The organism is Pseudomonas huaxiensis, assembly GCF_003231275.1.
Lineage (GTDB): Bacteria > Pseudomonadota > Gammaproteobacteria > Pseudomonadales > Pseudomonadaceae > Aquipseudomonas > Aquipseudomonas huaxiensis.
The window spans coordinates 227835-675684 of the sequence record NZ_QKVL01000001.1; the positions used below are offsets into that span (position 1 = coordinate 227835).

Here is a 447850-nt window from a genome sequence, read left to right on the forward strand (position 1 = left end):
CATGTTGTCCTTTGCATCCAGCTCGAGGTTGCCTTTGCCAGCGTCCAGGCGACTGCGTTGCTGCGCGCTGCCGCTGATCTTCACGTCTCCGGCCGAGCGAATGCTGATGCCTTGGCGAGCGTCCATCGACGGCGCCTCGATCCGCACGCCCGCACCCTCGGCGGTGCTGATGATCCTGATGCGCCCAGCCTGCATTGCGCCGAACAGGCTGGCGTCGATGCTGCCCGGCGTGCCGGCCAGGTGTTCGACGATCTCGCCGCTGGCGCGGTTGATGCGGTTGCGGCCGACGGTCAGGTCCAGGTCGCCCGCTGCGCGGAGCGGGCCATGGCTTTCAATGCGCGGGGCGATCAGTTCCAGGGCGCCTTCGGCGTTGCTCAGCCCTTGCTTGCCGACGTGCAGCGCGCCGCTGGCGGTGAGGTTGTCGAGATGGCTGAGGCGGTTGTTCTCGATCTCCGGGCGCCCCACCAGGAATCCGGCGCGGGTGGTGTTGATGAAGCTGCCGCCGTTGATGGTGATGCCGTTGGGGTTGGCGAGGATGTAGTCGGCAGGCCGGCCGAAGATTTCCTGGGCGCCTTCGATGCTGGAGGCGTTGCGGCTGATGACCTCGTTGACGATGGTCGAGGCGGCCTGCCCGTGGAACTGCGGGTTGGCGCCGAGGGCGCCGGCCAGTTGCGAGTGACCGCCTTGCACTGCGTTGTTCAGGACCACGCCGGACTGGCCGACGTTGTAGTCGAGGAACTGGTTGTGGGACAGACCGCTGGGGCCGGGCGCGACAATGTCGATTACCGGTACGCCGTTGTGCTCGCCGATGGAGGGTGTGCCGGCCGGGCCAGTGGCGGGTTGCAGGCCGTTGTTGGCAATGGCGGTTGCGGGAGCCAGCAGGCTGACGCTGATCGCCCAGCGCAGCAGGTCGGGAGTGAATCGTGGATGCGGGTGATGCATGGGTGGTTTCTCTCTTGGTTGGGAGATCAGAACGTCAGGTTCAGTTCGGCTAGCCAGTAGCCCGGTTCGAGGTCTTGGCGGCGAAGGCCGCTGGCATGCAGGGCGCGGTGGTAGTCGATGCGCAAGCGTCCTCCGGTAACGCTCAGTTGCAGGCCCGCGTGGGCACCGAGCAGACCTTGCGAAGGGCTGCCGTGGTCGTAGCGACTCCAGCCGGCGTCGAAGCCGACACTGGGGCGGATTTCCAGCGGCAAGGGCAGTGAAGGGGTCAGTGGCAGGCTGAAGGTGTTGCGCCAGACGGCGCCGCTGGCGCCGGAAACGGTGGCGCTGCGGAAACCGCGGACGGCGCTTTCGTCACTGAGCGGCATCTGTTCGGTGGCGAACAGGGGGACCGGGCTGTACTGCAGGTTCAGCTCACTGTCCCAACGCCAGAGAAAGGCCGGGTTTGTACCTTGTCCCCTGCGCCAGAGATTTGCTTGGTACCTGTCGAACAGAGGGTCGGGCGAATGTGGACTTGCCGCACGGTCGTCAGACCCGAACCAGCCCAATCCACGGCTGTAAGCCAATGTGGCGCTCCATAGCGCCTCGTCGTGCCAGGTCAGATTGAGGCTGGTTTCCAGTCTGGTAAGCGTGGGGCTTTGCAGGCGAAGCTGCTGCTTGTGAATGGATAAACGGCTGTCCATGCGACTGTAATTCAGGCGAATGCTGGCGTTGAGGGCTGCCGAGGCGTTGTGCCACAACGCGCGATCCAGGCCGAGTCCATAGAGATCGCTTTCACCCTTGCTGCTTCTAAGGCCGCCGGGCTGGCGACTGCCGAATTCTCCTCGTGCCACATACAGGTTCAAATCCCAGGGGCCGTAGGGCGTCTGGTAGGTAAGAGAATGGATCGTCTGGTCGGCGAAACCGGAAGGCAGGCTTTGGTTGTTGCGAAGGACCAACCGGTCGTTGTGTCCCAGAGGGCTATCGATACTCAAGGTGAGTGAAAGCCGCTCGGAGATTGATTGTTCGTCTCCCAGGTTTTCGTAACGGGTATCCAGCCGCCAGCGCGACGCGGGCTTACGCTGCGACCTGATCACCACTCGCGTCCCGCCCTGCAACTCTCCAGGCTCCAGGTCCGCACTGAGGTCGAACGCTTGCAGCCTGTTCATCTGGTTCAACCCCTGCTCCAGTGCCGCCAGGGTCAAGGGCAGCCCCACCAGGTCAGGAAAGGCACGGGACAGCGACAGCGGCAGGTCCGGATCATCGAACTCCACCGATTCGGCGAAGCCCTCGACGATCACGATGTCGAGGCTGGCCCCGGCTGCCGGGGCATTGGCCAGATACGGCCGGGCAGCCAGATAGCCCTGTTCCAGGTAGGCGCGGGTAATGGCCTTGAGCACCGCGTTGATGCGTGCTTCGTCCATGCACGGCTGCAGCAGCGGCTCGAGCACCCGGTTCAAAGCCTTGGCAGAAATCAGCGTATTGCCCGCCAGACGCACAGCGGAGATCGGCCAGCATCGGTCGCTGGCAGACGTGCTCGCGGTCGCCTCGGCGGGGGCGTTGATCGCTGTGGGCGCGGTGAGTTGGCGTAAGCGCAGTTGCCGCTCCCGTTCATCGGCCTCGTGGCGTTGCTCCCGCAGCAGGGGCAGGAGTGAGGTAGCGTCGTCGGCATCAGCGCATGGTGCGGGTAGCAAACACAGGGCGATAAGGATCATCGAGGCCAGCGCACGGCAACGCGGGCCTCCGGTTCGTGATGAACAGGGCATGGGGCGTCCTTATTCTTTTGTTCGAGGACGGATTGTTGTTTTCAGGCGAGGTGAATCTAAGGGAGGTGCTACCCGGTTGAATGCTGGGGATCAGCGCGAAGTGGAGTAGGGAAAAAGCGCGAGAGGCCTCGGAAATTTCCGAGGCTTGTCAGGAGGGAGGAAATTGTCCGGCGCGGAGGGGGCGTCGGAGCAGGTCGATCAGGGGCGGATTTCGATCATGGTGCCGTCTTGCACCAGGCCCCAGACTTCGCGCATGTCGACGTTGCGCATGGCGATGCAGCCTTCGGTCCAGTCGAGGGTGTGAAACAGCTCTTCGGGGTTGTCTTCGGTGTCTGGCGTGCCGTGGATCATGATCATCCCGCCGGGCGGGACGTTGTCGCGGCGAGCCTTGGCGGAATCGCTCACGTTCGGGTAGGACACGTGGATCGCCAGGTTGTAACGGTCGGAAATCTTGCGCCAGTCCAGCCAGTAGAAGCCTTCCGGGGTGCGTTTGTCGCCTTCGCGCTCTTTGGCCCCCTTGGGTTGCTTGCCCAGGGAAATGCGGTAGGTCTTCAGCGGTGCGCCGTCGCTGATCAGTTGCAGGCGACGTTCGGACTTGAGCACCAGCACCTTGTCGATCCGTCCGCTTGAGCGGGGCTCAGGGGCGCGGGCGGGAGAGACTGAAGTGGGTGCATCCTTCAGCACCGGTTTGGTGACGATGGTTTCGGTGAATGCCGCCTGGGACACCGAAGCCACACTCAGGCAGAAAAGGGCAAGCAACCAGCGCATGAAACGGTATCCCTGAAAATCGCGGTTTTACGAATCGGTCTTGGGTGGCGGGGCGAACGACGCTGACAAGCTCTCGGTATGAACCGGGTAGTGCTGCCGTTCGCGGTCCCGATAGTAGCATTCTAGTGTGACGCGGATCGTCCTGAAAGCCAGCTCGTCCCAAGGGATCTCGTTTTCTTCGAACAGGCGCACTTCCAGGCTTTCTTCGCCGATGTCGAAGTCCAGGTCGGCCAGTTCGGCGCGGAAGAACACGTGCACCTGATTGATGTGCGGCAGGTCGTACAGGTGATACAGGCTCATCTCGCCCAGGCGCGCGCAGGCTTCCTCGACGGTTTCTCGGCGGGCGGCCTGTTCCATGGTTTCGCCGTTTTCCATGAATCCGGCGGGCAGGGTCCAGTAGCCGCGTCGCGGCTCGATGGCGCGGCGGCACAGCAGCACCTTGCTGCCGTGGTTCGGCAGCACGCCGGCGACGATGTTGGGATTCTGGTAATGGATGGTCTGGCAGTGATCGCAGACGTAACGCAAGCGCGAGTCGCCTTCGGGTATGCGCTGGGTGACCGCTTTGCCGCACGCGCTGCAGTATTTCATGCTTATCTTCCTGAGAGTTGCCGCTATCTTCGCGCCGCGGTCGCGCGGCCCGCAAGTGCGATCGTCGCCGGGGCTTGGGCGGGGCGCGGCTTTGGTGCATGATGCAGAACGCTTCTGGAACGAGAGAGACCATGCTGGACGAGCTACTTCGCCGAGTGAGCAGTCACACACCAGGCACCCTGGAAACCGATCGACGTTTTCCCGAGGCTGCGGTGCTGCTGCCGATCACCCGTAGTGAAGAGCCCGAGTTGGTATTGACCTTGCGCGCCAAGGGCCTCTCGACCCACGGCGGTGAAGTAGCTTTCCCTGGCGGGCGCCGCGACCCGGAAGATCCCGACCTGATCTACACCGCCCTGCGTGAAGCCGAGGAAGAGATCGGCCTGCCGCCCGGTCTGGTGGAGGTTATCGGTCCATTGACTCCGCTGGTGTCGTTGCACGGATTGAAAGTCACGCCTTTCGTCGGGCTGATTCCCGATTATGTCGAGTACCGCCCCAATGATGCCGAGATCGCCGCTGTCTTCAGTGTGCCGCTGGAGTTCTTCCGCCAGGACCCGCGCGATCACACCCACCGCATCGATTATCAGGGCCGCAGTTGGTACGTCCCCAGCTATCGCTTCGGCGAGTACAAGATCTGGGGCCTGTCGGCGATCATGATCGTCGAGTTGGTCAACCTGCTCTACGATGCGCGCATCAGCCTGCACCATCCGCCTGAACGCTTCACCCCACTCTGAGCGGGACCACCCGCCGCGAACCCCACCGTGAGGAACCACGCATGAAATACCGTCTGGGCGACTTTCGGGTCGAAACCCATCCACAAAGCTGGGTGGCGCCCAATGCCACGCTGATCGGCAAGGTACGCCTGCAGGCGGGCGCCAATGTCTGGTTCAATGCTGTTCTGCGCGGCGACAACGAACTGATCGACATCGGCGAGAACAGCAACGTCCAGGACGGCACGGTGATGCACACCGACATGGGCTCGCCACTGACCATCGGCAAGGGCGTGACCATCGGCCACAATGCCATGCTCCATGGCTGCTCGGTGGACGACTACAGCCTGATCGGCATCAATGCGGTGATCCTCAACGGCGCGCGGATCGGCAAGCACTGCATCATCGGCGCCAACGCGCTGATCCCCGAAGGCAAGGAAATCCCTGACGGCTCGCTGGTCATGGGCTCGCCGGGCAAGGTGGTGCGCGAACTGACCGAGGCGCAGAAGAAGATGCTGGAGGCCAGTGCCGCCCATTACGTGCACAACGCCCAGCGTTACGCCCGCGACCTGGCGCCGCAGGAGGATTGATGAGCACCGCTGAAAGGCCTGTGGCCTCACCCTGCGTCAGCATTTGCGCACTGGACGAACAAGACATCTGCACCGGCTGCCAGCGCACCGCCGCTGAAATCACCCGCTGGGGCCGGATGGACAACACCGAGCGCCGGCAGGTGCTGCGCTTCTGCCACGAGCGCGCGGTGGCCGCCGGTCTGGTCTTCGCCCAACCCCGCACGGCGAACTGATTCCCGGGGCTTGGCCGCACGCGGGCTGTGAAGTACCCTGTGCGGCTTGCTACCGGTGCCCCCAATGTTCTTTCTCATCGCCTATATCAGCAGCGTGGTGCTCATCAACTACGCCTTCTCCAGTGCGCCGCACCTGGACGTCATCTGGTCCGCCTGGGGCGGATTGGTGTTCGTCCTGCGCGACATGGTGCAGACCCGCTTCGGTCACGGCGCGCTGGTCGCCATGCTGGCGGCGCTGGTGCTGTCCTACGTCACCTCCGACCCGACCATCGCCCTGGCCAGCGCCACTGCGTTCGCGGTGTCCGAGTTGATCGACTGGGTGGTGTTCAGCATCACCAAGCGCCCGCTGCATGACCGCCTGTGGATCAGTTCCGCGCTGAGCATTCCGCTCGACACCTTCATTTTCTTCGGCATGATCGGCGCCCTGACGCCGGCCGTGGTCGGCACCGCGCTGGCCTCGAAGTTCGCCGGCGTCACCGCAGTCTGGCTGGCCATGGCCTGGCGGGTGCGGAAAAACGCCATCGCCGGCTGAGCCGCGACGGCGTTCAAGCATGTAAAATGTGCCCCTTTCGCTGGCCCGCACCGTGCTGGGGCGGCCATGGATTCCTTCCCTTTGAGGACCTGAGATGACCCGTATCGGAACCCCATTGTCGCCCACCGCGACCCGTGTACTGCTCTGTGGCTGTGGCGAGCTGGGCAAGGAAGTGGTGATCGAGCTGCAACGCCTGGGCGTCGAAGTGATCGCCGTGGACCGTTACGCCAATGCCCCGGCCATGCAGGTGGCGCATCGCAGCCACGTGATCAACATGCTCGACGGTGCCGCCCTGCGTGCGGTCATCGAGGCCGAGAAGCCGCACTACATCGTCCCGGAAATCGAAGCCATTGCCACCGCGACCCTGGTCGAGCTGGAAGCCGAAGGCTTCACCGTGGTGCCTACCGCCCGCGCCGCGCAACTGACCATGAACCGCGAAGGCATCCGTCGCCTGGCGGCTGAAGAGCTGGACCTGCCAACCTCGCCGTACCACTTCGCCGACACCTTCGAGGACTACAGCAAGGCCGCCCTGGACCTGGGCTTCCCGTGCGTGGTCAAGCCGGTGATGAGTTCGTCGGGCAAGGGCCAGAGCCTGCTGAAAAGCGCCGACGACCTGCAGAAAGCCTGGGACTACGCTCAGGAAGGCGGCCGTGCCGGCAAGGGGCGGGTGATCATCGAAGGCTTCATCGATTTCGACTACGAAATCACCCTGCTGACCGTTCGTCATGTTGGCGGTACCACCTTCCTGGCACCTGTCGGCCACCGTCAGGAGAAGGGCGACTACCAGGAATCCTGGCAGCCACAGGCCATGAGCCCGGTGGCGCTGGCCGAGTCCGAGCGTGTGGCCAAGGCGGTCACCGAGGCGCTGGGCGGCCGTGGCCTGTTCGGCGTCGAACTGTTCGTCAAGGGCGATCAGGTGTGGTTCAGCGAAGTCTCGCCGCGCCCGCATGACACCGGCCTGGTGACCCTGATTTCCCAGGACCTGTCGCAGTTCGCTCTGCACGCCCGGGCGATTCTCGGCCTGCCGATCCCGTCGGTCCGTCAGTTCGGCCCGTCGGCTTCCGCAGTGATTCTGGTGGAAGGTCAGTCGCAGCAGACCGCGTTCGACAACCTCGGCGCCGCCCTGGCCGAGCCTGATACCGCGCTGCGCCTGTTCGGCAAGCCGGAAGTCAACGGTCAGCGCCGCATGGGCGTGTGCCTGGCGCGCGACGAGTCGATCGAGGCCGCCCGGGCCAAGGCGACCCGCGCCTCGCAAGCAGTCAAGGTCGAACTCTAAGGCTGTAGATGCGGGGCGGGCCGTCTGGCTCGCCCCGCTTTGTGCCTACAACTCCGTGTGTTGTGTTTCCTTCAGGCACAGCACGGCGATCAGGCTCAGCAGAGCCGCCACCGACACATACCCGCCCACCCAGCTCAATCCCCCCATCGCCACCAGCTTTTGTGCGAAGAACGGTGCTGCCGAGGCGCCGACGATTCCGCCCAGGTTGTAAGCCGCCGACGCGCCGGTGTAGCGCACGTGGGTAGGGAACAGCTCGGGCAGCAGCGCGCCCATCGGGGCGAACGTCACCCCCATCAGGAACAGCTCGATCGCCAGGAACAACGCCACGCCGGCGGTGGACCCGGACGTCAGCAACGGTTCCATGGCAAAGCCCGAGGCGATCGCCAGGAGTGCGCCGGTCACCAGCACCGGCTTGCGTCCGTAACGGTCGCTGAGCCAGGCCGACAGCGGGGTAGCCAGGGCCATGAACAGCACCGCGAAGCACAGCAGGCCGAGGAAGGTTTCGCGAGTGTAGCCCAGCGTGGACACGCCGTAACTCAGCGAAAACACCGTCGAGATGTAGAACAGTGCGTAGCACACCACCATCGCCCCGGCGCCGAGCAGCACCGGCAGCCAGTATTGGGCGAACAACTCGACCACCGGCAGCTTCACGCGCTGGTGGCTGGCCATGGCTTTGGCGAACACCGGGGTTTCTTCCAGTTTCAGGCGCACGTACAGGCCGACGATCACCAGTGCCGCGCTGAGCAGGAACGGAATGCGCCAGCCCCAGGCGCGGAAATCTTCGTCGCTCAGCAGCATCGCCAAGGCCAGAAACAGACCGTTGGCAGCGAGGAAGCCGATGGACGGACCGAGTTGCGGGAACATGCCAAACCAGGCGCGCTTGCCCTTGGGTGCGTTCTCGGTGGCCAGCAACGCTGCGCCGCCCCACTCGCCGCCGAGGCCGAGGCCCTGACCGAAACGCAGGACGCAGAGCAAGATCGGCGCCCAGTTGCCAATGCTGTCATGACCCGGCAGCACGCCAATCAGCGTGGTACACACGCCCATCAGCAGCAGCGAGGCGACGAGGGTGGACTTGCGTCCGATGCGGTCGCCGAAGTGGCCGAACAGCGCCGAACCCAGTGGCCGCGCCAGGAAGGCGATGCCGAAGGTAAGGAATGCCGACAGCATCTGCGCGGTGCCGGAGGTCTGCGGGAAGAACACCGGTCCGATCACCAGCGCGGCCGCAGTGGCGTAAACGTAGAAATCGTAGAACTCGATGGCCGTGCCGATGAAGCTGGCCGTGGCGACGCGGGCCGGCGAATTGCCGGACGGCGCGGTGTCGGCCTCATTGTTGTAGGTGCTGCTGGTGGTCATGCAAGGTCCCCTGACAGTCGAAGGCTTCCTGGGCGGCCGCGCACGGGCGACGGCACTGCGTCGGAGCGTTTTTTTGGTATGGGTCGCGCGGCCGAGCATAGCCCTGGGGGGATTGGGGGCGGGCGCGGGCACTGTTCGGGGTGTGAAGCGGTGCCGGTAAAGCGCGCGATGCGGGCGGTGCGGACTGGCCGGAAAGCGCCGGGAGCGGGTAGCGGGCGCGACGGCAGGGCTGGGTAAGCGTGGGTCGAGTATAGCCAGATTCGATACGAAATGTGTCTACGTCAGGCGTTGCGGGCGTAACGAATCAGGCAGCGGGTTGGCGTGCGACGGTCCAGACCAGGATCCGGCTGGCGCAGTTGTCTTCGGTTTCGAGGATTTCCAGGCGATAGCGGCCAATCTTCAGGCACACCGCGCTGGCCGGGATGCTTTCCAGCGCCTCGGTGACCAACCCGTTGAGGGTCTTCGGTCCGTCGCTGGGCAGGTGCCAGCCGAGGCTGCGGTTGAGTTCGCGGATCGCCACGTTGCCTTCGATCACGTAACGGCCATCCCCTTGCGGGTGGATGTGCGGGTTGTCGAGGTCGTCCTGTTCTTCGAATTCGCCGACGATCTCTTCGAGAATGTCTTCCAGGGTGACAATCCCTTCTACTTCGCCGTACTCGTCGACAACGATGCCCATGCGCCGCTGTTGTTTGTGGAAATTGAGCAACTGCAGTTGTAGCGGGGTGCTTTCCGGGACGAAGTAGGGCTCGTAGCAGGCGGCCAGCAGGGTTTCGTGGGTCAGCTCGGCCTTGGGCAGCAGGTGGGCGATATGCCGCGTGTTGAGGACCGACTGGACCTGGTTGATGTCGTTGTGGAACACGGGCAGTCGCGTGTGTTTGCAGCTGTTCAGTTGCGCGATGATCTGTTCGATCGAATCGTCGAGGTTGATCCCGTCGACTTCGCTGCGCGGCACCAGGATGTGGTTGACGGTGACCTTCTCCAGCGCCTTCAGGCTGGTCGGGAGGTTGCTGGAGGAGGGGTTTTCCTCCGACGCGTCGCTATCGTCCGGCTCGCTGTCGGCGTTCTGTTCATGCTGGTTGACCATGCTCGGCCGCACGGAAAAGGGACGCAGGATCAGGCGCGCGACGCAGTCCAGCAACCAGGCCAGCGGCTGCAGCAGGCGCAGCGGCAGGCGCAGGACGATGCCCAGGCCGATAAAGGCTTCGGGGTTGCGTCGGGCCAGTTGTCGCGGCAGGTATTCGGCGCAGACCAGCAACAGGATGGCCGCTCCAAGGCAGCCCAGCCAGAAACCGGTCTCGCCCTGGCAGCGCAGGCCGGTCAGGCCGGCGAGGGCGAGTACCAGCAGCTTGCCGAGGGTGGCGCCGAAGATCAGCGCCTGGGGCGGGAGGTCAGAGGTGTCGCGGGCGCCGCCATTGCCTTTGCGCCGGTTGCCCGCCAGTTGCACGCGGGCGGCGTCGACCGCGGTGAACAGTGCCGACCACAGCAAGGCCAGGGCCAGAAGCCCGAGCAGCGGAGCCAACGGCAAGGTGTCCATAGTTCGCCCGTCAGATATGCAGGATGAATTCGCGTACCAGCTTGCTGCCGAAATACGCCAGCATCAGCAAGCAGAACCCGGCGAGGGTCCAGCGGATCGCCTTGTGTCCGCGCCAGCCGAGGCGGGTGCGGCCCCACAGCAGCACGCTGAACACGATCCAGGCGACGCAAGCCAGCAAGGTTTTGTGGACCAGATGCTGGGCGAACAGGTTGTCGAGGAACAACCAGCCGGAGATCAGCGACAGCGACAGCAGGCCCCAGCCAGCCCAGAGGAAGCCGAACAACAGGCTTTCCATGGTTTGCAGCGGCGGGAAATTACGGATCAGCCCGGACGGATGCTTGTGCTTGAGCTGGTGGTCCTGCATCAGCAGCAACAGCGACTGGAACACCGCGATGGTGAACAGGCCGTAGGCGAGGATCGACAGCAGGATATGGGCGAGGATGCCGGGCTCTTCGTTGATCAGCGGTACCGTGCCCGACGGCGCGAATTGCGCGATCAGGGCTGTCAGCAGACCCAGCGGGAACAGCAATAGCAGCAGGTTCTCCACCGGACTGCGCAGGCAGGCCAGCAGGGTAATGGCAATGACTGCGGTGGCGATCAGGCTGGCGGCGCTGAAGAAATCCAGGCTCAGTCCCAACGGCGTAAGCAGTTGCCAGTACAGCGCGGTGCCCTGGGCGACGACCGCCAGGCCTCCCAGCAGGCCGAGCAGCCGTTTGTCGGCCTTGACGCCCCGGGCCAGGCCGGTGCCTTGGAGGATGATCGCGGCGGCGTAGAGGCAGGCGGCGATCAAGTTGGGTAGCAAGCTGGGTGACAAGGGGAGCATAAGTCCTGTTAGGCAAGCCCGAAAGCCGATGAGTTTGGCATAGAACCCGGCCCCCTAGGAAGACTGTGCGCCGACGGTATGGTGTGCGCTGGCGCGAGTCTTCGTTATAATCGCCGCCCTGCCCCTGCCCAAGGCCGGCCGAATGTGCCTGGGGCGGCTGATAAACCTCGGTTCTACAAGAGCCCGAAAGGATCCCCATGTTTGAAAACCTGACCGATCGTCTGTCACAGACGCTGCGCCATGTCACCGGCAAGGCCAAGCTGAACGAAGACAACATCAAAGACACCCTGCGCGAAGTGCGCATGGCGTTGCTCGAAGCCGACGTCGCCTTGCCGGTGGTGAAGGACTTCGTCAACAAGGTCAAGGAACGTGCGGTCGGGACCGAGGTTTCGCGCAGCCTGACGCCGGGCCAGGCGTTCGTGAAGATCGTCCAGGCCGAACTCGAAGAATTGATGGGCGCGGCCAACGAAGACCTGAGTCTGAATGCTGCACCACCTGCCGTGGTACTGATGGCCGGCCTGCAGGGCGCGGGCAAGACCACCACCGCCGGCAAGCTCGCGCGCTTCCTCAAAGAACGCAAGAAGAAGACCGTCATGGTTGTTTCGGCCGACGTCTATCGTCCGGCGGCGATCAAGCAGTTGGAAACCCTGGCCAACGATATCGGCGTGACCTTCTTCCCGTCGGACATCAGCCAGAAGCCGGTAGCCATCGCCGAAGCGGCGATCCGTGAAGCCAAGCTGAAATTCATCGACGTGGTTATCGTCGATACCGCCGGTCGTCTGCACATCGATGCAGAGATGATGGCCGAGATCAAGGACCTGCACGCTGCGGTCAAGCCGATCGAAACGCTGTTCGTGGTCGACGCCATGACCGGCCAGGACGCCGCCAACACCGCCAAGGCGTTCGGCGATGCCCTGCCGCTGACCGGTGTGGTGCTGACCAAGGTCGACGGCGATGCCCGTGGCGGTGCCGCGCTGTCGGTGCGCGCCATTACCGGCAAGCCGATCAAGTTCATCGGTATGGGCGAGAAGACTGAAGCGCTCGAGCCGTTCCACCCCGACCGTATCGCCTCGCGGATCCTCGGCATGGGCGACGTGCTCAGCCTGATCGAGCAGGCCGAGCAGACGCTCGACAAGGAAAAGGCCGACAAACTCGCCAAGAAGCTGAAAAAGGGCAAGGGCTTCGACCTCGAAGACTTCCGCGACCAGCTCCTGCAAATGAAGAACATGGGCGGCCTCGGTGGCCTGATGGACAAACTGCCGAGCATCGGTGGGGTCAACCTGGCGCAGATGGGCAACGCCCAGGGCGCAGCCGAGAAGCAGTTCAAGCAGATGGAAGCGATCATCAATTCCATGACCCCGGCCGAGCGTCGTGACCCTGACCTGATCAGCGGTTCGCGCAAACGCCGTATCGCCATGGGCTCCGGCACCCAGGTGCAGGACATTGGCCGCCTGATCAAGCAGCACAAGCAGATGCAGAAGATGATGAAGAAGTTTTCTGCCAAGGGCGGCATGGCCAAAATGATGCGTGGCCTGGGCGGCATGATGCCTGGCGGCGGCATGCCCAAGCTGTAAACCCGATTCAGGTCGTTGGCTTGTAGATGTGCCAGCGACTGAAATCCCGCCCCGGCGGGACCACTGCTGCCTTTATATAGAAGGCAGCGTAAACCGCAGATCAGCAGGCAGGCCTTTTACCTTGCGTAAAAAGGCATTTGCAAATACCCGTGTATTCCTTGAGAATATGCGGCCTTTCGGGCACCCGTGTGCCCGCTGTGCATTATGATTTGCAGCACCGACTACAGGAACGATGTTCAATGCTAACCATCCGTCTTGCCCGTGGCGGCTCCAAAAAGCGCCCGTTTTACACCCTGACCGTGACCGACTCGCGTAACCCAGTTACCGGTTCGCACATCGAGCAGGTTGGTTTCTTCAACCCTATCGCTCGTGGCCAGGAAGTTCGTCTGTCCGTTAAGCAAGACCGCGTTGCTCACTGGCTGAGCGTCGGCGCACAGCCGTCTGAGCGCGTTGCCAAGCTGTTGAAGGACGCTGCCAAGGCTGCTGCCTGAGCAATATGAACGCGACGCCAAAAAACGCTGATGATTTGATCGTTGTCGGCAAGATTTTTTCGGTTCACGGCGTTCGCGGCGAGGTGAAGGTCTATTCCTTTACCGATCCGATCGAAAACCTGCTGGAGTTCCCCAACTGGACGCTTCGGCGCGAAGGCGTGGTCAAGCAGGTAGAGCTGGTCTCGGGCCGATCCACTCAAAAGGATCTGGTCGCCAAGCTCAAAGGGCTCGACGATCGTGATGAAGCTCGTCTTCTGAGCGGTTATGAGATTTGTATCTCTCGCAGCCTTTTGCCCAACCTGACCGACGGCGATTACTACTGGTATCAGCTTGTGGGTCTGAGTGTCATCAACCAGGACGGACATCTGTTCGGCAAGGTTGATCACCTGTTGGAGACCGGCGCGAACGATGTAATGGTGGTCAAGCCCTGCGCTGGCAGCCTGGATGATCGTGAACGGCTATTGCCCTATACAGAGCAATGCGTGTTGGCAATCGACCTGGCGGCAGGCGAAATGAGGGTGGAATGGGACGCGGACTTCTAAGCAATGGCCAGCCTGCGCGTAGACGTCATCACGCTGTTTCCCGAGATGTTCTCGGCCATCAGTGAGTACGGCATTACCAGCCGAGCGGTCAAACAGGGGTTGTTGCAACTGACCTGCTGGAACCCGCGGGACTACACCACGGATCGTCACCATACGGTAGATGATCGGCCTTTTGGCGGTGGTCCGGGCATGGTGATGAAGATCAAGCCTCTGGAAGATGCACTGGTCGAGGCCAGGCAGGCAACCGGAGGAACGGCGAAGGTGATCTACCTGTCGCCACAAGGCCGCAAGCTGACTCAGTCGGCGGTCAAGGACCTGGCGAAGCATGAATCGTTGATTCTGATAGCCGGTCGTTATGAAGGCATTGACGAGCGCTTTATTGAGGCTCATGTCGATGAAGAGTGGTCGATTGGTGACTACGTATTGTCTGGCGGTGAGCTGCCGGCAATGGTCCTGGTTGATGCGGTTACACGGCTGCTGCCCGGAGCTTTAGGGCATGCGGACTCGGCGGAGGAAGATTCCTTCACCGACGGTCTGCTTGATTGCCCGCACTACACCCGTCCGGAGGTGTATGCGGATCAGCGTGTTCCCGACGTGTTGCTCAGTGGCAACCATGCACACATCCGGCGTTGGCGTTTACAGCAGTCCCTTGGGCGGACCTATGAACGACGCGTCGATCTTCTGGAAAGTCGCTCACTTTCTGGAGAAGAGAAGAAGCTGCTCGAGGAGTACCTCCGCGAGCGGGACGATAGTTAACGTATCGATGGTAGATCCGACGATTTACCTTAGGAGCACAAGATGACCAACAAAATCATTCAGCAGATCGAAGCTGAACAGATGAGCAAAGAAATCCCGGCCTTCGCCCCGGGCGACACCATCGTCGTTCAGGTGAAAGTGAAGGAAGGTGACCGCTCCCGTCTGCAGGCTTTCGAAGGCGTTGTAATCGCCAAGCGCAACCGCGGTCTGAACAGCGCTTTCACCGTTCGCAAAATCTCCAACGGTGTTGGCGTTGAGCGTACTTTCCAGACCTACAGCCCGCAAATCGACAGCCTGGCCGTGAAACGTCGTGGTGACGTGCGTAAAGCCAAGCTGTACTACCTGCGTGACCTGTCCGGTAAAGCAGCTCGCATCAAGGAAAAACTGGCTTAAGTCCAGTCCGACCTTTGCGAAAAGAAAGGGCAGCCTCCGGGCTGCCCTTTTTGTTTTTCAGCGCTGTGAGTTTCAAGCCGCAAGATGTTTGTCGGGTAAAGCGGTTGGGGCCCTTCGCGAGCAAGCTCGCTCCTACAGTGCGCCCCAGCCTTGTGGCTTGCAGCGTGCAACTGCATTCTTCGTTCAAGTGATCCCATGACCCCCAGAGACCAGGAAATCGAACGCCGCACCGAGCTGTCGGTCACCCGCGTGACCAAGGCGGTATTCCCCTCCACGACCAACCACCACAACACCCTGTTCGGCGGCACCGCGCTGGCCTGGATGGACGAAGTGTCGTTCATCGCCGCGACGCGCTTCTGCCGTCTGCCACTGGTAACCGTGTCCACTGACCGCATCGACTTCAAGCACCCGATCGCCGCAGGCTCCATCGTCGAGCTGGTCGGGCGGGTCGTTAAAGTCGGCAATACCAGCCTCAAGGTGGAAGTCGAAGTGTTTGTCGAAAGCATGAGCTGCGACAGCCGCGAGAAAGCCATTCATGGCCTGTTCAGTTTCGTCGCCATCGACGAGGACAAGCGTCCGGTTCCGGTATTGCCCGGGTTCTGATCGCAGCGCTCAACGGCTTTCATCCTGACGAATCAGCGCCAGCACCGTCCACCCCGGCCCGGGCTTGAGCGGGCTGTCCGGGCCGAATACATGCACCCAGCCATTGGCGTCCCGGGCGAACAGCAAGGTGGCCCGCTCACCATGCAATGCCCGATAGGCGTCCCAGTCGAAGGCTTCGGTCAGGTGCGTGCTGTACAATTCGGCGCCGTGGTGCAGTTGGTTGGCCAGTTGCACGTACGTCAGTGACGGATTTCCCAGCACATGCCCGCGGTGTTCGTCACTGGCCCGATGCTTGTCGCTGCGACTGACCTCCAGACCGCTGGCCAGCGAAAACAGCCGGGTATGGCCGAAGTCGTGACGAAAGCGCATGCAGGCCAGGGCATTCAACTCTCCTGCGGGAGAAAGCCCGAGCAGGTGGCCCAGACCGACCAGATCCAGGTGCGCATCCGCATGCTGCGAGGCCGGATTGCCAAAGTAGGTCGCCAGCCCTTCCATGCGTGCCGCGCGGATGTTTTCCCAACTGGAGTCGGTCAGCAGCACTCGGCAATCCATCTGTTGCAAGGCCTTGCCAATCGCCCGTGCGGGCGGGTTGGCGCCGACGATAAGAAAGCCGCTGGGCGCGGGCTCCGCGACTTTCAGCAGGCGGGCCAGCGGCCGCGCTGTTGCGCTCTGCAAGACCACCGTGCCGATGATCACGGCGAAGGTCAGCGGCACCAGCAGCAAGGCGCCCTCGTGGCCGGCTTCGTCGAGGCGAATGGCAAAGATCGCCGAGACCGCTGCCGCAACAATCCCCCGCGGTGCGATCCAGGCCAGCAGCGCTCGCTCGCGCCAGTTCAGCGGCGAGCGCCAGGTTGAGAGGGCGACGTTCAGTGGCCGTGCGATCAACTGGATCACCAGCAGCAGCCCCAGCACCGACGGGCCGAGGCCGAGGAGGGCGGTCAGGTCCAGGCGCGCGGCGAGCAGAATGAACAGCCCGGAGATCAGCAGCACGCTGAGGTTTTCCTTGAAGTGCAGGATCTGCCGGACGTCGACGCCTTTCATGTTCGCCAGCCACATGCCCATCAGGGTGACCGCCAGCAGCCCCGATTCGTGCATCACCTGGTTGGCGGCGATGAAGATCCCCAGCACCGCCGCCAGCGACGCCAGGTTATGCAGGTACTCCGGTAACCATTGCTCACGCATCACCTGGCCCAGCAACCAGCCGCCGGCGGCACCGAACGCGCTGCCGCAGCAAATCACCCCGGCGAAGGTTTTCAGGCTTTGGCTCAGGCCTTCATCCGCAGCACTGGCGATGATGAAGCTGTAGACCACCACGGCCAGCAGCGCGCCGATCGGGTCGATGACGATGCCTTCCCAGCGCAGGATGTTGGCGATCGTCGCCTTGGGTCGTACCACCCGCAGCATCGGCACGATCACCGTGGGGCCGGTGACCAGCGTCAGGGTGCCGAACAGTACCGCCAGCGGCCAGTCGAAACCCAGCAGCCAGTGCGTTGCGACGGCAATCACCACCCAGGTGACCAGCGCGCCGAGGGTCACCATGCGCTGCACCACGCTGCCGATGTCGCGCCATTGCGACAGATGCAGGGTCAGGCTGCCTTCGAACAGGATCAGTGCCACCGCCAGCGACACCAGCGGCATCAGCAGCGGGCCGAACATTTCCTGCGGGTCAAGCCAGCCCAGTACGGGGCCTGCGAGTATGCCGCTGAGCAGCAGAAACAGGATGGCCGGAAGCTTCAGGCGCCAGGCCAGCCACTGACAGCCCAGTGCTGCCGCACCAATGCCGCCAAACGCGAGCAGAATCTGTTGTTCGTTCATTCGGACTCCCTATCCCGGCATGGTTATGGAAGACTAGCGGCACTTCGGCGTTTTCATCGCCCCGTCTCCGAGTTTTCATGCCTGCTATCGACCACCCCCTGATTGACCAGTTTCTTGATGCCCTGTGGCTGGAAAAAGGCCTGTCGGACAACACCCGAGCGTCCTATCGCAGCGACCTGGCGCTGTTCAACGGTTGGTTGCAGGAAAAGGGCATCGAATTGCCCAATGCCGGCCGCGAACTGATCCTCGATCACCTCGGCTGGCGCCTGGATCACGGCTACAAGCCGCGTTCCACGGCGCGTTTTCTTTCCGGGCTGCGCGGTTTCTACCGCTACCTGCTGCGAGAAAAACTGATTGCCGTGGACCCGACGCTGCAGATCGACATGCCGCAGCTCGGCCGGCCATTGCCCAAGTCGCTCTCCGAGGCTGACGTGGAAGCCCTGTTGTTGGCGCCGGACCTGAGCGAAGACATCGGCCAGCGTGACCGCGCCATGCTCGAAGTGCTGTACGCCTGCGGTTTGCGGGTTACCGAACTGGTCAGCCTGACCCTCGACCAGATCAACCTGCGTCAGGGCGTATTGCGGGTCATGGGCAAGGGCAGCAAGGAACGGCTGGTGCCGATGGGCGAGGAGGCGGTGGTCTGGCTGGAGCGCTACCTGCGTGACGGTCGCAATGGCCTGCTCAACGGCCGTCCCAGCGACGTGGTGTTTCCCAGTCAGCGTGGTGAGCAGATGACCCGCCAGACATTCTGGCACCGTATCAAGCACCACGCCCAGGTCGCCGGGATCGGCAAGGCGCTGTCGCCTCACACCCTGCGCCACGCCTTCGCCACTCATCTGCTCAACCATGGCGCTGACTTGCGTGTGGTGCAGATGTTGCTGGGCCACAGCGACCTGTCGACGACCCAGATCTATACTCATGTGGCCAGAGCGAGGCTGCAGGAGTTGCATGCTCGGCACCATCCCAGGGGTTAGAGAACGAATCGGCCGTGGCCGGTACGTTTGTCTGCGCATTCGAGCGGTCAAGGTGCCCGTCGCAGGGCGATGAATATGGTAGTCTTCCGGGGTTTACGTCTTGGGCCGGCCAATCCCCCGTGTTTTCCATCCGGGCGTCCCCATCCCGGCCCCTTGTACGCTTTCAGGAGCTCCAAATGCGCATGATCAAGATTGTTGCCGCCGCCGCGCTGGCGCTGGCCAGTTCGTTCGTCCTGGCTGACGAGCAGGCGATCCGCAAAACCCTGCAGTCGCTGGAGTCGGAAGTTCCGGTCGACAGCATCGCCGCCAGTCCGCTCAATGGCCTGTACGAAGTCAAGCTCAAGGGTGGACGTGTGCTGTACGCCAGCGCCGACGGCCAGTTCCTGGTCCAGGGCTACCTGTTTCAGGTGCAGGACGGCAAGCCGGTCAACCTGACTGAAAAGACCGAACGCCAGGCCATCGCCAAGACGATCAATGCCATTCCAGCCGCGGAAATGGTGGTTTATCCTGCCAAAGGCCCGGCCAAGTCGCACATTACGGTGTTCACCGACACCACTTGCCCGTACTGCCACAAACTGCACGCCGAAGTGCCTGAGCTGAACAAGCTTGGTATCGAAGTGCGCTACGTCGCCTTCCCGCGCCAGGGCCTCGGCTCGCCGGGTGACGAGCAGTTGCAGGCGGTCTGGTGCTCGAAGGACCGCCAGGGCGCGCTGGACAAGATGATCGACGGCAAGGAAATCAAGTCCGCCAAGTGCGAGAACCCGGTCAGCAAGCAGTTCACCATGGGCCAGTCCATCGGTGTCAACGGCACGCCAGCGATCGTGCTGGAAGATGGCCAGGTGATCCCGGGCTACCAGCCGGCCCCGCAAGTGGCCAAGCTGGCCCTGGCCGTCGCCAAGTAATTCAATCAGTGAGCCGCCACCATGGGGAGGCGGCTTTTTTCACGATCGGTTCCACACCGGTCGTTCAATGGGGAGTTTCACAGTGAAACCGGTCAAAGTAGGCATCTGTGGGTTAGGGACCGTCGGTGGCGGAACCTTCAACGTACTTCAGCGAAACGCCGAGGAGATTGCCCGCCGCGCCGGGCGTGGAATTGAAGTGGCACAGATTGCCATGCGTTCGCCCAACCCGAACTGCCAGATTACCGGTACCCCCATTACCGCTGATGTGTTCGACGTCGCGAGCAACCCCGAGATCGATATCGTCATTGAACTGATCGGTGGCTATACCGTGGCCCGCGAGCTGGTGCTCAAGGCCATCGACAACGGCAAGCACGTGGTCACCGCCAACAAGGCGCTGATCGCCGTGCACGGCAACGAGATCTTCGCCCGCGCCCGCGAAAAAGGCGTGATCGTCGCATTCGAAGCCGCTGTGGCTGGCGGCATCCCGGTGATCAAGGCGATCCGTGAAGGCCTCTCGGCCAACCGCATCAACTGGGTTGCCGGCATCATCAATGGCACCGGCAACTTCATCCTCACCGAAATGCGCGAGAAGGGTCGCACCTTCCCGGACGTGCTGGCCGAAGCCCAGGCGCTGGGCTATGCCGAAGCGGACCCGACGTTCGATGTCGAAGGCATCGATGCCGCGCACAAGCTGACCATTCTCGCTTCCATCGCCTTCGGCATTCCGTTGCAGTTCGACAAGGCCTACACCGAAGGCATCACTCAGCTCACCACTGCTGACGTGAACTACGCCGAGGCCCTGGGCTACCGCATCAAGCACCTGGGCGTGGCGCGCAGCACCGCTGCCGGTATCGAACTGCGCGTGCACCCGACGCTGATCCCGGCTGACCGCCTGATCGCCAACGTCAATGGCGTGATGAACGCCGTGATGGTCAATGGCGACGCCGCGGGTTCGACCCTGTTCTACGGCGCCGGCGCTGGCATGGAGCCCACCGCTTCCTCGGTCGTCGCCGACCTGGTGGACGTGGTTCGCGCCATGACCGCCGACCCGGAAAACCGCGTTCCGCACCTGGCCTTCCAGCCGGATTCGCTGTCGGCCCATCCGATCCTGCCGATCGAGGCCTGCGAAAGCGCCTACTACCTGCGTATCCAGGCCAAGGACCATCCGGGCGTACTGGCCCAGGTGGCAAGCATCCTTTCCGAGCGCGGGATCAACATCGAGTCGATCATGCAGAAGGAAGTCGAGGAACAGGACGGTCTGGTACCGATGATCCTGCTGGTCCACAAGGTCCAGGAGAAGCGTATGAACGATGCCATCGCGGCGCTGGAAGCCCTCCAGGACGTTATCGGCAAGGTCGTGCGGATTCGTGTCGAACAGCTCAACTAACGACTAGCTGCAAGTTACAAGCTGCAAGAAGGTGCACCGCCGCTCTCTTGCAGCTTCAAGCTTGAAGCTTGCAGCTCAAAGAAAGGTTTGCCCTCATGCGCTATATCAGTACCCGTGGCCAGGCTCCTGCCCTGAATTTCGAAGACGTGCTGCTGGCCGGTCTTGCCAGCGATGGCGGTCTTTATGTGCCGGAAAACCTGCCGCGCTTCACCCAGGAAGAGATCGCTTCCTGGGCCGGCCTGCCGTACCACGAGCTGGCGTTCCGGGTGATGCGCCCGTTCGTCACCGGCAGCATCGCCGACGCCGATTTCAAGAAGATTCTCGAAGAAACCTACGGTGAGTTCGCTCACGCTGCGGTCGCACCGCTGCGTCAACTGAACAGCAACGAATGGGTGCTGGAGCTGTTCCACGGCCCGACCCTGGCGTTCAAGGACTTCGCCCTGCAACTGCTCGGTCGTCTGCTGGACCACGTGCTGGTCAAGCGCGGCGAGCGCGTCGTGATCATCGGCGCCACCAGTGGTGACACCGGTTCCGCGGCCATCGAAGGCTGCCGCCGTTGCGACAACGTCGATATCTTCATCCTGCATCCGCACCAGCGCGTGTCGGAAGTGCAGCGTCGCCAGATGACCACCATCTTCGGCGAGAACATCCACAACATCGCCATCGAAGGCAACTTCGATGACTGCCAGGAAATGGTCAAGGCCAGCTTCGCCGACCAGGACTTCCTCAAGGGCACTCGCCTGGTAGCGGTCAACTCGATCAACTGGGCGCGGATCATGGCCCAGATCGTCTACTACTTCCACGCGGCCCTGCAGTTGGGCGGCCCGGCGCGTTCCGTGGCGTTCTCGGTGCCGACCGGCAACTTCGGCGACATCTTCGCCGGCTACCTGGCGCGCAACATGGGCCTGCCGATCAGCCAACTGATCGTCGCCACCAACCGCAACGACATCCTGCACCGCTTCATGAGCGGCAACCAGTACGTCAAGGAAACCCTGCACGCGACCCTGTCGCCGTCGATGGACATCATGGTGTCGTCGAACTTCGAGCGCCTGCTGTTCGACCTGCACGGTCGCAACGGCGCGGCAATCGCCGAGCTGATGGCCAACTTCAAGCAGGGTGGCGGCTTCAGCGTCGAAGAAGACCGCTGGACCGAAGCCCGCAAGCTGTTCGATTCCCTGGCCGTCGATGACGCGCAGACCTGCGAAACCATCGCCGAAGTCTTCGCCCAGACGGGCGAGATCCTCGATCCGCACACCGCGATCGGCGTCAAGGCCGGCCGCGAGTGCCGTCGCAGCCTGGACACGCCGATGGTGGTGCTGGGCACCGCGCACCCGGTCAAATTCCCGGAAGCGGTGGAAAAGGCCGGTATTGGCAAGGAACTGTCACTGCCAGCCCACCTGACCGACCTGTTCTCCCGTGAAGAGCGTTGCACGGTCCTGGCCAACGACCTGAGCCAGGTTCAGGCTTTCGTCAGCAAGCACGGTAACCGCGGTAAACCGCTCTGATCGATTGCCCGGAAAAGAAAAAGCCCGTCAAGTGACGGGCTTTTTCTTTTCTAGCTGAAAGCTACAAGTCGCAAGCTACAAGAAAGAGCGGCCATCGCGCAGGTCGGTTTGTTCTTGCAGCTTGCCACTTGAAGCTTGCAACTGCGTTTCAGACCGGTTCGTCGGCGGGGGTTGGAAATGGAGCGCTAACTTTGGGATTTTTCCTATAGGGCCGCCGGTCTGTTTTCCTTAGAGTTGCGTCTTTGTGCCGCCGCACGAGCCTGCAACCTGCGGAGAAACCTTCATGCACTCGCTCAAGGTCCTGATCCTCGAAGACCATCCCTTTCAACTCATGGCGTTGCACCAGATGCTCAACGCCAACGGCGTGTTCGACGTCCTGGCCGCCGAGTCGGTGGAGTGCGCGAGGCAGATGCTGGCGCGCCGTGGGCCGGTGGATATCGCCATCTGCGACCTGTACATGGAAGGTGCCGACGGTTTGGCGTTGATCCGGCACCTGGCGGAAAACGTTCTGGCTGACGCGTTGATCGTCCTCAGTGATGCCGAACCCGCGCTGCTCGACAATATTGGCGAACTGTCCCGGCAGCTTGGCCTGCAACTGCTGGGCTGCGTGCGCAAGCCGGCCAGTTGCGCCACGCTGCACCGCCTGCTGTCGGAGTACTGCGAAGACGCCCACGTGCCACAACAACTGGGTGTACCGCCGCATATCCTCGAATTGACTCGCCTGTCTCCCGAGCAACTGGCCTTGTCCCGCGCGCAGTGGCAGGTCCGTTACCAGCCGATGATCTGCGCCGCAGGTGCATTGGTTGGCGTCGAAGCGAGCGTGCGCTGGCAGCACCCGACCCTTGGCCTGTTGGCGCCAGGCCAGTTCTTCACCGTGCCCAACGGGGTGGGACTGCTCGATGTGCTGACCTGGCATGTGCTCGAACACGCATTGGCCTTCAGTTCGGTGACCTGCCTTGGCGGTGGTCAGCCGCTGCCGGTGACGGTGGAACTGCCACCCTCGCTGTTGCCGGATACCCGCTTCGTCGCACGGTTGGCGCAACTGCTGGTGACGCTGGAGCTACCCGCCAGCGTGCTCACGCTGACGTTGAAGGAGGGCCATTGTGACCTGCTCGACGGTGAGCAATGGGCGGTGTTGCGTCAGCTAGGTTGTCGCCTTGCACTCGAATGCTCAGGCAGCGCCGCCGGCAATCTGCCGCAACTGTTCGCCCTGCCCTTGAGCGAATTGAAGCTGCCTGCCGATCTGCTGCGCGGCCTGGCCGCTGACGGCAAGAAGTCCGGCGCGGTGGCGACGGCGTTGATCCTGGCGCGGCGCCTGGCGTTGGACGTGGTGGTGCAGGGCGTGGAAACCTTCAACGATTGGCGGGCCCTGAACCATGTGGGCAAACCGCGGGTGCAAGGTGGTTTTGTCGCAAGGCCGATGGGCGAGGGTGAATTGCTGAAGTGGATGAATGCCCACGAGCCGGCGGCGCTGGCACGAAACGGTGCAGCTTGAGTTGGGCGATGGCTTTCTGATATTAATCGGTTGTGCAGATTTAATCTGTCATGTTCTGTGGGCATTCTCGCTGAACGTGTAGCGAAGTGACCTGGCCGAACTTTCCCGCCGCTCACAGGGTCAGTTAAAGACCCTTTGTCCTAACGAGGTGAATAGTGAACAAGATGGAATCTGTCAGCTTGTTGCTCAACGAAGCATTCGCACCTTATCTGGTCACGCTGGCGCCCCAGGGGACTACCGATTTTGCCTTGTCGCTGAGCGACGAGTCCGGCCTGGAAGTGTTGCAGCGCACGGTCAGGGCCAGTCAGTTGCAGGATCAGCGCCTGCTGGTTGACCTGGTGGACGGTTTGCAGCGTGATCTGCGCATTGCCGAAGGACGTTTGCAGCCCTGTGTGATCGCGGCCTGGCAACACGCCCGACAGGGTCGGAATTTATCGGCTACCTTGTAGGAACCTTTCCTTGGCAACGTAATCAGACCTTATACAGGCAGCCAGATGGCATTTTGCTCCGATGCTTTCTGACTGTCATACGCGAGGCCCAAGGGCCTTCGTTTAACCCCGAGCGGCCTCCCCACCGTCCGGGGTTTCTTTTTGCCTTTTTACGGCGCGTCATCGTCGAAAAAGTGTTCGGCGTCCTTCATGTAGCTTTCGCGCATCTGCGGGTCGAGCCACTGGCCATAAAGCGGCGGCAGGGTTTCCTTGCGCAATTCCAGCAGCAACTGGTTGATGTGGGTAACGGCTTCGTGACCCAGCGGCGTATCGGAACAGCCGACGTGGATGAACTGGTACTGCGTCACGCCCTGGATCGGGTAGAACACCAGGTCGTCCAGGGACTGGCCCAGTTCAAGGCTCAGGTAGCGCACTTCCGGCCAGTAGGCCAGCAGCCATTTCAACCGCCCCAGATGCTGCATCTGCAGAAGGCTCCTGACTGCATCGGTGCCGTAGTGGGGCGTCAGGTTTTCCGCAGGCGTGGTCTTCAGCACGCTGTCGATCGGTGTGCTGTAGCTGCGTTCGGCGACCATACCGAGCCGGGCCGGCGGGTTGGCCAGCAGGGCCTTGAGATCGACGGCATGATTGACCAGGAACGGATCCACCAGCGCCCGGTCCTGCTCGCGCACTACCAGGCCGTTGCTCAGGGTGCCCATGCTCGGCACCGAGAAATGGATGAACCGCGCGCGTTCGGGGGTCCAGAGCAGCGTCGGGTCGCAATTGAAGCCGCGCTCCTGGAGCATCTGCAAGGCACGGGCACGGTTGACCCGCTGGATGCTGTGGTCGTACTCGGGCATGCGCTCGATCAGCATCGCCAGCATCTGGTCCACCGCGCCCTGGCTTTTGCGCGAGCCCTCGAAAATCGTCAGCGGCGGCAAATCACGCAGCAGCCAGATCAGCCGTTCCTTTGCCCACGCCGCCTCCGGCGCGGCCAGCAGCACGCCGAGCAGAGCGCCCAGGCCGAGTCGCCGCAGCACCCCGGTCAGATGGCACCCTGTTCGCGCAGGTTGGCGATGGTCGCGGCGGTGTAGCCCAGTTCACCCAGCACCTGTTCGGTGTGTTCGCCCAGTTTCGGCCCGACCCACTCGGTGGAGCCCGGCGTGTCGGAGAGCTTGGGCACTATGCCGGGCATCTTGAACGGCTTGCCGTCGGGCAGCTTGGCCTGGAGGAACATTTCGCGGGCGAGGTATTGCGGGTCGCTGAACATGTCTTCGGCGGAATAGATGCGGCTGGCCGGCACTTCGGCGGTGGTGAGTGTTTGCATCAAAGTGTCCAGCGGCACGCTGTTGGCCCAGCGGTCGATGACGCCATACAGCTCGTCGCGGCGCAGGTCGCGGCCGTCGTTGCTGGCCAGGGTCGGGTCGTCGGCGAGGTCGGCGCGACCGATCGCCAGCATGAAGCGCTTGAAGATCGCGTCGCCGTTGGCGCCGATCTGCACGTGCTTGCCGTCGGCGCTGGTGTGGATGGAGGAGGGCGTGATGCCGGGCATGATGTTGCCGGTGCGCTCGCGGATGAAACCGAACACGTCGAACTCTGGAACCATGCTTTCCATCATGGCGAAGATCGCTTCATACAGCGCCACGTCCACCACTTGGCCTTCGCCGCCGTTCACCTCGCGGTGGCGCAGCGCCATGAGCGCGCCGATCACGCCCCACAGGGCGGCAATGGAGTCACCGATGGAAATCCCGGTGCGCACCGGCGGGCGGTCTTCGAAACCGGTGATGTAGCGCAGCCCGCCCATGGATTCGCCCACCGCGCCGAAGCCCGGCTGGTCTTTCATCGGCCCGGTCTGGCCGAAGCCGGACAGGCGCACCATCACCAGTTTCGGGTTCAGGGCCTTGAGCACGTCCCAGCCCAGGCCGAGCTTTTCCAGCACGCCGGGACGGAAGTTCTCGATGAGGATGTCGGCGTCGGCCAGCAGGCGTTTGAGAATCGCCAGGCCTTCGGGATGCTTGAGGTTGAGGGTCAGCGACTGCTTGTTGCGCGCCTGGACGAACCACCACAGCGAGGTGCCCTCGTAGAGCTTGCGCCACTTGCGCAGCGGGTCGCCGCCGTCTGGCGACTCGACCTTGACCACCTGGGCGCCGAATTCGGCACAGATCCGCGAGGCGAACGGTCCGGCAATCAGGGTTCCGAGTTCGACGACCTTGAGGCCGGCAAGAGGTTTGCTGGGCAGCGACATAAGACATCCGTGGCGGTGGGCAAGGCGCTCGTTTTTATCACAGGGCGAAAGGCTCAGATACTGTTGTAGCTCATGATTGTGGGTTCGCTTAGTTGATAGGCGTCGCATCGGTTAGACTGGGCGACTTTCCCGTTATCAGAAGCCCGCCCCATGGCCCAGCCGTCCACCACCTACAAATTCGAACTGAACCTCACTGATCTCGACCGCGGCGTGTACGAAAGCGTCAAGCAGACCATCGCTCGCCACCCTTCGGAAACCGAAGAGCGCATGGCTGTGCGGCTGCTGGCCTACGCGTTCTGGTACAACGAGCAGTTGTCGTTCGGGCGTGGTCTGTCGGACGTCGATGAGCCTGCGCTGTGGGAAAAGAGCCTGGATGATCGCGTTCTGCATTGGATCGAAGTCGGCCAGCCGGACGCCGATCGCCTGACCTGGTGCTCGCGCCGCACCGAGCGCACCAGCCTGCTGGCCTACGGTAGCCTGCGGGTGTGGACGGGCAAGGTGGTGGATGCGGTCAAGGGGCTGAAGAACCTCAACATCGCTGCGGTGCCGCAAGAAGTGCTGGAAACCCTGTCCACCGACATGCCGCGTGCCATCAAGTGGGACGTGATGATCAGCGAAGGGACGATCTTCGTCACCGACGACCGTGGTCAGCATGAAGTCCAGTTGGAGTGGTTGCTGGGTGATCGCGGCTAAGCCGCCGTCCGTTTTTTGTTTTTCATGGAAGCCTAAGCCGTCCCATGCGTATCGAGCCGCGTTCACTGCCGTCCACCCTGCCGTTTCTTGGCGACCTGCCCCCCCTGCTGACCCGCCTGTACGCCGCCCGTGGCGTGCAGAGCGCGGAAGAGCTGGACAAGAGCCTGGGCCGGCTGCTGCCGTACCAGATGCTCAAAGGCATCGATGCCGCGGTGGACCTGCTGCTGGACGCCCTGGGCAAGCGCCAGCGCATCCTCATCGTCGGCGACTTCGATGCCGACGGCGCCACCGCCAGCACGGTTGGTGTGCTTGGTCTGCGCCTGCTGGGTGCGGCCCATGTCGATTATCTGGTGCCCAACCGCTTCGAATATGGCTACGGCCTGACGCCGGAAATCGTCGCGGTGGCGCTGCAGCGCTCGCCGGACCTGCTGGTCACCGTGGATAACGGCATTTCCAGCGTCGAGGGTGTGGCGGCGGCGCGGGCGGCGGGGCTGAAAGTGCTGGTCACCGACCACCACCTGCCCGGCAGCGAATTGCCCCAGGCCGACGCGATCGTCAACCCGAACCAGCCGGGGTGCGAGTTCCCGAGCAAGTCGCTGGCCGGCGTCGGGGTGATCTTCTATGTGCTGCTGGCGTTGCGCGCACAACTGCGCAGCCTTGGCCACTTCCAGGACAAACCGCAGCCCAACCTCGGCGAACTGCTGGATCTGGTGGCCCTCGGCAGTGTGGCCGACGTGGTACCGCTGGACGCCAACAACCGCATTCTGGTGCACCAGGGCCTTGAGCGCATTCGTGCCGGTCGCGCCCGGCCCGGGCTCAAGGCGATCCTGGAAGTGGCGCGCCGCGATCACCAGCGCATCACCTCCACCGACCTTGGCTTCATCATCGGCCCGCGTCTCAACGCCGCCGGGCGTCTGGATGACATGAGCCTGGGCATCGAATGCCTGCTCAGCGAAGACCCGCAACTGGCGCGGGACATGGCGGCGCAACTGGACGAACTGAACCAGGACCGCAAGTCCATCGAGCAGGGCATGCAGCGCGAAGCCCTGGCCCAGCTCAAGGACCTGCCAGTGGAATCCATGCCGTTCGGCCTGTGCCTGTTCGAAGCCGACTGGCACCAGGGCGTGATCGGTATCCTGGCCTCGCGGATGAAAGAGCGTTATCACCGTCCGACCATCGCCTTTGCCGACGCTGGCGAAGGCATGCTCAAGGGCTCGGCGCGGTCGGTGCCGGGCTTCCATATTCGCGATGCGCTGGACGCCGTGGCGGCGCGCCATCCGCAGCTCATCAGCAAGTTCGGCGGCCACGCCATGGCGGCGGGCCTGTCGTTGCCGGCGGAGAATTTCCCGGCGTTCGCCGAGGCCTTCGATGAAGAAGTCCGGCGCCAGTTGCGCGAGGAAGACCTGACGGGCCGCTTGCTGTCCGACGGCACCCTGGCGGTCGAGGAATTCCATCTCGAACTGGCCCGTGCTCTGCGTCATGCCGGGCCGTGGGGCCAGCATTTCCCCGAGCCGTTGTTCCATGGCGTGTTCCAGTTGGTGGAGCAGCGGGTAGTGGGTGAGCGGCACCTGAAGGTGGTGCTCAAGAGCGAATGCGGTGCGGTCCGGCTGGACGGCATTGCCTTCAGCGTCGACCGCGAAGTCTGGCCGAACCCCACGGTGCGCTGGGTGGAACTGGCCTACAAGCTCGACGTCAACGAATTCCGCGGCCAGGAAAGTGTGCAATTGATGATCGCGCACATGGAGCCGCGCTGATCGGCCCGGTGACCCGAGGGTAGGAAACTGGTCTAGGCTCTGTAGGACCGGCACTGAGCCGCAGGGAAGAATGAGCGCTCGGTTCGGCCTACCATTCGGAGTCATGGAGAGGTGCCCTCATGAGCCTGTTGCTTGAGCCATACACCCTGCGTCAGTTGACCCTGCCCAACCGCATTGCCGTTTCTCCCATGTGCCAGTATTCCAGTGTCGATGGCCTGGCCAACGACTGGCACCTGGTCCATCTCGGCAGTCGGGCGGTCGGTGGCGCCGGCCTGGTGATTACCGAGGCCGTGGCGGTTACCGCTGACGGCCGCATCACCGCCCAGGACCTGGGCCTGTGGGACGATGCGCAGATCCCGGCGTTACAACGAATCACCCGTTTCATCACCGCCCAGGGCGTCGTGCCGGGTATCCAGTTGGCGCATGCCGGGCGCAAGGCCAGCACCCATCGGCCGTGGCTGGGCAAGCACGGCAGCATCAAACCGGAAGACGGCGGCTGGATCCCTGTCGGGCCGTCGAAAATCGCCTTCGACCCACAACACACGCAGCCTACCGAACTCAATGAATCGCAGATCCATGACGTGATCGACGCCTTCGTCGCCGCCGCGAAAAGAGCACTGGTGGCGGGGTTCAAGGTGGTTGAGGTTCACGCGGCCCACGGCTATCTGCTGCACCAGTTCCTGTCGCCACTGAGCAACCAGCGGCGTGACAGCTATGGCAGTTGTTTCGAAAACCGTATCCGCCTGACCCTGCAGGTTACCGAGGCGGTGCGTGAGGTCTGGCCGGATTCGTTGCCGCTGTTCGTGCGGGTATCGGCGACCGACTGGGTCGAGGATGGCTGGAACCCCGACGAAACCGTGGACCTGGCCAAGCGCCTGAAGGCGCTGGGTGCGGACCTGATCGACGTCTCGTCCGGCGGCACTTCGGTGAATGCCGAGATCCCGACCGGCCCCGGCTACCAGACCCGCTTCGCCGAACGGGTGCGCAAGGAGTCGGGCATTGCCACCGGCACCGTGGGCATGATTACCGAACCGGCTCAGGCCGAGCACATCCTGCGCACCGGCCAGGCCGACCTGATCTTCCTTGCTCGCGAGCTGCTGCGTGATCCGTACTGGCCGCTGCATGCGGACGATGATCTGGGCGGCAACAAAGCGGTCTGGCCGGCGCAGTATCAGCGGGCGACCAGTCGGGAGCAGCCGATTCATGAGTCGGATTTGAGGGATTGATTTTGGGGCGGTGTCGATGCCGGTTTGTCGGAGCGTTGAACGTCAGCGATGAGCATGGGTATCTACGCATTTCGGAATCGTAGAAAGGCTACGTGTCGCCTGTCAGAGGATCCGGTTATGGCACTCCATGTGCTAGCCGACGGTTTTTCAGTGCCCTTGAGATCGAGCGCCGCCCGCGCGGCGCATCGCGACGGTTCGGCGCCCCGACAAGCTCGCTCCTACATTGGTTGCAACGTGCCTATGCCTGTCAGGCCATGGTTGACCGCCTTGGTAGTTCGGCTCAATTTCGAGGCTGGCGCCTCAGCCACCCCGCATTCTTCAGCCATGCACCAAGGCTGGTTACGCCAATCACACAGGCCATGGCACGTTGCAACCGATGTAGGAGCGAGCTTGTCGGGGCGCCGAACCGTCGCGATGCGCCGCGCGGGCGGCGCTCGATCTTGAGAGCACTGAAAAACTGTCGGCTAGCACATGGTCGCCTTCACCCGGTCTCCCGCCTGGCGCCTCAGCCCTGAGAGCTCAACCCAACTCCCCAACCGCCCGCCACGCCTCATCAATCGCCGCATGAGCGTAAGCACTCCACGCCGCGTCCGAGTTGGCGATGGTGACGTTGCCCAGCGGCTTCTTCGCCTGTTCCATCCACTTTTCAGTCTGTCCGGCGTCGTCGTACAGGCTGTTGGTGAAGCACGCATAGCCGTGGGACCAGCGGTTGACGGTGATCGCCAGAATATCTTTCTGGTGATCAAAGCCTCCCGGGCCAAGCATCCGCTGTAGCTGATCGCGCAACTGTGCTTCGAGCTGGTCGAAACTTTGTGCGTAAAGTTTTGCCCGCCCGGTCCGCGCCTGGTCGCGGGCGTTCATGCCGGCGTTCGGTGTGGTCGGTACGTAGACCATGTGCAAGCCGATCGGCTTGTTCGGATCCCGTGGGTGTTCGTAGCCGCCCATGCTCACCGGATAGTCCAGCTTGATCCGGCTGTAAGGCTGGGTCGCGGCGTAGATTTCGTGCACGCCAAGCTTCTGGAACGCCTGCCAGTTGCGCACCACGACCTTGGTGTACACCAGCGGGAACTTGACGTTCTGGCTCAGCGCGTTGGCCTGTTCGGCCGGCAGGTCGCGCAGCAGGTACGGAATCATCATGTTGTAGCAGGCCAGCACGCAGTGTTTGCCGCGCACTTGCGTCAGTTGCCCGCCACGGCTGTAGCCGATGTTCACGCCGCCATCGACGTTGCGCACGCTCACCGCCGTGCTGTTCAGGCGCAGGCGCACCGGGTGCGCGGCCTGGTCGAGCTGGCTGTAGTCGAATTTCGCCAGGACGATGTCTTCCATGTCCTTGCCCGGCGCCACCTGTGGAATCAGGCTGCGCACCAGCAACCGCGCGACCGAGGCGTTGCCGTCGGGGAAGTGATAGATGTACGGCTCTTCCATCTCCGCCCGGGCTTCTTCGCTGATGGGGTCGAGCTGCATGGCGGCGAAGCCCGGAAAACCGACGTTGTAGGCGTCGGCGGCGGCCACGGCATCGATGCTCAGGGCCATGAAGTCGTTGGTGCGACCCTGGAAGTAAGCCACCGCGGCCTGCGACAGGCCCACGTCCTTGAGCAGGAAGTCGCGGTAGCTGGTGCGTTCCAGGTGCGCGGTCTTTTCTTCCTTGGTCTTGCCGGCCAGGTAGTCCCGCGGCGCTTCGTGCAGGTCGATCAGCGCCTTGCGGTCGGCCTCCGGCAGCGGGAAGTCGTTGATGAAGTCGCGGACCGAGCGGGCATTGAGGCGCTCGGGGGCGATGTCGTCGGCCACCATCGGCGTCGGGTCGCCGGTCACCAGCTTGTCGCTGCCGAAGGTCTCCTTGTCGAAGAACACCCCGCGCGACAGGTTCAGGTCTGGATAGAAGTTGCGGTCGAAGGCGGTTTCGAAGCGCTTGATGTCCACGCCCAGCGCCTTGAGCAGGCCGTTCACTTCCTTGCTGTAGAGGTGGTTCGGCGACTGGAAGGCTTCGCTGCCGCCATAGCCGATGATCATCTGCCCGCCGGCGTTGAATTCGTTGCGCTTGGCGTGGCCGCCGAAGTCATCGTGGTTTTCCAGTACCAGAATTCGCGCCTGCGGATGGCGCTGGCGATAGAACCAGGCCGCCGACAGGCCGCTGAGGCCACCGCCGACCACCACCAGATCGTACTGTTCGGCGATGGGCAGGGCGTCGGTGTCGAAGGTCTTTTTTTCCCAACCCATCTGGTGCGCCACTTCGAAGGCACCCGGGTGGCTGCCGCGCAGGCCGGTCAGCGTCGGCGGATAGTAGCGTCCGTCCGGTGCGGCCTGGAGGATCTGCAGCGGGGTCATCCCCGCCGCGATACCAATGGCGACGCCGTTGAGAAAGTCGCGTCGTGTGATTTGCATGCAAGGTTCCTGTCGATCAGTGCTTGAACATCACGTGTCTGATGCACGTGTAGTCTTCCAGGCCATACATGGACATGTCCTTGCCGTAGCCGGAGAGTTTCTGGCCGCCGTGGGGCATTTCGCTGACCAGCATAAAGTGCGTGTTGACCCAGGTGCAGCCGTATTGCAGACGCGCCGAGACGCGGTGGGCGCGGCCGGTGTCGTTGGTCCACAGCGACGAGGCCAGGCCGTAGTCGGAGTCGTTGGCCCACGCCAGCACCTGCGCTTCGTCGTCGAAGCGGGTGACCGAGACCACCGGACCGAACACCTCGCGGCGCACGATCTCGTCGTCCTGCTGGGCATCGGCCAGCACCGTCGGCTCGAAGAAGAAACCGTCGCCAGGCACCGCTTTGCCCCCCGTGACCAGGCGGATATGGGGCTGGGCGATGGCGCGTTCGACAAAGCCCGCCACGCGGTCGCGGTGTTGCGCGGTGATCAGCGGGCCAAGCTCGGTGTCCGGGTCGTCCTGCAGGCCGTACTTGATGGTGGACACCGCCTTGCCGAGCTTTTCCACGAACTGCTCGTAGATGCCGCTCTGCGCATAGATACGGCAGGCCGCAGTGCAGTCTTGCCCGGCGTTATAGAAGCCGAAGGTGCGGATGCCTTCGACGGCTGCGTCGATATCGGCGTCGTCGAAGATGATCACCGGGGCCTTGCCGCCCAGTTCCATGTGCATGCGCTTCACGCTGTCGGCGGTGCTGGAAATGATGTTGGCGCCGGTGGCGATGGAGCCGGTCAGCGAGACCATGCGCACTTTCGGGTGGCTGACCAGCGGCGCGCCAACGCTCGGGCCCTTGCCGAAGACGATATTGAGCACGCCCGCCGGGAAGATCTCGGCGGCGATCTGCGCCAGGCGCAGGGCGGTCAGCGGGGTCTGCTCGGACGGCTTGAGCACAACGGTGTTGCCGGCGGCCAGAGCCGGTGCGATCTTCCAGGCGACCATCATCAGCGGGTAGTTCCACGGCGCGATGGAGGCGATCACGCCCACCGGGTCGCGGCGGATCATCGAGGTGTGACCCGGCAGGTACTCGCCTGCCGCTGAGCCGCTGAGGCAGCGGCTGGCGCCGGCAAAGAAGCGGAACACATCGGCGATGGCCGGGATCTCGTCGTTCAGCGCGGCGCTGTAGGGCTTGCCGCAGTTGTCCGACTCCAGTTTCGCCAGTTCTTCGCCGTTGGCTTCGATGGCGTCGGCCAGCTTCAGCAGCAGCAGGGAACGGTCCTTGGGCACGGTCTGTGACCAGGCGTCGAAGGCGTGGTCGGCGGCGCGCACGGCGGCATCGACCTGGGCCGCAGTGGCCTCGTTGATGCTCACCAGGGTGGTGCCCAGCGACGGGTTCAGCACGTCGTGGCCTGGTCCTTCGCCGGCCACCAGTTGGCCGTTGATCAGCAGCTTGGTTTGCATGATTCAGTCCTCGTCAGGCAGTCAGGGTTATTTGCCACTGCCGGCGACGCTTTCGCCGCCGCGGGTCAGGTAGTAGGCGCCAAGGATCGGCAGCATGGTCACCATCATCACCAGCATGGCGACCACGTTGGTGACGGGGACGTCGCGCGGCCGGCTGAGCTGGTTGAGCAGCCAGATCGGCAGGGTGCGTTCGTGCCCGGCGGTGAAGGTGGTGACGATGATTTCGTCGAACGACAAGGCGAACGCCAGCATGCCGCCGGCCAGCAGCGCCGAGCCGAGGTTCGGCAGGATGATGTAGCGGAAGGTCTGCCAGCCGTCGGCACCGAGGTCCATCGAAGCCTCGATCAGGCTTTGCGAGGTGCGGCGCAGGCGGGCGATGACGTTGTTGTAGACGATCACCACGCAGAAGGTCGCGTGGCCGACGACGATGGTGAAGATCCCGGGCTCGATGCCCAGGCTCTTGAACGCTGACAGCAGGGCGATACCGGTGATGATGCCGGGCAGGGCGATCGGCAGGATCAGCATCAGCGAGATGCCTTCCTTGCCGAAGAAGCTGCGCCGGTACAGCGCCGCCGAGGCCAGGGTGCCGAGCACCAGGGCGATCAGCGTGGCCAGGCACGCCACCTGCAGCGACAGCTTGATCGACTCCAGCACGTCTGGCCGCGAGAAGGCCACGCTGAACCACTTCAGGGTAAAACCTTGTGGCGGGAAGCTGAACGCCGAGTCCTCGGTGTTGAAGGCGTAGAGGAAGATGATCAGGATAGGGAAGTGCAGGAACACCAGCCCGCCCCAGGCCGCGATGCGCAGGCCCAACGAAGCTTTTTCAGAGTGCATCGAAGGCCCCCAGGCGTTTGACGATGGACAGGTAGATGGCGATCAGCACGATCGGCACCAGGGTGAACGCTGCGGCCATCGGCATGTTGCCGATCGCGCCCTGCTGGGCGTAGACCATGCTGCCGATGAAGTAGCCGGGCGGGCCCACCAGTTGCGGGACGATGAAGTCGCCGAGGGTCAGCGAGAAGGTGAAGATCGAGCCGGCAGCGATGCCCGGCACCGACAGCGGCAGGATCACCTGCATCAGGGTTTGCCGCGGTGTCGCGCCGAGATCCGCCGAGGCTTGCAGCAGCGATGGCGGCAGACGCTCCAGTGACGCCTGGATCGGCAGGATCATGAACGGCAGCCAAATGTAGACGAACACCATGAAGCGCCCCAGGTGCGAGGTCGACAGGGTACTGCCGCCCACGCCCGGGATGCCGAGGATGAATTGCAGCACCGGCTCCAGACTGAGCGCCTGCACGAACCACTGGGCTACGCCGCCTTTGGCCAGCAACAGGGTCCAGGCGTAGGCCTTGACGATGTAGCTGGCCCACATTGGCATCATCACCGCGATGTAAAAGAACGCCTTGGTCTTGCCCGTGGTGTAGCGCGCCATGTAGTACGCGATCGGGAAGGCCAGCGCCGCGCTGCCGATGGACACCGCGACGGCCATGCCCAGGGTGCGCAGGATGATGTCGAAGTTCGCCGGGTTGAACAGCGCGGCGAAGTTGGCCAGGGTCAGATCGGGCGTCACCGCCATGGTGAAGTCGTCGAAGGTGTAGAACCCCTGCCACAGCAAGCTCAACAGTGAACCGAGGTAAATCGCGCCGAACCAGATCAGCGGCGGGATCAGCAGCAACGCCAGGTACAGATTGGGCTTGCGGTACAGCAGGGTGGAGAAGCGCCGCATCGGCGATCCCGCCGCAGTCAGCGCCGGTTTTTCCAGGGCCAGGCTCATCTCAGCGACCCTCGCTCAGCACGGTTTCGGCCAGTGGCGTCATGGCTTCCCGCGCCCAGTGCGCGGCCAGGCGCTGGCCCGGTTGCAACTGCGCGGCTTCGGCCTGCCACTGGTTGTTGGCCTGGCTGACGTTGAGCAACTGGCCGTTGTCCAGCTTCAGCTCGTAACGGGTGGCGCTGCCCTGGTACTGGATGTCGTGCAGCACGCCGCTGATCTGCACCTGATCACTGGCGGCGGCATCACCGAGGCGGATGTGCTCGGGGCGGATCGAGAACGGCTGGGCGGCGCCGCTCAACTGGCTGGCCAGCTCGCCACGGACCACGTTGGAGGTACCGACGAATTCGGCGACGAAGGTGGTCGCGGGCTTCATGTACAGGTTGCGCGGAGTGTCCACCTGCTCGATGCGGCCACGGTTGAACACGGCGACGCGGTCGGACATCGACAGTGCTTCGGTCTGGTCATGGGTGACGAAGATGAAGGTGATGCCGAGTTGGCGCTGGAGCTTCTTCAGCTCGGTCTGCATCTGTTCGCGCAGCTTGAGGTCGAGGGCGCCCAGCGGCTCGTCGAGCAGCAGCACGCGAGGGCGGTTGACCAGCGCGCGAGCCAGGGCCACGCGCTGGCGCTGGCCGCCGGACAATTGCACCGGCTTGCGTCCACCGTAGCCGCCGAGGGCGACCATGCCCAGCGCTTCTTCGGCCCGGGCGTGCCGCTCCTGTTTGCCGATGCCCTTGACCTTGAGGCCGTAGGCGACGTTGTCCAGCACGCTCATGTGCGGGAACAGCGCGTAGTCCTGGAACACCGTGTTGACGTCGCGCTGGTAGGGCGGCAGGCCGGCGGCTTCGGCGCCGTGAATGCGGATCGAGCCGTGGCTGGGTTGTTCGAAGCCGGCGATCAGGCGCAGGCAGGTGGTCTTGCCCGAGCCCGAAGGGCCGAGCATGGAAAAGAACTCGCCGTCCTGGATATCGATGGACACCCGGTCGACGGCTTTCACATCGCCGAACAAACGGGAAACCTGGGTGAACTGGACTGCAAGGGTCATGGTGCGGTGCTCCGGATAGGCATGGGGGTGTGCAGCGGCCCAGGCCTGGACGACTGAATATAGGGGTGGAGATTGCTTTGGGGCTGCCTTTCGGGCGCCATCGCTGGCAAGCCAGCTCCCACAGGTCCGGTGTTCACAATCCGTGTGGGAGCTGGCTTGCCAGCGATGAGGCCCGAAAGGCAGGCCCAGGATTAAGGATTACCGCCCGCCCATGATCGCAATGTAATCCTGGGTCCAGCGGCTATACGGCACGAACTTGCCGCCTTCAGCCTGTGGGGTTTTCCAGAAGGCGATCTTGTCGAACTGGTCGAAGCCGTTGGTCTTGCAGCCTTCGGCCCCCAGCAGTTCGCTGCCGGTGCAGGCCGCTGGCACCGCTGGCGACGAACCGAACCAGGCGGCAACGTCACCCTGGACCTTCGGTTGCAGCGACCAGTCCATCCACTTGTAGGCGCAGTTCGGGTGCTTGGCCTCGGCGTGCAGCATGGTGGTGTCGGCCCAGCCGGTGGCGCCTTCTTTCGGGATGGTCGAGGCCACAGGCTGGTTGTCGGCTTTCAGACCGTTGACCATGTAGCCCCACGAGCTGGATGCGGCGACACCTTCGTTCTTCACGTCGCTCATCTGTACGGTCGCGTCATGCCAGTAGCGGTGGATCAGTGGCTGTTGCTGGCGCAGCAGATCGAGCACTGCCTTGTACTGGGTTTCAGTCAGTTCATACGGGTTCTGGATGCCCAGTTCCGGCTTGGTCGACTTCAGGTACAGCGCCGCGTCGGCGATGTAGATCGGGCCGTCGTAGGCCTGCACGCGGCCTTTGTTCGGCTTGCCGTCCGGCAGGTTCTGCGGCTCGAACACCACGCCCCAACTGGTCGGCGCCTGCGGGAACACCTTGGTGTTGTACAGCAGCACGTTCGGACCCCACTGGTAAGGCGTGCCGTACACCTGCTTGTTGACCACGTACCACGCACCATCCTGCAGGCGCGGATCGATGTTCTTCCAGTTCGGGATCAGCGCGGTATTGATCGGCTGCACGCGTTTGCCGACGATCAGCCGCAGCGAGGCGTCGCCCGACGCGGTGACGAGGTCGTAGCCACCCTTGGCCATCAGGCTGACCATTTCGTCGGAGGTCGCGGCGGTTTTCACGCTGACCTTGCAGCCGGTTTCTTTCTCGAAACCGGTAACCCAGTCGTAGTTCTTGTCGCTTTCACCGCGCTCGATATAGCCGGGCCAGGCGACGATATCCAGTTGGCCTTCGCCGGCACCTACAGCTTTCAGCGGTTCGGCGGCCTGCAGGCTGGCGCTGGCCAGCAGGGCGGTGCTCAGGGCGCTGAGCAATGCGGTCTTGTGCACGAACATGGTGTTCCCTCTTTTTCAAATTATGGTCGGGGCAGTCAGTGAAAGCGGTACAACGGTCTTGTTAGCGTAGTGCGTATCGTTATTCAGCTCAGGTGTTCGCCGTGGCGGGCCATGATGTGTCTGACCACGCTGTAGTCCTGCAGCGAATCACTGGACAGGTCCTTGCCATAGCCGGAGCGTTTCAGGCCGCCGTGGGGCATTTCGCTGACCAGCATGAAATGGCTGTTGATCCAGGTGCAGCCGTACTGCAGGCGCGCGGCGACCTGCATCGCCTTGTCCAGGTCACGGGTCCAGACCGAGGAGGCCAGGCCGTATTCGGAGTCGTTGGCCCAGTCCACCGCCTGTGACAGCTCGTCGAAGCGGGTCACGGTGACCACCGGGCCGAACACTTCGCGCTGGACGATTTCGTCGCTCTGCTTGCAGCCGGCCAGCAGGGTCGGCTGGTAATAGTAGCCAGGGCCCGAATGCACGGCGGCGCCGGTGACCCGTTCGATATGCGGTTGACTCAGGGCGCGCTCGACGAAGCTGGCCACGCGGTCGCGCTGGCGGATGCTGATCAGCGGGCCGATCTCGTTGTCGGCGTCACGCTTGCCGGCGAAGCGCAGGCTGCTGACCGCCGCGCCGAGTTCGGCCACCAGTTGGTCGTGGATGCCGGCCTGGGCGTAGATGCGGCAGGCGGCGGTGCAGTCCTGGCCGGCGTTGTAATAGCCGTAGCTGCGCACGCCCTCGACCACGGCCTTGAGGTCGGCGTCGTTGCAGACGATCACCGGGGCCTTGCCGCCCAGTTCCAGGTGAGTGCGTTTGAGGGTCTTGGCTGCGGCCTGAAGGATTTTCTGCCCGGTGACGATATCGCCGGTGAGCGAGACCATGCGCACTTTGGCGTGGCTGACCAGATGGCTGCCAACACCTTCGCCGCCGCCGCAGACGATATTCAGCACGCCGGGCGGCAGCAGCTCGGCGAGGGTCGGCGCCAGCGCCAGGATCGACAGCGGGGTGTGTTCGGACGGCTTGAACACCAGCGTGTTGCCGGCGGCGAGGGCCGGGGCGATTTTCCACGCGGCCATCATGATCGGGTAGTTCCACGGCGCGATGGACGCCACCACGCCCAGCGGATCGCGGCGGACCATGCTGGTGTAGCCGGGCAGGTACTCACCGGCCAGTTGCCCGGTCTGGCAGCGCACGGCGCCGGCGAAAAAGCGGAATACGTCTATGGCGGCCGGCAGGTCGTCCTGGCGTGCGAGGTGCAGCGGCTTGCCACAGTTGAGGGCTTCGAGGCGGGCCAGGTGATCGGCCTGCCGCTGCATGGCGTCGGCGATAGCCAGGAGAATGTTCGAGCGCTGTTGCGGGGTGGTCCGCGACCAGGTGGCGAAGGCGCGGTGGGCGGCCTGGATCGCCGCCTCGACCTGTTCGGTACTGGCCTCGGCGATCTGCGTCAGCACTTCACCGTTGGCCGGGTTGAAGATCGGCTCGGCCAGACCTGCGCCGGCAACCAGTTCGCCATCGATCAACAAGGCTGTGGACAGCGGGGTCGAGTGCGCACCGGACATTCTTCGAGTTCTCTGTTGTTTTAATTATTCGCCCGCCAGGGGTGGGCGATATTTCTTACAGAGCCTAGAGCGGTGTGCGCAGGTCGACAAATTCTAAATATTGAAGGGGGCGTTCGATTAAATAGATGGCTTGCGCGCGCTGCCCGGTTCACGGGCCACGGTCAGGAACGGGTCAACCAGCGCCGGCCGCGCCGTGCCACGGCGCCAGGCCAGGCCGATATCGAGGGTCTGGTTGAGGTCGGCCAGCGGCCGCGCCTCGATGATGTCGCCTTCCAGCGACCACGGGCGGTAAGTCATGTCCGGCTGGATCGACACGCCAAGGCCCGCCGCCACCAGGCTGCGCACTGCCTCGGTGGACGCCGTGCGCAGGCTGATCCGCGCCTGCAAGCCAGCGCCGGCCCACATGCGCCGAGCGTTTTGTTCCATTTCATCGACATTGAGCTGAATCAGCGGCTCGTTCGCCACATCGGCGAGGCTGATGCTGTCGCGTTCCAGCAGCGGGTGTTGGGCCGGTAGCCAGAGACGGTGCGGCGAGTGGGTGAGGACTTCGGTCTGCAAGGCCAGGCGGTCTTCGAGGTTGGAGAGAATCAGCACGCCGACATCGATTTCCCCGGCCACCAACAGATGCTCGATATAGGGTCGCTCGTCCTCGGTCACGCGGATTTCGACATTGGGGTAGGCGCGCTGGAAGCGGGTCAGCAGGTCGGCGAGGTAGTAACCGGCGACCAGGCTGGTCACGCCGATGGTCAACTGCCCTGCTACCTGGTCGGTGCTCTGTTGCAGGCTGCGCTTGGCGTTATCCACCGTGGCGAGGATCAGGTGCGCCTGACGCAGAAACTGATGGCCCTGATGGGTCAGGGTCATGCCCTTGGCGTGACGGCTGAACAGACTGACGCCGATTTCCTCCTCCAGTTGCTGGATGGCCAGGGTCAGCGTGGACTGGGAAATGAACACCGCCTGGGCGGCGGCGGAAATCGACCCGGTTTCGGCGACGGCGATGAAATGACGGATCTGGCGCAGGGTCATCATGGCGGGGAGGCTTTTATGAGTTTTGTTGGTGCCTCGGAGTGTATATCTTTTTTTTAGATGGCTTGGGTGGGCGTCGGCTTGGCGGGACGCCGAACCGCCGCGATAACGCCGGACAGGCCGAGCGCGGTCTCAGGGCTCCAGCCCGATCCCCCGCAACACCACCGCCGTCACGGTCTGCACGGCCCGCTCGAACTGTTCGTCGCTCAGCGGCTGGTGATCGTTGAGCGCCCTGACCTGGTAGTCGAAGTCGGCGTAGTGCTGGGTCGAGGCCCAGATCATGTAGAGCAGCGCGAACGGTTCAACGTCACGGATACGTTTTTCCTCAACCCACTGGCGAATCTTGTTCTCCTTGAACTTGGCGCCGGCGAACAGGTGTTCGTCGAGGATGTCACGGAACAGCGGGGCGCCGTGCATGATCTCGTTGGCCCAGAGTTTCGAGCCATGGGGGCGGATGCGCGAGTGGGTCATCTTTTCGCGCACGTAGCTGGTCAGCACTACCCGCGGGTCGTCGAAGTGCACGAAGCAGGCACCTTCGCGCTCCCACACCTTGAGCAGGTTGACCAGCACTTCGCGGTACAAGTCGTCCTTGGTGGTGAAGTAGTAATGCAGGTTCGAGCGGGGCAGGTCGGCGCGCTTGGCGATGTCGGACATGGAGGTGCCCGCGTGGCCCTGTTCGGCGAAGACCTGTTCGGCAGCCAAGAGGATTTTCTCGACGTTTTTGCGCCGGATGTTGATCTTGTGGTTTGTCATTCCGTTCCTTGGCGTTGCCACTTGTGGCAGCAACGCTACTACAAACACCGGGTGATTTCGTTGACGTGGGACGCTTGCCAGGGTCGCTGGAGCCACAGTCTTGTCGGACAATTCTGTCAGCGATGGATCTCCGCGTACATTGGCCAGTGATCAGAGACGCCCTCGGGGTATTTACCGCCCTCGAAGCGCGCCGGCGAGCCCCATTTATTCACTTGATAGCGGCTCTGATGAGGCAGGCGAATGCTGGCGGGATCGACCTTCCAGCCGTTGAAACCGGTGGTGGTCATTTGCTGCGGGAACAGCAGCATGTCGAAGAACGACCACTCGCGGTTGCGGTGGTAGTAATAGCTGCCCTTGCAGTCGTTGCAGCCGATCAGGTGCGACACGCTCCAGGTGCTGGCGAGGCGGTCGGCGATGTAGCGGTGCTGGCGCTCTTCGCCGGCGTTGATATTGAAGTCGCCACCGACGATCGGCAGTACATCTGCGGGCAACTGGCGCTTGAGTTCGGCCAGGTAGTCCACCGCCTGGCGCCGAAGATAGCCAGGGCCGCCGCCGGAGGGCAGGTGCACGGCGAACACCGAGGCTTTCTGTCCGTCCGGCAGGAGCAGACGTACTTCGAGAATGCCGCGGGTCTTGCCGGTTTTGTCGGAGCTGTCGCCGTTCTCGTTGCGGTAGGGGACCTTGTGCAGGATCGGTCGATCCCACTGCGGCAGGCGACTCAGCACTGCGGTGTCGATACCACGCTCGTCCCAGCCCTCCAGCAATACGCGGGTCTGGTAGTCGGACTTGCCGAGGCGGGCATTGAGCATGTCCACCACGTTCAGGTTTTCCACTTCCTCCAGCAGCAGGATATCGGGGCCGCGCCCGTTGCCGATCTGGCCAATGACTTCCGCCAGGCGGGTGAGTTTTTCGTCCAGCCGGGCATCGGTCCAGTCGTTGTTCTCGCACTCGTCGCGCCAGGCCGCAACGGTGATCCTGGCGCAGGTCGCCAGGTACTCGGGATGTGCCTGCTTCACGCTGCGTGGCAGGTAGGCGAAGTCTTCCTTGCCCTCGTCGTGAACGGTGTCGAACAGGTTTTCGACGTTCCAGGTCATCAGTGACACACGCTGTTCGCCCGTACCGGAGGGGGGCGTAGCGGTGCAACCAGCGAGGCCGAGGGCAAGCAGTAACGGCAAGAGACGCAGGCTTGGAGAGTTCATGGCTACTCACGTTAAGCGAAGAAAAAAATGGCCGGCAAGACCACCCCGGCCAAAAGGGGATTCAGGAAGCGGGACGACCGGCGACCAACGCGGCGTTGAGCAGTCGGGCAAGGCGGGCGGAGGCTAGCTGCACCTGTTTCTCGGCAACCGGCACGAAGGTGCTCATGTACGTACCGTCGATGCCATCGCCCGCGCCGTCACGCGGTTTTTCGTTCATCAGCTTGTCGCCACGGCTGTAGTCCTTGCCGGAGCGGTTGTATTCGATGTTCTTGGCGGCGTAGTCGATATCGCCGCTGTCGTCATCGCCTTGGGGACGATGGGTGGGCAACTTGCGTTTCTTCTCGGCTTTTTGCGGGTAGATGCCGCCGTCGCGAACGATCTGGCAGGCCTGTTGTGACCACTGCGCGGGGTTGTCCGAGTCGGCAGCGGGAAGGTCTTTCTGCAGCTTGTCGGCGTAGGCCTTCACGTCCAGCTTGGCCGAGCCGAGCAGGAAGTCATCCCACACCTGGCGCAGGTTGTAGGTCTTGCCGCCGGCCTTGACCGGGAAGTCGTAGCCGCCCTTGTCGTCCCTGAAGCTGTTGTTCAGCGGCGAGCTGGCATCGCTGGTGTGGTGGATCAGGAACAGCAGGGCCATCAGGCGCGTCTGGTTGGGCGCCTTGGGATCGGCCAGGGCGGCGCGATTCCGTTCGATGGCGGCGACGCTGCAGATGCCGTCCGAGCAATCGCGCGGGAACTGGAAGGTGCAATCGTCGGCCTTGTAGATCACCAGTCGCTGGTTTTTGGTTTGCTGCCACAGTTCTTTGGTCTGCGGGTTCTGGTCCAGGTTGCCGGCCCAGTTGGCTACCACGGAGAAATCGGTCTGCTTGATCAGGCCCAGCAGGCGCCCGGCCTCGGCCTTCGCCTCGGGGGTGAGCTGACGCTGGGTCAGTTCGCCGACCAGGGCAGTGCCCTGTTGGCCCCAGGCCAGGACCTGGCCGGCCCACAGGCCGGCGACCAGCATCAGGCCGTTACGCAGGGATTGGCGTGCATTCATTTGCAGGTACTCCGTGGCGCGGCGCACTGGCCGCGGGGTGAGGGTGAGGTGAAGTGCGTAGAGAGGAACGAGCGGCCGTGGGTGCCGGGCGGCATGCCGAAAAAGGCGGCCAGGGTCTGGCCGATATCGGCGAAGGTTTCCCGCTCGCCAAGGCTGCCGGCGCTGACGCCGTTGCCCCAGGCGAGTACCGGGATGTGTTCGCGGGTGTGGTCGCTGCCCGGCGCGCTGGGGTCGCAGCCGTGGTCGGCGGCAAGGATCAGCAGGTCCTCCGGACCCATCTGTGCCAGCAGTTCAGGCAGGCGCTGGTCGAAGGCTTCGAGGGCTGCGGCATAGCCGGCACTATCGCGGCGGTGGCCGTAGAGCATGTCGAAGTCGACGAAGTTGCTGAACACCAGGGTGTTGTCCGGCGCATCGGCCAGCGCCTGCAACGTGGCATCGAACAGCGCGGCATTGCCGTCGCCCTTGTACTGCCGGCTGATGCCCTGGTGGGCGAAGATGTCGCCGATCTTGCCAACGGCGAATACTTGGCCGCCACTGGCGCACAGGCGGTCGAGCAGGGTCGGCGCCGGCGGTGGCACCGCATAGTCGCGGCGGTTGCCGGTGCGCCGGTAATGCGCGGCGCTGTCGCCGAGGAACGGCCGGGCGATGACCCGGCCGATGCCGTAGGGGTTGCACAGTTCGCGGGCCAATTCGCACAGGGCGTAGAGCCGCTCCAGGCCGAAGTGGGTTTCGTGGGCGGCGATCTGCAACACGCTGTCGGCCGAGGTGTAGAGAATCGGCTGGCCACTGCGAACGTGCACGTCGCCCAGCCGTTCGATGATCGCGGTGCCCGAGGCGTGGCAGTTGCCGAGGGTGCCCGGCAGGTCGCCACGGGTAACCAGCGCGTTCAGCAGTTCTGGCGGAAAGCTGTGTTCCGGCGCGGGGAAATAGCCCCAGTCGAACAGTACCGGTACGCCGGCGATTTCCCAGTGGCCGGACGGTGTGTCCTTGCCGCTGGACAATTCCCTGGCGTAACCCCACGCGCCCTCAACCGCGCCGTCGGCACGCAGGCCCGGCGGAAAGACGCCGCCACTGAGGGCCGTGGCGTGACCCAGGCCGAGTCGCGCGAGGTTCGGCAGGTGCAGCGGCCCCTGGCGTCTGCGGTTATCGGCCTCGCCGCGGGCACAGGCCTCGGCGATATGCAGCAGGGTGTTGGCGCCAGCATCGCCGAAGCGCTCGGCGTCGGCGCTGGCGCCGATGCCCAGGGAGTCGAGGACCAGCAGCAGGGCGCGTTTCATTGCGGCTCCAGGCACAGGCGGGAAATCAGCGCGGGCGCCTCGAAGGGCACGCCGGCAATGCGGTAGGCCGCCTGCACCGCTGCGGCGGCCTGCTCGGCCTGGGCCAGGTTGCGGGCGTGCACCAGCGCCAGAGGCTGGTTGGGGCCGACCGCTTCGCCGGGGAAACACAGGCGGGTGAGACCCACGGCGGGGTCTATCGGGTCTTGTGGGTTGCGCCGACCGCCGCCGAGGTTGACCACCGCCAGACCGATGGCGCGGGTGTCGATGCTTTGTACGATGCCCGCTTGCGGTGCCGGCACCGGGATCACTACCGGTGCCGCCGGCAGGTGCGCTTCGGGGCGCTCGGTCAGGTCGGTGGGGCCGCCAAGGGCCTCGACCATGCGCTGGAAACGCTGCAGTGCCGCGCCGCTGTGCCAGGCGGCAAGCAGTTGCTCGCGGGCCAGTTCGAGGCTGCTGGCTAGCCCGGCACAGAGCAGGGTCTGTTCCGCCAGGGCCAGGGTCACCTCCCACAGGCGCTCGCTACGGACTTCACCGCGCAGCAGGGCAATGGCCTCCTCGACTTCCAGGGCATTGCCCGCCGAGCGGGCCAGGGGCTGGCTCATGTCGGTGATCAACGCCCGGGTGCGGACCCCGGCACCGTTGGCCACGGTGACGATGCTTTCGGCCAGTGCCGTGGCATCGCCGGGCAGGGCCATGAATGCACCATTGCCCATCTTCACGTCGATCAGCAGCACATCAAGGCCCGCCGCCAGTTTCTTGCTCAGGATCGAGGCGATGATCAGGTCGATCGACTCCACCGTGCCGGTGACATCGCGGATGGCGTACAGGCGCTTGTCCGCCGGCGCCAGGTCGTTGGTCTGGCCGATGATGGCGCAGCCGACCCCGGCCACCACCTCGCGCAGCCTGGCCATATCCGGCTGGCTGTCGTAGCCGGGGATGCTGTCGAGCTTGTCGAGGGTGCCTCCGGTGTGACCGAGGCCGCGCCCGGAGATCATCGGCACGTAGCAGCCGCACGCCGCCAGTAGCGGCGCGAGCGGCAGGCTGACCAGATCGCCGATGCCGCCGGTGGAGTGCTTGTCCACCACAGGGCCAGGCAGGTTCCAGCTCAGCACCCGGCCGGAGTCGCGCATCGACGAGGCCAGGGCAATGCGTTCCTCGACGTTGAGGCCCTTGAGCAACACTGCCATGGCAAAGGCGGCGGCCTGGCCTTCGCTGATGCTGAAATCGGTGATGCCGCTGACGAAGCGACGGATATCCGCATCATCGAGCACCTTGCCGTCGCGTTTGCGGCGGATCACTTCCTGTGGGAGCCAGGCCATCAGTACGCTCCTCGCGCCGGGCTGTCCGTGTCCGTGCCGAGGTGGCGCAGCAGGTCGTCGAGCAGGCTGGAAGCGCCCAGGCGCAGATGCCGTGGCGAGATCCAGTGCGGGCCATTGATCTGTTCGGCCAGTTGCAGATAGACCCGCGCATCGGCCAGCGTCCTGATGCCGCCTGCCGGTTTCAGGCCCACGTGGGTGCCGCTCGTGGCGATGCATTCGAGCATGATCCGCGCCGCCTCGACGGTGGCATTGACCTTCACTTTGCCGGTGCTGGTCTTGATGAAGTCGGCGCCGGCGTCGATGGCATCCAGGCTGGCCTGGCGGATCAGCGCCGGCGACGCCAGCTCACCGGTCTCCAGGATGACCTTGAGCACTGCGCGGTCTGCGCACAGCGCCTTGCAGGCGCGGACCAGGGCGAAGCCGCTGTCGGCATCGCCGGCCAGCAGCGCGCGCCAGGGGTAGACCATATCGATTTCATCGGCACCATCGGCCAGGGCCTGGCGGGTCTGTTCGAGCACTTCGTCAACGGGGGCGCTGCCGACGGGGAAGTTGACCACGGTGGCCACTGCCACGGTCTGCGCGCCGAGTTCATCGAGGGTCTTGCGTGCCAGGGCAACGAAGCGCGGGTACACGCAGACCGCAGCTACATGGCCTGCCGGGGTCATGGCTTTGTGGCACAACTCGACGATGTGCGCGTCGCTGTCATCGTCGTTCAAGGAAGTGAGGTCCATCAGCGCAATCAGCGTGCGCGAGTGCTTTGCATCGAGTTCGGTCATGTCAGTTCACACGCATTCATTGGGTTCGGTTCAGATGGCCAGGAAGAGCCCGGCCAGTGCCGCGCTCATCAGGTTAGACAGGGTGCCGGCCACGACCGCCTTGAGGCCCAGGCGGGCGATGTCCGGGCGTCGCTCGGGGGCCATCACTCCCAGGCTGCCCAGTTGGATGCCGATGGAGGCGAGGTTGGCGAAGCCGCACAGGGCGAAGGTGATGATCACCTGGGTCTGCGTGGACAGGACCGCCACGCCCTTGGCGGCAGCTTGCGCCGGGTCGAGGTGGGCGGCGAAGTCGACGTAGGCCACGAACTCGTTGAGCACCAGTTTTTCGCCGATCAGGCCGCCTGCGGTGATGGCTTCGCTCCAGGGCACGCCCAGGACGAAGGCCAGGGGCGCCAGCAGGTAGCCGAGGATCAGTTGCATGTTCAGTTGCGGGACGCCAAACCAACTGCCGCACCAGTTGAGGATGCCGTTGAACAGGGCGATCAGGGCGATGAAGGCGAGCAGCATGGCGCCGACGTTCAGCGCGAGCTGCAGGCCGGACGAGGCGCCGAGGGCGGCGGCGTCGATAACGTTGGCCGGTTTGTCGCTGTGGTCCTGGTGCACGTCGTCCGGGCGCAACTGCGGGGTTTCGGTTTCCGGTTCCATCAGCTTGGCCATCAGCAATCCACCCGGGGCGGCCATGAAGCTTGCGGCAATCAGGTATTTCAGTTCGACGCCGAGGCTGGCATAGCCGATCAGCATCGAGCCGGCCACCGAGGCCATGCCGCCGGCCATGACCGCGAACAGTTCGGAACGGGTCAGGCGCCGGATGAAGGGGCGGATCACCATGGGCGCTTCGGTCTGGCCGACGAAGATGTTCGCCGTAGCGGCCATCGACTCGGTGCGGCTGGTGCCCAGCACGCGGTGCAGGCCGCCGCCGATCACCCGGATCACCAGGTCCATCACGCCCAGGTAATACAGCACGGCGATGAAGCTGCTGAAGAACACAATCAGCGGCAGCACGCGAATGGCGAAGACGAAGCCGCCAGTGCCGAACACGTCGAACATCGTGCTACTGCTCAAGCCGCCGAAGATGAAACTGATGCCCTGATCGGCGTAGCCCTGCAGCGAGCTCACCGATTCGGAGATACCGCCCAGGGTGCTCTGGCCCCAGGGCACGTACAGGGCGAATGCGCCCAGCCCGGCCTGCACGCCGAACGCCGCGCCGACGGTGCGCAAACGGATGGCCTTGCGGTTACTGGACAGCGCCACCGCCAACAGCAACAACACCACGATACCGATGAAGCCCATCGATCATTTCCCCGGAGGATTCAAGTAAGCGCCGCCGACGTCTGCGGTCGGTCTGGCGGGTCTGGTCAAAACTCGATGAACGCGCCGGGCAGCAATTGCCCGGCAGTCCAGTGACGGGTTGCCGCGCGGTCGTGGCCGACGCAGAGCACCGGGCAGTCCTGCGCCAGCAGTTCCAGCATCACCTGACGACACGCGCCGCAGGGCGAGATCACCGGCACCTTGGGCGCGTACACCAGCAGCGCCTTGAAACTGCCGGGTGCCAGGCCCTGGCTGATGGCGCTGAACAGCGCGCTGCGCTCGGCGCAGTTGGTCAGCCCATAGGACACGTTCTCTACGTTGCAGCCGCGGATCACCTTGCCGTCGGCGGTCAGCAGCGCGGCGCCCACGGGGAATTTCGAGTGCGGGCACCAGGCGCTGTCGGCGGCGGCGATAGCGTCCGGCAACAGGCGGTCATGCAGCGCTTGCCAGTCTTCACTGCGCATTGCTGGCCACCTGCGCTGCGGCTTTCTGGATGCGCTGCTGCGCCTCGGCGAGGCCGGCGGGCTCGCCCGCGCGATCACGTTCTTGCAGGTAGCTGATCATCGCGGCGAGGTCGTTGATCCCGGTGTCGAGGCGGTCACTGGCCTGTTTGAGCACGTTGAAGTTGTCGCCGCCCTCGGCGAGGAAGCTGTTCATGACGATGCGGTAGGGCTGCTCCGGTTGCACCGGTTGGCCGTCCACCAGCAGGCTGTCGACGAGCACGCGCTGGCCTTTCGGCTGGCTGTCGTCCCAGCGGTAGGTCAGCGAGGCCGAAGGTTGCAGCGGGTAGAAGCCCATGCTGCCGTCCTGCCATTGCTGCTCCAGCAGTTGCCGCAGTTGCGCGCCGGTCAGGGTGAGCAGAATCAGGCTGTTGTTGAACGGCTGCACGGTGGCGACCTGGCCGTAGTTCACCTGCTCTTGGCCGTCCTCCAGGCTGATGTCCATGCGCATGCCGCCCTGGTTCATCAACGCTACCTGGGCACCGAGGGCGCGGGTAGCGGCCAGGTGCGAGTCGGCGATCAGGTCGCCCATGGCCGATTCGCCGGCCTCGTTGGTGGCACGCAGCACTTCGCGGGCGCCCAGGCGGGCCACCGGTTTGCTCAGTTGCGCCTGGCTGCGGGTTTCGATTTCCGCCAGCAGCGGAGCGATTTCGGGGCTGGCGTGGTAGCGCTGGGCGTCCACCACCAGGTTGTTGGCTTTGACGTCGAGCAACTGGTGCTTGTCGGTATCCACGGTCAGGGTCAGGTGGGTCAGCAGGCGGCCGAACGAGGCGCCCTGGGTCACCAGCTTGTCGCCGACACGGCACAGGTAGCCTTCGTGGGTGTGGGCGGTGAGCACCACTTTGATCGCCGGGTCGAGCCGCTTGGCCACGTCCACCACGTCGCCGCTCAACTGGCTGCACTCCTGCTGGTCAAAGCGCTCCGGGGTGGCGCCGCCCTGGTGGATCACCGCGACCACGGCGTCGACCTTTTGCGCGGTCAGTTCCGGCAGCAGGGCGTTGATCGCCTCGGCTTCATCGATCGTGTACAGACCTTTCATGCTGTTGGCGCTGACGTAGGCATCGACGTTTCTGAGGGTGGCGCCGACGAAGGCGATCTTCGCCCCGTGTGCCTGTTCGATGCGGTAGCCCGGGAACAGTGGCTTGCCGGTCTGGCGGTCCATCAGGTTGGCGGAAAGGTAGGGGAAGCCCGCGCCCTTGAAGTCCTTGTCGAACTGGCAGGCCTGGGCGGTGCGATCGGACTGGCAGCCGCCGTCGATCTGCCGCAGCAGCTCGGCCTTGCCGTGGTCCAGCTCGTGGTTGCCGACCACGGAGAATTTCAGGCCCAGCAGGTTCAGCGCTTTCAGGCTGGGCTCGTCGGCCCACATCGAGGAGATCGGCGGGCTGCCGCCGACCATGTCGCCCACGCCCACCAGCAGCAGTTGCGGATCCTGCTTGCGCAACTCGCTCAACGCACCGCTGAGCGGACCGATACCGCCGGCTTTGAGCTTGACCTCGCCGTTCTGGAACGTGCTCGGTTGCAGGTTGCCGTGGAAATCGTTGAGGGCGGCGATAGTGACGTTGACCGGCGGCTTCGCCGGTTGGCAGCCGCTGGCCAGCAGCATGGCCGCCAGCAGTAGCGGCAGGGGACGTAAGGCAAGACGTGGATGCGGCATGACGATCCTCGGCCGGTCAGGCAGGTTGCAGGCTGGAGGCAGCCGGCGCGGTAACAGGCCGGGTGCTGAAGGCGGTGCCCATGCCGGCGCGCAGCAGGAGCATCTTCAGGTTGTCGTTGATCAGTTCGAGGCGGTCTTGAAGGTGGCTGTTGAACACCAGGCCAACCAGGGCGATGGCGATCCCCAAAGCGGTGGCGTACAGCGCGGTACCGATGCCGCGAGAGACTTCGCCCGGGTCGGAAACACCGGCTTCGGCCAGCGCCTTGAAGGTGTCGATGATGCCGAGAATGGTGCCGAGCAGGCCCAGCAACGGTGCGCCGGCGACCACCGCTTCGAGGATCCACAGGCCATGGTTGAGCTTGCCGCGCATGGCGATGTAGATCGCCTGGCCGAGGTCTTCCAGCTCATTGTGCGAATGCAGGCCGACGCGGCCGTCGAAGAGCTGGCGCAGCAACTGCAACGGCAGGCTGTCGCGCTGGCGCAGTTCGGCGGGCAGCTCGTCGAAGTGGCGCACCTTCTGGTGCAGGGCCGCTTCCAGGGCGCGGGCGCGGCGCAGGTTGTGGGCGAAGAAAATGCCGCGTTCCACCACCACGAAGGCGGCGAGGGCGGCGGCGCCGTACATAATGTAGAAGGTGATGTCGTGGAGCAGGTCCATGTTCATGGCGGGTTACCTCTGGCGGTTCAGGCACGGGGCAGGACCGGCTCGCAGGCCGGTCCTGGCTCTGGGTTAGAAGACAGGGTTAGAAGTTGGCTTCCACGGAGAGCGCGACCGTCTGCTCTTCGCCGATGGTGTAGTAAGGCGTCTGGGCGCCGGCGAAGGCCGAGCCGCTGCCGTTGTAACGCACCGAGTTGAAGGCGGTGGTCTGTACGCCGGAGAGGTACTCGCGGTTGAACACGTTGTTCAGCGAGAGGCGCACGGTGGCGTCCTTGACGAACTTCTTGTTCACCGGCAAGCGGTAGCCGACGTTCATGTCGACGGTGGTGTAGTGCGGGATGCTTTGGTCGTTGGTCAGGTCGCCGAACTGGTTGTCGACGAACTTGCCGATGACGTTGCCGTAGAAGCGGCCGTCGTCGTAGCCCAGGCTCAGGTTGAACATGTTCTTCGGCACGCCGGCGATCTGCTTGCCCTTGGTCGGCACGTACACGCCGTAGTAGAGGGTGTCGTTCTGCTGCTCGGCCTCGGTGTAGGTGTAGGAGGCGTAGTAGTTGAAGTTGTGCGGCAGCAGGCCGCTGAACTCCAGCTCGACACCCCTGTTCTCGACCTTGCCGACGTTGAGCATCAGGTAGTCGCCGGTAACCTCGTCGCGGCTCGACACCTGGCGATCCTTGAACTTGAGGTAGAACAGCGTGGCCGACAACGCCATGTCGTCGGTGGCGTAGCGCCAGCCCAGCTCCTGGTTCCAGCTCAGCTCGGGTTTGAGGCTGATCGAGTCCCCGGCGTTGTAGAGCACGTAGTTGGGCGGTGTGCGCATGTTGCGGGTGACGTTGTAGAACGCCTGATTGTCCTCGTCGATCTGGTAGCGCGCGCTGAAGCTCGGGAGGAACTCGTGGTAGGTCTTGTCGCGCTTTTCAGGCGTGTCGTAGAGGCTGGCCTTCAGGTCGCCGTCACGGGTGGAGTGCTCGTAGGCCAGGCCCATGGTCAGGGTCAGGTCGGGGGTAGCGGTCCAGGTGTCCTGGACGAACAGTTTGTGCACCGGGGTGATGGTGAAGTAGTTGCGGCCCTGTACAACCTTGCCGTTGGCGTCCCTGACCTGGTTGGAACTCTCGTAGTTGCCCCAGATGTCGGTCGGGCTGCCATCGGCTTCAAGGTAGATGAACGGCTGGGTCTGGCGCTGGCGGGCGCGTTCGTACCAGTAGCCAAAGTCGATGTTGTGTTCGTCGTTGAACGCCCAGCTCAGCTTGGTGTTGACGCCCGGGCGCCAGGTTTCGGTCCAGGACGGACGGTAGTAACGGCCGCTGACCGGGTCGCCGTCGGCGTTGTATTGGGCGGTGCTCTTGAGGTTGCTCAGGTCATAGTTGCCGGAGCTGTTGGTGGCCCGGGTGAGGGTGGCTGGCGAACCGAAGGCACGGTAGCTGCCGCCGTTGGCCCAATAGTAGTAAGGCGCGACGGTCAGTTGCAGGTCATCGCGCAACTGCCAGCGGCTGGTGACCGATGCCGTCACGGTTTCGAACGGGTTGAGGCTGGTCTTGTAGCTGGCAGTGGTGAGCTTGCCGGTGTTCGGGTTGTAGGTCGGCACGTTGGGGAAATCGTAGTCGTGGTCCGACTTGTACTGCGCCAGGCTCGGGGAAACGTAGTTGTAGTTTTCCTGCTTGTGGTACTTGATGATGCCCTGGATCGAGTTGCCTTCGCCGAACTTGAACAGGCTGTTGAGTTCGAACTTCTCGGCGTCGAGGTCGCCTTTGCCTTTCCATTTGTCGCTGTTGGTTTTCGACGCGGAAATGTAGTTGCTCAGGCCGTTGTATTCACCGGTGTTCAGGCGAACGAAGGTCTTGGACAGATTGTTGCTGCCAACGGTCTGCTTGAAGAACACCCCGGCGTCCTTGCTCGGGGCCATGGAGACCAGACCAATGTTGCCGCCGCTGGAACCGATATGCGGTGCATCCAGTTCGGAGGAACCCTGTGTCACGAAGACTTCCTGGAGGTTTTCCGGGTCCCCCAGCAGGTTCGGGTAGACCTCATAGCTGCCCGAGTCGTTGATGGGCACGCCGTCCATGGTCATGCCGATCTGGTCGGATTTCATGCCACGCATGGTGAAGTTGAAACCGCTCAAACCGGTGCTGTCGTCGCTGGAGACGTTGACGCCGGGCGTGTATTTCAGCTTGTCGATACCGTTGCCCGTCGGACTCATCTTGTCCAGGGCTTCCTTGGTGACCGTGGAGCGCGCCTTGGCCGCTTCCTCCTGCACCATCAACCCGTTGCCCACGGTTTGACCGGTAACGTTGACGCTACCGATATCGACGGAATCTTCCGCCAGTGTCGAGGCGGTCCAACCGCCGCAACCAACGGTCAACATCATGACGAACAGCCGATTGAGTTTCACCAAGCTTCCCTCCCTTGTTAGTGATTGATCGTGTGTGAAGACAGGTGCCAGATTTCGCGCGTGCAGAGACCCGCCCGGCGATCTGAGGGATCGTCGGCTGGGCTCTTTCCGGGGAACCTAGTTTTCTATGTTGTAAACAAGCGTCGCGATGAAACGGTACTTATCCCTGCCCTCGAACACTGCCTCGGGAAAGGGCCTTACTTGCTCGATACGGCGCAAGCTGGTTTGCGCTGCCTTGTTCAGCAGCATGCTCACGGCTTTCTTCTCGATGCCCGAATCGAGCACCTTTCCTCCCCGGTCGATCAGCAGCCAGATCACGACACTGCCCTCCGGGCGTTGCAGCGATGCCTCGCGGCCTCGCGGGTATTGCTTGTACTTCTCCAACTCCGCGTGCAACGCGGCGATGTAGCTGTTTTCCAGGGCCGCGATGTTGACCTTGGGCGGCGCCGGCGGTGGTGGCGGCGCAGGTGTCGCGGCCGCTGCCGGTTTGCTTGCCACTGCCGGGGCCACTGCCGCTGGCGGGGCGGGCTGGGGTGGTGCCGGTTTGGCTACCTGGGGTTTCGGCTTGGGCGGCTGCGGCTTGGGCTCAGGCGGTTTTGGCTTGGGCTTGGGCGGCGGCTCCGGCAGCTCGACCACGGGTTCCGGGTCTGGCTCGGGCAACGGCTCGGGCACAGGTTCCGGCTCTGGCGGCGGTGGCGGAGGAGCCGGTTCCGGCTGCAGGTCCGCCGGATCGATCAGTGCCACTTCCACCGTGGTTTCGTCGTACTTCGGGGTGATCTTCAACTCCGCCTTGAGGGCGCTCTGAACAGCAATTACCAGCAGGCAGATGGCCGGCAGGCACGCGATGATTTTTCGCGATTTGAACAGGGCCGACATGGCTTACAGCTTTCGCGTAGCGATGGAGACAGACGAAAAGCCGTTGCTCTTGAGCAGGTCCATCACGGCCACGAGCCGACCGACTTCAACGTCTCGGTCGCTGTTGAGGATGATCACCAGTTTCTCGCTGGTGTTTTCCAGGGTCTTCAATTGCGCGACCAGTGCGTCTTCGCGGAGGTCCTGGCCGTCGAGTTGCAAACGGTCATTCAGGCCGAGGGTGATCACCGCCTTGTTCTGCGGTTTCAACTGCTGGGCGTGGGCGGCTCCGGGCAACTGGGTCTTGATACCCAGGGCCGGAATCACGTTCAGGCTGATCAGCACGAAAAACACCAGCAGGAACATCATCACGTCGATCATCGGGATGATTTCGATATGCACGCGTTTCTTTTTCGGTTCTTCCCAACTGCGCATTGCCTTGGCTCTCCACGTTTGTTCGTCAGCCGGCTGATGGCGGCGCGGCTACTTCGACTGTGTTGTGAGAGCCCTCGGTGCGAAACCTTTCAAAGCTGTCACTGATGTCAGGAACACCCTAGAAGGAGGACGTTACAGTTTGATTAAGTGGGTTATGGCGCGTGGCAAAAAGATATCAATCCCGGAAAAACAGTGCGTTTGAAGGGTGTGTGGCGGGCGGCAAAGGCTTAAACAGGCTGATTGTTGAACATTCCGGAACCGGTAATCGGGCGCGGGTCTCAGTCGGTGACGAAACCTGGTGCTTCGAAACGAAATTGACATGACTGTCAGCTATTCAGGTAGGCCCCTTGTCGGGCACCACGGGTGTTGCACCTGCGAGTGACAAGGTCCCCATCTTCGAAACGAGAGGTTTGTGTGCTTACTTTCCAACGGATGCTGGCAGTATTGCTGGCGCTAACCCTGACAGGATGTTCCGACCCGTCCCGACCTGCCGGTGTGCACTGGATTACCCTGCAGCAACTCACCAGCAGCCTCGGCGACCAGGCGCCGATGGCGGTAGGGTTCGATATCGACGACACCGTGTTGTTCTCCAGCCCCTGTTTCTACGAGGGCCAGCAGAAATATTCGCCGGGCAGCAACGACTACCTGAAGAACATGGCGTTCTGGACGGAAACCAACGCGGGTTGTGACCGCTACTCGATTCCCAAGGATGTGGCCCGTGCCCTGATCGACCTGCATCAGCGTCGCGGCGACAGGTTGTTTTTCGTTACCGCCCGACCACAGACCGAGGGTGAACAGGTCACCGCCATCCTCAAGCAGGCTTTCGCCATCAGGGACATGCAACCGGTGGTGTTCACCTCGGGCCCGGAGAAGGCGCGCTTTCTCAAGGACCGTGGTGTGCACCTCTACTACGGTGACTCCGACAGCGACATCAGTGCCGCCCAGGCCGTCGGTGCCCGTGCGATCAGGGTGATGCGCGCCGCCAACTCGACCAATCAGCCGCTACCCGCCAACGGGGCGTTGGGGGAAGAAGTGCTGGTGGACTCGACTCACTAGAAACGCGCGAGCCGATAGGCTGCGACGTTCGGCAACGCATTGGCGGGCGTCGCCGAGCCCGCCAATGCTGCCACCATCTCCGCCGTCACCGCTGCCTGGGTCAAACCAAGGTGCTGGTGCCCAAAGGCGAGCAGCACACGGCCCTCACACACCCGATCGATCACCGGCAACGAATCCGGTAGCGAAGGCCGAAAGCCCATCCACGGCGTCGCCGCCTCGGCATTCAGTTCGCGCTTGAACAGGCCCTGGCTCAGCCGCTGCAACTGCCAGGCCCGGGCCATGTTGGCCGGGCGTTCCAGGCCGGCGAATTCGACCGTGCCGGCCAGGCGCAGGCCGCCGGTCATGGGCGTCATGATGAACTTGCGCTCCAGCGAGGTGACGGCGAATGGCAGGCGGTCGTGTTCGTGGGGCAGCATCAGGTGATAGCCGCGTTCGGTGTCCAGCGGCACCCGTGTGCCGGTCAGTGCTTCGGTCAGGTGAGCCGAATGAGCGCCGCAGGCGATCAGCACCCGAGGCACCACCAGTTCGCCCTGTTCGGTGCGCAACGCGACGCCGTCGGCCTTGAGTTGCCCGCCTTGTACATCACGCTGGGCGAACTGCACGCCCGCAGCCTTGGCGGCGCCGAACAATGCCTCCACCGCCTGGTGCGGATCGAGGAAGTGCCCGGTCGCCGGGAAGAACAGGCCGCCCAACAGATGCTCGCTCAGTTGTGGCGCGGCGGCGCGCACGGCGTCGGCCTGCCACAGCTCCACCTCGACATTCTGCTGGCGCATGCGCGCTTGCAGGGCGTCGATGGCCGGGCGTGATTCGGGGCGCTCGAAGACCAGCAGCGAACCGTCCTGCCTGAGCATTTCGCTGCGGCCAATGGAATCCAGCAGACGCCGCCATGCCGCCAGGCTGCCTTCGTTGAGGGCGCGAATGCCGGCCACGCTGCGGCGAAACGGCGCCGGGCGCAGGTTCAGCAGCAGGCGGGTGAACCACGGCAAGGCCCGCGGCAGGTACTTCCAGTCCAGGCGCAGCGGGCCCATGGGGTCCATGAGCATGGCCGGCAGGCGCTTGAGGATCGACAGATCGGCGATAGGGAACACCTGCTCGGTCGCCAGGTGCCCGGCGTTGCCGAACGAGGCGCCCATGCCCGGCGCCTGCCTGTCCACCAGCAGCACCCGCTGGCCCTGACGGGCCAGTTGCAGGGCGCAGGCGACGCCGACGATGCCGGCGCCGATCACGGCGATATCCACGTTGGGGGTGAAGGTCGTGGCCATCGATCAGGCCTCTCTCTGGCCGTCGAGCAGGCGCCGCAAGTGCAGCGGATTACCGTGTTGCAGCGCAGCGGGCAGCAGGTTGTCGGGGAAGTCCTGGTAGCACACCGGCCGCAGGAACCGCAGGATCGCCGCCGTTCCTACCGAGGTGCTCCGGGTATCCGAGGTGGCCGGGAACGGGCCGCCATGGACCATCGCATCGCAGACTTCCACCCCGGTCGGCCAGCCGTTGACCAGCAGGCGTCCGGCCTTGCGCTCAAGCGTCGGCAGCAGGGCGCGGGCATCGTCCAGGTCGGCTTCGTCCAGGTGCAGGGTCGCGGTCAATTGACCTTCCAGGTGTTCGGCCACCTGGCGGACTTGCTCGTCATCGGCACAGGTCACCACCAGCGAGGCGGAACCGAACACTTCGGCTTGCAGGCTCGGATCAGCGAGGAAATCCTGCGCCTGGGTGACGAACAGGTGCGTCTGGCACTGGTTCGGACCTTCAGCGACGAGGCCGGCGGCAGCGGTGTCGGCGTTGGCGTTGCCCGCCAGTGCCTCGATGCCGTTGCGGTAGGCGCTGAAGATGCCCGGGGTAAGCATGGTCTGTGCCGGGCTCTGCCAGATGTGCTGGGCGGCGGTGGCGATAAAGCGGTCCAGGTCAGCACCCTGGCGGGCGATCACCAGGCCGGGGTTGGTGCAGAACTGTCCGGCGCCCTGGTTCAGCGAGGCGACGAAGCCTTGCGCCAGTGCTTCGGCGCGGGCCTGCAGGGCGGAAGGGAAGAGGAACACCGGGTTGATCGAGCTCATTTCCGCGTACACCGGAATTGGCTCGGCGCGTGCCGCAGCCGCCTGGCACAGAGCGATGCCGCCGCTGCGCGAACCGGTGAAACCCACGGCCTTGATGCGCGGGTCGCAGACCAGCGCGATGCCCACTTCACGGCCGGAGCCGTACAGCAGCGAGAACACCCCTGGCGGCAGCTCGCAATGTTTCACCGCGCGGGCCAGCGCCTGGCCGACCAGTTCGCTGGTGCCGGGGTGGGCGCCGTGGGCCTTGACGATCACCGGGCAGCCGGCGGCCAGGGCCGAGGCGGTGTCGCCGCCGGCGACGGAGAAGGCCAGCGGGAAGTTGCTGGCGCCGAACACGGCCACCGGGCCCACTGCTACCTGACGCTGACGCAGGTCGGCGCGGGGCAGCGGCTGGCGTTGCGGCTGCGCGTTGTCAACACGCACGTCGAGCCATTCACCGGCGCGTACGGTGCGGGCGAAGGTGCGCAGTTGCCCGCAGGTGCGACCGCGTTCGCCCTGGATCCGGGCGCGGGGCAGGCCGCTTTCGGCCACGGCGCGGTCGATCAGTTCGTCACCCAGCGCTTCGATCTCGCTGGCGATGCGTTCCAGAAACTGCGCGCGGACTTCCAGCGACGTTTCCCGGTAGCGGTCGAACGCCGACCAGGCCAGGGCGCAGGCTTGTTCCACGTGCTCGGTGGTGCCGCCCGGATAAGCGGGTTCGAGCACCAGGTTGGTGGCCGGGTCGATCGCGCGGATGGCTTCGCGGCTGCCGGTTACGGCGTGCTGACCGATGAGCATGTTGCCTGTCAGGGTCATAACGGCTCCTGAAATCAATTCGAGGGTGGCCGGCTGTGCACAGCCGGCAAAAAACGCAAGCGGCGCACAAGGCGCCGCGAGCAATCAGGCGATGTTGTTGCTTGCCGACCAGGTGGCGAACCACTGGCGGAACAGCGTGTACTGGGTCTCGGCGTAGTTGCGCTGGGCGTCGCTGAGCACGTCGGTTTCGTTGAAGTGCAGGCTGTACTCGGTGTCGCCGTTGAGCACCATCAGGTGCTTGTAGTACAGCACCAGATCGCAGCCTTCATCGAAGGACGACAGCACTTGCAGGGCGTCCGACAGCTCCAGCGCCTGGCGGCGGGCAACGGCGTCACCCTTGGCGGCTTTCTTGCTCAGGTCGACCAGCAACAGCACTTCACGCGGCAGGGCGTTGCCGATACCGGTGATGGCACCGGTGGCGCCGCAGTTGACGAAACCGTGCACGACCTGGGTGTCGACGCCGGCCATCAGGATCACGTCCTTGTCCTGCGAGGTGATGTGCTCAGCGGCGTAGCGCATGTCGGCGGCACCACCGAATTCCTTGAAACCGATCAGGTTCGGGTACTGGCGGCGCAGCTTGAAGAACAGGTCGGCGCGGGTGGCGAAGCCGTAGTAAGGGCTGTTGTAGATCACCGCCGGCAGTTTTGGCGCGGCTTCCAGAATTGCCGCGAAGTGCGCTTCCTGGGCAGCCGGCGAGGCGCCGCGAGACAGCACGCGTGGAATCACCATCAGGCCGTGGGCGCCGACTTTGGCCGCGTGGGCGGCGTGGGACACGGCTTCACGGGAGTTGACCGCGCCGGTGCCGACGATGGTCGGAATGCCGGCGGCCACCAGGCGCGCCACACCTTCCTGGCGCTCGGCTTCGGTCAGCAGCGGCCAGTCACCCATGGAGCCGCAATAGACCACGGCGCTCATGCCGGCTTCGATCAGTGCGTGGCCTTTTTTCACCAGCGCGTCGAAGTCCGGTTTGCGGTCCGGGGTGCAAGGGGTCATCAGGGCGGGGATGGTGCCGGTGAAGATGTTGGTGGTCATGAGTCTTGGTCCTTTGTGTTCAGTTTGAGTCGGGGGCGGTCATTCGCGAGCAAGCTCGCTCCTACAGCAGGGGGCTCAGATGCCCCAGGCGAAGGGGTCGTTTTCGTCGATGAGCAGGGTGGCGTCGGCGGTCATGTAGGCGCGGCCGGTGATGAACGGGCGGATTCGTTCGCCGTCCCATTCGTAGCGACCTTCGAAGCGGCTGGCGGTGATGCTCGCCTGCACCCAGGGCTCGCCGGCAGCGAGCTTGCCGTCGGCGGCCAGGCACGCGAGCTTGGCGCTGGTGCCAGTCCCACAGGGCGAGCGGTCGTAGGCTTTGCCCGGGCACATGACGAAGTTGCGGCTGTCGGCCTCGGCGTCGTCGGCGAACAGTTCGATATGGTCGATCAGCGCGCCGTCCTCGCCGTGGATGCCCTGGTCTTCCAGGGCGCGAAGCATCTTCCAGGTGAAGTCGGTGAGCAGGTCGACATTGCTCAGGTGCAGTTCCTGGCCGTGCTCGGACACCAGGAAGAACCAGTTGCCGCCCCAGGCGATATCGCCGAAGACGCGGCCGTAACCCGGCACGTCCACCGGCACCTGCTTGCGGTAACGGTAGGACGGCACGTTGGCCACGGTGATCGCGCCGTCGTCATGCAAGGTGGCGCTGACCTGGCCGACCGGGGTGTCGATCTTGTGTTCGCCGGGGGCGATCTTGCCCAGGTGGTGCAAGGATGCGACCAGGCCGATGGTGCCGTGGCCGCACATGCCCAGATAGCCGGCGTTGTTGAAGAAGATCACGCCGCAGGTGGCGTCTTCCGATACCGGTGGCGTGTACAGCGCGCCCACCAGGACGTCGTTGCCACGGGGTTCGAGCAGGCAGGCGCGGCGCCACTGGTCGTGCTGCTGGCGCAGTGCATCGCGCTTTTGCGCCATGGTCTCGCCGGCCGGTTGCGGGAAACCGTCCAGCACCAGACGGGTTGGTTCGCCTTCGGTGTGGGAGTCAATCACGCGGATCTGTTTCATCAGTCAGTCCCTCAAGAATGCGTTGTTGTCAGGTCAGGCCAACAGGCCTTCGATTTCCTGCAGCAGGCTGCGCTCGACCCACACGCCCTCGGCCTGCGAGCGTTGTCGCGCAGCAAAGCGCCGTTGCGAGGGCAGACGCGCGCCCTGGCCGGTAATGGCGCTGAACAACTGTTCGGCGCGTTGCTGGCCCCGCTCGAAATCGTCACCGCCGAAGCGCTGCGGATCGAACGCCAGGAGCAGCTCGCCATGGCACGGCGTGGCCCCGGCACCGGCGTCGAAGGCCAGGGAATCGGCGCTGGTGAGGTCGCCGATCAGCGCCCCGGCCAGCAACTCGATCATCGCCGCCAACGCTGAGCCCTTGTGTCCGCCGAAGGTCTGCATGGCACCGTCCAGCGCGGCGCGGGCGTCAGTGGTCGGCTGGCCTTCGGCATCCAGGCCCCAGCCCAGAGGAATGGCTTTTTCCTGGCGGGCGTGCAGTTCGATGTCGCCGCGGGCGATGGCGCTGGTGGCGAAGTCGAAGACGAACGGTTCCTGTCCCGCCCGTGGCCAGGCGAAGGCCAGCGGGTTGGTGCCGAATACGCCCTGGCTGCCACCTTCCGGCGCTACCCAGGCATGGCTCGGCGTCATCGCCATGCCCACCAGTCCGTGGGCGGCGACGGCTTCCACCTCCGGCCACAACGCCGAGAAGTGGAAACAGTTGCGGATCACCAGCGCCGCCACGCCCTGTTTGCGCGCCGCCTCGACCAACTGCGGCAAGCCGTGCTGGAAGGCCAGCAGCGAGTAGCCGAAGTGCGCATCCACCTTGATGATGGCCGGCGCCGGCTGACTCACGGTCGGTTGCGCCGCCGGATCGACCTTGCCCGAGCGCAGCGAGCGTACGCACACCAGCACCCGATAAAGGCCGTGGGAGTGGCATTCGTCGCGCTGGCCCTGGGTGATCACCTCGGCGATCGCCCGGGCATGGTCGTCGGCCATGCCGTTGTGGGTCAGGGCGCGGTGAGCCAGGTCGAACACCTGGTCAAGGCTGAGGTTGATGCGCTCGCTCATGTCAGGTCTCCGTTGGTTCAGGACAGTTGGGCGCGGGCGCCGACCGGAGCGGTCGGGGCGCTGTGCTCGATGTCGCTTTCAGCGTCGTCGGTCTCCAGTTGCACCAGGTGCGCCGGCACGCCGGTGGCAGCGCCCCAGTAGTAGATGCCGAGGGCGCAGGCGGCCACGACCAAGGTGTCGAACGGATGGGCGATGACCCCCATGCCGCCGAAGCTGCCGAGCCAGGAGAGCAGGATGGTTACCGCGTAGAAGCCGATCAGCCAGGCCGACGAGCGCACTTGCTGGGCCAGGCTCAGGTGCTGGGTCGGTACGAAGCGGCCGCACATCAGGTAGATCACGAACATCAGGATTTGCAGGCTGAGCAGCCAGGACACGGTCTTCCAGCCGGACCAGTAGACGATCAGCGCGGCGATGATGAACGACAGCGGACCGAGCAGGCCCATGCGGCGAACGCGGAACGGACGCGGCATGTCAGGGGCATTGCGGCGCAGCGCGGCGACCGACACCGGGGCGACGGCGTAGCTCAGGATCAGCGCAGCGGACACCACGTTGATCAGCGCTTCCCAGGACGGGAACGGCAGGGTCCAGAACACCGACAGACCGAAGGTCAGCCACAGCGCCGGGCGCGGGATGCCGGATTCTTCGTCGATGCGGGTGAAGACCTTGAAGAAGGTGCCGGTCTTGGCCCAGCCGTACACCACGCGCGGGGTGGCGTTCATGTAGATGTTGCCGCAGCCGCTTGGCGAGATCACCGCGTCAGCGACCACCAGATAGGCCAGCCAGCCCACGCCCAGCGCCAGTGCGATGTCGCGGTATGGCAGGGCCAGTTCCTTGGCGATGCCGGACCAGCCGTTGGCCAGCATTTCGGTCGGAATGCCGCCGAGGAAGGCGATCTGCAGCAAGGCGTAGATCGCGGTGGACAGCAGCACCGAGAGGATCAGCGCGATCGGGATGGTGCGTTGCGGATTCTTCACTTCCGAGGCCACCGAGATGATCGGGGTCAGGCCCAGGTAGGCGAAGATGATGCCGCCGGCGGAGACCGCCATTTCCACGCCGGAAAGCCCGAATGGCATGAAGCCTTGGGAGGTGAAGTTTTCCGGTTTGAAGAAGGTGAACAGCACGCCGATGACCAGCAGCGGCACGATGAACTTGAACACGCTGATCAGGTTGTTGGATTTGGCGAAGGTCTTCACGCTGTAGTAGTTGAGGGCGAAGAACAGGCAGAGCAGGCCGAATTGCACCAGCCAGCCGAGGACCGTCGGGTCACTGGAACCGACCTTGGTCAGTTCCGGGAACCAGGCTGCGGCGTACTGGCGTGCGGCAACCACTTCGATGGCCACCAGGCTGGAAAACGCGATCAGCGTGATGAAACCCATCAGGTAGCCCAGCAGCGGGCCGTGGGAATAGACCGGGTAACGCACCACGCCACCGGCGCGGGGCAGGGCGGCGCCCAGTTCGCAGTAGACGATGCCCAGCAGCAGAACGGCGAAACCGCCCAGCAACCAGGAAAAGATCCCGGCGGGACCTGCGATGGCCGACACGTGGCTGGCGGCGAACAGCCAGCCGGAACCGAAGATGGCACCCAGTCCGATAAAGGTGAGGTCTATCAATGAAAGTTGTTTTTTGAACTTGCCTTTGCCTGACATGGCGTCGCCTTCTTGTGGGTTATTGGTAGGCAGAAGTGATGTCACTTTGAGTGCACTGTTTCGGGGATCACCCAATACAGTGGTTGCGGTTTTGTTTAACCGTGTTCTTATAAAAACCATTGCGTTGCGGCAGCGAAGACACACTTCTTCGTTAACCCGGTGCACGCTCGCCAGCGCATTCAAGGGCGCGGGCGGTTGGTGTTGCCTGTACTTCGTCGCAACGTCTTCGACGACTCAGGCAATGCCAATACAGTGGACTGATCGGCGCTTCGGCGCTTGATGGTTTTCTTCAAGAGTGATGACGAAATCGGCATAGTTAGGAAATTTCCCTATGACTCTTCGGAAAATTTCTGAAGCCTTACAGGCCACGTCTGCTCTGGCGTCTGTCGAGGCTCGACAGTCCGCCAAGGGTGCGGCAAAGTGTCCGCCTGGCGAGAGACCGCTTGTGGATTTCTACCAGCCGGTCAAAAACGAGAGCCCGTCCCATGACCCCCAGTGCGTTTGCCATCCTCTGTCAGGGCAACGATGAGTGCCGTCCCGAAACCATCGAAGAGCTGTTGTCCGGCATGGCGTTCTTATTGCCGCTGTTCGATGCCATTCCCAATGTGGCGATATTCATCAAGGATGTTCAGGCGCGTTATCTGTTGGCCAACCTGGCGTTGGTAAAGCGCTGTGGTTTCAAACAGTTGAGACCCTTGTTGGGCAAAACCAGTGCCGAAGTCTTTCCGGCGCAACTGGGCCCTGGATATACCGAGCAGGATCGCCGGGTGCTGGAAGAAGGCCGGGTATTGGAGGATCAACTGGAGTTGCACTTGTATGGCTCGCGCGAACCGGGCTGGTGCTTGACCCACAAGCGCCCGTTGTACAACCGGCGCGGTGAAATCATCGGACTGGCCGGGGTGTCCGTGGACCTGCAGTCGGCCAGTGATTCGCATCCTGCCTATCAGCGGCTGGCGGCGGTGGATGAGTACATCCGGGCGAACTTTCACCAGCCGGTGACCATGCGCGAGTTGACGCGCGTGGCGGGGATTTCAGTGGCGCAACTGGAGCGCTACTGCAAGCGGGTGTTCCACCTGACGCCGCGGCAGATGATCCACAAAGTGCGGCTGGAACATGCACACCAGCTTTTGCATACCGAGTTGCCAATTACCGAGGTGGCGTTGCGCTGCGGGTATACCGATCACAGTGCGTTTACCCGGCAGTTCAAGGTACTGACCGGGTTTACGCCGAGGCAGTATCGGCAGGCGACGGGGGGGATGGTGGGTTAGCGCTTTGGGCTTTCAGCGCTCTCAAGATCGAGCGCCGCCCGCGCGGCGCATCGCGAGCAAGCTCGCTCCTACAGTGGTTGCAACGTACCTATGCCTGTCAGGCCATAGTTGAACGCCTTGTTTGTACGTCGCAGTATCGAGTCGGCTTCAACAGCTTCCCCGCGACTCATCGCCAAGCGCCAAGGGCAGGCAACACCTCTCTGTCAGGCCATGGCACGTTGCAACCAATGTAGGAGCGAGCTTGCTCGCGATGCGCCGCGCGGGCGGCGCTCGGTCTTGAGAGCGCTAGAAAACTTCTTGCATGCGCCTGGTCGCCACTACTCGGTCTTTTGACAAGCGCCTTTCAGTCACCACATTACCGAACGATGTGTAGATACCCATGCTCCCTGTGGGCCGGCTTGCCGGCGATGCGCCGCCAGAGCCGCCACAAGCCTCTGCATTGTCATCAGCGGAAATACATTTTCACCCAGTGGCCCGGAAACCCGCGGTTAGGATTCGGCTCTTATCCGTCAGTGTTTTTCCCACATTGGCCATTCAGGTTTTCCGCCCGCTGCGCTGAAATTTCAGCGAGTGCTGTCAGACAACCTCGCCTCAGGAGGCTCGCAATGAACACCCGTGGTTTGCTCGATCAACTGCTCAAGTCCGGCCAGGACTTGCTGCAAAAACAGACCGGCACATCCTCCAGCGCGAACAAGAGCGGTAGCGGCGGTCTCGGCAGTCTGCTCTCCGGTGCCGGCGGAGGTGCGTTGGCGGCAGGGGCGATGGGGTTGTTGCTCGGCAACAAGAAGGCCCGCAAATACGGTGGCAAGGCGCTGACCTACGGCGGCCTGGCCGCACTCGGCGTACTGGCCTACAAGGCATACGGCAACTGGCAGGCGCAACAGGCCGCCGCGCCCAAGGGCGAACCGCAAACCCTCGACCGCCTGCCCGCCGCGCAGGTCGAGCAGCACAGTCAGGCAATCCTCAAGGCACTGGTGGCTGCGGCCAAGTCCGACGGACATGTCGATGAGCGCGAGCGCGAGCTGATCGAAGGCGAATTCGTCAAACTCTCTGGAAACGACCGCGATCTGCAGCACTGGCTGCACGCCGAACTGAACAAACCGCTGGACCCGGCCGACGTCGCACGCGCCGCCGGCACGCCGGAAATGGCCGCGGAGATGTACCTGGCCAGCGTCATGCTGGTGGACGAAGAACACTTCATGGAGCGTGCCTACCTGGACGAATTGGCCCGTCAGTTGCGCCTTGATCCAGCGCTGAAGGTCGAGCTTGAGAGGCAGGTTCGGGCGATCTGAGTCAATGAAATGGGCAAATGGCCACAAATGAGGTCGTTTTGCCCATTCACTCCTGTAGGATCAGTCCCATGCTGGCGTAAGGCGTGGGCTATAATCAGCCCATTTTTCCTGACGCGTAGAACGCTCGAGGGCTGATTGTGAAGAACTGGACATTGCGCCAACGGATCCTGGCAAGCTTCGCCGTGATCATCGCCATCATGTCGCTGATGGTCATTGCCGCGTATTCGCGGTTGATGGCCATCGAAAGCAGCGAAGAAACCGTCCGCTCCGACAGCATTCCCGGCGTCTACTACAGCTCGATGATCCGCAGCGCGTGGGTCGACAGCTATATGCTCACCCAGCAAGTGGTGGGGCTGTCCAATCACCGTGAGCTCAACGACGCTGACCTTGCGTTGTACAAGAGCTACGAAGAACGCTTGCGCCAGCAGATGGCCAACTACCAGCAAACCATGAACGACGCCGAAGATATCGCCAACTTCCAGGCGTTCAAGGCGCAGGTGGACACGTACCACCAGGCGCTGAGCACGGTGCTGGCGGCCTATGGCAAGAAGGATTATCCCGAAGCGCAACGCGTGCTCATCGAGAACCTGACCCCGGCCTGGGCTGACGGTCGCAAGAACCTCAATGGGCTGATCGACTGGAATCGCCGCTCTGCCGATCACGCCACCGACAACATCGTCGCCGCGGTATCTGCTGCCAAGATCAGCATGATCGTCTCGCTGCTGCTGGCGGTCGTTGCCGCTGCCGTCTGCGGCCTGTTGCTGATGCGTGTGATCACCGAGCCGATGCAGCGCATCGTCCGCGCCCTGGAAGTGCTGCGCGGCGGTGACCTCAGCGTGCGCATGAACCTGGACCGCAACGACGAGTTTGGCGCGGTGGAAACCGGTTTCAATGAGATGGTCAGCGAACTCACCGGCCTGGTGTCCCAGGCCCAGCGCTCTTCGGTGCAGGTCACCACGTCGGTGACGGAGATCGCCGCCACCTCCAAGCAGCAGCAGGCCACTGCCACCGAAACCGCCGCCACCACCACCGAAATTGGTGCGACTTCGCGGGAAATCGCCGCGACCTCGCGGGATCTGGTGCGGACCATGACCGAAGTGACCTCCGCCGCCGACCAGGCCTCGGTGCTCGCCGGTTCCGGCCAGCAGGGCCTGGCGCGCATGGAAGAAACCATGCACCAGGTAATGGGCGCCGCCGACCTGGTCAACAACAAGCTGGCGACCCTCAACGAGAAGGCCGGAAACATCAATCAGGTGGTGGTGACCATCGTCAAGGTCGCCGACCAGACCAACCTGCTCTCGCTCAACGCCGCCATCGAGGCGGAAAAGGCCGGTGAATACGGTCGCGGTTTCGCCGTGGTCGCCACCGAAGTGCGCCGTCTGGCCGACCAGACCGCCGTGGCTACCTACGACATCGAACAGATGGTCCGGGAAATCCAGTCGGCGGTCTCCGCCGGGGTGATGGGCATGGACAAGTTCTCAGAGGAAGTGCGCCGCGGCATGTTCGAAGTGCAGCAAGTGGGCGAGCAGTTGAGCCAGATCATCCATCAGGTCCAGGCGCTGGCACCGCGGGTGCTGATGGTCAACGAAGGCATGCAGGCCCAGGCCACTGGTGCCGAGCAGATCAACCACGCCCTGGCCCAGCTCAGCGATGCCAGCAGCCAGACCGTCGAGTCGCTGCGTCAGGCCAGTTTCGCCATCGACGAATTGAGTCAGGTGGCGGTCGGCCTGCGTGGTGGCGTTTCACGGTTCAAAGTCTGACGTGGCGATGAACGAGCTCAAGCCCCGCCGCAGCGAGGACGCGGCCTGCCAGGGACGGTTGTTCCTGGTGTTCCGCATTGGTGGGCAGCGGTTTGCCCTCGATACCCGCGAAATCGCCGAGGTGTTGCCGCGCCTGCCGCTCAAACCCATCGCGCGCACGCCCGAGTGGGTGGCCGGGGTGTTGGCCCATCGCGGCGAACTGGTGCCGGTGATCGACATCAGCGCCCTCAGCTTCGGCCAGCCGGCGCTGCACCGCACCAGTACGCGCCTGGTGCTGGTGCATTACCGCGCCGACCCGGCGCGTCCGGAGCTGCTGCTCGGGCTGATCCTCGAACAGGCCAGCAACACGCTGCGCTGCAACCCGGCGGAATTCCGTCCCTACGGTGTCGATAACCACGAGGCGCCGTACCTCGGCCCGGTGCGCGAAGACGCCCAGGGCCTGTTGCAGTGGATCGGCGTTCAGGACCTGCTCAGCGACGATGTCCGCGCCTTGCTCTTTCCGCCCGCCGGGACCGCGCTCGAGGTGCAGGCATGACCATCGAGCGGCGGTTCTTCCGTTTTTTGCAGGAGCGCATCGGCCTTGATGTCGCCTCGGTTGGCGAGCCGATGGTCGAGCGCGCCTTGCGCCAGCGTTGCGCGGCGCTGGAGGCTCACGACCTGGACGATTACTGGCTGCGTTTGCAGCAGTCGCCCCAGGAACAACAGGCGTTGATCGAAGCAGTGATCGTCCCGGAGACCTGGTTTTTCCGTTACCCGGAATCCTTCACCGCACTGGTCGGCCTTGCCCGAAAGCGCCTGGCCGAACTCGGCGGCGTGCGGCCGTTGCGAATTCTCAGCCTGCCTTGTTCCACCGGCGAGGAACCGTATTCGATTGCCATGGCGCTGCTCGACGGCGGCCTCACACCTCAGGCTTTTCGTGTCGATGCCATGGACATCAGCCCCAACTCCATCGCCCGCGCCGAGCGCGGGCTGTACGGGCGCAACTCGTTTCGCGGCAGCCACCAGGATTTTCGCGAGCGGCACTTCAGCGAAACCGATGAAGGCCATCGCCTCGACGACCGCGTGCGCAAGCAGGTGCATTTCGAGGCGGGCAATGTCCTCGATCCCGCGCTACTGGCTCGGGAAGGCACCTACGATTTTGTGTTCTGCCGCAACCTGCTGATCTATTTCGACATCCCCACCCAGCAGCGAGTGTTCGAGGTGCTGAAGAACCTCACCCATGCCGGTGGCGTGCTGTTTATCGGCCCGGCCGAAGGCAGCCTGCTGGCGCGGTTGGGCATGCGGCCGCTGGGGATCGCCCAGTCGTTTGCCTATGTCCGTCATATGCCCGAAGCCGAGGTGGCACCGAGCAAACCGGTCAGCCTTGCGCCTCCGGTCCGTGCGCCGTGGCCTGCGCCGCCTGCGCCCACGCCGCGCCGTCCGTTGGTGCCGACCGTCCCAGCCCCCGCTGCGCGTACCCCGAACTCCGCCCGCGACGAGCAGGCCGGCGAGTTGCTGGCGCAGATTGCCGTGCTGGCCAACGGCGGCAACAGCGAACAGGCCCGTGCGCAGTGCCAGCGCTACCTCAAGGCCTTCGGGCCCTCGGCCCAGGTGTTTTACTGGCTGGGACTGCTCAGCGACACCGCGGGCGATGCCGCCGAAGCCATCAACCAGTACCGCAAGGCGCTCTATCTGGAGCCGCAACACCCCGAGGCCCTGGTGCACCTGGCGGCGCTGCTGCAATCCCGAGGCGACACTGTAGGCGCCCGACGCCTGCAGGAACGTGCGGCGCGGCGCGAGCGGGGAGGTGAGCGATGATCGACGCAATCAGCGTGTTGAGCGGCGACGTCGAACATATCGACGATTGCTGGAACCGCATCGGCGTGCACGGCGACAAGAGCTGCCCGTTGCTGGCCGAACATGTGCACTGCCGCAACTGCGCGGTGTACGCCGCCGCCGCGACGCGCCTGCTGGACCGCTACGCCCTGGCCCAGGACGCCCACGTGCGCGAGGACAGCGAAGAGCAGGTTCACGCCGGGCCGTCGTTGCTGTTGTTCCGCCTTGGCGAAGAATGGCTGGCCCTGGCCACCCGCTGCCTGGCCGAGGTGTCGCCGATGCAACCGGTGCACTCGCTGCCGCACCAGCGTTCGCGGGTGCTGCAAGGTGTGGCCAACGTGCGGGGAGCGCTGGTGCCGTGCCTGTCTCTGCCCGATCTGTTGGGCCTGGAAGTCGCACCGGCGCCGACCAGTTCGGCGCGGGTCATGCCACGCATGTTGATCGTCTCCGCCAGCGGCGGCGCAGTGGTGCTGCCGGTGGATGAAGTGGACGGCATCCATGCGCTCGATCAGGGGCTGAACGCTGAGGCCGTCAATGAAAACCGCTTCACCCGCCAGGTCCTGCAATGGCGCGGTCGGAGCGTGCGGATTCTGGATGAGGACCATTTGTTGTCTGCCGTAGACCGGAGCCTTTCATGACCCCAGAGCAAATGCGCGATGCTTCGTTGCTCGAACTGTTCAGCCTGGAGGCCGAGGCCCAGACCCAGGTGCTCAGTGCGGGACTGCTGGCGCTGGAACGCAACCCGACCCAGGCCGACCAGCTCGAAGCCTGCATGCGGGCGGCGCACTCGCTCAAGGGCGCGGCGCGGATTGTCGGGATCGATGCGGGCGTCAGCGTTGCTCACGTGATGGAAGATTGTCTGGTGGAGGCGCAGGAAGGCCGTCTGCGTTTGCGCCCGGAACATATCGACGCGCTGTTGCAGGGCACTGACCTGTTGCTGCGCGTTGCCAACCCTGCAGATCCATCCGTTAACGCCGCAGTACAGGCGTTTCTGGTGCAGATGGCTGGCCTGCTGCAGCCCGGTGCCGCGCCGCCGGTGCCGGCGGTGGCAGCGCCCGCACCTGTTCAGCTTGAACCCGCGCCCGCGTCCGTGCTCGCCGAGCCTGAAGTCGAGGCCGACGTCGAAGCCGAGCCGGAGCCACGCCCGGTCCGCCGCGGCAAGCCCACCGAGGGCGGCGAGCGGGTCTTGCGGGTTACCGCCGAGCGCTTGAACAGCTTGCTTGATCTGTCGAGCAAGGCGCTGGTGGAAACCCAGCGCTTCAAACCGTTTCTTGCCACCCTGCAACGCCTCAAGCGTGTGCACGGGCAGAGCCTGCGCGCCCTCGACGGGCTCAAGGCGCAGATCGATGCGGGAGAGCAGGGCGCCGAGATTCTCGAAAGCCTCGCCCTGACCCAGCAACTGATGGGTGAAACCCAACAGATGCTGTTGCAGCAGGCCGCCGACTTTGACGAGTTGGGCTGGCAAGCCGGCCAGCGCGCGCAGTTGCTCTACGACACCGCGCTGGCGTGCCGCATGCGGCCGTTCGCCGATGTGCTCACCGGGCAAAGCCGGATGGTCCGTGACCTCGGCCGCTCGCTGGGCAAGCAGGTGCGCCTGGAGATCGAGGGTGAGAAAACCCAGGTCGACCGTGACGTGCTGGAAAAGCTCGAAGCGCCGTTGACCCATCTGTTGCGCAACGCCGTCGATCACGGCATTGAAATGCCCGAGCAACGCCTGCTCGCCGGCAAGCCGATGGAAGGCACCATCCGCCTGCGCGCCTCGCACCAGGCGGGCTTGCTGATTCTGGAGCTGAGCGATGACGGCGGCGGCGTCGACCTGCGCGGCCTGAGCCGCAGCATTGTCGAGCGCCAGCTCTCGCCGGCCGAAACCGTCGCGCAGATGAGCGAGGCGGAACTGCTCACCTTCCTGTTCCTGCCGGGCTTCAGCCTGCGCGACAAGGTCACTGAGGTGTCCGGCCGCGGCGTTGGTCTGGACGCGGTGCAACACATGGTCCGGCAGTTGCGTGGGCAGATCGAGATGACCCAGAGCAGCGGCCACGGCAGCCGCTTCCACCTAGAAGTGCCGCTGACCCTGTCGGTGGTGCGTAGCTTGGTGGTGGAAGTCAGCGGCGAGGCTTACGCCTTCCCGCTGGCCCATATCGAGCGCACCCTGGAACTGCCGGCCGAAGCCATCGTGCAACTTGAGGGGCGCCAACAGTTCTGGCACGAAGGCCGGCATATCGGCCTGGTCTCGGCCAGCCAGTTGCTCAATCGCCCGGCGACCCCGGGTGACGGGAAGAGCATCAAGGTGGTGGTGATCCGCGAGCGCGACACGCTGTATGGCGTGGCGGTGGAGCGGCTGATTGGCGAACGGGTGCTGGTGGTGATGCCCCTCGACGCCCGCCTTGGCAAAATTCAGGACATCTCGGCCGGGGCGCTGCTGGACAACGGTTCGGTGGTGCTGATCGTCGACGTTGAGGACTTGCTGCGCTCGGTGGAAAAACTCCTCAGCACCGGCCGCCTGGAACGCATCGAGCGCGGCGGTGGCGGGGTGCGCGAAGTCGCGCGCAAGCGCGTGCTGGTGGTGGACGACTCGCTGACCGTGCGCGAGCTGCAGCGCAAGCTGTTGAGCAACCGCGGCTACGAAGTGGCGGTGGCGGTGGACGGAATGGATGGCTGGAACGCGCTGCGCAGCGAGGATTTCGACCTGCTGATCACCGACATCGACATGCCGCGCATGGACGGCATCGAGCTGGTCACCCTGCTGCGTCGCGACAGCCGCTTGCAATCGTTGCCGGTGATGGTGGTGTCCTATAAGGACCGCGAAGAAGACCGACGACGCGGGCTCGATGCGGGCGCCGACTATTATTTGGCCAAGGCGAGTTTCCACGATGACGCCTTGCTGGATGCCGTGGTTGAACTGATCGGGGGTGCGCAGGGATGAAAATTGCCATCGTCAACGATATGCCGCTGGCTGTGGAGGCCCTGCGCCGCGCCCTGGCATACGAGCCTGCGCACGAGGTTATCTGGGTCGCCAACGATGGCGAAGAAGCGGTGCGCCGCTGCGCCGAGCAGACTCCGGACCTGTTGCTGATGGACCTGATCATGCCGCGGATGGACGGCGTCGAGGCGACCCGGCGAATCATGGCCGAAACGCCCTGCGCGATCGTGATCGTCACCGTTGATCGCCGGCAGAACGTGCACCGGGTGTTCGAGGCCATGGGCCACGGCGCGCTGGACGTGGTCGACACGCCGGCCCTGGGCGGCGGCGACCCAAAGGAAGCGGCGGCGCCGCTGTTGCGCAAGATCTTCAATATTTCCTGGCTGATCGGCCAGCAGCGCGCCAGCAGTGTGCGCCCGGTGTCGGCGCCACTGCGCGAGGCCGCGCAACGCCAGGGACTGGTGGCCATCGGTTCGTCCGCAGGCGGGCCGGCCGCGCTGGAAGTGTTGCTCAAGGGGCTGCCCAAGGCGTTTCCGGCGTCCATCGTGCTGGTCCAGCATGTCGATCAGGTGTTTGCCGCGGGTATGGCTGAATGGCTCAGCAGTGCGTCTGGCCAGGCCGTTCGCCTAGCCCGCGAAGGCGAGCCGCCGCAGCCGGGCCAGGTGCTGCTGGCCGGCACCAACCACCATATTCGCCTGCTCGCCGATTGCACCCTGGCCTATACCGCCGAGCCGGTTAACGAAATCTACCGCCCCTCGATCGACGTGTTCTTCGAGAGTGTGGCGCGGTTCTGGCGTGGCGCCGCGGTGGGTGTGCTGCTCACCGGCATGGGCCGCGATGGCGCGCAGGGTCTCAAGCTCATGCGCCAGCAGGGTTACCTGACCATCGCCCAGGACCAACAGAGCAGTGCGGTGTACGGCATGCCCAAGGCAGCCGTCGCCATCGACGCGGCCGTGGAGGTGCGTCCGCTGGAGCGGATAGCCCCACGTCTAATGGAACTTTTCCCGAAATGACGATATGTATTCAGCCACGCCGGCTCGCCGGCAGTGCCCAGGTGACGACGCATGAATGATCTACCGATCGACGGCTTTTCAGCCTCTGACGAGAACTCGGCGATGGTCCTGCTGGTCGATGACCAGGCGATGATCGGCGAAGCCGTGCGCCGTGGCCTTGCCCAGCAAGAGAACATCGACTTCCATTTCTGTGCCGACCCGCACGAGGCGGTGGCCCAGGCCATCCGCATCAAGCCGACGGTGATTCTCCAGGACCTGATCATGCCGGGCCTGGACGGCCTGACGCTGGTGCGTGAATACCGCAGCAACCCGGCGACACAGGACATCCCGATCATTGTCCTGTCGACCAAGGAAGATCCGCTGGTCAAGAGCGCGGCGTTTGCTGCCGGGGCCAACGACTATCTGGTCAAGCTGCCGGACAACATCGAGCTGGTGGCGCGCATCCGCTACCACTCGCGTTCCTACCTGACCTTGTTGCAGCGCGACGAAGCCTACCGCGCGCTGCGGGTCAGCCAGCAACAACTGCTCGACACCAACCTGGTGTTGCAGCGTTTGATGAACTCCGACGGCCTGACCGGGCTGTCCAACCGCCGCCATTTCGACGAATACCTTGAGCTGGAATGGCGTCGGGCAATGCGCGAGCAGTCGCAACTGTCGTTGCTGATGGTCGATGTCGACTACTTCAAGTCGTTCAACGACACCTTCGGCCATCTGGCTGGTGACGAGGCTCTGCGCCAGGTCGCCGAAGCCATCCGTTCCTGCTGCTCCCGGCCCAGCGATCTTCCGGCGCGCTACGGCGGCGAAGAGTTCGCCCTGGTACTGCCCAACACCTCGCCGGGTGGTGCGCGGCTGGTGGCGGAAAAACTGCGCCAGACTGTCGAAGCCGCGCGCATCGCCCACATCATGCCCAAACCGGACTCCTGGCTGACCGTCAGCATCGGCCTGGCGACCCAGACCCCGGCCGTCGGCAGCCACTGCCGGCAATTGATCTCGGCGGCGGACAACGCCCTCTACCAGGCCAAGAACAACGGCCGCAATCAGGTTGGGGTCGCCTGATGGCGACCCCAACCTGCAAGCTGCAAGTTATAAGCTGCAAGCTGCAAGTTAAGGCAAGCGCGATCCCCCGTTTGTAGCTTGCCGCTTGCCGCTTGCCGCTTGCCACTTGTAGCTTGCTGCTTGTCGGTGGCAGGGGCTCCTGCGCTATACTCTCCGGCTTTTCACAGAATCCGCACGAGAGCCGCCCGCCCATGGAAATCAATCCGATCCTGAATACCATCAAGGACCTCACCGAGCGTTCCGAGTCTATTCGGGGGTATCTTTGACTACGATCACAAGCATGACCGCCTGATCGAAGTCAACCGCGAGCTCGAAGACCCGAACGTCTGGAACAAGCCCGAGTACGCCCAGGAACTTGGCCGCGAGCGCGCCACCCTGGCGCAGATCGTCGAGACCCTGGACGGTTTGTCCGGTGGCCTGGCTGATTGCCGCGACCTGCTGGACATGGCCGTCGAAGAAGACGATGAAGGCGCGGTCAACGACGTCGTCAGCGAACTCGACCGCCTGCGCGAGTCGCTGGAAGCGTTGGAATTCCGTCGGATGTTCAGCGGCGAGATGGACATGAACAACGCCTACCTGGACATCCAGGCCGGTTCCGGCGGCACCGAGGCCCAGGACTGGGCCAACATCCTGCTGCGCATGTACCTGCGCTGGGCGTCCAAGCGTGGCTTCGACGCCACCATCATGGAACTGTCCGAGGGTGAAGTCGCCGGTATCAAAGGCGCTACCGTGCACATCAAGGGCGAATACGCCTTTGGCTGGCTGCGGACCGAGATCGGCGTGCATCGTCTGGTGCGCAAGAGCCCGTTCGACTCCGGCGCCCGTCGCCACACCTCGTTCTCGGCGGTGTTCGTCTCGCCCGAGATCGACGACAAGGTCGAAATCGAGATCAACCCGTCCGACCTGCGTATCGACACCTACCGCTCCTCCGGTGCCGGTGGTCAGCACGTAAACACCACCGACTCGGCCGTACGTATCACCCACGTACCGACCAACACCGTGGTGAGCTGCCAGAACGAACGCTCCCAGCACGCCAACAAGGACACCGCCATGAAAATGCTGCGGGCCCGGTTGTACGAGCAGGAAATCCAGCGCCGCAACGCTGCCTCCCAAGCACTGGAAGACACCAAGTCGGACATCGGCTGGGGTCACCAGATCCGCTCCTACGTTCTGGATGCTTCGCGGATCAAAGACCTGCGCACCAACATCGAGCGCAGCGACTGCGACAAGGTGCTCGACGGCGATATCGACGAATACCTGGAAGCGAGCCTCAAACAGGGGCTGTAACCGCGACACCCATGCGCGAGGCAATGCCCGTAGCCAGCGGGCTTGCCCGCGATCCCCGGTCTGCGACCGGGGACAACGAACCCTGATGGAAAAAGTGACGACATGAGCGATCTACAACTCGACCCGCAAGCCCAGCAACAGGAAGAAAACGCCCTGATCGCCCTGCGCAAGGAAAAGCTTGCCGCAGAACGCGCCAAGGGCCAGGCCTTCCCCAACGACTTCCGCCGTGACAGCTACTGCAACGACCTGCAGAAACAGTATGTCGACAAGACCAAGGAAGAGCTGGAAGCTGCAGCGATCCCGGTCAAGGTTGCCGGTCGCATCATGCTCAACCGTGGTTCGTTCATGGTGATCCAGGACATGACCGGGCGTATCCAGGTCTACGTCAACCGCAAGACCCTGCCGGAAGAAACCCTGGCCGCGGTCAAGACCTGGGACCTGGGCGACATCATCGCCGCCGAAGGCACCCTGGCTCGCTCCGGCAAGGGCGACCTGTACGTTGAAATGACCAACGTGCGCCTGCTGACCAAGTCGCTGCGCCCGCTGCCGGACAAGCACCACGGCCTGACCGACACCGAGCAGCGCTATCGCCAGCGCTACGTCGACCTGATCGTCAACGAGGAAACCCGCGAGACCTTCCGCGTGCGTTCCCTGGTCATCTCCCACATCCGCAGCTTCCTGGCCAAGCGCGACTTCCTCGAAGTCGAGACGCCGATGCTGCAGACCATTCCTGGCGGTGCCGCGGCCAAGCCGTTCGAAACCCACCACAACGCGCTGGACATGCCGATGTTCCTGCGTATCGCCCCGGAGCTGTACCTCAAGCGTCTGGTGGTCGGTGGTTTCGAGAAAGTGTTCGAGATCAACCGCAACTTCCGCAACGAAGGCGTTTCGACCCGGCACAACCCTGAATTCACCATGCTTGAGTTCTACCAGGCCTACGCCGACTACAACGACAACATGGACCTCACCGAGGAACTGTTCCGCGAGCTGGCGCAGCTTGTTCTGGGCAGCACCGACGTGCCGTACGGCGAGAAAGTCTTCCACTTCGGCGAGCCGTTCGTGCGCCTGAGCGTGTTCGACTCGATCCTCAAGTACAACCCGGAACTCACCGAGGCTGACCTGCTGGACGTCGACAAGGCCCGTGCCATCGCCAAGAAAGCCGGCGCCAAGGTGCTCGGCCACGAAGGCCTGGGCAAGCTGCAGGTGATGATTTTCGAAGAACTGGTGGAGAGCAAGCTGGAGCAGCCGCACTTCATCACCGAATACCCGTTCGAAGTCTCGCCGCTGGCCCGTCGCAACGACAAGAACCCGAACGTCACCGACCGCTTCGAGCTGTTCATTGGTGGGCGCGAGATCGCCAACGCCTATTCCGAGCTCAACGATGCCGAAGACCAGGCCGAGCGCTTCATGGCCCAGGTGGCCGAGAAGGACGCCGGTGACGACGAAGCCATGCACTACGACGCCGACTTCGTCCGCGCTCTGGAGTACGGCATGCCGCCAACCGCAGGTGAAGGTATCGGTATCGACCGTCTGGTCATGCTGCTGACCAACTCGCCGTCGATCCGCGATGTGATCCTGTTCCCGCATATGCGTCCGCAGGCCTGATGGCCTGATCGCCGGCAAGCCGGCTCCCACAGTGATAGTCCGCCCCTGTGGGAGCCGGCTTGCCGGCGATGAGGTCCGAGAGCGCAACATGAATCAGCCGCCCTTGGCGGCTTTTTCATGCCTGTAAATCCCAGATTTCGAGGTAACCCGCCAGTGACTCTCCCCATGACACAACAAGGCGCTGCTGGCGTCGCCACCGCAGTGGCAGAAAGCGTGCAGTACCAAGGCCGCAAGGCCAGCCGGCAAGGCAGCGAACAGCGCCGCCAGCAGATTCTCGACGCGGCCATGCGCATCGTCGTGCGTGACGGCGTGCGTGGCGTGCGCCATCGTGCGGTGGCGACGGAGGCGGGCGTGCCGCTGTCGGCCACCACTTACTACTTCAACGATATCCAGGACCTGCTCAGCGACACCTTCGCCCAGTACGTCGAGCGCAGCGCCGCCTACATGGCCAAGCTGTGGGAGAACACCGAAGTGATCCTGCGTCAGTTGCTCGCCCAGGGTGATGGCAGCCCGGCCTCGCGAGCGCGGCTGGCCGACGAGGTGGCGAAGATGACCGCCGAGTACGTCCAGCGCCAATTGCACAACCGCCGCGACTTCCTCATGGCCGAGCAGGCATTCCGCCAGGAAGCCCTGTTGTGCCCGCGCCTGGCCGAGCTGGTGAAGCTGCACGAGCAGATTCTGCTGCGTGGCGCCTGCCAGCTTTTGCAGGTCGTGGGCTCGCGTCAGCCGCAGCAAGACGCCATTGTGTTGACGGCAATAATCGAGCAGATGGAATATCAGGGCCTGCTCGATGCCGCAAAACCGCAGGCTGAAGGGCAGATGCTCGCTATTCTTGTCCGTTACCTGCATCTGGTGCTGGCAGCGGAATAAGCCGCGAGCCCCTCAAGGAGAACCTGATGAAAGCCTGGCGTGTGCTGCTGGCCCTGTCTTTCCTGTTGTTGAACGGCTGTCTGGTGACATTCAACGAGCCGATCCCGGCCAACGAGCCGGCACCCAAGGCCCTGTTGGGCAAGTGGACCAGCAAGGATGCCTGGGGCGAACCCCTGACCCTGCTGATCAGCCGCTCCGGTGGCAACGCCTACAAGGCTGTGGCCACGGCCAAGGACAAGCCGCGTCAGGAATACGCGTTCACCGTGTCGCGTCATGGCAACCGCTGGTACCTCTCGGCGGGCGTGCCCAAGGCCATGGGCGGGAATTTCCTGATCGGCGGCTTCGAAGTGATCGATAGCAAGGAACTGGTGGTCTACAACCTCGATGTCGAGCAGGTCAACCAGGCCCTGGAAAAGAAAGAACTCAGCGGCCGCAGCATCGAAGTGCCGGAAGACAACGGCGACGGCGTGTTGATCGACAGTCCGGTGGAGCGTGTCCTGGCGTACCTGGATGACCCGGCCAACTCCGACCTGTTCGTCGAAGTGGCCCGTTTCCAGCGCGCCGGCAAATAACTGAAACGAGGAGTGGGGCGTGGACGAGTACCAGCAGACGATACGGACCCTGTCTGATCGCATTGTTCAGGCGCAGACGCCGATTCGCGTGCTCGATGCGGTGAAGTGGGACGACAGCATCCGCCAGGGCTTTCTCAAGGCCAAGGGCAAGGAACCACCGGCGGTGGACCGCGCCTATTACCAGAACCGGCCCTTGTCGTTCGACTCCGGCGCGCTGAAGCTGGAATTCCAGAACATCGAGCGCGATATCACCCGCCGCTTGGGCCAGTTCAATCCGGTCGGGCAGATCATGCGGCGCATGTGCAAGGAGTACCGCATGGTGGTGCGCATGCTCGAAGCACGCGGCACCGAAGATTTCGGGCTGATCTCCCAGGAACTCTACGGCGCCGCCTCCGACGCCTTCCACGCCGGTGACCCGACGCTCGCCGACCTCGGCCTGATGCTCTCGGACTACCTGAACAACATCGACGGCCGTGGCGACCTCAAGGACGAACCGAAGAACCTCTGCGCCAAGGAGGCGGTGCAAATCCTGCAGCAGCGCCTGAACAAGGTGTTCGGCGAGGCCGAGGGCACCATCCGGGTATTCGAGTCGGACGGCATCGTCGCCGACGCGGCGGCGGGGGCGGACTACATCAAGATCCGCGCCGACGCCATGTTCAACAGCCGCGACGTCCGCGCGCTGGAGGTCCACGAGGGCCTGGTGCACGTCGGCACCACCCTCAACGGCCTGAACCAGCCGATTTGTACCTTCCTCGCCAAGGGCCCGCCCTCGTCGACGGTGACCCAGGAAGGCCTGGCGATCCTCATGGAGGTCATCGCCTTCGCGTCCTACCCGAGTCGCCTGCGCAAGCTGACCAACCGCACCCGTGCCATCCACATGGTCGAGGAGGGCGCCGACTTCCTGCAGGTCTTCGAATTCTTCCGCGCCCAGGGCTTCGAGATGGCGGAAAGCTACGGCAACGCCAGTCGGGTGTTCCGTGGTTCGGTGCCCAATGGTCTGCCGTTCACCAAAGACTTGTCCTACCTCAAGGGCTTCATCATGGTTTACAACTACATTCAGTTGGCCGTGCGCAAGGGCAAGCTCGAACAGATACCGCTGCTGTTCTGCGGCAAGACCACCCTGGAAGACATGCGGACCCTGCGCCAACTGGTGGACGAAGGCCTGGTGGAACCGCCCAAGTACCTGCCGGAGCAGTTCCGCGACCTCAACGCGCTGTCGGCCTGGATGTGTTTCTCCAACTTCCTCAACCACTTGAGCCTGGACCGGATTGAAGCCGACTACTCGAACATTCTCTGAGCGCTGGCGCGGGCTGTTCGCCCTGGGCCTGATGCTGCTGGGCCTGTCCGGGTGCAGCTCGCTGCTGTTCTATCCCGAGCCGGGTCAGCCCTTCACCCCTGAAAAGGCCAAACTGGCCTGGCGCGACGTCAGCCTGACCGCCGCAGACGGCACCCGCCTGCACGGCTGGTGGCTGCCGGCCAAGGAGGGCGTGGAGGTCAAGGGCACCGTGCTGCACCTGCACGGCAACGGCGGCAATCTGGCCTGGCACCTGGGCGGCAGCTACTGGTTGCCGGAGCAGGGTTATCAGGTGCTGATGATCGATTACCGCGGTTATGGGCTGTCCGAAGGAAAACCCGGTTTGCCCGAGGTCTACCAGGACATCGGCGCCGCCCTCGACTGGTTGAAAAAAGCCCCGAAAGTCCAGGGCAAGCCGCTGGTGCTGCTGGGACAAAGCCTCGGTGGTGCCATGGCGATCCACTACCTGGCGCAACATCCGGAACAAGCGCAGCGCTTCAAGGCGCTGGTGTTCGACGGTGTTCCGGCCAGTTACCGCGCGGTGGGGCGCTTTGCCCTGAGCACCTCGTGGATGACCTGGCCGCTGCAGGTGCCGCTTTCGTGGATGGTGCCTGATGGCGACAGCGCCATCCATTCCATCGGCCTGCTGAAAAACCCGCCGAAACTGTTCTTCCACAGCATCGATGACGCCCTGGTGCCCGTTGAAAACGGCATCCGCCTGTATCAGGCCGCGCCGCCGCCACGGGTGCTGCAACTGGTGCGTGGCGCCCATGTACAGACCTTCGCCGACCCGACCTGGCGCCAGGTGATGGTGCGTTTCCTCGACGATCCCGAACATTTCAACGGCCTGCGTCGCCTGGCCGAAGTCCCCAATTATCCTGACGAGAAGTCGCAATGAGTGAAGAACGCAACGCCGTCCCCCTGATCATTACCGGAGTCTGCAGCATCGTCGGTACCGTGTGCGCCCTGTGGTACTACGGCTACCTGCATTTCGCCAAGCCGGAGGATGCCCTGCTGTTGTCGGAATTCACCATGCTCAAGACGGTGCCGGGCGAGGACTACAAAATCGCCCTGACCCCCGCGCCGCAAATGGCGCAGTGCATCGATGGTGTGCTGGTGCTGTTCGACATGCAGCAGAAAGGTCTGACCGGCGTGCTGGTGGACAACAAGAAGCAGGCGGTGCGCTGCATGGGGCAGGAGACGCCGCAGCAGACGGAGTGATTGCAAAAAAGCCATTGCGGGCTGCAGGCTCCACAAACGTTGTGGGAGCCGGCTTGCCGGCGATGGCTTTTATACCGTCAATGGGTGATGCGAGCTGCCGCAGCCCCGTAGACCTGGTTTCTCTCTCGCTTGCCAACGGCGATCACCAACACGACCAGCCGGTCTTCGATGACCTGATAGACCAACCGATACCTAGTGCCAGTCAGTTAAACCAATTGGGGCCGCTTTGCAGCCCTTCGCGAGCAAGCTCGCTCCTACACAGTTGTGCACAGACAAAGCACTGACTCAAGGTTTTGCGGGGGCCCTGTAGGAGCGAGCTTGCTCGCGAAGGGTTGTAAAGCAGCCCCAACATCGGCGCTGAAACGCTAACTGACTGGTGTTAACCGATAGCCGATGTCTTGCAGCTTGATCTTGTGGCAATCCCGTCGGCGTCCGCGATGAGCTCATCGATATCTACCCTGACGGCAGGCTCCCCACGCCGTTGCCTGACGAGCTCCGCCAGTTGCGCATCATCAATCAGTTCCATCATCGCTTCGTAGCGATCTGGCGGCACCGCATAGAACGCGGGCTCATTTCTGTTGAGGATGACAACGGTTTCGCCGTTGGCTTCGCGGAGGGTGCCCATGGGGTCTTTTTTAAGGTCGGTGACCGATGCGGCTACATCGGCCAAGACCGCGAATGTCATTGCCATGGCAACATTTCCTGATGGGGTGCGCTGTCGGGAGGTGCCTCGTTTCAGGTAGGCCATGGCTGATATCGAAGATCAGCGGCTTTGCCGGAAGCGAAGTAACGCGATGGTAGTTCTTTTTGTGGTGCTTTTAAAGGTGCTTTAAGTAGTGTTTTTTAATGTGACAGAGCAAAAAAATCCCGCCAATCTGGCGGGATTTTTCATTTCAGCCTGACGCTTATTGCGCGCTGCTCACGCTACGTGGTGCCACTGGCTGGTTGTCGTTGGAGATGGTCACTTCCACGCGACGGTTTTGCGCACGGCCCGAGTTGCTGGTGTTATCGGCAACCGGGTATTCCTTGCCATAGCCCTGGGCAACGATACGGGCCGGGTCGACACCGGCACGGACCAGCGCCATGCGCACGGAGTTGGCGCGACGCTCGGACAGGCCCTGGTTGTAGTTGGCGCTGCCGGTGCTGTCGGTGTAGCCCTCGACGATCACCTTGCGGTCAGGGTTTTCCTGGAGGAACTGCGCCAGCTTGGTGATGTTGGGGTAGGCGCTGGGTTTCAGCTCGGCCTTGTTGTAGTCGAACAGCACGTCGCCGAAGGTCACCAAGGTGCCGCGTTCGGTCTGCTTGGCGTTGAGGCTTTCCTGCAACTTCTTGATCTGCGCGTCACGGGCATCCAGGCGGGCCTGGGCGCGCTGGGCGGCGGCGTTTTTCAGGTTGGCCTCGGCAGTGCGCAGGGCGATGGTCTGCTTGGCCACTTCGACGCGCTGGTTGGTCAGGTAGGCGAGCTGGTCGACCTTCTTGTTGTCTTCCTTGTCCATGTAGGCCTTGTCGGCCTTGTTCAGCCAGTCCTGGGCGTCCTTGGTTTCAAGGGCCGCGACCTTGCTCGACTGCGGATCGCTCTGCAGCGCGGAGAAGTTGGTGCGGGCCGATTCCAGATTCGGGTTCGGCTGGTGGGCGCAGGCGACCAGGCCGATGCTCAGGGCCAGGAGGGCGGGGATCATCACGTGGTTACGCATAGTGTTCATCCTTTAATCAATTCGAAGTGCACGGGGCAATGGCGCGCTTACTGCGGCTGGGTGGGCTCGGCGGCGCGCATACCTTCTTCGCGCAGTTCCTGAACGCCCTGGCGGGAGTCCTGCAAGGCTTTCTGGGCTTTCATGGCCTGGGCCTTGCGCTCAGCGACGCGGGCATCCCACTCCGCCTGTTCGGCCAGCAGCTTCGCTTCGTCATACTTCTTGTCGTGCATGGCGATTTCGGCTTGCTTGAACTTGTCCTGAGCGGCTTTCATCTCCACGGCGGCGTACTCGGTACCACCGGCGCTGACGGCGGAATTGACCGCCGACTGGGTCACGGCGTACTGCTCGGTGGGTGGCTTGCCAGCACAGCCGGCCAATACCAGGCTACTGCCCAGGGCCAGCGCGGCCAGCTTGATCCCGCGCAGTTGGAACGGGGTTTTCTCGATGCGGGTCTTCATGGTGGTCAACTCCATTGGATCACTCCTGATGAACGACGAGTTCCGTAACAGTCCATCGACTTGGCTCCTTCACCCAGAGCTGACGGAGCTCGCAGTGAAGGGTTTTTTGCCGTAGTGGCTATGGGCTGTGACTCGACCGTTTTTTCAAAAGTTCAGAAAAAGTACCGCTTGTTAGGCGATTTTTTCTGACTAATCGGTCAGTGGAGTTTTGCTGGAACTTTGCCGGTGTGGCGGGGTATTGCGAGGCTCTGGAAGCCTTGTGCGCCGCTTCGCCAGCAGGTGGCAACGGTCAGGGTGAAGCGGCGCAAAGGCTCGGGAAGCAAGGCGAAGAATCAGTGTTTCGACGTGTCCTTGCTGCTGCTCAGCGCCCGCAAATGCTGGCGCGACAGGGCAAGAAAGCGCGGCGTGGCGCCGACGTCTTCATACAGCGGATCGCCTTCCTCATCAGTGGCAATCACCTGCTGCCCCTGAATGTAGGGGAAGCTTGCTTCCAGCTCTTCAAGGGCGGCACCGAGCAGTTCGCCGAGCAGTTCTTCGGGACGGCGCTTGGGGTACATCTCGGCCAGGGCGGCCAGCCGCGCCGCGGCCTCGACGTCCAGATAAAGCGTGTGGCCAGTGGGGCTCAGGCGTCCTTTTGCGTTCTGTTCCCAGTACTGGGCGAGTTCGCGAATTTTCATGATGTCCTCTGTGTAAGCCAATGGGCCTGGTTAAAGCGTAGCCACTTGGCCGAAGGCTGCGCCTTGAAAGCACGACCGGTACTGGGGCACTCTGCTGGCAACGCGGTTTTTCCAGGTGTGGAGAAGGTTGATGACCGATATCGATGTGCGCTTGCGTGAAGATGTTCATCTGTTGGGCGAATTGTTGGGGGACACCGTGCGCGAGCAGCACGGTGAGGCTTTCCTGCAGAAGATCGAGGCGATCCGCCACAGTGCCAAGGCCGATCGCAGTGGCGGCGAGGAGCAATTGAGCTCGACCCTTGCGGACCTGGCAGACGATGAGCTGTTGCCGGTCGCCCGGGCCTTCAACCAGTTCCTCAACCTGGCCAACATCGCCGAGCAGTACCAACTGATTCGCCGGCGCGACGAGGACCAGCCCGAGCCCTTCGAGGCCACGGTCCTGCCCGAACTGCTGGCCCGGCTCAAGGCCGCGGGTCACAGCGACGATGCCTTGGCCCGTCAACTCGGCAAGCTCAATATCGAGCTGGTGTTGACCGCCCACCCCACCGAAGTGGCCCGCCGTACCCTGATTCAGAAATACGACGCCATCGCCGCGCAACTGGCGGCCCAGGACCACCGCGACCTGACCGCCGCCGAGCGTGAGCAGGTGCGCGAACGCCTGCAACGGCTGATCGCCGAGGCCTGGCACACCGAGGAAATTCGCCGCACCCGGCCGACCCCGGTGGACGAAGCCAAGTGGGGCTTCGCGGTGATCGAGCACTCCCTTTGGCAGGCCATCCCCAGCCATATGCGCAAGGCCGACAAGGCCCTGCACGACGCCACCGGACTGCGTTTGCCACTGGAAGCGGCGCCGATTCGCTTCGCTTCGTGGATGGGCGGCGACCGTGATGGCAACCCCAATGTCACCGCCAGCGTGACCCGTGAAGTACTGTTGCTGGCGCGCTGGATGGCGGCGGACCTGTTCCTGCGTGACGTCCATTCGCTGGCCGCCGAGCTGTCGATGCAACAGGCCAGCCCGGCGTTGCGGGCCAAGGTCGGCGACTGCGCCGAGCCCTACCGCGCGGTGCTCAAGCCACTGCGCGAGCGCCTGCGGGAGACCCGCGCCTGGGCCCAGTCGGCACTGACCGCGCCGCAGGTTCCGGGGCCTCTGGTGTTGCAGGACAACCGCGAGCTGTTCGAGCCGCTGCACCTGTGTTTCGAGTCGCTGCACGAATGTGGCATGGGCGTGATCGCCGATGGTCCGTTGCTGGATTGCCTGCGCCGTGCGGTTACCTTCGGCCTGTTCCTGGTGCGCCTCGATGTGCGCCAGGACTCCAGCCGCCACGCCGCCGCCCTCAGCGAGATCACCGATTACCTGGGCCTGGGTCGCTACGCCGACTGGAATGAAGAAGCGCGCATCGACTTCCTCCAGCGCGAACTGAGCAGTCGCCGGCCGCTGTTGCCAGCGCACTTCAAACCGCAGGCGGACACCGCCGAGGTGCTCGCCACCTGCCGCGAGATCGCCAACGCTCCGGCGGCTTCGCTGGGTTCCTATGTCATTTCCATGGCCGGCGCCGCCTCCGATGTGCTGGCGGTGCAGTTGTTGCTCAAGGAAGCCGGGCTGCTGCGGCCGATGCGCGTGGTGCCGCTGTTCGAAACCCTGGCTGACCTCGATAACGCCGGTCCGGTTATGGAACGTCTGCTTGGCCTGCCGGGCTACCGCGCCGGGCTGCACGGCCCGCAGGAAGTGATGATCGGCTACTCCGATTCGGCCAAGGATGCCGGCACCACGGCGGCGGCCTGGGCGCAGTATCGGGCCCAGGAAACCCTGGTGCGAATATGCCGCGAGCAGGAAGTGGAATTGCTGTTGTTCCACGGCCGTGGTGGCACCGTTGGCCGTGGCGGCGGCCCGGCGCACGCGGCGATCCTGTCGCAGCCACCGGGGTCAGTGGCCGGGCGCTTCCGTACCACCGAGCAGGGCGAGATGATCCGCTTCAAGTTCGGCCTGCCGGACATTGCCGAACAAAACCTCAACCTCTATCTGGCTGCGGTGCTCGAAGCCACCTTGCTGCCACCGCCGCCGCCGCAACCGGCGTGGCGTGAGGTGATGGACCAACTGGCCGCCGACGGGGTCAAGACCTACCGCGGTGTTGTGCGAGAAAACCCCGATTTCGTCGAATACTTCCGCCAGTCCACCCCGGAGCAGGAACTCGGCCGCTTGCCGCTAGGCAGCCGTCCGGCCAAGCGCCGTGCCGGGGGAATCGAAAGCTTGCGGGCGATCCCGTGGATCTTCGGCTGGACCCAGACCCGGTTGATGCTCCCAGCCTGGCTCGGCTGGGAAGCGGCGCTGAACAATGCCCTGGCGCGTGGCCAAGGACCGTTGTTGCAGCAGATGCGTGAGGAGTGGCCATTCTTCCGCACGCGTATCGATATGCTGGAGATGGTCCTGGCCAAGGCGGACGCCGATATCGCCCGCTCCTACGACGAACGTCTGGTGCAACCGCAACTGCGACCTTTAGGTGCACATTTGCGCGACCTATTGTCGCAGGCGTGCCAGGTAGTACTGGGGCTGACCGGCCAGCCGGTGCTACTGGCGCACAGCCCGGCGACCCTGGAGTTCATCCGTCTGCGCAATACCTACCTCGATCCGCTGCACCTGCTCCAGGCCGAACTGCTGGCGCGCTCACGGGAGCGCGAAGCCGCTCTGGACAGCCCGTTGGAGCAGGCCCTGCTGGTGACAGTGGCGGGCATCGCGGCCGGTTTGCGCAACACCGGTTGAGTGTCGGACGAGCTATTGAGGGGTGTCAGATTACGCCCTTCAATAGGTAGGAATAAGGTGTAAGAAGCGTCGGTTGCGACGGGCGCAACCCGTGTAGACCGAGGCTTCTTGTCGCAGGTTTTTCCGACTTTCGACCGCTTGTATGGTCCGGGTGCGCTGTGTATCTTGGACAGCCTTTTGACCGATTTGCGGTCATCGCCCGATTTCCTGCGATTCGCCAGTCACGCGAATCCATTGATTTGCTTATAAAAAATGAGGAGCACGAGATGCGCGTAATTCTGCTGGGAGCTCCCGGAGCCGGTAAAGGTACTCAGGCAAAGTTCATCACCGAGAAGTTCGGTATTCCGCAGATTTCCACCGGCGACATGCTGCGTGCCGCGGTCAAGGCCGGCACCCCGCTGGGTCTGGAAGCCAAGGCGATCATGGACGCTGGCAAGCTGGTATCCGACGAACTGATCATCAACCTGGTCAAGGACCGCATCGCCCAGCCTGACTGCGTGAACGGTTTCCTGTTCGATGGTTTCCCGCGCACCATTCCTCAGGCAGAAGCCCTGGTGACTGCTGGCGTCGAGCTGGATGCCGTGATCGAGATCGCCGTCGAAGACGAAGAGATCGTCCAGCGCATCGCCGGTCGCCGTGTTCACGAAGGTTCCGGTCGCGTCTATCACATCGTCTACAACCCGCCGAAGGTTGAAGGCAAGGACGACGAAACCGGCGAGCCGCTGGTTCAGCGTAAAGACGACACCGAAGAAACCGTACGTCACCGTCTGTCCGTGTACCACGACCAGACCAAGCCTCTGGTGGACTTCTACCAGAAGCTGGCTGCCAGCAATGGCAAGCCGAAGTACAGCCACATCGAAGGCGTTGGCTCGGTAGAAGCCATCACCGCCAAGGTACTGGCAGCCCTGAGCTGATCCCGTCCCGATGTTTCGCCAACGGCCCGCTTGCGGGCCGTTGTTCGTTTCCGGCTGAAAGCTATAAGCTGCAAGCTGCAAGAAAGAGCGGGTATCGCGCAGGTCGGTTTGTTCTTGCAGCTTGCCACTTGAAGCTTGCAACTGCGTCTATAATGCGGCTCTTTTTTCTCTCGCCTGGAACCCCCAATGACCACCTTGCTGGCCCTGGATACCGCCACTGAAGCCTGCTCTGTCGCCTTGCTGCACGACGGCAAGATCACGAGCCACTACGAGGTGATTCCGCGCCTGCATGCGCAAAAGCTGCTGCCGATGATCCAGACCTTGCTGGCCGAAGCCGGGGTCGCCTTGTCGGCGGTGGATGCCATCGCCTTTGGCCGTGGCCCGGGCGCCTTCACCGGCGTGCGCATCGCCATCGGCGTGGTGCAGGGCCTGGCGTTCGCCCTGGAGCGTCCGGTGTTGCCGGTGTCGAACCTGGCGGTGCTGGCCCAGCGTGCGCTGCGCGAGCATGGCGTGACCCGCGTTGCCTCGGCCATCGATGCCCGAATGGACGAAGTCTATTGGGGCTGCTACGAGGAACAGGCAGGGGAAATGCGTTTGCAAGGACTCGAAGCAGTACTGCCGCCCGAGCAGGTCGCGTTGCCCCAAGGAGCGGGCGGTCAGTGGTTTGGCGCCGGTACGGGCTGGGGTTACAGTGAGCGTCTGGCGGTCAAGGTCGAGGCTCAGGATGCGAGCATGCTGCCCCACGCGCTGGACCTGCTGACCCTGGCGCAATTCGCCTGGCAGCGCGGCGAAAGCGTGCCTGCTGACCAAGCGCAGCCGGTGTACCTGCGGGACAAGGTCGCGACGCCTAAAGGCGCTTGATCGCCTCTGGTCGGTTATCGCCAAACGCCGTAAACCTTTTTAGTGATATGTGGTCCAGTTATCAGTCGGGCATTTGCGCAGGAGCTCTGGTGCCGCTAAATTGCCATCATTGTCCCTGAGTATATCGTCATGCGTATCGACGGCTTTTCCTCACAGTCTTATCCGCTCAAGCGCCCTCAGCGCAAAGGGCCGGTGCGTGTGGAAGAGTCGGAGGAAGAAGATCTTCCCGGCGAATTCGAAGTCCAGGCGCAGCCCGCCAGCACCGGCAATGCCAACCGCACTGCCGGCCTGCCGGCCCGTCCGCAGGACATGATCTTCCCCCGCGCCCGCAACCGCCGCACCAAGCACGCCCTGACCAGCTACATGACCACCGCTGGCTTCGTTGATTGGGAGATGGAAGTACTGGGGCTGGATCTGTACATTTGAGCGGATGAGCCTGTCATCCCTGCCTTATTTTCTCGGTTGTCCGTCCTGGAGCGAAAACGCCTGGCGCGACTACCTGTATCCCGCCGATGCCAAGAGCACTGATTTCCTCGCGTTGTACTGCCAGGTCTTCAATGCCGTCGAAGGCAACACCACCTTCTATGCCCGTCCCGCGCCCGCTACCATCCAGCGCTGGGCCCAGGTCATGCCCGAACACTTCCGGTTCACTGCCAAGTTTCCCGGCGACATCAGCCACAGCGGCGATCTGCACGGGCAACTCGACGCCGCGCGGGCCTTTGTCGAACTGCTCAGGCCGCTGGGCGCGCGGGTAGCGCCGTACTGGCTGCAACTGCCGGCGACCTTCAGCCCCGCACGGCTCGGCGAGCTGGTGCACTTCATCGACGAGATCGACGTGCCGATTGCTGTGGAAGTGCGCAACAGCGCCTTCTTCGCCAAGGGTGAGGACGAACGCCTGCTCAATCGCCTGCTGCTGGACCGTGGGGTCGAGCGCATCTGCCTGGATCCTCGTGCGCTGTTCAGTTGCACCTCGCAGGAGCCCAGCGTGCTGCACGCGCAATCGAAGAAGCCGCGGGTGCCGCCGCGACCGACCGCCTTCAGCCAGCACCCACAGGTGCGTTTCATTGGCCATCCTGAGCTGGAGGCCAACGAAAGCTTCCTTCTGCAATGGCTGGACAAGGTCGCCGCCTGGATCGAAGAGGGGCGCAGCCCCTACGTGTTTCTGCATACCGCTGACAACCGCCTGGCCGCAGCGCTGGCGCAACGTTTCCATCGCGGCCTGATGGAGCGCCTGCCCGGTCTGCCGGCTTTGCCTGAACCCGACCGGGGGCCGCAGGTCGAACAACTTGGCCTGCTGTGATTTCCTGTCGTCTGCCTGGGAGTTCCGACCATGGATGTGCAAACCCTGCGTGCCGAAGCGTTCAAAGCCCTGCATGAGCGCCCCGGCGCTTTCGTGATTCCCAATCCCTGGGATGCGGGCTCGGCGAAAATGCTCGCCAGCCTGGGCTTCGAGGCCCTGGCCACCACCAGTGCGGGACTGGCGTTTTCCCTGGGCCGGCCGGACGCCGAAGGCGCGCTCAGCCGTGAACAGACCCTCGACAACGCCTTGTCCATCGTCGATGCCACCGCCTTGCCGGTCGCGGCGGACCTGGAAAACGGTTTCAGCGACGAGCCTTCCGGCTGCGCCGAGACCATCCTGCAAGCGGCGCGTATCGGTCTGGTCGGCGGTTCCATCGAGGATGCAACCGGTCGTGAAGACGAGCCGATCTACAGCTTCCACCGCGCGGTGGAGCGGGTCGAGGCCGCCGTGGCCGCCGCCCGCAGCCTGGATTTCCCGTTCATGCTCTGCGCCCGTGCGGAAAACCTCCTGCACGGCCGTCATGATCTGGACGACACCATCGCCCGCCTGCAAGCCTTCGCCGAAGCCGGCGCGGACGTGCTCTATGCGCCCGGGCTGCGTAGCGCCGAGGATATCCGCCGGGTGGTGCAGGCAGTGGCGCCAAAGCCGGTAAACCTGCTGATGGGGCTGAGCGGGATGACCCTGAGCTTCGATGACGTGCAGGCGCTGGGCGTGAAGCGCATCAGTGTCGGCTCGTCGCTGGCCCGCGCCGCTTACGGTGCGTTCTTCGATGCGGCGAAGCGCATTCGCGGTGACGGGCGTTTCGACTACGCCGAGCAGGCGCTGCCGTTCGATCAGTTGAACCAGATGTTCCGGCGCTGACCGCCGTGCGCTACGGCGGGCTGGTGCTGCTGGCGGTACTGGGTGCTGCGGCGTTGTACGGCTGGAAGCAGGGCTGGCGCCTGCCGGACGAATGGAACCCGTGGGCGCCGCTGGATATGCGCTCGCCGCCGAACCTGCTGACCTCGTGGAAGCTCGGACGGTTGCGCGATGATCCCCAGCGCTGCGCCGAGACACTGGCCACCTCCGGCCTGGGCTACACCGTGCAGGCCGACAGCCCTGCGAGTGCGACCTGTCCGCTGAGCAATGTGGTGCGGGTCCAGGACGCGCCGGTGCGGCTGAGCAGCAGCTTTCTCGCCACCTGCCCGGTGGCGGTGGCCTTCGCCCTGTTCGAGCGCCACGGCCTGCAACCGGCGGCGCAACGGGTCTTCGGCCAGCCAGTGGTGCAGGTGGATCACCTGGGTAGCTACGCCTGCCGCAATATGTACAACCGCGCCGAAGGCCGGCGCAGCCAGCACGCCAGCGCCAACGCTCTGGATATCGCCGGCTTTCGCCTGAAAGACGGCCAGCGCATCGAGCTGCAAAAGGACTGGAACGGGGAGGGGCCCAAGGCGCAATTTCTGCGTCAGGTCCACGCGGGTGCCTGCGAGAGCTTCAATACGGTGTTGGGGCCAGACTACAACGCGGCCCATCACAACCACTTTCACTTGGATATGGGTGGCTGGCAGATCTGCCGTTAGGCGGCGATGCGCACGTTGTTCAGCACCACCGGACGCGCCCATTGCAGGTCGAATTCCAGATCGTGCTGCTGCTTGGCCAGGGTGATTTCGTCGAACGGTTCCGGGGCCGGATCCAGCAGATTGCGTTCCAGCTCGGCGATCGGCAGGTGCAGCGGGTACGACGACGGCGCCGGGCCTGGCTCCGGGTGTGGATGCCCCTGATGCATGACGACCGGGCGCACCCAACTGCTGGTGGTGTCCAGTTGGCGCTGTTGTTCGATCAGTTCGGCGGCGCTGAACGGTGGCGCGGGCTTGTCCAGCAGGTCCAGCTCGAACTCGGCGATCGGCAGGAACAGCGGCTCTGGCGGGGTGATTTCGGTGTCTTGCACGTTGCACAGGCGCTGGCTGTGGATCTGCGCCAGGGTCTGGCTGCCGGTGATGGGTTCGCCAGTTTCGACATTCACTTCCTCGACCGGCAGCGGCGCCTGCACCACACCTTCTTCCTGCTGCGCGGCCAGGGCGCGGGCGAAGAAGTCCGACCACAGGTGGCTGACGCCGCCGAGGGTCTGGGTGTTGTGCCGGGCATAGTCACCAACGGGTGAAATGTAGCCGGAAGGAAGTTGAACAATCTCTGACATGGTCGTCGAAGAGCTCTGGCAAAATAGCGCGTACTTTTTTTATCGGCAGTCGTCGCCGATCTTTAACTTTTTTTCAGCAGGAAGGTGAGCGTGGAGCAGCGGTTGGAAGGCGGGATCCGGGTCGAGGCTCTGGCCGCGGACTATCAGGCGCGGGCCGAGCAGTGGGCGGCGCGGCTGGGCTTGCCGCTGCAGGATGACGACGCCGCGTTCGCCGTGCAGGTCGGGCCTGACGGGCTGCAGATCCAGCAACTCGGTCCGCAAGCGCCGGGGCCGGTGCGGGTGGACTTCGTTGAGGGCGCCGCGGCGCATCGACGGGTTTATGGTGGCGGCAGTGGGCAGATGATCGCCAAGGCGGTGGGTATCGCCCAAGGCGTGCGGCCGCAGGTGCTGGATGCCACGGCGGGGCTGGGCAAGGATGCTTTCGTACTCGCCAGCCTCGGCTGCCAGATGCAGTTGATCGAGCGTCAGCCGCTGGTGGCGGCGCTGCTGGAAGATGGCCTGGCCCGCGCTGCGGGGAATGCTGAAGTGGGCGCGATCGTCGCCCGGATGAACCTGCTGCACGGCAACGCCATCGAGCGCATGCGTGACTGGCAGGGTGAGGCGCCGCAGGTGATCTACCTCGACCCGATGTTCCCGCATCGCGACAAGAGCGCCTTGGTGAAAAAGGAAATGCGCGTATTCCGCCCGCTGGTGGGCGACGACCTCGACGCACCCGCGCTGCTCGAAGCAGCTCTGGCGCTGGCCACTCACCGGGTGGTGGTCAAGCGCCCGCGCAAGGCGCCGATCATCGACGGACCGAAGCCGAGCCATAGCCTTGAGGGGAAATCCAGCCGGTATGACATTTATCCGAAGAAGGCGCTGAAGCCTTAGCGTTTCTCAGGGGCCGGTCGCTGGTGCGAGACGAACGTTGTGGGGGGAGGGCACTGTGTGCGGCTTGTCGGGCCCCGAACCGCAGCGATTGGGGCCGATCAGCTAGCTTTTCCATCAGTGCTGGCCTCATCGCCGGCAAGACCGGCTCCCACAGTGACAGCGTGCACATAACACTGTGGGAGCCGGCTTGCCGGCGATGAGGCCCTCGATTTTCACACCCGATAAGCCCGCAAAAACAGTTCCACCACCTCTCGCACATGGGCCTCGGCGTCTTCGGCCTCCAACGGCCCGCCGCACCCCAGCAGCAACCTGAAGTTCGCCCCACCCTTGAGCAGGCAGAAGAAATGCTCGGCTGCCGTAGAGGGATTGGCCACCCGCAGTATTCCCCGCTCATCCGCCAGGCGCAGCAACGCCTCGGTCTCGCGCAGCACCCGTAACGGTCCCGCCTCGAAGAAAATCTGCCCGAGTTTCGGATCCTGCGGGCCCTGGGCAATGATCAGGCGATGCAGCTTCACCGAGTGATCGCTATTGATCAGCACCTGAAACCCGCGCCCGATCTTCAGCAGCACCTGCTCCAGCGGTACGCCTTCGGGCAGTTCGAAGATCAAACCGGGCAATTGCGCCTGGCAGGTGGCGACGATCGCCTCGGTGAACAGCGTTTCCTTGTCGTTGAAGTGGCTGTAGACCGTGAGTTTCGACACACCCGCCGCTGCCGCGACCGCATCCATGCTGGTGCTGGCATAGCCATTGGTGAGGAACAGCGTCTTGGCGGCCTCGAGAATGGCCTGGCGCTTGGCCAGGTCCTTGGGCCGGCCGGGGCCGGTGGACACTGCGGAATCGTTGGGCATTGGCTCGTATTTACAGGCTTGAAAGAGCGCAATGGTACACCCGGACACAACGGCTACAAGGATCGGCGTTCAGTCGGCAGGCCATTGCCTGCCGGGAGACGCGGGATTCCGACGGTCGGTGACGGCTGTGCTGCAATCCCGGACCAAGCCAACTGCGAAACAGACGATCCAGGTCTAAATGCCAGCTTCCCGCACGCAATACGCTGATTTAATATACCCGCCAGTATAAATATTCGAAGCACCCTTCGCGAAAGGTCATTTCCCATGTTGCGCCATGCCTTGCCCGTCGCTTTGCCCGCTCTTCTTATCGCGCTGTTGTCCGCTTGCGGGCAGGAAAGCACGCCGCCCACCGTCATCCGTCCCGCCATGGTGGTGCAGCCGCAGCCGGCATCGGCGGCGGTGGACAGCTACCCCGGCGAGGTGCGCGCGCGCTTCGAGCCGGAGCTGGCTTTCCGCATTGGCGGCAAGGTGAGCAAGCGGCTGGTGGAGGAGGGGCAACGGGTCAAGGCCGATCAGCCGCTGGCCGAGCTGGACCCGCAGGACGTGCGCTTGCAACTGGAAGCGACCCGCGCGCAGATGGCCGCCGCCGAGGCCAACCTGAATCTGGTGCAGGCCGAGCGCGACCGCTACAAGACGCTGCTGGACCGGCAGATGGTCAGCCATTCGCAATACGACAACGCGGAAAACCTCTATCGCTCGGGCCTGGCCCGGGTCAAGCAGATGCGCGCCGAGTTCGACGTGGCGGGCAACCAGGCCGGGTATTCGGTGCTGCGCGCGACTCAGGACGGCGTGGTCGCCAAGCGTCAGGTGGAAGTCGGCCAGGTGGTCGCCGCCGGTCAGACTGTGTTCACCGTGGCTGCCGACGGTGAGCGCGAGGTGCTGATCAGTCTGCCGGAGCAGAACTTCGGTCGCTTCGCGGTGGGCCAGCCGGTCGCCGTGGAGCTGTGGTCGCAACCCGGCCAGCGCTTCGAGGGTCGTATCCGCGAGCTGTCGCCTGCCGCCGACCCGCGCTCGCGCACCTTCGCCGCGCGCATTGCCTTCAACACCGGCAAGGTGCCGGCCGAGCTGGGCCAGAGCGCCCGGGTCTTTATCCAGCACGCCGAGCAGATCCCGCTGGCGGTGCCGCTGTCGGCGCTGAGCGCGGAGAACGGTCAGACCTACGTCTGGCGTGTCGATGCCAACAACACCCTGAAACGCACCCCGGTACGGGTCGGCGCCTATGGTCAGGACAGCGTGCCGGTGCTGGAAGGCCTGAGCGCGTCCGACTGGGTGGTCGCCGCTGGCGGTCATGTGCTGCACGAGGGGCAGGAAGTACGGCCGGTGGACCGGTCCAATCGCGTGGTGAATCTGGCGGCCAAGGAGTAAGTCCCGATGGGTTTCAACCTCTCCGCCTGGGCCTTGCGCAACCGGCAGATCGTGCTGTTCCTGATGCTCCTGCTGGCTATCGTCGGGGCGTTGTCCTACACCAAATTGGGTCAGAGTGAAGACCCGCCGTTCACCTTCAAGGCCATGGTCATCCGCACCTTGTGGCCGGGCGCCAGCGCCGAGGAAGTCTCGCGCCAGGTCACCGAGCGCATTGAAAAGAAGCTGATGGAGACTGGCGAGTACGAAAAGATCGTGTCGTTCTCGCGGCCCGGAGAGTCGCAGGTCACCTTCATGGCCCGCGACTCAATGCATTCGGCGCAGATTCCCGAGCTGTGGTACCAGATCCGCAAGAAGATCGCGGACATCCGCCACACCCTGCCGCCGGGTATCCAGGGGCCGTTCTTCAACGACGAGTTCGGCACCACCTTCGGCAACATCTACGCCCTGACCGGCGATGGTTTCGACTACGGCGTGCTCAAGGACTACGCCGACCGTGTGCAGATTCAACTGCAGCGGGTCAAGGACGTCGGCAAGGTCGAACTGGTCGGCCTGCAGGACGAAAAAATCTGGATCGAGCTGTCAAACACCAAGCTGTCCACCCTCGGCCTGCCGCTGGAGGCGGTGCAGAAAGCGCTGGAAGAACAGAACGCGGTGAGCACTGCGGGCTTCTTCGAAACGCCGACCGAGCGCCTGCAATTGCGTGTGACCGGACGCTTCGACAGCGTCGAGCAAATCGAGCAGTTTCCGATTCGCGTGGGCGAGCGCACCTTCCGCATCGGCGACGTCGCCCAGGTGCACCGCGGCTTCAACGACCCGCCCGCACCGCGCATGCGTTTCATGGGCGAGGACGCCATCGGCCTGGCCGTTTCGATGAAGGCGGGCGGCGACATTCTGGTGCTCGGCAAGGCGCTGGAAGTCGAGTTCGCCCGCATCGCCAACAACCTGCCGGCGGGCATGGAACTGCGCAAGGTCTCCGACCAGCCTGCGGCGGTGAAGACCGGCGTCGGCGAGTTTGTCCGCGTGCTGGTGGAAGCATTGGCGATCGTGTTGCTGGTGAGCTTCTTCTCCCTCGGCATGCGCACCGGCCTGGTGGTGGCGCTGGCGATTCCGCTGGTGCTGGCGATGACCTTCGCTGCGATGTATTACCTCGGCATCGGCCTGCACAAGATTTCCCTCGGCGCGCTGGTGCTGGCGCTGGGGCTGCTGGTGGACGATGCGATCATTGCCGTGGAGATGATGGCGATCAAGATGGAACAGGGCTTCGACCGCTTCAAGGCGGCGAGCTATGCCTGGACCAGCACCGCCTTCCCGATGCTCACCGGTACGTTGATTACTGCGGCGGGCTTCCTGCCCATCGCTACCGCGCAATCCGGCACCGGCGAATACACCCGCTCGATCTTCCAGGTGGTGACCATCGCCCTGCTGGCTTCGTGGGTAGCGGCGGTGGTGTTCGTACCGTATCTGGGCGAGCGCCTGTTACCGGACCTGGCGAAACTGCACCGGGAAAAACACGGTACGGGCGAGGGCGAGACGGACCCTTATGGCACGCCGTTCTACCAGCGCGTGCGCCGCGTGGTGAGCTGGTGCGTGGCCCGGCGCAAGACGGTGATCGTGCTGACCATCGCCCTGTTCGTCGGCAGTGTGATGAGCTTCCGCTTCGTCGAGCAGCAGTTCTTCCCGGCCTCCGGTCGTCTGGAACTGATGGTGGACCTGAAGCTGGCGGAAGGTGCGTCGCTGGCCAACACCGCCGAGCAGGTCAAGCGCGTGGAGGCGTTGCTCAAGGCGCGGCCGGGCATCGATAACTACGTGGCGTACGTTGGCACCGGTTCGCCGCGCTTCTACCTGCCGCTCGACCAGCAGTTGCCGGCGGCCAGCTTTGCTCAGTTCGTGGTGCTCGCGAAAACCATCGAAGACCGCGAAGCGCTGCGCACCTGGCTGATCGAAACCCTCAATGAGCAATTCCCCGACCTGCGTTCGCGGGTGACCCGCCTGGAAAACGGCCCGCCTGTGGGCTATCCGGTGCAGTTCCGGGTGACCGGCGAGCATATCGAGCAGGTCCGCGCGCTGGCGCGCAAGGTAGCGGCCAAGGTGCGCGAGAACCCGCACGTGGCCAACGTCCACCTGGACTGGGAGGAGCCGAGTAAGGTGGTCTACCTCAACATCGATCAGGACCGCGCGCGTGCGCTTGGCGTGAGCACGGCGAACCTGTCGAGGTTCCTGCAAAGTTCGCTGACCGGTAGCAGCGTCAGCCAGTACCGCGAAGACAACGAGCTGATCGAAATCCTGCTGCGTGGCACCCAGGAAGAACGTACCCAGCTGGCTCATCTGTCGAGCCTGTCGGTGCCCACCGACAATGGCCGCAGCGTGGCCCTGGCGCAGGTGGCGACCCTGGAATACGGCTTCGAGGAAGGCATCATCTGGCACCGCAACCGCCTGCCGAGCGTGACTGTTCGTGCCGACATCTACGGCAAGGATCAGCCGGCGACCCTGGTCAAGCAGATCCTGCCGACCCTGGAGTCGGTGCGGGCCGAACTGCCGGATGGCTACTTGCTTGATGTCGGCGGCACGGTCGAGGACTCGGCGCGTGGGCAGAACTCGGTGAACGCCGGCGTGCCGCTGTTCGTGGTGGTGGTACTGACCCTGTTGATGCTGCAACTGCGCAGCTTCTCGCGGATGGCGATGGTGTTCCTCACCGCGCCGCTGGGGCTGATTGGTGTGGTGCTGTTCCTGATGGTGTTCCGCCAGCCGTTCGGCTTTGTCGCCATGCTCGGGACCATCGCCTTGTCGGGGATGATCATGCGCAACTCGGTGATCCTGGTGGATCAGATCGAGCAGGACATCGCGGCGGGGCTGGGTCGCTGGCAGGCAATCATCGAGGCGACGGTGCGCCGCTTCCGGCCGATCGTACTGACCGCCCTGGCGGCGGTGCTGGCGATGATTCCGCTGTCACGGAGTGTGTTCTTCGGACCGATGGCGGTGGCGATCATGGGCGGGCTGATCGTGGCGACGGCGTTGACCTTGTTGTTCCTGCCGGCGCTGTATGCGGCGTGGTTCAGGGTCAAGCGAGAGGAATAAACCCGAGGGTGCTGGCTGGCCGGTGACTCTGTGGGAGCTGGCTTGCCAGCGATAGGGACTGACCTGGCAAGGGCGGCCTCATCGCTGGCAAGCCAGCTCCCACAGGTTCGGTGCAGCGCAGGATCAGAGGGCGCCAAACACTTTCTTGGCCAGGCTGGTCGCCGCTGCCGCCGGGTTCTGGCGAATGGTTTCTTCCTGTTTGCCGATCATCTCGAACAGCCCATTGAGCGCCTGTTCGGTCACATAGCCCTCGATGTTCGCGCTCTTGGCATCCAGCACGCCAAGGGTCGCGGCCTGTCCGGCGAAGCTGTTGTATTGCTGGGCCAGGCCAACCTTGTCAGTCGCCTGCTTGACGATCGGCAGGAACTTGGCGCGGATCTGTTCCCGGCTGGTCTTGCTCAGGTACTGGGTCGCCGAGTCGTTGCCGCCGCTGAGAATGGTCTTGGCGTCATCCACGGTCATTTTCTTCACCGCGTCCACCAACAGCGCTTGGGCTTGTGGAACCGCCGCTTCGGCGGCCTTGTTCATGCTGGCTTCGAGCTCATCGACCTGTGCACCCATGCCGAACTGTTTCATTTTGCTCGCGACTTTGCCGAGTTTACCCGGCAGCTCGATACGGACGTCCTTGTTGTCGCTGAAACCACCAGGCGCACCCAGTTGTTTCACGGCAATCTGCGCGCCTTGAGTCAGGGCGTCTTTCAGGCCGCCGGCGGCGTCTTTCTGGCTCAGGTCGCCAAGCGACAGGGCCATGGCACTGGCCGACAGCAGCAGGCCTGCGCACAGGCCGGTAAAGGTGAGAGCGGGGCGGAACATGGCAGCATCCTTCATCGGGGAGCGATTGAACGGGGAAATCAGCGGACCTGATCAACCTTGATCCGCAGCGGTTGTGGGTCGTTGCCGTCGAGCTTGACGCTGTGCTGTTCGGTGCTGATGAACAGCAACTTGCCGTCCAGCTCGATCCGCGCGCTCACCGCGTAGCGGTGGCCGGGTTTGACCTGGGCGGGGTTGTATTGCAGGTGGAAAGGCAGCGGCACCTGGCCGGAAACCTTGCCGCTCTGGCGCGTCAGGGTCACCGCCGGGGCGTCGGCCAGCGAAACGTCGAGCAGGCTGACATCGAGCGTAGCGGCGGGCGGCAGGGCAATGCGTTGCAGGTAGAAAACCTCGCCATCCAGCGCGGCTTTCGAGTCGGGGGTGTGGCTGGAGCAGGCTGCAAGCAGCGAGGCGCAGCACAGCGTAAAGAGTTTTTTCATGGAGTCTCCTGTCCTTGATGCCGGCTTGTGGCCGGCATCGAGGACTTTAGCGGATTTTTCGGTAATCGACTTCCCGCAGAACTGTCGGATTATTCGTCGACTACAGGCGGATCAAGGCTGCTCGGGGCCCGCATGTTCTTCGCGATGCAAGGCGACCTGGCGGATCGACAGGCGCACCTCCGCCGACAGCACGCGCTTGGCCGCGCCCTCGGCCAGCTCGCCGAGCTTGTCGTGGAAGCCTAGCTTGCCAGCGTCGTCCGGCACCAGTACGCCTTGCTCCACCAGGGTCTGGATGAAGTGGCGGAACAGGCTCTTGTCGAAGAACTCCGGGGCATTGAGCCCGTGCAGGATCGACAGGCGCTGGGCCATCACCACGCAGAGGTCTTCCAGCTCTTCAGCGCTGAGGCTGTGCTGGCCGCTGTTGAGCAGCAACGAGGTGGCCATGTAGAAGCGCTGCAGGGTCTGGGTAATGGCCCGCGCCAGCAGGGTCAGCAGCACAAACTGTCGCGAACTTGGCGCCGGGCGCAGGTAGACGCCGTTCTCGTATCGCAGCAGTCCTTGCTCGACGAAGGCTTGCAGCCACTGGTCGATCACCCCGTCCAGTTCTTCCAGTTCCCAGCGCAGGAACAGCTCCGATTGCAGGTACGGGTACAGCGCGCGGGCGTATTGCAGGATCAGTTCGCGGCTCATCCGCGAGCTGCTCTGGAAGAAGCTCGCCAGCAGCGCCGGCAGGGCGAAGATGTGCAGAACGTTGTTGCGGTAGTAGGTCATCAGCACCGCGTTCTGCTCGTCCAGATACAGGATCCGGCCCAGGGCATCACGTTGTTCTGCCAGCAGGTCCATGCCCCGCACGTGGCTGATCAATGCCAAGCCGTCGCCTTCCGGCAGGGTGGTGTGCGGCGAGTAGGGCACCTGGCGCAGCAGCGCGAGGTACAGGTCGAGAATGCGCGTCAGGGCGCGTTCGTCCAGGGCCAGGCGGCTGGTGGACAGCAGCGCCACCGCCACCAGGTTGACCGGGTTGACCGCCGCCGCTTCGTTCAGGTGCTGGGCGACTTTCTCACCCAGGCGCGAGGTGGTTTCGTTCAGCCATGCCGGACGGAACTGCGGCCCGAGTTGCTGTTCGCGCCAGCCGGGTTGCTGCTGGTCGAGGAAATTGCCGAGGCGGATCGGCTCGCCGAAGTTCACCGACACCTGGCCGAAACGCTGCTTCAGCGCACCGAGCACCTTGAAGATGTCGAAGATCGATTCCTTCTTCTTGCTCGCCCCGCGCAGTTCGCCCAGGTAAGTGCGGCCTTCCAGTACCCGCTCGTAGCCGATGTACACCGGGACGAAGACGATTGGCGTGCGCGAGGAGCGCAGGAAGCTGCGCAGGGTGATCGCCAGCATGCCGGTCTTCGGTTGCAGCATGCGCCCGGTACGCGAGCGTCCGCCCTCGACGAAGTACTCCACCGGGAAGCCCTTGGTGAACAGGGTGTGCAGGTATTCGTTGAACACCGCGGTGTACAGCGGGTTGCCCTTGAAGGTGCGGCGCATGAAGAAGGCGCCGCCGCGCCGCAGCAGGCCGCCGATCACTGGCATGTTGAGGTTGATCCCGGCGGCGATGTGCGGCGGGGTCAGGCCGTTGCGGAACAGCAGGTAGGACAGCAGCAGGTAGTCGATATGGCTGCGGTGGCACGGCACATAGATCACTTCGTGACCCGGAGCGATGCCCTGGACCTGCTCGATATGGTTGACCTTGATGCCGTCGTAGATCTTGTTCCAGAACCAGCTCAGCACCACTTCGAGGAAGCGGATGGCGGTGTAGGTGTAGTCCGAGGCGATTTCGTTGCCGTAGCGCAGGGCGATGGCTTCGGCCTTGGCCACCGGGATTTTCTCCCGCTCGGCTTCATCGGTGATGGCCTGGCGCACCAGCGGGTCGTGGATCAGGCCCTTGACCAGGTTGCGCCGGTGCGAGATGTCGGGGCCGATGACCGCACTCTTCAGATTGCGGAAGTGCACCCGCAGCAGGCGCTGGGCCATGCGCACGGTACGTTCGTGGCCCTTGTTGTGGTCAACCAGTTCGCGCAGGTGGATCGGCGCGGAAAATTGCACGCGGGTCTTGCGACCGAGGATCAGGATGGTCAGCAACCGGCGCAGGCGCCCGGTGACCGCCCAGCTATCGGCGAACAACAGTTTCCACGGGCTCGACTCGCTGGCCGGCGACTGGCCCCAGAACACACTGACCGGAATGATCTGCGCATCCTGTTCTGGCTGCTGGTTCACCGCGCTGACCAGGCGACCGAGGGTCGGCGGCGCGCCACGCTTGTATTGGCGGCCGAGCCAGTCCGGTTCCGGGGTCAGGTAGAAGAAAGCGGCCGGCTCCATCAGGTCGCCGACGGCGACGGGCAGGACCGGGCGTGGTAGCCCTGCTTTGGTGCATTCACGGTCGATGACCGCGAGGTCGGTCAGCGAGGGTGATTGCAGGGCATAGAACACCGGACGGCTGCGGTCCAGGTTGAGCGTGAAGGAGGACTGATTGATGGTCTCGGAGCGAACCCATAGGTACAACAGTCGGCGCAGGGCACCGAAAATCAGGCGGCGCAGGGGAGAACGGGTCATACAGTGTCTGCTCTGAAAAATGGGACGCAAGTGCAGCTTGACGGGCAAGTGTGCCGTATCCGCGCAAGTTCAGCAAAAAGCGGTCAGGTCATAAAAAATATTTCATGTCTGTCTTATACTCGGTCCGCCGCTTGCAAGATTAATCAGCAAGCGGCGTAGTCCAGGTCTAAAAAACCTGGCCGACAAGGCGAGTCCAAAATAAAAATCCGGAGTGTTACAGATGTCGTCTCGTGAGACTGGAAGTGTGAAATGGTTCAACGACGCCAAAGGCTATGGCTTCATTCAGCGTGAGGGCGGGGCGGATGTCTTCGTTCACTACCGCGCGATTCGTGGCGAGGGTCACCGTACCCTGCTCGAAGGGCAACAGGTTGAGTACAACCTGACCCAAGGCCAGAAAGGGCTTCAGGCAGAAGACGTCGTAGGCCTCTGAAGGCCGGCAATGGCGTCAAGCCATAAGCTGCAAGTGGACCGTGCCTCTTGCAGCTTGTAGCTTGGGACCGAATCCCTCAGTGGGTTCTCCAGGTAATCTCTTCTTCACCATCGGCACTGATCCGGATCCAGCGATCGGCGTCGTCTTCACCCTCTTCCTCGACCCAGGTGCCCGGTGCGCAACGTACTTCGACGTTCAGCGCAGCAAAGGCGGCGCGGGCGCAGGCGATGTCGTCTTCCCACGGTGTCTTGTCACTTTCCAGGTAAAGACTGTTCCATTTTCCTACGGCCTTGGGCAGCCAGGTAACAGGAATGTCACCGGCGGTGCACTTGAAGGTCTGGCCTTTCTGCTTCCATTCGCTGCACGGACCCAGCGCGGCCTCCAGCCAGGCGGCGATCTGTTTGTGATCGACGTCGGCGTCCTTCAGGTAAATCTCGATATCGGGTTGGCGCATGGGGATCTCCGGGAGGGCTCAGTCTTGCAGCACAAAATAGTCGTAGCGCATTGAAACGGTGACTTCCAGCGGCTCGGCCTGCTCGATCACCGCGGTGCGGCGTTCGGCGCTGGCGCGCCAGCCGTGCGGGGTCATGGCCAGCAGGTTGGCGCGGTCGGCGGGTTGGGTCAGGCTCAGACGAAACTCCAGGGTTTCACCATGGGCGTGGGCCATGTCCGCCGGCACCAGGGCCAGATGCTTGTCGTCGGCGTAGTCACGCACTTCATCGTAGAGCTTCTGGCGCAGCTCCATCAGGTGGCCGCTGGTCGGTCCGACCCGCATCAGGCCGCCGCCAGGGCTGAGCAGGCGGCGGGCCTCCTGCCAGTCCAGCGGGCTGAAGACGCTGGCGATGAACTGGCAACTGGCGTCGGCCAGTGGTACACGGGCCATGCTCGCCACCAGCCAGGTCAGCGCCGGGCTGCGTTTGCAGGCGCGCTTGACCGCCTCGCGGGAGATGTCCAGGGCGTAACCGTCCGCTTCGGGCAAGGCGTCGGCGATCTGCGCGGTGTAGTAACCCTCGCCACAGCCGATGTCCAGCCAGCACCCGGGGGCGCGTTCGGCGGCCAATTCAGCCAGGCGCCGGGCGACCGGCGCGTAGTGGCCGGCGTTGAGGAAGTCGCGGCGGGCCTCGACCATGGCCTGGTTGTCGCCGGGATCACGGCTGTTCTTGTGCTGCACCGGCAACAGGTTCAGGTAGCCCTGGCGGGCCCGGTCGAAACGGTGGCCGGCCGGGCAGCCGACACCGTTGTCGAGGGCGCTCAGGGGCGCGGTGCAGAGGGGGCAGGTGAGCATCAGGCGAGCAACCGGATCAGGGTCTGGTAGTAGATTTCGGTCAGCACATCGAGATCGCTGGCGAGAACGCGCTCGTTGACCTGGTGGATGGTGGCGTTGACCGGGCCCAGCTCGACCACCTGGGTGCCGAGGGTGGCGATGAAGCGGCCATCGGAGGTGCCGCCGCTGGTGGACGCGTGGGTATCACGACCGGTGACCGCCTTGATGCTGGCCGACACGGCGTCCAGCAGGTCGCCCGGCTCGGTCAGGAACGGCAGGCCGGACAGCGCCCAGTCGATGTCCCACTCCAGTTGGTGCTTGTCGAGGATCGCCGCGACACGCTGTTGCAGGCCTTCGACGGTGGACTCGGTGGAAAAGCGGAAGTTGAACAGCGCGGTCAGTTCGCCTGGAACCACGTTGGTAGCGCCGGTGCCGGAGTTCAGGTTGGAAATCTGGAAGCTGGTCGGCGGGAAGAACGCGTTGCCTTCGTCCCAGTGCTCGGCGGCCAGTTCGGCCAGGGCCGGGGCGGCCAGGTGGATCGGGTTCTTCGCCAGGTGCGGATAGGCCACGTGGCCTTGCTTGCCGCGGACGGTGAGCTTGGCGCCGAGGGAGCCACGGCGACCGTTCTTGACCACATCGCCCACCAGTGTGGTGCTCGACGGTTCACCGACGATGCACCAGTCCAGACGCTCGCCGCGTTCGCGCAGGCGTTCCACCACCGCCTTGGTGCCGTGGTGGGCCGGGCCTTCTTCGTCACTGGTGATCAGGTAGGCGATTTTGCCGCGATGGTTCGGGTAGTCGGCGACGAAGCGCTCGGTGGCGACGATCATGGACGCCAGGCTGCCTTTCATGTCAGCGGCGCCGCGGCCGCAGAGCATGCCGTCGGCGTCGATCAGCGCGTCGAACGGGTCGTTCTGCCAGGCCTGCACCGGGCCGGTGGGCACCACGTCGGTGTGACCGGCGAAGCACAGCACGGGACCGTCCTGGGTGCCGTGGGTGGCCCAGAAATTGTCCACGTCCTCGAAGGGCATCGGTTCCAGCATGAAACCTGCGTCGCCCAGGCGCTGCATCATCTGTTTCTGGCAGTCGAAGTCGAGCGGGGTCACCGAGGGACGGCGAATCAGGTCGCAGGCCAGTTCGAGGGTGGGCGAGAGTTCGGCGCGGGCCGTCATGGGGGACTCCGGGAGCAAGGCAGGGGGTACGATTTTGGGGCGTTATCTTATAGCAAAAGCGAGGGCGAGGAAGCACCGCCTGCCCGTGGCAGACAGAAACCCCTGTGAGAAAACCACCGTGGGAGCTGGCTTGTCGGGGCGCCGAACCGCAGCGATAGCGTCCTTCACAACACCGCAGGGTGTCAGTCAGGGCGTCATCGCTGGCAAGCCAGCTCCCACAGGGCGGGGCAGGCTGCGGTCAGGCGGCCGGGGCAGGTTCCGTTGCGTCAACCGGTTTGGGCAGCGACGACAGCAGCGCCATGGTCAGCGCGGCCACATACGGCAGCGACTGCACCAGCAGCATGGCCACCCAGAAGCGCATGTCATTGCTCGGCAGGCCCTGGACCAGATAGATCCCGGCCGCCGCGCCCCACAACAGCAGCATGATGAACAGTTCTTCCCGCGCTTCCGACAGCGCCACCAGCACGCCGTGGCTGTCGGCGTTTTTCGGTGTGCGGAAGAACGGAATGCTGGTGGTGAAGAAGCCGTACAGCACCGCTTTGGCGATGGTGTGAGACAGCGCCAGCCCCGCCAGTGCGGCGGCGAAGGCGTCTTTCATGTTGACCCCGACCGCGCGGCGATACAGGAACACGATCTTGCCCACCTTGAAGAAGAACAGCGCCAGCGGCGGGATCGCGAAGATCAGCAGCGGCGGATCGACCCGCTGCGGCACGATGATCATCGCCGCCGACCAGAGCAGTGCACCCACGGTAAAGAAGATGTTCATGCCATCGGCGACCCACGGCAGCCAGCCCGCGAGGAAGTGGTAGCGCTGGCCACGGGTCAGTTCGGTGTCCTTGCCGCGCAGCAGGCTGGCGGTGTGGCGCTTGATGATCTGGATCGCGCCATAGGCCCAGCGGAATCGCTGCTTCTTGAAGTCGATGAAGGTGTCCGGCATCAGCCCCTTGCCGTAGCTGTTGTGGGAATAGGCGGCGGAATAGCCTTTTTCGAACACCCGCAGGCCCAGCTCGGCGTCTTCGCAGATACACCAGTCGGCCCAGCCCAGTTCTTCCAGGACCGAGCGCCGGGTCATGGTCATGGTGCCGTGCTGGATGATCGCGTCGCGGTCGTTGCGGGTGACCATGCCGATATGGAAGAAGCCTTTGTATTCGGAATAGCAGAGCTTCTTGAAGGTGCTTTCGTTCTGGTCGCGGTAGTCCTGCGGCGACTGCACCACGGCGATTTTCGGGTCGGCGAAGTGCGGCACCATGTGCTTGAGCCAGTTGCGGTCGACGCAGTAGTCCGAGTCGATCACCGCAATCACTTCGGCGTCCTTGGCGGTATGCGGGATCAGGTAGTTCAGCGCGCCGCCCTTGAAACCGGCCAGGGGCGAGACGTGGAAGAACTTGAAGCGTTCGCCGAGCAGTTCGCAGTGGGCCTTGATCGGCTCCCAGACCGCCGGGTCCTTGGTGTTGTTGTCGATGATCAGGACTTCGTAGTCCGGATAATCCAGCGCAGCCAGGGCATCGAGGGTCTGTTTGACCATCTCCGGCGGCTCGTTGTAGCAAGGTACATGCACCGAGACTTTTGGCCGGTAGGCTTCGTCCGAATGCACCGGCAGGAATTCCCGGCGCCGTTTGTTCCAGACGGTTTCTGCCAGTTCGTGGGCCTCGGTCAGCAGCACGATGAACACCCCGAGCGCACCGAGGGCCAGAAGGAAACCAACGGTCAGGCTGAACCAGGTGCTGTATTGCTGGCTGTAGTCATAGCCGATCCATACCAACACTGAACCACACAGGAACGCGGTGAAGGTGAGGAAGGTGCGACCGCGTTGGCGCAGGGCCGAACCGTCGATCAGCAGCAGGGTCAGCGACAGCAAGGCCAGCACCACCGAGCCCACCGCCAGCACCCGCCATTGCGGGATCGCCACGACCGGGCCGGTGAAGTTGAATTTCTGTTGGCGGGCGGCGTTGAATACGCCCCAGTAGGCGCCGACCGAGCCTTCGTCGCTGGCCTTCCAGGGCTGATCGTAGGCTTCGATCACGAAGTAGTTGTAGCCCTGGCGGTTGAGCTTGTTGACCAGGGTCCGCAGGTAGATGGCCTGGTCTGCCTGGGTGGCGTCGGCACCACCGCGCATGCGGCCGTTGCTCGGCCAGCCGACTTCCGACAGCAGCAGCGGTTTGCGCGGGAACAGGTGCTTGAGGTCGCGGGCTCGGTCGAGAACGAACTGGCCGGCGTCCTTCATCGGGATGAATTCCCAGTACGGCAGGATGTGCGCGGCCACCAGGTCGACGTGCTTGGCCAGTTCCGGGTGATCCTTCCAGATGTGCCACTGTTCACTGGTGGTGACCGGCACTTTGACCGCCGCACGCACCCGGTCGAGGTACTGGATCAGTGCCTCGGGGGTGATTTCTTCGCGGAACAACGCCTCGTTGCCCACCATGACCCGCACGACGCTGCGCGAGGTATTGGCCAGTTCGATGGCTTTCTGGATTTCCCGCTCGTTGCGTTCCTGGTCCGGGCTGATCCATACGCCGAGGGTCACCCGCAGGCCGAACTCCTCGGCCAGACGCGGGATTTCCGCCTGGGTGCCTTCGACGGTGTAGATACGGATGCTGTCGGTCAGCTTGCTGAGTTGCTCAAGGTCTTCACGCAGCTCGGCTTCGGTCGGGTACTGACCTTTCTGTGGGCTCTGTCCGAGCCGGAACGGTGAATAGGAGAAACCGGAGATTTGCTCCGGCCAGTCGGGGGCGGAAACCGGGCGGTTGATCAACGCCCAGAACCCGGTGAAAAGCGCGGCGATCGCCATGACAATCACCAGGTTGAGACCAAATTTACGCGATGACATAGATAGTTCGGGTTCCGGAGGGTGGAACGGGCCAGCGCGAGGTGCGCGGATCCAGGGCGACACTCAGTCAATTCTTATAGGAATCATGACCAGGCAGCCGTTGGATAGTCTTCATGAGATGAAGTTCTGAATCCCGTGGTTTGTCGTCCAAGACTTTTTGTAGCGTAGGACATTTTGCCGGGACCTTAGCAGCATTGGTGCCATCATTACCAATGTGCGGGCCGTCCGATGAGGTGGCAGGCGGGCTGTCATTGTTCCCCGAGGGGCCTATAATGCGCGCCGGTTTTTCAGGGTTGGGCCCATGACTACAAATGATCCACGCTTCGCCGGTGTCGCCCGGCTGTACGGCCAGAAGGGCCTGCAACGCCTGCGCGCCGCGCATGTCGCGGTGGTCGGTATCGGCGGTGTCGGCTCCTGGGCGGCGGAAGCCATGGCCCGCAGCGGCGTGGGCGAAATCTCGCTGTTCGACCTCGATGACGTCTGCGTGAGCAACACCAACCGGCAGTTGCACGCACTGGACGGCAATGTCGGCAAGCCCAAGGTCGAGGTCACCGCCGAGCGCCTGCGCGCCATCAACCCGGATTGCACGGTGCATGCGGTGGCGGATTTTGTCACCCGCGACACCATGGCCGAGTACATCACCGAGGAGATCGATTGCGTGATCGATTGCATCGACAGTGTGATGGCCAAGGCGGCGCTGATCGCCTGGTGCAAACGCCGCAAGATCACTGTTATCAGCACCGGCGGTGCCGGCGGGCAGCTTGATCCGACCAAGATCCAGGTCGCCGATCTCAACCGCACCGTCAACGACCCGCTGGCGTCGCGGGTGCGCTCGACGCTGCGCCGTGACTGGAACTTCTCGCGCAATGTCAGCCGCAACTACGGCGTGCCCTGCGTGTTTTCCACCGAGCAGTTGCGTTACCCGGACGTGGAGGGCGGTATCTGCCTGCAGAAGAGCTTTGCCGGTGAAGGGGTCAAGCTGGATTGCTCCGGCGGCTTAGGCGCGGTGATGATGGTCACGGCTACCTTCGGCATGGTGGCCGCAAGCAAGGCGGTGGAGAAACTGGTGGGCGGCGCGCGCCGCCCGGCCGAGCGCAAAAAGGCTCAGCCGCCCGAAGCGAGCTGAGCCATGCGTTGCAGCACGGCGTTCAGGCCGTTGCTGCGCGAAGGGGAGAGCTGCCGGCCGAGGCCGAGCTGATTGAACCAGTCGGGCAGGTCCAGCGCGCGCAGTTCGGCGCTGGACAAGCCTTCGACCCGCACCAGCAACAATGCCAGCAGACCGCGAATCAAGCGCGCATCGCTGCCCGCGGCGAAACGCCAGCGGCCGTCTGCTTCATGGGCCACCAGCCACACCTGGCTTTCACAGCCATGGACGCGATTGGCGTCGGACTTTTCCTCATCGCTCAGCGGCGTCAGCCGTTCGCCCCATTGCATCAGCAGGCGGGCGCGCTGTTCCCAGCCCGCAGCGGCGTTGAAGCTGTCGAGTGCCTCTTGTGCACCGCTGGCGAGGCTCATCGCAGCAACTCCAGGGCCTGGTCCAGCGCGTTGAAGAAGTGCAGCAGGTCGTCCGAATCGTTGTACAGCGCCAGCGACACGCGGATCGCACCGTCGAGCCCGAGGCGGTTGACCAGTGGCATGGCGCAGTGATGGCCGGCGCGCACGGCGACACCCTGCTCGGTCAGCAGGTGCGACAGGTCGGCGTTGTGCACGCCGTCCACCACGAAGCTGGCCAGGGCCGCCTGCGGAGCACCGAGCAAGCGAACGCCTTCGCGGTCCTGCAGGCCGCGCAGCAGATGGCGGTGCAGCGCGGCTTCATGCTCGGCCACCGCGTTCTGGTCGAGGCTGGCCAGGTAGTCCAGGGTTGCGCCGAGGCCGATAACGCTGGCGATCGGCGGCGTACCGGCTTCGAAGCCCAGCGGGGCGGGGCGGAAGCTCGACTCTTCATAGCCGGCCAGTTGCACCATTTCGCCGCCGAACTGCCAGTGGCGCAGCAGGGCCAAAGCCTCATGGCGACCGTAGAGCACGCCAAGGCCATCCGGGCCGTAGAGCTTGTGGCTGGAAAAGACGTAGAAATCGCAACCCAGTCGGGCGACGTCGTGCCGGCCATGGACCACGCCTTGTGCACCGTCGACCACGGTCAACGCGCCTTGGGCGCGGGCATGGTCGAGCAACGGCTGCAATGGCTGCCAGGTGCCAAGGACGTTGGAGAGCTGGCTGACCGCCAGCACGCGGGTGCGCGGACCGATCAGTTGCAGGGCCGCGTCGAGGTCGATCTGGCCGCGGCCGTCCAGCGGCAGGATCACCAGCTTCAGGCCGCGGCGTTTGGCCAGTTGCTGCCAGGGCAGCAGGTTGGCGTGGTGTTCGAGGGCGCTGACAGCTATTTCCTCACCGGCCTCGAAACGTCCTTCGAGGGCGTAGGCCAGCAGGTTCAATGCCGAGGTGGCGCCGTGGGTGAAGACGATTTGCCCGCTGGCACTGGCATTGAGCCAGAGCGCGACCTTTTCACGGCTGGCCTCGAAGGCCTGGGTCGCCAGGGCGCCCGGCAGGTGCTGGGCACGGTGCACATTGGCTGCGCCATGGGCGTAGTAATGGCTCAGCGCATCGAGCAGGGCTTGGGGTTTCTGGGTGGTTGCCGCGCTGTCCAGATAGGTCTGGTGCTGGCGTTGCAGGGCGGCGATGGCGGGAAAGTCCGCGCGCCAGGGAGAGGGTTGGAACATGATCGTAGGGCCTGGATATCGGGTCTGGCGAAAGGCCAGACCCGATCGTACCACTTAGTTGTGGGCGTGCAGTGCTTCGTTCAGCTCGATGGCCGACTTGTGCGTCTTGCACTCGACGGCGCCGGAAACCGAGTTGCGGCGGAACAGCAGGTCGGTCTGGCCGGCCAGGTCGCGGGCCTTGACCACTTTGACCAGTTGGTTCTGCTCGTCGAGCAGTTGCACCTTGGTGCCAGCGGTGATGTACAGGCCGGCTTCGACGGTATTGCGATCGCCCAGCGGGATGCCGATACCGGCGTTGGCGCCGATCAGGCAGCCTTCGCCCACCTTGATGATGATGTTGCCGCCACCGGACAGGGTGCCCATGGTCGAGCAACCACCGCCCAGGTCCGAGCCCTTGCCGACGAAGACGCCCGCGGAAACGCGGCCTTCGATCATGCCCGGGCCTTCGGTGCCGGCGTTAAAGTTGACGAAGCCTTCGTGCATGATGGTGGTGCCTTCGCCGATGTAGGCGCCAAGGCGGACACGGGCGCTGTCGGCGATACGCACGCCGGTCGGCACGACGTAGTCGGTCATCTTCGGGAACTTGTCCACCGAGAACACTTCCAGCAGCTCGCCTTTCAGGCGCGCTTCCAGTTGCTGCTCGGCCAGTTCGGCCAGGTCGATGGCGCCCTGGCTGGTCCAGGCGACGTTCGGCAGCAGCGGGAAGATGCCGGCCAGGCTCAGGCCGTGAGGCTTGACCAGGCGGTGGGAGAGCAGGTGCAGCTTGAGGTACGCCTCGGGCGTCGAGCTCAGGGTGGCGTCTTCGGCCAGCAGCGTGGCGACCAGCGGCTTGCTGCTTTCAGCGAGGCGGGTCAGCAGGGCGGACTGCAGCGGATCGACAGCCTTGATCGCTTCGGCCAGTTGCGCGGCCTGGGAGGTGGTGAAGGTGATGGCCTGGTTGCCGCCTTCATAACCCAGCAGCGGGGCGACGGCGGCGACCAGGTCGGCGGCCGGGTTGAGCAGTGGCTGAGCGTAGAAGACTTCCAGCCAGGCGCCTTGGCGGTTCTGGGTGCCGACACCGAAGGCCAGGCTGAACAGGGAAGTGGACATGCAGTTACCTCGTACTGAAATTGATGAAAAGCGTGCGGCTCACTTCAGCGCGGCCGCGTACAGGTCCGGTTTGAAGCCCACCAGGGTCTTGTCGCCCAGGTCGAGTACCGGGCGCTTGATCATCGACGGTTGAGCGAGCATCAGTTCGACGGCCTTGGCCTGGTCGATGTCGGCCTTCTGGGCGTCATCGAGCTTGCGGAAGGTAGTGCCGGCGCGGTTCAGGATCACGTTCCAGCCGTGCTCGTCGCACCAGCGGTCGAGGCTGTCCCGGTCGATGCCCTGGGTTTTGTAGTCGTGGAAGGCGTAGTCGATGGCTTGTTCTTCGAGCCAGCTACGTGCCTTTTTCATCGTGTCACAGGCTTTGATGCCGTAAAGAGTGTAAGCCATTGAACATTAAGGGTTGTCGGGCGTTCCCGAAGCAACCCCGCGACTCCTCGGAATTTTGGGTGGGCTGGATTATGCGGCAACAACGGGCACGGCGCCACGGCTGTGGCGCCGGCATCGGACATGCGTGTATCAGGGTGCGACGAGTAACTGCCGGGACTCGATGAAAATCACCCCGGCCTCCTGCATTTCCGCCATCGCCCGTTCCAGCGAGCCGTCGCTGTCTATGGCCCGGCAGGCGTCCAGCACCACATAAGTGACGAAACCCTTGCCCCGGGCATGCAGCGCCGTCCAGGCGACGCAGAAGTCCAGCGCCAGACCGACCACGTAGACGGTGGAAATACCTTTTTCCTGCAAGTAGCCGGCGAGACCCGTGGTGGTCTTCTGGTCGGCTTCGGTGAATGCCGAGTAGCTATCTACCGCCGGATTGCCGCCCTTGCGCACGATCAGTTGGGTATGGGGGATGTTCAGCAACGGGTGGAACAGCGCGCCCTCGCTGCCCTGGATGCAGTGGTCGGGCCACAGCACCTGCGGTCCATACGGCAATTCGATGACCTCGAACGGCTTGTGGCCCGGATGGCTGGAGGCAAACGAGGCGTGACCGGCGGGGTGCCAGTCCTGGGCCTGGACCACGTTGCGAAAACCGGCGGCGATGCGGTTGATCAGCGGCACGATCTGGTCGCCCCCGGCAACTGGCAGGGCACCGCCGGGAGTGAAGTCGTTCTGCACGTCAATGACGAGCAGGGCGCGATCGGGGCTATCGTTGTTCAGGTCTGGGGCCATCGGACGCTCTTCCTTGTAATCACGGTATGGGAGGGTAAAACCGATGCAGCGGGATAAAAGGCTTGTGTAGCATGGTGTTACATATTCTCCGCCGACCTGCGACTTATGTTCAGCGGTCGCTCGGTGGTCGAGGTCGTTACTATATGTGTCCAATGGCACTCGCCTGTCCAGCGTGCCAGGGAATGCTTTCGAATCGAACAGGAAACACGCCGTATGCAGTCAGCCTATACCGTCCTCATCCTGCTGATGCTGGTCAGTGTCTCCAAGCTGGTGGGACGAATGATCCCGCTGCCGTTGCCGCTGGTGCAGATTGCCGCCGGTGCCTTGTTGGCCTGGCCGACCCTGGGTTTGCACGTGGCTCTGGACCCTGAATTGTTTCTCTTCCTGTTCCTGCCACCGTTGCTGTTCTCCGATGGCTGGCGCATGCCCAAGCGCGAACTGTGGCGCCTGCGCGGGCCGATCCTGACACTCGCGGTGGGGCTGGTGCTGTTTACCGTGGTTGGCGCCGGTTACTTCATCCACTGGATCATTCCGTCCATTCCGCTGCCGGTAGCCTTCGCCCTTGCCGCGGTGCTGTCGCCGACCGATGCCGTGGCGGTGTCGGCCATCACCCAGGACCGCCTGCCGACGCCGTTGATGCACATGCTGCAAGGCGAAGCGTTGATGAACGATGCGTCGGGCCTGGTGACCTTCAAGTTCGCCCTGGCGGCGGCCATCACCGGGGTGTTCTCCCTGGCCGAGGCCAGCCTGACCTTCATCCTGGTCGCACTCGGCGGCCTGGCCATCGGCGTTGCCTTGAGCTGGCTGGTGGGCCGCCTGCGTACCTGGATGATCGCTCGCGGCTGGGATGATCCGGCCACCCACGTGGTGTTCATGTTGCTGCTGCCGTTCGCCGCTTATGTACTGGCCGAACGCCTGGGTGCTTCGGGCATTCTCTCGGCTGTGGCGGCGGGGATGATGCAGAGCTGGCTCGACTTGTTGCCGCGCCAAACCAGTACCCGATTGCTCAACCGCAGCGTCTGGTCGCTGCTGGAATTCGCCTTCAATGGCCTGATCTTCCTGCTGCTGGGCCTGCAATTGCCGGACATCATCAAGGCGGTGACCAGCCACGAAGCCTCGCTCTGGCCGACCCTGGCCTGGCGCTGTCTGGAGGTGGTGGCGATCTTCGGCGTGTTGCTGCTGCTGCGCTATGTCTGGGTGCAGAGCATCTGGCGACTGATCGGCATGGTGCGTCGCTGGCGGGGCAAGGGCGAGCTGGTGCTGGGCCCGAACGCGCGCTCCTGCTGGCTGCTGACGGTGGGTGGCGTGCGCGGGGCGGTGACCCTGGCGGGCGTGATGTCGGTGCCGCTGCTGATCAGTGCCGGCAAGGACTTCCCCGAGCGTGACCTGCTGATTTTCATCGCCGCCGGAGTGATCCTGCTGTCGCTGGTATCGGCCTGCATTGCCTTGCCGCTGTTGCTGCGCGGCGTCGAGAAAAGTGCGGACGACGCCCTGCAACAGGAAGCCGATGAAGCCTGGCGTCGTACCGCCGAGGCGGCTATTCACGCGCTGGAAGCAGAAGAAACTGCTGAGCCGGGCGCGCAACAGGATGCTTCGCAGGCGGCACTGGCGGCTGAACTGAAAGCGCGGCTGATGGCCGAATACCGCCAGCAACTCGACGCCTACAACGACAGCGCCGAGGCTCGCGCGCTGGCCGAGCAGATGGACCAACTGGAGCGTCGTTTGCGTTTGCGTGCGCTGCGGGCGCAGCGTTTGGAGCTGTACCGGCTGCACCGTCATCACGAGATCGGCGACGATGTGGTGCGCAGGGTGCTGGGGGAACTGGACTTGAGCGAGGCCAATCTGGGGCTGGTCAAGTAGGGGTCAAGAACGAGTAGCCCGGCGGATGCTCCGGTCATGGTTACCAGGGGCTAGCCGGCAGATCTTCAGCGCCCTTGAGATCGAGCGCCGCCCGCGCGGCGCTCGATCTCAAGGGCGCTGAAAAATGGTCGTCTAGCGCTTGGTCCCCATTCCTCGATCTTTTGACAGCGCACTCATAAAGGTTAGCGCCGCACAGCCATCAACCCTCGATAAACGCCCGAATACGCTTCGCCGCTTCCACACATTCCGCCAGCGGTGCCACCAGCGCCATGCGCACGCGCCCGGCGCCCGGATTCACGCCGTCAACGTCGCGGGACAGGTACGAGCCTGGCACCACGGTCACGTGCTGTTGCTCGAACAGGTCACGGCAGAATGCGGCGTCGTCGTTGCCCGGGACTTTCGCCCAGAGGTAGAAGCCGCCATCCGGTTTTTGTACGTCCAGCACCGGGCCAAGGATATCCAGCACGGCGTCGAACTTCTCGCGGTACAGGTCGCGGTTGTCGCGCACGTGGTCTTCGTCGTTCCAGGCGGCAATGCTCGCCAGTTGGGTCTGCACCGGCATCGCGCAGCCGTGGTAGGTGCGGTACAGCAGGAAGCCTTTGAGGATATCGGCGTCACCGGCAACGAAACCGGAACGCAGACCCGGCAGGTTGGAGCGCTTGGACAGGCTGTGGAACACCACGCAACGCTTGAAGTCGCTGCGGCCAAGTTCGGCGCAGGCGCTAAGCAGGCCCGGCGGCGGGGTTTGTTCGTCGAAGTACAGCTCGCTGTAACACTCGTCGGCGGCGATGACGAAATCGTACTGGTCAGCCAGGGCGATGAGTTTCTTCAGGGTTTCCAGCGGTACCAGGGCGCCGGTCGGGTTGCCGGGCGAGCACAGGAAGAGAATCTGGCAGCGCTGCCAGACGTCCGCCGGCACCGCATCGAAGTCCGGGTTGAAGCCGTTCTGGTCCAGGCACGGCAGGTAGTGCGGCTTGGCGCCGGCCAGCAGCGCCGCGCCTTCGTAGATCTGATAGAACGGGTTCGGGCTGACGATCAGGCCGTCATCGCTGCGATTGACCACGGCCTGGGTGAAGGAAAACAGCGCTTCACGGGTGCCGTTGACTGGCAGCACATGACGGGCAGCGTCGAGCCAGCCGGTCGGCACGCCGAAGCGGCGCTCACACCAGTGGGCAATGGATTCGCGCAGCGCCGGCAGGCCGAGGGTGGTCGGGTACACCGCCATCTGGTCGAGGTTGTCGGCCAGGGCCTTGGCCACGAAAGCCGGCGAGGTGTGCTTCGGCTCACCGATCGACAGGGCGATGGCGCGCTTGTCCGCCGCAGGGGTGACGCTGCCCAGCAGGGCGCGCAGTTTTTCGAACGGGTAGGGCTGAAGCTGGTTCAAAGCGGTGTTCATCGGCGCGGGTTCTCGTCAAAGCATTAAATGGTCAGGCGAAAGGGTTCATTGCCACTGGCCTGGTCGACGCGCAACTGTTCGACGATCACGTCCTGCAGGCGGTTGCACAGTTGTGGGTCGGAAAGCGGTTGGTTGTCGGCGTCGGTAATGAAGAACACGTCTTCCACGCGCTCGCCGAGGGTGGCGATCTTGGCGTTCTGCAGCGACAGGTCGAAATCCAGGAAGATCTTGCCGATCCGCGCCAATAGGCCCGGGCGGTCAGGCGCGATGATTTCGAGGATGGTCACCGGGCGCTGGGCGTCGTTGAGGATGGTCACCTGCGGCGCGAAGGAGAAGTGCTTGAGCTGGCGCGGCACCCGGCGATGGATGATGTTCGGGTAGTCGTCCGGGTTGCGCAGGGCATCGGTCAGGCCGTCGCGGATCTGCTTGATGCGCTGCGGGTTGTCGCCGATCGAGCCACCGTCGTTGTCGAGCACGATGTAGGTGTCGAGGGTGAACTGGCTGCTGGAGGTGATGATCCGTGCGTCATGGATGTTCAGGTTGAGCTGGTCCATGGCCGCCACGGTCACGGCGAAGAAGTCATGCTGGTCGGGCGCGTAGATGAAGATCTGCGTGCCGCCTTCGAATTCGCGCTGGGTGGTTTCCTTGATCAGTACCAGCGGGCCGCCGTCGGCGGGCTGCTGGAGGATCGCGTCGGAGTGCCAGGCAACATCCGCGGCGGTATGGCGCAGGAAATAGTCGTCGCCCAGTTGCGACCAGAGCTGCTCGACATCGTCCTGATCGGTGCCTTCGCGCACCAGAATGTCGAGGGCGGCGCTTTGCGTCTGGCGGATCTGCTCTTCGCGGTCCAGCGGGTTTTCCAGGCCGCGGCGCAAGGCGCGCTTGGTCTCGGTGTAGAGCTGGCGCAGCAGGCTGGCGCGCCACGAGTTCCACAGGCTGGGGTTGGTGGCGTTGATATCGGCCACGGTCAGCACGTAGAGGTAGTCCAGATGAACCTGGTCGCCGACCATCTGGGCGAAATCGTGGATCACCTGCGGGTCGGAAAGGTCCTTGCGCTGCGCGGTGGTGGACATCACCAGGTGGTTCTGCACCAGCCAGACGATCAGGCGGCTGTCCCAGGCCGGCAGTTGATGGCGCTCGCAGAAGGCTTGCGCGTCCACCGCGCCCAGTTCCGAGTGGTCGCCCTGACGGCCCTTGCCGATGTCGTGGTAGAGCCCGGCGAGGTACGCCAGCTCCGGCTTCGGCAGCCGACCCATGAGCTTGCTGGCCAGCGGAAACTTCTCCGACACCGGGGTGTACTGGAGTTTGCGCAGGTGCTTGATCAGATTGAGGGTGTGGGCATCCACGGTATAGATGTGGAATAGATCGTGTTGCATCTGCCCGACGATCAGGCCGAACTCCGGCAGATAGCGCCCGAGGATGCCATAGCGGTTCATCCGGCGCAGGTTGCGGTGGATGCCGATCTCGCACTTGAACAGCTCGATGAACAGGCTGGTGTTGCGGATATCGTTGCGGAAACTGTCGTCGATCAGGTGACGGTTTTCCCGCAGCAGCCGGATGGTGTCGGCGCGAACGCCCTTTATTTCCGGGTGCTGCGCCATCAGCACGAAGATTTCCAGCATGGCGAACGGTGTGCGTTTGAACACGTTCGGGCGCACGGCTTCAATATAGCCATCGTGCAACTGGAAGCGTGCGTTCAGCGGCTGGGTGGTGCTGCTGGAGTCGTCGGCGAGGATGACTTCCTCGAAGTGCTGGATGATCAGGTCGCTGAGCTCGGCAATGCTCATGACCACACGGTAATACTGCTGCATGAACTGCTCGATGGCGCGCTTCGGGTTTTCATCCTTGAAGCCGAGCAGGGCGGCAATGCTGCGCTGGTGGTCGAACAGCAGTCGGTCTTCGGAGCGCCCGGCGAGCATGTGCAGCGCGTAGCGCACTTTCCAGAGAAATTCCTGGGACGAGGCCAGCAGCTTGTTCTCGCTTTCCAGCAGGAAACCTTCGCCCGCGAGGGCGTGCAGGTTCAGGGTGCCGTACTGGCGACGGGCGACCCAGAGCACCGTCTGGATGTCGCGCAGGCCACCGGGCGAGCCCTTCACGTTGGGTTCGAGGTTGTATTCGGTGTCGTTGTATTTGTGGTGTCGGGCTTTCTGCTCGGCACGCTTGGCCAGGAAGAACTCCTTGCTCGGCCACATGTGCTCGGGGCTGGTGACCTCCAGCATGCGTAGGCGAAGGTGCTCGGGGCCGCTGATGGTCCGGCTTTCCATCAGGTTGGTGACTACCGTCAGGTCGGCACGGGCCTGCTCGGCGCATTCGTCGACGGAGCGCACACTCTGGCCGACTTCCAGGCCGATATCCCAGAGCAGCGTCAGAAAACGCTCGATCGAGTCGCGGAAAATCTCATGATCGGCGCTGTCCAGCAGGATCAGCAGGTCGATGTCCGAGTGCGGATGCAGCTCGCCGCGACCGTAGCCACCTACCGCGACCAGAGCAATATCGGCATCTTCGCTCCAGTCGAACTGACTCCACGCCTGTTGCAGGATGTTGTCGACGAACCAGGCGCGGTCCTCGATCAACCGACGGATATCACGGCCCTGGCGGAACCTTTCATCGAGCACTTCGCCGGCGCGACGAATGGCTTTCTTGAAGGCCGCGATCGGGCTTGACTTGAGGGCCAGTTCCGCCTGGAACTGGCCGCGGTCGAACAGCTCGGGATCCACCTGTGGCATCGAGTCGCGTCCTGTCTGGTCAGGCTGAAGTACGGGGAATGGTGTCGTCTTTGCGCAGGGTGAAGATTTCGTAGCCGGTCGCGGTGACCACCATGGTGTGCTCCCACTGGGCGGAAAGCTTGCGGTCCTTGGTAATGGCGGTCCAGCCGTCACCCAGCACCTTGGTGTCGGCCTTGCCCTGGTTGATCATCGGCTCGATGGTGAAGGTCATGCCTTCTTTCAGTTCCATGCCGGTGCCGGCGCGGCCGTAGTGCAGGATCTGCGGCTCTTCGTGGAACACCTTGCCGATGCCGTGGCCGCAGAACTCGCGGACGACCGAGAAGCCGTTCTTTTCTGCGTGCTTCTGGATCACTTCGCCGATATCGCCCAGGCGGCAGCCCGGTTTGACCAGCTCGATGGCTTTGTACAGGCACTCCTGGGTGACTTTCGACAGGCGCTCGGCCCAGACCGGCACTTCGCCGACATGGAACATGCGGCTGGTGTCGCCGTGGTAGCCGTCCTTGATGACGGTCACGTCGATGTTTAGCGTGTCGCCGGCCTTGAGCGGCTTCTCGTTGGGGATGCCGTGGCAGACCACGTGGTTGATCGAGGTGCAGATCGACTTGGGGAAGCCTTTATAGTTGAGCGGCGCCGGAATGGCCTGCTGCACGTTGACGATGTAGTCGTGGCAGAGGCGGTCCAGTTCTTCGGTGGTCACGCCGGGCTTGACGTGCTCTTCGATCATTTCCAGGACTTCGGCGGCAAGGCGGCCGGCGATGCGCATCTTTTCGATGTCTTCGGCGGTTTTGATGGTAACGGTCATTGCAGGCTCTCTACGGCGCGGAGGGGCGCGGGCAAACAGGAAAGGCGCGATTCTAGCAGAGCGCTGGCGGTTTCAGGGCCCCGCGCCACGGCTTGTGCCTCATGGATGCTGGCATTCTGGCGCGATTGCGTCCGGGGTGCAAAAGGCCGCCAAGGCGATGGTATTGCGGGTTTCGTTCATCGATCGAGTGTGGTATAAAATGCGCCGCTTTCCGGGGATAGCCCCGCCAAGCTCAAACCCACACACGTATCGACACGATGACCTGGGTGCTCCGATCGACAGATCGCGGGTTGGTCATTGGGATGCGTGGAGGCCCAACCCGACTTATCAAGGAACTATCATGTCCCAAGTCAACATGCGCGATATGCTGAAGGCCGGTGTGCACTTCGGCCACCAGACCCGTTACTGGAACCCGAAAATGGGCAAGTTCATTTTCGGCGCGCGCAACAAGATTCACATCATCAACCTGGAAAAAACCCTGCCAATGTTCAACGACGCTCTGAGCTTCGTAGAGCGCCTGGCCCAGGGCAAAAACAAGATCCTGTTCGTCGGCACCAAGCGTTCCGCTGGCAAGATCGTTGCTGAAGAAGCAGCACGTTGCGGCTCGCCGTACGTCGACCATCGCTGGTTGGGCGGCATGCTGACCAACTACAAAACCATCCGCGCTTCGATCAAGCGTCTGCGCGAGCTGGAAGTCCAGGCTGAAGACGGTACCTTCGCCAAGCTGACCAAGAAAGAAGCGCTGATGCGCTCCCGCGATCTGGAAAAACTGGATCGCAGCCTGGGCGGTATCAAGGACATGGGCGGCCTGCCTGATGCACTGTTCGTGATCGACGTTGACCACGAGCGCATCGCTATCACCGAAGCCAACAAGCTGGGCATCCCGGTCATCGGCGTTGTCGATACCAACAGCAGCCCTGAAGGTGTTGACTACATCATCCCAGGCAACGATGACGCCATTCGCGCCATCCAGCTGTACATGGGTTCGATGGCCGACGCCGTCATCCGTGGTCGCAACAACGTTGCCGGCGGCACCGAAGTCTACGCTGAAGAAGCGCCAGCTGCCGAGTAAGTGACGCTTAGCGTCGACTTGGCACGCAAAAAGGGGGCTAGGCCCCCTTTTTGCCACCTTGAAATCCTCCTGTCGCCAAGTGTCCGCATTATCGACGCGCCGCATACAGGTAGTGGATTTCCAGAATTGAGCGCCCGTGAGTATCGGGTGGAATGGTTGAAAACCTATCCAAGAGGATTTTGAAATGGCAGAAATTACTGCAGCGTTGGTCAAGGAACTGCGTGAGCGTACTGGCGAAGGCATGATGGACTGCAAGAAAGCCCTCACCAAAGCCGGCGGCGATATCGAAAAAGCCATTGACGACATGCGCGCCTCGGGTGCCATCAAGGCTGCCAAAAAGGCTGGCAACGTTGCCGCCGAAGGCGCCATCGCCATCAAGGACGACGGCAAAGCCGCCGTTCTGCTCGAAGTCAACTCGCAGACCGACTTCCTCGCTCTGCAAGACGACTTCAAGGCATTCGTTGCTGCCAGCGCCGAGAAAGCTTTCAATGACAAGCTGACCGACGTTGCTCCGCTGATCGAAGCTCAGGAAGAGGCCCGCCTTGCCCTGGTTTCCAAGGTTGGTGAAAACGTCAACATCCGTCGCTTGGTGCGCGTTGAGGGTGACGTTGTCGGTACCTACCTGCACGGTAACAAGATCGGTGTTGCGGTTGTCCTGAAAGGCGGTGACGTCGAGCTGGCCAAAGATGTTGCAATGCACGTTGCTGCCAGCAACCCTGAGTTCCTGCTGCCATCGGAAGTTTCCGCTGAAGCGATCGAGCGCGAGAAAGGCGTGTTCCTGACCCTCAACGAAGACAAGATGAAAGGCAAGCCAGCTGAAATCGTCGAGAAGATGATTGCTGGTCGTATCACCAAGTTCCTGGCCGAGGCCTCGCTGGTCGAGCAAGCTTTCGTCAAGAACCCGGAAGTGACCGTTGGTGCTCTGGTCAAGAAAGCTGGCGCTGAAATCGTTTCCTTCACTTACTTCAAAGTAGGCGAAGGCATCGAGAAGAAAGAAGACAACTTCGCTGAAGAAGTTGCTGCTCAACTGGCTGCTGCCCAGAAGCAATAAGACGGATTCACATCTGTCGCCCCAAAGAGGCTGCCCGCTCACGCGCGCAGCCTCTTTGTCAAAGCGCGAGCGGTTTACAAGATCTGCTTTCGCTCTGGCGCTATTCAAGCGCCACGCTACAGTTGGCGCAGGCTGAAAACAGCCCGCCCGGAATTTTACAAACGCCGCAGGAGAGATTCGCAATGGCTCAGCAGGTGAGTGGTCGTCAACCTCGCTATAAACGCATTTTGCTCAAACTTAGCGGCGAGGCCCTGATGGGCTCGGAAGACTTCGGGATCGACCCGAAGGTGCTGGATCGCATGGCGCTGGAAGTGGGTCAGCTCGTTGGTATCGGTGTCCAGGTCGGCCTGGTTATCGGTGGTGGCAACCTCTTCCGTGGTGCGGCCTTGAGCGCGGCTGGCATGGATCGCGTCACCGGTGACCATATGGGTATGCTGGCGACCGTGATGAACGCCCTGGCCATGCGCGACGCGCTGGAGCGCTCGAATATCCCCGCCATTGTCATGTCGGCCATTTCCATGGTCGGTGTCACTGACCACTACGACCGCCGCAAAGGTGTTCGCCACCTGAACTCTGGCGATGTAGTGATCTTCGCTGCCGGTACCGGTAACCCGTTCTTCACGACCGACTCCGCCGCATGCCTGCGTGCCATCGAAATCGATGCTGACGTCGTGTTGAAGGCGACGAAGGTCGACGGCGTGTACACTGCCGATCCATTCAAGGATCCGCATGCCGAGAAATTCGACCGTCTGACGTACGATGAAGTACTCGACCGCAAACTCGGCGTAATGGACCTGACCGCAATCTGCCTGTGCCGTGATCACAAGATGCCATTGCGGGTTTTCAACATGAACAAGCCTGGCGCCTTGCTGAACATCGTAGTGGGCGGCGCTGAAGGAACTCTGATCGAGGAAGGCGAACAATGATCAACGAAATCAAGAAAGACGCCCAGGAACGCATGGGTAAATCGCTGGAGTCGCTGCACCACGCTTTCGGTCGCATCCGGACCGGCGCGGCGAACCCGCAGATTCTGGCTGGCGTGATGGTGCCTTACTACGGCGCCGATACTCCGATCAACCAGGTCGCCAGTGTCACCGTCAAGGATTCGCGTACTCTGCAAGTCGTGCCTTTCGAGCGCAGCATGCTGGGTGCCGTGGATAAAGCCATCCTCAACTCGGGTCTGGGCTTCAACCCGACCAACCTGGGTGAGCTGCTGCTGATCTCCATGCCGGCCCTGACCGAGGAAACCCGCAAGGGCTTCACCAAGCAGGCGCGCGATGCCGCAGAAGACGCTCGGGTTGCCGTGCGCAATATCCGTCGTGATGCCCTGAGCCAACTCAAGGATCTGGTCAAAGAGAAGGAAATCAGCGAAGACGAAGAGCGTCGTGCCGCTGATGATGTCCAGAAGCTGACTGACAAGTTCGTTGCTGAAATCGAAGTTGCCGTGAAAGCAAAAGAAAAGGACCTGATGGCCGTTTAAGGTCGGGGCTTTTTTTAATGGAAAAGAGCAAGCAGGGTGTGCCTCCATCGGTGCCGCGTCATGTCGCGATCATCATGGATGGGAATAATCGCTGGGCGAAGAAGCGCCTGCTGCCCGGCGTTGCCGGGCACAAGGCTGGTGTGGACGCGGTGCGGGCCGTTATCGAGGTCTGCGCCGAGGCCAAGGTCGAGGTGCTGACCCTGTTCGCCTTCTCCAGCGAAAACTGGCAACGCCCGGCCGAAGAGGTCGGGGCGTTGATGGAGCTGTTCTTCTCGGCCTTGCGCCGGGAAGCCAAGCGGCTCAATGAGAACAACATCAGTCTGCGGATCATCGGTGATCGCTCGCGCTTTCACCCTGAGCTTCAGGCGGCCATGCGCGAGGCCGAGGCGCTGACCGCTGGCAGTAACCGTTTCATCCTGCAGATCGCCGCCAACTATGGTGGTCAGTGGGATATCGCGCAGGCCGCTCAACGCCTGGCGCGCGAAGTCCAGGCCGGGCATCTGCGCCCGGAAGACATCACTCCCGAACTTCTGCAAACTTGTCTGGCTACTGGCGACCTGCCGTTGCCGGACCTGTGTATTCGCACCGGGGGCGAGCACCGCATCAGCAACTTCCTGTTGTGGCAACTGGCCTACGCCGAGCTGTACTTCTCCGACCTGTTTTGGCCGGACTTCAAACACGAGGCCATGCGTACCGCGCTGGCCGATTTCGCTTCGCGCCAGCGCCGCTTCGGTAAAACCAGCGAGCAGGTCGAAGCTGGAGCCCGTGCTTAATGCTCAAACAACGCATTATTACCGCGCTGATTCTGCTGCCGATCGCCCTGGGCGGGTTCTTTCTGCTCGAAGGGGCTGGCTTTGCCCTGTTCATCGGGCTGGTGGTCACCCTTGGCGCCTGGGAATGGGCTCGCTTGGCCGGCCTGATGGCTCAGGTGTTGCGGGTGGCCTATGCCGCAGTCATCGCCGGTTTGCTGATGCTGCTGCACCTGATGCCGGATCTGGCACCCTGGGTGCTCGGTGCTTCGGTGTTGTGGTGGGGCGTGGCAACCTGGCTCGTCATGACCTATCCGCGCACCAGTGAGCTTTGGGCCAGTGCAGCCTGTCGGTTGCTGATCGGTGCGCTGATCCTCCTGCCTGCCTGGCAAGGGCTGGTGCTGCTCAAGCACTGGACTATGGGCAACTGGCTGATTCTCGCGGTCATGGTGCTGGTCTGGGGTGCCGACATTGGTGCTTACTTCTCTGGCCGGGCGTTCGGCAAGCGCAAGTTGGCGCCGCACGTCAGTCCTGGCAAGAGCTGGGAAGGTGTTTACGGCGGCCTGGCGCTGAGCCTGGTCATCACGCTGGGTGTCGGTCTGACCCGGCATTGGAGTGCTGGCGAACTGGTGCTCGGATTGTTCGGTGCTGCGCTGTTGGTAATGGGCTCGGTGGTCGGCGACCTGACTGAAAGCATGTTCAAGCGCCGTTCCGGAATCAAGGACAGCAGCAACCTGTTGCCGGGGCATGGCGGCGTACTGGACCGTATCGACAGCCTGACCGCGGCCATCCCGCTGTTCGCCGTGCTGTTGTGGGCGGCTGACTGGGGCGTCCTGTGAGTCGCGTGCAGCGCATTACCGTGCTCGGGGCCACTGGCTCCATAGGTCTGAGCACCCTGGATGTCATCGCTCGGCACCCGGATCGCTACGAAGTCTTCGCCCTGACTGGCTATTCACGCTTGAACGAGCTGTTGCAGCTGTGCCTGCGCCATGCGCCAGTGTTTGCCGTGGTGCCGGACGAGGCGGGGGCTTGTACCCTGCGCGAAGGGCTTGAGGCGGCGGGCTCGTGCACTGAAGTGTTGGTGGGCGAACAAGGCTTGTGCGCGGTTGCGGCTGATCCGCAGGTCGATGCGGTGATGGCTGCGATCGTCGGTGCTGCGGGTTTGCGTCCGACGCTGGCGGCAGTGGAGGCGGGCAAGAAGGTGTTGCTCGCCAATAAAGAAGCGTTGGTGATGTCCGGCGCCCTGTTCATGCAGGCGGTACGCCGCAGTAACGCAGTGCTGCTGCCGATCGACAGCGAGCACAACGCCATCTTCCAGTGTCTGCCGGGTGACTACGGTCGCGGGCTGGCTCAAGTGGGTGTTCGCCGGATTCTCCTGACCGCTTCGGGTGGGCCTTTCCGTCAGACCCCGGCCAGCGAGCTTGCTGCGGTGACCCCGGAGCAGGCCTGCGCGCATCCCAACTGGTCCATGGGGCGGAAGATTTCCGTCGATTCGGCCAGCATGATGAACAAGGGGCTGGAACTGATCGAGGCCTGCTGGCTGTTCGATGCTCGCCCTTCGCAGATCGAGGTCGTGGTGCATCCGCAGAGTGTGATTCACTCGCTGGTGGATTACGTCGACGGTTCGGTGCTTGCCCAGTTGGGCAATCCGGACATGCGTACCCCCATCGCCAGCGCGCTGGCCTGGCCGGAGCGAATCGATTCCGGTGTGGCGCCGCTGGACTTGTTTGCCATTGCTCGTCTGGATTTCCAGTCGCCCGATGAGCAGCGTTTTCCTTGCCTGCGCCTGGCGCGGGAAGCCGCGGAGGCCGGCAACAGCGCGCCGGCGGTACTTAATGCGGCCAATGAAATCGCGGTGGAGGCGTTTCTTCAGCGGCGCATCCGCTTCCCGGAAATCGCGAGTATGATCGGACAGGTGCTTGACCAGGAGCCAGTAGTGGCCGTGGATACGCTGGATGCGGTATTTGCCGCCGACCAGCGGGCCCGGGTGCTTGCCGGGCGGTGGTTGGCGCATCACGGGCGCTGAGGTGCGACTCCGCAAGGCGTCGTGTCGGGCCCTGTTGAACGTTATTCGGAGAAAGACATGAGTGCGCTCTACATGATTATCGGCACCCTGGTTGCACTGGGTGTTCTGGTTACCTTTCACGAATTCGGGCACTTCTGGGTGGCTCGGCGCTGCGGCGTCAAGGTGTTGCGTTTCTCCGTCGGCTTCGGCACGCCGTTGCTTCGCTGGCACGACCGTCAAGGTACGGAGTTCGTGATTGCCGCCATTCCACTGGGTGGCTACGTCAAGATGCTCGACGAGCGCGAGGGCGATGTGCCTCTTGCGCAAGCCGAGCAGAGTTTCAATCGAAAAACGGTTGGCCAGCGCATTGCGATCACTGCTGCAGGGCCGATCGCCAACTTCCTGCTCGCTATCGTGTTCTTCTGGGCGCTGGCGATGCTTGGCAGTCAGCAAGTACGTCCGGTCATCGGCGGGGTCGAGGCGGGTAGCCTGGCAGCCGTCGCCGGGTTGAGTTCCGGGCAGGAAATCGTTTCGATCGACGGCGAGCCGACCAACGGTTGGGCTGCGGTCAATCTTCAACTGGTTCGCCGTCTGGGCGAGAGCGGGTCGCTGCAGGTTGGTGTGCGCAGCGAAGGCGCCACCGTTGACAGCGCTCACACGATTACCCTCGATCATTGGCTCAAGGGTGCTGACGAGCCTGATCCGATTCGCTCCCTCGGCATCCGTCCATGGCGCCCGGCGCTCGCGCCGGTGCTGGCCGAACTGGATCCGAAGGGGCCGGCCCAGGCCGCCGGGTTGAAAACCGGTGATCGCCTGCTGGCGCTGGATGGTCAGGCGCTGAATGACTGGCAGCAGGTGGTCGACACCGTGCGGGGTCGTGCTGACAGCCGCATCGTGCTCACCGTCGAGCGCGATGGCGCTCGCATCGAGTTGCCGGTCACCCTGGCCAGCCGCGGCGAGGGCAAGTCCGCTGCCGGTTATCTCGGCGCTGGTGTCCAGGCGGTCGAATGGCCGGCGCAGATGCTGCGTGAGGTCAGTTACGGGCCGCTCGAAGCAGTGGGAGAAGGTCTTTCCCGTACCTGGAACATGAGTGTTCTGACCCTCGATTCGCTGAAGAAAATGCTCTTCGGCGAGCTCTCGGTAAAAAACTTGAGCGGACCGATAACCATTGCTAAAGTGGCGGGCGCTTCGGCCCAGTCCGGCCTTGGGGATTTCCTGAATTTCCTTGCCTATCTGAGCATTAGCCTAGGAGTTCTTAACTTGCTGCCCATTCCAGTTCTGGATGGGGGGCATTTGCTGTTTTACCTGATCGAGTGGGCGCGTGGCCGCCCACTGTCGGACCGGGTGCAAGGTTGGGGTATCCAGATCGGTATCAGTTTGGTAGTCGGGGTGATGTTGCTAGCCCTGATCAACGATTTGGGTCGACTGTAACGCTTCGCTCAATTGCGAACCTGCCGCCTTTCGCGGCGGGTCGTTTATTGCCAGTTGGAATAAGAAAGGACTTCATGAAACGTCTGCTGCTAACTGCGGCTCTCGCCGCACTGATGATCGCTGAAGTTCACGCCGAGTCCTTCACCATCTCCGATATTCGTGTCAATGGTCTGCAGCGGGTTTCCGCGGGCAGCGTATTTGGTGCATTGCCGCTGAACGTTGGCGATCATGCCGACGACGGCCGCCTGGTGGAATCTACCCGTTCGCTGTTCAAGACCGGTTTCTTCCAGGACATCCAACTGGGCCGTGATGGCAATGTCCTGATCATCAACGTCGTTGAGCGCCCGTCGGTGTCGAGCATCGAAATCGACGGCAACAAGGCGATCAGCACCGAAGACCTGATGAAAGGCCTGAAGCAATCCGGTCTGGCGGAGGGCGAAATCTTCCAGCGGGCGACCCTCGAGGGTGTGCGTAACGAGCTGCAGCGTCAGTATGTCGCTCAGGGTCGCTACTCCGCCGAGGTCGACGCCGAAGTGGTTCCTCAGCCGCGCAACCGTGTTGCCTTGAAGATCAAGATCAACGAAGGCACGGTCGCCGCCATCCAGCACATCAACGTCGTGGGCAACACTGTGTTCTCCGACGAGGACCTGGCAGGTCTGTTCGAACTCAAGACCACCAACTGGCTGTCGTTCTTCAAGAACGACGACAAGTACGCCCGTGAAAAGCTCTCCGGCGACCTTGAGCGCCTGCGTTCCTACTATCTGGATCGCGGCTACATCAACATGGACATCGCTTCCACCCAGGTGTCCATCACCCCGGACAAGAAGCACGTCTACATCACCGTCAACGTCAACGAAGGCGAGAAGTACACCGTACGCGACGTCAAGTTGTCCGGTGACCTGAAAGTCCCTGAAGACCAGGTCAAGGCGCTGCTGCTGGTGCAGCCGGGCCAGGTCTTCTCGCGCAAGGTGATGACCACCACTTCCGAGCTGATCACCCGCCGGCTGGGTAACGAAGGCTATACCTTCGCCAACGTCAACGGTGTGCCGCAGCCGCATGATGACGACCACACCGTCGACATCATGTTCGTCGTGGATCCGGGCAAGCGTGCCTACGTCAACCGCATCAACTTCCGTGGCAACACCAAGTCCGAAGACGAAGTGCTGCGTCGTGAAATGCGCCAGATGGAAGGCGGCTGGGCTTCGACCTACCTGATCGACCAGTCCAAGACCCGTCTGGAGCGCCTGGGCTTCTTCAAGGAAGCCAACGTCGAGACCCCGGCTGTTCCGGGTACCGATGACCAGGTCGACGTCAACTACACCGTTGAAGAGCAGGCTTCCGGTTCGATCACCGCCAGTGTCGGTTTCGCCCAGAGCGCCGGTCTAATCCTCGGTGGTTCGATCAGCCAGAACAACTTCCTGGGTACCGGTAACAAGGTCTCCATCGGCCTGACCCGTTCCGAATACCAGAGCCGATACAACTTCGGCTTCGTGGACCCCTACTGGACTGCCGATGGTGTGAGCCTGGGCTACAACGCCTTCTACCGCACGACCAACTACGATGACCTCGACGTCGACGTGGCAAGCTATGCCGTGGACAGCATGGGTGCCGGTGTCAACGTCGGTTACCCGATCAGCGAAACGTCGCGTCTGACCTTCGGCCTGACTGTTCAGCAGGACAAGATCAAAACCGGTACTTACACCGTTGATGAGATCTTCGACTTCCTGGACAAGGAAGGTGGCGACAGCTTCCTGAACTTCAAGGCCTCGGCCGGCTGGTCCGAGTCGACGTTGAACAAAGGCACACTGGCAACCCGCGGTCACTCGCAAAGCCTGGTGCTGGAAGCAACTACGCCTGGCAGCGATCTGTCGTTCTTCAAGCTCGACTACCGCGGCCAGCTGTTCAAGCCAATCACCAACGACTACACCCTGCGTCTGCATACCGAGCTGGGTTATGGCGACGGTTACGGTTCGACTTCCGGTCTGCCGTTCTATGAAAACTACTACGCGGGTGGTTTCAACTCGGTACGCGGTTTCAAAGACAGCAGCCTCGGTCCACGCAGTACGCCAAGCAACGGCACCCGACCAGGAACTGCAGCAGACCCGGATCAGGATCCACTGCCGTTCGGCGGCAACGTTCTTGTTCAGGGTGGTGTAGAACTGCTGTTCCCGCTTCCGTTCATCAAGGACCAGCGTTCGCTGCGTACCTCCGTGTTCTGGGACGTGGGTAACGTGTATGACACTAATTGCGGCTCCAAGCCTGATTGCGAGAAGCTCGGCCTTTCTGGCCTGGCCAGCTCCGTCGGCCTGGGTGTGACCTGGATTACCGCACTGGGTCCGTTGAGTTTCAGCCTGGCAATGCCGGTGAAGAAACCGGACGATGCTGATACCCAGGTGTTCCAATTCTCTCTGGGTCAGACCTTCTAAGGGTCTGGTCCACGTAAATGACAACGGATTCTGTAGGAGTGCATCGTGCGTAAGTTGACTCAACTGGCGGTACTGGCAGCGGCTCTGGTCGCGACCCCGGCGTTTGCCGAAATGAAGATTGCTGTCCTGAACTATCAAATGGCGCTGCTGGAATCGGACCCGGCCAAGCAGTACGCGGTTGATGCCGAGAAGAAATTCGGCCCGCAACTGACCAAGCTGAAGAACCTGGAAAGCAGTGCCAAGGGCATCCAGGATCGTCTGGTCAAGGGCGGCGACAAAATGGCCCAGGGCGAGCGTGAGCGTCTGGAACTCGAGTTCAAGCAAAAAGCCCGTGACTTCCAGTTCCAGTCCAAGGAACTGAACGAAGCCAAGGCCGTTGCTGACCGTGACATGCTCAAGCAGCTCAAGCCGAAACTGGATGGCGCTGTAGAAGAAGTCATCAAGAAAGGCGGCTTCGATCTGGTTCTCGAGCGTGGCGCGGTCATTGATGTCAAACCTCAGTACGACATCACCCGCCAGGTTATCGAGCGCATGAACCAGTCCCGTTGATATGACGGCGACCATGAAACTCGGCCAACTGGCCGAGTTCCTTGGAGCGACCCTTCAGGGTCCCGAGGAACTCGAGATCGTTGGTCTCGCGACCCTGCAGGAAGCTGGCCCCGGCCAACTGAGCTTCCTGGCTAATCCCCAGTACCGCAAATACCTGGTTGATACCCAGGCTGCCGCGGTGCTTCTGCGTGCCGCAGATGCCGAAGGTTTTGTCGGCAATGCCCTGATCGTGCCGGACCCCTACCTGGCCTACGCGCGCATCTCCCACCTGTTCGACCCCAAACCCAAGGCTGTGGCGGGAATCCATCCCAGCGCCGTGGTTGCGGCGGACGCTCAGGTCGATGCTGGCGCCAGTATCGGTCCCTTCGCCGTCATTGAAAGCGGCGCGGTCATTGCTTCCGGTGTCACCATTGGCGCGCACTGTTTCGTCGGTGCTCGTTGCGTGATTGGCGAGGGTGGCTGGCTGGCCCCGCGTGTGACCCTGTACCACGATGTTCGCATCGGCAAGCGGGTGGTGATCCAGTCCGGCGCCGTGCTCGGTGGTGAAGGTTTCGGTTTCGCCAATGAGAAAGGCGTCTGGCAGAAGATCGCCCAGATCGGCGGTGTAACTGTCGGCGACGACGTCGAAATCGGTGTCAACACTGCCATCGACCGCGGTGCTCTTGCCGATACCTGCATCGGCAATGGCGTCAAACTCGACAACCAGATTCAGATCGCCCATAACGTACAGATCGGTGACCACACCGCCATGGCGGCGTGCGTGGGCATCTCCGGTAGCACCCGGATCGGCAAGCATTGCACGATCGCCGGTGGTGTCGGAATGGTTGGACATATCGAAGTCTGCGACAACGTATTCGTCTCCGGCATGACCATGGTGACCCGGTCCATTACCGAGCCGGGCGGCTATTCGTCCGGGACGGCGATGCAGCCGTTGGGAGACTGGCGCAAGAGTGCGGCGCGAATTCGTCAACTGGACGAAATGGCCAAGCGCCTTCAACAGGTAGAAAAGCGTGTCGATGCCGTGACCTCAGGCAGCCAGCCTTCATCTGATGGCTGATACCCTTTCCTGATCAAGGCAGCTCGATAGCTGTACCGCTTTCTTGATTCGCAAAAGGTGCATGGCGCCCAGCGCATGCTCCCTATCTTTACTACAGGCTTCCCCCAGAAATGATGGACATCAACGAGATTCGCGAATACCTGCCTCACCGTTACCCGTTCCTGCTCGTGGATCGCGTGGTGGAACTGGACGTCGAGGCCCAGCGCATTCGTGCCTACAAGAATGTCAGCATCAACGAGCCCTTCTTCAATGGTCACTTCCCGGCGCATCCAATCATGCCGGGCGTGCTGATCATCGAGGCCATGGCCCAGGCAGCCGGCATCCTCGGTTTCAAAATGCTCGATGCCAAGCCGACGGACGGCACCCTCTATTACTTCGTCGGCTCCGACAAGCTGCGCTTCCGCCAGCCGGTGCTGCCAGGGGATCAACTGATCCTTGAAGCGAAATTCATCAGTTGCAAACGCCAGATCTGGAAGTTCGATTGCCAGGCATCGGTCGACGGCAAGCCAGTGTGCTCGGCCGAGATCATCTGCGCGGAACGCAAACTATGAGTTTGATTGACCCTCGGGCAATCATCGATCCTTCGGCCAAGCTGGCCGATGGTGTCGAGGTCGGCCCTTGGTCGATCATCGGCCCGGATGTCGAGATCGGGGAGGGGACCATCATTGGTCCGCACGTTGTGCTCAAGGGGCCGACCCGGATTGGGCGGCACAACCGCATCTATCAGTTTTCGTCAGTTGGCGAAGACACCCCTGACCTCAAGTACAAGGGCGAGGCGACTCGCCTGGTGATTGGTGACCATAACGTCATCCGCGAAGGTGTGACCATTCACCGCGGCACGGTACAGGACCGCTCGGAAACCACCCTGGGCGATCACAACCTGATCATGGCGTATGCCCATATCGGTCATGACAGCGTCATCGGCAACAATTGCATTCTGGTCAACAACACCGCGCTGGCTGGTCATGTGCATGTTGCCGACTGGGCAATCCTTTCCGGTTTTACCCTGGTTCATCAGTTCTGCCATATCGGCGCCCATAGTTTTTCCGGCATGGGCACTGCCATTGGCAAGGACGTTCCGGCGTTTGTCACCGTATTCGGCAACCCGGCCGAAGCGCGTAGCATGAACTTCGAAGGCATGCGTCGCCGTGGTTTCAGCGAAGATGCGATCCACGCGCTGCGTCGCGCCTACAAGGTTGTCTACCGTCAAGGCCTGACCGTCGAGCAGGCTATCGTCGAATTGGCCGAGCCGGCCAGCCAGTTCCCTGAGGTCGAGATGTTCCGCCAGTCGATCCAGAATTCTGCCCGCGGCATCACCCGCTGATATGTCCGAACTCTGCGTAGCGCTGGTGGCCGGTGAGGCCAGCGGCGACATTCTTGGTTCCGGTCTGATGCGGGCGCTCAAGGCGCGTCATCCGGATGTTCGCTTCATCGGCGTTGGCGGCCCCCTGATGGAAGCCGAGGGGCTCGTCTCCTACTTCCCCATGGAACGCCTGGCGGTCATGGGCCTGGTCGAGGTGCTGGGACGGCTGCCTGAACTGCTCAAGCGCCGAAAGCAGCTTGTTCAGACGCTTATCGATGAAAAGCCCGACGTGTTCATCGGCATCGACGCACCTGACTTCACGCTGAATATCGAATTGAAACTGCGCCGCGCCGGCATCAAGACCGTGCACTATGTCAGCCCGTCAGTCTGGGCCTGGCGTCAGAAGCGCGTGCTGAAGATCCGCGAAGGTTGCGATCTGATGCTCACCCTGTTCCCCTTCGAAGCGAAGTTCTACGAAGAACAAGGCGTGCCCGTGCGTTTCGTCGGACATCCGCTGGCTGACACCATTCCCCTGGATGCTGATCGACAGGCCGCCCGCGGGGCTTTGGGCCTGCCGGAAGGCCCGCTGGTCGCCTTGATGCCGGGCAGCCGGGGAGGCGAAGTTGGCCGGTTGGGTGCTCTTTTCCTCGATACCGCTCAGCGCCTGCGCGAACTGGTGCCTGGTGTACGTTTCGTTACACCGTGCGCGAATGCCGCGCGGCGTGCGCAGCTTGAACAGATGCTCGAAGGCCGTGACCTGCCGCTGACGCTGCTCGACGGTCAGTCCCACCAGGCCTTGGCGGCTTGCGATGCGGTGCTGATCGCTTCCGGTACTGCCACCCTTGAAGCGCTGCTGTTCAAGCGCCCCATGGTGGTGGCCTACCGCCTCGCGCCGCTGAGCTACTGGATTCTTAAACGCCTGGTCAAAAGTCCCTACGTCTCGCTGCCCAATCTCCTGGCCCAGCGCTTGCTGGTTCCAGAGCTGTTGCAGGAGGCTGCGACCACCGAGTCCCTGGCCCAGACCCTGGCGCCGTTGGTGACCGATGGTGTGCAGCAGACCGAAGGCTTCGACCAGATTCACCGCACACTGCGCCGCGATGCCTCGAACCAGGCCGCAGAAGCAGTGCTGGCCTTGCTGGAAACCCGATAAATGCAAATGGGACTGGACTTCAACCTGGTCGAAGACCTTGTCGCCGGTGTCGATGAGGTCGGTCGTGGGCCGCTGTGTGGTGCGGTAGTGACCGCCGCGGTGATCCTTGACCCGAATCGCCCGATTCTTGGCCTCAATGATTCGAAGAAACTGACCGAGGCTCGCCGCGAAAAGCTGTTCGACGAGATCTGCGAAAAGGCCCTGAGCTTCCACATCGCCCGGGCCGAAGTCGATGAAATCGACGAGTTGAACATTCTCCACGCCACCATGCTCGCAATGCAGCGCGCGGTGGAGGGCTTGCATATCACCCCCCGCTTGGCGCTGATCGACGGCAATCGCTGCCCCAAGTTGAACGTGCCGTCCGCTCCCGTGGTGAAAGGCGATAGTCAGGTACCGGCTATCGCGGCCGCGTCGATCCTGGCCAAGGTCACCCGTGACCGGGAAATGTCCGCGTTCGAACTGATCTATCCTGGGTACGGGATGGGTGGTCACAAGGGGTATCCGACCCCGGTGCACCTGGAGGCGCTGGCCCGCCTTGGTCCGACCCCGATTCACCGGCGCTCCTTCGCGCCTGTGCGGGCGGCCTTCGAGGCCCGGGCCCTGATGGGTGACCAGCCAATCCTGGGCTGAGCCATCGGCTCCACCTTCAGTCAGGATCAGAATCCCCCGGCTGTTGTTTTGATCGAGGCCCGGTACAATCCGGGCCTTGTCGTTTTGCGCTGCTATAGGACCATCATGTCGGTTTCATTCGTTCATCTTCGCCTGCACACCGAATTCTCGCTGGTCGACGGCCTGGTACGGATCAAGCCGCTGGCCAAGGCCCTGACCGCGATGAACATGCCGGCAGTGGCGGTGACTGACCAGAGCAACATGTGCTCTCTGGTCAAGTTCTACAAAACCGCGATGGGGGCCGGGATCAAGCCGATCTGCGGTGCCGACCTGTGGCTGGCCAACGACGACCCGGATGCGCCACTGTCGCGCATCTGCTTCCTGGCGATGAATGCCCAGGGCTATCGCAACCTCACCGAATTGATTTCCCGCGGTTGGGTCGAGGGTCAGCGCAATGGCCTGGTGATTATCCAGCGCGAGTGGATTGCCGACGCCTCCGAGGGGCTGATTGCTCTGTCCGCGGCCAAGGAAGGTGACATCGGCATGGCTTTGCTGTCCGGCAACGCGGTGGACGCCGAAGCACTGCTGCGGGACTGGATGACGATGTTCCCCGACCGCTTCTACGTCGAGGTGCAGCGCACCAATCGCGCCGGCGACGAAGAATACCTGCATGCCGCCGTAGAACTGGCTGATCGCCTGGGCGCACCGCTGGTGGCTACCAACGACGTCCGCTTCATCAAGCAGACCGACTACGACGCCCACGAAACCCGTGTGTGCATCGGCGAAGGCCGGGCGCTGGACGATCCACGTCGCTCGCGCAACTACAGCGATCAGCAGTACCTGAAAAGCGCCGAGGAAATGGCCGAGCTGTTCAGCGACCTGCCCGAGGCGCTGGAAAACACCGTCGAGATTGCCAAACGCTGCAATATCGAAGTGCAGTTGGGCAAATACTTCCTGCCGGACTTCCCGACGCCCAACGGCATGGGCATCGACGATTACCTGCGACACGTCTCCCACGAGGGCCTGGAAGAGCGCCTGGCGGTGCTCTGGCCGAAAGAAACCACACCGAATTACGAAGAGAAACGCCAGACCTACCTGGACCGGCTCAAGTTCGAGCTGGACATCATCATCCAGATGGGATTCCCGGGTTACTTCCTGATCGTTATGGACTTCATCAAGTGGGCCAAGAACAACGGCGTGCCGGTTGGCCCGGGCCGGGGGTCGGGTGCCGGCTCGCTGGTGGCTTACGTCCTGAAGATCACCGACCTCGACCCGCTGGCCTATGACCTGCTGTTCGAACGTTTCCTCAACCCGGAACGGGTTTCCATGCCCGACTTCGACGTCGACTTCTGCATGGACGGTCGCGACCGTGTGATCGAGTACGTTGCCGAAGCCTATGGCCGCAACGCGGTAAGCCAGATCATCACGTTCGGCACCATGGCGGCCAAGGCGGTGGTGCGCGATGTGGCGCGGGTGCAAGGCAAGTCCTACGGACTGGCCGACCGGCTGTCGAAGATGATTCCGTTCGAAGTCGGCATGACCCTGGAAAAGGCCTACGAGCAGGAAGAAATTCTTCGCGATTTCCTCAAGGTCGATGAAGACGCCAAGGAAATCTGGGACATGGCCCTCAAGCTGGAGGGGGTCACCCGGGGTACCGGCAAGCACGCCGGTGGTGTGGTGATCGCACCGACCAAACTGACCGACTTTTCGCCGATCGCCTGCGACGAAGAAGGCGGCGGCCTGATCACCCAGTTCGACAAGGATGACGTCGAAGCTGCGGGTCTGGTGAAGTTCGACTTCCTCGGCCTGCGTACGCTGACGATCATCAAGTGGGCGATGGAGACCATCAACCGCGAGCAAGCCAAGGAAGGTCTGCCAGACCTCAATATCGACTTCATCCCGCTCGACGACAAGCGCACCTACGACCTGCTGCAGAAAGCTGAAACCACCGCGGTGTTCCAGCTTGAATCGCGGGGCATGAAGGAACTGATCAAGAAGCTCAAGCCCGACTGCCTCGAAGACCTTATCGCACTGGTGGCACTGTTCCGTCCCGGTCCGCTGCAATCGGGCATGGTTGACGACTTCATCAACCGCAAGCACGGTCGCGCTGAACTGGCCTACCCGCACCCGGATTACCAGTACGAAGGTCTGAAGCCGGTTCTGGCACCGACCTACGGCATCATCCTGTATCAGGAACAGGTGATGCAGATTGCCCAGGTCATGGCCGGCTACACCCTCGGCGGTGCGGACATGCTGCGTCGCGCCATGGGTAAAAAGAAGCCTGAGGAAATGGCCAAGCAGCGCGGCGGTTTCATCGAGGGCTGCGCGGATAACGGCATCGACGGCAACCTGGCGGGTAACATCTTCGACCTCGTGGAGAAATTCGCGGGCTACGGCTTCAACAAATCCCACTCCGCCGCCTACGGTCTGGTTTCGTACCAGACCGCCTGGCTCAAGACACACCACCCGGCGGCCTTCATGGCGGCGGTACTGTCGGCGGATATGCACAACACCGACAAGGTCGTGACGCTGATCGAGGAAGTGCGCAGCATGAAGCTGCGCCTGGACGCGCCGGACGTGAACTCCTCGGACTTCAAGTTCACCGTCAACGACGACGGTCGTATCGTGTATGGCCTTGGCGCGATCAAGGGCGTCGGCGAGGGGCCTGTGGAGGCGATCGTCGAGGCGCGCGCCGAGGCGCCGTTCAAGGACCTGTTCGATTTCTGTCACCGCGTCGACCTCAAGCGGATCAACAAGCGGACCCTCGATGCGCTGGTGCGCAGCGGCGCGCTGGACCGCCTCGGTCCTTACTTCCACGACGAGATCAAGGCCTATCAGGCCAACGTCGACCTCAACCGCGCTGTGTTGCTCGCGTCCATGGAGGAAGCGATCAAGTCTGCCGAGCAGACTGCACGCACGCACGACAGTGGGCATGCCGACTTGTTTGGCGGGCTGTTCGATGAGGCGGATGTCGACGTCTATGCCAAGCACCGTGCAGTCCGGGAGCTGACGCTCAAGGAGCGCCTGCGCGGCGAGAAAGACACCCTCGGCTTGTACCTGACCGGCCACCCGATCGACGAATACGAAGGCGAAATCCGCCGCTTCGCCCGTCAGCGCATCATCGACCTGAAGCCGGCACGCGATACCCAGACCGTGGCGGGGATGATCATTGCCCTGCGGGTCATGAAGAACAAGAAGGGCGACAAGATGGGCTTCGTCACCCTCGACGACCGTTCGGGGCGTATCGAGGCTTCGCTGTTCGCCGATGCCTTCATGGCCGCGCAGTCGCTGTTGCAGACCGACGCTATGGTGGTGATCGAGGGCGAAGTCAGCAACGATGATTTCTCCGGCGGTCTGCGCCTGCGGGTCAAGCGGGTGATGAGCATGGAAGATGCGCGCACCAACCTGGCCGACAGTCTGCGTCTCAAGATCCACGCCGAGGCGCTCAAGGGCGACCGTCTGGCCTGGCTCGGCGACCTGTTCAAGCGTCATCGTGGGGCGTGTCCGATCAGCATGGAGTACACCGGTAGCGACGCGAAAGCCTTGCTGCAGTTCGGCGAGAACTGGCGTATCGACCCGGCTGATGGCTTGATTCAAGCCCTGCGTGACCAGTTCGGGCGTGAGAACGTCTTTTTGCACTATCGATGAATTTTTAATCTCGACCTGAATGCGCCTGATCCCTTAAGGTAGGGCGCCAAACGGATCAACCGGCCGGCCGCCTGGCCGTCGACCCTAGACGGATGCCTATGAACCCGAATTTTCTGGATTTCGAACAGCCGATTGCTGACCTGCAAGCCAAGATCGAAGAGCTGCGCCTGGTCGGCAATGACAACTCGCTGAACATCGGCGACGAGATTGGCCGCCTGCAAGACAAAAGCAGCACGCTGACCGAGAGCATCTTCGGCAACCTGACCAGCTGGCAGATCGCCCGTCTGGCGCGTCACCCGCGCCGGCCGTACACCCTCGATTACATCGAGCACATTTTCACCGAGTTCGACGAACTGCACGGCGACCGTCACTTCTCCGACGACGCCGCGATCGTGGGCGGCATTGCCCGCCTGGAAGACCGTCCGGTAATGGTCATCGGTCACCAGAAGGGCCGCGAAGTCCGCGAGAAGGTCCGCCGCAACTTCGGCATGCCGCGTCCGGAAGGCTACCGCAAGGCCTGCCGTCTGATGGAAATGGCCGAACGCTTCAAGATGCCGATCCTGACCTTCATCGACACCCCGGGTGCCTATCCGGGCATCGACGCCGAAGAGCGCAACCAGAGTGAGGCGATCGCCTGGAACCTGCGCGTCATGGCACGCCTGAAAACTCCGATCATCGCGACCGTTATCGGCGAAGGTGGTTCGGGTGGTGCACTGGCGATCGGCGTTTGCGACCAGCTGAACATGCTGCAGTACTCGACCTACGCGGTGATCTCGCCGGAAGGTTGCGCCTCGATTCTCTGGAAAACCGCCGAGAAAGCCTCTGATGCCGCTGAAGCCATGGGCATCACTGCCGAGCGCCTGAAAGGCCTGGGTATCGTCGACAAGGTCATTGGCGAGCCACTGGGTGGTGCGCACCGTGATCCGGCCGCCATGGCCGCGTCGATTCGTGGCGAACTGACCCAGCAGCTGGACATGCTGAAGAAGTTCGACAACGAAGCGCTGCTCAAGCGTCGTTACGATCGCCTGATGAGCTACGGGCTCTGATCTGACGCCATCGTGGCATCTGAACGCGGGGCGGGTACGTTTCCACCAGGTGGAGCGGGCCCGTCCCGCGTTTTCATTTGAGGGCTGGCCGCCATGACTGATCTCGCCTCCCAACTGCTTTCACGTCTTGCACCGTGGCGCAGCGCGAATTCCTGGTGGGTAGCCCTTTCCGGTGGCCTGGATTCCAGCGTCCTGCTGCAACTGTTGGCGGACCTCAAGCGCCGTCATGATCTTCCCCCTCTTCGAGCTCTTCATGTTCACCACGGTTTGCAGGTGGCGGCCGACGCTTGGCCGGCGCATTGCCAGCGGCTTTGTGATTCGCTGGGTATCGAGTTGCAGGTCTGTCATGTGCAGGTGGAGGAGGGCGCCAGCCTTGAGCAGTCGGCGCGAAATGCCCGCTATTCGGCCTTCGTTGAGGTCTTGGGCGCTGGCGACGTCTTGTTGACCGGGCAGCATCGTGACGATCAGGCGGAAACCTTGCTGCTGCGCTTGCTGCGCGGTGCCGGGGTGCGCGGCTTGTCAGCGATGCCGGTGCAACGACGGCTGGGGGCGGGGGAACTGGTCCGGCCTTTACTGGACATTTCCCGTGATCAGTTGCTGGCATACGCGACGGAGCAGGGCCTGCAATGGATCGAGGACCCGTCTAATCAAGATGCACGGTTTTCTCGCAACTATCTGCGTCACCAAGTCCTCCCCGCGTTGACGGCGCGCTGGCCGCAAGCCAATCGAAGCCTGGCGCGCACGGCCGCGCATCTGGCTGAGGCGCGGGAACTGCTCGATGAATTGGCGCAGCAGGATCTGGCCTCCGCTCTGGAGGGTGATGAATTTTCCTGGCTTGAATTGCCTTCGCTTAATCTGCGCAGTTTGGCGCGGCTGTCTCCGGCTCGTCAGCGCAATGCCCTGCAGTACTGGCTGGCGCCACTCACGCGGTTGCCGGACAGCGAACATTGGGCCGGCTGGGATGATCTGCGTGATGCCCGCGTCGATGCCTCGCCGGTGTGGCGGCTGACCGACGGCGAACTGCATCGCGCGAGCGAGCGTATTTACTGGCTGAGTGGTAACTGGCTTGAACCTTTGAGTGAGCCGGCACCCTGGACCGATCTTCTGGAGCCATTGCCGTTGCCCGGTAACGGCAGCGTCAGCCTGAGCGGTAGTGCGCCGTCACAAAACTTGCGTATTGGCTATCGCTGCGGCGGCGAAACCCTTGAATTGCCGGGGCGCGGCCGTCGCGATCTAAAGCGGTTGCTCAACGAGCGGCATGTCCCGTCCTTTGTCCGCGGGCGCTTGCCATTGCTGTTCGCGGGGGAGCGTCTGGTGGCTGTGGCGAATCTGCCAGGGCTGGCTGATGGCAATTTGCAACTGACGTGGCGTGCGCCGACGAGCGAGCAAGGTTTGAGATGAAAGGGACATTCCGGTAGACTACGCTCCCTTCTTGATACAGCTTCTGTGACATCGTTTCGAGTCACTGGAGTTGCCGATTACCAAGCAGTTTTTTGCTGGGCGATTCTCAAAATGTGTAGCGAGCTTAGCACCGGGCTTTTCAACCCCGGTCTGTACAGGCGCGGCAGTATTTTCGGATGCACTGTAATTGACGCAGGTGATCGGGGGCTTCGGCCTTCCTTCGCTTTCCCCGGCGGCGCAGACCGCTTTAACGCAGACTTCTAGGGTTTTTCATGACGCGCTACATATTCGTCACGGGCGGTGTTGTTTCTTCATTGGGGAAAGGCATTGCCTCGGCTTCATTGGCGGCCATCCTGGAGGCGCGGGGGCTCAAGGTCACCATGCTCAAGCTGGACCCGTACATCAACGTCGACCCGGGCACCATGAGCCCGTTCCAGCACGGTGAAGTGTTCGTCACCCACGACGGCGCCGAAACCGACCTGGACCTGGGCCACTACGAGCGGTTCATCCGCACGACCATGACCCAGAACAACAACTTCACCACCGGCCGCATCTACGAGCACGTGCTGCGCAAGGAGCGTCGTGGTGATTACCTGGGCGCCACCATCCAGGTCATTCCGCACATCACCGACGAGATCAAACGTCGCATCATCAAGGGCGCCGGCGATGCCGACGTGGCCCTGGTCGAGATCGGCGGCACCGTGGGTGACATCGAGTCGCAACCGTTCCTCGAAGCGATCCGCCAACTGCGGGTCGAAGTCGGCTCCAAGCGCGCGATGCTGATGCACCTGACTCTGGTTCCTTACATCGCCACCGCTGGCGAGACCAAGACCAAGCCAACCCAGCACTCGGTCAAGGAACTGCGCTCCATCGGCTTGCAGCCTGACGTGCTGATCTGCCGTTCCGACCATCCGGTCGATGTCTCTTCCCGTCGCAAGATCGCGCTGTTCACCAACGTTGAAGAGCGTGCGGTGATCTCCCTGGAAGACGTCGACACCATCTACAAGATTCCTGCCGTGCTGCATGCCCAGGGCCTGGACGATTTCGTCGTCGAGCGTTTCGGCCTGCAATGCAATGGCGCCGACCTATCCGAGTGGGAAAAGGTCGTCGATGCCAAGCTCAATCCAGAGCACGAAGTCACCATCGCCATGGTCGGCAAGTACATGGAACTGCTGGATGCGTACAAGTCGCTGATCGAAGCGATGAGCCACGCCGGTATCCAGAACCGTACCAAGGTCAACCTGCGTTATATCGACTCCGAAGACATCGAGAACCAGGGCACCGGTCTGCTGGAAGGCGTCGATGCCATCCTGGTCCCGGGCGGCTTCGGTCTGCGCGGTGTCGAAGGCAAGATCACCGCGGTGCAATACGCTCGCGAGAACAAGGTTCCGTACCTGGGTATCTGCCTGGGCATGCAAGTGGCGGTCATCGAGTTCGCTCGTAACGTCATGGGCTGGAAAGACGCCAACTCCACCGAGTTCGACCGCAACAGCGGTCACCCGGTCGTCGGTCTGATCACCGAGTGGGAAGATGCCACCGGCGCCGTGGAAACCCGTACCGAGACTTCCGACCTGGGTGGCACCATGCGTCTGGGTGCTCAGGAATGCCAACTGGAAAGCGGTTCCAAGGTTCACGATTGCTACGCCAAGGACGTGATCGTCGAACGTCACCGCCACCGTTACGAAGTGAACAACAACCTGCTGCCGAAGCTGGTTGAAGCCGGCCTGAAGGTTTCCGGTCGTTCCGGCGACGGCGCGCTGGTTGAAGTGGTCGAGTCCCAGGATCACCCATGGTTCGTCGCTTGCCAGTTCCACCCTGAGTTCACCTCGACCCCGCGTGACGGCCATCCGCTGTTCAGCGGCTTCGTCAAGGCGGCTCTGGCTCAGAAGAACAAGGCCTGATCCATGACCCAGAAGATCATTCGCGTCGGTAACATCGAGATCGCCAACGACAAGCCGTTCGTCCTGTTCGGCGGCATGAACGTACTGGAATCCCGTGATCTGGCCCTGAAGGTCTGCGAAGAGTACGTGCGGGTTACCGAGAAGCTCGGTATCCCCTACGTGTTCAAGGCCAGCTTCGACAAGGCCAACCGTTCGTCGATCAATTCCTATCGTGGTCCGGGCCTGGAAGAAGGCATGCGGATCTTCGAGGAAGTGAAGAAGACCTTCGGCGTGCCGGTCATCACCGACGTGCACGAGCCTCATCAGGCGCAGGCTGTCGCCGATGTCTGCGACATCATCCAGTTGCCGGCCTTCCTGTCGCGCCAGACCGACCTGGTTGTCGCGATGGCCAAGACCGGCGCGGTGATCAACATCAAGAAAGCCCAGTTCCTCGCACCCCAGGAGATGAAACACATCCTGACCAAGTGCGAAGAGGCCGGTAATGATCAGTTGATCCTCTGCGAGCGTGGTTCCAGCTTCGGTTACAACAACCTGGTTGTGGACATGCTCGGCTTCGGCATCATGAAGCAGTTCGAGTACCCGGTGTTCTTCGACGTGACCCATGCCCTGCAGATGCCGGGTGGTCGTGCCGACTCCGCTGGCGGTCGTCGCGCCCAGGTGACCGAGCTGGCCCGTGCCGGACTGAGTCAAGGCCTGGCGGGGCTGTTCCTGGAGGCTCACCCGGATCCGGACAACGCCAAGTGCGATGGTCCTTGCGCCCTGCGCCTCGACAAACTGGAGCCTTTCCTGGCCCAGCTCAAGCAACTGGATGACTTGGTCAAGAGTTTTCCGACAGTAGAAACCGCATAACGCTCGTTTCTCCGGTACAGTACCGCCCCCTGGTCCATGGCCAGGGGTTTTCTCCGCGGCAGGCCTGCCCGTGCCCCGTGCCTGCGAAAGAGCGGATTCTTCAAGCTGCGTTGTTTTCGTCAATTCTGGAGTGCTTACAACAATGGCAAAAATCGTCGACATCAAAGGTCGTGAAGTTCTCGATTCTCGGGGCAACCCTACCGTGGAAGCAGACGTACTGCTCGACAACGGCATCATTGGCAGCGCTTGCGCGCCGTCCGGTGCTTCCACCGGTTCCCGTGAGGCACTGGAACTGCGTGATGGCGACAAGAGCCGTTACCTGGGCAAGGGCGTGCTGAAAGCCGTCGCCAACATCAACGGCCCGATCCGCGACCTGTTGCTGGGCAAGGATCCTGTTGACCAGAAAGCTCTGGACCGCGCCATGATCGATCTGGACGGTACCGAGAACAAAGCCAAGCTGGGCGCCAACGCCATCCTGGCCGTCTCCCTGGCTGCCGCCAAAGCCGCCGCCCAGGATCAGGACCTGCCGCTGTACGCGCACATCGCCAACCTGAACGGCACCCCAGGTCAGTACTCCATGCCGGTTCCGATGATGAACATCATCAACGGTGGCGAGCACGCCGATAACAACGTCGACATCCAGGAGTTCATGGTCCAGCCAGTTGGCGCCAAGACCTTCTCCGATGGCCTGCGCATGGGCACCGAAATCTTCCACCACCTCAAAGCCGTGCTCAAGGCCCGTGGCCTGAACACTGCCGTAGGTGACGAAGGTGGTTTCGCGCCTAACCTGGCCTCCAACGAAGACGCCCTGGGCGCTATCGCTGAAGCCGTAGCCAACGCTGGCTACAAGCTGGGCACCGATGTGACCCTGGCGCTGGACTGCGCTGCCAGCGAATTCTACGAAGACGGTAAATACAACCTGTCCGGTGAAGGCAAGTCCTTCGACGCCGAAGGTTTCGCCGACTACCTGAAAGGTCTGACCGAACGCTTCCCGATCATCTCCATCGAAGACGGTCTGGACGAGTCCGACTGGGCTGGCTGGAAGATCCTCACCGACAAGATCGGCGAGAAAGTACAGCTGGTGGGCGACGACCTGTTCGTTACCAACACCAAGATCCTGAAGGAAGGTATCGACAAGAACATCGGTAACTCCATCCTGATCAAGTTCAACCAGATCGGCTCGCTGACCGAAACCCTGGAAGCCATCCAGATGGCCAAGGCTGCCGGTTACACCGCGGTGATCTCGCACCGTTCGGGCGAAACCGAAGACTCCACCATCGCCGACCTGGCCGTGGGTACCGCTGCTGGTCAGATCAAGACCGGTTCGCTGTGCCGTTCCGACCGCGTTTCCAAGTACAACCAACTGCTGCGTATCGAAGAGCAACTGGGCGCCAAGGCGGTGTACCGTGGTCGCGCCGAGTTTCGCGGCTAAGCGATAGATGGTAAAAAGACAGCACTGCGTTGCGCCACGGTCGTCCTGACGGGTGTTTCGCAGGTGCTGCGAGCGTTGAATCACAAAGCCTGGCTTCGGTCAGGCTTCGTGCCATCAGCCCTTCGCAGTTGCGGTCTTTAGCCACTGGATGTCCTGATGCGTAGTCCTTATTGGTTGTTCCTCGTCCTTCTCGCGCTGCTCGGTGGCTTGCAGTATCGCTTGTGGGTGGGCAATGGCAGCCTGGCCCAGGTGACTGAGCTGCAACAGCAGATCGCCGACCAGCACGCCGAAAACGAACGTCTGCTGGAGCGCAATCGCGTGCTCGACGCGGAAGTTCTGGAGTTGAAAAAAGGTATGGAAACCGTCGAAGAACGGGCTCGCCACGAGCTGGGCATGGTCAAGGAGGGCGAAACCCTCTACCAGTTAGCCCAATGAACTCTTCCTTGCCTGCCTTCTGGGCAGTGATCCCCGCCGCCGGCGTGGGTGCGCGAATGGCCGCCGACCGGCCGAAGCAGTACCTGCAATTGGGCGGACTTACGATTCTCGAACACAGCCTCAACTGTTTCCTCGACCATCCCTGTGTGAAAGGGGTGGTGGTCAGCCTTGCCGCTGACGATCCTTTCTGGCCCGACCTTCCGTGCGCCAGCGACCCGCGTATCCAGCGGGCCGCAGGTGGGCGCGAGCGCGCCGACTCGGTGCTCAATGCCTTGTTGTTACTGCATGCCCAGGGCGCGTCCGACAGCGATTGGGTGCTGGTGCATGATGCCGCGCGCCCGAACCTGGCTCGCTCCGACCTGGACCGGCTGCTGCTGGAACTGGCGGATGACCCGGTGGGCGGCCTGCTCGCGGTGCCGGCTCGTGACACCCTCAAGCGCGCCGACGCCGATGGCCGCGTCAGTGCGACGGTCGACCGCAGCACCATCTGGCAGGCCTACACACCACAGATGTTCCGCCTCGGCGCCCTGCATCGGGCGCTGGCCGACAGCCTGGTGGCGGATGTTGCGATCACCGACGAAGCGTCGGCCATCGAATGGTCCGGGCAGGCGCCGCGCTTGATCGAAGGGCGTAATGACAACATCAAGGTCACCCGTCCTGAAGATCTGGAGTGGTTGCGCCAGCGTTGGGCGATGCGCGGCTGACGGGTCAGGTTCGCTGATATTCCGGCCTGAGTGCCAGTCCTTCACGCAAGTGATCCACCAGCTTGCGCACTTTCGGTGACAGGTGCCGTTGCTGCGGGTAGAGCGCCCACACCGCCGTATTTGGTGGCTGATGGGCCTCCAGCAGTGAAACCAGGGCGCCGCTGCCCAAGTGTTCCAGCACGTAATAGTCCGGTAGCTGACACAGCCCCATGCCCTGCAGCGCGGCATCCAGTACCGCCTGGCCGCTGTTGCAGCGCCAGTTGCCCTGGACCCGTTGCGCGATTTCCCGACCCTCCTGCTGCACCGCCCAGATATCCGAACTGCCGATCAGGCAATTGTGCCGCGCCAGTTCCGACAGGCTGTGCGGTCGGCCATAGCGACTGAGGTAATCCGGCGAGGCGCACACGAACATGCGCCGCGGCGCGATTCGGGCGGCCACCAGCCTTGATTCCTGCAAACGTCCAAGCCGAATCGCCAGGTCCATGCCTTCGTGGAGCAGGTCGAGGGTGTTGTTGGTCAGCTCGATATCCACCCGCAGTTGCGGGTACTGGGTCATGAAGCGCGTTACCAGCGGCACGATAAAGCGTTCGCCATACGCCACCGCGCAGGTCATGCGCAACAGTCCCTTGGGTTCGCTGTTGAGGTCGCCCATGGCGCGCAAGGCTTCTTCGCGACCGTCCTGCAGCCGTTGGCAATGTTGCAGGAAGGTTTGTCCGGCTTCACTCAGAGTGACGCGCCGCGTGCTGCGGTATAGCAAACGCGTTTGCAAGCGTTCTTCAAGGCGTGCCACCTGGCGGCTGATATGCGAAGAAGAAACGCCAAGGCGCTCGGCGGCGGCGGTGAACTGCCCGGACTCGGCCACCGCAACGAACTCGTCGATGCCTTCCCAGCGGTTGCTCATTGATTATCCCTGTGTAGCAATAATGTTTTGTCTTTGGCCGGATTATTCATCAAAAGCGCTTGAATTACACTGCGTGCTTGAACTGTCCCTCAGTTGGAGAAGATTGATGATCAAGTCCCGTGCCGCCGTTGCCTTCGAGGCCAAGAAACCGCTGGAAATCGTCGAAGTCGACGTCGCCATGCCGAAGGCCGGCGAAGTGCTGTTGCGCGTGGTCGCCAGCGGCGTCTGTCATACCGACGCCTACACCCTGTCCGGCGCTGACCCGGAAGGTATCTTCCCGTCGATCCTTGGTCATGAAGGCGGCGCGATCGTCGAGGCCATTGGCGAAGGCGTGACCTCGGTAGCGGTGGGTGATCACGTGATCCCGCTGTACACCCCGGAATGCGGCCAGTGCAAATTCTGTCGTTCGGGCAAGACCAACCTGTGCCAGGCCATCCGCGCGACCCAGGGCAAGGGCCTGATGCCAGACGGGACTACCCGTTTCTCCTACAAAGGTCAGCAACTGTTCCACTACATGGGCACCTCGACCTTCTCCGAGTACACCGTGCTGCCGGAAATTTCCGTGGCCAAGATTCAAAAAGAGGCGCCGCTGGAAAAGGTCTGCCTGCTCGGCTGCGGCGTGACCACCGGTATCGGCGCTGTGCTCAACACCGCCAAGGTCAAGCCGGGTGACACCGTGGCAGTCTTCGGTCTCGGCGGCATCGGTCTGTCGGCAATCATCGGTGCGGTGAAAGCCAAGGCGTCGCGAATCATCGCGGTCGACATCAACCCAAGCAAATTCGAAATCGCCCGCCAGTTGGGTGCGACCGACTGTGTCAATCCGAAGGACTATGACCGCCCGATCCAGGAAGTGATCGTCGACCTCACCGACGGCGGTGTGGACTTCTCCTTCGAGTGCGTAGGCAACGTGCAACTGATGCGTGCGGCACTGGAATGCTGCCACAAGGGCTGGGGTGAGTCGGTCATCATCGGCGTCGCCGGTGCCGGGCAGGAAATCGCTACCCGTCCGTTCCAGTTGGTCACCGGCCGCGTCTGGCGTGGTTCGGCTTTTGGCGGTGTGCGTGGCCGCAGCGAACTGCCGAGCTACGTCGAGATGGCGGAAAAAGGCGAGATCCCGCTGGATACCTTCATCACCCACACCATGGGGCTGGAGGATATCAACAAGGCCTTCGACCTGATGCACGAAGGCAAGAGCATCCGCAGCGTCATCCATTTCTGAGGTGCTCATGAGCCTGGAAAACATTTCCTGTCAGAAGAGTTTCGGTGGCTGGCACAAGCGTTACCGCCACCGCTCCGAGGTGCTCGGTTGTGACATGGTTTTCGCCGTGTACCTGCCGCCGCAAGCCGAGCAGGGCGGCAAGTTGCCGGTGCTGTACTGGCTGAGCGGCCTGACCTGCACCGACGAGAACTTCATGCAGAAAGCTGGCGCGCACAAGCTCGCCGCCGAGCTGGGGATGATCATCGTCGCGCCGGACACCAGTCCGCGCGGCGCACAGGTGCCGGGCGATCCCGACGGTGCCTGGGACTTCGGCCTGGGCGCGGGTTTCTACGTGAACGCCACGCAACAGCCGTGGGCGGCCAACTACCGCATGTACGACTATGTGGTGGACGAACTGCCGGCACTGATCGAGGGGCATTTCCCGGCCTCGACCCAGCGCGCCATTAGCGGACACTCCATGGGTGGGCACGGTGCGCTGGTGTGCGCGTTGCGCAATCCGGGGCGCTATGTATCGGTGTCGGCCTTCGCGCCCATCAGCAATCCGATGGATTGCCCGTGGGGGCAGAAAGCGTTCAGCCGCTATCTGGGCGAAGACCGTTCGCGCTGGCGCGAGTGGGATGCCAGCGTCCTGATTGCCCAGGCCAGTGAGCGTTTGCCACTGCTCGTAGACCAGGGTGATCGCGACGACTTCCTGGAAAACCAGCTCAAGCCACAGGTTTTGCAGCAGGCTGCTCACGCTGCGGGCTACCCGCTGCAACTGCGCTTGCAGCCCGGCTACGACCACAGCTATTACTTCATTGCCAGCTTCATCGATGACCACCTGCGGCATCACGCCACAGCCTTGGGTATTGGCCAGGACTGAGTCCTACAATTCAAGCCCAAGGCCCGGCAAAGTAGGTAGAATCACGCCCTGACTCAATCAGGGCGTTTTTTTATGCGTATTGGCCACGGCTACGATGTGCACCGCTTCGCGGACGGCGACTTCATCACCTTGGGAGGCGTGCGGATCCCGCACAAGTTCGGGCTGCTCGCCCATTCCGATGGCGACGTGCTGTTGCATGCCCTGAGCGATGCGTTGCTTGGCGCCGCTGCGCTGGGTGATATCGGCCGCCACTTCCCTGATACCGACCCGCAGTTCAAGGGCGCCGACAGTCGCGTTCTGCTGCGTCATGTGGTTGGCATCGTCCAGGCCAAGGGCTGGAAGGTTGGCAACGTCGACGCAACCATCGTTGCCCAGGCACCGAAGATGGCGCCGCACATCGAACACATGCGTGAGCTGATCGCTGAAGACCTGCAAGTCGAACTCGACCAGGTCAACGTCAAGGCCACCACCACCGAAAAACTCGGCTTTACCGGGCGTGAAGAAGGCATTGCCGTGCATGCCGTCGCGTTGTTGCTGCCCGTATGACCGAACTCGATCTTCTCGGTCCGCGCGCCAGCGGGCCGGCATTGGGTAGCGCAGTGCTCAAGGCAGTTGCGGAAGACTTCCAGGTCGATGAAGTGCTCGACATCCCATTGTCCGGGGAGGGCGAGCACCTTTGGCTGTGGGTCGAGAAACGCGACCTCAACACCGAAGAGGCCGCCCGCCGTCTGGCCCGTGCCGCTGGCGTTCCGCTGAAGACCATCAGCTATGCCGGGCTGAAGGACCGTCAGGCCCTGACCCGTCAGTGGTTCAGCCTGCATCTGCCAGGCAAGGCCGATCCGGACCTGAGCGCCGCCGAAAACGAAACCTTGCGTATCCTCAAGCGCACTCGCCATTCGCGCAAGTTGCAGCGTGGTGCGCATTCGGCCAACGGCTTCACCCTGCGACTGACCCGGCTTCAGGCGGATCACGCGGCGCTGGATGCTCGTCTCGAACAACTGAAAGCCGAGGGTGTTCCCAACTACTTTGGCACCCAGCGTTTCGGGCATCTGGGTGGCAACGTCGAAGAGGCACGCCACTGGGCCGAACGCAAGGCACTGCCGGAGCAGCGCAACCTGCGTTCCCGGGTACTTTCCAGTGCTCGCAGCTATCTGTTCAACCGGGTGCTGGCCGAGCGTGTAAGCGACGGTAGCTGGCAGCGTGCCCAGGTTGGCGATCTCCTGGCATTCACTGATAGCCGTAGCTTCTTTCCGGCAGGCGAGCCGGAATGCAGCGATCCACGATTGGCAATTCTCGACCTGCATCCCACCGGGCCGTTGTGGGGTGAAGGGTTACCCGCGACGCAGGGCTTGGGCGGCGCCATCGAGCAGCGTATCGCCAGCCGGGAAGCAGCCCTTTGCGAATGGCTTGGCAATGCCGCGCTGAAGCAGGAACGACGCATTCTGCGACTGCCCATTGGGCGTCTGACGTGGCATTATCCAGAGCCTGATACCCTGCAACTGGAATTCATCCTGCCGGCCGGATGTTTCGCCACCGTCGTGGTGCGCGAACTCGTTGATCTGGTCCCGGTAGGGCAGACGGACAGCCCATGCGTATTCTGATTTCCAATGACGACGGGGTCATCGCACCCGGACTCGCTGCGCTCCACGATGCGCTGGCGGATTACGCCGAGTGTGTGGTGGTCGCCCCGGATCAAGACAAGAGTGGCGCCAGCAGCTCGCTGACCCTCGACCGTCCGCTGCACCCGCAAACCCTGCCCAACGGCTTTATCAGTATCAACGGCACACCGACCGATTGCGTTCACCTGGGCCTGAATGGCCTGCTCGATCGCGTGCCGGACATGGTCGTGTCGGGAATCAACCTCGGCGCCAACCTGGGTGATGATGTGCTGTATTCGGGCACTGTCGCTGCAGCGCTGGAAGGCCGGTTCCTGGGTGGCACCTCGTTCGCGTTCTCGCTGCTGTCGCGCCTGCCCGACAACCTCCCGACCGCTGCCTACATCGCGCGCAAGCTGGTCGAGGCGCAACAGCGCCTGGAGCTGCCGCCGCGGACTGTGCTCAACGTCAATATCCCGAACCTGCCGCTTGATCGCATTCGCGGCATCCAACTGACCCGACTGGGGCACCGCGCGCGGGCTGCGGCTCCGATCAAGGAGGTCAATCCACGTGGCAAGGAAGGTTACTGGATTGCGGTGGCCGGTGATGCCGAGGACGGTGGTCCGGGCACGGACTTCCATGCGGTCATGCAGGGCTATGTGTCGATCACGCCACTGCAACTGGACCGCACGTTCCATGATGCCTTCGAACGCATGGATGGATGGTTGGAGGGCGTGCTTTGATGCGTGATCAGGGCGACATGATGCGTCGTGGTATCGGCATGACTTCCCAGCGCACTCGCGAGCGGCTGATCCAGCGCCTGTGCGAGGAAGGTGTGTCCAATCCCCGGGTACTGGATGTACTGCGTCTCACGCCGCGGCATTTGTTCGTCGATGAAGCGCTGGCCCATCGCGCCTACGAAGACACCGCCTTGCCGATCGGACATAACCAGACCATTTCGCAGCCTTTCATGGTCGCTCACATGAGCGAGGTGCTGCTTGAGGCGGGCCCTTTGGACAAGGTGCTGGAAATCGGTACCGGCTCCGGCTACCAGACTGCCGTGCTGGCGCAGTTGGTGGAGCGGGTGTTCTCGGTGGAGCGCATCAAGGTGCTGCAGGATCGCGCCAAAGAGCGTCTGACCGAACTGAACCTGCGTAATGTGGTGTTTCGTTGGGGCGATGGCAGCGAAGGCTGGCCGGCGTTGGCTCCGTACAACGGGATCATCGTCACTGCGGTAGCACCGGAAGTGCCTCAAGCGCTGCTCGATCAATTGGCACCAGGCGGACGCATGGTGATCCCCGTAGGCGCCGTCGGCGAGGCCCAGCAGCTATTGCTGATCGTACGCGAGGAACATGGATTTTCCCGACGTGTGCTGGGCGCCGTGCGCTTCGTTCCGCTGCTCAATGGAACCCTGTCCTGACCGGTCTTTATTTTCAGAATCGGCGAATTCTCGGTTCGGCGCCGGGTCTATGAGGCGGACACTGTAAACCTGAGTCTGCAACGGTTCACGTTTTGCACCTGTTCAGAGCGCGCAAGACGCTCATGCCTGGTTATAATTGCAACGTTATTGCATTTTCAAACTCGACACCATTTAAGGGAGCGGCGGGTGAGTCAAACAGTCATTGGGCAGCGTATGGGTCTTTCAAGCATCAGGCTTCTGGTGGTTGCACTTGCCTTTGGCACGCTGGTGACAGGTTGCTCCAGCACCTCTTCTTCTTCCAGCAGCGCACGCGTGGTCGATCGCAACAGCGCAGCCGCCAAACGTCCTGTGGTCACTTCCGGGCAATATGTCGTACGTCCGGGGGACACGTTGTTCTCCATTGCCTTCCGCTACGGCTGGGACTACAAGGCCCTGGCCGCTCGCAACAGCATCGCGCAGCCCTACACCATCCGTCCTGGCCAAACGATCCGTTTCGACGAGCCCGGTTCCACATCTTCCCGGGTGGTTTCGTCCACGTCGCCGTCGAGCAAAACCACGGTGACACGGCGTCCCGCCGGCACCCCGCCGCCGGTGAAATCGACAGGTACGGCCGCGACGGCCCCAATCATCACACCTTCCACAGCGCCTACGCAGGTGCCCGCCGCAGAGCGTTCCAGTGGCGGTTGGGCGTGGCCGGCAAACGGCGTGTTGATTGGAAAATTTGCTTCAAACGGTAGTTTGAATAAAGGCATTGATATCGCCGGGGATTTGGGACAGCCTGTTTTTGCAGCGTCTGATGGTTCGGTGGTGTACGCCGGTAGTGGCTTGCGGGGCTACGGTGAACTCGTAATCATCAAGCACAATGAAACCTACGTTAGTGCCTACGGTCATAACCGCAGGCTTTTGGTTCGGGAGGGACAGCAGGTCAAGGTCGGGCAGACAATTGCCGAAATGGGGTCCACAGGCACAGATCGGGTGAAGCTTCACTTTGAGATTCGCCGTTTGGGCAAACCGGTAGACCCCTTGCAGTTCCTGCCAAACCGCTGATTGGTTGGTACCCGGCCTGTTCCTTAGCGTAATGGGGACAGGCTCTAGCGATGCCATGGATAAGGTGCGCTCGAGTCTGAGTTCGAACTCAGCAAAGGACTATAACAATGGCTCTCAGTAAAGAAGTGCCGGAGTTTGACATCGACGATGAGGTTCTTCTCATGGAGACCGGCATCGTTTTGGAAACGGACGTGGTGTCAGACGAACCTGCTGTATCTTCGGTTCGGACAAGGGCCAAACAAGGCTCTTCGCTCAAACAGCACAAGTACATCGATTACACCCGAGCACTTGATGCGACCCAGTTGTATCTGAATGAAATCGGTTTCTCTCCTCTGCTTACACCCGAAGAGGAAGTCCATTTTGCGCGCCTGTCGCAAAGCGGCGACCCAGCGGGACGCAAGCGGATGATCGAGAGCAACCTGCGGCTGGTGGTAAAGATCGCCCGGCGCTACGTCAACAGGGGGCTTTCCCTGCTCGACCTGATCGAAGAGGGCAACCTGGGGCTGATCCGTGCGGTCGAGAAGTTCGACCCTGAGCGCGGCTTCCGTTTCTCCACCTATGCCACGTGGTGGATCCGGCAGACCATCGAACGCGCTATCATGAACCAGACGCGGACCATTCGCCTGCCCATTCATGTGGTCAAGGAACTGAACGTCTATCTGCGCGCCGCGCGCGAGCTTACCCAAAAGCTCGACCACGAGCCTTCCCCGGAAGAGATCGCCAATCTGCTTGAGAAGCCGGTTGCCGAGGTCAAGCGGATGCTTGGGCTCAACGAGCGGGTTTCCTCGGTGGATGTATCGCTGGGCCCAGACTCGGACAAGACACTGCTCGACACCCTGACAGATGACCGCCCAACGGACCCTTGTGAGCTGTTGCAGGACGATGATCTGTCCCAGAGCATTGATCAGTGGCTAAGCGAACTGACTGACAAGCAACGTGAGGTGGTGATTCGCCGCTTCGGTCTGCGCGGTCATGAGAGCAGCACCCTGGAAGATGTAGGGCTGGAGATTGGCCTGACCCGGGAGCGGGTTCGTCAGATTCAGGTTGAAGGGCTCAAGCGCTTGCGTGAGATCCTGGAGAAGAATGGCCTGTCCAGCGAGTCGCTGTTTCAATAATTAAAACGATCCGCCTTGCCCACAGAACGCCCCGACTTGATCGGGGCGTTCTTGTTTATGCGGCTGACTGAAGGAGTTCCGTCAGAGCTGAGTGTTTTTGTGTAAGTCATCACTTACATAGCATGTAAGCGTTTGCAGTAAATAGGGGTAAATTTTACCTTCAATGCAGCGTGAATTTTTTATAAATCGTTGAAAAATAAGAATTTATAAGAATGGTTCGACAACCCACGTGTCTTTTTTTGAGAGCCATTGCCAGTTGCGGCGGCGGCGGCAAACGTTAATATTTGACCTGTGTCTACGGACTGACACAGGTTTTCAACGGATGAAGACCAAGGACATCGCAAGACGCGATTCATCAGGATGATGATAGGGAATACAGGGACTACGGAAAAAATGTGGGCGGGTCAAACCGCCCCTTTTTTTGCCTGCGAAAAATGAAAAAAGGCCCGTTAGGGCCTTTTTTGTTGATCGGGGTGCAAGTCGGGGACTCAGCGCTCCAGATCCTTGATCTTGCCTTTGACGCCGTCGAACTCTTCGGCTTCCGCCAGAGCGTCTTTCTTTTCGGTGATGTTCGGCCAGATTTCCGCCAGCTCGGCGTTCAGCTCAATGAACTCCTGCATGTCATCAGGAACTTCATCTTCCGAGAAGATGGCTTGGGCGGGGCACTCAGGCTCGCACAGTGCACAATCGATGCACTCATCCGGGTGAATGACCAGGAAGTTCGGGCCTTCGTAGAAGCAGTCCACCGGACAGACTTCTACGCAGTCGGTGTACTTGCACTTGATGCAGTTGTCGGTGACGACGAAGGTCATTTCTAATTCTCTCCTCAGGCGACGGCAGCGGTGCCCTTCCAGTCAGGGCCGCTCGGTTTGGTAGGTTGGCGGCGAGCCAGGCTAATAACTCGCCGCTCCGCCAAACCGCGCGGGATTCTAACAGCTTGTAAGGCCGCGCGTTATAACAGAGTCTTCAGTTCATAGAGCATTTCGATAGCTTGGCGCGGCGTCATGTTGTCCATGTCGAGTTTGCCGATCCTTTCAATCGCCGGGTGCGGCAGGCTGGCGAACATGTCGCTCTGGTGCGGGACTTGTGGCGTGCTTGGGCTGGAGACCGCCTTCGGTACGTCATGAGGCAGGCTGGAAGTCTCCAGGCGACCGAGGTGCTCGCGGGCCCGTTGAATCACCACGGACGGTACGCCCGCCAGTTGGGCTACCGCCAGGCCGTAGCTCTGGCTGGCAGGGCCCGGCAACACGTGATGCAGGAAGACAATACGTTCGTTGTGTTCGGTGGCGTTCAAGTGCACGTTGGCCACCAACGGCTCGCTTTCCGGCAAGACGGTCAGCTCGAAATAGTGCGTGGCGAACAGTGTGTAAGCGCGCAGTTGAGCCAGTCGCTCGGCAGCGGCCCATGCCAGTGACAGGCCGTCAAAGGTGCTGGTGCCACGACCTACTTCGTCCATCAGCACCAAGCTGCGTTCGGTGGCGTTGTGCAGGATGTTGGCGGTTTCGCTCATTTCCACCATGAAGGTGGAACGACCGCCGGCCAGGTCATCGCTGGAGCCGATCCGGGTGAAGATGCGGTCCACCAGCGACAGTTGGCAGCCGGCTGCGGGAACGTAGCTGCCAATATGGGCCAGCAGCACGATCAACGCGGTCTGACGCATGTAGGTCGACTTACCGCCCATGTTCGGGCCGGTGATGATCAGCATGCGGGTGCTGTCATCCAGAGACAGATCGTTGGCCACGAAGGGGCTGGTCAGCACCTGTTCGACCACCGGGTGGCGTCCCTGGTCGATCTTCATGCACGGCTCGTCCACGAAGGTCGGGCAATTCAGGTCCAGGGTCAGGGCGCGCTCGGCCATGTTGCTCAGCACGTCCAGCTCGGCCAACGCCGCGGCGGTGTCCTGCAGCGGCGCGAGATGGCTGATCAGCGTTTCCAGCAGCGCGTCATAGAGCATTTTCTCGCGGGCCAGGGCGCGGCTCTTCGCCGACAGCGCCTTGTCTTCGAAAACCTTCAGCTCAGGTGTGATAAAGCGCTCGGCGCCCTTGAGGGTCTGGCGACGGATATAGTCCGCCGGCGCTTGCTCGGCCTGTTTGCTGGGCAGTTCGATGAAGTAGCCGTGAACGCGGTTATAGCCGACCTTGAGGTTGGCAAGGCCGGTGCGGGCTTTTTCCCGGGCTTCCAGGTCGATCAGGAACTGGCCGGCGTTCTCGCTGATCGACAGCAGTTCGTCCAGTTCGCTGTCGTAGCCGGTCTTCAGCACGCCACCGTCGCGGATGACGGCCGGCGGGTTGTCGATGATGGCTTTTTCCAGCAGGTCGGCCAGTTCCGGATAAGTCCCGGCAATGGCTGCCAAGCGCGCCAGATGGGGCGCTTCCAGCTCGGCCATGGCGTTCTGCAGCTCAGGCAAGGCGCCGAGTGCATCACGCAGGCGCGCCAGGTCGCGCGGTCGAGCGTTGCGCAGGCCGATACGAGCGAGAATCCGCTCGATATCGCCGATGTCTTTCAACTGAGGTTGCAGCCGTTCGAAGCGATAGCTGTCGAGCAGGCAGCGAATCGAGCCTTGACGTGCTTGCAGGACTTTAAGGTCGCGCAGCGGCCGGTTCAGCCAACGGGTCAGCAGGCGGCTACCCATGGCGGTCTGGCAGCGATCGATCACCGATTGCAGGGTGTTGTCGCGTCCCCCGGCGAGGTTGACGTCCAGCTCCAGGTTGCGCCTGCTGGCGCCATCGAGGATCACGGTGTCATCCAGGCGCTCGTGCTTGAGGCTGCGCAGGTGGGGCAGGGCGGTGCGCTGGGTTTCCTTGGCGTAGCCCAGCAGACAGCCGGCGGCGCCGATCGCCAGGGTCAGCTTGTCGCAACCGAAGCCTTTGAGGTCCTGTGTCGAGAACTGCTGGCAAAGGCTTTTGCGGGCCGAATCGCGGTCGAAATCCCACGGTGCACGGCGGCGTGAGCCTCGGCGTTTCTCGGCCGGCAGACCTTGCGGCCAATCGTCCGGGATCAGCAGTTCCACCGGGTTGATCCGCTCCAGCTCGGCCAGCAGGTTTTCCCAGCCTTTGAGCTCTTGCACCGTGAAGTTACCGCTGGTGATATCCAGCACCGCCAGGCCAAACAGTCGCTCATCGCCGAGAACAGCTGCGATCAGGTTGTCGCGGCGCTCGTCCAGCAGGGCTTCATCACTGATCGTTCCGGGCGTGATGATCCGCACCACCTGGCGTTCCACCGGGCCCTTGCTGGTGGCCGGGTCGCCGATCTGCTCGCAGATCACCACCGACTCGCCCAGCTTCACCAGCTTGGCCAGATAGCCTTCGAGCGAGTGGAAGGGGATACCACACATGGGAATCGACTGCCCGGCCGACTGACCGCGGGCGGTCAGGGTGATATCCAGGAGTTTTGCGGCTTTCTTCGCGTCTTCGTAGAAGATCTCGTAGAAGTCGCCCATGCGGTAGAACATCAGCTGTTCGGGATGCTGATTTTTCAGCTTCCAGTATTGCTGCATCATCGGGGTATGCGCGGAGAGATCGGAAATTGCTTTATTCATCAATGGGTTATCGGGTTTTCTTGAAGGCGTTGGGGCAAAAATGGGGTAATTGATCGGTCCAAAACCGATTGTCTAGCCCTCTTGGCCGTATGTCGATCAGGGTACCACGAACGCTCGCTAGCCACTTCAGGTCGAGCGCCGCAGCATGCAATACTGGCCTTTTGATGCAATGGACGCTGAGTGATGAAAAAATCCTTCCCAGGACATTTTGCTAACGATCCGCTGGATCTAAAACGACTGTGGGAGAGCAGTCTGATAGTGATTGATGCGAATGTATTGCTCAGTTTGTATCGATATTCTGAAAGTACAAGGAATGAATTTATTCAGATGTTCGAGAAGCTGGAAGATCGGTTGTGGATGCCTCATCAATTTGCCAAGGAGTATCTAAGAGGTAGGCTTAAGGTAATTACTGATCAAACCAGATCCTACGATTCTGCTATTGAGGCTCTGTCCAAGCTTCGGAGAGAGTTCGAGCATCCCAAGCAGCATCCATTCTTAAGCTCTGGGGTTTTGGAGGATTGGAAACGTACTTTTGATATGGTTACTGAGGAGCTTAGATTAAATAAAGAGCGTCAGGAAACAAAAATTGTTGATGATGATGTCAAGGATTTTGTTGGGAGGGTGTTGGGTGGCCGAGTTGGTGAGGGTTATTCAGACTCCTATTTGGAGGAGATTGTTACAGCGGGTAGGCTTAGATATGCTAGTAAAATTCCACCGGGTTTCATGGACGCTCAGAATTCTGGGGGGGATTCGCTTGAAGGACGTTTGGCTCCCTATGGTGATTACGTAGGGTGGCTTCAGTTGCTCGATAAAGCTAAAGGTGATGCAACGGATATAATATTTGTCACCGGTGATAATAAGGATGATTGGTGGCTCCGGCAGAGTGGGAAAACTATTGGTCCGCTTCCACAGTTGATTGAAGAGTTCATTGTGGAAACGTCACAGTGTTTCTACATGTACCTGCCAGATCGCTTTCTAGAGCAGGCAGGAGTGTTTTTACATCAAAAAGTTTCAGATCAAGCCATGGACGAAGCGCGAGAGATGCGTTTGGTGACCTCAGAACCGCTCAGCCCTTCGGACGCAGCCCTCGCTTGGGGTGAATCATTATCATTGAAAATTAGCCAGAAAAAGAAAATTTCTGAACGGCTTCTAAATATCGGATTCTTTGATTCTGAGATGGTAAAGGCACCCGATTCAGTCGAGAACTCTGAATCATCACACGTCAGAAAACTTTATGGCGAGCATAGAAGTGTCGTCGCGATTATCAAGGCGCTAGATGCAGAGATAGATTCGCGTCTAATTTTTGGTTCAAGCGAGCGATTTGAGTTCGTAACTGATGTTGATTTGCAGAACTTAATAGATGACTTCAGAGTTAAGCGTGCTAATTTGGCAGCCTCTATTTATTGGGCTCAGAGTCGCGGGGATGATTTTACCGAGGATTAAGTCCTGGTGGTTCATTCATGCTCTGCCAGATTCTTGAAAGTTCGGATGGGGACTCATCATCCATCCACTTTGCATAGACCTGAACAAGCATGGTGTAGTCTTTGTGCCCCATTTGCTTTGCAATAAATGCAAGGTTGCCACGAGCCGTCAGACACCAGCATGCATATGTGTGTCGGGTCTGATATGGACGTCGTGGTCTTATTCCTGCGCGTCGCTGTATTGATGACCATTTAGTGTTCCATGCGGTAGAGACAAACCAAGCATTTATCCCCCGTTTCCTTGCTTGAGTGCTTGGGGAAAGGAGTGGGGTGACAGCGTCCTCCCGCCATTCATGCCGATTCATATACACGCGTATCTTCTGTTTTGCGTGACCACCAACCAACCCTATCAGCACCTTGCAAGCCCACAGTGCCGGCGGCATCAAGAAGACCGTCCGGGGCTTGCTGGTCTTCGTAACTTTGAAGCTCCCCTTCGCGGTGATGGCCCTAGTTACCTCGATCTTGCCTGCCATGATGTCTATGTCCTCAACCGCCAAAGCGCACAGCTCACCAGGACGTAGGCCGGTGTAAACCGCAAGCGTGATTGCCGCTTTATCCTGATCGTGCAGGCATCCTTGATTAACCAACTGTTCGAACTCCTCACGGGTCAGAGGATCCGGCTCCTTGTCACTCATGGCGAACCTGATGCATGACGAGGCCAGCCCGGCCCTGCAATAGCCGTTGCTCTCGCACCAGGTCAAGAATCCGGTGAACGTCGCGAGGTAGTGGTTAGCCGTAGACGGAGCGCGAGTCTCGATCAGTTGGGCGCGAAGCTTGTGAATGTCTTCCGGCAAGAGGACGCCGGCCAGTCGATCCTTGCCCACCAGCTCGACGCAGATGTCGATGGCATAGCCGTATTTCTCCTCTGTCATGGGAGTGATGTCGATGGCCTTGAGAGGCTTGTAACGTTCTGCCAAGGCCTCCAGGCGCTCGTCCTTTACGTTGCTGTAGTTCGCGCCGTGTTTCGAGTTGGGAAAGTGCCGGCCGTAATCAAACGTGCCGATCTTGATCTCATGAAGAATTGCCGCCCGGAGTTGGGCGGCATGTCTGATGTTGGCTTTGGTCACTGGCAGGCCCAGTGATTCTCGGCAGCGAATGCGGCGCCACATAAAGACGATCCGCAAGTTGCTGCCGTGAATCTCAATGCCTGAGTGCTTCGCCAGCTCGGCTTCTAAGCCGCTGCCTGGGGTGCGCTCTCGGCCCACTTGTCATACTCCGTCATGTTGATTGTGATGCGTCCATCGGGTGCCTTCCGCCAGATGCGGCCCTGCGCCCAGGTGCCGTTCTTGACCTTGTGTCGGATGGCGTCCTCGCTGTAGCCGGTCAGCTCGGCTGCGCGGTTAATGAGTACCCAGCGTGGGAGGCTCATGCGCGTTTCCCCTGTGCTCGTTTGGCGGCCTGGTTAGCCATGACGGACTCCCACTCGATACTCTTGCGCTGCTGCCGGATCCGGCTGCATTTGGCGTGGCGATATGCGGATCTCGCTTTGCCGCAGATATCGCAGATGGCGTTGAGGTCGAGGGCGTGAGTGGCGAGGCGTGGGCGTTCAGCCATTGAGCACCTCGGTGACAGTGCTGTGGTGAAATGTCCGGGATTTGCCAGTCTTGCGGTTTTTCCCGTGGATGTAGCCTGGTCTGGACCACCATGCACTATCGTGCCCCGTTACCTCGATCAGCAGGGTGTTCTGTCCAGCCTGAACGGATACTCGGCTGCCGACTGGATATGCCGTCTTCACGGCTACGAGCAAGCCGACCTGGGCGAGCTTCAATGCGTTGTCTGCGGCCTGGACGTCTGCGGATGCTGGATGGCGACCGCTTCGAAGAGCGGACAAGATGAAGTCGAAGTCGGGCTTGCAGCCCTCCGCTTGGTCGAGGCCGTGTTCCTCCTTCGCTGCTGTGGTGGGGCTGGTAGAGGGGCGTGCTTCGCCTCTTCTGCGCTCAATCTCTTCCAGCAGATCACGCGCTTTATCCACTGCGTCCCAAGCCATTTCAGAGTTTTGCTGGTTGTCACAGGTCAGCGCTGCCTCGTCCTCGGCATAGGGCAGAAGGCAGGCGATGGTATCGAGCAGACGATCAACATCTGTGTCTGTGACACCAATAGCCGGGCCGAGGCTGGGGGACGTGGTAGTCGTCCCTGACCGTTGCCGGAATACATTGGCAGCGATCAGGTCGGTGCTAATGTCTTGGAGACCGTGGGCTTGGTTGAGCGCGAACGCCAACGATTCCTCGGTGAAAGTCATGCGGTGCGTATTGGTCATGCTGCCTCCCGCTGAGCTACGCTCAGGCCAACCGCGACTGGGCGGACCCAAATCGGCATTGAGCTGAGCATGAAAGTTTCGCCCTGGGCGGCCAGCAATAGAGTGGTGCCCATGACATGGGCGATTGCCTCGGCCGCGGCCGGGGGCACCGCGTTACCAATGCGCTCGCGCCAGGCTTGGTCGCTCAGGCCGTCCAGTTCCAACTGTTCCTCTGGCTCGACCAGGCTCTGCAGCGCGGCCAGCTCCAGCGTGGTGAAGGGGCGGTGCCAGGTGCCGTCGAGCGATTCGATAACGCAGGTGAGACGGTCGTTTGCCTCGGGCAGGCGCGGGTCGGCAACGCTCCACCGGCCGTTGTCGTGCATAGCGCTGGCGGATACGGCTCCGGCCGGAGTGGCCCAGGGCACGACGCCGTAATGCCCGCCAGTCAGGTAGGCATCACCCTTGCCCCGGTTCAGGCCGGGCCGGGGATCGGCGATGGACAGGGCTCCGCTGGCAACCTGCTGGGAGCCGGTGACTGTGCCGGCGGTCTGGCCCATGCCGACGACGTTCAGCTTCCTGCTCGATGCGTTGGGGTGCCAGTTGTGATACCGAGGATCCTGCACAGCGAAGGCGCCCTGGCCCGTGGTGCTGCCGGCGATGACGGTACCAGCGGCGCTGTCGTACGGTGTGACCAGGTACTTGCCGAAGCCACCGCCCGAACGCCGTGGGTCCGCGACACTGAAGGTGCCTTGTCCGGGGCTTTTCACGCCGATGACGGCGCCGCTGGTGTCTTCCCAGCGGCGCACACCGTACTGCTGGTACTGCAGGGCGCCGGCCTTGGCGCGCGGGTCAGCAACGGAGAACTTTCCGTTCGTTGGTCGTGAGCTGCCCGCCACCGTACCGATCGATTCCGCCCACTCGTTCACGCCCAGATACCCGGCGAATGCCTCGGGGACGATCACGAAGTCGCGAAGGTGCCCGTCCTGGATCTGCAGGTCGTTGAGGCTGCGCCAGTCCTTCCCTGCCTCGACCAGGGCGAGTCGTACCCACGTCTTCCACTGCAGTGCTGGTACGCGGTGCATCGGTCCTGCAGCAGCGACGTCGCCGGCCAAGGGCATCCGGCCGAGGATGTCGCCGACGGCGCGCAGGGTCTTCTGCTCTGGCTCGTAGAGAAACGGCGGCACCTTCTCGACGTGGCGGGCGACCAGCAAGAAGCGCTTTCGACTCTGGGCCAGGTGCCCGATGCGGCCACAGTCGTGGGTCGTCTCGGCCACTGCGTAACCGAAGCTGGATAGCAGGCTGTTGATCTGGTCCAGCAGGTGCCGGCCGCGCGATGCAAGCCGAGGCACGTTCTCGAAGACGAGCAGGGGAACTGGATCGTCGGCCCACGCTTCGCCGAACAGCCAGATGCAGCGCAGTGTCAGCTCGTTCAGCGCCTGGTACTTGGGCGTCTGGCTCATCTTCTCGGACAGCAGCCCGCTCGCGCCCTTGCACGGAGAGCTGATGAACACCGCGTCTGGCCGCTGACCGCCGGCTGCCCGGCGGATGTCCTCAGGGGTGGCCTCGCGCCAACCTGGTGGCGGCTCCTTCCCGTGGAAGCGGATGTACTGGTCGCGTGTGAACAGGTCCAGCAGCGTGCCTTTCACGCCGCTGAGGCGCTCGAAGTCAGCCAGCCCGGCCGGGTCGACGTCGACGCCGCCGAGGCATTGCCACTCGCCCTGCAGATTGCCCACCACTGGCTTGGCGCGGTTGAAACCCTTGGCGCCGCCGCCCAGGCCACAGCACATGTGGAAGTGTCTGAGAACATGCTTGCGAAGGGTCATGCTGCGCTCCCTGCTTTTGCAGCGGCCGGTGAGCGACGCACTTGGGCGTGAATGAGTTCTGCCAGACGCAGCAGGCCGGTGGCCTCGGCTTCGGCGCGGGCTCCCCAGTTGCCGGTTCCTTTCACTGCGTTCCAAGTTCGCTGGGCGAGCTGCAGAGTATCGGCAGCCTGAGTGACCAGTCGATGGTCGTCTGCGGTGACAGCCAGGCCGGTGTAGGCAGCGATCCGGTTTTCCAGCTCGGTGATAGTTCCCAGCAGGGCGGCTTTCGTCTGCAGGTGCTGCCGCTGCTCTTTCTCCCGGTCCACTGCTCGTTCGGCCAAGGTGCTGTCGAGCGCCTGCAGGCGCTGCCAGTTCATCGCGTCCAGCTTATCGAGACCTTCTGCGTAGCCTTTTTCGTAGGCACGCTGGCGGGCCTTCGCGAACAGGAAGGGAAGGAATGCCATGGTGAAGATCCACGCGACTGCGGCGAGCAGGGTGTAGTGCTGTGCTTGCATGTGCTGTGCTCCAGATACAAAGCGGCCACCGAGGTTGAGTGAGAGTCGGTAGCGGATGTGGTGCCCCTGAAGGCCGGGGCCGCCTGTTGCTAAGCCGTCTGCGCTTCCAGCGTGTCGAGGTAGTTGGCGAGGTCTGTCAGGTAGACGACGTGCTGCGCTCGCGCTGAGTTGTGCAACTTGGTCAGCTTCAGCTTGATCGCCCCGTCCCTGACCAACTCCCGGAAGCGGCGATCCGTGCGGATGTGCGGGAAGTAGTGCTCCCGCACCGCGGCCATGGAAGGGCAGGGGGTGGTCCATTGCTGGCGGAGCTGGTCGAGGGTGCTGGTCATGCGCACTCCCCGTGCCCCTCCGCCGAAGGCCAGAGCTTGGCGCGGACCTGGGCTGCGAGGTTGTCCTTGTCTGCACCGCATGCGACTGCGCAGATCTCCCCGGTGTTATTGGTGATCACTGCGGCAAATGGCGTGTTCGGCCAAGGCGTGGGGCTGATGTAGACGAGATGGCCGCTGGGCAAGATGGCGCTCACATGATCGTGTGCATCCATCAGGGCAAGCGCCTTCTTGACGTACTCAGTGCGGCCGTTGGCAAGCTCCTGGATGAAGTCGCGAAGGTGCTGGTATTTGGCCGTGTCGCCGCGTTGGAGCGTCAGCTTGCCGGTGGTGTCGCCCACAGCGACTTCCAGGTGCACGGCGTCGGTTTCGAGCTTCGCCTGGATGGTTGCGATGGAAAGTGACTCGGGCCGGCGGACCTGGCAGGTGGCGGTGCCACCGTTCTCCAGCACTTGCTGCAGCCGCATGACGTTAGCGAGCGGAACGATGTGGTTGCTCATGCGACCACCCGCTTTGCAGGAATAGCCGTGGCGAAACCGTTCGGGGTGATGACGACCATCAAACCGGTGCGGTGTTGCAAGGCAATTACCGCTGACCGGCTGCTGCTCGCCGTGGGGTGCAAGAGGATCTTGCAGGGTGGAATGTGCTGTGCTCTGTTCATTATTCGTACTCGGTGAGAGGAGATACGAACGGAAAATTAGTATTAGTGGTTTATTCTGTCAATAGCTTTGCTGTTATTTGCTGTTTTTCTGACGATCAGCCACAAAAAAGCCCGCTCTCGGCGGGCTTCCTTCATAGATCCACGATTTTTCGCCTGGCTCTTCCGTAGATGCGCCAGGTCTCATCGATTTTGATCACTCGATCTGGCAATGCGGGATTGGTCGCGAAAAGGTAGACCGTTCCACCTTCAATGTTGATTTGGCGTAGGGTCGCCGCTGGCTCATTTGGTGCGCTGGCCAGCACGAAATCTCCCGACTTCCATGGCATTGACGGATCAATTACCACTTTGTCACCTGGTGCGAAGTCAGGCTCCATGCTCTTACCTTCCACCCGAACGATGAACGAGCCGGGGCCTGAAGCCCCTCCGGCCTCAACCCACTCCTGTACTTCCTCCTCTGAGAACCCGTCCTTTGCGTCGCAAAAGGCGCCCACTTGTACATATCCGATCACAGGCAGCAGCCTCCCCGCCGGTCCTATCTCCGTAGTGTTCAGATGTAAACCCTTTCCTAGGGCAGTACTTAACACCGAACTGTTAGCAGTCGTGTCCAGAGTCTCTGCTAACCGAGGGCTGATGCTCTCGGGAGCAACACGTAGAACGCGACTGAGGCTAAGAAGCGCGGGGAGATTGAGGGCGATTTTGCCAGTCATGTACTGGCTGACTGCACTTTGGCCGGCCCAGCCGCAAGCTTCAGCGACCTTCTCCTGGTTGAGGGAGCGGTCCTCTGCCTTGCGAGCTTTGTAGGCAGCCTGGAGGCGGGCTGCTTCTTCTGCGATGTAGGGGGCTTTGGTCTTCATGCGACGATGCTATAAGGGTTACTCATATGCCTCAAACAGCAATGGTGATTTTTTCTTGCGCGAATTTAATGAGTCGAACTAATATGTGGTCGCGGTCCATCCATGGGAGTCGACAATGTCTATTCAATTTGGGACCCCGTTACGTGAATACGTGAAGGGCAGAAGTCAGGTTGAGGTTGCTGAAGCGCTGGGCGTCACCCAGGGAGCAATCTCACAGATGCTGCTGAGCGGACGTGATGTCCGTGTGGTTATTGATGGCAACGGGAAGGCGGAAGGCTATGAATTACGTCGGGTGGGTAGCAGGCGAAAGCAGCTAGCCGCCTGAAACAGGTGCCGACCTGGGGACTCTCACCTCCCCAGGCCAGCGACGACAGAGCACAAGCACATGCACATCGGTCGTGGTCGTAGGATAGGGCGTGCCCGTTCCTCTGGCTACACCGTAAATAAGGATTTTACGGTTATGAGTCGCACAGATCTTCTGCCGGGCGCAGGCCCGGTGCTGACCTTGCGTCAGGCGCTCTATCGCGCCGGGCGTGACTTCACGGGCGGGTTCACTCGCCTAGCATTCGAAATGGTCCTGGATCAGGACACCCTTCAGAAGAAACTCAACCTCGATGAGGAACGCCGCTGGCTCAATCCCGATGAGCTGGAAGACGTTATCCGTTTGACGTCCGATCCGCGGTTGTTGGACGCCTTGGTGCGTCCTGCAGGAGCGGTGTGGTATCGACCTGAGCCAGTCCCGGCGACCAACGAAGCCCTTCGGGCCGTCGGCAAGCTCCTGGACGAGGCTGGTGAATTCGTCGGCACGATGCACGACGGCGCCGCTGACAACATCTGGGAACTGCACGAAGTCCAGTTGCTGGAGAAGCGCGGCATGGACGTCATGCGGCAGGTGCTAGCGATCATGGCCGGGGCACGCAAGGCGATGGAGGACGGTGCCCATGGCTGACAATGTTGATATTGCCAATGAGCTGGATGACTTCTTGTTGGGGCTGGCTCTGAAGCGCCAGGCGCTCAAGGTTCACAGCCACAGTTCGCAACTCTGCGAGGACTGCGACGCACCTATCCCGGTCGCTCGTCAACTGGCGGCGATTGGATGCGAAACCTGCATCGACTGCCAGGATCGGCGGGAGCGTCGGCGATGACCGGCCGCAAGAAGACTTCGACTGCAGAATGGGCCCGGCGCTACATCGATTCGTTTGGGTTGGCGCTGGTGCCCATAGAGCCTGGTCAGAAGGGCCCGAAAGGTGAGGGCTGGAACAAGCCCGGCGGATATTTCACCGACCCGGACGCGGCTGAACAGTTCTGGTCGCAGAACCCCAAGCACAACCTTGGCGTTGTACTTGGGCCGAGCCGGGTCTGCTCGCTCGACGTCGATGATGTCGAGCTGACCCGCCAGGTGTTTCAGCAGGTGCTGGATCTGGACCTGGATGCCTTGGCTGATGCCTACCCGACAGTGGTCGGCAATCCCATGCGCTTCCGGGTGCTGTTTCGGGTCCCGGATGGCGTCGAGCTGACCCGCCATTCTCTGGTTTGGCCCAGTCAGGCAGACCCTGACGGATCGATCCTGAAGGCGCTGATGCTTCAGGTTAGAGCCGCCGCGGACGCGGGGCAGACGGAGAGGGAGGCGGCTTTGCGCCTCGCGGCAGAGCCCTTCAAGAAAATCACGGTGTTCGAGCTGCGCGGTGGCCTGGTGCAGGACGTCATGCCGCCGTCCATTCATCCAGGCACCGGAAAACCCTACACCTGGCGAAAACCACCGTCGTCGGATGGTCTGCCTGATCTGCCCCAAGCTCTACTCGATATCTGGCAGGGATGGGACCAATTCAAGCCTGCCGGTGAGCAGGCTTGTCCGTGGTTGCCCAGGAGCGCTCCAGCACCTGCAGCCGCGCCGAAGCCCCGACCCACCGTTGAACGATCAGGCCCAGACCTGCCTCCAGTGATTCCTGAGTTCAACCGCTGCCATGACCTGGCGACGTTGATCGAGGCCCACGGGTACAAGCGCCTGGGGAACAAATGGCTATGTCCCCAGAGCAGTAGTGGGCTGCCAGGAGTAACGATCAGCGATGACAAGCTGTACTCGCACCACAGCTCTGACCCGCTGAACAACGGCCACAAGAATGATGCCTTCGACGTGTTCTGCATTCTGGAGCACAACGGGGACAGTCGCGAGGCGACGCGGGCGGCTGCGCGACTGCTGGGTCTGGATGCCAAGTCGCGGCCGCCTGAACCTCCCCCCTTGGGCGAGCTTCCCCGCACCCCATCGACTGTCGAGCAGGCCGATCAGGTCGACGAACGCGGTGCCCCAGATGCTGACCCGGATCCCCCTAGCCCGGCCGGCGGAGAGGTCTCCGCCTCGGCCGAAGGGGGGGCGGGGGAGGGCGGGTCGGCGCTCAAGAGCACTCTTCGCCGATTTGCTCTTGTCGAGGGCTCCACCAACGTGTGGGACATGGACAAGGGGCAGTCGATGAAGCGGTCAGGGTTTGAAGCCCTGATCGGCAAGGCCGCTGCGAAAGAGTGGATGGAAAGGACCGACAAGAAATTAGTGTCTGCACAGCAGGTCAAGGAGATTGAGCAGGCGCTGCGGATGTCCAACAAGAAAGGGGGTGCGCTGAAACTCGCCCCCCTTGAACGCTATGTGTACATCGACGGGACGAAAGAGGCTTGGGACCGCGAGAAAAAGCGCCGGCTGCCAGAAGGCAGCATCAAGATGGCGTTGGGGGATGCCTATCAGCTCTGGCTGAATAGTTCGAGTCGTCGGGTCGTCGATGTAGATCACATTGTGTTCGACCCGACCATGACGAAAGACCCTGCGATCTACATCAACACGTTCGAAGGTTTGCCGCTGGAGCCTGTTCGTGACGATGCGGCGTGCGAGCATCTGCGCTGGCTGATCTCGTTCCTTTGCAACCATGACGATGAGGCTCTGGGGTGGCTGATCCGGTGGCTGGCTTACCCGCTTCAGCATATGGGCGCCAAGATGGACACGGCGATCCTGTTTCACTCCACGATGGAAGGCTCCGGCAAGAGCCTTCTTTTCTCGGACGTCATGGGTGAGCTGTATGGCCGCTATGCGGCAACTGTCGGGCAGCAGCAATTGGAAGGCAATTTCAACGCCTGGCAGAGCGGTAAGCTTTGGGCCGTTTTCGAAGAGGTTGTGAGCCGCGATCAGCGGTACAACCAGGTGGGCAAGATCAAGCACATGGTGACCGGGAAGACGGTTCGCATGGAGTCGAAATTCATCAATGGCTGGGAGGAGTCCAACCATATGAACTCCGCGTTCCTGAGCAACGAAATCATGCCCTGGCCTATCAGCGAAGATGATCGGCGAATGCTCGTAATGTGGCCGCTGGAGACGTTGCCGCCTGCACGGCAGAAGGCAATCGCGAGAGAGCTGGCCAATGGCGGTGTTGCCGCCCTGTACGGTTGGTTGTTGAGCGTAGACCTTGGCGATTTTGATCAGCGAACCCGGCCCCCGAAAACCGGGGCACGCCAGCGGCTGGTGGAGTTGAGCCGCACTGCGTGGCAGACGTTCTACAGTCTTTGGCGTCTAGGGGAACTGGGAAAGGACCTGTGGGGCTCTGCATTGACGTCCGACGTGTACGGGATGTTCTTGGAATGGTGCTCGCTCAACAAAGAGCACGCGATGAGCCATACCAAGTTCTCGTTGATGCTGAGTGCGAAGGTGGAGAAGACGCGGGCTATCCCATGGACGGACGGCAACACCAGACGTTTTGCGGCGTTCTTCTTCCCTTCTGATGGCGATCCTTCCCTCCCCCCATCCATTAATCCGGCCGAGCTGGGCAGGAACGTCTCTGAATGGCGTGCTCGGGCGAAGCTGTCTGGATGGAACGTGGACGGTTGGGAGCACGTGAAAAGGACGCTTGCGGCATGAATACGACTGAAAGTGTGTTGGGTGTGTTGGGTTTGTGTTGGGTTCGATTTGGTAAGCCAACACGCATTGGGGCCACGGAAACTGTGGTGTGCGGGGGTGTTGTGTTGGGTGTGTTGGGTTTGTGCGCGCACGCGCGCGTACGTGATTTTTTCCGGGGTACTGTTCAGCGGGGAAAAAATCTCTATGCGAGGGCTGAAAAACCCAACACACCCAACACACTTAACACATACCTAATTAATCCATTGATTTCATTGATCTTTAACTGTGTTGGGTTTGTGTTGGGTAAGCCAAATATGTGTTGGGTTCAGGTTTTGGGAGGTTCGCGATGAACAAGGACGAAATGCAGTTCGTATTGACCTCCCGGCTTGCTGCCCACCGCATCGAAATGGCGGAACTGCTGGATCCGGCCGAGCGCCTGCGCTTGGTTGCTGGCCTGATGCAACACTGGGGCGAGCAGTGCGCTCGGTTGGGGCTTGGTTCCAGCATGGGCAGCCAGATGGGAACAATCATGGAATGGAAGGGGGCCGCGCCACGGGGGGGATCTTCCGGATCTCGAATTCTGGTAGCCGGTGCCGGGCTCGATCATTCGGCTGCGGAAGTGGACGCGGCCGTGGTCGAGCTGGAGCGGCGCGATGACCGCGGTGCGGTTCTCGCGAAGCTGGCTCGATTTCGCTACCTGCACTGCTCAACCGTTCGCGAGCAAATGCACCAGGTCGGGCTTGCGGAGGACGCTGACCGAACCTATCGCAACTGGGTCAAGGCGCTGCACCTGCAAGTGCTGGCCATCCTGTCGGCCCGTTGCGGGCGGGTTCGTATGACTACCGTTCGTCGGGTAAGAATGCGCCGAACCTGCGTCGAGGATGCGCCGAAGTAGCGTCGAAGCGACGAACCTAAAATTACCCCTTTTCGGTTTTTCCGGTCGGGAGTAAAAAGTCCCCACGATATGACAACTGCGCTTAGGCGCTTCCCCCAAGCACTGAGCTGCGATCACCGAGAACCCTGCCAACTGGCGGGGTTTTCTGTTTCTGGCTCCGTGCTTTTTGACATGCGAGGACCGTATGACCAACGAGCAACAAGCGTTAATCGAGATGCCCCTGTGGATGGTGATCGTGCTTTCCCTGGTCGGCGGGGTGTCGGGCGAGGCGTGGCGGGCAGACAAAGCGGGGGTGTATGGCTGGGCGCTTGTTCGCCGAATCGCATTGCGCTCCGGTGCCTGCGTTGTTACCGGCATGGCAACCATCATGTTGCTGCACTCGGCGGGCTTGTCTATCTGGGCGGCTGGCGCGTTCGGTTGCATCACGGCGGTGGCGGGTGCGGATGTGGCAATTGTTCTGTACGAGCGCTGGGCGGCGAAGCGGCTTGGGGTCTGCGAAGTGCCGCCCGGCGATATCAATCGGTGAATGGAGAGATATATCCATGCAAGTTCGGGTGATTGATGAGGCTCAAAATATTCTGTGGGTCAAAAGTGAGACCGGCGGTTTGACTAGCTTGTCATACCGCCGTGATGGGACGTTGGTGAAGATCATCGCTCATTTGGAGTCTGCATTGGAGCAGGCTCGGGGAGAGTTGATCTGCCAAGAAGGGAGCGAGGATGTGGCGGAGAAGAACTCAGCCGCCCTTGAGGAGATGTTAAATCGTCAGCTCCTTGTTGATGTTGGCCATCACCCATCCCCAGATATTCGGGGATCGGAAGAAGGAGTGCCATGCAGGCGGGGCGCGGAAGTACACACGATTACCTGACTTCCAGATAACAACGACATTTCCGGCAAGGTTAGCGCTCCAAGCTGCTTGCTGGAGCGAGTCCATGATTTCCTCTTGGTCGCTACTGGACTTGCTGCCAAACGACGAAGTTAGTGGGAAAACAATCATGTCCTGACCGCTGTGATGCACATGAGCGATTTTGTACGTTGCCATCTCAGTTCCTTTTAATTTGAGGGGATCCTTCCCGGCACGCCTTCTGCTGAGAAGGACCTTGGGATGGTAGCACCTTGATGTCGCTCTTGGAGGTATATCAATGAGTACGGGGCTGGGAACCCGCGCTGCCGACCTAGGGGGTGGGGGCGGGGCTCGGTGAAATCTGGGTCCTCCCCTGGCCCCGCCCCCTACACGGGTGCGCAGACTCGCGGATTCCCTGTAGCTGAGGTTTCGACAGGGATGTCCGTCTTTTCAAGGACTTAGTGATGGGCAAGACAGTCAGCAAGCTCGAACTGGGTGAGATCGTTGGTCGCGACGAACGCACCCTGAGCCGGTGGCAGAATGAAGGCATGCCGGTAATCGAGTTCGGTGTCGGTCGCGGCAATGAAAACCAGTACGACACCCAAGCGGTGATCGAGTGGCTTATGCGCCAGGCTGCGCTCAACGGCAAGAAGGAAACCACCCGCGACCGGCTCGACCGTATCCGCGGCGACCGCGAGGAGCTGGCGCTGGCCAAGGACCTGGGCGAGGTGGTGATCGAGGCGGAAATGGTCGAGCGCTTCGAAGCGGTCATCACCGGCGCCAAGATCGAATTGCTGAACACATTCCCTGATGAGCTGGCGGCAAGCCTGTCCGCCCGCTACGGCGTGCAAGTCGATGACCAACTGATCCGCGAGCCCATCGAATCAATACTGAGGAGGTTGTCCGCGTATGACGAGGACGACGATCTCGCTGGGGATCCTGACGAGCCGGACGACGAGGAGGGCTCTGAAGAAGACGGCGAGTAAAGCTATGGGGCGGGTGTGTCGCAAGTGGGCCCCGCCGCCACGCATGACCATCATCCAGTGGGCGGCCAAGTACCGCTGGCTCGCATCCGAAGAGTCGGCCACTCCGGGTAAATACCGCTTCGACATCACCCCGCATTTGATTTGGCCAGGTGGCCCGCTTGAGGCGTTGGACGACCCGAGTGTGGCCGAGATCGTGGGGCGCAAGTCCGCCCAGGTGGCCTGGACTTCGGGCGTGCTGGGCAACGCCATCGGCAAGTGGATTGACCTGGACCCGTCCCCGATCCTGATCCTGTTCCCCAAGGCAGAAGCCGCCAAGCAGTACGTGGCGGAAAAGCTGGAGCCGATGATCGAAGCGACCAGGCGCTTGCGCAAGAAGGTCGACCTGCGCAGTCGCAAGCTGCAGCAGCGCCAGGACTTCAAGCGCTTCCCTGGAGGCTTCCTGAAAATGGTCGGCTCCAACAGCCCGGCCAGTGTGAAGTCGACGCCGGTACCGCGGGTCGCCATCGAAGAGCCCGACGACTGCAACCTGAACCTGCGGGGGCAGGGGGACAGCATCAAGCTGGCGAAGGAGCGCCTCAAGACCTTCCGGCGTTCGAAGATCATCATCGGCGGCACCCCGACGATCAAGGGGCTGTCCGCCATCGACGCCGAGCTTGAGCTGTCGGACAAGCGCGTGGGGCTGGTTCCCTGTCACGGCTGTGGCCAGTCGCATGCGCTGAGCTTCGAGCACCTGCACTGCGATGAGGACCCGGGCTACTTCCATGAGGTGTACGGCAAGCGGCGCCCGGAAACGACGTTCTACGTCTGCCCTCACTGCAGTGAAATCTGGGATGACCACCAGAAAAACGCCAACCTCAAGCATGGGCGCTGGGTGGCCACGGCTGAGTTCCGTGGCATTGCTGGCTACATCCTCAACGAGCTTTATGCCACGTTCCACGGGTCGCGCTTCGAAGTGCTGATGGAGAAGAAACTGCAGGCCGAGCATGCCGCATCCATGGGCAACATCGGCCCGATGATCGCCTTTACCAACAGCTCGATGGGAGAGAGCTACGAGTACAAGAGCAACGCGCCCAAGACCGACGAGCTGGAAAAGCGCGCCGAACCTTACGCCGAGCTGACCGCGCCCAAGGGCGTGCTGCTCGTCACGGTTGGTGTGGACGTCCAGGGTGATCGTCTCGCCCTGGTAATCGTGGGCTGGGGCAGGGGCGAAGAGTCCTGGCGCTTGTACTGGGGCGAATTGCCGGGCAACCCCATCGATCCAAATGATCCGGTCTGGACTGAGCTGGACAAGATCGTCGCCACACCGATTGCAACGGAAGGCGGCGCGCAGATCGGCGTGTCAGCCGTCAGCATCGACAGCTCGGACGGCAACACCAACGATGCGGTGTACGCCTATGTCCGGGACCGCCAACGTTTCAACATCATGGCGATCAAGGGCGCTTCCATCGACAGCCGCGACCGGGAGATTTTCACCAAGCCGGCCCAGTCGACCGATACCACCCAGGACAACACGAAGGCCGCCAAATACGGACTTCGCGTGTTCATCGTTGGCACGCACAAAGCCAAGACACTGATCGATGGCCGTATGCGGCTGACCGGCAGTGGCCCAGGTCGAATGCACTGGTACAGCGAGATCCGTGCGGACTACTACGAGCAGGTCACCAACGAGGTGCTGGCCCCGCACCCGCGCATGCCCAGCAAGATGGTCTGGCAGAAAAAGGCAGGTCGCCGCAACGAGGCGCTGGACTGCGAGGTGTACGCCCTGCACGCGGCGCGCAGCCTCAAGACCCACCTGCTACGCGACCACGAATGGGACCAGTTGGAGCAGCAACAGCTCCAGCCGACCCTTTTCAACACTGAGCAGGCGGTGGCGCCGGTGCCTCGTCGCGTAGTTTCTCGCGGCAGGGGCACCCGGAGCCGCGTCGGCTAATCGAGGTTAACCATGACAGATGCACAACAACGCCTTGCGGAAGTACGGGCGGCGATCTCGGCCGTCCTGAAAAACGGCCAGCGTTTGCGCCGGGCAGATCGCGAGGTCCAGATGGCCGAACTCAATAGCCTGCGGTTGCTGGAAAAGCAGTATGCCGAGCAGGTCGCTGCGGAGCAGGCGGTGCTTCAAGGCCGTGGTCGCAACCGCATTTCCTACCTGGGGATTTGACCATGTGGCCGTTCCGTAAGCGTGAGCAGGCCGCTGAGCAACTGATGCAGGAGGCTATCCGGGTTGCCAGGGCATCGGTTGGAAACGGGCAGATCGTTGCCCAAGGCGGCGGTGGAGGTGTCGAAACCCGCTGGCGCGGTGCATCGCGGATTCTGCGCAGCGTGGCGAGCTGGATACCTGGCCTGGGCAGCCCGCGCCGAGACTTCAACCAGGGCGAGCGGCGAATGCTGGTGGCACGGTCCCGTGATGCCATGCGCAATCACCTGGTGGCCCGTGCGGCGATCACACGGTTGCGCACCAATGTTGTTGGGACGGGGCTGGTCTGTCGTGCTCAGGTCGATCATGAGGCGCTGGGCATCACACTAGAGGAGGCCGAGCAACTGAATAGCCAGTTGGATCGGCTTTGGTCGCTGTACGCAGATGACCCGAGGGAGTGCGACGCCGAAGCGACGCTCAACCATTACCAACTGCAGGCCCTGGTGCTGGTGTCATCCATGGTGGCTGGCGACGTGTTCGTGGCCAGCCCGGACAACGAACGCCCCGGCTGCATCTTCAGCACCCGCCTGCAGCTCATCGAGTCCGACCGGGTCTGCAACCCGAACGGTGGAATGGATCGCGTCGACCTGGTCGAGGGTGTGGAGTTTGACGGACTGGGGGCGCCTGTCGCGTACCACGTCTGCACGGGTTACCCCGGCGAACACTTGGCAGGCAAGACCTTGGGCTGGGAGCGCTTGACCGTGTTCGGTGCCGCAACCGGACGGCGCCGAGTGTTGCATGTGATGGCCGACAAGGAACGTCCTGGACAGAAGCGGGGAGCGCCCTATCTGTCACCGGTGCTGGAGCCGCTGCAGAAGCTGGAGCGCTACAGCAGCGCCGAACTCATGGCGGCTGTTATCTCGGCCATGTTTACCGTGTTCATCAAGAAGAGCGACAACTTCCAGCAGGGCAACCTGCCCATGTCCGCACTTACCGAAGAGCATGCCGGCGGGGATGACACCTCGGATGGCCAGTTGGCGTTGGGTGAGGGGGCCATCGTGGACCTCGGCGTTGGTGAGGAACCCATGATTGCCAACCCGAGCCGGCCTAACGCCCAGTTCGATCCGTTCTTCACCGCGGTGGTGAAAGAGATCGGTGCAGCCCTTGAGCTGCCTCTGGAAGAACTGCTGCTGCATTACAGCAGCAGTTACAGCGCTGCCCGTGCCGCGATGCTGCAAGCCTGGCGCTTCTACAGCCTGCGGCGTTGGTGGTTGGCCTGCGACTTCTGCCAGCCAAGCCGCGAGTTGGTCATTGATGAGGCGGTGGCCAGGGGGTTGATCCATCTACCTGGCTACAGCACGCCGGCCAAGCGCAAGGCTTACTGCCAGGCGATCTGGATCGGCCCGGCTCGCGGGGCCATCGACGAACTCAAGGAAGCCAACGCCGCCGGCAAGCGCATCGAAATCGGCGTCAGCAACGAGACGCTTGAAACGGCGGCGATGACCGGCGAGCCCTGGCAACAAGTGATTCGCCAGCGTACCCGCGAGGTCACCTACCGCCGCGAGCACAACATGCAGGCCCTGCCCAAAGGCGGGCTGGAAAACCCGCCTGAACCCAAATCCGAAGAGGAATAGACATGCCGCGAGCACTTGAGCTGGCTGCCTCGCAGCCCTGGCTGATGCTGCCCGACGCGCTGGACAACCTGCTGACCATCTCTGATCGCATGGGCGATCCAATGGCGCTGGCCACCAAGCGCGGCGAGCGGCTGGATGACACCCGCAAAGTCACGATGCGCAACGGCGTTGCCGTGGTGCCGGTCGTTGGGCCGATCTTCCGCTACGCCAACCTGTTCACCGAAATCAGCGGTGCGACCAGCACGCAGGTTCTGGCCACCGACATCCAGCGTGCGCTCGATGACCCGAAGGTTCGCGCCATCGTGTTGAACATCGACAGCCCCGGCGGGGTGGCCTCGGGCATCAACGAGCTGGCGGAAATGATCTACGCCGGACGTGATCGCAAGCGGATCGTCGCCTACATCGGCGGTATTGGCGCAAGCGCTGCGTACTGGATCGCGTCCGCGGCCAGCGAGATCGTCATCGATGAAGCCAGCCTCGCCGGCAGCATCGGCGTGGTGGTCGAGGCAGTAGTCGAGAACGAGAAGGCCACCGACCGCACCCGATACCAGATCGTCAGCCGCAACGCGCCGAACAAGCGCCTGGACCTTGGCAGCGAGGAAGGCCGGGCGAAGCTCGGCGAAACCATCGACGCCCTGGGTGAAGTCTTCGTGGGCAAGGTTGCCCGCAACCTCGGCGTTGCTGCCGAGAAAGTGCCCGAGATGGGCGATCACGGCGGAATTCGCGTCGGCGCCGACGCCGTCCAGCACGGCCTGGCCCATCGCGTGGGTTCGCTGGAATCCCTGATTACTGAACTGGCCAAGCCGGCCATCAACTCCCCAAGGATACACACCATGACCACCGTCAAGACCACGGCAGAACTGCGCACCGCACTGGCAGCCGGTACCGATCCCGGCACCATCGAAATCGCCCAGGCCGAACAGCCGGACCTCAACGCAGTGCGCGCAGAAGCCTCTACCGCTGAGCGCGAGCGCATCAAGGGCATCAACGCGCTGTCCAGCAAAGGCTTCGAGAAAGAGATTGAGGCGGCGATTGACGACGGCACCTCGGTCGAAGCCACCGCACTGGTCATGTTCAAGGCGGCGCAGGACCGCGGCATTTCGCTGGCCGGTATCAAGAGTGACGCTCAAGGCGTTACCGGCACTTCCCCATCCGCTGACGGCAAGCAAGGCGAACGCAAAGCTGCCGTCAGCGCCATCGTAGCCGGCGGCAAACGCCGCTGAAGGAGATCCACATGAGCAACCCCCAACGCCATACGTACCAGCCGAGCCAGCTCTCGGCCGGTGATTTCCCGGTTGTGATGGATACAGGTGTTATCGCTGCCGGGCAGAACTTGAAGCGTGGCGCTGTCCTCGGCCAGGTCACGGCTTCCAAAGAGTATCTGCTGTGCAAGGTGGCGGCCGAGGACGGTTCCGAGGTGCCGACCGCCATCCTCGATCAGGACGTGGACGCCACTGGTGGAGCCACGAACGCCCCGATTCGACTCACCGGCCAGGTGCTGGCCAGCCAACTCCACCTCGGCGAGGGCCTGAGCCTTGCCGTCGCGAAGGCCGCCCTGCGTCCTCTGTGCATTTTCATCCGCTGATCGGAGCCCCCATGACTGACATTTTTGACACCCTGACCATGCTGGAAGCCGTCGAGCAGATGGTGCTGCCGCGGCGCTTCCTCATGAATACCTTCTTCAATGGCGGCGCGCCTGTGACCTTCGGTACCGAGACGGTCACCATCGACATCATCAAGGGCCAGCGCAAGATGGCGCCGTTCGTACACCCGACCCTGCCAGGCAGCGTTTCGCAGCGCACCGGGTTCAGCTCCTCGACCTACAAGCCGCCCTACATCCAGCCCAAGCGAGAAACCCGTGCTGAGTTGATCCTCAAGCGTGGAGCCGGTGAAACCGCTTTCTCCACGCGCAGCGCGCTTGATCGTGCGGGCGAGCAACTGGGCCGTGACCTGACTGACCTCGACGGCGAGATCACTCGGCGGGAAGAGTGGATGTGTGCGCAAGCGTTGACCACAGGGCGCATCCGAGTTGTGGGTGATGGTGTTGATGACACCATCGATTTCCTCATGGAGGACACCCACAAAGTCACCCTGGCAAGCGGCCGCTGGAATACCAGTGGTTCCGATCCAATTGCCAACCTGCGCCAGTGGCGCCGGCAGGTTGCCAAGGATTCCGGCCGGAGTGCCAACGTTGCGGTGTTGAGTGCCGAAGCGCAGGACGCTTTCCAGAGTAACGAAACCGTCCTGAAGCAACTGAATAGCCGGCGAGTCGACATGGGCATGATCAAGCCCGAAGAGTTGCCGGACGGCGTCACCTACCTCGGCTATCTCAACGATCCGGGCGTGGACCTCTATGCGTACGACGAGTGGTACCTGGACGACGATGACGAGGAGCAGCCGGTGATCCCCGCTGGTGGTTTGATTCTGGGTTCCACCAACACCCGCAATGCCATGCTTTACGGTGCCATTCAGGATTTGGAAGCCATTGAGAGCGGCCTGGTCGAAGCGGCTCGTTTTCCCAAAAGTTGGGTCACCAAGGAGCCGAGCGCGCGCTGGCTGAAAATTCAAGCTGCTGCGCTGGCCGGCATGCTGGAGCCAAACGCATTCCTCTACGCGAAGGTGGTGTGACATGGCCGCGAAGATCGAGTACGTGGTGGTGGACGGTTGTATTCAGGACGGCAAGAAGGTCATCCGACAGGGTGAGGTCTACACGCCATCCAACAAGGAACTGACTGATCTGCTCATCGAGGAAGGCAAGATCGCCAAGCGTGGTCAGCTTCCCAAGGATGACCAAGACGACGGTGAGTAATCATGGCCTTCCATGATCAAGTCGCGAACATGGACGAGCAGCTACTGGCGGTTCTCGGTGACGAGGCCGTTATCGAGGGTCGGGATAAGCCAGTGCCCGGATTCATTTCGGTGCCGTGGCTGCAGCCGAAGTTCGGTCAGCTCAAAACCCCAGTCAGAGAACCTGTGTTTTCTATTCGGGGTCTTGATGCTGTTGGGGTGACCAGCCAGCAAAAGCTGGTGCTGGACCTTCCGCCGGATGAAGGTGGTGGCACCTACATCATCGTCAAGATCGAACCGGATGGCACAGGTTGGATCAACCTGGTCTTGAGGGAGGTGGTGCGATGAGCGTAGGCAGCTACTTCAAGCAGACGGCCGACAGCGGCATGCTCACGCTGCAGGTATCCAGCGCCGACAAGCAGCGGCTCAGCCGCTTCACGGTGCTGGCGCCGAAAGCGTTCGCGGCAGCCGAGCGTCGGACCATCAACAAGACCCTGCGCTGGATGCGCACCCACATTGCCCGGTCTGTCAGCCAGCAAGAGCGAATCGCCCAGGCCGCTGTACGGCAGCGGTTGCGAGCGTACCCCGTGAAGGGCTCGGATCCAGGCAAGCTGTGGTTCGGTGTCAACGCCATTGAGGCCAGCCGCGCCGGTCGTGCTCGGCAGAACCGGTCGGGCGTTTCGGTGGCGGGGCGGCGTTACCAGGGCGCGTTCTACAAGAAGGTCTACGGTGGCACACCGGACATCTGGATCCGCACAGCCAGCAAGCACTTCAAGGCGAGCGACTACCCGGAGAGCACGTTCGGCGGTCGGAGCAGTGGCTGGGTTCAGGAAAACGGTGACCGTTTCCCCGTGGCCAAGGCGATGCTCTCGCTCGACAGCGTTCGGCCGCACTTCGATGAGTGGTCACGGAAGGCCCACCAGCGGCTGCTGGAGATCCTAGAACAAGAACTGAACTACGAAGTGCAGAAGCTGCTGCGAGGATCCGCCCGTGTCTGATCAAACCTTCAGCCTCGACGCGCTGTACACGGCGATTGAGGATCATATCCGCGGTGCGATCCCCGGCCTTGAAGCGGTCTGCTTTCCGCCGGGCCTCGTCACCAGCATTCCGGTACCGATGGTGCTGCTGGAGCTGGCCGAGCTGGAGCCCGGCCTGGACCAGGGCACGGGCGAAGCTGCTGTTGTCGCCCACTTCGAAGCGCGGGCTATCGTCGGCGCTGAGCAAGTGGACTGCTACCACCAGGCGGCTTTCATCGCGTCCCGGCTTGCCGTCCTGTTGCGGGTGCAGCACTGGGGGCAGGAAGTTGGCCCGGCTGAGTTCGTCCGCGCCGCGCAGGACTTCACCCGGCCAGAGCTGGACGGATACGTTGTCTGGGTTGTGGAGTGGACGCAGGAACTCTACCTCGGCGACGAGGCATGGCCATGGCCCAACCAGCCGCCCGGTAGCCTGCTGCTCGGTTTCAGCCCGAACATCGGTAACGGCCAGCAAGGCCAGTACATCGCGCCAGAGGAAATCTCATGAGCCAAGTCAGCGCAGCACATGACCGCATGATCGCCGGCCTGATCATTCCGTGCCGGGTTGTGGCGGTGGATCTGGCCGCGGCGATGGTGCGCGTATCCGATGGCGCCGGCTGGACCAGCGCCTGGGTACGCTGGCACAGCCAAGCTGCGGGCAAAGCCCGGCACTGGCGGGCGCCGAGCCTGAACGAGCAGGGCGCCTTGATCAGTCCGTCCGGCGAACCCGCGCAGGGTACGTTCGTGCCGGGGCTGTACGGCAACGCTGGAGCGCAGCCGGACAATCGCGACCACGTCGAGGTTTGGCGTTTCGATGACGGCGGGTCGCTGGTCTACGACTGGCAGGCCAAGACCTACACCATCAACGTGCCCTCGGGCACGGTGACGGTGCAGGTCGGCGGCAGTTCGGCGGTCGTCACGGATGACGCGATCACCGCCACCGCTGCGAGCATCACGCTGACCGGAGCCGTCCAGGTCAACGGCACGCTGCAGGTGACCGGGGACATCCTCGGCGGCGCCAAGATTATCGATACCGCCGGCAACACCCCGAACCACAAACACTGATTCGTCAGTCCCTCAACAGGCCCGCCGCGTGCGGGCTTTGTCATTTCTGGAGAAACCATGGCGAACAAAGAAACTCCCGCGTCGGCGCCGACCAAGCCCGGCCCGGCCCAGCATTACCGCGACACCCGCTACACCTCCCGCGTGCTGATCCTGCCGGACGGCCGACAGCTCTCTGTTGCTCAGGGACTGGTGTCCGCGGCTGCCGATGACCTCGTGGCCCTGGACTACCTGAGCAAGCACCCGGACCTACAGCCACGGGAGTAACCCCATGCTCGGAATGGATCGCCACACAGGGCAGCCGCTGTCGGGCCTTGCCCACTTGCGGCAGTCCATCGAGGACATCTTGACGACTCCGGTCGGCAGCCGGCGCATGCGTCCGGAGTACGGCAGCAAGCTGCGTCGGTTTGTAGACCTGCCGATCAACGAGGGCTGGAAAAGCGCCGTGCAGGCCGAAGTGGCTCGCTCGCTGAGCCGCTGGGAACCGCGGCTGAAACTGGAGCGGGTCCGGGTGCTGTCGGTGGTCGGTGGACAGATCACCCTGCAACTGACCGGGCAATACCTGGGCGATAGCCAGATTCTGGAGGTGAGCGCGTGAGCACTATTGAACTGTCGGCGTTGCCTGCGCCGCAAGTGCTGGAAGACCTGGACTATGAGGCGACCTACCAGCAGGAACTGGCGGGCTTTCGCTCATTCATGGGCGACAACTGGGACGCCTTGCTGGAAAGCGATCCGGTCACCAAGCTGCTGGAGCTGGGCGCGTACCGGCGCATGCAGAACCGGGCTCGGGTGAACGATGCCGCCAAGGCGTTGCTGTTGGCCTTCGCGCAGGGCAGCGACCTCGATCACCTGGCAGCCAACGTGCGCCTGACTCGCCTTGTTGTGCAGGCTGAGAACCTGAGCGCATCGCCGCCCACTACAGAAGTGCTCGAGGCAGACGACGCTCTGCGCGAGCGCATCCAGCTTGTTTACGAGGGACTGACCACGGCCGGGCCGCGCAACAGCTACATCCTGCATGCGCGCAACGCCTCGGGTCTGGTGGCCGATGCCACTGCCGAAAGCCCCTCCCCAGCGGTGGTGGCGGTCACCGTTTTGAGCCTCAATGATGCCGGTGAAGCCGACGCTGAGCTGCTGGAAACGGTACGGATCCGGCTCAGTGATGACGACGTCCGCCCCGTTGCGGACCGGCTGCAGGTGCAGTCCGCCGAAATCCTGCGCTACCGCATCGATGCGGTGGTGCACATGGCTGGTGGCGGGCCTGAAACCGAGGCCACGCTGGCCGAATGTCGGCGCCGGCTGTCGGCCTGGATCAACCCTCGCCGCCGCCTTGGCGTTGAAGTGGCCCGCTCTGGCATCGACGCACAGTTGCACATTGCCGGCGTGGCGCGGGTGGATCTGGCGAACTGGTCGGATATCCGACCGACCAAGGCCCAGGCGGCTTGGTGCGTTGATTTCAGTGTCGAGCGGGGTAGCTGATATGAGCAGCCTGCTGCCCCTCAACAGCACCCTGCTGGAACGCGCAATTGAAGCCGCGAACGACGAAGTCACCGCCGTGCCGCTGCGCACGCTGTACAACCCCGATACCTGCCCGGCACACCTGCTGCACCAATTGGCCTGGGCTTGGTCGGTGGATCGCTGGGACGAAAAGTGGCCGGAAACGGTCAAGCGCTCAGTGATCCGCTCGGCGTTCTATGTCCACTCCCGCAAAGGAACGATTGGCGCTCTGCGCCGTGTGGTCGAGCCGCTGGGCTACCTGATCGAAGTCCTGGAGTGGTGGCAGACCGTGCCAGAGGGCGTGCCGGGCACCTTTGCGTTGCAAGTCGGCGTGCTCGATCAGGGCATCACCGAGGAAATGTATCAAGAGCTGACCCGCTTGATTGATGACGCCAAGCCGGTCAGCCGCCACCTGACGGGCCTTGCGATTGTGCTTTCCAGCAGCGGTTACCTGCGTCTCGGCATCGGCCTGGTCGAAGGCGAAGAAATCGACGTTTACCCGCCGACGTCGCGAGACATCGAGGTCAGCGGCACCTATGGCCATGTCGGCCGTGAACATCAAATCGAAACCCTGGACGTTTACTCATGACTGACCAGAACAGCCAGTTCTTTGCCATCCTCACCGCCGTGGGGGAGGCCAAGCAGGCTAATGCAAACGCGCTCGGCGTGCCGTGGACCTTCGCCCAAATGGGCGTAGGTGACGCGAACCTGACGGACCCGATCCCATCACGAACCCAGACCCGACTGATAAACGAACGCCGCCGTGCGCCGCTCAATCAGGTCAAGGTCGACCCGAACAATGCCAGCATCATCATTGCCGAACAGGTGATCCCGCCAGATGTCGGTGGTTGGTGGATTCGCGAAATCGGACTCTACGATGCTGAGGGAGATCTGGTGGCGGTCGCCAACTGCGCACCGAGCTTCAAGCCCTTGCTTTCCCAGGGCACGGGCAAGACCCAGGTGGTACGGCTGAACATCATCGTCACCAGCACCGCCAATGTGCAGCTCAAGATTGACCCGGCGGTGGTGCTGGCAACCCGCGAGTATGTCGACAGCGTCATTCTGAGTGTCTTGCCGCGCGACAAGGTGCCCGGGGTATATACCCAGGTGCGGATCAATGAACGGGGCCTTGTGACTCAAGGTTGGAACCCTACCACGCTTGATGAATACGGCATCACTGACGCACTGAGCAAGAAGGGCGGGACGGTGAGCGGTAATTTCTGGCTCGACGGTTACAACATGTTCCTCAAGCAGAGCGGTGCCCAGGCTTGGAATATCGGCGTGCTGGGCACGAACGACCAAGGGGCGATTCAGGCGGGCGTCGGGTTTGTTGGTGGCGCTGGTGCGATCAAGAGTGTGTTTTTGGCGCTCGGTGACAATCCATGGTCGGGCGGTAACGGCATTCGCATCACATCAGCAGGTGTGGCAGTTGAAGGGCGGTTGTCGGGAGCTGGGTCGGGCTTGAGCGATGTGCCCTGGTCCGGCCTGGCTGGCGTTCCGTCGGCGGTCAAAGCAGTCGGCAATGTTGCAGGCATGGGCTTCTATGTACACCTCGGCGGTGGCGCCGTTGCAGCTAGATCGATGGCGGTGAGTGGGGCCGGACTCGCGATTGCCAACGCTGACGGTACTGGCGGAAACCCGACACTCAGTCTGGCCATGGCGACTCAGCCACAAGCCGAGGCCGGCACTGACAACGAACGGCCGATGAGCGCCCTTCGGGTGTTCCAGTCGATTGCCGCCGTTGTGAAGCAATCGACTGAGGCCGCGTTCGGCTGGGCGAAGGTCGCTACCCAGGCGCAGGTTGAAGCGGGCACGAATGACGCTGTGATCGTGACGCCGAAGAAACTCCGAGCAGGGTTCTCTGCGTTGCTTGAAGACAACGGCTACATCGCGCTACCGAGTTGGCTGGGAGGGTTGATCGTGCAATGGGGGCGTGCGGTTGGTGTGCCACAGGCGATCGATGCGCCTGATGTTGTCGGCCCGACGATGGACATTCCGTTGCCGCTGACATTTCCGACAGCGGCTTGGCGTGTGCTTGCGACGATGAACTTTACGACGATGTCGACTAAGTCGTCATACGCGCCGGGGTCAACAATCGTTTCGAACTCCGTCATCCGGGTGCAGAACAACTACACGAACTCGGGCGGCCAGATCTGCTACCTCGTGATCGGCAAGTAAGGGGATCAGATGACTACTTTCTACAGCCCGGGCGAGACCGGGTTTTTCGAATCCGTGATTCATGCCCCCGGGCAGATTCCGGCAGATGCAATCAAGGTGTCACCCGCTCGCCGGGTTGAGCTGCTACATGGCCTGTCTCATGGGCAAGTGATCCGCGTTGATGGCGCTGGTGAGCTTGAGCTGGTCGACCCGCCGCAAGACCCGGAGTACGTACTGGCCAAAGAGCGGGCCTGGCGCGACGCGGCGATCACGCAAGTGAGTTGGCTTCGCGAGCGTCATCGGGACGAGCTGGAGTTGCAACTGTCCACCACATTGACTGCCGAGCAGTTCACCGAGCTGCTGGCTTACTTGCAACTGCTGCGCGAGTGGCCGGCATCGGAAGCCTTCCCAAACATCGAGCAGCGCCCGTTAGCGCCGCTCTGGCTGAGCTAGCGCCCGCACCGTCTGGGCGTTTTCTGTTCCACCCGAGGCCCCGCACTGCGGGGCTTTTTCATATCTGGAGAAATACCAATGAGTGGATTCTTCCACGGCGTTACCGTAACGAACGTCGACACCGGGGCGCGCAACATCGCGTTGCCGTCGTCCTCGATCATCGGCCTGGTCGACACGTTCACCCCGGGCGCCGACGCCACGGCCAAGGCCAACGATCTGGTGCTGATCACCAGCGAGCGTGAAGCCGTCGCGGCCTTCGGCCCGGCCTCGGCCATCACCAAGGCGTGCCAGGCGATCTACACCCGCGCCAAGGCGGTGATCGTCGCGTGCGGCGTGGCCAAGCTGGTCGACCCGGCCGAGCAGACCTCAGCGATCATTGGCGGCGTGCTGGCCGACGGCAAACGTACCGGCCTGCAAGCGCTGCTGGACGGCAAGAGCCGGTTCAACGCCCAGCCCCGTCTGCTGGTGACCCCGAAGCACAGCGCCACGCAGGCGGTGGGCACGTCGCTTGTGGCCCTGGCTGACAAGTTGCGCGGCATCGCCATCATCGACGGCCCCAACACCACCGACGAAGCCGCCCTGGACTACGCCGAAAACTTCGGTGCCAAGCGCGCGTTTCTGGTCGACCCGGGAGTGCAGTACTGGGACACCACGGCCGACGCCACGATCAACGCGCCGGCCTCGGCGTGGGTCGCCGGCCTGTTTGCCTGGACCGACAACGAGTACGGCTTCTGGGCCTCGCCGTCGAACAAGGAGTTCGTCGGCATCACTGGCGTGACCCGGCCGGTGGAGTTCCTGGACGGCGACGAAACCTGCCGGGCCAACCTGCTCAACAACGCGAACATCACCACCATCATCCGCGACGACGGCTACCGCCTGTGGGGCAACCGCACGCTGAGCAGCGACGCGAAGTGGGCGTTCGTCACCCGCGTTCGCACCATGGATATCGTCATGGACGCGATCCTGTACGGGCACAAATGGGCTGTCGACCGCTCGATCACCGCGACCTACGTCAAGGACGTGACCGAGGGCCTGGAGAACTTCATGCGCGACCTGAAAGCCCAGGGCGCAATCATCAACTTTGAGGTGTTCGCTGACCCTGAGCTGAACACGGCCAGCCAACTGGAGCAGGGCAAGGTGTACTGGAACATCCGTTTCACCGACGTGCCCCCGGCCGAAAACCCGAACTTCCGTGTCGAGGTCACCAACCAGTGGCTGACCGAAGTCCTCGATCAGAACGCATAAGGAGCCCAACGCATGGCAATGATTCCGCAAACCCTCGCCAACCTGAACCTGTTCGTGGACGGCGTCAGTTTCCAGGGTGATGTCACCAGCCTGACCCTGCCCAAGCTCGCGATCAAGACCGAAGAGCACCGCGTCGGTGGTATGGACGCGCCGGTCGAGCTGGACCAAGGCATGGAGAAGATGGAGGCCGGTTTCTCGATTACCGGCGTGCGCAAAGAGTCGCTGAAGTTCTTCGGCCTGGCCGATGGCACCGCCTTCAACGGCACGTTTCGGGGCGCCTTCAAGGGCCTCAAGGGCGCGATCACCCCGGTTGTCGTCACCCTTCGCGGCTTGCTGAAAGAGGTCGACATGGGCGACTGGAAGGCGGCCGACAAAGCCGAGTTCAAGCACAACATCGCGGTCACTTACTACAAGTTCGAAATCGACGGCCGGGTCATGTACGAGATTGATCCGCTCGGTATGAAACGCGTCGTCAACGGCGTTGACCAGCTCGCCGCCCAACGTTCGGCCCTCGGCCTCTAATCCCCTCGCACGAAAGGAATTCACACATGATCAAGAAAACCCCGAGCTGGCTGGCCATTGCCGGTGACCGCGTTACCGTAACGTTGACTCGCCCATCCGAGGCCAATGGCGTGCAGGTCGACAAGCTGAACCTGCGCGCCCCGACCGTGCGCGATATGCGCACTGCCCATCAGACTGGCGGCGCTGATGACGAGCAGCGCGAAATGAACCTGTTCGCCTCGCTTGCCGAAGTCAGTACCAAGGATCTGGAGGGGCTGACGTTGAAGGACTACACCCGCCTGCAGACCGGATATTTTCGCTTGGTGCAAGAGGACGAGCTTTAACCCGGCGCTGCAAAAACTGGCGGCAAAGCGGCTCGCGACGGAGCTGGGCTTTTCCGCCGCCGAAATCATGACCATGTCCTACGCCGACATGGTCTGGTGGCTCACGGACTGAGCCCGATGGGGGTGAACGATGGCAAGCAAATTGGCGCTATCGGTAGTGATCGGCGGCGCGGTTGCGTCGTCGCTCGGCTCGGCTTTCAAGACCGCTGAAAGCGGCATCGCGAAGCTTGAGCAGAAAGGCAACAAGGCCAAAGTGCTGAAAGGCATGATCGGCGAAACGATCAAGTTGCGGGATGAGTGGAAGAAAGCGCACGACAGCGGTTCGGCCTCGGCCGCTGGGCTGTTGCGCAAGCTGGATAAAAACCTGGATAGCCTGCGCAAACAAGGCATCCAGGTGGGCAGGTTGAACCAGGAGTATCAACGCCTTGGCCGGACTGCTAAGGCGACTGACCTGCAGATCAAAGGTCGGCAGCAGATGACCGCTGGCAAGGAAGGGCTCAAGTCTACCGCGGCCCAAGCGACTGCAGCAGTGGCCGCGGTGGCGATCCCGACAGTCATCAGCGCGAACTATCAAGACAAGGTCCGCGATATTGCGATCAAGGCTGGTGTAGCGAACCAGCCTAAAGAGCAGGCGATGTCAAAGCAGATCATTCAGGTTGCCCAGGACAACGGCATGAGCCGCGATGGTGTCGCCGATCTGGTGAACCAGCTAGTCGGTGCCGGCATGGATCTGAACAAGGCGCTGTCTTACTCGACCGTCGCTGCAAAGTTCTCGGTCGGGCAGGGCGCGGGCGGTGAAGACACGGCTCGAATGATCATGGCTCTGGAGCAGAACGCCAAGATCACTGATCCCGAGCAGATGACAAAGGCCCTTGAGGGCATCGCCCTGCAGGGGCAGGCGGGTAGCTTTGAAGCGTCCGATATGGCGCGCTGGTTTCCGGTACTGCTGGCCGGAATGGAAAAGACCGGCAGTGTCGGACCGGAAGCGGTTGCCCAGTTGGGCGCAATGCTGCAGGTGCAAATGAAGACTGCAGGTGGCTCCGATGAGGCGGCGAACAACCTCAAGAACTGGATCGAGAAGATTGGCTCCGGCGAAGTTGTAGATGCCTACAAGAAAGCCGGCATCGACTATCAGGCATCGCTCAACACCGGCATCCAGAAAGGCATGTCGGTCATGGAATCCAGCATGGCCCTGGCGATGCAGTACGTCGAGAAAACCGACCCGGCCAAGGCCAAGAAAATGGCCGAGGCCAAGGCGAAAATTGACAAGGAAGTTGATCCCGAAAAGGCGATCAAGATGCTGGATGCGCTGGAGCAGTCTCTGCGCACGGGCGACATCTTTGCAGACATGCAGGTCAAGGCCGCGCTCACCGCCTATGGGCAGAATCGCGGGTTCTACGACAAGCTCAAGACAGATGCCACGCAGGCGACCGGCATTCTCGAGAAGAACCTCGCCGAGCGCCGCGAGACGTCGAAACAGCGATGGGCTGAGACAGTCAACGCCATGGACGATGCGATGCGTAGCATCGGTGACGCAATTCGCCCGATGACCGACTGGGTTGCGACCATTGTCACCGCTATGGCTCAGGGTTTCACCAAGCTCTCTGACGGCTCGCAGAGCGTGGTGGGTGGTGTCGTGGCGGTTGGCGGTGCTTTTCTGGCCCTGAGAGGGCTGTTCAACGGATTCAAGATCGCCAAGGGCATTTTCAACATTGGTCGGGGTTCTCTGATGGGCGACCCGAACAAGGTGCAGAAAGTGTTCGTGACCAACTCCGGTGACGGGGATGGGGAGGGAGGCGACGACGAGAAGGGCGGTCGGCGCGGAAAGGTAATCGATCTGCTGTCGTCGGGCCTCAAGATGTTCGGCGGCAAGGGCGAATCCGAAGGTGGCGAGGGAGAGGAAGGCGCCGGCGGGGAAGAGAAGAAAGGGTTTCAGCCGGTCGAAATGGGGCTGAAAGTCCTGGATATATTCCGTGAAGCCCGCGGCGAGGACGAGGGCGGCGCCGAGGGTGGCGGATCGGAGCCGCAGAAGGTCTTTGTCGTCAATGCTGATGCCTTCGGCGGGGGGGCAGGGCCGGGTGCTGGTGATGGTCCGGGTCGGCGTCGCCGGCCGCGCCCTCGACGTCCTCGGCGTACTCGCAACCCTGGGCCCGGTCCTCGGCCGGGGCCTTCACCGAATCCACGGCCACGGCCGCCGGTGCCTCGACCGCCACCAGTTCCCCCTGTTCCGCCTGCGCCTCCGTCAAGGGTGGCCAACTCGCTGGGGGCGATGGTCCGGGGCGCGAGGACTGCGACAGAGATAGGTAAGCGTCTTCCGGGCGGGAACCTTCTTAGCGCTGGTCTCGGGGCCGTTGACGTCGCGATGAACGCAGAAACCCAGGATGAAAAAGCCGAGGGGTACGGGAGCGTTGCCGGCGGTCTTGCGGGCGCTGCTGCTGGTGCTGCTGCCGGTGCGGCTATCGGTTCGGTGGTGCCGATCATCGGCACCGCTATTGGCGGCCTGGTGGGCGCCTACCTCGGCAGTATGGGCGGCGAGGCTGGCGGGGGCTGGCTGGGCAAAAAGCTGTTCGGGGAAAAAGAACCGGAGCAGGTTGCCGAGTCAGACGTCGTGACCAAACCGCCGACATCTGTTGTGCCGTATGACCCGCGCAACCCCGGCACGGTGCAGTTGCCTGGCGGGGGAGTTGTGGCCCCGCAGGGGGCGAGTATGGGCGCCGTTGTGCGTGACTTGGATAAGACAGCTTCAGCAGCCCCCAGCGCGCAGGAGCTGGCCAAGGCGGCCGCGCCGAAGCCTGAGCGGGGCAAGGTGGATCAGTCCTTTGCGTTCGCGCCCAGCATGTCGGTCACGGTTCAGGGGGACGCGAAAGACCCGGGGCGGATGGCGCAAGAACTCTGGCCGCATCTACAGCGGCAAATGGAAGACTTCGCCCGGCAGGCTCAGGCCCGCCAGTTGAGCGACGAACCCCACGTTTAAGGAGGGCCCATGGCCTATATGGAGCAACTGCAATCGGGGTTTAAATCCCTGGTTGCAGCGGGAGAGGCTGGCCGGCGCAGCGCCGACGAGATGCTGGGCCCTATGAACGGCGCGATCAGCAACATCACGGGTGCCGCGTCCGAGCTGGAAAACATACCGTTCGTGGGCCCGGCACTGGGAGAAAAGCTACAGCGCACAATGCGCGGTATCACCGCTGCACAGGAGACCGTCGGCCGGGTGGCCTCGATCTACAGCCAGGCCACCACGGCCGCTGGGCAAGTTCAGGAGCGTATCGGCACCCTCAAGGAACAAGCCGCCAAGGCCGGCGCTGCGATCAACCGGGTGGCCGGCAAGGTCAGTCCGTCCCTGGGCAACATCGTGCCGTCGTCCTCGTTCTCACCAGAGCAGACGCCGGCAGCCGAGGCGGTGAAGCCATTCCCGCACCTGCTGATCATTCAGTCCCAGGCCCCGAACACGCAGCCTTACTACTTCAACCTGGACACGGCTGCCTTCGAGGAGCTGCGACGACAGACGGCGTTTCGCTGGGCAGGGCAGGAGCGGCTGTCGCGCTCCATTGCGCAGCAGGCTGTGGGGCAGGGTGAAGACAAGATCACCATCAAGGGCGTGATCTACCCCGGTCACAAGGGCGGGCTCAAGCAACTGGATACGCTGCGCAGTATCGGCCGCAACTTGCAGGCGCTGAGCCTGGTCACGGGCTATGGCGAGGTGCTGGGCAACTGGTGCTTGCTCAGTGTCGAGGAAGAGCAAAGCAGCCTGCTGGCCGGTGGCATTCCGCGTAAACAATCATTCTCGCTGGAGTTCGTGAGCTATGGCGACGACCTGCAGAACGTCTGACGGGGATCTGCTGGACACGTTGTGCCAGCACTATTACGGCCATCTCAACGGCAGCGTCGAGGCGGTGCTGGCGGCCAATCAGGGACTGGCCGACATTCCCCAGCCGTACCGGGCGGGGGTGCTGATCAAGTTGCCGGACCTGCCGGTGTCGACCGACGCAACGGTGCGCCTCTGGGACTGACCCTACCGCGTAACAACCCAACCCCGCCGAGTGCGGGGTTTTTCATTCAAGGGGGATGATCAATGCAACCTGTCTTCCGTGTTGTCGCGGACAGCCGCGACATCACCGCGCTTATCAACGACCGGCTGCTGATGCTGCGCACGTCCGATAAACCGGGGCTTGAGTCGGATGAGTTCGAACTGCGCATCGATGACCGCGACCAGGCGGTGTCGCTGCCCAGCCGCGGTGCCAGTGTCGAGGTCTTTATGGGCTACGCCGGCCAGGCACTAACCCGGCTCGGGCGCTACACAGTGGACGAGGTCGAACTGAGCGGCCCGCCCGACACACTGACGATCCGCGGCAAAGCCAGCGACATGCGCGGCACCGGCAAGACAACGCGCAGCGGCAGTTGGGAAGGCGTCCCGCTGCAGCAGATCGTCAGCGACATCGCCGGCCGCAATGGCTGGGAGCCGGTCTGCCCGGTGCAGACCAAGGTGCCCCGCGTCGACCAGCTCAGCGAGTCGGACTTCAACTTCATCACCCGCCTGGCAAAGCAATACGACTGCACGGCCAAGGTCGCCGAAGGCAAGCTCCTGGTTATGCCCCGGCAGGGTGGCCAGACCGCAAGCGGCAAGGCATTGCCCGCCATCACGATTACCCGCAAGGACGTCAGCCGCTGGCAACTCAGGCTCGGCGACAAGACGACCCACAAGGCCGTCAAGACCAAGCACCAGGACAAGAAAACCGGCGAGCTGAAGGTCATCGACCTGGCCAACGAAGACGCACCGACAACGCTGCCTCCGGTCCACACCGACCGCCACGTCTACCCCAACAAGTCCGCTGCAGAACAGGCTGCCAAGGCCCGGCTCGCGGCATTCAATCGCAGCACTGCAGGCGTACGCCTGGACATGGCCGGCCGCACCGACTTGTTTGCTGAACGGATGATCAACGTCCAAGGCTTCAAGACCGGTCTCGACGGCGAGTACCTGGTGGACAGCGTTGAGCAGACCTTCACCGCCTCGGGTTGGACGACCTCGGTCGAATGCAACGGTGGCAAGAAGGGCAAGGCCAAGGCCAGCGGCAAGAAGAAAAAAGAAACCAAACCACTGAAGACAATCGATCTATCCCCCTCGGCCTGACGGCCAGCCACAGGAGAACACGTATGCCCATCACAGAGCAGCAACTGCTGCGCATCCTCCCCAACGCCGGCAAACAAGCCGGCGTTTTTGTTCCTGCACTGAACGCGGCTATGGCCAAGTACGGGATCATCACCCGGCTGCGCATCGCGGCCTTCATCGCGCAGACCGGTCATGAGTCTGTCCAGCTTCGCAGCATGAAGGAAAACCTGAACTACCGAGCCGACCGGATTCGGGAGATCGGGCTTGCTTCGCCAGCCACCAGCCGCTGGCGGTCGCTTGTCCCGCGGGCCGCCGAGTTGAGTGGAAACCCGGAGAAGCTGGCCAATGCCGTATACGGCGGGCGAATGGGGAACGGCCCAGAGTCGTCAGGGGATGGCTGGCGCTTCCCGGGGCGAGGGCTCATTCAGGTCACTGGCCGGTTGAACTACAACGCTTGCAGTGAAGCGCTGTTCAGTGATGCACGCCTGCTGAACACCCCGGAGCTTTTGGAGCACCCGCTTTATGCGTCGATGTCTGCGGCCTGGTATTGGCAGATCAACGGGCTCAACGGGATGGCAGACCGGGAAGACTTCCTGCAGATCACGAAAAATATTAACGGTGGCACCAATGGCCTGGCGGACCGCCAAGCCTTGTACGAGCGTGCCCTGAAGGTGTTGCAGTGAGCGTGCTGGACTGGCGTGTCGCGCTGCTGCTCGGGCTCGGCCTGGGTGGAGCCGCCGCGTGGCATTGGCAGGCCAACAGCTATGGCGCCCAGCTCGCCGACCAGGCCAGTGCATATGGCCGCGAACGTGAGGCGGCAGCACTGTCCGTGATCGAGCGACAACAGACCGAACAGACCCGGCGCCGGGTCGTGGAAGCGCGCCTGCAGGCGAGTGACGAAACCCACCAAAAAGAGATGACCAATGTCCAACAAGCTCAAGCTCGCTTGCGTGACCGCCTTGCTACTGCAGATCTACGGCTGTCAGTCCTACTCGCCGCCCCGACCAGTGGCGGTGGACTGCCAGCCACCACCAGCTCCAGCGGCGTGGTTCATGGAGCCACGCGAGCCCAACTTGACCCAGCGCATGCTCAACGAGTTGTCGGAATCGTCGGTGACGGTGACCAGGGATTGATCGCCCTGCAGGCGTGCCAAGCCTATGTAAGGGCGGTCGCACAATGACGCGGCCCTTTTAGATGGGCGACTTCATTCTATGGCTGACCGCTTCCAGGATATCTGGCAACGAACTGCGTGGTGCCCCTTGAGGGTCGCTGATGAACGATGCCAGTTGGTCCCGTTTGAAGATGCCTGCTTCAGGATCGATGGCTTGAATGTGCATCTCGCCGGTGAGGTCGAAGTACATCAGGAAGCGGCTGCGCAATAGCTTCTGGCTAAGTGCCTGTTCGGTTTGGACCGGAAGGTTGTGTAGCGAATCCTTTTCCCCAGCCCACCCTTGGGCCGATTCACTACCAGTCCGTTCGGCCAGGAGCCGCTGAAGCCACTGCCGATAATCACCCGCCACCTCGGGCTTGCAGTAATCGGCGGCGCGCTGTGCGCCAATGACATCGACCATCCACAGGTCGCGCCTGCCGTGTTGCAGCTTGCGCTTGTGTTGGGCCACCAGGCTGCGGACGACCCGGTCGGAGGTGCCCAGGTTGAGCGCTGTGCAGAGGTTTCCCGCACTGAACCATAGCTTGCCTTCCAGCTCGGCGATCAGGATCGGGTGACCGTTGAGCGCGCGTTGTTCAAATGCTGCCCCTTGTGCGACGGGAAGGGTGTTCCTCTCGGCAGCAGCGTGCTCCAGTCGATTGAAGGCATCGATATATGCCTCCTTCCACTTGGCCGCTTCCTTACCGGTGAAGCCCATGCAAAGGAAGGTGAAGCCATCGCGTGTCATGCGGTACTGCGTGTACTTACGGCCTACCGTGTCGGTGTATTCAATCGGCGCAAAATTGTGCTGATTGAATTCGGGCGAGCACTCCAGGTTCGCGATGGCGCGCAGCACGGTCTTGTGTTGCTTACTGAAGTGCGCTGCAACATCGAGACTGGTGGTAGTGGGCTGGCCGTCAGTCAGTTCAACAAGTACCGGGGTGGTAACAGGTGCGATGGCTTTCATGATGAGTATCCCGTTTAAGTCTGCTTGCCGCGCCCATACGCCAATATGGGTGAGCGGAACCGTGCGGGTTGGCGTACCGGAAACGGGTACCGGCGAGCCCGAAGGCTCCCACACACGGCCCGCCCATAACGGGTGAAGCCATGCTGCGGACACAAAAAAACCGCTCAAGCGGCGGTTATGCATCCGCCCGTTTGCCAGGACGCCAATCCTGCATCGCTGAGTTTGCAGCGACCAGCGGAAGGTAGCCCGACAAAGGCAACGTGTCAAAAACCTTTTTCTTTGGCAGGCCGGAGGGCTCAGGTTTTGGCCCATGGCATGACATCTTGTACGATGGGGATCGCTCAGGTAATTCCTGAGAATTTTATGGACAATCCAAAGATAATAAGTAGGGAATATGAATAAGACTCAAAGGACGACGTTAATTGCACTGGCTATCGCTCTCGCTGCGTCGGGCCTAACAGGATGTAACGACCCCGGCTATAAAATAACGGGAGACAATAAAAAAGAGATTGAGCAGTACTCGGCAAATCGTGAGCATGCTATTGCATACTTGCTCAAGACTACTGTTTATGTCGGCGAGATCAAGGAAATGAAGTCGCTTCCTGTCGGTGCGGATCTGCCTGCACAGCATAAGAAGATGCTGGCTTTACGTTCCGAGGGCGACGCATTGGGTACCATGTTTTCACCGCTTTCCCATTGCCGTGGTGCAGGCTACAAGGCACAGGAATATTGGTCTGTGGTAGCCGGGAATATCCCAACCGAAACGCCAGAAAAGGCATTGACCACCTATGTCGAAGCGGCAAAAAACTGCCAAGAGCAAATTGACAATGGACCAAAATCTATAACGTATCTTGAAACAGCCATTGATAAGAAACCACCCGCTGACGGGTGCTTGAAAGTCGTATCGCTGGGGTCGAAAGAGAAGACGCAAAGCTGGTCCTGCCCGACGGAGTTGCTCTCCAGTAAATAATTTTGTTTAAGCGTATTCACTGCACGCATATAGAAAAGCGCCCAAGTCCTGTACTTTAGGGATTGATCGTTTGTTTTTTTGCCGCAACTCAGTGGGCATTAGCGGGCAAGGTGTGCGTTGCTGTTCACTCGGGCGGCGGCTGAGGTGCTGGAACACCTATCAGGTAGAACATCGCACATTCAGCTTGATAGGTGTGAGCCAAGAAGAGTTTATGGACGATCTGTTCGCTGTCTCGCAACTGACGACGCCGGGCCGGCGAAAGTCTGTTCTGGTTGAGATCAATAGCGAAACGGGGAGGGCTGGCAGCGCCCCCTGCTCTCCGCTTAGGAGCTGCGTCAGGAACGTAGAGCGTAACAGTGGCTTGTGAGCACGCTTTGATTATTTATCTGGCTAATAAACGCTATCTAATTTATCGCATACCCTACGTATGTTGCTCCGGAAGTCAGAAAGCTGGCGGCTAGCTGTGCTAAGAAATGGGTCAGTTGTGGCTAACGCGGGGCGAGAAACGACCTCAAATTGACCGCCGGTGATATGCCGGCGAATCAAAGAAAATTCTTCTCCGGCTCTATCCCATAGAAAAGTCCGATATTCGGTGCATCGACTTGAAAAATCTCGAACCTTAATCTTCATAAATAAAGCCGACGTCGCTCCATCGCGGCCTGAGCATGTCCAATATTGGAGGGTGATCGCAAGAAGCTCATCAAGATCTTGGATCATCTTCTCTAAACGCAGCTTGCGATTGCTATTTGTAAGCTTCTCGGTAGCTGACCTTTGAATGTCTTCACGTTCTTGTGCATCTTGAGCATTTCGCTCAGCTTGGCGTCGATCAGAATTTTTTTGGTGGGAATGCTGAATGAAAAATGTTGAGGCTGAAACAACTAGCGCCAACCAAGCGGGGATATCTCCGTAATCCATGGAAGGACTCCTATCACGCCTTGACAGTGGCGCTGTCAATGTAGTGCCAAATTTCATGTATGAGGAATGGGTCTTCGGAGTATTTTAGCTTTAGTTTTTGGTGGAGAGATTCTTTTGTGAACTTTTTCAGTCGTACCAATCCGCCAAATGCTTCTTCTAAAAAAGAAGATCCATAGCCCATAGAACCGTCGAAGTTGACTTCCACTATATCGCTACTCATAAGTTCTGGTATGAGTAGATCTTCTCTGAACACCTCGCCAGAAAAATCCCCGTCGGCCCGGTACCTGCCAGCGGGGTACTCGCTAAAGTCTTGAGAAATTTTAATCTTGGACATCTTCATCTTCCTGTACCTGCTCGTCTGTGATCGGTACCGACCACTGAATGACTGTGCCTAGTATAGAGCGGGAGTGGCCGTATTTGGTATAGGTTGGGTTTCCGTCGGAGAAGTCAACCCCAACGACGCCACGGTTGCTGTAGACGTGCAGACGTCCGCGCAGTTCCTCTGCGGCTTTCATAACATTTTGAGCTAAGCCTTTCCCTCGATGGTCCTCCTCCGTACGGGTCCGTCCGAGCGCGAGGGCTCGCTGGATCATCCTCATGTCTCTCTTGCCACGGGAGAGAGTCGTTAGACGGACAATGTCACCAATGTACTCAGACCATTTCTCCGGAAGCGTCACAGGAATGCCTAGACCTAGGTCACAAAATATGACAGAAAGCCTCCCCTCGTTGACCTGGGCAAATACCCACCACCTCCTGTCATTCGCCTTGTCGAGACCGCTCGTGCTAATTCGATCCTCCCGTGGTCTTATGTAGGCATGATGTACGGCATTATCCATTGCCTCGCTTACACCAGGAACCAGCCTTAGGTACCCTTTAGGTATTTTGTCTTTGATTGCCTTTAATAATATATCTGCGTCCTTGGGGTTCACGCTTACACCGGATGCGTATCGCCAATTCTTGACGTTTAAATCGGTTTCATCGACTTTAAGGCGGTGGGGCTTGTCGAGGATATTAAAGAAGCCAACTTGTTGAAAAACTTTTTCAACGGTTTGGTTTTTTGGGTAGTTGCAGGTGATTTTGCATTTGTCGCCAAGGGTGATTCTTAGCCTGTCTATTTCGGCAAGCATTAATAGCATTCCGGTGCTAATAATGTGCTTTGTTTTGCTAAAGTCTATTTTTACATGCGCTCGGCGAAGGCATTCTTTTCTAATTGTTGATAAGAATCTGACAAGGTTGGTGTGCAGGGTAGCTGAGTGAAGCGCGATTTCCTCCGGAGCCTCAATTGTGACGCTGTCGTTGGATGTGTATTCACAAATTGATTTAACTCGTTTTGCTGGTGCAAAACGCTGCCGGTTTCGTTGGCTGGCAATTCGTTTATGGCGAAGATAATAATCATCAGCTAGATGCTTCACATCGTATCCATCCAATGTGTTTGGCGGGTCGACCCATGTTGAGTGCGGTCGTTTTGGTCGCTGGCAATGTGCCTGTGTTCGTTTGGTGAGTCAACGAATGGACTGGCCGGTGAATCAGGGGGCGGGCGGATTAGAGCAAACAACGCTGGTCAGGCTGTCTGGTTCAAATCTCTTTTCGCCACCAGTCAGTCCTCTTGCGCTAAACGAACATGGGGGAGCTTGGCGTGGTTGACCAAGCGCCGGTGGGCTTCGGTAACAACAGAGTGCAGCCGCTGCTTGATTAGCTCGGCCAGGTGGTTAGCGGTAACTTGCGACAGGTTCTTCACCGTGCCAGCCTCAGCGCTGATGCACGAAATGTTTTGCCGGGGAATGTCCAGGGCGTCGATGGCGCCGAGGATGTACCCCTTCAGGAAAGCCTGGTGCTCGAACAGGGCATCGCTCTCTGGGGCGTGCTGGTAATCCCAGTCTACCTTGAAGTGCTTCCCTTCCTGGACGACTTCGACTGTCGGTAGAGCAGGGGATTTGCTTGGGGTTGTCATGCTGAGTCCCTTACGTTGGGGCAAAAATGGGGCAATCCAAGCGCCAAACTATGCCATCCAGCGCCTTGTTGCACGCATATGCACCCACATGCATAACCTTTGAATCCCTTATGTACCAAGGGCTGTAGCCAATATCTGCCCGATACCCCAGCACAATCGGGGTGTGTGCGGAAAGATCAGACATTCAAGGCCTTACAGCGGGTGTCTTTTTGAAGGTTGTGAAGGGGGCTAATACTACAGGGATTTCTCCGGCGGCGCTGAGACGGGGCTATGTCAAATTCTCGCAGGCGCAAGGGGGTGCATATCTTCGCAAGTCAAACGTTCAATGCATATTCGCATTGCATTTCCTGTTGACCCTCGGCAGTATGCGTTCCATGCAAAAGCGCAATGTAGCCACCGTCTTGAAATCACTGCTGGATCGCCACGGGATCTCCGCCACGGAGTTGCACCGGCGAACCGGCGTGCCCCAATCCACCCTGTCGCGGATTCTCGGCGAGAAGATCGTCGATCCTTCTGATAAGCATGTGTCGAAAATCGCCGAGTATTTCGGCGTGAGCACTGACCAGCTACGCGGTCGTGTCGACCTGGGCGACAGCCGCGAGCCGGGCCTGTCTGTCGATCATGCCGAATTGCGCGATATCAGTCTGTGGGATGATGAAACCCCCGTCGAGGACGACGAGGTTTCCGTTCCTTTTCTTCGTGAGGTCGAGTTGGCAGCAGGATCAGGAAGATTCGTCATCGAAGAAAGCGAGCGCGCGCGTTTGCGTTTCGGTAAGCGCAGCCTGCGACACAACGGCGTGCAGTTCGATCATGCCAAGTGCGTGACGGTGCGCGGCAACAGCATGTTGCCGGTATTGCGTGATGGCGCCACGGTGGGGGTCAACACCGGCAAGAGCTCCATCGGCGATATCGTCGACGGCGACCTTTATGCGATCAATCACAACGGCCAGTTGCGGGTGAAGCAGCTCTACCGCTTGCCCACCGGTATCCGCCTGCGCAGCTTCAACCGCGACGAGCATCCTGACGAGGACTACAGCTTCCAGCAGATGCAGGAAGAGCAGATCGCCATTCTCGGTCATGTGTTCTGGTGGGGCATGTACGCCCGCTGAATCCTCTCCAGGATCATCCAAAACCCGCTTCGGCGGGTTTTTTTTCGCCTGTCGAAAACCCTTCGCGACCAATACGGGCGGGGTTTTGATGCGCTAGTGCAAATCCGTTAATGCAAATATTTCCAAAAATGCATTGACTGTATATGCATCCATGCATAAAGTTTGTCTCAAGCCGGTCAGACACCGGTGGTGAGACAGGCAGCGATGAACAGGCCTCAACTGTTCAGAGGGTTGGCAACTGACCCGGGTGTGCAGCGTAAAGCACCGTAAGCAGTTATCCGGCGGGCAGGTGGCCGCGGTCGGAGGAACAATCTGAAGCGGAGACGCCCTGCACACCAGTCGTGGCAGACGTTTCAACAACGCATTACTGAAAAGCCTGGATGCCCGGGCTTTTTGGAATGCCGAGTGACAACTCGGTCCCATCCCCGTCCGGCCCCGTCGCTGTGCGGGAAGAACAAAGGAGGCAGGACCGTGACAAGCGAGCAACAGACGTTGCTGGAAATGCCGATCTGGCTGGTGATCGTCCTGGCGTTGCTGGGTGGGGTATCCGGTGAGATGTGGCGAGCAGACAGGGCGGGTGCCCGTGGCGGAGCGCTGTTCAGACGACTGGCGCTGCGCTCGGGAGCCTGCATGGTCTGCGGTGTATCGACGGTGATGCTGCTGTATGCCAGCGGGCTTTCGATCTGGGCGGCCAGTGCTTTTGGTTGCCTGACTGCGGTCGGTGGTGCGGACGTGGCCATCGGTCTTTACGAGCGCTGGGCCGCGAAGCGATTGGGTCTGGAGCAGCCGAACGGGCAAGCAGGCAACGACAGCAAGGAGAGACCGTGAGCGAACTGAGCAGACTACATGAGGCCATTACCGCGACCATCAAGGCAGCCATGCCGCAGCTCGAGACGGTCGGCGGTTACACCACGGTGCTGCAGGACACGACCCTGCCCGCGCTGTGCCACACCATCATCGGCCTGAAGCCGAGCACCGATCCGGGTGATGGCCACTCGTGCATTCTCGCGACCTTCGAGGCGCGCATTGCCGTCGATGGCCACCGCCCGCAGGCGGCGCTGGAAAGCGCCGAGTTGGCAGCCCAATTGATGGTGGTGCTGCGCAAACAGTACTGGGGCATCGACTTCGTCGAAGAGGCGCATACCCTTCAGGCCTTGCCGCAGGTGACAGATCTGCCGACGGTAGCCTGGGTGCTGCAATGGCAGCAGGTGCTGCACCTGGGTGAAGCCCAATGGCACTGGCCGAACCAACCGCCAGGATCGCTGGTGTTCGCCTTCGATCCGGACAGTGGTCCGGGCAAGGAAGGGGATTACAAGACGCCGGAGGATTTCGCATGAGCTACGCAAGCTCCATGCATGACCGGATGATTTCTGCATTGTTGATTCCGTGCCGGGTAGTGGCGGTGGACCTGGCCGCAGCCCGGGTACGGGTTTCCGATGGCGCCGGCTGGACCAGCGCCTGGGTTCGCTGGCATAGCCAGGCCGCCGGCAAGGCGCGCCACTGGCGTGCCCCGAGTATCAACGAACAGGGCGTGCTCATCAGCCCCAGCGGCGAGCCGGCGCAGGGCACCTTCGTTCCGGGCCTTTATGGCAACGCCGGCGACCAACCGGACAACCGCGAACACGTCGAAGTCTGGCGCTTCGACGACGGCGGCTCACTGATTTATGACTGGCAGGCGAGTAGCTACAGCATCGACCTGCCGCGTGGAACCCTCACCCTCAAGGTCGGCGGCAGCACGCTGGTGGCCACGCCTGATGCAATCGAACTGACCGCCACCAACATGACCTTGAATGGCCCGGTGCGGATCAACGGAGCGCTGCAGGTTTCGGGGGATATCCACGGCGGCGGCGCGATCATCGACACCGCCGGCAACACGCCGAACCACAAGCACTGAAACCTGCCCGCCGACGCGGGCTTTTTTATGCCAAGGAGAACGCCATGGCGAACCTGAATCACAACATCGCAGTCGACACCGGCCTTCCGTATGTCTGCTGCCTGTCGAGTGCCGACTTACGGGAGTGACGCGATGATCGGAATGGATCGCCGGACCGGTCAGCCGTTATCCGGCATTGCACATTTGCGGCAGTCCATCGAAGACATCCTCGGCACGCCGCTGGGTAGCCGGCGCATGCGTCCGGACTACGGCAGCAAGCTGCGGCGCTTCGTCGACCTGCCGGTCAACGAGGGCTGGAAAAGCGCGGTACAGGCCGAAGTAGCCCGTGCCCTGGTGCGCTGGGAACCACGCCTGAAACTGGAGCGGGTCCGGGTGCTGTCGGTGGTGGACGGGCAAGTGAGCCTGCAACTCACCGGACAATACCTGGGCGATAGCCAGATCCTGGAGGTGACGGCATGAGTGGTATCGAACTCTCGGCGCTACCCGCGCCGCAGGTGTTGGAAGACCTAGATTTCGAGGACATCTTCCAGGGCGACCTGGCGGCCTTCAAGGCGCACATGGGCGAGGCCTGGAACGCGCAGTTGGAAAGCGACCCGGTGACCAAGCTGTTGGAAGTCGGTGCCTATCGGACCCTGCTCAACCGGGCTCGGGTCAATGATGCGGCCAAGGCCTTGCTGTTGGCCTATGCCATTGGCAGCGATCTCGACCAATTGGCGGCCAACGTTCGTCTGCAGCGTCTGGTAGTGCAGGAGGCGGATCCCAACAGCGTCCCGCCGACCGAACGCATTCTTGAAGAAGACGATGCGCTACGTGAGCGCATTCAACTTGTCTACGAAGGGCTGACCACTGCGGGTCCGCGCAACAGCTACATCCTCCATGCTCGTAATGCTGCGGGAATGGTGGCCGATGCTACGGCGGAGAGTTCTTCGCCGGCGGTCGTGGATGTCACGGTTCTGAGTCTGGACGGCAAAGGCGCCGCCAGTGCTGAACTGTTGGCACAGGTGACGGCGCATTTGAATGCGGACGATGTCCGGCCGGTGGCCGATCGCCTGAATGTCCGCAGCGCCGAGATCCTGCCGTACCGGATCGACGCCGTGCTGCATATGGTTGGCAACGGTCCGGAAAACGAGGCGACTCTGGCCGAGTGCCGGCGCCGATTGCAGGCCTGGGTCAATCCGCGACGGCGTCTGGGTGTTGAAGTGCCGCGTTCGGCCATCGACGCGCAACTGCACATCAGCGGCGTCGCCCGGGTCGAGCTGACGGGTTGGACCGATATCCGCCCGAGCAAGGCGCAGGCGGCATGGTGCGACGGCTTCGATCTCAAGCTGGGAGGCTGAAATGACTAGCCTCCTGCCTATCAACAGCACGTTGCTGGAGCGGGCCATCGAGGCTGCATCGACCGACGCTCCCGAGATCCCGTTGCGTGTGCTGTACAACCCCGATACCTGCCCGGCGCACCTGCTGCACCAACTGGCGTGGGCCTGGTCGGTGGATCGCTGGAATGACAGTTGGTCCGATCCGGTCAAGCGCGCGGTGATCCGTTCTTCATTCGACGTGCATGCCCGCAAGGGCACCCTCAGCGCGTTGCGCCGGGTGGTCGAGCCTTTCGGTTACCTGATTGAAGTAGCCGAATGGTTCAACACCGTGCCGCAAGGCGTGCCGGGGACGTTCGCGCTGAAGATCGGCGTGTCCGAAAGCGGCATCAGTGAGGAGACCTACGAGGAACTCACCGCCCTGATCGACGATGCCCGGCCTGTCAGCCGGCACCTCATCGGGTTGGCCATTGCCCTCGACACCAAGGGCTACCTGCGCGTTGCCCTGGGCCTGAGCGAAGGCGACGACATCGACATTTACCCGCCCATCCTTCGAGACATCGAGGTGCGCGGCAACCACGGCTTCATCGGCCGTGACCATCAAATCGAAACCCTGGACGTTTACTCATGACTGACCAGAACAGCCAGTTCTTCGCGATCCTCACCGCGGTGGGGGAGGCCAAACAGGCCAACGCGAATGCTTTGGGCGTGCCCTGGACCTTCGCCCAGATGGGCGTGGGCGACGCCAACAATACCGAACCGGTGCCGTCGCGCACTCAGACCAAGCTGATCAACGAGCGGCGTCGTGCGCCGCTGAATCAGCTTTCGGTCGATCCGAAAAACGCCAGCATCATCATTGCCGAGCAGGTGATTCCGCCGGATGAGGGTGGCTGGTGGATTCGCGAAATTGGTCTCTACGATGCCGCCGGCGACCTGGTGGCGGTGGCCAACTGTGCGCCGAGTTTCAAACCGCTGCTGAGTCAGGGGACGGGCAAGACGCAGGTGGTGCGGTTGAACCTGGTCGTGACCAGTACGGCCAATGTGCAGTTGAAGATTGATCCTGCGGTGGTGCTGGCGACGCGGGAGTATGTTGATAGCTCGATCCTCAATGTGCTGCCTAAAAACAAGGTGGCCGGGACCTATACCAAGGTCCGGATCAATGACCGAGGGGTCGTGCAGGAAGGGGCAAATCCGACGACGCTGGAAGAATATGGAATTGTCAACGCGCTCAAGGTCGGCGTCACCAGCTATCAGCGTCCGATCCTGTCGGGGCTGGGCTACGGTAGCGCGGCCGAGTCAGGCGGTGCCATCGAGATACGCGAAGCGCAGGAAGTGGGGGCATCGAACAAGAGCATCGCCTACGCGCCGCGGATCATGATGCACTGGACGGGCGTCATCTCCGGTGACATTGCCATGGACTCACAAGGGCAACTGCAATGGAAGGCGCAGCGCCTTTACCATGAGGGCAACTTCAATCCCGCAACCAAGGTGGACAAGGCCACCACGCTCGGTGGCTACGGTATCACCGATGCAATGCCCAAGGGTGCGGGTGGATTGCTCACCCAGGCTTCAACTGTAGAAGGCCGTCTGAGTGCCATTCCAGAGACACGCTTTGTCGCGACATCGCCTGCTACCGAAGACCGACCCGCAGGGGTGAATTACGCTGCGGGCGTACATGTAACTTGGGGTGGTGGTGAGCAGTGCATCGATTTCCTGGGGGCGCTCAACGGGCAAGAGGACTTCTTCGTTCGTAGTTGCTATCTAGGTGCAGGCACCTTCCGCAAACTCTGGACGGAGGCGAACTTCACCCCGACGCTCAAGGCGAACCTCGCGAGTCCGACGTTTACCGGTCTCCCTCGAGTACCGACCGCTGCTGCCGGGACTACGACCGACCAGGTGGCCAGTACCGAATTCGTGCAGAAGGCCCTGGGCAACCTGAAGGGCGAGCCGACGGTACTGGAGGCAAATACCGTACTCACGGCTGCGCAAGCGGGCGGGCTGTTCATTGTCGGCGGCGCCTACCAGACCACGCTGCCGGCATTGTCAAGCGTGCCAGCCGGTTCGGCCTTCCATTTCCTGTTCACCGGCTCTGGAGCAACGCTCAAGGGCAGCGGTGCGGAGGGCATTCAGGGGATCACGGGGGGCAACCAGTATTTGCCGTTTATTGGGGAGAAAGTCACCCTTGTTAAGCGCAGTAACGCTTGGTATCTGGCCGGCGGCGGCCTCGGTGCCGAGGCGTTTTTCTGCAGCATGGGGTTCAGTGGCTACCAAAAATTTCCCAGCGGCATGATTCTGCAGTGGGGGGAAACCGCGCCGGCGACCGGTGCCGATCAGGTGCATACCTTGCCCATCGCGTTCCCAAACAGTTTTCGCCGGATTTTCATTAGCCAGGGCTACACCGCCGGCAGTGGTTCGCTGGGCTATGCGGGTGCGGGAGTTTCCACGTTGGGCGCATTCACCTGGCGTGGTAGCACCACCTACAACGGTTTTCAATTCTTTGCCCTCGGCTCTTAGCTGGGCGGCTCGCCGAGGAGGCATGTGTGACCATCTATTCCAGCAGGTCGACCTGCAGCTTTTACGATGACGCCATCAACCCTGTGTTGCCGGGTGATGCTGTCGAGATCAGTTTTGAACTGCATGTCGCGCTTCGAGCAGGGCAGGAGCAGGGCAAGCTGATCGACTTTGACGAAGAGCCCCCGGTGCTACGGGATCCGCCGCCGCTGAGTTCCGAGCAGCAGGCGGTCATCGAGCGCGCGTGGCGCGACGGCCAGTTGGCCGCCACTGACCCCATCATTACCCGGCACCGCGACGAGCGGGACATGACCCGGCCGACGAGCCTGGCCGATGCTCAGTTTGTCGAGCTGCAGGGCTACCGCCAGGAGCTGCGCGACTGGCCGGCCGAAGGCATGTTTCCTCTGCCTGAACAGCGTCCGGCGCCGCCGGTCTGGCTAGCCGAACATTTGCAATAGAGTCCTGTACCTGTCGAGGCTTTTTCTGCCCGGCATTCACCCCGAACGGCCCCGCACTGACGGGGCCTTCTCATATCTGGAGAAATACCAATGAGTGGATTCTTCCACGGCGTTACCGTCACCAACGTTGACACCGGGTCGCGCAGCATCGCGCTGCCTTCCTCTTCCATCATCGGCCTGGTGGACACCTTCACCGAAGGCCCGACTGCCACTGCCAAGGCCAACGACCTGGTGCTGATCACCAGCGAGCGTGAAGCCATTGCGGCGTTCGGCGCCGATGCGGCCATCACCAAGGCATGCCAGGCGATCTATGCCCGAGCCAAGGCGGTCATCGTCGCTTGCGGCGTGGCCAAGCTGACCGACGCCGCCGAGCAGACTTCGGCGATCATCGGTGGCGTGCTTGCCGACGGCAAACGTACCGGCCTGCAAGCGCTGCTTGACGGCAAGAGCCGTTTCAACGCCCAGCCACGCCTGCTGGTGACCCCGAAACACAGCGCCACCCAAGCCGTGGGCACCGCCCTGGTTGCCCTGGCCGACAAGCTGCGCGGTCTGGCCATCATCGACGGTCCGAACACCACCGACGAGGCCGCCCTGGCCTACGCCGAGAACTTCGGTGCCAAGCGTGCCTTCCTGGTCGATCCGGGTGTGAAGTACTGGGACACCGGTGCTGACGCCACTGTCGATGCCCCCGCGTCGGCTTGGGTTGCCGGCCTGTTCGCCTGGACCGACAGCGAGTACGGCTTCTGGGCCTCGCCGTCGAACAAGGAATTCGTCGGCATCACTGGCACCACCCGTCCTGTGGAGTTCCTCGACGGCGACGAGACCTGCCGCGCCAACCTGCTGAACAACGCCAACATCACCACCATCATCCGTGATGACGGCTTCCGCCTGTGGGGCAACCGCACCCTGTCCAGCGATCCGAAGTGGGCCTTCGTCACCCGCGTGCGGACCATGGACATCGTCATGGACGCGATCCTCTACGGCCACAAATGGGCGGTTGACCGCTCGATCACCGCGACTTACGTCAAGGACGTGACCGAAGGCCTGGAGAACTTCATGCGCGACCTGAAAGCCCAGGGCGCGATCATCAACTTCGAGGTCTACGCCGACCCTGAACTCAACACCGCCAGCCAGCTGGAGCAGGGCAAGGTGTACTGGAACATCCGCTTCACCGACGTCCCACCTGCTGAAAACCCCAATTTCCGTGTCGAGGTCACCAACCAGTGGTTGACCGAAGTCCTCGACCAGGCCGCTTAAGGAGAACTACCCATGGCAATGATTCCGCAAACCCTCGCTAACCTGAACCTGTTCGTCGACGGCGTAAGCTTCCAGGGCGACGTCACCAGCCTGACCCTGCCCAAGCTCGCCATCAAGGTCGAAACCCACCGCGTCGGTGGCATGGACGCCGCCATCGAGATCGATCAAGGCATGGAGGCACTGAGTGCCACCTTCAAAACCACCGGTATCCGCCGCGAAGCGCTGAAGTTCTTTGGCCTGGCCGACAGCACCGCTTTCAATGGCACTTTCCGCGGCGCCTTCAAAGGCCTGAAGGGCGCCATCACCCCTGTGGTGGTCACCCTGCGCGGCATGCTCAAGGAAGTGGAAATGGGCGACTGGAAAGCGTCCGAGAAACCCGAGACCTCCCACGTCGTTTCCCTGACCTACTACAAGCTCGAAATCGATGGCCGAGCGATGTACGAAATCGACCCGCTGGGCATGAAGCGCGTCATCAACGGCGTCGATCAACTCGCCGCCCAACGTTCGGCCCTGGGCCTCTGAGATAAGGACAAGCTCGTATGACGCAAGCATCGAAAATTCCTGCCTGGCTGACCGTGAGTGCTGACCGTGTCGTGGTCAAACTCAGCCGTCCAACCGAAGCCAATGGCGTGCAGGTCGACAGCCTGTCGCTGCGCGCTCCCACCGTGCGTGACCTGCGTGCTGCGCAGTCGGGTGGCGCCGACGACGAAACCCGGGAGCTGAACTTGTTCGCCTCCCTTGCAGAAGTTGGCACCAAGGACCTGGAGGGGCTGACGCTGAAGGACTACAGCCGTTTGCAGGCCGGCTATTTTCGCTTGGTGCAAGACGACGAGCTTTGATCCCTCAAGGCACAAGGCGGCAGCGAAGCGGCTCGCGAAAGAGCTGAACTTCTCTGCCGCCGAGATCATGACCATGTCGTACAGCGACATGGTCTGGTGGCTCACAGAGTGAGTCGGGTTTGCGCGCAGGGAGGAACTTATGGCGGGCGAACTGATAGTTGAGGTGAGGATCGGAGGAGCCGTTGATCCTGCCTTGGGGCAGGTTTTCAGCCAGATCGAGCAGCAGATAGGTCAGCTCGAATCGTTTGCTGTTCGAATTGGCGAGGCGTTGAGGTTGACCACCCAGAGTGCCTTGCCTTTGGCGACGGCATTCAAGACGGCCAACGACACTGCTGCGGAGTCAGCCGGGAAATGGGAGGCGGCGCTGCTGGGCATTGACAAAAAGCTGTCTTCCCAGCTGGACACAACACTACCTAAGTTGACCAAGGCTTATCAGGAGCTTGGCAAGGCAATGGAGTCTGCCCGTTTACCTAACGCTGGCCAGACGTTGCAGAAACCATCGCCTGGCGCAACGATTTCCAATGCTTCTCGAGAAGTACAGAAATCGGCAACAAGCTCGGTTGATAAATTCGCGAGTTATGACGCGATAGTCAGCAATCTGGTCATCCAAGGAGAGAAAGATCCGAGCAAACGGGAGGATCAGAAGCAAAAGATCAACGCAGAAGTGGCTAGGATGTCCTATGGGACAAGCCTGAGCAGGACCGAATCTGCCAACCAGCTCATGAGCCTGTTTGATGAAGGAATGACGCTAGGGGACTCTATACAGGAAGGGCGCCTTGCAGCGAGTTTCACAGACAGTCAGCAGGTACCAGAGCGAGTTACCGCAGGTCTTATCCGCACCACGCACAACAATGGTATAGAAAGTAAAGACCGCCGGCTCTTTCTGAACACGATGATAGGTCAGGTAGGCGAGGGCAGTTTTGGTATCGCCAACACCGCTCAGGCGGTGACCCGACTTCTTCCACAGGTAGGTGCAGGGCAGAAGGACGCTATCCGCCTGGTCGCGATTCTCCAGATGGAGTCGGTGAAAACCAGCAACTTCAATGAGGTGATCAGTGCTGCAAAAGCACGTTTCCTTGAATACAAGAGCGAGGGCGGGGAGGAGGCTAACGACCTTGATCGGTATGGGCAGAAGTTCATGCCCAAGAATCCTGGTAGCCCTCCGGATTACATCAAAGCTGACTTGGCTACCCGCGCTGAAACGCTGGATTCGCAACAGCGCGAGCGGAAAAGCGCCGATGAACGCTTGTCACTTGCGATAGGTGAAGGGCTGGCGCCGATTTACGCTCACTGGACTGCCCTCGCGGCCGAAGCCACCAATATCCTCAGTGCAGTCGTCGAAGGCCTCGGCGTGGTGGTAACGGGAGTGGGTGGCCTGGTTCTGGGGGCTACTGGTCTGGTGAAGGTGTTCGGTATGGTCAACCAAGGGACGGCTCTGGCAGGGGCCGCCTCCGCCCTTTTCAGTCCACAAGGCAGCGGTCAAGCTTCGACTGGCGGTGCACTGTCTCGGTGGATGCCAGGGATAGCCAGTGCTACGTCGGTTGTAGCAGGTGCGGGCAAGGCATACGACACCTACCAGAACGCCACAACCTTCAAGGAGAAGGCGGAAGGCTATGGTCAGGCCGCCGGGATGGTAATCGGTGGCGTGGGGGGGGCACTGGTGGGCGCGCGCTTTGGCGGCTGGGTTGGCTCGGCTGCCTTAAGTGCGGTCGGAGGCTACTTGCTTGGTGCCGTCGGAAAATACGTCGGAGGTGTGATCGGCGACATCTGGGGGGACGATAGCACGGGCAGCGCACTGCAAACGGCTCAAAACTCTCCGGAAATGTCAGGCAAGTTGGGTGCTACAAGCAAGGAGGTAGCCCCATGGGCCCCGTCGCTGAAACAGAGTAGCCCCGAAATCCGACCTGGGTCGCTGTTGCTGAAGCAACCGGGTAATTCTGAAGTCGGACCTGGGACGCTGTTGCTGAAGCAACCGAGTAATTCTGAAGTCGGACCTGGGTCGCTGTTGCTGAAGCAACCGAGTAATTCTGAAGTCGGACCTGGGTCGCTGTTGCTGAAGCAACCGAGCGATTCTAAAGCCGGACCCGGGACGCTGTTGCTGAAACAACAGAGTAATTCCGAAAGCGGGCCAACGTCTCTATTGCTGAAGCCACAAAGTAAACCCGACGACATTCCGCTCGACTCGAATCGCGGAAATCCGGCCCCGGCAGTTTCAATTTCAAATGCTGCAAACGATGCCGGTCACGGGGCTCTGGGGCAATACGCGAGGGGGCACGTACCTCAGTTTCAACGGTTCGAAAACGGTGATGTTGTTCGCTCCCTGGCGGGAGACACTCCCACAGCGGTTGCCCTGCCAGTGTCTGGTCAGCCCGCACTGTCGTCGAGCACGACAACCACGCCACAGCACTTCGCTGTCTCGCCCAATATCGCCATCAATGTCCAGGGTAGCGTTACCGATCCTGCCGAGCTCGTCCGCGCGTTGCAGCCGGAAATCCAGCGGATGTTCAATGGATTTGCAGCCCAGGCGAACGCAGGCGGCCAGATGTATGACCGTACTGACGATCTCTATGGCTATTCCTGAGGAAAACCCATGGCCTACATGGAATCAATGCAATCCAGCCTGCGCTCGCTGGTAGCCGCGGGTGAGGCCGGACGGCGTAGCGCCGATGAAATGCTGGGGCCCTTGAATGGCGCCGTCAGCGATATAACCGGTGCAGCCACCGAGCTGGAAAATCTGCCCTTCGTGGGTGAAATCATTGGCAAGAAACTTCAACGCACCATGCGCGCCATCGAGGTGGCGCATTCGGCAGTCGGTGAGGTCGCCGCCAAGTACAGTCAGGCGGTGACAGTCATCAGCGAGGTGCAAGGGCGCCTGGAAACCTTTTCGGACCAGGCCTCAAAGGCCGCCACCGCAATTAACCGGGTAGCCGGGAAAATCAGCCCGTCCCTGGGCGCGATCCTGCCTACGGGCGGTTTTGCGCCACAGACGACACCACCCGAGGAAGCGGTCAAACCCTATCCTCATCTCCTGATTCTGCAACCGTTGCAGGCAGAGTCCGAAGCCTTCTACTTCAACCTCGATACCGCTGCGTTTCATCAATTGAAACGGACCAAGGTCTTCACCTGGGCGGGACAAGAGCGCCTTTCGCGCAGTAAGGCGCAGCAGGCGGTCGGCCAAGGGGATGACAAGATCACGATTGACGGGGTGGTGTACCCGACCTTGAAAGGGGGGATCGGTCAGATAGAGCGGTTACGCAGCATCGGTCAGCAGTTGAAACCGCTGAGCCTGAGTACCGGCTATGGGGAAATTCTCGGGACATGGTGCCTGACCAGCGTGGCTGAAACTCAGAACAACCTGTTGGCGGGTGGCATTCCGGGAAAACAGGCTTTCACATTGGAGCTCGTGAGTTATGGCGACGATATGCAGAACGTCTGAAGGGGATCAGCTCGATACCCTCTGTCATCACTATTACGGTCATTTGAATGGCAGCCTCGAAGCGGTGCTGGATGCCAATCCGGGACTTTCCGGCGAGGTGCAGCCGCTTCGTGCCGGTGTGCTGATCAGGCTGCCCGAGTTGCTCACGGCCACCTCCACGACGGTGTTGCTGTGGGACTGAACCCTCGTTTGCACCATCAGGCCCCGCCATGTGCGGGGCTTGTCTTTTCTGGAGCCTGAATCATGCAACCTGTGTTTCGTATCGTTGCCGATGGCAAGGACATCACCGCGTTGATCAACGATCGCCTGTTGCTGATGCGCACGACCGACAAAGCAGGCATGGAATCCGATGACTTCGAATTGAAACTCGACGACCGCGACAGCGCCCTGGCCTTGCCTGCGCGCGGCGCGGAACTGGAAGTCTATCTGGGTTACGCCGGTCAGGAGCTGACACGGTTGGGGCGGTACATCATCGATGAAATAGACCTGAACGGTCCGCCTGCCGTTATGGAGCTTCGCGGTAAAGCCTGTGATATGCGCGGAACGGGCAAGAGTATCCGCAGTGGTAGTTGGGAAAATGTGCCCTTGCAGCGAATTGTCAGGGATATCGCCGCGCGCAACGGCTGGCAACCTCAATGTCCGGTGACCACTATCGTTCCGCGGGTCGATCAGTTCAATGAGTCGGATATCAATTTCATCACTCGTCTGGCGCGGCAATACGACTGCACCGCGAAAATTGGTGATGGCGGCTTATTGGTTCTGCCCCGTCAGGGCGGAGTGAGTGGCAGTGGCAAGGCGTTGGGGGTGGTCACTGTTATGCCGCGGGACGTTCGGCGCTGGAAGTTTCACCTTAAGGATCGCGGTTCCCACGGAACGGTGCAGACCCGGCACCAGGACAGCAAGACGGGGGAACAGAAGGTGGTTGAACAGAAGAACGACGACAAGTCCGTGGACAACAACGCGGTCTTTGTCGACAGGCATGTTTATCCGAACAAATCTGCCGCCGAGCAGGCCGCCAAGGCAAGGTTGGCTGAGTTCAACCGTAGTACGGCGACCGTGAATCTGGAGATGAGCGGGCGTACCGATGTGTTCGCGGAAAGAACGATTCGGGTGGAGGGTTTCAAGGACGGGCTCGATGGCGAGTACCTGATCGACACCGTGACCCAGCTCTTCACTGCCACTGGCTGGGATACCTCCGTGCAATGCAACGGTGGCAAACAAGGCAAGGCCAAGGCGAAGAGCCAGAAGTCCAGTCAAACCAAACCGCTCAAGGTCGAGCAGCGCGAGGGCCAGAAATGAATCTGAATGAAACCGAACTCTTCCGCATTTACCCAAACGCCCGCCCGACAGCGGGCGTTTTCGTTCCTGCCCTGAACGCCGCGATGGCGCACTGGGGCATCGACACCCCACGCCGCATCGCCGCCTTTCTCGCCCAGATCGGCCATGAGTCCGGCCAACTGCGCTACGTGAAGGAACTGGGCAGCGACCAGTATCTTGCCCGCTATGACACCGGCAGCCTGGCGCTGCGCCTGGGCAACACCCCCGAGCCGGACGGCGATGGCCAGCGTTATTGTGGCCGCGGCCTGATCCAGATCACCGGGCGCAACAACTACCGCGCGTGCAGCATGGCGCTGTTCGAGGACGATCGCTTGTTGGCGAAGCCGCAGATGCTCGAAGAACCACAGTGGGCCGCTGAGTCGGCGGCCTGGTTCTGGCATTCGCGGGGGCTCAATCAACTGGCGGACCGTGGCGAGTTCAATCGCATTACCCGGCATATCAACGGTGGCCTCAATGGCCTTGAGGACCGTCTGAAACTCTGGGCGCGTGCGCGTGAGGTGCTGTGTTGAGCGCGGGGCGTTCCATCGGTTTGTGGCTGTTGCTTCTGACGGTCGCGGCGCTGACCTGGCAGGTTCAGGCGTGGCGCTACGGTCAACGGCTGGCGGTGCAGGAGGGCGACTATGCCCGTGAACGCCAGCAACTGGCGGAGACCGCCAACGCGCGTTTGCAGGACGAGCGCCAACAGCGGCTGGCGCTGGAGCAGCGTTTGCGGTCCCTCGACCAGACCCATTCCAAGGAGCTTACCGATGCCCAACAGGCTCAGGCACGCCTGCGTGACCGGCTGGCTACTGCTGATCTGCGGTTGTCAGTCCTCATCGCCAGTGACGCAGTTCCCTCTTTGCCAGCCGCCTCCGGCGCCGGCGGCGTGGTTCATGACCCCCCGCGAGCCCGACTTGACCCGGCGCATGCTCAACGAATTGTCGCCATCGTCGCCGACGGTGACGAAGGACTGATCGCCCTGCGCGCCTGTCAGGCGTACGTGCGGGCGCTGGCGTTCTGAGTGGTGTAGGGTAGGCGCCAGTTTTTCCAAGGAGCCTGCCATGGACCCGATCACCGCTCTTTCCGCCCGGCTGGGGGAACATCTGCGTCGTTTCAATGCCCAAGTGACCACCGCCGAATCCTGTACCGGAGGCGGCATCGCCGAGGCCATCACCCGCATCCCCGGCAGTTCGGCCTGGTTCGAGGCCGGTTACGTGACCTATTCCAACGCCCAGAAGACCCGGCAGTTGCAAGTGCCGGAGGTACTGTTCGGTCAGGTCGGTGCGGTGAGCCAGGAAGTGGTCGAGGCGATGGTCCGCGGCGCCCAGACGGCGAGCGGGGCGCGTTTTGCCGTGGCGGTGAGTGGCGTGGCCGGGCCTGATGGCGGTTCGGCGGCCAAACCGGTGGGCACCGTTTGGCTGGCCTGGGGAGACGCGGGGCGCGTTTTCAGCGAGCGCCGGCACTTCGACGGAGACCGCGAACAGGTACGCCGACAAACGGTAATCGCCGCGCTAGAGGGCTTGTTACATCTTGGCGCCGAGTAAATCGCGAGTCGGGGGTAGGCGGAAATAAATCCCTGTGGAATAATACTGGCTACTTATACAGTTGTTTCTGGCCGTCAGGCCCTATCGATTACGTGAGGACTTCAATGGACGACAACAAGAAGCGTGCCTTGGCTGCGGCCCTGGGTCAGATCGAACGTCAATTCGGTAAAGGCGCGGTCATGCGCATGGGCGATCACGAGCGCCAGGCGATCCCAGCCATCTCCACTGGCTCGCTGGGCCTGGACATTGCCCTTGGCATCGGCGGCCTGCCACGAGGCCGTATCGTTGAAATCTATGGTCCGGAATCGTCCGGTAAAACCACGCTGACCCTGTCGGTGATCGCCCAGGCGCAAAAAATGGGCGCCACCTGCGCCTTCGTCGACGCCGAGCACGCGCTGGACCCTGAATACGCTGGCAAGCTGGGCGTCAATGTCGACGACCTGCTGGTCTCGCAGCCGGACACCGGTGAGCAGGCCCTGGAAATCACCGACATGCTGGTGCGCTCCAATGCCGTTGACGTCATCATCGTCGACTCCGTGGCAGCCCTGGTGCCCAAGGCCGAGATCGAAGGCGAAATGGGCGACATGCACGTCGGCCTGCAAGCTCGCCTGATGTCCCAGGCGCTGCGCAAGATCACCGGTAACATCAAGAACGCCAACTGCCTGGTCATCTTCATCAACCAGATCCGCATGAAGATCGGCGTGATGTTCGGCAGCCCGGAAACCACCACCGGTGGTAATGCCCTGAAGTTCTATGCCTCGGTCCGTCTCGACATCCGCCGTACCGGCGCGGTGAAAGAAGGCGACGAAGTGGTCGGTAGCGAAACCCGCGTCAAGATCGTCAAGAACAAGGTTGCCCCTCCGTTCCGTCAGGCTGAATTCCAGATCCTCTACGGCAAAGGTATCTACCTTAACGGCGAAATCATCGACCTGGGTGTGCTGCATGGCTTCCTGGAGAAATCCGGTGCCTGGTACAGCTACCAAGGCAGCAAGATCGGTCAGGGCAAGGCCAACTCCGCCAAGTTCCTGCAGGACAACCCGGAAATCGGTGCGGCCCTCGAGAAGCAGATTCGCGACAAGCTGCTGAACACCGGTGCTGTTGACGCCGCAGGTAAAACTGCTGCGGCGCAAGCTTCCGCTGAAGACCTGGCCGACGCTGACGCCGACTTCTGATCCCGCGCCTATGTCCGTCGTACTCGATACCCCCGTCGCCGTAAGGCGGACTGCTATGGACCTGCTCGCACGCCGCGAGCACGGTCGTGCCGAGCTGGCGCGCAAGCTGCGCCAGCGCGGTGCTTCTCCTGAAATGATCGAGCACGAACTCAACCGCCTGGCGGATGAGGGGCTGCTAAGCGAATCCCGTTATCTGGAAAGTTTCATCAGTTCCCGTGGTCGTTCGGGTTATGGCCCGGCGCGTATCCGCGAAGAACTGACCCAGCGTGGCCTGCCACGAGCTGATGTGGAGCAGGCGCTACGTGAAGCGGGTATCGACTGGCAGTCGCAGTTGAGCGATGTCTGGCGGCGCAAGTTTGCCGGGCAATTGCCAGCCGACCCGCGGGAGCGCGCGAAGCAAACCCGTTTTCTGGTCTATCGCGGTTTTTCGATGGAGATGGTCGGCCGCTTGTTGAGCGGCCGAAGCCTGGACGATTGATCTGTTTCAGGTGACCTTGAGCGGTTCCCGCGCGCGTTGAGTCACTTGTGGGGACGGTTGGGCGTTGGCCCAGTTTTCCGGCAGGTTGATGAAGTCCACCAGCTCTCTTAGCCGACCCTGGTCGCGGCCATTGAATGCAAATACAAGCCGGTGCAGGTGGCTGAACTGGACATCGTCCTGATCCTCGCCGGTATAGGCGTGCTGGACGAAGTTACCGCTCAGTCGCAGATCGGCAAAACCGTTCTCGATATCCTCTACAGCGGCCTCACTCAACGGATGCTGCATGCGCAGGACGAACTGGTTTTTCAGCCAACGGCTGGAGTGGTAGTTGCGGTAGAACTGGTTGATTTCCTCGACCGCCTGATCGGCGCTGTGCACCAGGCGCAGCAGTTTCAGGTCGCTTGGCAGGATATAGCGGTTCTCTTCCAGTTGGCGGGTGATGAAGTTCAGCGCGTCTTGCCAGAAGCTGCCTCCCGGCGCATCCAGCAACACCACCGGAACCAGCGGGCTCTTGCCGGTCTGGATCAGCGTCAGGACTTCCAGCGCTTCGTCCAGCGTGCCGAAGCCTCCAGGGCAGAGCACCAGAGCATCGGCCTCCTTGACGAAAAACAGCTTGCGAATGAAGAAAAAGTGGAACGGCAGCAGTTTGTCGGTGCCGTCGACCGTCGCGTTGGCATGTTGCTCGAAGGGCAGGGTGATGTTGAAGCCGAGGCTGTGCTCCACGCCGGCGCCCTCATGCGCCGCTGCCATGATGCCGCCACCGGCACCGGTAATGACCATCAGATCGGAGCGGGCCAGGGTCGCGCCCAGTTCTCGGGCCAGTGCATAGATTGGATGTTCGACCGGCGTTCGTGCCGAGCCGAACACCGTTACTTTACGTCGCCCTTTGTACTGTTCCAGCACGCGGAAGGCGTGGTCGAGTTCGCGAAGGGCCTGGAGGGTGATCTTGGCGTTCCAGCGGTTGCTATCGTCGTGGGCCATGCGCAACACGGTGAGCATCATGTCCCGGTACAGCGGCAAGTTCGGGCTGTTGGCAGCGACCAGGTTCAATTGCTGGTCGATATGTTCGAGGTCGATTCCCTCATTCTTGAAGTGGCTGGCGAGCAGCTCGTTAGGTTTGTAAGGCATTCAAACGTCTCCTTTCTGCAGCAAAACCTCAGACCAGATCAGGATCGGGACCTGGCCGCGACACTACTTGAGTCGCTGGCTGCGCAGGCCGGGGCTGGATGGCCCCGGCATTGCAGTGGACCTTGAAAGGTCTCGTCGCAGTGATGATTTCGATCCCTTTGCTTGTCATCCTGGCAAGTGCAACGCAACCGTCTCGGACGACCCTTTACTTGTCTACCTGTCCGAAAGATGAAAGGTATTTGTAATCAATCTAGACCGTGCGGTGTGTTTGCGCTTGGTTCAACATGTGCGCATAAGGTCATGACAGATAATCGTTTTATTCGATTTCGCAATCAGTACGGGACCGCTCGTCAGATGGGATCCAATCTTCCGGCTTGTCTGGTTAACTGATCAATAGCGACGAGTGCATCGCAGGGAGGCTGCTAATGCAAAGAGTCCAACGCGTCATTCTTGAAATCGACAGCCAGTTGTTTCGACTTCTGCAAGGGGCGGCCCAGGCAAACAACCTGAGCCTTGAAGAGGAATGCCTGCGCAGGCTTTCAGGAGGAGAGCGGCGCTCTCGCTACCTGCAAGCGCTGGTAGCGGAGTTGCGCGCCGACGAGGAACAACGGCGCGAAAGCAGTCAACTGATGTAGTACGGCACCATCACTTTTTCTTCTTGCCATTGAGCCCGCAGCTCTGCGCATTGAAGTTTTCGGTCGCTACCGGGCGATTGGTCTTGTACTCGGTGAACTGATAAGTCAGCACTGCGCCGCGTGCCAGCAATTGGCGATAGCCGGTATTGCTGCAAACACTCGAGCCCAATTGATCACGCACCTTGTCAGGGTTGGCGCGCATCTGCTGCGCGTGGCTTGCCCGCACACTGAGGTGGTTGATCAGTTGCGGCCCGTGGACGGTGTAGCCCTGGTCAAGAATGTCTTCGTTAATGGCCCGCGGAGTACCCACGCTGCTGTCCTGGGCGACCTTCTCCAGCATTTGGGTCAATTCATATTCCTGCTTGGATGCGGCATTGGCGGCAAGAGGCAGGACCAGCAGCAAGCCCAGGGTAGGGGCGATAAAACGCAGCATTCATTTCTCCAGATTCGGTAACTGGCGCTTTGACCTGCATCCGCACGCCGTGTTCCCTCACCGGGTGCAGGCAGTGGCAGCCATCAATAGGTGCGGGATTATAGTGGAGTAGGACAATTCCCTGCACGGCAAAGCCGTTGTGCCGTAAACTTCGCGCCTTTCGCCCCGCCGAGTCTGCGCTGTGCTTTCCCTCATCTGTTCTCGCCGTATTCCGTCATGAGCCACGCCGTATCGCGCCTGCGTACTGAGCGCCTGTCCCGCAGTATCAAACCCTTCGTTGCCCGTGGTGCCCGGGCGCCGCGCTGTGCGGATTGCCGGGTAATCGCCGATTACTGCCTGTGCGCCTGGCGTCCTCGGACCGCTGCCGAGTCGGCCGTGTGCCTGCTGATGCACGACACCGAGCCCCTCAAGCCGACCAACACCGGTTGGCTGATCGCTGATGTGATCGCCGATACCACGGCATTCGGCTGGCAACGCACTGTCGTCGAACAGGACCTGCTGGCGCTGCTTGACCACCCGCAATGGCAACCCTACATCGTCTTTCCGGGAGAGTTCGTCGAATCGCAACGAGTGGTGACCGGAGTCGATCCGGGTGAGGGCAAGCGTCCTCTGTTCATCCTGCTGGATGCGACGTGGACCGAAGCACGCAAGATGTTCCGCAAGAGCCCGTATCTGGACCGCTTCCCGGTGCTGAGCCTGCAACCGGACCAGATTTCTCGCTATCGGCTACGCCGTTCCAAGCGTGACGACCACTTCTGCACCGCCGAAGTGGCGGCGATGTGCCTTGAGCTGGCGGGCGATCAGGTCGCGGCGCAAGCGCTGGATGCCTACCTGGACGTTTTCAGCACCCACTACCTGGGGGCCAAGTTCCAATTGCCACTGGACCTGGACGACGCCGTCCATCAGCGTCTCAAGCCCTTCCTATAGTCCAAGGGGCAAGTGTTACGCTTTGCTTCATAATGATGAAGTCGGCACCAGAATGACCCGGGGGCGAACTTGACCACCCCGTCCCGTCTCGTCATCCTTGGCGCCGATTCGGGCACGTCGAGGGCTTGAATGCTGTATTCACTGGCCCCGCTGTGCCTTTTTGGCGTACGGCATTGCCGTTGTCGCCTTGAGTTGCTCCGACAGGTTCCGGCCCCTCCCGGCACCTGCACAGAACAGGATCATTAGATCGATGGCCACATACGAAATCCTGATTGCCGATGACCACCCTCTTTTTCGCAGCGCCTTGCGCCAGGCCGTGACCCTGGGGCTAGGGTCCGATATCCGTCTGGTGGAAGCCGCCAGCATCGCCGAACTGGAAACTCGCCTCACTGAAAAATCCGACTGGGACCTGGTGCTGCTCGACCTGAACATGCCCGGTGCTTATGGCTTCTCGGGCCTTGTGCTGCTGCGAGGGCAGTACCCGCAGATCCCGGTTGTCATGGTCTCGGCCCAGGAGGAAGCCTCCGTCGTGGTCAAGTCGCGCGAGTTCGGTGCCAGCGGCTTCATTCCCAAGTCCAGCCCGCTGGAGTCCATCCAGGACGCGGTGCGCAAGGTGCTCGACGGCGAGGTCTGGTGGCCGCCGCAGGCGTTCGAGAAGGTCGATGTTTCCGCTGAGGCCAAGGCCGCCAGCGAAGGTCTGGCCAGCCTCACGCCACAGCAGTTCCGGGTGCTGACCATGGTCTGTGAAGGGCTGCTGAACAAGCAGATCGCGTACGAACTGAGCGTGTCGGAGGCGACCATCAAGGCGCATGTCACCGCTATTTTCCGCAAGCTCGGCGTCCGTACGCGGACCCAGGCAGCGTTGCTGCTGCAACAACTTGAATCTGTTTCCACCGGATGAGGCCATTGGCCTTCACGGTTTTTTTACCCGCGGTGTACTAGCCTGCACCGCTTCCCACCAGTTCGAACGGCACTCTATGTCACCTTTCAAGGGCCAGACCGGCCTCAAACGTATCTTCAATGCTGCGGGTTATTCCCTGGATGGGTTGCGTGCGGCATTTTCCGGCGAAGCGGCGTTTCGTCAGTTGGTGCTGCTGAACGTGATCCTCGTGCCGCTGGCGTTCTGGCTGGATGTCAGTCGCGCCGAGCGAGCGATCCTGATCGCGGTCTGCTTGTTGGGGCTGATTGTCGAGCTGCTCAATTCGGCGGTCGAGGCTGCAATCGACCGTATTTCCCTCGATCGCCACCCGCTGTCGAAAAACGCCAAGGACATGGGCAGCGCCGCGCAACTGGTAGCGCTGACCATGGTCGCAGTGACCTGGGGCGTCATTCTTCTCTAGGCAATACTTGGCAGCACGATCTCGTCGCTGCGTTTTACCCCGGCGGTAAAGGTCCGGCACAGTTCGAGGAACTCTCGCATCGCTGAAGTCTGATACTTCTGCTTGTGCCAGATGAAGTAGAACTGTCGCGCGAGGTCCAGATCCGGTGTTTCGACCGCCACCAGGCTGCCGCGGCGGAAGGCATCACGCAGGGCCAGGCGGGAAATGCAGCCGATGCCCAGCCCGGACTCCACCGCGCGCTTGATGGCTTCGGTGTGCTCCAGCTCCAGGCGGATATTGAGAATCGAGCGGTGATGACGCATCGCCTGGTCGAAGGTCAGGCGCGTGCCGGAGCCTTCCTCGCGGAGAATCCAGGCTTCTCGGGTCAGTTCCTCGAGGCTGGCCTGGCCGCGCTGTGCCAGCGGATGCTGCGGGGCGCAGAACACCACCAGTTCGTCCGCAACCCACGGCTGGACTTCCAGGTCCGGGTGGTTGCAGTCGCCCTCGATTAGACCCAGATCAATTTCGTAATGAGCGACCTGATGCACGATATGTGCAGTGTTCTGCACATGCAGTTTGACCTGGCTTTCCGGGTGGACCTGCATGAAGCTGCCGATCAGCAGCGTCGCCAGGTAGTTGCCGATGGTCAACGTTGCGCCCACTGCCAGCGAGCCGAAACCGGACTTGCCGTTGAGCAGGTCTTCGATTTCCTTGGCCTGGTCGAGCAGCGCCACCGCCTGGGGCAACAACTGATGGCCCAAGGCGTTGAGGCTCAGGCGCTTGCCGGCGCGGTCGAACAACTGGCAACTGGATTGCCGCTCGAGTTCGGTAATGGATGTACTGGCGGCCGACTGCGAAAGGGCCAGGATATTGGCCGCGCGAGACACGCTTTGATGCTGTGCAACGGCCACGAAGACCTGAAGCTGACGAAGTGTAAATCGCATATCTATATAACCGATAAGACATATCTTGATAATTCAGTTAACAGATATTGTCCTCCGCACTAAACTATCGCGCAATCGCGCTCACGGTTTAGCGCTGCGTTTTTTTCAGGAGCCCCCTACATGAGCAACATGAACCACGAACGTGTCCTCAGTGTGCACCACTGGAACGACACCCTGTTCAGCTTCAAGTGCACCCGCGACCCGGGCCTGCGCTTCGAGAACGGTCAGTTCGTGATGATCGGCCTGCAGCAGCCCAATGGCCGCCCGCTCATGCGCGCTTACTCCATCGCCAGCCCGAACTGGGAAGAGCATCTGGAGTTCTTCAGCATCAAGGTGCCGGATGGTCCGCTGACTTCGCAGTTGCAGCACTTGAAGGAAGGCGATGAAGTCATCATCAGCAAAAAACCTACCGGTACGCTGGTGCTCGACGACCTGAATCCTGGCAAGCACCTGTACCTGCTCAGCACCGGTACTGGCCTGGCGCCCTTCATGAGCGTTATCCAGGACCCTGAAACCTACGAGCGCTTCGAGAAAGTGATCCTGGTTCACGGCGTGCGTTATGTGAACGAAGTCGCCTACCGCGAATTCATCACCGAGCACCTGCCACAGAACGAGTTCTTCGGCGAGGCGCTGCGCGAAAAACTGATCTACTACCCAACCGTTACCCGCGAGCCGTTTGAGAACCAGGGCCGTCTGACCGACCTGATGCGCAGCGGCAAGCTGTTCAGCGACATCGGTCTGCCACCGATCAACCCGCAGGACGACCGCGCAATGATCTGCGGTAGCCCGAGCATGCTCGACGAAACCAGCGAAGTGCTGGACAGCTTCGGCCTGAAGATCTCCGCGCGTATGCGTGAGCCGGGCGACTACCTGATCGAGCGCGCCTTCGTCGAGAAGTAAGCGTTACGCACCATGAAAAACGCAGGCCTTGGCCTGCGTTTTTTTTTGCCTGTCGAAAAGAAGGGGCTAGTCGGCCACCACTTCCAGCACCCGGATCCGCTCCGGCTGCGGGTAGTGCCAGCGCACTTGCACATCCCAGAACTTCACGCCATACACCCGCTCTGGCGGTGGCACCTGATAGGCCGGGCGCGGATCTTGGGCCAGGCACTGTTCGATCAGTTCCACCAGTGGCTCGCCGAGGCGCTGCGCATGGCTGTGAGCCTGGGGCAGGGCGCTCTCGCTCCATTCCACGTCGATCGCAGCAGGCGCGGCGCTGGCCATGGTGTTGCTGGCCTCGGCGACGCTGTCGGCGTACGGCACGTAGGGCTTGATATCCAGCACTGGCGTGCCGTCCAGCAGGTCGATGCCTGAAAGCAGAAGACGGCCCGCCTCGACTTTCTCCAGCCTGACCACCGACTGGCCAATCCCATTGGGCCGGTGAGTGGCCCGGGTGGCAAAGACGCCCATCGAGGTGTTGCCGCCCAGCCGCGGTGGACGCACCTTCAGCCGCGGTTTGTCTTCCAGCGCCTGGTGGAACAGGAACAGTAGCCACACATGGCTGGTCTGTTCCAGACCCGCCACGGCGTCACCGGTATCGAACGGCGGCACCAGTTCCAGCACGCCCCGCGCCGCAGGCGCCAGTTGAGGCTGACGCGGGATGGCGAACTTCTCCTTGAAACAGGAGCGGACGAAGCCGACGGGCGAGACGTTGTAGTGCATGGGCTCAGCCACGGATCCGCAGGGTCAGGCCCTTGAGGAAGTTGCGCAGCAACTGGTCGCCGCAAGGGCGGTAGTTGTTGTGTCCGACCTTGCGGAACAGGGCGCTCAGCTCCGGCTTGGACACCGGGAAGTCAGCGGCCTTGAGGATGGCGTGCATATCGTCTTCCTTGAGTTCGAACGCCACCCGCAGTTTTTTCAGGATGACGTTGTTGCTCACCGGCAGCTCGATCGGCAGCGGCGGACGGCTTTCATCGCGACCGCGGCGGAAGACCACCAGGCCGTCGAGAAAATGCGCCATCGCCTCGTCCGGGCAGTGGACGAAGCCTTCGTCCTCGTCCTTTTTCAGGTAGCTGGAAATCTCTGCGTCACTGACCTTGAAGCCGTTGCTGCGAGTGATCTGGGCCACTTTCGTGTCGGAAATGTCCAGCAGGTAGCGCAGGCTGCGCAGTACATCGTTGTGAATCATGTGAAGTGTCCTGATCGGGAGCTTCGCCAGCGTGGCGAGGCTTAGAATTTTTCTTTGCTGTCCAGATAGCGCCACTGCCCGGCCGGCAGCTTGCTCATGGATACGCCGCCCACACGGATGCGGCGCATGCTGACCACCTGCAGGCCGACACTGCGGCAGAGCAGGTCGATCAGGCCGGAGGCGGGGTTCTTCAACACCATGCGCAGACGGGTTTCGTTCTGCCAGCTCGCCTTGATCTTCGGCAGTTCGTGGCCTTTCCAGTTGAAGCCGCGGTTCAGTCGCTCGAGGCCGTGCTGGATGATCTGGCCGCTGACTTCCACCACGTATTCCTGTTCCAGACGATTGAGGTCCACCGTGACCTTGCGTACGGTCCGCCAGTCCTGGCTGTAGACCTGGAGTCCGCTGGCGCCTGGTTGCAGCTCGGCGAGGCAGGTCAGGCGGGCGAAATGCCCGCGCAGTGCGCGGCGGCCTGCGGCGTGGGCTTCGGAAAGGGTCTCGGCGGTCATGCTCAGGCAGCCACTCTGCGAATCCTGTCCGGCCTCCTGATGCAGCAGCAGGGTGACGGCTTCCAGTGGTTCGGTGGTGGCGCCGGGGAGCAGAGCGACGGTCTGTCCGTCGACCTGGAATTGGGGTTCATCGATGACCTGGCCATCCACTGTGACCCAGCCTCCGCCGATATAAAGCTCGGCCTCGCGGCGGGAACAGCCGATGAGGGCGATGAGGCATTTGGAAAGACGAGTGGTTTCAGACATGAGGAGAGGCCGTGGTGCGAGGGAATGGCGGTCATTGTAACCGCCCGTGAAGAGATGCGACCGGTCCGAAAAAAACAAAGCCCCGTGGAGGGGCTTTGGGTTCCTGTGAGGACGCTGATCGTCGCGGGGTGCCTTAGATCGGCTCGGCCCACAGGTCGTATTCGTCGGCATCGACCACGCGGCAACGGACCTTGTCGCCCGGCTTGAAGCCGTGGTCACCATCGATGAACACGTTACCGTCGATTTCCGGTGCGTCGAAGAAGCTGCGACCGACCGAACCTTGCTCTTCGACTTCGTCGATCAGCACTTCGATTTCCCGGCCGATGCGCAGTTGCAGGCGCGCGGTACTGATCGCCTGCTGGTGCTCCATGAAGCGGTCCCAGCGTGCCTGTTTGATCTCGTCCGGGACTTCGTCCAGGCCCAGGTCATTGGCGGGCGCGCCTTCCACCGGGGAGTACTGGAAGCAGCCGACGCGGTCGAGCTGTGCTTCGGTGAGCCAGTCCAGCAGGTACTGGAAGTCTTCTTCGGTCTCGCCGGGGAAGCCGACGATGAAGGTGGAGCGAATGATCAGTTCCGGGCACTGCTCGCGCCATTTCTTGATCCGCGCCAGGGTCTTGTCTTCGAACGCCGGGCGTTTCATCGACTTCAGCACTTTCGGGCTGGCGTGCTGGAACGGGATGTCGAGGTACGGCAGGATCTTGCCGGCGGCCATCAGAGGAATCACGTCATCGACGTTCGGGTACGGGTAGACATAGTGCAGACGGACCCAGGCGCCCAGGCTGCTAAGGGCTTCACAGAGCTCCAGCATGCGGGTCTTGACCGGGCGGCCGTTCCAGAAGTCGGTCTTGTACTTGACGTCGACGCCGTAGGCGCTGGTGTCCTGGGAAATCACCAGGATCTCCTTGACGCCGGCCTTGACCAGGCGCTCGGCTTCGCTCAGAACTTCGCCGACCGGACGGCTGACCAGCTTGCCGCGCATCGACGGAATGATGCAGAAGCTGCAACTGTGGTTGCAGCCCTCGGAAATCTTCAGGTAGGCGTAGTGACGCGGGGTCAGCTTGACGCCTTGCGGCGGCACCAGGTCGATCAGCGGGTTGTGATCCTGGCGGGGCGGCACGACTTCGTGCACGGCGTTGACCACCTGCTCGTACTGCTGCGGGCCGGTGACGGCCAGCACGCTCGGGTGCACGTCGCGGATATTGCCTTCCTCGACGCCCATGCAGCCGGTGACGATGACCTTGCCGTTTTCCTTGATGGCTTCGCCGATCACTTCCAGGGATTCGGCCTTGGCCGAGTCGATGAAGCCACAGGTGTTGACCACCACCACATCAGCATCCTGATAGGTGGGCACGACTTCGTAACCTTCCATGCGCAATTGGGTCAGGATGCGCTCGGAATCAACGAGAGCCTTCGGGCACCCGAGTGAGACAAATCCTACCTTTGGCACGGAAGGAGTAGCGGTCGTGGACATGGTTAACCTCGGTGTAGAGGGGTTGCCGCGGGGATAGGGTGGGCAACCCTGCTGGGCGCTCTGGGGCGCCTCTGGTCAAAAAGTGCGCAATTCTAGCGAGCGACAACGCGCTTGACCAGCAGAAAAGCGACGAACGCTGCGCTATGCTTCGCGGCATTGCGCCAGTGTCAATGTCAGACACCGACGCCAAGGTTCAGCCAGCAGCAAAAATAATAGCGTCTGGCGCGAAATTTACCGGTCTCCGGTTCTTGCATGCGGGAGTGGTTGATGGTTCAGGCTAACAGTGAAGCCGGGGCGGGGCATGGTGCAACAAAATCGCTGGGCCTGCTGGTGGCTGCTGTCGGGGTGGTCTACGGCGATATCGGTACCAGCCCGCTCTATACCCTCAAGGAAGTCTTTACCGGCGGTTATGGGGTGCCGGTCAACCATGATGGTGTGCTGGGGATTCTCTCGCTGATCGCCTGGTCGCTGATCTGGGTGGTTTCGATCAAGTACGTGACGTTCATCCTGCGCGCCGACAACCAGGGCGAGGGCGGCATCATGGCGCTTACGGCGCTGGCCGCCAGGGCGTCGGCACCGTATCCGAAGTTGCGGGCAATGATGGTGGTCTGTGGCCTGATCGGCGCCGCCTTGTTTTACGGCGACAGCATGATCACCCCGGCGGTCTCGGTACTGTCGGCGGTGGAAGGGATGGAACTAGCCTTTGATGGCATCGATCACTGGGTGGTGCCGATTTCGCTGGTCGTACTGGTGGCGCTGTTTCTGGTGCAGAAACACGGCACAGCGAAGATCGGCATCCTCTTCGGGCCGGTCATGGTGGCCTGGTTTCTGGTGCTCGCGGCCCTTGGCCTGCATGGCATCTCGCAAAGCCCGGAAGTGCTCAAGGCGTTCAATCCGGTCTGGGCCGTGCGCTTCTTCATTGTTCATCCGGGCATGGGCGTAGCGATTCTCGGAGCAGTGGTGCTGGCGCTGACGGGCGCCGAGGCGCTGTATGCGGACATGGGCCACTTCGGCCGTAAACCCATTGCCCGCGCCTGGTTTGCCCTGGTGCTGCCGGCGTTGGTGCTCAACTACTTCGGTCAGGGCGGGTTGTTGCTGCAGAACCCCGAGGCGGCGCGCAACCCGTTCTATCTGCTGGCGCCGAGCTGGGCGTTGCTGCCGTTGATCGCGCTGGCCACCCTGGCCACGGTGATCGCCTCCCAGGCGGTCATTTCCGGGGCCTTCTCCCTGACCCGCCAGGCCATCCAGCTCGGCTATATCCCGCGAATGCAGATTCAGCACACCTCCAGCGACGAGCAGGGCCAGATCTACATCGGAGCGGTGAACTGGACGCTGATGGTTGCCGTGGTGTTGCTGGTGATCGGTTTCGAATCCTCCGGTGCGCTGGCCGCGGCCTACGGCGTGGCGGTGACCGGCACCATGCTGATGACCACACTGCTGGTTTCGACGGTCATGCTGCTGCTATGGAAATGGCCGCCTTTGCTGGCAGTGCCGATCCTGCTGGGTTTCCTGTTCGTGGACGGGCTGTTTTTCGCCGCCAACCTGCCCAAGGTTCTACAGGGCGGTGCCTTTCCGGTATTGGCGGGGAGCGTGTTGCTGCTGTTGATGAGCACCTGGAAGCGCGGCAAGCAGATTCTTGTCGAGCGCATCGACGAAGGCGGGCTGCCGCTGCCGATCTTCATCAGCAGTATTCGCGTGCAGCCGCCGCATCGGGTCGAAGGTACCGCGGTGTTCCTCACTGCGCGGGCGGATGCCGTGCCCCACGCGCTGTTGCACAACCTGCTGCACAACCAGGTGCTGCATAGCCAGGTGGTGTTGTTGACGGTAGTCAGTGAGGATCGGCCGCGGGTGCCGGAGCAGGAGCGCTTTGAAGTCGAGGCTTACGGCGACGGGTTCTTCCGTGTGCTGTTGCACTTCGGCTTCATGGACGAGCCTGACGTGCCGGCGGCCTTGAGGCTGTGCCATCTTGAAGAGCTGGATTTCAGTCCGATGCGCACCACCTACTTCCTCAGTCGGGAGACGGTGATCGCCTCGCGCCTGGAAGGCATGGCGCGTTGGCGCGGGAACCTGTTCGCGTTCCTGCTGAAGAATGCCAACGGTAACCTGCGATTCTTCAACTTGCCGCTGAACCGGGTGATCGAGTTGGGGACACAGGTCGAGATTTGATCCAGGCGGGGCCGTCAGCCGGCCCCGCCAGCGTTTATCTCAGTTCTGCTCCGCCACGCTGGTCTTCCCCTGGCGGCTCTCGATCTCACCAATCAGCTTGCGTGCCAGTGCTGGGTAGTTCTCATCGAAGTGATGGCCGCCCGGAAGCTTGAGTTTCTCGCCTACGGCGGTGGTGTCGGTGCAACCGCTTTCGTCGGTCTCTTCCACACCGTAAACGCAGAGCACTTTCCCGGCAGGCATCTTCGCCATTTCCGGCCCGGTCGGGGCCTCTTTCCCGGCGTTGCCGAGCCAGCCTTCCACTTCGATCTCGAAACTGCCGCTGCGGGCAAATGCCAGCAGAATAACGGCGTCGATACGTTTCTGGTCCTCGACCGGCAGGCGGTTGTAGATCGCCGGCAGGACGTCGGCGCCGAACGAGTAACCGGTCAATACGAAGCGTTTGGTGCCCCATTTCTGACGGTAGTGCTGCATCAGTTCCGACAGGTCGACCGCGCTTTGCTCGGGCGTCTTGTGCTGCCAGTAGTAACGCAGGGTGTCGATGCCGACCACCGGATAGCCCAGCTTGGCCATCTCGCCGGCGACATCGCGGTCCAGGTCACGCCAGCCGCCGTCACCGGACAGGAACAGGGTCACGGTGTCGGTGGTTTGGCCGGCCGGGACTTCAACCACCGGAATGCTCATGGCATTGCCGTCTCCGCCCACCAGCGCCTGGGTCAACTCTGCCTTGAGCACCTGGGGCAGATGGATGTCGTAGTCGCTGATGCTGGTTTCGGCGTTGGCCTGGTTGCGCACGAAGGCGGCACTGGCATCATCCGGGTTGTCGTTCCACGCCACGTTCCAGTGGCCATGCGCTGCTGAAGTGGCTGATTGAAGCTTGCAGCCCGCGCGTTCCAGGGTGAAGTCCACGGAAATGGCCTGGGCCTTGTCATCCTTTTGTCCGGCCAGCCAGTCCCAGGCGAGATTCGCCCCCGGGCCGATACCGGCGACCAGGGTCGGTGCGCCGTTGAGTTGTTGCTGGGCTAGTTGCAGCGCCTGCTGTTGAAGGTTGCAGTCGGCGGGCGGCAGGGTGACTTGCACCAGTTGGGCTTCGCCACTCTGGCTCAGGTCCAGCAGTTGCTTGTCGCTCAACAGTTGGTCTTGCGGCGAAGCGATGACCACGCGGGCCTTGGCCTGGGCGCCGGGGGTGGCGCGAACCAGGCTGCTGCCATCGCTGAGGGTCAGGTGTTCCACATGAGCTTCTGGAGCCGGGCGGGTCCACAACCAGAAGCCAACAGCGGCTGCGAGCAGCGCCACCATCAGGGCACCGAGCAGGTAAAACCAGTAGCGTCGAATCATCAGCGTTTCACCAATCCAGTAAGACCGCCCGCGATCAGGGCGGCGGTGTCGGCCAGTGCCACCAGCGGATCGAGTCCGGCGGGGACGGCCATGTAACGGGGTTCCCAGTCGGGCTGGAATTTGTCTTTGAAGCGGCGCAGGCCCTGGAAGTTGTAGAGCTGCTCGCCGCGATGGAACACCATCGAGCCCAGGCGCTGGGTCAATGGTGCGCCGCGTCGTGGCTGCAGGCCCGACAAGGGCACCATGCCGAGGCTGAAGCGCGCATATCCATGCTGTTTATAGTGTTGGATCAGACCGACCATCATGAATTCCATGGTCAGTTTCGGCGCGTCGGGATGGGCGCGCATAAGGTCGAGGCTGGCCAGTTCGCGGCTGTGGGTCTCCAGCAGGTTGGCGAATGCCACCGGCTTGCCTTCGAAGCGGATCAGGGCGATGCGGAAGTGTTGCAGATAGTCTTCGCTGAAGCGACCGAGGGAGAAACCTTTTTCTCGAACGTTCTTGCCGGTCAGCCAGGCGTCGGAAATGAGCTTCAGTTCTTCCAGCGGTGCCTGACCGGGTTCATGGATTTCCAGGCTCAGGCCGTCCCGACCGCCGCGGTTCCAGGTGTAGCGCAGGTCCTTCATTTCCTTGCCCTTGGCGTCCAGGTCGAAGCGCATCAGGTTGACCCTGGCTTCCTCGCCCAGCTTGATCGCGCTCAGACCGATGTCCATGTAGAAGGGCAGGTTCTCGGCGCGGACCTGATAGAACACCGGGCGGGCATGGTGAATATCGCAGAGGTCGCGGAACTGCCAGATCATTTCGGCACGGCGCTGGGCCGGCCCGATCGGATCGTACAGGGCAACCAGGCTGCGGCCGCGGCGGGCGTACATCAGGAAGGCGTCATCGTCAGGGTGGAACAGCAGCGCCTTGTCGCCGGTCAGGGCCAGGCCGCCGTCGGGCTGATCCGATGCCAGCAGGATGCGGTTGGCACGTTGCAGCTCTTCCTCGTTGGGTAGATGGATCACCGGCCGGGCGGTGCGCAGCAGCCAGGTCAGGGCGACCACCACGAGCAATACCGCGCTGCCCAGCGCCGAGCGCAGGCCGCGCGGGGCGTCCGCATCGAGGGTGAATTGCCACCAGAGTTGATTGCTGTAAGGCACATCCTGGTAGGCGAACAGCAGCAGCCAGATCGAAGCACCGACCACGCAGGCGCTGGCAACCAGGTAAACCGGCGAGAACGGCAGCTCCAGCAAGCGGCTGGGGCGGTAGAACGAGCGACGGAACACCGCCAGCAGGCAGGCGGTGAGGGTCAGCAGGCTGGCCTCTTCCCAGTCGAAGCCTTTGAGCAGGGACAGCAGGGCGCCCACCAGCAACAGAACGGTGGTCAGGATCCAGGCCGCAGACAGGCGCCGGCGCAGACCTTGAGCGAGCAGCAGGCAGAGCACGCCGACCAGGCTGGCGATGAAGTGGGACGCGTCGATCAAACGATGAGGAATCAGGAAGCCGAGGTGTTCCAGGCGGGTGTCGATCTCCGGCGTGGCGCCGGAAAACAGCAGCACGACGCCGGACAGGAATACCAGCACTGCGAGCACCGGAGCCGCCAGCCCCGAGGCGACCTTGATGGCCTGCTGGGCAAAGATGAACCGGCGGGCCTCGCTGACAAGCAGCACGACGCAAGCCACCAGCATTGGCAGCAACACGTAGATCAGGCGGTACAGGAGCAAGGCGGCGGCAAGGGGCGCGGCACCCAGTTGATTGGCAAAGGCTGCCAGCAGAATCGCTTCGAATACCCCGACACCGCCAGGGACGTGGCTCAGCACGCCGGCGGCCAGCGCCAGCAGGTAAACCAGCAGGAATGCACCAAAGGGCGGCGCTTCTGGCAACAGCAGGTAAAGCACGGTAGCGGCCGCAGCGACGTCCAGTGCGGTGATGAACAGTTGCAGCAGAGTCAGGCGGGCGCCGGGCAGGCGCAGAGTGCGGCGACCGATGCGAGTGAGCAGGACGTCGGTGTAGGGCTGTTCTGGCAGGCGGCGTCGATACAGGCCGTAGGCCAAGGCCGCGCTCAGGACGAGGACGGCAATGGCGATACCGCCCAGCAGGGCTTGCGGCAAGCGCAGGGCAGATGAGGCGGAGGCCAGGTCGCTCAGGGTTGCCAGCGCGGCCAAAGGTGGCAGCGCGCAACCCAGCGACAGGCTGGCGAACAGGGTCATGCGCGCCACTTCGGCGGCACCGACACCCTGGCGAGCGTACAAGCGATAGCGTACCGAGCCACCGGACAGCAGCGACAGCCCGATGGCATTTCCAATGGCGAACGCGCAGAAGCCGCCCATGGCCAGGCTCGATGCGGGCAGCTTGACGCCGGCAAAGCGGCTGGCGGACCACTCGTAGCCGAGCAAAATCACGAAGCCCGCGACGGTGGCCAGGAAGGCCCCGCCCAGTGCGGGTGCGGGAATGCTCAGCAGCGAATCGTGCAGCGCGTAGATATCCAGTTCACTGAGCAGATGCCGACAGGCGATCAGCGCAACGCCGAATAACAGCAGCGTTACCCCGAGGCCGATGGGCTGGCGATACTTGCTCAACAGCTCCAGCCAGCGCAGCCGATGGGGTGCGATGGGTTGGGCGGCAGTCACGTGGGGTTCAGCTTCAGCGGTTGGGCGCATCAATCACCTCGGGGATTGTGCGCGACAGGATGGGAGTATCCGGTCAAGTTACCAATCCCTATGGAAAAATAGTGCCTGAATATTACTAGCGTTCAGGCGAATCCGTGCGGGTCATGATAGTTAAAGAAGTTTCACATTGCCGCTGGGCAGGGAAGGAGGGCGGGCGAGTTTTTTCCACGCATACAAAAAAGGCCACTCTTTCAAGTGGCCTTTCTATGTTTGGTTGCGGGAGCCGGATTTGAACCGACGACCTTCGGGTTATGAGCCCGACGAGCTACCAGACTGCTCCATCCCGCGTCTGTGGGGCGGATTCTACAGGGATACGATTTCCTGTCAATCAATAATTTGAAGAAATCCTTTTTTCTTCAAATGGTTAGCATTCCTGGCAAGTGACTTGACGGTCATTTGCAGCGAGCAGACCGCGCTATTCAGCGGCTGTGCGGAGGTTTAGATGCGCAGGGCAAGGTCGAGTGAGATACTGCGCGTACGAATTTTCCTTACCAACGGTCGTCCATGCTTCAGCGCAAGATCATCCATATCGACTGCGATTGCTTCTACGCGGCTATCGAGATGCGTGACGACCCGCGTCTGGCCGGGCGGCCGCTGGCGGTGGGCGGATCGGCGGACCGCCGTGGCGTCATTGCGACCTGCAACTATGAGGCGCGTGCTTTCGGGGTTCGCTCGGCGATGTCGTCGCGACATGCCTTGAGCCTTTGTCCCGACCTGCTGATCGTCAAGCCGCGGATGGATGCTTATAAAGAAGCATCGCGGGAAATCCATAACGTCTTTCGCGAATACACCGACCTGATCGAGCCCTTGTCGCTGGACGAGGCTTACCTCGATGTCACTGAAAGCCAGCGCTGTTCCGGTTCGGGCACGCTGATCGCCCAGGACATCCGCCGCAAGATTTCGCAGCGCCTGCATATCACAGTCTCGGCGGGAGTCGCGCCGAACAAGTTCCTCGCCAAGATTGCCAGCGACTGGCGCAAGCCCAACGGGCTGTTCGTCATTACGCCGGCAGAGGTGGAGGATTTCGTTTCCGTGCTGCCGGTGAGCAAGCTGCATGGCGTCGGCAAGGTGACCGCTGACAAGCTGCACCGTCTGGGCATCGTCACCTGCGAGGAACTTCGACAGTGGGAGCGCCTGGCGCTGGTGCGGGAGTTCGGTGGTTTTGGCGAGCGACTTTATAACCTCGCGCGTGGGCTCGATGAGCGGCCGGTGCAGAATGACAGCCGGCGTCAGTCTGTCAGTGTGGAAAACACCTACGACCATGATTTGCCTGATCTGGCCAGTTGCCTTGAGAAGTTGCCGGAATTGCTCGAGTCGCTAAACGGCCGTATGGCGCGCATCGATAGCAGCTATCGGCCTGGCAAGCCGTTCGTGAAGGTCAAATTCCATGATTTCAGCCAGACCACGCTTGAACAGGCCGGGGCAGGGCGGGACCTGGAAAGTTACCAGCAGTTGCTCAGTCAGGCGTTTGCCCGGGGCGGGCGGCCTGTCAGGTTGCTGGGCATTGGCGTGCGGTTGCAGGATTTGCGCGGTGCGCACGAGCAGTTGGAGTTGTTTCCGGCGCCCTGAATGAAAAAAAGCACTGACTTGCGGCAAGGCCATTCAGTTAACCCTATTGGGGCTGCTTTGCAGCCCTTCGCGAGCAAGCTCGCTCCTGCACTGTAGGAGCGAGCTTGCTCGCGAAGGGTCTCAGCAGGTTCAACTGACTGGCATTATCAACGAGCGTTGCTTTTTTGCAGGTGGCGAGCTGATCAATGTGCGCCAGGATCCGCAACCAGGCGGCCGGCGTTCTTGGTCAGCGCTTGCAGGAACTCCTGTTGCAGTTCCGGATCGTTGCGGGTCAACTCAATCAGGCTCTGCTCCAGTTCGCTGGCTTCTTCTTCCAGCCCCAGTTCGGAGAGTCGCTTGACGCGGTGTACCCACTGATTGACGTCGTCATCTTCAAGGTCATCGAAGATCAGGTCATGGGCTTCAGTCAGTTTGCTGCGCAGCGTACTGCTGACCAGCAGGCTGGCGTCGGCGCGAACCGGATTGTCTTCATCGGACACCGACAGATGCAGCGTGCCGATATGGGTGAGGTTCTGCTCGCTGAACGGGCTGTCCAGCAGGTTCAGGCGCAGAACACCGTTACGGTCGGTGGTCAGCTCATGAACCATCTTGCCGGCCTTGACCTCCACAGGGCGTTCGCCCCACGGCAGGCTGGTGTATTCCTGACGCTTGTCTTTCTGCACTTCGTCGATACCGGCCAGGTTTTGCTGGGCGCGGCCGTTGGACTGCGTGTTCATGAACGGGTTGAGCCCGGCAAAACCGTAGCTGAGCCAGTCATGGGTGACGCTGTCGGGCAGGCTGCCGAAGGTAAAGACGTTCACCACGTTGGCGCCGATACCGGCGACCACCGCTACCGCGCCCAGCGGAATCTCGTAGATTTCGCGCCAGGGTTGGTACGGCGTGTAGCGATCGTAACGACGGGTCACTTCGAATTCGGTGACTTCGAAGTTCTTCTGTTCGTGGATGCGTACACGGCGTTGCGGCAGCTCGAGTACCTCGGGTTCCCCCACATCGATCTGCAGGCTGTGCTCGAGCAACTTGCGCTCGATGCGTTCCTCGTGCTCGCTGCGCTGGGACATCTGGTTGGCGCAGCCGCTCAGGAGCACTGCGCCGCACAAGGCGGCGCCCCCGAGGGTTAAGGTACTTCGTCTGAACATGGCTACTCTTGCGTTGGCTATCAGCGACGAATGCGGGCTTGCAGGAACGATACGACCTCAGCTACCGGCAGGGATTGAGCTTCGCTTTCAGTGCGATGCTTGTACTCCAGCTTGCCTTCAGCCAGGCCGCGATCGCTGACGACGATGCGGTGCGGGATGCCGATCAATTCCATATCGGCGAACTTGATGCCGGGGCTGGTCTTCTTGTCGCGATCATCCAGCAGTACTTCGAAACCGGCGGCGGTCAGTTCGGCATAGAGTTTGTCAGTAGCCGAACGGACTTCCTCGGTCTCATAGCGCAGCGGTACCAGGGCGATCTGGAACGGCGCCAGAGCGTCGCTCCAGATGATGCCTTTGTCGTCATAGTTCTGCTCGATCGCCGCGGCGACCACGCGGGAAACGCCGATGCCGTAGCAACCCATGGTCAGGGTGACCGGCTTGCCGTTCTCGCCCAGGACCTGGCACTTCAGCGCTTCGCTGTATTTGGTGCCGAGCTGGAAGATATGGCCGACTTCGATGCCGCGCTTGATCTGCAGGGTGCCATGACCGTCCGGGCTCGGGTCGCCTTCGACCACGTTGCGCAGGTCTGCCACTTCAGGAACCGGCAGGTCGCGTTCCCAGTTGACGCCGAAGTAGTGCTTGTCGTCGATGTTGGCGCCGATGGCGAAGTCGCTCATCAGGGCGACCGAACGGTCGATGACGCAAGGCAGCGGCAGGTTCAGTGGGCCGAGCGAGCCGGCGCCAGCGCCGATGGCGTCGCGCAGTTCGGCTTCGTTGGCCATGACCAGGGGATCGGCTACCTGAGGCAGTTTGGTTGCCTTGATTTCGTTGAGTTCGTGGTCACCACGGACGACCAGCGCGATCAGTTTGCCTTCTTCCGCCGCGTGGACGATCAAGGTCTTGATGGTCCGCTCGATCGGAACGCCAAAGCCTTCAACCAGTGCGGCGATGGTCTTGGTGTCAGGGGTGTCGGCCAGGCGCAGCGCTTCGGTCGGCGCCGGGCGCACGGTTTCCCGTGGGACAGCCTCGGCTTTCTCGATGTTGGCGGCGTAGTCGGAGCTGTCGCTGAAGATCACATCGTCTTCACCGGACTCGGCCAGCACGTGGAATTCGTGGGAGTAGCTGCCACCGATCGAGCCGGTGTCGGCCTGTACTGGGCGGAAGTTCAGGCCCAGGCGGGTGAACACGTTGCAGTACGCCTGGTGCATGCGGTCGTAGGTTTCCTGCAGGGAAGCCTGGTCGGCATGGAAGGAGTAGGCATCCTTCATGATGAATTCGCGGCCGCGCATCAGGCCGAAACGTGGGCGGATTTCATCGCGGAATTTGGTCTGGATCTGGTACATGTTCAGCGGCAACTGTTTATAGCTGCTCAGCTCGTTACGGGCCAGATCGGTAATGACTTCTTCGTGGGTCGGGCCCACGCAGAACTCACGGTTGTGACGGTCTTTCAGGCGCAGCAGCTCAGGGCCGTACTGCTCCCAGCGACCGGATTCCTGCCACAGCTCGGCTGGCTGGATGGCGGGCATCAGCACTTCCAGGGCGCCAGCGGCATTCATTTCCTCGCGAACCACCGCTTCGACCTTGCGCATGACTCGCAGGCCCATCGGCAGCCAGGTGTACAGGCCGGAGGCGAGCTTGCGGATCATCCCGGCACGCAGCATGAGCTGGTGGCTGATGACGACCGCGTCGGAAGGGGTTTCTTTTTGTGTGGCGAGCAAATATTGACTGGTGCGCATGATAGGCCGTTGTCGGTTGCTTAACTGAAATGACCCCGCATTGTACGGGGGGGAATCCGAGACGTATAGGACGCAGGAAACTGAAACTGCTGTAAGTGGATCACCGGAAAGGAAAAAGCCCGGCGAGGCCGGGCTTTTTCAGAGGTGTGGGTAACCTCGGGGTGTTACAGGATTGACAGCGGGTAGTCGATGATCAGGCGAGTGTCGTTGAAGTCGGCGTAGTTGGCGCCGTTTTCAACGTCGTTGGCGCGGTTGATCGAGTGGCGAACGCGGAACGACAGGTCTTTAGCCGGGCCTTCCTGGATCACGTACTTGGTCTCGAAGTTCCACTCGTGTTCCTTGCCTTCGACGTTGGTGGTGCCGTCAGTCAGCTGGATGTTGTCACCGGTGATGTAGCGAGTCATGAAGCTCAGACCTGGAACACCGTACGAAGCCATGTTCAGGTCGTAGCGGGCCTGCCAGGAGCGTTCGTTCGGGCCTACGAAGTCCGAGATTTGCACGGAGTTGGCGAGGAAAACAGTACCGCCGCCATCGACGCCGTAGTTGTAGCCTGTGGGTCCGCTGGAGCGCTGGTGGGCCACGGTGAAGGTGTGAGCGCCGATGCTGTAGGCTCCGGACAAGCTCCAGACCTTGTTGTCGAGGTCGCCTGCCAGTTTCCGGCCATCGTCTTTGCTGCGGTAGGCGTTGAAGTCCGTCGTGAACGACTGGTCATCCGACACTGGTATTACCAGGTTCAGGTTGACGTACTGTTTCTTCCAGAAGTCTTCAACGTCAGACGCGTGAATCGCGCCGCTGAAGTTTTCGGTGAACTTGTAGCTGGCGCCTACAATGTTGGCAGAGCGCAGGGTGGCGCCGTTTTGTTTCACGCTGTCATGGCCGGTTTGAACCTGGCTGTTTAGCCCAGTGAAGCGACCAGCAGTCAGCTCAAGCCCCTTGATCTCATTGCTGGTGATCAGCGTACCGGTGGCGACTTCTGGCAACTGGCGGCTGTCATCGGTGGCGAACACCGGGCTGGTGGTAATCATGTTGCCATATTTCAGTACGGTGTCGGACAACCGCAGTTTAACGGCTGCGCCAAGTTCGGACTGGGTGTCTTTCGGGCGGCCTTCACTGTCGGTGGCGAACGAGTCAGCGCCGCGGGTACGGCCTGGGCCGCTATCAAGCTTGACGACGCTCAGGGCGTGAGCGTCGATACCGAAGCCGATGGTGCCTTGAGTGAAGCCCGAGTTGAGGAATACCCGCGTGCCGAGGGAAGACTCTTCAAAGTAAGAGTTGAAAAGGCCAGCTTTTTTGTTCTCGATCCTGCTATCACGTGCGTCACGATTCATATAAAAACCACGAGCCAGCACATTCAGCTTGCTGTCTTCAACGAAACCCTTGGACTCGTCCTGCGAGGACGCTACAGCCATTTGCGAGGTCCCGGCGGCTACGGCCAGGGCGATCATGCTCCACTTCATCACGCGCATCGTGATTTGCTCCTTTGGTTTTTAGGAAGATTACTGCTGCCCCACCTGGTTTTTTTATTGGGGCGGCTCTTTCTTGTTTGAGTCGGCGGAATGTATATCACGCTGACTGACGTTGGCGATACTTGCGAAACGAACCTTTCGGGAACTTTATGGTCGTGTCGCAAATAGTTATATCCGTGTCGCAAATTACTTCCCGAGTCAGACGGGTCGTACAACTCCAGCGCTGTTTCGGATTAACCAGGGACTGCGCCTCAAGCGCTAAGTCCTTGATGCCCAAACTCCTTGGTCGCCCGTGCAGCTGTTGTTATTTGTCGCAGTCCACTTGCCTATGCAGGCGGCGTGCCGACCATGCTCAAGGTGAATGCAACAAGCGTGCTCAGATTAGCCGGGCTTTGACGAAATTTTCACTTTTTTCTCGTGAAGGCTGCGAAACGTCCGAAAAACCGGGGCCGAAAGATCCCTTGGCTCTTGGTCAGATAGTTTTTCGATATAAATGAAAAACCGACCTCGAGGTCAGGACGTTACCGGCGCGGGGCTCTGAGTGGGTAGTTTGGGGATAAGTAGCGCTCTGATAAGGTTCGGACGGCGCCATTTTGGTGCGAAAAGTAGCGCTCTGTTACCGGCCCTTGGAAACAGGGGGCTTCCGTGCACTCCCAAACGTAGATATCCCGTGCTTTTTCGGTGCTTTGCTGGCCGGTTCGTGCCCGTCACCGCCATCAGGAGTATCCTGCTCTCATTGTCCGCCTGGGCGGATCGCGATGATCGATGAGGAGATTGCCCCTGTGTTTGCTTTGGACCCACGCCTTGAACAAGACACTTTTGCGCTGGGAGATTTTCCTCTTTGCCGTCTTTTACTTAGTAAGGATGCTAACTATCCGTGGTTCATTCTGGTTCCGCGTCGAGCCGGCATCAGCGAAGTATTTCAATTGGATGACAGTGAGCGCGAGCAACTCTGGAAGGAAACCAATTTCCTGAGTGAAACCCTCAAGCATTGTTTTGCTGCCGACAAGATGAACGTTGCTGCGTTGGGAAATGTTGTCAGCCAGTTGCATATGCATGTGATTGTTCGTCGGCGTGACGATGTGGCGTGGCCGGCGCCGGTCTGGGGGAATAAGCCTGCAATTGAATATTCGTCTGATCAACTGAGTGAGGTGCGCCAGCGTCTCGGCGCAGTATTGGGCGATGATTTCCGTTTTGTGGAGGTATGATTCATGAGCCTTGAAGCGCGGGTAATGGAGCTGGAAAGTCGCCTGGCCTTTCAGGACGATACCTTGTTGGCCCTGAATGACGTGCTGGTCGACCAGCAGCGGGTGGTCGAGCGGTTGCAACTGCAAATGGCCGCGTTGCTCAAGCGTTATGAAGATGTCATGGGGCAGTACGAAGTCAGCGAAGAGGAAGCGCCTCCGCCGCACTACTGAAGCACCGGACACAAAAAAGCCGCGACAGCCCTTGGCGGGTTGTCGCGGCTTTTTTGTGCGCCGTCAGCGGCGAGGTGCTGCGATTACATCTTCAGCCTGCAGGCCTTTGTCGCGATTCATCACGGAGAACTCGACGCGCTGGCCTTCGACCAGGACTCGGTGGCCTTCACCGCGGATTGCCCGGAAATGCACGAAGATATCGTCGCCCGAGTCACGGGAGATGAAGCCGAAGCCTTTGGAGGTGTTGAACCACTTCACGGTGCCCGTATCGCGGTTGCTCATGTCGTAGTTGGCAGGAGCGGCGCTGCTGCGTGCCCTGGCCTGTTTCATGAGGCCGGCGGTCAGGTGCAGGACCACCGCGAGCAGGGCGCTGGCGAGGCCGGCGAGGTTGCCCAGCTCCGGAAGCGCCAGAAGTGCCACGGCTTGCAGGGCCACGGCCAGTACCAACAGAAGGCTGGCAGCGATCTGCAGATAATGGCGTGCACCTGTGTAGTACTGCGGCACGACCGGGGCGAGGATCAGGTTGAGCAGGCCGAACAGGCCCAGGTAGATGGCATCGGGTTGTTGCAGGTAGGGCGTGATGTCGGCCCTGAGGCTTGGAATGAAGGACAGCAGCAAAGCAGCTGCGCCCGTCAAGAGGTGGACGATCTTGAACATGGTGGTTTGGCTCGCATCTTATTAGGCGGATCACAGGAAGAGCTGGGCCCACGGTGTGTGGTGCATGAATAGGCGCAAAAGCGTGGGGGAACCAGCCTATGCGCCATGGCGTTCACAGTCAGCCATGGCGGCACGCCGCCTATTTAACAGCAAAGCCCCGGGCTTCTCAAATCAGCGGGATGCCCGGGCATCGCAGGCTGCAGCACTGTGTCGCGGGCGGGAGGCTGCGCGCTGGGAAAACTCTTGATACAGTGGGGTGGTTGCTTGTTGAATCGATAATCAGAGGAAGGAATTTTTTATATGGCAATCGATATCGGAATCAGTCAGGAAGATCGCAAGTCTATTGTCGACGGCCTGTCGCACCTGCTCTCGGACACTTATGTGCTTTATCTCAAGACGCACAACTTCCACTGGAACGTCACCGGTCCGAGCTTCCGTACATTGCACCTGATGTTCGAAGAGCAATATAACGAACTGGCCCTGGCGGTGGATTCCATTGCCGAACGTATTCGTGCACTGGGTTTCCCTGCGCCGGGTACCTATTCGACTTACGCTCGACTTTCTTCGATCAAGGAGCCGGAAGGTGTTCCTTCGGCGGACGATATGATCAAGCAGTTGGTCGAAGGTCAGGAAGCCGTGGTGCGTACTGCTCGCGGCCTGTTCCCGCTGCTCGACAAAGTCAGTGACGAGCCGACTGCCGACCTGCTGACCCAGCGCATGCAGGTTCACGAGAAAACCGCGTGGATGCTGCGTTCGCTGCTGGAAAACCAGTAATACTTACCCTGTCGCCGGCCTTGCCCGGCGGCGCACTGAGCCCGGCCTCTTGCTGAAAGAGGCCGGGCTTTTTCATGGTGTTGAACTTCAACTTTCCGGGGTAGGGAAGTATTTTCTCTGGTTATTCAAGTGGCGTGTTATTGCCGAGTAATCCTACGGCAATAGTGCGGACGTCTGCTGGTGCTGGATAATTCATCGGCGCTTCATGTCGGGGGCATGCAGAACTGTAGTGCATGTATTCATTTCCCTGCCTTGAAGCGTGGTATTGCAATGTCTCGACGCTTGAATCATGGAGTGCGCCAGGTGGGCGAACTCCAGCGTATCGGTATCGACCCTTTCGAGTCGGACTTCAATATGAAACTTGCTCAACCATTATCGCGCTCGGTGCGCTTGAACGGCTTTGCCACCTGTTTGCGTCTCGAGACGATTTACTGGTTAGTACTTGAGCGTATTGCCCAGGCCAATCACTGCACCGTCAACTCCGTGTTGTCCCATGTCGATCGGGAGGTGCACCTGCGTCACGGTGGTGTGAAAAATTTCAGCGGCCTTGTGCGGGTTATCTGTGTGGTGTTTCTGCTCGACGGTGAAGGCGTTCCGCAAGAGGAGGGCGTGCCCGCGAGGTTGTAGATGAACGGTCGGGGCCGCGGCGCGGACTTCTGACCGTTGGTGAAAGCAGGGCTTGCGTCGGGCTGCACAGCCCCGGCTAACCATATATAATCTCGCCTTTTACTGTGCGGCGCGGCCCGCGCAGGGATCAACGAGAAATGCCTCATGCCTCTTTACGACTATCAATGTGCGTCCTGCAGCCACCAGATGGAAGTTCTCCAGAAGATCAGCGCCGCGCCGCTGACCGACTGCCCGGCCTGCCAGAAATCTGAACTCAAGAAGGTGTTGTCCGCTCCCGGCTTTCGCCTTGGCGGCAACGGCTGGTACGAAACCGATTTCAAGACCGGCGCAAAAAAGAACCTTGCTGGCAGTGGCGACTGAGTTGAACTGAACTGCCCGGGTCTTGCACTATTGGCCCTTTCGGGTCGTCAAGGCCTTTACGAATTCACGAATGACGAGAAGCGAAACCACCATCATGATGCGCAGCCACTATTGCGGCCAACTGAACGAGAGCCTGGAAGGTCAGGAAATTACCCTTTGCGGCTGGGTCCATCGTCGTCGCGACCACGGCGGGGTGATTTTCCTCGATATCCGTGACCGCGAAGGCCTGGCTCAGGTTGTTTTCGATCCGGATCGCGCGGACAGCTTCGCCGCCGCCGACCGTGTGCGCAGCGAATATGTGGTGAAAATCACCGGCAAGGTGCGCCTGCGTCCGGCCGGTGCGGTCAACCCGAACATGGCCTCTGGCCAGATCGAAGTGCTCGGCTACGAGCTGGAAGTCCTGAACGAAGCCGAAACCCCGCCGTTCCCGTTGAACGAATTCTCCGACGTTGGCGAAGAAACTCGCCTGCGCTACCGCTTCATCGACCTGCGTCGCCCGGAAATGGCCGACAAGCTGCGTCTGCGTTCGCGCATCACCTCCAGCATCCGTCGTTTCCTCGACGAGAACGGCTTCCTCGACGTCGAAACCCCGATTCTGACTCGCGCAACGCCTGAAGGCGCGCGTGACTACCTGGTGCCGAGCCGTACCCACGCCGGCAGCTTCTTCGCGCTGCCGCAATCGCCGCAATTGTTCAAGCAACTGCTGATGGTTGCCGGCTTCGACCGTTACTACCAGATCGCCAAGTGCTTCCGCGACGAAGACCTGCGTGCCGATCGTCAGCCTGAATTCACCCAGATCGACATCGAGACCAGCTTCCTCGACGAGTCCGAGATCATCGGCCTGACCGAAAGCATGATCCGCAAGCTGTTCAAGGAAGTCCTGGACCTGGAGTTCGGCGAGTTCCCGCACATGACTTACGAAGAAGCCATGCGCCGCTACGGTTCCGATAAGCCGGACCTGCGTATCCCGCTGGAACTGGTGGACGTTGCCGACCAGCTCAAGGACGTCGATTTCAAGGTCTTCGCCGGCCCTGCAAACGATCCGAAATGCCGCGTTACCGCCCTGCGCCTGCCGGGCGGCGCCAGCATGCCGCGCAGCAAGATCGACGAGTACACCAAGTTCGTCGGCATCTACGGTGCCCGTGGCCTGGCGTACATCAAGGTCAACGAGCGCGCCAAGGGCGTTGAAGGTCTGCAGTCGCCGATCGTCAAGAACATCCCTGAAGCCAACCTGAACGTGATCCTCGATCGCGTGGGCGCAGTCGACGGCGATATCGTCTTCTTCGGTGCCGACAAGGCCAAGGTCGTCAGCGAAGCGCTGGGCGCACTGCGTATCAAACTGGGTGGCGACTTCAACCTGTACACCACTCAGTGGGCGCCAATGTGGGTCGTCGACTTCCCGATGTTCGACGAGAACGACGACGGCAGCTTCACTGCGCTGCACCACCCGTTCACCGCGCCGAAGTGCACTCCAGAAGAGCTGGAGGCCAACCCGGCTGGCGCTCTGTCCCGCGCTTACGACATGGTCCTCAACGGTACCGAGTTGGGCGGCGGTTCGATCCGTATCCACCGCAAGGAAATGCAGCAGGCGGTCTTCCGTCTGTTGGGTATCGAGGCGGCAGAACAGGAAGAGAAATTCGGCTTCCTGCTCGACGCTCTGAAGTTCGGTGCTCCGCCTCACGGTGGCCTGGCCTTCGGCCTTGATCGCCTGGTGATGCTGATGACCGGCGCCCAGTCGATCCGTGAAGTGATCGCCTTCCCGAAAACCCAGAGCGCCGCGTGCGTCATGACCCAGGCGCCTGGCCTGGTCGATGCCAAGGCCCTGCGCGAGTTGCATATCCGTCTGCGCGAACAGCCGAAGGCTGAGTAAGCGGACACCGAGGCGCATCCGATTGGATGCGCCTTTGCGTTACGGCACATGATTTAGTGGTTTCTTTCTGCCTTCGTGTGGAAAGAAGTGATGGTGTTTCAAGGATTTCTGGAGTCAGTTATGGCGGGTCATTCCAAGTGGGCGAATATCAAGCACCGCAAAGAGCGCCAGGATGCCAAGAGAGGCAAGATTTTCACCAAGTGGATTCGTGAACTGACCGTTGCCGCCAAACAAGGCGGTGGCGATCCGTCCTCCAACCCGCGTCTGCGCCTGGCCCTGGACAAGGCGCTGAGTGCGAACATGAGTCGCGACATCATCGACCGGGCAGTTGCCCGCGGCGCAGGCACTGCCGAGGCCGACAACGTCGAAGAACTCAGCTATGAAGGTTATGGTCCGGGTGGCGTGGCAGTCATGGTTGAAGCCATGACCGACAACCGCAACCGTACCGCCGCTGCCGTGCGTCATGCGTTCAGCAAATGCGGTGGCAACCTCGGTACCGATGGCTCCGTGGCCTATCTGTTCGAGCGCAAGGGGCAGATCAGCTTTGCTCCTGGCGTCGATGAAGATGCGTTGATGGAAGCGGCGATGGAAGCGGATGCCGATGACGTGGTCAGCAATGACGATGGCTCGTTCGACGTGTTTACCTCGTTCGCCAGCTTCTATGCCGTGCGCAGTGCGCTGGAGGCTGCGGGCTTCAAGGCGGATGACGCGGAAATCGTCATGCAGCCGACCACCAGTGCCGAACTGGACCTGGATGGTGCGCAGAAGGTGCTGAAGCTGATCGATATGCTGGAAGACCTGGATGACGTGCAAAACGTCTACTCCAATGCTGAGATTCCTGACGAGGTCATGGAAAAGCTCGGCTGAGGTTTGCGCCTGGCTTTATTGGAGGCCGGCCCCGTTATCAGGCGCGTAGCGCTTGTGAGGGGGCCGGCTTCTGTTTTTTGACTCGGCGCGCTGATGCGCCATTTATCACGCAGGCGTTATGACTCTGATTCTTGGTATCGACCCCGGATCGCGCATTACCGGCTATGGAGTGATTCGTCATTCCGGGCGCGGTTGCGAATACGTGGCGTCGGGCTGCATCCGCACCGGCAGCGGCGAGTTGCCTGAGCGCTTGCAGGTGGTTTTCCGCGGCGTGCGCGAAATCATTCGCCAGCATGGCCCGGTAACCATGGGTATCGAGCGGGTGTTCATGGCCCGCAACGCCGACTCCGCGCTCAAGCTGGGTCAGGCGCGCGGCGCGGCCATCGTGGCTGCGGTGGAGGAGGGGCTGGAAATCGCTGAATACAGTGCCAGCCAGGTCAAGCAGGCCGTTGCCGGCACCGGCGGGGCCAACAAGGAGCAGGTGCAGATGATGGTCATGCACCTGCTCAAACTGACGCAGAAGCCGCAAATCGACGCCTCCGATGCCTTGGCGATCGCCTTGTGTCACGCCCATACGCGCTCCAGCCTGATTCCTCATGGGCTGGGTGTCGCGCGCAGCCGCAACGGACGCCTGCGTCTCTGATAGCATCCACGCTTTTAAAGTGATCCGTCCGCCGTCGGCCGCCTGATGGCGAGCTGGCTGGCGGATTCGCCGCAAGGCCGGACCGGCCCTGCCGGCACCCATGAGAAAGGACCTGAACGTGATTGGACGTTTACGCGGCACCCTCGCTGAAAAGCAGCCGCCGCACCTGATTATCGACATCAACGGCCTTGGCTATGAGCTGGAAGTGCCGATGACAACGCTCTACCGGCTGCCCAAGGTCGGTGAAACGGTTACCTTGCACACCCATCTGATAGTGCGCGAGGATGCCCACCTGCTTTATGGCTTTCATGAAAAGCGTGAACGCGAGCTGTTCCGTGAGCTGATTCGCCTTAATGGCGTAGGGCCCAAACTGGCGCTCGCCTTGATGTCGGGTCTTGAGGTGGATGACCTGATTCGATGCGTTCAGGCTCAGGACACTTCGGCGTTGGTCAAGGTGCCAGGGGTTGGCAAGAAGACCGCTGAGCGTCTGCTGGTCGAACTCAAGGACCGTTTCAAGGCCTGGGAAACCGTGCCGAGCATGTTCCAACTGGTGCCGAACGGGCCTGCGCCTGTTCCTGTGGCGTCCACCGCCGAGGCCGACGCGGTCAGCGCCCTGATTTCCTTGGGCTATAAACCTCAAGAGGCCAGCCGTGCAGTGGCGGCTGTGGATGCCAAAGGCCTGAGCAGTGAAGAACTGATCCGGCGCAGTCTCAAGGGGATGATTTAAGTGATCGAAGCCGACCGTTTGATAACTGCTAGCGGCCGCGACCGCGAAGAGGTCCAGGATCGGGCGATTCGTCCGTTGCGGCTGGCCGAGTACATTGGTCAGCCGGTAGTTCGCGAGCAGATGGCCCTGTTCATCCAGGCCGCCCGTGGCCGTAGCGAGTCCCTGGACCACACCTTGATCTTTGGTCCTCCGGGGCTGGGCAAGACCACGCTTGCCAATATCATTGCCCAGGAAATGGGCGTCTCGATCAAAAGTACCTCTGGCCCCATTCTTGAACGCCCCGGCGATCTGGCGGCGTTGCTCACCAACCTTGAACCCCATGATGTGTTGTTTATCGACGAGATCCACCGGCTATCGCCGATCGTCGAAGAAGTCCTGTACCCGGCGATGGAGGATTTCCAACTGGACATCATGATCGGCGAGGGGCCGGCGGCGCGGTCGATCAAGCTGGACCTGCCGCCGTTCACCCTGGTTGGCGCTACCACCCGGGCCGGCATGCTGACCAACCCGCTCCGTGACCGCTTTGGTATCGTCCAGCGTCTGGAGTTCTACAACAACGCGGACCTGGCAACCATCGTCAGTCGCTCGGGCGGGATTCTCGGCCTGGAGATCGAAGACGAAGGTGCTTTCGAGATCGCGCGGCGGGCTCGTGGCACGCCGCGTATTGCCAACCGCTTGTTACGCCGGGTGCGTGACTATGCCGAGGTGCGTGGCAAGGGCGATATCACCAAGCCCATCGCGGACATGGCGTTGAACCTGTTGGATGTCGATGAACGTGGCTTCGATCATCAGGACCGGCGTCTGTTACTGACCATGATCGAGAAGTTCGACGGTGGTCCGGTCGGTGTGGACAGCCTGGCGGCAGCGATCAGCGAGGAGCGACACACTATCGAGGACGTGCTTGAACCTTATCTGATCCAGCAGGGTTACATCATGCGCACCCCTCGGGGCAGGGTGGTTACCCGACATGCATACCTGCACTTTGGGCTGAATATTCCTACGCGAATGACAGAATCATCCGGTAGCACTGATTTTTCTGATCCGAGCGATGAATGACAGATTTATCGGCTGCTTTTGTGGTCCTATCCGCGGACAGGGTCCGGGCGCGCTGGCAATACGACATAATCCGTCAAAAACAGTTGGTAGGGCGGATTGGCAAGCTGAGGAGTTAGCACTAGAGTATGCGCGCGCAAAATGGGGTTGAGCCGTTCGCACATCGTTATCGCGTCTATTACGAAGACACCGATGCGGGTGGCGTGGTGTATTACGTCAATTATCTGAAATTCATGGAACGGGCCCGCACCGAACGGCTGCGCGATCTGGGTTTTGCCCAATCGTCGCTGGCGCAGCAGAACACGCTGTTCGTGGTCCATTCCGCCGAGGCTCGCTATCACGCGCCGGCCCGTCTGGACGACGAGTTGCGGGTCACCGCGCAAGTGCTTGAATTGAACCGTGCCAGCCTGCGCTTCGTGCAGCAGGTCTGGCGCGAAAGTGACGCAACGCTGCTCTGCGAAGGGCAGTTCCTGGTGGCCTGTGTGCGCGCCGATACTTTCAAACCTCGAGCCATTCCCTCCGAGCTGCGCGCAGCTTTCATCGAGGCGGGTGCCCCGGGTATACATTCAAATGCAGGAGATTAAGCGTGGAAGCTAACGTCGTCGACCATACCTCCATGTGGAGCCTGGTCAGCAATGCCAGCATTGTGGTGCAGCTGGTCATGCTGGTACTGGTTGCCGCATCGGTGACTTCATGGATCATGATTTTTCAGCGCAGCACCATGCTGCGCGCCGGTCGTCGTGCCCTGGAAAGCTTCGAAGAGCGCTTCTGGTCGGGTATCGACCTGTCCAAACTGTATCGTCAAGCGGGCAGTAACCCTGACCCGGATTCGGGCGTCGAGCAGGTGTTCCGTGCCGGCTTCAAGGAGTTTTCCCGTCTGCGCCAGCAGCCAGGTGTCGATCCTGATGCGGTAATGGAAGGTGTCGGTCGTGCCATGCGCGTCGCCATCTCCCGTGAGGAAGAGAAGCTCGAGCAAAGCTTGCCATTCCTTGCAACTGTCGGTTCGACCAGCCCCTACATCGGTCTGTTCGGTACCGTTTGGGGGATCATGAACTCCTTCCGCGGTCTGGCTACCGCGCAACAGGCCACCCTGGCCACGGTTGCACCGGGTATCGCCGAAGCGCTGATCGCCACCGCCATCGGCCTGTTCGCGGCAATTCCTGCGGTTATCGCCTACAACCGTTTCGCTGCTCGCAGTGAAGTGCTGATCGGCCGCTACTACACGTTCGCCGACGAGTTCCAGGCCATCCTGCACCGTAAAGTGCACACCAGCGAAGAGTGATCAGGTAAAACCCCATGGCTCGAGTTCGTCAAAAACGCAAGCCGGTCGCCGAGATGAACGTGGTGCCCTACATCGATGTGATGTTGGTACTGCTGGTCATCTTCATGGTGACCGCACCGATGCTTAACCAGGGCGTGAAGGTCGACCTGCCCAAGGTTTCCAGCGAAGCCTTGCCGCAGGACAACAACGTTCAGGTTCTGACCATTTCGATCAAGGCTGACAAGACCTACTTCTGGAACCTTGGCAGCGAAGTCGACACCGAAAAGCAAATGGACAAGGCCATGACCTTGCCGCAAATGACCGACGCGGTGACCAAGATCATCGCTGCCGGGCGCGACCAGGGCAAACAGACCCAGGTCTTCATCCGTGGCGACAAGTCCGTCGACTACGGCGCGGTCATGGGCGCCATGGGCGGGTTGCAGAAGGCCGGTGTCGGTAACGTTGGCCTGATTACCGAGGCGCCCTGATGCAACAGCGAGAGCCATCCGCCTCGGAAAGTTACTTCTGGCCCAGCGTCTGGGCCGTCGCGCTGCACGTTCTGGTGTTCGGTATGCTGTTCGTCAGTTTTGCCTTCACGCCTGAGTTGCCGCCGTCCAAGCCTATCGTCCAGGCAACCCTGTACCAGCTGAAATCCAAGAGTCAGGCGACCACCCAGACCAATCAGAAGATTGCTGGTGAGGCCAAGAAAACGGCTTCGCGTCAGACCGAAGAAGAGCAGATGGAGCAGAAGAAGGTCGAGCAACTGAAGCAGGACGCTGTGAAAGCTGCGGAACAAAAGAAAGAAGAGGCGGCTCAAAAAGCCGAAGAGGCGCGCGAGGCCGCAGAAGCCAAGAAAGCCGACGAGGCCAAGAAGGCTGACGAGGCGAAGAAAGCCGAGTCTGCGAAAAAGGCCGAAGAAGCGAAGAAGGCTGAAGAGAAGCAACTTGCTGATATCGCCAAGAAGAAAGCCGAAGACGAAGCCAAGAAAAAGGCTGAAGAAGAGGCCAAGAAGGCGGCGGCAGAAGAAGCCAAGAAACAAGCGGCCGAGGATGCCAAGAAGAAGGCTGCCGAAGACGCGAAGAAGAAAGCCGCTGTTGCTGAGGAAGCGAAGAAAAAAGCAGCGGAGGATGCCAAGAAGAAAGCAGCAGCCGATGCAGCCAAGAAAAAGGCTACAGAAGCAGCGCGCAAGGCGGCGGAAGACAAGAAGGCACAGGCACTGGCCGAGCTGTTGTCCGACACTACCGAGCGTCAGCAGGCTCTGGCGGATGAGCAGGGTGACCAGGTGGCCGGCGACTTCGACGACCTGATTCGCGCCCGTGCAGCTGAAGGCTGGGCTCGCCCTCCGTCGGCGCGCAAGAACATGACGGTAGTCCTGCAGATTGGCATGTTGCCTGACGGCACTGTTACTTCGGTCACCGTTGCCCGCTCCAGTGGCGATGGACCGTTCGACGCTTCCGCGGTTGCGGCAGTCAAGAACATTGGCCGTTTGACCGAGATGCAGGGTTTGAAACCGAGCGAATTCAATCCTTATCGTTCATTCAAGATGACATTCACACCTGAGGACCTAGCCTTGTGATTAACCTTCTTAGAGGACTGCTGGTCGTTCTCTGCTGCGCAGCAGGGATGGCCAATGCAGAAGAAAAGAACATCCTGGTAACCAGTGGCAGCGATCGAGCCACGCCGATTGCCGTGGTGCCTTTCGGTCTGCAGGGCGGTAGCGTGTTGCCTGAAGACATGGCTGACATCATCAGTAACGACCTGCGCAACTCAGGTTATTACTCGCCGATCCCACGCCAGAACATGATCAGCCAGCCGAGCCAGGCCAGCGAAGTGATCTTCCGTGACTGGAAAGCGCTGGGTGCCCAGTACGTGATGGTCGGCAGCATCGTGCCGTCGGGCGGTCGCCTGCAGGTGCAATATGCGCTGTTCAACGTCGCCACCGAGCAACAGGTGTTGACCGGCAGCGTTTCCGGCAGCGTCGACCAACTGCGCGATATGTCCCACTACATCGCCGACCAGTCGTTCGAAAAGCTCACCGGCATCAAGGGTGCATTCTCTACCCGCATGCTCTATGTGACGGCCGAGCGCTTCTCTACCAACAGCACTCGTTACACTTTGCAACGATCTGACTATGACGGCGCGCGCGCCGTGACTTTGCTGCAATCGCGCGAGCCGATCCTGTCGCCGCGTTTTGCACCGGATGGCAAGCGCATCGCGTATGTGTCCTTCGAGCAGCGTCGTCCACGTATCTTCGTCCAGCACATCGATACGGGCCGTCGTGAGCAGATCACCAACTTCGAAGGCCTCAACGGCGCGCCAGCCTGGTCGCCGGATGGCAACCGCCTGGCCTTCGTGCTGTCGCGCGACGGCAACCCCGAGATCTATGTGATGGACATGGGTTCGCGTCAGATGACCCGCGTCACCAACAGTCCGGCCATCGATACCGAGCCGTTCTTCGGCAAGGATGGCTCGACGCTGTACTTCACGTCGGACCGTGGCGGCAAGCCACAGATCTACAAAACCACCATTGGCAGCGGCAGTGCCGAGCGTGTGACGTTCGTGGGCAACTACAACGCCAACCCGAAACTTTCCGCCGATGAAAAGACCCTGGTCATGATTCATCGTCAGGACGGTTTCACCAACTTCAAAGTGGCGGCGCAGGATTTGCAGCGTGGCAGTGTAAAAATTCTCACAGAGACCAGTCTTGATGAGTCACCCACTGTTGCGCCCAACGGCACCATGCTAATCTACGCCACCCGCCAGCAGGGCCGGGGAGTCTTGATGCTCGTCTCTCTCAACGGACGCGTGAGGCTCCCGCTTCCTACCGCTCAAGGCGAAGTCAGAGAACCGTCCTGGTCCCCTTACCTGAACTGATGCGGCGCTACACGTTTTACTTAACACACTGGGGTTCATTAGGAGTTTCACGATGGAAATGCTGAAGTTTGGTAAGTTTGCTGCGCTGGCTCTGGCCATGGCCGTAGCTGTAGGTTGCTCCTCGAAAGGCGGCGACAACGCTGGCGAAGGCGCTGTTGATCCAAACGCTGGTTACGGCGCTAACACTGGTGCCGTTGACGGCAGCCTGAGCGAAGAAGCTGCTCTGCGCGCAATCACCACCTTCTACTTCGAATACGACAGCTCGGACCTGAAGCCAGAAGCCATGCGCGCTCTGGACGTTCATGCCAAGGACCTGAAAGGCAACGGCGCTCGCGTCGTTCTGGAAGGTAACACCGACGAGCGTGGTACTCGCGAATACAACATGGCTCTGGGCGAGCGTCGTGCCAAGGCCGTTCAGCGCTACCTGGTGCTGCAAGGCGTTTCCCCAGCTCAGCTGGAACTGGTTTCCTACGGCGAAGAGCGTCCAGTTGCCACCGGCAACGACGAGCAGTCCTGGGCTCAGAACCGTCGCGTCGAACTGCGTAAGTAATTCGATATGCGAGCGTGCCGTCGTGCTGTAACCGTCCTGGCTCTCACGCTGCCTCTCATGGCAGCGGCTGAGGTTCCTGTTGTTGATGACAACGCTGGCTATAACGGCGCAAGCAGTTATCCGCCTGCGGGTTACGGTACGAACGGCGCCTATGCCGGGGGAGGGGTTTCGGCCCCTGCCTCTGCACAGGGCCAGCTTTTCATGCAGTTGCAACAAATGCAGGAACAGATAGAGCGTCAACAGAACACTATCGAGATTCTGCAAAACGAAGTTGCACGTCTGAAACAGGAAGGCCTGGAGCGTTACCAGGACCTGGATCGACGTATCTCCAGCGGCGCTGCCCCGGCACCGACCGCGACTCCCGAGAATTCCGCTGACGGTGGTGCTTCTGCGCCGGCCGCCGGCAATACCGCACCGGCAGCCAACCAGCCCGCCGCGAGCAGCGAACCTGGCGATCCAGCGAAGGAAAAGCTCTATTACGACGCTGCCTTCGATCTGATCAAGGCCAAGGATTTCGACAAGGCCAGCCAGGCGTTCAATGCCTTCCTGCGCAAGTACCCCAACAGCCAGTACGCGGGCAATGCCCAGTACTGGTTGGGTGAAGTGAACCTGGCCAAAGGCGACCTGCAAGGCGCCGGCCAGGCATTCGCCAAAGTCAGCCAGTTGTACCCGAAGCACAACAAGGTGCCTGATTCGCTGTACAAGCTGGCCGATGTGGAGCGTCGCCTGGGTCATACCGACCGGGTCAAAGGTATTCTTCAGCAGGTGGTGACCCAATATCCGGGCACCTCGGCTGCACAGTTGGCTCAGCGCGACCTGCAGAAGCTCTGATCCGCACGTTTTAAAAGAAACCCGCGCTTGTCGCGGGTTTTTTCGTTAGAATTTGCGCCCTTTTATGAAACACGCTGCTGCGAATAACGCTATGCCGGGTTCGCAGCGGTGCCTGACGGAGGCGGACAGCCTGTTTAGCTGTTACGCCCGTGGCGACTATGCAAGACACATTACGCATCACCGAAGTTTTTTACTCTTTGCAGGGTGAAACGCGCACCGCTGGCTTGCCCACGGTATTTGTGCGCCTCACCGGCTGCCCCTTGCGCTGCCAATATTGCGACAGCGCCTATGCCTTCAGCGGCGGCACCGTACGCACGCTCGACTCGATCCTCGAACAGGTTGCCAGCTTCCGTCCGCGCTACATTTGCGTGACGGGCGGTGAGCCGCTGGCCCAGCCCAATGCCATCCCATTGCTGAAAAGGCTCTGTGACGCCGGTTACGAGGTTTCCGTGGAAACCAGCGGCTCGATGGACATTGCGCCCGTCGACCTGCGCGTCAGTCGCGTTGTGGACCTGAAAACCCCTGGCTCCGCGGAAGTCCACCGCAACCGCTACGAGAATATCGAGCTGCTGACCCCGAACGATCAGGTCAAATTCGTCCTCTGCTCGCGCGAGGACTATGACTGGGCGGTATCGAAGCTGATCCAGTACGGTCTCGACAAACGAGTTGGCGAAGTTCTGTTTTCGCCTAGCCATCATCAACTGAGCGCAACCGATCTGGCTGACTGGATCGTGGCCGACAACCTGCCGGTTCGTCTGCAGATGCAGTTACACAAACTGCTCTGGAACGACGAGCCGGGACGCTGACAGGAGTTTTTGCAATGAGTGAGAAACGCGCGGTAATTCTATTGTCGGGTGGTCTGGATTCGGCCACCGTGGTCGCCATGGCCAAGGCCGAAGGCTATGACTGCTACACCATGAGCTTCGATTACGGCCAGCGCCATCGCGCCGAGCTGGATGCGGCAGCCCGAGTGGCGCGGGATCTGGGTGCGGTCGAGCACAAGGTCATTGGCCTGAACCTCAACGGCATAGGGGGCTCGGCCTTGACCGATAGCAGCATCGACGTCCCGGAGGCTCCCAGCGAGGGCATTCCGGTGACCTACGTGCCGGCGCGCAACACGGTGTTCCTGTCGCTGGCGCTGGGCTGGGCTGAAGTGCTGAATGCGCGCGACATCTTCATTGGCGTCAATGCCGTGGACTATTCCGGCTACCCGGATTGCCGTCCGGAGTTCGTCGAGGCGTTCGAGCATATGGCCAACCTCGCGACCAAGGCCGGTGTAGAAGGCAATGGGTTCCGGATCCAGGCGCCGTTGCAGAACCTGAGCAAGGCGCAGATCGTCCAGGCGGGTATGGCCCGTGGCGTCGATTACAGCCTCACTGTTTCCTGCTATCAGGCGGATGATGAAGGTCGTGCGTGTGGCAAATGCGATAGCTGCCGCCTGCGTGCGGATGGCTTTACTGCGGCCGGCGTACAGGACCCGACTCGATATTTTTGAATTATTTTGCGATGGGGTGTTGATTTCCTGTTAGAAATCAGTATTATACGCGCCATCCAGCGGGTCGTTAGCTCAGTTGGTAGAGCAGTTGGCTTTTAACCAATTGGTCGTAGGTTCGAATCCTACACGACCCACCACATTCACAGCGGTTCGTGAGTACTAGAGAGGGGGGCTTGCCACAGCCATTGTCTAGTCTTGCAGCCGTCTGGAGCGAACCTTAGGCTCGCTTCAACGTGATGTCAATATGGAATAGCCCGCCGTTCATGGCGGGCTTTTTCATGTCTGGGCCAAAAAACTCAATGACTTAGCGGATTTGCGGGCTGCTCAGCTCTGCGAAGCCTCCATTCGAGTTGCCTCTAAAACCCGCGCAGCCAAAGGCATGGCGCCAGTTTCCTAGCACCAGAGACCTGGGACAGCTTCTCCTAATTGGCCTTCTTCAGCTGTCGATGTAGTGGCTGATTGCCATTCGTCGATTTATCGCTTCGGGGAGGCGCGTGCGTTGTAGACGGTGCCTGGATCAGCGGAATGAGATCGAGCAAAGGGTGTGGACCCTGTCGTCGATGCCATCAGGCTGAATAGAAGGCTAGGTTGAAAGAGATCTTCGGGCGGTAGCAAAGCGCTGGCACAGACCTGCTTGAACTCAATCAGCAGATGTCCTGGTGCTGGCGCACCACCTCCGTAATGATCTTGTTGGTTTGTTCGTCGCTGACTAGATTCTTTACGTGCCTGGTTTTCTGTTGTTCGTGGATTTGGTGCCCCACTGTCATCCACCCGCCGGACAAAACGTAACGCGCCCTGCTGCATGCTCCGCTCGTGCAACACGTCTCGCATGTGGTCATAGTCGGCTTCGATGTAGCTCATCGTGGTAGCGATGTTCGAATGGTTCAGCAGGTTCTTGGTCAGGTGGATGTTTCTTTCCGGTTGCTTCATCAGATCGGTCGCAAGCGTGTGCCTGAACCGGTGCGGAGTCATCCGAACTCCGAGTTTGATGATCAGCTTCTTGTACATCGCCTCGACCTGGTCGGAATTCATTTCGCGACGCTTGTAGTGCCGAGAGAAACGATTGACGTTGAAGAGTTGGTCTTCGGCGGCAAAGCCAGCCTGAGCAGCTTCATCCAGGAGCCGGCGCATATGTGGCGCAAGCCCATCCATGATCGGGATCCGGAACTCCCGGTGGGTCTTTTCTGTTTCACCTCGTACCAGGATGAGCTGTCGATCCCAGTCGACGTCCTTCAACCGAATGCACAGCAGCGCGTTCAGTCGAATGCCGGTGTAGTAGAAAATTTCGAATGTGACGAGCCAGAACCACCCTGGCGTGATTTTCGCGCGGTCGCCAGTTGACTCTTCCTGGTCGGCCAGACTTCTTAGCCATCGCCGCGCACGGACGATCGCCTCGCCGGCAATGATTTTGCTCGGTCGTTTCGGGGCAATTACCGTTGTCTTCTTGAATGGGTTCACATCGATGTTGGGCAGAATCCCGTATTCTATGCCGTAGCCCCAGATGGTTCGGAGGTGATTGGAGTAGGTATTCCAGCTGCGCTTTGATAGGCCACCCTCAATCAGCTTGTTCCTCAAGGCGAGGATGTCCCGTCGATCAATTGACTCGACGTCCATATCCTTGCCGAAGTTCTTCTCCAGCTTCTTCATTGCCGCGCCATAGATTTTCGCGCTGGCAGGGCGGAGCTCGTGATCGACCAGGTATTCCCGTAGCAATTTCTCGGGCGTCATTCAGCGCCCCCTTCCGTCACCCGTCTCAAGCTTGGGTTATTCATGGGCTGCTCAGGGAATAACAGCTTCGGGTCCACAAGCAGGTAACCCCTCAATTGGGTGGTCTTTCTTGGGCCTATTACATCGTAGGTCCAGATGTTCAACTGCTTGCTGGTCTTCTGGTGCCTCTTCTCTTTCTCAAATGCGCGTTGGACTTGTTGCCAGGCCGCTGTCCCCGGTTTACCGGCAGTTCTCTCCAGCTCCGGATGCTCCAGCACGTATCGCTTGAAGATCCCAGGCGTAACGAGCATTGCGGTGTCGTCGACGGTATGAATCAGGGCCTTGGTGTCGTTGATGATCAATTTGTGGGAGGCGACGCCTGCTTTTATCCAAGCGATGAAAGCCACTCCCAGCGAACTACTCGTAGGCATTTTGGTGACATCTTTTTGTGCAGCATTCCTTGCTATGGCTGCTAGAGAATCGTCAGCCGGCTCTACCTCCTCGAGTCCTTGCTGGGGAGGGGAGGCGGCTGCTGAGCCTTGGCTAGCACTTAGCTCTTCTGATGGCGCAGTGATATTACTATACAGCGACAGTAGTTCTTCACGCTCAGAGGATTGGATTCCTTGGCTTGGAGCTGGCTGTACCAGCGCTCGGGGCCGTGCCGGCGGTTGAGGTGTGTCGTCACTGGTGTCGATGGACTGTTCCGGTACCGCGCAAACTGTTTCTTCACTGGTACTCGGCTGCGTGACTGCTTCCGGTTCCTGCTCCAGGGTGAGGGTGCCGGCATACTGGGGAGGGCGATCGTCTGGATTGGGCCATACGAGTGCTGGCGAGATCTTCAAGAAGGTGAAGCTATTCTTCCAGCCGCGGCCATTATCAATGGTGGCTTTCCAGATCGCTTTATCCTGCGCGTTGGTCTGGATGATTGCCTGATCCTGCAGCATGTTGAAGAACGGGGCATTGGAGGTTGGCACTCCCTCAATACCCTGGGTAAGCATGTATGCCCGGAGTTGATCTGCTGCAGGCTTACTCACCAGCCAAAGCGCATCCTGAGTCAGCCAGCCATCTGCAGGTCCGTCCTGGTGATTGAGCTTGAGTTTCTCCCGCACCAGGAATCGCAGGCCGTCGGCGAGTTGCCGCTGCAGTGATTGTTTGGGGGCAGTAAGCGCGCGCTCTGGATTTCCTCCCAGTTGCTGGGCAACGGAAGCTTTGTCTGCCTGGACCACAATTTCGCTGAGTATGCCGGCGTGCTCGTATTGACCTGCGAGGAGGTAGATCAGCTGCCTCCATAGTTCAGGAAAACCACTGAGCCAGTCGAGAATCCCGCTGTCCAGAACCTGCATATACACCAGGGCTGAAGCAGCACCGTGTAGCTGGTACTCCCTGCCTTTGACGTACTTGAACCGGTAGGGACGGCTGATCGGTCCATGCCACGGGTGCCACGTTCGGCCATCCTCGAGCTCCACGCGGAGGTCAACAGCGATCTTTCCCAAGTCGTGCAACAACGCACCGTACGCTGCAGCTGCGGTCCATGCCTCAGCTTGGGCCGACTGCGACTCCGGTGGCGCTCCGATCGGCAGAAGGTGTGTCTGACGGATCTTGAGGGCGTAAGCCATGATCTCCAGGCCATGGTCCAGGAGGCCCCCAAGGTGGGCATGGTGATGGTTTTCAGAAGCAGGGAGCAACTGCACCAGCTCTGCGTAGCGCTCGAGCGGCTTGAGGTAGAGGGTGTTGAACTGAGCTCGTGAGAGCGAAGCCCGCCGCCAGATATTCTCCAGGAGCTGCTGGCGGAGGGGGCTCTGCAGCAGAGCAGAAGCCTTCGCGGGCAGGTGGAAGCCCTGCGGTGAGGCTTCTGGTGTTGGTTTAGCCGGTTTGCGGCTCAACCAGGAGAGGAGTTGCATAGGGTGCTCCATGGGGTGTGCATGGAGCGGGCTTTTCTCTTAATGCCAAGATGGCATCAACGGTAAAGCGAATTCCGAGGGGAGTGGATTTCTTGGCAGATGGCCATCATTCGGGTGGGTAAAGCGTCACATTGTCCCCCTCTACGACGATGGTGTGCCCGGAGCTACCAAGCCCAAATTCGTTTCTTGAACCATTAAACGTTCCAGATGGTGTGTTAAAAGTGAAATTTTCAAATATTACGTATTGATAGACGTTGAAGCCAGAACCGTACAGACCATCCTTTCCTCTTGGATACTCTTTGAACTGAACATTGTTGTACTCTGGTTTCAGTAGGCTAACAAATGCTTTCTCGGCATCTGCTATAGTGCGCGAGCTATTAATATCCAAAACCATGTCATCCATTTCGTCCTCAGGCGCCCATGTCTGAATCACAAGTGGGTCAATGTCGAAGAAAAATAATACGATTTCGTCTGAAACTCGATTCGATGGGGTCGGGTAGCGAATCTGTTCTTCTGTAAGGATCTCTACCCGACCTTGATGAGCTTTATTTAACAGTCGTTCGAAACTATCCTGCTTGTTTGCTATTCCAACATAAAGTAAGTCGTAGTTACAAACAATGCCGTGATTGTTAAATCCTTGTAAGTTTGGGTTGCCTCTAGATTTTTCCCAGTACACTGAATCGGGGGTATACCAGGTGTGTGAGTGCATCTTCTCACCAGAAGCTGGACGGCTGTGTCCGATCTGAATTATTTGGTCGTCCCAGGCCGCATGTACCGCTCCCCCAAGTGGTACATTTGCTTGCAGGTTAATATAGCCCCAGTCAACTGTCTTTCCTGCTACCTTAATTTCTACCCGAGCAATGTCATTTGCTGTGTCGACGATTCGTACATCGCCAAACTCTGTCCGGGGCCTAGCCCCGATCATGTATAACTTGCTACGTTTAAGCTGTGCGGCGAAAGCTGCATTTGCTTCGTCTCTAAAGTCCTTGCTCATGCTGTTTATGAACGGGGGATGTACCGTAGCAAGGCGGACCATTTTCCCTAAGAAACTCATTGGTTAACTCCTTGACGCCCTTTCAGTTTTTCAGCCCTTTCAGGTAAGGCTTTTACCCTTCTGATCCATTCCCTTATCCATTCAAGCCCATTTGCTGTTGAGCCATTTACCCTTTACTGCTGATGCAGGTGTTTCAAATTCTGCGCGACCTCCATAGCATCGTGGAGGACTCGTAGTATCTCAACGATTTGAGCTGTCCCAGCTCGGTAGAACACGATATGTCGAGGTCTAATCACACGGCCGTCAGTCATCTGCAGCACGTTGAATGACAGATGCAGGCTGCGAAGGCCCGGAGAAAGCTCATCACGCATTTTGCTATCTACCGGCGTCGGCTGTTCAGCTAGGGCGAGGAACGTCTCCTGCAGCAAGTCTTGATACCGATTCCTGACGGACTGACCGAGCCTCACCTCAGTGAAGCGAAGCGTATCGGCAATGTCGATGCATGCCTGGGGTGACATGCGAACCATGACCCTACTCATGCTTTGTCGCCCGCTCGTCTTCCAAGATTGTCCAGGTAGGCTGCCAGATTGGACGGATCGATTTCATCGTACTGGCCTGCTTCGACCTGCATGATGCCTACTGATGTTGCGTTCCGCAGAGCTTCGAGCCTGGCTGCCTCAGCTGCTTCATGCTCAAGCAGCATCCGGATGCCTGCACGCACGACTTCGCTGAAGTTCTGGTACCGACCAGTGTTGACTAGATCATCAATAGACTGCTCCATCGGCTTGGGAACGACGACATTGTGGGTGGCCATGGATGTGAACCTGATCAGTGGTGATGGCGTTTTATGCCATACCTCTTGCGGAAATGCCAAAGGTGTCGTATATCTGATGGCAAGGTGCTCTCGCAGAGCAAGGAGATGGAACATGACCACAGCCGCCAAACGATCGATTGCCTTTCGCTTGGGCCGGGCTCTGGGGAGCGTGGCGCGTTTCTTCATGCATGACATCAATCCGACAGTCCGTTGGGTTAAACGGTTATTCCTAGCCACGGTTATTGCGCTCATTTTAGCCAACTCCATCAGCTGGGTTATGTCGGTGCTACTGACAGTCTTTTCTCTGACTCTCGGCCTGTACGCACTTTCCAAAATTGACCTCGGAAAGGTTGAGCTGTTTTCTGAGGATGAAGAGGCACCATACGGTCGGGATGTTTTTGAAAGGCCGCTTGATTCTTATGGTAGGTCAGTTAAATAGATACTGGCTCAATGCTTGCTATATTAAGCCAGTATCACCCTGATGCGCTCAGCTCTTTGACGCCCCTCCAGCAACTGACTTTACTCCGCCCTCAACTAGATTTCCTGCTTTTTGACCTGCCCTTTGCACTGCTCCAGTTCCTTCTGACAGTCCGCTAAGAATTGTCCCTGTTTGCACTCCTGCCCAGCCAAGAGCTAGAACCCAAAAGGTTGGGAGAATGATAAACATCGAACCCATGACGAAGTTCAGAATCGCGTCTTGAGTCGTGGTGTTCAAGCCCATCACTGGATCAAAGGATAAGTGCGGCGAGCCCGAACCATACAAAACGTCGATGATTGTGCTGTCGACCCATCTCGCCAGTTGAAACCAGAAATCTACAAATATTAAGGCGAACATTGTTACTGACATGGTCATGGCAACCTTCAGTTGATACGCTCCGATTATCAGTACCAGGGGAATGCAGATAACCATGGCCATCTTGAGGAAAGCCACTACCATCGGTAATGCTTGGCGCACCATGTCCATAGCCGGGAAGAAGGCCAGCGAGCCTACGGCGACCCCCAGTGTTCCCCCTGCACGAGCAAGGCCATTCCAGACGGTTCCGTCGATCTGTCCGCCATAGTCGGTGTAGACGTCGCCGTTAACCTGGCTGGATGGCGAGACGAGCTGGCGAATCATCGAGTCGGTTACTTCCTCCTGGGACAGCCACTTTGCCCATCCGAGGAACTGGTTAAGCAGACTTGGGTCGACCTGGGCTTTCAGTCGGTCCCGTAGGCCGATGTTCCCATCTGACCACCACTGCTTGCAGGTGGGGTACCCACCACCCCCAGTCACCTGAGGCATGCCATCATCTCGTTTCGTGTCATACGGCCAGGATGTACGTGGTGTTCTGGAGTAGTCCGTGTCGTAGTAACCAGCGGTATTCAGCAAGTAGTGGGACCCGATCCAGTTCAGGTCCTGCAGGGCCTTCTGGTCTTTGGCGATCGACCCAATGTCGGGCTGACGCATGAACAGGCGCGCGCGGGAAGGACCGAAGCAATCGTGGGTGAAGTCTGCCACCTCTTGCGCGAGCAGGGGATTGCCGATCCTCATCGCGTCGACCTCCATGCGCATTTGCCTGAGATCCGTACCGCAAGGGATGGCTGCAACAGCACCGCTATTCAAACCCTTGGACAGCGCGTGTACGAGCGCCCACCACACCGGCACCTTCGCGCTCTTGCCGGCCAACGAGCTGAAGGTGGTGTTCCAGCCTGTCTCCGAGGGCGCCGGCGTCAGCACTTGGCACTGCTTCCCTCGCGCCTGGTCGAACTGCAGAGTGTCAAACCCCACGGAGATGGCTGGCACAGCACACAGTGAAACGACCACGTATCCGACGTACAGCTGGGTTTCAATGCGAGCCAGGGACAGCACACCTTTGTTGCCTTCGTCGGCACCTTCTCCTCGTACCTTGATCCACTCACGGGCGACGATGATGATGAAGGGCAGGGCAAACAGCCCCGTGTCGGAGATCATGTCCCAGATCCCGTTGTTGATGATCCACCCTACCAGGGTGAGGTAATACTCCAGGTAGTCGTTTGTATAGAGCGTCATAGCACCTCCGACCAGGTGATTGGCGCCTTCGAGATTTCGATTATCACGAACAGCAGGAGCACCAAGAACTCGACCCGCTGAGCGCCTTTAGATGGTTGGCCATCCCCCGTTCCGCGCAGGCGCGCCTTGAGCTTCAACCAGGCGAAGACGATGCTGCCGTAGAGGGCAAGTCGCCATAGCAGCAGTGGCAGGTAATTGCCCTCACGCCACTTCAGCCAAGTGTCGAAAACACCCAGGTGATTGACCGCGATGATGCCGAGCAACACGCTCAGCAGCAGCATCACTACGCTCAAAGCTACGCCCCCGAGCAGGACTTTCAGGGGGTGGACTTTTTTCTCGACATCTTCGGACATGATCACTCCTTGCCGGCAGGTTTCTGCAGCTGAATCATGCGATCCTGTTCAGGCGCCGCGTTGTAAATCGAGCGAGAGCTTTCGGAGCGTGCCTTGCCGCGCTCGATGATTTTCATCGGAGAGTTGTTCGCGAGCTGCTGCCGCATGTCGAGCTCGGTCTTGAGGTTGGTGATGAGTTGCTGAAGCGTGTCGACCTGGCCGAGTGTGGCTTCAACGGCCAGCTTGTTCGCATTCACGTTGGGTTCCTTGCTGCCTGTAATCAGCATGCGCTGCAGCTGCAGCCCTTTCTCCAGGACATCTGCCAGAGCGACCTCGGATGCCAGGCGGGAGGCCAGTACCGCCTGATCCCGCTCGTCACGAAGGGCAGTAACGACCCCGCGGGTAATGGGGAGGGAATCGCTGCTCGCCTCACGCAACTTCTCTGAGGTGATCTGTGTTCCCGGCTTCAAGAGCTCCTGCAGCGCCGCGAGCTTCTTGTCGTATGTTTCCTGGATAAGCGGCGTCAGGCCTACTCCCGGGGTCGAGGTGGTGGTGCAGCCTTCACAGGTTTGGATCTGCTGCTCCCCCAGGACCCGGTTTGCGAACTGGGCGGCTTCGGCCGGAGATTCCCAACTGCCGCACACCAGTCCATTGGAGCAGCTGGCCTGCGGAATGCTCGAGGTGTCCTGAGCTGCGCGGTTATTGAGAAGGTTATAGCCTGCCTTCGCGACGTCCCCGACCACTTTGATAGGCTGCTGACCGTTGCCGCCGGCCTGCTTTCCGCCTACCCAGGTCACGCCGTTGGTTCCAGGCGCTTCCTCGACCTTGTCGACCACTGCTACGGCGTCGTTGTTGGATGCCAGGGCTTGCCCCATCTTTTGCCCCTCTGCAACCTTGCCCCACCCCATATGACCACCCGCGATGTCGGCCATTCGTTCGGCCATCGCCCTGCAGGTTCCCTTCGATCGGTCGTAGTCGAGGCGCGCCTGCAGGATTCCGTTCGTCAGCAGGTTATAAAGGGCGGGATTGGCCCGCTGCAGGATCAGCGCCGGCAGTGACGTGACTGCGCCGGTCGCGTTCTGGATGACGCTGCCCATGATCTGTTGGAAACCCTGCGTTGCGCCGTTCAGCTGGTTCTGCAGCGTGTTGCTGAGGTCCATGTTTCCGCAGACCAGGTTGTTCTGCCAGCCGGCACCGACGGTGATGCTCTCCATCTGGCCAGCGCTGCCCATCTGGACAGCACTGCCACCACCGATGCTGTAGAGCACGTCGTCTCCGATCACGCTGCCCTGGGATTCGACCTTGATCGGGTCGGCGGCCTCGGCCATGCACCAGGTGCTGGTCATGCCAGCTGCGAGAATGATCGCGATGGATAATTTATTCATTGAGCTCTCCAGTCATATCTCATTGGAAGTCAGTGCTTCCCAGGAAGGTTTGGCCCTTGCGCTGGCAGCATGAGTAGGGCCGCCACAGGGCCCACGCATAGGCTTCGTCGACAGCGTCGGCATTAGGGCCGGGGGAGGGGAATACGGCGCAGGTGGGGCTCATGGTTGGCGTGAGTTGCTGCCACTTTCCTGTGCTGGCATCGCCTTCTTTCAGCTCACCGGCAGGCCAGTAGCCTGGTTCTGCAAGACCGCGCATTGGCATGTACACGTGGGGTTGACCGACACGGGTGGTGACGTCGCCGGCGCGCTGGGCGATGACAGCACCGGCTTTAAAATCGTCGACTTGGTGGATAAAGCCGCTGCGTGGGTAAACGCTTCCCCACATGTCTGCCGATAGAAGGCCGCCGACTTCACGCATGCCCGGAATCAGGGCCTCCGGGTAAACGGACTCGGGTACTCCGTACCGCCATGCAAGGGTGTCCAGCGTGCTGAGCATGTATGGAACGTAGGGCGTGGTCGCGCCGTGGCAGGAATAGCCAAAGGAACTGGCGAACCGGCTGAACACCGCAGCTCCAGGATGGCCAACAACGTCTGCCTCCTTGAACTTGGCGATGTTGTTCTCGGCGTTGTGGTTGGTTGTTCCATCATTACCGGCTTGCGCTGCCGCATTCGGCGCCCCCATGGGGCTCACCTCTGTCCAAGGGTTTTCCCCGGTATTGGCGTAGGCAGATACCACCGCGTCCGGGATGTAATGCCGGACTTTGGTGGAGGTTTTGACCGTGCAGCCAACAGGGGTGCAGAGCAGCCAGTAGCAGATACCGACCACTTTGTACTCAAGGCAGGTAGGCGAACTGGTGGAGGCGATAATCGCCGCCGAACTGATGGCCGCTGATGCTGAGAACGGGAGTGATGCTGTAAGAAGACCGGTCAGGGTGAGTCTGGAGATTCGTCCCATCATTGCCCCCTTGCACGGTTGATGGTCTGCATGGCTGCTGCCACGTCGGGTTGGCCGTACACCACATACCGGCGATCGACGACCACCGCCGGCACCTTCGAAACACCGGCACTCCAGGCATCAGCATTTCCCTGCTGGGCGGTGGCCAGCTGTTGCATCAGTGCGGCACCTGCCGGAGTGCTCATCAGCCGTCGTGCGGCGAGAGCGGCCTGGTGAGGGTTAGGTGGCAGCTCTCGGGACAACTGCTCTTCGATGCGCTGTTGGTCATCGAGCTTGATGACACGCACATCTGCTGGTACGTAGGTCAGTGGGTGCGCTGAGTCTGTTATGGCCCAGATCTCGGCATGGGCGGTGCCGGTGGCCAACGCGACAACGAGCAAGGGGACTGCTCGCCATGAGGGCGGGGGGGGATTGAACATGGGACTGCACCTGAATTGGGGACCGATACAGGAAAACGGATCGGCCCACCAGGCGCAGTAGGAAATAGATATCCGAGGGTGCTTGGATTTATCGGGGAGTTAGGTCGGGTGGAACAGACGGAGCGCTTTTGCCGTGGCAGGGTTGTGGATATGGCTCATACTGCCTGGATTGTCACTTACCCTGGGACGGGACATGCGCAACAGAGGTCAAATTTTCTGGGAGTGGGCAGATCCAGATCTGCACTTCAGAAACTTCGATGAGAGGATGGCGGATGGCTCCCTCATTAACATCCAGGTACGGGTCTCAAAGGCGAACCAGATTCAGCTGTTTCTCGGGATTTATGCCCAAGATGGTGAGTTGCTGCTCGAGGAGGGCTATTTGGACTGCAAAGATCAGACGATGACTACGGCAATGTCATGGGCGCTTCAGCGCGCTTATTCCTGGATGACAACGGGCAAGCTGTCCGACCGATAGACGGTTGGTGTCAGTTCAATGCATACCCACCAACCCAGAAGTAGCGACCATTCTCGGCATAGATGAACCATCGGTTGAAGAGTTTCGCCAGGAAACCCATCGGCTGAAGGATGGCGCGTGGCTAGTCCAGTTTGCCTACTGGATGCCCCAGGAGTTGCGACAAGGCCTCACCGGGAGTTTCACCCTGACCGTCACACCTCCTCGAGGTCCTCTTGATCGCCGAGAGCTTGAGTGAGTTGTTGTCGATCGCTCGGTGAGGACCTGTCGCGCTGCAGGTTTAGCTCGAGCACTGTCCCCGGCGCCGGCGCATACCAGTCGACGATCACGAAGCGTCCTTTGCCTGTAGCAGCGTCGTACTCCATGAGTACGCAGTCGTCATTCCACTCCTGGAGAGCCCAGCTTAGCTCAGAGTGTGAGGGTGACTCTTCCCCAGCCCCAGCCGGCTCAAGCTGAAAACATCCATGGCCAGAGCCTGCGCTGGGAAAGAACCTGCTTGGCAGGTTGCTTTCTTCTTCATTGTTGTCGTTGCGCAATACCGTGAGTTTGAACATTACCTGGACTAGTCTTTGCGCAGTGGGGCCTGGGCGGCGAGGGCATCGATGACCGACAACAGCGCGGCGCTGTCCACAGGGCCCTCCAGACGCATGCTGTGCCCCGTCAAACTGTCGGTGACCTCGATCGTAGGGGTAGCGCCAATGCCGCGGCTCTTGGCCACAGCAATCTGTTCCTCAACAACTCCACGGATGTCCATGCTTGCTCTAGCGCAACTGGAAAGGGCCTCGGTGGACACGCCGGGCACCTCCAGTTCCTCAGCGAGTCCTTGTCCATCACCCCGTGTGCGCAGCAGAACCAGTTCGATCGCCTGCCAGAATACCGCCGCCCCGCCTAAGTAGCCTGCGCATTGAACGAGTCGCGCCTCCGATTGTGCGGCAACTCCATGGATATCGAGGGGGAAATGGTGCCACGCGAGCTTGACATTCTCTTGCCCGCTCACCCAGTGCTTCAGTTGCGGGGTGTATGCCCTGCAATAAGGGCATTCGAGGTCTGCATACTCAGTGATCACCCACCTGGCATTCGCGGGGCCGAAATACCACGTTTCATCAGGGCTTCGGGCATTTGGAGTCGCTGCAAATTTCCATATGACGCCTGCGCCCGCGATCGCCATGATGATGAACACGGAAAAAATCCTGAGATCAAACATTCGCACCCTCCGACTTACCAGGATGAGCTTCAGGTTGGCCGATTTTCTGCAGGGCGATTTGGAGATCCTGGATTGCCCCGTCCGGTTGAGGATGCTGCTTCAGCCACTCATCCAACACGCACTGAACCAGGGGAATGATGTCGCGACGATCGAGGGCGTTATTTTTGATCTGTTGCAGCTCGTCAATGAGCACTGGTGCGCAAACCGACAGCGACTGGAGTGTGTCGTGCCCGGGGTCTTTGAGCAGCTGGGTCAGGTTATCAATGATGTTCTGGGTCAGGGTATTCATGACTCTCATGCCACGCGCTCCACGGCCTTCTTTTGTTCGGGAAAGGTGATGGGGAAGGGGGTGATACCGCGTTTACGGTCCAGGTCTGCGGCCACCTGCAGCGCGGCATGTAATTCATCGCAGCCGAGCGCTTGCATGGTTTCATAACGTTGCCGCTTTTCTTCTGGCTCGGTCATGGCCAAGGCGAGGCATAAGCTGGGCGGCACTACCCGGAACAGCATCTCGATCCGCTTGGCTAGGACGATGCCCTCGGTGAACTTGCCGTTCTCCTTCCTTGCCGAGAGCATCATCGTCTTCTGTGCCGGCGTGAGCTCACGGAAGCGCGCGATCTTCTCCACCTCGTCGGGCGGCATGTTCAAGCAGATCCACCACTCGATCATGTTGAGCAGCGCGGATGCTTCTGGGGGGATGTCGTCGACGTTCTGGGTTGCCATCCAGTACCAGGCACCCAATTTTCGCCACATCTTGGTGATCTTCACCGAGTACGGGGAGAGCAATGGAACTTTCAATGGGATGTGGCCTTCGTCGGTGAAGGCAATAAGTGGTCGACCTTTGAACTGGTCCCGCTCCGCAATGTTGTTGATGGTGTTCAGCAGTGAGATGTAGGCGATGGCCATCTGGGCCTGATAACCCTCACGCGCGTAGGTAGCCAGGTCAACGATCGTGATGTCAGCTTCCGGCCAGGCGGTACCAGGACGGTTGAACATCTCGGCTTCTGTACCCATGGTGAACATCCCCATGGCCTCGGCCATCTCCATGAATCGGTTGCGCCGGCTTTCAGGGAGTTTGTCGTCGCTGGCCATCGCTTGCAGCGCTGCGCTGATGTCTTCAGTGAGCACTGGACGGCTCTCGCTGACACACAGTTCAGCCGCGTTGAGGATGCACTGGCGGATGGCGCTGCGGTCAGCCCGAGTGAGGCGAGCATCTTCCTTGGACTCGCCGCCTGTGATCATCAATCGGGCAGTGATCTCCAGCTCGCCCAAGATATCCCGCTGCTCGTCCTCCATCCCCGCCAGGGCATCGGCCAAGTGTTGGTCCGAAGCATCCACGTCCGCCGCATTCAGAACCTTGACCTGGTCCTTGTTTTTGACGAGTTGCACCGCGTCGACGAACGGGGCGAGGCTAACGCCGCTGCCGGGCGCGAGCCGCACTCGGTTTACGGTCAGGCCGAGCCGCTTGGCGAAATCACCTAGCAGACCGAAGCTATTGCCAGCCTCGATGATGAAGAACCTTGGGCGATAAAGTGCAATGGCTTGCATGATCAGGTAGTTGGCTGTCGCAGACTTACCCGCACCGGTGGGCCCAAACAAGAACAAGTGGGCGTTCATCTGGCGATCAAGCTTGTTCAATGGGTCGAAGGTCAGCGTTGCCCCACCCCTGTTGGATAGCGTGAAGCCGGGGTTACCTGTTCCAGTGGAGCGCCCCCATACTGGGGCCAGGTTCGCGATGTGCTGGGTAAACATCAGCTGGGTGTACCAATCCAAGGCACGGTTTTCATTCGGATCGAAATTGCACGGTAACCACCGCAGGTAGCTGTTCAGAGGAGCTACCTCGTCCTGTGGCTGGACTGGCTGCATGCCGGCGCCGAGGAGGACGTTGCACAAGCTGGTCGTGCGCTCCTCGAGCACAGCTTTATTCTGACCTCGGAGGAAGAAAGCAACACTGCCCCTGTAGAGCTTGTGCTTGCGGCCGAGGATGGAGCGTGCCGTTTGAACGTCATCCCGGGTGTGGCTGGACGCCTGGGTGTCGCCGATGGCCTTCCTGGAGAGTTGTTCAAGATGTCCTTCCAGCAAATCCTGTGGCGTCGGGACCATGGTGATGCACAGCACGGTATCCTCAGGCAGACGGTCGAATAGCGAGTTCAAGGAATCTGCCTGCTTGGTCTCACCGGTCAGGTGCCCGGTGAGGGGAGCATTTTTCAGGCGATCGAGTATCACAACTCGGTGCGGCATGCCGTCGAACGACCAAAGGCCGCTGTCGACATCCGAACGCGGCTCTCGGTAGAACAAGTTCTCCGAAAAGTCGGTACCGCTTGCCACTGGAAGCTCACCCTCATCGAGCTCGCGGGGTGGTTGGCAAACTGTGTCGTAAAATCGACGGATATCGCGATCAGTCGAGCCCAGGTGATCAGGGTGTGGGTTGAACCAGCCCACGAGCCAGCGCTTGATTGCGTGGCCATCCATACGTTTGGTTGTAACGCCGGCGTTGGCCAGGGATCCTTTAAGACGATCGCAGATTGACTTGAGGTAGGCGGCTGGATCCTGTCCGCGAACCACGAGGTCCTGTTTCTTTACCCGGCGGTACACCACCAGGCGGACTTTCCGGGTCTGTCCACGCCACGGGAGATTGCTGACTGCGGTGTCGACGAACAACCCACCCGGCTTGGAGATGGATTCGAGGTGGTGGCGGAACAGCGCGAGGTACAACTTAGTGAAATCCGTGTTCTCTGCCCGCGGCTGGACGTAGGCCTGGAGTCTTTGCAGGTAGTCCCCCCAGTCCGTTTCATCCTGGGCATAGAGCTGGACTACCCAGTGGGAGCTTTCCAGCTCGTCGAAGCTGTCCTGCAGGACACCCTGCAACGCATCTCGGGCTTGTTGAAGCCAGTTGTCGGAACGCCCCTCGGTGCCGATCGGGACCAGCTCGAAGAACGCGGCCCTGGAGATGCCATCCTCGAGGAGCATGGTTTCCTCCTCGGGCAGGTATTCTGCCCATGGCAGCATGTCCACGAACGACGGGTTGACCTCGTACATCCTCGACACGTCTGCTTTTGTCGCCGGGCGACGTTTGGGGTTCTGCCAGTCGATGGGGGACGGGATGCCCATGGATTCCAAGCGGGTGATGTACCGGTCAGTCGCAGCCTGGCGGACCTCCTCGCTGAAGGTCGTACTGGCCGCTGTGGGAAAGTCATCGACTGACTCGTGCCCGGCAGTTGTCTGGCCAAGCACGGGCTCGATCGGCGCTACAGGGGCTTTGCCCAGCCATTTGCGGATCATCTGCATCAGTACTCCTCCGTCCGCTCGCCTGGCATGGCGTACTGCACCCGTTGATACATTGGGAACACCGTGGTGTAGCCCGGGACCGGTACCGGGTCCGTTCCAGCCAGGTGCGGGAACACGTACATCACCAGGTCAGGATTCGGCAGGCGCTTGAACTGGCTGTAAATCTCGTTCTGGGGCGTGCGAGTGAAGGCGTCAGCACCTGCCTGTTGGCGAACCACCTGCGCCTCATCGAGCGGCCGACGAAGCTCTTGGCGAGCATCCAGCAGCATTCTGCTGTTGGAGCTGCCAGAGCTCCCGCCAGACGTGCCGTGTTGCCAGACGTCCATCATGTTGCCTTCCCCGTGGGGCAGCAGTTCGTCTTTGTCAGTCGTGCATCCGCCGAGAATGAGGGCGAGCACGAGCCAGGCCCCGGCCTGCAGGTGGGGCTTAGTCCAGGTTTGCGGATACATGGTTGGCTCCGGCGTTGTAATCGACCTTGCGGCCTTTGATCTCGTAGTCGATGGCGAGTTGCTGGTCCAGATGCACGGCGACCTTTGCCCCGGGCTGGACGTACACGGCGGCGAATGCTTCGCCGTAGAGTTTGTTCATCCAGGAGCGGATGTCGCTGACCCCGCCGGTGAGGATGGCGCCCATGGCGGAGTTCCCCGAGGAGCCCGTGGTCCCGAAGGATGTTCCGCCACTGCTGAAGGTCGTCGAGCTATTTTGCTCATCAGCCTTCAACAGTTTGGCGATGCCGGCGCCTGCGGCCGTCACCAGGGATTGGTTGGTCAAGTACTCCTTGGCGTTGGATCGGCGCTCGCCGGAGATGCAAGGGATTCCGTAGGAGTCGCTGATCCAGCCGAGTCCGCCCTGGATCGCAGGTTGCCCGTTCCCGTTACTGCTGTTCTGGTTGTTGTTCTGGCTGCCGTTGGCCTCCTCTGCTGGGGCAGGGAACGAACGGACCGTGCCGTCGGCGAACACGAAGGTCAGGCTCCGGACTTGCCCGCGCACGCAAGACAACGTCCAGTCGCCCGAGGCGGTACCGCTGGCGACTGCGCCGACGACGTCAGGAAGCTCGATGCCGTTTGCGGTTAGGTTGTCCGGGCCGATCAAGACCTTGAAGGGGAAGGGATCATTGACCGTCCCATCGATCGGTACGCGACCAATGAGCGCCGACATGGCCACCGACCCCATCAAGGTCGAGTTCTGAGGCAAGGTATAGGCTTTGCGCACTTGCTTGCGGGTATCCTGGCGAGATATCTCCGAACCGACGTTTTGCGCCGTCGCGCTGAGAACGGTCTGACCTTTGTCCAGGGTGTTGCCAAAGCTGGTGGGAAAATTGAAACCGCTAGCCGCCTGGGCGGAGCCGGGCTGAAGTGGTTTACCGCTAGCGTCCACGGCAGTGGCATCGGTCGGCTCCACCCACACGAGGCCATCGGACTTCGCCCCCTTGTCGAAACCTGCGCCGTCACCAGGTTGCACGCCAAGCCCGATAGGCAGGTCTTGCCCAGCGGAATTGGGGTTCTGCGACAGGTTATCCAACTGACGCTGGACTTGGTCAAGTAGGCCCAGGCTCTGGTTTTTTACCTGCTCCTGCAGCTCGCCCTTCGCATCATTGAGCTTGCTGTCGACATTCTGATCTATGCGCGAGAGCCGGAGCTGGAGCTCTGCGTTCTGGTCCTTGAGTTCTTTGTTGTCGGTCAGCACCTTCGCGATCTGGTCTTTCACCTCTCGACTTTCAGCGACCACTGTGCGGAGAGTGTCGGCCGGGGTATCACCGTCCACCCCTAGCTTGCGCGCGGTGTCGCCGCCAATGATGATCGGCTCATCTTCAGGAGCCTTCACCTCTTCTTTTTTACTCCCGCCCTTGAACAGGATGATGAGCACGACGATCAGCACCGGAATGAGCAGGTACTTGAGGAGTGGATTACTTTTCAGACTGCCCACGGCGCCCTCCTGCTTTCGGATCAATTTGGCTGACCGAGGACGGCAGCAGAGCCTCTTTCAGCCCTTTGCCTTGGGTGACCAGGTAAAGCGTGGTGGTATCGCTGGCGTTTCCGCGAGCCCCAAGGTATGGGTGCTGGAATGTCGCTGTGGTGAAGTTACCCATCAGCTCTGTGGCATTCATCGTCAGCTGCTGGGCGCTCAGGTTCCTCAGCTTGACCGCAGTGACGTAACTGTTGTGCAGGCGCCAAGCCCCCAGGATTGATGCCTCCACCGGCAACACCGGCAACAAAGTGCTCAGATCCAGGGCCCGGTCAACACGCACCTGGCTGATGCCGGCGACAGGCTCAACGGTCCGAAGTGGGGCGTACAGCATTTGTGCCGCATAGCGGGTCAGGACCACCGGCGCTGGAGTCTCATGGCGGGGTGCCGGCGGAACATCCTCTTCGTCCTCCGACGTCGCGGATCGCTTCGTCGAAGTTCGTGCGGAGGTGGTATCGCCGTAGTAGGTGGCAGGGGCCGCACCGGCGACGATCTTGGCTGGCTCGAGCTTGGCTTGGCCCTCTGCCGCCGTTGTCGCGGCAATATCCACCAGCATGATCTCGCCGGTGGCCACGTTCTGCAGCTGGAGCCGGGTCGGTGGAATTTCTTGGCTGGCCAAGAGGTAGACCGCGCCACCGGTGCTCTGGATACGCAGCATGCCGACAAGCTGGGGAGGCATCCCTACGCGCACGTTTTGGTCGACGAACACAATGCGCTCTTGCCCGACAATCAGCGGGATTGCCATGGGAATACGGTCCCATCGCAGTAGCTCTACCGCTTTCACATCGGAAACTGCGAAGAGGCCCAGAGCAAGGAGCCAGGCACGCAGATTCATGGCTTCACCCCGGCGGCTTGCAGATCAACCTCGATTCGTTGCGGGTTGGAGGCGTAGCAGTTCCACATCAACCCGAACGGATTTTTCTCTGGGTTGACGTCGGCACGGACAATGGACAGTGGGTAGCGGGTCATGGCGCGCTTGACCCGCTCTCCGTTCACCGACTCGTCAGCGAGCAGATCCAGGTTGACTGTCCAATCGTTGATCCCGATTTCTTCTACACGCAGCACTCCTGGGTCGGTCAGCCCATGGCCCGGGATTTCCGAGACGTTCCGCTCACGGCGACGCAACTCACCGGCGTTACGGCGCATCTCGTAGTCTTTCTTCAAGTATTCCTTGCAACCAGGGGTAACGTAGGAGGCCAGGCGTTCGATGTTGTCCTGGTAGTCGTCGTCCCCATTCTTTTCCCAGCGCTGCATCTGCTGGAAGATATAGAACCCGAAGGCGTACACGTTCTCTGGCGGCACTTCCCACCATTTGCGAGTGCTGCCGGAGCGGAGGTCCGGCGGCACATGCACGGTCAGGTCTTCGGGGGCTTTATGCCAGCCGTAGAACGCAAAAAGACTGACTGCGCCCAGCACAATGACCGCGATTCGCAAGCTAAGGATGTGTGCCTGCTGAGCATCCACTCGTTTTCGAAAACTCATGAAGATCCCTACTTTCCTGTACGACGGCATGTCCACGCACCCTTCCGGGTGACCAACTGTGGGCCACCGAGGAAGGGGAGGTGTTGAGCCTTGTAGAACTGGAGCTGGCGGTAAAACCATGTGTCCGGTCGGCCGCGCTTCATCTTCCTGAGGATTCGGCTTGCCACGGTCAAACCCAGAGCTCCACCTACAAGAGCGCAAGCGATGAAAAGAGCTGGGTTGCCGAACAAGAACGACACAGGGATGCCCAGAATCACTCCGCCCCCCCCACAAACACCGACCGTTCCCCACATTTCATCAGCAGTGAGGCCGCCCATGACGATGGGCTGCCTATTCAGGTTGTGGGGGAGAAAGTCGAGCGTTCCATCCTTCAGGTAAGTCGTCTCAGCCATGTTGCATCACCAGTTAGAGGACGCCGGTAGCTTTGGTGACCATGAAGATGCCAACGCCGATCAGACAGATCCCGACAACGGCGGTGAGCCCCAGGTCTCGCCACTTTTTCTTGCCCTCATGGATATCGTGGTAAACGCCGTAGGCATGGGAGGCGACCCCCACCATCATGCCTCCGAGCAGAAACAGCCCGATAAGCATGAAACCGTCATAACCGTAGTTCTGGATGGTTTGCAGCCAGCTCGTTCCCTCGCCGCGCGTGGGGGCTTGTGCTCCTGGTAAGGCGGCAGCGGCAATGACTGGGTGCAGACCCATGATCAATGCGGCGGCGCCGGTGAGTGACTTGGTGATGGTGCGAATAGACATCGGTTAGCTCCTTGGCTAGCTGAGAACGAGTGTGGAGAGGATCAGCAGCAGGACGATGACCTTGACGGTCGACGCGGCTGCAATGTTTCTGTCAATGTTCTGGGTCGCCCAGCCCCGGTACATGCTGTACAGCGCCCAGGCCCCCCAGAGGGTCGACAGTGCGATGACGGCGCCTACGAACAGCACGTTGCTGGCCTGGGGGGTGATGCCGCTGGCAGCGTTGAAAGCTGCGACTTGAGTGCCGCTCATGCTCATGGCATCCGCCCGCCGGTGAGGGTGTATTTTCCCGCCAGTTCTGCCGGATCTCGTGGCTGTGCGCGACTTGGAGTCAGATACTCTTGTAGGCCCTGGCGAACGCGCTGGATATCGCCGGCCAGACGTTCATAGTCGAAGTAGTAGCGCTGGCCAGGTTCGCTGGCGATCGTGGCGCTGCGGCGGGCTGAGTCCTCCAGCGCGTTCAGCTGGCGGATCATCACCTCGATGTTGGCCTGTTCTGATGCACCGGCCGCCTGAGCGCTGGGTATTAGTGAAAAGCCGCCGCTGACGCTGATCAGCGCGCCAAGCAGGATTCGGCGAGGAGATACAAGGAGGAGGAATGGCTTGTTCACGGCTGTGCTCTGGGACGACTGACTGTGGGTGTCAGAATGCCGAGACCAGGTGGGGGGCCGCCTCAAGAAATACTTATCTGGGGGCCGTAGAATTTTTTCTCGAGGCCAATCAGGCTTTGAAACCGTACAATTGACCTGTCTCGATAAGGCAGCTGCTCAGCCCAGTTGAGCCTGAGCCCACTGCATCGATCACGATGAGCCGGAGTCAAGCCAGGGAGTTGGTGTACTGGAATATTGATCTGTGGGGAGTCGTATGCCGCAGCAAAAACTTATTCGCCGGCGTTTGATGCTTGGGTCTCTGACTTTCTCGGTGTCCGTTTCCGAGATGAGGGTTGCTACGATAAAGCGGTCCTGGCCGCTGAGCTGTTGCAGCACCGTCGGGCAGTTAGCTCGTCGGAGTTGATCGAGATGGTCAGAAGAGCCAATGCCATGCTGGCCCTTCTCCCTGGATTCGATCATGAAGGCTAGGCAGCGAATGGGTCAGGCTGGTGACTCGCCGTTCCTGGCCTCGCGCTTGAAGAAGAGCAGATATCCGACCGGCATGGGAAAACCGTAGGACCAAGCCTGCGCATTTTGGTTGCCCACCTTGATCTCCCCTCGGCACACTGGCTCCGTGCTGACGAGTTCCCAGCCATCGGCGCCGAGCTCGAGCATCTTCGTCTGCAGCGGTTCGTCTTCGGACAGGAGAGTCCCAACATCGGGTTCCAACGTCTGCTCCGTGCTCTTGAAGATCCATGCGCCGCTAGTCGTGTTCTTGAATGGGATAGCGACAAACTCAGCGCGGTGTTCGAATTTCTTGCTCATGGTTCCTCCTTTATTTAATCAGCCGCGCGCTTGACGTGCCCCGGGGGCGAGCGCGTCGACGTAGCGTTCCATAATGGACAGCACCAGACTGTTGATCGCCAAGATCTTCATCGCTCGGGTGACGGCCACATATAGAAGGTTCAGCTCATCATCTCGTCGGCCTGGATCGATATCGGGTGAGAGCGGGTCTGACGTGAAGTCGTCGAAGAGACCGACAAAATCCCACTCCAGGCCTTTCGACTTGTGGGCAGAGGTCAGCGTGATAGTTGCGTCAAGCTCCTTATCCACCGTGCATGAGCGTAGAGCCAAGATTCGCTGGGGCAGATCCGGATACATGTTGATGATCTTGATCGAGCGGATCATCTCGCTGTCCTGGCTCACCTCGGCGATTTCTACGTACTGGGCATAGTCCCGGTAGTCACGGAGCAGTTTTTTGTTCTGGACCAGGTCGCACTGCTGTCGACTGAAATAGAACAGGTCCTCGAGGTCGCGCACGGAGTAGCTGTCGATGCCGCCAACCCAGTAGATCTTGGGTTTCTCGGTGACCAGGCACAGAGCGTTTTCAATCACCCCTATGACGGTCCGATGAATGTACGTCCTGTGCGGCAGTCCGGCCGGCAGCGCTTTCTTCACCAATGTCTTCTCGCCCAGTCCCAGCAGCTTCCTGGTTTCTCCCTTGTAGGACAGGATGATGTTGGCGACATGGGCGACTGCCGGCCCAAACCTGAAGCTCTGGGTCAGGTAGTGCTTCTCAGCCCCAGCCATCCAGCTGGCATTGAGAGCATCTTCCGCCCCTCGAAAGCGATAGATCTGCTGATGACGATCACCCACTGCCACCTTGCGAATGCTCTGAATGCGCACAATGTCTGCGATCACGGGGTTTACGTCCTGCCCCTCATCGAGCAGAACACAGTCGAAGCGCTGGCTCAGATCGGGTTTGCTCAGCTGGTACAGCTTCAGGTAACCGTCATGCGTGATCTGTACCGCAGTGTCCTGCAGGTCAGTCATTCGCTTCCAAATGCCCATCGCTGCTGCGAGCGCTTGCTTCAGGTAGCGCTCCTGGGCGGAGGTTAGCATCGGTCGATCACGGAACCGCGGAAAGTGGCAGCGTTCGATAAGATCGTCGGCGCTGGCCATGTAGTTGTTGAGGGTGGTCAGCACGTCCCTGACCAACTCCCAGTCCTGCGTATCAATCGCACGGGCGATGTCGGTCAGCCGCAGGTTGTTGGTCTGCTTATTGCTGAACTGTGTGCCATAGACGGCGTAGGCCAGGCCGTGTGCGGTTTTGTTCACTACGTTGCTCGGGAAGCGTCCCCGTGCGGCGATCTCCACCGACTTGTTGTAGCAGAGATAGAGAATTCGCAGTCGGGAGTGATGTTGAGCGTATCCCACCAGTGTGGTGGTCTTTCCACTGCCGGCGCCGGCCTGGATGAGGAGTTTCGGAGCCTCCGACTGGATGATGGGCGACTGTTCGTGGGTCCATTGCATTGTGCTCTTCCTCACAAATACTTCTTGAAGCTCGCGGCCGTGATGCTCACGGACACACCGAGCAGGGCGGCGCAGGGGAGCAGCACCAGCATGGGACTGATGCTAATCGGGAGTGCCAAGTAGAAGGTCCAGGGGAAAATAGCCAACGGCATAATCGTTGCGCGGGCCTTGTGATAGAGGTAGCTGGATTCGCGACCTGCGCCGAATTTGCGCAGATCTCGGCGCACCAGTCCGTCGACCAGACCCGTCAGTGCGGCCATGGCGAACAGCGGTATGGTCATCAGCAGCACGACCAAGCGGACGCAAAACACCAGAACGGTGAAGAGTGCCGCCAGCACATAGTTCTGGACCGTTGTGACGCTTTGCGCGGCCCAGTAACGCATGTCCAGCTCGTTGCGGGGCCCAGCGTGGGCGATCGACTCCATCCCCTGGACCCAGCTGAGCATCCCGGTCTTCACGATCAGCCAGTCATAAGCTTCGGTGACCAGCCATGTCGCAGTGCGCCCCGGTTCTTGGACGATGGCACTGTGGACCAGGCCTTTGGATAACCAGCTGACCTCGCTGACCAGCATTTGCTGACCGTGTCGCCATCCGGCTTCTGGCCAGAAGAGGTACAGGCATACCCAGTCGATCAAGATGGCGACGAGCAGCGAGCCGAACATCACTCCGAGAAAGTTGAGCGGGAACCAGAAGATCTTGCTGAACAGCGATTCCTGTCGCTCCTGCTGCTGTTCGGCCTTCTTTGATACGTCGTCTGCCATGGCCTACACCTCAAGCTGCGTCATCGGTGGCCACCTGACGGAAATCTTCAACCAGGTCTTCGGGCAACGCAGATTTCAGTTCCTGATAGCCCGGAGCTTCCCACCAGTCGCTTGAGGACGCCGCCGAACGTCGCATGCCTGCGGCCAGGCCCTGCAGATTGCCGGGCATGACCTCGTCGGGGTCGTTCGCGGGAAGCGGCATGCGGACCTTCCAGAGGTTCCCACCCTCAATGAGCGCGAAGGCCTGCCCCTTGGGAAGCCCGACCACGTGGGCGGGCTCAATCATCGGCACGCTCGCCAGCTGCACTTGGTCATGTGAGCTCGAGGTGAATGCTGTTTTCCCGTTGACCGAGTCGTTCGCACTGCTCGCCGGGGTGCTGTTGTAAATCTGCACATTGGGCAGCTGGTTGGTCAGCAGCTCGGCGGTTGCAGTTTCACGGACGCGCAACATGAACAGGTTGTTGAAGTTACCGATCACCTGGCCGGCCTTGGCTTTAGAGCCAATCTTCGCCTCGATGTCGCTCATGGTCTGGGTGTAGGCAGTGACCTGCATGCCCGCGCCGCCGGCTTTGTTCACCATGGGGATGAACTCGTCCCCGATCAGTTCGTTGAACTCGTCAGCGTGGAGGTTGATGCGAACCTTGCCACCGGCCATATGGCCCGGCAGACCATCATCGATGCCATGCTTGTAAATGTGGCCGGCGACGGAGACCAGGTCGCTGAACATCGAGTTGCCCACCGCCGCAGCGACCTCAGTGTCGGACAGCGCATCGAGGCCGATGTATACGACCGCGCGTTTCCGAATCACTTGCATCCAGTCGAAAATCGGTCGCTGGTCAGCGAGATCCAGGTAGTCGGGCGCGAGTAGCTCAGCGATACGACCAGTGGTGAGTTTCTCCAGGAGCGGCAGCAGGGATGCGACGATCTTGTCGAAGTAGGTCTTGTCGTAGCGCACGGCACTTCGCAGGCCATCCATGACGGAGTCGTTGATGCGTTTCTGGGTCAAGTACATGTCGATCGCCACGACGCGCAGCGGACGGTCCTTCATGGCGAATGACAGGTTCTTCCGATCGATCTTGCCTTCAACTTCAACGATGGCTTGCCAGGCCTTCGGATCATGTTCTGCGAAGTACTTCTGGGCGTATTCGATGAATAGCTCGTCGATGTTGATGACGTGCCGGCGGATCTGTTCGTAGTCAGGACGGCGGCCGAGGGCGACCAACGACTGCGCGATGATGTTGACGAATCGCCAGGCGAACTCCCGGAACGCAGCAGAGTTGCCTTCGCCGGAGAGCTGGCCAGCGATACGGGTGGCGACCTCGCTGATCCGACCAAAGCGGCCGATGGCGTTGTAGCGCGCGGAAATGTCCGGCCAGCCCAGGTGGAACACATAAAACTCGTCGAGGCGTCCGGCGCGCTTGCATTCGATGTACATGCGCTTGAGCAGATCCGCATCACCTTTCGGGTCGAAGACGATCACAACCTCGTGGTCAGCCTGTGCCTCTGCACGCCGGCGCCGGCTCCAGCGATGGGAAGTTTGGCTCCGGCGCCCCATACGGACTCGCGGCCCGCGTCGATGCGTTCGGCGAATGTCCTGCGTGATGAAGACCTCAGCCAGACGAGTCTTGCCTACCCGTGTGGTTCCCAGCACCAATGTGTGGCCCACGCGCTCACCGAGAGGCAGGCTAACGTTCTGCTCATCAGGCTCGATTCCATGCAGCCTGGGCAGGCCACCCACGGGTGGCAGCGGCCTGGCGGGGTTCCAGTTGGAGTCCCAGCCAGTGACTTTGGTGATTAGCTTCAGTGGAAAGGGGGCGAACTCCAAACGTTCTTCCAGCCAGCGCGCACGCATATAGAGGTTCGTCGGCTCGACGTAGGCCGCGAACTGGGGAAGGTAGGTGTCGGCCAGGCGTTGCGTGTGCTTCTGTGTCCACCGGAATCCACGACCGATGAACAGGCGCTCGTTGCTGATCGGCATTTCAGCGCTGGTCATAGTGTAGTGGGGAAGCCGCCGTAAATTCGCCTGGTAGCGTAGGACCCTCCGCGCCTGCAGGAGCCGAATGGTGCCCAGGTAGATAAAGCCCAGGGCGGCGACAATCCCGAACAGCGGTGTCAGGGCAAAAGCCCAGGGTGCGCCAATGCAGAGTGCAGCCGCTACATAGCAGACGGCAGTGGTGAATAGTTCTACCGGGGGGCGGAGCAGAGATTCAAGGGTATATGTCGCCATCTCACGTCCTCGAGGTGTAGGTCAGGGCGTCGGCTTCAGCGCGTGCTGCCTCGACCTGGTCCGGAGTCAGCCGTTCGGCCAGGCGCTGGGCGAATGCGTGTTCGTTGAACTCGGAGATCCCGGTTAAGCGCGCACCGTAGAGCTCGCTCACGTGGCGGACCTGCTCGATCATTTGCTCGCGGCCGGGTCGGTGCAGGGGATGGCTGATGATCAGCGTGAACACCGGCGAAACAGGTCGTGTTGGGCGCATACCGGGTCTCACTGCTGAAGGGTTGTGGCTGTGATCAGCACCGGGTAGTGCTGCAGCCCCAAGCGACCAGCAATATCGCTGGCAGGAACGGGCATCACTTGCAACCCGGGAGCCCAGCGGCGGATCTCTTGCAGTCGTGCTGCGTTGCCGACATTCACGGCGAGCCCCACTGCCTGCAGGCCTTGAAGTGCCGGCAATTTCTGCTTGAGCCAGGCCTGCGACATTTGATCATCCCCGACGATGAACATCGGCTGCAGACCAGCTGCATTGATGACCCGTCCCTGTACTGGGCCCGGACTCAGTTCTGGAGTCAACACCGGGAACGCCCCACCAGCCCGGACACCAGTCACAACCGGGGGAGCGTGCGCAGGCTCGGGGTCAATGTCCTGGTAGTAGGGCAATGCGGATGCTCCGCCGCGGTCCTCCACTACTGTGAGCACAGCTTGCTGGTCAGCACTGGTGGGTAGGGCCAGGCTGCTCACTATCGCGAACGCCAGGGCTTGCAAGACGTGTGACCGCCAAGCGTGGGGATATGTCATGGGGTCCGTACCTCGAAATTGATGCCGGTGACCCGGCTGAGATGTTTCGCGAAGTAGCCACGGTACTTTGCCGCCGGCGCGCCGCCGGCCGGGCGGTGATACCGCCCGGCAGCATCGATCCAGGTTCCCCCCTTGGCCTTTTGCTCAGCCAGGATCTGGGCGGTCACCGCCAAGTTCTTGTAGGGGTCCAGGCCTTCGCAGGGAAAGCTGTAGCGATGCCCGTTCGAGCGAATATTGGTTTGCCCCAGTCCCACGTCGACTCGAGCGGGCCCAGCGATCGCAATTGCGACCAACAGCGCTCGGCAAGCATCTGCGCGGGTGGCGAAGCGATAGCCGGTGCCCGCGACATTCAACGTCCACGGCCAGGGCACAAGCTGACCCCGAAGGCGGGTGCCGCTCTCCTGCAGCGCCACGGAATAGAGCACGACCGGTGGAACCCCGTGCCTGATGGCGATCGCCTTGTAAGCTGGTGGCGGATCTTCCACGCCCCACGCATTGCCGGCGAACAGTAGCACCGGCAGCAGGCAGAGCTGCCACCAACTCATTGACGGCGCCATGATCCGTTCACCTGCGTCACGGCCGCTGGCAGCGAGCCGCCGAGACCGAGGCGAATCCAACGACCCTGGTCATGATTGAGTGTGATCAGTCGGCTTTTAACGCTGGACGGGTCAACACCCGCGAGGATTGCCCAGCGGCGAATACGTTCATCGTCGTTCTGGCTGCCGACGAAATAGAGGTCAAACGGCGTCTGGGACGCCTGCAGGCGTTTGACCTGGTCGATGCAGGGCAGGCAGTCGTCTTTGACGAAGAGTGCCATTCGCCCGTTACCTTCCAGAGCTGGGCCGCTCCCGGACCCGGACCGGGCCGAAGGGGAGGCCGAAATCTCAATGGCATTGATGCCCGGGAACAGACGCTGGTACGCCTCATCGTAGGCTCGCTGGTAGGCGAGCTCCCTGTCGACTCGTTGACGCTCTGCCTGAACCTGGAGCTCGGCAAACCGGCGCCGCTCACTATCCGATCGAGCTTCGATTCCGAGTGCAGTTAGCGGGTCAAGCCCCGGCGAATACACCCCCCGAGGCCCTTGCATCACCTCTTGATATCGCTCGTATTCCTTGGAGGTCAGGCCCCACTCCTGCGCTGCTTTATCATGAAGCTTGTCCTGCGACAGGATGCTTTCGCTGGTGAGCTGTTGAACACTGGGGGCGCCTCCTCCTACAGCGGAAGGAAGCGGCGCGGCCTCAATGCCCGCAGCAGTAAATGCGCAGGCGCAGGCGACGGCTCGAACGATCGGTAGATTCATGATGCTTTTCTCATGGCTGGATGCTCAGGGTTCGGGTTGTGCCGCCGGCGTCGAAGGTTGCAGTTCGTTCATCTACAGCCTTGAGTCGCCAGGTGCTGCCACTGACCACTTCGCCTGGCCGAAGCAGGTAGATCTGGCTCAGTCGCGTGCTACCGGTGGGGGCAACAGATAGAAAGCGCTCGCCGCCCCGGTATTCGAGACCGACCATCTGAAATGGCGGAGGCTCTTGCGGCATGGGCGTGGCTTTAACCGGTGCGGGCTTCGCCTTCGGTTTGGAAGTGGAGGCTTTAGGAGCTGGTGCAGTTGCCTGGGCCTGTGGCCTGCTCATTTTCTGCAGTTTGCCGTCAAGTGACTCAAGGTCGGCTTTCAGTACCAGGAGATCCCCCGCAGTCGCGGATGAGCGAGTGGCTTCAACTGCAGCTTCGTGGGCCTGCTTTGCCGTGGCTTGCACTGCATCGATCCGGCTCGAGAGTGTTTGCTGGCTAACACGGAAGTCTTCCATCGTGACCAGGGGTTTGCCTGACACAGTGTCGAGACGATCGTCGATCGTGCTCACCCTGCTCTGGAGTGCGTCGATGGAAATTTTCTCTGCTGCTCCGTTCACAGCGCGAGACAGGGTCGACAGCTGGTATTGCTGGAACGCGATGATGCCGCCCAGGATGAGCAATCCTGCGGCGATGGGCAGATATTTTCGGATCGGCAGTTTCATGGGTGTCCTCTCGAAGCCGAGTACACCCTCGCGCAACCATGGTCCTGTTTCAGCAGAAAATACTTAGTCCGCCGGCGTGGAATTTCTTGATTGATGCCGAAGGGGTAACCCTTTGCTGGCGAGCGCCGGGACTGAAAAGCCACTCTTGCAGTCCAACTCGCTCTTCGACCTTCATACGTTCAGAACGAGCGTGCTGGACAAACAGCTTCTTGGGCTGACCGCCATTGAGTGAACGCCTCGAATGTTTAGCACCAGCCATCTGTGGGGCACACTGGATTCCCTTTCCAGCAGGCAAGAAAAAAGGTTCTTCACTGAATCCCAGGAAAACAGAAACATAAACGCCGATTTTTTGGATGATGTTCGTACAAGCAACCATATCTACAAGCCGGCGTTCTTGTGCACGTTCTTAATACGTTTCTGCCCTTTTGGGAGAGGACTATTTCCGTCATTGCGATCTTAGATCTGACGGCGATGATGATCGACCTGATCCATCAGCTCACCAAATTTTCACCTGCAGCGCCTTCCACAAGCCCAGCACTATCATTCACGAGCACTGTCAGCGCTCAATCCGTGACCTACCTATCCAGGGTCACTCGGTGAGGCAGCATTGCCAACGCCGGCGCGTTGAGTGCAAGGAGTGCGGCAAGCGAACGGAGTCTGTCCATTGACTTGAGCTCAATTAACGAATGACCAAACGCTTGGCGTAGGCTGTGTTCAGGCTTGCCAATGATTGCCTTGAGCGTCGCCGAGCTGTTCGGGTTACATTGAGATAGCTTGCGCTACAAGCTGCGATGAACGGTAACCAATCGTTCATCGAGAAGCTCGGTGACGATCCATGGATTTACCAAATCTCAGATTTTAAACATACGTTCCGAGGTGAGGCGGGGCGATAGCGCACCCATATTTCTGCCACCAAGCAAACCCACTGGGCGCGTAATCAAAGGTGCCTATCTGCTCTCTGGCATAAAATTCATTGCGAGCGCTTGTCGAGCAAGTGGGAAATAAGCTTTGCAACAGGCGTGTGGTGATAGGAGCACGGTCACGTGATCAGCCTTCTCAACAAAGCCATCCTACCCTTGAATACTGATATTGCAGCAAAAATGCGTTAAATGTAAGTGGCGCTCGGTAGTTTTTTAAAAAGCGGTTGCGAGTTAAAACGCTCGATCGAATAATGGGCGTATTTGGCTTCCGTTTTCTACGATGGGAATTTGACGGGTGGCAAAACTTAGCTTGACTATTTGTAAGGCGATAATTCTAGATCAAGGCAAAAACTAAATCACTCATCGGTAATTCGTATGTTTAAAGGCCCTCAGAACCGCACTAGGCAAGTCACACTGGTGGAGCAAACCTTTCCGGATTCGCAACGGTTGATCTCGGCCACTGACCCCTCGGGAAAGATACTCTATTGCAATGACGAATTTGTCAGTATAAGCGGCTATTCTCGTGAGGAGCTCGTGGGCAGCCCACATAATTTGGTACGTCACCCAGATATGCCGGCTGCTGTTTTTGAGCTTATGTGGTATTACCTGAAAGCTGGTAAAAGCTGGATGGGTGTAGTGAAAAACCGTTGCAAAAACGGAGATTTTTATTGGGTCAGCGCTTACGTAACTCCAATTATGGAAGATGGCAGGTTGACAGGGTACGAGTCTGTCCGGGTCAAACCTACCCGTAAACAAGTAGAGCGCGCTGAACTGTTGTATGTTCGTTTACTAGCTGGGAAGTCGGCAATTCCGGCGTTGCGTGACTTAACTGTAAAACTGCGCAAGCAGATGGTGCCCGCCACAGCTGGGATGGTCGCCTGCGGTGTGATTCTACTGTTGCCGAGCCTAGCAGCCCTGCCGCTGACATTTCTGTTATTTCTCTCCTCTGGCTGGTGGGTATATACCAGGCAGGAGAAAATTTTAAAGGCAATTATTGAAAGTGTCCCTCACGCTTTCAAAGACTCGTTGAGTTCTCTGACTTATAGCGACAGGCCAGGCAGCCTTGGTCAGTTGGAGTTGATCTTGATCAGTGAGGATGCGCGCCTAAAAACCGCGCTCACTCGCCTGGATGATCTGGCTGGCCAAGTGGCCGAGGCGGCATCGCATGCCTCCTTGCTTTCAACCCAAATCGAACATGCGCTTGTAGAGCAGCGCGCCGAAACAGACATGACTGCTGCCGCTATGACAGAAATGGCCGCCTCCATTAACGAGGTTTCCGGGCATGTCCACCAAACTGCTACTGAAGCCGAAACAGCACATGTACTGGCTGTACAAGGTGATAAAGTTGCCGGGACTTCGCGTGAAGCAATTCAGCTTCTGGCAACTACGGTAACGAACATCAGCGATGCAGTAGACAATCTCGCGCGAGAGACCCAACAAATCATGTCCGCCGCAGAGGTCATTCAGTCTATTGCGGATCAAACCAATCTACTCGCCCTCAACGCTGCGATAGAGGCCGCGCGTGCTGGCGAGCAGGGGCGCGGTTTTGCTGTAGTCGCTGATGAGGTGCGCGCCTTGGCAAGCAAAACTCGGGTATCCACACAAGAAATTCAGAGAGTGATTGAAACTCTGAAGAAAGGAACCGATCAGGCAGTCGATATCGCGAGGATCGGCACTCTGGAAGCTGACCATGGTGTGCAGCAGGTCATACAGGTTCAGGAGGCGCTGGAAGGTATTCGCGAAGCGGTTGGGCGCATTAGTGGCATGAGCCAACAGATGGCGGCGGCCTCAGAGGAGCAGGCTCATGTCGCAGAGGATATTGCACAACAGATCAACAATGTTGCCGGCACCGTGGAGCAGACCGCGAAAAATTCTCATGCAGCAGTGATTCGGGCGAGCGAGCTTGAAACCACCTCGCGCGGTTTGCATGCATTGGTTGAGCGCTTCAATAGGTAATGTCGTGAAAAATTATGGAATTTGCAGATGAGTGAAGGATACCGTGCTGCTGTAGATGCGGCGGCTATTTTTTCAGAAACCGACATGGAGGGAAATATTACATATGTCAATGATCATTTCTGCGCTATTTCCGGTTATAACGCGCATGAGCTCCTCGGGCAAAATCACCGGATTCTAAATTCTGGCATCCATCCGCCGGCGTTCTTTGCTGAGTTGTGGAGCACCATTTCACAAGGACAAGTCTGGAAAGGGGAGATTTGTAATATCCGTAAGGATGGTAGCCTCTATTGGGTCGACAGTACAATCGTCCCAACATTCGACAGTGTCGCCAAAGTTAAGAAGTATGTGTCCATTCGCTTTGACATTACCGAAAAGCGTAAGCTGATGGACGTACTGCAGTGGCGGGCCGATCATGATGTGTTGACGGGCCTGCCCAATAGATCCTTGCTGGATAAACGTTTCAAACAAGCTATCCGCACGGCGAATAAACGCGGGATTTTCCTTGCGGTGTGCGTGCTTGACCTTGATGGATTCAAGATTATCAACGATCGATATGGTCACGCTACAGGTGACCGGTTGCTAATAGAAGTAAGTAAACGGCTAAAGAAAGGTATTTTGGGTGACGACACTGTAGCGCGTTTGGGGGGGGATGAATTTGTACTCCTTTTGCACCTGTCGAGTACCTGTGAGTTAGAGTCGGTGATGCACAAGATTCTGCAGGATATTTCCTCGGTCTATACTATTGACGGTGTCGAACTGGAGATTTCCGCCAGTATTGGTGTTACCCTCTACCCCAAAGACGATGTCGGCAGCGATTTGCTTCTCCTTCATGCAGATCAAGCGATGTACAGGGCTAAATTGAGGGGAAGGAACTGTTTTCATATATTTAATTTGTTGCTGGACAGTGAGCGCCGCACTGCCTTTGAAACGGTGGTCGAAGTTGGCAAGGCACTCCGCAATAACGAATTCCGGCTGTATTATCAACCCAAAATCGACTTCAATACCGGAAAGACTATTGGATTCGAGGCGTTGCTGCGATGGTTGCATCCCCAAGATGGAGTTATCTCCCCTCAGAACTTTATCCCGTTTATTGAAAATACTAATCTGATCGTGGATGTCGGCAATTGGGTTATGGAAGAAGCCCTGAGGCAAATCACGCAATGGCGCAAATCAGGCAAAGACTGGTCGATTTCAGTAAATATTGGAGCTTTGCATTTCCAGCAAAAAGGTTTCGCTAAGAGATTAGAATGCTTGCTTGCCCAATACCCCGAGGCGCGGCCGGAACAGCTGGATATTGAGATTGTTGAATCTGTCTTGCTAGGCGATATGTCCTGTGCCGTCAGAAATATCAACGATTGCCAAGCCCTGGGTGTGACTTTCTCGTTGGACGATTTCGGTACAGGCTATTCATCACTTAGTTATCTCGAAAAGCTAGACACGCAGTCCATAAAAATTGATCAATCGTTTATACGTGGTATATTGAATGATAAGAAGAGTTTATTGCTGACCATCGCCATAATTGGTCTGGCGAAATCATTTAATCGCCAGGTTATAGCTGAAGGGGTCGAGACTATTGAGCAGGCAGATCTGTTAATGCGCCTAGGCTGTGATATTGCTCAAGGGTATGTTATCGCCAAGCCTATGCCAGCGGAACATGTCCTGCAGTGGGTTGATCAATTCGTAACAATCGGAGGCGAGCGGCACTGACGCCAGGTTGGCTCAGTGACTGCTGCGGTTCGGGTCAGATCAGCTCTCCGCCTGAGCATCAAAACATCGGATAAGCTTTTATCTCGGATCCGTCGGTTCCACCAGCAGCCCCAAGTATGAACGAGCACCCCAATCTAGTCTGTGCTGTAGTGCCACTAGGCCTTCTCAGGGGCCTAGATCTGGCCTCAGACAGACTCCGCGAATTCAACTGGAAGGATTTGCGCCACGATTACCAGACCAGCTCACATGATTTTCTCGTACGACCTCGAGGGCGCTTGCTTTTGACCAGGAAACGGCTGACCTAATCGGGCAAGATGCAATCTCGAAATTAATCACAGTGAGTTACCACGTGGACAAGGTCACATGCCCGGTCGCGAAGACGGTCCAATCGACTAAAGCGGATTTCAGAGCGAGCGGGCGCGAATGGAGCGCTTTGTTTGAAAGCCGCATCGTCATAGGTGGTGGCTTGCCAATCTGTCCGTTTCGGGATACTCGCACCTAGGGGGCTGCGTCGGTTTACTCGTTGCCCAATCCAACCAACCCGCAATTGGGACGCTTCTCTTGCGGCCCGGATTGATACTTAACGTTCGGCTCAGAGCCATGTCGGTCTATAAAATCTAGCTCACCGGAAAGGGGGCTGATCCAGGAAGTCAGCGCCGCTCAGCAGCATGGCGTTTCCTTCACAAATCGCGGGCGCTGGAGATGTCATCCGTTCTGCCGCCAGCCAGGCTCTGGTCCGTTCTACATCGAATATCTGTTCACCATCAGCCATGGACGCTACGAGCTCAGCGGATATTTTATAATGGCCACAATTTGGACAGACACGCTCTTCCCACCGCTCACACGTGGCAAACTGCTCAGCTGTTTCCAAGCAAATCAGACACATCGTGGTTATCTCCATTCCTCTAAGTCCTCCTCCTTTTTTGCCATTGCACAAGATGCATCAGTGTCGGTCGTTAGACGCGTCATGAATAACCTAGCCCAACGTGAAGATTTAGTTATCTTTATGTGAAAATCTACTAAGAGAGTACGGCACTATTCCATCGATGATTATTTGTGCATTTTTTGAACTAAAGCTATGAACAGGTGAGTATCTCGCGCGTTAAATAATGGAATGGGAGGGCGCGCGTGCGTGGGGAGAGCTGTCGTTCGCATGGATCTTCCCGTCTACAGCGTAGCCTGACGTACTACACCTTCTAAGGGGCATCCAGCTCCTAAACCGAAGACTGGTCTGTCGCCAAAGAGTAAGGGCTCCGTCCTCCTATGAATGCCACTGGAATGCCTCGGCCCGTGTTAGAGGCTGCATCGAACTCCGTTGCGCGGCATAGCCGTTTCTGGTCGGGTATCTGGACAAAACTAGGAGAAAGCGTCCATCGCGAAAATTGCTGTCGAGTTAGCGGAGGCAGCGCCCCAAAAGGTAATGAGGTAGACGCTCAAGAGCGTCTAGTGGCATGCCGTCTGTTTTGAGAGAGGAGTTCTTCCAACAGGACGGCGATTTCCAGTAGCGAACGGGCATGTACGTACTTTTGTCCGAACTGCATAGTCAGTTTTCTCGCTGGGGCTTCTGCAAACCATGCGGCAATTGCCAACCATGCCGTTGGCCGCATCGCCTGCGATACAGTCAGAAAATACTGAGCATAACTGAGATGTGATGGGTGTTTCCCTTGTAGCATGGCGACGCCAGGGTCATTGACGGATGTCTCCTCTAGCAGCCCATAGCAAGGGCAGAGGCAATTGTTATGGTCGTCATGAAAAATGAATAATATTCCAGTAATGGGGCTCATGCGCCAACTCCAATTCGTTTTGATATTTATAAAAATGTCAGCTAGAGAGCAGTTGTTTGAGATCCTCAAAAGGCAATTGAGGATGAAGAAAGCCGCCTTGAGCATACTTAAAACCATGCTTTTTCAAAAGACGGACCTGTTGTTGTGAGTCTATGCCTTTAGCCGTAATGGGGCACTCCAAGCTGTTGGCTATGATTTTTTTAAAGTTATCCACATCTATATGAAATAGTGTGAGGGTCGTGTCCCTTTGTGCGCGGTGATTGCTGAATGATTCCAAGGTTGGGAGTAGTTGGTTGCAATTTAAGCAGTTGGTAAGACTGTCGTGGGTTGCCAGATAATTAAGCTCAGAAATGTTCTCGCTGAAGCGAAATAATAAAATTGTGTATTGTTCGCCGTCGAGCGCACTCACCCAGTAATCTCGGACGTGATATTTTAATTTTTGAACGGGCTCCGCACGTATCGGGATTTCAATTGTTCCACTAACGGTGATGATATCCTCGAGAGTTTTTGGACTGGCCAGGAGCGCTTGCCCTCCAGAACTGTTCAATAATGTCGTGACCTTAGCTCCCACAAGGCTGCTATTCGGCTGGTTAAACAATGCGGATGCTGACGAATTTGAAAAGCATATATTAAAATCTTTGTTTATAATCAATACCGAGTCCGTGATTTCCTCTAACATTTCAATGAAATTTGGTAGCTCATTAGCTAGTGGGTTGAATGTCTCAGCGTTGTTCATCAGGAGGTCTGCCTTTTATATTTGAGCAGCTGGCAAGAGCTTAAGGCTGGCTATATGCATTTCTAAATCTGTGTTTAGATTGCTATTTGCTGTTTTTCGTCGTATGAGCGGTCTTGAATTTTCGAAGTTGGCGTGCGCCTAACATACCATCTCCGGATATAGGGGGTAACGAACCACAGCTTTGTGTGCGGGCAGGGTTATAATCGATCTAGTCAATTTATTTAACGTGCCGCTCTACTAACTAGCTTGATGTGAATTGTGTGAATGTTATTCATTGCCGCCATAAGCTCTCAAGGTCATGAATGCCCCACGCGGATGGCTCCTCGCGTTTCACAATTTTGTCTGCCCGATTATTTTTCGTCAGGTCAACCACCACCGGCGTAAGATAAGTGCCTGTGCGTATGTCATAGAAAAATTTAACTATCGGATTGGTCAAGGCGCTGGGCGTATTCTTTATAACCACAGCCAGATGGCCTGACTCCATGCTCACTAAGCTGCCAACGGGGTAAATTCCAACCACTTTCACAAAGGCTTGGAAAATTGCAGGGTCAAAATGGCCGGTCCACGTGGCCATTTGAGACAACGATCCTGCGGCATCCCAAGCTTCTTTATAGGCTCGACGTGAGGTGATCGCATCATAGACATCGCAGATCGCTGCCATCCGGGCATACAAACTGATGCATCCGCCCTTTAGTCCGTGCGGGTATCCTCTGCCATCCACTCGCTCATGATGGTGAAGGCATACATCCAACACAACTTCTGGTATTCCTATTGTATTAGACAGTATCTCGTAGCCAGCTTGGGGGTGGGTCTGCATTGTGGCGAATTCCGTTTCGCTTAAGGCTCCTGGTTTGTTCAGGATCTCATCAGGCATATTCACTTTACCTATATCATGTAGCATACCAGCCAAGCCCGCTTCCCGCTGCTCGCTCTCGTTAAGCCCCAACTGTCTGGCGAGCGCAACCATCAGGGCGCAGACGGTTACAGAGTGTAGGTAGGTATATTCATCTTTACTTTTCAAACGCGCGAGGCTAATGAGCGCTTCTTGATCTCTAGAAAGAGAACAACATATACCACTGACCATCTCCATGCAGTTCTTGATTCGGATAGCATTGCCCAGTCGAGCTTCACGAAATGTGTCAATGACGGTGGTTTTTGATGTATTAAGTGTCTGCGCGGCAAGTGAATATTCTTCTGAACGCTGTGTTAACAAAGAATTTGAGGGCCGCTCTTCCATAGAAGCTAGTTGTGGGCTGGACGTATAACTGGCAGGCGATGAATTTTGGTCCGTAGAATAGTTCGTATCTAAGCCGCGACTAGTATTAATCCATAAATAATCAATATGGCTTTCAGTTAAAGACTTGAGCGTTTGCAGGCTGTCTATTTTAAAGCGTGTTCTCCAGAAAGGATGTGATAACCAGTTGCCCTCCAGAGATTCAACGAACATACCGATACGACTTTGGTCTTTATGGATACGTTTAAGCATGGGGCCACCGAATCACAGTGCAAGATATACAGGCCTGGGCTGTCATAGGTGATAAGGCGCTGGCTACTTGGCGCCAATAACCTGGCATCGCTAGACAACGCTTTGTCGTGTTCTTCATTTGCCGTTTTCTTTGGTTATACTATAAGGCCATCACGGTCTAGACTATTTTGCTTGAGGGCAAAAAGTTTTGATCGAGGGGGAAAATTCTCAGTCAGCCGCAGGGAAGGCTAGGCTTACTGAATGTCGCTGTAGGAACAGAAAATAAATGAAAAGCGTGCAGCTAGAGAAATTGGTGGGTCGGCGTATTCTGGTGGTCGATGATGTGGATGCGGAGCGCCAGCTTTTGGCTGAGTACTTACAGCATCTGGGGTGTCGTGTATATTTGGCCACCAACGGACAAGATGCTTTCAGAAAAGTGCATCTGGTCAACCCCGATTTGATTTTAATGGACGTGTTCATGCCTGTCTGTGATGGGTTGAAGTGCTGCCGGATGCTACAGGCAAACAAAGATCTTAGGCATATACCCGTTATTTTTTTAACTGGCGCAGGAATGCCAGAACAGCGTGTGCAAGGGTTGCTAGCGGGGGCCGTTGACTATATTTCAAAGCCATATAACTTGGATGAGGTTCGCCTTCGGCTGTCCATTCATTTGAAAACTTTTTCACCAACTTTAACGCCGGCCCTGGCTGACCCAAACAAAGCGCTGGGGAACCTAGATAAAATTCTTTTCGAGTCAACTAAAAACTTGATGCTTAAATCGCTTTCACAGACTCCGGAGTTGGCGGAGTTGGCCGCTGCGGTGGGGACCAACACCAAGCGATTGAATGAAGCATTTCGAAACTGTGTTGGTATAACCGTTTTTGAATATCTTCGCGAGGAGCGCATGAAAGAGGCCTGTATGCTTCTGACTAAAACGGCTATCTCGATCCAGGACATTGCTATTGAGATCGGTTTTACTGGTGGGGCTAATTTCTCAACCGCATTCAAAGATCGTTATGGCGTTTCACCGAGGGATTTCCGCTCTCATCGACAGGCGCTGGACGACTGATATGAGACCGACGCCGAGCTTCCTGACGTACACCGTCCTTATCGCAGTTATAGCGTCTCTACTGTCAATTGTCAGTTACTATTTAATTATTAATGACAAGCCAGCGCCTCATGTAGACTTACGAAGTGATACGGTTTTTATTAAGGATCGAGTCGACTCGAACTTGACGCCGGATGAGGTGCTTCGCCGCGCTGATTGGATGCCCCTGACTAGGGCTGGCATAGCTTCACCACGAAAGCACTCAGTGGCATGGTTGAAGGTCAAGCTTCGTAATGATACTGCAGATGCGCAAGATCGTTGGTTGGAAATTGCTCCCTGGCGCATCGGTGATATTGATGTCTATAAGTATTCTCTTGGCAGAGTCGACCTGATGTCTAAAAGCCATGTGGGGATGTCGGTTCCCTTTGAGTCGCGACCGCTTAGCAGTCGAAGGAACCTGGTGCGTGTGCAGCTACCACCAAACTCTGAGTTTGACGTTCTTGTTCGCGTTGAAACTGAGAGCTTACCCACCCTAGATGTTCGTTTGTGGGATATCAAGGCCGTACTTGATGAAGACAGTATCGAGCAGTTGCTTCATGCCGCGCTTTTCGGCAGTGTTTTAGTCCTCTCTGTCATTCTGCTGCTGCGCTTCGATCTCAGCTTCGGCATGCTGGCGGTGTGGTTGTTTTCAAGCTATGCAGTGGAGGCTGAGAAGGGAGGCTACATGGCCTTCTACTTGTTCAATGGTGAGCGAATCCAAACTGTGAGCTTCGGTTTAGCTTTTTGGCTGCTGTCAATAGCAAGCTTTTTATGCGCATTTGCATGGTTGTTGAAACCATTTGATCGGAAGCGTGAGCAGCATTTCTATTGTTTCATGATTTTTTTATGCGTAGTTATGATGTTGGTGGTCCTGTTTGTCGACAAAAACACGGCGCGGAACTCGTGCGCGATGTTCAATATGCTTGTATTACTCCTGTGGCCCCTATCATTAATTCGATTCAAGGCCCAGGGCAATACTTTCAGGGTCGCTTTAGTGTTGTTGTTTTTTATGAGTTGGTCTGAAAGCTGCTGGCTGGTTATTGACTACCTCTTCAATCTTGGATTCGTTGAGAATTTCAGGGCTGGTCCTGTTCTGATTAAGTTGATTACCATATTGGGTGTAGTCGGGGTGTTTTCGTTCCAACACGAGCTCAAGCGCCGTAGCACCGAGCTAGAGCTTTTGAACAACGAAAGAACCCAGAAAGTCTTTCTGGAAGAGCAGGTTGCGATACGCACGCTCGAACTTAAGCGAGCGCTGGCAGCTGCGGAGAGCGCAATTCTTGCCAAGGCGGAGTTTCTCGGACGGGTTAGTTATGATTTGCGTTCGCCGCTCACATCAATTATCGGGTATGGTCAGCTATTGCTATCTGAAAATTCAAGGGGAAGCCGAAAAATTGGTGTGATCTTGAAAAGCGCGGGGCATATGTTGACCCTGGTAAACGATTTGATTGAGCATGCCCGCGGCGTTTCCAGCGACACGGTCGAGCCGAAGGCTACCTATATTTATGGGCTTCTGGATACGATTGTCATGGAAGCTAAGATACTGGCAGGTAGAAACAATAACACCTTCCAGCTTGATATTTCACCATGCCTCCCCAGTTTGATTGTGGTGGATGACAAGCGACTTAGGCAGGTCATTATAAATTTGGTTGATAATGCTGCCAAGTACACCGAAAGCGGTAAGATTGGTTTTAGGGTTTTGTGTGAGCCGCTGGACGGTAGCCTCAATGAAGTATTGTTGATGATAACCATCAGTGATTCCGGCTGTGGTATACCAAAAGACGATTTACCGAAACTTTTTACGCCGTTTTACCGAGTAGCCAACAGTCGAACAGAAGGCGCAGGATTAGGACTGGCGATAGTTGATCATTGGGTCACTTTGATGGGCGGAAAGCTGGTAATTGACAGCATTGTCGGCATCGGGACCACGGCCCAATTATTCTTGCCGGTGAAAGTGGCGCGTGAAGTTGATATTACAAAGCGGCAAATAGTCGATTTCGATGGGCCTGTGCCGGCGTATGATGGTCGTGGACGTGTGGTGTGGATTGTAGAAGATAACCTTTATATTCGAGAGCTATTGGCGCAACATTTGACAAGTAATAATTTCGACGTACATTGCGCGGTGGATGGGCGTGATTGTATCAACCGGCTAGTTAGTAAGGGGGAGGCGCCTCCGAGTTTGGTGCTTACGGACTATTTGATGCCAAATTGTAGCGGGGCGGAATTGGTGGAGACGCTGCGAGAACATTGGCCTGCCCTTCCGGTTATTTTGATTTCTGCTACCCATCAAGCGATGCAGCCAGATTCAGATTCTACTAAGGCTAGGTTCTCCGGTTATCTAACAAAGCCCATAAATTTGGCTGATTTACGCGAACTGATCATTAAGCTAGCGAATATTGTTGATGTCCCTCATGATAATTACCCTGCTTCCTCTGATCAGCCCTTGTTAGAGTTTAATATTCTTAACAGTGAGGAAAAATTAAATTTTAATCTGTTGGTCGATCTTGGCGCAGTCAGTGATTTGGTTGAATGGGCCGCGCAACTCCCGCCTGATTATGGCGCGCTGGCTGCCTACGTTCAAAAAGCGAGTAAAGCGGGAGATCTCGCTGCATTGCGTATATTTAACATCAAGAGTTAGCTTGGGAGGGCGGTAAATCAAACGTGTGACGACCTGAGCCACATAAGCTGTAACTCATTTCAGAAATTGAGGTGGATGCATTGTTGAGTGTGTTTCTCATTTGCGTGACCACCCATACCGGTAGTCCTGATCCAAATCGGCAGCAGCCGGGCTAAAAACATATAACCCTACAGCAAAGATATTTTCCCTCGCGCCAAAGGCTCACTAATCTTCCACATGCTAGGATTAGAAAAAATAAGTCCTGGGGGGAGAAATGTTTTTTCGGCGTTCCATGAAAGTTGAGGAAGAGCTTCAGAATGTTCAGTTGGAGATGCGTTCGCTACAACAATATATCTCCGCTATCGACAAATCCACTGCTTCAATTATCTTCGATCCTTCAGGCATCATTACTTCGGTAAACTCAAATTTTCTTGCCTTATTCGGCTATGAGCGCTCTGACCTGTTAGGGCAGCATCATCGAATATTCTGTGAGCCAAGTTATGTCAAGTCACCGGAGTACTCCAGCTTCTGGTTGCAACTCACCAAAGGCCATTACCTTAAAGGACGATATGCGCGGATCACCAAGGCCGGCAAAGGTGTTTGGCTTGAGGCCACGTACACTCCCGTGTTGAACGACGCAGGTCAAGTTGATCGTATTTTGAAACTCGCGGTTGACGTAACTGCTCAAGTGGAAAGAGAGCAGGAACAGAGCGAATTTGTTAAGGCTGTTAACAAATCGATGGCCATCATTGAGTTTTCTCCCGAGGGTAGAATTCTCGATGTTAATGAAAATTTCCTCAATTCATTTGGTTACGGTCGAGAAATAATCGGAAAGCACCACAGTATTTTTTGTGTGCCTGAATATGTGGGTTCGCCTGAATATAATTTCTTCTGGAAAGATTTGAATGCCGGAAATTTTCGATCAGGGTTGTTCAAGCGGATTGATAAATTTGGTCAGGTAGTATGGTTGAGCGCTACTTATAACCCGGTGCTCGATAGTAAAGGACGATTGCGAAAAATTGTCAAAGTCGCAAGAGATATTACGCAAAGCCAGAGTGCAGCTATTGAGTCCTATCAGCAAGCCTGTAATGTATCAGATGAGACCAACAAGATCACAGAGAGCGGAGTTATGGCTGTTCAGGACACGATTGATCTGGTTAAAAGCATTTCCAGTGATATTACCTGTGCGGCGGAAGAAATTTCTATGATCGGGCAGCAGTCGGATAGAATAACAACTATCGCCAAAACTATAAGCAGTATAGCAGAACAAACTAATCTTCTCGCGCTGAATGCCGCGATTGAAGCAGCGAGAGCTGGAGAGCAGGGTAGAGGTTTTGCCGTGGTGGCGGACGAAGTTCGAAGTCTGGCGGCCAGGACATCGAAAGCGACAATTGAAATCGAACAAGTGGTGAGCCGTAATCATTATCTGTCACAAGAGGCGGCCTCTTCGATGAAAAAAAGCGAAGATAAAATTATACGTGGAGTAGATCTCGCGAATATTGCGGGAAAAGCCATACATGAAATCAGTCAGGGCTCACATTTGGTATTGCAAGCCATTCAACGCCTGAACAGTGTTACTCAAGAATAAGACTGTTACTTATAGGTTCAAAAATTTGGCATGGGTCCGTATTGTGGGGCAGAATTCTTCTGGTTTTTCCCGGTCCTCCTTTACAATTCGCCGTTCTCGGTTTGGTCGCTTAAGTGTGAAATTTACTGGAGGCCCGGTTTATCCCCATATGGTGGATTTATTTCAGCAAGTTATTTTTTCGGTACGGCTATCTCGTTAGCCGCGGAGAGATCGTTAGTGCTGTTGAATGGCTAAACCGTATCCACAGAGTGGGCGCGTTAACTCCGTCAGAGTATTTGTCGGTGGTTACGTTAATGGAAATTGTTTTTTGGCAGCACCGTCATTACCAGGGCTGGCCACTCGAAAAACCCTAGTATCTCAAGCCCTACCTAATAACTGTTGCGGTTTACACGAGAGGCGCCTGCCAGCCTGGTATGGGCCAGCAGGCCAATGCTGAATCAGGCAGCTCGTTGCTCGCCCTTGAGCAACTTCTTCTGCGCCTCCATGGCTCGGCCCAGCTCCTCAAGAGCGTCTTTACCCAGCAGCTTCTTCGCGGTAGGGAAGAGCTCGCTCTCTTCCTCCTCGATATGGTGCTCCAGCAGCTCTTTCATGACTTTTACCCGTCCTGTGAACTCGACGGTTCCGGTCTCGGTGTGTAGCAGATCAGGGAGCACCAGGGAGTCGACTGTGCGATGCTCTTCCTTGGCCTCGTAGTACATTTTCGCTTCTTCCTTGCCACCTGCTTGCTTGATCGCCGGGTAGAGAATCTTTTCTTCCAGCGATGTATGGATCTGCAGTTCGTGCTCGATCCGATGCAGTAACTCGACGCGCTTTTTCACTGCGCGCTCTGTGGTGCTGGAAAGCTCTTGCAGCAGCTTCTTCACCAGCTTGTGGTCTTGAATCAGTAAGTCGATAGCATTCATGACATTCCCTCATCAGGGGTCAATTGGAGGAACTTGCCTAGGGTTGAGTTGAGTGGAAACAGCAGGGTTCCCTCTTCGCGATGGTTGGTATCGCTGAGCAAGAGCCGGTCTCTATGAGGAGTGATCTATGGTCTCTGGTGAGCTCTGAGAGGGTGATTCTTGCCGCTAGGTCCCAGAACAAACATGTTTAAGCACCTTTTCGCTACCAGGCACCTCTGTCAGTGGAACTAGCAAGCAACCACGCACGGTGCACGATTTGGTAGTAATCCAACTGCTCGATATGTGTGAGCGCAGCTATCACTGGTGTGCAACATGAGTGGATCAGCTTGGGTTTCCCCTTCTGCATGGACGACAGCCCGCTCCATTGGCCCAAAGGTTTTTTCGCCGATCATCCTCATAGCCAACCCGTAGGTTGAACTTACCTGATCCTCTGAATTCATCTAGTTAGAAGGGCGCTAGCGATGTCAATCAGGCGGCCATTTCAAACACATTGGAGAAACGGTCATGAGTGAGCCTGTGACGTACTTTTGGATTGTGTTAGCAGGAATTATCGTGCTGGCTGATTTGTGGGCGATCGTGAGTGTTTTCCGCAGTGACAAAACTGATGCCACCAAGATCATGTGGTCATTGATTCTGGTGGTTCTTCCTATTCTTGGACTCGCGATTTGGGGTGTAGCAGGGCCCCGTGGAATCAAGCGCGGAACGGGGCCGACCTCCGACGAGCATAGTAAAGGGTAGGGTACGAACCACGCGTTGCGAGTTCGGCTCGCGCTCAGAGGCCTCTTATAGGCGGTGGCGGGTAGTATCAGTGTCTGGTGGATTGGCGTGCTCCAAACACGCCGGCCTGATACTCAGCTATCGCTTGGAACAAGCTCTCGGCCTCTAAGCGCAGGCGCTCGACCGTCTCGGCTGAGCAATGAGTAGATCTGGCCTCTTGGTAGCGGCGTAAGGCTTCAGTCGCTTCCTTGGTCAGAGGTTCGAGAGAAATCATAGCCTCGGTTAGTGATTGCTTCATAAATGCTAGATCCCTGCGGTGGCCGTCCAGAATGATACGTCTCCCTCAATCTACGGGGGCTATCTTTAAATTATGGCTCAAATATGAGTGCCGCACTGCAGATATCAGTCTTCTGCAGCGCGATACCCGCCGAGGCTCAAGAATGGGACGATGGGAGCTGCGGGGAGGCCGGGACGTGAGTCATCTTCTTGGCGGAGAGGCCGCGCCCGACCTCTCCGAAAAGGCCCAGCGGTCTAAGCGGCGGGTTTGAGAACAACCTTCGTCCATCCATCATCGCGCGCATCGAAATGCTTGTAGGCATCAGGCCCTTCCGCGAGCTTCAGGCGGTGGGAAATGATCTGCGACGGCGTTGCACGACCATGATGGATCAATTCGGCTAGCCGGCGGTTGTAGGCTTTGACGTTGGCCTGACCGGTGCGGATCTGCTGCCCCTTGAACCAGAACGCGCCGAAGTCGAAGGCCATCTTGCCTTCCTTGGCCAGTTCGTTCTTCGCACCTGGATCCTGCGGGACAAAAACGCCAACCACGCCGATGCCGCCGGTCGCTTTCGTCGAGGCCACCAGGTTGTTCATGGTGAGGTAATTGGCCTCGTGGCCATGGCGATCGCAGCACTGATAGCCCACACACTCGCAGCCTCGGTCCGTGCCCTTGCCATGAGTGAGGTTGAGGATCTGCTCCACTGCCTGCTGCTCGACGGAATTGATTGGCGTGGCGCCCATCTGCGCTGCCAGCTTCAGCCGGTCCGGCTGGTTGTCGATGACGAACACCTGGGAGGCGCCCTTGATCATGGCGGAATGGGCAGCCATCAGGCCAACGGGCCCAGCCCCGTAGATGGCGATGCTTTCCCCCGGTAGGAGGCCGGCCAGTTCGGTGGCGTGCCAGCCGGTCGGGAAGATGTCCGAAAGCATGACGTAGTCATCCTCGCGCTCCTGGGCATCCTCTGGCAGGACCAGGCAGTTGAAGTCCGCATAGGGCACCCGAAGCAGCTCCGCTTGGCCACCTTGGTACGGCCCCATCTCGGCGAACCCATATGCGGCACCAGCCGAGCCGGGATTGGCGGTCAGGCAGAAGCCCGTCAGGCCTTTTTCGCAGTTCTCGCAGAAGCCGCAGCCGATGTTGAACGGCAGGCAGACCCGATCGCCCACCTTCACCCGATCGACTCCAAGCCCCACCTCGATGACCTCGCCCAGGTTCTCGTGCCCGAAGACCCGACCGGCCTCGAATGAGGTACGACCTTCATACATGTGGAGGTCCGAACCACAGATGTTGGTGGTGGTAATGCGGACCAGGACATCGGTGGGCTTCTCGATTCTGGCGTCTGGTACGTCTTTCACTGCGACGTCACGCGGACCGTTGTACACGATTGCTTTCATCTTGGACTCCCGATTGAAAGGGCGAACGAATCACACCCTGTTCAGATCAGGTACCGGGAAAAGCAGCTGCGTTCCCCCGCGTCACGAAGAGGAAGGACCAAAGGTGCTAACCAATGACGGCACATAATCTTGTCCGCCAACGGTCTATCGTCGGTAGCGAGCCAGAATGGGCTGTGTCGTCACGCCGTGCAGCAGGATGCTCAATGCCACCACCGAGACGGTTAGATTGATGATCAGCTCACCAGTACTTGGCGATAGGTCATGACTGAGGCAATAGAACAGGTAGTACAGGCTGCCGATGCCGCGAATGCCGAACCAGCCGATCAGCACTCGCTGCTGATAGTCCAGCAGCTTGTCCCAAGGCATGAGTACAACACTCAGGGGCCGGATCAGCAGGAACAGAGCGCCGGCCACAATCAGGGCCCGCCAGTCCCAGTGCTCGATCAGGACCACGCCTAGCAACGTCACCAGAAAAACCTCCATGGCCCGCTCCACGAGACTGCCAAAGGCCAGCATGTCGCCGAGCATAATGCCGGCGGCCACCTGTGCCTCCTCCAGCGACTCCACATTACCTTTCACTGCGTGCTCAGGCGCTAGGTGCTGGTGACCGACCACCGGCTGCACCAGGTGCTCGGCCGGCTCGGCCTGGTCGGTGCTGGTGCGGGCCTCCGCCTGGCGCAGGCCGAGGCCCGCCGCGAAAACGGCGAGGAAGCCATAGGCATGGATGAGTTCGGCAAAAAAATACGCCAGCGCGATCAAAGCCAGGGTCAAGTAGTCATTCGGCGAGATCGTGCTGTCTTCGTTGCGGATGCGCAGATACAGCGTGAGTTGGCCAAGGCCTCGGCCCATCCAGTAACCACTGAGCAGGCCCGCCGGGACCGCCCATAGCACGCTGCCCGTCAGCCAGCCGCCAAGACTCTGGCCGATGCCTGTGGTGTGCTGCATCAGCAGCAGGCCGAGCAGCACGAACGGAAACGCCACGCCATCGTTAAGGCCGGCCTCGCCGGACAAGCCGAAACGCACGCCATCGTAGTCCTGTGCATCGCTGACCTGGACCAAGGTGGCGAGCACCGGGTCGGTGGGAGCCAGGATTGCACCGATCAGCACGGAAACACCCCAGCCCAGATTCATACCGTAGTGCAAGAGCAGGGTCACGCCGCCGATGCACAGAAGCATCACCGGGCCAGCCAGGAGGAACGCAATCTTCCAGCGCTGGTGGTGGAGCGGCAGGCGCAGCTTGAGGCCGCTGACGAACAACGAGAACAGCACTGCCGCTTCGGTCAGGTGTTCCATCCAGCCCCTGGACGACGAAATCGGCAACTGCAACAGACCGAGCCCGGCAGGGCCTAGGCCGATTCCGAGACCCAGGCATACGACGGCTGTGGTGACCGGTGTCCAGCGCAGATAGGAAGATGTCAGGGCCAATACCAGCAGCACCATTCCCAAGGTGGCGACCCAGATGATGAAACTCATGGAAGTGGTGGCCTCTATTGCTGCGGGTCTTCAATGTCAGACGCGGCAGCGTTTCGGCCGTTCCACCGGCATGCGACGGCCCGGCGGAAACAAATCGCTGGTCTATATTCTTTGGGGCCTGAGCGGGTCAGGCGTCAACGAGGACAAGGGAATATGGCTGACGATCTTACCAACCGGGGGCCGCAAGACCGGTCTCGCATCAACCTGTCGGAATCGTGGGAGGTCCAGTACTGGACCAAGAAGTTCGGCGTCACCGAGCAGCAGCTTCGCGACGCGGTCAAGGCGGTGGGTTCCAGCGCCGACGCCGTCCAGAAGAAGCTCGGCAAGTAGATGGCGGGCTGAGGGTCACATGCCTTCATCCCGCCACCGCCCGGCGGGATGGGGCACACCTCACATGCCGCGTTGCTTCGCTACCGATACAGAGGCGGCCCGACCAAGTTGTCGGGCGTGCGCAACACCCCAATGTAGTGCGCGGGTCATTGTCTCACCGGGACGCTTGTCGAAGCCCTCTTCAGAGAGCGGCCTACCGAGCTCATCGTAGATCCCGACGAAGAGTTGAGTTTCTCCCGTCCGCGCCAAGCGTACCTGCACATCGATCGTACATCCGTTATCCAGTTTTTCATCATGGGTACGGTGATGTAGATCGGGATCTGCCCATTCCCAGAATGTCTGTCCCCGCTGTTTCATTGAGCCAGCCCTATGCCAGTTTGGTCTGTCGTTTCGTCAAAGTAGCGTAACTGATCCGACTGTCCAGCTTGTCGATAAACCGATTTGACATGAGGCAGGCCTGAGTAAGCGATTGCGGCTGGTACGCTCCTCAATCCTGCGCTGAACCAATCGTTTCGGAAAACCGTCAACCCAGAAACAACGAGGCGGGCTAGAGCGATGCGTGAGGATCCGGTTGCGGACGTACTGGCGTACTGCAAACAGCATGACCTGCTGCTGACCACCGCCGAGTCCTGCACGGCGGGCTACATGATCTCGCTGCTGGCCACGGTGCCTGGCACTGGTGAGGTGGTGGAAAGCGGGTACGTGGTTTATTCCCCCCAAGCCAAACAACGACTGCTTGGTGTGACTCCCGAGACGATCGAACGATACGGCCTGACCAGTGAGGCCGTTGCCTGGGAAATGGCAATTGGCGCGCTAAATGACAGCAAGGCAGATATTGCCATCGCCACTACTGGCGTCGCTGGCCCTGAGCCTGAAGATGGTATTGCTCCTGGCACACTGTGCTTTGCCTGGGCCTTTGCCGGGGAACCCCCAGCGGTCTTTACCCGCTGTCAGCGCTTTTTTGGGGAGCGCAGCGAGGTGATGCGGGAAGCGGCGCTCTATGGCCTGACTCAGCTTCCTCATTACCACCGGCGCTGGTTGCGGGGTGAACGGGCCTGAGGGCATTGATGATGAAGGAAGAAGAGCTGCACTCGCGGCGGTTTCCGGTCCACGAAGACATGCGGATGCAGCAGCGTGTCTGGAACTTCGAACGCATCGGCTGGTACACCTTGGTCCTTATCGTGCTCCTGGCGCTCGCCGGCGTATTCGGCAACGGGCCGCTGAGCAATGCCGAAGCGGTCAGCGCCGACGGCAACCTTCGCGTGCAGTACCAGCGCTTGAGCCGCAGCGGCACGGTGGACGATCTGCGGATCTCGGTGCGAGGCGCAGCGGGAAAACCTGTGACATTGGTGCTGGACGGCACACTGCTGCGTGAGGCCAGCATCGAGACGATGCAGCCCGAACCTCAAACCTCGATGTCGCGAGGCCAGGCTCTGCTTCTCCAGTTGGGCACGAGTGCAGACGGCGTCGCCACCCTATACCTCACCGTTCGTTCGGAGTACGTCGGCACGCTGCAGGGGCTGGTAGAGGCAGGTCCCGGCACCTCCGTCAGTTTTTCAACCTTCCTGTTTCCCTAGGAGCGTTTCATGGACTCGATCCTCCGAGCCGCGGGCATGTATATCGCCCTGATGATCCTGTTCCGGATCGCCGGCAGACGCTCATTGGCAGACCTGACCACGTTCGACTTTGTGTTGCTGCTGATCATTGGCGAGGCGACCCAACAGGCCCTGTTGGGAGAGGACTTCTCCTTTACCAACGCTATGCTGGTGATCGCCACGCTGATCGTCCTGGACGTAGGCCTGTCTCTGGCGAAGCTGAGCTCCCGGCCTCTTGCCCGCTTTCTCGATGGCCACGCCACCCTCGTGGTGGAACGGGGGCGTTTTCTTCATGAGCGGATGCGGCGAGCACGGCTTACCGAGGACGATATTCTGGAGTCGGCCCGTAACAGCCAAGGCGTGGAGAAGGTTGAACAGATCAAATTCGCGATCGTGGAGCGCAACGGGAAAATATCGATCATTCCCGAGGAATGACCGTTTTCTACGGAGTCAGGCCCGAGCTTGGTTGGCCGCGTCCAGCCCATTCAGTCAGCAGTTGCGCAAGGGCGACATCAAGCTCCTCGATCGACCAGGGCTTGAAGAGGAAACTCATCGGCGCGGGCAAATGCTCCGTATCCAGGGGGTAGCCCGACGTCAGAAGCACAGGCAGGGTCGCCCACTTCTGCTTGATCATTTCCGCTAGCTCCAGGCCCTTTATGGTGCCTGGTACGCCATGGTCGGCGATAACCAGATCGCATTGGCCTTGCTGCTCCAGCAAGTAGACGAGCGCGTCTTCGGCATTGTTGAAGGCCACAGAGGCGGCGCCGCGTCCATCAATGATGCTGACGAGGAGATCCCGCAAGACCAGATCGTCCTCAATCACGACGATGCGGCAACCGGATAATTCCATACCTGAGCGCTCAACGTTCACGCGGCTTTCCTTCCTGATCCGTTGTGCAGACTTTATCGGTCGATGGATGTATCAAATATTCGACCAGTGTAGCAGCACAGGCCGAAATACCTTCTGACAGAACCATTTCAAAGCCATGAGTGTTTTCTGTTGGGATGGCAATACACCCCGCCAGGGCGTCAACACCCGTACTCAGCACGGCGCTGGCGTCAGAGGCGAAATCCACCAGCAGTGCTGACTGTGGCTCATAACCTGCGCGAATGGTAGCGGCCATTAAGGCCTGAACGACCGAACGGCTGTAATAGTCTTTCTGGTCGCCGGTATTGATGATCGGATGGGCAGAAAGCGAAGTGTCGTATTCCTCCAGAACCGGCCCGACCTCCACGGCGATGGTGGTATCGCCAGGGAGTCTGGATGCGGCGTACAGGGCGCCGGCATTGGACTCTTCCTCCAGGGTGGTACAAACGAACCAGACGTCCTGCTTCAGTCGCTCGCGGTTTTGCTGCAGCAGCCTTGCCGCCTCTATCACCGCGACCAGCGGAGCCCGATCGTTCAGAAAATGGGCGGCGATGCAATCTTGCACCCTGAACGGCCTGCGCCAGTGCTGGCTGAGCACCACCCGGCTACCGGGACGGACACCGACCCGTTCCAGTTCCTGCTTCGACTTCCGGGTAACGACGTAGACATCTTTCCATTGCACGTCACCGGAAAGCACATCCCGACCACTGGGCGTGCTACCACTGTTATGCATAGAGCCATACGACAGAACGCCGGGGAGGACCTCCTGATCCCCCAGGATATCGACTGGACAAACGCCGAAGGAAACGGGCTGGGCGCCACCCAGCGCCACCACCTCAAGGTGGCCGTCGGCGCGGACCCTCTTCACGATCATCGCGATTTCATCGAGGTGAGCCATGACCCGGATCGCCGACTGCGGCTCGACGTTCCCCGGCGCCCGGACCACCCCGAGCACATTGCCCGCCCTGTCGGTCTCCACGGTGTCGCCCCAGCGCCCCAGCTCTCGCAGGCAAACCGTGCGAACCTCATCCTCCTGGCCGCCAGGCCCCCTAGCGATCAGCAGTTCTTCAAGCAGGCATTCGAAATTCATGATTGCTCCGTTCCGGTACACCCAGGTCGATAGACCGTCTGCCTCGGGGGCTGTTCAGAAGCGTTCAAACATTGATGACCCAAATACCCATGCTGGAAACCGCCGGGAAACAAGGCGTTTGTGCGCGACAGGCTAACCCTCTCATCCTTTAACGCACCTCGTCCGACACGGAGCGATTCGAGTGAATGATCGAAGCCATTCCAGGCGTCCTAGAGGAACACAGACTTTCCTGTGTGAAACCAGAACATGAGGTGAAAGATCATGGCAAACAACCAGAGCAATCGCGGCCATCAGGGCGGGAGCGCAAACAGCAATCCGGGCAACTTCGCAAACGATCGGGAGAAAGTGGCGGAAGCCGGACGCAAGGGCGGGAAGTCATCTGGTGGCAATTTCGCCAATGACCACGAACGAGCCTCCGAGGCCGGACGTACCGGTGGTCAGCAGAGCCATGGCGGCGGTCGTCCAAGCGGCAACAGTCGCTGATCCGATCAGTGCTGTACCAAGGCGGCTCACGCCCTGGTACTCCTTTCTCACGTCGTAGAAAACTTTCCAACATCTACCGGCTGGGGCACGAAAGCTGGCCCTTGGCCTGATACCCGCCATTTGACGTTTGTGATCCCATGACGCTCGGCCATTGGCCTGCTCACTTTCTTGAGCGAGTGCTGGCCGAACCTCGGAATCAGTCCCACACCCGCGTCGCAACTCGCCCAATGCCAGGCTTCGGCGTTGTCCATCTTCTCCAGGCGGATAATGAAAGTTCGATAGCTGCCGTGCAGCTCGTATTCGATGACGTATAGCGGTGATCCTGCCATGGGGGTTCTCTCCACTTGTTAACCAAGCCTATGGAGCGGAGGAGAGATGACGAAATTCAGTCGGATTTAATCAGCGGCGAAGACCACCACGGCAGCGGCTCGCATCACTACGCGAGAAAATGTAAAAAAGATTTCAGGCGCTTGTTGCGGTCCCATGGATATAGGGACCAAAAAGGAAGGAAATCATGAAATTCGCGATGTTTTGCCAGTGGCTGTCGAACCGAGCAGGCAGCCCTCGGACGTTTCTGGTGGCCATGCTTCTGATCTTGCTCTGGGCTGTCACGGGGCCTTGGTTTCACTACAACGACACCTGGCAGCTCATCATCAACACCTCTACGACGATCATCACTTTCCTGATGGTGTTTCTGATCCAAAACACGCAGAACAGGGATAACGACATCATCCACGTGAAGCTGGACGAGCTGATCCGCGCCACCAAGTCGGCTCAACGTTCTGTCTTGGACTTGGAGGATATGGACAGCAAAGAGCTTCCAGCACTGCGCAGGGAATACCGCGCGATGGCTGAAAATTGCGGTCAAGTGGATCTGCAAGAGCCTAGCGCTTCCGACGACGGAAAGGAGCACGGAAGAATCGAGCAGCAACGCTAGCTTGGAGCGCTTGATTGATTAGGGGAGTCAGAATGAATTTTTCTGGTACTAGCGATGTCGTAATGATATCGCGCACCAAGCCGCCTTGAGGACGGCGACAGGATGTCAGCTTCGACCGGGTGCGCATTACGCGAGCCAGACGACGATGAAACAAACGATTTCCCTTCCCCCGCTTCCCCCCGTGATGCTTGTAGAAGACGAACCTGCGTTAAGAGAAATCCTCACCTTTATGCTCCAGGATCTCGGAGCGGTGGTGAACAGCTTTGCAACGGCCGTTGAAGGCCTCGCCGCTCTAGGTACTCAGGACTGGGCGTTGGTTCTGACGGACGTTAGAACCCCAGGACCTGTCGACGGGCTTGCTCTTGCAGCCACAGCCCGGGCAAGACTTCCGGCCGCTGGGGTCATAGTAATGAGCGGGTTCTATGAAGAGATGGGAAGAGCACTGCCCATGGGAGTGTCTTTTCTGCCCAAACCGTGGCCTTCAGAGTCTTTTGACCAACTGGTAATGCCCGTTCTCGAACAGTTCAGCAAGAGGAAGTACCCAGAGTAGAGGGGGTTACCGGCTCAGGGCTTGTCCGATGGCGTCAATGAGTTGTTCAAGAGCCCAAGGTATGAAAAGGAAGATGGTCCGAGGATCGAGCCCAGCTGTGTCTAGGTTGAAGCCGGACGTGAAGATACAGGGCAAATCGGGTCACTTCTGTTGGATCATGGAAAGGAACTCCATACCTTTGATGCTACCAGGTAGCCCATGGTCGGCGATGGCCAGAGAGAGGCTACCGTGCTGCTCCAATAACTCGATGAGCGCGTCATCGGCGTTATCGAATGTGGTGCAGCCACCTCCCAATTCCCGAATGATATCGGACATCAATGTCCTCAACGTCTGATCGTCTTCCAGAACAAGTACCTTCATTATCCGGCACATGAACCCGGCCACACATCCCACATTCTTAGCAGCCGTAGTGCTCTTCAGTAGGAGCCTTAAACTCGGATCCCGCCACGGCCTCCAAGTAGCTTTTATCAGCAAGCACCCGTAGATCGCGCCACTGCCGCCAGTCGATAAGTCTCTGCCGATCCATCTCGTCAGCACGCCTAAGGAGTTCATCGTGATAAGCGTTCGGGTAGTCCCGCCGCAGTCGATGATTGTCATAGATGGAGAACCAGTCATCCACATGGTGGGACACACTATCTATACGCCGCACCGATCCACTGATCGCATTCATCGCTATACCCTCGCTCTATGCAATGGAGAGTCAGCACGCAATCAGGGTTCAGAGAGATGAGGTCAGCGGTCATGATTCAACCAGATGACCTATTCAATCATTTCTATCAGAATGGGCAGACCTCTTTCGTCCCGATGGGACGAAATTTGAAGCGAGCTCCAATCAAATCATCAAAGCACCCAAGTGCCTGCCTCCAACGAAGGCTGCTCACTGGTGGTTGTGGCATCTGCGTGAGAAAAAACAGTCGACTCAGATGTCGTTTGATCAGTTGCATCTATTTCGCATGAGTCGTTTATTGGGAAATGTCACAGCTTGATCACCATTTCGTGCTGAGCGACTGGTTGAAGCGCGAGTGCCCTAAAGACGTCGAGCTGATCGGTATGGTTGAGGCCCATGCACAAGAGGCTTTGCATGAGACCTGCCAAGCATAGAAGGCTGAAAGGGACGGCTATTATGGGCAGGAGAACGAAAGTCCGGGGATAAGCACTGAGCAGCGAGATCTGGCCACCTTTCGGTGGCCGCAGCCAGATTAAGGCATCCATAGCTCGAGTTGTCCTTTCATCGGTAATTCCATTAGTGCTCAAACCAGTCAGGGTGTCATATTCGCAGGTGAAAAAAGGCCACCCTAGGGTGGCCGTATGCTATGCAGCGATCAGTTGTCTTGCTAGCGCCATTTCAACCGACTCACCATTCTGGTTCAGGGAATCGAGCCCAGACTCCGGTACATCCCCCGACGTGCTTTGTGCCACTGCGATCTTCTTGGCCATCAGCTCCAGGCAGGTGATCTGCGAACTGCCGGCGTAGCCGAAGAACACCACGCGGACCGGGTGTTTCTGCCCGATCCTCCAAGATCGCCGCGCGGCCTGCTGTAGGGTGTACACGTTGTACCCCGTCTGTAAGAACGCGATGGTTGGGAAGTCCAGCAGGTCCAGCCCGGTCTTGACCAGCTCCGGGTTGGTTAGCAGCACGTCGACACCGCGGTCGACCTGGTCGAGGATCCAGTCCTCGCGTCGAGCTGTGTCAACCGTGGCCCGCAGTACTGAAGCGCGGAGGCCTGCCTGCTCGAGGACCTTCTTCAGCCTGGACGTAGTGTCGCGCGTCCCACTGTAGACGGTATATGCAAGGATCTTGCGGCCTTTAGCTTTCTCCTCGAGGCACAGGTTCAGCAGCGCCTGCTCCTTGGGCATCAGTTCATCGTCGCCGAAGAGTGCCGGTACAAAGGCCAGCGTGTCTCGTGTGCGCGGATGTTTGACCATCTCCGATCGGAAGCAGCAGTCCGGCCAGGCCAGTAGCACATTGAGCACCACTCCCAATAAGGTGGTGTCTCTCCGGGCCAGGGCCTGGCGGAGCTCAGCGGTCAACGTGGCCGCCAAGCGCTGGTAGGCCGAGGCCTGCTCCGGCGCCATGGGCACGTCGATGAACTCCTCCTGGTAGCTGGGCAGCACGTTGCCACCGATATCCTTGAGTTTCAGGAACACGGTGAATGGCAGCACGAACCGGTGGATGCCTTTAGGGCCGAAGCCTGGGGCCTTCACGGTGCGTACCGACAGTTTCTTGCCCTTGGCAGTCTTGTGCGAATCGCCATCGCGCTCGGTGTAGATGTCCTTGAGGACTCCGTGATCGCGCATGAACGACATGGCTGCAGGAGCCAAACTGCCGCGTGCGTTGGGTCGGTAGCCGTCCTCGATCATGCGCTGGGTGAGAATGCGGAACAGGAGGTAGAACAGGTCGTCGGCGTAGCCGCCCATCAAGGTCCCGGTGAGAAGGACGGTTTTACGCGCCTTCGCGGCCAACACCCCCATGGCCTGGCCCTGAGCCGAACCGCTGTTCTTGTACTCATGCCCCTCGTCGACAACTAACAGATCGAAGAAGCCATCGGGTAGGTAGCGCTTGATGAACTCTGTCGGCTGGTAGCCACCCTCGCCGAATCCGAACTCGATGTTGGCCATCGCCCGCTCCATGCGCTTGGCCTGGCCGTCGCTGAAGACGAAGTCGCCTTTCGAGTCCATCAAGTTGATGAACTCTGAGACGTTGTCGACCAGCATCGAGGCCAGGAAGTCCTCGCCGAAGTCGTTGAGCAGCCGTTCCGCCCGGACCGGGCCGATCGTTGGTATCCGGCACATCGACTTCAGGATTGTCGAGCGTCGGTCCCCACCATCGGCTTTGCCTGGGCGCATAAGCGTCCAGAGGGCAGCGTTGCAGGCACTGCAGTTGCGACGGCGATCACCGCGCTCGAACTCATCCACGGTGACCAGGTTGCCTTCCAGGTCCTCGAGGACCTGGCCACAATCTGGACATGCCGCCAGCGGCTGGCCACCTGCAGTGCGCCGTTTCCAGCAGGCGAGTCGCCAGTGGAAGCCCATCCGCATCCTGACTCGGCCGAGGATGAAGAACTCCGGCCTGCCGTCATAGATTTGCCCCGACTGGTCACGCAACTTAAGCAGCTTGACCAACGTGTCCGGGCCGTTGAGCACCCAGACGCGGGCGCCTGGCGTGGTCTCCAGGATCTCGCGCCGCCACTTGTAGACCAAGTGAGGTGGCGAGATGACGAGGGTTCGACGGTAGCCTGCCGCGTGGAGCACGGCAGCGACTGCGATGGCCATCATCGTCTTCCCGGTACCCATCTCTGCGTTGATGATCGCAGCTTGCTCGTTGCGATCGAGCAGAAGCGCGGTGATGGCTTGAACAACCTCAGCTTGCGCCACGAATGGCGTGCGCTTGAGACTTGCCATCACGGCCTGGCGCTGTTCGTTAATGCTGCCGGTATAAACCGGAGGGTTGGAGCGGTTGAGCGACTCCAGGAGCTCGTCGCCGAACTCGTCGATGAAATCGGTCAGGTTGATGTTCAGGGGGGAGGTGGCCGATTGGGTCAGTGCGTTCATGTGCATCTCCTGCAGGTAACGCAGGGCATGCACAAACCCCGGCGGGTATGGGCATACCCTGCGGGTCTATGTGGTGTGTTAGCCGTTGCGGCTTGGGTCAGTAGTCGCTGGGAAGTAGCAGGGTGGTTGAGCTACGGTCGGCTTCGGTGATGATCCAGAGCCTGGACTCGTCGCCGGCGTCGATGTCGTAGCTTGAGAACAAGCGGTCTCCGTGGGTAAGTGCGAGCTGGTTGGAGGCTCTGTCGTCATCGCATAGCTCGCCCCAGTCACCTGCCAGATGGCGTTTCAGCGAAGAGGTGGGATTGAGCTGCCCGGTTTCCACTAGATGACTGATAGCGGCGGTCATCACGATCTGTCCTGGGTTAAACAGTGACGTTGCAACTGGCTCATCAGTTGCAACCGCTTCGTCGATGCTCGCCGGCGAAGAACTGATGATCAGCACCTGGCCGTGGTTTATCGAGGAGGGGGTCATTTCCCAAGCTCGGATGATCGGAATAAACCGGTCGGTGAGGATCCTGACTTCTGAGACGTTGCCTTTCTCATCCTCGGTGAATTCGGTCTTGCGCACCTTGTCCTTGTAGGTGTCACCCTTCACGACCAAGGTCCGGCCCGACTTCGAGCGGACAACACCCGAGATTGCGCCGGCGGCTAGGGCCAGTGCGAGATGCCAGCAGGAAAGCTCGCGAACAGGGGCTCGCGGTTGAAGGCCAGCTTGCCCAAAGTGCAGGTTGAAGTCGGGCCAGAGCCCACGCAGCCGCAGAGTCTCGGAGGCGAATTGCTCCGGCTCCAGAGTAATGCGGTAGAAATGCTCCAGCTCGCTGGCAACTGACGGAACGAGGTACGGCTCCCATGGCCACGTCGCAGGGATCTCCTCGGCCAGTTCCTGCCCAGCACCGATCGCCTGCAGGTGGGACCTCACCTGGTTAGTGATGGACCGAGCCAAGTCTTGCCGGCGTACGCGAATGCCGAAGATCACCACCTGTTTGAAGGTGGGGTCTGCAGCACCGTATACGCGCAGTTCGGCGAAGTGGTTGCTCAGCCATCCTGTCACCTCGTCGTCCAGCACGTAGTGAGGAACGATGAGCACCAGGACACCGCCATACTGCAGAAGCGGGAGGCAGCGTTGATAAAAGGCTTTCTCCAAGCGCCGGCGGCCGCTGCCTTGGTACTGTGATGCACCGGAGTGATCCGCGACCAGGTCACCGTAGGGGGGGTTGAGCCAGAGCAAGCCGAACGACTGACGGCTGATCAAGGTGTCGAAGAGGTCACTGTGTAGCACCCGGTCGAGCAGACCTCGCGCGTGAACCGCGCGTTCGCGATCGTACTCGACCGCGAACGCTTGGACCTGGTCGCGGCCCAGGAAGTGAGCTGCTTCAGCAAGGGCAACACCCTCACCGGCACAAGGGTCGCAGATCCTCATCCTGCCCGAAGTGGCGGGAGTGAGTGCCTGCAGCGTGCGTTCAAGAGTGATTTCATCGGTGGGGTAGTAGCCGTTGCGGGCAAAGTTGCGCGCCAGGCGCGGAAACATGAGGGCCATAGGGCATCCTTTGAATTGGTGAATGAGCTCAGGCAGGCGCCTGAGCTTCAGTGGTGAGTACGCCCTGGCGAATCAGCTCTCCGAGAGCAGGCTCAAGTACCTCGAGCTTCATGGCGAGTCGCCAGGCGCAGACATCGCCGAACGCTCCAGGGAGGGCGATCAGCATCTGGTGCTGGGTGAGGACTTCCATCACAGGCTCGCGCCAGTGGGAGAGAAGGGGAAGCGGGCAGGTCTCGATCACCAGCGGCCAGAGCCGATGGTGTGGGGCTTCATTACGCTTCAGTAGGGCGAAGGCGAAGTGATTGGCTTGGTCGGGCACCGAGGCGCGTCGATCGAACAGCCAGAGGTGCAACATGCTGCCGAACAAAGTCCCGCGGAATTGCCGTGTTGTGCGCTTTTCCAGCTGGTCCTGGTTGGGGAAAACGGGGATGCTCCGCCCGTCGACGAGAATGTGAAACTGCTCGAGGCCGTTATCTTCCCGGCCAAGCGTGAGCCTGGCCAGAAACTCCTGCAGGGCAGTGTCACGACCCCAGGCCGACATGAACACCAGGTTGCGCTGCTCGTCGCACACGCAGGCGTCGACGTACAGGTCTGGGCATTCCTCGATCTGGAACAGGGGGGATGGGTGCATGATGGCCTCCATTGTGGAGGCGTCCGTCCCAGAGGGCGGAAACGCCCCCCGGGATGGTCTGGTGGTTAATTGAAGGTCCTGGTGAGCGGATCGAAAGCCACACTGTGTTGGTGCAGCGGGCCGTGACCCTCTAGGAATATTTGGATCCGGTACTGGTCGCGGAGACGTATAGCAGCCTCAGCCTGGTCTAGGGTGAGGTCCAACTCTTCGATGAAGAAGTCGACGAGCTTCTCGTCAGTCGACACCTCGTTGTTGGACAGCTGGTCCTCAATGTTGGCGAGGATTTGTTTGCTCAAGTTGCTGAACATAGCGTTCATGATGGTGCTCCAGGTAGATAAATGGAGCCCCTGAGGAGGCCCCTCAGGGTGTGTGGTTCAGGTTGACTGCGGCAGTGGTCTGACAGGCCGCTTTAAGGGGAAGCCCTGGTCCAGGTTTGAGTTTTGAAGTCCATGGTAAAACCGAGCTGGTCCAGCCGCGTGCACTGGGCGCGCAGCCGTTGTCGGTCTACGGTGGTGTCGAGCCTCACGGTTTCGCTCAATGGCCACACCGTGCCAAATAGCTCGGCATCGATGTCGTTCGTGATCGGAGACACCGGTGGGGTCATCCCGAAGGGCTCATCCGAGGCGAGGGCATCAGTTTGGGGCTGTCGCGCCGGCGCACTTGGAGCCCGACGTGACGGTATCGGTGTGGGTGGTGGCCCGTCCTCTTCAAGAGGGTCAGGGACGTTGGTTGGCAGGTGTTCTTCGTCCTCGCGACTGAGACCTGTGACATCCTCCAGGGTCATGCCCTCGAGTTCAGCCCTGATCTCAACAACGAGTCGACCGCCGTGTGAGTAATACGATGGGCGAATCTGCTTGATCGCGAAGTCACCTCGGTATTTACCCTCTTGGTATTGATCCAGAAGAGCATCCTTGATGGTGAACTCACCGATCGAGGTACTGAGGCGGCCGACGTTGAAGAGCCCGAGTCGGCCGGAGATGGTGCGGATGGCCAACTGGCCGGTGATTGAGATCATGTGTGCTCCCCGTAAAGCATGGGGAACTCCCTGCGGGCGTTCCCCGCGAGGGTGGAAGGTGTTCAGCAGTCGAACAGCGGCAGACCGTCGAGAACGTTACCGTTGGGGTCGATGACCAGGAACCTCACTTCAGCCTCAGCGGCAAGAGTGAGCACTCGGATGGTCTGCTCGCTGAAGCCCTCGGCGGCTTGCAGCGCTTGAAGTGTCGATAGGTCGTACCCCCAGTACTGTCCCAGATGTTGGTCGGTCCAGGGCGTACTGAGAAGTTTGAAGCCGATGGCATCACTGTCGGGCAGTACAAAGCACTCGAACTGAAGGAGAGCTGTATCAGCAGTTTCAACGAATGCCTGCAGCTCCTCCCAGTCCTCCTCGGGCAAGTGCGCAGATGCGATCTCGAACGCGTGGCTGCAGCAGGGATGAGTTACAGGGTGATCACCAGCAGAGATGTGGAAGGGGTTGGGTGATTGTGCCATGTGGCGTGCTCCTGGTTGAGAGGAAGCCACCCCAGAGGGTGACCCCTCTGGGTGAGTAAAAAATGGCTGTGTCAGGCAGGGGCTGCAGCGGGCTGCAGCTTGATCTGGATGTAGGATGGCTCGTCCTCGGGGGCCACGATTTGCAACATGAGGGTGACCCAGTCACGGTCACAGCCGGTGTGGCGCTTCGTGTACACACCGAAGGACAGAGCATTCGCCTGAGGCTGCTGCTTGAGCTCTTGCCACGCAGTTTGGACGACAGTGGCGAGGCGTTTGCTCATTTCGGCTACCCGGTCCGGGTTTTCGAGATAGACCGCACGCATCCACGCAGCGTTGTCCAGGACAACCGGAAGGGTGAGGTATGGCTCGGACGATGCGGATGGTATGGACATCAGAGGTCTCCAGAATGAGCGAGGCCTCGGTCCGCGAGGGATGAGATCCCCGCGGGTAGGTAAAGTAGAAGGCACTCCATCACTGAGTGATGTGATCGCGCTACCGAGTGCTCGGCGATCTTGGGTGGGTTGGCGCAATGCGCTGGAGCCTTAAACCCTGGCTCCGGGAGGCACTGTCAACGACAGTGAGCTAAATCTGTCCCCGTCTAGACGGGGAACTTACGGTTATATTGGAAGCCCGGAAGAAAAGTCTCTCCGTGCGATTTTCAATGAGGCATGAAGTCATCATCTACATAGCTCAATTCGAGCTCATTCATTAAGCTCTTGTACTTCCTGAGAAGCCCAAGTTCTTCAAGCATCGGTTGATGCTTCGGGCGGTAGTTGTGAAGGTGATCCGAGCCTGCAAGCTCCCATAAGGCTATCTCCCACTCACTGTCCCTATCAAAGAGATTGAGCGGTGTTTCTGCAGAGCCAGTATAGGGGGGTATTGCTGTTGAAAAATCGAGTTCAATCTTATCGAGAACCCGCTCATGCGCGTAGAGAACACCAATCTTGATGATTAGAGATAGTCTTTCAGGATAAGTATTAGTGTGCATTTTTTAGCTCCAAGGGAGGTGAGGAATACGCCTCCCCTAGGAGATCGGCGTCCCCTAGTGGGTTGGAATCAGGTGGTGTGATCAGTTGATCGGCACGATCGTGGGCAGAAAGTAAAGGCGCTGAAATCAGCGCCTTGATAGGGGTTACGCGGCCTCGTTGACCTCTTGGGAACGATCACTGCCGAAGACTGGGGGAAGCTGTTCACCGAGCTGCTCGGCGCCTGGCTGACCTTGGTCTACGGGTTGGTCCTGGTCGCCCGGACGGTCCGTATCATCAGAGTGGTCTTCATTGCCAACGGGCGGGTTGGTGAATTTTGGCTTCGCTTCGTAAACCAGCTTGCCGTCAACTTTGATCCAGCCGATGAAGAGCAAACGGCCTTTGAGGCTTGCGCCGGCCTGACCCTTCTTGTCGCCTTTATCGTAGGTGAAAGCATCAGCCCAGATGTCGCCGATTCGGAAGGAGACGAGCACCTTCTTTTTGGCTTCAACGGCCTGCTGGCAGCGTTTGATCAGCGATTCTGCCTCGGCACCGACAACATTGCAGTCGATGTAGGAGTACTCGGCTTTATCAGCCGAGCCGTGCAAGGCTGCAACGGTGACACAGGTGAAGGGCTTGCCCTTGCGGGGACTGACTTCACGGATACGGTTGAGGTAGCCGATGCCAGTGGTGTGCAGGTCGAAGAATTTGGCTTCGTTGGATTGGTTGCTCATGGTGATTCTCCAGTTTCAATAGCGAAAGCGGAGAAACACTTTGCCCATGGGGGAAGTATTCCCCGCATGGGTTGGGATGTAGCAAGTTGGGTGGGCTTCCATCAATCGAGAGATTGATCAATCGCGCTTCCGGAAGCTTGGCGATTTTGGGGAGATCAACACCGTAGTGGGTGTAGCGGTCTTTCAGATCATAACCGCTCGGGCTTGGGTTACTGACGACGTCAGCAGCTCACAGTCACAAGGATGGAAACGGAGAAACACATTGTCAAGCCCTGAAAGAAAAAAACCTCCTGGTGGAGGGTTAAGTTGGGAAAATAGATGATCAATGTGCTCGAAGAATCTTCTGGCACCGGCGTTTGATGTTAGGCCAATCGGCCCAAACTGCCATGCCGACGCAGATGACGAGCAGGGCGGTGAACATGAGGATGCCGAATGTGGTTTGGCTCATGTCATTCCTCCGGGGTGAGGTAGATGCCTGTTATCCAGATTACAACACCTACCACGAGGGCGAAAGCGGTTAGGAGACGGCTAGTGCTGAGGAAGATACCTACGAGGGCGGCGGCAACGGCCGTCGTTCCGATCTTGCGAAGGTCGTCTGCCACTGCCGCACGTTTTTTTGAAACCATGGCGTTCCTTTGATCGCCAGGCCCTCACCTTGCCAGGTAGGGAGCCTGGCACTGGTTGAGGTTGGAGGGGAGTTAGATCGCAACTGGAGCTATGAGATCGTTCAACGGGCCCATACGCAGCTCTGATGCGTTGGATTTGCTCGGCTTGCGCTGACGGGGCCGGCGCTTGGTCGGTGGTACCGCTTTGGTGTTGATTTCGTACCACTGGTTCAGATCAACGCCGCGGCGTGAAAGGGTTGGAATGCGGCAAAGCTCATCCCAGTCGTTGCGGGTGGGCGTTATGCTCGCGAATTGAACGACAGGCCGGGCGTGGGCTGGGACGACTGGGGCTGGACGTTTCATGGCGCGCAGGAACTCACGGGTGAGAGTGCCGAGCGCGTAGCCAAAACGGAAGCCGATCGAGGGTGCGGACATTGCGGTCATGGTGTTTCTCCTGCGGTTTAAAAATGCGGAGAAAACACTGACCCTGACGGGGAAATGTATTCCCCGCTGGGTTTGCGGAATGAGCTTCTATCGACGGAGGTCGACCGGTCGTGCTACCAGAAGCTAAACGACCTTGGGCTGTTGGACCACACAGACTTCGTGCTGCAGCATTACGGATCCGAGCTGCATGGGGCATGTTGCTGACGACGTCAGCAGATCACCGCTTAATAATCGGAGCGGGGATGGATTGTGTCAAGCGGAGGGGGCGGAAAGGGGGGAGAGAGAGGGAGAAGGCCGGCTGGATCAGCCCTTGGAGGTGATCCAGCCGTATTTGAAAAAAAGTTGAAGAAGCCACCTGTGTCGAAATCGTCGATCCCTGGGCATTGATCGTCTCGATTCTCATCACCTGGCCATTCTCGTGGCTTTGGCCAGCAAACATGAGGCACGCATCCGCGCACAAAAGGAGCCCGGCTTATCGCCGGCGGGCCACCGGCAAAGGAGAGAGTACCCATTGGGTAGCCTCATGAACCTTTCACAAGTCCATCAGGCTACCCAAGGGGAGGAAAAGAGGAGGGGCCACATTACCAATGTGGCCCTTGGATCAAAGAAGCACCGAACCTCTTGAAACTCTATGTGCCTTTGAACCCGATCATCACGAGTTAGACGGCTGCGCGACTAGAGAGAGCAGGGAGACACAGGGAGAGCTTTCAACCAGATCCGCACGCCCTTCCCGGAGCTATAGCGTGCTTACGGTTTGGTGTTGAGGCGAACCACGACACCTGGGCGCTACTGATGACCGACAGTAGCCAGCGGGGTTAAACCAGAACTGATGTCATTATGGGTTGTACAACGGCCGGGACGCAAGGCTCGTAGGCATTTTCGCACGGCGTCAACGGTCAATAGACCGCAACGACTGCCCCTTCCGGGACTGGCGCTGGAACAGCGATGGCCATGCTCCCCCCCTTCGGCGAGAACAACTGGCCCGACCGCTTAATACCTACCGTCATGGACTCAGTGCGCTCGCTCAGTGCGGAAGGCAGGCCGGCAGGAACCATTCCGCTGACGTAGGTGTATGAGACCCCTCCGACGATGTATGTGGCGATCCCGTTTTGCTTGATGTACCAGCTCGGAAGGTTCAGCGATGCGTCCGCCGGCGCTCCAGTGAATCCAGGATTGGTCTGGGCATACTCTGCTGCGGCAGAGCGGTAGATCAGCATGCTCCGGCTGAGAGCATCGATCGTTGCCTGCTCAGAAACGACCTCATCTGTGTGCTGCACCTGGGTGAAGATGCCTCCTGCCACGATTAGCAGGGTCATAGCGATCCAGTAGATGTACATGAAGAAATCCTGAGGATTAAGCGTTGTGGACTATAGTCCGCTGACGATTATAGTCAACAACCCGAAAATTCTGACCTTTGATCTCGTGATCTCGGGTTGGACTTTTGGAATTACAACCAGACTCTTCGAAAAAGCACAATCATGCTTTCGGCATGGTGTTGGCCGAGTTGCGCATTGCTCGGGGCATCTCGCAAGAAAAGCTGAGCTTCGAAGCTGGTGTAGATAGGTCGTACATCAGTCTGCTTGAGCGTGGCCACAAATCTCCAACCCTGGATACCGTTTTCAACCTTTGCCGCGCATTGGAAATCCGATTCGACCAGCTGGCCAGGCTGCTGCAGGCCAAATTGGAAGATTTGAATGACCCAGGACATGACGCTTGCTGAGGGATTGACCCTTTATCGACAGAAAGTCTCCGTACTGAAGAAAGGCTTTGTACAAGAAAGTTACCGTATCTCTAGTCTGCTCAAGTCCAAGTACGCCGACAAGAGCATGCGTGAGTTTCGAAGTCCAGATATCGCTAGTCTCCGCGACGAACGTCTGTCGCAGACCAACCCAAAAACGGGTTCACCGATTTCACCATCGACGGTGCGCCTGGAGATGTCGTTGCTGTCGAACGTGTTCGACATCGGCCGGATCGAGTGGGGGGTATGCGAGTCGAACCCAGTCTCGAACGTGCGTAAGCCGAAAGCAGCACCTGGCCGTGATCGACGCTTAACCGCCCGTGAGGAGCGCCAGATCATGCGTTATTGTCACACGCATCCCACGCCAGACCTCTATGTCCTTGTCGTCCTGGCAATCGAGACGGCTATGCGCCAGGGGGAACTGTTGAAGCTTGAGTGGGAGCACATCAGCCTACAACGGCGAATTGCGCACCTCCCGGATACCAAAAACGGATCGAAGCGGGACGTGCCCCTGAGCCTCAAGGCTCGTGATGCGTTAATCCAGCTCGGTGCACGATCGAAGGGCAAGGTGTTCGGCTATACCGCCAATGGGTTGAAGTCGGCCTGGCGCATCATGCTCCAGCGCCTGGATATCAAGGATCTTCATTTCCACGACCTCAGACATGAGGCCTGCTCGCGCCTGTTTGAGCTTGGCACGCTCGACATCATGGAAATTGCTGCCATCAGCGGGCACAAGAGCCTCGCAATGTTGAAGAGGTACACCCACTTAAAAGCCTCTAGGTTGGTCAAGAAGCTTGAGGGGAATAAGCATCGTGGTCAGCAGGTGATCATCAATCATCTAGTTCCGTATCCTGCTGTAGTTTCGGAAACCCCTAACGGTGTCATCGTGCGAGTGCTCGACTTTGATGGTGTACAAGGGGCAGGGCGGACTGCGGAGCTGGCAAAGCGCGTGGCGCAAGATGCGCTGCTACGACATCTGATGGTGTCGTTGCGAGACAAGGAGCCTATTCCAGCGCCTGACCAGTATTTAGAGCCGGTCAACGAGGGCGACATAATCATGTTGGACCCGTTGAGTCAGAATTGTCCCTTAGAAGGGAATCACACCTTTTTACGGTGATTAGGTGATGCCTACAGATTGCCCTGGCCAGGTAGGCTGGGCATCTCAGTGAGATCCTATTGCCAATCCGGTGTGTGGAAAGGTAGTGAGCCGAAATTTGTTATTGCTGGGGAATTTTCTGCAGGTCCTGGTGAAGTAATCAGGATGATCTCTGCGTCAGAGGGAACCTGCTTTCAATCCGGATTTTATACAGCTTCTCTGAATAACTACGATTCGTTCAATGGTCGAGTATATGTAGGGCCTGATGGGTATTGGTATGTTTCAACTGTTGGTAGCGCCTATGCACGTGGACAAACACTATTCGCGACTTGCATCAGAAGCTAACCGACTATCGTGACTCGATTAAGTTTGCCAATCCGGTGTCTGGGTTGGCGGAATGGATCGTAACCTTGAGTACACAGTTAAACCCGCGAGTTCATGGTTCTCAGCAAACCAAACATGTGGGTCCATGGGAGAGAGATGGCATTTAGCCGGACTGTCTGAAATGTACATTCTCAGAGCGATGGGGCTCAATTCGCGCGTCTATTATTGGACTAGTGCGTGGGGGGACGGCAGAAGCGTTTATTTTCCGCCTTAGTGATGCAGCTCTAGCTACTGCTGCGGGTGGAGCGGCCGTCCCTTTTTATTGCGTGCAATAGGATTGCTAAGATGGTCACCTTTGGGGAAGTTCTCTACCAGCCTGGCATCTTAATGACATTGTATACAGGCATTGCAGCGAGCCCCACCTTACCGGAATTGTTACCATACTGCCCGCTACTATTAATGCAGGAAGCGGAGTTTCCGCAATAATTGTATCCAGTTGTGCCGCAGTAAATGTTCACGGAACACCAAGCATCCCCCCAGAATAGACCGCCCTTAACTTTCCCAAGGCCGTAATATCCAAATCCTACGCCAGGCATACTAAATTGATAATACGCCACGTCTGCTGAGACACCTCCCCACACACCGGATTGGCAAGATGGCAATGCGTCACGTCGAAATAGTTGTGTGTACTTTCGCTTTTAGCAGGTAATTTAAATGCTGCCCTAGCGAAGAAATTTGGTCGGTGTCAGTCAGGGCTTTATAAATCAATCGCAAGGTTTCCAACGCTTTGGCGGACTCTGCAAGCTCTGTGGAGAACTCTTTAGTCGCCAATCGCTCAAGAAGAGCATGCTGTGAACTAAGAGTGGATATGGTCGCTTCGATTAAAACAAGAAAATCCAAACTATTCATATCACCACTCCCTCACTGAGGATGTTATGGGCAGGTCTTTAACACCAACCGTGTATCCATAGAAGTTGTAATGAGTTAGTACCCCTGCATTCGCGATCGCACAACTCACGCTACTGCCACAAAACACGTAGCCGAATCCACCACATACATCAGACCGGCATTTAATGTTTCCAGAAAACAGGCTGCCCGTTACAGTACCGGTCCCGCTGTACCCTGTATTACCGTTTATGCCGAGTTGCCATCCGCCAAGCTCGCCCGAACCGGCTGCTGTCCACACACCGGATTGGCAAGAAGATGTGAGGCACTGGCAGGTCAGCGGCGCGCCCAGATTGTTTTTCGACTGGATACCTATCTTCGGGCAGGCCTGTCCTTCGACAGCGGTGCTCTCGATGTCCAGGTATTCCCCAACTGTCACACGTCCATCCGCCTGGAGCGTGCCGCCGCGGATCTCCCCGCCGGTCAACAGGCCCTTGTCGTTCAAGACCCTGACCCAGTCAGTATCGGACTGATAGATGCCGCCTCCCCACTTTTCGTTCACCCACCCAGTGTCGTTCTGGCTTCTGAACCAGCCGTCCTTACTGGTGATATCGTTCGTCGTGGTGACAGCGCGGGCATTGTTAATGTCGTTGCCACCCATATCGATCGCCGTGTTCATCCGGTTGTACTCAGGGTGACCTGGAACAGCGTTGCGATAGAGGTAGTCGTTGGCAAGGTCTCCATCCATGAGGAACAGAGCACTCGCGGTATGACCCTGTCCTGGATTGATGCCGTAGTTGCTCAAGGCGAGCTCCCAGCCTCCACGGACTCCCTGGATGACCCCGGGCTTCAGCGCCGAAATGAAGCCGCCCGGCCCGCCCAGGTGCTCCGCGATCGTACGAATGCCCAACTCAGGGATCGCCTGGCCACCGGTGGTCACCACAATGGCCTCCAGCTGATTGGCATTCAGGCGCCTGGCCAGACCAACGATGGTCTGGCCGAAGCTATTGGTCGAGCTGAAGCTCCCCGGCAGATATTTGGTGTTCTGCATCATGTCCACGGTAATCTGGACGGGCGTTGTCGGGCCGGCGTTGGAGAGCACCACGGCATAGTTGTCCTTCAGGTACTTGGCAAAGGCGTCTGCCACGGTCCGCTGCTGTTCGGCGGCGATCCTGTAGTCCTGGTGATTCCCCAAGCTGAACATCCACCAGGCTGCGAGGGAGAGCATTATGCTCAGCACGATCAGGCCGAACAGCGCATCGATGGTAAAGAAGCCAGCCTGCCCGCGTTTACTGGCCATGCCAGAGACTCCTGTTCGATTGTGTGACGATGTCTTGCTCGATCATCTGGAGATGCCCGCTGCGGATCTTTTCGCGGATGGACGGTGCGTCATCCAGTGTGAGCAACAGGGTTTGGAGTGTCAGCCGCGGCTGTCCGTGTTCTGGGCGCAGCAGGGTTTGATGAATCACCGCCGTCAACCCTTGGGAGAGCACCTCCATGGCATTGGGCATCACTGGCTCGGCGAGCACAGACAGACGCTTGATGGCCCCCCCTATGCTGCCCGCGTGCCCCGTAGAAAAAATGAGGTGGCCGTTGATGGATGCCTTGATGACCTCAACTGCCGTAGCTGTGTCCCTCACTTCTCCGACTAGAATGAGGTCCGCGCGCGTGCGAAGGGCACGGATCAGCGTTTCTGAGTAACCTCCCTGGATGCGGGAGACTGGCAACTGGATGCAACGGCCTGGGCCATGTTCCCCTTGCAGGAGAGTTTCTGGCGGATCCTCGACCGTCAGGCCAAGGCCTCCGAGGGACATCAGCCGAGCCTTGACCGCCGAGGCTGCACTGCTAGTCTTCCCAGTCCCCATCTCTCCGGCGAAATACACAAGGCCTCTGGTTTCCTCTGCGAGCAGGCACTCGTAGATATGATCCGGCAGCCCAAGATCTTCGAGGGGGATGATGGTTGCTCTTGAGCGGTTCAGTACAAAAAATGCCTTGGTGAAGACATCCAGGTTGTACGTCACCCGCAGGAGCACTCGCTCTTCGAGCACAAGGGAAAACTCAGGCTCACGTGTCGTCTCGTACTGACGCAGACACTGTGCCCGAAGCTCCTGGATCTCGGTCAACCATTCCGCAGGAACGGGGGCTCGGCGGGGCTGGCCGGCGAGCCCCTTCACATCGGAAAAGTCGTGGCCAAGGTAGAGGTCCACGAAATCAGCATCTGCGATCAAGCTCACGCCGGCAGCCTTCAGTAGGTGGTCCAGGAGATCGAGTTCATATCGTTGGAGCAGCTTGTTGCTGCAGTCGCGGGAAGCACCTCGCCGCTGGTTGACGAACCACCGTTGATGGCAGTGGTGGTCTGCTTGTCCTTGGCGATCTTTGTGGTCAGCATGATGCAGGCCGCCTTGGGCACGTTGCTCTCGGAAAGAGTGAAGGTCATGCCATTGCTCACAAGTGTGACGGCGCCATTCCACTGATTCGTCAGGTTGGTACCTGAAACGCCCATGGAGCCGGTTCCGTCAATGGCGATCAGCGAAGGGACCAGGTTGGTCCCGGAGGTCCCGTATCCAGACGACCCTTTGAGCTTCTTCGCGTTGGTGATGATGGTGGTGATATTGCTTTGCTCTACAGCGGCATCAGAACTGCCGAGCATCTTGTAGCCGATCCAGGCGATGAAGCCCAAAGCAATGGTGATGAGCATGATCCACAGTGCTCCGTCGATTGACAGGAAGCCACGTTGTTTTTTGGGGGTAGAGAGTTTCATTGATTGCCTCTGGGCTATGTGCTTAGTGTTGGATTGAGTCCATCAGGCCGATGGCGAGCTGGAAGATACCGACCATCACGAAAATCATGAGCAGGCCCATGATTACTGCGGATATGGCTGTCAGGGACTTCGAGATTGTTTCCACGCGCTTGAGCATTTGCTCGAGCCAACGATTGGCAAACCGCTCCATGGATATGGCAAAGCTCTGTCGGGTGGCCAGGACCTGCAGGAAGTGAATGGCCATCTGGTCTGGGAACTGGTGCCCTGCCAATTTGAGCGCAGTTCCGAAATCTTTACCCGAGCTCACTCCATAGTTAATGGCGTCGATCCTTTCTCGCAGCCATGGAGATGCGCTGCGGCTGAGGATGTTGAGTGCGCTCAACTGGCCTACGCCAGCGCGAAGCATCACTGACATGTTGAGCAGGAAGATCGAGCCATGCAGTACCTTGTAGATCGACCATGGTGGAATGCTCTCGAGTCGCAGCCTGGTGATTTGCAATAGCAGGCTGAGCTGTGTTTTCCATGCCGGGCTGTTCGGTCGAACCTGTAAACCGCAGAAAAATGGAAGCGTCACGAACGACACGACGATCAGAGTAAACACCACCGCCACTATCAGCAGACCATAGTGCGTGACCAGCTTGGATAGGGCATACAGAAGACCTGGGATGCCTGTCCACAGCTCAGGGTCTTGGCGTTGGGCCATCGACGGCACCATCCATGTGGCGATGACATAGAGCAGTGCGCCCATGAGGCTCCAAGTGATTGAAGGAAGCGCTACGACTGATATGACCAAGCGAGCTATGCGTTGGCGAGCCTCGATAAGCCGGACGCAATCCCTGAACGCTCCGACCAGATTGCCGGTTTTCTCCCCGGTCTCGACCAGGGAAGCCTCGTCATGTGGCAGGTGGCTCCTGCAGGCATCCGCCAGAGATTTACCACCGCGCACGAGCATAGCCACTTGACCACAAATGACCGACACAGGGTGCATCGTCGTTCCATCGCTGCTAAACGCTTTCGCAACGGTCTCCAGCGCTTCCTCGATCGCAATCCCGTCCTCGAGCACGCCCATCAGGCTTTCGTAAAACTGGATTCGTTCGTTCTTCCCAAACTGCTTAGCGTAGAAGGTGACTACCCATCCCTGGGCGGCCTCCCGTACGCCTGTCCAGAAGTCCTGAAGCAACTCAAGCATCGGATTGCTCCATCAATTGCCGGTCGAAATCGAGCGGCCCCGCAAAGAGCTCGGCATCGCGTGGGTCCACTATGCCGCTGGTGACTTTCATGATCCCGTGGGCGATCTTGGTGATGCCGCCCATCTCGTTGACCCAGTACCTGCGCGCAGCGCTTGCCCCGCGCCTGGTGAACGTATCCATGAGCTTGACGTTGGTCAGTAAGGTTTCGGCGATAACGGTGCGATCGACGACCCCGAGGTGCCTGCACTTGCTGCAGCCTTCACCGATCAGGTTGACTTGGTCGACAATCTTCAGTTGCTTCAAACGGACGAAGAGATCGCTGCTGATGCCGTGTGTATGGTCTCGGAGCGGGATGCGGCAGGCGGGACAGAGAACTGGCACCAGGGACTGGTTCGCGATCCCAGTGGTCAATAGTGGGTCGGTGACCAGGTAATGAGCCACGCCCATATCAATCAGGCGCTGGATGGTGGCGATCACGTTGTTGGTGTGCAGTGTCGTCCAGCCCTGGTGGCCCGTCATGGCGCCGGTATACGCTGCCTTGGCCGACTCCAGATCGCGTAACTCACCGTACATGAGGACATCGGGGTCCAGACGTACAGCATTGGTAATCCCGTCACCCCAAGTCTCGCCGGCGTAGATCGGTGATTGGTTAGCCTTAAGCGGATACTCAGGAGGATTCTCGAGCGTAAGAATGTGTCGGGAGCCACGGGTCTCGTCGTGCAGCGCGTTGAGATTGACCTGCAGGGTCTTGGATTTGCCGGAGCCTGTTGGCCCAGTGATCAGGTTCAGCCCAAACGGAAGACCTCGCAGCCTTCTGAAATGCTCTGTCTGCTCAGGCAGAAAGCCGAGCTCCTCGAAGCTCTGCTTGGACGTGTCGTCGTACAGCAGACGCATCACCATCAACGGGCCATCCACCAGCGGTCGAGTTGCAACCCGTGCTCCATACAGCCCGAGCTGGTCGACGAATTTGCGGCTAACGCGGGCATCCTGAGCGATATGGGGCTGGTAGTAATCGCCGGAGACATCGCACATGCTGTTGTACAGAGCAGCGCAGAACTCCCGCCCTACGTCGCTCTTTTCCTGACGTACCTCTTGAAGGATCCCGTACAGCCGATATTTGATCTGAGTGACATCATGCGAAACGACGATGTGAACATCACTGGCGCCGCGGTGATGGGCGTCTCCCATCAGCTCCACCACCTGGGCTTGACGCTGAGTCTCGACAAGAGCCTTCATGCCCGTCGACACCGAGGCCTGATATAGCGCTTTGATCTCCGTCATCGATGCGGAGATGACCTCGAAGTTGATCCCCTTGTGGTCCAACTGGTCCATGAAGGACATGACATAGGGGTCGCGGACATGCTGGGGGGAGATGTACAACTTCCCATCGGCCGTCAGCGCAAGGACCTGTCGCAGATCGTCTTTGATTGGATGAGGGCCGCCTGGTGCGGTCAGCACCGCCACTGGTAACGGTGACAATGCCAAGTCGACAGGCTCAAGGTCGACGGGCTCTGCGGATAGCTCGGTCATGTTCAATGCTCCTCAGGGTTGGCCGGGGATGAGGCCAGGCAGGCTCTGTTGTGGTTGAGATACCACCCGGTTTCCAAACCCTAAGGGGAACCGCTTCCCCTCCTTGCTTAGTACCACCCCATCGAGCGTGATCTGCTGGACTCGGAAACCGTTGGGTACCTCGCTTCCCGGCTTGGCATCGACCTCGCTGCCGTCGCCGTAGATCAGGCTTGCCCGCAGTTTCTGTCCTGAGCCGCTGATTTCTTTCACTACTGGCAAGGGCGACTGGCGCGGTGCAGGAGAGGTTGGGGTCACGGTGGGAGTGAACCTAGGAGCAGGGAGCTGCGCTACTGGCTGAGGGGCGCTAGGAAGTGTGCCGTTTGCTTCGAGTTCGGCCTTGCTGCGCTCGGCCTTTGCCTTAAACAGGATGGTTTCGCTCTGCACCTTGCCGAGCTCGCCGACGTTGATGCCCGAGAGGTCGGGGACGGCAGCAAGGGCATTGGTGATCGGCAGCCAGCAGGCCAGGAACAAAAGGCTGAGGTTATTTCGCATACAGGACTCCTGTGACCGACCAGATCAGGTGGTCAGCCTTGTATTCGGTCTTGATCTCCTGAAGGCGCAGTCCCTGGGTTGGCGCGCCATTGAAGGAGTCGTAAGGCAGAACGCCGGTGGTGTAGGAAAGCTGGTATTGCTTCCACTGAGGTGGTGGGGGCGGCGGTGGTGCCGGCTGGCCCGGCAGAGCTGGCTCCTGGGGAATAACCACCGGCATGGATTGCAACTGTGGCTCCTGAGAGAAACTGTGGAACCAGCTGGTCAAACTCTCGAGAGCGTCCTTGGCCTCGACCAATGCGTCGTCACCCGCAGCGTCAATGGCAATGTCGAACCTCAGGACCCCGGACTTTGCCTGGTCGGTGAATTCCGGGTATATGGAGAAAAGCTCTCTGACGGCCGTCGTGAAATCGTGAGCAGTGCTGTTACCAGCACGGTCGTAGGTCGCCACGATTTGAGAACCGTTGCACTCGGCCTTGTTGATGGGCCAGCCCTGAATATTCAGTGGCAACTGGTACATCACATGGCTGCATGCCGCTACGAAGTCAGTGACCGAGGGTTGTTTCGCCCAGGGATGTTCCAGCGCCTGGAGAGGTTGCTCTGTACCTGTTTGCCGCTGTAGCTCGGCCAACTCCTCGAGGCGTTTCTTCTCCGCTTCGATGGCAGCCTGGCGCGCAATCTCTGCCTGGTGGGATTTCCATTGTGACCAGGCCAGCAGGCCGCCACCGATCAGGAGGACCACCAGGAACAGCTGGGCCAGTTCAGGCTTGGACATCCCAAACACGAGGGGACGTAGCCGATACTCACGCTTGAGCCGAGATGGTTGGAGTAGCTCGTCGACGTCGATGAGCTCGCCACCCATGGCAAACTCGGTCGGCAAGAACTCTCGCTCGAACTGGATCCCGCGGCTGCGTTGCTGCAACACCCGCTTACGGACCTCTGATGCCGTGGCAATCAGGTCGCAGCCCGGGATGATCCTGCCCTCATGGACCGCGACGATGGCATATCGGTCTTGATCGGCGTCGACGGCCCAGGCAGCAATCCACGAATCCCCGAGCTGGCCAGCCAACGTCGCAGCCAACGAGTACATGCCTTTGTGAACGTCAGAGGAGCGAGAGACAAAGCCCGCCTGGATCATCAGCGACGTTCTTCGGATAGCCACGATGTCCAGGCCGTGCTCATGGCCATACTGGCGGGCTTCCTTCATGTAACTGGTCATATTGCCCAAGGGCGTCCAAAGCATGCCAGTGACGAAGACGCGCCCTCTGTGCTGAATGGTCTGCACCCGGCTCGACGGTTTGGGAGTGTCGCTGTTCATGAGCGCCGCCACTTACAAGTTGTCCGGGAGGACAATTGGCGTCACCAGCACCACCAGGGCGCTGTGGGACGTCGAGCGGGTTCGACCCCCACCTAAGGCGAAGAAACTGGGGCTTCCCACGCCGGACTTGCCAGCGTCGTCGCTGTTTTCGTCGAAGCCAGTGAGAATCAGCGTTTCACCGCTGCGAAGGCGAACTTTCGGCGCAACGTTTTTGGTGTCGTAGTCTGGGATCTGTACTTTCGAGTCGTTGCTCTCAAAGTCGGCAAAAATAGGCTTGCTGCTGATGTTGAGGGTTATCCACAGCAGCAGGTTTTCTTTGTCCAGAAGCTTTGGCAGCAGCATCATGTTGAAGCCGCTCGTAATGGACGCAGGAGTCAGAGAGGTGGTGGACCCAACAGATGCTGTGGTCGAAGTTGAACTGGAGGAAACGTAGCCCTTGACGTTACCTATTTGGATCGGGGCCGGCTGCAGGTTCAGCGTGGTCACCGATGGCGAACGCACCTCGGAGACGCGCCCTTGCTCTGACAGGGCTTGGACGACGGCCTTGGAGCCGGCCCACGGAGAGCTGGACGTATCGAGAATGCTGCCGCTGGCCGAGATCGCCTCTGAGCTGATTCCGGCGACGGTGTTGCTCAGGCCGAAGCCCCATTTTCCGGAGATGGACTTATAGACGGCGCTCCAGTTGACCGCCGTCTGGTCGCTGTCGCTGAAGTTCACCTCGTAGACCTTGACGTTGAAAAGCACTTGTCGAGTGATGCTGCGGTTGGTCTCTTTCAGGTAGGCCGAGATGCGATTCAGCACCTCCGGCCGATCGCTAACGGTGAGAGTGCCGGTGGAGCGGGAGAGATATAGCCGCCCTGGGGGTTGCATGCTGAGCATGGCTTTGACGTTGCTCTCGATGTCGCTCATTAGCGAGGTCTTGTAGGTGGACTTGGTGCTCTGGTTGCTGCCGGACTCGCCCGTGGCCCCCCCCGAAGAGGTTGAGGATCCAGAGTCGCCATTGCCCGTGGAGGTCAGCAGGCCAGATTTGACGGTACTTTCGATCTCCAGCTCATCACCGAACGTCCATACGTCGAAGGTTCGGGTGTCGAAGTACGTGATGCGTACGCCCTGCAGTTCAGGGTCGAAGTGCCAAGATAGCCCCAGGCGAGCGGTGGTCTGGTTCAGCAACCCCGAAACGTTGCCGTTATAGTTCAGCCCGGAAATTTGGCCTCCAACGTTACCGCTCAAGCTGAGGTCGAACGAACTGGCACTGCCCGGTACAGCGCCGGCGATGCCGGTTGGCATGAGACCAGCCAGGCTGTCTGGATCTGTTAAAGCCTGAGCAGTGCCCCGTGTAGCTGCGCCGGCAGGCTTCGAGGAGAGGATCGCGGGATTCAATGCGTCAGGCGCTACGATGACCTGCAGACCGGTTTCCTTGGTGATCAGCTGAGCCACGTCAGTGATTGAGACTGATCCAGCAGGCCGATAGGAAATATTCCGGTCCAGGCTGAATGGAAGCCCGCGCCTGGTCACCAGTGGCTCCGTAGAGACCCACGGCTTATTGCTGAAAACGACCGTGTCGCGGTTCTGCTGTGGCTGCTGGTTCTGCAGGAACTTGTTGTACTGGCTAGCCGTGCGGCCCTGGAACTCTGCTCGGTCGAACGACTCATTGACCCGTTGCACGGCACAACTGCTCAGCAGGGCCAGAGCAATTGGAGTCAGTGCCCAGTGGACCCAGGGAAACTTGGTCATTTCTTCTTCCTCTCAGCGACGTACAAGACGCTCTGGGAGCCTTCGCTACCATCGACTACGAAGGATCGCGGGGCATTGTCGTAGAGCGGGAACAGCTGCTTGACGGCTTCCTGGAACGAGCCCTCGAAGTGCAGCGGTGCCTCGATCGGATAGTTGAGGTCTTCCTGGGCCCAGATCACGCGCCACCGGGCTTTTTTGGCCCATTCCTCAACGCTATCGCGCAGGGTTGATCCAACTTCGGCCGTCCATACCTGGGGCAGCGGCCGGGGTGGTGGAGCGGGCTTGACCTCGATGGCTGGGGCCGCCACTGCTGTAGTGGTCACGGCAGCCGCTGGCTTGGATGCTGCAAGTTGGTCGGGCGCTTTCGGTGCTGGGGACGCAGGTGTCGAAGGTTTAGCCGCGGTGGTGACCATCGCAGCCGGGATAGAGCCATCCTTGGCGGGTGCCACTGGGGGGAGCGCGGGAGCCACTGGCGCTGGGGCTGCGACAGCGGGCGTATTCGTGGAGATGGAAGCGGGAGTAGGCACTGCGGCGACGACTACGCCTGACGTCGAGGCCGGTGTGGCGGAGCTGGTTCCAAGAGCCCGCGCTTTGTCGGCGTAGAGCTCGCCTGCCGGCGTCGACGGGGTTGGCAATTGGTAACCGGGGCGAAGCACGAAGCACACCTGACGGTTCACTTCATCGATCTTCACCTGCCAGGCTGGGCCGGCGAGGACCTGGAGGGTATTGCGCAGCGTCATCGGGCCAAGTTTGTACTGGGCTGCCGGCAGAGGTCGGGTGTACAGGATGTTGACGTGCTGCGAACTGGGCGGGCAGAGGGCGTACCCTGACCGGTCGACCACGTAGAGCATGGCATCCCTAACGCTTGGGTTCATGCTGGACGGGATGGTCACGTCGATGATCTGTGCCATCAGGTCCCGCTGGCTCGCGTCGGGTTGGGTACTTACCAAGGTGTAGCGGCCATACCGAACAACCGGCTCTTTTTCCGGGGTCGCCCCGTTCGGGTAGATGTCCGGAGACAGCCATTCGGGATTGCGGCTGCTATCGAACGCCGGCTTCGGCGGCTGCTCAGCCTTCTGAATCGCACAACCCGCAACGAGTGCGACGAGCGAGAGAGTGGTCAACTGCCTGATCATGAGGCCCCCTGTAGTCATTGAGGGCACGGTGACAGCCAGCAAATTCTCATGCAGCAGGAAATCAATATCACACAGAGTTAGAATTTCCGGCGCGCTTGATGGAACGCAAGCAGGTTGCCGCTTAGGGTGCCGAGGTTGGCCTGACCTAGAAATGGAAATGATCAACGGAGGTGATAATGCTCGACAGTCGAATTGCCGCTTTCGAACACCTGATGGACTGGGCGAACAGCCTCAGCGCTGAGCACAATCGGCGCGGCCTGGAAGACCTCATAAAAATTGTGCTCAGGCCCGTTCAGGCCGTTCACTTACGAGACGCACTGCTTCGACCTCGGCATGCGGGCCCTCAGTCGCTGCACTGGATGAGCTCACTTGGTGGGCTGTGGGATGGTTACGCCGATAACGGCACTTGGGCCGCATTTCTGCTGAAGAATTGCCGCCGGCCAGTTGATCAGAGCTCAAGCATCCGGTTGGCCAGTGACATGGTAATCCCAACTTTGTGGTCGGAAAGCAGCATACTCAACAGCCTCGGCATGATCGGCGAGGGGCGAGAACTCGGCGCGTTCGTGCAGGATCCAAACCATAGCGTGACCCTAATGCAGCCGTTGAACATAGCTTGGGTCAACGGCGGTAACCATTCGATCGCCCAAGGCATTCTGGGCGGGGAAGGGGTGCTCGTACCTGATGATGTTTATGACGTTACCGAGATCATCAGGGGAGTGCGTTTTGATGGCGAATGCTGGGTCTGTCGGAAGACCGGCGACAAATATGGTTCACCAATCTACGTTGAGTTTGGATGGGCCTGGGAGATCGCACGCTTGCTGGTCGACCTCCCACGCGGATCTACTGGCTGATGGTCGCGGCGAGCATAGCCTTGGCCAAGGCGTCCTGCTGCTCTTCCGGCTCAATGAGCTCCAAGCTGACTTGGCGCTTCGCTAAGAGCATCTGCCAGAGTTGCTGATCGATGCTGTTCTCCACGAGGGGGATCTTCACGATCACCGTCCTGAGCTGACCATTCCGGTACGCCCGGTCCTCGGCCTGATCCTGTTGTCCGGGTGTCCAAGGCAGGCCCAGGAAGAATACATAGTTGGCGGCCGTGAGGTTGTTGCCTGTACCGGCGGCTTGGGTGGTGCAGATGAAAGCCCTGCAGTCGGGGTCGCCCTGGAACTTGTCGATCGCCTTCTGGCGCTTGGTGAGTGAGTCACTGCCGACCAGGGTGACGTTCCCGATACCGGCTGCATCGCACAGCTCCTTGAGGCGGGCGACGGTGGGTTTGAACTCGCAGAACAGGATGACCTTGTCTTCGGGGTCCAGCTCGCCCAGCAGGTCCATAACGACTCTGACCTTCACCTGTTCCAGGTAATGGCGAAGCGCGCCGAGCCTGGCAAAGATGGGCCTGTCCTCGAGGCGAATGCAGTCGTACTTCTTCCGCTCCTCCACCCCCATCGCCACGGGCAGCAACTGCCGGTGCTTACCCTTGAGCCCGGGCAGAACGTCTTTGCGCCGGCGAAGCATCCAGTCGCCCAGTTCTGCCCGGAGGTTTTGCCGGAACTCTGGGCTGCCGGCGAAGCGTTCGCAGAAATCGCTGAGGGGCAACTGGCCGACCGGGTGCCCCGATAGACGTAGCAGGGTGTGCAGCTCCGTCTCGCGATTGAGGACAGGCGTGCCTGTCAGCAGATAGCGATTAGGCACCTTGGCTGCGATATCGAAGCCATGGCGTGTACGCTCGGCAGTCGGCTCCTTCAACTGGTGCGCCTCGTCGACCACTAGAACGTGGTAATGCTCAGCCAGCAGCACGTAGTCGCCGAGACGCTCGTAGTTGATCAGCATCCATTGGACCAGCGGGTCGTGCTTCTGCACAGCGACTGTCGCGTCGGGGTAGACCGCCAGGATTTCGCGCTGCCAGTTGATCAGCAACGAGGAAAGGGTCACCACCAGGATCGGGCGACCGGCTGCACTGATATGCGCCGCGATGATGGCCTGGCGCGTCTTGCCGAGGCCCATATCATCAGCCAGCAGTGCGCTGGTGCGCTGGAGCAGGTGAGCGATGCCAGCAGGCTGGTGATTGAGCAGGGAATAGCCGACCAGGGCCTGGGCGATTGTGGCATCTGAGAACTCGGTGCGTTCGATCGGCGAGACGGCAGCGAGGTAGATGTCGTTGGAGCTCTCCTCACCGCTGGCGGCTGTCGAGGGTTCCTGAGGAGTACCGCCCAGGCTGATGCGCGGGATGTCTGCTGCTGGAGTAACAGAGCCATCGCCCAGGAGCTCCTGTACAACGTCCAGGATCTCGAACTGATCCTCTACAAGACCGAGCTCCAGGACCAGGTTGCTGCGCAGGATCTCGGCGGTGGCGTTGACTCGCCACGAGCTGGATTTTCCCAGGAACACTCCCCGCATCCGGCGGGCCACTGCAACGACTCCAGGATGATAATCTCCGGACAGCAGCACGCCGCCGTCGGCTAGCGGAGCAATTCGCAGGAGCATTCCGGAGATGAAAGCGTCTCGGCGTGGGTTGGCCAGTGCGCTCTCGATCTTCTGGCGGAATGCCTGCCATGATTCAGTGACCTTGCCACCGGCAAGCTCGATCAGCTGGTTGTACACCAGGTCCAGCTCGTCGATGAACTTGGCCTTGGGTACGCGCCAATAGCGGCAGAGCGGGTGATCACCGCGGCGAATGAAGAACCCGCTACGGGCGAACATGACCTTGTTTGCGCCCTCGATGTAGGGCATGAGGATGCCCATGTCGTAGCCGTCGAACACGGCAGCTTCGAGCAACACTGGCTGGCTGTTGAGGAGGCGTGGACGTTTCAATTTGCGTCCGCGCTCTTGGGCTTCATCGGCACCGTTTGGTCGAGGTGGTAGGCCGCGACCCAACGGGTTAAGAGCACTGAGCCGTGGAGTGATCCTCCCTGGCCACTGATTACATACGCAGCTGGTTCTGCGTCCTTCGGCACACGTCTGCGCTCCTGCTTCCAATACCCGGCGGTCTTGATGTCGTCAGGTTGTAGCGGCCAGCTTGACTCACCTGGCCGGGACTCATAATGGGGTATCTTCGGATTGTTCGCCTGCTCGGCCTTCAGCCGATCAATGACTTTCTTGGAACGAGCCACAAGCACCTCCGGGAGGATGAGTAGTCAACACGTCATCATTCAAGGTGCGCCTGCCCGCACCCGTAAGAGCGAGCAGATTGGCAGCTGGGAGTGAGCGGCTACAGGAGAAATGGATTACCGCCAGCGAAGCATTTCGGCTACATGCCCCTGGGCTTGGACATATCCGGCTTGCCGTTCACCGAGGGGTAGCTCACACGGCAGTTGTTCACCTTGTACCCGGTGCATCCCCAGAAGTCGTAACCACCATCACCGCGCTTCTGGCGGCGCGCCAGTGGCATCCCGCACTTGCCGCAGGAATGGCCGCCCTGGGTGCCTGATGAAGCTTCAGGCGAACGCGTCTTCATCGCCACTGTGGGCGCCTGGCGGAGGGCTGCGAGCTCCGTCTGGAGATGTTGAAAGAACTTGGCAACCACCGAGCCGTACTGCTCATCCCCCCGTGCGATTCGGTCCAGGTCCTTCTCCAGCGTACTGGTGAACGCCAGTTCGACGAAGCTGAAGCGGCCCTCCAACTGGTCGATGGTGCTCACCCCTAACGAGCCAGGGACCAATTTGCGCTTCTCCTCAACGACCAGGCCTTTGCCGGTGATGTTCTTGATGATCGATGCAAACGTGCTGGGGCGTCCGATCCCCAGTCGCTCCAGCTCCTTGATCAGGCTTGCCTTGGTGAAGCGTGCCGGCGCCTTCGTCTTCTGGTTGAGCACCTCACCCTGAAGCACGCTGAGGATCTGTTTGGGTTCGAGCACCGGCACCGGATTCTTGGGGATGTCGGTCGACTCTTCATCCGTCTCGTCCTTCTGCAAAAGCTTCATCCAGCCGAGATAGGCGACAGTGCTGCCAGTCGCGGCGAAGCGCAGAGGCCTCTGATCCGGCCCCCTGGCCAGCAGTTTGGCCATGCGCACGTCGTAGATGGCGTCTGCGAGCTGGCTGGCCAGCGCCCTGACCCGGATGAGCTTGTACAGCGCTTGCTCATCAGCAGACTCGCCTGCAACTTCATCCTCCCAGGCGGTTGGCGCAATTGCGGGGTGACCTTCCTGGGCGCTATCCGCAGCCTTGAACGTCCTGCGCTCGTCAACAACGTCGAGGCCTTGTCTGCGAGCCGCTGCCTGGATATCTGGCATGGCTTCATCGGCCAAGTTGGGGTTATCCGTCCGGTGATAGGTGATCACTCCCTGTTCGTACAGGCGCTGCGCGACCTGCATGGTTTTGTCCGGGTCCCATTTCAGCGCTACGCTGGCCGCCTGCTGCAGGGTGGATGAAATGAACGGTGGGGGTGGCGGGCGCCGCTTCTTTCCGTCTTCACATGACTCGACAATTACCGTGCGTGTTGCGGCAACTCTTGCCGCGAGTGTGCCGTCTTGAATATAGGGGTTTTCTTTGCTCGCGAAGTCGGGGATCGGTTGCCATACGGCAGTCCAGTCCATACCGGTGGTTTCGTCCTTGAAGGTCAGCTCTACCCCGAAGTGGTGGACCACCTTGAAGTTCCTGATTTCACGCTCGCGCAACACCACCAGGTAGAGGGCAGGTGATTGAACTCGACCAGCGGAGGTAGGTTGGCCCAGGACTCTGCGAAGCTCCTGCGTGACCAGGTAGCCCACCAGGCGGTCCAGCACTCGACGGCACTCTTGTGAGGCAACGAGTTGCCCATCGATTCTCCGTGCATTGGCCAGGCCCTCCCGTACTCTGGCTTGGGTGATCTCATTGAACGTGACTCGCTTGTACTCGCGGATCCCCAGCGCCTGCTGTATGTGCCAGGCGATACTTTCCCCCTCCCGGTCCGGGTCGGTGGCGATGTACACCTCCGTGGCGTCCTTGAGCGCTTTGCGAATGGTGCTGACGTTGCGGGCACTCTTGGGCAGGATCTCGTAGACCGGACGAAGGGTCTTCAAGACGCCGGTTGTGATCATCGTGTCGTCCTGACCCGATTGGGGGAGATCACGGATGTGGCCACCAGATGCCACCACCACCCAGTGCTCGCCAGGGCGGATCTTCTTCATCATGGGCCCAAGCTTCTTCAGCTTGCCCGGTGCCTCGATGATCATGAGTTTCATAGGGTGTCCCTGCACAGATAAATCAGGGAGCACTCTTGCCGCCGACCGGGGACGGCACAACGCGAAATGGTCAACTGGAAGGGAGGGAATTCGGTAGGGCTCAGGCCCACGGAGGAAGGGTCAAAAATTGAGGGTGAGCTGCTGGGCGCGCTTGTACCCTTTCAGCCAGGAGGCAAGCGTGGCAGGGTGCTTGTAGGGGCAGGCATATATGGGCAGCCCTTTCTCGGCGGCTTCAACCCCAGCAGCCTCCACCGCAGGATTGGGGTTATTGAACTAGCGCCTGTCCGCTTTTCGCTCCTGGGCATCTTCGTTCTGCATCGATTGTTCCTCATCAGCGCCACTGTTCACGCCGGGCGAGTCACGCCTCAAACGACCTGGCCACCAGCAACTCCCCGACAAGGGCGTTTTTTACGACGCCGTGGTCACTTCGATACAAGTTAGCAGCCGTAGAGCGGAGATGCCTTCAGAAAATGGTAATTTGCCAGCGCTGGCATTTCAAATGTGCCCCTGACCTGGGCAAGCGCTGCTTGCAGCGCCCCTTGGGCTACGAGTTCGGGTCCTCGTCGTAGGAGCTTCACGAGCTGCGGCCGCAACAGAAGGTCCTTGTCGCCGGTAATGTGAGGCATCAGACGCCAGGTTCTGAGGAAGGGACAGCGACGATCCGTCCTTGACTACGGAAACTTCACGAGTGGCGCGCCTGAAATTAGCCCCACGCCAATGCCCGTGTGCCACAGCTAGTGGGGAATCATGCTTGAGCGGTAGAGTGCCGACCATGCCAGCAGCGTAGCGTTGGGGGCCTCCAGTGCGGCACGAACCATCACCTCAGCGTGTTGACCTGTGATGTCGCAAACTGCCTGCCCAAGTCGAAGAAGCTCAGCTTTCACTCCTGCATCCCGAGCCTTGGTCGCAAACTCATACTCCTCGGCCTGCCCATACACGAGGGTGGCATCGAACCGGAGGCGGAGCATTTCGATGGCCACCACTTCGGCCTCCGGCAGCATGATGGATTCGCCGTCGCAAAAGACCTGACGGACGCCATTGAGAGCTCGAACGGCATCCATGTAGCGCGAGGGGTCTACAGTCGCTTTGACGGAAGGATATTCCGGGTAGTCGTGATTCACGGGGTGTTACCTCGAAGCGGAATGAGGTGGCGAGGATCCGTCCTGGCCCCCAGTGACTTCACGAGTGGCGCCTGAAAAATCGCCTGCCAGGCTGTCGCCGGAATGCCGTGGAGATGCTTCATCGAAGGGAGGGGAAACTCGAAGTGACGTCCTTGTCACCAGGAGCTTCGCGATGTGGCGCGCCAAATTAAGGGGGGGCTACAGGGGAATGTCGTCGTCAAAGCCGTCGCTGTAGTGGCGCATGTCTTCGGGGGTCGGCTGAGGAACGTTTTGAGTCTGGCCGCCGACGGCTTGACCGCGTGGCTGACCCTGCGGTTGATTGGTCGGGCGCTGACCGCCGCCAGACAGAGATACGTGTTCGACTCGGTGTGGAAGAATCGAGATCCGGCTGGCCTCGACCTTGAGTGCAGACACCTCCTCGCCGCTCTGTTTATCCGTCCAGCTATCCATGATCGCGCGACCAATCACGACCACGCGCATGCCCTTCTGGAACAGAGCCGCAAACCGCTCGGCATCCTGATGCCACCATTCGACGTTGGCCCAGAAGCCACCCCGATCCTTGTAGCCACCCTGGCCGTCAGGGATCGAGTTGTCGAACATCACATTGAGTCGCAGCATGTGCCGCGGATCTTTGTTGCCGTTGGCAAACGACCGGTGCTCAGCGGCGTTACCAACGTTGCCTTCCCAAACTACTGGTGTACCCATGGTGTATCTCCCGTTCAGTGTTGAGGTGGGTTCATGACCTGCTGCAGTCGAGCCTCATATTCGGCCTCGGCCTGCCCCATCTTTTCTGCGCACTCGGCGGCCTGTTTGCCGATGGAGTGGATGAGGCTGATCTGCATGTTCAGGGTGATTCGGTGTTGCTCCAGGGCAAACAGGTCCTGCAGCAAGTGGATTGGTGTTTTGGGGGCGTGAACCATCTGAGCCCATACGCCGACACCCATGCGCCGCTCTTGCACGCTTTGCCAGCGAAGAAAGGTTGTGCCAGCTGCTGTGTTTTGCTCGATGAGCCTGACGGGCAGCAGAGCGAATGGATGTTGGCGAACCTGGGCCAGTACTTCCTGGGTAAGGGTGCGCAGCCCCGCCTCCAGCGATGCGCACTGCTCCGCCAACTGGACCAGCTCCCCCTTACCTTTAAAGGGCTTTAAAAGGCCTTTTAGTGAGGCACTATGTTGCAGCCCCTGATAGGCACCCTGTTGCAGCGGTTTGAAGGCACCTTGTTGCAGTGCCTCCGTTGGTCGGGTGTCCGATCGCATGAGCGTCATGCCTCGCCTTCGAATTCATCATCCACATCCTCGACCGGGCCTGCGGAGCCACGGCGGATGGGCGGGGCGAAGTTCGAGCGGCGGGTGCCTTCCAGGATGTCCTGGGGAATATCGCCGTAGCGCTTGTACATTTCGCGCGCGTTTTCAGCCCGGGCATTGTTGGCGGCGAAGTCGTCACGCGATGCGCCGGAGAAGCGATGGAGCTGGGCCAGCCCAAAAAGACTGCGCAGCAGGTGGGCACCTTCATCGATCCAGATCTCGCCATCGCGGCGACCGATCATGGCGACGTGCTGAGCCAGCAGGATGCGACGGACGACTTCGTCGTATTGAGTCAGCAGATGGACGCCCTTGAAGCCCAGCGGGTTGGAGATGAAGAGCGGCAGCTTCAGCGGCTGGATGGAGAGGTTCTCGCCGATTTCGAGTGCTTTGGGGAGTTGGGCCATCACTCCATCAAGGCGGCTGTCGATGGCCTTGAGGGCATCATCTACCTCCTGGATTTTCTCCTCGATCCTGATCATCCACCAGTCGGAGTACGGGTCGTCTTGTGCTGCGGCGCGATCGATCTGGTTGATCTTGAGGCAGAAGCCAGCCAGCCCAAGAATGCTGTGTTTGTCGTCGGTCTTCTGGCGACCCAGCCAGATTCGGGCGGCATGATGAGTGTGGAGAGTCAGCTGGACCTGGCTCCTGAGGGAGCCGATGTTGAGCTGATAGTTGTCAGCCATGGACATGGTTTCCTTATATAAGGTGGGTGAACGATGTCCATGCTGCTTTCCCGCCGACTGGGGCGCAGTAATAAATGAAGAACCCGGGGTGCTGGATTTGTCGGGAGACAGTGACAGAGCTGGTGGAGAAGTGGTGCCAGTGGCACCACTGGACTGGTTGCCGTTGCCGGCGCTCAGGTCGGTGAGTGGTGCGGACCGCACCACTTCGGAGTGGTGCCAGTGGCACCACTGGACTGGTTGCCGTTGCCGGCGCTCAGGTCGGTGAGTGGTGCGGGCCGCAACACTTCGAAGTGGTGCCAGTGGCACCACTGGGCTGGTTGCCGTTGCCGGTGCTCAGGTTGGTGAGTGGTGCGGACCGCACCACACCACTTCGGAGTGGTGCCAGTGGCACCACTGGACTGGTTGCCGTTGCCGGCGCTCAGGTCGGTGGGGGGTGCGGGCCGCAACACTGCCAGATGGTTCCAGTGGAACCACTCAGTTGGCCGCCGGCGCCGGTGTCGATACCGGTGAGTGATGCGGCCCGCATCACTGTCAGGTGTTTCCAGTGGAACTACTCGACTTGGCCTCACCGCCGTGAAGTGTTGCCAGTGGCAACAGTGGGCAAGCCGTCGGCACCGGCAGCCAGGCTGGTGGCTGTTGTGGACCGCAATGCTGCAGAGTGATTCCAGTGGAAACACTCGACTCGTGCTGAGTTCGAATCCTCGAACCGATGAGTGATGGGGCCCCATCACTGAGGGGTGTTGCCACTGGCAACACTCAGCCTGATGGTTGGTGTCGATGGTTGGCTGATGAAGTGTTGCCACTGGCAGCATTCAGCTGGCCGCCGGCGCCGGTGGTCCAGCAGATGGATGTCGGGGCCTCAACACTGCCAGGTAGTGCCACTGGCACCACTGGACTTGGCCTAGTCTCCTAGTCCTCCTGTTTTTTAATCAATGAATGATAATGAGAAATGCGCTCCAGCCTGCGGCGGAGATGAATGGGCCAAATGGAATTCTTGTGACGGTAGATAGTTTTCCTAGGAGCACGAAAAACAAAGCAGCTAGAGCTGCACCCAGTAGGGAGAAAACTAGTGTCCACCCAAGAACCTTTAGGCCGCCCCACGCGCCCATCAATGCCAACAGCTTGAGGTCGCCCCTGCCGATGCTCTCTCGTCCAGTTATTAGTTCGGTTAGTTGGCTCACAGCCCAGAGGCTCCCAAAGCCAATGACGCATCCCCAAAGTGCGTCCTGCAGTGCGGTGAACAATCCGAAGGAGTTGAGAACTAAGCCGGCCCAGAGGCCTGGAATTACCAGGGCATCCGGCAAAAGGTGGTACTGTCTGTCGATCAAACTTAGCGTCAGTAAGCACCAGGTGAACGGCAGGGCAAACAGTGCCTGACATGTTGGCCCAAAGTGCAACGTCACCATGAGCGACAATCCAGCGCAGCCGATCTGTACGATCCAGATTTCTGCTCGGGATGCTCTGGGCAGTTGGGGGGCGGAATGTTTATGGACGTCCAGTCCAAGCATCTCACGGGCATCACGCTGCCATTGGTGCTCGAGGAGGGTCGGCAGCCAGCAGGCGACCAAGGCACACAGGCGACCTGCCAGCATGCCCAACGCGATGGAGCCAAGCCCTAGGGTGATTTCAGAACTTATCCAATCACTCATCGGTGGGCTCCGCGCGGCGACGTGAATCAAGTAGGGCTTGGAGCGAAGTCAGCACGGAGTTCGCCGTCTGCATCGTGGTCGCTGTCGGTGCCGGCTTCTGGGCGGGGGGCTGGGCAGCACGTGCAACCGTCGGTGCCGCTGGAGGAGTTGGCGTCGGAGTTGCAGCGGGCGCCGAAGGGGTCCACTCGGCATTGAAGTCGCCCCGGATGGCCTTGCCAGCAAGGGACGTCAGGTATGCAAGCGGCTTGGCCACGTTCCCAGTTGTGCATCGATGTTTCCACTGGTTGATCACCGCCTCTCGGACATGCTCCGGTACTGGCCCCATAATCTCTCGTGCCTTCACACGGTCCTCTGGCCTGAGAAGATCCAGGGCAAGCAACCAATTCACACCTGCACTCTCGCGCGGTTGTACAAAGCTTTTAGATACAGACTTGTTTGTATTTGTATACGTACTATCAGAGTTCGGATTCCGAACTGAGGGTGTACTCAGTGGTTTTAGGCTGATTTCGGATTCCGAACTGAGGGGCAGGTCCCCCTGTTTCGCTGAGTTCGCACTGAGTTCGGAATCCGAACTCAGTGCTTCCTGGGCTAAATCTTGCTGAGTTCGGATTCCGAACTCAGGGGCGGGCAGCGCATTTTGCTTGGTCTCTACAGCCCAGGTCTGGGCATTCAGCCGATCGCTAATCGTGTCGATGCGCGAGGGAAGTCGTCGGCCCACGTCGGGATCGCTGGTGAATTCGCGCCAGGTGATGGCGGCGATCTCCTTGATCGCTTTGTTCTGATGCTCCGTGGACTCCATCAGCAAGGTCATGTAGTCCTTGTCGAACTCTAGAGCTTCTGCCGGTGTTACAGGCTCGTCGTGGAGCAGATAGACATTCCCCTGAACCTGTCCGTTGATCTCATTGCGGACGGTCCTACCTAAGCTCAACCAACGGGTTAGACGGAGCACGGTCAAAGCCTTTGCCACGGTTTCTCGAGAAGCATGTTTCCCTGGGGTCATGCCCAGGTATGGCCGTAGCTGGTCATAGGTGGGGAAGGCAGTGATGCCATCTTCATTGACAAGTAATCGGAAGACTTGCCAGCAATTGCGTTCCAAGGGGGTCAGCCGGTTGTCGAGCAGGAGCTTACGCGGAACCGTTTCATGCGGATTACCGCTGAATATGACCCCGGAGTAGGGGGTGGCAGGTGCAGCAGTAGGGGCGGTGTCCTCAGCTCTCTTCTTCTGTACATGGACCTCGAGTTGCCCCGAGGCTGAATCTAGGAGCGTTGAAATCGGGAACCGTGCGAGCTTCATTTTCTATGTTCGCCTTCTCCAAAGTGGACAGAGGCGGGGTAGCTTTCTTCGACGCGGCGTATGCCACCCTCGTCTAGCAGAGTGAGTTGTCGACGCTCAGATACTCGGGACTTTTCCTTGCTGCCTGGATACAGACCTTGTTCGATCCACTGAGTGATACGAGACCAGATCTGCGCAAGCGTTAAGCCATCTGTGCTCAGCTCTTCAGCAACCAGCATGGCGACGTCGAGCATGGCCAGGCTGTCCGCGAACTCCACTCGGTTTTCATCCATCAACTTGGTCCAGCGGTGCCAAATATGATGGTCTTGATCCTCGGAAAGCTCGGGCCACCGTCCGCGCGGGGCTCGAACCCCAATTAATGTACGCTGCAGAGCGATCTCTTGAGGTGTGAGGCCGAAGAACTTGTTGAGCAAGCTGGTAGTGGCCCCCAGGCGGATTGCCCGCTCAATAAGGCGGGTTTCCTCTTCTGAGCGCGCAGCTCCGGTCAGAAGCTTGAGGATCATCGAGCTGTTGATAGATACATTGACCCAACTCACCGGCGTGTTGCGGAGCAAGCTGAGAACTGTGGGATGCTGAATCTGGCTCAGCACCTCAGGTTCAACTCCCATCTCTACACAGCGCTGAAGTTGACCATTACGCATGAGGTCAAGTAGCTGCGACAGAACTGCTTCGTTGAGTGTTGACTTGGACATTGAGACTCCCTCCCATTCATCTCATGGAGTGTTCAGTTGCCCTGGGCTTCCGAGGACCGTTTGAACGCTTCGATTTCCAAGTCGATCAACCGGCGAGCCAGTCGAATGATGCGGAACAGTTTGACCAGCGCGCCGTCGCTCAAACGGCCGTCGTCTCCTGGAGACTGCTCAGCACTCAAGGGCTGGCCCAGCAGCAGTTGGCCTAAGCCGGCTGAAAATTCAAACTCAGCTAATGCGCTGGCAGGATCTGGTTGCCCGTTCAGCATCTTCAGAGCGATGGCCATGGCCCCGCTCAGTGACTGAAGCAGTGTCAGCGTATGTTGAGCTGTTGCAGTGACTTCAACCTCGGTGTCCGGGTGTTTGTACTTGAACCCGATCCCGCCATCGATTGCCTGGATATCGCCAGGGCCGTTGACGGACTCGAGAATCTCCACCGCCAGCTGGGCTACCTGCCTGCGTAACTCAGCAGGTTGGTCAATCTGCCGTTCGATGTACCAAAGGTCTGTGATGGGGTGCAGTCCGCCGGCCTGCACGGGGATGGCGACCAGACAGTTCGAGTTGAAGTCGGGCAGCGTCTCGCCACTGAGTGCGGCCAACTTCGCTTTTGTCTCAATCACCCGCTGGCTGAGGTTCGCAGGGGAAGCAATATGTCCTGCAATCCTTGCCTGTTGTTCCTCAGGTGTGAGCGAGGTGCCCGGCGCCGGACCAGCTGCAGGGAGTGGTGCAGATGCGGGCTTCTGCGAGCCTCCGGTATCCCCAGGCGCCTGGCGTGCTGGGGGAGGTGTTGAGTCTCCACCAGGACCTGGAGGAGTGGGAACAGTAGCTGGAGCAACTGCAGGCAGCTCAACCACCGGCGTTGAGCGACGAAGTCTGTCCTGCTGCTGAGTGATCTCCAGCAGAATGTCCTCATAGCCCAGCGGTAGCGATTTTTTCATCGTGCCGATGAGTTCGTCCTGGAAACGCTGGAACAGAAACTCTTCTGCCTCGCCTTCGAACTGGGCAAGGACGTCCTGGAACAGCATCTCAAAGTCTACGGCTTCACCGCTGTAGTGCTTCTGCCAGCAGGCCAAGCTCGTCTTTCGAAGAGCAATGATCTTCTCAATTTGTGGCTTTCCAAGGCCGCTGTAGAGTAAGCCGGGAACGGCCGGCAGCACATGCTCGACCGTATCGAGCATTCTGCTGATGTGTGAATGAGAGATTGGATACCCGTCTTTGGTTAGGCGACGGGAGAGTTCGCGTACGCCAATCTCCTCGCCACTTTCGGCCTCGTATAGTGCTTTTGCTTTGCCAACACCCACGGCACGCTCGATGAATTTGAGCTCACCTTTCAGATCTTCGGCCAAGTGACCGGTGAGCATGACGATCTCGCCCCGGATCTGGTCCCACGGACGGAACAGGACATTGATCCGCTGAAACCGTTCTTCGCCAGTTTCCTGGAACAGCTCCTTCAAGATTGTGATCCGCGTGTTGCCACCGTTGCGGATGCGGTATTTCTCCTCACCAGGCCGTCGCGTTACTGGCGGGGGGGTGTCGAGGCCACGGTTGCGGATCGACTCTTTGAGCTCATCGTACCGAGGGTTACGGGTAGTCCGTGGGTTGTCCTCCCAGGGGAGGACCTCCTCGACAGTCAGCACCAGTGGGGTGTCCGCGATAGGGTCACTCATGGCAGCGGCGGAGCCTGTAGGGCTGAAGCCTGGAGCCAGGAGCTTGGATTTGAGGTCTGTAACGGCCATATCAAGCTCCTACCGCAGCAACGTGGGACAAAGCCAGTGGAGTTTGCTTGCGGACCAGGTGCAACACCTCCTGGATGTCGTCCTGTGTAGGAACGGCGTTTTGCAGCAGGCGATCGATGATCTTGTAAGCGCGAGCCAGCTCTGACTTGAGAATGTCTTCTGCTGAGCCGGCCTGGACCTGAGCAGTATTGTGTTGGTCATTGAACAGCGATTGCTCGAGGCGCTCGATGATCTCGCTGTTCATGGAGCGATGGTTGTCGCGGGCGACTTGTGCGACACGTTCACGCATGCCATCAGGCAGGCGAACCACAAATTTGTCGGCGGTGCGGGAATTGGTTGCGTTCATGATGTTCTCCAAGATGTGCGAGGGCGCTCAGCGCCGGGCAGCGAGGGGGCTGCAACTGTGGTCTGGAACAGCGGCGAAAAAATCGAACTGGGACAGACCTTGAAAGGCTGCCTGATTGAGCCAGAGGCATTCGGTCCGACCTCGCGCTCCATCGGCATATGCCTGCCTGCTTACCTGGTACCAGTCTTTGTAGAGATCGTCGTAAAGAGCGCAGGGGTAGCCTGAAAGCACGACCATCCCTTGCCTGCTCTGCAAGAACGTGGCGAGCTGCAGGTGCTCTTCGTCGCTCAATTCGTAGCGATAGGATTTGCCCGTGGCGGTGTGGCGAACTTTCGTACTGCGTGTGGAGTGCACATAGGGCGGGTCCACGTAATGCAGAGTGCTCGGCCGATCGTGGTGCTCCATGATCGTTAGAGCGTCGCGCTGCTCGATCACTACCCCCTGTAAACGCTCGATGATCGTGTCTAACGCATCGGGATAGTTGCGCCAGTCCACTGCCGGTGAGGTGCCGGATCGTACCGACGTTGAGCGAAACCCAGTGCGCTCTCCGCTAGCAGCCGCACTACCAAACCCCTGGAAAGAGCGGAGTACCATCCGCCGGGCACGCTCGAGAGGATCTGCCGTCTCGTTGTAGCTGGCGGCAAACTCCTCACGAGCGAAGGGAGTCAATGCGAGTACATTGCGAAGTTCACCACCACGGTCTCGGGCCATACGGAACAGATTGACTACTTCACTGTCCAGGTCGTTATAGATCTCAGCGGCGCTTCGAGGCTTGCGCAGCAGAACAGATGCGGCTCCACCAAACGGCTCGACGTAAGTGTGATAGGGGGCCAAGTGCTGGATTATCCACGCAGCTAGCCTCCACTTCCCCCCGTGATACCGAAGTATCGGGCGCTGAACCTCTTTCATTGGTGCTCTCCCGAATCCGCGATACGACGTTTGAGCTGGTCGGTGAGTTGAGTGGGCAGGTTCTTGATCGTCAGGGAGCCGGTGTCGGCGTCGTATGTGACGTTGGAACCGAGCAGGTGCGCTTCAAAGCTGATCGACAGGCCCTCGGCGCGGCCGGTGAAACGGCGGAATTGGTTGAGTACGCGTTTGTCGGCCGGGATCTCGGGTGACAAGTCGTAATCGCTGTTGCGGATGTGGTCGTAGAACGCCTGAGGGCGGTCATCATCGAGAGCCTCCGACAGCTCTTGAAGAGAGAGGGGCTGCCCCAGCTTCGTTTGGGTGGTGGCATAGTCGAGTAGCGCGTGGGTTTTCTCCCGGGCGCTTTCTTCTGGGAGATCTTCTTTCTCGACGTATTCGGTGAATGCCTTGAGAAGCGTGCGGGTTTCACCTGGTCCGTCGACGCCTTCCTGGCACCCGATGAAGTCGCGGAAGTAGTCCGAACTCTTCCTGCCGTTCTTGCCTTTAACGAAGGAAATGTACTGCTTCGAGTTTGGGTTGTTGCGCCACTCGCTCAGGTTGATCCGGGCCGCGCAGGAGAAGTTGCTGGTGTCCAGGTAGTGAGAGACCACAACATTAAGATCACCGTCCAGGCCGACGGTTTCGACCTGCTGGAGGACGGCGATCATGAGGTATTCAGTCAGACCTTGTTGGTAGTGGCTGAAGAGCACGTGGCCACCAGTGGACAGGTTGACCTCTTCGATCAGTTTCTGCAGGTGCTCGACGGACACACGGCTGAAGCTGGTGAAGTCTTGCTGCTCCTCCAGGTACTGTTTCAGCCAACCGCTGAATGGGTATGCACCCGACTCCCCATGAAAGAAGCCCCACGCTTTGCCTTGCTTGGCGTTGTAGCTGTCGTTCAGGTCGGCCTGGAGGTTCTCGACGGCATCCGTGGCCGGGAGCTCTGTGTCACGGGCGTGAAGGACGGCCGGGTTGCCGTCGGGCTGCTTATCGAGCTGGTGAACGATTGCGTGTCGGATCGGCATTATTGAATCCCCCGGGAGGTGATGTTTTGGGCCTCGGCACGGCGGAGCAGCGCCCGAGTGTTACGCTCGGAACGGCGGTCGCTGGGCGTGCAGGACGTGAAAATCGGTGTAAAGCCCGACTTGCTGAATTTCAGGTGCCCGCTGTTGGAGCGGGAGAGAGTCCAGCCTTCGGAGAAGGCAAATTCCGCAAGCCGGCGAACACTGTCGTGCGCGCCGCGAAGGAGGTTACGCATTGGATCTGGCCTCCTTCTGGCAAAGTGCATCACCGGCTTGGATGGCCACGATTTCCGGGGTGCAGCCGGGGTAGTGGGTGGCAAGGTCGGTGAGGAACTCCCGTGCAGTTTCGCGCGATCCAGGAATGCGGAAGACCACGGTGCAATGATGAGCCTCGTCCTCGGAGCTGGTCAGATAGGGGGTTACTGCCACCTTCAGACCGCAGCTCAGGAGATGTCTTGGTACCCATACGGACCAGAAATAGTTGGTCAGCAGGGCTGGTTGGCCAAGAAGGGTCGCTGCCAGCGTTCCAGCATCATCGCTTTCCAGCTCGATGTACTGCAGCCGGGCAAGCTCTTGCATAGCCTCATTCAGCTCAACAGACACCGTGGTTTCACCGAACTGGGTGAACCGTGAGATAACCTGGCCGAGAGCATCCAGCCAAACCGCGTTTACGCCAGAGTGGTGCGCAAAGGCCAAGGCCGATTGGTCGGTGTTTGCGATCGCAGGGATCGAAGGGTAGATCTGCTCAACCTGCATTGGGCACCTCCGAAAGAGGATCGAGGTCGTAGCTGCCGCAGACCGGGCATACTAGGACCTCTGCCTCACCTTCAGGGGTGTGCTCGGCAGGGTGCACCTGCCGTACTTGATGCAGCGCGAAGTGCCGGCCACAGCTATGGCAGGCATGCGTAATCGGATGGGGTTGCATGGACGTCATGCGGCAGCTCCTTGCCAATGATCGGCAGTGAGGTTTGCGAATCGGGTTTGGTTGGCGATGAAGGCTGCACGGACATAGCCGACGGGGCCATTGCGGTGTTTACCAATGATCAGTTCGGCAACGCCTTTGAGTTCGGTGTCCTCGTTGTACACCTCGTCCCGATAGACAAAGAGGATGAGGTCCGCGTCCTGCTCGATAGCCCCGCTGTCCCGTAGATCAGCATTCACGGGGCGCTTATTGGGACGGCGCTCGAGGTCCCGATTGAGCTGAGAGAGGGCCATGAAGGGGCAGTTGAATTCCTTGGCGATCCCCTTCAGTGATCGGGATATTTCGCTGATTTCGTTGACCCTGTTTTCTTGACTAGGACTCCGCATGAGCTGCAGGTAGTCCGCCATGATCAAGCAAGGTTTCCCGAAACGCCGGCTAGCACGTCGAACCTTGGCTCGCATAGCGGCAGGGGTCAGGTTCGCGCTGTCATCGATGACCAGTCGGTTGCCATAGGCGTTCATGCGATGGACGGCGGCTGATAGTTTGGGCCAGTCCTCATCCTGCAGCTGACCCGAAAGTAGCCTGCTCAGATCGATGTGGCCCAGAATGGCCAGCATTCGATAAATCAGGGCCTCGGTAGGCATCTCCATGCTGAAAACCAGCACGATCTTGTCAGGCGAATTGGTCAGCGCAGCATCGACGGTGCTCAAGCAGAACGAGGTTTTGCCCATGGAGGGGCGCGCGCCTACGATGATCAGATCGGCTGGCTGCAAACCACGGGTCATCTCGTCAAGGTCGGTTATCCCGGTCGGCACACCGGTCACGGTCACATGGCCATTGAAATTGGCGTCGATCTTGTCGACGACAGAGAGCAATGCCTCATTCATGTCGGTGAATTCGCTAACCACACGACCTTCGCCCAGCTTAAACAGCTTCTGCTCTAGCGTGTCCTGGACCTCAGCCGCGTCAGCGGCGAGTTCAGCAGCGTCCCGAGTCCCCTGAAAACACAGGGACATGATGCGGCGGAGATGGGCGCGGTTGCGCACGATCTCAGCATACGACCGGATATTCGCTACAGACGGAGTGTTCTTGGCCAGCTCTGCCAGGTAGGAGAGGCCTCCAACCTCCTCAGGGATGGCCATCGCCTCAAAAATCGTCACGATATCGAATGGGCTGTTTTTCTCTGACAGCTCCTGGATGGCAGTGAAGATCAGCCTGTGTTGGGATAGAAAAAAGTCGTCGGCCTGCAGTAGATCACCGACCAGATCCCAGGCTTCGTTGTCCAGCATCAGCCCGCCCAGAACGCCTTGTTCAGCCTCGACGGAATGAGGAGGGGAAAGGATCAGATCGGTCATCTGGCACCTCCCTGGGCAATTCCTGGCTGTTCACTGCGGCCTACTCCCCGGTGGAGCTGAGCGCGCTGACCCTGCTTAATTCCTGCGTACAGCGAGCTACGATCGTGGCCCTTGGCTTCGCTTGGCGTGATGTCGAAGCGCTTCAACTCAGGGTGATGTAAGGTCAAGTAGGCAGTGATATCAGTCTGGATATCTGGGGCTAGGTCACCAGCGAATTCTCGAACTTTGTAGGCCACTGCCCCGATCCAGCCCTCAGCAAAGAGTTGGCCGCGACGTCGTTTGGTCTTCAGCTGGCACCGTTTCTGCTGCGAGACATGCTCGCGACGTGCTTTCTGCAGTTGCAGGACGAGGCTGCTGTAGGCATAAGCAGCCAGATCCGGGCCGATACCCTTGCCCAGGAACTTGAAGCAGTACCCTTTCAATGGGTGGTAGTAGGAGAGGTGGCTGCAGTCGAAAGCGGCTGCGCACGTTGCGGCCAGGGAGTGCAGCCAATCAGCCGGGGAGCGGCGAGTGCCAGTGGGGACGCTTGTTTCTAGAACCTGGCTAGCTCGAAGTTCGTCGGACTCGATGTTGTACTTGGCCATGAGCGAGCGGGCCTGGCGCAATGCGGTTGCGGCCTCGTTCGTGTTTGCCCCCGGGCTATTGGCCAAGGACATCAGCTTGGTGACCTTGTCGAGGATCTTCTGCTTGTCCATCATGAACCCTCCCCGGCGCGGCGAGGTCGGCTGCGCAGCGCGGATGCGATCAAGGCCAGGGTGTTCAGCACGCCGAAGACACAGAGCGCATAGGCTGAGTAGACCGCTCCCTGCAACGCGAGCTCGACATGGGGGGCTTTGAGGATCGAGCCCAAGCCATAGGCAGTGGCCAGTGCCACAGAGCAGTTCATGAGATACAGGCAAAGCGAGCCCGCGAATTGAGATATGAGGGCAAAGCTCATGCTTGGCCCTCCTGCCTGTCCGCTGCAGGCACCAAGGCCTCTTGCCAGAGGCGAAGGGTCTCGCGTTCGTCTGCTGTCAAGGCAGCCAGGCCTACAGCTTCGGCCACTTTCTCCTGCAGGAGCCGCAGGCGTTCCTCAACCGATGAACCATCGTCATAAGCAAGGTGGCTGGTCAGGTCGCTGATCATGAAGTAGCGGAGTGATCTGACATTCCCGGCTCGGTGTTGCTCCACTGAATGCCCATGGAGCCGAGCAGGTGTCTTCAGCTCGTTTCTGATGTAAACGTTGAATTCAGAAGGGTTGTAGGAGGTGTTTAACTGCCGTGCACGATTCAGAATGAGTGCGGCTTTGATCGTCTCCAGCAGTTCTTCGTGAGTTTCGGTAGGCAAGGGGAACGTACGGGCTACCAGCTGTTTCGACTGAGCATCACGCGCATCTTGCCGGCGTTTCGTTTCTTTCTCGGAACGAACGCGCTTTTCCTTCGCATGGGTCACGTTGTGACCGATCGAATCAACGAGTTGTGCTGCACTACGCAGTAGCTCGCGCTGTTCAATGCTCAGAAGGTCACCGAGCGAACCGAGCAAGCCGGCACCCATCTTCCAACCGTTGGCTAGCTTGTGCAGGTCTCCAGACGCGGATGTCAGCTTTTTCTGGATGCCGCGTAACTCATTGGAGCTGTAGAGTTTCCCAATCCTGAGGACTTCATCGGCCGTGATCCCGGCCGCCTCGGTAATCGCGTGCTTACTCATCGCGGCGGGCCTCCTTGGCGATCTCGGCAACACGCTCTTCGGTCATTGCCTCGAAGCGGTCTTTCCATTCTGGGAACGCCTCGATAGCCAGGTTGCGGATGACGTTCAGCGCCGACGGCGACTTACGGTTCGACGGTTGACGATATTCAAGCCGATGCGCCGGCACGCCTTGGCTCGCGGCTTTCTTGAAGATGACGGCATCTGGAATGATCGATTGCAGGACGGTGTAGTCAGGGTTCCCGTCGAAAATTTCACGGACGGTGCGGTGGATCTCGCGCGCGTCAGCAGTTTCATCTAGGCCGTTGATGATGATGTTGATGTGGGGAATGGTGAGGCCGAGGCGTGCGTAACTGCGCAGGCCATCCATCATATGGATGGTCCCACGGCTGAATTCGCGCGCGGCCAACATGTTCGGGGGGAGGGGGGAGAGGATGATGTCGGATGCAAGAACGACCATCTCCAGCATCGCAGAGCGGGCGCCCTGGGTGTCAAAGAGGATGAGGTCGTAATCGGCATCGAAAGCCGACATCAGGTTGGCTAGTCGCAGTCTGCCATCAGGCGCCTGCAGTATGAGGTTGTTGAGCTGGTTGTTGGCGTCGTTCGAGATGATGACGTCGAGATTCTTGATCGACGTGCGGGAGATGATCTTGGCCGGGTCGGTCTCGTTGTACGACAGCAGCTCGAAAATGCCGCCAGGGGCGGTGTACTCCAGGGGGAAATAGGAGGATGCGGAAGGCTGGACGGGGTCCAGATCGATGAGGAGGGTGCGCAGCCCAGCGTCTGCAGTGAATGCCCCCAGATTGGTGGACCCGGTGGATTTACCGGTGCCGCCTTTGGTGGAAACCTTACCTGCTCGTCTTGCTTTCTTCGGATGTGTCATTGCCATGCCTCTAATGTGGATTTCATTAGAGGCTGCGTGCCTAGGCGCTGGAATGGTGCTTAAAACCCCTCCCTAGATGGAAATTTCGTCCTAGATCCCAATTGTCTTTTAACCAATTGGTCGTAGGTTCGAATCCTACACGACCCACCATATAAAGTTGGCAGTGTTAAACCGGAAATTGGCAGATAGTTGCTGAATGATGGTTGACACAACCGACGGTGAAACACCTGAAAAAGCCCGCGTTCCGATAAGGAGCGCGGGCTTTTTCGTTTCTGTCGTGCGCGCTGGTAGTGCGTCCCGTGGATGCGAGGGACTGGCACAGCAAACACGGGATAGATATTGGTACTGTCCCGCTGTTTGCTGTGCCGGTCAGTCAGTCTCAGAGATTCCAGTTGATCGTGAGCATGGCGTTGCGTGGTTCGCCGTAGAGGCTGTTACCGAAGTCAGTGTTGGAGCTGATGTCCTGATAGTAGGTCTTGTCGAAAACGTTGTTCAGGTTCAGTCGTACGTGAACGTTCTCCGAAGCCTGATAGCTGGTCATCAGGTCTACCACGGTGTAGGCCTTTTGCTCGATACGGTAGTCGAACGTGGTCAGGTAATCATTGGTGCCTTTGTTGTAGACGGTGTTCTGCCGATAGAGGCCGCCACCGACACTCCAGCGACTCAGGTCGCCAGGTAGCTGGTAGGTGGTGAACGCCTTGAATATGTGGCGGGGGATGTTGGTGGCGAACAAGCGCCCCACATTGTCTTCGTTGGCGTCCTTTGTATATTTGGCGGCGGAGTAGGTGTAACCCGCCCCCAGTTCCCAGCCTGGCGCCAAGGTGCCGTTGACTTCCAGTTCGATCCCTTCGCTTCGCACTTCACCCGCCGCGTCATAGCAGGTGCCGCCGATCGGCATGCACTGATTGGGGTTGAGCAATTTTGCGCGGTTCTCCTGATCGATGCGGAAGATCGCTGCGCTGGCATTCAGGTTTCCATCAAAGTACTCGCCCTTGATACCGAGCTCGTAGTTTTTGCCCGTTATCGGCATCAGCGCGTTGTTCTGGGTATCCAGTTCGGTCTGTGGGCGGAAAATATCGGTGTAGCTGACATAGACCGAGTGATGCTGGTCAAGGTCATAAACCGCCCCGGCATAGCGCGTGAGGTTGCGTGTCACTTTGTTTGGCAGGCTGCTGGCTGATGATTTTCCATTCCATCGGGTATCCACATCGTACTCATACCAATCCAGGCGCCCGCCGAGAATGATTTTCAGGTCATCCGTGATGTTCAGCCGTGTGGTGACGTAAGCACCTTCCTGCTGACTGGTGCGATGCTGGGTCCAAGGGTTGGCACTCACGTCAGGTTTGGGAATGCCGACGGGGTTGTAGAGATCAGTATTGGTCTCCACGTCGATGGGCAGCCCCTTGCCGTTGAACGTCAGGTCCCTCTTGCTGGCGCCGACCACCAGTTCATGGGTGCGACCGAAGAACGAAAAAGGGCCTGTGACGTAGCCGTCATAGCTCCCCTGCCGGTCTTTATAGTTGTATCTGCCGATGTACTGACCGAACTGATCGTAGTTATCGCCCATGCGCTCGGGAAGGGAACCGAGCATGTCCAGTGTTGACCAGCTCTTGCTGGCGGCCAGAAGCATTTTCCAATTGTTGGCGAAACGGTACTCCAGGCGAGTGAACGCCGTGGTGTTGTCCTGATCCCAGTATTCCCATTTGCTGCCCAGGTATGTGGAGCGCTTCAGGTGCAGGTCACTGCCGTCGGCGGCGACGGGCAAGCCGCCCCAGGCACTGTTGTGATTGGCATTCTGGTTGGAGGCGCCAAAGGTCAAGGTCGCATCGTCGTTCAGGTCTGCTTCGGCGATAGCGTAGAACACCGAGCGTTCGGCGCTGGTGAAGTCCTGGAAGCTGCCCTTGGTCTGATACGCGGTGACCACTCGGCCGCGCAGGGTGCCGCTGTCGTTCAGAGCGTTGGACGCGTCGAACTCGCTACGATAGTTGTCCCAGCTACCGGCGCTGCCGGTGATGCTGATGCGAGGCGTGGCAGTCGGGCGCTTTCGCACCATGTTGATGGCCGCCGCCGGGTTGCCGGAGCCTTGCATCATGCCGGTGGCGCCGCGCACGACTTCCACTCGATCGAAGATCGCCATGTCCGGCGAAGAGTTCATGTCGCGGCTGAGGTAGTGGGACAGATCGTTGGGCAAGCCGTCGGTCATCAGGTTTTCGATGGCGAAGCCGCGGGAGTAGAACGTCGAGCGTTGTGGGCCGTCTTTGGTGATGGCGATGCCGGGCGTGCTTTTGAGCACGTCTTCCAGCGACCTCATGTTCTGGTCGTCCATGCGCTGGCGGGTAATGACCGTGACCGACTGCGGTGTTTCGCGAATCGACAATGACAGCTTGGTCGCGCTCTGCATCGTGCCTGTGGTGTAGGAACCGGTGTTTTCACTGGTCGACCCCAGTACTGCGCCAAGTACGTTGGTTGCGCCCAGTTCAAGCGCTCCGGTACTGCCGTGTGCCTGCACCAGCGAATATCCGCCACTGCCCAGCGCCACCGCATCGACGCCGCTGCTCAGTAGCAAACGATGCAGCGCTTCTTCCCGCGAATAGTGGCCCTGAACGCCCGGAGACTGTTTGCCTCGCGCCAGTTCCGCATCAAACGAAACGCTGATGCCGGCGATCGAGCTGAATTGCGCCACTGCCTGATCGAGGGGGCCGGCGGGCACGTTGAAATCCAGTTCGCGCTCGATCGTGTGTTGTGCCGCCGCCGCCGGGGCGACCAGCGTGCTGCTCACGCTTGCGCCCAGCACCAGGCTCAGCAGGGCCAGGTGCACTGCACGCTGTAGCGGGCGGTTTTGGAAGGGGGCGTTGATCAAACCGGGTTCGGTGAGGTGTGCGTGATGCGGCATGGTGTTTCCTTACGCTCGTTGGCAATGGCGGCGTCTGTGCGCCTCTACTTGGCAAGCCGAACGAGAGTCAGAATCACCAACCCCTTTTTGAAATTTTTTACTGCCGACACTCAGGCTGCTTCGAGGCGCACCCAGTAGCGGGTAAAGCGCCGTAGCCGCAAGGGCAGGGTCAGACGCAGGTTTTCCAGGACGTTGTCGGTATTGCGCAGATGAAAGGAGCCGGACACCCGCAACCCTGCCACCGCCGGGTCGCAGCTCAGATAGCCAGGGCGATAACGTTGCAGTTGCTGGAGAAAGTCATCCAGTCGCCAGTCGTTCACCACCAGCGTGTCGTGTAGCCAGGCGTCGGCTTGGGTGGTGGCTGGCTTAACGGGTTCCAGTGCGTCAGCGCTGAAGCTGACCTGCTCACCGGCTTGCACGATCAGCGTGGTATCGGGTTGGTTGCCAGGGCGTACCAGGACGGCATGCTCCAGCACGGTAAGCTGGGTCCGATCCTGTTCCTGTTGCACGATAAAGCGCGTGCCGAGCGCCTGCAGGCTGCCTTCGGCGGTATGCACGATCAAGGGTCGGGCGGCCTTGTCCTTGGCGGTCTCGACGAGGATCTCGCCGCTGAGCAGCAAGAGTTCGCGCAACTGCTGGCTGTAGCGGATGTTCACCGCCGTGGCGGTATTGAGGTGCAGTTGACTGCCGTCCTCCAGGTGAATGCTGCGTCGCTCTCCGATCCCGGTGCGCTGGTCCGCTGCCCACTGGGGCAGCGGCGTGACCCTCCAGCCCAGGGTGCCGGCGGCGCCCGTGGCCAGCAGCACCGACAGCACTTTCAATACGTCGCGGCGCTTGGCATGCGCGGCTTTGAGGATCGGGCTGCCAATCGCTGGGGCAAGCCGTTCGAGTTTTCCTTGCAGGCGCCCGAGCCGTTCCCAGGCCAGCAGATGGCGCGGGTCGCTCTGCAGCCATCGTTGATGCTCGCGGTGCAGCGACTCATCCGGCGTTCCGGTGCGCAGGTCGACATACCATTGGGCGGCGGCTTCGAGGGTGGCGACATCGAGTCCTGGGGATGCCAAGGCTCAGTCCTCCATCAGCAGGAGGCACTGGGTCAGCGCGCGCACGGCGTGTTTTCTCACGGTGTTGACCGAGATTTGCAGGCGCTTGCTGATTTCTACGTAGCTGAGCCCGTCGAGATGGGCCATCAGGAATACGTCGCGGGTACGCTTGCCGAGGGCATCGAGCATCTGGTCGACTTCCAGCAGAGACTCGATGATCAGCAGGCGCTCTTCCGGGGAGATATCCAGTGCTTCGGGAATCGCTGCCAGTGTTTCCAGGTAGGCCTGTTCCAGCGAGCGGCGGCGGAACATGTCAATCATCAGGCCGCGCGCCACGCGGCTGAGATAAGCCCGTGGTTCGCGAACAACTTCGGCCCTGCGCTGGGTCAGCACACGTAAAAACGTGTCTTGCACGAGGTCCGCGGCCTGCTCGCTGCAGTTCATGCGCTTGCGTAACCAGCCCTTGAGCCAGCCGTGATGCTCCTCGTAGAGGGTGTGCATCGCTGCGTGATGAACCAGATCGGACATGGGATAACCCGAAGTTACAATTGATAATAAATCTTATTATCTTGAAGCCACGGGATGTTGGCAAGTTGCCTTCAGTGAGCTGGCCGTGAAGGCAACACAGGCTGGGAGACTTTCAAGGCGGGCTCCGGTGACCGACTACCGGGTGCCCGAAAGGCTGGACCTCACGGCTGTCATTCGTGAATCGAAACCTGGTTACGGCCATTTTTCTTCGAGGCGTACAGCGCCTGGTCGGCCCAGGCGATGAGGTCGGCATGGCCTTCCGAGGGCTGACTGAGATCGGCGACACCCAGGCTGATGGTGAAGCGAATGCTTTGCCCCTCGTGCTGCACTTCCAGCCCCTCGATAGCCTTGCGGAATCGTTCGGCGAAGGCGCTCGCACCATGCTTGTCGGTGTCCGACAGCACCACGCCGAACTCCTCGCCGCCATAACGCCCGGCCACATCGGTATCGCGCACATACTCGCGCAGCATCGCGGCGACCTGTTCGATCACCTTGTCCCCCGCCTGATGGCCGTAGGTATCGTTGATGCGCTTGAAGTGGTCGATGTCGAACATCACCAGGCTGGTGTGGTTGCCATGGCGCTGGTGACGGGCGTAAGCGACTTTCAGGCTGTCTTCCCAGTGGCCGCGGTTGTACAGGCCGGTCAGGCGGTCGGTGCTGGAAAGCTTCTGCAGTTGCGCGTTGGCCGATTGCAGCATGCGCCGGTTGGTGGCGACATCGGTCACGTCGTAGATCACCAGGCAGAAGTGGCTGATGCTGCTGTCGGTGGAGCGCAGCGGGAACAGCGTGGTGTTCTGATACATGAAGTCTTCCTGCCCGGTTATTGGCTGGTAGTTCTTGAACCGCACCAGATAAGGGCGCTGCTCCCACACCGTGAACGCGGGCGTGCCGAGGGTCGCGACGCTTTCCAGCTTGTGGCTGAACCAGCCGACGTTGACCTCCGGGAAGAGGGTGAAGAACGATTCGCTGTGGGCGTCCTTGGGGGCAACGCCCGAGCGGTTCTCCATGAAGGTGTTCCAGACCTGGACGCGGTAGTCGCGGTCGAGCACCACCACGCCGACGTCGATGCTTTGCACGATCGCCAGCAGCCAATGGAACTCGGTCAGATCAATGGGTTTGTTCATGGGTCAGTTCATCAGGTACGCGAGTTTGTGGGTCAGTCGTTCGATGGAGTCTTCGGTGAACAGGAGCAACAGGTCGAAGCGGATATCGTGTCCCTCCAGACCGTAGCTGATCTCCACGGCAAGGGTCTTCTTCCAGCGCTGCTGGTTGACCCGGATCAGTTCTTCGATGCCGGCATGCTGGCCGAGGATCTGCGGGTGACACTGAGAGAACACGACGTCGACCTGCTCGGCGATGCTGCTGAGGCAGGCGCCAATGAGGACGCTGGAAAGATCCAGGAGCATTTCCAGGTCGGATGATTCGCTGTTCTGATGCTGCATCAGGCGCGCCATATCGGCGATTTCCGAATCATGGAACATCAGCAGGGCTTCGCCGGCGATACCGCCACCGATAAAGCCCTGGCAGACCGCGGTGAGTTGCTTGCAGCGCCCGGCATCAGCCAGGGCCATGTGCAGTTCGCCGACTTCGAGGACGTTGACGTTCGGCACCGGCAATTGCACGAAAACCCCGAGTACCTTGGCGATCAGCGCGGCGGCGCGACCAATGGCGACGTTGACGGTTTCGCGGAACACCTCATTGAAGGTGACGTTGGTGTTGGTCGCCGGACGGTGGCTTTGCGCCGCTTGCCCCGGCAGGCTCATCAGCCCCAGCTCGCCAAGCGTCTGGCGCAGTTCTGCCTGGTCGAAAGGCTTTTGCAGGAACGCCAGGGCGCCCAGCTCGCGGACCCGCCGCACCGCTTCCTGTTGCACGTCCCCGGAGATAACGATGACAGCGGCCTTCAAGCCTTCATCGCGCAAGGCGTGAAGCACCTGGTAACCGTCCATCTCCGGCATGTTCAGGTCGAGAACCACGACCTGGCCGAGACCTTTGCGAATGGCGTCCATGCATTGATGGCCATTGCTGGCCTGGGTGATCGACACCGGCCAGTCCGCTGGCAGCGCCCGCAGGACCTGCTTGCGGGCAACAGTAGAGTCATCACATACAGTTAAGGTCGTCACTGACACAAATCACGGCTCGTTATCTGGAGTTGTGGAATGATTTCATTATGCCATAACCGTACAAAGCCTACGCTTAATAGATAAGGGAATCACTGATAAGAAAGCATGTGCGCATACGGTTTTCCCTGATGCCTGACGTCAGGCTTTGCCGTATCCGGTGTATTCAGCATATGCATGCACAGTTCATACACATTTCGCGATTTTTTGATGAAATCGGCAAAAAAAGCTCGTGATCCCGGTTCGTGGTTCTTGGTGGTTTTCGCCGAAGGGCCGCCAGATCGATCCCTTAATACCCTCATCCTCTCCCTGTCCATCGGGGATTCCCGGTCGGTGCCGGCCCTTTAACCCCGGGAGGTGAAACGTTTGCGTCGATTTGTCGGACAAAGACCTTCGCTGCTGTCAGAGAGACATCAAGGGGTGGTATGTTTCGTCTCAGAATGAAGTCGAAATAGTGGATAGATCATGCCTAAAGCGTCCCATCAAGATTTGCGTCGTGCGTTCCGTAAACTGCTTGCCTCCCCTCGTTGTTACCACACCGCCTCGGTATTCGATCCGATGTCAGCGCGCATTGCCGCCGACCTCGGTTTCGAGGTGGGTATTCTGGGAGGCTCGGTGGCGTCGCTACAGGTATTGGCTGCACCGGATTTTGCCTTGATCACCCTTAGCGAGTTCGCCGAACAGGCCACTCGCATCGGCCGGGTTGCACAACTGCCGTTCATCGCCGATGCCGACCATGGCTACGGTAATGCCCTCAACGTGATGCGCACCGTGATCGAGCTGGAGCGCGCTGGCGTTTCCGCGTTGACCATCGAAGACACCCTGTTGCCGGCCCAGTTTGGTCGAAAGTCCACCGATCTGATCAGCATCGAAGAAGGCGTCGGCAAGGTTCGTGCGGCGCTGGAAGCCCGGGTCGATCAGGAGTTGTCGATCATTGCCCGGACCAATGCCGGCGTGATTCCGACCGAGGAAGTCATTGCTCGCGTCGTGGCCTACCAGAACGCCGGTGCCGACGGCGTGTGCATGGTCGGCATCCGCGATTTTGATCACTTGGAAGAGATTGCCCGTCACGTCACCGTTCCGCTCATGCTGGTCACCTACGGCAACCCGCAATTGCACGATGACTCGCGTCTGGCCGAGCTTGGCGTGCGCATTGCCGTGGACGGTCATGGCGCCTACTTCGCCGCGATCAAGGCGACCTACGACTGCCTGCGCGAGCAGCGTCGCATCACCAGCTCCGCCTCTGACCTGAGCGCGACGGAGCTGACTCACACCTACACCCAGCCAAATGACTACATCGTCTGGGCGCGTGAGTTCATGGACGTCAACGAGTAAGACACTTCCTTGTCTCGGGCGCGAGGATTGCCAGGCCGCACTTCCTCGCGTCCGATGCTGTAGTAGGCGAGGCCCTTATCGGCCATATGCGCCGGATCGAACAGGTTGCGCCCGTCGAAGATCACCTGATCGAGCAAGCGCTGCCTGACCAGTTCGCTGTCCAGCACTTTGAAATCCTCCCACTCGGTGACGATCACCAGCGCATTGGCGCCTGTCAGCGCGTCCTCTTTGCTATCCAGCAACTCCAGATCATTGCGCTCACCGTAGCGTCGACGTGCTTCGTGCCGGGCTTGTGGGTCGAAGGCGCGTACTTTCGCACCAGCCTGCCATAGCGCTTGCAGGAGTGCCTGGCTGGGGGCTTCGCGCATGTCGTCGGTATTGGGCTTGAACGCCAGGCCCCACACGGCGAATGTCTTGTCGGACAGGTCTCCGTTGTAATGCTGGAGAATCTTTTCGAACAGGCGATGTTTCTGTCGCTGATTGATGGCATCCACCGCTTGCAACAGGCGGGGCTGGTAGTCGTGTCGCTCGGCAATCCGCTGCAGGGCCGTCAGGTCCTTGGGGAAGCACGAGCCGCCGAAGCCGCAGCCGGCATAGATGAAGTCGTAGCCGATGCGCGGGTCCGAGCCGATACCGCGGCGCACGGCTTCGATGTCCGCGCCCAGGTGTTCGGCGAGGTTGGCCATTTCGTTCATGAACGAGATCTTTGTCGCCAGCATGCAGTTGGCCGCGTACTTGCTCAGCTCGGCGCTGCGGGCGTCCATGCTGATGAAGGTGTCGTGATTGCGGCTGAAGGGACTGAACAGTTCTTTCAGCAGGGTCAGCGTCGCGGTGCTGGCGCCACCGATGATGACCCGGTCGGGGCGCATGCAATCGATGACCGCCGAGCCTTCCTTGAGAAACTCCGGGTTGCTGACCACGTCCAGTTGCGCGGCGCTGTCCGGGCGAAGGCTGATCAGGCGGGCCTTGATGGCATCGACGGTGCCGACTGGCGAGGTGGATTTGTTGACGATGATTTTCGCGCCGTGGGCGTGCCGGCCGATGGCGTCCGCGACCGCGAAGACCTGGCGCAGGTCGGCGCTGCCGTCGGCCTGCGGCGGAGTACCCACGGCGATGAAGATCACGCTGGCGGCTTCAATGGCGGGCACCGCGTCGGTGCTGAACAGCAGACGGGAACTGGCCAGACCTTTGTGCAGCAGCGCCGGCAGGCCGGGCTCGAAAATTGGGCAATGGCCGCGGGATAGCGCGTCCACGCGCTCGGCATCGACATCCACGCAGCAAACCCAGTGTCCGACCTCGGCCAGGCAGGCGGCCAGGGTCAAGCCAACATAACCGGTACCAAACACAGCAAGTTTCATACGAAGCTCCGTTATCAGGCCGATGCTGTTCCTCCTGCCCGGACAGGCAGGGCATGGCCTGAACATGTCAGCGTCCGATGACAGTTATGTGAGTGTCTGATGTCGGCTTGGTGGATAGCCTGAATAAACGCCAGAGTTGGATTACGGTCCTTGGCGATTAATCCCGCAGTGAGCGGTTCAATCAGGCAGGTAGGTAGAGATGTCCCGGCAGTGATAACCTCGCTGCCCCTCCGGGCTGACAACGCCCGGATCCTCAATTCAAGGACAGCAACTGGATCACTTCATGAAGAAAACACTGGTAGTTATCGGCGGGCTGGCTGTATTGGTCGCGGGGACCTGGACGTCGATCGCGTGGAACACCGGTCAGCAACTGCCCGCGCAGTTGAACGCTGCGCTGGCCGACGTCAATCGCCAACTGGGCGTGGCCATGGGCACGCAAATGCAGGGCAAGGTGGAACTGCTTTCCCTGGAGTCGCATAAATTCACCAGCCTCGCCCGCTACCGTGTGACCCTCAGCGACCCGGACGGTGAGTCGGTGGAGCTGGATTTCGTCGATCACATCGAGCATGGGCCTTTCCCGTGGTCGCGGCTCAAGCAGTTGCAACTGGCACCCGTGATGGCTGCGAGCACTTACGCGCTTGAAAAAACCGACAAGACCGAGAAGTGGTTCGCCGCCGCCGGTGATCAACTGCCGTTGGGCGGCAGCATGAGCCTGAGTTATGGCGGCGCCGTGCGCACCAACCTCAAGCTGGCTCCGCTGGAAGTGAAGGGCGAGGAGGGCGTGATGTTCTCGTTTTCCGGTTTGACACTGCAGATCGACACCGACGCCCATGGCGATGAGCTGCGCTTCGGTGCTGCCATGGAGCACCTGACCCTGACGCAAGGCGACGGTTCTACACTGGACTTCGGCCTGAAGGACCTTACCTTCGCCGCTGACATGAGCAAGAGCCGTTACGGCTTCTATGTCGGCTCTTATGCGGCCGATCTGGGAGAAGTGTCGGTTGTCTACGATGGCCAACCGCCGCTGAAGTTCGGCCTGGATCTGCGCGACACCTATCGCATCGAGAACGACGGTCTGGCGCTCAAGGGTGCGTATCAGGTTTCCGATATCAGCTATGCCGGCAAGCCGCTGGGCAGCGCACGCATGGGCTGGAGCGTGCAGCGCCTGAATCCCGAGGCAATCGGCAAACTGGTGAGCTGGTATGAGCAACATATGCCGGAGCTGGAAGCCATTGCCCTGGAACAGTCCGATGGTGCCCAGCTTCTGAACGATCCGCTGTTGAAGGATATATTGCAGGGCGTGCTGGCTGGCCAGCCACGGGTGGCGTTGGAGGAACTGTCGTTCAAGACGGCCAGTGGCGAAAGCCGCGTTGACCTCGCTGTCGACCTCGCTGGTGTGGCGTTGGCGGACCTGCCGCCTGAGCAGGCGCTCGCCCAGTCGATCAAGTCGGTCCAGGCCAATCTGAAGATTTCCAAGCCCATGATCGGTGATATCGCGGCCCTGCGTGCCACGCTGGATGGCCTGGATGCCGACTCGATCCGACAGGCGTCGGCAGCGGGCGAGATGGTCGGCATGATGGCCTTGCAAACCCAGATGGCGACGGTGCAGGGTGACAACATCCAGATGCACCTGGGCTACGCCGACGGCCTGGTGGACTTCAATGGGCAGAAAATGACCGTTGAGCAGTTCGATACCTTCGTCCGGGGACGTGCCGCACTGCTGACCGGCGCTGCTCAGTAATCTCCTTGCTCCGCGGGCGACGTGTCGAGCGTCGCCCGCCGGCTTTGCCGGGCAAAAATCTCTTTAGAATTCATCCGATTATCTGTAGCCTTCGGCGACTCATAAAACCGAGGTTGCAGCGGACTTTTGCCGAGAATGCAAAGGCCAAGCTGTTACCCGATTTGTCCGTGCCCGATGATACACTCGACTTACGCGCATCAGCGCCAGCAGGTCTTGCGAACATGACGCAGATTTCCGAACGCCTTCTGGTCCAGGCCCATCTGGACGCCAAGCAGCCCAAGCCGCTCACGCCTGAACAAGAGGCCGAATACCGTGCCGCCATCGCCGCCGAACTCAAGGCGCAGGATGCGGTGCTCGTCGCTCACTACTATTGCGATCCGGTGATCCAGGCGCTGGCCGAGGAAACCGGCGGTTGCGTGGCTGACTCCCTGGAGATGGCCCGCTTCGGCAAGAACCACTCGGCCAAGACCGTGCTGGTGGCCGGCGTGCGCTTCATGGGCGAGACCGCGAAGATCCTCACCCCCGAAAAACGCATCCTGATGCCGACCCTCGACGCCACCTGCTCCCTCGATCTGGGTTGCCCGGTGGACGAGTTTTCGGCCTTCTGCGACAAGCATCCCGAGCGCACCGTGGTGGTGTATGCCAACACCTCGGCCGCAGTGAAGGCCCGTGCCGACTGGGTGGTGACCTCCAGTTGCGCGCTGGAAATCGTCGAAAGCCTGATGGACAACGGCGAGACCTTCATCTGGGCACCGGACCAGCACCTGGGCAACTACATCCAGAAGCAGACCGGCGCCGACATGCTGATGTGGGACGGTGCGTGCATCGTTCACGAAGAATTCAAGTCGCGACAACTGGCCGATATCAAGGCCCTGTACCCGGACGCCGCGATTCTGGTGCACCCGGAATCGCCGGCAGCCGTCATCGAGCTGGCTGACGCCGTGGGTTCCACCAGCCAGTTGATCGCCGCCGCGCAACGCATGCCGAACAAGCGGTTCGTGGTCGCCACCGACCGCGGCATCTTCTACAAGATGCAGCAGTTGTGCCCCGACAAAGAGTTTATCGAAGCGCCGACCGCCGGCAACGGCGCGACCTGCCGCAGTTGCGCGCACTGCCCTTGGATGGCGATGAACACGCTTGAGCGTACCTTGCAGTGCCTGCGTGAAGGGACGAACGAGATTTTCGTGGAACCGGCATTGATTCCACAGGCGATCAAACCGTTGCAGCGGATGCTGGACTTTACCCAGGCCGCGCGGCTGAAGTTGTCCGGCAACGCTTGAGTCTTTCAGGGCTGCTCGGCAGCCCTTCACAGGATTTGCGCCAACCCCGTTGTCGAGGCGGGCTCAAATCCCGTGGATTCAGGCGACAGGCCTCAGCGCATCATGTCCTTGACCATTCGTTGCTGCTCCAGCAAGTCCCGCTGACGGGCGTCGATCCGCGACGCGAGCTGGAAGTTGGTGCCCGCCCTGCGCTTGGCGTAATCCAGCTGTTGCAGCGCCTGGTCGAAATCCCCGGTGAGGGCGAAGAACTCGGCGCGTGCCTGGTGCAGCCCGATGGTGTTGCCTGAAAGCCCGCGGGCTTCGGCCAGGTCATACCAGATATCCGGGTCGTCGCCGCGGCTCTTGATCAGGGCTTCCAGCGCTTTTTCTGCTTCGGCGGGTTTGTTCTGCTTGAGCAGGAGGTCGGCCCGAACCTGTTGCAGCGGATAGTTGCCCGGGTAGAGCTGGCGCATCTTGTCGACCCGTTGCTGAGCATCAGCCAGACGGTTGTTGGTGATGTCCAGGTCGATCTGGGTCAGGTTGTAGGTGATGTCGTTGGGTGATTTGGCCAGCAGCGGCTTGAGATTTTCCCGCGCTTCATTGAGTTGGCCGCCCTTGATCTGCGCCAGCGCCAGGCCGTAGCGCGCAGCATCGAGGGTAGGGGTTTCATCCAGCAGGGCACGGAAGCGCTTGGCCGCGAGGCCCGGCGTCCCTTCATAGAACAGTTGTACCCGGGCACGCATCAACTGATAGCGCAGGCTGTCTTCAGTGCCGCCGGCAGGGGCCTGTTCGGCGCGGTTGCGGGTGTCGGCGATACGCGACTCGGTCACCGGGTGGGTCAGCAGGAATTCTGGCGGCTTGGCGTCGAAGCGGTACTGACGCATCAGTCGCTCGAACATGGACGGCATGTTGCGCGGGTCGTAGCCGGCTTTTTCGAGGTTGAGGATGCCGATACGGTCGGCTTCCTGTTCGTTCTGCCGGGAGAACCGTCGCTGCTCCTGGATGGCCGCCGCCTGGGTGCCGGCGATGGCGGCGATACCGGCGTCACCGGCGCCGGAAGCGGCAATCACGATGCCCGCCAGCAGGGCGGCCATCATCGGCAGTTGCATGCGCTGTTGGGCTTCGACGCCGCGGGCGAAGTGGCGTTGCGACAAGTGCGCGAGTTCGTGGGCCAGTACCGAGACATATTCGCCCTCGGTCTGGGCATTGAGGAACAGACCACCGTTGACACCGACGATCCCGCCCGGAGCGGCGAAGGCGTTCAGCTCGGGGCTGTCGATCAGGATGAACTCCAGGCGGCGGTCCTGCAGTTGGCTGGTTTCGGCAAGACGGTAGACGCCGGACTCGACGTAATCCTTGAGCTGTGGATCCGACAACTGGCTGACATTGCCGCGCAACAAGCTCAGCCAGGCCCGGCCCAGTTGGTGTTCCTGCTGCGGAGAGACAATGGCAGAGCTGGCGTCGCCAAGTGACGGCAGGTCGTCGGCGTGGCTTGGAAGCGCCAGCAGGCAGGCCAGTGTCAGCAAGGTAGGGCGCAGAAAATTCATGCACGAAGCTCTGGTCGACAAAGAGCCTTACTGTAGCCGCCTCGCACGGTTGCGACCAGTGGCGGTATTCTGCGAGGCTTGCCTGCGCCGCATGCCAGCGCTGTCTGGCCGGCTGGTTTTTCTGGAGAGTTTTGATGACTGACACCTTGCACCACGATGCCGAACTGGACGCCAGTGGCCTGAACTGTCCGCTGCCGTTGCTCAAGGCCAAACTGGAACTGAATCGCCTTGCAAGCGGTGCGGTGCTCAAGGTGATTGCCACCGATGCTGGCTCGCAGCGCGACTTCCGCACTTTTGCCAGGCTGGCCGGTCATACGCTGCTGCTCGATACCGCCGAGGGCGGGGTTTACACCTATTGGCTGAAGAAGGCCTGAGTTTCTTTCGTACCCAAGGATCGTCGATGTTCAAAGTGCTACGCAGTTGGCTGCACCGCTATTTCTCGGACGAGGAAGCCGTGGTGCTGGCGGTCCTGTTGTTTCTCGGATTCACCGCCGTATTGACCCTGGGCGGCATGCTGGCCCCGGTGCTGGCGGGCATGGTCCTGGCGTTTCTCATGCAGGGGCTGGTGAACGCCCTGGAGCGTCTGCGCGTGCCCAGCAAGGTCGCGGTGGGTTTGGTCTTCACCCTGTTCATGGGAGCGCTGGGCGTGTTCCTGCTGGTGTTGGTGCCGTTGCTCTGGCATCAGTTGATCACGCTGTTCAACGAGTTGCCGGGGATGCTCGGCAAATGGCAGTCGCTGCTTCTGCTGCTGCCTGAGCGCTATCCGCACCTGGTATCCGATGACCAGGTGCTGCAGGCCATCGAAGCCATGCGCGGGGAAATCGGCAAGTTCGGCCAGTGGGCGTTGACCTTCTCGCTGTCGAGCCTGCCGCTGCTGGTCAATGTGATGATCTACCTGGTACTGGTGCCGATCCTGGTGTTCTTCTTCCTCAAGGACCGCGAGACCATTGCGCGCTGGGTCAGCGGCTATCTGCCGCAGGAACGTGCGCTGATGACGCGGGTGGCCGAGGAGATGAACCGGCAGATCGCCAATTACATTCGCGGCAAGGGTATCGAGATTCTGATTTGCGGCGTGGCGACCTACATCGCCTTCGTTGCCCTCGGGCTCAACTATGCGGCGTTGCTGGCGCTGCTGGTGGGGCTGTCGGTGGTGGTGCCTTACGTCGGTGCGGTGGTGGTGACTGTGCCGGTCACCCTGATCGCGCTGTTCCAGTGGGGGTGGGGCGATCAATTCATCTACCTCATGGCCGTCTACGCAATCATCCAGGCCCTGGATGGCAACGTGCTGGTGCCCTTGCTGTTTTCCGAAGCGGTGAGCCTGCACCCGGTGGTGATCATCTGCGCGGTGCTACTGTTCGGCGGGCTATGGGGATTCTGGGGGATCTTCTTCGCCATTCCGCTGGCGACACTGTTCAAGGCCGTGCTGGATGCCTGGCCACGTCGTGAGCCTGCGGTGGCACCGTTGCTCTGAAACAAAACGGGGCATGTTCGACATGCCCCGTTTGATACTCACGCCTTGTTCAATTCTTCCGCTGCGGCCAGTACCGCAGCCACGTGGCCCGGCACTTTCACGCCGCGCCATGCCTTGCGCAGCACGCCGTTCCTGTCGATCAGGAAGGTGCTGCGGTCTACGCCCAGATATTCCTTGCCGTAGAGCTTCTTCAGCTTGATCACGTCGAACAGTTGGCAGATGGCCTCGTCCTTGTCGCTGATCAGCTCGAAGGGAAATGCCTGCTTGGCCTTGAAGTTCTCGTGGGACTTGATGCCATCACGGGAAACGCCGAAAACCTCGGTGTTGGCGGCCTGGAAGGCAGCGTACTGGTCGCGGAAGTCCTGGCCTTCGGTGGTGCAACCCGGCGTGCTGTCCTTCGGATAGAAATACAGCACCACCTGACGGCCCTTCAGCGCGGCAAGGCTGACCTGCTGGCTGCTGGTGGCCAGTGCCTGGAAATCGGCGACGGGTTGGTCGAGTTCAACGGCCATGGGCAATCTTCCTTACATCGGGTTCTGTGGGCGCCAAGGTTCGATCAGCGCATCGAGGTTGAGTGCATCGGCGAAGTCCAGGAACTGGTCACGCAGCCAGCTGATCTGGGTGCCGGCCGGCAGGGTGACCGTGAAAGTCGCATTGAGCATGGTGCCGCCGGTCTGCGGTGCCTGATAGGTATCGCAGGTCAGGCTTTCCAGCTCGACATTGTGGTCGATGAAGAACTGGCACAGCTCATTGACGATGTCGGGGCGGTAGGCGGCGCTCACATAGGCGACGTACGGCAGCGACAGCGGACGCACTTCCAGATCGGCGCTGCGCACCACGTTGACGATGAAGCCGTGCTTTTTCGCCAGGCTCGGCAGCGCGCCTTCGAAGCGCGCCAGGGCATCCCAGTTGCCGGTGATCTGCAGAATCAGCGCGCTGCATTCGCCGTGGCGGCTCAGACGGGAGGTCACCACCGAGCAGCGACTGTCGTTGCTGGCCCGGCAAAGGATGTTGGTCAGTTCCATCGGGCTTGGGCCCAAAGCACTGACGACAAGGAATTGTTCGCGGACGGTGGGGGTGGACATAGCATTCCTAAAGCGATGAGCGGTCGGTACTTGACGGGGTGAACAGGCTGTTCAGCGTGCTCCCGGGCCTCTGGATCGAGGCGGCGGACACTGTCGGGGCACGTTGTCGGCAGCCCGGCAGGCCGCTATGTACCGATCAAAGGACGAAGGGTAGCGAAAATGGCCGCCGAGGGGAATGCTCTGCCCGCCTGCGTCGCTTGTGCAAGCCCGATGGCGCCAGTACCATTACCGCTCTCTTTTTCCGGCAGGAGCAGCTTCATGATTGCGGGCAGTATGGTGGCATTGGTCACACCCATGGATGCACAAGGGCGTCTGGACTGGGACAGCCTCAGCAAACTCGTGGACTTCCACCTGGAAAACGGTACCCATGCCATCGTCGCAGTCGGCACCACCGGCGAGTCGGCGACCCTCGATGTCGAAGAACACATCCAGGTCATCGAATTCGTGGTCAAGCGCGTCAATGGTCGCATCCCGGTCATCGCCGGTACCGGTGCGAACTCCACCAGCGAAGCCGTGCACCTGACCCAGAACGCCAAGAATGCCGGCGCCGATGCCTGCCTGCTGGTGGTGCCGTACTACAACAAGCCGACCCAGGAAGGCCTGTACCAGCACTTCAAGCACATCGCCGAAGCCGTCGACATCCCGCAGATTCTCTACAACGTTCCCGGCCGCACCTCCTGCGACATGCAGGCCGAGACCGTGATCCGCCTGTCCACCGTGCCGAACATCATCGGCATCAAGGAAGCCACCGGCGACCTGAAGCGTGCCAAGGCCATCATCGACGGCGTGAGCGAAGACTTCCTCGTGCTGTCCGGCGATGATCCGACCGCTGTCGAGCTGATCCTGCTGGGCGGCAAGGGCAACATCTCGGTGACCGCCAACGTCGCCCCGCGTGAAATGGCCGACCTGTGCAACGCTGCACTCGAAGGCAAGGCTGACGAAGCCCGCGCCATCAACGAAAAACTGATGCCACTGCACAAGCACCTGTTCATCGAAGCCAACCCGATTCCGGTGAAGTGGGCTTTGGTTGAAATGGGCCTGATGCACCAAGGCATCCGCCTGCCGCTGACCTGGCTGAGCGACTCCTGTCACGATACGGTACGCCAGGCCATGCGCCAGTGCGGCCTGCAGTTTTAATTGAGGACGTACACCGCATGAAGCGATTGGCTGGTCTTTCCGCCCTTGCCCTGATCATTTCCAGCACCAGCGGTTGCGCTTGGCTCTGGGGCGAGGACGGGTATTTCCGTGACCGTGGCAGCGACTACCTGGAGGCCACTCAAAAGCCGCCGATGCAGTTGCCGCCTGATGTGAGCAACGTCAAGCGTCTCGACCCTCTGCTGCCGATCCCGCGCAACGTCGCGGACGACAACGTCAAGGGTGAATACGAAGTTCCGCGTCCGCTGCCGCTGGCGGCCAGCGCTGACGCTACCGATTTCAGCCTGCAGAAGAGCGGCGCCGCTCGTTGGGTCCTGGCCCAGCGCGCTCCGGCCGAAGTCTGGCCGGTTGCCCGGCAGTTCTTCGAGGACAACGGTTTCCGTATCGCCGAAGAACGTCCGCAGACGGGTGAGTTCAACACCACCTGGCAGCGTTTCGACGAGCTTTCCGCTTCCATGGCCGAGCGCCTGGGCGGTGCCGCCAGCAGCCGCGACAACGAGGTCCGCGCGCGGGTCCGTATCGAGCCAGGCGTGCAGCGCAACACCAGTGAAGTCTATGTGGTGACCGTCGAGCGTGCCGCCGGCAGCAGTGCCGAGCAGGAATTCCCGGCCCGTTCGACCAACACCGGCGTCGATGCCGTACTGGTCGACGAAATGCTTGCCAGCATGACCCGTAGCGCCGAGAAGGGCGGTTCGGTGTCCTTGCTCGCAGCCCGTGATTTCGATGCACCTAGCCGTGTCAGCCTGAGCGAAGACGGTAGCGGCAACCCGGTTCTGAACCTCGGCGCCGATCTCGATCGCGCCTGGTCCAGTGTCGGTCGTGCCCTGGAACACGGTGAATGGCGCGTTGAAGACATCAACCGCAGTCTGGGCTTGTACTACATCAACCTGGCCGAGAAAGCCGAGCCGAAAAGCGAGCCTGGTTTCTTCAGCCGCGTCTTCGGCAGTGCGCCGAGCAAGGAAGAGATCGAAGCCCGTGCCGAGCGCTATCAGGTTCGCCTGAGCAAGGTGGGCGACAGCGTCCAGGTTACCGTCGAGAAGAACATCAACACCGTGGCTCCGGCCGATGTGGCCCGTCGCGTACTGAGCGTCATTCAGGACAACCTGGGTTAAGTGCGCTTCGCGGTACTTGGAAGCGGCAGCCAGGGAAATGGCACGCTGATCAGTAGTGGCGACACGCACGTACTGGTCGATTGCGGATTTTCCCTGCGTGAAACCGAGCGGCGCCTGGCGCGGCTCGGTGTATCGCCAGACATATTGAGCGCCGTGCTGGTGACTCACGAACATGCCGACCATGTGCATGGGGTGGGGTTGCTGGCACGGCGCTACAATGTTCCGGTCTATCTCAGTCGTGGCACTTTGCGCGGGTTGCGCAAACCGCTGGAAGCGACAGGGTTTCTCGCGGCGAACGATACGTTCGAGGTGGGCGCCCTCAGCATTCGTGCGGTGGGTGTGACGCATGATGCGCTGGAGCCTTTGCAGTACGTGTTCACGGATGGTCGACGGCGCCTCGGCGTGCTGACCGACCTGGGCTCGTACGACACGACTTTGCTGGACCATTACCGGGGCCTGGATGCCCTGCTGATCGAAGCCAACCATTGCCGTGACCTTCTGGCGCGGGGGCATTACCCGCAGTTTCTAAAACTGCGGGTTGGCGGCGATTACGGACATTTGAACAACCATCAGGCCGCGCGCCTGGTGGCGGAGTTGGGTTGGGAAAAACTGCAGCACTTGGTGCTGGCCCACCTCAGCAGCAAGAACAACCTGCCACAGCTGGCCCGGCAATGTTTCGTCGATACCCTTGGGTGCGACCCGGACTGGCTGCAAGTGGCCAACCAGGATTGTGGGCTCGACTGGCGCGAAATCGTCTAGCCCCTTCTCATTTAGCAAGCGGAGCCCATCATGGAAAAACGTGAAGAACTCTACCGCGGCAAAGCCAAGTCGGTTTACAAGACCGACGACGCTGACCGCTTGATCCTGCTGTTTCGCAACGACACCTCTGCCTTCGATGGCAAGCGTATCGAACAGCTCGACCGCAAAGGCATGGTGAACAACAAGTTCAACGCCTTCATCATGCAGAAACTGGAAGAAGCCGGTATTCCGACCCAGTTCGACAAGCTGCTGGGCGACAATGAATGCCTGGTCAAGAAGCTGGACATGATTCCGGTCGAGTGCGTGGTGCGCAACTTCGCTGCTGGCAGCCTGGTCAAGCGCCTGGGTGTCGAGGAAGGCATCAAGCTGGAGCCTTCCACCTTCGAACTGTTCCTCAAGGACGACGCGAAGGGTGACCCGTTCATCAACGAATCCCACGTCGTTGCTTTCGGCTGGGGTACCGCCGAACAACTGGTGAAGATGAAAGCCCTGTCGTTGAAGGTCAACGAAGTGCTGAGCAAGCTGTTCGATGACGCTGGCCTGCTGCTGGTGGACTTCAAGCTGGAGTTCGGCGTATTCCATGGCGAAATCGTCCTGGGTGACGAGTTCAGCCCGGATGGTTGCCGCCTGTGGGACAAGGAAACCCGCAAGAAGATGGACAAAGACCGCTTCCGTCAGGGCCTCGGTGATGTGATCGAAGCTTACGAAGAAGTCGCAAAACGCCTGGGCGTGCCGCTGTAATTCGGCACGTTCGCGCAAGCATCTGAAAGCACGCGATTTTTTTCATCCAAGGGCTTCGCCTTTGGCAAAAGTGCTGGTATGATGCGCGCCATTGGAGAGATGCCGGAGTGGCCGAACGGGACGGATTCGAAATCCGTTGTACTGGCGACAGTACCTAGGGTTCAAATCCCTATCTCTCCGCCATACATGTTGTACGTGAAGCCCCTGAAAACGTTGAAGTTTTCAGGGGCTTCGTCGTTTCTGGCTCTGATGATTGGGCAAATCTTGGGCAAAAACAGACCCGAGCAGACCTGTAAGGAAGTGCTGGATTTGGCATCGCTGAGCGGCCCATTTGGCACCGGCCAACGTAAAAGGCCCTGAGCTGCGCTCCACGCATCTCAGGGCCAATAGCGGCACCATAACCTCGAAATGGCGCCACTCACTTTACTGCCAGCCTATCTACGTAATTAATACGCCAGCCATGGGCTTACGAGAGGCACCGCGCTGCCTGTCCATGGATTTTCGTTATTACCATCCTTTACCAACAAAGTCCGGGCTTTGCCTTCGAGCGCTGGTGGCACCACCAGTAATTTCGGGATGATACCCAATGGGCGACCCTGATCGCTTTTGAACTGAAGCATCGCTGCGCGAGCAGCCTCGTAATTCTCAGGGGTAAGCGGTGCCTTTGAGCAGTAAGCAAACTGCCAGAAGCCGAATCCTGCGTTGACCCGGGCGTCTACGCCATAGCGGCACTCATTGCGCATGAACACAGATTCGTCTTCGGGACGACTCATCGCGATCAAGTTGTATTTTCTGCGAACCTGGAAAATGAGTGGCTTAAGGGACCGGCTGACATCGAGCAAGTACCACGCAGGGCCATCACCATCTTGGAAGTTACTAACTGCTACCGGCGTCTCTCCAACTGGATGATCTGGTGCGAAGAAGGCCTTGCCGTCATAGCATTTCCGGGTAATGCCTTCTTTCAGCAGCCCGTAAATAAGCTCGTCAGGATGGACCGCCGCAGCGCGCCCCATTTCTTCGATAAGTGGTTTGTAAATACCAACTTGATCGTCTTCGATATCGTTACGGGAAACAACAATAGAGCTCTCGTAGCTTTTGTTCTCAATCGCATAGCCGTGGGCTGCGACATCCTTCAGCACCCGTTCACCGACCCACTCGCGGAACGCAGGAAACTGACCAAGCCAGCCATAAGTGTTACTGCTCGACGATGAGGGAACCTCGGACGCGATTTGCTGCCAAGACGTGTCAGCCTTTGCCCCGGCAGTATTGAATGCAGACTTGAAGGCGGTGAAGATAGCGTGAAGAGCGTTGTCGTTGATGATCATGGTTATTCCTATGATGTTGCTTTTGAAGTTTTTTTGATAATTTCACGGACTTGTGAGTAACAAAGCCCAAAGTCCTGGCTTAGCTGGCGGTATGTCGCCCCAGATTCCCGGCTCGCAAGTAGCATTGCATTGCGCTCTCTGCGTAGCTGGCGATTACCTGAATGGATGCTTCTGTATTTCTCTGAGTATCGGTTAAGCACCTCATAAACATGTTGCTGCGAGACCTCAAATTTAAGAGCTATGTCGCTGACTTTCTGTCCCCCAAAACCCCAAAGATCACAAATTTTCAAGTCTCGATTCCGGTGCTCTTCAGCAGAACCCATTGGGATGTAGTGAATATAACCTCCCATGGACTCTTGAATGGCGAGCGTGCATCTATTCGCGAACTGCTCAGGGCTCATAATTGAAAAATTGCTGGTATTTGCTTTTTCGAGAACTGCGCTATAAATAGAAAGCAATGCGCCACTAAAAGCGTTGGAGGTATTGTTTGAGGCTAACTCTCTGCTCTGCGTTGTTTTGAGATTAGCTCTAGCCTTGTTGCGGTCTTTATGTATGTAGTGGGTCTGTCCGCTAAGCGAGTCTTTGATGGCAATTGTAGCAACACGTGCAAGGTCATCAGGCTCTAGACTTTTTAATTCGTTATAGGAAATGCGCTCAAGAATGGAGCTGTAGATGGCGGCTAATGCACCTTTGAAAGTACTTGATGAACTATTGGTATCTTTAGTCACTTACGTGCCCATTTACGGTCGTTTGAAGGCGCAGAGAGTGACGCTGTTTTTTGATGATCGAATAGTAAGTCTGAGAGCAAATCTTATGTTTCTTTAGAGTCTCAGCAATAGGCACGCCCTCTATGTATGCCTTGAATATCTGCCTGTCGCGCTCCATTCTTTTTAGCGCGGTTGGACGTGGTAGGTATACCGCGGTGCCACCCAATACATTGCACAGCGCAATTACCGAAGCATTCGCAAGCCCCGCTGGGGACGCATCCCTTTCCATTTCTCTATCAATGGCATGCTCAATGATTTCGATCATGTCAGTCATGGATTGAGTTAGAGCAGCTTGGTTTTTTCTTAGGGCTGGTGGGGCGATGTTATCCTGCATAATGTGTTCTATTCCGTGGATGGCTATCGCCGACCAGAAATATTTAACCAGTCGCTAGGGTTTAGGGTGTTTCTCCACCACGCAAGACACGGGGCCCATGGCACCGACGGTGTGACTAGCCAAATCAAGCGACAATACACCGTTAGAGGCGCGTTAGATTTACGCAGGGCAAACGAACGCAAACTACTAGCGCTAAGGTAGTGCCTATGGCGTAAAGCGCTTAGCGGGCGGGGGGGGCGTTCGGGAAACGTCGCTGCTGGGCTGATGCCATAAAAGTGGCCGCTAATAAAAAAGGCGCCAGGAGGCGCCTTGTCAGAGCATGGCTCTCAGTATCAGTCCGCCGGGAAAACTACTTTACCCAAGTTAGCATCATATACGATACCGCCACGCTTTATGGCTGGTGGTTTGGGACCGGTGTACTCAATGGGGATAAGCCGATAATAAGCCGACCGATCACCATTTCCTGTCGAAATTAACTCGACGTACCCAGCTTTAGCGAGGTGCTTTAGATAAGTTCGGGCTGTCCACAACGAAACATCGAATTTGACTGACGAGCTTTCGGCTAAGCCTCTTGCTGTTACAGTGCCTAGGATTCTAAGTGTTCGCCACATGGCCTCATTTCTGAGTCCAGCGGTGCTGACATTTCCTTTTCTGGTGACGCACGGAGCATCCATGCCGGTATTTTTGACCAAGCAAAGTGTTTGCTCAAAAAAGTGATCTGCTCCGGCTATCCGCCTTAAGTAACCTGCGTTAACAAGTGACTGTATATAGCTGCGTACTGTCGTATCGTGAACGCCAGACTTTCTTGCGATTGAGTAGCCAGTGAACCCTTCGGGGAATTTACATATCGCATCCCAAATTCTTTGTCGGTTGGATTTTCCGGTGGCTCGCTCCACTTCAATCGACTTTCTGCCTCGCTTTGCCATATTAACCCCCCGATATGTTTCAGCGCACAAATAAAAAACTCCTGACGGCGTTGCGCAGTCAGGAGTTTGGTCTTTCATTCGATTATTTGGGTCTGGTGGCGTTGAATGCCGCTTCGTATAGTGACTCCGCGTCACTGACCAGAATTGCAATAGCACGCGCTATGTTCGAAATACCCTTCGCTTCACCTTCTACAATCTCACACGCCCCAATCGCATCAAGCAGTCCGCGAGCAGCATACTGGCGCTCGGCGGCAGCGTTATATAGAACATCTGGCGGGACACCAGTTTTAATGTAAAGCGCAGCACGAACTTCTGAGCGGCCATCCAATGCGATAAATTTATCCATGACGCACCTCACTATTCGAGATTACTTCCAGAGCTCGTGCTTTCTCCATGGCCGTGTTGTAGCGACGAAGACGGACGGAAAGGGAGGAGTCAGCGTGCAGCGCGGCAATGGCTAGCTTGCGAAGTGCTAGGGCACGGATTTTGGGTGGAATGAGGGCGGTCATGGTCAAGGCTCCTTATGTTTGATTACGGAGCTGCCACAAACGTCGCCAAACGAATGGTGGCAGCTGTGCGCAGGTTGGCGAACCGGTACATAAGGAAACCGGCAGACCCGAAGGTCTCCCACGCACAGCCGCCATAATGCCGAACAGTGGGCGCAAAAAAAGCGCCTGCTGTCGGTACTGGGGCGCTGATGCGCCTTATGTGAGTCGGGTCGCCAAACCCGGTCGCTGAATTTGCAGCGACGCCGGAAATCTAACGTTTAACAGCGGACTAACGCAAGCCTTTTTGTGATCACTCCACTCTAGCCCCGGCGATTTGCAGCCGTCTGTGGCTCTGCTGGACATTCTGGGGGGAGGCGTCTTGCCCAATCGCTAGCAGTTGTTCAATTATCTGGTGTTCACGAATGCGCAGCATTCCAAGCTCAGTAAGCATGTCTGAGGTCGTGAGGTGCGAGATCTCACGGCGCCAGTATTGAGCCGCGATCTCAGCGGCCTGGTCTCTAGCTTTGAGTTCTACGGAATAGCGGTGCACCGCTGATTTTCCGACCTTATGACCTTGCTGGCTTAGCCAATTTGCCAGCTCAACCAGGCCGGAGTAATCCGTCTTCCGCAGGCGTGTGTTCAACTGCTCCCGAAGTCCGGTCGGGAGTAGCATGATTTTCTTTACTCTGGGCATCAGTGCCTCATAGAAATTGATTGGATTAGCTCATGTCTTGATACCAGAGCATCATCGGGCTTTCTGAAGCGTAGCTGTCTTAAAGGACCACGAATTCGCTCGCAGATCGATAGTCTTTCAGTCCTAGTCTTTTCGCTTTGTCACGCACCCTAGCGATATGGAGAGAAGCATATCTGCCTGATATCACTGCCTTTTTCCAATCCGAAATTTCGTGTTAATTCGCAAAATGTGTTTCGTTTGCTCCCTGCGATCAACGAAAAGTCCCAAGCCGAAAAATTGGGAGTCTGCTCCTGTCTGAGCTTGGGGAGCCCGGATCACTGGAGCGATGTCTCGGACGATTGCCAGTGTGGCTTGGCTTTCACCTTCGTTTCTTTTCTGAAAGGGCTTAAACGGATCGCCAAGTATGCTGGAAGCCAGTGAATATGGGGCTTTGGCGAAAAGAAACCGGCTTTCAACTTTGGTTTCCTTCCCCTTTCAACCTAAAGAAGTTGAGTAGAAAGCGGGCGCTAGGATTTTACCTAGATGGAGCTTGGCTTTCAGTCCGGCAACGGGGAACCAATCAAGTGCCAATTGGACCGCTCGAAAGGCCTGTTTCGGCAAAAACACGCCGTTTTCCATGGTGCAGCTATTTGGCACTGATTTGACATCACCCGCACCCGCCAAAGCCCCGGTTTTCCTGAGTCATTCGGCGTCTTCCATGGTCTTCCCACCTGATTTGGTCTGCTTTCGTTTAGTGCCAAACACAGCACCTCCTCACAGGAAGTAAGCTATGCCGCGCTCTTCTTTTTCAATGTGCAACCCTGCACCGGCGGCAACCCGCAGTGATGCTTTATTGTTCGTCTTCACTTCAGCTTTGAATGGTCCGGCAACCTCTCTCATGACGAGCCTGAGCATTTCTTTCGCCACACCAGTCCCTCTCGCTTCTGGAGCCACTGTCCAGGACAACTCGGTCTCCACACCATCGCAATCGGCGCGCACAGTCCCTACCCGGGTGCCCGACTTTTCTGCAATGAACAGTGCCCTGTCGGGATTTTCAAGAACTTGCTCCAGCCATGCGATATGACCTTCCAGGTCTACCGCTTCGGTGCAATGGCTAGCCTCTCTTGTGGCTTTGTCGTTTCGCCAATCAAGCAACGCTTGCCCATCTTCAAGCGTGGCGCGTCTCAGCGAGATATGTGTATCCATCCACTTACCCTCTGATATTACCGTGTGCTTTGCGAGCAGGAGTCAGTCCCAAAGCAGTTCGTTGCACCACGGATTCGCATAATACCTTGCGCATGGCACCGGGCCGTATGCGTCATCGCTTCGTTTCCCTGGATGTTCCCTGTTACGGGTACGGGTGCCCTGATTCGTGTTGGGCCAGCGTATTGGCGTGGACTGCTCAATGATTGGTTCGAACATTCGGCTGGCATCGCGGTAATCGTCGGCGCGACGACCTGGCTGACCCTGCGCGAGCGCAAGGTCGGGGCTTGAGGGAGTGGGGCGGGTCTCAGAGGTCCAGGCGTTCGGCAATTTTCCTTGAAAACAATGCGGCACCATCGCCCTCGGGTAGCAGATGGTCGTAGTCGCCGAAGTGTTCGTCTACGAAGTCGACGTCGGCGTAGCAGTCGAGAATGTTCATATTGAAGCCGGGTCGCAGGCAGTCCATCAGTTGCTGCAATTCGAACGCGCCGCGGAACAGATAGGGCGAGTCCGGGCCGGCGACGGCCTGGTAATCGCGGTGCATCGGTGGAATCACCAGCAGCACCCGGTGACCGCGTTCGGCAGCCAGCATCAACAACTGAGCCAGGTACTGATTGCCATCTTCCTTGCGATTGAGCCGCAGGTGATCCTCGACTCGCTGCTGCACGCTGTAGTCCGCTGGCATGAAGCCTTTCAGGTATTGCGGCAAAAAACCGGACCTCCCGCCGAGTGTATCGTCGATGGCCTCCAGCCGGCCTTCCAGTTGGGCAGCAATCTCCATCAACTGCGCATCCTCATAGCGTTGCCCAAGCCGGAACACTTCGTTCATCAGCGGTGCCAGGGTCTTTTCGCTGGGTGACTGCTCCAGCACGTTGCCGGGCGAGAACAGTGAGTAGAAAACGATCAGCGTATCCAGGTTCGGTGCCTGGCTGGCGGCGTACTGGTAAAGCGCGAGGGAATGGCGAAAATCCTGGGAGCGGCTGCACAGGTTGAACGAGCCAGGGCAATACGCTGGATCGAACGCGAAGTCGCCGTGGGAGGACCCCAGGGCGAGACGGGTGATGCTGTGCTTTTCCCGTTGGAACATCGCCCGCTTGGCGGAGAAATAAGCGATCAGTGCTGGAAAGGGATTGCTGTTGTCCATCAGCTTTTCTCGGTGGAGTAGGTATCGCGCACGTGCTCGACGCTCGGGAAATGCTCGGTGATGAAACCCCGCTGCATCGACTTGTGCTGGGTAAAGGGATACTCGCGTTCAATGAACGTCGGCTCGCTGGCGTTTTCGTAACGGCCGCTGATGGAGATGCGGATCCGCTCGTCACCTTCGCGGGAAGAGCGATGAATGGTGAAATTCGACATCAAGCACACGCCGCCCTTGCCGACACAGACAGGTATGAAGTCTTCGTCGTTGAAATGCCGGTCATCGACCCGCAGCACATGTTGTTCCTGGGTGCCGCTGAGCAGCCCCTGCAAATGGCTTTTCGGGATCACTTCCATGGTGAACAGCCTGGCGTCGATATCCATGAACGGAATCCAGGTGGTGATGGTGTCCAGGCTGCCTTGCACCGAGGTCCAGTCCTGATGCACATCGAAGCCCTGGTAACCGCCGGGGATAACCAGCCGTTTCGACATCAGGTGCAGCACCGGAGTGGTCTGGAACAGTGGAGTGCTGATGCCCAGGTCGGCGGTGGCGTCGCGCAGACGCTCGGCGGCCATCAGGCGATAGACACCGTAGAGTTTCGAGCACATGCGCAGGGTGGCGAGGTACAACGCAATACTCGCGTTCAGCAGAGCGGCCATGTTCCGGTGCAATGCATCCAGGGTCGGCCCGTCGGCGACGGGCAGCGACAGGCGCTCCAATTGTTGGGCGAACGAGAGGTTGAAGTGCTCCAGCGTTTCATCAAGGTGCCGCGGGTCGAAAATATCCTCCGCCACCAGATAGCCGTTTTCCTTGTAAAAGCGGATTTGACCTTGATCAAGAATCTTGCCCATCTGCCCGGAGTCCTATCTTGTTACACCAGTGACAATGTTAAGGTGGGCGCAGTATACACAGCCCGTTCCACAGGCCCTTTTGACCTGACTCACTTTTGAATACCTTGGAGACCACGATGCAGAAAGTTGTGATTTTCGGGGTTCTGGATACCGCGCAACTGGCGCACTACTACCTGAAAAAAGACCCCACGGTAGACGTCGTCGCGTTCACCGTGAATGAGCGCTACATTCCCGAGTCGAAGTTGTTCGAAGGGCTGCCGGTGGTGCCGTTCGAATCCCTCCATGACTATTTCCCGAGTACCGAATACAAGCTCTTTGCCCCGATGACCGGACGCAAGATGAACCGTCTGCGCGAGTCGGTCTATATTCAGGGCAAGGAAAAGGGCTATGGCTTCATTTCGTATGTCAGCCCGAATGCCACGGTCAATGACAATGTTATCGGCGAGAACTGTTTCATCCTCGAAGACAACACCCTGCAGCCGTTCACGACGATCGGCAACAACGTGGTGATGTGGAGTGGCAACCATATTGGTCACCATGGCGAGATCAAGGACCATGTGTTCTTCGCCTCCCATGTGGTCCTCTCCGGGCATTGTCTGGTCAACGCGTATTCATGGTTTGGGGTCAACGCGACCATCACCAACAACTGCACCATCGGCGAAGGCACCTGTGTCGCCATGGGCGCATTGATTTCCAAAGACACGCAACCCTGGCAGTTGTATATCGGCGCGCCCGCGCGGGCGGTCAAAAGCAGTCAGGAACTGGATTTTTAGAACATGGCCTGGAAAAAACTCGGTAGAACCTTCGACCCGGACATCGACTGGGTCGGCTCCCATGCCCAGGTGCCTACGGCACTGGTGCTGGACGATGTCGTACGGGTCTTTATTTCCACCCGCACTGCGGCGGGAAAAAGCCTGTGTTACGTGGTGGACCTGGACAAGCAGGACCCGCGCAAGGTCGTTGCCCGCCACCGCGAACCGTGCCTCGGCTTCGGCCTGCCCGGCACCTTCGATGACGAAGGGGTGATGCCCAGCTACGCGGTGAAAAAAGACGGTCGCACCTACCTGTACTACAGCGGCTGGAACCAGCGCCTGACCGTTCCGTACCACAACGCCATGGGCGTTGCCGTATCGGACGACGACGGGCTGCATTTCGAAAAGCTGTTCGAAGGCCCAATCATGGACCGTACTGCCACCGAGCCGTACCTGGCCGTGACGCCCACCGTGCTGTACGACGAGGGGCTGTGGAAGATGTGGTACGTCTCCGGCACCCGCTGGCTGGAGGTCAACGGCAAGTATGAGCCGCTGTACGTGATCAAGTACGCCGAGTCGAAAGACGGCTACGAGTACACACGCTTCCCTGAGCCGTGCCTGGAGTCGCGCTTCCCCACCGAAGCCTTCTCCCGTCCCTGCGTGATCAGGGAAAACGGTCTATTCAAGATGTGGTATTGCTCGCGGGCATCGGAGGATTACCGTAATGGCGCGGGCTCCTATCGCATTCGCTACGCCGAGTCTGTCGACGGTAAAACCTGGACGCGCTTCGATGATGATGGCATCCCACCGTCGCAAGAGGGCTGGGACTCGCTGATGACCTGCTATCCGTTTACCTTCGAGACCGACGGCAACAAATACATGCTGTACAACGGCAACCGTTTCGGCACCAGCGGCTTCGGCCTGGCGCTGTGGAGTGATGATGAGTAATCCGAATATTCAAGACGACGTCTACAAACTCGAATCCACCGCGTCGGACCTGCAGTACGCGTTCCGCGACAAGTTGCGCGACATGTTTCTCAACAGTCCGCTGTCCGATGATGACCTGCTGTTCAACATCGGTTTGTATACCCGCAGCTCGGTGTTGGTGAAGTTCATAGTTCTCAGCGACCTGTACAAACGTTTCAAGCATATTCCCGGCATGATCTGCGAGTTCGGCACCTGGTACGGCCACAATCTGGTGTTGCTGGAAAACCTGCGCGCCATGTACGAGCCGTTCAACAAGCAACGGCAGATCGTTGGCTTCGATACCTTCGAAGGGTATTCCGCGCCGGGCGAAAAAGACCGCAAGGAAAGTGGCGTGTGGATCGAGAATTCCTATTCGACCAAGGCCACCTACAAGGATTACCTGAACGAACTGTTGCAGGTGCACGAAGGCAATAACGTGCTCGGGCACAAGCGCGGTATTCATTCGCTGGTCGCTGGCGATGTGTGCCAGACGGCACCGGAATACTTCAAGACCAACGCCTCGGCGATCGTCGCTTTCGCCTATTTCGATATGGGCCTGTACGAGCCGACTCTGGCGGCGTTGAAGGCGGTCAAGCCGCATCTGGTTTCGGGTAGCGTCCTGTTGATGGACGAACTGACCTGGGCGGAATCGCCGGGCGAGGCCCTGGCCTTCAAGGAAGTGTTCCAGCCGAGTGAGTACATGTTGGAGAAGTGCGAGCTGTACCCCTCCAAGTGCATCGTCACGATCAAGTAAGGACGGTCATGATTTCCATTGAGGCGTTCGACCGGCGGATGGCAGAACAGGGTTGGGTCGTTTTCGAAAAGGCCATCCCCCTCACCATCGTTGAGCAGATGCGCGAGGACATCCACGAGGCCTACGCCATCTGTCGCGACTACCAGATCAAGAACGGCATCGACCAGGACACCAGTTACACGGTGCACCACCTGGTCGGTCAGTTCGACAGCTTTCTGGATTGCCTGAAGGCGTACCCGATCTACGGTTTTATCGAGCGTTACTTCGGCGGCCAGTTCATCCTCAACTCCTTCGGTGGCGCCATCAATACCCGCGATAGCGTGTCTTATGCGCAGCGGGTGCACCGCGATATCCGCTCCTACTCCGGGGAAACCGCGCTGCTGCTGAATACCCTGGTGATGCTCGACGATTTCACCGCCGACAACGGCGCGACCTGGATGCTCTCCGGCTCGCACAAGGCCGAGGCCAAGCCGAGCGATGAGTATTTCAAGGCACACGCCGAGCAGGCCATCGCGCCGGCCGGCAGCATCCTGATGTTCAACTCCAACGTCTGGCATGCCGGTGGCAGCAATGAAACCGATGCGGTGCGCCGCTCGGTCACGCCGATGTTCTCCAAGCCGTTCATGAAGCAGCAGTTCGACTACCCGCGCGCGCTGGGTTATGACCGCGGTCCGGACTTCGACGAAACGCTGCGTCAGGTCATCGGCTACAACGCGCGGGTGCCCGCCACCCTGGACGAGTGGTATCAGCCGCCGGCTAAACGCATGTACCACTCCAACCAGGGCTGACCATGTCACGCGATCTGAACACCGAGTACCAGGACACGGAAAACCGCCTGTACGCCTACGATTTCGACTACATCCACCGCGACTACATGATCAAGGCGCTTGCCAGTCATTTCCGCCCAGGCAACGCGCTGGAGATGGGGTGTTATCACGGCGAGTTCACCAAGAAGCTGCTGCAGGTCTTCGATGACGTCACCGTGATCGAAGGTGCTTCGGACCTGATCGAGATCGCCCGCAACAATGTTGGCGAGCGTGCGACGTTCATCCTTGGCCAGTTCGAAGCGGTCGAGCTGGAGCAGCGTTACGACAATATCTTCCTGATCCACACCCTCGAACACCTGACCGAGCCGCAGCCGGTGCTGAAGAAAGTCCGCCAGTGGCTGGCGCCGGGCGGCCGGCTGTTCATCGTGGTGCCCAACGCCAACGCGGCGTCGCGGCAGATTGCGGTGGGCATGGGCATGATTGACTTCAATGCCGCGGTCACCGAGGGCGAGCGTGCACACGGTCATCGTTGCACCTACAGCCTCGACACCCTTGAGCACGAAGCCCTGCAGGCCGGCTTCCAGGTACCGCAGCGCGGCGGCATCCTGTTCAAGCCGCTGGCCAACTTCCAGTTCGACGCCGCCTACCGCGCCGGCATCATCGACAACGCGTTCTTCGATGGCTGCTACAAGCTGGGGATGAAGTATCCGGACCTTACCGCGAGCGTCTTCGTGGTCTGCGAGGCCTGAGCCTCAAAGGTAATCAAAGGCCGCCAGGTGCGGCCTGATGCCTTCCGGTCCGACTTCCATCAAGGCATCGATGATCGACAGGTACGGCGTGAAGCCTTCGCCGCGCTGCCGGTAGGGCAGCGGGCGCATGGCGATGAAGCGCAGGTCGATGCCGGCCTCGGCGAACGCCGTCGGGTCATATAACTCGCGCCCGCCCTGGGCGTTGATATAAGTCGTCGCCTGCTCCTGGCGACAGATATCGAGGATGCGCGCCTGCGCGGTCAATGGGCTGTTTTCGTAGACCTGGCTGCTGGGCACGATCCGCGTTCCCAGGTGCATGAAGCCGGCGAGGGTGCGCAACTGATAGGTGAGGAACCCGGCCAGGTTGCTGTCCTGGTGGCTCAGAATCTGCTCGACCACCGGAAATACCTCATCGAAACAGGGTGCCTTGCGGTAGGCCATTTCGATGCTGCGCAGCAGGCGCCGTTGCCATTGCGCGGCGGGGGCGATCTCGATATCGCGGATCTTGCGGTTCTGCGAGGCCTGCAGCAGTGGCAGGGTGATCAGGCCCGGCGCGTCATTGATGAGGATCCGGTTGCGGTTGATCCAGCCGCGATTGATGTAGTTCACGTCGTCGTAGACCACGAAGCAGTCCGAAGCATGAAGCAGTTGCCAGTAGCCGATGTAGGGAAACAGGTACGGCTGCATGATCGTCAGTGTGGTCATGCGGCGGCCTGGACGATAAGGCCGACGATGAAGTCCACTGTTTCGTGTTCCAGGGTGGGATAGATCGGCAGGCAGATCACCTGTTCCACCATCCGGTTGGCCGCCGGCAGGTTGCTGGGGCTGGCCGATGGTGCGTCGCAGTACATCGGCAGGCTGCTGATCAGCGGCTGGAAGTAGCGGCGGCCATGGATGTTGTGGGCGGCCAGGTGTTCGAACAAGGCGTCCCGCGCCAGCGGGTAGGCCGGCTCCACCAGGATCGGGAAATAGGCCTGGTTACCGATATGTTCGCCAACGCCGTCGATGCAGCGAATGCCCAGGACATCGGCGAGGCCCTTACGGTAGCGCTGGTCGATCAGTCGGCGTTTTTCCAGTGCCAAGTCCAGGTGCTCGAGTTGCAGCAGGCCGAAGGCCGCGTGAATCTCGCTCATCTTGCCGTTGCTGCCAAGGTGTTCCACTGTACTGCCGTCGCGGGACAGGCCGAAGTTTTTCAACTGGTCGATATGACGCTTGGTCGCCTCGTCGGGGCAGACGATGGCACCGCCTTCGAAGGTGCTGAACACCTTGGTGGCGTGAAAGCTCAGCACCGACAGGTCGCCGTGCCGCAGCAGGCTGCCGGCCTCGTCGCGAACGCCGAAGGCGTGGGCGGCGTCGTATATCACCTTGAGGCCGTGGCGTTCGGCGATCTGGCGAATCGATCCGGTGTCGCAGGGGTGGCCGTAGCAATGCACCGGCATGATCGCCGTGGTCTTGTCAGTAATGGCGGCCTCGATTCGCGCCGGGTCGAGGTTGAGGGTATCGGGGTCGATATCGACGAACACCGGCTTGAGGTTGTTCCACAGCAGCGAGTGCGCCGTGGCGACGAAGGAGTAGGGCGTGGTGATCACTTCGCCGCTGAGCCCCGCCGCCTGCACCGCCGTAATCAGCGCTTGGGTACCGTTGCAGAACAGCGAGATGTGCTCGACACCGAGGTATTCGCACAGGGCGGCCTCGAGGCGTTGGTGCACCGGACCGCCGTTGGTCAGCATGCGTCGGTCCCAGATTTCCCGCAGGTAGGGAATGAATGCTTCCAGGTCGGGAAGCGCGGGCTGGGTCACGAAAATCGGTTCCCTGTCGCTCATAGGCTGCGCATCGTCATGCTGGTTTTCCGTGGTCGCCGGCGTGTCTTTCGTCAGAGCCCTGTATGGCTCGGGATGTTCAGAGTGGTTTGTCGAACTCATGACGGGCCCAGAAGCTGCGCATGATTTCCCAGCAACGCCGCGATTCGCCCTGGGCTGCGGCGCCGTACAACACCTGACACTGCTCGCCGTGAATGCGGAAGCTGCTGAGGGGCTGGACCAGGTACACCGTGTTGCCCTTCAACGCGAGGTTGAGGAAGATCGCCACGTCCGAGGCCCAGGCGATGGGCTGCTCGTCCACCGACATGAAGTCCGGGGTGACCTCGATCATGTCCTCGCGCCTGAACATCACGGTGCTCGGCTCGCCGACGAAGTTGATCTGCGACAGCATCAGCGCGGTGCCCAGCGACAGCCCTTCGATCATCGAGTCAGCGGCCACCGGCGCCTGGGTCGCGGCGATATCCGCCAGCGGTGCGTCGTATTGGTCGATGCGCTGGCGCTTGGAGGTCACCAGGGTGATATCAGGGTAGTCGCTAAAGCTCTTGATCATGCGTTCCACGCATTCGGGGTCGAGCAGGTCATCGTCGTTGAGGAACTTGATGAACTCGCCGCGGGCCTCGTTCATGCACAGCACGTGATTGAGGCGACCGATGTCTTTGCCGGCGTCCGGGTTGCGCACGTAGCGGATGCGTGGGTCGAACTTGCCGTATTCGGCGGTGATGGCTTCGATGGCATCGGTGGGGCAGTCGTCGCAGACCAGGATTTCCAGGTTGCGGTAGGTCTGGTTCAGCGCGCTTTCCAGGGCCTGGTGCAGGTGCTGGGTCTTGTAGGTCGGCATGACGATGCTGACCAGCGGCTCGTCGCCTGCGGCCAGTTGGCGCAGTGGTTTGCGGAACTCCAGGACCAGTTGCCCCGGTGCGTCGGACTCCAGACCGCTGAGGGCCGGATCGCTGCTCGCGCCTGGCGCGGTGTTCGCCAGCGGCTCGAGGCCGATCATCTTGCAGATTCGCGTCAGTTCCGCTTCGTCGTAGATCCACGCCTGTTGGCGCAAGGCGTTGTTGAAACGCTCGCCACGGCTGACGCCCGGTGCCGATGGATCGGGCCGGTCGCTGAGGTAATCGTCGATAAGGGCCTTGAGGTCGGTGGTGACCAGGCGGATCACGCCGCCCGGTTGCAGCACCCGGCGGCACTCGTGCAGCAGGCGAATGCCCTGATTGCGGCCCAGGCGCTCAAGCAGGTGAGCACTGTAGATACCCGGAACCGTGCCACGCTCCCAAGGCAGCGCCTTGCCCTGTTCCAGATGCAGGTCGGCGCCTGGTGCGTCCAGGTCGATATTGAAAAAGCCCTGGCGTTGGTGATCGGCGCAACCGAGGTTCAGGTAGATAGAGTGCATAGTTATCGCTTCGAATTTGGCGTGGTGTTCAAGGGCCGGGACCCCGCGGCTGCTTTCACGGGAAGGCGGTAATCATTGTGTCGGCAGCGTGGACGGGTTCATGACCACGGCCGAGAATATCTGATTTTCCGCCAGGCCCGACAGGCGCAGCTCAACGAAGCTGCCATTGGTGAGAGGTGATGGCATTTTGCTTGACGACCGTTTCGCCGGCCCTAGACTGGCCGCATTCCAATAGGAGTCGGGTAGAGGGGCCAGGGTATGGATTCCAGGTTTTCCCGGGATGGCGCCACGCGCCGCCCGGCGTTCTCGCGTTTGCCGGTACCGATCGATCTGCCACCCTTGCTGGCGGCGCTCGCAGCGCTGGATGAGCACCTGTGGCAAGGGCATTTCAACCAACGCTATTTCGAAGGCGACTGGAGCGGCATTGCGCTGATCTCGTCGGCAGACGCTACGAGTGAACTGACCCACGGCGACGGCCCCGCGGTCGAGCGCCAGCCCTGGTTGCGCGACTCGCGCTGGCAGCAAGGTCTGCGCGGGTTGCAACTGGATATCCGCAACGCCCGGCTGATGCGCCTCGGGCCGGGCGGGCATATCCACGAACACCGTGACTATGACCTCGGCGGGCCGGATGCCGACATGCGCCTGCATGTGCCGCTGCTCACCCCCGCGCAGGTGGACTTCATGCTTGAAGGTCGACGCGTGCCGATGCAGGCGGGCGAGTGCTGGTTTCTCGATCTGGACCGCCCGCACAGCGTGCAAAACCACGACAGCAGCCCACGTATTCACTTGGTCATCGATTGCCGTCCCGGACCTTGGCTCGACGCCGCGATCGACAGCGGGCTGGCCACCACACCGGCAGCCGGGGTGGGCCGTTTTGCCCAGGCTTTCGCCGATTTCGCCGGCTGGCTGGAGCGCAACCCGCAGGCGAGCGCGACCTTGCAGGCGCTGCGTGACAAGGACGTGTTCGTTGAGCGGACGCTGGCGCTGGCGGGCGAGCAGGGTTTCATCTTTGGCCGTGACCAGGTGCGCTCGGCCATGCGCGTCGGACGTGCTCGCTGGAGTGATCAATGGAAAGTCTGAATTTGCAGGGCTGGTTGCCGATCAGTATCTGGCAGGACGGGCCGGAATGGCGCGTGGACTGGTGCTGGTTTGGCCAGCAGCGGCTGGACCAGCCGTTTTTCCGCGACTCGGTGGACGATGCCTTGTCCCTGCCGTTCAACCAGGCCTTCCGCCGGCAGACGTCCCTTGCGGCGTTGAGTCAATGGCAGGCGGAGTCTGCGGGCGTGGCGCCGAGCGCGTTCGTCTATCACGCCTCGCGTTGTGGTTTGACCCTGATCAGCCAGATGCTTGCGCAACTGGACAGCCATGTGGTGGTGTCCGAGCCGCCTGCGCTGGACATCCTGCTGCGAGCGGATCTGCCTCGCGAAACACGCTTGGCGGCGATTCGCGGGCTGCTCTCGGCCTACGGCCAGGTTCGTAGCGGGCAGGAGCGGGCGCTGGTGATCAAGCTCGAAGCCTGGAACATCCGCGAGCGGCAATGGCTGCGTGAGTGTTTCCCCGAGGTGCCGTGGTTGTACCTCTATCGCGAGCCGCTGGAGATCGCCGTGTCCCATATGCGCCAGGGCGGCATGCAGATGATCCCCGGCATGCTCGGCTCGGCGTGGCTCGATGGCGACCAAGGCAGGAGCGGGCGTGAAGACGAGATCGCCCGGCGCCTCGGCCTGATGCTGGCGGCGGGCCTTGAACACTGCCGCGCCGAGGGCAATCTGCTGGTCAACTACAGCGAATTGCCTGGGGCCATGGGCGAGCATCTGGCGGGCTTTTTCGGCCTCGACCACGAGAGCGCACAACTCGCCTTGCGCGCGGCCGGCCTGCACGCCAAGCAGCCGTCGAAAGCGTTCGTGCCGGACAGCCAGCACAAACGCGACGAAGCATCGGCGGTGTTGCGCGAGCGGGTCGAGTTCTGGACGCGACAGTCTTACGAGGCGCTGGAGGCATTGCGTCTGGGAGCGCGCTGACGGCGAGTGAGGGACTCGCCTGCGTCAGCGCCGTGGGCGGGTTCAGGGTTTCAGGTGGGCGACGATCTGGTCTTTGATCAGCAGACGTTCTTTGCGCAATTTGGTGACCTTGTCATCCGGGCTGCCGTCCCGTTCGGCCTCGACCACCTCGTTGTCCTTTTTCAGGTAATTGGCGTGCAAGTTGCCCAGGTGGGGGTCTTTTTTCTTGTGGTCCTCGAATGCTTCCCGGGTCAATTGCAGGTCTGCGAGTAAATCGTGCTTAACCGGCATGGTGACGGTTCTCCTGAGGTTGAGGGCGTGAATCTTCAGGATAGTTGCCTTTGTCGGGATGGGTAGCTGGAGTAGGCTGTGGCTCTTTGTCCCGCCTCAGGAAACCGAAATGCCCCAACTGCACCTGGAGTACAGCGCCAACCTGCGCACCCTCGACACCGACAAGGCGCTGCTGCGCCTGAACAACGCGCTGGTCGCCAGCGGCCAGTTCAGCGACGAGCTGGATATCAAGAGCCGGGCGGTGGCCCATGAGGCGTTCCGGGTCGGCATCGCGCCGGTCGAGCGGGCGTTCGTGCATGTGAAACTGGCGCTGCTGAGCGGTCGCTCGGCGGAAATCAAACGGCAACTTTCCGCCAGCCTGCTGGAGGCGCTGAAGGATGTGGTGCCGGCGCAGGCGGGTGTGGATATTCAGTTGTGTGTGGAAATTCTCGATATTGATCGTGATTCTTATTCCAAAGTACGTTTGCCTGCGTGACCTCAGTCAAAAACAGCCGCTGTTTCTGAACCGCGGCTGAACGGCGGGCGCGGATTAACAATCCTTCATCCAGAACATTGTTTTGTTCGCGCTTTTTTCACGGAAAATTGATGAATGGCTGCTTAAAGTTCGCCCGGTAAAAGGCGGGTGCCGCAATGGCCCTGGCGGGGAACTCTTAATAAGCGAAACGTCATGTTGAAAATAAAGTCGTTGCGTCCCGAATGGGTGACGCTGTTGGCCAGTGTCTATCTGTTGCTTGGTTTCAACTCGGTGCTGTGGGGGCATGTCTCCACAGTCCTCCAGGGCGACAGTCACGCGCTATTGCTGCGGCTGGCGTTCGGTGCACTGCTGTTGTGTGCCTTTAACTTTGTACTGACCCTGCTGACGTTTCGCAGAACCCTGAAACCGCTATTGGCGCTGTTGTTCATTGTCAGTGCCGGGGTGGCGTATTTCATGAGTCAATACGGCGTGCTGATCGATATCGGCATGTTGCGCAATACCGTGGAAACCAATGTAACGGAAGTGCGTGATCTGCTCTCGCTGAAGTTGCTTGTTTATATTGTTTTACTGGGCGTGGTGCCGACGTTCATATTGTTCAAGACGCCCGTCAACTTCCGCTCGCTGCCCCGCGAGTTGTTGCGCAAGTTATGGGTTGGCCTGGCCAGTCTGCTGATCCTGGCGGCGGTGGCGATGCTCAACTATCAGGGCCTGGCCTCGCTGTTTCGTAATCACCATGAACTGCGCCTGATGGTGGTGCCGAGCAACTACATCGGCGCTTCGGTAAGCTATGTGCGGGAACAGGTCGGCGGGGCGACCCAGTCGTTCCGCAAGATCGGTGAAGACGCCGCGCTGTCGCCCGCCTGGTCGAGCCATCCACGCAAATCGCTGACTGTGCTGGTGGTGGGCGAAAGCGCCCGGGCGGAGAACTTCGGCCTGCTCGGCTACAGCCGCGACACCACCCCACAGTTGGCGCAAGAGCAGGGACTGGTGGCGTTCAGCAATGTCACCTCCTGCGGGACCGAGACCGCTGTGTCGGTGCCTTGCATGTTCTCCGGCATGACCCGCAAGAACTACGACGCCACCACCGCCAAGAACCAGGAAGGCCTGCTCGACATGCTCCAGCGCGCCGGTCTGGCGGTGTACTGGCGCGACAACCAGTCCGGCTGCAAGGGCACCTGCGATCGGGTGCACTTCGAAGATGTCAGCAATCTCAAGGAACCGGGCCTCTGCGCCGACAGCGAATGCCATGACGAAATCCTGCTCAAGGACCTGGCCGCACGTATCGACGACCTGAAAGAAGACACCGTGCTGGTCCTGCACCAGATGGGCAGCCACGGCCCGGATTACTACAAACGCTATCCGCAGCAGTTCGAGCGCTTCACCCCGGTCTGTCACAGCAATGCGCTGAACCAGTGCGACCGGCAGAGCATCATCAACGGCTACGACAACACCCTCACCTACACCGACCACGTGCTGGCCTCGCTGATCGACGTGCTGCGCAGCAAGCAGGACAAGGTGGACACGGCGATGCTCTACCTGTCCGACCACGGCGAGTCGCTGGGCGAGTACAACCTGTTCCTGCATGGCACGCCCTACATGGTGGCGCCGGACCAGCAGAAACATGTGCCGATGCTGGCCTGGTTCTCCGACAACTACCGCAGCAGCTTCGGCGTGGATGTCGACTGCCTGAAACAGGGACGTGACCAACCGCTGAGCCAGGACAACCTGTTCCACTCCATGCTCGGCCTGTTGCAGGTGAAAACCGCCCTGTACAACCCGCAACTGGATCTGTTCGCCGGTTGCCGGCCGAAAGGGACTACCTCCTGAGTCGGATGCAAAAAGCCGCTTCGTCTGCTTCTCTTACAAACCATAGGGAGAGGGCTGTCGGGCGGTTTCCCGGCAGTGGCCTGTGCCGTATATACTGCGCGCCATTGTTCGTGGGAGAGCCTTGTGGCCATCGATATTCACTGGATTTCTGACGACCGCAGCCTGGCGGAGCATTGCCAGCAGTGGCGTCAACTGCCCTTTGTGGCACTCGACACCGAGTTCATGCGGGTCGATACCTTCTATCCCAAAGCCGGTTTGATCCAGGTCGGCGATGGGCAGCGCGCCTTTCTGATCGACCCGCTGCTGGTCAACGACTGGCAGCCACTGGCCGAACTGCTCGAAGATCCCGCCGTCACCAAGGTGCTGCACGCCTGCAGCGAAGACCTCGAAGTCCTCCTGCGTCTGACCGGCAGCCTGCCGGCGCCGCTGTTCGACACCCAACTGGCCGCTGGTTACCTCAACCTCGGTTTCTCCATGGGGTACTCGCGGCTGGTGCAGGAAGTGCTGGGCATCGAACTGCCCAAGGGCGAGACCCGCTCCGACTGGCTGCAACGCCCACTCTCCGAAACCCAGATCAGCTACGCCGCGGAAGACGCCGTGCACCTGGCCGAGCTGTACGTGCGCCTGCGTCCGCAACTGAGCGACGACAAGAACGCCTGGGTGCTGGAAGACGGCGCCGAACTGGTGCTGCAACTGCGTCGCGATATCGATCCCTATGAGCTGTACCGCGACGCCAAACTGGCCTGGAAACTCTCCCGCGCCCAGTTGGCGGTGCTGCGCGAGCTGTGTGCCTGGCGCGAGCGCGAGGCCCGGGCGCGTGATTTGCCGCGTAACCGCGTCGTGCGGGAGCACGCGCTGTGGCCGATGGCCCGCACCCAGCCGGACAACCTGGCGGCGCTGGCCCGCATCGAAGACATGCACCCGCGCACCCTGCGCCAGGATGGCGAGTTCCTGCTGGACCTGATCAAGCGCACCGGCAGCCTGCCGCCGGCCGAGTGGCCGCCGGCCGTGCCCGAGCCGCTGCCGATCGAAGCCTCGGCGCTGCTGAAACAACTGCGGGCCATCGGCCAGGCCGAGTCCGAGCGCCTGAGCATTGCCCCGGAGCTGATGCTGCGCAAGAAAACCCTCGAGGCGCTGCTCAAGAGCGGTTACCCCGACGGTCCTTACCAATTGCCTGATTCGCTGCGTGGCTGGCGCCGCGAGCGGATGGGCCAGGCGCTGCTGGACTGCCTGGCCACTGCTGGAGAAGTCTCGTGAAACGTATCTGCTCGATCTACAAAAGCCCGCGCAAGAACGAAATGTACCTTTACGTGCTGAAGGCCGATGGCCTGACGCGCGTGCCTGAAGGCCTGCTACCCGCCTTCGGCACGCCGCAACTGGCTTTTGACCTGGTGTTGAGCCCGGAGCGCAAGCTGGCCCGCGAAGACATCGCCAAGGTTCTGGAAAACCTCGACCAGCAGGGTTATCACCTGCAGATGCCGCCGCTCGAGGACGAGTACATCGAGCACCTGCCCGAAGAACTGCTGCGCCGCAACGACCCGGTCTGATCCCGTCCCCGTTTTCGTCTCCATGTGGCCAGCTGCCGTACGCTGGCCATCCCGCCGTTTTGCAAGGTTGTAATCGATATGCGCGTATTGATCGCCGAACAGGATCACGCCCTCTACACCCGCCTGCTGCATGAAGCCCTGCCTGATCTCGAGATCTTCACCAGTGGCGATTCTGCCGAGCTGTCACGGCTGGCTGCGGATTGTCCGGTCTGGCTCGGCCAGCCGGACCTGTTGGCGACCTTGTTGCGCCAAGGCCATCGCCCGGACTGGGTGCAGTCGACCTGGGCCGGAATCACGCCGCTGCTGGCCAATGGCTTGCCCCGTGAATACCGCCTGACCCGCGCCGTAGGCATCTTCGGCCAGGTCATGGCCGAGTACGTGCTGACTTACATGCTTGGCCACGAACGCGAAGTGCTGAGCCGGCTGATGAGCCAGGTCGAGCGCAAGTGGGATGGCCGCTCCGGGCGCAGCCTGGAAGGGCGCCGGGTGCTGATCGTTGGCACCGGTGACATCGGTCGCCAGGTTGGCGAGTTCCTCGTGCCGTTCGGGGTTCACCTCTATGGCGTCGCCAGCCAGCCACGTGTGTTGGCGCCGTTCATCGAAGTAGCGGGGCTGGACGACCTCGGTCGTTTGGTGGGCGAGGTGGACTATGTAGTCAACCTGCTGCCGGATACGCCGGCTACCCACGATATCTATGACGCTGCGCTGTTCGCCCGTTTCAACCCCGATGCGCTGTTCATCAATGCCGGTCGTGGCATGGCGGTGGTCGATGGTGACCTGGTCGAAGCACTGACCAAAGGCCATCTGGCCGGCGCGGTGATCGATGTCTGCCGCCAGGAGCCGCTGCCGCGCAATCATCCGTTCTGGACCGCCCTGGGCCTGCTGCTGACCGGGCACAGCTCGGCGCCGACCTCGCCGGTGGCGATGGCGCGGTTGTTCGTCGAGAACCTGGGGGCGTATGGCGCGGGAGAGGAATTGCGTGGGGAAGTGGATTTCGCGCGGGGGTATTGAGGCCTCACTGGGCCAGCTCCAAACCTTGTGGGAGCTGGCTTGCCAGCGATGAGGCAATAGAAGCTTACAGCGTAAAATCACCCTCGGCCGCCAGCTCACTCAGCGGACGACGCGGGCTCGGCACTTCACGGGCCTGCAGGTACTCGGCCAGGGTCGCCTTGTCGCCCAGCTTGCCGATGGCGATGACCGCATGCAGCACGTACTCGTCAGGGATCTTCAGTTCCTTGCGGGTCAGTTCCTGATCGAAACCGGCCATGCCGTGGGTGTGCCAGCCGCTCAGGCTGGCTTGCAGGGCCAGGTGACCCCAGGCGGAACCGGTGTCGAAGGTGTGCCACAGCGCCGGGGTTTCTTCACTGGCGCCCGGGGCGGTGAAGGTGGTCTTGGACAGCACGATCACCAGCGCCGAGGCATGCTGCGCCCAGCTACGGTTGAATTCGTTGAGCAGGCCCAGGTAACGCTCCCAGTTCGCGGTGTCGCGACGGGCGAAGAGGAAACGCCACGGTTGCGAGTTGTAGGCCGACGGTGCCCAGCGTGCGGCTTCGAGGAAACTCAGCAGGGTTTCTTCGGCGATCGGCTCGGCGGTGAAGGCCCGCGGTGACCAGCGCTGGATGAACTGTTCGTTGATGGCGTATTCGGCAACGCGAGGATTGGCGCTCATGCGGGTTCCTGACAGGGGGTATGAAATGATTTGCAAAACTACGCCTGTCCTACACACCCTGACAAGCGGTCTGGCAAAGGCGAAGCACTCGTCCTAGACTGGCGCCGCTCGATAGAGCAGAAGAATTTTGAAACAGGATCACCGCGACATGCAGGCAACTCCCGAACCGTTCTGGACCCGCAAGACCCTCGAGCAGCTCGATCGTCTGGAGTGGGAGTCGTTGTGCGATGGTTGCGGCCTGTGCTGTCTGCAAAAGCTCGAAGACGAAGACGACAACAGCGTCTATTACACGCGGATCGCCTGCAAACTGCTGGACCTGAAGACCTGCCAGTGCAGCGACTACCCCAACCGCTTCGCGCACGTGCCGGACTGCATCCAGCTCACCCCGGGCAAGGCGGATCAGTTCAAATGGCTGCCGCCTACCTGCGGTTATCGCCTGGTCAGCGAGGGCAAGGACCTGCCGCGCTGGCACCATCTGGTCTGTGGCGACCGCGAGCAGGTGCACAAGCAGCGCATATCACAATCCGGACGCATGCTCAGCGAGGAGAGCGTGGACGAGGATGACTGGGAAGACTATCTGATTTTCCGCGCCAGCTAAGGCTTGAGCCTGCTTTCGCGGTCATCGCATTAAAACAAGGAGTCGGGCGATGTCTGTGCGTCACCATCTGGCGTGGGTCGTTTTGTTGCTGGCGAGCAACGCCGCCTGGGCGAAAAAAGTCGATCTGGACTACCACGTGCGCTTGCTGCCGCAAACAGGGCAGGCCGAAGTGCGCGTGACCCTCGCCGACGGCGCGCCGGTCCGCAGCCTGGATTTCGACTTGGGCAATGAAGGTCTGTACAGCGATTTCAAGGCCGACGGTCCGTGGCAACCACAGGCCGACAACCAGCGCGGCGTCTGGCGTCCTGCACCGGGCAAGGCCAGCCTGAGCTATCGAGTGCACCTCAACCATCGCATGAAGAATGGCAGCCATGACAGCCGCCTGTCGCCGGAATGGGCGCTGTTTCGCGGTGATTACCTGGTGCCGCCAGCCCGACTCGACCAGCAGGACGGCACCGAACTGGTGGCCCGACTGACCCTTGAGCTGCCCGCCGGCTGGAAAAGCATCGAAACTGCCTGGCCGCGGATAGGCAAGCAGCGTTTTCGCATCGACAACGTCTCGCGCCTGTTCGACCGCCCCACGGGCTGGATGCTGGCTGGCAACGTTGGCGCCCGGCGTACACGGCTGGGCGACACCGAGGTCAGCGTGGCTGGGCCGTTCGGCCAGGGGGTGCGGCGGATGGATGCGCTGACGTTACTGACCTTCGTCTGGCCGCAATACCAGGCGGTGTTCCCGCGTACTCCGCCGAAGCTGCTGCTGGTTGGCGCGCGCGAGCACCTGTGGCGCGGCGCGCGGGCGGCGAACAATTCGATCTTCCTCAACAGCGCCACGCCGCTGGTCAGCGAGAACGGCAGCAGCCCGCTGTTGCGCGAACTGGTGCGGGTGTTCGCGCGGATCAGCGACCGCGAGCGCAGCGACTGGATCACCGAGGGGCTGGCCGAGTACTACTCCATCGAACTGCTGCGCCGTGCCGGCGGCATCAGCGATGACCGCTACCAGGCGCTGCAAGCGCGGCTGAACAAGGAAGGCAAGGCGGTCACCAGCGTGCGTGGCGAGCAGATCAGCGGCGCCACTGTTGCCCGTGCCGTGCTGTTGTTGCAGGCGCTGGACCGGGAGATTCGCTTGCACAGCCAGAACAAGCGCTCACTGGACGACCTGACCCGCGCATTGATGCGGGTGAACAGCGTGAGTACTGCGGAGTTCGTGCAATTGGCGGAGAGTGTGCTGGGGCGGGAGTCTGAGGTGTTGCAGAGTTCGCTGTTGAAATAGCGCAGGCTTCATCGCTGGCAAGCGGAGTGCTGCTTGCCAGCGATGAATCTTTCAAATCACGGTTTCGGATTCACCAACGAAACATTCCCCGTCACCGTCGCTTCCCGCGTAGCCGCCTCGGCGCTTGCCTTCAGCGCCTTCAACTCACTGCCGCTGCGCTCAATCCGCGAACGGATCTGGTCGAGGTCGGCGCGGCCGCGTTCCAGCAGGCTCTTGGCCGAGCAATGGCCGGTGACGCCACGGGCCAGCACTGCGCCGCCGATCGCCATCTGTATCAGGCCGAACAGGCCGCCGCGGCGCAAACCCTTGCCAACCATCAATACGCCAGTGGCCACGGAGCCCGCGCGCTCCCAGCCGTGGACGTTCTGCTCGGGCGTGCTCTGGAAAGGCGTAGTCGGAATCTCGATCTTCTGGGACATGGACAATGCTCCTGTCGGGTGCGTGATAGTCAGCAGACCGCCGGTGCGCGACCGGCGTTCCCTCGGTGTGGCCGGTTACTTGAAGCGCGGGCCGGAGCGGGTGTTCAAACCCTTGGCCATACGGTCGTACAGCACCACGTTGACGGTGGCCGCAAGGTTCATGCAGCCGTTGGTCGGGATGTAGATGGTTTCTTCGCACCAGGCACGGACGTCGTCGTCCAGCGAGCCGTCTTCAGGGCCGAAGATGTAGATGGCGCGATCCGGGTGGGTGTATTCCGGCAGCGGGCGGGCGCCCTCGACCAGTTCCACGGCGACCGGGGTGCACCCCAGGGGAATGATTTTCTGCAGGTCGTCGATGCCGATCAGCGGGATGTCGTAGTGGACCCGCTTGGTGTCGGTGACGAAGTCGCGAGCGCGTTCATAACGCTTGCCGGTGTAGAACACCGAGTTGACGCCATAGCAACCGGCGGCGCGCATGACCGAGCCGACGTTTTCCGGGGATTTGGGGTTGTACAGGCCGATGCAGCTGTACCGTTTGTTCGCCACGTGCCGGGCCCCTTCGCAAAAAAGCGCGATTATACGGGGTCACCGGCATGGCTTTGCACGAAAAGTCGGACTTCAGTCCTTCTTCAGCAACCCGGCGAGCCCGGCGAACGGGTTATGGGTGGCCTTGGCGATGCTCGGGGTGCTCAGCGAGCCTTCGCTGAAGTACTGCTGGTCGGTATAGCGGGAGTGCTCGTTGTCGTGGCAGTACAGGCACAGCAACTCCCAGTTGGAGCCGTCCTGGGGATTGTTGTCGTGGTTGTGGTCGCGGTGGTGCACGGTCAGTTCGCTCAGGCGTTTGCCGGCGAACTCACGGGCGCAGCGGCCGCAGACGTGGGGGTACATTTTCAGGGCTTTTTGGCGATAGCCACGTTCATCGTCGCGCTTGGCGTCGGCGAGGATACGGTCGAGCCGCGCAGTGGCGGCAGCGGAGGAAGATGAAGTCATTTTTATACCTGCTCGGGCTTGTTACGGTTTTGACGTCAGTTTAACGCCACTGCCCGCGCCTGGGCAGGCAAACCGCTGCTTGGCGGAGTAGCCTGTAGTGTAGAACCTCGACCAGGAGCCCTCCATGCGTCTGACGAGCATCCTGCTTTACCTGACTTGTATCGCCTCGGCCCAGGCCGCCGACCTGCAACCGCGGGTTATCGCACCGGTACCCGGCGCCCCGGGCACCGCCACTCCGACCCCGTATCCGCAGGTATCGCCGCCTGTCGTGCCGCGTGCTGCTTCCGGCAAGCCGGGAGCGCCGTTGCTGCCACCCGTGCCGCTGCCCGCACCGCCCAAGGATCAACCGTTGCCGGGGTTATCCCCGGATGACGGAAGGCGGGCGAAAGACGATTAGACCTGCTGTGACAAGCGTTGGCCGTCGAGCATGCGCAGCCGCCTGGACAGGGCCACGGCCAGCGCGCGGATGATTTTCGCGGCGATCTTCGGCGCGTCATTGAGCATTTTTTCCAGCGCGTCCTTGCCCAGGCTGAGCAACTGGCAATCGCTGGCGGCCAGGCACGACGCCGAACGCCGCTCGCCGTCCAGCACGGCCATTTCGCCGAAGGCGCGGCCCTTGCGCAGGATGGCGATTTCCACTTCGCGGCCGTCGGCGTCGGTCTTGCGCACCGATACCTGGCCGTGAACGATGATGCACATGAAAGTGCCGGCATCGCCTTCGCGGAAGATTTCCTGGCCCGCGTCCATGCTGCTCAGGGCGAAATAGCCGGCGGCGGCGAGGAAGTCGCCGGGCAGGAGCTGGTCGAACAGGCCGCAGTCCATCAACAGGTCGCGGATTTCGTTGGTGAGGAAGGTGGCTTCAGGCATCGCGTTCCGTCTTTCTTGTTGTCGAGTTGTGGTGATCGCACCGCGACTGGCGTCGCGGTGCAAGCTCTGACAACGGAAAACGCGATTTACACCACATCCAGCTCATTCAGGATGAAGGCATATTCCAGCGCCACGTCGCGCAGGCCCTGATAACGCCCGCTCATGCCCCCGTGGCCGGCGCCCAGTTCGGTCTTGAGCAGCAGGGGATTGTCGTCGGTGCGGGTCACCCGCAGGCGCGCCACCCACTTGGCCGCTTCCCAGTACTGCACGCGGCTGTCGTTGTAGCCGGCGATCACCAGCATGGACGGGTAGGCCTGGGCCTTGACGTTCTCGTAAGGCGCATACGCCTTGATCCGCGCATAAACCTCCGGTTCCTGCGGGTTGCCCCATTCGTCGTATTCGGTGACGGTCAGCGGCAGTTCGGGGTCGAGCATGGTGTTGAGCACATCGACGAACGGCACTTCGGCGATGGCGACCTTGAACAGTTCCGGGCGCTGGTTGAGTACCGCGCCGATCAACAGGCCACCGGCGCTGCCGCCGCTGATCGCCAGTTGCCCGGCGCTGGTCACGTTCTCGGCGATCAGGTGTTCGGCGCAGGCGATGAAGTCGTCGAAGGTGTTCTGCTTGTGTTCCTGCTTGCCGGCGCGATACCAGGCTTCACCCAATTCGCCGCCGCCACGCACATGGGCGATGGCAAAGGCCACGCCGCGCTCCAGCAAGCTCAGGCGGGCGTGGGAGAACCACGGGTCGAGGCTTTCGCCGTAGGCGCCGTAGCCGTACAGGTACAGCGGCACCGGAAGGCCGAGGTCTTCGCGGCGCTGCACCAGGCTGATCGGGATGCGCGTGCCGTCGCCCGCAGTAGCCCAGAGGCGGCGGCTGACATAGGCGTCGGCATCGAATGGGCCGAGCACCGGGGTTTGCTTGAGCACGGCCTGCTCGCCGTTGGCGAGGTCCAGTTGACGCACCTGCGCCGGGCGGTTCAGCGCCTCGTAGCGCAGGCGGATGCGCGAACTGGTGAATTCCAGGCTGTCCTGCACGTACAGGCTGTAGGCGGCATCCGGCAATTGCACGCGGTAGACCGGCAACCCCGCCGGATGCACTTCGATGATCGGCAGGCCGCCTTCGCGCAGGCTCAGGGTCAGGGCGCTGGCGTTGAGGGTCAGGCCTTCCAGCATGATGTCATCGCGGTGCGGGACCAGTACCTGCCAGTCGGTGCGGCTCGGTACCGCGTCGCTCGTCGCCTGGAACAAAGCGAAGTTGATGCCGTCCTGGTTGCTGCGGATCAACCAGCGCCACTCGCCGCAGAGCTGGCCGTGGTCGGGGTAGTACTCGTGGCCTTCGACCCGTGCGGCCAGGCAAGTGAAGGACTGCTCCGGGGTTTCAGCGTCCAGCACCCAGGCTTCGCTAGTGGTCTTGCTGTTGAGCAGCAGGATCAACTGGCGCTCGGAACTGGCCCGGTAGCAGTGCAGGAAGAAGCGTCCGTCGGCTTCTTCGAACACTGTCTCCGCATCGCTGCTGCCGAGGCGGTGGCGATACAGGCGGAAGGGCCGGTGGGTGTCGTCCAGTTCGGTGAAGAACAGCGTCTGGCTGTCGTTGGCCCAGGTCATGCTGCCGTCGCAGTCGTCGAACGGCAGCTCGCGGATTTCGCCGCTGGCCAGTTCCTTGATGTACAGGGTGTAGATCTCGTCGCCGCTGGTGTCGAGGCTGTAGGCCAGGCGCTGGTGGTCGGGGCTGACGTTGAAGGCGCCAAGGCTGAGGAAGCCGCCATCGGCGAGGGCGTTGGGGTCGAGCAGCAGCTCTTCGCGGTCCTGGTCGACGGTGTTCGAGTCGTCCGTCGGACGCGGGCAGCGATAGTGCCGCGGGTATTCGTCGCCCGCCGTGGTGCGGGTGTAGTACAGGTACGGGCCCCAGGGCGAGGGCAGCGACAGATCCGTTTCGAGGATGCGGCCCTTGATCTCTTCGAACAGTTGCTCGCGCAGGTCCGCCTGGTCGGCCAGTTGCGCCTGCTGGTAAGCGTTCTCGGCTTCCAGGTAGGCCATGACCTCCGCGGCGTCGCGCTCCTGTAGCCAGGCGTAGGGATCCGGTCCGTCGCCCTGGCGGGCGATCGGTGCAGGGGAAGCGTTGGCGGTAGCGGACATGGGGTTCTCTTGGCTGGGGGGCGCCTGCGCGCGGAAAAGCCGTTATCATAAGCGCCTGTTTGCCTACCTTTCCACGGACGCCATGACCGAAAACGACTATCTGTTCGCCTGGGGCCTGTACGCCCTGGCCGCCTTGGGCTGCCTGTGGGTGGGTTTCCGCATCACCGGCTGGATGTGGCGCTGGCTGCGCGAGCCGCTGCGGGTGCTGATGGCGGTGCTGCTGCTGACCCCGACCATCATCGACCCGGTCAAGGAGCTGTTCGCCCCGGCCATCGCCATCACCGCCCTCGACATGCTGTTCAAGGTTGGCAACAACGTCTGGCGCGCCGCTTCCGATCTGGCCATGTACGGCATGATCGCCTTTGCCCTTTACCTTATCTTCGTCGCCATCCGCCTGCCGCTGGAGGCCCGCGCCCGTGCCCGTCGCGAGCGTGCCGAAGCCGCCGCCAAGCGTGATGCCGACGAGGTCATGGCCGAGCCCGTTACAAGTGCCAGCCGCTACCGCGAGGAGCCGCCGGAATTGCCGCCGGGCGGCCCGCGCCAACGCCTTGAACCGCGTCTGTAACGCCCTGGAGCGACCCGAGCAATGTGTGAACTACTGGGCATGAGCGCCAACGTCCCCACCGATATCGTTTTCAGCTTTACCGGGCTGATGCAGCGTGGCGGCCGCACCGGCCCGCACCGCGATGGTTGGGGCATCGGTTTCTACGAAGGGCGCGGCTTGCGGCTGTTCCAGGACCCGGCTGCGAGTTGCGAGTCGGAAGTCGCCAACCTGGTGCAGCGCTACCCGATCAAGAGTGAAGTGGTCATCGGCCACATCCGCCAGGCCAACGTCGGCAAGGTCTGCCTGTCCAACACCCACCCGTTCGTCCGCGAACTGTGGGGGCGCAACTGGTGCTTCGCGCACAACGGCCAGATGGCCGAGTTCAACGGTCAGACGACCTTCTACCGGCCTATCGGCGACACCGACAGCGAAGCGGCTTTTTGCGACCTGCTCAACCGTATCCGTGAAGCCTTCCCCGAGCCGGTAGAGGTGGAAGAACTGATTCCGGTGCTCGAACAGGCCTGCAACGAGTACCGCGGCAAGGGCGTGTTCAACTGCCTGCTCAGTGATGGCGACTGGCTGTTCTGTTTCTGTTCGACCAAGCTGGTACACATCACCCGGCGTGCGCCGTTCGGCCCGGCCCGGCTCAAGGATGTCGATATGATCGTCGACTTCCAGGCCGAAACCACACCCAACGACGTGGTCACGGTCATCGCTACCGAGGCGCTCACGGAAAACGAAACCTGGCACCGCTACGAGCCCGGCCAATGGGGCCTGTGGCGGCGTGGCGAATGCATCGCACGGGGCCAGACCCGCTAAGGAAAGGCGTCATGCTCAGAAGCTACCTGCGATTGATCCTGTTCACCTGCGGCTTGCTGCTGGGGGTGCAGATTCCCGGCCTGATCAACGACTACAGCCAGCGCGTCGAGGCTCATCTGCTGGAGTCGCGCGAGGGCCTGAAAGGCTTCGAGCAGACTGCGCAGCGCTTCTTCAAGGGCGACTTGCAGGCGCTGGTGCGGCATTACCGCGCCAGCGACGACCCGGTGTTCCAGAGCGACGCCAACAGCATCGACAGCCTGCTCAGCCGCAACCAGATGCTGGAAAGCGAATGGCAGGCGCTACAGAGCGGTTGGCTGAGTCGCACCCTGCACGTGCTGACGCGACCGGACCCGGCGATCCGCGAAGAAACCCTCAAGGGCTACAGCTACCAGATCCTCCTGACCCCCGACGCTGCGGCGTGGGGCCTGGGTTGCGCGGTGTTGTTCGCGCTGCTGATCGAGAGCCTGTTGCTGCTGATCGGCTGGGTCATCATGGGCGGCCGGCGGAAAGCTGTGCAGCCAAGCTGGCGTTAGGCTTTGCGCGCAAAGCACCTGCGCGGCGATCATGCTGCGTTGAAAACAGGCTCGGAATGCTCATTGACAACCAGTCAACTCCGCTTCCTCGCCTGTTTTCGCCTTGCCTGATCACCGCGCAGGCACTTTGCGCACAAACCCCGCCTTTTCTTTAGGAGCTGCTGTGAGCCGTCTGTTGCTGAACTGCGACATGGGCGAAAGCTTCGGCAACTGGCCCCTGGGTCTGGATGCCGAGGTCATGCCTTTCATCGATTGCGCCAACATCGCCTGCGGTTTCCACGCCGGCGACCCCGGCATCATGCGCCAGACCGTGGCCCTCGCTGCGGCCAACAAGGTGCTGGTCGGCGCCCATCCTGCCTACCCGGACCTGCAAGGCTTCGGCCGCCGTTCCATGGCCTGCAGCAACGAGGAAATCCGCGACCTGCTGCATTACCAGATCGGTGCGCTGGACGGCATCTGCCGGGTCCAGGGCACCCACGTCGCCTACGTCAAACCCCATGGCGCGCTGTACAACGACATGATGGCCAACCCGGACACGCTGCGCGCCGTGCTCGAAGCCGTCTCCGCCTACGACTCGACCCTGCCGCTGATGCTGATGGCCACCGCCGACGACAGTGCGGCGCAGGCGCTGGGCGACGAATTGGGCGTGACGCTGTGGTTTGAAGCCTTCGCCGACCGCGCCTATGACGCTGCCGGCCGGTTGGTGTCGCGGCGCCTGCCGGGTGCCGTGCATCACGATCCCGCCCTGGTGCTGGACCAGGCCTTGCGCCTGGCCCGCGGCGAGCCGCTGACCGCCAGCGATGGCAGCTCGGTACGGTTGCGGGCCCAGACCCTTTGCGTGCACGGCGACAATCACAGCTCGGTGGCGGCGGTACGGCAGATCCGCGAGGCGCTGGACGCCCTGGCCACACCATGAAGCTGCGCGTCGAGGTGGTCGCCATCGATTGCCTGATGGTCCGTCTGTTCGATGCCATCGACGAAGCCAACATGCCGTGGATGCTCGCCGCCAGCCAGCGGCTGCGGGCGGTGTTCGGCGAGCGGCTGATCGATCTGGTGCCGTCGTACACCACGCTGATGCTGCAATTCGACATGCTGCAGTGCTCGCCGCTTGAGGCGCGCAAGCTGATCGACAATGCTCTGCGGGACTTGCAGCCGGACAACGGCGCAGGCGGGCGGCGGCTTGAGATTCCGGTGTGGTATGACGCCAGCGTCGGCCCCGAACTGAGCGTGCTGGCGGCCCGTTGCGGTGTGTCGGAGGACGAGATCATTCGCCGTCACAGCGGCCGCGAGTATCAGGTGTTCGCTCTGGGTTTCGCGCCCGGCTTCGCCTTTATGGGGCTGGTGGAAGAATCCCTGGCCTCGCCACGCCTGGCGACCCCGCGCAAGCGCGTGGCGGCCGGCAGTGTCGGTATCGCCGAGCGCCAGACCGCGGCTTATCCGGCGCTGTCGCCGGGCGGCTGGAACCTGATCGGACGCACCCCCGCGCCGTTGTTCGACCGTCAGCGCGACGGCTACAGCCTGCTGCAACCCGGTGATCGCGTGCGGTTCGTCGCCATCGCGCACGCCGAGTTTCTGGCCTTGGGTGGCGACGACACCCCGCAGGAGGAACAGGCATGAGCGCGCTGACCGTCGAGGCCAGCACGCCGCTGTGCCAGTTGCAGGACGCCGGCCGTTTTGGCGTGCGTCACCTGGGCGTGACCCAGGGCGGGGCGCTGGACTGGGTGTCGGCGCGCTGGGCCAACTGGCTGCTGGACAACCCGGCGCAGGCGACGGTGGTGGAAATCACCCTCGGTGGTTTTGTCCTGGTGGCCGAGGCGGATTGCTGCCTGGCGCTGGCCGGTGCCGATCTGGATGCCCGGCTGGATGATCAACCGCTCAAGCCCTGGCGCAGCTTTACCCTGCGCCGGGGTCAGCGCCTGCGTTTCAACCAGCCGCTGCACGGCGCTCGCGCGTATCTCGCGGCGCCAGGCGGCTTCGCGGCGCCACAGGTGCTGGGCAGTTGCGCGACGGTGGTTCGCGAAGGGCTCGGCGGGCCGGATGGCGAGGGGCGGGCGCTGGTCAAGGGCGACCGGCTGGAATGTGCTGGCCAGGCGGCGGGCCGGGGCGAGGTGCCGCTGGCGTTACGGCCTTCGTTCGAGGGCGAGCCGTTGCTGGATCTGGTGATGGGCGCGCAACTGGGCGAGTTCAGCGGGCAGAGCCTGTTCGACGCCTTCAACCGTGACTGGACGCTGGACAGCCGGGCCGACCGCATGGGCGTTCGCCTGCTGGGGCCGGCGTTGCAGTATCAGGGGCAGCCGATGATTTCCGAGGGCATTCCGCTGGGCGCGGTGCAGGTGCCGCCGGATGGGCAGCCGATTGTGCTGCTCAATGACCGGCAGACCATTGGCGGGTATCCGCGGCTGGGGGCGTTGACACCGTTGGCGCTGGCACGGCTGGCGCAGTGTTTGCCGGGGGAGAGGGTGCGGTTTCGGGCGGTGGTGCAGGCGTTGGCGTGGGCCGAGATGCGGGATTGGTTTGGACGGTTTGATGCGTGAGGCGCGCGTTGTGGCCCTTCGCGAGCAAGCTCGCTCCTACAACACCGCTTGCCTGTAGGAGCGAGCTTGCTCGCGATGCGGATTACTTGGACAAAAACCTCATCCCTTCCTCCAGCCCCCGCAACGTCAGCGGATACATCCGGTCCTCCACCAACTCGCGCATGATGTTGGTCGAGGCGGTGTAGTTCCAGGTGTCTTTCGGGTACGGGTTGATCCAGATGAGCTTCTTGAATTTCTCCATGAAGCGCTGCATCCACACGTAACCCGCTTCTTCGTTCCAGTGCTCGACGCTGCCACCCGGCTGGGTGATTTCGTAGGGCGCCATGGCCGCGTCACCGACGAACACCACTTTGTAGTCGGCGCCGTACTTGTGCAGCAGGTCCAGAGTGGAGGTGCGTTCGGAGGTCCGTCGCAGGTTGTTCTTCCACACCGATTCATACACGCAGTTGTGGAAGTAGTAGTACTCCAGGTGCTTGAACTCGGTCTTGCAGGCGGAAAACAGCTCCTCGCAGGTCTTCACGTGGGCATCCATCGAGCCGCCGATATCGAACAGCAGCAACAGCTTCACCGTGTTGCGCCGCTCCGGGCGCATCTGGATGTTGAGCAGGCCGGCGTCGCGGGCGGTGTGGTCGATGGTGCCGTCGATGTCCAGTTCTTCCGCGGCACCCTGGCGAGCGAACTTGCGCAGCCGGCGCAAGGCCAGCTTGATGTTGCGGGTGCCCAGTTCGACCTGGTCGTCGAGGTTCTTGTACTCGCGCTGGTCCCAGACCTTGACCGCCTTGCCCTGGCGCTTGCCGGCATCGCCGACGCGGATGCCTTCAGGGTTGAAGCCGCCCGAGCCGAACGGGCTGGTGCCGCCGGTGCCGATCCACTTGTTGCCGCCGGCATGGCGTTCCTTCTGTTCTTCCAGGCGCTTCTTGAACTCTTCGATCAGCTTGTCCAGCCCGCCGAGGGACTGGATCTGCGCGCGTTCTTCGTCACTCAGCGAGCGCTCGAATTCCTTGCGCAGCCAGTCTTCCGGGATCAGGGCTTCCAGGTGCCGATCGAGGTTTTCCAGACCCTTGAAATAGGCCGAGAAGGCACGGTCGAACTTGTCGAAATGACGTTCGTCCTTCACCAGGATCGCCCGCGACAGGTAATAGAACTCGTCCATGTCGGCGAAGGTGACCCGCGCTTTCAGCGCATTGATCAGGTCGAGCAGTTCACGCACCGACACCGGCACTTTCGCCGCGCGCATTTCATTGAACAGGTTGAGCAGCATGGCATTCGCCCCCGTTGGCTCAGCGGTTGCCGCGACGGCTCATGAAGGCCAGGCGTTCAAGCAACTGCACGTCCTGTTCGTTTTTCACCAGGGCGCCGGCCAGCGGCGGGATGGCCTTGGTCGGATCGCGCTCGCGCAGCACCGCTTCGCCGATGTTGTCGGCCATCAGCAGCTTGAGCCAGTCCACCAGTTCGGAGGTGGAGGGCTTTTTCTTCAGGCCCGGCACTTTGCGCACGTCGAAGAACACGTCCAGCGCTTCGCTGACCAGGTCTTTCTTGATGTTCGGATAGTGGACGTCGACGATTTTCTGCAGGGTGTCGCGGTCGGGGAAGGCGATGTAGTGGAAGAAGCAGCGGCGCAGGAAGGCGTCGGGCAATTCCTTCTCGTTGTTCGAGGTGATGATGATGATCGGGCGCTGCTTGGCCTTGATCGTCTCGTCGATCTCGTAAACGTAGAACTCCATCTTGTCCAGTTCCTGCAACAGGTCGTTGGGGAACTCGATGTCGGCCTTGTCGATTTCGTCGATCAGCAGGATCACCCGCTCTTCGGCTTCGAACGCCTCCCAGAGCTTGCCTTTCTTCAGGTAGTTGCGCACGTCGTGGACCTTGTCCACACCCAGTTGTGAGTCGCGCAGGCGGCTGACCGCATCGTATTCGTAGAGGCCCTGGTGGGCCTTGGTGGTGGACTTGATGTGCCAGGTGATCAGCCTGGCGCCGAAGGATTCGGCCAGTTGTTCGGCGAGCATGGTCTTGCCGGTGCCCGGCTCGCCCTTGACCAGCAGTGGTCGCTCCAGGGTGATCGCCGCGTTGACCGCTAGTTTCAGGTCGTCTGTGGCGACGTATGCGCTGGTGCCTTCGAACTTCATGTGCCCATCCTCATTGCGGATGCCAAGGGGCATGGCCCTGGCGGAAAATTATCATGCGCGACTATAACGTGCGTCCTACAAGACTGGGAACGCAGACGGCCCATTCAGTATCTGAATGGGCCGTCACCCAATGACTCAGTCAGACTTGGGCGGCGAGCGCTCATATCGTGCGCTGAAGGCCTGAATAAAGCCGTTGCGCAGGATCTGCAAAAACGCCTCGAAGGCACTGATATCGCTTTGATGCACGCTGCCGGAAAGCTCGACGCGGGTGGCGAACTGGTTTTTCGGCTGGTTTTTCAGCACCGTTTCGCTGGCGCCGACCAACGCTTCCCAGATGGAGCGGAAGAAACTTTTGTCTTTGTTTTCGACGTCCTGCTGCCAGTTGAACACCTCGACATCCCGCAGCAGCGGCTTGATGTAGCCGCTGAGCCGGCCTTTCTGCGCCCGGGCCTCGATCACCAGGTCGCCATGGCCGGCGTTGAAGTCGAACTTGCCGTAGGCGCTGGCAAAGTCATTGAGGCGGCGTAACTGGATATCGGTGGCGCGCAGACGGAATTCGAAATCCTCGAAATTGCTCAGCGGGTCGAAGGTGGCGGTGCTTTCCACGGCGGCGTCGCCCAGCAGGCGCGCCTTGCCTTCGAAACTGGCATCGCGACGGCCTTCCTTGTCCACCACGTTGGTCAGGTTGCGGATGCTGGCGTTGAGCTGGGTGGCCTTGAGCGCGACCGGCGGCTTGGAGGTGAAGTTGCGGAAGGTCAGGGTGCCGTCCTGGATCAGCACTTCGTTGAGGGTGATCGGCAGGAGTTTTTCCAGTTGTTGCCGCCAGTTGGTGCCGCGACCTGTCTGCGACGCCTGTTTGTTACCGCCATCGACGAAGTTGAGCTCAGGCTTGAGGAACGTCACCTCGGCGACCACCGCATGGTCGTACCACAGCGAATGCCAGCTTACCGACAGGTCGATCAACGGCGCGTCGAGCAGTGGCACCGGGACTTTGCCGCTGGTCTTGACGATGGTCAGGCCGTTGATCTTGTAAGCGCCGCGCCACCACGCCAGGTCGACGTCGGCGATCTGACCGCGGTACTCGCCCATGTCGGCGAGCTTGTCGTTGAGGTAGTCGCGCACCAGCCAGGGCAGCGACAAATGCAGGGCGAGCAACAGCAGGATCAGGCTGGCCAGGCCCAGCAGTGGCCAGCGGTAGCGGCGTTTCATCGGCGTCTCCCGGATGCGCATGAAGGGTTGACCGCCGTCAATGGCGCGGAGTTCGGCCGGGGTAGACGCACCCCCATGGCAGGCTTACCCTTGAGGTTTTCGCTCGGTGCCAAAAGGACCTCCTGCCATGAGCCGTATCTTCGCTGACAATGCCCATTCCATCGGCAATACGCCGCTGGTGCAGATCAACCGCATCGCCCCGCGCGGCGTGACCATCCTGGCCAAGATCGAAGGGCGCAACCCGGGGTATTCGGTCAAGTGCCGAATTGGCGCGAACATGGTCTGGGACGCGGAAAGCAGCGGTAAGCTCAAACCGGGCATGACCATCGTCGAGCCGACTTCGGGCAACACCGGTATCGGCCTGGCCTTCGTCGCCGCCGCCCGCGGTTACAAGCTGCTGCTGACCATGCCGGCGTCGATGAGCATCGAGCGCCGCAAGGTGCTCAAGGCCCTGGGCGCCGAACTGGTGCTGACCGAGCCTGCGAAAGGCATGAAAGGCGCCATCGAAAAGGCCAACGAGATCGTTGCCAGCGATCCGTCCACCTACTTCATGCCGGCGCAGTTCGATAACCCGGCCAACCCGGCGATCCACGAGAAAACCACCGGCCCGGAAATCTGGAACGACACCGATGGTGCGGTTGACGTGCTGGTGGCGGGCGTCGGCACTGGCGGCACCATTACTGGCGTATCGCGCTACATCAAGAACACCCAGGGCAAGGCGATTCTCTCGGTAGCTGTGGAGCCGGTGGTGTCGCCGGTGATTACCCAGGCCCTGGCCGGCGAGGAAATCAAGCCGAGCCCGCACAAGATCCAGGGTATTGGTGCCGGTTTCGTGCCGAAGAACCTCGATCTGTCGATAGTCGATCAGGTCGAACTGGTCAGTGATGACGACGCCAAGGCCATGGCCCGGCGCTTGATGCAGGAAGAGGGGATTCTTTGCGGTATTTCCTGTGGTGCGGCAATGGTTGCTGCGGTGCGCCTGGCCGAGAAGCCGGAAATGCAGGGCAAGACCATTGTGGTGATTCTGCCGGACTCGGGTGAGCGCTATCTGTCCAGCATGCTGTTCAGTGATCTGTTCACGGATCAGGAAAACATGCAGTAAGCGATGGGCATACCGCTAAATCCTGATCTCCGGCAAATCCACGATCCCGCCGTTGTTACATAATCCTCAAAACTCTCTATCAGGCCCCGGTTGTTTTTACCGGGGCCTGTTCGGTTTATCATGGACGATTTCCGGCGCCGAGCCTGAACGAAAATTCCAGGAGTGATGCATGACCTTTTCCTTCGTCGCCAAGGCTGGCGTTCTGCTGTTGTTCTTCGGCAGCGTGCTGTACGTGCACTTGCGCGGTAAGGCGCGCCTTCCCGTACTGCGCCAGTTCGTCAACCATTCGGCCTTGTTCGCGCCCTACAACTCGCTGATGTACATGTTCTCCGGCGTGCCGTCCAAGCCGTACCTGGACCGCGAGCGCTTCCCCGAGCTGGATGTGCTGAAGAACAACTGGGAAACCATCCGCGAAGAGGCCATGCACCTGTTCGACGAGGGTTACATCCGTGCCGCCGAGAAGGACAACGACGCCGGCTTTGGATCGTTCTTCAAGAAGGGCTGGAAGCGTTTCTACCTGAAGTGGTACGACAAAGCCCTGCCTTCAGCCGAACTGCTGTGCCCGAAGACCGTCGAACTGGTCAACAGCATCCCCAACGTGAAAGGCGCGATGTTCGCCCTGCTGCCCGGCGGCAGCCACCTGAACCCGCACCGCGACCCGTTCGCCGGTTCCCTGCGTTATCACCTGGGGCTGTCCACGCCCAACTCCGACAACTGCCGGATCTACGTCGATGGTCAGCCGTACGCCTGGCGCGACGGTGAAGACGTGATGTTCGATGAAACCTACGTGCACTGGGTGAAGAACGAAACCGAAACCACCCGGGTGATCCTGTTCTGCGACGTCGAGCGTCCGCTGAGCAGCCCGTTGATGACCCGCATCAACCGCAAGGTCAGTGCGTTCCTCGGCCGCGCCACCGCGCCGCAGAACACCGATGACGAGCGCGTCGGCGGGATCAACCAGGCGTACGCCTGGAGCAAGAAGTTCAGCAACGTCATCAGCGCCCGGGTGAAAACCTTCAAGCGCGCCAATCCCAAGGCCTACCGCGTGATGCGGCCGGTGCTGGCGGTGGTTGTGGCGTATCTGCTGTATCGCTGGTTGTTCTGATTCGTACTTGCCAGGAACGGGCTTGCGCTGGCAAATCGCCAGGCCTATAGTTCCCGGCACTTCACCTCACCGAAGACTCGCTCATGCCTGCTTCCCCTGTAACCCACGTGTTCACTACCGCGCCAGACGCGGTAGTTGTCGTGCATGGGTTTCAGCAGCCGGCCAGCAGCCAGTATCCACCTGTCAGAACCGTTGTGGCGTGCCCCATGGCACCGCCAGCAGTGGTGGTAGTGGGCTGAGCGGCCAAGCGCCGCACCCCTCCACTCCAGCGATTCTGAATCCGGTCGACTGCTTCGACGCAGCCCGGCCGTTCGGCTTACTTGCCCGAATACAGGTGGCAAATTCATGTCTGTTCTTTCCAAAGCATCCGTGGCCTCGGCGGCTACCACCAGCCTGTTCGTCCTGCTCTGGAGCAGTGGCGCGATCGTGTCCAAACTGGGACTGGCGCAGGCCACGCCCTTCGCTTTTCTGTTGCTGCGCTTTCTCATCGCCCTCGGCGGTCTGTTGTTGCTGGGTCCGCTGCTCAGACTGCGCTGGCCCCGTGAGCCCGCAGCCATCCGCCAAGCGCTGATCACCGGTGCAGTGCTTCTCGGCGCCTACCAGATCTTCTACCTGCTGGCGCTGGACCTGAAGGTCACGCCCGGTGTCATGGCCACGGTCATGGGCGTGCAACCGATTCTCACCGTCGCGCTGATGGAGCGGCAACGTTCGTTCAGTCGGTTGTTCGGGTTGTGCCTCGGTCTGGCCGGGCTGGTGCTGGTGGTCTGGCAAGGGCTCGGCCTGGGCGGAATCTCCCTGGCCGGCATGGGCTTTGCCTTGCTGGCGCTGGCGAGCATGACCTTCGGTTCGATCATGCAGAAGCGCATCACCCGCGATCCCCTCGGCACGCTGCCGTTGCAGTACCTTGCCGGCCTGTTGCTGTGTGGGTTGTTCGCACCGTTCCAGCCGCTGGCGGTGCAGCCGGGCGCGCAACTGTGGGGTTCGTTGCTGTGGATGGGCCTGGTGGTTTCGCTGCTGGCGACCCTGTTGCTGTACCGGCTGATTGCCCGGGGCAATCTGGTCAATGTCACCAGCCTGTTTTACCTGGTGCCGGCGGTCACCGCGGTGATGGATTACCTGATCTTCGGTAACCGTCTCGCCGCGTTGAGCCTGCTGGGCATGGGGCTGATCGTTATCGGCCTGCTGTTCGTGTTCCGCCAGCCGGCGCGGGCTTGAGCACCAGCCACAAGGCCAGGCCGATCAGCAGGCCGCCGTAGAGGTGCGCCGTGGAGATCGGCTCGTCCAGCAGCCAGGCACCCCAGAGCACGCCGAATGCCGGGATCAGGAAGGTCACGGTGGAAGATTTCACCGGGCCGATTTCGCTGATCAGGCGGAAGTACAGGATGTAGGCGAAGGCGGTGCACACCAAGCCCAGGCCCAGCAGTGACAACCACACCGGCCATCCGCCCCAGCTTGTGGGTGGCTGGGTGGCGACGCTCCAGGCGAACAGCGGGGTCAGCAGCAAGGTTGCGCCCATCATGCTGCCCAGCGCGGACAAACGGCTGTCGAGGCCGCCGCGCTGGTCCAGCCAGCGCCGGGCGAGAAAACCCGACAGGCCGTAGCAGGTGGTGGCGCCAAGGCAGGCGAGGGCGCCCTGCATCAGCTTCAGGTCGAAGGCCACCGGCCCGGCACCACTGAGGATGCCAACCCCCAGCAGACCGAGGAAGATTCCCAGCAACTTGGGCAGGGTCATGGCTTCATGGAAGAACAACGCGCCGATCAGCACGCCCATCAGCGGCGTGGTGGCGTTGAAGATTGCCGAGTAGCCGGCGGGCAGGACCTGTGCGGCCACCGCGTAGAGCGTCGCGGGGATCCCCGAGTTGATCATGCCCAGTAGCAGCGCGACTTTGAACTTGCCCTGGAAGTCCCAGCGCACGCGCAACAGGGCGAGGATCAGCAGCAACCCGGCGCAGGCGATCGATACCCGGAAAAACGCCGTCGGCACGGTGCCCAGCACCGGGGCGATGATGCGCATGAACAGAAAGCTGGCGCCCCAGACGGCGGCGAGGATCAGCAAACGGGACAAAGCGATGGGGCTCACGGGACTCTCCGGGCAGAAACGGGGAAAGGAGTGTAAGGCATAAGCCGGGGCGATCTCGTCCGCTTTCTTGCGGGCTGAATCCGTTCATGCCGGTCAATGTCGCCCAGTGCGCAAAAACGCCTGTTCGCGATGCTGGCAGAGTGGTTCCGATTTGGCCGATCCGCCCCTGTGCAGCGGCCTGCGCCGCGGTTACTCTCAGGCTTTCGTCCTTTGTGCCAGAGGTCCAGATATGCCCCAGCAATGGCCGGCCGCCAATATCGCCCGGATGATCCTCGAAGGTTTCGACAATTATCGTGAGCACTTCCGCCAGATCACTGTCGGTGCCCGCGAGCGTTTCGAAAAAGCCCTCTGGCAACAGATCCAGAGCGCCGCAGCGGCGCGGATCAATCTCTACGAGGAAAAGGTCGCCGAGGTCAGCACCCGCCTGCACGAGGGCTTTGATGCCGAGGTGCTACTGGATGTCTCGTTCTGGCCACTGGTGAAGAGCGCCTACATCAACTTGATCGACCCGCGCCTCGACGATGAGCTGTCGGAGACCTGGTACAACTCGATCTTCTGCAGCCTGTTCAGCCACGACCTGATCAGCGACGGCTGCATGTTCATCCACACCACCCGGCCGTCACTGCGCGCCCACGAACGTGCAGCGCAGACCCGCGTCTATCGCCCGGACGGGCAACTGGCCGGGCTGCTCGGGCAGATTTTCAACGACTACCGCTTCGACGTGCCTTATGCCGACCTGCCGGGCGACCTGGCCCGTCTGGAAGCGCAATTGCGCGACAACCTCCCGGACTGGGTGTGCAAGGACCCGCAGTTGCAGATCGAGCTGTTTTCGCCGGTGCTCTACCGCAACAAAGGCGCGTATCTGGTGGGGCGGATCTTCACCCAGGACGAGCAATGGCCGCTGGTGATCCCGCTGCTGCACCGCGAAGGCCATGGCATCGAGATCGACGCGCTGATCACCGACGAAGCCGATGTGTCGATCATCTTCTCCTTCACCCGCTCCTATTTCATGGTGGATGTGCCGGTGCCGGCGGAGTTCGTCGGCTTCCTCAAGCGCATTCTGCCGGGCAAGCATATTGCCGAGTTGTACACCTCGATCGGGTTCTACAAGCACGGCAAATCGGAGTTCTATCGGGCGCTGATCAACCACCTGGCCAGCACCGACGACCGCTTCATCATGGCTCCCGGCGTGCGCGGCATGGTGATGAGTGTGTTCACCCTGACGGGCTTCAACACCGTGTTCAAGATCATCAAGGACCGCTTCTCGCCGTCGAAAAGCGTCGACCGCGCTACGGTGATCGAAAAGTACCGCATGGTGAAGAGCGTTGACCGGGTCGGGCGTATGGCCGATACCCAGGAGTTCGCCGATTTTCGCTTCCCGGTGAGCAAGTTTGACCCGGATTGCCTGGCCGAACTGCTGGAAGTGGCGCCCTCGACCGTGACCCTGGAAGGCGACACGGTGCTGGTGCGTCACTGCTGGACCGAGCGGCGCATGACCCCGCTGAACCTGTATCTGGAAAACGCCACCGACGCCCAGGTCCGCGAAGCGCTGGACGATTACGGCCTGGCGATCAAGCAACTGGCGGCGGCGAACATCTTTCCCGGCGACATGCTGCTGAAGAACTTCGGCGTCACCCGTCACGGCCGGGTGGTGTTCTACGACTATGACGAAATCACCCTGCTCACCGAGGCCAATTTCCGCCGCATCCCGGCGCCGCGTTTCCCCGAGGATGAGATGTCTAGCGAGCCTTGGTATTCCATTGGCCCGCACGACGTGTTCCCCGAGGAGTTCCCGCCGTTTCTCTTCGCCGATATGGGCCAGCGCCGCCTCTTCAGCCAGTTGCATGGCGAGCTGTACGACGCCGAGTACTGGAAAGGCCTGCAGGACGCGATCAGCGCCGGCAAGGTGATCGATGTCTTCCCGTACCGGCGCAAGGGCCGCGAAGAAGTGATTGCCTGACTGTTCGCTTCAGCTTTTCAGGCACTTCAGTTCACTGAAGTCGCGCCGCACCTGGGCCAGGCGACTGTCCAGGTGCTGGCGCTGTTGAGCGCTGCTTTGCGCCATCAGGTCCACCAGCAGGCTGCGCAGTTGCTCTTCGGTGTTCTGGAAGGCGACGCGGTATTCCGGGGTCCAGAATTGTTCGCGGTTTTTCAGCAACTCGCCCAGGCGCGGCTCGAAGTTGTCGCTCTGGCGCTGGTCCATCAGGTTGCTGAATTCGTTCTGCCAGTGGGCACGGTTGGCGATCCAGGCGCGATTCTGTTCGCCCAGGCTCGCCGACCAGGCGGCGACCCGTTCCTGTTGCTGCGGGTTGAGGCCACCGAACCAGGGCGACAGACGTTTCTCCATCCGTTCGCCGCGCTGCTCGATCTGCTTCGATAGCGGCGTTTTCACGTATTTTGCCTGCCGCTCGCGGATATCCTCCGCAAAGCTCTGGCGCATTTCCCGCACTTGCTCGTCGTCCATGCCCTTGAGCAATTGCGCCGCCGACGGGGTGATCTGCTCGGCGACCCGGGCGACGGCCTGCCGCGCTTCCTGGGTGCGCGCCTGCAGGCCCTGTTCGGTGACCTGATCGTCGGCGACCATGCCGCGAATACGGTCCATCCAGTCAAGATAGCCGGGCAGTTGGGTTTTGCAGTGCCAGGCCAATTGCTGCTTGAGGCGTTCATTGAGCCAGCTTTTCTGCTGGCGGTTCATGTCCAGGTAATCGCTGAGCGACCAGGGCACCAGCACATCGAGATTGCGGTAAGCGAGATCCAGCCGGGTGCACGACAGCAGAAACAGGCTGGCGACGATCAGGGTAGCGGGGCGCAGGCAGCGCAGTAGACGAGCGGACATGGCGAGTCCCTTCGGTTGGCATCCTTACTGGGTATAGAACAGGTCTTCCCATACCGGTTCAACCTGATCTCCTTCAGCAATGAAAGCGCTGATCTGTCGGGCGATTCCCATGGTTCGGGTGTAGAATGCGCGGCTCGCAACGAGGATTTTCGGACATGGCTTTAGTTGGGCGTTACAACACCTTGCAGGTGGTCAAGCACACGGACTTCGGTCTGTACCTGGATGGCGGCGCGGATGGCGAGATTCTTCTGCCCAACCGCTATATCCCCAAGGACACGCCCAGTGAGGTCGAGGACTGGCTGAACGTCTTTGTCTATCTGGACAGCGAAGACAAGCTGATCGCCACCACCGAGAAGGCCAAGGTCCAGGTGGGCGAGTTCGCCAGCCTCAAGGTCATCGAGATCAACAGCATCGGTATCTTCCTCGACTGGGGCCTGCCCAAGGACCTGCTGATGCCGTACTCCGAAGAGAAGCGCCAGATGCGCGCCGGTGAGTACTGCGTGGTGCACGTCTACCTCGACCGCCGCACCCGTCGTATCACTGCCACCGCCAAGCTGGACCGCTACCTGGACCAGACGCCGGCCAATTACCGGGTCGGCCAGCAGGTTGACCTGCTGGTGGTGGAAGAGAGCCCGATGGGCTTCAAGGCCATCATCAACAACAAGCACTGGGGCCTGATTCACAAGAACGAAGTGTTCAAGTTCCTGCGTTCCGGCAAGCAGGAAAAGGGCTACATCAAGGAACTGCGCGAAGACGGCAAGATTGCCCTGAGCCTGCAGCCTATCGGCCAGGACGCCGCCCTTGGCCTGCACGAGCAGATCCTGGCGAAGCTCAAGGCTGCCGACGGCGTGCTGCCACTCAACGACAAGAGCGATCCGCAGGTGATCAGCGACATGTTCGGGGTCAGCAAGGGCAACTTCAAAAAGGCCATCGGCGCCTTGTACAAGAGCGGTCAGATCGTTATCCACGACAACCGCATCGAGCTGGCCTGATCAGCGTTGGCGATAACCGGAGAAGTCCAGGTTGTCGCCACCGGGCCGCAAGTCACGCAACAGTGAGTCACGGTCGGCCGACAGCGCAAGGCTGATGGTCGCGCGGCGTTTGCCGGCGTTACGCACTTCCATCTTTTCCTGGTGCGTGCGCAGGTCGCGCACCGGCACTTTCAGGTGCTGCAGATTGTCAGTCTCGGGGGTGTGCAGGAGCAGGTTAACGAACTCACTGTTCTTGCGCAGCCAGGCCACCGGGACATCGAACCACCACAGGTTGCGCTTGCTGTCGAGCACCGCGAATAGCGTGTTGTCGCTGTTCAGCATGGGTTTTTCCAGCGCCTGGTTGCGCCGGGCGATGGCGGTGGGTTTATCGAGTTTCATGCAGGTTTCCTACGGGTGACGCTTGAAAGGTCGGATATTGTGCTGGCAATGCTGTGAAACATAAAGCGACCGCTTTCGTTCTCAACGCCCTCTCTGAACTTTTTCCATAAATGATGTCAATTTGATTGCGCAAAACCAGCGCCGACGACTGATGTCGCCTTATTGAATGCCAGGCTGGTCCCTGGTATCGCCATGGAAGAAAAGAAATGCGAGTACTCATCGCTTTGCTGTTGATGTTCAGCGGGTATGCCAATGCCAGTTGTGGAACGATCAGCGACTCCGATCAACGGACGTACTGCTACGCCAAGACGGGGAGTGGCAGTTGCGGAACGATCAGTAACTCTGATCTGCGCACGCAATGCTATGCCGAGACTGGAAACGGCAGCTGCGGCACGATCAGTGATAGCGATCAGCGTACGTACTGCTATGCCAAGACCGGGAGCGGCAGTTGCGGAACCATCAGCAACTCCAATTTGCGCACGCAATGCTATGCCGAAACCGGTAACGGCAGTTGCGGCACGATCACTGACAGCGACCAGCGTACCTACTGTTACGCCAAGACCGGGAGTGGCAGTTGCGGGACTATCAGCAACTCGGATCTGCGCGCCATGTGCTACTCCGAGACCCAGTGAGCCTTCGGGCGAAAAATAAATGAAACTCTGCGCTTCGCTTGCCAGTCCATCTTTTTGTCAATTCTGACGTTCCCTTCGAGGAGAAATCCCATGAGTGGCACCAAAGATAAAGTCAAAGGCGTGGCCAACGAAGCGGTCGGCAACATCAAGCAAGGCGTCGGCAAGGTTACTGACAACGACAAATTACGCGCCGAAGGCAAGGCCCAGGAACTCAAGGGCGAAGCCCAGCAAGCGGTCGGCAAGGTCAAGGATGCCGTGAAGAAGCCTTGATTGCTGTAGCTGTAGGAAAGCGGCCATCTTCGGGTGGCCGTTTTTTTGTCCGCAGGATTGAATCGCGACCATCTACGTGGGGTCTATTAGACTGTTTTTTAACTTTTCCCAATTTCGACCCGGGAACCAGTGCCTCAGGCAGCGAAAGGAGACGCCATGATTCTTCCCCATTTACGCGGCATACCCTTGCACCGCGTACTGGTACGCACGGTCAGCGAATTTCTCGATGACGAAATGTCCACGTATGCCTCGGCACTGGCCTACCAGATGCTGTTTTCGTTGTTCCCCTTCCTGCTGTTTCTCATCGCCCTGATCGGTTTCCTGCACCTGCCGGACTTCTTCTCCTGGCTGCGCCTGCAGTCGGAGCTGGTGTTGCCGCCGCAGGCGCTGGAACAGGTCAACCCGGTGATCGACCAGTTGCAGCAATCCAAGGGCGGCTTGCTTTCGGTGGGTATCGTCATCGCCCTGTGGACCGCCTCGGCCGGCGTGCGCCTGATGATGAGCGCGATGAACGCCGCCTACGACGTGGCCGAAGGCCGTCCGGTCTGGAAGCGTATTCCGCTGTCGGTTTTCTACACCGTCGGTATCGCCGGCATGCTGCTGGCCGCCGCAGCGCTGATGGTCTTGGGGCCGCAGGTGATGAGCTGGGTGGCTTCGCAGGTGGGCATGGAGGAAATCATCGTCACGGTATGGACGGTGCTGCGCTGGCCGGCCATCGTGATTCTGATGATGGTAGCGGTGGCGTTGATCTACTACGTGATGCCCGATGTGAAGCAGGAATTCCGTTTCATCACCCCCGGCTCGGTGCTGGCGGTGGTGGTGTGGATCATCGCGTCGCTGGGCTTCGGTTACTACGTGAAGACCTTTGCCGACTACAACGCGATGTACGGCAGCATCGGCGCGATCATCGTGCTGTTGCTGTATTTCTACATTTCTGCGGCGGTGTTGCTGCTTGGTGCGGAAATGAATGCGGTGATCGAGCACATGTCCGACGAGGGCAAGGACCCGGGGGAAAAAGAACCCGGTGAAAACGCTGCCGAGCATGATAAAAAGCATGTTTCCGGGCTAGGGCGCGATCATTCCCTGGCTCCCGAGGCAGAACCTGTCAACCGAGCCCCCCATGATTCATGACATTCTCAAGATGGGCGATGAGCGCTTGCTGCGCATCGCCCCGCCGGTCCCGGAGCATATGTTCGGCAGTGCCGAACTGACGCAACTGATCGACGACATGTTCGAAACCATGCGCCATGTCGGCGGTGTCGGCCTGGCCGCGCCGCAGATCGGTGTCGACCTGCAACTGGTGATCTTCGGCTTCGAGCGCAGCGAGCGTTACCCGGATGCCGAACCGGTGCCGCAGACCATCCTGCTCAACCCGGTCATCACGCCGATGGGCAGCGAACTGGAAGAGGGCTGGGAAGGTTGTTTGTCGGTGCCGGGTCTGCGCGGCGTGGTCAGCCGCTACAAGGGCATCTACTACGAAGGCGTCGACCCCGATGGTCAGCCGATCCGCCGCACCGCCGAAGGCTTCCACGCCCGGGTGGTGCAACACGAGTGCGACCACCTGATCGGTCGCCTCTACCCCTCGCGCATCCACGACTTCAGCCGCTTCGGTTACACCGAGGTGCTGTTCCCCGGCCTGGACCCGGCCAGCGACGACTGATCCCGCGCCATCGCCAGCAATGGCTTGCTGCGCCGGTAGCGGGCCAGGCGTTCGGCGAGGACCGCCGGCAGCGCTTCATCGACGGTGAAACCAAGCCGTTCGTAGAACCCCTGCAGATCCGGATGACAGAACAGCCAGATAAAGCCTTCGACCTGTTCGCTGGCTTCGTCGATCAGGCGCCTGGCGACCTGCTGCCTGCGCCAGTCCGGCGCGACCAGCAGGCCGGTCAGCCACTGACCGCCCGGCACCGCGGTGAGGTTCAGCGCGGCGATGATTTCACCCCCCCGGGCGACCCAAACCACGCTGTTCTCGCTGGCGCGCATTGGCGAAGCATGGCGTTTGTAGAATTTATTCAGCAGCGGCCGCTCGGAGGGACTAAGCAGACTGCACAGGATCGGGCTCGGGTTTGGCACGGGGCGAGGGCTCTGGCACGGGCGTTTGCGCTGGGCGCAAAGCATTGCCGGCAGGTAAGGATCGGCGATTATTGTTGCGAAAACGGTAACAGTGAATGTCAGGCTTCGCGATTCAACGAAGTTAGCAGATCAGTAAACTGAGCGCATCCCCAGTAAACAACTTCTACCGGGATCGGTACTTCGTGTTATGTCCACTTATTGATATAACAACTTCTCCGCGCCACCTCGGCACATGAAGTCAATCTGTTCGCTCGATTGCTTTAAAGGCCCAACTCTCATGAAAGCATTAATTGCAGTTGCACTGCTTGCCGTCTCTTCGTTCGCACTTGCCGACACGGCCGCACAGCCCGCCGTTGAGCAATACAGCTACGGCACCCAGCTGGATATCGCCAAGGTCATCAGCCTGTCGAATGTTCCCAATGTCTGTGAAGTGGTACCGGCTACCATGGTCTACGAAGATCATCAGGGCCAGCGCCACACCGTCGAATACCGGGTCATGGGTGACGGTTGCAGTCAGGGTTGAAAGTTACACTTGGTTGATTAAAAGCCCCCGCGTCAATGGGGGCTTTTTATTGCCTTTAATTTGAACTGGTTGACGGTTTATTAGTGCGGCCACGATAACCAATCACGTTCTTTCCCGCTCCAGCAACTGCTGTTTGCGCGCCACGCCCCAGCGATAACCCGACAGGTTGCCGTCGCTGCGCACCACCCGATGGCAGGGGACCGCCACCGCGATGCTGTTGGCCGCGCAGGCCTTGGCTACGGCGCGAACCGCCTTGGGCGAGCCGATGCGTTCGGCGATCTCGGCGTAGCTGGCGGTGCTGCCCACCGGAATATCCCGCAACGCCTGCCAGACTCGCTCCTGAAACGCTGTGCCGCGCAGGTCCAGCGGCAGGTCGAGGCCGATCGCTGGCGCTTCGACGAATCCCACCACCCGCGCCACCAAACGTTCGAAGGCGGCATCGGCGCCGATGAAATTGGCTTTGGGAAATTTGTCTTGCAGGTCCTGCAGCAGCGCCTGCGGGTCGTCGCCCAGCAGGATCGCGCAGATGCCCTTGGTGCTTTGTGCGACGAGTATTGCCCCCAGCGAGCACTGGGCGATGGCGAAGTGGATATCGGTCTTGGCGCCGCCATCGCGGTAGGTCGCCGGGGTCATGCCGAGGCGTGCATTACTGGATTCGTAGAAGCGGCTGTTGGAGTTGAAGCCCGCGTCGTAGAGCGCCTCGGTAATGGAGTCGGCACGCTGCAGGTGCTGGCGCAGCTTTTGCGCGCGGTGCGCCGTGGCGTAGGCCTTGGGCGTCAGGCCGGTGGCGCGCTTGAACACGCGGTGGAAATGGTACGGGCTCATGTTCACCTGCTCGGCCAACTGTTCCAGGCTCGGTTCGGTTTCGGCCTCTTCAATCAGCTTGCAGGCCCTGGCGACCTGGGCTGCGTGTTGCCGCGCCAGGCCGTTCTGGTCGGTGCCGCGGCGTCGGCTTGGCCGGTAGCCGGCGGCTTCGGCTTCGGCCGCAGTGGCGAAGAACTCGACGTTTTCGATGCGCGGCCGGCGCGCCGGGCTGGACGCGCGGCAATAGACGCCGGTGGTGCGCACGCCGTAGACGAACGACGGGTCGGCGGCCGGGTCGCGGGCGAGCAGAGCTTGCCAGCGTGGATCGGATTCGCTGACCGTGGGTTGGGTTTTAGGGCGCATGTTCTTCCTCCGAAAAGCCGGGGCCTGTCCATCAAAGCATGGGTATCTACACATCTTTCGGCCATGTGGTGGCCGCCATGTGCCTGTCAGAGGATCCGGTCATGGCCACCAGGTGCTAGCCCATAGTTCTTCAGCGCTCTCAAGATCGAGCGCCGCCCGCGCGGCGCATCGCCGGCAAGCCGGCTCCCACATTGGTTGCAACGAGCCTATGTCTGTCAGGTCATGGTTGACTGCCTTGGTAGTTCGGCTCGATTTTGAGGCTGGCGCCTCAGCCGCCCCGTACTTTCCAGCCATGCGCCAAGGCTGGCAACGCCAATCCCACAGGCCATGGCGCGTTGCAGCAAATGTGGGAGCTGGCTTGCCAGCGATGCGCCGCGCGGGCGGCGCTCGATCTTGAGAGCGCTGAAGAACTATCGGCTGGCAGTTGGTGGCCATGACACTGATCCTCTGACAGGCAACTCATGGCCTTCACACAATCCCGAGACGTTTAGATATCCATGCCATCAATGGCAGCAAGCCAACTGCTGAAGCTGGCTCACAGTCTAGAAATCCCCGGGCCACGGAAAACTCCGCCGCTTGCTTTCGAATTCACGTTGTCGGCACTCGCCACAAATACCACGCCGCCACTGTGCGGTAGGGGCTCCAGGCTGCGCCCAGTTCCTGCAGGTGCTTGCGCGTCGGTTGTGCGGCCAGTCCCTGAAGGCGGCGGTAGCCCTCGCGCACGCCGAAGTCATCGACCGGCAGGATGTCCATCTGTTCCAGGGTGTAGATCAGCAACATTTCCACGGTCCAGCGGCCGACACCGGGTAGCCGGGTCAGGCGCTCGATCAGCACTTCATGCGCCAGTTGCCGGGCCTCGTCGTGATCCGGCACCAAACCGTCCAGCCGCGCCTGGGCGACGGCCTGCACGGTGTTGATCTTGCGCCCGGAAAATCCACAGGCGCGCAGTTGCTCCGGCGTGGTCGCCAGCAGTTGCGCGGGGGTGGGGAATGCGGCGTCCGTATAGAGCGCGAGAAAGCGCGTGAGGATCGCCTCGGCAGCGCGCGCATGCAGTTGCTGGTAGGCGATGGCGCGGACCAGCGCCTGGTAAGGATCGCGGGTCGGCAGCGGGGTGTGCAGGCACGGGCCGATGGCCGCGATGTGCGCGGCCCAGGCCGGGTCTTGCTGGCTGAGGTGGACGGCGGCCTGGGTGTAGAAGGTTTCGAGTGACGTCATAAGGGATCCGTTTGCGTAACAGCGGCTTGAGTGTAGGAGGGCGGGCACGGCTGTCACTCCGGATCCTGCGCGGCGAATTCGTCCAGCACCTGCGCCACCCGTTCCAGCGCCTGTTTCAACTCGGCCCGGCTGCGGGCGGCGGTGAGGCTGACGCGGATCGCCGGCACCTGGCCCTGCTTGACCGCGAACACCTGTGCGGGCACGACTTCGACGCCTTTGGCCCGACAGGCCGCAGCCAGCACTTCGCCCGGGCGCGGGCCGCTGACCCAGACATGCGGCGACGGCGTGGCCTGAAGCGTCAGCGCGGGGCCCAGCAGTCTGGCCGCCAGGCGCCAGCGTTGATTGACCTCCTCGCGCTGCCAGGCGAGCTTGCGCGCGGCAGTGCCGTCGTCGATCCAGCGGCAGGCGATCTGCAGAACCAGCGGGGCGATGGGCCAATGGGTGGCCTGGGAATACGGGTCGATGCGCTCCAGCAACGCCGTGTCGCCGACGATCCAGCCCAGACGCAGGCCGGCGCAGACGGTCTTGGACAGGCTGCTGACCAGCAACCCTCGCGGGCCCAACAGCGGCAACAAGGGCGGCTGGTCGCCCAGCGCGCCGTAGACATCGTCCTCCACCAACAGCAGGTCCAGCCGTTCCACCACCGCAGCGATATCGCGACGACGCTGTTCGCCCATGCAAGCGCCGGTAGGGTTGTGCAGTGCCGGCGTCAGCACCAGCACCCGGGCGCCGCTGGCCCGGGCGACGCGGTCGAGGTCGTCGGGGAGGATGCCTTCATGGTCCATGGCGACGCCGTGCAGCGGCAAGCGCAATTGCCGGCAAGCGGCCTTGATGCCGGGTGCGGTCAGCGCTTCGACCATCACCGCCTCGCCGGGCTGGCAGAACGACAACAGCACACTGAACAGCCCTTGTTGAGCACCACCGCACAGCAGCACCTGCGCGGCGGTCAGGTGCAGTCCGCGCTGCGACAACCAACTGGCACCGTGCACGCGACCGAGCAGCAACTGTTCGGCGCCTAGGTAATGCTCAAGGGCGTGGCTTGGGTTCTGGTGCAGCAACTCGCGCAGGGTCCGGTCGAAATCCTCGCTGTCGGTATCGACCACGGGCACGTTGGTCGACAGGTCGATGTGCGAACTGCCGTTGTCCCGCTGTTTGAGACGAAACAGGGTGGCTTCGTTGCTGCCGGCGAGCACGTAGGTGCCGCGACCGACCTCGCCGGACACCAGATGCCGGGCGGCCGCCTCGCGATAGGCCTGTTGCGTGGTGCTCGGGTTCAGGCCCAGCGCCCAGGCCAGGCGCCGCTGGGGTGGCAGGCGGGCGCCGACCTGAAGCTCGCCGCTTTGGATGGCGCGGGCGATGGCGGCGACCAGGGCCAGGTAGCGGGGTTGTCCGTCGTCGGGAAGGCTGGGGATCCACATGTTTTATTGTCGGCCATGCAATATAAGGTTTTACCCATACAATGCGCGGCCACTAGGATCGGGTCAAATCCCCTGACCCGAGGTGTTCCATGTTCGATCTGCCTGCCTTGCGCGAAGCCGCCCGCCTGGTCCATGCCCAGGTGCCCGCCACCCCGCAGTACGCCTGGCCGCGGCTGGCCGAGCGGCTTGGCTGCGAGGTCTGGGTCAAGCATGAAAACCACACGCCCACCGGTGCCTTCAAGGTGCGTGGCGGCTTGCTTTACGTGCAATCGCTGCAGGGCCGCTCGCCGGCCGTGCGTGGCCTGGTCACCGCCACTCGCGGCAACCACGGCCAGAGCATGGCGATGGCGGCGCGCAATGCCGGTTTGCCGATCATCATCGTGGTTCCTGAAGGCAACTCACGGGAGAAGAACGCGGCCATGCGCGCCCTTGGCGCCGAGTTGGTGGAGCACGGCAGCGACTTCGACCAGGCCCGGACCGAGGCCGCGCGGCTGGGACAAGTGCATGGTTACGAGAGCGTGCCGCCGTTTCACCCGCAACTGATTCGCGGCGTGGCCACCTATGCGCTGGAGCTGTTCGAGGCGGTGGCGGCGCTGGATGCGGTCTATGTTCCGATCGGCATGGGCTCGGGGATCTGCGGGCTGATCCGCACCCGTGATTTGCTCGGGCTGAAGACCGAGATCATTGGCGTGGTGTCCACCGAGGCCGACGCCTTTGCCCGCAGTATCGAGCAGGGCCGCATTGTCACCACCGAAACCGCCGACACCTTTGCCGACGGCATGGCTTGCCGCATTCCGCAGCCGGAAGCTTTCGAAATAATCCGCGAGGGCGCGGCGCGCATCGTCCGGGTCAGCGACGATGAAATCGCCCGCGCCATACGCATCTACCATGAAGACACCCACAACACCGCCGAAGGCGCCGGAGCGGCGGGCCTTGCCGCATTGCACCAGGAACGCGAGCGGCAAAAGGGGCGCAAGGTGGCGGTGATTCTCAGCGGCGCGAATATCGATCGGGAGCAGTTTGCGCGGGTGTTGGCGGGGGAGTGAACGAGGGCAAGTGGAATGCCGACAGGTACGTGGAAGTCGTTGCAAAACCGACCTCAACCCAAGGCAATTTCTTCCAATACATCCTCCACAGGATCCGTTTTAATGCCGGCTGCCTTTTCCTGTAGCCGGTAGCGGATCGTTCATGCCTTTTTCCAACGGATTTCTTCTGAGCCTGTCGCTGTGCCTGGACATCGGCGTGGCCAATATCGCGATGATCACCCTGGCCATGCAGCGTGGCTTCTGGCAGGGCATGTGGCTGGGCCTGGGAACCTGCGTCGGTGATCTGCTCTACGCCCTGGCGGCGCTGGCCGGGATGACCGTGTTGTTGCAGTTCAGCGCCGTGCGCTGGGTGCTGTGGATCGGCGGTTCGCTGCTGCTGGTGTGGTTTGCGGTGAAGATGTTGCTGGCCGCGATCCGTGGTGATGCGCACCTGGACACCGAGGCCAAGGTGGTGCGCGAGTCGCCCTGGCGGGAGTTTTTGCGCGGGATCTTCCTGGCCATGTCGTCGCCCAGCGCAATTCTCTGGTTCGCCGCGGTGGGCGGTGTGCTGATCTCCCGCTCCAGCGCGGGTGGACCGGTTGAGGCTGGGGTGTTCCTGAGCGGTTTCTTCAGCGCCGGGGTGCTCTGGTGCGTGACACTGTGTGGGGTTGCCAGCCACGGTGGGCGGTTGCTGGGTGATCGCTTGTTGACCTGGTCTTACCTCGCTTCGGCAGCGATCTTCTGCTACTTCGCGGTCTATGTGATCGTTTCCGGCTACCGCGAATTTATCCTCGCACCGACGCTCTGAACGCCTGCCAGTAGCTGTTCGGGGTCACGCCCATGACCCGGCGGAAGGCGTTGATGAAATGGCTTTGATCGTAGAAGCCCAGAGCGTCCGCTACCTCCGCAGGATGCAGACCATCACGCAAGCGCCTCCGGGCTTCGCTCAGACGCAATTGCATGTGGTACTGCAAGGGCGCCAGCCCCGTGGCCTTTTTGAAGCAGCGCACGAAGTGGTATTTGCTCAGCCCCGCAGCGGCGGCGACATCCTCCAGCGCGAGCTTGGCCTGCGGTGTATCGCGCATGAGTTGCATGGCCAGGCGCAGTGAGCCCGCTTGTTCGATGGCGGGCGCCGTCGGCTGTTCGAGCAACTGGGCGAGCAGGGCGAGCAGTGCTTCTTCCTGATACGCCGGCTCTCCGGCGTCCGCCCTGGCGAAGTCGACGATGGCGCGGTACAGCGCCGGGTTGTGCAGCACGCCTTGGGCGAAGCTCAAGCTGTCATCAAACTGTTGCAGATTATTGTCTTTGGCAACATGACGCAGGGCGTTCGGGTCCAGGTGCAGGCTGATGTATTCGACACCGTCCTCGGCGAATTCCGAGGCTTGCACCGCCAGCGGGTTATACAGCGTGACACTCCCGGGTGGTACTTCGAGGGTCTGGCCGTCCAGCCAGATGCGCTCGTTGCCGCGCAGGTTGGCACCGAGCACATACTCGTCGTGGGTATGCCGCTCGAAGCTGGCCGAACTGGCCCTGACCCAGGACGACTCGACCAGGCCGAAGGCTTGGAGTGGCTGACTGATTAATGCCATTTGGCAGGTTTCCCCGAGTACGCAACGCGGCTACGCTAGCGGAGTGCCATTAGGCGCGGCAACCCATAATGCCGCCCGTCATGGATCTTCATGAATTGACCTTGTGAGGCATGGATATGTCGACCCAAATGGAAGCCGGGTTTGCTCCCGCACGATTCGAGCATGGGCGTTCATTCACCATCGCCGGTTTTGGCGAGCACTACACCCAACAGACCAACAAAAGCATTCCTGCGCTCTGGGATCGCCTGGCGCCGCAAATCGGCAAGATACCGGGCCAGATCGGTGACGACACCTATGGCGTGTGCTGCAACTTCGACGGCCATGGCGGGTTTCTGTATATCGCCGGCGTGGAAGTGCGCAGCACCAGCGTGCTGCCGCCGGATTTCACCTGGCACACCTTGCAACCCAGGCGTTATGCGGTGTTCGAGCATCGTGGCAAGCTGAGCGGCCTGGGCCATACCTTCGAAAAAATCTGGAAACAGTGGCTGCCGGCGTCCGGTGAGCGCGCCGCCGAGGCACCGGAGTTCGAGCGCTATGGCGACGATTTCGATGCGGAGACTGCCAGCGGTCTGGTGGAAATCTGGATTCCGCTGGAGGGCTGACACGCGGGCAATTTGTCGTCCCAGGCGGCGCTGCAGCGAGCGCCGCTTGCGGGCGGGTGTCAGCCGACGGTGATCGGCGGCGGGCTGACCAGATCGACGGTCTGCTGTTTGCGCGGAGCGAGGATCTCGGCTTCGCCGTCCACCACCAGCTCTTCGTTCTGGTTAAATACGCGGGTGGCGATGCGCACGCGGAATTTCGGCAGTTTTTCGAGGATTTCCAGGCGCACGGTCAGGGTGTCGCCGATCTTCACCGGCTTCTGGAAGCTCATTTGCTGGCCCAGGTAGATGGTGCCGGGGCCAGGCAGTTCACAGGCCACCGCAGCACTGATCAGCGCGCCGCTGAACATGCCGTGGGCGATGCGTTCCTTGAACATGCTCTTGGCCGCGAACTCGGCATCCAGGTGCACCGGGTTGTGGTCACCGGACATCGCGGCGAACAGTTGGATGTCACGTTCTTCGACGGTCTTGCTGAAGCTGGCGGTCTGGCCGACTTCGAGGGATTCGTAAGGCGTGTTGGTGACCTGGGTCATTCGTGGTGCTTCCTTGAAGGCGCGACGGGGGCGGGCAGTATTACTCGCTGCGGGCTGGCCGGCCAAGGGCCAGGGTCTGTTCCAGCCAGTCGATAAGCTGCGCGGTAACCTCGTCGCGGTTGGTTTCGTTGAGCAATTCATGCCGTGCCCGCGGATAGAGTCGCAGTTGCACGTGCTGGTTCCCGGACAGGCGCAGGGCGCCGGTCAGATCTTTCAGACGCTTGCCGACACTCACCGGATCACATTCACCGCCCATGACCAGAATCGGCAGGTTCGGATCGATCTGCGCGAGGTTGGCGGGGCGGCTGATGTGTTCAAGGCCGGTGAGCAGGTCGATCCATAGCCGGTTGCAGCAGCGGAAGCCGCACAGCGGGTCGGCGACGTAGCGGTCGACTTCGGCGGGGTCGCGGCTGAGCCAGTCGAAGGCCGTGCGGGTCGGCTTGAACGCCTTGTTGAACGAGCCGAACGATAGCCATTCGATCAGCGCACTGCGCCCTTGCGGGCCCTGGCGCCAGCTTTCCAGACGAGCGATCTGCCGCGCCGCGCGGTAGAGCGCCGGTGGCTGGAAGTTCGAGCCGCTGAGCACCGCGCCTTGCAGGCTGCCGCTGTGGTGCAGCAAGTACGCCTGGGCGATGTAGCTGCCCATGCTGTGACCGAACAGAAACACGGGCACGCCCGGATACTGCTGGCCGATGTGCTGGTTGAGCAAGCCCAGGTCATTGACCACGGCATTCCAGCCATTTTCACGGGCGAACAGGCCGAGGGTGCCGAGTTCGGCAGTACGGCCGTGGCCGCGCTGGTCGTGGGCGTACAGCGCGAATCCGGCACTGCTCAGCGCCTCGCCGAGGCGCTGGTAGCGGCCGGCGTGCTCGGCCATGCCGTGGGCCAGCAACACCACGGCGCGCACCGGCGTGGTCGGTAGCCATTGATGGACATACAGGCTGCAATGATTGCTGGCCGGCAGCCAGAAGGCGTCATGGAACATGGCGGGTTTCCCTGTACGGATCGCGGGTGCAGCTACTGTATAGCCTATAGCCAGCGCCAGGATCGAGCCACGCGGGGCGCTGAGATTCACACGGTCAATGACGGTCCTTGGCGTATTTGCCACCTGTGGCGGAGCTGCTAACGTCGGCAGAATGCCGTTTTGCAAGCAGGCAACCGGCCCCGTCAAAGGCTCAGGAACGAGGACAATAATAAATGCACGCCGATTTCTGGAACGACAAGCGCCCTGAGGGCGTCCCTTCGCAGATCGACATGAGCACCTATAAATCGGTGATCGAAGTGTTCGAGCGCTCCTGCAAGAAGTTCGCCGACCGTCCGGCCTTCACCAACCTGGGCGTGACCCTCACCTATGCCGAGCTGGACCGTTATTCCGCGGCCTTCGCCGGCTGGCTGCAGCAGTACACCGACCTGAAGCCGGGCGATCGCATCGCGGTGCAGATGCCCAACGTCCTGCAATACCCCATCGCCGTGTTCGGCGCGCTGCGCGCCGGGCTGATCGTGGTCAACACCAACCCGCTGTATACCGCCCGCGAGATGCGTCACCAATTCAAGGACTCCGGTGCCCGCGCGCTGGTCTACCTGAACATGTTCGGCAAGCTGGTCCAGGAAGTGCTGCCCGATACCGGAATCGAGGTGCTGATCGAGGCGAAGATGGGCGACATGCTGCCCGCCGCCAAGGGCTGGCTGGTCAATACCGTGGTGGCCAAGGTGAAGAAGATGGTCCCCGCCTATCACTTGCCGCAGGCGTTGCCGTTCAAGCAGGTGCTGCGCCAGGGCAAGGGCCATTCGCTCAAGCCGGTGCAGTCCAGCCATGAGGACATCGCGGTGCTGCAATACACCGGCGGCACCACCGGCGTGGCCAAGGGCGCGATGCTCAGCCACGGCAATCTGGTGGCGAACATGCTCCAGGTGCTGGCGTGCTTTTCGCAGATCGGGCCTGACGGGCAGAAGCTGCTCAAGGACGGTCAGGAGGTGATGATCGCACCGCTGCCGCTGTACCACATCTATGCTTTCACCGCGAATTGCATGTGCATGATGGTCACCGGCAACCACAACGTGCTGATCACCAACCCGCGTGACATTCCCGGCTTCGTCAAGGAACTGAAGAAGTGGCGCTTCTCGGCGCTGCTGGGGCTCAACACGCTGTTCGTCGCGCTGATGGACAACCCCGACTTCAAGAACCTGGATTTCTCCGCGCTCAAAGTCACCAACTCCGGCGGCACCGCGCTGGTCAAGGCCACTGCCGAGCGCTGGGAGCAGATTACCGGCTGCCGTATTGTCGAAGGCTATGGCCTGACCGAAACCTCGCCGGTTGCCAGCACCAACCCTTACGGGAAACTGGCGCGGCTAGGCACGGTGGGCATTCCGGTGGCGGGCACGGCGTTCAAGGTCACCGATGACGACGGCAACGAGTTGCCGCTGGGTGAACGCGGCGAACTGTGCATCAAGGGGCCACAGGTGATGAAGGGCTACTGGCAGCGTCCGGAGTCCACCGCCGAAGCGTTCGACGCCGAAGGCTGGTTCAAGACCGGCGATATTGCGGTGATCGACCCGGACGGCTTCACCCGCATTGTCGATCGCAAAAAGGACATGATCATCGTCTCGGGTTTCAACGTGTACCCGAACGAAATCGAAGACGTAATGATGGCTCACCCGAAGGTCGCCAGTTGCGCGGCCATCGGCGTGCCGGACGAGCGTTCCGGCGAGGCGGTGAAGCTGTTTGTGGTCGCGCGCGAAGGTGGCGTCAGCCTGGAAGAGCTCAAGGCCTACTGCAAGGCCAACTTCACCGGCTACAAAGTGCCCAAGCACATCGTTCTGCGCGACTCTCTGCCCATGACGCCCGTGGGCAAAATTCTTCGTCGCGAGTTGCGCGAACCGGCTTGAGCAGCTACAAGCTATAAGCTGAAAGCGGCAGGATAGAGCGGTTTACCTCGCTATCCTGTCGCTTGTTGTTTATGGGTTTTACCTGCGCTTAGAATCTTTACTCTAAAAGTGACCAATGATTCTTCATGAGTCATTTTAGTGACCAGTTGGGCCGCTTTAGCTCTAGGCGACCCCTGGTAAAGCTGCTACTCTCGGCGCGCTTCTGATCAATCGGTTTGCAATAAACCGACATCAAATATCAATAATAATCGCATCGACGCGGTGAAGAATTCGCTGTGCTGGAGGAGTGGGCTTCCATGATTGAAAACTTTTGGAAGGATAAGTACCCAGCCGGGGTTGCCTCGCAAATCAATCCTGATGAGTATCCGAATATCCAAGCGGTGTTGAAGCAGTCCTGCCAGCGTTTTGCCGACAAACCGGCATTCAGCAACCTGGGCAAGACCCTTACTTACGGCGAATTGTACGAGTTGTCCGGTGCCTTTGCTGCTTATCTGCAGCAGCACACCGACCTGCAACCCGGCGACCGCATTGCCGTTCAACTGCCGAACGTTCTGCAATACCCCGTCGCGGTCTTCGGCGCCATGCGCGCCGGCCTGATCGTGGTCAATACCAACCCGCTCTACACAGCGCGGGAAATGGAACATCAATTCAACGATGCGGGCGTCAAGGCGCTGGTGTGCCTGGCGAACATGGCGCACCTGGCCGAGAAAGTCGTGCCCAAGACCCAGGTCAAGCACATCATCGTCACCGAGGTCGCCGACCTGTTGCCGCCGCTCAAGCGGCTGCTGGTCAACAGCGTGATCAAGTACGTGAAGAAGATGGTGCCGGCCTATCACCTGCCGACCGCCGTGAAGTTCAACGACGCCCTGGCCAAGGGGCGTGGCAAGTCGGTCAAGGAAGCCTCGCCGGCCCATGACGACGTTGCCGTCCTGCAATACACCGGCGGCACCACCGGCGTTGCCAAGGGCGCCATGCTGACCCACCGCAACCTGGTGGCCAACATGCTGCAGTGCAAGGCGCTGATGGGTTCGAACCTCAACGAAGGCTGTGAAATCCTCATCACCCCGCTGCCGCTCTATCACATCTACGCCTTCACCTTTCACTGCATGGCGATGATGCTGATCGGCAACCACAACATCCTGATCAGCAACCCGCGCGACCTGCCGGCGATGGTCAAGGAACTGTCGAAGTGGAAGTTCAGTGGCTTCGTCGGGCTGAACACCCTGTTCGTCGCCCTGTGCAACAACGAAGGCTTCCGCGCTCTGGACTTCTCGGCACTGAAAGTGACCCTGTCCGGCGGCATGGCTTTGCAGTTGTCAGTGGCCGAGCGCTGGAAACAGGTGACCGGTTGCGCGATCTGCGAAGGCTACGGCATGACCGAGACCAGCCCGGTAGCGTCGGTCAACCCGGCGCAGAACATCCAGGCCGGCACCATTGGCATTCCGGTGCCGTCGACCCTGTGTCGGGTGGTTGACGACGCCGGCAACGAACTGCCGCTGGGTGAAGTGGGCGAGTTGTGCGTCAAGGGCCCGCAAGTGATGAAGGGCTACTGGCAGCGTCCGGACGCCACCGCCGAAATCCTCGATGCCGAAGGCTGGTTGAAGACGGGTGACATCGCGGTTATCCAGCCGGACGGCTACATGCGGATTGTCGATCGCAAGAAAGACATGATCCTGGTGTCCGGCTTCAACGTGTACCCCAACGAGCTGGAAGACGTCATGGCGACCCTGCCGGGTGTGCTGCAATGCGCGGCCATCGGCGTGCCGGACGAGAAGTCGGGCGAGCTCATCAAGGTGTTCATCGTGGTCAAGCCGGGCGTGACCCTGACCCGCGAGCAGGTGATGGAGCACATGCGCGCCAACGTCACCGGCTACAAGGTGCCGCGCTTCGTCGAGTTCCGCGATACCTTGCCGACCACCAACGTCGGCAAGATCCTGCGGCGTGAGCTGCGGGATGAAGAGTTGAAGAAGTTGGGTCTCAAGAAGATCGCCTGATTCAAATCGGGGGCCGCTTTGCGGCCCTTCGCGAGGGTCCTTCGCGAGCAAGCTCGCTCCTACAGTTCAAACACTCACGCATTCTGTAGGAGCGAGCTTGCTCGCGAGAGGCCCGAATAATCAGCGCAATTTCTCAAGCATCTGGTAGTACCACATCCCCGCCGCCAACAGCGGATTCCCCAGCACATCTCCCAGCGGCACGCGCACATGCGAGCAGCCAGCGAAGGTGTCGAATTTCTCTAGCGTCCCGGTAATCGCCTCGGCCATGATCTCGCCCATGATGTGGCTGCTGGCAACGCCATGCCCGGAATAGCCCTGGCAGTACCAGACGTTGTCCGACAGCTTGCCCAGTTGCGGAATGCGGTTGACCACGATGCCCATGGCGCAACTCCACTGGAACTCGATCGGCACGCCTTTCAGCGCCGGGAACGTGCGCTCGATGCACGGCCGCAGTTCGCCGGCGATATCCCGTGAGTCGCGACCGGAATAGTTGGCGCCACCGCCGAACAGCAGGCGGCCATCAGCGGTCATGCGGTAGTAATCAAGAACGAAACGGCAGTCGTACACCGCCAGATCCTGCGGGTTGATCTGCTTTGCCAGGTCGCCCAATGGCGCGGTGGTGACGATGCCGCCCATGGCCGGGAAGATCTTGCCCTTGAGCTGACCCGGTTCGAGCTTGTGGTAGACGTCGCCGGCCAGCAACACCTGCTTCGCGTTGACCCGGCCCTGGGCGGTGACCACTGCCGGATTCGCGCCATGCACGATGTCCAGCACCTCCGAGTTTTCGAAGATCAGCGCACCCAGGCTGTGGGCGGCGCGGGCTTCGCCCAGGCACAGATTGAGCGGATGCAGGTGCAGGTTGCGCAGGTTTTTCAGCGCGCCGAGGTACAGCGGCGAATCCAGGTGCTGGCGCATGCCTTCGCGGTCCAGCAACTGCACCTGATCGCCCATGCCGCGCCGCTCGGCCTCTTCGGCGAAGGCGCGCAGTTCGGCCATGTGCGACGGCTTCATCGCCGCGTGCAGGTGACCGTGCTTGAGGTCGCAGTCGATGCTGTAACGCTGCACCCGCTGTTCGATGATCTGGTGGCCGCGAAAGCGCAGGTGCCAGATGAAGTCATCGACGTCATCGCCCAGTTTGCCGCGCATCTGTTTGCGCATCGCTTCATCGCCGGACAGGCTGCCGGTGACCTGCCCGCCGTTGCGCCCGCTGGCGCCCCAGCCGATGCGGTTGGTTTCGACGATGGCGACTTTAAGGCCGCGCTCGGCCAATTCCACGGCGCTGGCAACGCCGGTGAAGCCGCCACCGATGATCACCACATCGACCTCGACCGTGCCTTGCAGGGTCGGGTACTGGGTCGGGTCGTTGAGGCTGGCGGTGTAGTAGGACGCGGCGCGCTGCGCGGTACGCGGGTTCAAAGCTGCATTCATGATTCGGATCCTTGGCGGAAAAAGAGAAGACGGTTCAGGCCTGGGTCAGGTACCAGCGCCAGTCTTGTTCGCCGACTTCGGCCATGAACTGGCGGTACTCCGCACGCTTGACCGCCAGGTACACGCCGAGGAACTCGGCGCCCAGGGTGTCGCGGGCCCAGGCCGAGCGTTCCAGCGCGGTGAGCGAGCTGAGCCAGTCGGTAGGCAGCAATTCGGTGGCCTGGGCGTAGCCGTTGCCTGCCACCGGCGCACCGGGGTCGAGCAGCAGGCGCAGGCCGTGATGGACCGCGCCGAGCAGGGCGGCGGCGGCCAGATAGGGATTGGCGTCGGCGCCGCAGATGCGGTGTTCGATATGCCGGGTGGGTGCCGGGCCGCCGGGCACGCGCAGGCTCACGGTGCGGTTGTCGATGCCCCAGGTCGGCGCCAGCGGCGCGTAGCTGTTGGCCTGGAAGCGGCGGTAGGAGTTGGCGTTGGGGCAGAACAGCAGCAGTGAATCGAGCAGCGCATCGAGCATGCCGCCCACGGCTTGACGCAACAACGGCGTGCCTGCCGGGTCTTCGCTGGCGAACAGGTTGTTGCCGTCAGCATCGGCCAGGCTCACATGCAGATGCATGCCGGTGCCGGCCAGGTGGTCGAATGGCTTGGCCATGAAGCAGGCCTGCATGCCGTGCTTGTGCGCCACACCCTTGACCAGCCGCTTGTAGCGCACCGCCTGGTCCATTGCCAGCAGGGCGTCGCCGTGCTCCAGGGTGATTTCCACCTGGCCGGGGGCGTATTCCGAAATCGCGGTGCGGGCCGGAATGCCCTGGGCCTTGCAGGCGGCGTAGAGGTCAGCGAGGAAGGGTTCGATCTGTTCCAGTTCACGCAGGCCATAGACCTGCGTGCTTCGCGGTCGCCCGCCGTCGGCGTCCAGCGCCGGCTGCGGTCGGCCTTGGTGGTCGCGCTTCTGGTCGAGCAGGTAGAACTCCAGTTCGCAGGCCATTACCGGGTGATAGCCCTCGGCCTTGAGCGCGTCCACTACCCGCACCAGCACATGGCGAGGGTCGGCGATGGTCGCTGGCAGGCCTTCGCTCGGGTGCATGCTGACCTGTACCGCCGCCGTGGGAATTTGCCGCCACGGCAGGCGCACCAGGCTGCCTTCCAGCGGATAGGCGCGGCAGTCGATATCGCCGACATCCCAGACCAGTCCGGAGTTTTCCACGTCTTCGCCGTGCAGGGTCAGGCCGAGAATGGTGCTGGGCAGCGGCCGCCCGCTTTCGTAGACCGCCAGCAGTTCCTCGCGGTGCAGCAGCTTGCCGCGGGGCACGCCGTTGGCGTCGAGGATAAACAGCTCGAACATCTCGATATCGGGATTGGCGGCCAGGAATGCCCGGGCCTGTTCTACAGGGGCAAAGTGCATGGGTGCTCTCGCTTGCGCCATGGCGGCGCACAGGACCGGCCGCGCAACGGCGGGCGGTCATCGACGGAAGGCCGGCGCACGGGCGCGGCCGAGGGATCGGTCAGGAGAGCGTAGTGTCTGGCGGGCGGGCGTGGCGGCAATGCCACAGCGCCCAGAAGGCGAGGATCACATTGAACAGCGGGTTTTCACCACGGCGGGCCCGCACCTTCGGGAACGAAGGGGCCTGGCTGGGACGGGGCACGGCGGCGGGTGAAGTCATGCACCGATACTCCCACGCCGCTGAAGGTTCATTAAATTGGCGTTTGTATACCTTCAGTCCGGCCCTGACTAAACAATCGGCCGTTCCCCGTGAGCCGTGCCGAGGCGGGGCAAATCTGCGACAATCGCCGCCCAACCAAAGCCGATAAGTCCAGGCAGGGCCCACCTGCCCCTCGAAAGACCTCATGACTGACCAGAACGCCGCCATCGGGCAACTGTTGAAAAATATCGACCACGCCATGATCGCCGAGCGCCACCGCTTGCGCCGGCAACTGCACGAGCTGCGCAAGCGCCCGGACGAGGCCAAGCTCGCCCAGTGGGCCGCGAAGGTCCAGGCGTCCTGTGACCAGGCCAGCGCACGCCTGGCCAGTATCCCGCGGATCCGCTACGACGACAGCCTGCCGATTGCCGCCAAGCGCGACGAAATCAAGAAGCTGGTGGCGGAAAACCAGGTGGTGATCATTGCCGGCGAGACCGGCTCGGGCAAAACCACCCAGTTGCCCAAGATCTGCCTGGAGCTGGGCCGTGGCCAGTTCGGCCAGATCGCCCATACCCAGCCGCGCCGTATCGCGGCACGCAGCGTCGCCGCCCGGGTCGCCGAGGAAATGGGCACGCCGCTGGGCGCGCTGGTCGGTTATCAGGTGCGTTTCGAAGACCAGAGCGACGCCAATACCCTGGTCAAGCTGATGACCGACGGCATTCTGCTGGCCGAAACCCAGCACGATCGCTTCCTCGAACGCTACGACACGATCATCGTCGACGAAGCCCACGAACGCAGCCTGAACATCGACTTCCTGCTGGGCTATCTGAAAACCCTGCTGCCGCGCCGTCCCGACCTGAAAGTCATCATTACCTCGGCGACCATTGACCTGGAGCGCTTCTCCAAGCACTTCAACGATGCGCCGCTGATCGAAGTGTCCGGCCGTACCTATCCGGTGGACACCTGGTACCGCCCGCTGACCAGCGAGCAAGACGAAGAGGGCAACCGCGTCGAGGACGATCTGACGGTGGACCAGGCGATTCTCGCCACCCTCGATGAAATCGCCGCCCATGAGCGCAGTGTCGGCAAGGGCCCGGGCGACGTGCTGGTGTTCCTGCCCGGCGAGCGCGAGATTCGCGACGCCGCCGAGATGCTGCGCAAGGCGCAGTTGCGCCACACCGAGATTCTGCCGCTGTATGCGCGGCTGTCGCCGGCCGAGCAGCAGCGCATTTTCCAGTCCCATCCTGGGCGTCGCGTGGTGCTGGCGACCAACGTCGCCGAGACCTCCCTGACGGTGCCGGGTATCCGCTATGTGATCGACAGTGGTACCGCGCGCATCAGTCGCTACAGCTACCGCGCCAAGGTCCAGCGCCTGCCGATCGAGGCCGTCTCCCAGGCCAGCGCCAACCAGCGAAAAGGCCGTTGCGGCCGGGTCGAGCCGGGCATTTGTGTGCGGCTGTACAGCGAAGAAGACTTCAACGCCCGACCCGCCTTCACCGATCCGGAAATCCTGCGAACCAACCTCGCCGCGGTGATCTTGCAGATGCTGCACTTGCGCCTCGGCGAGATCGACGCGTTCCCGTTTATCGAGCCGCCGGATGGCAAGGCCATCAGCGACGGCTTCAACCTGTTGCAGGAGCTCTCGGCGGTCAACCGTGAGAACCAGCTCACGCCGCTGGGTCGCCAACTGGCGCGGCTGCCGGTGGACCCGCGGTTGGGCCGGATGCTGCTGGAAGGCGCCAAGCAGGGCAGCCTGCAGGAAGTCTTGATCGTCGCCAGTGCGCTGTCGGTGCAGGATCCGCGCGAGCGGCCGCCGGAACGCCAACAGGCCGCCGACCAGGCCCATGCGCAGTGGAAAGATGCTGATTCCGACTTCGCCGGGCTGGTCAATCTCTGGCGTGGTTTCGAAGAGCAGCGCCAGGCGCTGACCGCCAGCCCGCTGCGCAACTGGTGCCGCAAGAATTTCCTCAATTACCTGCGCCTGCGTGAGTGGCGCGATGCCCACCGCCAGCTCGCGCTGATCTGCCGCGACCTGCAACTGGGCATCAACAAGGAGCCGGCGGACTTCCCGCGGCTGCACAAGGCGATCCTTTCCGGCCTGCTCAGCCAGATCGGCCATAAGGCCGAGGAAGGCGACTACCTCGGTGCGCGTCAGCGGCGGTTCTGGATTCACCCGTCCTCGGGCATCGGCAAGAAGCGTCCGCAATGGCTGATGACCGCTGAACTGGTGGAAACCACCAAGCTGTACGCGCGGATGGTCGCAAAGATCGATTCCGACTGGATCGAACCGCTGGCCGGGCATCTGCTGAAGAAAAACCACTTCGAACCGCACTGGGAGAAAAAGCGCGGGCAAGTGGTGGCGTTCGAGCAGGTCACCCTGTACGGGCTGATTGTTGTGGGCCGGCGTGCGGTGCACTTCGGGCCGATCGATCCGCAGATGTCACGCGAGCTGTTTATCCGCGAAGGCCTGGTGGGCGGCGAGATCAACTCCCGCGCCAAGTGCCTGGCGGCCAACAAGCGCCTGCTGGAAGAGCTGGACGAACTGGAAGCCAAGGCCCGCCGTCGTGACATCCTTGCTGACGAAGAAACCCTTTACGCCTTCTACGAAGCGCGGCTGCCGGCGGAGATCCACCAGACCGCCACCTTCGACAGTTGGTACAAGGTCAACAGCCAGAAAGACCCGCAGTTGCTGATCATGCGCGCCGAAGACGTGCTGGCCCGCGAGGCCAGCGAAGTCACCGCCGCGCAGTATCCCGACACCTTGCGCCTGGGCGATCTGAGCCTGGCGCTGAGTTATCACTTCGAACCCAACCATCCACGCGACGGCGTCACCGTGCGGGTGCCGGCGCCGTTGCTGCCGAGCCTGCCGGGCGAGCGTCTGGAGTGGCTGGTGCCGGGGCTGCTGGAAGCCAAGTGCATCGCCCTGGTACGCAACCTGCCCAAGGCGCTGCGCAAGAACTTCGTGCCGGTGCCGGACTTCGTCAAGGCGGCGCTGTCGCGCATGACCTTTGCCGAAGGCTCGCTGCCTCAGGCGCTGGGCCGTGAGCTGCTGCGCATGACCGGTGCGCGGGTCAGCGACGAGGCCTGGGCCGATGCGGCGGAGCAGGTGGAAAACCACCTGAAGATGAACCTGGAAGTGGTCGACGGCGAGGGCAAGTTCCTCGGCGAAGGCCGCGACCTGGCCGAGCTGACCGCGCGTTTCGCCGCTGCCAGCCAGGCCGCGCTGGCCGTACCGCAGTCGGAGAAAACCCAGAAACCGGTAGAAGCAAAAGTCTTCGGCAAGGTCGAACAGACTGCGCAGCAGAAGATTGCCGGGCTGTCGATGACGGTCTACCCGGCGCTGGTGGAAGAGGGCGGTACGGTCAAGGAAGGGCGTTTCTCGACCCAGGCCGAGGCCACGTTCCAGCACCGCCGCGCCTTGCAGCGTCTGCTGTTGCAGCAACTGGCCGAGCCGGCGAAGTTCCTGCGCGGCAAGCTGCCGGGGCTGACCGAACTGGGCTTGCTCTACCGTGAGCTGGGCCGGGTCGAATCGCTGGTCGAGGACATCCTGCTGGCCAGCCTCGACAGTTGCGTGCTGGAAGGCGAAACCACCTTGCCACGGGACGGCGCTGCACTGGCCTCTCTGGCCGAGCGCAAGCGCGGTGACTGGAGCGAGCACGCCGAGCGGCTGGCGCGGCTGGTGCTGGATATCCTCAAACTCTGGCACGGGTTGCAGAAGCGCTTCAAAGGCAAGATCGATCTGGCCCAGGCTGTGGCGCTCAACGATATCAAGCAGCAACTGGCCAACCTGGTGTATCCGGGCTTCGTCCGGGAAACCCCGGGTGTGTGGCTCAAGGAACTGCCGCGCTACCTGAAGGCGGTGGAACTGCGCCTGGAGAAACTGGGCTCGCAAGTGCAGCGGGACCGGGTGTGGAGCGGCGAGCTGAGCAACTGTTGGGCGCAGTACAAGGCCCGCGCCGACAAGCATGCCCAGGAAGGCAAGCGCGACGAGCAGTTGCAGTTGTACCGCTGGTGGCTGGAGGAATACCGCGTCTCGCTGTTCGCCCAGCAACTGGGAACCAAGGTGCCGATTTCCGACAAGCGCCTGGCCAAACAGTGGAGCCAGGTGGACGCCTGATTACGCTTCCCACACTGTTCCGGGTTGTCGTCTGACAGAGGCCAACCCGACGCAGTTGTGGCACACTTGGCGGCATTTACCGCTGCCCCGGCGCTGGTCCGACGGGGTAGCCGACAACCAAACACTGCGTAATGCCCCTGGCGTCGGGGTCATTGCCTGTACGAGTTGGCACCTTGGTGCCAGCTCGCCGAACCGAACAGGCCGTTGCCCGGCTGGCAATGGCCCCGAACAGAGGATCGACCGTGCATAACGTCGTCATCAGCGGCACTGGCCTGTACACCCCGGCCAACAGCATTTCCAACGAAGAGCTGGTGGATTCTTTCAACGCCTACGTCACGCAGTTCAACGCCGACAACGCCGAGGCCATTGCCCGTGGCGAGGTCGAGGCCCTGGCCGAGTCCAGCGCCGCCTTCATCGAGAAGGCCTCGGGCATCAAGAGCCGTTACGTCATGGACAAGGACGGCATCCTCGACCCGCAACGCATGAGGCCGCGCCTGCCCGAGCGCAGCAACGACGAACAGTCGATCCTCTGCCAGATGGGCGTGGCCGCCGCCGAACAGGCCCTGGCCCGTGCCGGCCGGACTGCCGCCGATGTCGACGCGGTGATCGTCGCCTGCTCCAACCTGCAGCGCCCGTATCCGGCGGTTGCCATCGAAATACAGCAAGCGCTGGGCATCAAGGGCTTCGGCTTCGACATGAACGTCGCCTGTTCCTCGGCCACCTTCGGCATTCAGGCCGCGAGCAACAGCGTGCAATTGGGCCAGGCCCGTTCGGTGCTGGTGATCAGCCCGGAAATCTGCACCGGCCACCTGAACTTCCGTGACCGCGACAGCCACTTCATCTTCGGCGACGCCGCCACCGCCGTGCTGGTGGAGCGCGCCGACCTGGCGACGTCCGAGTACCAGTTCGACATCGTCAGCACCAAGCTGCTGACCCAGTTCTCCAACAACATCCGCAACAACTTCGGCTTCCTCAACCGCGCTGCGGAAGAGGGCGTCGGTGCGCCGGACAAGCTGTTCGTCCAGGAAGGCCGCAAGGTGTTCCGCGAGGTTTGCCCGATGGTCGCCGAACTGATCGGCCAGCACCTTTCGGAAAACAACCTCAACGTCAGTGACGTCAAGCGCTTCTGGCTGCACCAGGCCAACTTGAGCATGAACCACCTGATCGTGAAGAAACTCCTGGGCCGTGATGCGCTGGAAGAAGAGGCACCGGTGATCCTCGACCGCTACGCCAACACCAGTTCGGCCGGCTCGGTGATTTCCCTGCACACCCACCAGGACGACTTGCCCAAGGGTGCGCTGGGCGTGCTCAGCTCGTTCGGTGCGGGTTACTCGATCGGCAGCGTGATTCTGCGCAAGCGCTGATCCGCCGCGAGGCCGAAAAGCCCAAAACGCCCGATCCGGTTTACCGGATCGGGCGTTTTTTTATCCTGGTGTAATCTTCATGCGATGAAGGCAAAGTGCCTTTAATGGCTTGCAAAGCCCCGGAAACCGGGCGTTTTGCATATGCCTATTCGAAGTAAAAAAGTTCCCCTGTCACAAAACATTTATATAAAAGCCACTGATCTGAAATAACCCCCCGCCAAGATTCCTCCCCAGCACAAGTGGCCTAAGCCGCGTGTTTTTTCAACGTAATCAAGACCATAAACGTTAGGGGAGCTTCATCGATGATCCGTAAGCACTTCGCAGGTTTCGCAGCCAGCGCATTGGCAATGGCCGTTACCGCCCAGGCTTTCGCGGGTACCGTGACCACCGACGGCGCCGATATCGTAGTCAAGACCAAGGGCGGCCTCGAAGTCGCTACTACTGACAAGGAATACAGCTTCAAGCTGGGTGGTCGCATCCAGGCTGACTACAGCCGCTTCGATGGTTTCTACACTCGGGAAGGTAACACCGCTGACGCCGGTTACTTCCGTCGCGCGTTCATCGAAATCGGCGGTGTTCTGGCCACCGATTGGGCTTACCAGATCAACTACGACCTGTCCCACAACGCAGGTGGTGATGCCCGCAGTTCTGATGGTTATTTCGACGAAGCCTCTCTGGCCTACAACGGCTTTAAGCCGGTGTCGATCAAGGTCGGTCGCTTCGACCCTGAGTTCGGTTTGGAAAAAGCCACCAGTTCCAAGTGGGTAACCGCTCCTGAGCGTACCGCTGCCTACGACCTGGCTGACTGGGTCAACGGTCACAACGGAGGCATGGGTATTCAGGTTTCCGGTAACGCTGGTGATTCGGTGTATGGCTCCTTCGGCGTCTTCGCCAAAGACCCCGCCAACGCCGATAAAGATGGCGACAGTGTCAAGCAGTTCAACCTGCGCGGTGTCTTCGCTCCAATGCACGACGCAGGCAATGTTCTGCACTTTGGTGTGAACCTGGCGCAGCGTGACATGTCCGATACCTCGTTCGACGGCCGCATGCGCAGCCGTCTGGGCATGCGCGGTGTGAGCACTGATGGTGGTCAGGATGCAGGCGACAACGTCGGCAACCGCCTTACTCTGGGTGGCAACAGCAGCACTCCAGTCGGTGCCTATGACACCGATCGTGCTTGGGGCCTTGAAGCTGCCTTCGCTACTGGTCCTTTCTCCGTACAGGGCGAGTACCTGAAGCGCAAGATCGAAGCTGACGCCGCTGCGTTCCAAGACATCAAGGCTACCGGTTACTACGCTCAGGTCGCCTACACCATCACTGGTGAAGCCCGTGGCTACAAACTCGGCAAGTTCGACGCTATCAAGCCTTCGAACAAGCAGATCGGTGCCTGGGAAGTGTTCTACCGCTACGACCATATCGAAGCTGAAGACGACAACGGCGCATTTGCCAACGTCGGTGATATCGAAGGCAAGGTGCACAACCTGGGTCTGAACTGGTACGCCAACGAGTCCATCAAGTTGAGCGGCACCTATATCAAGACCAAGGTCGACAACGCCCAGAACGCCAATGGCGACGACAGCGGCGACGGCTTCGTAGTGCGCGCGCAGTACGTGTTCTAAGCAGCAACGCTCCTTCATCCGTTAAATTTCAGCCCCACTTCGGTGGGGTTTTTTTTTGACAAGCAGTGGCAAGTGACAAGCCTCAAGTTGCAAGAAAGGGCAGATCGTGTCGCGGCTTTCTCTTGCAGCTTGCAGCTTGCAGCTTGCAGCTTGCAGCTCGCGCCCGGCACACTTCACCCCATGCCGACCCTGACCCTGAATCACCTCGCCGATCTCGACGCCGCCACCTGGGATGCCTTGCTTCCCGGTGACCAGCCGTTCCTGCGCCATGCCTTCCTCACCAGCCTGGAAGACAGCGGCAGCGTCAGCCCGCGCACCGGCTGGACGCCGTCCCATCGCATCCTGACCGCTGCCGACGGCCAGCGTCTGGCAGCCATGCCGGCTTATGTGAAAACTCATTCCTTCGGCGAATACGTGTTCGACCACGGCTGGGCCGATGCCTGCGAGCGGGCCGGTATCGGTTATTACCCGAAGCTGCTCTGCGCCGTGCCGTTCTCGCCGGTGGGCGGGTCGCGCCTGCTGGGGCCGCCCGAGGCGCTGGCCGGTTTGCTCGATGAGGTCGAGGAATCGTTGCTGGAGCAGGGCCTGTCCAGCCTGCATGTGAATTTCACCGATGACGCCAGCGACGACGCCTTGCGCCACCGCGACGGCTGGCTGGAACGCCTCGGTTGCCAGTTCCACTGGCGCAATCAGGGTTATCGCGACTTCCAGGACTTCCTTGATGCCCTCAGCTCGCGCAAGCGCAAGCAGATGCGCAAGGAACGCGAGCAGGTGGCGGGGCAGGGCATCGAGTTTCGCTGGTACCGCGGCGCCGAGTTGAACGAGGCGCAGTGGGACTTCGTCTTCGCCTGTTACGCCAACACCTACGCGGTGCGCCGCCGCGCGCCGTACCTCACTCGCACTTTCTTCAGCCTGCTGGCCGAGCGCATGCCCGACGCCATTCGGGTGGTGATGGCGGTGCAGGGCGGGCGTGAGGTGGCGATGGCGTTCAGCCTGGTCGCGGGCGACAGCTTCTATGGCCGTTACTGGGGTTGCCTGGCCGAGTTCGACCGGCTGCATTTCGAAACCTGTTTCTACCAGGGCATGGACTACGCCATCGCCGAAGGGCTGCAACGCTTCGATGCCGGTGCCCAAGGCGAGCACAAGCTGATTCGCGGGTTTGAACCGGTGATCACCCGTTCCTGGCATTACCTGCTGCATCCCGGCCTGCGCACGGCCGTGGATGATTTTCTGCGTCAGGAGCGTGTCGGGGTGCTGGCTTACGCCGAAGAAGCCCGTTCAGCCTTGCCGTATCGGCAGGGCTGAACGAAGCAGGGCGTCAATCGACGCCGACGAAACCGCCGGTCTGGTGATGCCACAACCGCGCATACAAGCCTTGGTGTGCGAGCAGCTCGGCATGGCTGCCCATCTCGGCGATGCGGCCTTTTTCCAGGACCACCAGGCGGTCCATCCGGGCGATGGTCGAGAGGCGGTGGGCGATGGCGATCACGGTCTTGCCTTCCATCAGGGTTTCCAGGCTTTCCTGGATCGCCGCCTCGACTTCCGAGTCCAGCGCCGAGGTCGCCTCGTCCATGATCAGGATCGGCGCGTTCTTCAGCAGCACGCGGGCAATGGCGATGCGCTGGCGCTGACCGCCGGAGAGCTTCACGCCGCGCTCGCCGACATGGGCATCGAAGCCAGTGCGGCCCTGGGCATCGGTCAGTTCCGGGATGAACTCGTCGGCTCGCGCCCCGCGTACTGCGGCCCATAGTTCTTCATCGGTGGCGTCGGGCTTGCCGTACAGCAGGTTATCGCGGATCGAACGGTGCAGTAGCGAGGTGTCCTGGGTGATCATGCCGATCTGCCCGCGCAGGCTGGACTGGGTGACCTGGGCAATGTCCTGGTCATCGATGAGGATGCGCCCGCTTTCGAGGTCGTACAGCCGCAGCAGCAGGTTGACCAGGGTCGATTTGCCGGCGCCGGACGGCCCGATCAGGCCTATTTTCTCGCCGGGGCGGATGTCCAGGTTGAGGTCGCTGATGATCCGGCTGCCCTTGCCGTAATGAAAATCGACGTGCTCGAAACGCACCGCGCCACGTTCGACCTTCAGCGCCGGCGCGCCGGGCTGGTCGGTGATGCTGACCGGCTGGGAGATGCTCTGCAGGCCGTCCTGGACCATGCCGATGTTTTCGAAGATGCCGTTGACCACCCACATGATCCAGCCGCTCATGTTGACGATGCGGATCACCAGGCCGGTGGCCAGGGCGATGGCGCCGGCGCTGATCAGCGACTGGGTCCAGAGCCACAGGGCCAGGCCCGTGGTGCTGACGATCAGCAGGCCGTTCAGGCTGGTGATGACCACGTCCATGCTGGTGATGACGCGGCTGGCCAGTTGGGTCTTTTCGGTCTGCTCGCGGATCGCTTCGCGGGCGTACTGCTGCTCGAAGTCGGTGTGGGCGAACAGCTTGAGGGTGGCGATGTTGGTGTAGCCGTCGACGATGCGCCCCATCAGCTTGGAACGGGCATCGGAAGACACCACCGAACGTTCCTTCACCCGCGGCACGAAGTAGTAGAGCGCGGCGATGTAGCAGGCGATCCAGGTGATCAGCGGCAGCATCAGCCGCCAGTCGGCCTCGGCGAACAGCACCAGCGAACTGATGGCGTAGATCGACACATGCCAGAGCGCGTCCATGGCCTGCACCAGCGAATCGCGCAGCGAGTTGCCGGTCTGCATGATGCGCTGGGCAATGCGCCCGGCGAAGTCGCTCTGGAAGAAATTCAGGCTCTGCTTGAGCACATGGGTGTGGTTTTGCCAGCGGATCATGCTGGTCATGCCGGGGCTGATGGCCTGGTGCACCAGCAGGTCGTGCAGGCCGACGAACAGCGGCCGGAGAATCAGCGCCACCACCAGCATCCAGGTCAGCTCGCCAGCGTGTTCACTGAACAGGTTGACGTTGGGCGTGCCCTGGGCGAGGTCGATGATCCGGCTCAGGTAGCTGAACAGCGCCACCTCGATCAGGGCCACGATCAGGCCCAACACCATCAGTACCGCAAAACTCGGCCAGACCTGGCGCAGGTAATACAGGTAGAAGGGCAGGACCGTGGTCGGCGGCGCCGCGGTGGGCGCCTCGCGGAAGATGTCGATCAACTGCTCGAAACGACGGAACAGCATGTAGAAGGTCACTCCTGTTTGAGGGCCAAGCACGCCGCCCGTGGGTCACATCCCTGTGACACTACGATCAATCGATACGCTTGGCCGATTTGATGTACACCGGATCAGCGGGTACATCGCGCATGCCTCTTTTGCTGGTGGTGGGCGAATTGACGATCACATCGACCACGTCCATGCCCTTGGTCACTTTGCCGAACACCGCGTAGCCGGCGTCGCGGCCCGGATCGAGCATGGCATTGTCGACCACGTTGATGAAGAACTGGCTGGTCGCCGAGTTCGGGTTGGAGGTCCGCGCCATGGACAGCGTGCCACGGGCGTTGTGCAGGCCGTTGCTGGCTTCGTTGCGGATCGGGTCCTTGGTAGGTTTCTGCACCATCTGGTCGGTAAAGCCGCCGCCCTGGACCATGAAGCCCGGAATCACGCGGTGGAACACCGTGTTGTTGTAGAAGCCGCTGTCGACGTACTCCAGGAAGTTCTTGGTGCTGATCGGAGCCTTTTCCGCGTTCAGTTCGATTTCGATCTGGCCGACGCTGGTGTCCATCAGCACATGAGGATTCTTTTCCGCTGCCATCAGGCTGCTGGCGAAGGCGACCGAGCAGGCGGTCATGAGGATTTTCTTCAGCATGAACTCAATGATCCTTGAGAGGTGGTTGGCGCTGCAGCGAGAAACTGCAGCAGGGTCTGGTTGAAATGTTGGGGCTGGTCCAGCGGCGTAGCGTGCCGTGAATCGGCGATGACCGCCAGTCGTGCGCCGGGAATCAGGCCGACGTAACGTTCCTTGAGCGCCACCGGGGTGTAGTCGTGGTCCGCGCTGATGACCAGGGTAGGACAGTCGATCCGCCCCAGGCGTTCCTCCACGCCCCAGCCGACGATGGCGTCGAAACTGGCGAGGTAGGCGCGTTTGTCGTTTTTCGCCCAGCGTTCGGCCATCTTGCGCCGCAGGTCGGCCTGCTCGGGTTTGGGGAACAACCGCGCGGCCAGGCCCTTGCCGATGGTCCCGAGGCTCAGGACTCGCGCCAGGGTCCAGCGCTTGGCCCACTGCCAGTAATCGTCGCGGCTGCGTACTTTCACTTCCGGCGCGCTGTTGACGATGGTCAGGCTGCGTAGCCAGCCGGGGTGGTCCACGGCGAACTGGAAACCGACCATGCCGCCCATGGACAGGCCCACCAAATGCACCGGGCCGGTGTGCAGGTGTTCCAGCAGGGCCATCAGGTCGGCGCTGAAACCGGCGATGCTGTAAGCCTCGCGGGGTTTGTCGGAACGGCCGTGGCCGCGCAGGTCGAGGAGGATCACACGGTAATCGGCGGCCAGCACCGGCACCTGGAATTCCCAGTCCTGGCAACTGGAACCGAGGCCGTGCAGCAGAACCAGGGGTTCGCCCCGGCCATATTCTTCGTAGTGCAGTGTGCAACCTTCATGTTCGAAGTAGGCCATGGGCGTTACCTGTCAGGCTTGGGCGGGAGCGGCGAAGGGCACGTCCAGCGGCGCGGTATCGAAGTTGCGCAGCAATTCGATGAGGATCTGCGTGGCCGGGCCCAGTGGCTTGTCTTTGTTGGAGTAAAGGTAGAACAGCGGGTGGCGGCTGCCACCCTGATCCAGCGGCAACGGCTTGAGCAGGCCTTCGCGCAGTTCGCGTTCGATCAGGTGGCGCGGCAGCCAGGCGAAGCCCAGGCCGCTGCTGACGAAGGTGGCGGCGGTCGCGAGGCTGCCGACAGTCCAGCGTTGTTCGGCGCCGAGCCAGCCGACATCGCGGGGTTGCGAGCGGCCGGAGTCGCGGATCACCACTTGCAACTGGCTTTCCAGATCCTGGAAATTGAGTACCCGGCCCAGGCGGTGCAGAGGATGCTCGGGGTGGGCGACGGCGACGAACTCCACCGCACTCAGTTCGGCGCCAAGGTAGCCGGCGATGCTGAAACTGCTGATGGCCAGGTCGGCGATGCCTTCGTGCAGCACCTCCTCGACGCCGGACAGCACCTCTTCGCGCAGGCGCACCCGGCAGCCGCGGCTTTGCGGCATGAACGCGCTCAGGGCGCGGACCAGGCGGGCGTTGGGGTAGGCGGCATCCACCACCAGGCGGACCTCGGCTTCCCAGCCCTGCTCCATATGGTGGGCGAGGTCTTCCAGTTGGCTGGCCTGCTTGACCAGTTGCCGCGAGCGGCGCAGCAACACGCCGCCGGCATCGGTGAGCACCGCCTTGCGTCCGTCGATGCGTAGCAGCGGCACGCCCAGTTGGTCCTGCATCCGCGCCACGGTGTAGCTGACCGAGGATTGCGAGCGGTGCAGGGCTTCTGCGGCCTGGGCGAAGCCGCCGTGATCGACCACGGCTTGCAGGGTCCGCCACTGATCCAGGGTAACGCGCGGCGCTTTCATCTTCGGCTCCTGTTGTCCTAAGCTGCGCTCTTTGCGTGGAGAGCGCCGTATGAAGAAAAGTTGTCTTGCCTTGCTGGCCTTGCTGGCCTTGCTTCCGCTCACGGCGCTGGGCGCCTATC

Annotated in this window: 452 protein-coding genes, 3 tRNA genes and 5 pseudogenes (2 of these 460 only partly in view); 234 read left to right on the top strand and 226 right to left on the bottom strand. The window is 60.7% G+C overall.

What is annotated here, in order from left to right:
* The 4 genes from DM374_RS01020 to DM374_RS01035 all read right to left on the bottom strand — a co-directional run.
* A protein-coding gene (locus tag DM374_RS01020; protein WP_110968186.1) for a hemagglutinin repeat-containing protein crosses the window boundary here: on the bottom strand, nt 1-942 show its 5' portion. It extends 3591 nt beyond the left edge of the window; the window shows 942 of its 4533 coding nt (coding positions 1-942); it begins with the start codon at nt 940-942; its stop codon lies beyond the left edge, outside the window.
* Nucleotides 943-968: 26 nt separating this feature from the next.
* Entirely contained in the window at nt 969-2684 is a 1716-nt protein-coding gene (locus tag DM374_RS01025) for a ShlB/FhaC/HecB family hemolysin secretion/activation protein (protein WP_110968187.1), read from the bottom strand.
* A gap of 198 nt (nt 2685-2882) precedes the next feature.
* On the bottom strand, nt 2883-3452 hold the full coding sequence (locus tag DM374_RS01030) for a L,D-transpeptidase family protein (RefSeq protein ID WP_110968188.1): 570 nt from the start codon (nt 3450-3452) through the stop codon (nt 2883-2885).
* A 27-nt stretch (nt 3453-3479) separates the two neighbouring features.
* The gene (locus DM374_RS01035; protein WP_110968189.1) at nt 3480-4040 is read right to left on the bottom strand and encodes an NUDIX hydrolase; all 561 of its coding nucleotides are present in this window, start codon (nt 4038-4040) and stop codon (nt 3480-3482) included.
* 131 nt (nt 4041-4171) lie between these two features.
* Here DM374_RS01035 and DM374_RS01040 point away from each other — a divergent pair, with 131 nt between their 5' ends.
* The 5 genes from DM374_RS01040 to purT all read left to right on the top strand — a co-directional run bounded on the left by DM374_RS01040 (nt 4172) and on the right by purT (nt 7357).
* Entirely contained in the window at nt 4172-4771 is a 600-nt protein-coding gene (locus DM374_RS01040; protein WP_110968190.1) for a CoA pyrophosphatase, read from the top strand.
* A gap of 41 nt (nt 4772-4812) precedes the next feature.
* Nucleotides 4813-5337, top strand: a complete 525-nt coding sequence (locus DM374_RS01045) for a gamma carbonic anhydrase family protein (protein WP_095154202.1) — start codon at nt 4813-4815, stop codon at nt 5335-5337.
* Nucleotides 5337-5549, top strand: coding sequence for a DUF1289 domain-containing protein (locus DM374_RS01050; protein WP_110968191.1), 213 nt, complete (start codon nt 5337-5339; stop codon nt 5547-5549). The genes DM374_RS01045 and DM374_RS01050 overlap by 1 nt, the downstream gene beginning before the upstream one ends.
* A gap of 64 nt (nt 5550-5613) precedes the next feature.
* Nucleotides 5614-6081 (top strand): VUT family protein, encoded by a 468-nt coding sequence (locus DM374_RS01055; RefSeq protein WP_095154200.1) that lies wholly within the window; start codon nt 5614-5616, stop codon nt 6079-6081.
* A gap of 94 nt (nt 6082-6175) precedes the next feature.
* Entirely contained in the window at nt 6176-7357 is a 1182-nt protein-coding gene (purT, locus tag DM374_RS01060) for a formate-dependent phosphoribosylglycinamide formyltransferase (RefSeq protein ID WP_110968192.1), read from the top strand.
* 45 nt (nt 7358-7402) lie between these two features.
* Here purT and DM374_RS01065 read toward each other — a convergent pair whose 3' ends face one another.
* From DM374_RS01065 to DM374_RS01075, 3 genes are all read right to left on the bottom strand, one after another.
* Complete coding sequence (locus DM374_RS01065; protein WP_110968193.1) at nt 7403-8710, bottom strand: MFS transporter; 1308 nt, start codon at nt 8708-8710, stop codon at nt 7403-7405.
* A 304-nt stretch (nt 8711-9014) separates the two neighbouring features.
* The gene (locus DM374_RS01070; protein ID WP_110968194.1) at nt 9015-10244 is read right to left on the bottom strand and encodes a transporter associated domain-containing protein; all 1230 of its coding nucleotides are present in this window, start codon (nt 10242-10244) and stop codon (nt 9015-9017) included.
* Nucleotides 10245-10254: 10 nt separating this feature from the next.
* Nucleotides 10255-11067 carry a cytochrome C assembly family protein gene (locus tag DM374_RS01075; RefSeq protein WP_110968195.1) on the bottom strand — a complete coding sequence of 271 codons (813 nt, stop codon included), beginning with the start codon at nt 11065-11067 and terminating at the stop codon, nt 10255-10257.
* 197 nt (nt 11068-11264) lie between these two features.
* Between DM374_RS01075 and ffh the strand changes: the two genes are divergently transcribed.
* From ffh to DM374_RS01105, 6 genes are all read left to right on the top strand, one after another.
* Nucleotides 11265-12641, top strand: coding sequence for a signal recognition particle protein (ffh, locus tag DM374_RS01080; protein ID WP_110968196.1), 1377 nt, complete (start codon nt 11265-11267; stop codon nt 12639-12641).
* A gap of 239 nt (nt 12642-12880) precedes the next feature.
* Nucleotides 12881-13132, top strand: coding sequence for a 30S ribosomal protein S16 (gene rpsP / locus DM374_RS01085; RefSeq protein ID WP_028942918.1), 252 nt, complete (start codon nt 12881-12883; stop codon nt 13130-13132).
* A 5-nt stretch (nt 13133-13137) separates the two neighbouring features.
* Entirely contained in the window at nt 13138-13674 is a 537-nt protein-coding gene (gene rimM, locus DM374_RS01090) for a ribosome maturation factor RimM (RefSeq protein ID WP_110968197.1), read from the top strand.
* Between the two features lie 3 nt (nt 13675-13677).
* Nucleotides 13678-14430, top strand: a complete 753-nt coding sequence (gene trmD, locus DM374_RS01095) for a tRNA (guanosine(37)-N1)-methyltransferase TrmD (protein WP_110968198.1) — start codon at nt 13678-13680, stop codon at nt 14428-14430.
* Nucleotides 14431-14472: 42 nt separating this feature from the next.
* A complete protein-coding gene (rplS, locus tag DM374_RS01100; RefSeq protein ID WP_095154191.1) occupies nt 14473-14823 on the top strand; it encodes a 50S ribosomal protein L19 in 351 nt (116 codons plus the stop codon).
* A 195-nt stretch (nt 14824-15018) separates the two neighbouring features.
* Nucleotides 15019-15426 (top strand): acyl-CoA thioesterase, encoded by a 408-nt coding sequence (locus DM374_RS01105; RefSeq protein ID WP_095154190.1) that lies wholly within the window; start codon nt 15019-15021, stop codon nt 15424-15426.
* Nucleotides 15427-15435: 9 nt separating this feature from the next.
* Here DM374_RS01105 and DM374_RS01110 read toward each other — a convergent pair whose 3' ends face one another.
* Nucleotides 15436-17241 (bottom strand): cation:proton antiporter, encoded by a 1806-nt coding sequence (locus DM374_RS01110; RefSeq protein WP_110968199.1) that lies wholly within the window; start codon nt 17239-17241, stop codon nt 15436-15438.
* Between the two features lie 77 nt (nt 17242-17318).
* Here DM374_RS01110 and xerD point away from each other — a divergent pair, with 77 nt between their 5' ends.
* The 6 genes from xerD (at nt 17319) to DM374_RS01140 (ending at nt 23953) form a co-directional block, all read left to right on the top strand.
* Nucleotides 17319-18215, top strand: a complete 897-nt coding sequence (gene xerD, locus DM374_RS01115) for a site-specific tyrosine recombinase XerD (RefSeq protein WP_110968200.1) — start codon at nt 17319-17321, stop codon at nt 18213-18215.
* 176 nt (nt 18216-18391) lie between these two features.
* Complete coding sequence (gene dsbC, locus DM374_RS01120; protein ID WP_110968201.1) at nt 18392-19117, top strand: bifunctional protein-disulfide isomerase/oxidoreductase DsbC; 726 nt, start codon at nt 18392-18394, stop codon at nt 19115-19117.
* 82 nt (nt 19118-19199) lie between these two features.
* Nucleotides 19200-20504: a homoserine dehydrogenase gene (locus DM374_RS01125; protein ID WP_110968202.1), complete on the top strand. Its 1305-nt coding sequence runs from the start codon at nt 19200-19202 to the stop codon at nt 20502-20504.
* Nucleotides 20505-20599: 95 nt separating this feature from the next.
* Nucleotides 20600-22009: a threonine synthase gene (gene thrC / locus DM374_RS01130; RefSeq protein WP_110968203.1), complete on the top strand. Its 1410-nt coding sequence runs from the start codon at nt 20600-20602 to the stop codon at nt 22007-22009.
* Between the two features lie 283 nt (nt 22010-22292).
* Nucleotides 22293-23504, top strand: a complete 1212-nt coding sequence (locus tag DM374_RS01135; RefSeq protein WP_110968204.1) for an EAL domain-containing response regulator — start codon at nt 22293-22295, stop codon at nt 23502-23504.
* Between the two features lie 164 nt (nt 23505-23668).
* Nucleotides 23669-23953 (top strand): DUF3509 domain-containing protein, encoded by a 285-nt coding sequence (locus DM374_RS01140; protein ID WP_110968580.1) that lies wholly within the window; start codon nt 23669-23671, stop codon nt 23951-23953.
* Nucleotides 23954-24102: 149 nt separating this feature from the next.
* Here DM374_RS01140 and DM374_RS01145 read toward each other — a convergent pair whose 3' ends face one another.
* Nucleotides 24103-24969, bottom strand: a complete 867-nt coding sequence (locus DM374_RS01145; protein ID WP_225422423.1) for a TIGR02285 family protein — start codon at nt 24967-24969, stop codon at nt 24103-24105.
* Nucleotides 24970-24974: 5 nt separating this feature from the next.
* On the bottom strand, nt 24975-26174 hold the full coding sequence (locus DM374_RS01150) for a CaiB/BaiF CoA transferase family protein (RefSeq protein WP_110968205.1): 1200 nt from the start codon (nt 26172-26174) through the stop codon (nt 24975-24977).
* Nucleotides 26175-26324: 150 nt separating this feature from the next.
* Between DM374_RS01150 and DM374_RS01155 the strand changes: the two genes are divergently transcribed.
* The 3 genes from DM374_RS01155 to DM374_RS01165 all read left to right on the top strand — a co-directional run bounded on the left by DM374_RS01155 (nt 26325) and on the right by DM374_RS01165 (nt 29847).
* Nucleotides 26325-26867 carry a YaeQ family protein gene (locus tag DM374_RS01155; protein WP_110968206.1) on the top strand — a complete coding sequence of 181 codons (543 nt, stop codon included), beginning with the start codon at nt 26325-26327 and terminating at the stop codon, nt 26865-26867.
* A gap of 44 nt (nt 26868-26911) precedes the next feature.
* On the top strand, nt 26912-28621 hold the full coding sequence (gene recJ / locus DM374_RS01160; protein WP_110968207.1) for a single-stranded-DNA-specific exonuclease RecJ: 1710 nt from the start codon (nt 26912-26914) through the stop codon (nt 28619-28621).
* Nucleotides 28622-28740: 119 nt separating this feature from the next.
* The gene (locus DM374_RS01165; RefSeq protein ID WP_110968208.1) at nt 28741-29847 is read left to right on the top strand and encodes an NADH:flavin oxidoreductase/NADH oxidase; all 1107 of its coding nucleotides are present in this window, start codon (nt 28741-28743) and stop codon (nt 29845-29847) included.
* 519 nt (nt 29848-30366) lie between these two features.
* Here DM374_RS01165 and DM374_RS01170 read toward each other — a convergent pair.
* The 21 genes from DM374_RS01170 to DM374_RS01270 all read right to left on the bottom strand — a co-directional run bounded on the left by DM374_RS01170 (nt 30367) and on the right by DM374_RS01270 (nt 54553).
* A complete protein-coding gene (locus DM374_RS01170) occupies nt 30367-32229 on the bottom strand; it encodes an NAD(P)-binding protein (RefSeq protein WP_110968209.1) in 1863 nt (620 codons plus the stop codon).
* 16 nt (nt 32230-32245) lie between these two features.
* Entirely contained in the window at nt 32246-33670 is a 1425-nt protein-coding gene (locus tag DM374_RS01175; protein ID WP_110968210.1) for a gamma-aminobutyraldehyde dehydrogenase, read from the bottom strand.
* Nucleotides 33671-33697: 27 nt separating this feature from the next.
* Nucleotides 33698-34504, bottom strand: a complete 807-nt coding sequence (locus tag DM374_RS01180; protein WP_110968211.1) for an ABC transporter permease — start codon at nt 34502-34504, stop codon at nt 33698-33700.
* Nucleotides 34494-35444, bottom strand: a complete 951-nt coding sequence (locus DM374_RS01185) for an ABC transporter permease (RefSeq protein ID WP_110968212.1) — start codon at nt 35442-35444, stop codon at nt 34494-34496. The genes DM374_RS01180 and DM374_RS01185 overlap by 11 nt, the downstream gene beginning before the upstream one ends.
* 1 nt (nt 35445) lies before the next feature.
* On the bottom strand, nt 35446-36483 hold the full coding sequence (locus DM374_RS01190; RefSeq protein ID WP_110968213.1) for an ABC transporter ATP-binding protein: 1038 nt from the start codon (nt 36481-36483) through the stop codon (nt 35446-35448).
* Nucleotides 36484-36681: 198 nt separating this feature from the next.
* Complete coding sequence (gene ydcS, locus DM374_RS01195; protein ID WP_110968214.1) at nt 36682-37833, bottom strand: putative ABC transporter substrate-binding protein YdcS; 1152 nt, start codon at nt 37831-37833, stop codon at nt 36682-36684.
* Between the two features lie 83 nt (nt 37834-37916).
* A complete protein-coding gene (locus DM374_RS01200) occupies nt 37917-39380 on the bottom strand; it encodes a gamma-aminobutyraldehyde dehydrogenase (RefSeq protein WP_095154170.1) in 1464 nt (487 codons plus the stop codon).
* A 117-nt stretch (nt 39381-39497) separates the two neighbouring features.
* Nucleotides 39498-40409, bottom strand: a complete 912-nt coding sequence (locus tag DM374_RS01205; RefSeq protein ID WP_110968215.1) for a LysR family transcriptional regulator — start codon at nt 40407-40409, stop codon at nt 39498-39500.
* A 129-nt stretch (nt 40410-40538) separates the two neighbouring features.
* Nucleotides 40539-41159, bottom strand: a complete 621-nt coding sequence (locus DM374_RS01210) for a TetR/AcrR family transcriptional regulator (protein WP_095154168.1) — start codon at nt 41157-41159, stop codon at nt 40539-40541.
* A gap of 116 nt (nt 41160-41275) precedes the next feature.
* Nucleotides 41276-42358: an endonuclease/exonuclease/phosphatase family protein gene (locus DM374_RS01215; protein WP_225422424.1), complete on the bottom strand. Its 1083-nt coding sequence runs from the start codon at nt 42356-42358 to the stop codon at nt 41276-41278.
* A gap of 61 nt (nt 42359-42419) precedes the next feature.
* Entirely contained in the window at nt 42420-43391 is a 972-nt protein-coding gene (locus tag DM374_RS01220; protein WP_110968216.1) for a S1/P1 nuclease, read from the bottom strand.
* The gene (locus DM374_RS01225) at nt 43388-44668 is read right to left on the bottom strand and encodes a phosphopentomutase (RefSeq protein ID WP_110968217.1); all 1281 of its coding nucleotides are present in this window, start codon (nt 44666-44668) and stop codon (nt 43388-43390) included. Before DM374_RS01225 ends, DM374_RS01220 begins: the two co-directional genes overlap by 4 nt.
* Nucleotides 44665-45987, bottom strand: coding sequence for a thymidine phosphorylase (deoA, locus tag DM374_RS01230; RefSeq protein WP_110968218.1), 1323 nt, complete (start codon nt 45985-45987; stop codon nt 44665-44667). The genes DM374_RS01225 and deoA overlap by 4 nt, the downstream gene beginning before the upstream one ends.
* Nucleotides 45987-46763 carry a deoxyribose-phosphate aldolase gene (gene deoC, locus DM374_RS01235; RefSeq protein WP_110968219.1) on the bottom strand — a complete coding sequence of 259 codons (777 nt, stop codon included), beginning with the start codon at nt 46761-46763 and terminating at the stop codon, nt 45987-45989. Before deoC ends, deoA begins: the two co-directional genes overlap by 1 nt.
* A 30-nt stretch (nt 46764-46793) precedes the next feature.
* A complete protein-coding gene (locus DM374_RS01240) occupies nt 46794-48053 on the bottom strand; it encodes a NupC/NupG family nucleoside CNT transporter (protein ID WP_110968220.1) in 1260 nt (419 codons plus the stop codon).
* Between the two features lie 65 nt (nt 48054-48118).
* Nucleotides 48119-48535: a cytidine deaminase gene (locus DM374_RS01245; RefSeq protein WP_110968221.1), complete on the bottom strand. Its 417-nt coding sequence runs from the start codon at nt 48533-48535 to the stop codon at nt 48119-48121.
* Nucleotides 48525-50225 carry a bifunctional metallophosphatase/5'-nucleotidase gene (locus DM374_RS01250; protein ID WP_110968222.1) on the bottom strand — a complete coding sequence of 567 codons (1701 nt, stop codon included), beginning with the start codon at nt 50223-50225 and terminating at the stop codon, nt 48525-48527. Before DM374_RS01250 ends, DM374_RS01245 begins: the two co-directional genes overlap by 11 nt.
* A 16-nt stretch (nt 50226-50241) precedes the next feature.
* The gene (locus DM374_RS01255) at nt 50242-50886 is read right to left on the bottom strand and encodes a MotA/TolQ/ExbB proton channel family protein (RefSeq protein WP_095154159.1); all 645 of its coding nucleotides are present in this window, start codon (nt 50884-50886) and stop codon (nt 50242-50244) included.
* A 79-nt stretch (nt 50887-50965) separates the two neighbouring features.
* Nucleotides 50966-53266 carry a TonB-dependent receptor gene (locus tag DM374_RS01260; RefSeq protein ID WP_225422425.1) on the bottom strand — a complete coding sequence of 767 codons (2301 nt, stop codon included), beginning with the start codon at nt 53264-53266 and terminating at the stop codon, nt 50966-50968.
* A gap of 117 nt (nt 53267-53383) precedes the next feature.
* Entirely contained in the window at nt 53384-54142 is a 759-nt protein-coding gene (locus tag DM374_RS01265; RefSeq protein ID WP_110968223.1) for an energy transducer TonB family protein, read from the bottom strand.
* Between the two features lie 3 nt (nt 54143-54145).
* Entirely contained in the window at nt 54146-54553 is a 408-nt protein-coding gene (locus DM374_RS01270; RefSeq protein WP_110968224.1) for an ExbD/TolR family protein, read from the bottom strand.
* Nucleotides 54554-54967: 414 nt separating this feature from the next.
* Here DM374_RS01270 and aphA point away from each other — a divergent pair, with 414 nt between their 5' ends.
* Complete coding sequence (gene aphA, locus DM374_RS01275) at nt 54968-55609, top strand: acid phosphatase AphA (protein WP_225422426.1); 642 nt, start codon at nt 54968-54970, stop codon at nt 55607-55609.
* On the opposite strand, the gene DM374_RS01280 is transcribed toward aphA, so the two are convergent.
* The 6 genes from DM374_RS01280 to DM374_RS01305 form a co-directional block, all read right to left on the bottom strand.
* Nucleotides 55606-56871, bottom strand: coding sequence for an NAD(P)/FAD-dependent oxidoreductase (locus DM374_RS01280; protein ID WP_110968226.1), 1266 nt, complete (start codon nt 56869-56871; stop codon nt 55606-55608). The genes aphA and DM374_RS01280 overlap by 4 nt on opposite strands.
* Nucleotides 56872-56874: 3 nt before the next feature.
* Nucleotides 56875-58452, bottom strand: a complete 1578-nt coding sequence (locus DM374_RS01285) for an aldehyde dehydrogenase (NADP(+)) (protein ID WP_110968227.1) — start codon at nt 58450-58452, stop codon at nt 56875-56877.
* A gap of 84 nt (nt 58453-58536) precedes the next feature.
* On the bottom strand, nt 58537-59484 hold the full coding sequence (locus DM374_RS01290) for a dihydrodipicolinate synthase family protein (RefSeq protein ID WP_110968228.1): 948 nt from the start codon (nt 59482-59484) through the stop codon (nt 58537-58539).
* 75 nt (nt 59485-59559) lie between these two features.
* Nucleotides 59560-60486 carry a 4-hydroxyproline epimerase gene (locus tag DM374_RS01295; protein WP_110968229.1) on the bottom strand — a complete coding sequence of 309 codons (927 nt, stop codon included), beginning with the start codon at nt 60484-60486 and terminating at the stop codon, nt 59560-59562.
* Between the two features lie 33 nt (nt 60487-60519).
* Nucleotides 60520-61533 carry an Ldh family oxidoreductase gene (locus DM374_RS01300; protein ID WP_110968230.1) on the bottom strand — a complete coding sequence of 338 codons (1014 nt, stop codon included), beginning with the start codon at nt 61531-61533 and terminating at the stop codon, nt 60520-60522.
* Nucleotides 61534-61550: 17 nt separating this feature from the next.
* Nucleotides 61551-63179: an APC family permease gene (locus DM374_RS01305; RefSeq protein WP_110968231.1), complete on the bottom strand. Its 1629-nt coding sequence runs from the start codon at nt 63177-63179 to the stop codon at nt 61551-61553.
* 485 nt (nt 63180-63664) lie between these two features.
* On the opposite strand from DM374_RS01305, the gene DM374_RS01310 reads away from it, so the two are divergent.
* The 16 genes from DM374_RS01310 to DM374_RS01385 all read left to right on the top strand — a co-directional run bounded on the left by DM374_RS01310 (nt 63665) and on the right by DM374_RS01385 (nt 81152).
* Nucleotides 63665-64447, top strand: a complete 783-nt coding sequence (locus DM374_RS01310; RefSeq protein WP_110968232.1) for an AraC family transcriptional regulator — start codon at nt 63665-63667, stop codon at nt 64445-64447.
* Nucleotides 64448-65052: 605 nt separating this feature from the next.
* The gene (locus tag DM374_RS01315) at nt 65053-65739 is read left to right on the top strand and encodes a tellurite resistance TerB family protein (RefSeq protein WP_110968233.1); all 687 of its coding nucleotides are present in this window, start codon (nt 65053-65055) and stop codon (nt 65737-65739) included.
* Nucleotides 65740-65876: 137 nt separating this feature from the next.
* Nucleotides 65877-67499 carry a methyl-accepting chemotaxis protein gene (locus tag DM374_RS01320; protein WP_110968234.1) on the top strand — a complete coding sequence of 541 codons (1623 nt, stop codon included), beginning with the start codon at nt 65877-65879 and terminating at the stop codon, nt 67497-67499.
* Nucleotides 67500-67506: 7 nt separating this feature from the next.
* Nucleotides 67507-68034: a chemotaxis protein CheW gene (locus DM374_RS01325; protein ID WP_110968235.1), complete on the top strand. Its 528-nt coding sequence runs from the start codon at nt 67507-67509 to the stop codon at nt 68032-68034.
* Complete coding sequence (locus DM374_RS01330; protein ID WP_110968236.1) at nt 68031-69296, top strand: CheR family methyltransferase; 1266 nt, start codon at nt 68031-68033, stop codon at nt 69294-69296. Before DM374_RS01325 ends, DM374_RS01330 begins: the two co-directional genes overlap by 4 nt.
* The gene (locus DM374_RS01335; RefSeq protein WP_110968237.1) at nt 69293-69952 is read left to right on the top strand and encodes a chemotaxis protein CheW; all 660 of its coding nucleotides are present in this window, start codon (nt 69293-69295) and stop codon (nt 69950-69952) included. The genes DM374_RS01330 and DM374_RS01335 overlap by 4 nt, the downstream gene beginning before the upstream one ends.
* Entirely contained in the window at nt 69949-72237 is a 2289-nt protein-coding gene (locus DM374_RS01340; RefSeq protein ID WP_110968238.1) for a hybrid sensor histidine kinase/response regulator, read from the top strand. Before DM374_RS01335 ends, DM374_RS01340 begins: the two co-directional genes overlap by 4 nt.
* Nucleotides 72234-73247, top strand: a complete 1014-nt coding sequence (gene cheB / locus DM374_RS01345) for a chemotaxis response regulator protein-glutamate methylesterase (protein WP_110968239.1) — start codon at nt 72234-72236, stop codon at nt 73245-73247. Before DM374_RS01340 ends, cheB begins: the two co-directional genes overlap by 4 nt.
* 51 nt (nt 73248-73298) lie before the next feature.
* Nucleotides 73299-74303, top strand: a complete 1005-nt coding sequence (locus DM374_RS01350; RefSeq protein ID WP_110968240.1) for a response regulator — start codon at nt 73299-73301, stop codon at nt 74301-74303.
* Nucleotides 74304-74494: 191 nt separating this feature from the next.
* Nucleotides 74495-75590 (top strand): peptide chain release factor 2 gene (gene prfB, locus DM374_RS01355; protein WP_110968241.1). Its coding sequence is split into 2 segments (ribosomal slippage): nt 74495-74566 and nt 74568-75590, totalling 1095 coding nucleotides; the frame shifts between segments, so codons are not numbered across the junction.
* 102 nt (nt 75591-75692) lie between these two features.
* Nucleotides 75693-77195: a lysine--tRNA ligase gene (gene lysS, locus DM374_RS01360; RefSeq protein ID WP_095154138.1), complete on the top strand. Its 1503-nt coding sequence runs from the start codon at nt 75693-75695 to the stop codon at nt 77193-77195.
* Between the two features lie 165 nt (nt 77196-77360).
* The gene (locus DM374_RS01365; protein WP_110968242.1) at nt 77361-78065 is read left to right on the top strand and encodes a TetR/AcrR family transcriptional regulator; all 705 of its coding nucleotides are present in this window, start codon (nt 77361-77363) and stop codon (nt 78063-78065) included.
* A gap of 26 nt (nt 78066-78091) precedes the next feature.
* Nucleotides 78092-78637, top strand: a complete 546-nt coding sequence (locus DM374_RS01370; RefSeq protein ID WP_110968243.1) for a hypothetical protein — start codon at nt 78092-78094, stop codon at nt 78635-78637.
* Between the two features lie 19 nt (nt 78638-78656).
* Entirely contained in the window at nt 78657-79934 is a 1278-nt protein-coding gene (locus DM374_RS01375) for a flavohemoglobin expression-modulating QEGLA motif protein (RefSeq protein ID WP_110968244.1), read from the top strand.
* Complete coding sequence (locus tag DM374_RS01380; protein WP_110968245.1) at nt 79906-80829, top strand: alpha/beta hydrolase; 924 nt, start codon at nt 79906-79908, stop codon at nt 80827-80829. Before DM374_RS01375 ends, DM374_RS01380 begins: the two co-directional genes overlap by 29 nt.
* A complete protein-coding gene (locus DM374_RS01385; protein ID WP_095154133.1) occupies nt 80826-81152 on the top strand; it encodes a hypothetical protein in 327 nt (108 codons plus the stop codon). Before DM374_RS01380 ends, DM374_RS01385 begins: the two co-directional genes overlap by 4 nt.
* Before the next feature lie 77 nt (nt 81153-81229).
* Here the strand turns inward: DM374_RS01385 and DM374_RS33570 are convergent.
* The 5 genes and pseudogenes from DM374_RS33570 to DM374_RS01410 all read right to left on the bottom strand — a co-directional run.
* A pseudogene (locus DM374_RS33570) lies at nt 81230-81358 on the bottom strand (type II toxin-antitoxin system RelE family toxin); the annotation flags it as partial.
* A gap of 173 nt (nt 81359-81531) precedes the next feature.
* Complete coding sequence (locus DM374_RS01395; protein ID WP_110968584.1) at nt 81532-81837, bottom strand: type II toxin-antitoxin system Phd/YefM family antitoxin; 306 nt, start codon at nt 81835-81837, stop codon at nt 81532-81534.
* A 220-nt stretch (nt 81838-82057) separates the two neighbouring features.
* Complete coding sequence (locus DM374_RS01400; protein ID WP_110968246.1) at nt 82058-82846, bottom strand: OmpA family protein; 789 nt, start codon at nt 82844-82846, stop codon at nt 82058-82060.
* A 47-nt stretch (nt 82847-82893) separates the two neighbouring features.
* Nucleotides 82894-83319, bottom strand: coding sequence for a DUF4398 domain-containing protein (locus DM374_RS01405; RefSeq protein ID WP_095154130.1), 426 nt, complete (start codon nt 83317-83319; stop codon nt 82894-82896).
* Between the two features lie 317 nt (nt 83320-83636).
* Nucleotides 83637-83981, bottom strand: a complete 345-nt coding sequence (locus DM374_RS01410) for a pilin assembly protein (protein WP_110968247.1) — start codon at nt 83979-83981, stop codon at nt 83637-83639.
* Between the two features lie 130 nt (nt 83982-84111).
* Here DM374_RS01410 and ppc point away from each other — a divergent pair, with 130 nt between their 5' ends.
* From ppc to DM374_RS01445, 7 genes are all read left to right on the top strand, one after another.
* Nucleotides 84112-86739 (top strand): phosphoenolpyruvate carboxylase, encoded by a 2628-nt coding sequence (gene ppc / locus DM374_RS01415; protein ID WP_110968248.1) that lies wholly within the window; start codon nt 84112-84114, stop codon nt 86737-86739.
* Nucleotides 86740-87005: 266 nt separating this feature from the next.
* The gene (gene adk, locus DM374_RS01420; protein ID WP_095154127.1) at nt 87006-87653 is read left to right on the top strand and encodes an adenylate kinase; all 648 of its coding nucleotides are present in this window, start codon (nt 87006-87008) and stop codon (nt 87651-87653) included.
* A 186-nt stretch (nt 87654-87839) separates the two neighbouring features.
* On the top strand, nt 87840-88514 hold the full coding sequence (tsaB, locus tag DM374_RS01425) for a tRNA (adenosine(37)-N6)-threonylcarbamoyltransferase complex dimerization subunit type 1 TsaB (RefSeq protein WP_110968249.1): 675 nt from the start codon (nt 87840-87842) through the stop codon (nt 88512-88514).
* Between the two features lie 129 nt (nt 88515-88643).
* On the top strand, nt 88644-88940 hold the full coding sequence (locus tag DM374_RS01430) for a hypothetical protein (RefSeq protein WP_110968250.1): 297 nt from the start codon (nt 88644-88646) through the stop codon (nt 88938-88940).
* 4 nt (nt 88941-88944) lie between these two features.
* On the top strand, nt 88945-89814 hold the full coding sequence (locus tag DM374_RS01435) for a DUF72 domain-containing protein (protein ID WP_110968251.1): 870 nt from the start codon (nt 88945-88947) through the stop codon (nt 89812-89814).
* Between the two features lie 30 nt (nt 89815-89844).
* Entirely contained in the window at nt 89845-90675 is an 831-nt protein-coding gene (locus tag DM374_RS01440; protein WP_110968252.1) for an isocitrate lyase/PEP mutase family protein, read from the top strand.
* 5 nt (nt 90676-90680) lie between these two features.
* On the top strand, nt 90681-91373 hold the full coding sequence (locus tag DM374_RS01445) for an extensin-like domain-containing protein (protein WP_404821270.1): 693 nt from the start codon (nt 90681-90683) through the stop codon (nt 91371-91373).
* Here the strand turns inward: DM374_RS01445 and DM374_RS01450 are convergent.
* The gene (locus DM374_RS01450; RefSeq protein WP_110968253.1) at nt 91370-91990 is read right to left on the bottom strand and encodes an energy transducer TonB; all 621 of its coding nucleotides are present in this window, start codon (nt 91988-91990) and stop codon (nt 91370-91372) included. The two genes, DM374_RS01445 and DM374_RS01450, sit on opposite strands and share 4 nt — an antisense overlap.
* A 90-nt stretch (nt 91991-92080) precedes the next feature.
* On the opposite strand from DM374_RS01450, the gene DM374_RS01455 reads away from it, so the two are divergent.
* Entirely contained in the window at nt 92081-92860 is a 780-nt protein-coding gene (locus tag DM374_RS01455; RefSeq protein WP_110968254.1) for a class I SAM-dependent methyltransferase, read from the top strand.
* A 212-nt stretch (nt 92861-93072) separates the two neighbouring features.
* On the opposite strand, the gene DM374_RS01460 is transcribed toward DM374_RS01455, so the two are convergent.
* Nucleotides 93073-93708, bottom strand: a complete 636-nt coding sequence (locus DM374_RS01460) for a TetR/AcrR family transcriptional regulator (RefSeq protein ID WP_110968255.1) — start codon at nt 93706-93708, stop codon at nt 93073-93075.
* A 264-nt stretch (nt 93709-93972) separates the two neighbouring features.
* On the opposite strand from DM374_RS01460, the gene DM374_RS01465 reads away from it, so the two are divergent.
* Together DM374_RS01465 and DM374_RS01470 are read left to right on the top strand one after the other, a co-directional pair.
* Nucleotides 93973-95073 (top strand): efflux RND transporter periplasmic adaptor subunit, encoded by a 1101-nt coding sequence (locus tag DM374_RS01465; RefSeq protein WP_110968256.1) that lies wholly within the window; start codon nt 93973-93975, stop codon nt 95071-95073.
* Between the two features lie 6 nt (nt 95074-95079).
* On the top strand, nt 95080-98148 hold the full coding sequence (locus DM374_RS01470; RefSeq protein WP_110968257.1) for an efflux RND transporter permease subunit: 3069 nt from the start codon (nt 95080-95082) through the stop codon (nt 98146-98148).
* Nucleotides 98149-98271: 123 nt separating this feature from the next.
* On the opposite strand, the gene DM374_RS01475 is transcribed toward DM374_RS01470, so the two are convergent.
* From DM374_RS01475 to plsB, 3 genes are all read right to left on the bottom strand, one after another.
* The gene (locus tag DM374_RS01475; protein ID WP_110968258.1) at nt 98272-98961 is read right to left on the bottom strand and encodes a DUF4197 domain-containing protein; all 690 of its coding nucleotides are present in this window, start codon (nt 98959-98961) and stop codon (nt 98272-98274) included.
* 38 nt (nt 98962-98999) lie between these two features.
* Complete coding sequence (locus DM374_RS01480) at nt 99000-99398, bottom strand: YbaY family lipoprotein (RefSeq protein WP_110968259.1); 399 nt, start codon at nt 99396-99398, stop codon at nt 99000-99002.
* 111 nt (nt 99399-99509) lie between these two features.
* Nucleotides 99510-101996, bottom strand: coding sequence for a glycerol-3-phosphate 1-O-acyltransferase PlsB (plsB, locus tag DM374_RS01485; RefSeq protein WP_110968260.1), 2487 nt, complete (start codon nt 101994-101996; stop codon nt 99510-99512).
* Between the two features lie 220 nt (nt 101997-102216).
* On the opposite strand from plsB, the gene DM374_RS01490 reads away from it, so the two are divergent.
* Nucleotides 102217-102426, top strand: a complete 210-nt coding sequence (locus tag DM374_RS01490; protein ID WP_038996759.1) for a cold-shock protein — start codon at nt 102217-102219, stop codon at nt 102424-102426.
* Between the two features lie 76 nt (nt 102427-102502).
* On the opposite strand, the gene DM374_RS01495 is transcribed toward DM374_RS01490, so the two are convergent.
* The 4 genes from DM374_RS01495 to DM374_RS01510 form a co-directional block, all read right to left on the bottom strand.
* A complete protein-coding gene (locus DM374_RS01495; protein WP_095154111.1) occupies nt 102503-102880 on the bottom strand; it encodes a hypothetical protein in 378 nt (125 codons plus the stop codon).
* Nucleotides 102881-102898: 18 nt separating this feature from the next.
* Nucleotides 102899-103711 carry a putative RNA methyltransferase gene (locus DM374_RS01500; RefSeq protein WP_110968261.1) on the bottom strand — a complete coding sequence of 271 codons (813 nt, stop codon included), beginning with the start codon at nt 103709-103711 and terminating at the stop codon, nt 102899-102901.
* Nucleotides 103711-104862: a succinyl-diaminopimelate desuccinylase gene (gene dapE / locus DM374_RS01505; protein WP_110968262.1), complete on the bottom strand. Its 1152-nt coding sequence runs from the start codon at nt 104860-104862 to the stop codon at nt 103711-103713. Before dapE ends, DM374_RS01500 begins: the two co-directional genes overlap by 1 nt.
* Nucleotides 104863-105100: 238 nt before the next feature.
* The gene (locus DM374_RS01510) at nt 105101-107689 is read right to left on the bottom strand and encodes a glycosyltransferase (protein ID WP_110968263.1); all 2589 of its coding nucleotides are present in this window, start codon (nt 107687-107689) and stop codon (nt 105101-105103) included.
* Nucleotides 107690-107990: 301 nt separating this feature from the next.
* Here DM374_RS01510 and tcdA point away from each other — a divergent pair, with 301 nt between their 5' ends.
* Nucleotides 107991-108815, top strand: a complete 825-nt coding sequence (gene tcdA / locus DM374_RS01515; protein ID WP_110968264.1) for a tRNA cyclic N6-threonylcarbamoyladenosine(37) synthase TcdA — start codon at nt 107991-107993, stop codon at nt 108813-108815.
* On the opposite strand, the gene DM374_RS01520 is transcribed toward tcdA, so the two are convergent.
* The 5 genes from DM374_RS01520 to pncA form a co-directional block, all read right to left on the bottom strand.
* Nucleotides 108794-109204 (bottom strand): SufE family protein, encoded by a 411-nt coding sequence (locus DM374_RS01520; RefSeq protein ID WP_110968265.1) that lies wholly within the window; start codon nt 109202-109204, stop codon nt 108794-108796. The two genes, tcdA and DM374_RS01520, sit on opposite strands and share 22 nt — an antisense overlap.
* Nucleotides 109201-110406, bottom strand: a complete 1206-nt coding sequence (locus DM374_RS01525; protein ID WP_110968266.1) for an aminotransferase class V-fold PLP-dependent enzyme — start codon at nt 110404-110406, stop codon at nt 109201-109203. Before DM374_RS01525 ends, DM374_RS01520 begins: the two co-directional genes overlap by 4 nt.
* Before the next feature lie 54 nt (nt 110407-110460).
* Nucleotides 110461-111495, bottom strand: coding sequence for a 2,3,4,5-tetrahydropyridine-2,6-dicarboxylate N-succinyltransferase (gene dapD, locus DM374_RS01530; protein WP_110968267.1), 1035 nt, complete (start codon nt 111493-111495; stop codon nt 110461-110463).
* Nucleotides 111496-111534: 39 nt separating this feature from the next.
* Nucleotides 111535-111882 (bottom strand): ArsC family reductase, encoded by a 348-nt coding sequence (locus DM374_RS01535; RefSeq protein WP_110968268.1) that lies wholly within the window; start codon nt 111880-111882, stop codon nt 111535-111537.
* Nucleotides 111883-112011: 129 nt separating this feature from the next.
* Nucleotides 112012-112662, bottom strand: a complete 651-nt coding sequence (gene pncA / locus DM374_RS01540; RefSeq protein WP_110968269.1) for a bifunctional nicotinamidase/pyrazinamidase — start codon at nt 112660-112662, stop codon at nt 112012-112014.
* Between the two features lie 213 nt (nt 112663-112875).
* On the opposite strand from pncA, the gene DM374_RS01545 reads away from it, so the two are divergent.
* Complete coding sequence (locus DM374_RS01545) at nt 112876-114522, top strand: Na+/H+ antiporter (protein WP_110968270.1); 1647 nt, start codon at nt 112876-112878, stop codon at nt 114520-114522.
* 199 nt (nt 114523-114721) lie between these two features.
* Here DM374_RS01545 and dapC read toward each other — a convergent pair whose 3' ends face one another.
* The 3 genes from dapC to map are packed head-to-tail and all read right to left on the bottom strand — an operon-like array spanning nt 114722 to nt 119446.
* Nucleotides 114722-115918: a succinyldiaminopimelate transaminase gene (dapC, locus tag DM374_RS01550; protein ID WP_110968271.1), complete on the bottom strand. Its 1197-nt coding sequence runs from the start codon at nt 115916-115918 to the stop codon at nt 114722-114724.
* Between the two features lie 23 nt (nt 115919-115941).
* Nucleotides 115942-118644: a [protein-PII] uridylyltransferase gene (locus DM374_RS01555; RefSeq protein ID WP_110968272.1), complete on the bottom strand. Its 2703-nt coding sequence runs from the start codon at nt 118642-118644 to the stop codon at nt 115942-115944.
* Nucleotides 118645-118663: 19 nt separating this feature from the next.
* Nucleotides 118664-119446: a type I methionyl aminopeptidase gene (gene map / locus DM374_RS01560; RefSeq protein WP_110968273.1), complete on the bottom strand. Its 783-nt coding sequence runs from the start codon at nt 119444-119446 to the stop codon at nt 118664-118666.
* Between the two features lie 340 nt (nt 119447-119786).
* On the opposite strand from map, the gene rpsB reads away from it, so the two are divergent.
* The 23 genes from rpsB (at nt 119787) to ispD (ending at nt 145744) form a co-directional block, all read left to right on the top strand.
* Nucleotides 119787-120518: a 30S ribosomal protein S2 gene (rpsB, locus tag DM374_RS01565; RefSeq protein WP_095154086.1), complete on the top strand. Its 732-nt coding sequence runs from the start codon at nt 119787-119789 to the stop codon at nt 120516-120518.
* 184 nt (nt 120519-120702) lie between these two features.
* On the top strand, nt 120703-121569 hold the full coding sequence (gene tsf, locus DM374_RS01570; RefSeq protein ID WP_110968274.1) for a translation elongation factor Ts: 867 nt from the start codon (nt 120703-120705) through the stop codon (nt 121567-121569).
* Between the two features lie 182 nt (nt 121570-121751).
* Nucleotides 121752-122495: a UMP kinase gene (gene pyrH / locus DM374_RS01575; protein ID WP_095154084.1), complete on the top strand. Its 744-nt coding sequence runs from the start codon at nt 121752-121754 to the stop codon at nt 122493-122495.
* The gene (gene frr / locus DM374_RS01580; RefSeq protein WP_110968275.1) at nt 122492-123049 is read left to right on the top strand and encodes a ribosome recycling factor; all 558 of its coding nucleotides are present in this window, start codon (nt 122492-122494) and stop codon (nt 123047-123049) included. The genes pyrH and frr overlap by 4 nt, the downstream gene beginning before the upstream one ends.
* 17 nt (nt 123050-123066) lie before the next feature.
* A complete protein-coding gene (gene uppS / locus DM374_RS01585) occupies nt 123067-123822 on the top strand; it encodes a polyprenyl diphosphate synthase (protein WP_095154082.1) in 756 nt (251 codons plus the stop codon).
* Nucleotides 123822-124637: a phosphatidate cytidylyltransferase gene (locus DM374_RS01590; RefSeq protein WP_110968276.1), complete on the top strand. Its 816-nt coding sequence runs from the start codon at nt 123822-123824 to the stop codon at nt 124635-124637. Before uppS ends, DM374_RS01590 begins: the two co-directional genes overlap by 1 nt.
* Complete coding sequence (ispC, locus tag DM374_RS01595; protein WP_110968277.1) at nt 124634-125824, top strand: 1-deoxy-D-xylulose-5-phosphate reductoisomerase; 1191 nt, start codon at nt 124634-124636, stop codon at nt 125822-125824. Before DM374_RS01590 ends, ispC begins: the two co-directional genes overlap by 4 nt.
* 57 nt (nt 125825-125881) lie before the next feature.
* Nucleotides 125882-127234: an RIP metalloprotease RseP gene (rseP, locus tag DM374_RS01600; RefSeq protein ID WP_110968278.1), complete on the top strand. Its 1353-nt coding sequence runs from the start codon at nt 125882-125884 to the stop codon at nt 127232-127234.
* Between the two features lie 74 nt (nt 127235-127308).
* The gene (gene bamA / locus DM374_RS01605; RefSeq protein WP_110968279.1) at nt 127309-129660 is read left to right on the top strand and encodes an outer membrane protein assembly factor BamA; all 2352 of its coding nucleotides are present in this window, start codon (nt 127309-127311) and stop codon (nt 129658-129660) included.
* A 45-nt stretch (nt 129661-129705) separates the two neighbouring features.
* A complete protein-coding gene (locus DM374_RS01610) occupies nt 129706-130209 on the top strand; it encodes an OmpH family outer membrane protein (RefSeq protein WP_095154077.1) in 504 nt (167 codons plus the stop codon).
* A 1-nt stretch (nt 130210) separates the two neighbouring features.
* Complete coding sequence (gene lpxD / locus DM374_RS01615; RefSeq protein WP_110968280.1) at nt 130211-131266, top strand: UDP-3-O-(3-hydroxymyristoyl)glucosamine N-acyltransferase; 1056 nt, start codon at nt 130211-130213, stop codon at nt 131264-131266.
* 110 nt (nt 131267-131376) lie between these two features.
* Nucleotides 131377-131817 carry a 3-hydroxyacyl-ACP dehydratase FabZ gene (gene fabZ, locus DM374_RS01620; RefSeq protein ID WP_110968281.1) on the top strand — a complete coding sequence of 147 codons (441 nt, stop codon included), beginning with the start codon at nt 131377-131379 and terminating at the stop codon, nt 131815-131817.
* Complete coding sequence (lpxA, locus tag DM374_RS01625; protein ID WP_110968282.1) at nt 131814-132590, top strand: acyl-ACP--UDP-N-acetylglucosamine O-acyltransferase; 777 nt, start codon at nt 131814-131816, stop codon at nt 132588-132590. Before fabZ ends, lpxA begins: the two co-directional genes overlap by 4 nt.
* A 1-nt stretch (nt 132591) precedes the next feature.
* Nucleotides 132592-133719: a lipid-A-disaccharide synthase gene (lpxB, locus tag DM374_RS01630; protein ID WP_110968283.1), complete on the top strand. Its 1128-nt coding sequence runs from the start codon at nt 132592-132594 to the stop codon at nt 133717-133719.
* Complete coding sequence (gene rnhB / locus DM374_RS01635; protein WP_110968284.1) at nt 133720-134349, top strand: ribonuclease HII; 630 nt, start codon at nt 133720-133722, stop codon at nt 134347-134349. It abuts the gene before it with no gap.
* A 105-nt stretch (nt 134350-134454) separates the two neighbouring features.
* Nucleotides 134455-137976, top strand: a complete 3522-nt coding sequence (gene dnaE, locus DM374_RS01640) for a DNA polymerase III subunit alpha (RefSeq protein WP_110968285.1) — start codon at nt 134455-134457, stop codon at nt 137974-137976.
* A gap of 98 nt (nt 137977-138074) precedes the next feature.
* Entirely contained in the window at nt 138075-139022 is a 948-nt protein-coding gene (locus DM374_RS01645) for an acetyl-CoA carboxylase carboxyltransferase subunit alpha (RefSeq protein WP_110968286.1), read from the top strand.
* A 93-nt stretch (nt 139023-139115) separates the two neighbouring features.
* Nucleotides 139116-140423, top strand: a complete 1308-nt coding sequence (tilS, locus tag DM374_RS01650) for a tRNA lysidine(34) synthetase TilS (RefSeq protein ID WP_110968287.1) — start codon at nt 139116-139118, stop codon at nt 140421-140423.
* A 272-nt stretch (nt 140424-140695) separates the two neighbouring features.
* Nucleotides 140696-142324: a CTP synthase gene (locus DM374_RS01655; RefSeq protein WP_110968288.1), complete on the top strand. Its 1629-nt coding sequence runs from the start codon at nt 140696-140698 to the stop codon at nt 142322-142324.
* Between the two features lie 3 nt (nt 142325-142327).
* The gene (gene kdsA / locus DM374_RS01660) at nt 142328-143173 is read left to right on the top strand and encodes a 3-deoxy-8-phosphooctulonate synthase (RefSeq protein ID WP_095154067.1); all 846 of its coding nucleotides are present in this window, start codon (nt 142328-142330) and stop codon (nt 143171-143173) included.
* Nucleotides 143174-143315: 142 nt separating this feature from the next.
* The gene (gene eno / locus DM374_RS01665) at nt 143316-144605 is read left to right on the top strand and encodes a phosphopyruvate hydratase (RefSeq protein WP_095154066.1); all 1290 of its coding nucleotides are present in this window, start codon (nt 143316-143318) and stop codon (nt 144603-144605) included.
* A 156-nt stretch (nt 144606-144761) separates the two neighbouring features.
* A complete protein-coding gene (gene ftsB / locus DM374_RS01670; RefSeq protein ID WP_110968289.1) occupies nt 144762-145040 on the top strand; it encodes a cell division protein FtsB in 279 nt (92 codons plus the stop codon).
* Nucleotides 145037-145744, top strand: coding sequence for a 2-C-methyl-D-erythritol 4-phosphate cytidylyltransferase (gene ispD, locus DM374_RS01675; RefSeq protein WP_110968290.1), 708 nt, complete (start codon nt 145037-145039; stop codon nt 145742-145744). The genes ftsB and ispD overlap by 4 nt, the downstream gene beginning before the upstream one ends.
* A 4-nt stretch (nt 145745-145748) precedes the next feature.
* Here the strand turns inward: ispD and DM374_RS01680 are convergent, their stop codons facing one another.
* A complete protein-coding gene (locus DM374_RS01680) occupies nt 145749-146645 on the bottom strand; it encodes a LysR substrate-binding domain-containing protein (RefSeq protein ID WP_110968291.1) in 897 nt (298 codons plus the stop codon).
* Nucleotides 146646-146751: 106 nt separating this feature from the next.
* Between DM374_RS01680 and DM374_RS01685 the strand changes: the two genes are divergently transcribed.
* From DM374_RS01685 to rpoS, 8 genes are all read left to right on the top strand, one after another.
* Nucleotides 146752-147864, top strand: a complete 1113-nt coding sequence (locus DM374_RS01685) for an S-(hydroxymethyl)glutathione dehydrogenase/class III alcohol dehydrogenase (protein WP_110968292.1) — start codon at nt 146752-146754, stop codon at nt 147862-147864.
* Between the two features lie 7 nt (nt 147865-147871).
* Nucleotides 147872-148726: an S-formylglutathione hydrolase gene (fghA, locus tag DM374_RS01690; protein WP_110968293.1), complete on the top strand. Its 855-nt coding sequence runs from the start codon at nt 147872-147874 to the stop codon at nt 148724-148726.
* 72 nt (nt 148727-148798) lie between these two features.
* Nucleotides 148799-149272 carry a 2-C-methyl-D-erythritol 2,4-cyclodiphosphate synthase gene (gene ispF, locus DM374_RS01695; protein WP_110968294.1) on the top strand — a complete coding sequence of 158 codons (474 nt, stop codon included), beginning with the start codon at nt 148799-148801 and terminating at the stop codon, nt 149270-149272.
* Entirely contained in the window at nt 149269-150327 is a 1059-nt protein-coding gene (gene truD, locus DM374_RS01700) for a tRNA pseudouridine(13) synthase TruD (protein WP_110968295.1), read from the top strand. The genes ispF and truD overlap by 4 nt, the downstream gene beginning before the upstream one ends.
* Nucleotides 150315-151064, top strand: a complete 750-nt coding sequence (gene surE / locus DM374_RS01705) for a 5'/3'-nucleotidase SurE (protein WP_095154058.1) — start codon at nt 150315-150317, stop codon at nt 151062-151064. Before truD ends, surE begins: the two co-directional genes overlap by 13 nt.
* Nucleotides 151065-151102: 38 nt before the next feature.
* Nucleotides 151103-151741, top strand: a complete 639-nt coding sequence (locus DM374_RS01710; RefSeq protein ID WP_175651925.1) for a protein-L-isoaspartate(D-aspartate) O-methyltransferase — start codon at nt 151103-151105, stop codon at nt 151739-151741.
* Nucleotides 151742-151927: 186 nt separating this feature from the next.
* Nucleotides 151928-152788 carry a peptidoglycan DD-metalloendopeptidase family protein gene (locus DM374_RS01715; protein ID WP_110968296.1) on the top strand — a complete coding sequence of 287 codons (861 nt, stop codon included), beginning with the start codon at nt 151928-151930 and terminating at the stop codon, nt 152786-152788.
* Between the two features lie 107 nt (nt 152789-152895).
* The gene (gene rpoS / locus DM374_RS01720; protein WP_095154055.1) at nt 152896-153903 is read left to right on the top strand and encodes an RNA polymerase sigma factor RpoS; all 1008 of its coding nucleotides are present in this window, start codon (nt 152896-152898) and stop codon (nt 153901-153903) included.
* 488 nt (nt 153904-154391) lie between these two features.
* On the opposite strand, the gene fdxA is transcribed toward rpoS, so the two are convergent.
* Together fdxA and mutS are read right to left on the bottom strand one after the other, a co-directional pair.
* Entirely contained in the window at nt 154392-154715 is a 324-nt protein-coding gene (gene fdxA / locus DM374_RS01725) for a ferredoxin FdxA (RefSeq protein ID WP_095154054.1), read from the bottom strand.
* Nucleotides 154716-154855: 140 nt separating this feature from the next.
* Nucleotides 154856-157429 (bottom strand): DNA mismatch repair protein MutS, encoded by a 2574-nt coding sequence (mutS, locus tag DM374_RS01730; RefSeq protein WP_177431506.1) that lies wholly within the window; start codon nt 157427-157429, stop codon nt 154856-154858.
* Between the two features lie 195 nt (nt 157430-157624).
* On the opposite strand from mutS, the gene DM374_RS01735 reads away from it, so the two are divergent.
* The gene (locus DM374_RS01735; protein ID WP_157969645.1) at nt 157625-158884 is read left to right on the top strand and encodes a PIN-like domain-containing protein; all 1260 of its coding nucleotides are present in this window, start codon (nt 157625-157627) and stop codon (nt 158882-158884) included.
* Here the strand turns inward: DM374_RS01735 and DM374_RS01740 are convergent.
* The 8 genes from DM374_RS01740 to DM374_RS01780 form a co-directional block, all read right to left on the bottom strand.
* Nucleotides 158871-160127 (bottom strand): site-specific integrase, encoded by a 1257-nt coding sequence (locus DM374_RS01740; RefSeq protein ID WP_110968299.1) that lies wholly within the window; start codon nt 160125-160127, stop codon nt 158871-158873. The genes DM374_RS01735 and DM374_RS01740 overlap by 14 nt on opposite strands.
* Nucleotides 160094-160291 (bottom strand): excisionase, encoded by a 198-nt coding sequence (locus DM374_RS01745; protein ID WP_110968300.1) that lies wholly within the window; start codon nt 160289-160291, stop codon nt 160094-160096. The genes DM374_RS01740 and DM374_RS01745 overlap by 34 nt, the downstream gene beginning before the upstream one ends.
* 177 nt (nt 160292-160468) lie before the next feature.
* Nucleotides 160469-161179, bottom strand: coding sequence for a hypothetical protein (locus DM374_RS01755; protein ID WP_110968302.1), 711 nt, complete (start codon nt 161177-161179; stop codon nt 160469-160471).
* Complete coding sequence (locus tag DM374_RS01760; RefSeq protein WP_110968303.1) at nt 161176-162981, bottom strand: DNA cytosine methyltransferase; 1806 nt, start codon at nt 162979-162981, stop codon at nt 161176-161178. Before DM374_RS01760 ends, DM374_RS01755 begins: the two co-directional genes overlap by 4 nt.
* A complete protein-coding gene (locus tag DM374_RS01765) occupies nt 162978-163475 on the bottom strand; it encodes a hypothetical protein (protein WP_110968304.1) in 498 nt (165 codons plus the stop codon). The genes DM374_RS01760 and DM374_RS01765 overlap by 4 nt, the downstream gene beginning before the upstream one ends.
* A gap of 89 nt (nt 163476-163564) precedes the next feature.
* Nucleotides 163565-163804, bottom strand: coding sequence for a pyocin activator PrtN family protein (locus tag DM374_RS01770; protein ID WP_110968305.1), 240 nt, complete (start codon nt 163802-163804; stop codon nt 163565-163567).
* Entirely contained in the window at nt 163801-164301 is a 501-nt protein-coding gene (locus tag DM374_RS01775; RefSeq protein WP_110968306.1) for a hypothetical protein, read from the bottom strand. Before DM374_RS01775 ends, DM374_RS01770 begins: the two co-directional genes overlap by 4 nt.
* A 292-nt stretch (nt 164302-164593) precedes the next feature.
* Entirely contained in the window at nt 164594-165316 is a 723-nt protein-coding gene (locus DM374_RS01780) for a helix-turn-helix domain-containing protein (RefSeq protein ID WP_110968307.1), read from the bottom strand.
* A 115-nt stretch (nt 165317-165431) separates the two neighbouring features.
* Between DM374_RS01780 and DM374_RS01785 the strand changes: the two genes are divergently transcribed.
* The 6 genes from DM374_RS01785 to DM374_RS01810 all read left to right on the top strand — a co-directional run bounded on the left by DM374_RS01785 (nt 165432) and on the right by DM374_RS01810 (nt 170611).
* Nucleotides 165432-165641, top strand: a complete 210-nt coding sequence (locus DM374_RS01785; RefSeq protein WP_110968308.1) for a Cro/CI family transcriptional regulator — start codon at nt 165432-165434, stop codon at nt 165639-165641.
* 135 nt (nt 165642-165776) lie between these two features.
* On the top strand, nt 165777-166265 hold the full coding sequence (locus tag DM374_RS01790; RefSeq protein WP_110968309.1) for a phage regulatory CII family protein: 489 nt from the start codon (nt 165777-165779) through the stop codon (nt 166263-166265).
* A complete protein-coding gene (locus tag DM374_RS01795) occupies nt 166258-166461 on the top strand; it encodes a TraR/DksA C4-type zinc finger protein (protein ID WP_110968310.1) in 204 nt (67 codons plus the stop codon). The genes DM374_RS01790 and DM374_RS01795 overlap by 8 nt, the downstream gene beginning before the upstream one ends.
* On the top strand, nt 166458-169211 hold the full coding sequence (locus DM374_RS01800; protein WP_110968311.1) for a bifunctional DNA primase/polymerase: 2754 nt from the start codon (nt 166458-166460) through the stop codon (nt 169209-169211). Before DM374_RS01795 ends, DM374_RS01800 begins: the two co-directional genes overlap by 4 nt.
* A 325-nt stretch (nt 169212-169536) precedes the next feature.
* Nucleotides 169537-170085 carry a hypothetical protein gene (locus DM374_RS01805; RefSeq protein ID WP_225422427.1) on the top strand — a complete coding sequence of 183 codons (549 nt, stop codon included), beginning with the start codon at nt 169537-169539 and terminating at the stop codon, nt 170083-170085.
* Nucleotides 170086-170269: 184 nt separating this feature from the next.
* A complete protein-coding gene (locus tag DM374_RS01810) occupies nt 170270-170611 on the top strand; it encodes a phage holin family protein (protein WP_110968312.1) in 342 nt (113 codons plus the stop codon).
* Between the two features lie 229 nt (nt 170612-170840).
* On the opposite strand, the gene DM374_RS01815 is transcribed toward DM374_RS01810, so the two are convergent.
* A complete protein-coding gene (locus DM374_RS01815) occupies nt 170841-171125 on the bottom strand; it encodes a hypothetical protein (RefSeq protein WP_110968313.1) in 285 nt (94 codons plus the stop codon).
* A gap of 266 nt (nt 171126-171391) precedes the next feature.
* On the opposite strand from DM374_RS01815, the gene DM374_RS01820 reads away from it, so the two are divergent.
* The 27 genes from DM374_RS01820 (at nt 171392) to DM374_RS01950 (ending at nt 193024) form a co-directional block, all read left to right on the top strand.
* Entirely contained in the window at nt 171392-171913 is a 522-nt protein-coding gene (locus DM374_RS01820; RefSeq protein ID WP_110968314.1) for a terminase small subunit, read from the top strand.
* Between the two features lie 43 nt (nt 171914-171956).
* Nucleotides 171957-173843 (top strand): phage terminase large subunit family protein, encoded by a 1887-nt coding sequence (locus DM374_RS01825; RefSeq protein WP_177431494.1) that lies wholly within the window; start codon nt 171957-171959, stop codon nt 173841-173843.
* Nucleotides 173844-173855: 12 nt separating this feature from the next.
* The gene (locus DM374_RS01830) at nt 173856-174071 is read left to right on the top strand and encodes a hypothetical protein (protein ID WP_110968316.1); all 216 of its coding nucleotides are present in this window, start codon (nt 173856-173858) and stop codon (nt 174069-174071) included.
* 2 nt (nt 174072-174073) lie between these two features.
* On the top strand, nt 174074-175681 hold the full coding sequence (locus DM374_RS01835; RefSeq protein WP_110968317.1) for a phage portal protein: 1608 nt from the start codon (nt 174074-174076) through the stop codon (nt 175679-175681).
* A gap of 2 nt (nt 175682-175683) precedes the next feature.
* Nucleotides 175684-176904, top strand: a complete 1221-nt coding sequence (locus DM374_RS01840; RefSeq protein ID WP_110968318.1) for a S49 family peptidase — start codon at nt 175684-175686, stop codon at nt 176902-176904.
* A gap of 11 nt (nt 176905-176915) precedes the next feature.
* Nucleotides 176916-177266, top strand: a complete 351-nt coding sequence (locus DM374_RS01845; protein WP_110968319.1) for a head decoration protein — start codon at nt 176916-176918, stop codon at nt 177264-177266.
* An 11-nt stretch (nt 177267-177277) separates the two neighbouring features.
* Nucleotides 177278-178309, top strand: coding sequence for a major capsid protein (locus DM374_RS01850; RefSeq protein ID WP_110968320.1), 1032 nt, complete (start codon nt 177278-177280; stop codon nt 178307-178309).
* A 1-nt stretch (nt 178310) separates the two neighbouring features.
* Nucleotides 178311-178490: a hypothetical protein gene (locus tag DM374_RS01855; RefSeq protein WP_110968321.1), complete on the top strand. Its 180-nt coding sequence runs from the start codon at nt 178311-178313 to the stop codon at nt 178488-178490.
* A gap of 2 nt (nt 178491-178492) precedes the next feature.
* Nucleotides 178493-178816, top strand: coding sequence for a head-tail joining protein (locus DM374_RS01860; protein ID WP_110968322.1), 324 nt, complete (start codon nt 178493-178495; stop codon nt 178814-178816).
* Nucleotides 178813-179466: a hypothetical protein gene (locus DM374_RS01865; protein ID WP_110968323.1), complete on the top strand. Its 654-nt coding sequence runs from the start codon at nt 178813-178815 to the stop codon at nt 179464-179466. Before DM374_RS01860 ends, DM374_RS01865 begins: the two co-directional genes overlap by 4 nt.
* Nucleotides 179459-179989, top strand: a complete 531-nt coding sequence (locus tag DM374_RS01870; protein WP_110968324.1) for a hypothetical protein — start codon at nt 179459-179461, stop codon at nt 179987-179989. The genes DM374_RS01865 and DM374_RS01870 overlap by 8 nt, the downstream gene beginning before the upstream one ends.
* Nucleotides 179986-180546 (top strand): phage baseplate assembly protein V, encoded by a 561-nt coding sequence (locus DM374_RS01875; protein WP_110968325.1) that lies wholly within the window; start codon nt 179986-179988, stop codon nt 180544-180546. Before DM374_RS01870 ends, DM374_RS01875 begins: the two co-directional genes overlap by 4 nt.
* A 57-nt stretch (nt 180547-180603) precedes the next feature.
* On the top strand, nt 180604-180810 hold the full coding sequence (locus DM374_RS01880; protein ID WP_110968326.1) for a hypothetical protein: 207 nt from the start codon (nt 180604-180606) through the stop codon (nt 180808-180810).
* A gap of 4 nt (nt 180811-180814) precedes the next feature.
* Complete coding sequence (locus tag DM374_RS01885) at nt 180815-181141, top strand: GPW/gp25 family protein (RefSeq protein WP_110968327.1); 327 nt, start codon at nt 180815-180817, stop codon at nt 181139-181141.
* Complete coding sequence (locus tag DM374_RS01890; protein ID WP_110968328.1) at nt 181138-182019, top strand: baseplate assembly protein; 882 nt, start codon at nt 181138-181140, stop codon at nt 182017-182019. Before DM374_RS01885 ends, DM374_RS01890 begins: the two co-directional genes overlap by 4 nt.
* Before the next feature lies 1 nt (nt 182020).
* Nucleotides 182021-182626, top strand: coding sequence for a phage tail protein I (locus tag DM374_RS01895; protein ID WP_110968329.1), 606 nt, complete (start codon nt 182021-182023; stop codon nt 182624-182626).
* Entirely contained in the window at nt 182623-184215 is a 1593-nt protein-coding gene (locus tag DM374_RS33580; RefSeq protein ID WP_225422428.1) for a phage tail protein, read from the top strand. Before DM374_RS01895 ends, DM374_RS33580 begins: the two co-directional genes overlap by 4 nt.
* Before the next feature lie 9 nt (nt 184216-184224).
* Nucleotides 184225-184647 carry a tail fiber assembly protein gene (locus DM374_RS01905; protein WP_110968330.1) on the top strand — a complete coding sequence of 141 codons (423 nt, stop codon included), beginning with the start codon at nt 184225-184227 and terminating at the stop codon, nt 184645-184647.
* A 78-nt stretch (nt 184648-184725) separates the two neighbouring features.
* A complete protein-coding gene (locus tag DM374_RS01910) occupies nt 184726-185892 on the top strand; it encodes a phage tail sheath subtilisin-like domain-containing protein (RefSeq protein WP_110968331.1) in 1167 nt (388 codons plus the stop codon).
* A 12-nt stretch (nt 185893-185904) separates the two neighbouring features.
* On the top strand, nt 185905-186414 hold the full coding sequence (locus DM374_RS01915; protein ID WP_110968332.1) for a phage major tail tube protein: 510 nt from the start codon (nt 185905-185907) through the stop codon (nt 186412-186414).
* A 26-nt stretch (nt 186415-186440) separates the two neighbouring features.
* Nucleotides 186441-186737: a phage tail assembly protein gene (locus DM374_RS01920; protein WP_110968333.1), complete on the top strand. Its 297-nt coding sequence runs from the start codon at nt 186441-186443 to the stop codon at nt 186735-186737.
* A 130-nt stretch (nt 186738-186867) separates the two neighbouring features.
* On the top strand, nt 186868-189711 hold the full coding sequence (locus tag DM374_RS01925) for a phage tail tape measure protein (protein WP_110968334.1): 2844 nt from the start codon (nt 186868-186870) through the stop codon (nt 189709-189711).
* Nucleotides 189712-189720: 9 nt separating this feature from the next.
* Entirely contained in the window at nt 189721-190566 is an 846-nt protein-coding gene (locus DM374_RS01930) for a phage tail protein (RefSeq protein WP_177431495.1), read from the top strand.
* Nucleotides 190541-190747, top strand: coding sequence for a tail protein X (locus tag DM374_RS01935; protein ID WP_110968335.1), 207 nt, complete (start codon nt 190541-190543; stop codon nt 190745-190747). The genes DM374_RS01930 and DM374_RS01935 overlap by 26 nt, the downstream gene beginning before the upstream one ends.
* A gap of 62 nt (nt 190748-190809) precedes the next feature.
* A complete protein-coding gene (locus DM374_RS01940) occupies nt 190810-191865 on the top strand; it encodes a phage late control D family protein (protein WP_110968336.1) in 1056 nt (351 codons plus the stop codon).
* A 23-nt stretch (nt 191866-191888) separates the two neighbouring features.
* A complete protein-coding gene (locus tag DM374_RS01945) occupies nt 191889-192527 on the top strand; it encodes a glycoside hydrolase family 19 protein (protein WP_110968337.1) in 639 nt (212 codons plus the stop codon).
* Entirely contained in the window at nt 192524-193024 is a 501-nt protein-coding gene (locus DM374_RS01950) for a lysis system i-spanin subunit Rz (RefSeq protein ID WP_110968338.1), read from the top strand. Before DM374_RS01945 ends, DM374_RS01950 begins: the two co-directional genes overlap by 4 nt.
* Before the next feature lie 10 nt (nt 193025-193034).
* On the opposite strand, the gene DM374_RS01955 is transcribed toward DM374_RS01950, so the two are convergent.
* Nucleotides 193035-193958 carry a Rha family transcriptional regulator gene (locus DM374_RS01955; protein ID WP_110968339.1) on the bottom strand — a complete coding sequence of 308 codons (924 nt, stop codon included), beginning with the start codon at nt 193956-193958 and terminating at the stop codon, nt 193035-193037.
* Between the two features lie 394 nt (nt 193959-194352).
* Between DM374_RS01955 and DM374_RS01960 the strand changes: the two genes are divergently transcribed.
* The gene (locus tag DM374_RS01960; RefSeq protein WP_177431496.1) at nt 194353-194928 is read left to right on the top strand and encodes a hypothetical protein; all 576 of its coding nucleotides are present in this window, start codon (nt 194353-194355) and stop codon (nt 194926-194928) included.
* Between the two features lie 390 nt (nt 194929-195318).
* Here the strand turns inward: DM374_RS01960 and DM374_RS33050 are convergent, their stop codons facing one another.
* The 4 genes from DM374_RS33050 to DM374_RS01975 form a co-directional block, all read right to left on the bottom strand.
* A complete protein-coding gene (locus DM374_RS33050; RefSeq protein WP_157969646.1) occupies nt 195319-195843 on the bottom strand; it encodes a hypothetical protein in 525 nt (174 codons plus the stop codon).
* Between the two features lie 13 nt (nt 195844-195856).
* A complete protein-coding gene (locus DM374_RS01965; RefSeq protein ID WP_110968340.1) occupies nt 195857-196177 on the bottom strand; it encodes an STAS-like domain-containing protein in 321 nt (106 codons plus the stop codon).
* The gene (locus tag DM374_RS01970; RefSeq protein WP_110968341.1) at nt 196164-197255 is read right to left on the bottom strand and encodes an ATP-binding protein; all 1092 of its coding nucleotides are present in this window, start codon (nt 197253-197255) and stop codon (nt 196164-196166) included. The genes DM374_RS01965 and DM374_RS01970 overlap by 14 nt, the downstream gene beginning before the upstream one ends.
* Nucleotides 197256-197440: 185 nt before the next feature.
* Nucleotides 197441-197794: a hypothetical protein gene (locus DM374_RS01975; RefSeq protein ID WP_110968342.1), complete on the bottom strand. Its 354-nt coding sequence runs from the start codon at nt 197792-197794 to the stop codon at nt 197441-197443.
* A 365-nt stretch (nt 197795-198159) separates the two neighbouring features.
* Between DM374_RS01975 and DM374_RS01980 the strand changes: the two genes are divergently transcribed.
* The 21 genes from DM374_RS01980 to recX all read left to right on the top strand — a co-directional run bounded on the left by DM374_RS01980 (nt 198160) and on the right by recX (nt 215122).
* Complete coding sequence (locus DM374_RS01980; RefSeq protein WP_095154352.1) at nt 198160-198903, top strand: LexA family transcriptional regulator; 744 nt, start codon at nt 198160-198162, stop codon at nt 198901-198903.
* A gap of 471 nt (nt 198904-199374) precedes the next feature.
* A complete protein-coding gene (locus DM374_RS01985; protein WP_095154052.1) occupies nt 199375-199731 on the top strand; it encodes a phage holin family protein in 357 nt (118 codons plus the stop codon).
* Nucleotides 199728-200240 (top strand): hypothetical protein, encoded by a 513-nt coding sequence (locus tag DM374_RS01990; protein WP_110968343.1) that lies wholly within the window; start codon nt 199728-199730, stop codon nt 200238-200240. Before DM374_RS01985 ends, DM374_RS01990 begins: the two co-directional genes overlap by 4 nt.
* Nucleotides 200237-200797, top strand: coding sequence for a phage baseplate assembly protein V (locus tag DM374_RS01995; RefSeq protein ID WP_110968344.1), 561 nt, complete (start codon nt 200237-200239; stop codon nt 200795-200797). Before DM374_RS01990 ends, DM374_RS01995 begins: the two co-directional genes overlap by 4 nt.
* 132 nt (nt 200798-200929) lie before the next feature.
* Nucleotides 200930-201256 carry a GPW/gp25 family protein gene (locus tag DM374_RS02000; protein WP_110968345.1) on the top strand — a complete coding sequence of 109 codons (327 nt, stop codon included), beginning with the start codon at nt 200930-200932 and terminating at the stop codon, nt 201254-201256.
* Nucleotides 201253-202134, top strand: a complete 882-nt coding sequence (locus DM374_RS02005) for a baseplate assembly protein (protein WP_110968346.1) — start codon at nt 201253-201255, stop codon at nt 202132-202134. Before DM374_RS02000 ends, DM374_RS02005 begins: the two co-directional genes overlap by 4 nt.
* Nucleotide 202135: 1 nt before the next feature.
* The gene (locus DM374_RS02010; protein ID WP_110968347.1) at nt 202136-202741 is read left to right on the top strand and encodes a phage tail protein I; all 606 of its coding nucleotides are present in this window, start codon (nt 202136-202138) and stop codon (nt 202739-202741) included.
* Nucleotides 202738-204624, top strand: coding sequence for a phage tail protein (locus tag DM374_RS33585; RefSeq protein WP_225422429.1), 1887 nt, complete (start codon nt 202738-202740; stop codon nt 204622-204624). Before DM374_RS02010 ends, DM374_RS33585 begins: the two co-directional genes overlap by 4 nt.
* A 26-nt stretch (nt 204625-204650) precedes the next feature.
* Nucleotides 204651-205079: a tail fiber assembly protein gene (locus DM374_RS02020; protein ID WP_110968348.1), complete on the top strand. Its 429-nt coding sequence runs from the start codon at nt 204651-204653 to the stop codon at nt 205077-205079.
* A 90-nt stretch (nt 205080-205169) separates the two neighbouring features.
* Nucleotides 205170-206336 carry a phage tail sheath subtilisin-like domain-containing protein gene (locus tag DM374_RS02025; RefSeq protein WP_110968349.1) on the top strand — a complete coding sequence of 389 codons (1167 nt, stop codon included), beginning with the start codon at nt 205170-205172 and terminating at the stop codon, nt 206334-206336.
* Between the two features lie 12 nt (nt 206337-206348).
* Entirely contained in the window at nt 206349-206858 is a 510-nt protein-coding gene (locus DM374_RS02030; protein WP_110968350.1) for a phage major tail tube protein, read from the top strand.
* A gap of 17 nt (nt 206859-206875) precedes the next feature.
* Entirely contained in the window at nt 206876-207175 is a 300-nt protein-coding gene (locus tag DM374_RS02035; protein WP_110968351.1) for a phage tail assembly protein, read from the top strand.
* A gap of 139 nt (nt 207176-207314) precedes the next feature.
* A complete protein-coding gene (locus tag DM374_RS02040) occupies nt 207315-209756 on the top strand; it encodes a hypothetical protein (RefSeq protein WP_110968352.1) in 2442 nt (813 codons plus the stop codon).
* Between the two features lie 9 nt (nt 209757-209765).
* The gene (locus tag DM374_RS02045) at nt 209766-210611 is read left to right on the top strand and encodes a phage tail protein (protein ID WP_110968353.1); all 846 of its coding nucleotides are present in this window, start codon (nt 209766-209768) and stop codon (nt 210609-210611) included.
* On the top strand, nt 210586-210792 hold the full coding sequence (locus DM374_RS02050) for a tail protein X (protein WP_110968354.1): 207 nt from the start codon (nt 210586-210588) through the stop codon (nt 210790-210792). Before DM374_RS02045 ends, DM374_RS02050 begins: the two co-directional genes overlap by 26 nt.
* A 62-nt stretch (nt 210793-210854) precedes the next feature.
* Nucleotides 210855-211910, top strand: coding sequence for a phage late control D family protein (locus DM374_RS02055; protein ID WP_110968355.1), 1056 nt, complete (start codon nt 210855-210857; stop codon nt 211908-211910).
* Entirely contained in the window at nt 211907-212458 is a 552-nt protein-coding gene (locus DM374_RS02060) for a glycoside hydrolase family 19 protein (protein WP_110968356.1), read from the top strand. The genes DM374_RS02055 and DM374_RS02060 overlap by 4 nt, the downstream gene beginning before the upstream one ends.
* Nucleotides 212455-212949 (top strand): lysis system i-spanin subunit Rz, encoded by a 495-nt coding sequence (locus DM374_RS02065; protein ID WP_225422430.1) that lies wholly within the window; start codon nt 212455-212457, stop codon nt 212947-212949. The genes DM374_RS02060 and DM374_RS02065 overlap by 4 nt, the downstream gene beginning before the upstream one ends.
* 40 nt (nt 212950-212989) lie before the next feature.
* Complete coding sequence (locus tag DM374_RS02070; protein ID WP_110968358.1) at nt 212990-213472, top strand: CinA family protein; 483 nt, start codon at nt 212990-212992, stop codon at nt 213470-213472.
* Nucleotides 213473-213576: 104 nt separating this feature from the next.
* Nucleotides 213577-214644 carry a recombinase RecA gene (recA, locus tag DM374_RS02075; protein WP_110968359.1) on the top strand — a complete coding sequence of 356 codons (1068 nt, stop codon included), beginning with the start codon at nt 213577-213579 and terminating at the stop codon, nt 214642-214644.
* Nucleotides 214645-214654: 10 nt separating this feature from the next.
* Nucleotides 214655-215122 carry a recombination regulator RecX gene (gene recX, locus DM374_RS02080; RefSeq protein WP_095154035.1) on the top strand — a complete coding sequence of 156 codons (468 nt, stop codon included), beginning with the start codon at nt 214655-214657 and terminating at the stop codon, nt 215120-215122.
* 6 nt (nt 215123-215128) lie between these two features.
* On the opposite strand, the gene DM374_RS02085 is transcribed toward recX, so the two are convergent.
* Nucleotides 215129-216250 carry an LOG family protein gene (locus tag DM374_RS02085; RefSeq protein WP_110968360.1) on the bottom strand — a complete coding sequence of 374 codons (1122 nt, stop codon included), beginning with the start codon at nt 216248-216250 and terminating at the stop codon, nt 215129-215131.
* 425 nt (nt 216251-216675) lie between these two features.
* Between DM374_RS02085 and DM374_RS02090 the strand changes: the two genes are divergently transcribed.
* On the top strand, nt 216676-216885 hold the full coding sequence (locus DM374_RS02090; protein WP_110968361.1) for a hypothetical protein: 210 nt from the start codon (nt 216676-216678) through the stop codon (nt 216883-216885).
* Nucleotides 216886-216895: 10 nt separating this feature from the next.
* On the opposite strand, the gene DM374_RS02095 is transcribed toward DM374_RS02090, so the two are convergent.
* Nucleotides 216896-217318 (bottom strand): quorum-sensing-regulated virulence factor family protein, encoded by a 423-nt coding sequence (locus DM374_RS02095; RefSeq protein WP_095154032.1) that lies wholly within the window; start codon nt 217316-217318, stop codon nt 216896-216898.
* A gap of 216 nt (nt 217319-217534) precedes the next feature.
* On the opposite strand from DM374_RS02095, the gene DM374_RS02100 reads away from it, so the two are divergent.
* The 3 genes from DM374_RS02100 (at nt 217535) to DM374_RS02110 (ending at nt 219585) form a co-directional block, all read left to right on the top strand.
* Entirely contained in the window at nt 217535-218245 is a 711-nt protein-coding gene (locus tag DM374_RS02100) for a tRNA-uridine aminocarboxypropyltransferase (RefSeq protein WP_110968362.1), read from the top strand.
* 250 nt (nt 218246-218495) lie between these two features.
* A complete protein-coding gene (gene erdR, locus DM374_RS02105; protein WP_110968363.1) occupies nt 218496-219146 on the top strand; it encodes a response regulator transcription factor ErdR in 651 nt (216 codons plus the stop codon).
* Between the two features lie 76 nt (nt 219147-219222).
* The gene (locus tag DM374_RS02110) at nt 219223-219585 is read left to right on the top strand and encodes a diacylglycerol kinase (protein WP_095154029.1); all 363 of its coding nucleotides are present in this window, start codon (nt 219223-219225) and stop codon (nt 219583-219585) included.
* Here the strand turns inward: DM374_RS02110 and DM374_RS02115 are convergent.
* Nucleotides 219582-220508: a LysR family transcriptional regulator gene (locus tag DM374_RS02115; RefSeq protein ID WP_095154028.1), complete on the bottom strand. Its 927-nt coding sequence runs from the start codon at nt 220506-220508 to the stop codon at nt 219582-219584. The genes DM374_RS02110 and DM374_RS02115 overlap by 4 nt on opposite strands.
* A gap of 120 nt (nt 220509-220628) precedes the next feature.
* Here DM374_RS02115 and fpr point away from each other — a divergent pair, with 120 nt between their 5' ends.
* On the top strand, nt 220629-221408 hold the full coding sequence (gene fpr / locus DM374_RS02120) for a ferredoxin-NADP reductase (protein WP_095154027.1): 780 nt from the start codon (nt 220629-220631) through the stop codon (nt 221406-221408).
* 66 nt (nt 221409-221474) lie between these two features.
* On the opposite strand, the gene tsaA is transcribed toward fpr, so the two are convergent.
* From tsaA to rimO, 4 genes are all read right to left on the bottom strand, one after another.
* A complete protein-coding gene (gene tsaA / locus DM374_RS02125) occupies nt 221475-222167 on the bottom strand; it encodes a tRNA (N6-threonylcarbamoyladenosine(37)-N6)-methyltransferase TrmO (RefSeq protein ID WP_110968364.1) in 693 nt (230 codons plus the stop codon).
* Nucleotides 222168-222171: 4 nt separating this feature from the next.
* The gene (locus tag DM374_RS02130) at nt 222172-222633 is read right to left on the bottom strand and encodes a YehS family protein (protein ID WP_095154025.1); all 462 of its coding nucleotides are present in this window, start codon (nt 222631-222633) and stop codon (nt 222172-222174) included.
* 41 nt (nt 222634-222674) lie between these two features.
* Nucleotides 222675-223385, bottom strand: coding sequence for an rRNA pseudouridine synthase (locus DM374_RS02135; RefSeq protein ID WP_110968365.1), 711 nt, complete (start codon nt 223383-223385; stop codon nt 222675-222677).
* 133 nt (nt 223386-223518) lie between these two features.
* Nucleotides 223519-224856, bottom strand: coding sequence for a 30S ribosomal protein S12 methylthiotransferase RimO (rimO, locus tag DM374_RS02140; protein ID WP_110968366.1), 1338 nt, complete (start codon nt 224854-224856; stop codon nt 223519-223521).
* Between the two features lie 267 nt (nt 224857-225123).
* On the opposite strand from rimO, the gene DM374_RS02150 reads away from it, so the two are divergent.
* Entirely contained in the window at nt 225124-227022 is a 1899-nt protein-coding gene (locus DM374_RS02150; protein ID WP_110968368.1) for a potassium transporter Kup, read from the top strand.
* Between the two features lie 39 nt (nt 227023-227061).
* Here the strand turns inward: DM374_RS02150 and DM374_RS02155 are convergent, their stop codons facing one another.
* From DM374_RS02155 to DM374_RS02165, 3 genes are all read right to left on the bottom strand, one after another.
* Nucleotides 227062-228357 (bottom strand): virulence factor family protein, encoded by a 1296-nt coding sequence (locus DM374_RS02155; RefSeq protein ID WP_110968369.1) that lies wholly within the window; start codon nt 228355-228357, stop codon nt 227062-227064.
* Entirely contained in the window at nt 228357-230996 is a 2640-nt protein-coding gene (mprF, locus tag DM374_RS02160; protein ID WP_110968370.1) for a bifunctional lysylphosphatidylglycerol flippase/synthetase MprF, read from the bottom strand. The genes DM374_RS02155 and mprF overlap by 1 nt, the downstream gene beginning before the upstream one ends.
* A gap of 220 nt (nt 230997-231216) precedes the next feature.
* Nucleotides 231217-231293: transfer RNA gene (locus tag DM374_RS02165), tRNA-Met, on the bottom strand.
* Between the two features lie 216 nt (nt 231294-231509).
* Here DM374_RS02165 and dinB point away from each other — a divergent pair.
* Nucleotides 231510-232574, top strand: a complete 1065-nt coding sequence (dinB, locus tag DM374_RS02170) for a DNA polymerase IV (protein WP_110968371.1) — start codon at nt 231510-231512, stop codon at nt 232572-232574.
* A gap of 182 nt (nt 232575-232756) precedes the next feature.
* Here the strand turns inward: dinB and DM374_RS02175 are convergent, their stop codons facing one another.
* From DM374_RS02175 to DM374_RS02185, 3 genes are all read right to left on the bottom strand, one after another.
* Nucleotides 232757-233710 (bottom strand): hypothetical protein, encoded by a 954-nt coding sequence (locus DM374_RS02175; protein WP_110968372.1) that lies wholly within the window; start codon nt 233708-233710, stop codon nt 232757-232759.
* Between the two features lie 20 nt (nt 233711-233730).
* Nucleotides 233731-235446: a proline--tRNA ligase gene (locus DM374_RS02180; protein WP_110968373.1), complete on the bottom strand. Its 1716-nt coding sequence runs from the start codon at nt 235444-235446 to the stop codon at nt 233731-233733.
* Nucleotides 235447-235610: 164 nt separating this feature from the next.
* Complete coding sequence (locus DM374_RS02185; RefSeq protein ID WP_110968374.1) at nt 235611-236912, bottom strand: OprD family porin; 1302 nt, start codon at nt 236910-236912, stop codon at nt 235611-235613.
* A 782-nt stretch (nt 236913-237694) separates the two neighbouring features.
* Between DM374_RS02185 and DM374_RS02190 the strand changes: the two genes are divergently transcribed.
* Both DM374_RS02190 and DM374_RS02195 read left to right on the top strand, forming a co-directional pair.
* Nucleotides 237695-238120, top strand: coding sequence for an HIT family protein (locus DM374_RS02190; RefSeq protein ID WP_110968588.1), 426 nt, complete (start codon nt 237695-237697; stop codon nt 238118-238120).
* 3 nt (nt 238121-238123) lie between these two features.
* Nucleotides 238124-238330, top strand: a complete 207-nt coding sequence (locus tag DM374_RS02195; RefSeq protein ID WP_110968375.1) for a SlyX family protein — start codon at nt 238124-238126, stop codon at nt 238328-238330.
* A gap of 63 nt (nt 238331-238393) precedes the next feature.
* Here the strand turns inward: DM374_RS02195 and DM374_RS34120 are convergent, their stop codons facing one another.
* Nucleotides 238394-238987: a cold-shock protein gene (locus tag DM374_RS34120; RefSeq protein WP_110968376.1), complete on the bottom strand. Its 594-nt coding sequence runs from the start codon at nt 238985-238987 to the stop codon at nt 238394-238396.
* A 300-nt stretch (nt 238988-239287) separates the two neighbouring features.
* Here DM374_RS34120 and DM374_RS02205 point away from each other — a divergent pair, with 300 nt between their 5' ends.
* From DM374_RS02205 to DM374_RS02290, 18 genes are all read left to right on the top strand, one after another.
* On the top strand, nt 239288-239761 hold the full coding sequence (locus tag DM374_RS02205) for a Dps family protein (protein WP_095154013.1): 474 nt from the start codon (nt 239288-239290) through the stop codon (nt 239759-239761).
* 270 nt (nt 239762-240031) lie between these two features.
* Nucleotides 240032-240388, top strand: coding sequence for a ribbon-helix-helix domain-containing protein (locus DM374_RS02210; RefSeq protein ID WP_110968377.1), 357 nt, complete (start codon nt 240032-240034; stop codon nt 240386-240388).
* 144 nt (nt 240389-240532) lie between these two features.
* The gene (locus tag DM374_RS02215) at nt 240533-240748 is read left to right on the top strand and encodes an FmdB family zinc ribbon protein (protein WP_110968378.1); all 216 of its coding nucleotides are present in this window, start codon (nt 240533-240535) and stop codon (nt 240746-240748) included.
* 94 nt (nt 240749-240842) lie between these two features.
* Nucleotides 240843-242618 carry an aspartate--tRNA ligase gene (aspS, locus tag DM374_RS02220; RefSeq protein ID WP_110968589.1) on the top strand — a complete coding sequence of 592 codons (1776 nt, stop codon included), beginning with the start codon at nt 240843-240845 and terminating at the stop codon, nt 242616-242618.
* Nucleotides 242619-242738: 120 nt separating this feature from the next.
* The gene (locus tag DM374_RS02225) at nt 242739-243485 is read left to right on the top strand and encodes a YebC/PmpR family DNA-binding transcriptional regulator (RefSeq protein WP_095154010.1); all 747 of its coding nucleotides are present in this window, start codon (nt 242739-242741) and stop codon (nt 243483-243485) included.
* Nucleotides 243486-243603: 118 nt separating this feature from the next.
* Complete coding sequence (gene ruvC, locus DM374_RS02230; RefSeq protein ID WP_095154009.1) at nt 243604-244128, top strand: crossover junction endodeoxyribonuclease RuvC; 525 nt, start codon at nt 243604-243606, stop codon at nt 244126-244128.
* A gap of 118 nt (nt 244129-244246) precedes the next feature.
* Entirely contained in the window at nt 244247-244855 is a 609-nt protein-coding gene (ruvA, locus tag DM374_RS02235) for a Holliday junction branch migration protein RuvA (RefSeq protein WP_095154008.1), read from the top strand.
* Nucleotides 244856-245911 (top strand): Holliday junction branch migration DNA helicase RuvB, encoded by a 1056-nt coding sequence (ruvB, locus tag DM374_RS02240; protein ID WP_110968379.1) that lies wholly within the window; start codon nt 244856-244858, stop codon nt 245909-245911.
* A gap of 125 nt (nt 245912-246036) precedes the next feature.
* Nucleotides 246037-246492, top strand: coding sequence for a tol-pal system-associated acyl-CoA thioesterase (ybgC, locus tag DM374_RS02245; protein WP_110968380.1), 456 nt, complete (start codon nt 246037-246039; stop codon nt 246490-246492).
* Between the two features lie 2 nt (nt 246493-246494).
* The gene (gene tolQ / locus DM374_RS02250) at nt 246495-247190 is read left to right on the top strand and encodes a protein TolQ (protein ID WP_095154006.1); all 696 of its coding nucleotides are present in this window, start codon (nt 246495-246497) and stop codon (nt 247188-247190) included.
* Between the two features lie 14 nt (nt 247191-247204).
* Nucleotides 247205-247657: a protein TolR gene (gene tolR, locus DM374_RS02255; RefSeq protein ID WP_095154005.1), complete on the top strand. Its 453-nt coding sequence runs from the start codon at nt 247205-247207 to the stop codon at nt 247655-247657.
* A complete protein-coding gene (gene tolA / locus DM374_RS02260; RefSeq protein ID WP_110968381.1) occupies nt 247654-248745 on the top strand; it encodes a cell envelope integrity protein TolA in 1092 nt (363 codons plus the stop codon). Before tolR ends, tolA begins: the two co-directional genes overlap by 4 nt.
* A gap of 47 nt (nt 248746-248792) precedes the next feature.
* Nucleotides 248793-250043: a Tol-Pal system beta propeller repeat protein TolB gene (gene tolB / locus DM374_RS02265; RefSeq protein WP_225422431.1), complete on the top strand. Its 1251-nt coding sequence runs from the start codon at nt 248793-248795 to the stop codon at nt 250041-250043.
* Between the two features lie 52 nt (nt 250044-250095).
* On the top strand, nt 250096-250593 hold the full coding sequence (pal, locus tag DM374_RS02270) for a peptidoglycan-associated lipoprotein Pal (RefSeq protein ID WP_042121796.1): 498 nt from the start codon (nt 250096-250098) through the stop codon (nt 250591-250593).
* A gap of 6 nt (nt 250594-250599) precedes the next feature.
* Nucleotides 250600-251424, top strand: coding sequence for a tol-pal system protein YbgF (ybgF, locus tag DM374_RS02275; RefSeq protein WP_110968382.1), 825 nt, complete (start codon nt 250600-250602; stop codon nt 251422-251424).
* A 158-nt stretch (nt 251425-251582) separates the two neighbouring features.
* A complete protein-coding gene (gene queE / locus DM374_RS02280) occupies nt 251583-252230 on the top strand; it encodes a 7-carboxy-7-deazaguanine synthase QueE (RefSeq protein WP_110968383.1) in 648 nt (215 codons plus the stop codon).
* A 14-nt stretch (nt 252231-252244) separates the two neighbouring features.
* Complete coding sequence (gene queC, locus DM374_RS02285) at nt 252245-252919, top strand: 7-cyano-7-deazaguanine synthase QueC (RefSeq protein WP_110968384.1); 675 nt, start codon at nt 252245-252247, stop codon at nt 252917-252919.
* A gap of 61 nt (nt 252920-252980) precedes the next feature.
* Nucleotides 252981-253056, top strand: a tRNA-Lys gene (locus tag DM374_RS02290).
* 337 nt (nt 253057-253393) lie between these two features.
* Here DM374_RS02290 and DM374_RS02295 read toward each other — a convergent pair.
* From DM374_RS02295 to DM374_RS02315, 5 genes are all read right to left on the bottom strand, one after another.
* Entirely contained in the window at nt 253394-254647 is a 1254-nt protein-coding gene (locus DM374_RS02295; RefSeq protein ID WP_110968385.1) for a site-specific integrase, read from the bottom strand.
* A complete protein-coding gene (gene mobH / locus DM374_RS02300; protein WP_110968386.1) occupies nt 254644-256539 on the bottom strand; it encodes a MobH family relaxase in 1896 nt (631 codons plus the stop codon). Before mobH ends, DM374_RS02295 begins: the two co-directional genes overlap by 4 nt.
* 94 nt (nt 256540-256633) lie before the next feature.
* Complete coding sequence (locus DM374_RS02305; protein WP_110968387.1) at nt 256634-257581, bottom strand: hypothetical protein; 948 nt, start codon at nt 257579-257581, stop codon at nt 256634-256636.
* A gap of 113 nt (nt 257582-257694) precedes the next feature.
* The gene (locus tag DM374_RS02310; RefSeq protein ID WP_110968388.1) at nt 257695-258048 is read right to left on the bottom strand and encodes a type II toxin-antitoxin system RelE/ParE family toxin; all 354 of its coding nucleotides are present in this window, start codon (nt 258046-258048) and stop codon (nt 257695-257697) included.
* Nucleotides 258049-258056: 8 nt separating this feature from the next.
* On the bottom strand, nt 258057-258335 hold the full coding sequence (locus DM374_RS02315; RefSeq protein WP_110968590.1) for a type II toxin-antitoxin system ParD family antitoxin: 279 nt from the start codon (nt 258333-258335) through the stop codon (nt 258057-258059).
* 112 nt (nt 258336-258447) lie between these two features.
* Between DM374_RS02315 and DM374_RS02320 the strand changes: the two genes are divergently transcribed.
* Entirely contained in the window at nt 258448-258774 is a 327-nt protein-coding gene (locus tag DM374_RS02320; RefSeq protein WP_110968389.1) for a hypothetical protein, read from the top strand.
* A 48-nt stretch (nt 258775-258822) separates the two neighbouring features.
* Here DM374_RS02320 and DM374_RS02325 read toward each other — a convergent pair whose 3' ends face one another.
* The 5 genes from DM374_RS02325 to DM374_RS02345 are packed head-to-tail and all read right to left on the bottom strand — an operon-like array spanning nt 258823 to nt 263455.
* Complete coding sequence (locus DM374_RS02325; protein ID WP_110968390.1) at nt 258823-260364, bottom strand: conjugal transfer protein TraG N-terminal domain-containing protein; 1542 nt, start codon at nt 260362-260364, stop codon at nt 258823-258825.
* The gene (locus DM374_RS02330) at nt 260361-260717 is read right to left on the bottom strand and encodes a hypothetical protein (protein WP_110968391.1); all 357 of its coding nucleotides are present in this window, start codon (nt 260715-260717) and stop codon (nt 260361-260363) included. Before DM374_RS02330 ends, DM374_RS02325 begins: the two co-directional genes overlap by 4 nt.
* 2 nt (nt 260718-260719) lie before the next feature.
* Complete coding sequence (locus tag DM374_RS02335; RefSeq protein WP_110968392.1) at nt 260720-262081, bottom strand: integrating conjugative element protein; 1362 nt, start codon at nt 262079-262081, stop codon at nt 260720-260722.
* A 19-nt stretch (nt 262082-262100) separates the two neighbouring features.
* Nucleotides 262101-263036 carry a TIGR03756 family integrating conjugative element protein gene (locus DM374_RS02340; protein ID WP_110968393.1) on the bottom strand — a complete coding sequence of 312 codons (936 nt, stop codon included), beginning with the start codon at nt 263034-263036 and terminating at the stop codon, nt 262101-262103.
* The gene (locus tag DM374_RS02345) at nt 263036-263455 is read right to left on the bottom strand and encodes a TIGR03757 family integrating conjugative element protein (protein WP_177431497.1); all 420 of its coding nucleotides are present in this window, start codon (nt 263453-263455) and stop codon (nt 263036-263038) included. The genes DM374_RS02340 and DM374_RS02345 overlap by 1 nt, the downstream gene beginning before the upstream one ends.
* Before the next feature lie 193 nt (nt 263456-263648).
* On the opposite strand from DM374_RS02345, the gene DM374_RS02350 reads away from it, so the two are divergent.
* Nucleotides 263649-263930, top strand: a complete 282-nt coding sequence (locus DM374_RS02350; protein ID WP_110968592.1) for a hypothetical protein — start codon at nt 263649-263651, stop codon at nt 263928-263930.
* Between the two features lie 191 nt (nt 263931-264121).
* On the opposite strand, the gene DM374_RS02360 is transcribed toward DM374_RS02350, so the two are convergent.
* The 22 genes from DM374_RS02360 to DM374_RS33405 all read right to left on the bottom strand — a co-directional run bounded on the left by DM374_RS02360 (nt 264122) and on the right by DM374_RS33405 (nt 281684).
* The gene (locus tag DM374_RS02360; protein ID WP_110968394.1) at nt 264122-264481 is read right to left on the bottom strand and encodes a hypothetical protein; all 360 of its coding nucleotides are present in this window, start codon (nt 264479-264481) and stop codon (nt 264122-264124) included.
* 8 nt (nt 264482-264489) lie between these two features.
* Complete coding sequence (locus DM374_RS02365; RefSeq protein WP_110968395.1) at nt 264490-265131, bottom strand: DsbA family protein; 642 nt, start codon at nt 265129-265131, stop codon at nt 264490-264492.
* On the bottom strand, nt 265124-265429 hold the full coding sequence (locus DM374_RS02370) for a hypothetical protein (protein ID WP_110968396.1): 306 nt from the start codon (nt 265427-265429) through the stop codon (nt 265124-265126). Before DM374_RS02370 ends, DM374_RS02365 begins: the two co-directional genes overlap by 8 nt.
* A complete protein-coding gene (locus tag DM374_RS02375; RefSeq protein WP_110968594.1) occupies nt 265426-268242 on the bottom strand; it encodes a conjugative transfer ATPase in 2817 nt (938 codons plus the stop codon). The genes DM374_RS02370 and DM374_RS02375 overlap by 4 nt, the downstream gene beginning before the upstream one ends.
* A 176-nt stretch (nt 268243-268418) precedes the next feature.
* Nucleotides 268419-268868, bottom strand: a complete 450-nt coding sequence (locus DM374_RS02380; RefSeq protein WP_110968397.1) for a TIGR03751 family conjugal transfer lipoprotein — start codon at nt 268866-268868, stop codon at nt 268419-268421.
* Entirely contained in the window at nt 268846-270345 is a 1500-nt protein-coding gene (locus DM374_RS02385; RefSeq protein ID WP_110968398.1) for a TIGR03752 family integrating conjugative element protein, read from the bottom strand. Before DM374_RS02385 ends, DM374_RS02380 begins: the two co-directional genes overlap by 23 nt.
* Nucleotides 270326-271219 (bottom strand): TIGR03749 family integrating conjugative element protein, encoded by an 894-nt coding sequence (locus tag DM374_RS02390; protein WP_110968399.1) that lies wholly within the window; start codon nt 271217-271219, stop codon nt 270326-270328. Before DM374_RS02390 ends, DM374_RS02385 begins: the two co-directional genes overlap by 20 nt.
* Nucleotides 271216-271866, bottom strand: coding sequence for a PFL_4703 family integrating conjugative element protein (locus DM374_RS02395; RefSeq protein ID WP_037061036.1), 651 nt, complete (start codon nt 271864-271866; stop codon nt 271216-271218). Before DM374_RS02395 ends, DM374_RS02390 begins: the two co-directional genes overlap by 4 nt.
* A gap of 8 nt (nt 271867-271874) precedes the next feature.
* Nucleotides 271875-272258 (bottom strand): TIGR03750 family conjugal transfer protein, encoded by a 384-nt coding sequence (locus DM374_RS02400; RefSeq protein WP_110968400.1) that lies wholly within the window; start codon nt 272256-272258, stop codon nt 271875-271877.
* A 13-nt stretch (nt 272259-272271) separates the two neighbouring features.
* Nucleotides 272272-272571 carry a TIGR03745 family integrating conjugative element membrane protein gene (locus tag DM374_RS02405; RefSeq protein WP_225231682.1) on the bottom strand — a complete coding sequence of 100 codons (300 nt, stop codon included), beginning with the start codon at nt 272569-272571 and terminating at the stop codon, nt 272272-272274.
* A 66-nt stretch (nt 272572-272637) separates the two neighbouring features.
* A complete protein-coding gene (locus tag DM374_RS02410) occupies nt 272638-272871 on the bottom strand; it encodes a TIGR03758 family integrating conjugative element protein (protein ID WP_404821274.1) in 234 nt (77 codons plus the stop codon).
* 2 nt (nt 272872-272873) lie between these two features.
* Nucleotides 272874-273191: an integrative conjugative element protein, RAQPRD family gene (locus DM374_RS02415; RefSeq protein ID WP_028690570.1), complete on the bottom strand. Its 318-nt coding sequence runs from the start codon at nt 273189-273191 to the stop codon at nt 272874-272876.
* A gap of 519 nt (nt 273192-273710) precedes the next feature.
* The gene (locus DM374_RS02420; RefSeq protein ID WP_110968404.1) at nt 273711-274034 is read right to left on the bottom strand and encodes a hypothetical protein; all 324 of its coding nucleotides are present in this window, start codon (nt 274032-274034) and stop codon (nt 273711-273713) included.
* Between the two features lie 18 nt (nt 274035-274052).
* A complete protein-coding gene (locus tag DM374_RS02425) occupies nt 274053-275522 on the bottom strand; it encodes a UvrD-helicase domain-containing protein (RefSeq protein ID WP_110968405.1) in 1470 nt (489 codons plus the stop codon).
* Nucleotides 275523-275533: 11 nt separating this feature from the next.
* Nucleotides 275534-276283, bottom strand: a complete 750-nt coding sequence (locus tag DM374_RS02430) for a TIGR03747 family integrating conjugative element membrane protein (RefSeq protein ID WP_110968406.1) — start codon at nt 276281-276283, stop codon at nt 275534-275536.
* A 10-nt stretch (nt 276284-276293) separates the two neighbouring features.
* Entirely contained in the window at nt 276294-278510 is a 2217-nt protein-coding gene (gene traD, locus DM374_RS02435) for a type IV conjugative transfer system coupling protein TraD (protein ID WP_110968407.1), read from the bottom strand.
* Nucleotide 278511: 1 nt separating this feature from the next.
* The gene (locus DM374_RS02440) at nt 278512-278760 is read right to left on the bottom strand and encodes a hypothetical protein (RefSeq protein ID WP_060500124.1); all 249 of its coding nucleotides are present in this window, start codon (nt 278758-278760) and stop codon (nt 278512-278514) included.
* An 8-nt stretch (nt 278761-278768) separates the two neighbouring features.
* A complete protein-coding gene (locus DM374_RS02445) occupies nt 278769-279299 on the bottom strand; it encodes an integrating conjugative element protein (protein ID WP_110968408.1) in 531 nt (176 codons plus the stop codon).
* Complete coding sequence (locus tag DM374_RS02450; RefSeq protein WP_110968409.1) at nt 279296-279856, bottom strand: lysozyme family protein; 561 nt, start codon at nt 279854-279856, stop codon at nt 279296-279298. Before DM374_RS02450 ends, DM374_RS02445 begins: the two co-directional genes overlap by 4 nt.
* On the bottom strand, nt 279841-280599 hold the full coding sequence (locus tag DM374_RS02455; protein WP_110968410.1) for a TIGR03759 family integrating conjugative element protein: 759 nt from the start codon (nt 280597-280599) through the stop codon (nt 279841-279843). Before DM374_RS02455 ends, DM374_RS02450 begins: the two co-directional genes overlap by 16 nt.
* A gap of 10 nt (nt 280600-280609) precedes the next feature.
* Nucleotides 280610-281308: a methyl-accepting chemotaxis protein gene (locus DM374_RS02460; RefSeq protein WP_110968595.1), complete on the bottom strand. Its 699-nt coding sequence runs from the start codon at nt 281306-281308 to the stop codon at nt 280610-280612.
* A gap of 49 nt (nt 281309-281357) precedes the next feature.
* Nucleotides 281358-281684 carry a hypothetical protein gene (locus DM374_RS33405; RefSeq protein WP_177431498.1) on the bottom strand — a complete coding sequence of 109 codons (327 nt, stop codon included), beginning with the start codon at nt 281682-281684 and terminating at the stop codon, nt 281358-281360.
* Nucleotides 281685-282603: 919 nt separating this feature from the next.
* On the opposite strand from DM374_RS33405, the gene DM374_RS02470 reads away from it, so the two are divergent.
* Both DM374_RS02470 and DM374_RS02475 read left to right on the top strand, forming a co-directional pair.
* Nucleotides 282604-284184, top strand: coding sequence for a methyl-accepting chemotaxis protein (locus DM374_RS02470; RefSeq protein WP_110968411.1), 1581 nt, complete (start codon nt 282604-282606; stop codon nt 284182-284184).
* Between the two features lie 27 nt (nt 284185-284211).
* Nucleotides 284212-285891 (top strand): putative bifunctional diguanylate cyclase/phosphodiesterase, encoded by a 1680-nt coding sequence (locus DM374_RS02475; RefSeq protein ID WP_110968412.1) that lies wholly within the window; start codon nt 284212-284214, stop codon nt 285889-285891.
* Between the two features lie 1433 nt (nt 285892-287324).
* Here the strand turns inward: DM374_RS02475 and DM374_RS33055 are convergent.
* The 3 genes from DM374_RS33055 to DM374_RS02490 all read right to left on the bottom strand — a co-directional run bounded on the left by DM374_RS33055 (nt 287325) and on the right by DM374_RS02490 (nt 289897).
* The gene (locus DM374_RS33055) at nt 287325-287675 is read right to left on the bottom strand and encodes a hypothetical protein (RefSeq protein ID WP_157969647.1); all 351 of its coding nucleotides are present in this window, start codon (nt 287673-287675) and stop codon (nt 287325-287327) included.
* A gap of 37 nt (nt 287676-287712) precedes the next feature.
* On the bottom strand, nt 287713-288411 hold the full coding sequence (locus DM374_RS02485) for a nitrogen regulation protein NR(II) (RefSeq protein ID WP_110968414.1): 699 nt from the start codon (nt 288409-288411) through the stop codon (nt 287713-287715).
* Nucleotides 288412-288682: 271 nt separating this feature from the next.
* Nucleotides 288683-289897, bottom strand: coding sequence for an HD-GYP domain-containing protein (locus tag DM374_RS02490; protein WP_110968415.1), 1215 nt, complete (start codon nt 289895-289897; stop codon nt 288683-288685).
* A 265-nt stretch (nt 289898-290162) separates the two neighbouring features.
* Between DM374_RS02490 and DM374_RS02495 the strand changes: the two genes are divergently transcribed.
* The 4 genes and pseudogenes from DM374_RS02495 to DM374_RS34210 all read left to right on the top strand — a co-directional run.
* Nucleotides 290163-290945, top strand: coding sequence for a response regulator transcription factor (locus tag DM374_RS02495; RefSeq protein WP_110968416.1), 783 nt, complete (start codon nt 290163-290165; stop codon nt 290943-290945).
* A 1-nt stretch (nt 290946) separates the two neighbouring features.
* On the top strand, nt 290947-293601 hold the full coding sequence (locus DM374_RS02500) for an ATP-binding protein (RefSeq protein ID WP_177431499.1): 2655 nt from the start codon (nt 290947-290949) through the stop codon (nt 293599-293601).
* A gap of 310 nt (nt 293602-293911) precedes the next feature.
* Nucleotides 293912-294628, top strand: a pseudogene (locus DM374_RS34205) (PAS domain-containing protein); the annotation flags it as partial.
* A 201-nt stretch (nt 294629-294829) separates the two neighbouring features.
* Nucleotides 294830-295168 (top strand): annotated as a pseudogene (locus tag DM374_RS34210) (methyl-accepting chemotaxis protein); the annotation flags it as partial.
* A 437-nt stretch (nt 295169-295605) separates the two neighbouring features.
* Here DM374_RS34210 and DM374_RS02510 read toward each other — a convergent pair.
* Nucleotides 295606-296070: a hemerythrin domain-containing protein gene (locus tag DM374_RS02510; RefSeq protein ID WP_110968419.1), complete on the bottom strand. Its 465-nt coding sequence runs from the start codon at nt 296068-296070 to the stop codon at nt 295606-295608.
* Nucleotides 296071-296574: 504 nt separating this feature from the next.
* On the opposite strand from DM374_RS02510, the gene DM374_RS02515 reads away from it, so the two are divergent.
* Complete coding sequence (locus DM374_RS02515; RefSeq protein ID WP_110968420.1) at nt 296575-296808, top strand: PLD nuclease N-terminal domain-containing protein; 234 nt, start codon at nt 296575-296577, stop codon at nt 296806-296808.
* 510 nt (nt 296809-297318) lie between these two features.
* Here the strand turns inward: DM374_RS02515 and DM374_RS02525 are convergent.
* Together DM374_RS02525 and DM374_RS02530 are read right to left on the bottom strand one after the other, a co-directional pair.
* Nucleotides 297319-298458, bottom strand: a complete 1140-nt coding sequence (locus DM374_RS02525) for a glutathione-independent formaldehyde dehydrogenase (protein ID WP_110968422.1) — start codon at nt 298456-298458, stop codon at nt 297319-297321.
* Nucleotides 298459-298602: 144 nt separating this feature from the next.
* Nucleotides 298603-299931, bottom strand: coding sequence for a cation:proton antiporter (locus DM374_RS02530; RefSeq protein WP_110968423.1), 1329 nt, complete (start codon nt 299929-299931; stop codon nt 298603-298605).
* Between the two features lie 153 nt (nt 299932-300084).
* Between DM374_RS02530 and DM374_RS02535 the strand changes: the two genes are divergently transcribed.
* Nucleotides 300085-300261 carry a DUF3606 domain-containing protein gene (locus DM374_RS02535; protein WP_075806333.1) on the top strand — a complete coding sequence of 59 codons (177 nt, stop codon included), beginning with the start codon at nt 300085-300087 and terminating at the stop codon, nt 300259-300261.
* 60 nt (nt 300262-300321) lie between these two features.
* Here DM374_RS02535 and DM374_RS33595 read toward each other — a convergent pair whose 3' ends face one another.
* Complete coding sequence (locus DM374_RS33595) at nt 300322-300618, bottom strand: hypothetical protein (protein WP_110968424.1); 297 nt, start codon at nt 300616-300618, stop codon at nt 300322-300324.
* Between the two features lie 198 nt (nt 300619-300816).
* Between DM374_RS33595 and DM374_RS02545 the strand changes: the two genes are divergently transcribed.
* From DM374_RS02545 to DM374_RS02555, 3 genes are read left to right on the top strand one after another with little or no spacing between them, the layout of a single operon-like run.
* Nucleotides 300817-301320 carry a CinA family protein gene (locus DM374_RS02545; RefSeq protein WP_110968425.1) on the top strand — a complete coding sequence of 168 codons (504 nt, stop codon included), beginning with the start codon at nt 300817-300819 and terminating at the stop codon, nt 301318-301320.
* A gap of 11 nt (nt 301321-301331) precedes the next feature.
* Nucleotides 301332-301838, top strand: coding sequence for a hypothetical protein (locus DM374_RS02550; RefSeq protein ID WP_110968596.1), 507 nt, complete (start codon nt 301332-301334; stop codon nt 301836-301838).
* 9 nt (nt 301839-301847) lie between these two features.
* Nucleotides 301848-302291, top strand: a complete 444-nt coding sequence (locus DM374_RS02555) for a DUF421 domain-containing protein (RefSeq protein ID WP_110968426.1) — start codon at nt 301848-301850, stop codon at nt 302289-302291.
* A 7-nt stretch (nt 302292-302298) separates the two neighbouring features.
* On the opposite strand, the gene DM374_RS02560 is transcribed toward DM374_RS02555, so the two are convergent.
* Both DM374_RS02560 and DM374_RS02565 read right to left on the bottom strand, forming a co-directional pair.
* The gene (locus DM374_RS02560) at nt 302299-302727 is read right to left on the bottom strand and encodes a response regulator (RefSeq protein ID WP_110968427.1); all 429 of its coding nucleotides are present in this window, start codon (nt 302725-302727) and stop codon (nt 302299-302301) included.
* The gene (locus DM374_RS02565; RefSeq protein WP_110968428.1) at nt 302717-303814 is read right to left on the bottom strand and encodes a M28 family peptidase; all 1098 of its coding nucleotides are present in this window, start codon (nt 303812-303814) and stop codon (nt 302717-302719) included. Before DM374_RS02565 ends, DM374_RS02560 begins: the two co-directional genes overlap by 11 nt.
* 293 nt (nt 303815-304107) lie before the next feature.
* On the opposite strand from DM374_RS02565, the pseudogene DM374_RS02570 reads away from it, so the two are divergent.
* Nucleotides 304108-304297, top strand: a pseudogene (locus DM374_RS02570) (general stress protein); the annotation flags it as partial.
* 47 nt (nt 304298-304344) lie between these two features.
* Here the strand turns inward: DM374_RS02570 and DM374_RS02575 are convergent.
* Complete coding sequence (locus DM374_RS02575) at nt 304345-304626, bottom strand: DUF6555 family protein (RefSeq protein ID WP_110968430.1); 282 nt, start codon at nt 304624-304626, stop codon at nt 304345-304347.
* A gap of 185 nt (nt 304627-304811) precedes the next feature.
* Between DM374_RS02575 and DM374_RS02580 the strand changes: the two genes are divergently transcribed.
* Nucleotides 304812-305234, top strand: coding sequence for a low affinity iron permease family protein (locus DM374_RS02580; protein ID WP_110968431.1), 423 nt, complete (start codon nt 304812-304814; stop codon nt 305232-305234).
* Between the two features lie 145 nt (nt 305235-305379).
* Nucleotides 305380-305784, top strand: a complete 405-nt coding sequence (locus tag DM374_RS02585; protein WP_110968432.1) for a response regulator — start codon at nt 305380-305382, stop codon at nt 305782-305784.
* Between the two features lie 141 nt (nt 305785-305925).
* Here DM374_RS02585 and DM374_RS34125 read toward each other — a convergent pair whose 3' ends face one another.
* From DM374_RS34125 to pilM, 13 genes are all read right to left on the bottom strand, one after another.
* Nucleotides 305926-306144 carry a response regulator gene (locus DM374_RS34125; RefSeq protein ID WP_318531805.1) on the bottom strand — a complete coding sequence of 73 codons (219 nt, stop codon included), beginning with the start codon at nt 306142-306144 and terminating at the stop codon, nt 305926-305928.
* A gap of 951 nt (nt 306145-307095) precedes the next feature.
* The gene (locus tag DM374_RS02600) at nt 307096-309336 is read right to left on the bottom strand and encodes an SNF2-related protein (RefSeq protein ID WP_110968434.1); all 2241 of its coding nucleotides are present in this window, start codon (nt 309334-309336) and stop codon (nt 307096-307098) included.
* Nucleotides 309337-309433: 97 nt separating this feature from the next.
* Nucleotides 309434-310873, bottom strand: a complete 1440-nt coding sequence (locus DM374_RS02605; RefSeq protein ID WP_110968435.1) for a DUF6094 domain-containing protein — start codon at nt 310871-310873, stop codon at nt 309434-309436.
* A 28-nt stretch (nt 310874-310901) separates the two neighbouring features.
* Nucleotides 310902-311504 carry a hypothetical protein gene (locus tag DM374_RS02610; RefSeq protein WP_404821275.1) on the bottom strand — a complete coding sequence of 201 codons (603 nt, stop codon included), beginning with the start codon at nt 311502-311504 and terminating at the stop codon, nt 310902-310904.
* Nucleotides 311505-311569: 65 nt separating this feature from the next.
* On the bottom strand, nt 311570-311821 hold the full coding sequence (locus tag DM374_RS02615) for a hypothetical protein (protein ID WP_110968436.1): 252 nt from the start codon (nt 311819-311821) through the stop codon (nt 311570-311572).
* 92 nt (nt 311822-311913) lie between these two features.
* Nucleotides 311914-312519, bottom strand: a complete 606-nt coding sequence (locus DM374_RS02620; RefSeq protein WP_110968437.1) for a DUF3275 family protein — start codon at nt 312517-312519, stop codon at nt 311914-311916.
* A gap of 62 nt (nt 312520-312581) precedes the next feature.
* On the bottom strand, nt 312582-312992 hold the full coding sequence (locus DM374_RS02625) for a DUF5983 family protein (RefSeq protein ID WP_110968438.1): 411 nt from the start codon (nt 312990-312992) through the stop codon (nt 312582-312584).
* Between the two features lie 71 nt (nt 312993-313063).
* Nucleotides 313064-313384, bottom strand: a complete 321-nt coding sequence (locus DM374_RS02630; RefSeq protein ID WP_110968439.1) for a hypothetical protein — start codon at nt 313382-313384, stop codon at nt 313064-313066.
* Nucleotides 313385-313650: 266 nt separating this feature from the next.
* On the bottom strand, nt 313651-313980 hold the full coding sequence (locus DM374_RS02635; protein WP_110968440.1) for a hypothetical protein: 330 nt from the start codon (nt 313978-313980) through the stop codon (nt 313651-313653).
* A 144-nt stretch (nt 313981-314124) separates the two neighbouring features.
* Nucleotides 314125-314691: an STY4534 family ICE replication protein gene (locus DM374_RS02640; RefSeq protein WP_110968441.1), complete on the bottom strand. Its 567-nt coding sequence runs from the start codon at nt 314689-314691 to the stop codon at nt 314125-314127.
* Nucleotides 314692-315013: 322 nt separating this feature from the next.
* Nucleotides 315014-315139 carry a hypothetical protein gene (locus tag DM374_RS34020; protein WP_023629570.1) on the bottom strand — a complete coding sequence of 42 codons (126 nt, stop codon included), beginning with the start codon at nt 315137-315139 and terminating at the stop codon, nt 315014-315016.
* Between the two features lie 250 nt (nt 315140-315389).
* Nucleotides 315390-315740, bottom strand: a complete 351-nt coding sequence (locus DM374_RS02645) for a hypothetical protein (protein WP_110968442.1) — start codon at nt 315738-315740, stop codon at nt 315390-315392.
* An 896-nt stretch (nt 315741-316636) separates the two neighbouring features.
* Nucleotides 316637-317077 (bottom strand): type IV pilus biogenesis protein PilM, encoded by a 441-nt coding sequence (gene pilM, locus DM374_RS02655; protein ID WP_110968443.1) that lies wholly within the window; start codon nt 317075-317077, stop codon nt 316637-316639.
* A gap of 152 nt (nt 317078-317229) precedes the next feature.
* Between pilM and DM374_RS02660 the strand changes: the two genes are divergently transcribed.
* Together DM374_RS02660 and DM374_RS02665 are read left to right on the top strand one after the other, a co-directional pair.
* Nucleotides 317230-317460, top strand: coding sequence for a helix-turn-helix domain-containing protein (locus DM374_RS02660; RefSeq protein ID WP_110968444.1), 231 nt, complete (start codon nt 317230-317232; stop codon nt 317458-317460).
* Nucleotides 317435-318595 (top strand): tyrosine-type recombinase/integrase, encoded by a 1161-nt coding sequence (locus DM374_RS02665; RefSeq protein WP_110968445.1) that lies wholly within the window; start codon nt 317435-317437, stop codon nt 318593-318595. The genes DM374_RS02660 and DM374_RS02665 overlap by 26 nt, the downstream gene beginning before the upstream one ends.
* A 969-nt stretch (nt 318596-319564) precedes the next feature.
* On the opposite strand, the gene DM374_RS02670 is transcribed toward DM374_RS02665, so the two are convergent.
* The 10 genes from DM374_RS02670 to pilL2 are packed head-to-tail and all read right to left on the bottom strand — an operon-like array spanning nt 319565 to nt 329980.
* Nucleotides 319565-319807, bottom strand: a complete 243-nt coding sequence (locus DM374_RS02670) for a hypothetical protein (protein WP_110968446.1) — start codon at nt 319805-319807, stop codon at nt 319565-319567.
* Nucleotide 319808: 1 nt separating this feature from the next.
* Nucleotides 319809-321083, bottom strand: a complete 1275-nt coding sequence (pilV, locus tag DM374_RS02675) for a shufflon system plasmid conjugative transfer pilus tip adhesin PilV (protein ID WP_110968447.1) — start codon at nt 321081-321083, stop codon at nt 319809-319811.
* A complete protein-coding gene (locus tag DM374_RS02680; RefSeq protein WP_110968448.1) occupies nt 321073-322017 on the bottom strand; it encodes an ATPase, T2SS/T4P/T4SS family in 945 nt (314 codons plus the stop codon). Before DM374_RS02680 ends, pilV begins: the two co-directional genes overlap by 11 nt.
* A gap of 11 nt (nt 322018-322028) precedes the next feature.
* Nucleotides 322029-322544 (bottom strand): type 4 pilus major pilin, encoded by a 516-nt coding sequence (locus DM374_RS02685; RefSeq protein WP_110968449.1) that lies wholly within the window; start codon nt 322542-322544, stop codon nt 322029-322031.
* Between the two features lie 22 nt (nt 322545-322566).
* Nucleotides 322567-323733, bottom strand: coding sequence for a type II secretion system F family protein (locus DM374_RS02690; RefSeq protein ID WP_110968450.1), 1167 nt, complete (start codon nt 323731-323733; stop codon nt 322567-322569).
* Nucleotides 323726-325264 (bottom strand): GspE/PulE family protein, encoded by a 1539-nt coding sequence (locus tag DM374_RS02695; protein WP_110968451.1) that lies wholly within the window; start codon nt 325262-325264, stop codon nt 323726-323728. Before DM374_RS02695 ends, DM374_RS02690 begins: the two co-directional genes overlap by 8 nt.
* 12 nt (nt 325265-325276) lie before the next feature.
* Nucleotides 325277-325795: a type IV pilus biogenesis protein PilP gene (pilP, locus tag DM374_RS02700; RefSeq protein ID WP_110968452.1), complete on the bottom strand. Its 519-nt coding sequence runs from the start codon at nt 325793-325795 to the stop codon at nt 325277-325279.
* The gene (gene pilO2, locus DM374_RS02705) at nt 325785-327110 is read right to left on the bottom strand and encodes a type 4b pilus protein PilO2 (protein WP_110968598.1); all 1326 of its coding nucleotides are present in this window, start codon (nt 327108-327110) and stop codon (nt 325785-325787) included. Before pilO2 ends, pilP begins: the two co-directional genes overlap by 11 nt.
* Nucleotides 327111-327122: 12 nt before the next feature.
* Nucleotides 327123-328844, bottom strand: a complete 1722-nt coding sequence (pilN, locus tag DM374_RS02710) for a PilN family type IVB pilus formation outer membrane protein (protein WP_110968453.1) — start codon at nt 328842-328844, stop codon at nt 327123-327125.
* A complete protein-coding gene (pilL2, locus tag DM374_RS02715; protein WP_110968599.1) occupies nt 328841-329980 on the bottom strand; it encodes a PFGI-1 class ICE element type IV pilus protein PilL2 in 1140 nt (379 codons plus the stop codon). The genes pilN and pilL2 overlap by 4 nt, the downstream gene beginning before the upstream one ends.
* 176 nt (nt 329981-330156) lie before the next feature.
* Between pilL2 and DM374_RS02720 the strand changes: the two genes are divergently transcribed.
* A complete protein-coding gene (locus DM374_RS02720) occupies nt 330157-330831 on the top strand; it encodes a DUF6710 family protein (RefSeq protein ID WP_009399145.1) in 675 nt (224 codons plus the stop codon).
* Here the strand turns inward: DM374_RS02720 and DM374_RS02725 are convergent.
* From DM374_RS02725 to DM374_RS02865, 28 genes and pseudogenes are all read right to left on the bottom strand, one after another.
* Nucleotides 330821-332788 (bottom strand): DEAD/DEAH box helicase, encoded by a 1968-nt coding sequence (locus DM374_RS02725; protein ID WP_110968454.1) that lies wholly within the window; start codon nt 332786-332788, stop codon nt 330821-330823. The genes DM374_RS02720 and DM374_RS02725 overlap by 11 nt on opposite strands.
* Nucleotides 332785-333087, bottom strand: coding sequence for a hypothetical protein (locus tag DM374_RS02730; RefSeq protein ID WP_225422434.1), 303 nt, complete (start codon nt 333085-333087; stop codon nt 332785-332787). Before DM374_RS02730 ends, DM374_RS02725 begins: the two co-directional genes overlap by 4 nt.
* A gap of 137 nt (nt 333088-333224) precedes the next feature.
* A complete protein-coding gene (locus tag DM374_RS02735; protein ID WP_110968456.1) occupies nt 333225-335135 on the bottom strand; it encodes a DNA topoisomerase in 1911 nt (636 codons plus the stop codon).
* A 120-nt stretch (nt 335136-335255) separates the two neighbouring features.
* A pseudogene (locus DM374_RS02740) lies at nt 335256-335396 on the bottom strand (CrpP family ICE-associated protein); the annotation flags it as partial.
* Between the two features lie 473 nt (nt 335397-335869).
* Nucleotides 335870-336256, bottom strand: a complete 387-nt coding sequence (locus DM374_RS02750) for a hypothetical protein (RefSeq protein ID WP_110968458.1) — start codon at nt 336254-336256, stop codon at nt 335870-335872.
* Between the two features lie 198 nt (nt 336257-336454).
* On the bottom strand, nt 336455-336961 hold the full coding sequence (locus DM374_RS02755; protein WP_110968459.1) for a single-stranded DNA-binding protein: 507 nt from the start codon (nt 336959-336961) through the stop codon (nt 336455-336457).
* 14 nt (nt 336962-336975) lie between these two features.
* On the bottom strand, nt 336976-337521 hold the full coding sequence (locus DM374_RS02760; RefSeq protein WP_110968460.1) for a DUF3158 family protein: 546 nt from the start codon (nt 337519-337521) through the stop codon (nt 336976-336978).
* The gene (locus tag DM374_RS02765; protein WP_023660701.1) at nt 337518-338243 is read right to left on the bottom strand and encodes a PFL_4669 family integrating conjugative element protein; all 726 of its coding nucleotides are present in this window, start codon (nt 338241-338243) and stop codon (nt 337518-337520) included. Before DM374_RS02765 ends, DM374_RS02760 begins: the two co-directional genes overlap by 4 nt.
* A gap of 173 nt (nt 338244-338416) precedes the next feature.
* A complete protein-coding gene (locus tag DM374_RS33060; RefSeq protein WP_157969648.1) occupies nt 338417-338692 on the bottom strand; it encodes a hypothetical protein in 276 nt (91 codons plus the stop codon).
* Nucleotides 338693-339172: 480 nt separating this feature from the next.
* Nucleotides 339173-339892: a prepilin peptidase gene (locus tag DM374_RS02770; RefSeq protein ID WP_110968461.1), complete on the bottom strand. Its 720-nt coding sequence runs from the start codon at nt 339890-339892 to the stop codon at nt 339173-339175.
* Nucleotides 339885-341186: an STY4528 family pathogenicity island replication protein gene (locus tag DM374_RS02775; RefSeq protein ID WP_110968462.1), complete on the bottom strand. Its 1302-nt coding sequence runs from the start codon at nt 341184-341186 to the stop codon at nt 339885-339887. The genes DM374_RS02770 and DM374_RS02775 overlap by 8 nt, the downstream gene beginning before the upstream one ends.
* Nucleotides 341183-341878: a DUF2857 domain-containing protein gene (locus tag DM374_RS02780; protein ID WP_110968463.1), complete on the bottom strand. Its 696-nt coding sequence runs from the start codon at nt 341876-341878 to the stop codon at nt 341183-341185. The genes DM374_RS02775 and DM374_RS02780 overlap by 4 nt, the downstream gene beginning before the upstream one ends.
* Nucleotides 341879-341910: 32 nt before the next feature.
* Nucleotides 341911-343611 (bottom strand): ParB family protein, encoded by a 1701-nt coding sequence (locus DM374_RS02785; protein WP_110968464.1) that lies wholly within the window; start codon nt 343609-343611, stop codon nt 341911-341913.
* Between the two features lies 1 nt (nt 343612).
* On the bottom strand, nt 343613-343957 hold the full coding sequence (locus tag DM374_RS34215; RefSeq protein WP_110968465.1) for an Arc family DNA-binding protein: 345 nt from the start codon (nt 343955-343957) through the stop codon (nt 343613-343615).
* Between the two features lie 27 nt (nt 343958-343984).
* The gene (locus DM374_RS02795; protein WP_110968466.1) at nt 343985-344866 is read right to left on the bottom strand and encodes a DNA adenine methylase; all 882 of its coding nucleotides are present in this window, start codon (nt 344864-344866) and stop codon (nt 343985-343987) included.
* Nucleotides 344863-345888, bottom strand: coding sequence for a nucleoid-associated protein YejK (yejK, locus tag DM374_RS02800; RefSeq protein WP_110968467.1), 1026 nt, complete (start codon nt 345886-345888; stop codon nt 344863-344865). Before yejK ends, DM374_RS02795 begins: the two co-directional genes overlap by 4 nt.
* Complete coding sequence (locus DM374_RS02805; RefSeq protein WP_110968468.1) at nt 345888-346121, bottom strand: hypothetical protein; 234 nt, start codon at nt 346119-346121, stop codon at nt 345888-345890. The genes yejK and DM374_RS02805 overlap by 1 nt, the downstream gene beginning before the upstream one ends.
* On the bottom strand, nt 346114-346641 hold the full coding sequence (locus DM374_RS02810; protein WP_110968469.1) for a hypothetical protein: 528 nt from the start codon (nt 346639-346641) through the stop codon (nt 346114-346116). Before DM374_RS02810 ends, DM374_RS02805 begins: the two co-directional genes overlap by 8 nt.
* Before the next feature lie 174 nt (nt 346642-346815).
* Nucleotides 346816-348162, bottom strand: coding sequence for a replicative DNA helicase (gene dnaB / locus DM374_RS02820; RefSeq protein ID WP_110968470.1), 1347 nt, complete (start codon nt 348160-348162; stop codon nt 346816-346818).
* Nucleotides 348159-348857, bottom strand: a complete 699-nt coding sequence (locus DM374_RS02825) for a DUF2786 domain-containing protein (protein WP_110968600.1) — start codon at nt 348855-348857, stop codon at nt 348159-348161. The genes dnaB and DM374_RS02825 overlap by 4 nt, the downstream gene beginning before the upstream one ends.
* Nucleotides 348857-349099, bottom strand: a complete 243-nt coding sequence (locus tag DM374_RS02830; RefSeq protein WP_110968471.1) for a hypothetical protein — start codon at nt 349097-349099, stop codon at nt 348857-348859. Before DM374_RS02830 ends, DM374_RS02825 begins: the two co-directional genes overlap by 1 nt.
* Entirely contained in the window at nt 349096-349848 is a 753-nt protein-coding gene (locus DM374_RS02835; RefSeq protein ID WP_110968472.1) for a hypothetical protein, read from the bottom strand. Before DM374_RS02835 ends, DM374_RS02830 begins: the two co-directional genes overlap by 4 nt.
* Nucleotides 349841-350728, bottom strand: coding sequence for a ParA family protein (locus tag DM374_RS02840; RefSeq protein ID WP_110968473.1), 888 nt, complete (start codon nt 350726-350728; stop codon nt 349841-349843). Before DM374_RS02840 ends, DM374_RS02835 begins: the two co-directional genes overlap by 8 nt.
* 379 nt (nt 350729-351107) lie before the next feature.
* Nucleotides 351108-353621, bottom strand: coding sequence for a TonB-dependent siderophore receptor (locus DM374_RS02845; RefSeq protein WP_110968474.1), 2514 nt, complete (start codon nt 353619-353621; stop codon nt 351108-351110).
* A gap of 110 nt (nt 353622-353731) precedes the next feature.
* On the bottom strand, nt 353732-354682 hold the full coding sequence (locus DM374_RS02850; RefSeq protein ID WP_110968475.1) for a FecR domain-containing protein: 951 nt from the start codon (nt 354680-354682) through the stop codon (nt 353732-353734).
* A 3-nt stretch (nt 354683-354685) separates the two neighbouring features.
* Nucleotides 354686-355189 (bottom strand): sigma-70 family RNA polymerase sigma factor, encoded by a 504-nt coding sequence (locus tag DM374_RS02855; protein ID WP_110968476.1) that lies wholly within the window; start codon nt 355187-355189, stop codon nt 354686-354688.
* 170 nt (nt 355190-355359) lie between these two features.
* Nucleotides 355360-356313 (bottom strand): sensor domain-containing diguanylate cyclase, encoded by a 954-nt coding sequence (locus DM374_RS02860; RefSeq protein WP_095153996.1) that lies wholly within the window; start codon nt 356311-356313, stop codon nt 355360-355362.
* Nucleotides 356314-356316: 3 nt separating this feature from the next.
* Nucleotides 356317-357315, bottom strand: a complete 999-nt coding sequence (locus tag DM374_RS02865; RefSeq protein ID WP_095153995.1) for a response regulator — start codon at nt 357313-357315, stop codon at nt 356317-356319.
* A gap of 456 nt (nt 357316-357771) precedes the next feature.
* Here DM374_RS02865 and DM374_RS02870 point away from each other — a divergent pair, with 456 nt between their 5' ends.
* On the top strand, nt 357772-358641 hold the full coding sequence (locus DM374_RS02870; protein ID WP_110968477.1) for an isocitrate lyase/PEP mutase family protein: 870 nt from the start codon (nt 357772-357774) through the stop codon (nt 358639-358641).
* Here DM374_RS02870 and DM374_RS02875 read toward each other — a convergent pair.
* A complete protein-coding gene (locus tag DM374_RS02875; RefSeq protein ID WP_110968478.1) occupies nt 358599-359999 on the bottom strand; it encodes a UDP-glucose dehydrogenase family protein in 1401 nt (466 codons plus the stop codon). The genes DM374_RS02870 and DM374_RS02875 overlap by 43 nt on opposite strands.
* 283 nt (nt 360000-360282) lie before the next feature.
* Between DM374_RS02875 and DM374_RS02880 the strand changes: the two genes are divergently transcribed.
* Both DM374_RS02880 and nadA read left to right on the top strand, forming a co-directional pair.
* Nucleotides 360283-361740, top strand: coding sequence for a YdgA family protein (locus tag DM374_RS02880; RefSeq protein WP_110968479.1), 1458 nt, complete (start codon nt 360283-360285; stop codon nt 361738-361740).
* 221 nt (nt 361741-361961) lie between these two features.
* Nucleotides 361962-363020: a quinolinate synthase NadA gene (gene nadA / locus DM374_RS02885; protein WP_110968480.1), complete on the top strand. Its 1059-nt coding sequence runs from the start codon at nt 361962-361964 to the stop codon at nt 363018-363020.
* A gap of 92 nt (nt 363021-363112) precedes the next feature.
* Here nadA and DM374_RS02890 read toward each other — a convergent pair whose 3' ends face one another.
* Nucleotides 363113-364546, bottom strand: coding sequence for a M48 family metalloprotease (locus tag DM374_RS02890; protein WP_110968481.1), 1434 nt, complete (start codon nt 364544-364546; stop codon nt 363113-363115).
* Between the two features lie 134 nt (nt 364547-364680).
* Here DM374_RS02890 and DM374_RS02895 point away from each other — a divergent pair, with 134 nt between their 5' ends.
* Together DM374_RS02895 and DM374_RS02900 are read left to right on the top strand one after the other, a co-directional pair.
* Nucleotides 364681-364920 carry a sulfurtransferase TusA family protein gene (locus tag DM374_RS02895; protein WP_110968482.1) on the top strand — a complete coding sequence of 80 codons (240 nt, stop codon included), beginning with the start codon at nt 364681-364683 and terminating at the stop codon, nt 364918-364920.
* A 26-nt stretch (nt 364921-364946) separates the two neighbouring features.
* Nucleotides 364947-366017 carry an AI-2E family transporter gene (locus DM374_RS02900; protein ID WP_095153987.1) on the top strand — a complete coding sequence of 357 codons (1071 nt, stop codon included), beginning with the start codon at nt 364947-364949 and terminating at the stop codon, nt 366015-366017.
* A 38-nt stretch (nt 366018-366055) separates the two neighbouring features.
* Here the strand turns inward: DM374_RS02900 and DM374_RS02905 are convergent, their stop codons facing one another.
* Both DM374_RS02905 and DM374_RS02910 read right to left on the bottom strand, forming a co-directional pair.
* Nucleotides 366056-366529, bottom strand: a complete 474-nt coding sequence (locus DM374_RS02905; RefSeq protein WP_110968483.1) for a peroxiredoxin — start codon at nt 366527-366529, stop codon at nt 366056-366058.
* 12 nt (nt 366530-366541) lie between these two features.
* Complete coding sequence (locus DM374_RS02910; RefSeq protein WP_095153985.1) at nt 366542-367102, bottom strand: glycine cleavage system protein R; 561 nt, start codon at nt 367100-367102, stop codon at nt 366542-366544.
* A gap of 258 nt (nt 367103-367360) precedes the next feature.
* On the opposite strand from DM374_RS02910, the gene dapA reads away from it, so the two are divergent.
* The 5 genes from dapA (at nt 367361) to DM374_RS02935 (ending at nt 371052) form a co-directional block, all read left to right on the top strand.
* On the top strand, nt 367361-368239 hold the full coding sequence (gene dapA / locus DM374_RS02915; RefSeq protein WP_110968484.1) for a 4-hydroxy-tetrahydrodipicolinate synthase: 879 nt from the start codon (nt 367361-367363) through the stop codon (nt 368237-368239).
* Nucleotides 368240-368256: 17 nt separating this feature from the next.
* Nucleotides 368257-369369 (top strand): outer membrane protein assembly factor BamC, encoded by a 1113-nt coding sequence (gene bamC, locus DM374_RS02920; RefSeq protein WP_095153983.1) that lies wholly within the window; start codon nt 368257-368259, stop codon nt 369367-369369.
* Nucleotides 369370-370128, top strand: coding sequence for an MBL fold metallo-hydrolase (locus tag DM374_RS02925; protein WP_110968485.1), 759 nt, complete (start codon nt 369370-369372; stop codon nt 370126-370128). It abuts the gene before it with no gap.
* A gap of 30 nt (nt 370129-370158) precedes the next feature.
* On the top strand, nt 370159-370869 hold the full coding sequence (purC, locus tag DM374_RS02930; RefSeq protein ID WP_095153981.1) for a phosphoribosylaminoimidazolesuccinocarboxamide synthase: 711 nt from the start codon (nt 370159-370161) through the stop codon (nt 370867-370869).
* 93 nt (nt 370870-370962) lie between these two features.
* A tRNA-Ser gene (locus DM374_RS02935) sits at nt 370963-371052 on the top strand.
* A 263-nt stretch (nt 371053-371315) separates the two neighbouring features.
* On the opposite strand, the gene DM374_RS02940 is transcribed toward DM374_RS02935, so the two are convergent.
* The 9 genes from DM374_RS02940 to DM374_RS02975 form a co-directional block, all read right to left on the bottom strand.
* Complete coding sequence (locus DM374_RS02940; protein WP_110968486.1) at nt 371316-372194, bottom strand: Mu-like prophage major head subunit gpT family protein; 879 nt, start codon at nt 372192-372194, stop codon at nt 371316-371318.
* An 8-nt stretch (nt 372195-372202) separates the two neighbouring features.
* Nucleotides 372203-372922, bottom strand: coding sequence for a Mor transcription activator family protein (locus DM374_RS33065; protein ID WP_157969649.1), 720 nt, complete (start codon nt 372920-372922; stop codon nt 372203-372205).
* Nucleotides 372915-373295 carry a Mor transcription activator family protein gene (locus DM374_RS02950; protein WP_110968488.1) on the bottom strand — a complete coding sequence of 127 codons (381 nt, stop codon included), beginning with the start codon at nt 373293-373295 and terminating at the stop codon, nt 372915-372917. The genes DM374_RS33065 and DM374_RS02950 overlap by 8 nt, the downstream gene beginning before the upstream one ends.
* A 1008-nt stretch (nt 373296-374303) precedes the next feature.
* On the bottom strand, nt 374304-374567 hold the full coding sequence (locus tag DM374_RS33070) for a hypothetical protein (protein WP_157969650.1): 264 nt from the start codon (nt 374565-374567) through the stop codon (nt 374304-374306).
* Nucleotides 374560-374730 carry a hypothetical protein gene (locus tag DM374_RS33410; RefSeq protein WP_177431500.1) on the bottom strand — a complete coding sequence of 57 codons (171 nt, stop codon included), beginning with the start codon at nt 374728-374730 and terminating at the stop codon, nt 374560-374562. Before DM374_RS33410 ends, DM374_RS33070 begins: the two co-directional genes overlap by 8 nt.
* A 289-nt stretch (nt 374731-375019) precedes the next feature.
* On the bottom strand, nt 375020-375403 hold the full coding sequence (locus DM374_RS02960) for a phage protein Gp27 family protein (protein ID WP_110968489.1): 384 nt from the start codon (nt 375401-375403) through the stop codon (nt 375020-375022).
* Nucleotides 375404-376156: 753 nt separating this feature from the next.
* Entirely contained in the window at nt 376157-376588 is a 432-nt protein-coding gene (locus DM374_RS02965; RefSeq protein WP_110968490.1) for a GNAT family N-acetyltransferase, read from the bottom strand.
* A gap of 304 nt (nt 376589-376892) precedes the next feature.
* On the bottom strand, nt 376893-377729 hold the full coding sequence (locus DM374_RS02970) for a hypothetical protein (RefSeq protein WP_110968491.1): 837 nt from the start codon (nt 377727-377729) through the stop codon (nt 376893-376895).
* Nucleotides 377729-378574: a phytanoyl-CoA dioxygenase family protein gene (locus tag DM374_RS02975; protein ID WP_110968492.1), complete on the bottom strand. Its 846-nt coding sequence runs from the start codon at nt 378572-378574 to the stop codon at nt 377729-377731. Before DM374_RS02975 ends, DM374_RS02970 begins: the two co-directional genes overlap by 1 nt.
* 116 nt (nt 378575-378690) lie before the next feature.
* Here DM374_RS02975 and DM374_RS02980 point away from each other — a divergent pair, with 116 nt between their 5' ends.
* From DM374_RS02980 to DM374_RS03000, 5 genes are read left to right on the top strand one after another with little or no spacing between them, the layout of a single operon-like run.
* Nucleotides 378691-379347, top strand: coding sequence for an acetyltransferase (locus tag DM374_RS02980; protein WP_110968493.1), 657 nt, complete (start codon nt 378691-378693; stop codon nt 379345-379347).
* A 3-nt stretch (nt 379348-379350) separates the two neighbouring features.
* The gene (locus DM374_RS02985; RefSeq protein ID WP_110968494.1) at nt 379351-380274 is read left to right on the top strand and encodes a glycoside hydrolase family protein; all 924 of its coding nucleotides are present in this window, start codon (nt 379351-379353) and stop codon (nt 380272-380274) included.
* Entirely contained in the window at nt 380267-381046 is a 780-nt protein-coding gene (locus tag DM374_RS02990) for a TylF/MycF/NovP-related O-methyltransferase (protein ID WP_110968495.1), read from the top strand. Before DM374_RS02985 ends, DM374_RS02990 begins: the two co-directional genes overlap by 8 nt.
* An 8-nt stretch (nt 381047-381054) precedes the next feature.
* Nucleotides 381055-381834 carry a phytanoyl-CoA dioxygenase family protein gene (locus tag DM374_RS02995; protein WP_110968496.1) on the top strand — a complete coding sequence of 260 codons (780 nt, stop codon included), beginning with the start codon at nt 381055-381057 and terminating at the stop codon, nt 381832-381834.
* A gap of 2 nt (nt 381835-381836) precedes the next feature.
* Complete coding sequence (locus DM374_RS03000) at nt 381837-382562, top strand: class I SAM-dependent methyltransferase (RefSeq protein ID WP_110968497.1); 726 nt, start codon at nt 381837-381839, stop codon at nt 382560-382562.
* Nucleotides 382563-382565: 3 nt separating this feature from the next.
* Here the strand turns inward: DM374_RS03000 and DM374_RS03005 are convergent, their stop codons facing one another.
* The 3 genes from DM374_RS03005 to DM374_RS03015 all read right to left on the bottom strand — a co-directional run bounded on the left by DM374_RS03005 (nt 382566) and on the right by DM374_RS03015 (nt 385775).
* Nucleotides 382566-383267, bottom strand: coding sequence for a WbqC family protein (locus DM374_RS03005; RefSeq protein ID WP_110968498.1), 702 nt, complete (start codon nt 383265-383267; stop codon nt 382566-382568).
* The gene (locus DM374_RS03010) at nt 383264-384385 is read right to left on the bottom strand and encodes a DegT/DnrJ/EryC1/StrS family aminotransferase (protein WP_110968499.1); all 1122 of its coding nucleotides are present in this window, start codon (nt 384383-384385) and stop codon (nt 383264-383266) included. The genes DM374_RS03005 and DM374_RS03010 overlap by 4 nt, the downstream gene beginning before the upstream one ends.
* Nucleotides 384386-384461: 76 nt before the next feature.
* Nucleotides 384462-385775: a glycosyltransferase gene (locus DM374_RS03015; protein ID WP_110968500.1), complete on the bottom strand. Its 1314-nt coding sequence runs from the start codon at nt 385773-385775 to the stop codon at nt 384462-384464.
* Nucleotides 385776-386033: 258 nt separating this feature from the next.
* Between DM374_RS03015 and DM374_RS03020 the strand changes: the two genes are divergently transcribed.
* Both DM374_RS03020 and DM374_RS03025 read left to right on the top strand, forming a co-directional pair.
* Nucleotides 386034-386855, top strand: coding sequence for an aspartyl/asparaginyl beta-hydroxylase domain-containing protein (locus tag DM374_RS03020; RefSeq protein ID WP_110968501.1), 822 nt, complete (start codon nt 386034-386036; stop codon nt 386853-386855).
* The gene (locus tag DM374_RS03025; RefSeq protein ID WP_110968502.1) at nt 386843-387793 is read left to right on the top strand and encodes a sulfotransferase family protein; all 951 of its coding nucleotides are present in this window, start codon (nt 386843-386845) and stop codon (nt 387791-387793) included. The genes DM374_RS03020 and DM374_RS03025 overlap by 13 nt, the downstream gene beginning before the upstream one ends.
* Before the next feature lie 42 nt (nt 387794-387835).
* Here the strand turns inward: DM374_RS03025 and DM374_RS03030 are convergent, their stop codons facing one another.
* The gene (locus DM374_RS03030) at nt 387836-388063 is read right to left on the bottom strand and encodes a hypothetical protein (RefSeq protein ID WP_110968503.1); all 228 of its coding nucleotides are present in this window, start codon (nt 388061-388063) and stop codon (nt 387836-387838) included.
* 109 nt (nt 388064-388172) lie between these two features.
* On the opposite strand from DM374_RS03030, the gene DM374_RS03035 reads away from it, so the two are divergent.
* The 5 genes from DM374_RS03035 (at nt 388173) to DM374_RS03055 (ending at nt 392923) form a co-directional block, all read left to right on the top strand.
* A complete protein-coding gene (locus DM374_RS03035) occupies nt 388173-388538 on the top strand; it encodes a 5-carboxymethyl-2-hydroxymuconate Delta-isomerase (RefSeq protein ID WP_110968504.1) in 366 nt (121 codons plus the stop codon).
* A gap of 192 nt (nt 388539-388730) precedes the next feature.
* Nucleotides 388731-390365, top strand: coding sequence for a phosphoethanolamine transferase (locus DM374_RS03040; RefSeq protein ID WP_110968505.1), 1635 nt, complete (start codon nt 388731-388733; stop codon nt 390363-390365).
* Between the two features lie 123 nt (nt 390366-390488).
* Entirely contained in the window at nt 390489-391622 is a 1134-nt protein-coding gene (gene rnd / locus DM374_RS03045; protein WP_110968506.1) for a ribonuclease D, read from the top strand.
* Nucleotides 391619-391912, top strand: a complete 294-nt coding sequence (locus DM374_RS03050) for a YcgL domain-containing protein (RefSeq protein WP_110968507.1) — start codon at nt 391619-391621, stop codon at nt 391910-391912. Before rnd ends, DM374_RS03050 begins: the two co-directional genes overlap by 4 nt.
* A gap of 78 nt (nt 391913-391990) precedes the next feature.
* Complete coding sequence (locus tag DM374_RS03055; protein WP_110968508.1) at nt 391991-392923, top strand: D-2-hydroxyacid dehydrogenase; 933 nt, start codon at nt 391991-391993, stop codon at nt 392921-392923.
* A gap of 64 nt (nt 392924-392987) precedes the next feature.
* Here the strand turns inward: DM374_RS03055 and DM374_RS03060 are convergent, their stop codons facing one another.
* Nucleotides 392988-393581 (bottom strand): nitroreductase family protein, encoded by a 594-nt coding sequence (locus DM374_RS03060; protein WP_095153920.1) that lies wholly within the window; start codon nt 393579-393581, stop codon nt 392988-392990.
* Nucleotides 393582-393729: 148 nt separating this feature from the next.
* Between DM374_RS03060 and DM374_RS03065 the strand changes: the two genes are divergently transcribed.
* Nucleotides 393730-394179, top strand: a complete 450-nt coding sequence (locus tag DM374_RS03065; RefSeq protein WP_095153919.1) for a YcgN family cysteine cluster protein — start codon at nt 393730-393732, stop codon at nt 394177-394179.
* A 49-nt stretch (nt 394180-394228) separates the two neighbouring features.
* The gene (locus DM374_RS03070; RefSeq protein WP_110968509.1) at nt 394229-395449 is read left to right on the top strand and encodes a hypothetical protein; all 1221 of its coding nucleotides are present in this window, start codon (nt 394229-394231) and stop codon (nt 395447-395449) included.
* A gap of 56 nt (nt 395450-395505) precedes the next feature.
* Here DM374_RS03070 and DM374_RS03075 read toward each other — a convergent pair whose 3' ends face one another.
* The 3 genes from DM374_RS03075 to DM374_RS03085 form a co-directional block, all read right to left on the bottom strand.
* Entirely contained in the window at nt 395506-395868 is a 363-nt protein-coding gene (locus DM374_RS03075; protein WP_404821276.1) for a YgaP family membrane protein, read from the bottom strand.
* Nucleotides 395869-395943: 75 nt separating this feature from the next.
* Nucleotides 395944-396414: an RNA methyltransferase gene (locus tag DM374_RS03080; protein WP_009399572.1), complete on the bottom strand. Its 471-nt coding sequence runs from the start codon at nt 396412-396414 to the stop codon at nt 395944-395946.
* 72 nt (nt 396415-396486) lie between these two features.
* The gene (locus DM374_RS03085) at nt 396487-396858 is read right to left on the bottom strand and encodes a YajD family HNH nuclease (RefSeq protein WP_110968511.1); all 372 of its coding nucleotides are present in this window, start codon (nt 396856-396858) and stop codon (nt 396487-396489) included.
* A gap of 124 nt (nt 396859-396982) precedes the next feature.
* Between DM374_RS03085 and DM374_RS03090 the strand changes: the two genes are divergently transcribed.
* Nucleotides 396983-397255 carry a hypothetical protein gene (locus tag DM374_RS03090; RefSeq protein WP_110968512.1) on the top strand — a complete coding sequence of 91 codons (273 nt, stop codon included), beginning with the start codon at nt 396983-396985 and terminating at the stop codon, nt 397253-397255.
* On the opposite strand, the gene DM374_RS03095 is transcribed toward DM374_RS03090, so the two are convergent.
* Both DM374_RS03095 and DM374_RS03100 read right to left on the bottom strand, forming a co-directional pair.
* On the bottom strand, nt 397252-397725 hold the full coding sequence (locus DM374_RS03095; RefSeq protein WP_110968513.1) for a cyclic nucleotide-binding domain-containing protein: 474 nt from the start codon (nt 397723-397725) through the stop codon (nt 397252-397254). The genes DM374_RS03090 and DM374_RS03095 overlap by 4 nt on opposite strands.
* 86 nt (nt 397726-397811) lie before the next feature.
* Entirely contained in the window at nt 397812-399863 is a 2052-nt protein-coding gene (locus DM374_RS03100; protein WP_110968514.1) for a S9 family peptidase, read from the bottom strand.
* Between the two features lie 82 nt (nt 399864-399945).
* Between DM374_RS03100 and DM374_RS03105 the strand changes: the two genes are divergently transcribed.
* The 6 genes from DM374_RS03105 (at nt 399946) to DM374_RS03130 (ending at nt 404293) form a co-directional block, all read left to right on the top strand.
* Nucleotides 399946-400428, top strand: a complete 483-nt coding sequence (locus tag DM374_RS03105; protein ID WP_095154330.1) for an MFS transporter — start codon at nt 399946-399948, stop codon at nt 400426-400428.
* A gap of 21 nt (nt 400429-400449) precedes the next feature.
* Complete coding sequence (locus tag DM374_RS03110) at nt 400450-401226, top strand: class II glutamine amidotransferase (RefSeq protein WP_110968515.1); 777 nt, start codon at nt 400450-400452, stop codon at nt 401224-401226.
* A gap of 11 nt (nt 401227-401237) precedes the next feature.
* Nucleotides 401238-401759, top strand: a complete 522-nt coding sequence (locus DM374_RS03115) for a DUF2937 family protein (RefSeq protein ID WP_110968516.1) — start codon at nt 401238-401240, stop codon at nt 401757-401759.
* 163 nt (nt 401760-401922) lie between these two features.
* Complete coding sequence (locus DM374_RS03120; RefSeq protein ID WP_110968517.1) at nt 401923-402675, top strand: 5-oxoprolinase subunit PxpA; 753 nt, start codon at nt 401923-401925, stop codon at nt 402673-402675.
* Nucleotides 402672-403376 carry a 5-oxoprolinase subunit PxpB gene (gene pxpB / locus DM374_RS03125; RefSeq protein ID WP_110968518.1) on the top strand — a complete coding sequence of 235 codons (705 nt, stop codon included), beginning with the start codon at nt 402672-402674 and terminating at the stop codon, nt 403374-403376. Before DM374_RS03120 ends, pxpB begins: the two co-directional genes overlap by 4 nt.
* The gene (locus DM374_RS03130; protein WP_110968519.1) at nt 403373-404293 is read left to right on the top strand and encodes a 5-oxoprolinase subunit C family protein; all 921 of its coding nucleotides are present in this window, start codon (nt 403373-403375) and stop codon (nt 404291-404293) included. Before pxpB ends, DM374_RS03130 begins: the two co-directional genes overlap by 4 nt.
* Nucleotides 404294-404375: 82 nt before the next feature.
* On the opposite strand, the gene DM374_RS03135 is transcribed toward DM374_RS03130, so the two are convergent.
* The 3 genes from DM374_RS03135 to DM374_RS03145 form a co-directional block, all read right to left on the bottom strand.
* Nucleotides 404376-405554, bottom strand: coding sequence for a vWA domain-containing protein (locus DM374_RS03135; protein WP_110968520.1), 1179 nt, complete (start codon nt 405552-405554; stop codon nt 404376-404378).
* Nucleotides 405555-405573: 19 nt separating this feature from the next.
* A complete protein-coding gene (locus DM374_RS03140) occupies nt 405574-406419 on the bottom strand; it encodes an AAA family ATPase (protein ID WP_110968521.1) in 846 nt (281 codons plus the stop codon).
* Between the two features lie 135 nt (nt 406420-406554).
* Nucleotides 406555-407628, bottom strand: coding sequence for a DUF748 domain-containing protein (locus DM374_RS03145; protein WP_110968522.1), 1074 nt, complete (start codon nt 407626-407628; stop codon nt 406555-406557).
* 127 nt (nt 407629-407755) lie between these two features.
* Between DM374_RS03145 and cysK the strand changes: the two genes are divergently transcribed.
* The 3 genes from cysK to DM374_RS03160 all read left to right on the top strand — a co-directional run bounded on the left by cysK (nt 407756) and on the right by DM374_RS03160 (nt 411050).
* Nucleotides 407756-408730: a cysteine synthase A gene (cysK, locus tag DM374_RS03150; protein WP_110968523.1), complete on the top strand. Its 975-nt coding sequence runs from the start codon at nt 407756-407758 to the stop codon at nt 408728-408730.
* A 169-nt stretch (nt 408731-408899) separates the two neighbouring features.
* Complete coding sequence (locus DM374_RS03155; protein ID WP_110968524.1) at nt 408900-409835, top strand: aspartyl/asparaginyl beta-hydroxylase domain-containing protein; 936 nt, start codon at nt 408900-408902, stop codon at nt 409833-409835.
* A 345-nt stretch (nt 409836-410180) separates the two neighbouring features.
* The gene (locus tag DM374_RS03160) at nt 410181-411050 is read left to right on the top strand and encodes a DMT family transporter (protein WP_110968525.1); all 870 of its coding nucleotides are present in this window, start codon (nt 410181-410183) and stop codon (nt 411048-411050) included.
* Here DM374_RS03160 and DM374_RS03165 read toward each other — a convergent pair.
* Nucleotides 411007-411915, bottom strand: a complete 909-nt coding sequence (locus tag DM374_RS03165) for a DMT family transporter (RefSeq protein WP_110968526.1) — start codon at nt 411913-411915, stop codon at nt 411007-411009. The genes DM374_RS03160 and DM374_RS03165 overlap by 44 nt on opposite strands.
* Before the next feature lie 229 nt (nt 411916-412144).
* Here DM374_RS03165 and aceK point away from each other — a divergent pair, with 229 nt between their 5' ends.
* A complete protein-coding gene (aceK, locus tag DM374_RS03170; protein ID WP_110968527.1) occupies nt 412145-413875 on the top strand; it encodes a bifunctional isocitrate dehydrogenase kinase/phosphatase in 1731 nt (576 codons plus the stop codon).
* Nucleotides 413876-413884: 9 nt separating this feature from the next.
* Here the strand turns inward: aceK and DM374_RS03175 are convergent, their stop codons facing one another.
* On the bottom strand, nt 413885-414751 hold the full coding sequence (locus tag DM374_RS03175; RefSeq protein WP_110968528.1) for a DUF6279 family lipoprotein: 867 nt from the start codon (nt 414749-414751) through the stop codon (nt 413885-413887).
* A 155-nt stretch (nt 414752-414906) separates the two neighbouring features.
* On the opposite strand from DM374_RS03175, the gene DM374_RS03180 reads away from it, so the two are divergent.
* Entirely contained in the window at nt 414907-415743 is an 837-nt protein-coding gene (locus DM374_RS03180) for a CvfB family protein (protein WP_110968529.1), read from the top strand.
* On the opposite strand, the gene DM374_RS03185 is transcribed toward DM374_RS03180, so the two are convergent.
* The gene (locus tag DM374_RS03185; protein WP_095153897.1) at nt 415744-416121 is read right to left on the bottom strand and encodes a hypothetical protein; all 378 of its coding nucleotides are present in this window, start codon (nt 416119-416121) and stop codon (nt 415744-415746) included. It lies immediately after the preceding gene.
* Nucleotides 416122-416327: 206 nt separating this feature from the next.
* Between DM374_RS03185 and DM374_RS03190 the strand changes: the two genes are divergently transcribed.
* The 4 genes from DM374_RS03190 (at nt 416328) to def (ending at nt 418683) form a co-directional block, all read left to right on the top strand.
* Nucleotides 416328-416753, top strand: a complete 426-nt coding sequence (locus DM374_RS03190; protein WP_110968530.1) for a hypothetical protein — start codon at nt 416328-416330, stop codon at nt 416751-416753.
* A gap of 90 nt (nt 416754-416843) precedes the next feature.
* Nucleotides 416844-417023, top strand: a complete 180-nt coding sequence (locus DM374_RS03195) for a CsbD family protein (protein ID WP_110968531.1) — start codon at nt 416844-416846, stop codon at nt 417021-417023.
* Between the two features lie 156 nt (nt 417024-417179).
* Entirely contained in the window at nt 417180-418154 is a 975-nt protein-coding gene (locus DM374_RS03200; protein WP_110968532.1) for a YihY/virulence factor BrkB family protein, read from the top strand.
* Nucleotides 418144-418683 (top strand): peptide deformylase, encoded by a 540-nt coding sequence (gene def, locus DM374_RS03205; protein WP_095153893.1) that lies wholly within the window; start codon nt 418144-418146, stop codon nt 418681-418683. Before DM374_RS03200 ends, def begins: the two co-directional genes overlap by 11 nt.
* On the opposite strand, the gene DM374_RS03210 is transcribed toward def, so the two are convergent.
* A complete protein-coding gene (locus DM374_RS03210; RefSeq protein WP_225422435.1) occupies nt 418635-419096 on the bottom strand; it encodes a GNAT family N-acetyltransferase in 462 nt (153 codons plus the stop codon). The genes def and DM374_RS03210 overlap by 49 nt on opposite strands.
* Before the next feature lie 277 nt (nt 419097-419373).
* On the opposite strand from DM374_RS03210, the gene DM374_RS03215 reads away from it, so the two are divergent.
* Nucleotides 419374-419619: a DUF2790 domain-containing protein gene (locus DM374_RS03215; RefSeq protein WP_110968534.1), complete on the top strand. Its 246-nt coding sequence runs from the start codon at nt 419374-419376 to the stop codon at nt 419617-419619.
* Nucleotides 419620-419721: 102 nt separating this feature from the next.
* Here the strand turns inward: DM374_RS03215 and ada are convergent, their stop codons facing one another.
* The 3 genes from ada to DM374_RS03230 all read right to left on the bottom strand — a co-directional run bounded on the left by ada (nt 419722) and on the right by DM374_RS03230 (nt 423419).
* Nucleotides 419722-420786, bottom strand: a complete 1065-nt coding sequence (ada, locus tag DM374_RS03220; RefSeq protein ID WP_110968535.1) for a bifunctional DNA-binding transcriptional regulator/O6-methylguanine-DNA methyltransferase Ada — start codon at nt 420784-420786, stop codon at nt 419722-419724.
* A gap of 588 nt (nt 420787-421374) precedes the next feature.
* Nucleotides 421375-422001, bottom strand: a complete 627-nt coding sequence (locus DM374_RS03225) for a DNA-3-methyladenine glycosylase family protein (protein ID WP_110968536.1) — start codon at nt 421999-422001, stop codon at nt 421375-421377.
* Nucleotides 422002-422054: 53 nt separating this feature from the next.
* Nucleotides 422055-423419 carry an aminotransferase-like domain-containing protein gene (locus DM374_RS03230; RefSeq protein WP_110968537.1) on the bottom strand — a complete coding sequence of 455 codons (1365 nt, stop codon included), beginning with the start codon at nt 423417-423419 and terminating at the stop codon, nt 422055-422057.
* 89 nt (nt 423420-423508) lie between these two features.
* Between DM374_RS03230 and DM374_RS03235 the strand changes: the two genes are divergently transcribed.
* Nucleotides 423509-424465, top strand: a complete 957-nt coding sequence (locus tag DM374_RS03235) for a threonine dehydratase (RefSeq protein WP_110968538.1) — start codon at nt 423509-423511, stop codon at nt 424463-424465.
* 142 nt (nt 424466-424607) lie between these two features.
* Entirely contained in the window at nt 424608-425252 is a 645-nt protein-coding gene (locus DM374_RS03240) for a LysE family translocator (RefSeq protein WP_110968539.1), read from the top strand.
* On the opposite strand, the gene DM374_RS03245 is transcribed toward DM374_RS03240, so the two are convergent.
* Nucleotides 425230-426033: a helix-turn-helix transcriptional regulator gene (locus DM374_RS03245; protein ID WP_110968540.1), complete on the bottom strand. Its 804-nt coding sequence runs from the start codon at nt 426031-426033 to the stop codon at nt 425230-425232. The two genes, DM374_RS03240 and DM374_RS03245, sit on opposite strands and share 23 nt — an antisense overlap.
* 116 nt (nt 426034-426149) lie before the next feature.
* Here DM374_RS03245 and DM374_RS03250 point away from each other — a divergent pair, with 116 nt between their 5' ends.
* Nucleotides 426150-426635 carry a GyrI-like domain-containing protein gene (locus tag DM374_RS03250; RefSeq protein ID WP_318531806.1) on the top strand — a complete coding sequence of 162 codons (486 nt, stop codon included), beginning with the start codon at nt 426150-426152 and terminating at the stop codon, nt 426633-426635.
* A gap of 59 nt (nt 426636-426694) precedes the next feature.
* On the opposite strand, the gene DM374_RS03255 is transcribed toward DM374_RS03250, so the two are convergent.
* A complete protein-coding gene (locus DM374_RS03255; RefSeq protein WP_110968542.1) occupies nt 426695-427165 on the bottom strand; it encodes a MaoC family dehydratase in 471 nt (156 codons plus the stop codon).
* 40 nt (nt 427166-427205) lie between these two features.
* Nucleotides 427206-428150, bottom strand: coding sequence for an alpha/beta hydrolase (locus DM374_RS03260; RefSeq protein WP_110968543.1), 945 nt, complete (start codon nt 428148-428150; stop codon nt 427206-427208).
* 212 nt (nt 428151-428362) lie between these two features.
* Between DM374_RS03260 and fadD2 the strand changes: the two genes are divergently transcribed.
* Together fadD2 and fadD1 are read left to right on the top strand one after the other, a co-directional pair.
* The gene (gene fadD2 / locus DM374_RS03265) at nt 428363-430051 is read left to right on the top strand and encodes a long-chain-fatty-acid--CoA ligase FadD2 (protein WP_110968544.1); all 1689 of its coding nucleotides are present in this window, start codon (nt 428363-428365) and stop codon (nt 430049-430051) included.
* A gap of 296 nt (nt 430052-430347) precedes the next feature.
* Nucleotides 430348-432045, top strand: coding sequence for a long-chain-fatty-acid--CoA ligase FadD1 (gene fadD1, locus DM374_RS03270; protein ID WP_110968545.1), 1698 nt, complete (start codon nt 430348-430350; stop codon nt 432043-432045).
* 120 nt (nt 432046-432165) lie between these two features.
* Here fadD1 and DM374_RS03275 read toward each other — a convergent pair whose 3' ends face one another.
* The 3 genes from DM374_RS03275 to DM374_RS33415 all read right to left on the bottom strand — a co-directional run bounded on the left by DM374_RS03275 (nt 432166) and on the right by DM374_RS33415 (nt 435131).
* The gene (locus tag DM374_RS03275) at nt 432166-433473 is read right to left on the bottom strand and encodes an NAD(P)/FAD-dependent oxidoreductase (RefSeq protein ID WP_110968546.1); all 1308 of its coding nucleotides are present in this window, start codon (nt 433471-433473) and stop codon (nt 432166-432168) included.
* Between the two features lie 34 nt (nt 433474-433507).
* On the bottom strand, nt 433508-434872 hold the full coding sequence (locus DM374_RS03280; RefSeq protein ID WP_110968547.1) for a glutamine synthetase family protein: 1365 nt from the start codon (nt 434870-434872) through the stop codon (nt 433508-433510).
* A gap of 100 nt (nt 434873-434972) precedes the next feature.
* On the bottom strand, nt 434973-435131 hold the full coding sequence (locus DM374_RS33415; protein WP_177431501.1) for a hypothetical protein: 159 nt from the start codon (nt 435129-435131) through the stop codon (nt 434973-434975).
* Between the two features lie 184 nt (nt 435132-435315).
* Between DM374_RS33415 and hrpA the strand changes: the two genes are divergently transcribed.
* The 4 genes from hrpA to DM374_RS03300 all read left to right on the top strand — a co-directional run bounded on the left by hrpA (nt 435316) and on the right by DM374_RS03300 (nt 443515).
* Nucleotides 435316-439227, top strand: coding sequence for an ATP-dependent RNA helicase HrpA (gene hrpA / locus DM374_RS03285; RefSeq protein WP_110968548.1), 3912 nt, complete (start codon nt 435316-435318; stop codon nt 439225-439227).
* Between the two features lie 242 nt (nt 439228-439469).
* Nucleotides 439470-440591: a beta-ketoacyl-ACP synthase III gene (locus tag DM374_RS03290; protein ID WP_110968549.1), complete on the top strand. Its 1122-nt coding sequence runs from the start codon at nt 439470-439472 to the stop codon at nt 440589-440591.
* 302 nt (nt 440592-440893) lie between these two features.
* Nucleotides 440894-442210, top strand: coding sequence for an OprO/OprP family phosphate-selective porin (locus tag DM374_RS03295; protein WP_110968550.1), 1317 nt, complete (start codon nt 440894-440896; stop codon nt 442208-442210).
* A gap of 180 nt (nt 442211-442390) precedes the next feature.
* Entirely contained in the window at nt 442391-443515 is a 1125-nt protein-coding gene (locus DM374_RS03300) for a GNAT family N-acetyltransferase (RefSeq protein WP_110968551.1), read from the top strand.
* A 13-nt stretch (nt 443516-443528) separates the two neighbouring features.
* Here DM374_RS03300 and DM374_RS03305 read toward each other — a convergent pair whose 3' ends face one another.
* The 4 genes from DM374_RS03305 to DM374_RS03320 all read right to left on the bottom strand — a co-directional run bounded on the left by DM374_RS03305 (nt 443529) and on the right by DM374_RS03320 (nt 447731).
* Nucleotides 443529-445361, bottom strand: coding sequence for an ABC transporter ATP-binding protein (locus tag DM374_RS03305; RefSeq protein ID WP_110968552.1), 1833 nt, complete (start codon nt 445359-445361; stop codon nt 443529-443531).
* Nucleotides 445362-445428: 67 nt separating this feature from the next.
* Nucleotides 445429-445986, bottom strand: coding sequence for a peptidylprolyl isomerase (locus DM374_RS03310; protein ID WP_110968553.1), 558 nt, complete (start codon nt 445984-445986; stop codon nt 445429-445431).
* Entirely contained in the window at nt 445980-446795 is an 816-nt protein-coding gene (locus DM374_RS03315; RefSeq protein ID WP_110968554.1) for an alpha/beta fold hydrolase, read from the bottom strand. Before DM374_RS03315 ends, DM374_RS03310 begins: the two co-directional genes overlap by 7 nt.
* A gap of 12 nt (nt 446796-446807) precedes the next feature.
* The gene (locus DM374_RS03320; protein WP_110968555.1) at nt 446808-447731 is read right to left on the bottom strand and encodes a LysR family transcriptional regulator; all 924 of its coding nucleotides are present in this window, start codon (nt 447729-447731) and stop codon (nt 446808-446810) included.
* Nucleotides 447732-447780: 49 nt separating this feature from the next.
* Here DM374_RS03320 and DM374_RS03325 point away from each other — a divergent pair, with 49 nt between their 5' ends.
* A protein-coding gene (locus DM374_RS03325; protein ID WP_110968556.1) for a 3-phosphoglycerate kinase crosses the window boundary here: on the top strand, nt 447781-447850 show its 5' end (the start). Its footprint extends 260 nt past the window's final position; only the first 70 of its 330 coding nucleotides appear in the window; the start codon lies at nt 447781-447783; its stop codon lies beyond the right edge, outside the window.

Bases quoted from the DNA above. Each gene is read 5' to 3' on its own strand.
- DM374_RS01710 (WP_175651925.1), top strand. From the start codon at position 151,103: ATGACTTCCCAGCGCACTCGCGAGCGGCTGATCCAGCGCCTGTGCGAG.
- recA (WP_110968359.1), top strand. From the start codon at position 213,577: ATGGACGACAACAAGAAGCGTGCCTTGGCTGCGGCCCTGGGTCAGATC.
- DM374_RS02395 (WP_037061036.1), bottom strand. From the start codon at position 271,866: ATGAGTTTTCGAAAACGAGTGGATGCTCAGCAGGCACACATCCTTAGC.
- mobH (WP_110968386.1), bottom strand. From the start codon at position 256,539: ATGGAGCACCCTATGCAACTCCTCTCCTGGTTGAGCCGCAAACCGGCT.
- DM374_RS01365 (WP_110968242.1), top strand. From the start codon at position 77,361: ATGACACAACAAGGCGCTGCTGGCGTCGCCACCGCAGTGGCAGAAAGC.
- mprF (WP_110968370.1), bottom strand. From the start codon at position 230,996: ATGCGCCCAACCGCTGAAGCTGAACCCCACGTGACTGCCGCCCAACCC.
- pilO2 (WP_110968598.1), bottom strand. From the start codon at position 327,110: ATGAACAGCGACACTCCCAAACCGTCGAGCCGGGTGCAGACCATTCAG.
- DM374_RS01025 (WP_110968187.1), bottom strand. From the start codon at position 2,684: ATGCCCTGTTCATCACGAACCGGAGGCCCGCGTTGCCGTGCGCTGGCC.
- DM374_RS02085 (WP_110968360.1), bottom strand. From the start codon at position 216,250: ATGCCTTACAAACCTAACGAGCTGCTCGCCAGCCACTTCAAGAATGAG.
- DM374_RS03010 (WP_110968499.1), bottom strand. From the start codon at position 384,385: ATGAGCGACAGGGAACCGATTTTCGTGACCCAGCCCGCGCTTCCCGAC.
- DM374_RS03015 (WP_110968500.1), bottom strand. From the start codon at position 385,775: ATGCACTCTATCTACCTGAACCTCGGTTGCGCCGATCACCAACGCCAG.
- DM374_RS01875 (WP_110968325.1), top strand. From the start codon at position 179,986: ATGAGCCAAGTCAGCGCAGCACATGACCGCATGATCGCCGGCCTGATC.
- DM374_RS01045 (WP_095154202.1), top strand. From the start codon at position 4,813: ATGAAATACCGTCTGGGCGACTTTCGGGTCGAAACCCATCCACAAAGC.
- DM374_RS02035 (WP_110968351.1), top strand. From the start codon at position 206,876: ATGACGCAAGCATCGAAAATTCCTGCCTGGCTGACCGTGAGTGCTGAC.
- ruvC (WP_095154009.1), top strand. From the start codon at position 243,604: ATGACTCTGATTCTTGGTATCGACCCCGGATCGCGCATTACCGGCTAT.
- DM374_RS02000 (WP_110968345.1), top strand. From the start codon at position 200,930: ATGATCGGAATGGATCGCCGGACCGGTCAGCCGTTATCCGGCATTGCA.
- DM374_RS02485 (WP_110968414.1), bottom strand. From the start codon at position 288,411: ATGAACAACGCTGAGACATTCAACCCACTAGCTAATGAGCTACCAAAT.
- DM374_RS02640 (WP_110968441.1), bottom strand. From the start codon at position 314,691: ATGAGCAACCAATCCAACGAAGCCAAATTCTTCGACCTGCACACCACT.
- DM374_RS03255 (WP_110968542.1), bottom strand. From the start codon at position 427,165: ATGACCCAGGTCACCAACACGCCTTACGAATCCCTCGAAGTCGGCCAG.
- lpxA (WP_110968282.1), top strand. From the start codon at position 131,814: ATGAGTTTGATTGACCCTCGGGCAATCATCGATCCTTCGGCCAAGCTG.
- DM374_RS03000 (WP_110968497.1), top strand. From the start codon at position 381,837: ATGTCACGCGATCTGAACACCGAGTACCAGGACACGGAAAACCGCCTG.
- DM374_RS01475 (WP_110968258.1), bottom strand. From the start codon at position 98,961: ATGTTCCGCCCCGCTCTCACCTTTACCGGCCTGTGCGCAGGCCTGCTG.
- DM374_RS01785 (WP_110968308.1), top strand. From the start codon at position 165,432: ATGTCTATTCAATTTGGGACCCCGTTACGTGAATACGTGAAGGGCAGA.
- ffh (WP_110968196.1), top strand. From the start codon at position 11,265: ATGTTTGAAAACCTGACCGATCGTCTGTCACAGACGCTGCGCCATGTC.
- DM374_RS01980 (WP_095154352.1), top strand. From the start codon at position 198,160: ATGCGTTCCATGCAAAAGCGCAATGTAGCCACCGTCTTGAAATCACTG.
- DM374_RS01040 (WP_110968190.1), top strand. From the start codon at position 4,172: ATGCTGGACGAGCTACTTCGCCGAGTGAGCAGTCACACACCAGGCACC.
- DM374_RS01430 (WP_110968250.1), top strand. From the start codon at position 88,644: ATGCGTATCGACGGCTTTTCCTCACAGTCTTATCCGCTCAAGCGCCCT.
- DM374_RS02305 (WP_110968387.1), bottom strand. From the start codon at position 257,581: ATGAGTTTCTTAGGGAAAATGGTCCGCCTTGCTACGGTACATCCCCCG.
- DM374_RS02380 (WP_110968397.1), bottom strand. From the start codon at position 268,868: ATGTATCCGCAAACCTGGACTAAGCCCCACCTGCAGGCCGGGGCCTGG.
- ada (WP_110968535.1), bottom strand. From the start codon at position 420,786: ATGCGCCCTAAAACCCAACCCACGGTCAGCGAATCCGATCCACGCTGG.
- DM374_RS02535 (WP_075806333.1), top strand. From the start codon at position 300,085: ATGGCTGACGATCTTACCAACCGGGGGCCGCAAGACCGGTCTCGCATC.
- DM374_RS02545 (WP_110968425.1), top strand. From the start codon at position 300,817: ATGCGTGAGGATCCGGTTGCGGACGTACTGGCGTACTGCAAACAGCAT.
- DM374_RS03300 (WP_110968551.1), top strand. From the start codon at position 442,391: ATGCCGACCCTGACCCTGAATCACCTCGCCGATCTCGACGCCGCCACC.
- DM374_RS02515 (WP_110968420.1), top strand. From the start codon at position 296,575: ATGAGTGAGCCTGTGACGTACTTTTGGATTGTGTTAGCAGGAATTATC.
- DM374_RS02770 (WP_110968461.1), bottom strand. From the start codon at position 339,892: ATGAGTGATTGGATAAGTTCTGAAATCACCCTAGGGCTTGGCTCCATC.
- DM374_RS01915 (WP_110968332.1), top strand. From the start codon at position 185,905: ATGGCAATGATTCCGCAAACCCTCGCCAACCTGAACCTGTTCGTGGAC.
- rpoS (WP_095154055.1), top strand. From the start codon at position 152,896: ATGGCTCTCAGTAAAGAAGTGCCGGAGTTTGACATCGACGATGAGGTT.
- DM374_RS02400 (WP_110968400.1), bottom strand. From the start codon at position 272,258: ATGGCTGAGACGACTTACCTGAAGGATGGAACGCTCGACTTTCTCCCC.
- DM374_RS02980 (WP_110968493.1), top strand. From the start codon at position 378,691: ATGCAGAAAGTTGTGATTTTCGGGGTTCTGGATACCGCGCAACTGGCG.
- DM374_RS02335 (WP_110968392.1), bottom strand. From the start codon at position 262,081: ATGAATAAATTATCCATCGCGATCATTCTCGCAGCTGGCATGACCAGC.
- DM374_RS34020 (WP_023629570.1), bottom strand. From the start codon at position 315,139: ATGAGCCAAACCACATTCGGCATCCTCATGTTCACCGCCCTGCTCGTC.
- DM374_RS01305 (WP_110968231.1), bottom strand. From the start codon at position 63,179: ATGTCAGGCAAAGGCAAGTTCAAAAAACAACTTTCATTGATAGACCTC.
- DM374_RS01845 (WP_110968319.1), top strand. From the start codon at position 176,916: ATGAGCAACCCCCAACGCCATACGTACCAGCCGAGCCAGCTCTCGGCC.
- DM374_RS02310 (WP_110968388.1), bottom strand. From the start codon at position 258,048: ATGGTTCGCATGTCACCCCAGGCATGCATCGACATTGCCGATACGCTT.
- DM374_RS02670 (WP_110968446.1), bottom strand. From the start codon at position 319,807: ATGAATAGTTTGGATTTTCTTGTTTTAATCGAAGCGACCATATCCACT.
- DM374_RS01410 (WP_110968247.1), bottom strand. From the start codon at position 83,981: ATGAAAATTCGCGAACTCGCCCAGTACTGGGAACAGAACGCAAAAGGA.
- DM374_RS02330 (WP_110968391.1), bottom strand. From the start codon at position 260,717: ATGTCCGAAGATGTCGAGAAAAAAGTCCACCCCCTGAAAGTCCTGCTC.
- DM374_RS34125 (WP_318531805.1), bottom strand. From the start codon at position 306,144: ATGAAGGTACTTGTTCTGGAAGACGATCAGACGTTGAGGACATTGATG.
- DM374_RS02995 (WP_110968496.1), top strand. From the start codon at position 381,055: ATGATTTCCATTGAGGCGTTCGACCGGCGGATGGCAGAACAGGGTTGG.
- ispF (WP_110968294.1), top strand. From the start codon at position 148,799: ATGCGTATTGGCCACGGCTACGATGTGCACCGCTTCGCGGACGGCGAC.
- DM374_RS02620 (WP_110968437.1), bottom strand. From the start codon at position 312,519: ATGATCTCAATCACCGGCCAGTTGGCCATCCGCACCATCTCCGGCCGA.
- DM374_RS02575 (WP_110968430.1), bottom strand. From the start codon at position 304,626: ATGGCAGGATCACCGCTATACGTCATCGAATACGAGCTGCACGGCAGC.
- DM374_RS02425 (WP_110968405.1), bottom strand. From the start codon at position 275,522: ATGCAATGGACCCACGAACAGTCGCCCATCATCCAGTCGGAGGCTCCG.
- DM374_RS02870 (WP_110968477.1), top strand. From the start codon at position 357,772: ATGCCTAAAGCGTCCCATCAAGATTTGCGTCGTGCGTTCCGTAAACTG.
- DM374_RS03035 (WP_110968504.1), top strand. From the start codon at position 388,173: ATGCCCCAACTGCACCTGGAGTACAGCGCCAACCTGCGCACCCTCGAC.
- DM374_RS02910 (WP_095153985.1), bottom strand. From the start codon at position 367,102: ATGTCCACCCCCACCGTCCGCGAACAATTCCTTGTCGTCAGTGCTTTG.
- dsbC (WP_110968201.1), top strand. From the start codon at position 18,392: ATGCGCATGATCAAGATTGTTGCCGCCGCCGCGCTGGCGCTGGCCAGT.
- DM374_RS01735 (WP_157969645.1), top strand. From the start codon at position 157,625: ATGAAAAAATCCTTCCCAGGACATTTTGCTAACGATCCGCTGGATCTA.
- DM374_RS03115 (WP_110968516.1), top strand. From the start codon at position 401,238: ATGCTCAGAAGCTACCTGCGATTGATCCTGTTCACCTGCGGCTTGCTG.
- DM374_RS01835 (WP_110968317.1), top strand. From the start codon at position 174,074: ATGTGGCCGTTCCGTAAGCGTGAGCAGGCCGCTGAGCAACTGATGCAG.
- DM374_RS02630 (WP_110968439.1), bottom strand. From the start codon at position 313,384: ATGTCCATACCATCCGCATCGTCCGAGCCATACCTCACCCTTCCGGTT.
- DM374_RS33415 (WP_177431501.1), bottom strand. From the start codon at position 435,131: ATGACTTCACCCGCCGCCGTGCCCCGTCCCAGCCAGGCCCCTTCGTTC.
- DM374_RS01525 (WP_110968266.1), bottom strand. From the start codon at position 110,406: ATGTTCCAACCCTCTCCCTGGCGCGCGGACTTTCCCGCCATCGCCGCC.
- tsaA (WP_110968364.1), bottom strand. From the start codon at position 222,167: ATGCACTACAACGTCTCGCCCGTCGGCTTCGTCCGCTCCTGTTTCAAG.
- DM374_RS03250 (WP_318531806.1), top strand. From the start codon at position 426,150: ATGTCGACCCAAATGGAAGCCGGGTTTGCTCCCGCACGATTCGAGCAT.
- DM374_RS33070 (WP_157969650.1), bottom strand. From the start codon at position 374,567: ATGGATAAATTTATCGCATTGGATGGCCGCTCAGAAGTTCGTGCTGCG.
- adk (WP_095154127.1), top strand. From the start codon at position 87,006: ATGCGCGTAATTCTGCTGGGAGCTCCCGGAGCCGGTAAAGGTACTCAG.
- DM374_RS02155 (WP_110968369.1), bottom strand. From the start codon at position 228,357: ATGATTCGACGCTACTGGTTTTACCTGCTCGGTGCCCTGATGGTGGCG.
- hrpA (WP_110968548.1), top strand. From the start codon at position 435,316: ATGACTGACCAGAACGCCGCCATCGGGCAACTGTTGAAAAATATCGAC.
- DM374_RS01500 (WP_110968261.1), bottom strand. From the start codon at position 103,711: ATGCTCACCTGCCCCCTCTGCACCGCGCCCCTGAGCGCCCTCGACAAC.
- DM374_RS01450 (WP_110968253.1), bottom strand. From the start codon at position 91,990: ATGTCAGAGATTGTTCAACTTCCTTCCGGCTACATTTCACCCGTTGGT.
- DM374_RS01290 (WP_110968228.1), bottom strand. From the start codon at position 59,484: ATGACCACCAACATCTTCACCGGCACCATCCCCGCCCTGATGACCCCT.
- queC (WP_110968384.1), top strand. From the start codon at position 252,245: ATGAGTGAGAAACGCGCGGTAATTCTATTGTCGGGTGGTCTGGATTCG.
- pilV (WP_110968447.1), bottom strand. From the start codon at position 321,083: ATGGCCAGTAAACGCGGGCAGGCTGGCTTCTTTACCATCGATGCGCTG.
- DM374_RS01400 (WP_110968246.1), bottom strand. From the start codon at position 82,846: ATGCGTAACCACGTGATGATCCCCGCCCTCCTGGCCCTGAGCATCGGC.
- DM374_RS01855 (WP_110968321.1), top strand. From the start codon at position 178,311: ATGGCCGCGAAGATCGAGTACGTGGTGGTGGACGGTTGTATTCAGGAC.
- DM374_RS01545 (WP_110968270.1), top strand. From the start codon at position 112,876: ATGCAGTCAGCCTATACCGTCCTCATCCTGCTGATGCTGGTCAGTGTC.
- DM374_RS01895 (WP_110968329.1), top strand. From the start codon at position 182,021: ATGAGCAGCCTGCTGCCCCTCAACAGCACCCTGCTGGAACGCGCAATT.
- DM374_RS03180 (WP_110968529.1), top strand. From the start codon at position 414,907: ATGGCTTTAGTTGGGCGTTACAACACCTTGCAGGTGGTCAAGCACACG.
- DM374_RS01955 (WP_110968339.1), bottom strand. From the start codon at position 193,958: ATGAAAGCCATCGCACCTGTTACCACCCCGGTACTTGTTGAACTGACT.
- nadA (WP_110968480.1), top strand. From the start codon at position 361,962: ATGACGCAGATTTCCGAACGCCTTCTGGTCCAGGCCCATCTGGACGCC.
- DM374_RS01185 (WP_110968212.1), bottom strand. From the start codon at position 35,444: ATGAGCCTGGCCCTGGAAAAACCGGCGCTGACTGCGGCGGGATCGCCG.
- DM374_RS01250 (WP_110968222.1), bottom strand. From the start codon at position 50,225: ATGCCGCATCCACGTCTTGCCTTACGTCCCCTGCCGCTACTGCTGGCG.
- erdR (WP_110968363.1), top strand. From the start codon at position 218,496: ATGGCCACATACGAAATCCTGATTGCCGATGACCACCCTCTTTTTCGC.
- DM374_RS01395 (WP_110968584.1), bottom strand. From the start codon at position 81,837: ATGACATTCGCGGTCTTGGCCGATGTAGCCGCATCGGTCACCGACCTT.
- DM374_RS01495 (WP_095154111.1), bottom strand. From the start codon at position 102,880: ATGCGCCAACCCGATATCGAGATTTACCTGAAGGACGCCGACGTCGAT.
- DM374_RS01945 (WP_110968337.1), top strand. From the start codon at position 191,889: ATGCCCATCACAGAGCAGCAACTGCTGCGCATCCTCCCCAACGCCGGC.
- DM374_RS03320 (WP_110968555.1), bottom strand. From the start codon at position 447,731: ATGAAAGCGCCGCGCGTTACCCTGGATCAGTGGCGGACCCTGCAAGCC.
- DM374_RS02720 (WP_009399145.1), top strand. From the start codon at position 330,157: ATGCTCGACAGTCGAATTGCCGCTTTCGAACACCTGATGGACTGGGCG.
- DM374_RS01065 (WP_110968193.1), bottom strand. From the start codon at position 8,710: ATGACCACCAGCAGCACCTACAACAATGAGGCCGACACCGCGCCGTCC.
- ppc (WP_110968248.1), top strand. From the start codon at position 84,112: ATGACCGATATCGATGTGCGCTTGCGTGAAGATGTTCATCTGTTGGGC.
- DM374_RS02970 (WP_110968491.1), bottom strand. From the start codon at position 377,729: ATGGACAACAGCAATCCCTTTCCAGCACTGATCGCTTATTTCTCCGCC.
- DM374_RS02060 (WP_110968356.1), top strand. From the start codon at position 211,907: ATGAATCTGAATGAAACCGAACTCTTCCGCATTTACCCAAACGCCCGC.
- dapE (WP_110968262.1), bottom strand. From the start codon at position 104,862: ATGACGGCCCGCGCCGAACTCTCGCCCACCCTCGAACTGGCCTGCGAC.
- DM374_RS03040 (WP_110968505.1), top strand. From the start codon at position 388,731: ATGTTGAAAATAAAGTCGTTGCGTCCCGAATGGGTGACGCTGTTGGCC.
- DM374_RS02225 (WP_095154010.1), top strand. From the start codon at position 242,739: ATGGCGGGTCATTCCAAGTGGGCGAATATCAAGCACCGCAAAGAGCGC.
- DM374_RS02940 (WP_110968486.1), bottom strand. From the start codon at position 372,194: ATGATCATCAACGACAACGCTCTTCACGCTATCTTCACCGCCTTCAAG.
- rseP (WP_110968278.1), top strand. From the start codon at position 125,882: ATGAGTGCGCTCTACATGATTATCGGCACCCTGGTTGCACTGGGTGTT.
- fdxA (WP_095154054.1), bottom strand. From the start codon at position 154,715: ATGACCTTCGTCGTCACCGACAACTGCATCAAGTGCAAGTACACCGAC.
- DM374_RS02410 (WP_404821274.1), bottom strand. From the start codon at position 272,871: ATGAGCGGCACTCAAGTCGCAGCTTTCAACGCTGCCAGCGGCATCACC.
- ispD (WP_110968290.1), top strand. From the start codon at position 145,037: ATGAACTCTTCCTTGCCTGCCTTCTGGGCAGTGATCCCCGCCGCCGGC.
- DM374_RS02845 (WP_110968474.1), bottom strand. From the start codon at position 353,621: ATGCCGCATCACGCACACCTCACCGAACCCGGTTTGATCAACGCCCCC.
- def (WP_095153893.1), top strand. From the start codon at position 418,144: ATGATTCATGACATTCTCAAGATGGGCGATGAGCGCTTGCTGCGCATC.
- DM374_RS01960 (WP_177431496.1), top strand. From the start codon at position 194,353: ATGAATAAGACTCAAAGGACGACGTTAATTGCACTGGCTATCGCTCTC.
- ybgC (WP_110968380.1), top strand. From the start codon at position 246,037: ATGCGCGCGCAAAATGGGGTTGAGCCGTTCGCACATCGTTATCGCGTC.
- DM374_RS01310 (WP_110968232.1), top strand. From the start codon at position 63,665: ATGACCCCCAGTGCGTTTGCCATCCTCTGTCAGGGCAACGATGAGTGC.
- pilN (WP_110968453.1), bottom strand. From the start codon at position 328,844: ATGACCAAGTTTCCCTGGGTCCACTGGGCACTGACTCCAATTGCTCTG.
- DM374_RS02030 (WP_110968350.1), top strand. From the start codon at position 206,349: ATGGCAATGATTCCGCAAACCCTCGCTAACCTGAACCTGTTCGTCGAC.
- DM374_RS01995 (WP_110968344.1), top strand. From the start codon at position 200,237: ATGAGCTACGCAAGCTCCATGCATGACCGGATGATTTCTGCATTGTTG.
- dapD (WP_110968267.1), bottom strand. From the start codon at position 111,495: ATGTCCACTTCCCTGTTCAGCCTGGCCTTCGGTGTCGGCACCCAGAAC.
- DM374_RS01070 (WP_110968194.1), bottom strand. From the start codon at position 10,244: ATGGACACCTTGCCGTTGGCTCCGCTGCTCGGGCTTCTGGCCCTGGCC.
- DM374_RS03145 (WP_110968522.1), bottom strand. From the start codon at position 407,628: ATGAAACGCCGCTACCGCTGGCCACTGCTGGGCCTGGCCAGCCTGATC.
- DM374_RS03075 (WP_404821276.1), bottom strand. From the start codon at position 395,868: ATGTCCCAGAAGATCGAGATTCCGACTACGCCTTTCCAGAGCACGCCC.
- rplS (WP_095154191.1), top strand. From the start codon at position 14,473: ATGACCAACAAAATCATTCAGCAGATCGAAGCTGAACAGATGAGCAAA.
- rpsB (WP_095154086.1), top strand. From the start codon at position 119,787: ATGTCCCAAGTCAACATGCGCGATATGCTGAAGGCCGGTGTGCACTTC.
- dnaB (WP_110968470.1), bottom strand. From the start codon at position 348,162: ATGACCGATCTGATCCTTTCCCCTCCTCATTCCGTCGAGGCTGAACAA.
- DM374_RS01215 (WP_225422424.1), bottom strand. From the start codon at position 42,358: ATGAACTCTCCAAGCCTGCGTCTCTTGCCGTTACTGCTTGCCCTCGGC.
- recJ (WP_110968207.1), top strand. From the start codon at position 26,912: ATGCGTATCGAGCCGCGTTCACTGCCGTCCACCCTGCCGTTTCTTGGC.
- DM374_RS34215 (WP_110968465.1), bottom strand. From the start codon at position 343,957: ATGAACGCAACCAATTCCCGCACCGCCGACAAATTTGTGGTTCGCCTG.
- DM374_RS01940 (WP_110968336.1), top strand. From the start codon at position 190,810: ATGCAACCTGTCTTCCGTGTTGTCGCGGACAGCCGCGACATCACCGCG.
- DM374_RS02185 (WP_110968374.1), bottom strand. From the start codon at position 236,912: ATGCGCGTGATGAAGTGGAGCATGATCGCCCTGGCCGTAGCCGCCGGG.
- DM374_RS03245 (WP_110968540.1), bottom strand. From the start codon at position 426,033: ATGGCATTAATCAGTCAGCCACTCCAAGCCTTCGGCCTGGTCGAGTCG.
- pilP (WP_110968452.1), bottom strand. From the start codon at position 325,795: ATGCGAAATAACCTCAGCCTTTTGTTCCTGGCCTGCTGGCTGCCGATC.
- DM374_RS02555 (WP_110968426.1), top strand. From the start codon at position 301,848: ATGGACTCGATCCTCCGAGCCGCGGGCATGTATATCGCCCTGATGATC.
- DM374_RS02365 (WP_110968395.1), bottom strand. From the start codon at position 265,131: ATGTTTGATCTCAGGATTTTTTCCGTGTTCATCATCATGGCGATCGCG.
- DM374_RS02875 (WP_110968478.1), bottom strand. From the start codon at position 359,999: ATGAAACTTGCTGTGTTTGGTACCGGTTATGTTGGCTTGACCCTGGCC.
- DM374_RS02115 (WP_095154028.1), bottom strand. From the start codon at position 220,508: ATGCGATTTACACTTCGTCAGCTTCAGGTCTTCGTGGCCGTTGCACAG.
- DM374_RS02860 (WP_095153996.1), bottom strand. From the start codon at position 356,313: ATGAACAAACCCATTGATCTGACCGAGTTCCATTGGCTGCTGGCGATC.
- DM374_RS01110 (WP_110968199.1), bottom strand. From the start codon at position 17,241: ATGAACGAACAACAGATTCTGCTCGCGTTTGGCGGCATTGGTGCGGCA.
- DM374_RS03280 (WP_110968547.1), bottom strand. From the start codon at position 434,872: ATGCACTTTGCCCCTGTAGAACAGGCCCGGGCATTCCTGGCCGCCAAT.
- tsf (WP_110968274.1), top strand. From the start codon at position 120,703: ATGGCAGAAATTACTGCAGCGTTGGTCAAGGAACTGCGTGAGCGTACT.
- DM374_RS02565 (WP_110968428.1), bottom strand. From the start codon at position 303,814: ATGAATTTCGAATGCCTGCTTGAAGAACTGCTGATCGCTAGGGGGCCT.
- DM374_RS02180 (WP_110968373.1), bottom strand. From the start codon at position 235,446: ATGCGCACCAGTCAATATTTGCTCGCCACACAAAAAGAAACCCCTTCC.
- aceK (WP_110968527.1), top strand. From the start codon at position 412,145: ATGCCCCAGCAATGGCCGGCCGCCAATATCGCCCGGATGATCCTCGAA.
- DM374_RS01470 (WP_110968257.1), top strand. From the start codon at position 95,080: ATGGGTTTCAACCTCTCCGCCTGGGCCTTGCGCAACCGGCAGATCGTG.
- truD (WP_110968295.1), top strand. From the start codon at position 149,269: ATGACCGAACTCGATCTTCTCGGTCCGCGCGCCAGCGGGCCGGCATTG.
- thrC (WP_110968203.1), top strand. From the start codon at position 20,600: ATGCGCTATATCAGTACCCGTGGCCAGGCTCCTGCCCTGAATTTCGAA.
- DM374_RS01285 (WP_110968227.1), bottom strand. From the start codon at position 58,452: ATGACCCTGACAGGCAACATGCTCATCGGTCAGCACGCCGTAACCGGC.
- DM374_RS01840 (WP_110968318.1), top strand. From the start codon at position 175,684: ATGCCGCGAGCACTTGAGCTGGCTGCCTCGCAGCCCTGGCTGATGCTG.
- DM374_RS02500 (WP_177431499.1), top strand. From the start codon at position 290,947: ATGAGACCGACGCCGAGCTTCCTGACGTACACCGTCCTTATCGCAGTT.
- tcdA (WP_110968264.1), top strand. From the start codon at position 107,991: ATGACTACAAATGATCCACGCTTCGCCGGTGTCGCCCGGCTGTACGGC.
- DM374_RS02780 (WP_110968463.1), bottom strand. From the start codon at position 341,878: ATGTCCAAGTCAACACTCAACGAAGCAGTTCTGTCGCAGCTACTTGAC.
- DM374_RS03235 (WP_110968538.1), top strand. From the start codon at position 423,509: ATGTTCGATCTGCCTGCCTTGCGCGAAGCCGCCCGCCTGGTCCATGCC.
- DM374_RS01325 (WP_110968235.1), top strand. From the start codon at position 67,507: ATGAACGAGCTCAAGCCCCGCCGCAGCGAGGACGCGGCCTGCCAGGGA.
- DM374_RS01210 (WP_095154168.1), bottom strand. From the start codon at position 41,159: ATGACAAACCACAAGATCAACATCCGGCGCAAAAACGTCGAGAAAATC.
- DM374_RS01240 (WP_110968220.1), bottom strand. From the start codon at position 48,053: ATGGGCTTCATCGGTATCGTGGTGTTGTTGCTGTTGGCGGTGGCGCTG.
- rimO (WP_110968366.1), bottom strand. From the start codon at position 224,856: ATGTCCACGACCGCTACTCCTTCCGTGCCAAAGGTAGGATTTGTCTCA.
- DM374_RS33410 (WP_177431500.1), bottom strand. From the start codon at position 374,730: ATGACCGCCCTCATTCCACCCAAAATCCGTGCCCTAGCACTTCGCAAG.
- DM374_RS34120 (WP_110968376.1), bottom strand. From the start codon at position 238,987: ATGTTCAAGATCGTCCACCTCTTGACGGGCGCAGCTGCTTTGCTGCTG.
- DM374_RS02635 (WP_110968440.1), bottom strand. From the start codon at position 313,980: ATGCACACTAATACTTATCCTGAAAGACTATCTCTAATCATCAAGATT.
- bamA (WP_110968279.1), top strand. From the start codon at position 127,309: ATGAAACGTCTGCTGCTAACTGCGGCTCTCGCCGCACTGATGATCGCT.
- DM374_RS02530 (WP_110968423.1), bottom strand. From the start codon at position 299,931: ATGAGTTTCATCATCTGGGTCGCCACCTTGGGAATGGTGCTGCTGGTA.
- pilM (WP_110968443.1), bottom strand. From the start codon at position 317,077: ATGTACATCTACTGGATCGCTATGACCCTGCTAATCGTGGCAGGAGGC.
- DM374_RS02965 (WP_110968490.1), bottom strand. From the start codon at position 376,588: ATGGATACACATATCTCGCTGAGACGCGCCACGCTTGAAGATGGGCAA.
- deoA (WP_110968218.1), bottom strand. From the start codon at position 45,987: ATGGCCTGGCTCCCACAGGAAGTGATCCGCCGCAAACGCGACGGCAAG.
- deoC (WP_110968219.1), bottom strand. From the start codon at position 46,763: ATGACCGAACTCGATGCAAAGCACTCGCGCACGCTGATTGCGCTGATG.
- DM374_RS03085 (WP_110968511.1), bottom strand. From the start codon at position 396,858: ATGACTTCATCTTCCTCCGCTGCCGCCACTGCGCGGCTCGACCGTATC.
- DM374_RS02785 (WP_110968464.1), bottom strand. From the start codon at position 343,611: ATGGCCGTTACAGACCTCAAATCCAAGCTCCTGGCTCCAGGCTTCAGC.
- DM374_RS02320 (WP_110968389.1), top strand. From the start codon at position 258,448: ATGACCACAGCCGCCAAACGATCGATTGCCTTTCGCTTGGGCCGGGCT.
- DM374_RS02360 (WP_110968394.1), bottom strand. From the start codon at position 264,481: ATGTTCAAACTCACGGTATTGCGCAACGACAACAATGAAGAAGAAAGC.
- DM374_RS01440 (WP_110968252.1), top strand. From the start codon at position 89,845: ATGGATGTGCAAACCCTGCGTGCCGAAGCGTTCAAAGCCCTGCATGAG.
- DM374_RS01925 (WP_110968334.1), top strand. From the start codon at position 186,868: ATGGCAAGCAAATTGGCGCTATCGGTAGTGATCGGCGGCGCGGTTGCG.
- DM374_RS02525 (WP_110968422.1), bottom strand. From the start codon at position 298,458: ATGAAAGCAATCGTGTACAACGGTCCGCGTGACGTCGCAGTGAAAGAC.
- DM374_RS02405 (WP_225231682.1), bottom strand. From the start codon at position 272,571: ATGGGTCTGCACCCAGTCATTGCCGCTGCCGCCTTACCAGGAGCACAA.
- rimM (WP_110968197.1), top strand. From the start codon at position 13,138: ATGAACGCGACGCCAAAAAACGCTGATGATTTGATCGTTGTCGGCAAG.
- DM374_RS01535 (WP_110968268.1), bottom strand. From the start codon at position 111,882: ATGGCTTACACTCTTTACGGCATCAAAGCCTGTGACACGATGAAAAAG.
- surE (WP_095154058.1), top strand. From the start codon at position 150,315: ATGCGTATTCTGATTTCCAATGACGACGGGGTCATCGCACCCGGACTC.
- DM374_RS03140 (WP_110968521.1), bottom strand. From the start codon at position 406,419: ATGAAGTTCGAAGGCACCAGCGCATACGTCGCCACAGACGACCTGAAA.
- DM374_RS01265 (WP_110968223.1), bottom strand. From the start codon at position 54,142: ATGTCGGCCCTGTTCAAATCGCGAAAAATCATCGCGTGCCTGCCGGCC.
- dnaE (WP_110968285.1), top strand. From the start codon at position 134,455: ATGTCGGTTTCATTCGTTCATCTTCGCCTGCACACCGAATTCTCGCTG.
- ybgF (WP_110968382.1), top strand. From the start codon at position 250,600: ATGCGAGCGTGCCGTCGTGCTGTAACCGTCCTGGCTCTCACGCTGCCT.
- DM374_RS02830 (WP_110968471.1), bottom strand. From the start codon at position 349,099: ATGAGCTTTGCCCTCATATCTCAATTCGCGGGCTCGCTTTGCCTGTAT.
- DM374_RS01175 (WP_110968210.1), bottom strand. From the start codon at position 33,670: ATGCAAACCAAGCTGCTGATCAACGGCCAACTGGTGGCCGGCGAAGGA.
- DM374_RS01860 (WP_110968322.1), top strand. From the start codon at position 178,493: ATGGCCTTCCATGATCAAGTCGCGAACATGGACGAGCAGCTACTGGCG.
- fpr (WP_095154027.1), top strand. From the start codon at position 220,629: ATGAGCAACATGAACCACGAACGTGTCCTCAGTGTGCACCACTGGAAC.
- DM374_RS03090 (WP_110968512.1), top strand. From the start codon at position 396,983: ATGCGTCTGACGAGCATCCTGCTTTACCTGACTTGTATCGCCTCGGCC.
- DM374_RS02615 (WP_110968436.1), bottom strand. From the start codon at position 311,821: ATGAACGCTATGTTCAGCAACTTGAGCAAACAAATCCTCGCCAACATT.
- DM374_RS02895 (WP_110968482.1), top strand. From the start codon at position 364,681: ATGACTGACACCTTGCACCACGATGCCGAACTGGACGCCAGTGGCCTG.
- DM374_RS03095 (WP_110968513.1), bottom strand. From the start codon at position 397,725: ATGCCTGAAGCCACCTTCCTCACCAACGAAATCCGCGACCTGTTGATG.
- DM374_RS02090 (WP_110968361.1), top strand. From the start codon at position 216,676: ATGCAAAGAGTCCAACGCGTCATTCTTGAAATCGACAGCCAGTTGTTT.
- DM374_RS01340 (WP_110968238.1), top strand. From the start codon at position 69,949: ATGACCCCAGAGCAAATGCGCGATGCTTCGTTGCTCGAACTGTTCAGC.
- pyrH (WP_095154084.1), top strand. From the start codon at position 121,752: ATGGCTCAGCAGGTGAGTGGTCGTCAACCTCGCTATAAACGCATTTTG.
- DM374_RS01655 (WP_110968288.1), top strand. From the start codon at position 140,696: ATGACGCGCTACATATTCGTCACGGGCGGTGTTGTTTCTTCATTGGGG.
- DM374_RS03030 (WP_110968503.1), bottom strand. From the start codon at position 388,063: ATGCCGGTTAAGCACGATTTACTCGCAGACCTGCAATTGACCCGGGAA.
- DM374_RS01770 (WP_110968305.1), bottom strand. From the start codon at position 163,804: ATGACCAGCACCCTCGACCAGCTCCGCCAGCAATGGACCACCCCCTGC.
- DM374_RS02475 (WP_110968412.1), top strand. From the start codon at position 284,212: ATGAGTGAAGGATACCGTGCTGCTGTAGATGCGGCGGCTATTTTTTCA.
- DM374_RS01435 (WP_110968251.1), top strand. From the start codon at position 88,945: ATGAGCCTGTCATCCCTGCCTTATTTTCTCGGTTGTCCGTCCTGGAGC.
- DM374_RS01135 (WP_110968204.1), top strand. From the start codon at position 22,293: ATGCACTCGCTCAAGGTCCTGATCCTCGAAGACCATCCCTTTCAACTC.
- DM374_RS02440 (WP_060500124.1), bottom strand. From the start codon at position 278,760: ATGCGCCCAACACGACCTGTTTCGCCGGTGTTCACGCTGATCATCAGC.
- tsaB (WP_110968249.1), top strand. From the start codon at position 87,840: ATGACCACCTTGCTGGCCCTGGATACCGCCACTGAAGCCTGCTCTGTC.
- DM374_RS01330 (WP_110968236.1), top strand. From the start codon at position 68,031: ATGACCATCGAGCGGCGGTTCTTCCGTTTTTTGCAGGAGCGCATCGGC.
- trmD (WP_110968198.1), top strand. From the start codon at position 13,678: ATGGCCAGCCTGCGCGTAGACGTCATCACGCTGTTTCCCGAGATGTTC.
- DM374_RS01850 (WP_110968320.1), top strand. From the start codon at position 177,278: ATGACTGACATTTTTGACACCCTGACCATGCTGGAAGCCGTCGAGCAG.
- DM374_RS02960 (WP_110968489.1), bottom strand. From the start codon at position 375,403: ATGCCCAGAGTAAAGAAAATCATGCTACTCCCGACCGGACTTCGGGAG.
- DM374_RS01035 (WP_110968189.1), bottom strand. From the start codon at position 4,040: ATGAAATACTGCAGCGCGTGCGGCAAAGCGGTCACCCAGCGCATACCC.
- DM374_RS03310 (WP_110968553.1), bottom strand. From the start codon at position 445,986: ATGCTGAAGAAAATCCTCATGACCGCCTGCTCGGTCGCCTTCGCCAGC.
- DM374_RS02045 (WP_110968353.1), top strand. From the start codon at position 209,766: ATGGCCTACATGGAATCAATGCAATCCAGCCTGCGCTCGCTGGTAGCC.
- DM374_RS02340 (WP_110968393.1), bottom strand. From the start codon at position 263,036: ATGGGACGAATCTCCAGACTCACCCTGACCGGTCTTCTTACAGCATCA.
- DM374_RS01300 (WP_110968230.1), bottom strand. From the start codon at position 61,533: ATGAGCGAGCGCATCAACCTCAGCCTTGACCAGGTGTTCGACCTGGCT.
- DM374_RS02460 (WP_110968595.1), bottom strand. From the start codon at position 281,308: ATGAAACTGCCGATCCGAAAATATCTGCCCATCGCCGCAGGATTGCTC.
- DM374_RS03020 (WP_110968501.1), top strand. From the start codon at position 386,034: ATGGATTCCAGGTTTTCCCGGGATGGCGCCACGCGCCGCCCGGCGTTC.
- DM374_RS01280 (WP_110968226.1), bottom strand. From the start codon at position 56,871: ATGGCCACGACCTTCACCCCCAACGTGGATATCGCCGTGATCGGCGCC.
- DM374_RS03025 (WP_110968502.1), top strand. From the start codon at position 386,843: ATGGAAAGTCTGAATTTGCAGGGCTGGTTGCCGATCAGTATCTGGCAG.
- DM374_RS01795 (WP_110968310.1), top strand. From the start codon at position 166,258: ATGGCTGACAATGTTGATATTGCCAATGAGCTGGATGACTTCTTGTTG.
- DM374_RS03225 (WP_110968536.1), bottom strand. From the start codon at position 422,001: ATGACGTCACTCGAAACCTTCTACACCCAGGCCGCCGTCCACCTCAGC.
- DM374_RS01510 (WP_110968263.1), bottom strand. From the start codon at position 107,689: ATGTCATCGCGTAAATTTGGTCTCAACCTGGTGATTGTCATGGCGATC.
- DM374_RS01335 (WP_110968237.1), top strand. From the start codon at position 69,293: ATGATCGACGCAATCAGCGTGTTGAGCGGCGACGTCGAACATATCGAC.
- DM374_RS03155 (WP_110968524.1), top strand. From the start codon at position 408,900: ATGACCTTTTCCTTCGTCGCCAAGGCTGGCGTTCTGCTGTTGTTCTTC.
- pal (WP_042121796.1), top strand. From the start codon at position 250,096: ATGGAAATGCTGAAGTTTGGTAAGTTTGCTGCGCTGGCTCTGGCCATG.
- recX (WP_095154035.1), top strand. From the start codon at position 214,655: ATGTCCGTCGTACTCGATACCCCCGTCGCCGTAAGGCGGACTGCTATG.
- tolR (WP_095154005.1), top strand. From the start codon at position 247,205: ATGGCTCGAGTTCGTCAAAAACGCAAGCCGGTCGCCGAGATGAACGTG.
- tilS (WP_110968287.1), top strand. From the start codon at position 139,116: ATGACTGATCTCGCCTCCCAACTGCTTTCACGTCTTGCACCGTGGCGC.
- DM374_RS03160 (WP_110968525.1), top strand. From the start codon at position 410,181: ATGTCTGTTCTTTCCAAAGCATCCGTGGCCTCGGCGGCTACCACCAGC.
- queE (WP_110968383.1), top strand. From the start codon at position 251,583: ATGCAAGACACATTACGCATCACCGAAGTTTTTTACTCTTTGCAGGGT.
- pxpB (WP_110968518.1), top strand. From the start codon at position 402,672: ATGAAGCTGCGCGTCGAGGTGGTCGCCATCGATTGCCTGATGGTCCGT.
- cheB (WP_110968239.1), top strand. From the start codon at position 72,234: ATGAAAATTGCCATCGTCAACGATATGCCGCTGGCTGTGGAGGCCCTG.
- DM374_RS01680 (WP_110968291.1), bottom strand. From the start codon at position 146,645: ATGAGCAACCGCTGGGAAGGCATCGACGAGTTCGTTGCGGTGGCCGAG.
- kdsA (WP_095154067.1), top strand. From the start codon at position 142,328: ATGACCCAGAAGATCATTCGCGTCGGTAACATCGAGATCGCCAACGAC.
- DM374_RS03215 (WP_110968534.1), top strand. From the start codon at position 419,374: ATGAAAGCATTAATTGCAGTTGCACTGCTTGCCGTCTCTTCGTTCGCA.
- DM374_RS02580 (WP_110968431.1), top strand. From the start codon at position 304,812: ATGAAATTCGCGATGTTTTGCCAGTGGCTGTCGAACCGAGCAGGCAGC.
- DM374_RS01165 (WP_110968208.1), top strand. From the start codon at position 28,741: ATGAGCCTGTTGCTTGAGCCATACACCCTGCGTCAGTTGACCCTGCCC.
- ftsB (WP_110968289.1), top strand. From the start codon at position 144,762: ATGCGTAGTCCTTATTGGTTGTTCCTCGTCCTTCTCGCGCTGCTCGGT.
- DM374_RS03065 (WP_095153919.1), top strand. From the start codon at position 393,730: ATGCAGGCAACTCCCGAACCGTTCTGGACCCGCAAGACCCTCGAGCAG.
- traD (WP_110968407.1), bottom strand. From the start codon at position 278,510: ATGGCGACATATACCCTTGAATCTCTGCTCCGCCCCCCGGTAGAACTA.
- lpxB (WP_110968283.1), top strand. From the start codon at position 132,592: ATGTCCGAACTCTGCGTAGCGCTGGTGGCCGGTGAGGCCAGCGGCGAC.
- DM374_RS02470 (WP_110968411.1), top strand. From the start codon at position 282,604: ATGTTTAAAGGCCCTCAGAACCGCACTAGGCAAGTCACACTGGTGGAG.
- DM374_RS03060 (WP_095153920.1), bottom strand. From the start codon at position 393,581: ATGAGCGCCAATCCTCGCGTTGCCGAATACGCCATCAACGAACAGTTC.
- DM374_RS02625 (WP_110968438.1), bottom strand. From the start codon at position 312,992: ATGGCACAATCACCCAACCCCTTCCACATCTCTGCTGGTGATCACCCT.
- DM374_RS03305 (WP_110968552.1), bottom strand. From the start codon at position 445,361: ATGCTGTTCCGTCGTTTCGAGCAGTTGATCGACATCTTCCGCGAGGCG.
- DM374_RS01755 (WP_110968302.1), bottom strand. From the start codon at position 161,179: ATGACCAATACGCACCGCATGACTTTCACCGAGGAATCGTTGGCGTTC.
- DM374_RS02665 (WP_110968445.1), top strand. From the start codon at position 317,435: ATGACCCAGGACATGACGCTTGCTGAGGGATTGACCCTTTATCGACAG.
- DM374_RS02645 (WP_110968442.1), bottom strand. From the start codon at position 315,740: ATGACCGCAATGTCCGCACCCTCGATCGGCTTCCGTTTTGGCTACGCG.
- DM374_RS02775 (WP_110968462.1), bottom strand. From the start codon at position 341,186: ATGAAGCTCGCACGGTTCCCGATTTCAACGCTCCTAGATTCAGCCTCG.
- DM374_RS01465 (WP_110968256.1), top strand. From the start codon at position 93,973: ATGTTGCGCCATGCCTTGCCCGTCGCTTTGCCCGCTCTTCTTATCGCG.
- DM374_RS02205 (WP_095154013.1), top strand. From the start codon at position 239,288: ATGGCAATCGATATCGGAATCAGTCAGGAAGATCGCAAGTCTATTGTC.
- DM374_RS03055 (WP_110968508.1), top strand. From the start codon at position 391,991: ATGCGCGTATTGATCGCCGAACAGGATCACGCCCTCTACACCCGCCTG.
- DM374_RS02835 (WP_110968472.1), bottom strand. From the start codon at position 349,848: ATGAGTAAGCACGCGATTACCGAGGCGGCCGGGATCACGGCCGATGAA.
- DM374_RS02990 (WP_110968495.1), top strand. From the start codon at position 380,267: ATGAGTAATCCGAATATTCAAGACGACGTCTACAAACTCGAATCCACC.
- DM374_RS33050 (WP_157969646.1), bottom strand. From the start codon at position 195,843: ATGGATTACGGAGATATCCCCGCTTGGTTGGCGCTAGTTGTTTCAGCC.
- DM374_RS01905 (WP_110968330.1), top strand. From the start codon at position 184,225: ATGACTACTTTCTACAGCCCGGGCGAGACCGGGTTTTTCGAATCCGTG.
- purT (WP_110968192.1), top strand. From the start codon at position 6,176: ATGACCCGTATCGGAACCCCATTGTCGCCCACCGCGACCCGTGTACTG.
- DM374_RS02810 (WP_110968469.1), bottom strand. From the start codon at position 346,641: ATGCAGGTTGAGCAGATCTACCCTTCGATCCCTGCGATCGCAAACACC.
- DM374_RS01520 (WP_110968265.1), bottom strand. From the start codon at position 109,204: ATGAGCCTCGCCAGCGGTGCACAAGAGGCACTCGACAGCTTCAACGCC.
- DM374_RS02950 (WP_110968488.1), bottom strand. From the start codon at position 373,295: ATGCAGGATAACATCGCCCCACCAGCCCTAAGAAAAAACCAAGCTGCT.
- fghA (WP_110968293.1), top strand. From the start codon at position 147,872: ATGAGCCTGGAAAACATTTCCTGTCAGAAGAGTTTCGGTGGCTGGCAC.
- DM374_RS01170 (WP_110968209.1), bottom strand. From the start codon at position 32,229: ATGCAAATCACACGACGCGACTTTCTCAACGGCGTCGCCATTGGTATC.
- DM374_RS02660 (WP_110968444.1), top strand. From the start codon at position 317,230: ATGGTGTTGGCCGAGTTGCGCATTGCTCGGGGCATCTCGCAAGAAAAG.
- DM374_RS01830 (WP_110968316.1), top strand. From the start codon at position 173,856: ATGACAGATGCACAACAACGCCTTGCGGAAGTACGGGCGGCGATCTCG.
- DM374_RS01255 (WP_095154159.1), bottom strand. From the start codon at position 50,886: ATGAACATGGACCTGCTCCACGACATCACCTTCTACATTATGTACGGC.
- DM374_RS01295 (WP_110968229.1), bottom strand. From the start codon at position 60,486: ATGAAACAGATCCGCGTGATTGACTCCCACACCGAAGGCGAACCAACC.
- DM374_RS02315 (WP_110968590.1), bottom strand. From the start codon at position 258,335: ATGGCCACCCACAATGTCGTCGTTCCCAAGCCGATGGAGCAGTCTATT.
- DM374_RS02840 (WP_110968473.1), bottom strand. From the start codon at position 350,728: ATGACACATCCGAAGAAAGCAAGACGAGCAGGTAAGGTTTCCACCAAA.
- DM374_RS02760 (WP_110968460.1), bottom strand. From the start codon at position 337,521: ATGACGCTCATGCGATCGGACACCCGACCAACGGAGGCACTGCAACAA.
- DM374_RS02695 (WP_110968451.1), bottom strand. From the start codon at position 325,264: ATGACCGAGCTATCCGCAGAGCCCGTCGACCTTGAGCCTGTCGACTTG.
- DM374_RS03260 (WP_110968543.1), bottom strand. From the start codon at position 428,150: ATGTTCCATGACGCCTTCTGGCTGCCGGCCAGCAATCATTGCAGCCTG.
- rpsP (WP_028942918.1), top strand. From the start codon at position 12,881: ATGCTAACCATCCGTCTTGCCCGTGGCGGCTCCAAAAAGCGCCCGTTT.
- DM374_RS02690 (WP_110968450.1), bottom strand. From the start codon at position 323,733: ATGCTTGAGTTGCTTCAGGACTTCTGGACAGGCGTACGGGAGGCCGCC.
- DM374_RS01805 (WP_225422427.1), top strand. From the start codon at position 169,537: ATGAACAAGGACGAAATGCAGTTCGTATTGACCTCCCGGCTTGCTGCC.
- DM374_RS03230 (WP_110968537.1), bottom strand. From the start codon at position 423,419: ATGTGGATCCCCAGCCTTCCCGACGACGGACAACCCCGCTACCTGGCC.
- DM374_RS01775 (WP_110968306.1), bottom strand. From the start codon at position 164,301: ATGAGCAACCACATCGTTCCGCTCGCTAACGTCATGCGGCTGCAGCAA.
- DM374_RS02685 (WP_110968449.1), bottom strand. From the start codon at position 322,544: ATGAAACTCTCTACCCCCAAAAAACAACGTGGCTTCCTGTCAATCGAC.
- DM374_RS33585 (WP_225422429.1), top strand. From the start codon at position 202,738: ATGACTGACCAGAACAGCCAGTTCTTCGCGATCCTCACCGCGGTGGGG.
- DM374_RS02345 (WP_177431497.1), bottom strand. From the start codon at position 263,455: ATGTTCAATCCCCCCCCGCCCTCATGGCGAGCAGTCCCCTTGCTCGTT.
- DM374_RS01815 (WP_110968313.1), bottom strand. From the start codon at position 171,125: ATGGCAACGTACAAAATCGCTCATGTGCATCACAGCGGTCAGGACATG.
- DM374_RS01880 (WP_110968326.1), top strand. From the start codon at position 180,604: ATGGCGAACAAAGAAACTCCCGCGTCGGCGCCGACCAAGCCCGGCCCG.
- DM374_RS02605 (WP_110968435.1), bottom strand. From the start codon at position 310,873: ATGGCCCTCATGTTTCCGCGCCTGGCGCGCAACTTTGCCCGCAACGGC.
- rnhB (WP_110968284.1), top strand. From the start codon at position 133,720: ATGCAAATGGGACTGGACTTCAACCTGGTCGAAGACCTTGTCGCCGGT.
- DM374_RS02495 (WP_110968416.1), top strand. From the start codon at position 290,163: ATGAAAAGCGTGCAGCTAGAGAAATTGGTGGGTCGGCGTATTCTGGTG.
- DM374_RS03190 (WP_110968530.1), top strand. From the start codon at position 416,328: ATGCGAGTACTCATCGCTTTGCTGTTGATGTTCAGCGGGTATGCCAAT.
- DM374_RS02325 (WP_110968390.1), bottom strand. From the start codon at position 260,364: ATGACGCTCTATACAAACGACTACCTGGAGTATTACCTCACCCTGGTA.
- DM374_RS02585 (WP_110968432.1), top strand. From the start codon at position 305,380: ATGAAACAAACGATTTCCCTTCCCCCGCTTCCCCCCGTGATGCTTGTA.
- DM374_RS02150 (WP_110968368.1), top strand. From the start codon at position 225,124: ATGGTTCAGGCTAACAGTGAAGCCGGGGCGGGGCATGGTGCAACAAAA.
- DM374_RS01385 (WP_095154133.1), top strand. From the start codon at position 80,826: ATGAGTGAAGAACGCAACGCCGTCCCCCTGATCATTACCGGAGTCTGC.
- DM374_RS02805 (WP_110968468.1), bottom strand. From the start codon at position 346,121: ATGCGTAACCTCCTTCGCGGCGCGCACGACAGTGTTCGCCGGCTTGCG.
- DM374_RS03240 (WP_110968539.1), top strand. From the start codon at position 424,608: ATGCCTTTTTCCAACGGATTTCTTCTGAGCCTGTCGCTGTGCCTGGAC.
- bamC (WP_095153983.1), top strand. From the start codon at position 368,257: ATGAAGCGATTGGCTGGTCTTTCCGCCCTTGCCCTGATCATTTCCAGC.
- DM374_RS01315 (WP_110968233.1), top strand. From the start codon at position 65,053: ATGAACACCCGTGGTTTGCTCGATCAACTGCTCAAGTCCGGCCAGGAC.
- DM374_RS01790 (WP_110968309.1), top strand. From the start codon at position 165,777: ATGAGTCGCACAGATCTTCTGCCGGGCGCAGGCCCGGTGCTGACCTTG.
- lysS (WP_095154138.1), top strand. From the start codon at position 75,693: ATGAGCGATCTACAACTCGACCCGCAAGCCCAGCAACAGGAAGAAAAC.
- DM374_RS02375 (WP_110968594.1), bottom strand. From the start codon at position 268,242: ATGGGCATCCCGTCCCCCATCGACTGGCAGAACCCCAAACGTCGCCCG.
- DM374_RS01180 (WP_110968211.1), bottom strand. From the start codon at position 34,504: ATGCACTCTGAAAAAGCTTCGTTGGGCCTGCGCATCGCGGCCTGGGGC.
- DM374_RS02095 (WP_095154032.1), bottom strand. From the start codon at position 217,318: ATGCTGCGTTTTATCGCCCCTACCCTGGGCTTGCTGCTGGTCCTGCCT.
- DM374_RS02855 (WP_110968476.1), bottom strand. From the start codon at position 355,189: ATGTCCGATCTGGTTCATCACGCAGCGATGCACACCCTCTACGAGGAG.
- DM374_RS02070 (WP_110968358.1), top strand. From the start codon at position 212,990: ATGGACCCGATCACCGCTCTTTCCGCCCGGCTGGGGGAACATCTGCGT.
- dapC (WP_110968271.1), bottom strand. From the start codon at position 115,918: ATGAACACCGCTTTGAACCAGCTTCAGCCCTACCCGTTCGAAAAACTG.
- DM374_RS01480 (WP_110968259.1), bottom strand. From the start codon at position 99,398: ATGAAAAAACTCTTTACGCTGTGCTGCGCCTCGCTGCTTGCAGCCTGC.
- DM374_RS01155 (WP_110968206.1), top strand. From the start codon at position 26,325: ATGGCCCAGCCGTCCACCACCTACAAATTCGAACTGAACCTCACTGAT.
- DM374_RS03100 (WP_110968514.1), bottom strand. From the start codon at position 399,863: ATGTCCGCTACCGCCAACGCTTCCCCTGCACCGATCGCCCGCCAGGGC.
- DM374_RS02130 (WP_095154025.1), bottom strand. From the start codon at position 222,633: ATGATTCACAACGATGTACTGCGCAGCCTGCGCTACCTGCTGGACATT.
- ydcS (WP_110968214.1), bottom strand. From the start codon at position 37,833: ATGTTCGTGCACAAGACCGCATTGCTCAGCGCCCTGAGCACCGCCCTG.
- xerD (WP_110968200.1), top strand. From the start codon at position 17,319: ATGCCTGCTATCGACCACCCCCTGATTGACCAGTTTCTTGATGCCCTG.
- DM374_RS33580 (WP_225422428.1), top strand. From the start codon at position 182,623: ATGACTGACCAGAACAGCCAGTTCTTTGCCATCCTCACCGCCGTGGGG.
- DM374_RS01205 (WP_110968215.1), bottom strand. From the start codon at position 40,409: ATGATGACCCTGCGCCAGATCCGTCATTTCATCGCCGTCGCCGAAACC.
- DM374_RS01800 (WP_110968311.1), top strand. From the start codon at position 166,458: ATGACCGGCCGCAAGAAGACTTCGACTGCAGAATGGGCCCGGCGCTAC.
- DM374_RS02055 (WP_110968355.1), top strand. From the start codon at position 210,855: ATGCAACCTGTGTTTCGTATCGTTGCCGATGGCAAGGACATCACCGCG.
- DM374_RS01105 (WP_095154190.1), top strand. From the start codon at position 15,019: ATGACCCCCAGAGACCAGGAAATCGAACGCCGCACCGAGCTGTCGGTC.
- DM374_RS02900 (WP_095153987.1), top strand. From the start codon at position 364,947: ATGTTCAAAGTGCTACGCAGTTGGCTGCACCGCTATTTCTCGGACGAG.
- DM374_RS02390 (WP_110968399.1), bottom strand. From the start codon at position 271,219: ATGAATCTGCGTGCCTGGCTCCTTGCTCTGGGCCTCTTCGCAGTTTCC.
- DM374_RS03130 (WP_110968519.1), top strand. From the start codon at position 403,373: ATGAGCGCGCTGACCGTCGAGGCCAGCACGCCGCTGTGCCAGTTGCAG.
- DM374_RS03005 (WP_110968498.1), bottom strand. From the start codon at position 383,267: ATGACCACACTGACGATCATGCAGCCGTACCTGTTTCCCTACATCGGC.
- dinB (WP_110968371.1), top strand. From the start codon at position 231,510: ATGCTTCAGCGCAAGATCATCCATATCGACTGCGATTGCTTCTACGCG.
- DM374_RS01810 (WP_110968312.1), top strand. From the start codon at position 170,270: ATGACCAACGAGCAACAAGCGTTAATCGAGATGCCCCTGTGGATGGTG.
- DM374_RS02110 (WP_095154029.1), top strand. From the start codon at position 219,223: ATGTCACCTTTCAAGGGCCAGACCGGCCTCAAACGTATCTTCAATGCT.
- DM374_RS02050 (WP_110968354.1), top strand. From the start codon at position 210,586: ATGGCGACGATATGCAGAACGTCTGAAGGGGATCAGCTCGATACCCTC.
- DM374_RS02025 (WP_110968349.1), top strand. From the start codon at position 205,170: ATGAGTGGATTCTTCCACGGCGTTACCGTCACCAACGTTGACACCGGG.
- DM374_RS02175 (WP_110968372.1), bottom strand. From the start codon at position 233,710: ATGTTCAGACGAAGTACCTTAACCCTCGGGGGCGCCGCCTTGTGCGGC.
- DM374_RS03315 (WP_110968554.1), bottom strand. From the start codon at position 446,795: ATGGCCTACTTCGAACATGAAGGTTGCACACTGCACTACGAAGAATAT.
- DM374_RS02880 (WP_110968479.1), top strand. From the start codon at position 360,283: ATGAAGAAAACACTGGTAGTTATCGGCGGGCTGGCTGTATTGGTCGCG.
- DM374_RS02510 (WP_110968419.1), bottom strand. From the start codon at position 296,070: ATGAATGCTATCGACTTACTGATTCAAGACCACAAGCTGGTGAAGAAG.
- fadD1 (WP_110968545.1), top strand. From the start codon at position 430,348: ATGATTGAAAACTTTTGGAAGGATAAGTACCCAGCCGGGGTTGCCTCG.
- purC (WP_095153981.1), top strand. From the start codon at position 370,159: ATGGAAAAACGTGAAGAACTCTACCGCGGCAAAGCCAAGTCGGTTTAC.
- DM374_RS02890 (WP_110968481.1), bottom strand. From the start codon at position 364,546: ATGAATTTTCTGCGCCCTACCTTGCTGACACTGGCCTGCCTGCTGGCG.
- lpxD (WP_110968280.1), top strand. From the start codon at position 130,211: ATGACGGCGACCATGAAACTCGGCCAACTGGCCGAGTTCCTTGGAGCG.
- DM374_RS03175 (WP_110968528.1), bottom strand. From the start codon at position 414,751: ATGTCCGCTCGTCTACTGCGCTGCCTGCGCCCCGCTACCCTGATCGTC.
- DM374_RS01765 (WP_110968304.1), bottom strand. From the start codon at position 163,475: ATGCAAGCACAGCACTACACCCTGCTCGCCGCAGTCGCGTGGATCTTC.
- DM374_RS01820 (WP_110968314.1), top strand. From the start codon at position 171,392: ATGGGCAAGACAGTCAGCAAGCTCGAACTGGGTGAGATCGTTGGTCGC.
- DM374_RS02825 (WP_110968600.1), bottom strand. From the start codon at position 348,857: ATGGACAAGCAGAAGATCCTCGACAAGGTCACCAAGCTGATGTCCTTG.
- pilL2 (WP_110968599.1), bottom strand. From the start codon at position 329,980: ATGATCAGGCAGTTGACCACTCTCTCGCTCGTCGCACTCGTTGCGGGT.
- DM374_RS02445 (WP_110968408.1), bottom strand. From the start codon at position 279,299: ATGACATATCCCCACGCTTGGCGGTCACACGTCTTGCAAGCCCTGGCG.
- DM374_RS02985 (WP_110968494.1), top strand. From the start codon at position 379,351: ATGGCCTGGAAAAAACTCGGTAGAACCTTCGACCCGGACATCGACTGG.
- DM374_RS02005 (WP_110968346.1), top strand. From the start codon at position 201,253: ATGAGTGGTATCGAACTCTCGGCGCTACCCGCGCCGCAGGTGTTGGAA.
- pncA (WP_110968269.1), bottom strand. From the start codon at position 112,662: ATGGCCCCAGACCTGAACAACGATAGCCCCGATCGCGCCCTGCTCGTC.
- DM374_RS02905 (WP_110968483.1), bottom strand. From the start codon at position 366,529: ATGGCCGTTGAACTCGACCAACCCGTCGCCGATTTCCAGGCACTGGCC.
- DM374_RS02210 (WP_110968377.1), top strand. From the start codon at position 240,032: ATGTCTCGACGCTTGAATCATGGAGTGCGCCAGGTGGGCGAACTCCAG.
- DM374_RS02195 (WP_110968375.1), top strand. From the start codon at position 238,124: ATGAGCCTTGAAGCGCGGGTAATGGAGCTGGAAAGTCGCCTGGCCTTT.
- DM374_RS02765 (WP_023660701.1), bottom strand. From the start codon at position 338,243: ATGGCTGACAACTATCAGCTCAACATCGGCTCCCTCAGGAGCCAGGTC.
- DM374_RS02215 (WP_110968378.1), top strand. From the start codon at position 240,533: ATGCCTCTTTACGACTATCAATGTGCGTCCTGCAGCCACCAGATGGAA.
- DM374_RS01030 (WP_110968188.1), bottom strand. From the start codon at position 3,452: ATGCGCTGGTTGCTTGCCCTTTTCTGCCTGAGTGTGGCTTCGGTGTCC.
- DM374_RS03185 (WP_095153897.1), bottom strand. From the start codon at position 416,121: ATGAAACTCGATAAACCCACCGCCATCGCCCGGCGCAACCAGGCGCTG.
- DM374_RS01590 (WP_110968276.1), top strand. From the start codon at position 123,822: ATGCTCAAACAACGCATTATTACCGCGCTGATTCTGCTGCCGATCGCC.
- DM374_RS02490 (WP_110968415.1), bottom strand. From the start codon at position 289,897: ATGCTTAAACGTATCCATAAAGACCAAAGTCGTATCGGTATGTTCGTT.
- DM374_RS01760 (WP_110968303.1), bottom strand. From the start codon at position 162,981: ATGACCCTTCGCAAGCATGTTCTCAGACACTTCCACATGTGCTGTGGC.
- dapA (WP_110968484.1), top strand. From the start codon at position 367,361: ATGATTGCGGGCAGTATGGTGGCATTGGTCACACCCATGGATGCACAA.
- DM374_RS01460 (WP_110968255.1), bottom strand. From the start codon at position 93,708: ATGCCCAACGATTCCGCAGTGTCCACCGGCCCCGGCCGGCCCAAGGAC.
- DM374_RS01220 (WP_110968216.1), bottom strand. From the start codon at position 43,391: ATGAATGCACGCCAATCCCTGCGTAACGGCCTGATGCTGGTCGCCGGC.
- DM374_RS01910 (WP_110968331.1), top strand. From the start codon at position 184,726: ATGAGTGGATTCTTCCACGGCGTTACCGTAACGAACGTCGACACCGGG.
- DM374_RS02455 (WP_110968410.1), bottom strand. From the start codon at position 280,599: ATGAATCTACCGATCGTTCGAGCCGTCGCCTGCGCCTGCGCATTTACT.
- DM374_RS01245 (WP_110968221.1), bottom strand. From the start codon at position 48,535: ATGCGCAGTGAAGACTGGCAAGCGCTGCATGACCGCCTGTTGCCGGAC.
- fadD2 (WP_110968544.1), top strand. From the start codon at position 428,363: ATGCACGCCGATTTCTGGAACGACAAGCGCCCTGAGGGCGTCCCTTCG.
- DM374_RS03200 (WP_110968532.1), top strand. From the start codon at position 417,180: ATGATTCTTCCCCATTTACGCGGCATACCCTTGCACCGCGTACTGGTA.
- DM374_RS01645 (WP_110968286.1), top strand. From the start codon at position 138,075: ATGAACCCGAATTTTCTGGATTTCGAACAGCCGATTGCTGACCTGCAA.
- DM374_RS02755 (WP_110968459.1), bottom strand. From the start codon at position 336,961: ATGGGTACACCAGTAGTTTGGGAAGGCAACGTTGGTAACGCCGCTGAG.
- DM374_RS33055 (WP_157969647.1), bottom strand. From the start codon at position 287,675: ATGAGCCCCATTACTGGAATATTATTCATTTTTCATGACGACCATAAC.
- DM374_RS01920 (WP_110968333.1), top strand. From the start codon at position 186,441: ATGATCAAGAAAACCCCGAGCTGGCTGGCCATTGCCGGTGACCGCGTT.
- DM374_RS01370 (WP_110968243.1), top strand. From the start codon at position 78,092: ATGAAAGCCTGGCGTGTGCTGCTGGCCCTGTCTTTCCTGTTGTTGAAC.
- DM374_RS03135 (WP_110968520.1), bottom strand. From the start codon at position 405,554: ATGCTGCTCAACCTGTTCAATGAAATGCGCGCGGCGAAAGTGCCGGTG.
- DM374_RS03110 (WP_110968515.1), top strand. From the start codon at position 400,450: ATGTGTGAACTACTGGGCATGAGCGCCAACGTCCCCACCGATATCGTT.
- tolB (WP_225422431.1), top strand. From the start codon at position 248,793: ATGGCCAATGCAGAAGAAAAGAACATCCTGGTAACCAGTGGCAGCGAT.
- DM374_RS02100 (WP_110968362.1), top strand. From the start codon at position 217,535: ATGAGCCACGCCGTATCGCGCCTGCGTACTGAGCGCCTGTCCCGCAGT.
- DM374_RS01190 (WP_110968213.1), bottom strand. From the start codon at position 36,483: ATGACCCTTGCAGTCCAGTTCACCCAGGTTTCCCGTTTGTTCGGCGAT.
- DM374_RS02040 (WP_110968352.1), top strand. From the start codon at position 207,315: ATGGCGGGCGAACTGATAGTTGAGGTGAGGATCGGAGGAGCCGTTGAT.
- DM374_RS02135 (WP_110968365.1), bottom strand. From the start codon at position 223,385: ATGTCTGAAACCACTCGTCTTTCCAAATGCCTCATCGCCCTCATCGGC.
- DM374_RS01865 (WP_110968323.1), top strand. From the start codon at position 178,813: ATGAGCGTAGGCAGCTACTTCAAGCAGACGGCCGACAGCGGCATGCTC.
- uppS (WP_095154082.1), top strand. From the start codon at position 123,067: ATGGAAAAGAGCAAGCAGGGTGTGCCTCCATCGGTGCCGCGTCATGTC.
- DM374_RS03105 (WP_095154330.1), top strand. From the start codon at position 399,946: ATGACCGAAAACGACTATCTGTTCGCCTGGGGCCTGTACGCCCTGGCC.
- DM374_RS01055 (WP_095154200.1), top strand. From the start codon at position 5,614: ATGTTCTTTCTCATCGCCTATATCAGCAGCGTGGTGCTCATCAACTAC.
- DM374_RS02550 (WP_110968596.1), top strand. From the start codon at position 301,332: ATGAAGGAAGAAGAGCTGCACTCGCGGCGGTTTCCGGTCCACGAAGAC.
- DM374_RS01140 (WP_110968580.1), top strand. From the start codon at position 23,669: ATGGAATCTGTCAGCTTGTTGCTCAACGAAGCATTCGCACCTTATCTG.
- DM374_RS01270 (WP_110968224.1), bottom strand. From the start codon at position 54,553: ATGCGCAGTTGGGAAGAACCGAAAAAGAAACGCGTGCATATCGAAATC.
- DM374_RS01490 (WP_038996759.1), top strand. From the start codon at position 102,217: ATGTCGTCTCGTGAGACTGGAAGTGTGAAATGGTTCAACGACGCCAAA.
- DM374_RS03295 (WP_110968550.1), top strand. From the start codon at position 440,894: ATGATCCGTAAGCACTTCGCAGGTTTCGCAGCCAGCGCATTGGCAATG.
- eno (WP_095154066.1), top strand. From the start codon at position 143,316: ATGGCAAAAATCGTCGACATCAAAGGTCGTGAAGTTCTCGATTCTCGG.
- DM374_RS01780 (WP_110968307.1), bottom strand. From the start codon at position 165,316: ATGAAGACCAAAGCCCCCTACATCGCAGAAGAAGCAGCCCGCCTCCAG.
- map (WP_110968273.1), bottom strand. From the start codon at position 119,446: ATGACCGTTACCATCAAAACCGCCGAAGACATCGAAAAGATGCGCATC.
- DM374_RS02450 (WP_110968409.1), bottom strand. From the start codon at position 279,856: ATGGCGCCGTCAATGAGTTGGTGGCAGCTCTGCCTGCTGCCGGTGCTA.
- DM374_RS01825 (WP_177431494.1), top strand. From the start codon at position 171,957: ATGACCATCATCCAGTGGGCGGCCAAGTACCGCTGGCTCGCATCCGAA.
- aspS (WP_110968589.1), top strand. From the start codon at position 240,843: ATGATGCGCAGCCACTATTGCGGCCAACTGAACGAGAGCCTGGAAGGT.
- DM374_RS02600 (WP_110968434.1), bottom strand. From the start codon at position 309,336: ATGAACGCACTGACCCAATCGGCCACCTCCCCCCTGAACATCAACCTG.
- DM374_RS01225 (WP_110968217.1), bottom strand. From the start codon at position 44,668: ATGAAACGCGCCCTGCTGCTGGTCCTCGACTCCCTGGGCATCGGCGCC.
- frr (WP_110968275.1), top strand. From the start codon at position 122,492: ATGATCAACGAAATCAAGAAAGACGCCCAGGAACGCATGGGTAAATCG.
- DM374_RS02795 (WP_110968466.1), bottom strand. From the start codon at position 344,866: ATGAAAGAGGTTCAGCGCCCGATACTTCGGTATCACGGGGGGAAGTGG.
- plsB (WP_110968260.1), bottom strand. From the start codon at position 101,996: ATGACCCGTTCTCCCCTGCGCCGCCTGATTTTCGGTGCCCTGCGCCGA.
- DM374_RS02430 (WP_110968406.1), bottom strand. From the start codon at position 276,283: ATGGCAGACGACGTATCAAAGAAGGCCGAACAGCAGCAGGAGCGACAG.
- DM374_RS02370 (WP_110968396.1), bottom strand. From the start codon at position 265,429: ATGAGAGTCATGAATACCCTGACCCAGAACATCATTGATAACCTGACC.
- DM374_RS01075 (WP_110968195.1), bottom strand. From the start codon at position 11,067: ATGCTCCCCTTGTCACCCAGCTTGCTACCCAACTTGATCGCCGCCTGC.
- DM374_RS01885 (WP_110968327.1), top strand. From the start codon at position 180,815: ATGCTCGGAATGGATCGCCACACAGGGCAGCCGCTGTCGGGCCTTGCC.
- fabZ (WP_110968281.1), top strand. From the start codon at position 131,377: ATGATGGACATCAACGAGATTCGCGAATACCTGCCTCACCGTTACCCG.
- DM374_RS03195 (WP_110968531.1), top strand. From the start codon at position 416,844: ATGAGTGGCACCAAAGATAAAGTCAAAGGCGTGGCCAACGAAGCGGTC.
- DM374_RS01935 (WP_110968335.1), top strand. From the start codon at position 190,541: ATGGCGACGACCTGCAGAACGTCTGACGGGGATCTGCTGGACACGTTG.
- DM374_RS01405 (WP_095154130.1), bottom strand. From the start codon at position 83,319: ATGGAGTTGACCACCATGAAGACCCGCATCGAGAAAACCCCGTTCCAA.
- DM374_RS01150 (WP_110968205.1), bottom strand. From the start codon at position 26,174: ATGTCGCTGCCCAGCAAACCTCTTGCCGGCCTCAAGGTCGTCGAACTC.
- DM374_RS01200 (WP_095154170.1), bottom strand. From the start codon at position 39,380: ATGTCCGGTGCGCACTCGACCCCGCTGTCCACAGCCTTGTTGATCGAT.
- DM374_RS02610 (WP_404821275.1), bottom strand. From the start codon at position 311,504: ATGCACCCATCCCCCCTGTTCCAGATCGAGGAATGCCCAGACCTGTAC.
- DM374_RS02420 (WP_110968404.1), bottom strand. From the start codon at position 274,034: ATGAGCAAGAAATTCGAACACCGCGCTGAGTTTGTCGCTATCCCATTC.
- DM374_RS01975 (WP_110968342.1), bottom strand. From the start codon at position 197,794: ATGACAACCCCAAGCAAATCCCCTGCTCTACCGACAGTCGAAGTCGTC.
- cysK (WP_110968523.1), top strand. From the start codon at position 407,756: ATGAGCCGTATCTTCGCTGACAATGCCCATTCCATCGGCAATACGCCG.
- DM374_RS02975 (WP_110968492.1), bottom strand. From the start codon at position 378,574: ATGGGCAAGATTCTTGATCAAGGTCAAATCCGCTTTTACAAGGAAAAC.
- DM374_RS01745 (WP_110968300.1), bottom strand. From the start codon at position 160,291: ATGAGCCTCCCACGCTGGGTACTCATTAACCGCGCAGCCGAGCTGACC.
- DM374_RS02010 (WP_110968347.1), top strand. From the start codon at position 202,136: ATGACTAGCCTCCTGCCTATCAACAGCACGTTGCTGGAGCGGGCCATC.
- DM374_RS01965 (WP_110968340.1), bottom strand. From the start codon at position 196,177: ATGTCCAAGATTAAAATTTCTCAAGACTTTAGCGAGTACCCCGCTGGC.
- DM374_RS33595 (WP_110968424.1), bottom strand. From the start codon at position 300,618: ATGAAACAGCGGGGACAGACATTCTGGGAATGGGCAGATCCCGATCTA.
- DM374_RS03275 (WP_110968546.1), bottom strand. From the start codon at position 433,473: ATGAATGCAGCTTTGAACCCGCGTACCGCGCAGCGCGCCGCGTCCTAC.
- DM374_RS33405 (WP_177431498.1), bottom strand. From the start codon at position 281,684: ATGGTTGCTTGTACGAACATCATCCAAAAAATCGGCGTTTATGTTTCT.
- DM374_RS01350 (WP_110968240.1), top strand. From the start codon at position 73,299: ATGAATGATCTACCGATCGACGGCTTTTCAGCCTCTGACGAGAACTCG.
- DM374_RS02295 (WP_110968385.1), bottom strand. From the start codon at position 254,647: ATGACGCCCGAGAAATTGCTACGGGAATACCTGGTCGATCACGAGCTC.
- DM374_RS01050 (WP_110968191.1), top strand. From the start codon at position 5,337: ATGAGCACCGCTGAAAGGCCTGTGGCCTCACCCTGCGTCAGCATTTGC.
- yejK (WP_110968467.1), bottom strand. From the start codon at position 345,888: ATGCCGATCCGACACGCAATCGTTCACCAGCTCGATAAGCAGCCCGAC.
- DM374_RS01555 (WP_110968272.1), bottom strand. From the start codon at position 118,644: ATGCCACAGGTGGATCCCGAGCTGTTCGACCGCGGCCAGTTCCAGGCG.
- DM374_RS02735 (WP_110968456.1), bottom strand. From the start codon at position 335,135: ATGAAACTCATGATCATCGAGGCACCGGGCAAGCTGAAGAAGCTTGGG.
- DM374_RS03070 (WP_110968509.1), top strand. From the start codon at position 394,229: ATGTCTGTGCGTCACCATCTGGCGTGGGTCGTTTTGTTGCTGGCGAGC.
- DM374_RS02350 (WP_110968592.1), top strand. From the start codon at position 263,649: ATGCGCAACAGAGGTCAAATTTTCTGGGAGTGGGCAGATCCAGATCTG.
- DM374_RS01685 (WP_110968292.1), top strand. From the start codon at position 146,752: ATGATCAAGTCCCGTGCCGCCGTTGCCTTCGAGGCCAAGAAACCGCTG.
- DM374_RS01930 (WP_177431495.1), top strand. From the start codon at position 189,721: ATGGCCTATATGGAGCAACTGCAATCGGGGTTTAAATCCCTGGTTGCA.